Source organism: Streptomyces zaehneri, from assembly GCF_032248645.1.
In the GTDB taxonomy this organism is placed as follows: domain Bacteria; phylum Actinomycetota; class Actinomycetes; order Streptomycetales; family Streptomycetaceae; genus Streptomyces; species Streptomyces coriariae.
In genome coordinates this window covers 282506-634544 of record NZ_JASTTJ010000002.1, presented here as the reverse complement: position 1 = coordinate 634544, position 352039 = coordinate 282506, and the positions used below count along the sequence as shown (strand labels likewise).

Sequence of the window (352039 nt, the reverse complement as noted above, 5' to 3'; positions counted from 1 at the left end):
TTGAGGGGTTAAGGCTCCCAGTAGACGACTGGGTTGATAGGCCGGATGTGGAAGCCCAGTAATGGGTGAAGCTGACTGGTACTAATAGGCCGAGGGCTTGTCCTCAGTTGCTCGCGTCCACTGTGTTGGTTCTGAAACCACGAACAGCCCCATGTGCCACACATGGTGCGGCTGGACAGTTTCATAGTGTTTCGGTGGTCATAGCGTGAGGGAAACGCCCGGTTACATTCCGAACCCGGAAGCTAAGCCTTACAGCGCCGATGGTACTGCAGGGGGGACCCTGTGGGAGAGTAGGACACCGCCGAACTCCTTTTAGAGCTCTGGCTCTTGGGCATACAGCCCAAGAGCCAGAGCTTTTTTGCGTTGGGGTAAGGTCAGGGGGCATCGTTGGCTCATTTCCCACTGGAGGCCCCCGGGTGGAGGTCCAGGAGACCCGTGTCCAGACAGACCGGGTCCTCACCATCCCGAACATCCTCAGCATGGCGCGTCTGGTCGGCGTACCCGTGTTCCTGTGGCTGATCCTCCGGCCCGAGTTCGGAGGCCCGCAGAGCGACGGCTGGGCTCTCCTCGTGCTGGCTTTCAGCGGGATCACCGACTATCTGGACGGCAAGCTCGCTCGGCGCTGGAACCAGATCAGCAGCCTCGGCCGGCTCCTCGACCCTGCTGCGGACCGGCTCTACATTCTCTCGACTCTGGTCGGTCTCACCTGGCGGGAGATTCTGCCCGTCTGGTTGACCGCTGTACTTCTGGCACGCGAGCTGCTTCTGCTGGTGATGGTCGGCATCCTCAGGCGGCACGGCTATCCGCCGCCGCAGGTGAACTTCCTGGGGAAGGCGGCCACCTTCAACCTCATGTACGCCTTCCCGCTGCTTCTGCTCAGTGACGGAAGTGGCTGGCTGGCGTCACTCGCTGCCATTTTCGGATGGGCGTTCGCAGGATGGGGTACAACGCTCTATTGGTGGGCAGGAGTCCTCTACGTGGTACAGGTCCGCCGCCTGGTTCGTGCGGACGCCGTGGCCGACTGACCTCGCCGATTGGCAGCTGCGCAGTGGCTCGATGGCCCGCGGACGAAAAGTGCGGGACAATCTGGACGGGTGAAGTCGGCTAGACAGTCGTCTCTATAGGAGGACGCTTCCGACATGAAGGCCGTCGTGATGGCCGGAGGCGAAGGCACACGCCTTCGCCCTATGACCTCGAGCATGCCCAAGCCGCTCCTGCCGGTGGCCAACCGGCCGATCATGGAGCACGTCCTGAGGCTGCTCAAAAGGCATGGGCTCAACGAGACCGTCGTAACTGTTCAGTTCCTGGCGTCGCTGGTCAAGAACTACTTCGGTGACGGCGAAGAGCTCGGAATGGAGCTCAGCTATGCCAACGAGGAGAAGCCACTCGGTACCGCCGGAAGCGTCAAGAACGCAGAGGAGGCGCTGAAGGACGACGCCTTCGTCGTCATCTCCGGCGATGCCCTCACTGACTTCGACCTCACCGAGTTGATCGCCTTCCACAAGGAAAAGGGCGCGCTGGTCACGGTCTGTCTGACGCGTGTGCCCAATCCGCTGGAATTCGGTATCACCATCGTCGACGAAGAGGGCAAGGTCGAGCGTTTCCTCGAGAAGCCGACCTGGGGCCAGGTTTTCTCGGACACGGTGAACACCGGCATCTACGTCATGGAACCCGAGGTCTTCGACTACGTCGAGGCCGATGTGCCCGTCGACTGGTCCGGAGATGTCTTCCCGCAGCTGATGAAGGAGGGCAAGCCGGTCTACGGCTTCATCGCCGAGGGCTACTGGGAAGATGTGGGCACGCACGAGAGCTACGTGAAGGCCCAGGCCGACGTGCTCGAAGGCAAGGTCGACGTCGAGATCGACGGGTTCGAGATCTCGCCCGGCGTGTGGGTGGCCGAAGGTGCCGAGGTGCATCCCGATGCCGTCCTTCGCGGCCCCCTCTACATCGGGGACTACGCGAAGGTCGAGGCCGGCGCCGAGATCCGCGAACACTCCGTCATCGGATCCAACGTCGTCGTGAAGAGCGGGGCCTTCCTGCACAAGGCCGTGGTACACGACAACGTGTACGTCGGTCAGCACAGCAATCTTCGTGGCTGCGTCGTGGGTAAGAACACCGACATCATGCGAGCGGCCCGGATCGAGGACGGCGCTGTCATCGGTGATGAGTGCCTGATCGGTGAAGAATCGATCGTGCAGGGCAATGTGCGGGTCTATCCCTTCAAGACCATCGAAGCCGGCGCGTTCGTCAACACGTCGGTGATCTGGGAGTCCCGTGGGCAGGCGCACCTGTTCGGCGCCCGTGGAGTGTCCGGAATCCTGAATGTCGAGATCACGCCCGAACTGGCCGTGCGTCTCGCCGGGGCCTACGCCACGACGCTCAAGAAGGGGTCCACGGTCACCACGGCCCGGGACCACTCGCGTGGTGCCCGTGCGCTGAAGCGGGCGGTCATCTCCGCGCTTCAGGCCAGCGCAATCGACGTACGGGACCTGGAGAACGTCCCGCTGCCCGTGGCGCGCCAGCAGACGGCGCGGGGGAGCGCCGGCGGGATCATGATCCGGACCTCGCCCGGAGTGCCTGACTCCGTCGACATCATGTTCTTCGACGGACAGGGCGCGGATCTGTCGCAGGGCAGTCAGCGCAAGCTGGACCGGGTGTTCGCGCGCCAGGAGTACCGGCGGGCGTTCCCGGGAGAGATCGGCGACCTGCATTTCCCGGCCAGCGTCTTCGACTCGTACACCGGGTCGCTGCTGCGGAATGTGGACACCACAGGTATCTCCGAGTCCGGGCTCAAGGTCGTGGTGGACGCCTCGAACGGCAGCGCCGGACTGGTGTTGCCGAGTCTCCTGGGGAAACTCGGCGTGGACTCGCTGACCGTCAATCCCGGTCTGAACGAGGCCAGGCCCACCGAAACGGGCGACCAGCGGCGCTCCGGGCTCGTCCGGCTCGGAGAGATCGTGGCTTCGTCGCGGGCCGCGTTCGGTGTGCGGTTCGACCCTGTGGGTGAGCGGCTCTCCCTCGTCGACGAGAAGGGCCGGATCATCGAGGACGACCGGGCACTGCTCGTGCTTCTCGACCTGGTGGCCGCCGAGCGGCGCAGCGGGCGGGTCGCCCTGCCGGTGACCACGACGAGGATCGCCGAGCAGGTGGCGGCGTATCACGGCACGCAGGTCGAGTGGACGACGACCTCGCCGGACGACCTCACCCGGGTCGGGCGCGACGAGACGGCCATCTTCGGCGGGGACGGCAAGGGCGGCTTCATCGTCCCGGAGTTCAGCAGCGTCTTCGACGGTACGGCGGCCTTCGTGCGTTTGATCGGGCTGGTGGCGCGGACGCAGCTCACCCTCAGCCAGATCGACGCACGGATTCCGCGGGCGCACGTCCTGAAGCGGGATCTGGCGACCCCGTGGGCGGTCAAGGGCCTCGTGATGCGGAGGGTCGTGGAGGTGGCCGGAGACCGCTTCGTGGACACCACCGACGGTGTCCGGGTGGTGGAGACGGACGGGCGCTGGGTGATGGTGCTGCCCGACCCTGCCGAGGCGGTCACCCACCTGTGGGCGGAGGGTCCGGACGACGCGTCGGCGCAGGCTCTGCTCGACGAGTGGTCGGCGGTCGTGGACAGCGCCGGACGCTGATCCACGCGCACGCGCGCGTGCCGGACAAGTGTCCCCAAGGGGGCCTGTCCGGCACGCCGGTGGGGCCATTCGGAGGTACTGGGCGCGACGTGCGACGATGTGCGGCATGCCGCAGCAGCCCCCCGTTCGGAGCACACCCGCGCGCGTGTCGCGCCCGGACGCGTCCATGTCGCTGCTCACCAACGTCATGGACCACAGCCTCGACGACGGTTATGCCGAGGCCGCCGCCCGTAAGCAGGCCGAGGGCGCCGGTGGGCTGCCCAGGACGGTTCGGGCGAAGCTGGGTCTCGCCGTGGGCCTGGTGCTCGCGGCCCTCGTGGTCACCGTCGGTGCGGCGCAGGCGCGGGTCGCGGCGCCGGTCGTCGCGAAGGAGCGGGAGGAGCTCATCGACCGTATCGATCGTGAGACCGATGCGGCCGACGAGCTCGAGAGCACCGTCGACAAGCTGCGCGACGATGTGAGCGGCCGGCAGCAGGAGGCGCTCAAGCAGAGCGGCGGCAGTGACCAGGCGGATCTGGTGGGCATCCTGTCGGGCGCCGTCGAGGTGCACGGGCCAGGCGTCAAGCTGGTCGTGGACGATGCCAAGGAAGCCGCCACGGGCGGTGACGGCAACCCGCGTGAGACCTCCGGCTTCTCCGACACCGGGCGGGTCCGGGACCGTGACATGCAGCGCGTGGTCAACGGACTGTGGGCGTCGGGTGCCGAGGCCGTCTCCATCAACGGGCAACGGCTGACGGCGCTCTCGGCGATCAGGGCCGCGGGTGAAGCGATACTGGTCGACAACAAACCCCTGGTCCCGCCGTACACGGTGCTGGCTGTGGGGGACGGGAAGAACCTCAGCACCAGGTTCCAGAACAGCGCCGACGGGCTGTATCTGAACGCCTTGCAGGAGAACTACGGCATCCGGACGGCCATCTCCGTGGCGGACGACGTCCGGCTGCCCGCCGCACCGAGTGTGATCGTACGTACAGCGCAGCCGAGAACTGAGAAGGGCACATCGTGATCGCCGTACTGGGCCTCGTCGTGGGAGTCGTGGCCGGCCTGTTGGTCCAGCCCGAGGTTCCGGCGGCCGTCGTGCCTTATCTGCCGATCGCCGTGGTTGCGGCGCTGGACGCCGTGTTCGGCGGGCTTCGGGCCATGCTCGACGGCATCTTCGACGACAAGGTGTTCGTGGTGTCGTTCCTGTCGAACGTGGTGGTGGCCGCGCTGATCGTCTTCCTGGGCGACGAGTTGGGCGTCGGATCGCAGCTGTCCACCGGGGTCGTGGTCGTCCTCGGTATCCGGATCTTCTCCAACGCCGCGGCGATCCGTCGGCACGTCTTCCGGGCGTGAGGTCGATGAGCAACCAGGACGAGACGCCCGAGTACAGGCTCCGCAAGGAGTTGCCCGACGAGGTCCCGGTGACTCCGGCCGAGGACGGCGTGGCCGAGAAGCCGGCCGAGCCCGCGCTGACCGGTCGGCAGCGGCTGGTGCAGGGCCTCTGGCCGCCGCGGGTGTCCAGGGCCCAACTCATCGTCGCCCTGCTGCTGTTCGGTCTGGGCTTCGGCCTGGCCGTGCAGGTCGCCTCCAACAGTGACAGCGGAAACGCGTTGCGCGGTGCGCGTCAGGAAGATCTCGTACGCATCCTCGATGAACTCGACGACCGCAGTCAGCGTCTTGAGGACGAGAAGCAAGGTCTCGAGAAGCAGCAGCAGGAGCTGGAGAACAGCTCCGACCAGGCCGAGGAGGCCCGGAAGCAGACGGTCGAGAAGGAGAAGCAACTCGGCATTCTGGCGGGCACGGTCGCTGCGCAGGGGCCGGGCATCACGATGACCATCGAGGACACGAAGGGGACGGTCGAGGCGGACATGTTGCTCGACGCGATCCAGGAGCTGCGGGCGGCCGGGGCCGAGGCGATCCAGGTGAACGGAGTGCGGGTCGTCGCCGGCACCTTTCTGACGGATTCGGGCAGGAGCGTGAGCGTCGACGGGAACAAGATCAACACGCCCTTTCGTTTCAAGGTCATCGGCAACCCGCAGGACCTCGAGCCGGCGCTGAACATCCCTGGAGGCGTGGTGCAGACTCTCGAGAAGGAACAGGCCACCGTGACGGTCGAGCGGTCGGACAAGATCGTTGTGGACGCCTTGCGAGCAGCGAAGCAGCCTGACTACGCTCGGTCGTCGGGCCAGTGAACCGGGGGTGCATGGGGGCCTTCCGGCAGGGGCATGAGGTTGCGGGGGGTCGACGCACCGATCGGGTGGTGCGTGGTGGAAACTGTCTGGTGGGCACGGACGTTGTGAAGGTGTCCGGGTCGACCGGTGTATTCAGTCAGGGTTCGTCCTGCCCCACGGGCGGGTCTGTTTCGGTCAAGGGGAATCGCCCGTGAAGTTGTTTGCGAAGTTGTTCGGCAAGAGCGCGCGAGAGGGTAGCGACAACGCGACCGCTCGCCATCGCGCACAGCCTGACGCAGAGGGTCAGCGGCCGCTGTTCCGGGACCAGGTGGCTGGTCAGGGCGGCGACGTTTCCGGCGGCCAGGGCGCGGCGTCTGTTGACCCTGCGCAGTCCGGCGGCATAGGTTTCGGCCAACCGTCAACCTCAAGTACGGGTGGAGGGTTTTCCCCTATGTCGGCCCTGGTGTGTACGAGGTGCGGTAACCGCAACGCGGAGAACAGCCGCTTCTGCTCCAACTGCGGCGCGCCGCTGCGCCCCGGGCTGACGCCCGAGCGGGCGTCGGAGACGACCTCCACCATCTCCATCTCCGGTCTCGAGGCCTACGACGCCGAGGTCACCGGTCAGACGCAACTGCCCGCGCTCTCGCCCGAGGCGCAGGCCGCGGTCGACGCGCTGCCGCTTGGTTCCGCCCTGCTGGTCGTGCGGCGCGGCCCGAACTCGGGCAGCCGTTTCCTTCTGGACGGCGACCTGACGACGGCCGGTCGTCACCCGCAGAGCGACATCTTCCTGGACGACGTGACGGTCTCGCGTCGCCACGTGGAGTTCCGGCGAAACCCGGACGGCACGTTCAAGGTGGCGGACGTCGGCAGTCTGAACGGCACGTACGTCAACCGGGAGCGGATCGACGAGGTCCCTCTGTCGAACGGTGACGAGGTGCAGATCGGCAAGTACCGGCTGGTCTTCTACGCGAGCCAGCGGGGCTACTGACCGGCCCCCGGGCACCGTCCGGGGGGACTCCCCAGGGAAGGTCCATGCTTCAAACACCGAGGGGCGGTGCCGGACACGGCACCGCCGCCGCGGACGGTGGTCCGATGAGCATCGGCACCGTGCTGAACGCGCTGCGCGACGAGTTTCCCGAAGTCACCATCTCCAAGATCCGTTTCCTGGAGGCGGAAGGGCTGATCGAGCCGCAACGGACCCCTTCGGGGTACCGCAAGTTCAGTGTGCAGGACGTCGAGCGCCTCGGCCACGTCCTGAGGATGCAGCGGGACCACTATCTGCCGCTCAAGGTCATTCGCGAGCACCTGGACGCCGTGGAGCGCGGTGAGGCCGCGCCGCTGCCGACCGTGGGCCGGCAGCGGGACGGCGAGGTCCTTCTGGAGGCGTCGGATGGGCCCACCGTCGCCAGGATCGGCCGGTCCGAGCTGCTGGCGACAGCGGGTATCGGTGAGCCGGAGCTCGCGGAGTGGGAGTCGTACGGCCTCGTCGCGCCGTTGGAGGACGGGGTGTACGACGCCGAGGCGGCCACCGTGGCAGCGCTCGTCGCCGAGCTGGGCAGATTCGGGATCGAGCCCCGGCACCTGCGGGTGATGAAGGCCGCGGCCGACCGTGAGGCCGGGCTCGTGGACCAGGTGGTGGCCCCGCTCAAGCGCCACCGCAATCCGCAGACCAGGGCCCACGCGCAGGCCCGTACGAAGGAAATCGCGGGGCTTACGGTGCGGCTGCACGCGGCGTTGGTGCAGACGGCACTCGGGGTCCGACTGCCCTGAGCGGGCGGTTTCGCCCTGGGCGGATCGGTCACCCGTTCCCGGCCCGACTACCCAAACGTCCCGGGCACGGCCTAGGGTTGCTGTGTGAACGAGCTCGATGTCGTAGGTGTCCGGGTCGAGATGCCCTCCAACCAACCGATCGTGCTGCTGCGTGAAGTGGGAGGCGACCGTTACCTTCCCATCTGGATCGGACCGGGCGAGGCGACGGCGATCGCCTTCGCCCAGCAGGGCATGGCTCCCGCGCGACCGCTGACCCACGACCTGTTCAAGGACGTGCTGGAGGCCGTCGGCCAGGAGCTCACCGAGGTGCGCATCACGGACCTGCGGGAGGGCGTCTTCTACGCGGAGCTGGTCTTCGCCAGCGGGGTCGAGGTGAGCGCGCGTCCGTCGGACGCCATAGCGCTGGCGCTGCGCACGGGGACACCGATCTACGGCAGTGACACGGTCCTCGATGACGCGGGGATCGCCATCCCGGACGAGCAGGAGGACGAGGTGGAGAAGTTCCGCGAGTTCCTCGACCAGATCTCGCCCGAGGACTTCGGCACCAGCAACCAGTAGTCGGCACATGCGCGGAACGCGGGCGTCCTGCACGGGGACGCCCGCGCTGTTTTCGGCAAATGCCAACGGCGAGTGAGAGCGTCCTACGGCTACTTCTCAGCGCATTCGGCTAGCCTTTCCCCGCGACGGGGTGCGGGAAACCACTCTCAGGGTGATTATCACTCGGCGTGCCGAGTGTGGCGATCGTTGACGCACCCCTGGTGACTGCCTACCGTCGACAAGGCAGGTCAAGGACGGAGGTCGGCGTGAGAAGCAGCGGCGACGGTACGGCTGGGGGTGCCCCCGGACTCGGTGTCGGGGGGAGCGGTCCGTACCCTTCCCCGGGCTCTCCAGCACGCTCGAACAGGGGGTACCCCCAGCAGAGCAGCGCGGCCGACCACGCTCCGCAGCGACCGGCGGCCGTGCCGAGCAGCGGAGGGGCGACGTCCATGGCGTCCGAGCAGATCGGCTATCGCGGTCCGACGGCCTGCGCGGCCGCCGGGATCACCTATCGGCAACTGGACTACTGGGCCCGCACCGGGCTGGTGGAGCCGAGCGTGCGGCCCGCCCACGGGTCCGGCACGCAGCGGCTGTACAGCTTCCGGGACGTGGTCGTCCTGAAGATCGTCAAGCGGTTCCTCGACACCGGGGTGTCGCTCCAGAACATCCGCACCGCCGTGCAGCATCTGCGGGAGCGCGGATTCAGTGACCTGGAGCGGATGACGCTGATGAGTGACGGCGCCACCGTCTACGAGTGCACCTCGCCGGACGAGGTCCACGCGCTGCTCCAGGGCGGTCAGGGCATCTTCGGGATCGCTGTGGGCGTGGTGTGGCGGGACGTCGAGAGCGCGCTGTCGCAGTTGCACGGGGAGCGTGTCGACACCGGGGAGACGCTCGTCGGGCACAATCCGGCGGACGAACTGGCCCGTCGGCGCAACCGGGCGGTCTGACACCCTTCCCAGGACGCGAGGGGCGGCCGTACGACGTCATTGTCAGTGGCGTGGTGCAGCATCGGACATGTGAGAAACACGCCCACGATCCTGCATCTCGACATGGATGCCTTCTTCGCCCAGGCGGAGCAGGCGTCCAAGCCGAGCCTGCGCGGGAAAGCCGTCGTCGTGGGTGGTCTGGGGCCCCGTGGAGTGGTCGCTACCGCCTCCTACGAGGCGCGGGTCTTCGGAGTGCACTCGGCGATGCCCATGGCCCAGGCGCGCCGGCGGGCTCCGAACGCGGCGTATCTGGTTCCGCGCTTCGCGTTCTACCGGTCGATCAGCGAGCAGGTCATGGGGCTGCTGCGGGCGCTGTCGCCGCTGGTGGAGCCGCTGAGTCTGGACGAGGCCTTCGTGGACCTGGATGCCGGGGGAGCGGCCTGGGACGGTGAGTCGGCGCGGCTGGCGGGGATCAGGCTGCGCACGGACATACGGGCCGTCACCGGGCTCACGGGGTCGGTGGGCCTGGCCTCCTGCAAGATGCTGGCGAAGATCGCCTCGGAGCAGGCGAAGCCCGACGGGCTGGTGCTCATCGAGCCGGGAACCGAGCGGGCCCTGCTCGGCCCGCTGTCGGTGCGGACCCTGCCGGGGGTCGGTCCGGCGACGGGGGACCATCTGCGCCGGGCCGGGATCACCACGATCGACGAGATCGCCGAGGCGGGTGAGGACGAGCTGGTGCGGCTGCTGGGCAAGGCACACGGGCACGCGCTGTACGCCATGGCGCTGGCCCGCGACGACCGGCCCGTGGTGGCCGAGCGGGAGGCCAAGTCGGTGTCGGTCGAGGACACGTACGACGTGGACATCCACGACCGGGTCCGGGTGGAGCTGGAGGTGCAGCGGCTCGCGGACCGGTGTGTGCGCAGACTGCGGGGCGCCGGTCTGTCGGGGCGGACCATCGTGCTGAAGGTGCGGCGGTACGACTTCTCCACTCTCACCCGGTCCGAGACCCTGCGCGGGCCCACCGATGATCCGGCGGTGGTCCGGGAGGCGGCTGCCCGGTTGCTCGACTCGGTGGACACGACGGGCGGGGTGCGGCTGCTCGGGGTGGGCGTCAGCGGACTGGCGGACTTCACACAGGAGGATCTGTTCGCGCAGGCCGCCGAGGACCGGGCGGACGGTCCCGAGGAGGAACTCGCGGACGAGCCCGTCAGCGAGGTGCCGGTGCCGGTCGAGCGCCAGTGGCGCCCAGGACACGATGTGCGGCATGCCGAGCTGGGCCACGGATGGGTGCAGGGCAGCGGGCTGGGCCGGGTCACCGTTCGGTTCGAGACGCCCGAGTCGGAGCCGGGACGGGTGCGCACCTTCAGGACCGACGATCCGGGGCTGGAGCCGGCGGATCCGTTGCCGCTGGTGCGACGAAGACCCGAGGACGACGGCGGGACGGCGGGAGGCTTGCCGTATCCGGAGGCGAGGCCGTCGGGGGTGGCGCCCGGGAACTCCGCGTGAGGCCGATCAGTTACACAGAGTGAAGCGGTACGAAGTGTGGGGTGCGTCGGAGCGGTGGCGGTGTCCCGAGAAGGGTGACACCGGTGACGGATGGGGAGCTGCATGAAGCTGCACGGAGGCCGGTTCGCGGACCCGGCCGGGGTGTCGCCGGAGCGCGAAGCGGAGGTGTGCCGGGTGGTGGGCCGGGTCACCCGGTGGGCCGGGAACCGGAGCGACGTGGTGGGGCTGCTGCTCGTCGGGTCCTTTGCGCGCGGGGCCGCGCGTCCCGACTCGGATGTGGACCTCGTGGTGTTGTCGACGGCGCCCGCCCGGTACGCGCAGGACGACGGGTGGGCGCGTGAGCTGGCTCTGGGGGAGGTGGTCCGGGTTCAGGAGTGGGGCCCCGTCACCGAATGGCGGTATGTGACCGCCTCCGGTCTGGAGGTCGAGGTGGGCGTCGGTTCCGCCCACTGGGCGCGGACCGATCCGGTCGACGGCGGCACCCGAAGAGTCGTCACGGACGGCGCCTGGCCGCTGTACGACCCCGCCGGGATTCTCCGGGCGCTCATTCAGGCCTGCGGCTGAGGGGCCGAGGGGCTTCAGCTGTCGTCCGTACCCGCCAGCCGGCCGAAGTCGCGATCGGGGAGCGGGGGAGCGGCGCCCACGTCGAGGCCGTAGTGGTGGTAGAGCTGGAGCTCCTGTTCGGGGGAGAGGTGGCGGCCCACGCCGAAGTCGGGAGCGTCCTTGATCAGGGCCCGTTCGAAGGGGATGCGCAGAGTGCCCTCGACCAGCCGGCTGGGCTCCAGAGGGACGAAGGCGTCACGGGAGAACAGACCGGTGCGTATGGCCGCCCACTCCGGAACTCCGGTGGCGTCGTCGAGGTAGACCTCGTCGACCGTGCCGATCTTGGTGCCGTTGCGGTCGAATGCCTTGCGGCCGATCAGGTTGCGCGGATCGATGTCGCTCTGCACGGGCCCTCCACTTGGTCGCAACTCATCCGTAAGCACTACAAAAGAGCAGATTGGGACGAGCGGCCACTCGAGCGAGTCTCATGGACCCCGCTGGTAGTCTGACAACGGCTGCTGACACCGCGCGGGAGAGTCCTCCGGACATCACCGGAGGCGCCGAAGGAGCAAATCCTCCCCGGAATCTCTCAGGCTCACGTACCGCACGGACGAGGTCACTCTGGAAAGCAGGGCGGGTGTCGACGGCGTCGACGGCTTCCGCTCTCACCGACGGTGAAAGCCGGGGTGCCCTCGGGCGACCCGGTGAAGCTCTCAGGTTGAGATGACAGAGGGGGAGGCCGTCCGGGTACCCACCGTGGTGACCCTCGAAGGTCGTGTCAGACCAGGAGGCCTCCGTAATGACCGCCCACCGCATTCCGCTCACAGAGCTCGAGCAGGGAATTCCCTTCGAACAGCGCCACATCGGGCCCGACCTCGAAGCGCGGGCCAAGATGCTCGCACAGGTCGGCTACGGCTCGCTCGACGAGCTCACCGCCGCCGCGGTCCCGGATGTGATCAAGAACGCCGACGCGCTTGACCTGCCGGGCGCGCGCACCGAGGCCGAGGTGCTGGCCGAGCTGCGCTCGCTGGCCGACCGCAACCAGGTCCTCGACTCGATGATCGGCCTCGGCTACTACGGGACGTTCACCCCGCCCGTCATCCTGCGCAACGTCATGGAGAACCCGGCCTGGTACACGGCCTACACGCCGTATCAGCCGGAGATCTCCCAGGGCCGGCTCGAGGCGCTGCTGAACTTCCAGACCGTGGTCGCCGACCTCACCGGGCTGCCGACCTCCGGCGCGTCGCTGCTCGACGAGGGCACGGCGGCCGCCGAGGCGATGGCGCTGTCCCGGCGCATGGGGAAGAACAAGAAGGGCCTCTTCCTCATCGACGCGGACGCGCTTCCGCAGACGATCGCCGTGATCGAGACCCGCGCCGAGCCGACGGGCGTGGAGATCGTCGTCGCCGACCTGAGCGACGGGATCCCGGCGGAGATCGCCGCGCGGGAGATCAACGGCGTGCTCGTCCAGTACCCCGGCGCCTCCGGTGCGGTACGTGACCTCAAGGCGCTCGTCGACCAGGCGCACGGGCTCGGCGCGCTCGTCACCGTCGCCGCGGATCTGCTCGCGCTGACGCTGCTGAAGTCGCCGGGCGAGCTGGGTGCGGACATCGCCGTCGGTACGACGCAGCGGTTCGGCGTGCCGATGGGCTTCGGCGGGCCGCACGCCGGTTACATGGCCGTCCGCGAGCAGTTCGCGCGCAGCCTGCCCGGGCGGCTGGTGGGCGTGTCGGTGGACGCCGACGGGCACAAGGCCTACCGGCTCGCGCTCCAGACGCGTGAGCAGCACATCCGGCGCGAGAAGGCCACCAGCAACATCTGCACGGCGCAGGTGCTGCTGGCGGTGATGGCGGGGATGTACGCCGTCTACCACGGTCCGGACGGGCTGCGGGCGATCGCCCTGCGCACACACCGGTACGCCTCCATCCTCGCCGCCGGGCTCGAGGCCGGCGGCGTCGAGGTCGTGCACGGGTCGTACTTCGACACGCTGACCGTGCGGGTGCCGGCGAAGGCCGCCGAGGTCGTCGCCGCCGCGCGGGAGCTCGGGGTCAACCTGCACCTCGTCGACGCCGACCAGGTGTCGATCGCCTGCGACGAGACGACCGCGCGGGCGCAGGTGTCCGCCGTCTGGGCCGCCTTCGGGGTGGACGGCGACATCGAGGCGCTCGACGCGGCCACCGCAGACTGCCTGCCCGCCGGACTGCTGCGGTCCGACGCGATCCTGACGCATCCCGTCTTCCACCAGCACCGTTCCGAGACCGCGATGCTGCGCTACCTGCGCAGGCTCGCGGACCGGGACTACGCGCTGGACCGGGGCATGATCCCGCTGGGGTCCTGCACCATGAAGCTCAACGCGACCACCGAGATGGAGCCGGTCACCTGGCCCGAGTTCGGGCAGCTGCACCCCTTCGCGCCGGCCGAGCAGGCGGAGGGCTACCTGACGCTCATCCGCGAGCTGGAGGAGCGGCTCGCCGAGGTCACCGGGTACGACAAGGTGTCGCTCCAGCCGAACGCCGGGTCGCAGGGCGAGCTGGCCGGGCTGCTCGCCGTCCGCGGCTACCACCGGGCCAACGGGGACGAGCAGCGGACCGTGTGCCTCATCCCGTCCTCCGCGCACGGCACGAACGCGGCCAGTGCCGTGATGGCGGGCATGAAGGTCGTCGTCGTGAAGACCGCCGAGGACGGCGAGATCGACGTCGAGGACCTGCGGGCGAAGATCGAGCGGTACCGGGACGAACTGTCGGTGCTGATGATCACCTACCCGTCGACGCACGGGGTGTTCGAGGAGCATGTCGCCGACATCTGCGCCCAGGTGCACGAGGCGGGCGGGCAGGTGTACGTCGACGGCGCCAACCTCAACGCGCTCGTCGGTCTCGCCAAGCCGGGGCACTTCGGTGGTGACGTCTCGCACCTGAACCTGCACAAGACGTTCTGCATCCCCCACGGCGGCGGTGGCCCGGGCGTCGGACCCGTGGCCGTACGGTCGCACCTGGCGCCGTATCTGCCGAACCACCCGCTGCAGCCCGCCGCCGGGCCGGACACCGGGGTGGGGCCGGTCTCCGCGGCTCCCTGGGGCTCCGCCGGGATACTGCCGATCTCGTGGGCGTACGTGCGGCTCATGGGCGGCGAGGGGCTCAAGCGGGCCACGCAGGTGGCCGTGCTGAGCGCCAACTACATCGCCAAGCGGCTGGAGCCGCACTACCCGGTGCTCTACAACGGGCCGGGCGGGCTGGTCGCGCACGAGTGCATCATCGACCTGCGGCCGCTGACCAAGGCGACCGGCGTGAGCGTCGACGACGTCGCCAAGCGGCTCATCGACTACGGGTTCCACGCGCCGACGATGTCGTTCCCGGTGGCCGGGACGCTGATGATCGAGCCGACCGAGTCCGAGGACCTGATCGAGATCGATCGTTTCTGCGAGGCGATGATCGCCATCCGTGCGGAGATCGAGAAGGTCGGGGCGGGCGAGTGGCCGGCCGAGGACAACCCGCTGCACGGCGCTCCGCACACCGCGGCCGCGCTGGGCGGGGAGTGGGAGCACGCGTACACGCGTGAGGAAGCCGTCTTCCCGGCCGGTGTGTCGGCCGCCGACAAGTACTGGCCGCCGGTGCGCCGGATCGACCAGGCCTTCGGCGACCGGAACCTGGTCTGCTCCTGCCCGCCGCTGGACGCGTACGAGGACTGAGCCGGTGCGTGAGGGCCCCCGTCCGTTCCGGGCGGGGGCCCTCACGCGTGCCAGGGTGTGTCCGCAAAGCAGCGCCGTCTGCCCGCGGGGCAGGGCTCGCGGCGTCCGGTGCGTGCGATCGCGAGGCGGAGGGTCGCCCTCGTACCGGGTGTACGTGGGCGATCCCGACGACGCGGCTGGGGGTCGCCCCTCCGGGGGAGCGTGTGCCGGGCGTCGCGAGCCAGGCGGGACTTTGCGGACACGGCCTAAGCCGTCGCCAGGGACACCTCGGTCGCCTTGATCAGTGCGATGACGTCGGAGCCGACGAAGAGGCCGAGGTCGGTGGCCGCTTCCTCGGTGATCACCGCGGTGAGATCGGCCCCGTCCATGGAGACCCTCACCGAGGCCATGACCCCGCCCGTCAGGAGGCCGGTGATCGTGCCGGTGAGCTGGTTGCGGATCGAGAGGCCGTCGACCCGGCCGGTGGACAGGGAGACCTCCGTCGACTTCACCAGGGCGCGGACGGCGGTGCCGGCGGCGAGGGCGAGTTCGTTCGCGGCCTCCAGCGTGATGGCCGCCGTGAGGTCCTGGCCGCCGTCCAGACGGATCTTGACGGTGGCCATCACCTCGCCGGGCCGGACGGCGGTGACGGTGCCGGGGAGTTGGTTGCGGATGCTCAGGCTCATGAGCGTCAACGGTAGGCCGCAGGTCGCCTTATGGGCGTTATGTGCGGGTATGCGTCGTCCTGGCGGCGTCGGGCGGGTCGGATCCCGTCGTCTCGTGTCGCCTTGGGGACGACGGTCCGGGACGGGTCAGCCGGTGTGGACGCGGGGGCGGCGGTCGCGGTCCGGTTCGGCCTCGCGCAGGACCTCACGGGTGACCGGAGCGACCTCGCCCTGGCCGAACAGGAAGAAGCGCAGGAAGTTGGCGAAGGGGTTGCCCTCGGTCCACTCGAAGTAGATGTGCGGGATGCAGCCGGTGGAGTCACGGGTGTGCAGCAGCAGTGCGGCCAGGGCGTTGGAGATGGAGGAGGACTCCAGGGTCAGGACGCGGTAGCGGCCGTGCAGCACCTCGCCGCGTACGGTCAGGCCCGACTCGAACTCGGAGGGGTCGACGACGGTGACCTCGACGAAGACGAAATCCTCCCCGGGGATGTCGTTGTCCTGCCGGATCTGTTCGATCTTGTCGCGGTACTCGGCCTTGTCGCGCTGGTCGGGCTCGTTGGCGATGAACCGTATCTTGCGGCTCGCCATGTCCCGGATGAAACGTTCCGCCATCGGGTCCATCGTCACGCTGGTCACCCGGAGCTCGAAGGCTCGGGCCAGCCGGGACAGCAGCGAGACCAGGATGATGCCCGCGATGAAGCAGGCGCCGATCTTCACGCCGTCGGGGCGCTCGATGACGTTCACGACGGTCACATAGAGCAGGACCGCCGAGATCACGGCGAAGCCGGCCGTCCAGCCCCGCTGCCGGGCGCGGCGGGCGGCGATGGTCACCGCGATCGCCGCCGAGGACATCAGGACCAGGACGCCGGTGGCGTAGGCGCCGCCCTGGGCGTCGACGTCGGCGTCGAAGATCCAGGTGACCAGGAAGGCGACGAGGGTGAAGACGATGACCATCGGGCGGACGGCGCGGGCCCAGTGCGGGGCCATGCCGTAGCGGGGGAGGTAGCGGGGCATCAGGTTCAGCAGCCCGGCCATCGCGGAGGCGCCGGCGAACCACAGGATGGCGATCGTCGACACGTCGTACACCGTGCCGAAGGCGTTGCCCAGGTACTCGTGGGCGAGGTACGCGAGGGCGCGTCCATTGGCCTGGCCGCCGGACTCGAACTCCTTCTCGGGGATCAGCACCGTGGTGATGAAGCTGGTCGCGATGAGGAAGACGCTCATGATCAGGGCGGCGGTCGTCAGCAGCTTCTTCGTGTCGCGGATACGGCCCCTGGGGTTCTCCGCGGTGTCGTCCGGGTCGCCCTGGACGTGCGGCATGACCGCGACGCCGGTCTCGAAGCCGGACAGGCCCAGCGCGAGCTTGGGGAAGACCAGAAGTGAGACGCCGATCATCGCGAACGCGTTGCCGTGCTCGGCGGTCAGAGCGGCGGTCCAGTCGGTGACCACATGTTCCTCGGTGAGCACGTGCCACAGGCCGACGACCACCACGACGACGTTCAGGCCGAGGTAGGCGATGACCAGGGCGACCGCGACGCCGATGGCCTCCAGGAACCCCTTGAGGAACACCGCGCCGAGGAGGGCGACCAGGACGAGCGTGATCACCATCTGCCTGCCGTGCAGGGCGCTGGTGAGGTGGGGGTTCTCGACCAGGTGGGTCGAGGCGTCCGCCGCGGACAGGGTGATCGTGATCAGGAAGTCGGTGGCGGCGAACCCGAGCAGGGTCAGGACGAACAGCTTGCCCTTCCAGAAGGACAGCAGCCGTTCCAGCATCGCGATCGAGCCCTCGCCGTGCGGACTCTCCTCGGCCACGCGCCGGTAGACCGGCAGGGCGCCCGCCAGGGTGACGATGACCAGCACGATCGTCGCCACCGGTGAGAGCAGGCCGGCCGCGAGGGCGGCGATGCCCGGCTGGTAGCCGAGGGTCGAGAAGTAGTCGACGCCGGTCAGACACATCACCCGGTACCAGCGTTGGCCCTTGTGCTCGGGCGCGGGCTCGGTGTCCGGGGTCGCCTGGTGAGCGTGACCCTTGCCCATGTCGGACAGGCCCTCCAGCATCCAGGCGCGCAGGCGGCCGGGAGGAGGGTGCTCGGCGGTGGCCATCGGGCGCTCCTGAGGTACGGATCGGCGTGTGGTTTCGGCCATCACGCGGACGGCGGAATCAGCGTAAGCGGAGAGTGACGCCTGGGCCCCTGGATCACGGGCGGCACGGCGTCAAGCTTCCGTTAAGACTGGTCGCGGGGTGGACACGCAGCGTGACACACCGCCTGGTTTGTTTCCAGCCGCCGGATCATTGCCCCGCCCGCTTCGTAATGTTCGCCGATTGATCCGAATGTTTCGAGGGCGCATGACGCCTCCCTGAGCCTTCTCCCGTGAAAAGACCCCCGGATTCCCTGTGTTCAAGGGGTTGCCACCCGTCGGAGGGTGTCTCTAGGGTGCGGCAGCAGCGAAGCTTTCTGGATCTGGTTCGAAACTTTCGATCTATCAAGGAGCGCATGATGGGCGACCCGGCACTCTCCCGCCGCGGCTTTCTGGCGGCCTCCGCCGCGGCCGGTCTGAGCATGACGGCACTGAGCGCCTGCGGCGGCGACTCGGACGGAGGGTCGTCGGGGACGACCACCATCGAGTGGTGGAACATCTCCACCACCCAGCCGACCAAGGACGTCTGGGCCGGTCTCGCCAAGCAGTTCGAGGCCCAGAACCCCAAGGTGAAGATCAAGATCGTGCAGTTGGAGAACGACGCCTACAAGTCGAAGATGACGGCGCTCACCGCCTCCGGGAAGCTGCCCGACATCTTCCACACCTGGGGCGGCGGTGTCCTGCGGCAACAGGTCGACGCCGGGCTCGTCGAGGACCTCACGGAGCGGACGAAGGAGTGGGGCGACGGCCTGCTGCCGGTCGCCCGCGAGCCCTACCTGCTCGACAAGAAGGCGTACGGTGTCCCGTTCGACATCGGCATGATCGGGTTCTGGTACAACAAGGCGCTCTTCAAGCAGGCCGGAATCAGTGCTCCCCCGACCACCTGGAGCGGCTTCCTCGACGCGGTGCGCAAGCTGAAGGCCGCCGGGATCACCCCGCTCGCGCTGGCGGGCAAGGAGAAGTGGCCCGGAATGTACTACTGGGCGTATCTCGCGATGCGCACCGCCGGTGTCGACGCCCTGCGCACGGCCGGGGACGACAAGGACTTCACCGGGGACGGGTTCGTGCAGGCCGGGCAGCACCTCCAGGACCTGGTCGATCTCCAGCCGTTCCAGAAGGGCTTCCTCGGCGCCGCCTACTCCAGCCCCACCGGCCAGGCCGCCGCCGTCGGCAACGGCAAGGCGGCGATGGAACTCATGGGCCAGTGGGCGCCGGTGGTGGAGGCCGACGCGGGCAAGGGGCTCGGGGCGAACCTCGGCTTCTTCCCGTTCCCGGCGGTCGACGGCGGCAAGGGCGTGATCACCGAGGTGTTCGGCGGAGGCGGCGGGCACGCCCTGCGCAAGGACGCCCCGCAGGCGGCCGTCGACTTCCTGAAGTTCTTCGCCACCGCCGCCACGGACACCGAACTGGTCAAGAAGACCGGGGTGCTGCCCGTCGTGCCGGCCGCCGAGAGCGCCATCGCCGACCCCAACATCAAGGCCGTACAGGCCCAGTTGAAGGCCGCCACCGGCTTCCAGCTCTACCTCGACCAGGCCTACGCGCCGGCCCTCGGCCAGGAGGTCAACGACAGCGTCGCCGCCCTCATAGCCGGGTCCAAATCGCCTCAGCAGGTCACCGAGTCGATCACCAAGGTCGCGAAGGAAGAGCAGTAGCAGGCGATGACCTCCACCTTCCTTCCGGACAAGCGCAGCGGCCCGGACGTCGGCCCGCCGCCCCCGTCCGCCGGTTCGGGCCGGAGCCGGGCGCGGCGGCGGGCGCGGCACTGGCTCACCGCCGTCGGCTTCCAGGTGCCCGCGCTGGTGCTGTTCGGCACGCTCGTGCTGCTGCCGATGCTGTTCGCGCTGTACGCCTCGTTCTTCCGCTGGGGCGGCTTCGGCATGCCCGACGACTACATCGGCGGCGACAACTTCACCCGGCTCTTCCAGGACCCGGTGTTCCTGGGCGACCTGTGGCGCTGCCTGCTCCTGGTCGGGCTCTCGCTCGTCCTGCAGCTGCCGTTCGCGCTGGCCCTCGCGGTCGCGCTCAACCAGAAGATCCGCGGCCGGGCCGTGTACCGGATGCTGTTCTTCGCGCCGTACATCCTCTCCGAGGCGATCACCGGCGTGCTGTTCAGCATGATCTTCGCCCCGGACGACGGTCTCGCCGACCACGTCCTGGGGGCGATCGGTCTGGACGGGGTGGGCGGTCAGTGGTTCGCCGACCCCTCCACCGTCATGGCCACCCTCTTCCTGGTCATGACGTGGAAGTACTTCGGCTTCCACATGATGCTCTACCTGGCCGGACTCCAGTCCATCCCGGCCGAGTTGACGGAGGCCGCCCTGATCGACGGAGCGGGTCCCTGGCAGCGCTTCCGCAACGTCACCCTCCCGCTGCTCGCGCCGACCCTGCGGATCAGCGTCTTCCTGTCGGTCATCGGCTCGATCCAGCTCTTCGACCTGGTGTGGGTGGTCACCGCGGGCGGCCCCGACCACCACTCCGAAACGATGGCCGTGACCATGTTCCAGTACGGCTTCAAGCGCTACCAGGTCGGCTACGCCAGCGCGATCAGCGTGGCCATGTTCGGCATCAGTCTCGTCTTCGCCCTCGCCTACCAGCGGTTCGTGCTCCGCCGGGACCTTCAGGGCGCCACCACGACCATGCGAGGAGGCGGCGCGTGAAAACCCGTGAGACCGGCCGGAGCACCCGCCGGACCGGCCGGACGCTTCCCCTGCACCTCGTCCTCGGGCTCGTCGGCGCGGTGATGGCCGTACCGCTGGGCTACGCCGTGCTGTCCGGCTTCAAGTCCACCGACCAGCTCTCCCGCAACCCCATCGGCCTGCCCGATCCCTGGGTCACCTCCAACTACACGGACATCCTCGGCTCCGGCTCCTTCTGGCAGCTCGTCGGCAGCAGCACGCTCATCGCGGCCGGTACGACCGTGGTGGTCGTCGCGGTCTCGGCGCTGGCCGCGTTCTCCTTCGCCCGGTTCGCCTTCCGTGGCCGGGAGATGCTGTTCACCCTGTTCACGATGGGGCTGATGTTCCCCTTCGCGGTGGCGGCGCTGCCCCTGTTCCTGCTGCTGCGCTCGATGGGCCTGCTGGACAACCCGCTCGGCGTGATCCTGCCGCAGGCCGCCTTCGGGCTGCCCATGACCATCGTCGTCCTGCGCGGGTTCTTCCGGGAGATCCCCGCCGAGCTGGAGGAGGCGGCCACCCTCGACGGCTGCGGGCCCCTGAAGTTCTTCTGGCGGATCCTGCTGCCCATGGCCAGGCCCGCCCTCGGCACGGTCTCCGTGCTCGCCGTGGTCGGCAGCTGGAACAACTTCCTGCTGCCGCTGCTGGTCTTCAACGAGCCCACCTGGTGGACCGTTCCCATCGGCGTCCAGCAGTTCCAGGGCCAGTACTCCGCGGAGTACGCGCGCGTCTTCGCCTATCTCGTGCTCGCCATGGTGCCCGCCCTGGCGTTCTACTCCGTCGCCGAGCGCCAGCTCGTCGGCGGCCTCACCGCCGGCGCCACCAAGGGATGACGCGCGCCCGCGGACCCGTACGGCTCACCCCTGACGTGAGGAGTCGCACCATGCCCAGCATCGCCGCCCGCACCCGGCTCAGACTCGCCGGAGCCCTCGCAGCCGTCCTGGTCGCCTCCGGTGTCGCCACCGGACCGGCCGCCCAGGCGCACGAGGGCCCGGCGCACGGAAAGCCGCATACGACCCTCGCCGACCTCGCGCAGCGCCACGGCCGCTACTTCGGCAGCGCCACCGACAACCCCGAACTCACCGACACCGCCTATACCAAGATCCTGGGCGATGAGTTCGACATGATCACCCCGGGCAACGGCATGAAGTGGTACGCCACCGAGCCGCAGCAGGGCGTCTTCGACTGGACCGCCGGCGACGAGATCGTCGACCTCGCGCGCGACCACCACCAGAAGGTCCGCGCCCACACCCTCGTGTGGCACAGTCAGCTGCCCGGCTGGCTGACCGGCAAGGAGTGGACGGCGGACGAGCTGCGGGCCGTCCTGAAGAAGCACATCCAGACCGAGGTACGCCACTACCGGGGCAAGGTCTACGCCTGGGACGTCGTCAACGAGGCGTTCAACGAGGACGGCACCTACCGCGAGACGGTCTTCTACAAGACCCTCGGCCCCGGTTACATCGCCGACGCCCTGCGGTGGGCCCACCAGGCCGACCCGAAGGCGAAGCTCTACCTCAACGACTACAACATCGAGGCCGTCGGCCCGAAGAGCGACGCCTACCACGCCCTCGCCAAGGAGCTGAAGGCCCAGCGCGTCCCGCTCGACGGCATCGGCCTCCAGGCGCATCTCGCCCTCCAGTACGGCTATCCGACGACCCTGGAGGACAACCTCCGCCGCTTCTCCCGGCTCGGCCTGGACACCGCGCTCACCGAGGTCGACGTCCGGATGCTGCTGCCCGCGACCGACGAGAAACTGGCCCAACAGGCCGACTGGTACCGGGACATGACCGAGGCCTGCCTCGCGGTGCGGCGGTGCGTCGGCATCACCGTCTGGGACTACACCGACAAGTACTCGTGGATCCCGGCGTTCTTCCCCGGCGAGGGCGCTGCGCTGCCCTGGGACGAGCAGCTCGCGCCGAAGCCGGCCTACCAGGCGATCCGGGAAGCGCTCAGCTAGGGCCTGTCCGGCCGGACAGGCCCTGGGCGCCGCGGGGCGGCGCGGTGCTCGAGCGGACCACCAGCTCCGTGCCCAGTTCCACCCGCGGCGAGTCGGGGCGCTCGCCGCGGGCCAGGCTCAGGACGGTGCGGGCGGCCAGTTTGCCCATGTCGGCGAGTGGCTGGCGGACGGTGGTCAACGGCGGGGCGGACCAGCGGACTTCCGGAAGGTCGTCGAAGCCGACCACGCTCATGTCCTCCGGGGCCCGCAGTCCGCGCCGGCGCAGCGCCTCGATCGCGCCGAGCGCCATCTGGTCGCTGGCCGCGAACACGGCGGTCGGCGGTTCGGGCAGACCGAGCAGGGCGGTGCAGCCGGTGAAGCCCGACTCGGGGCGGAAGTCGCCGGGGACGACGAGGGTCTCGTCGACGGCGAGACCGGCCGCCTCCAGAGCGGCCCGGTAGCCGTCGTAGCGGGCGCGGGAGCACAGCAGCCGGGGCGGGCCGGCGATCAGGCCGATCCTGCGGTGGCCCAGCGCCAGCAGATGCTCGGTGGCCGCCAGGCCGCCCGCCCAGTTGGCGGCGCCGATGGTCGGGGTGTCGACGGCGGGGGAGCCCATCGGATCGACGACGACCAGCGGGACGCCCAGGATGCGCAACTGCTCGTGCAGGGTGGGTTCGAGGGCCGAGGTGACGAGGATGACGCCGTCGGAGGCGCGGGCGCGCAGGTTGCGCATCCACTCCCGGGCGTCGCCCGAGCGGCCGTGGATCGCCGACACCACGGTGCCCACCCCGGCCGCGTGGGCGACCTCCTCGACCCCCCGGATGATCTCCACCGCCCAGGGGCTGTCGAGGTCGTTGAAGACCAGGTCGAGCAACGCGGCCCGGGTGCGGGCGGCGGCGGGACGCTTGCGATAGCCGTGCAGCCGCAACAGGTCCTCGACCCGGGCCCTGGTTCCGGGCGAGACGTCGGAGCGGCCGTTGACGACCCGGGACACGGTCGGCACCGAGACGCCTGCCTGGCGGGCGATCTCCGTGATCGTGATTCTGCCCCGGGACACGGGCACGGTGTCGTCCACTGTCACTTCCCCACCTCCGTCGCGTCGTTCCGGGCGTCGCGCCGAAACTTCCAGGAGTCTTCCGGAACATGCGCTGTCCTGGGAAGGCATACAGGGGTACGCGCCACGCCGAGACGGGACGGCTACACGGAGTGAGCGGCCGTGAACGCGCGTCGGGGCCGGTTCGCGGTGGTCTGCGCGGGCCGGCCCCTCATGTCTGCGGACGGCGGTCCCGCGCCGTCCGGCTGATGCTCAGGCGGCGGTCACGACCCGGTGAGGGGCGATGACCCGGCCGTCCGGCAGGAGCTCACCGGTGTCCTCGAAGAGCAGGACGCCGTTGCACAGCAGGCTCCAGCCCTGCTCCGGGTGGTGCGCCGTGAGGCGCGCGGATTCCCGGTCGGCTGAGGTCGCTGTCGGGCACGGTGGCTGGTGCTGGCACATGGATGGGAACTTCCGCTCTGGCGTGAGGTCTGAGATGGCTGTGGTGTCTGTTCCGCGGCGTGAAACGTCGTTCATGGCCGCCCCCCGTTGTGATAAGTCCGTCGGAACCCAGTGTTGCCCCACGGAGGTCGTTCCGCAGGGATTTCGCGGCACCGCTTCTCACAGGTTCATGACGCATCACCCGCGCGGGCGGTTCATCTCAACCGCACTGTCACTTCGGGTGGTTCCCGGTGGCCGGATGGGGCTAGTCCGGTCGGCACCCGGGAGGTTCCGGGGTCACCGGACCGTGCCGTACCCCGCCACCGGGGCCGCGGTGACGGGGTACGGGGTGCGGGGTCGACCGGTCGGGCGGCCGAACGGTCAGGCAGGTGAACCGAGCAGGGGCGGGGTCGCGGGGGTGACACGGAGGGTGAGCAGCGGAAGCAGCTCGGCGACCCGGTGTGCGCGGTGTGCGGCGATCCCCGGCGGCGCCGGGGCCAACGGCACCAGGAGGTCGGTCGGGGCGGGATGCCCCGTGGTGCCGTCCGACGAACTGTCCCCGTGCAGCCAGAGGGTGAGCATGTAGAGCCCGGGCACCGACAGCAGCCGCGGCTGGAACGGCTGGGCGGTCGACTCGGCCTGGCGCAGGGCGCGTTCGGTGGAGGCGATGTAGGGGCCTTCGAAGAAGTGCGAGAACGCCCAGCCGTCCGGGGTGAGCCGGGTCTCGGCCGCGGCCACGGCGCGGTCGCCGCAGCGGATCAGGAAGCGCCAGCCGGCCAGCCGGGTCGCGGCCACGCCTTCGGGGGCGATCCGGTCCAGGACGTGCAGGGGCAGCGGGAGTTCGGGAGTGACATCACCCTGAGCGGTGCGCAGGGAGGGCGTACGAGCCTCGCGGACCGCGGTCGGGGAACCGAGTGCCATGAGGACGGAGCGAAGGGCGGGCGCGGGAGCCGGGGGGACATGCAAAGGCATGGTGGGTCGCCTCTCATTCGACAGGCACGGTGGCGCGAGGGCGTGGGCGGACGGCGCTGTCAGCTAGCTCTCGAACAGGTCGGAGAGGCAGGGGCCGGAGTCTGGGGGTGCGGGGGTGCGCGAGCGGCCTGCCGTCACCTCGACGACAGGCTCCTTCGACTGTGGGCGCCAACCTTCTCTGCCTTGTCCGCGGAGTTTATACGACATGTGTTCAGACTGTGTTTCGTCTAGTCGATCCCGGGACACCCGGCAAGGGTTCATTCGGTCGGCGATAGGGGTGAATCATCCCGATTCAGAGCGGGGTGCGCGGCGATGACCTCGGCTTATGTGTGCGACGCGGTCGGCGTATTCCAGTCGGCGTTTTTCACGAGTTCCAAATTCCGTGAAAGGGTCTTCGGTCGCATGCCCCGTGAATGTGCCAGCGGTCACCGCCGGTGGCTTTCGGTCAGCGTAGCGGGTGCCGGGCCGCTCGGGGGACGTTATCGATCGGCCCGGCTGGGCATCATCCCACCTGACCCGGATCATCCGGCGGCCGGGATCGCCGGTCCGCCCACGCGAGGAGGGACGCTTCGATGGGGGAAAAGGTCGTGGCAGGCGCGTTCGACCTGTCCGATCGTCAGCACTACCGGGACAAGCTCCGGCGGTGTCTGACGGGGCTCGAGCGGCTCCTGGCCCAGAAGCGCTTCGACCGCCCCAAGAACCTCATGGGGCTCGAGATCGAACTGAATCTCGCGGGCGCCGACGGTCAGCCGAGAATGCTGAATGGGCAAGTGCTGGAGAGGATCGCGAGCCGAGATTTCCAAACAGAACTCGCCATGTTCAATCTGGAAGTGAACATAGCCCCACATCGATTGGGGGGCAGGGTTTTCGACCGGCTCGCGGAAGAACTCCGTACGTCACTGGCATATGCCCACCGAAAGGCGGGCGAGGTCGACGCCGGTATCGTGATGATCGGTATTCTGCCCACGCTCGACCGGGACGATCTGGTCTCGTCGAACCTTTCCGACGTCGATCGCTACACCCTCCTCAACGACCAGATCGTGGCCGCCAGGGGAGAGGACTTCGCCCTGGAGATCGACGGGGTGGAGCGGCTGTCGTGCACCTCGAAGTCGATCGTGCCCGAGGCGGCCTGCACCTCCGTGCAACTGCACCTCCAGGTCACGCCGGGCCGCTTCGCCGCGGTGTGGAACGCCGCGCAGGCGGTCACCGCCGCGCAGATCGCCGTCGGCGCCAACTCGCCCTTCCTGTTCGGTCACGAGCTGTGGCGGGAGTCGCGGCCTCCGTTGTTCCAGCAGGCCACCGACACCCGGCCGCCGGAACTGCAGGCGCAGGGCGTACGGCCGCGGACGTGGTTCGGGGAGCGGTGGATCGGTTCGGCGTACGAGCTGTTCGAGGAGAACCTGCGGTTCTTCCCGCCGCTGCTGCCGATCTGCGACGACGAGGATCCGTTGGAGGTCCTGGACGCGGGCGGGGTGCCCTCGCTCGCCGAGCTCGTCCTGCACAACGGTACGGTCTACCGCTGGAACCGGCCCGTCTACGGCATCGCCGACGGCGTTCCGCATCTGCGGGTGGAGAACCGTGTCCTGCCCGCCGGACCGACCGTGACCGACGTGGTCGCCAACGCGGCCTTCTACTACGGCGTGGTCCGGGCCCTGGTCGAGGAGTCCCGGCCGGTGTGGTCCCGGCTGCCGTTCGAGGCGGCCGAGGCCAACTTCGACGCGGCCTGCCGGTACGGGATCGAGGCGCGGCTCCAGTGGCCGCGGCGCGGGCGGCTGGGCGGCGTGGCCGAGGTGGACGCGGTGAGTCTCGTCCGGGACGAGCTGCTGCCGCTGGCCGAGGCGGGGCTGGACGGGTGGGGCGTGGAGCCGGCCGACCGCGATTTCTATCTGGGGGTCATCGAGGAACGGTGCCGGCGGCGGACCAACGGGGCGACCTGGCAGGTGGCGACGTTCCACCGGGCGGTGGAGGCGGGGCTGTCGCGGGACGCGGCGCTGGCGGCGACGACGCGGCGGTACGCGGAGTTGATGCATCTGGGGGAGCCGGTGCATACGTGGCCCGTGGGGTTGCCGGAGCCTGCGTCGTTGGGGTGAGACTCAGGGACCTCAGGGACCTCAGTGAGCTGAGTGAGCTGAGCGAGTTCGGGCAGGCTCGGGGGGCTTTCCCGGTGGGGATTCCGGCTCGGAACGGTTTCCGTGTCGGCCCGTGGGGCTCTTGAGGGGAGCAGTCCTCGTCGTCCGGGGTTCCTGCTGCCACGGTCGCCTTCAGGAGATCCGCTGGACCCACAGGTCCGAGTCGGCCACCCACACCTGCGCGTCCGGGTCCTTGCCCGCCGCCAGCGTCTCGGCGACCTTGGCCGACTCGCGCGCCGTGACGCCGACCTCGAGGCACTGTCCGTCGGAGGTGAGGCCGCTGTCCTCGGCCTGCATCGCCGCGACCGTGAGCGCCGGGGCGATGTCCGGGGCGGCGGCCACGGTCAGCCGTACGGGGTGGTCGCGGCAGGACGAGCCGAAGGAGAGTAATAATCCGCTGCGGACGGCGGCCGCGGCACCGCCGGCGACGGTGAGCACGAGGGCGGTCGCGAGGGCCACGGTGCGGCGGCGGAGCCGCGGACGGGGGTCGCTGCCGCCCGCCCCGTACTGATCGGGCAAGCTGTGACGTCCCATGTCGGTGGTGCCCCTCCCTGTCGGCCCCGTGGCGGATTTCCGCCGCCAGGCCTGCGAAGGGGAGGTGCGCCCCGTACGGCGCCCGTCCCCCCGACGGCCTGTCACGCACGATCTTCGTAACTTCTTTCGAGACCCTAGCGAGGCAGGGGTGGGGATGCGGCGGGCTTACGCAACTGGAGGCACGTGTGCAGGTGGAGGCAGGGTAGGTGGCTGATTCTTTTCCGCGGGAACAGCTCTCGCGACGGATTCTCCGCAACGAGACACTGCTCGTTCTGGGGGTTTCGCTCGGTGCGAGCGGTGTGTCGGCCCTGATCAGTTTTGTCGGATCGGTCACCGAGCCGGGCGGCCTGAAGGACCAGGCGGCCACCCTCAACGCCTCGGCCGCGCCCGGTCGTCCATGGCTCGATCTCGCCTGGCAGCTGTTCTGGATCGCCAAGGCGCTCGTCCCGGTGGCCCTGGTCGCGCACTTCCTGATGCGCGAGGGCCAGGGGCTGCGGACCCTGGGCTTCGACCGCACCCGGCCCTGGCCGGACCTCGGCCGCGGGGCGGCGATCGCGGCGGTGATCGGCAGCACGGGCATCGCCTTCTATCTGGCGGCGCGCGGCCTCGGCTTCAACCTCACGGTGGTGCCGGAGGCGCTGCCGGACGTGTGGTGGAAGTACCCCGTGCTGATCTTGTCCGCGATGCAGAACGCGATCCTCGAAGAGGTCATCGTCGTCGGCTATCTGCTGCGCCGGCTGGGGCAGTTGGGCTGGACCCCGGGCACCGCGCTCGTGGCCAGCGCCGTGCTGCGCGGTTCCTACCACCTCTACCAGGGCATCGGCGGCTTCCTCGGCAACATGGCGATGGGCGTGGTGTTCGTCTACCTCTACCGGCGCTGGGGCCGGGTGGGCCCCCTGGTGGTGGCGCACTCCCTGCTCGACATCGGAGCCTTCGTGGGATACGCGTTGCTGGCGGGGAAGGTGGGGTGGCTGCCGACGGCGTGAGCCGGCCCCGGGTGTCCCCGCCGGACGGCACTCAGGCGAGCAGTTCGCCCTCGATGACCGTGACCGCCCGGCCGCTCAGCAGGGTGCGCGCGCCGCACAGTTCGGTGCGGACCCGGCCTGCCCGGGGCGAGGCCTGGAGGCCGGTCAGGGCGGTGCGGCCGAGCCGCTCGGCCCAGTAGGGCGCCAGGGCGGTGTGGGCGCTGCCCGTCACCGGGTCCTCGTCGATGCCGATGTTCGGGAAGAAGCAGCGGGAGACGAAGTCGTATCCCAGGTCCGGGTTCTCGGCGCGGGCGGTCGCGATGATGCCGCGGCGCGAGTGGGCGCCCAGGGCCTTGTGGTCGGGCCGCAGGGCGTGGACGGTCTTCTCGTCGGCCAGTTCGACCAGCAGGTCGCCGACGTGCGGGCCGGTGTCGACACAGGCGAGCGGCTCGGCGCCCAGGGCGTCGGCGACCCCGGCCGGGATCGCGACCCTGGTCAGCGGGGCGGTCGGGAAGTCCAGGGTGATCGAACCGTCCTCGGCCGGCGTCGCGACGAGGACACCGCTGCGGGTGGCGAAACGCACCGGGCCCTCGTGGGCGCCCGTGGTGTGCAGGACATGGGCCGTGGCGAGCGTGGCGTGGCCGCACATGTCGACCTCGGCGACGGGCGTGAACCAGCGAAGGGCCCAGTCCGCCTCGCCGCCCTCGGGGAGCGGGTGGGCGAACGCCGTCTCGGCGTGGTTGACCTCCAGAGCCACGTTCTGGAGCCGGCTGTCGTCCGGGAAGGCGTCGAGGAGCAGGACGCCCGCCGGGTTGCCGGTGAAGGGGCGGTCGGTGAAGGCGTCGACGATTCGCATGCGCATGCCGTTGACGGTAGGCGGTGGGCGCAGCCGCCGGCCAAGGCCAATCCGCGAGTCCTGGCCCGGTTCCCCCGGGCTTCGCCGCTGACACGCCGTGGCCGGGTGTGTGCCGGGCTTTGCCGCGAACACGCCGTGGCCGGGTCTGCGTCCGGTCGCGTCGCGAATGCACCGTGGGCCGGGTCGCGCCGCCTCCGCCGCGCGCACGCTGGTGCGTCCGCCGCCGATGCCGGCCACGCCCGTGCCGGGTTCCGCTGCCCTGTCGCCGGCACGTCGAGGCGTGTCGGGCGGGGGCCTCGCAGGGCACCCGGGGCGAAACCCTGGGATCCTGAGGGTGAGGAGCGCGACCCATGACCTGACGACCACGGGCGGTGAGCGCCATGGCTGGGCTCGAGGAGAGCGACACCGATCCGGCGTCGTCGTACGCCGATCCGCAGGGCGATCCGTTTCTGCGCACCCGGTTCGTCATACCGGCCCGGCCGGTGACGTTCCTGCGGCGCGAGCGCCTGGTCAGGCATCTCGACCAGGCGCTGCGCACCCCGTTGACGATGGTCAACGGCGCTGCCGGCGCGGGCAAGACGCTGCTGGTCGCCGACTGGGCCGCGGCCCGCGACCGGCCCGTCGCCTGGCTCACCACGGACGCGGCGGAGCAGGGCCCGGGCATGTTCTGGGCGTACCTGCTCCATGCCCTGCGCGCCTCCGGGACGTCGCTGCCCGCCGAGATCGGCGGCCCCGCGGACGCGAGCCGCGTGCCTCCCAACCTGCTGGCGCGAGTCGCCGCCGAGCTGAGCAGCCGGGACCGGCCCGTGATCGTGGTGCTCGACGAGTTCGACCGGGTGACCGACCCGGAGATCGCGGACCAGCTGGAGTTCGTGCTGCACCACGCCGGGGACGGCCTGCGTCTGATCCTCGTCACCCGTACCGAGCCGCTGCTGCCGCTGCACCGCTACCGGGCGGCAGGCGACCTGACCGAGATCCGTGGCGCGGAGCTGGCGTTCACCGCCGAGGAGGCGGCCGAACTCCTCGGCCTGCACGGACTGCGGCTTCCGGCGCACGCGACCCACGGTCTGGTGGAGCGCACCCGGGGCTGGGCCGCCGGACTGCGGCTGTGCGCCCTCGCCGCGCGGGAGAACCCGGATCCGGAGCTCTATCTGAAGGAGTTCGAGGCCGACCGCACCACGGTCGCCGACTTCCTGCTCGCGGAGGTGCTCAGACGGCAGCCGCCCGAGACGCAGGACCTCCTGCTGCGGGTCAGCGTCCTCGACCGGTTCCGCCCCGAGCTGGTGAACGCGCTGACGGAGCGCACCGACGCCGGGCCCATCCTCGCCGGGCTCCACCGCGAGAACGCCTTCGTCGAGCACCTCGGCCAGGACTGGTACCGCCTCCACCCGCTCTTCGGTGAGATCCTCCGGGCCCATCTGCGGGTGCGCTCGCCCGGCCTGGTGCCCGAACTGCACCGGCGGGCCGCGCACTGGCTGCGGGGCTCCGGAGCCCTCACGGAGACGCTGTGCCAGGGCGCCGCCGCGGGTGACTGGGAGTTCACCGCCGCAGCCCTGATCGACGACCTCGCCATCGGCTGGCTCTTCACCGGCCTGCGCTCCGACGAACTCGCCGAGCTGTTCTCCCGGATGGGACCGGAGGCCGTGGGCCCCGCGACGGATCTGATCCGTGCGGCCGGGGACCTGTCCCGGCGCGATCTCGACCGGGGCCTGAGGCACCTGCGTCGCGCGGAGCAGGGCCTGACGGCCGAACTGGGCCTGACCACCGGGCCCGGCGACGCGGCGGAACAGGTGCTGTCCGCCGAGTGGAGTCCGGCGGGCGAGCAGCCGGGCCTGGTGGCGGCCCGCCTGAGCTGCGCCCTGCTCGAGGCGCTGGCCGCCCGGCTGACCGGCGCGCCGGGCCGGGCGGAGAGGGCCGCGACGGCTGCCGAGGCGCTGTGCGACCAGGCCCCCGCCCACCTGCTGGAGAGGCATCCCGAGCTCACCGCGCTGCTGCTGGCCCATCTGGGCTCGGCTCGTCTGTGGGCGGGGCGGTTCGACGACGCGTCCGCCGCCCTGTCGCGGGTGGCCGGGGCCTCGGCAGGGGCTTCGACGGCACTCGCCCGCGAGGACTCGCTCGGCCGGCTGGCGCTGATCGACTATCTGAACGGCTGGCTGGGCAGGGCGGAGCGCAAGGCCCGGGCGGCGGTGACCGAGACGGAGCGGTACGGACTGCCCCAGCCGTCCGGTTCCGGCATGGGGCGGCTGGTGCTGGCCGCCGTCGCCGTGGACCGTGACGACCTGGGCCGGGCGCGGGCGCTTCTCGCCGAGGCGGCCGAGTCGGACCCGGCGCTGCGGGACCCGGTGACGGAGGCGGGCCGGGCCATCGCGACCGCCCGCCTGCATCTGGCCCGCGGCGACACCCGGGCCGCTCTCGAAGCGGCGGAACGAGCGGTGCCGGCCGCCGTGATCTCGCCCTGGGCCGCGGGTCAGACAGCGCTCGTCGTCTCCGCCGCGCATCTGGCCGGGGGCCGGCCGGAGACCGCTTTCGAGGTGTTGCGCCCGTTGTCCGACGAGCAGCCGGCGTGCGCGGTGGGGGCCGCGCGGGCCCAGCTCGCGGCGGGCCGGCCCGGGGCGGCGATCGAGCTGCTCGACGGCGTACGGTCCGAAGGCGGCGCGGGCCCCGCGGTGACCGTCCGCGCCCTGCTGGTGAGAGCCCAGGCGGCGGACGGGTCGGGGGACGCGGTCACCTCGCGCCGACTGGTCGCCCAGGCCCTTCGCGAGGCGCGGCGGGACGGGCTGCGACGGCCCTTCGTCGAGGCCGGTCCGTGGATCCGTCCGTTCCTGGACGCCATGGCACCGCGGGTACCGGCGACGGACCGGGCCGCCCCCGGCGCGGCGGTGTCCGGCGGCCCGCCGCTCCCGCTCGTGGAGGAGCTGAGCGGACGCGAACGCGATGTGCTGGGCAGGCTCGCCCTGACGATGTCGACGGAGGAGATCGCCGCCGACCTTTACGTCTCCGTGAACACCGTCAAAACGCACCTGAAGAGCGTCTACCGCAAGCTGGCGGTCAACCGCCGCAACGACGCGGTGCGCCGCGCCCGCGAGCTGAACCTGTTGTGACCGAGGCCCCGGGCGCCTCCGGCTCGCCCGTGGCGGGTGAGGCGCCGACCGGGCTTCTCCGCTGCGATGAGGGTGTGGACACCCGCCCGCGATCCCCTCGTCCGACACGTCCGACACGTCCGACTCGTTTGGCCTGCGTGGCCTGTGCGACCCATGAGGCCTGTGCGATCTACGCGACTCAGCTGATTCACCTGACTCGTCCCGCTCGTCGAGGGAGGTCGTGATGCCGAGGCCGGAAGACGTCACGCAGGCTCGGACGCGCGGCGAGCACGAGGACGCCGTCGACTTCACCGGCGGTGTCTACGGATCCATGCTCGCCGCCTCGGTGATCGTCGGTGCGGGCACCCTGGGCTCGTTCCCCCGGCTGGAGCTCGTGCTGCTGCTGTTGTTCACCGGAGTGGCGTTCTGGGTCGCGCATGTGCACGCCCAGTTGTTCGGGGCGCGGCTCGTGCAGCGGAACCTGGGCCGCCGGGCCGTGCTGCACGTGTGCCGCGAGGAGTGGCCCATCGTCAAGGCAGCGGTCCCGCCGGCCGTCGCCGTGGCCGTCAGTCCACTGCTCGGACTCGACCTGCAGGGGGCGCTCTGGTTCGCGCTCGCGGTCGCCGTGGCGGGCCAGGTGGGCTGGTCGGCGGCGGCGGCACGGCGGGCCGGTGCCTCGTGGCGGATGGTGGCGGTCACGGCCGCGGTGAACCTCGTGCTCGGGCTGCTGATCATCTCCTTCAAGCTCTACCTGACGCACTAGCGGGGCCAGGACGGCGGGAACGGACCGGGAACGGACCGGGAACGGACCGGGAACGGATCAGGGCGGCCACGGTCGGGCGGTGACCGGCGCGGACGCCGGCGGCGGAACACGGTCGCACCAGGTATCACCTGCACGGGGTGAGGACGTCGGCGCCACCGCGGGCGGACGATCGCAGGGTGAGTGCGCAGTCAGCCAGTCCCAGGCCATCCCGGGAGAGCAGCTCATGCGCTACGAGATCCGCGTCGACGGACACCTGTCGGAGGTACTGACCAGGGTCTTCCCGGAACTGGACCATGTGGTCATGTCCGGTCAGACCGTCCTGTTCGGGTACGTCGTCGACGAAGCGCACCTGTACGGGCTGCTGGCCCGCTGCCAGTCCCTGGGGCTGCGGGTCCTGGAGATGCGTCAACTGCCGGAGTGACGTGCCGGGGGCGCCGGAGGCACCCGGCCGGGCAGGAGGAGGAGTCATGAGCGTTTCGCCTGGACCCGCACCGCACACCGGACCGGACGACCCGTTCGGTGGTCATGAGGGGCCGCCCGGCGGGGCGGCTTCCGGGCCGGTGGTCGTCGATCCCGCCGAGGCACTGGCCGTGCTCGGGCGCTCCTGGACATGGATCCTCGGCTCGGCGGTCGCCACGCTCGTGCCGGGCATCCTGATCCTCGTCTGGCCGGACGGGACCCTGCACGTCCTGGCCGTCCTCATCGGCCTGTACCTGCTGGTCACCGGCGGCTTCCGGTTCGTCGCGGCCTTCGCGCGGGAGGACCACGGCGAACGCCTCACCGGGCTCCTGCTGGCGGTGCTGTACGTCGTCGCCGGGGTGTTGTGCCTGCGGAACCCGTTGCAGACCATCGCGACGCTCTCACTGATCGTCGGGGTCCTCTGGCTGGTGTCCGGCATCCTCACCCTCTACACGGCGCTCGCCACCAAGGATCTGCCCCACCGGGGAGTCGTGCTCGGCGCCGCCGTGCTCGCCATCGTCGCGGGGATCGTGGTGCTCGCCCTGCCCACCGAGTCGGCCCGGGCGCTGACCAGGCTGCTCGGCCTGTGGCTCGTCCTGCTCGGCCTGGTCGAGGCGGCGGTCGCCTTCGCCTGGCGGGCCGCGCTGCGCCGGGCGCGCCCTGCGCGGCCGGGAACTTCCGCGGGGACGCTCTGAGACGGCCGGCGCACTCACCCGCCCCGGGTGAGGACGCCGGGACCTCTCGCACGCACGCTGAGATCGCCACACAACGGCATACGGGCCCCGGCCCGGAACGGAGGAAGAGATGAGTGGGGACACGTACCTCGCCTACGACTATCCGCTGCTGAGCGCCTTCTGGACCATGATGGTGTTCTTCCTGTGGATCATGTGGTTCGTCCTGCTGTTCCGGATCGTCGTGGACATCTTCCGGGACGACGAACTCAGCGGCTGGGCCAAGGCCGGCTGGCTGGTGTTCTGCGTCGTGCTGCCCTTCCTGGGCGTCTTCGTCTACGTGATCGCACGGGGCAAGAACATGGGACGCCGGGAGATCAAGCAGGCGCGGGACCAGCAGCAGGCCTTCGACAGCTATGTCCGCGAGACCGCCAAGGGCTCGGCGCCCACCAGCAGCGTCGACGAACTCGCCAAGCTCTCGGAGATCCGTGCCCGTGGTGACATCACGGACGAGGAGTTCAACAGGGCCAAGCAGATGGTGCTGAGCGGCTCCCGCCACTGAGCACACCGAACGACGCCGGGCCCGCCCAGACCCGCGGCCCGACGAATCCGAGCCCACGCAACCGAATCGAGGCTTCGGGATGGCAGCGACACACCCCACCCACGCACCGTCGGCCAAGCGGCACATGGCCAAACAGCACTGGGCCGAGGGCCTGATGGCCTTCGCCGCGGTCACGCTCATGCTCGCCGGAGTGCTCGACATCTTCCGGGGCATCATGGGGATCGCGGAGGACGACGTCTTCCTCTCCACCCGCAACTACGTCTTCGCGTTCGACCTCACCGGCTGGGGCTGGATCCATCTCGCCCTGGGCGCGGTCGCGGTGATCGTCAGCATGGGGCTGTTCCAGTCGGCGACGTGGGCGCGGGTCGCCGGCGTGGCCATCGCCGGGCTGATCGTCATCGCCAACTTCCTCTCCCTGCCGTACTACCCCGTCTGGTCCGTCGTGATGATCGCGTTCTCCGGGTTCATCATCTGGGCGCTGTGCGTGGTGAAGCCGGACAGGTCCGCGGACTGACCGGGCGGGAACTCCCCGTCCGCATCATCAGGAAGGCGGTAGACGATGTGCCGTTGGCTCGCCTACTCGGGAACCCCTGTCCTGCTCGAAACGATTCTCTACCGGCCGGAGCACTCGCTGATCGACCAGAGCCTGCACTCCAAGATGGGTGTGGAGACGACCAACGGTGACGGCTTCGGCGTCGGCTGGTACGGGCCCGACTCGGGCGACGGGACCCCCGCGGTGGTCCGGGAGATCGGCCCGGCGTGGAGCAACCGCAATCTGCGGGAGATCGCCGGTCACGTCCGCTCACCGCTGTTCTTCGCGCACATCCGGGCCTCGACCGGTTCGGCGGTGCAGCAGACCAACTCCCACCCGTTCCGGCACGGGCGCTGGATGTGGATGCACAACGGCGCGATCGCGGACTTCCACCGGATGCGCCGGGACCTCGCCCTCTCCGTCGACCCGCAGCTCTTCCTCGACATCGAGGGGTCGACGGACTCCGAGATGATGTTCTTCCTGGCTCTCACCCTCGGCCTGGAGGAGGATCCGCCAGGTGCCGTCGCCCGGATGGTCGGCCTGGTGGAACGCACCGGCCACGCACACGGGGTGGAGTACCCGGTCCAGATGACGGTCGCCGTGACCGACGGAGAACGGCTGTGGGCCTTCCGCTACTCCAGCCAGGGAGACTCACGCTCGCTGTTCTACAGCACCCGGGTGGAGACGCTCCGGTCGCTCCACCCGGACCTGGCCTTCCTGCGCGAGGTGTCCGACGAGACCCGTCTCATCGTCTCCGAGCCGCTGGGCGACATGCCGGGCGCCTGGAACAAGGTCCCCGAGAGCACGTACGGCGTGGTGCAGCCCGGTGGGGACGACATCGTCCAGTTCACCCCGCAGGCGGCTTAGTCCGTACGGCCGCACGGCTCCCCGTGCGGTTGCGGTGCCGGACTCGGCTCAGCGCAGGAGCCGCACGCAGAGGTCCATGGGCAGACGCGGACATCCATGGACCTCTGTGGGCATCCTCGGAGATCCATGCACGTAAACGGAGAACCACGGACTCAGTGCACGGAGAAGCCGCCGTCGACGAAGAGCGCCTGCCCGGTCACGTAGCCGGAGGAGCGGCCGGCCAGGAACACGGCGGCCCCGGCGAAGTCCTCGGCCAGGCCGTTGCGCCCGACCATCGTGCGCGCGGCCAGCGCCGCCACCTTCTCCGGGTCGGACTGCAGCCGCATGTTGAGGGGGGTCAGGACGAAGCCGGGCACGAGCGTGTTGCAGGTGACTCCGTAGGGCGACCACGCCTCGGCCTGCGAGCGGGCCAGTGACTCCAGGGCTCCCTTGGATACGCCGTAGGCACCGCTCTGGACGAACGCACGGTGTGCCTGCTGGGACGTGATGTGGATGATCCGTCCGAAGCCGCGCTCGGCCATCCCGGGCCCGAACCGCAGGCCCAGCAGATAGGGCGCCTCCAGGTTCACCGCCATCGTGGCGTCCCAGACCTCCTCGCCCAGCTCGCCCATCGGCGGCCGCAGGTTGATCCCGGCGCAGTTGACGAGGATGTCGGGCTCGCCGTACACCGCCGCCGCCTGCTCCGCGGCGGCGCGCACCCCGTCGCGGGTGCTCAGGTCGGCGCTCACCCAGGCCGCCTTGCAGCCGTCCGCCGTCAGCTCGTCGACCGTGGCGGCCAGCTCCGCCTCCTTGCGCGCCACGATCACCAAGCCCGCCCCCGCCCGGGCGAGGGCGCCGGCGATGGCCCGGCCGATGCCGGAACTGCCGCCGGTCACCAAGGCGACCCGGCCGTCCAGCGAGAACAGTTCGGAGAGATAGGCGTCCGGGGCGCCGTGCGAGGGGCTGCGGGAAGTCATGTCGGCACCCTAGACGGCCTCCGCACCCCGGACGGCGGCCGGTCTCGCACCCGGACGGCAGACATCTGCGCACCTCGGACGGCCTACGCGCCCAGGGGCGCCCAGGACCCTTGCCAAGCGAACTATTCCGATATATCGTTGACGCATCGCGACAGATCAACGATGGAATGAAGGAGTGGTTTGCGATGCGTACCCACGGATTCGAGCGTGGACATGGACAGGACGGCCCCCGGCGTGGCCGCGGCGGCTTCGACGGACGACGGGCGGCTTTCGGGCCCTTCGGTCCGGGTGGCCCCGGCGGTCCGGGATTCGGCCCCGGAGGTCCCGGCTTCGGCGGCCCCTGGGGCGGGCGAGGGCGTGGCGGACCCAGGGGGAGGGCGCGGCGCGGTGACGTACGGGCCTCGATCCTGGCCCTGCTCAAGGACCGGCCCATGCACGGCTACGAGATGATCCAGGAGATCGCCGAACGCAGCGGCGGGGCGTGGAAGCCCAGCCCCGGCTCGGTGTACCCCACCCTCCAGCTGCTGGAGGACGAGGGTCTGATCAGCAGTGCGAGCGAAGGCGGCAAGAAGCTGTTCTCGCTCACCGACGAAGGCCGCACGGCCGCCGAGGAGGGCCCCGAGGCTCCCTGGGAGGAGGCCTCACGCGGGGTCGACTGGGAGGCTCTCGGCGAGATCCGCCAGGCCGGCTTCGGTCTGATGGAGGCCTTCGGGCAGGTCTGGAAGACCGGCAGCAAGGAGCAGCGCGACAAGGCGCTCACGGTCATCAACGACGCCCGCAAGAAGCTGTACCTGATCCTCGCCGACGAGGACTGATCGCCGTACGGCGATGCCGAGGCGCCCCGCGGAGTCATCCGCGGGGCGCCTTCGTGTGCCGTGCGGCTCGCCGGCCGTGCGCCTCGCCCGGTCAGACGACAAGTCCGCCCAGCTTGCGCAGCGACTCGTTCAGTGCGGCCGTGCCCGAGTCCTTGAGTCTGCCCGCCATCAGCGACACGGCCGCGCCCGTGAACTCGCCGTCGATGCGGACCGTCGTGGCGTCCCCGTCCGGGGTCAGGGTGTAGCGGGTGGCGACGGACACCGCCATCGGTCCCTTCCCGCGGATGGCCAGCACCCGGGCCGGCTCCAGTTCTGCCACGGTCCACTCGACCTCGGCCGGGAACCCCATGAGCTTCATGTTCTCCTGGAAGGTCGCGCCCACTTCGAGAGTGTCGGGGCCGCCCTTGGGGAAGTTGGTGTGGGTCGCGTTCCACTCCCCGTACGCCGGCCAGTCGGTGAGCTGGGCCCACACCTTCTCGGCCGGTGCCTGGATGCGTGCCTCCGCGCTGACTTCGGCCATGCGACCACCTCTTCGTGTCGGGCGACTGGGGCTGTGGTGTCGCGGAACGTAGCTCCAGGGCCTCGAACATTCAATACTGACGAACCGTCAGGAAATGCGGAGGGGGCGTACGGCAAGTCGGCGCGCGCCCCGGCGGGGGAAGCGCCTGATCTCATCCGTAGGGAGGAGATTCCGGCGACCGGGGTCCGCTCTGCGTGGGACGCGAAGATGCTCCCCGCCGGGGATGACCGCGCCCGGTCGGACTGATGGGGTGGGGTTGTGCAATCCCGTACTTTCCGGCAGTCGCCCCACCACCCGGTGGCGCACGGCATGGATGACGACCCCAGGCTCGCCGCCGAGCCCGCGGCGGCGCTCACCGCCGCCCGTCGCCGGGCGGTGCGGGACGGGGACCGGCAGATCGACACCGCCCACCTGCTGCACTCGCTCCTGGAGCACGATCCACAGGTGCGCGCCGCCTTCGACGGCGGACCTCAGCTGGCCCGGCTGCTCGGCTACCTCGTCCAGCGCAGCATCGGCTACGGCCTGCGCTGGCAGAGCGGAGTCGAGGACTCCGGGACCCTGCCCGTCGTGACGGTCGCCGAGGGTCTCTCCCCCTTGGCCGCGGCAGCGCTCGAGCACGCGTGCGTGCGGGCCGCCCGACGCGACGGGGTGCGGGCCCCGGGTGACGGAGCGCGGGCCCGGGGTGTCGACCTGCTCGCGGCGATCGTCGCGGACCCGAAGGCGCGGGCCGTCGAGGTGCTGACCCGCGCCGCCGTCGACGTCCACGCACTGCGCGCACGGATCGAGGACGGTCCGCTGGAGCGCGAGGCCCGCGCGGGTGGCGCCGCGGGCGCCTGCTGAGCCTGCCCCGGACGCCCTCGCCCGCCGTCCGGCCGGACGCCCTCGCGTGCCGGTCGGGCCGTCCAGCCGATGAGACAGGTGTCAACGGGGGTGACGCTCATGTCATCGCCTGTCATCATGTGCCGGTGCATACGTCTGTGAGCAGTGAGGGCAACCGCGGAAAGGGCATCGGGCTCGGTCTGGCGATCGGGTCGGCCATCGCCTTCGGCGGATCCGGGGTCGCGGCCAAGCCGCTGATCGAGGCCGGCCTCGATCCGCTGCACGTGGTGTGGCTGCGGGTGACCGGCGCGGCCCTGGTGATGCTGCCGCTCGCCGTACGGCACCGCGCCCTGCTGCGCACCCGCCCGGCGCTGCTCGCCGGGTTCGGTCTGCTCGGCGTGGCGGGAGTGCAGGCGTTCTACTTCGCCGCGATCTCCCGCATCCCGGTCGGTGTCGCGCTGCTCGTGGAGTACCTGGCGCCCGCGCTGGTACTCGGCTGGGTGCGGTTCGTGCAGCGGCGGCCGGTGACGCGTGCCGCCGCGCTCGGCGTGGTCCTCGCGGTGGGCGGGCTGGCCTGTGTCGTCGAGGTCTGGGCGGGCTTGAGTTTCGACGTCGTCGGGCTGCTGCTCGCGCTCGCGGCCGCCTGCTGCCAGGTCGGCTACTTCGTCCTGTCCGACCAGGGCAGCGAATCCGGGGACGACGCCCCCGATCCGCTCGGCGTCATCGCGTACGGCCTCCTCGTGGGCGCCGTGGTCCTGACCGCCGTCTCCCGTCCCTGGGGCTTGGACTGGTCCGCGCTCGCGCACACCGCCGGCATGAACGGCACCGAGGTCCCCGCCTGGCTGCTGCTCGCCTGGATCGTGCTCCTCGCGACGGTGGTCGCGTACGTCACCGGCGTGGTCTCCGTGCGCCGGCTCTCGCCCCAGGTGGCGGGCGTGGTGGCCTGCCTGGAGGCGGTCATCGCGACGGTCCTGGCGTGGGTGCTGCTCGGCGAGCACCTCTCGGCGCCGCAGATCGTGGGCGGGGCGGTGGTCCTCCTGGGCGCCTTCATCGCGCAGTCGTCCGCGCCCGCCAAGGGTGCCCCGCGGCCGGTGGCAGGCGGCAGCCCCGAAAGGGAGCTGTCGGCCCGCGGAACGGCTGCCTAGGCGCCCGGTTCGCACCGGGCGCCCGCCCTTCTCGCGCCCTCCCGTACGTCACCTGGGGCGGTCATGCCCGGCGTCGTCGCGACAGGTGCTCGCCGGCCGCCGCGTCGCGCGGGCCGCCGCGGACGGCCAGGCCGGCGGCGATGCGGTCCTGGGTCTCGCCAGGCCGGTGGGCCGCGTACTTGAACTTCGCCCGTACGCCCGTCACCTCGAGCCGGACACCCCGGATGCCGGAGAGCAGGCGGCCGAACGGCGCCTCGCCGACCGTGGGCCGGGCGGAGCCGCCCTCCGGCTGGAGGTGACCCAACTGGCGTGCGAGCAGCTCGGCCTTGGCGGTCGGGTCGTCCACGATGTGAGCCGTGCAGCGGAGTTGCACCGCCGCGTAGAAGCTCGTCGGGGTGCCGTGCTCGGCGGGGGCGCCCGGCGGTGCCTGCCACGGGCCGGGTACGAACACGTAGTCGTCGACCACGCTGAGGATCACGGTCGGGTCCGCCTCCAGGGCGGGCCACAGCGGGTTGGGGCGGGCCAGGTGGGTGACGGCCTCGCCCGCGTCGGGGTCGTAGGCGAAGTGCATTGGCTGGACGAACGGCGGCTCGCCCGCCGGGCCGTTGACGGCGAGCTGGCCGAAGTCGTGGGCGGACAGCCAGGCGCGCCACTCGCCGTCGTCGTGGGGCGCGTCCCAGGGGTGGATGAGCATCACGGCACCGCGAGGTAGTCGGGGAGCGCGATGCCGGGGGCGAGGTCGGCCTCCGGGAGCGGCGCGTCATAGCCCTTGCGCAGCGGGAGCACGCCGGCCCAGTGGGGGAGGGCGAGGTCCTCCGGTTCCTCGTTCACCCCGCCGGTGCGGGTCTTGGCGGAGACCTCGTTCAGGTCGAGGCGGATCACCGCGGTCGCCGCCAGTTCCTTCTTGTTGGCGGGGCGCGAGTCCGCGGCCCGGCCCGGGACGACATGGTCGACGAGGGCGTCGAGCGCGGTGAGCTTCTCCCGCGGGTCCGTCACGTCGTACGCGATGCCGTGCACCACGACCGAGCGGTAGTTGATCGAGTGGTGGAAGGCCGAGCGGGCCAGCACCAGACCGTCGACATGCGTCACCGTCAGGCACACCGGCAGTCCCGGGTCCGCCTGTCCCGTCATCCGCAGCGGGCGCGAACCCGTGGAGCCGTGCACATAGAGCGTCTCGCCGACCCTGCCGTACAGGGTCGGCAGCACGACCGGCGCGCCGTCGCGGACGAAACCGAGGTGGCAGACGTAGCCCTCGTCGAGTATCGCGTGCACGAGGTCCCTGTCGTACGAGGCCTTCTGCGCGGACCGGGTGGGGATCGTGCGGTCCGTCGGGGTGTAGGCGGCGGTCCGTGCCGTCGTCTCCGGGGTCCCCTGCATGGCGTTCTCCATTGCGCTAGTGCATAATAGGCTTTGTGCTAGGAGAATATCCGATCAGGGGCCGGCGTGCGGCGGACATTTCCGCGAGCATCGAGACGGCGGTGGGTGCGGGTGAGCTGAGTCCTGGGCAACTGCTGCCCCCCATGAGGGAGTTGGCGACCGCGCTGGGGGTGAACCCGAACACCGTCGCGGCCGCGTATCGCACCCTGCGGGAGCGCGGAGTGATCGAGACCGACGGCCGGCGGGGCAGCCGGGTGCGGTCGAAGCCCGCCACGACCGGGCGCGAGTTCCTCCGGGTCGAGGTGCCGGAGGGCGTACGGGACGTGGCCGCGGGCAACCCGGACACCGCGCTGCTGCCACCGCTGGCGCCGGCGTTCGCGTGGGCCGCCGCGCAGGGCGACCGGGAGCCGGTCCTGTACGGACACGCTCCGCTGGAGCCCGAGCTGGCGCGGCTGGCGCGGGCCGAACTGGACGCGGACGGCGTGCCGGCCGGACCCGTGGCCGTCGCCTCCGGTTCGCTGGACGCGATCGAACGCGTCCTCGCCGCGCATGTGAGGCCGGGCGACACCGTGGCCGTCGAGGATCCCGGCTGGGGCTCCCTGCTCGACCTCGTCCCGGCGCTCGGGCTGCGCCCGGTCCCGGTCGGCGTCGACGACGACGGCCCGCTGCCCGAGCAGGTGCGTCACGCCCTGGAGGCCGGGGCGCGCGCCCTGATCGTCACCGACCGGGCGCAGAACCCGACCGGCGCGGCGGTGAGCGCCGCACGCGCGCGTGCACTGCGTGCCGTGCTGCGGGAACACCCGCAGACCGTGCTGGTCGAGGACGACCACGGTCATGGGATCGTCGAACTCGCCCTGCATCCCCTCGCGGGCGTCACCCGGCACTGGGCGTTCGTGCGCTCGGTGGCCAAGGCGTACGGCCCCGACCTGCGGTTCGCCGTGCTCACCGGGGACGAGGTCACCCTCGACCGGGTGCGCGGGCGGCAGCGGCTCGGACCCGGTTGGGTCAGCCGGATCACCCAGCGGGCGGTGCTGCGGCTGTGGGCCGACGGCGCGGTGGACGCGCGGTCGGTCGCCGAGGCGTACGGGAGCCGGCGGGACGCGCTGATCACGGCGCTGGCCGGGCGGGGGGTCGAGGCGCGCGGCCGCAGTGGGATGAACGTGTGGATTCCCGTGCCGGACGAGACGGGGGCCGTCGCCCGGTTGCTCCAGGCGGGGTGGGCCGTGGCGCCCGGGGCGCGGTTCCGGATCGAGGCTCCGCCGGGGATCCGGATCACCGTGTCGACGCTGGCCGGGGACGAGGTCGGCCCACTGGCGGACGCCGTCGCCTCCGCGGTACGGGTGGGCGGCACCCGCGGATACGTCTAGGGCGCGCAGGCGCCGCGAGGCGCGGTCTCGGCGGGCGCGTAGCCGTCCTGGGCTGCCGGGCCTCCGCTTCGGAGCTGCCGGGCGCCGTCGGCCGGGCCGGTGCCGGTCGTCGTGGGTTCGCCTGCCTCGGCGTCTGACCGCGTGGCGCCGGCGTCCCGTGCCGGGCGGTGCCGATCGGTGCGGGACGTCGGCGGTTCTCGTGCCTCCGCGGCAGGGGTGCGCGGGGCGGCTGCCGTCCGTGCCGAGCGGCCTCGGCGGAATGCCGGGTCGTCGTGGGTCCTCGTGCCTCCGTGTCGAGGCTGCGGGGGTGGATGCCGGGGCGTCGTGAATTCCCGCGCGTCCCGCGGTCGGGCCGCAGGGCGGCCTGCGTTCCGGGCCTCCTGGTCGGATGCCGGGCCCCTGGTCGGGGGCCGTGCCCTCGGGTCGGGCGCCGTGTCCCAGGGGCGGGCCTCGCGCCCCGGGGTCAGGCTCTGCTCCGCGCCTGGGTCAGTGCCGCTCCCGCCAGGACGATCGCCGCGCCCACCGGGGTCGACCAGCTCAGCGGTTCGCCGAGGATCGCGACGCCCGCCGCCGTCGCGATGACCGGGATGAAGTAGGTGACCATCTGTGCCGTCGTGGGGCCGACCTCCGTGACCAGGCCGTACTGGATCAGCAGGGCGAGACCCGTGCCGAGCGCTCCCAGGGCGGCCGTCGCGAGCAGCGGGACCAGCGGGAAGCTGCTCGGGAAGGAGGTGAACAGCGGGGTGACGACGGCCAGTTGGAGCGTGGCCAGGAGGAGCTGTCCGCCGGTCATCGACAGGGCCGAGGAGCCGGTGCTCGCCAGGGTGCGGCGGAGGTAGATCCAGCCGATCGGGTAGCTGAGCGAGGCCAGCAGGGCCAGGGCCGTGCCCCGGGCGTCCAGGCCGTGGAAGCCCTGCCAGGCGCCGAGGACCGTGAGGACACCCAGGAAACCGAGGCCCAGGCCCGCGACGCGCAGCCGGGTCGGCCGGTCCTCCGACAGCGCCACCAGGGAGAGGGCCATGCCCCACAGGGGTGAGGTCGCGTTGCAGATCCCGGCCAGGGTGGAGGGAACGGTCAGCTCGGCGTAGGCGAACAGGGAGAAGGGCAGGGCGTTGAGGAGGAAGGCCGCCACCGTCAGATGCGCCCAGGTGCGGGCCCCGCGCGGCAGCCGCTCACGCTTCACCACCATCGCGACCGCCAGGACCGCCGTACCGAACAGCAGCCTGCCCAGGGTGACCTGGAAGGGGGCGTAGCCGTCGGTGCCCACCTTGATGAGCAGGAAGCTGAAGCCCCAGATCAGCGACAGCACGCCGAAGCGCAGTCGCCAGTCGAGGGTGCGGCGCGGCCGGGCGGGGGCTTGCGGGGAGGTCCGGGCGGGGGCGGTGACAGCAGTCATGAGCGTAACGATGCTGGACATCGTCTCGTCACACAATCGAGAATATTCGCGCGATACCTCGTAGCATCGCTTACATGTTGAACCTGGAGCGCCTGCGCACCCTCGACGCCCTGGCCCGGCACGGATCGGTCAGCGGCGCCGCCACGGGCCTGCACATCACCACCTCGGCCGTCTCGCAGCAGATGGCCAAGCTGGAACGGGAGGTCGGGCAGCGGCTCCTCGCCAAGCAGGGGCGGGGCGTACGGCTCACGGACGCCGGGCGGCTGCTCGCCGACCACGCGTCCCGGATCCTGTCGCAGGTCGAGCTCGCCCAGTCCGATCTGGAGGCCCAGCGCGGACAGGTGGTCGGGGAGCTGCGGCTCTCCGCGTTCCCGACCGCGGCGCGCGGACTGTTTCCCGTCGCGCTCGCCGAGCTGCGCAAGGCGCATCCGGGGCTGCGCCTGCGCTCGTGCGAGCTGGAACCGGAGCGGGGGGTCGCCGGAGTGGTCCGCGGCGACCTCGACCTCGCCGTCGTCCTGGACTGGTACAACAAGCCGATGCCGGTGCCGGACGGCCTGGTCAAGGCGCCCATCCTGGACGATCCCGCCGATGTCGCGATGCCGGCCGGGCACCCCCTCGCGGAGCGGGACGAGGTGGATCTGGGCGAGTTCGCCGAGGACGAGTGGATCACCTGGGGCGAGGGCGAGTTCTGCCACGAGTGGCTGATGTTCACGCTGCGCTCCCGGGGTGTGGAGCCGATCGTCGGACACCGGGCGGCCGAGACGCACACCCAACTCGGTCTGGTGGCCGCCGGACTGGGCGTCTGCATCGCGCCGCTGCTCGGTCGCCACCCGGTGCCCGAGGGCGTCGTGACGGTCCCCCTGCGGCAGCGGGTGCGCCGGCATGTGTACGTGCTCTGGCGGGCGGACGCCGACCGCCGCCCGTCGATCCGGGCGGCGGTCGCGGCACTCAAGGCCGCGGGGCAGGCCGTGGGCTGAACAGCCCTACACGCCGCCCAGCTTGCGGAAGTCCCAGGACACGATCTTCGCCGGCTTCAGCCGCACCCACGCGTGCCGGCCGTCGTGCGGCATCGCGTCCAGGCCGAAGTTCTTGCGTGCGAACAGCGTCTCCACGGCGTCGAGTTCGGCACACAGCTCCCCGGTGCGCGGGCTCTCGCCCACGAACTCCACCACGCCGGACAGCTCCACGCCCCGCAGCGCGTCGTACTCCTCGCCCGTGTCGATCACGATCGCGACCCGCGGATCGCGCTTCAGGTCCGCCCAACGCTTGCTGCGCACCACCGAGTACAGCCACAACGCGGTGCCGTCCCAGAGAAACCACAGGGCGCTGACGTGCGGGGCGCCGTCGGTGGACACGGTCGCGACCCGGCAGGTGCGCTGGAGGGTGAGGAACGCGTCCAGTTCACCCGGCGACATCATGATCTTCCGGCCCCGGCGCTGAGTGACGGTCATCCGGCCCCCTCATTCTTTTCTTGTGGGTACGTGCCGCTCTCCTGAAATCCCGTCAGGAAAGCATGGGTCTTCTTCCCTGTGCGCGCAATGGCGGTTACTGTCGCCCGCTCCAGACCGACGCCAGGGGGAGTCATGCCGTCGTACGAACAGCTCAGCGCCCTCCTCGACCCGGCGAGCACCGTCCTGATCACGGTGGAGTGCCAGCAGGGCGTCGTCGGGCCCGGTGCCGCACTGCCCCAGCTCGCCCGTGCGGCACGGGAGTCGGGGGCCCTCGACAACGTCGCCCGGCTGGTCGCGGCCGCTCACGCGAGCGGTGTCCAGGTCGTGCACGCCGTCGCCGAACGCCGCCCCGACGGCCGGGGCGCCAACCGCAACGCCCGGCTGTTCCGCGCGGCCGAGCGCCTTCCCGTCCAGCAGCTCACCGGCACCGACGCGACCAGCCTGGCACCCCCGATCGAGGTGGCCGAGCAGGACCTCGTGGTACGGCGGCTGCACGGACTGTCGCCGGTCCAGGGCACCGACGTCGACGCCCTGCTGCGCAACCTGGGCTGCCGCACCCTGGTCGTGACCGGCGTCTCGGCCAACGTGGCGATCCCGAACGCCGTCTTCGACGCGGTCAACCGCGGCTACACGGCCGTCGTGCCGTCGGACGCCATCGCCGGGGTGCCTGCCGACTACACCCCCGCGATGATCCGCCACACCCTCGCATTGGTCGCTACGGTCGCGACCACGGACGAGGTGCTGGCGTGCCTGCGGCGGCCGGCCGTCAGGCCAGCGTGATCGAGTCGCCGCTGACGGTGATCGCCACCTCGGGCAGCGGCTTCTGCGCGGGGCCGCTCTTCACGCTGCCGTCCGTGATCGAGAAGTTGCTGTTGTGACAGGGGCAGTTGATCACGCCGTCGCTGATGCTCTTCACCGCGCATCCCTGGTGGGTGCAGACGGCGGAGAACGCCTTGTACGTGCCCGCCGTCGGCTGGGTGACGACCACCTTCTCGGAGTCGAAGACCTTGCCGCCGCCCTCGGGGATGTCGGCGGTCGTGGCGAGCGCGGCGCCGGCCGCGGCGTTGTCCCCGCCGCCCGTGCCACCGCTGCTCGCGGCCTCGGTGGACCCGGTGGAACCCGACGTGCCGGCCGAGGCGGACGAGCTCGACGAGTCGTCGTCGGAGCCTCCGCACGCGGTCAGCGCGACGGCGAGCCCCGCGGCTCCGGCGGCTGCCACGACGGTACGGCGGGCAGGCCCCGACGCGGACTGGATCGATGCGCTGGTCATGCTGGAGGTTCCCTTCCAGGGGGTGCGTGGATCTGCCGAGAGGTACGAGCCGCGGACGCCGGTCGTTCAGCGCCCCCGTCAAGTCCGGACAGTGTCGAGATATTGACCCGTTCGAGATGAGTGCGGCGTAAGCCAGAGCTGTCGCCGAGCTGTCGGCCCCGCATCGTTCCAGGCCCAGTAGCCTGGGCCGATGCTCAAGGAAGTCACCGCGACCCGCTTCGTCACCCCCCTGCGTGAGGGCGGCTCCCTGCCGGGACTCGTCGAGGCCGACGACTTCGGTCTCTACGTCATGAAGTTCACCGGCGCCGGACAGGGCCGCAAGACGCTCGTCGCCGAGGTCGTCTGCGGCGAACTCGCCCGCAGGCTCGGTCTGCGGGTGCCCCGGCTGGTGACCGTTCGGCTCGACATCGTGCTCGGACTCGGCGAACCCGACCAGCAGGTACAGCAGTTGCTGAAGTCCAGCGGCGGCACCAACCTCGGCATGGACTTCCTCTCCGGCGCCCTCGGCTTCGACCCGCTCGCCTTCCCGGTGACCTCCGAGGAGGCCGGCCGGATCGTCTGGTTCGACGCGCTCGTGAACAACGTCGACCGCTCCTGGCGCAACCCCAACCTGCTGATGCACCGCGGCGACCTGTGGGTCATCGACCACGGCGCCACCATGATCTGGCAGCACAACTGGCCCACCGCCGAGACCTCCGCGGCCCGCCCCTACGACGCCGGCGACCACGCGCTCACCCCGTTCGGGCCGGACGTCGCGGCCGCGGCGGCGGAGCTGGCGCCGCTGGTCACCGCCGACCTCCTCGCCGAGGTCACCGCCGAGATCCCCGACGCCTGGCTGGCGGACGAGCCCGGCTTCGACACCCCGGACGCGCTCCGGCGGGCCTACGCGGCCCCGCTGCTCGCGCGCGCCGCCGTCATCCACGACCGCATCAAGGGAATCAAGTGAACGAGCGTCACATCATCCGGCCGGGCCAGGGCGGCGACCGGGACGTCTTCGAGTACGCCCTGCTGCGCGTCGTACCGCGTGTCGAGCGCGGCGAATGCATCAACGCGGGCGTGCTGGTGTACTGCCGCGGCAAGGGCTACGTCGGTGCCCGCACCCACCTCGACGAGGCGAAGCTGCTGGCGCTGGACCCGGACGCGGACGTGACCGGGGTGCGTGCCGCCCTGCGGGCGGTCGAGGGGGTGTGCGCGGGCGGCGCGTCGGCCGGACAGGCGGCGCACGACGACGCCGGACGGCGCTTCCGCTGGCTGATCGCCCCCCGTTCGACGATCGTCCAGCCGGGCCCCGTACACACGGGGCTCACCACCGATCCCGCGGCCGAGACGAAGCGGCTGCTGGAACTGCTGGTGAGGTAATGGATCACACCCGCGCCGTGTGGCGTTGACACCGGGTGCCAGGGCTTCTAGCGTCACGTCTGTCGAAGGTACTAAGCGGTCGCTCACCACTCGGGCGCATCCAGATTTTCTCAAGGGCGAGGAGAACCAGCAATGTCCACCACTGAGCAGCGGGTCGCCGTGGTCACGGGCGCGGCGCGCGGCATCGGCGCCGCCACCGCCGTACGGCTGGCCGCGGAAGGCCGTGCGGTCGCGGTAGTCGACCTCGACGAGGCCGCCTGCAAGGACACCGTCGAGAAGATCACCGCGGCCGGCGGCAAGGCCGTCGCGGTCGGCGCCGACGTCTCCGACGAGGCCCAGGTCGAGGCGGCGATCGCGCGCGTCGTGGCGGAGCTCGGCGCGCCGACGATCCTCGTCAACAACGCGGGCGTGCTCCGCGACAACCTGCTGTTCAAGATGAGCGTCGCCGACTGGGACACCGTCCTCGGCGTGCACCTGCGCGGCTCGTTCCTGATGACCAAGGCCGTCCAGAAGCACATGGTCGACGCCGGCTTCGGCCGGGTGGTCAACCTGTCGTCCTCCTCGGCGCTCGGCAACCGCGGCCAGGCCAACTACTCCGCCGCCAAGGCAGGCCTGCAGGGCTTCACCAAGACCCTCGCCATCGAGCTCGGCAAGTTCGGCATCACCGCCAACGCCGTCGCCCCCGGCTTCATCGCCACCGACATGACCGCCGCGACCGCCGCCCGGGTCGGCATGGGCTTCGAGGAGTTCAAGGCCGCGGCCGCCACCCAGATCCCGGTCGCGCGCGTCGGTGAGCCCGACGACATCGCCAACGCGATCGCCTTCTTCACGAACGAGGCCGCCGGCTTCGTCTCCGGTCAGGTGCTGTACGTCGCCGGCGGACCGCTCGACTAAAGGCCACTAGGGAGCACTGGGGATCACGAACATGACTGAACTGCCCGCACTCTCCGGCAAGGTCGCCCTCGTCACGGGCGCCAGCCGCGGCATCGGCTACGGCGTCGCCGAGGCGCTCGTCGCCCGCGGCGACCGGGTCTGCATCACCGGCCGGGGCGAGGACGCGCTCAAGGAGGCCGTCGAGCGGCTCGGCGCCGACCGGGTCATCGCCGTCGCCGGCAAGGCGCACGACCTGGCGCACCAGGCCGCCGCCGTCGAGCGCACCATGGAGGCCTTCGGCCGGGTCGACTTCCTGGTCAACAACGCCGGCACGAACCCGGTGTTCGGGCCGATCGCCGACCTCGACCTGGACGTGGCCCGCAAGGTCTTCGAGACCAACGTGGTCTCCGCGCTCGGCTTCGCGCAGCGCACCTGGCACGCCTGGCAGAAGGACAACGGCGGCGCGATCGTCAACATCGCCTCCGTCGCGGGACTCTCCGCCTCGCCCTTCATCGGCGCGTACGGCGTCAGCAAGGCCGCGATGATCAACCTGACCCAGCAGCTGGCGCACGAGTTCGCGCCGCGGGTGCGGGTCAACGCGATCGCCCCGGCCGTGGTGAAGACGAAGTTCGCCGAGGCACTGTACGAGGGCCGCGAGGAGGAGGCGGCCGCCGCCTATCCGCTCGCCCGGCTCGGTGTGCCGTCCGACATCGGCGGCACCGCCGCGTTCCTGACCTCGGAGCAGTCGGACTGGATCACCGGCCAGACCCTCGTCGTCGACGGCGGAATCTTCCTCAACGCCGGCGTGGGCTGATCACGGCTTGGCCTGAATTCGACCACCGCGGGTGCTGTTTCCTGACGGAAACAGCACCCGTGTCGTCGTTCGGACGTCTTCACGGACGATGACAACGTAGTCACCCAGAAGTGATCAAGAATGCTTCAAGGGCGCGGGTTCACGGCGCGTAAGGCTGCGGTATGGTCTGCCAACCCTTGGCATGGCAGATCGAGGAGCGTGCGCGTGTTCAACCGGAACCGATCCTTGCAGCAGATGGCGGCGATCGTGTCCATATCCCTGGTGGCCGGATGCAGCCTCCTGGGGGAGGAGAGCTCCGACGATGCCGGACCGATCGTCGTGGGCACCACCAGTGCTCCCAGCACGCTCGATCCCGCCGCCGCCTGGGACGGCTCCTGGGAGTTGTTCCGCAACATCTACCAGACGTTGCTGAGCTACCCCAACGGAGCGACGAGTCCCCAGCCGGACGCCGCCAAGTCCTGCGACTTCACGGACGATTCGAACCGCACCTACAAGTGCGAACTGCGCGACGGCCTCAAGTTCTCCAACGGCGACAAGCTGGACGCGAACGCCGTGAAGCACTCGATCGACCGCATCAGGACGATCAACGCCGAGACCGGCCCCAACGGACTCCTGGGCAGCCTGGACAGCGTCGAGACGAAGGGCGACCAGGTGGTGCTCTTCCGGCTCAACAAGCCCGACGCCACCTTCCCGTTCGTGCTCGCCACCCCCGGCATGTCCCTCGTCGACCCCGAGGACTACTCCGCGAAGGCCCTGCGCAAGGACGACGGCATCGTCGGTTCCGGGCCGTACCGGCTCCAGTCCTACGAGGAGGGCAAGCAGGCCGTACTGGTACGCAACGACAACTACAAGGGCTTCGCCGACCGCAAGAACGACGCGGTGACCATCCGCTACTTCCAGGACTCCGGCGAGATGGTCAAGGCCCTGCGCAGCGACGACATCGACATCACCTACCAGGGGCTCGCCGCCGACGACATCGTCGACCTGGACAGCAAGACCGCGGCCAACGAGGGCCTCCAGCTCATCGAGGGCGCCGGCAGCAACATCAACTACCTGGTGTTCAACCCCAAGGACCCCTGGTCCGACAAGGTCGCCGTGCGCCGGGCGGTGGCCCAGATCGTGGACCGGGCCGCGATCGCCCACGAGGTCTACAAGGACACGGTCGAGCCGCTGTACTCGATGGTCCCGTCCGGCCTGACCGGCCACACCACCGGCTTCTTCGACTCCTTCGGCGATCCCGACACCGCCAAGGCGCGCAAGATCCTCACCGAGGCGGGGATCACCGAGACCGTCCCGCTCACCCTCTGGTACACCACCGACCGCTACGGCTCCGACACCGCCTTGGAGTTCAAGGAGATCAAGAGGCAGCTCGACGCCTCGGGCCTGTTCTCGGTCAAGCTGAAGAGCCGCCCCTGGAACACCTACGTGGTCGGCTACCAGAAGGGCGAGTACCCGGTGTTCGGGCGCGGCTGGGCCCCGGACTTCCCCGACGCGGACAACTTCATCGCCCCCTTCGTCGGCGATCAGAACGCGCTCGGCACGCCCTACCCGGCGAAGGAGATCACCCAGGTGCTGCTGCCCCGCTCCCGCGGCGAGAGCGACCGCGCCAACGTGGTGCAGGACTTCGAGGAGGCCCAGCAGATCCTGGTCGACGACGCCCGGCTGCTGCCGCTGTGGCAGGGCAAGCAGTACCTGGCCTCGTCCGAGGACGTCTCGGGCGGTGAGCGGTCCCTGGACCCGTCGACGATCATGATGATGTGGGAGCTGACGCGGAAGACCAGCTGGTAGGCGGTCGGCAGACCGCTCCGCGGAGCCGGTTGTCAGTGGTCGCCTGTAGGTTCTGTGCTCTGCAAGTGACCGCACGACACAAGGACGTTGACGTGACCGACATCGCCATGCTGCCCGAGTCCTGGCGCGGGGTTCTGGGCGACGAGCTCCAGCAGCCCTACTTCAAGGAGCTGACGGAGTTCGTCGAGGAGGAGCGGGCGGTCGGTCCCGTCTACCCCCCGCGCGAGGAGGTCTTCGCCGCGCTCGACGCGACTCCGTACGAGCGGGTGAAGGTGCTCGTCCTCGGCCAGGACCCGTACCACGGCGAGGGCCAGGGGCATGGCCTGTGCTTCTCGGTGCGGCCGGGAGTGAAGATCCCGCCGTCCCTGCGGAACATCTACAAGGAACTGCACGCGGAGCTGGACACGCCGATCCCGGACAACGGCTACCTGATGCCGTGGGCACAGCAGGGCGTCCTGCTGCTCAACGCGGTCCTCACGGTCCGTTCCGGCGAGGCGAACTCGCACAAGGGCAAGGGCTGGGAGAAGTTCACGGACGCGGTGATCCGCGCGGTGGCCGACCGGCCCGACCCGGCCGTCTTCGTCCTGTGGGGCAACTACGCGCAGAAGAAGCTCCCGCTCATCGACGAGACCCGGCACATCGTGGTCAAGGGCGCGCACCCCTCGCCGCTGTCGGCGAAGAAGTTCTTCGGTTCCCGCCCGTTCACGCAGATCAACGAGGCGGTGGCACAGCAGGGCCACGAGCCGATCGACTGGACCATCCCGAACCTGGCGGACCAGGCCTGACCTGAGGCCACCCGACCCGGCCCGGCCTCGGGTGACTGCGCCTGCCGCCTGCCGCCGGGCCGGTTCCTCCGCGGACCGGCCCGGTGCCGCCTGACGGGGATTGCGGATGCCTGCGGCTAGCGTCGTCGCAACGACGCAAGGAGGCCGTGGTGGCGGAGCGACAGGGGCAGACGGTGCCGGACGCCTTGCTGACGCGGATCGGGCAGGTCGTGATGCTGCACCACGGGGGAGACCGTGAGGAGGCCAGGCGCCGCCTCCTCGACCTGTGGACGGAGCTCGGCGAGGGCGGCGCACCGCTGCACCGCTGCACCCTCGCCCACTACCTGGCCGACACCCACGACGACCCCTCGGACGAGCTGGCATGGGACCTGCGGGCGCTGACGGCGGCGGAAGAGCACGTCGGCTCGGTCGAGGTGCGGGCGCTCTATCCGTCGCTGCACCTCAACCTGGCGGCGGACTACGTCAAACTCGGCCGCGCCGATGCCGCCCGCACCCACGTACGCAGGGCCCGTACGGCGGCCGCGGCGCTGAGGGACGACAGCTACGGGGACGGCGTACGGGCGGCGATCAGCCGGATGGAACTGAGACTGGGGCCGGGCGAAGGCGGAGGCGAGTGGGAGGGGCGGGGCGAGTGGGAGCGGGAGTGGTGAGGCCTGGTCCCCTCCACGAACGACTCGGACGCGGCGAGACCGTCGTCGTGGGAGTGATGAGAGCGGCGAGGCGGTCGTCTCCCTACGCCCTCGGCACCTGAACCCTCACCGCCCGTAGGCCTGCTTGCAGATCGTCGCCTCCGGGCTGTCGCCCTGCCATCCGCCGTACGTCCTGCCGAGCGCGCACACGTCGGTGTTCCTGCGTACTTCCTTGTCGATGTCCGGGATCGCAGCGCGCGGCAGCGTGTGCCGCCGGACCTCCGGGTGAGGCGGTCGGGGGTGCGGGCGGGAACGGGACGAGGGCGGCTGTCCGGCGCCGCCGGACCCCGGCGGCGCCGCCGCCCGCCGCCGCTGTGCCGGAGCCGCCGGTGCATCCGGTTCCGGCTCACGGGACGGCCCGACCATCTCCAGTGCCTCCCGGGCGGGCGCCTGGACGACCTGTACCTCGGCTCGCCCCTCCGGCCGCGGCACGGACGGCTGGGACGGTGCCGGGGCGGGGCCGGGGAGGACCGGGCGCTGGACGGTCACGCATCCCGTGAGGGCCGAGAAGGCCACGGTGACCAGGAGCGTTGCGGTAGTCGTCGTCGTTCGATGCACCCGCGCAACTCTGCTGGTTCCGCCCGCCCGAGCAACAGCGGAGCAGCCGAGGTTGCCCCGCACGGGTGACCTCGTACCCCGTACGGGGGAGCGGGGCCGCTTGTGCTGACGTCACTCGCCGGTGAAACCGTCGATGCGCTCCCGGATCAGGTCGGCGTGGCCGTTGTGACGGGCGTACTCCTCGATCATGTGGGTGTAGATCCAGCGCAGGCTGAACGGCTCGTCGGTGAACCTGCTCCGACCGCGGGAGAGCTCGGCCAGGGCGAAGCCCGCCGCATGTCGTCGGGCGGCCTCGATCTCGGCCTGCCAGGTGGTGTAGGCCTCCGCCCAGGTGTCCCGCTCGGTGAGATGGAACTCGCCGTCCGGGTCCTGGCCGCTGTAGTGGATCGGCCCCGCGTCGTCGCCCACGAGCACTCTGCCGAACCAACTGCGCTCCACGTCGGCCATGTGCCGCACCAGGCCCATCAGGGACAGCTGGGACGGCGGCACCGAGGCGGTGCGCAGCTGGGCGTCGGTGAGTCCCTCGCACTTCCACGCCAGGGTCTGCCGGTGGTAGTCCAGCCGACCTTCCAGCATGGCGCGTTCGTCGGCGTTCTGGGCGGGTCCGGTGCGTTGCGTCGTCATCCCGGCATGGTGGCTCCGAGTCGCTCTCCGCACCACGGGTTTTCACTCGACACGGTCGCCGGGCATGCACCTGAACACCCTGAGTGCCTCCGGGGATCCCTGTGCGCCGCCTCCGGGCCGGGCGTCCGCGCACCTCGCGGACCGGCGGACGGCGGCCGGGGGCCCCGTATGCTGCCGTGGACGGCAGGCCGGGCATTGGGCCGGGCAGCGTGGGACAGGTAGCGAGGGAGCGCCCGTGAAGGTCGGCTGCATCGGACTCGGCGACATCGCGCAGAAGGCGTATCTGCCGGTGCTCGGCGCCCTGCCCGGGATCGAGCTGCACCTCCAGACCCGCACACCGACCACGCTCGACCGGGTCGCCGACGGTCTCCGCCTGCCCCGAGAGCAGCGCCACCACGACCTCGACGCGCTCCTCGCCGCCGGTCTCGACGCGGCGTTCGTGCACGCGCCCACCGCCGCCCACCCCGAGATCGTCTCCCGGCTGCTGGAGGCGGGCGTCCCCACGTACGTGGACAAGCCCCTCGCATACGAACTCGCCGACTCCGAGCGGCTCGTCACGCTCGCGGAAGCGCGGCACGTGTCCCTCGCCGTCGGCTTCAACCGACGCCTCGCGCCCGGCTACGCGCAATGCGCCGACCACCCGCGCGAGCTGATCCTCATGCAGAAGAACCGGGTCGGGCTGCCCGAGCAGCCGCGCACGATGATCCTCGACGACTTCATCCACGTCGTGGACACGCTGCGCTTCCTGGCGCCGGGCCCGGTCGACGACGTGACCGTGCGCGCCCGCGTCGCGGACGGCCTGCTGCACCACGTCGTCCTCCAGCTCGCCGGCCCCGGCTTCACCGCGCTCGGCGTGATGAACCGGCTCAGCGGTTCCAACGAGGAGATCCTCGAGGTGTCCGGGCAGGACACCAAGCGCCAGGTCGTCAACCTCGCCGAGGTGATCGACCACAAGGGGCAGCCCACCGTGCGGCGGCGCGGCGACTGGGTGCCGGTGGCCCGGCAGCGCGGCGTCGAACAGGCGGTCCTCGCCTTCCTGGACGCCGTGCGCGCGGGCACGGTGCTCAGCGCCAGGGACGCGCTGGCGACTCATGAGCTGTGCGAGCGGGTGGTACGAGCGGTGCTGGAGCAGTCCGCCGCAGCCTGACCGTCCGCGCGCCCTCCGTGAGCGCGAGGGCCAGCAGTACCAGCAGGGCCCCGTGCACCGGCCAGTCGCCGTAGCGCACGTACGGAGTGACGCCGTCGGCGAGCGGGACGTCGTAGACGGACGTCGTGCTCGCCTCCGTGCCCAGCCACGAGCCCACCCGCCGGCCACTCGCGTCGTACACGGCCGAGACGCCGGTCAGGGTGGAGTGGACGAACGGCCGCCCGGTCTCCGCGGCGCGCAGCGCGCCCAGCGAGGCGTGCTGCGCGGGCGCCCAGCTGTGCTGGAAGGAGGAGGTCGACGACTGCGCGACCAGCACGTCCGCGCCGTCCCCGGCCAGATGCCGGCTCATGTCGGGGAACGCCGTCTCGAAGCACACCATCGGGCCGACGTGCAGGCCGTGCCCGGCGTCCATCACGACCTGCTCGGTGCCGCGCCGCCGGTCCTCGCCGGCCGCCTTGCCGACGGAGGTGGCCCAGCCGAGCAGGGAGCGGGCCGGTATGTACTCTCCGAACGGCACCAGCCGCATCTTGTCGTACCGGTCGCCGGTCGGGCCCTCGGACCCGACGAGGATCGAGCTCTTGTAGATGCCGGGCCGGTCGGAGCGGCGGGCGTCGACGTTGACGAGGATGTCGGCGCCGGTGACGCGGGACAACTCCGCCAGGCGCCGGGCCAGGTCGGGCCGGTCGTCGAGGTCGTATCCGACACTGCTCTCGCCCCACACGATCAGGTCCACGTCCTGCCCGACCAGCCGCCGGGTCAACTGCTCCTCACGGGCGAAGCGCCGGTCGGGGCCGTCGATCACCCCCGGCTGCACGACGGCGATCCGGGCCTGCCCGTCGGCGGCGGGGCGCGGCGCCCACATCCACGCGGCAGACGCCGTGGCGGCGGTGGCCACGAGACCGGCGACGGCCGGGGCCCGGGACGCCGGAACGCAGACCAGGACCGCGGCCGACACGTTGACCGCCACCACCAGGAAGCTGAGCAGCCACACCCCGCCGACGGAGGCGAGCCGCAGCGCGGGCTCCACCTGCCACTGACTGGCCCCGAGCATGCCCCACGGCCCGCCGAGCCCCTGCCAGGAGCGGACGAGCTCGATCGCCAGCCAGCCCGAGGGCAGGACCAGCAGCGCGGCGAACACCCGCCCCCGACCGGGGATCACGTCCGCGGTGAGGAACCGGCGGACCAGCCACGCCCACGGGCCCCACAGGGCGCCCAGCAGCGCGGCGATGACCAGGGTGAACACATGCAGGCTCGGCAGCAGCCAGTGGTGCATGGCCAGCATGAAACCGAACCCGCCGCTCCATCCGTCGTACGCGGCCCGCCTCCCCGTCGGCGCGGAGCGGGCGAGCAGGATCCACGGGACGAGCGCGAGATAGGCCCACCACCACAGGGCCGGCGCGGGGAACGCGAGCACAGGCAGCGTGCCCGCGAGAGCCGCGACGGCCGTACGCCGCCAGGGGGAGGTGAGCCACAGTCCGAACGTCTTCATACGGCACCTCCCTACCCGCTCAGGGGTGCCTCCAGTGTGCGCGCGTCGGACGATCTCCGACAGGGGAAGCTTTTCGGCCCTCCACCGCGAGGCGCTGCCGCTGCCGCTTCCTTCCGCTTCGCGTGCGCCCCTTGTGATTTCTGCCCCCCTTTGCCCCCCTTTGCCCCCCTGTGCCCCCTGTGCTCTATGTGCTTTCTCCCCTCCGCCTCCCGGCTCTCGTCTCCCGCTTCTTGTCTCTCGTCTCCCGCCTCGTGCCTGGTGGCTCCGTTCTGGGCCGCGTGCCTTTGATGTCGCTTCCGGTTCAGCCGGGCAGTCGCCGCCATTTCTCCCGGACGACGACCTCACGCACCCGCCATCCGTCGTCGGTCCGCAGCAGACCGAAGGAGTACCTGCCGCCACAGACGAAGTCCGGCGCACGGGCCGCCGAGTCGTCGTGGCCGGCGGCGGCCAGCCGCATCGGGTTGACGTAGTCGGCCTGAACCCGGGCCGTGTCGCCCGTGTCCTGCTCCAGAACCCCGAAGCGCACCTGGCGATTGACGATGAGGTGCTGCCGCATCGCGAACACCCGCATGGTCTCCGCGAGCCATGAGGCGACGTTCCCGGCGTCCCCCTCGATGCCACCGGCCGAGCGGTAGTCCGCCCGCCCGTCCGAAGTGAACAGGTTCCGGTACGCCGTCCAGTCACCGTCGTCGACCGCCACCGCATAGTCGGTGACCAGTCCGTCCACGGCCAGCCGGTCCATCACTGCGGCGAGTTCCACACGCTGCGTCATGGCCCGAGTGTTGGGCATGAGGGTTGCTCAGCCAAGCTCTGTGCGGGAACGATCCGGTAATCGGGTGCCGTGACGTCAGCGAGGGACAACGGTGTTGTCCGGTTCACCGGGTGCCTCGCCGGTCATGCGCGGACGCCGTGCAGGTCTCGCGATGACCGCGATGCCACGACCTCGTGAGGCTCGGTCACCCATGGAACTCGGTGAGGTCGATGGCGTGAACGTGCAACGCGAAGCGGTGCACCGGGTGGACCGTTTCGCGTTCCGGTGTCATGCCGAGCTTGCGGCTGATGTTCTCGGAGGCGTCGTCACCGATCCGGTTGATGCTGATGACCCGGTCCAGGCCGCGATCCTGGAGGGCGAACTCCAGCGTCGCGTGGGCGGCCTCGGACGCGTACCCCTGACCCCAGAACTGGGATCCGAACCGCCAGCTGATCGCCACGTCGGGCCGTACCTCCGGCAGGAACTCGGGCACGGACAGGCCCGTGAAGCCGGCCAGTTCGCCCGAGCCGAGCAGTTCCACGGCGAAGAGTCCGAAGCCCTCCTCGTCCCACTCCTCCTCCCACCGCTCGATGGCCTCCGCCGTCCGGTCCAGGTCGAGAACCGACCCGTCGTCGACCCAGCGCATGACGTGCGGATCCGCGTTGATCTCGGCCATCGGCACGAGGTCGTCGTCGTTCCAGCGGCGGAGGAGGAGGCGGGGGGTGTGGATCTCGGTCATGGTGACCATCCTGCCCGTGGCGGGAGCCTCACCGGTAATCGGCGGCAACCGGCGCCCGGGAGAGCCGGTGGCGCCGGCCGGCCGGCCCGGGCCCCGGGCGGACCCCGTCCAAGCCCTGCCCGGCTTCCTCCCGGCTTCCTCCCGGCCTCGTCCGGGCTTGGTTTGGGCCTCGTCCGGGCTTCATCCGGGCCTCGTTCCGGCCCCGTCCGACCCCGTTCGGATCGCTGCCGGGCTCTCAGCGGTCGGGGTTCTTGGTCTCTCGGGTCTCTCGGGTCTTCCGGGTCTGTTGGGTCTGGCGGCGGGAGATCTGCCCCCGCGCTGTGAGCCACCGTGACCGGGTCTGCTCGACCATGGTGTCCCACTGCCGGCGGACCTCGTGGTCGGAGGGGCGGTGACCCTGACGGATCCGGTCGAGTTCGTCCCGCACCTCGCGCCCCAGTGCCGAGGATCCGACCATGACCAGCATGGCGGCGAAGAGCGCGGAGATCATCGCGAAGACCGCTCCCACCACGCCGTAGCGTGCGGCGTAGGAGTTGAACAGACGCGGCAGATAGACGGCGGCGCCCACCGAATAGGCCGCCGTCAGGACGGCGGCGGTGACGCCGAAGGGGACCAGGTCCCGCCAGCCGATCCGCTTCGCCGACAGGAGCCGTCCGCTCCAGACGAGGAACGCGGCGGTCACCGGTACCTCGCACACCGAGGCGACCAGTCCCAGTTCTCCTCCGCCGAGGAGCGCGGTGAGCGCGGCGGTGCACAGTGCGTAGCCGCCCAGGCCGAGGACCCACCACAGGCCGTTGCGGGTGTTGCGCACGCTGAGCGGGCTGAGTTCCCATGTCTGTTCGACGAGGCGCTGTGCCGCCCGCGCGAAACTGAGGATCGAGATCGTCAGGAACACGGCTCCGAAGACGCCCACGCTCGCACTGCTGTCCTGCGCCGAGGAGAAGAGGGAGCTGACGGCCGTCGCGCCCGCGCCGGTGAGGTGGTAGCGCTTGATGATCTGCTCCGCGGCGTCGTAGTGCACGAAGCTGCTCACCACGGCGCCGATGAGGATGGAGAGCGGGACCAGCGCGGTCAACGCGCTGGACGCCAGGGCCATCGACCGGTCGAAGCCCACGATCTTCTGAAACCGGTTGATGACGCGCAACGCGAAGGCGGGGCGCAGCCAGAACGTCAGCGTTCTGACGAGCCGCTCGCGCTTGATCCTCGCCGTCCTGCCCTCCATGAAGATCGTGACCGTTGTGGCGACGCGAGCGTAACGGACGGTCGCGGGGCCGACACGGCCCGACACGTGACGACACGGGGAGAGCGGAGCAAGCGGGGAGGAAGGCCGGAGGGAAGGGCGAAGGGGAGGGCTGCTAGGGCGGCGAGGGGGAGGCTCGGGCTCAGGCCGCCTTGACGACCTCGCCGCGGATCGCGATGGCCCACTCCACGACCAGCAGCTCGTACTCCGCCCGCTCCTGGGCGGAGAGCGAACCGCCCGCGCGCAGCCAAAGGGCCCGGATCCGCTCGTTTAACTCGGCAGCAGACCGCACGGAACCAGAGGGCACAGAGTTGGGGGACATGGGCCAAGCCTAGGCGCAAGCACTGACAGTGCGCTACCGGACGGCTACGCGCGCGGTATGGGCTTGGTCACGGCTGATCGATCAACTCCGCTGACCCCCCGGCTGGTTCGGGTGGGAAGGCCGATCCGTGCGGCGACGCGCAGCCCCGGGGGAGCGGAGCGGTACCGCTCAGCCCGCCGACTCCGCCGCGTGCGGGCTCAGTGAGCCGGTCGCGACCAGGGCGATGATCACGATGCCGAGTACGACGCGGTAGTAGACGAACGGCATGAAGGACTTGGTGCTGATGAACTTCATGAACCAGGCGATGACCGCGTATCCGGACGCGAAGGCGATCACCGTCGCGAACATCGTCGGCCCCCACGCCACGTGACCGCCCTCGACCGCGTCCTTCAACTCGAAGACACCGGAGGCCAGTACGGCCGGGATGGCCAGCAGGAAGGAGTAGCGGGCCGCGGCCTCGCGCTTGTAGCCCATGAACAGGCCGCCGCTGATGGTGGCGCCGGACCGCGAGACGCCGGGGATGAGCGCGCAGGCCTGGCAGAGGCCGAAGATCAGGCCGTCCTTGACGCCCAGGTTCTCCAGGTTCTTGCGCTGCTTGGGCGCGCGGTGCTTCCCGCCCGTCTCGTCGCGGGCCGCCAGCCGGTCGGCGATGCCGATCACGATGCCGACGACGACGAGCATCGTGGCGGTGATCCGCAGGTCGCGGAACGGGCCCTCGATCTGGTCCTTGAGCGTCACACCCAGCACACCGATCGGGATCGAGCCGACGATCACCAGCCAGCCCATCTGGGCGTCGTGGTCCTTGCGCAGCGTCTTGTTGAACAGTGATCGACTCCACGCCGAGATGATCCGGCCGATGTCCTTGCGGAAGTAGATCAGCACCGCGGCTTCCGTGCCGATCTGCGTGATCGCCGTGAAGGCGGCGCCGGGGTCCTTCCAGCCGGAGAACGCCGCGGTCAGCCGCAGGTGCGCGCTGGAGGAGACGGGGAGGAACTCGGTCAGCCCCTGGACGAGTCCGAGGATGAGGGATTCAAACCAAGACATGAGGTTACGGAGTCCAAGTGCCGATCGGAGAGGGCGACGGCGACGGTCGGCCCGTCGCGCGCGATGATCAGGTGATCAGGTGTGTGCCGGGGGAAGCGTAGCGTTCCCGGATGACAGCCCCGGCACAGGGGTTTCGCAGGCGCCACGCGGGCTCGCGCACCGACGGCACCCGCCGCCTCACCACGAGCGACGGAAATCCCTCACGCGACGCGCACGCGTCCGGCCCCGCCGCACCCGCCGACAGGCGGCTCACGTGCGGGTCGGTACACCGGACAGGTGTCCCCATGGTTGACCGGCCGCCCGGCCGCCGCATACGTTGCTGCCGATGGGAAAGCGCTTGCTGTGTGCAGGTACTGCACGCTTCCCCCTCGGTTGCTGGCCCGCCCGGCCGTTCGGCCGTACGTCGGAGGAGTGCTGATCACGCCCATGCCCCCATCCACTCCGCTGCCTGCCGCGCTCGCCGGCCGCCGTGTCCGGGCCGCCATCGTCGGTATCGGCGCGATCGGGCGCGGCTCCCATCTGCCCGCCCTCCAGCAGCTCGCCGCCGAGGGCGAGGCCGAGGTCGTGGCGGCCGTTGACATCGATGCCACCGCCGTCGAGGCCTTCTGCGCGGAGAGCGGGATTCCGCACGCGTACACCGACCTGGAGCGGATGCTGGCGGAGCAGCGCCCCGACCTGGTGACCATCTGCACCCCGCCGACCCTGCACCGGGAGCAGAGTGTGGCGGCGCTGCGGGCGGGCGCCTGGGTGTGGTGCGAGAAGCCGCCGGTGCCGACCCTCGCCGACTACGACGCCGTGCAGGCGCAGGAGGGCGCGGCGTCGGGTCCGTACTCCTCGATCGTCTTCCAGCACCGTTTCGGATCCGGGTCCCGGCATGTACGGCGGCTGCTCGCCGAGCAGGCCCTCGGGCGGCCGCTGGTCGCGCACTGCCAGACCACCTGGTACCGCGACACCGCCTACTACGCCGTGCCCTGGCGCGGGCGCTGGCAGACCGAGGGCGGCGGCCCGGCGATGGGCCACGGCATCCACCAGATGGACCTGCTGCTCGACCTCCTCGGCCCGTGGAGCGAGGTGCGCGCGATGGCCGGCCGGCTCGTGCACGACGTGGAGACGGAGGACGTTTCCACCGCCCTGGTCCGCTTCGAGAGCGGGGCCATGGCGACGGTCGTCAACAGTGTCCTGAGTCCCGACGAGGTCAGCCGCATCCGTATCGACTGCGAGCGCGCCACCGTCGAACTCACCCACCTCTACGGTCACTCCAACGCCAACTGGCACATCACGCCCGCCCCGGACGTCTCCGGTGACCTGGCGGCGGCCTGGCAGGACTTCGGCGCCGACGTCCCGAGCTCGCACCTGGCGCAGCTGCGCGAGCTGGTCGCGAGCATGCGCGCGGGCCGCCGGCCGCGCAGCAGCGGCGCGGACGGGCGCACCAGCCTGGAGCTGATCAGCGCGCTGTACAAGTCGGCGTTCACCGACACGACGGTGCGACGGGGCGAGATCGGGCCGGGTGACCCGTACTACACGGCCCTGCACGGCGGCGCCCCCGGCTGGGCACCGGCCACGGTCGCGATGAAGACGGCGACGGCGACGCATACGGGTGCGGAGACGACGACGGGTACGGGGACGAACGCGAGCGCGGAGACGGACGCGGAGGTGCCGGCGTGAGCGGCGACCTGCGGCTCGTCCACGCACACGGCGACCGGGTCACGGTGACCGACCCGGCCACCGGCGTCGAGCTGCTCGCCTACGTCTACCGGCCCGAGGCTGCGTGGGAGGCGCCGAGGCCGTACATCCACCCGCTGCGGACCCTCGCCGGTGACGTCGTGACCGACTACCGGCCCAACGACCACCGCTGGCACAAGGGGCTGTCGCTGACCGCCTCGCACCTCTCGGGCGCCAACCTGTGGGGCGGCAACTCGTATGTGCACGGCGAGGGGTATCTCGAGCTCCCCGAGCGGGTCGGCTCGATGGCGCACGTCGGCTTCGACGAGGTGTCGGCGGCCGGCGGCCGGGCCGTCATCGCCGAGCGGCTGACCTGGCATCCGCACAGCGGCGAGCTGTGGGCGCAGGAGGCGCGCCGGATCGAGGTGCACGACGTCGACCCGGACGCCGGTTCCTGGGCGCTGACCTGGACCAGCGCCGTGACCAACCGCAGGGACGAGCCGCTCCGCTTCGGCAGCCCGACCACCGCCGGGCGCGAACTGGCCGGATACACGGGCCTGTTCTGGCGGGGACCGCGGGCCTTCCGCGACGGCCGGATCATCGGCCCGGACGGAGCGGGCCCCGGGCTGATGGCCTCGCAGAGCCCCTGGCTGGCCCTCTCCGGCGAGCACGACGGCGCCGACGGTCACGCCACAGTCGTCTTCGCGCACGCCCCCGAGAACGACCACTCCGGAGCCCGAGGGACCCACCCCGCACACTGGTTCGTCCGCAACGAGCCCTTCGCGGGCATCGCCCCGTCCTGGTCCTTCTTCGACGAGCTCGAGCTCGCCCCCGGCGACACGCTCACCCGCCGCTACCGCGTGGTGGTGGCCGACGGCGCCTGGGAGCGGGAGGAGATCGCCAAGTACCTGGAGGCACATCCGTGGTGAGCGGGTACGGGGGGCTGCCCGGCGGGGTCGCCGTCTCGCGCCTGCGCGTGTACGACTGGCCCGCCGCCGACGGTCTGCACGGCGGAACTCCCCATATGCACCTGACGTGTTCGGAGGGGTACGTCGTCACGGCCGGGCACGGTGCGGTGCAGACCCTGACGGCGTCCGGGTACGAGATCACGCCGCTCGCACCCGGCACGGTCGCCTGGTTCACGCCGGGCACCATCCACCGGCTGGTCGACGAGGACGCACTGCGCATCACCGTGCTGATGCAGAACGGCGGGCTGCCGGAGGCCGGCGACGCCGTGCTCACCCTGCCGCCGCAGTACCTGACCGACCCCGAGACGTACGCCGCCGCGACCGTGATCCCGGCCGACGCTCCCCGGGCGGAGCAGGCCCGGATCGCCCGTGCCCGGCGCGACCTCGCGCTGGAGGGCTACCGCGCGCTGCGCGAGGCGGCGGACGGCCCGGCCGCCCTGGCCGCCTTCCACCGGTCGGCTGCCGCGCTGGTGGAGCCCCGGCTCGCCGAGTGGCGTGAGCGCTGGCTCCGTGGTGCGCGGGCGGCCGCGCGGGCCACGGGCGAGCAGCTCGACCGGCTCGCGGACGGCGATGTGTCCTACCTCGCCGAGGCCGCCGTCCGGGCCGAACGGCCCTCGTCCCAAGGCAAGTTCGGGATGTGCGGGTGGCTGGACGTGTACCCGCTTCCCTAGCGCCTGGTCATCAGCGCACGGGGGATCGGCTGACGTAGTTTCCCTGATACTCCTGCGGCCTCGCTGCCGGAATGATCCAATCGACCGATGTCGAGAGCGGGGAGTCAGCGGGTGCGGATCAGAGTGACGGCGGCGGCCCTGTGCGCAGCGGTTCTGGTGGCCGGATGCGGGGGTGGTGGCAGCGGCGATTCCGACGCGAAGGCGACGGATTCCGCGGCGGCGCAGGGGTCTACGTCCGGATCCGGGTCCGGATCGGCGTCGGTCTCGGCTGCCGCGTCGGAGGCTCCCGCACCACCGCTCGGCGAGGCTCGGCTGAAGTCCGCCGCGCTGGTCGGCGGGGATGTGGACGGCTACCAGATCACCGACTTCCCCGTGAAGCCCGACGGCGATTCCCTCGCCCGGCCCGCCGACTGCCAGCCGCTCGAGAACATGCGCACCGCCTCGCCCGACCCGGGTCCCAAGGCGTTCGTCGGGCTCCTCGCCTTCGGGGGAGCCGGCCCCACCGCGGGTTCCGCCACCACCATCGGTCTCATGGCCTACGACCAGTCCGACGCCGAGGGCATTCTCGACGGCCTCCGCACCGCCCTGAAGAAGTGCACCGCCTACGAGGGAGGCGTGCCCGCGCGTACCACCGCCAAGGCGGCCACCGCGCCCGACGTGGGCGACGAAGCCGTCGCCTTCGGCCTGGAGACCCAGGGTGACAGCGCGGACGCGTTCGTGGTCGTGCGCAGCGGCTCCACGGTCGTCCTGTTCTTCACCGCCGCCGGTACCGGCTCCGCGGCGGAGGTGCCCGCGGAACTGGTCACCGCGCAGATCCGGAAGCTGGGAGCCTGAGGGCCGTCTCGTGACAGGTGCCCGGAGGTGCGGTCACGCTCCGGCCGGTGATCCGTGCGCGCAGCGGGTGGGTCGGGTCGCCGCGTACCACGGTGACCTCGACCCACCGGGGGCCCGGCTCCGGCGCCACCCGCGCTCCCCGGACGGCACAGCCCGCCTGCGCGGTGGCCGCGCCCGCCGCCGTCGCCGCCCGCACAGCCCGCGCCGCGACGTCGGCACGGCAGCGACGGCTGCTCCGGTCCGCCCTGCCCCTCGGCTCCTCTTCGCCGCCCGCACCGCGTGCGGGTCCGCGCGGCGCGGCTTCAGGCGGCCGACGGGCCCGCCACCGTCCAGCCCGGAGCCTGCGGGTGGGCGCTCACGTCCTCGTGGCGGACCGGGTCGCCGCAGGCCGCACAGGTGACCACGGGGGCCAGCTCGTTGCCGCAGACGTGCGCGAGCACCATGGGGCGGTCGTCGTCCTCGCGGAGATGGCGGTCGCCCCACGCCATGAGGGTCATCAGGACCGGCTCCAGTTCGAGGCCCGCCTGCGTGGGCCGGTACTCGAAGCGCTGCGGTCGCTCGCTGTAGGCGCGCCTGGTCAGGATCCCGGCGTCGACGAGGCGGCGCAGCCGGGTGGCCAGGATGTCGCGCGGAGCGCCGATGTTGCGCACCAGCTGGTCGAAGCGGGTGTTGCCCAGGCACACCTCCCGCAGGACGAGCAGGGAGTACTTCTCGCCGACGAGGGCGAGGGCGTCGGCGATCGAGCAGGGGCGCGGATCTTTGGAGGCGGCCATGACGGCCAGTCTAGGTGAGGGTTGGAAAAACAAATCGACGTCGGTTGGATTTTCCAACCCTCGGGGTTATGGTGAGTTCGGATTTCCTACTCACCGGTAGTTTCCCTGCTCGTGCTCGTCATGGAGGCATCGCACATGCGTGACGCAGTCATCGTCGAAGCCGTACGCACCCCGATCGGCAAGGGCAAGCCGAACGGCTCCCTCGCTCAAGTCCACCCCGTCGAACTCCTCGCCCACACCCTGCGCACCCTCGTCGACCGCTCCGGCATCGATCCCGAGCTGATCGACGACGTGATCGGCGGGACCGTCGACCAGGTCGGCGAGCAGGCCATGAACACCACCCGCTACGCGCTGCTCTCGGCGGGCTTCCCGGAGACCGTCCCCGCGACCACCGTCGACCGCCAGTGCGGGTCCTCCCAGCAGGCCGTGCACTTCGCGGCCCAGGGAGTCATGTCCGGTGCCTACGACCTCGTCGTCGCCTGCGGTGTCGAGTCGATGAGCCGGGTGCCGATGTGGTCCAACGTGCCGCCCGGCAAGGACCCGTTCGGCCCCGGCGTCGCCGCGCGCTACCCGGAGGGACTCGTCCCGCAGGGCATCAGCTCCGAGCTCATCGCCGCCAAGTGGTCGATCACGCGGGAGCAGATGGACGGCTTCGCCGTCTCCTCGCACCGCAAGGCCGCCGAGGCCTGGTCACGGGGGCTCTTCGACGCGGAGGTCGCGCCCCTGGAGGGCGTCTCGCGCGACGAGTGCGTACGGCCCGGGAGCACCCCCGAGATCCTCGCCGGCCTCAAACCCGCCTACTACGACCCCGCCTTCGCCGAGCGCTTTCCGCAGATCGAGTGGAACGTCACCGCGGGCAACGCCAGCCCGGTCAACGACGGCGCCTCGGCCGTGCTGATCACCTCCGGCGAGACCGCCGCCCGCCTCGGTCTGCGCCCGCTCGCCCGACTGCACAGCTTCGCCGTCACCGGCTCGGATCCCCTGCTGATGCTGACCGGCGTGATCCCGGCGACCGAGAAGGTGCTGCGCCGGGCCGGGCTGCGGCTCGACGACATCGACCTCTTCGAGGTCAACGAGGCCTTCTCCAGCGTGGTCCTGGCCTGGCGGCAGGAGACCGGCGCGGACCTCGACAAGGTCAATGTGCACGGCGGTGCGATCGCGCTCGGGCACCCGCTCGGCGCGAGCGGCACCCGGCTGACCACGACGCTCGTCCACGCGATGCGGGAACGCGGCGCCCGCTACGCCCTGCAGACGATGTGCGAGGCGGGCGGGCTCGCCAACGCGATGGTCCTGGAATCCGTGTGATCGGGTGACCGGGAACAGGCCGCGGGGCAGGCCGCGGAACAGGAGCTGAAGCCGGTGACGGCGGGCGGCTACGGGCGGCGCAGGTGGTGGCGCTTGCGCCAGGCCACCACCGCGCCGACCAGCGCCGGCAGGGCGATGCAGGCCATGGCGATCAGGAAGGCCGGCGAGGTCGGGGAGGAGGCACGGGCCCCGGCGACGACGTAGGCGGCGGTGTTCGGGACCGAGCCCAGCGCGGTCGCCACCAGGAAGGACGGCCAGCCCATGCGGGAGACGGCGGCGCAGTAGTTCGCGGCCCAGAACGGCACGCCCGGGAACAGCCGGGCCGCCAGCATCGAGCGCATGCCGTGCCGGCTCAGCTGGCCGTCCGCCGCCTTGAGCAGCCGCCCGCGCAGCAGCGGCCGTAGCGCGCCCTGCCCGAGGACCCGGCCGAGCCCGAAGGCGATCCCGGCCCCCAGCACCGTGCCCGCCAGTGCCGCGGCGACACCCCACTGCGAGCCGAAGACGGCGCCCGCGGCCAGGTTCAGCAGCGGTCGGGGCACGAACGCCACCGTGCACAGTCCGTACGCCACCGCGAAGACCGCGGCCGCCGTCACACCGCCCAACTGGGGTGGCCAGCCGTCCGCGAGGAGCCTTTGCGGCTCGAAGAGCAGCACGCTCGACGCGGCCGCCGCCAGCAGCGTGACCAGCAGCGCGAATCGGGACCAGGGCGAGCGCAGCGCTCTCGCGCAGCGCGCGGCGAGGCCGCCGGGTGCGTCGACCGTCGCAGCGACGGACGCGATGACGGGCAAGGGAGCGAGCGTGGGGACGACGAACTCCGTGGCGGTGGCCCGGGGAGTGGCCGTGGCGGTGCCCCCAGGGCGGGTGGTGGCATCGAGCATCCCGCGACACTAACCGACGGACATGTGTGATCGCCGTATGGTTCGTCTCATGACGGTCACAGGTGCGGACGCGATCGGCGTGCCGGACAGCGTTCTCGCCGACATCGTGCTGGAGCGGCTGACGACCGCGTACGGCCCCACGGCCGACCCGGGCCGGGCGGCGGTCATGCGCGCGTACATGAAGGACGTGGCCCCCTTCCTCGGCCTCCCCACCCCCGCCCGCAGGGCCCTGTCCCGCACCGTCCTGGCGGGCACGCCCCGCCCCGACGAGGCCGACTGCACGGCGATCGCGCTGCGCTGCTGGGCGCTGCCGCAGCGCGAGTACCACTACTTCGCCGTCGACTACCTGCGCCGGTACGCGCCACGCCTGTCGTCGGCGTTCCTGCCCGTGGCTCGCCGGCTGGTGACCACGACGTCCTGGTGGGACACGGTCGACCTGCTCGCCGCACACGTGGTCGGCACGCTCGTCGCGGCCGACCCCCGGCTCGGCGCCGACATGGACGTCTGGATCGCCGACGAGGACCTGTGGGTCGCCCGTACGGCCCTGCTCCACCAGCTCCGCCACAAGGAACGCACCGACACCGGCCGTCTCTTCGCCCACTGCCTGCGCCGGTCCGCACACCCGGACTTCTTCGTCCGCAAGGCGATCGGCTGGGCCCTGCGCGAGTACGCCAAGACCGACCCGGCGGCCGTCCGCGCCTTCGTCACCCGCGAACGGGAACGCCTCTCGCCGCTGACGGTGCGTGAGGCGCTGAAAGCGGAGGCGCGCGATGCCTTGCCGTCGGTCCGCTCGCGCATGCAACTCGGGCCCGGCCTGGGGCTCCTGCATCCACGCCGCGTTGGATGAAAGAGCAACAGTTGACAGTTGAGGCGTGCACTCAAGCTGTGTCGTCGCCCTTGTCCCGAGTTGGCGTCCTACCGGTACGAGGGTGACGATGGAGGTGGGCCCTCGGCTCCGACCTCGGATGCGGAGGGCACGCCGGGGGTGGTGCGGGCGTGCGGCAGGATCAGCTTCCATCAGCACATCGCGGTTGTTCCGCCCGGCGGGGCCCTTGCCGGATGTTGCGGAGCGGGAACCGCCCACCTGGAACAGCGGCGCACTCTCTGGGGACGTCATGGCCATCTCCGACGAAGAACTGGCGCGGGCGAAGAAGATCCGGGTCGAACAGGTGCCGCTGCTGCGCAGGAGCCGTGGCGTGACGAACGAGACCCTTCACAGGCTGCCTGACGCTGCGGTACGACGTGCGCTGCGGCGCCTGAACTACCCCGACTTGCCCAACGCACGATGGCTGTTCAGGCTCGACCAAGAGCGCGGCGACGACGGCACGGTCCCGGCGCACGCCCAGGGAACGGCACTCGACAGGATGCACGCGCGGCTGGCGGCGGGTGAGGCCCCGCCCGCGCAGACCGCGGGCGTGCCGACCGGCGCCACTCGTGAGGGCCTCGAGGCAGGCCCGACACCGACGGCCGGGATGCAACTCGCCGCATGGGAGTGGCTCGGCCCGGGCAACATCGGTGGCCGCACCCGCGGCATCGCGATCCATCCCGAGGAGCCTCGGAAGATGTGGGCCGCGGGCGCCGGCGGCGGCGTGTGGCACACCGAGGACGGCGGAGGGCAGTGGGCGCCCGTCGACGACTTCCTCGGCAACCTGGCCTGCTCCTGCCTGGCCATGGACCCCGGCGACCCGTCGACGATCTACGTCGGTACCGGTGAGGGCTTCTCCAACAACGACGCGTTGCGCGGCAACGGCGTCTTCCGCACCACCGACGGCGTCAACTGGGCGCCGATCACCGCCACCCAGACAACGGATTTCCGCGCCGTGGCCCGGATAGCGGTCTCCTCGACCGGCGAGGTCGTGCTCGCGGCCACCGCGACCGGGCTCTTCCGCTGCTCCGACGAGGAACGCAAGACCTGGACACAGGTCCTGGACGTCCCGCTCGGCACCGTCCTGTTCGACCCCACCGACGACGACCTGGCCGTAGCCGGTGCGCTGGAGGCCGGCGCGGCCTTCGTCAGCTCCGACGGCGGGCGCACCTGGCAGACGGCGACGCAGGCCGGCAGCCCGTGGTCGGGCCGGGTGGAACTCGCCCACGCAGCCGCGGATCCCAGGATCGTCTACGCCTCGGTCCAGATGACCAGCGGCCGCATCTATCGCTCCACGGACGGCGGCCGAACCTACCGTCCCCGGAAGACCCTCGACTCCAGCGGCCGGATGGCCGACTATCTGGGCGACCAGGGCTGGTACGGCAACGCCGTGTGGGCCGGCGACCCGACGGACGAGAACCTCGTCGTGCTCGGCGGCGTCGACCTGTGGCGCAGCACCGACGGCGGCGACCACATCACCGAGATCAGCACATGGTGGGCCCAGGGTTCCGTGCACGCCGACCACCACGCGATCGTCTCGCACCCCGCATACGACGGGGCGAACAACCGGACGGTCTTCTTCGGCAACGACGGCGGTGTGTTCACCGCACAGGATCTGGCGCAGACCGGCACCGAGCAGGAACCGCCGTTCGTCGACGGCTGGACCGAGCTGGACAACAACTACGGGGTCACCCAGTTCTACTCCGGGGCCGGCAACCGGCTCAGCGGAAAGATCATCGGTGGCGCTCAGGACAACGGCACCCTGTGCTTCGACCCGGCCCAGGGCACCGAGGGCTGGCAGCAGATCTTCGGCGGCGACGGAGGCTGGTGTGCCTCCGACCCCGACGATCCGGAGGTCTTCTACGGTGAGTACGTCTTCCTGAACATCCACCGCAACACCGACGGCGGGGCCAGTGACGACACCGGGGGCGACCGCTACATCAGCGGCCAGTTCTGGAACGACGTCATCAGGGAGTGGGACTGGAAGCCGCTGCCTTTCCGTATCCCCGACGCCATGACCAACCAGGCCCTGTTCATCGCGCCGTTCGCCCTCGACCCGAACGAACCCGACCGGATGCTCGCCGGCGGCCTGTCACTGTGGCGGACGGACAACGCCAAGGAAGCCAACACTCCCACGTCCGGGCCGAGCTGGCGGGCGGTCAAGCCCAGCGCGGGAGCCAAGATCAGCGCGCTCGCCGTGGCGGCCGGAGACTCCGACCTGATCTGGGTGGGGCACGTCAACGGCATGCTGTTCCGTACCGTCAACGGCACGGCGACGACGCCGGCCTGGAGTCGTGTCGGGGTGACCGGACCCAGCCCACTGCGGCCGCGGCGCTACCTCACCTGCGTCACGCTCGACCCCGCCGAGCCGGACACGGCCTACGTCGCCTTCGGTGGTTTCGAACCGGACAACCTCTGGGTCACCCACGACGGCGGCGCCGCGTGGACCCAGCTCGCCCAGACGCTGCCGGACGTACCTGTCCGGGCGGTCGCCGTACATCCGAGACGTACCGCATTCCTCTACTGCGGTACGGAGGTGGGGCTCTTCGCCAGCGACGACGGCGGGGCCAACTGGTCGGCGGCCAACGAGGGGCCCACCAACTGCTCGGTCGACCAGCTGTTCTGGATGGACGAGACGTTGGTCAGCGCCACTCATGGCCGTGGCATGTTCCGGATCGACCTGTCGGCGGTCTGAAGATCCTCGACCTGGCACATTTCGAAGGTGACGGCGATGACACGAGACGTGCGTTTGCGGGGCCGGATCGAGGCGGCGGCCGCCGGTCTGTGCGCGGTGCTCTTCCTGGCCACGCTGATCTGGCGCGACTGGATCGAGGCAGTGTTCGCAGTGGACCCCGATCAGCACAGCGGCGCCCTCGAGTGGGCGATCGTCGCCCTGACGCTGGGCGCCACGGTGGCGTTCTCGCTGCTGGCGCGCGGCGAGTACCGCAGGGCCCGGTTGTCGTCGTCCAGATCGTGACGTCCGCGTCCCCGTCATGGACACGGCGGCGAGGCCGCAACCGGGCGAAACGGGTTCCCGCCGAGCCAGGCCGCCACGATTCACCCCGGGCCGACCGCTGCTGTGACGCCACACAGGCGGGTGCGCCGTCCACCGCCGCAGGGAGACCCCGCTGTCTCCAGGCGGCGGCACCCGGTGCAAGGCGGTCGGGTCATCGTGCGCCCTGCGCCATGCCCCGCGGCCGGCGCCGCCCTTCGGGGTCGTGGGTCTCAGCGTCCCGTGGCCGACATACTCGTGCCCACGGAGGCCGATGCTTTCTGCACTCGCACGCACCGGACGTCGCGAGCCCTGCCCTGCGGGCAGACGGCGCTACGTTGCGGACACGGCCCGGCGGCTACGAGGGCCGCAGGCGGGGCGCCTCGTCGTCCGGGGTGTCCGGGCTCGCGAAGTGGAAGGGCACCGACAGACGCGCGGCCAGGGCCCTGCCCACCTTGTCGGCGACGGCCGCGCAGGGATGGCCCAGGGCGGGATCCGTACCGTCGAGGTGGCGCTGCGCCGTGCGCCGGTAGATCGTGGCCAGCGCCTGTTCGCCCTCGGGGTCTGCGGTGACGGCGTACAGGATCACGAACCAGTCGTGGACCGTGTCCCCGTCCCACACGACCTCGATCGCCACGACCCGCCCCGGCGCACCGCCCGCGCGGGCGTCGAGCGAATCCAGGTCCAGCGGATCGTCGGGGGTGCGGGCGATCCGGTCACCGTGGTGCACATAGCGCTCGTGGACGACGAGCTGCGCCTCGTGGAGGCCGACGCCGTGAACCCGGCCGGCCTCCCAGACGGTGCGGATCGCCCGCATCAGGGCGTCCTGGAGGACGTACCCGTCGACCTGCTCGCGGACGCCCTCCGGCAGCAGCTCCCACCACCGCTCCCACGACTCCTCCGTGCTGATGTCGGTCATCAGGACCGTAACCCTCCCCATCCGGCGAAAACCATTCGACGCCGAACGAACCGTCGGCGATGATCGGCACCATGTTCCGGTACGCCTTCCTCCTCGCAGCATCCGCGGTCGCGGATACGCCGAAGGCTGCCGTCCCGCTCCTCCTGGCCGCTGCCGACGGCGCCCGAAGCTGACCCTCTCCGGATCGTCCGGCGGACCCCGCAGGGGGAGGGTCGGCCGGTTCGCCGGGGTCCCCGCTTCCTACGGACACGCTTCGAGGTACAGCCATGCCCAAGACCGCTTACGTGCGGACCAAACCACACCTCAACATCGGCACCATGGGGCACGTCGACCACGGCAAGACCACCCTGACCGCCGCCATCACCAAGGTCCTCGCCGATCGCGGCACCGGCGCCTTCGTGCCGTTCGACCGTATCGACCGGGCCCCGGAGGAGGCCGCGCGCGGTATCACCATCAACATCGCGCACGTCGAGTACGAGACCGACACCCGGCACTACGCGCATGTCGACATGCCGGGCCACGCCGACTACGTCAAGAACATGGTCACCGGGGCCGCGCAGCTCGACGGGGCGATCCTCGTCGTCTCCGCGCTCGACGGGATCATGCCGCAGACCGCCGAACACGTCCTGCTCGCCCGCCAGGTGGGCGTCGACCACATCGTGGTCGCGCTCAACAAGGCCGACGCCGTCCTCGACGGGGACGACGCCGAGTTGATCGACCTGGTCGAACTGGAGGTCCGCGACCTGCTCACCGAGCACGGCTACGGCGGCGACTCCGCCCCCGTCGTCAGGGTGTCGGGGCTGCGCGCCCTGGCCGGCGACCCGCGCTGGACGGCGTCGATCGACGCGCTTCTCGACGCGGTGGACACCTATGTGCCCATGCCCGAGCGGTATCTGGACGCGCCGTTCCTGCTGCCCGTGGAGAACGTGCTCACCATCACGGGCCGGGGGACGGTCGTCACCGGCGCCGTGGAGCGCGGGACGCTCCGCCTGGGGGACCAGGTGCAGGTGCTCGGGGCCGGTGCCGAGACCGTGGTCACGGGCATCGAGACCTTCGGCAAGCCGATGGAGGAGGCGCAGGCCGGGGACAACGTGGCACTGCTGCTGCGCGGCGTGCCCCGGGACGCCGTCCGGCGGGGTCATGTGGTGGTGGCGCCGGGGAGCGTGGTGCCCAGCAGGCGGTTCACGGCACGGGTGTACGTCCTGTCCGGGCGGGAGGGCGGTCGCACCACGCCCGTCTCGACCGGCTACCGGCCGCAGTTCTACATCCGTACGGCGGACGTCGTCGGGGACGTGGACCTGGGCGAGATCCCGGTCGCGCGGCCCGGGGACACGGTCGGCATGACCGTCGAACTGGGGCGTGAGGTTCCGTTGGAGCCCGGCCTCGGCTTCGCCATCCGCGAGGGCGGGCGGACCGTGGGGGCGGGAACCGTGACAGCCGTGCTGTGAGGGCGGCCGGTGTCCGTGGCCGACGTGCGCGGGGCCGGCGGGCCGTGCTCCTTCGGGGGCGTGGCCCGCAGGCACAATGGGACGGTGAACGACGAGCCCATACCCGTCTCCCGCGCCGTCGACCACGGCACCGCCAAGCTGATGCCCGACGTGGACCGGGAGCGGGCCTGGCTGCTGACCGTCGACGGAGCGCCGCAGTCGTACGTCGACCTGGACGAGCCGACGTACCTGGAGTTCGAGTACGCGCGGCGCCTCGGGCACGTCCTGGACACCGTCGCCGAGGCGGGGCGGCCCCTGGACGTCCTGCATCTCGGCGGCGGCGCGCTCACCCTGCCCCGGTACCTGGCCGCTACCCGGCCGGGTTCCCGGCAGGACGTCGTCGAGTTCGACCGCGGGCTGCTGGAGATGATCGACACGCACCTGCCGGTCCCGGCCGGAGCCGGCATCGCGCTGCACGCCGCCGACGCGCGGGACTGGCTGGAAGCGGCCCCGGACGGCTCCGCCGACGCGCTGGTCGCCGATGTCTTCGGCGGCTCCCGCGTCCCCGCCCATCTGACGACCCTGACCTACGCCCAGGAGGCCGGACGGGTCCTGAGCCGCGACGGCGTCTATCTGGCGAACCTCGCCGACGCGGCGCCTTTCGGCTTCCTGCGCTCCCAACTCGCCAACTTCGCCGCGGTGTTCGAGGAACTCGCCCTCATCGCCGAGCCCGCCGTACTGCGCGGCCGCCGGTTCGGCAACGCGGTGCTCGTCGCCGCGCACCGTCCGCTCGACGTGACCACCCTGGCCCGCCGCACCGCCTCCGACGCCTTCCCGGCCCGGGTCGAGCACGGCCCGGGGCTGCGCCGCTTCGTCGGCGACGCCCGCCCGGTACGGGACGAGGACGCCGTACCGTCCCCCGAACCTCCCGAAGGCGCGTTCGGCATCGGCTGAGCGGCGTCGGCCGAGCGGCGGGTACCGGCACAGCGCCGCGGGCGCCCCGCGGGGAACCGCCGGACCGGTCACCGGCCGGCCGTCCTCGCGGGACTTCGCGGACACGGCCTAGTTCTGCGTCGGTGTCCCGTTCAGCCGGACGGTGCTGAGGATCTGCATGATCGTGGCCTTCGGGAGTTCGTCCTTGACGCCCTTGGCCCCGTACAGGTTCCACGACACGTAGTCGCCGTTGGAGTTCTTGAAACCGAACGTGATCGCCTTGCCGTCGCTGTCGCACTTGCCCTTCTGGGGTGTGTTCGTCGACTGGGCCCAGGCGTAACTGCCCACGATGCCGGAGGCGGTCGTGAAGGCGGTGGCCTTCTTGTCGAAGGTCAGGCTCTTCTTGTCCGGCTCGGTGTAGCCGCCGAAGACCCACCAGGCGGGCGTGTTGATGGCGATCTCATCGGTCGACTTGGCCCCCTCGGCCCCCTTGCTGCCGACCACGGCCAGCGCGGTGTCCTCGGTCTTGCCGTCCTTGTCGGAGTCCACGGAGCACCACTTCGACTTGAACTCGGCCGTGCCCCCCTGGAGGATCTGGTCGTAGCCGTCCGCCTGCTCCTTGTCCTCCCACTCGAAGCCCTGGCTGAGCGTCGGAGACTGGACCTCCCAGTCAGCCGGCACGTCGAAGGCGATGCCCCACTTGGGGTTCACCACGACCTTCCAGCCGGCGACGGTCGCCTTCGCGGTCTCGTTGCCGCGCGGGTTGTCGTCGGTGCCGGTCGAGGAGGAGCCGGAAGCCGAGGCGGAACCGGACGTGGAGACCGTCGGGCTCGCGCTGCCCTTGCTCGCGTCGACCGCATCGTCATCGTCGCCGCCCAGCACCAGGAACCCGGTGACACCGGCTGCCACGACGACGGCCATGGCCGCGACGACCGCGATCAGCTTCGTCCGGTTGCCGTCGCCCGAGCCGCTGCCGCCGGGCGGCGGCGTGGGCGCGCCCACGGGCGCGGGGGCGCCCCACTGCGGTTGCTGCGCGTAGGGGTTGGGCTGCTGGTCGGGCTGCTGCTGGTAGCCGGGCTGCTGATACGGATTCGGCTGCTGGTATCCCGGCTGCTGGTACGGGTTGTTCTGCGCCTGCGGGTTCTGCTCTCCCCCGGGCGGCTGCTGTCCTGGCCACATGGCCAGAAACCCTAGTGCCGTCCGGGACACGATTCGGTCACCGCCCCTTGTCAGGGACGTACCGAATCGGGACGCGGAGGGCCGGCACACGCGAACTCTGTCCCCGAAGTTCCGTATCGCGGCATTCGGGACCCCCTCGGCGACCGCCCCGGACGTCGGAGGGCCGCGAGGTCGTGCGGTGATCGGCACGCCGGTCTGGCCAGCTGAAGCTACTCACAGGTAACATCGCGGCCATGAGCGCAGACCAGATGTCCATCGGCGAGATGCTCGCCGCCACGGTGCCCATGGCCCGGACCCTGAACCTCGAGTTCCTCGAGGCCGGTCCGGAGAGGGCCGTGGTCGCCCTGCCCGACCAGAGCGAGTTCCACAACCACGTGGGCGGGCCGCACGCCGGGGCGATGTTCACGCTCGGTGAGTCCGCCAGCGGCGCGATCGTCCTCGCCGCGTTCGGCGACCAGCTCTCCCGTGCCGTACCGCTCGCCGTCGGCGCCGAGATCGCCTACCGCAAGCTGGCCATGGGGGCGGTCACCGCCACCGCCACGCTGGGCCGCCCGGCCGCCGAGGTCGTCGCGCAGCTCGACGCGGGGGAGCGGCCCGAGTTCCCGGTCGCGATCGAGATCCGCCGCGCCGACGGGGCCGTCACCGGCGAGATGACGGTGACCTGGACCCTGCGTCCCAACGGCTGACCGGCCGAGCGGCTTCCTGCGGGGGTGACGGCCCAGGTCGCGGCGACCTCGGGGCCCTCTGTGGGGCACTGCCCGCCACCCCCGGCCCGCCGCGCGCCGGTCAGGCCGCCAGCTGTTCCCGAGCCGCGTCGCCGTCCGCCAGGCCCGCCACGAACTCCTTGAGCCAGGCGACGAACTCCGGCCCCAGGTCGGGCCGGTCGCAGGCCAGACGGACGACCGTGCGCAGATAGTCCGCCTTGTCGCCCGTGTCGTAGCGGCGGCCCGAGAAGATCACGCCGTGCACCGTGCCGCCCGCGGCGAGTTCCTGGAGGGCGTCGGTGAGCTGGATCTCACCGCCGCGGCCGGGGGCGGTGCGCTCCAGGACCTCGAAGACGGCCGGGTCCAGGACGTACCGTCCGATGACCGCGTACCGGCTGGGCGCGTCCTCGCGCGCGGGCTTCTCCACCAGACCGGTGACCCGCACCACCCCGTCCTCGCCGGACGGCTCCATGGCCGCGCAGCCGTAGAGGTGGACCTGCTCCGGCGGGACCTCCATCAGGGCGACCACGCTGCCGGCGTACCGGTCGCGGACCTCGAGCATCTGGCTGAGCAGGGTCTCCCGCGGGTCGATGAGGTCGTCGCCCAGCAGCACCGCGAACGGCTGGTCGCCGACGTGGTTGCGGGCGCAGAGCACCGCGTGACCGAGCCCGAGCGGGTCGCCCTGCCGGATGTGGTGGATGTCGGCGAGCCGGGCCGGATCGCGCACCGCGTCCAGCCGGACCGTGTCGCCCTTGGCGGCGAGCGCCTGCTCCAGTTCGAAGGCGTGGTCGAAGTGGTCCTCGATGGCCCGCTTGTGCCGGCCCGTGACCATCAGGACGTCGTCCAGACCCGCGGCGGCCGCCTCCTCGACGACGTACTGGATGGCCGGCTTGTCGACCACCGGCAGCATCTCCTTCGGCGTCGCCTTGGTGGCGGGCAGGAAGCGGGTGCCGAGGCCGGCGGCCGGGACGACGGCTTTGCGGACACTGGGTGCGGAGTGGGGGGCGCTCATGCGGATCATGCTGTCCCACGGGGATGGGAGTACCCCGAGAGTCACATCTGAGATTCCTGTGGGCCCGTCGCTGTGCCGGAGGGACCGGCCGCTCCGGGCCGGAAGTTGGAGATTCGGTGTGCCATCCGGCTTTGGGCGTACACAAGTTGAGCCGGGGATCCTGGCGCCATTTCGAATACGGGTGCGGATACCGCCGGTAACTTATCTGAGATCGGCGCGCTTTGAACTTGGGTCACTCGAGCTTCTTGTTTCCTGTGAGGCGCGTGTGCGAAGGTGAGCCTCCCCTTACGGACGGGCCGGATCAGGCAAACGTGCCTGGTCAGGCCAAAGGTACGCACCAATCAGGCACCCGCATTCCGACACCGTGCTTTTCCGTGCCGTTCGTCGGCTTGGAAGGAAATGGTTCCGTGCAATCCCCCAACCCCCCACGCCCGCCCCACCCGCCCCGCCCCGGCTGGAGCCCCGGGGAGTCCGATCCCCGGCTCGCCGCCCTGTTGGCCGCCCGGCCCGCCGGTGACGACGGGCGTGACCGTGCGGTCGCCCTGCTGTTCGCCCGTCACTGGCGGGCGGCCCACGACTACGCGACCGTCTGCCTGGCCGGCACCGAGGACACGGCGCGGCTGGTGGCCGCCGCCGCGTTCCACGAGGTGCTGGGCCTGCTCGCGGACGGACGCACCGGCGGCGCCCTGCGTCCCCAACTCCTCGTCGCCGTACGGGAGACGGTCCGCAAATGGGCCGGCGCCGACGGTGTGGCCGACGTTCTGCCGGAGCTGCGTAAAACCGTCGGCGGCCGCGGACTGCGCGCCGCACGGGCGGTGACCGCCGAAAGGCGACAACTCGCCGAGCGGTCTTTCCAGTTGCTTCCGGCCGCCTCCCAATGCCTGTTGTGGCACACGGAGGTGGAGGCGGATCCGATATCCGTACCGGCCGGTCTGTCCGGCGTGGACGACCTCTCCGCGGCCGCCGCCCTGGAACAGGCTCGGGAACAATTCCGGGCGGGCTGCGTACGCGCCCACCGGGAACTCGCGCCGACGAGCGAATGCCGCTTCTACAACCGTCTCCTCGACATTCCGCTGCGCCGCGGCGGAACGCTGCTGCCCGATGTCCGGCAGCATCTCGCGCACTGCCGCTTCTGCCGGCACGCCGCCGAACAGCTCAGCCATTTCGACGACGGCCTCGACCTGCTGCTCGTCGAGACCGTGCTGGGCTGGGGCGCCCGCCGCTACCTCGACTCGCGCCCAGGGCGCACGGCCTCCGACGGCGCGTCGGCCGGGCCCGCGGTGCCGGCCGGGCCCGCCGCGCGGCGTCCGCCCGTCGCGGGCGGCCGGCACCGCACGACCTCGGCGGGACTGCTCGAACTGCCGGGCAGGCGGCCCAGGGCCGTGCTGGTGGGTGTCGGCCTGACCTCGCTCGCGCTGATCGCGACCGTCCTCGTGGCCAAGGGCTGGTCCGATGACAACGGTGTCCCCGCCTCCGGGGCCACCTGGGGCGCACCCGCCGGCGGGAACAGCACCCCGGCCACCGGCGGCCGCGGTCTGCCCGGCGGCTCCGACGCCTCCTCGCCCTCCGGATCCCCGTCGGCCGCCTCCGCGTCCCGGTCCGCCGAGGTCGCGCACGGCAGGCTGCGCGGCCCGGACACGGAGCTCTGCCTCGACGCCGCCCGCGGCCTGGCCCGGCCCGGTGCGGGGATCGTCCTCGCGGGGTGCTCATCGGCCGCGTCCCAGCAGTGGTCGTACCGGGACGACGGGCTGCTGCGCAGCGCGGCCGACCCGACGCTCTGCCTGGGCGCGGACCCGGGCCACCGGACGACCGCCCTGGTCAGCTGCCTGGTGCACGCCGGCGAGACGTTCTTCGACCTGACCGTCCGCGGGGAACTCCTGCTGCGGCGGGACAACGCACTGGTCGTCGCGCGCGCTGCCGGCGAGCCGGGCGCGGCCGTCGTCGTCACCGAGCGGGACGGTTCCGGCGGGCAGCGGTGGGTGTTCGACACGGCGGCGGCGCCGAGGGCGCCCGGTCCGGAGCCGCGCGGTACGGCGGAGCAGACCGTTCCGGGCAAACCCGGCTCCCCGGACCTCCCGGCGCCGCGCGGTGACCGGCCCCTTGCCCCGGACGCCGCACCGGCGCCCACCGAGACGGCTCCGGCGCCGGAGTTCGGGACGAGGGTCGCCCAGGTGCAGTGCTGCGACCCGCCGGCCGGACCGGCCGCGCCCGCGGCCGCCCCGGCCACGCTCCTCGACGCGCTCCCGGCGCCCGTCGCGGTGTCCGACGCACTGGGGAAGGTGACCGCGGACGTGACCGGATCCCTCGGTCGCTGAGCCGAGAGCCGGGAGGAGGGGCCGCACGAGGGGAGTGGCCCCTCCTCCCTCCTCCCCTCTTCGCGGGCTTCCGTCTCGCGCCTCCTCGGCGCGCTTCCTTCTCGCGCGGACGACCGCCTGGCTAGGAGGTGCAGACGTCCCTCAACTCCGAGGCCGCCTGGTCGATCTCGGCGGAGTCGGGCCGCTCGCCGTCGAGAATGTCCTGGTTGTAGTCCTCGACGGCCCGCTGGAGCTTGTCGACCGCCTTGTCGACCTTGCTGTCGTCGGACGAGCTGTCGCCCGACTTGTCGTTGATCTTGTCCAGGTTCTTCTCGATGGTGTCGATGGAGTCCTCGGTCCGCGTCGGATCCTCGATGGCGTCGGCTCCGGCCTTGTTGATCGCCGTGATGCTGTCCGTGATGTCGTCGGCGTTCGAGAGGCAGTCGACGGAGTCGTCGAACTCGCAGCCGGTGAGCAGGCCGGCGGTCAGCGCGAAGGCTGCCGCGGCGGTGGCGATGACGGCAGTACGGCGTCCGCGTCGGCGGTTCACGGCCATGGCGGGGTCCTTTCGGGAACGGTGGGGGCACGGTGGGTTCTTCCTCCACCACGATCACGTGACGGCGCCGTCGTCACGAGGGGCCCCGCCCCCGGATCCGTGGTGTAGCGGGCTACACCACGCGACGGGCCGGGTCCGGCCGACCCGGTAGGCTTCCGGGAAGGCAAGGCTGCCCAGGGACGTCAAACGGGAGGAACCCGCGGTGCACGTGCAGGAATGGCTCGACACGGTGCCCGCGGCCGCCGTCTACGCCCTCGTCGGGCTGGTGATCGGACTCGAGAGCCTCGGCATCCCGCTGCCGGGCGAGATCGTCCTGGTCTCGGCCGCGCTGCTGTCCTCCCAGCACGGCGGCATCAACCCCGTCGTCCTCGGCGCGTGCGCCACCGCGGGGGCCGTGATCGGCGACTCCATCGGCTACGCCATCGGCCGCAAGGGCGGACGTCCGCTGCTCGCCTGGCTCGGCGGGAAGTTCCCCCGGCACTTCGGCGAGGGCCATATCGCCACCGCCGAGCGGTCGTTCGAGAAGTGGGGCATGTGGGCCGTCTTCTTCGGCCGGTTCGTCGCCCTGCTGCGTATCTTCGCCGGCCCGCTCGCGGGCGTGCTGCACATGCCGTACTGGAAGTTCCTCGTCGCCAACGTCCTCGGCGGCATCGCCTGGGCCGGCGGTACGACGGCCGTCATCTACTACGTGGGTGTCGTGGCGGAGTCCTGGCTGAAGCGGTTCTCGTACCTGGGCCTGGTGGCGGCGGTGCTGATCGGCCTGACGTCGATGCTGATCATCAAGCGCAAGGCGAACAAGATGCAGAGCGCCTCGCAGGAGGCCGAAGCGGAGACCGTGCCCGCCGCCGCCGAGTAGGCGGGCCGCCCTACTCGTGCACCTTCCCGTGGGCCTTGGCCAGGTCCGCGTAGAGCGTGCCGTTCAGGGTCACGCCCTGCCGCTCCTCCTCGCTCAACTCCCGCCTGACCTTGGCCGGTACGCCCGCGACCAGCGATCCCGGCGGTACCTCCATCCCCTGGGGCACGAGCGCCTGGGCGGCGACCAGCGAACCCGCCCCGATCACCGCCCCGTTGAGCACGGTCGCGCCCATCCCGATGAGGCAGTCGTCGCCGACCGTCGCCCCGTGCACGACGGCGTTGTGACCGACGGACACCCGTTCACCGATCGTCACCGGAAACCCGGGGTCGGCGTGCAGCGTCACGTTGTCCTGGATGTTGGCGCTCGCCCGGACGGTGATCCGCTCCACGTCGCCACGCACGACGGCCCCGTACCAGACGCTCGCGCCCGCCTCGAGCGTCACGTCCCCGATCACCGAGGCCGTCGGCGCCACGAACGCCTCGGCGTCGATCTTCGGTTCCCTGCCGCCGATGCCCACGATCAGCGCCTTGTGCGTCATCACCGTCTCCTCGTGTCGGTCGTCCCACCGCACCGTACGCCACCGGGTGGGGCGAAGATCACAGGGCGGTGGGCGCTTGGCCGCACCGCGCGCTGAGTACGGTGAGCGGGTGCCGAAGCCCTGGAACACGTTCTCATCATGGCGGCGCCGACTGGTGCAGCGCGCCGTCCACGCGGGCTGGGCGTGGGTGCAGCGCACGGGCTCCGTCACCGCGGAGCACCCCGGACGTTTCCGCTTCGGCTCGATCGGGCCGGCCACCCGGCTCGCCTTCCCGCTCGGCACGGTCTTCGGGGAGCCGTGGATCCACCTCGGCGCGCACTGCATCGTCGGCGAACAGGTCACCCTGACCGCCGGGCTGATGCCCGACCTGGACCTCGGCCCGGACCCGATCCTGCGTCTCGGCGACGGCGTGGTGCTCGGCCGGGGCAGTCATGTCATCGCCGACACCACGGTCACCATCGGCAGTGACTGCTACTTCGGGCCGTATGTCTACGTCACGTCCACGAACCACTCCTACGACGATCCGCACGAGCCCATCGGCAAGCAGTGGCCCCGCATGGAGCCCGTGGAGATCGGCCCGGGATGCTGGATCGGCACCGGGGCCGTGATCCTGCCGGGTGCGCGGATCGGACGGAACGTCGTCGTCGCGGCCGGGGCGGTGGTACGCGGCTCGGTGCCCGACCACAGCGTGGTCGCGGGGGCGCCCGCCAAGGTCGTACGGCACTGGACGCCCGCCGAGGGCTGGCAGCCGCCGCTGCGCACCCCGGCGCCGGTCCCGATCCCGGACGGGGTCACCTCGGACCAGCTGGTCGCACTGTCGGAACTGGACGAGGAGACGGCGGCGGCGCTCGCCCGGCTGGAACCCTAGGTCACCCGGTGGCCAGCAGCAGCGTGCCCACCAGGGCGAGGCCCGCGCCCGCCGTCTGGACGAGTCCCGGCCGCTCGCCGAGGACCAGCCCGACGGAGACCGGCACGGCCACGCTGAGGGTGGCGAGGGGGGAGACGACTCCCATGGGGCCGAGCGCCAGCGCCTGGTAGAAGGAGAACAGGGCGACCGGGCCCACCAGCCCGGCCGCGACCGCGAACCACAGGCGCGGCCCTGTCTCGCTCCAGCCGCCGGTGGCGACCAGGATCGCGCCGAGGACGACGGCCGCGATCGACTGCGAGACCACGACCACGGTGAGCGCCGGGGTCCGGCGTGTCAGCAGCCCGCCGCCGAAGTCGGCCAGGCCCCACAGGAGGCTGCTGGCCAGGGCGAAGAGTGCTGTCACGGGGTCCCTCGCAGTACAGTTCGGTGCACGATCAGGTGCACCCCACGGTAGTGCAGGGAAGTGAATCCTGGCATCCAGAATATTGGACTCCCGAAGTGGACGGAATGTGTCGGACCTCGAACTCCTGACCCAGTCCCTGGCGCGCAACGTCAAGCACTGGCGCGCGGTGCGCGGCTTCACCCTGGACGTGCTCGCCGCCCGGGCCGGCGTCAGCCGCGGGATGCTCATCCAGATCGAGCAGGCCCGCACCAACCCGAGCATCGGCACGGTCGTCAAGATCGGTGACGCGCTCGGCATCAGCGTGACCACCCTCCTCGACTACGAACGAGGCGCGAAGGTCCGTATCGTCCCGGCCGATCAGGCGGTACGGCTGTGGCACACCGACGCCGGCAGTTACAACCGGCTGCTCGCCGGCGCGGAGGCGCCCGGACCGCTGGAGATGTGGGACTGGCTGCTGATGCCGGGGGAGAGCAGCCTCTCGGAACCCCATCCCGTCGGCACGGTCGAGCTCGTGCACGTCACCGCGGGTGAACTCACGCTCACCGTGGACGGCGAGGAGCACCGCGTCCCGACCGGCGCGAGCGCCTCGTTCGAGGCGAGCGTCCCGCATGTCTACGGCAACCGGGGCGAGGTGCCGATGGAGATGGTGATGGCCGTCTCGGTGCCGCCCGTGCACTGAGACGCCGCGGCCGCCGGCGGGCGGCTCTTGTCAGCGTGCGGCCATGCGCGCACCCATCGGACACTTCGACACCGCCAGCCCTGCCCCCGACTGCCTCGACGAGCTGGTCGGCCCGGTCGCCGACGCCGTACGCCGCTGGAGCGGCAGCGTGCCCGCCCGCGAAATCGTCCACGTCGACACGGACCCGCAGTGGGCGGACACGGCCGTCTTCGTGGAGCACTACGGCCGGGAGCTGCTGGAGCGGTCCGCCAACTGCGTGGTGGTCGCCGGCAAGCGGGGCGGTGAGACGACCCTCGCCGCGTGTGTCGTGCCGTCCACCACCCGGGTCGACGTCAACGGGGTCGTGCGCCGTCAACTCGGCGCCCGCAAGGCCTCGTTCGCGGCGATGGACACGGCGGTGGGGGAGACCGGCATGGAGTACGGCGGCATCACGCCGATCGGACTCCCGGCCGACTGGCCGGTGTTGGTGGACTCCGCCGTCGTCGACCTGCCGTACGTCCTGGTGGGCAGCGGGCGCCGGCGCGGGAAGCTGCTGGTGCCCGGCAAGGCGTTCGCCGAACTGCCGGGCGCGGTGGTGCTGGAGGGGCTCGGCGTGGCCTGAGCTCAGGCCGCCGCGTGATGGGCGAGGGCCAGATGCGGGTCGGCCTCGCCCGGCACCGGCGCCGGATCCGCGTGGACCAGCGCGGCCGTCAGACGCGGCACGGCGTGCAGCAGGGCGTGCTCGGCCGCCACGGCGATCCCGTGCGCCTCACGTACCGTCGCCTCGCCGTCCACGACGACCGCCACCTCGGCCCGCAGCCGGTGCCCGATCCAGCGCAGCCGCAACTCGCCGACCGCGCGCACACCTTCGACCTCCCGCAGCGCGTGCTCGGCCCGGTCGACCAGCGCCGGGTCGACGGCGTCCATCACCCGGCGGAACACCTCGCGTGCCGCGTCCCGCAGCACCAGCGCGATCGCCGCCGTGATCGCCAGCCCCACGACCGGGTCCGCGAGTTGCCACCCCAGCGCCGAGCCGCCCGCGCCCAGCAGCACCGCCAGTGAGGTGAACCCGTCCGTGCGGGCGTGCAGCCCGTCCGCGACCAGCGCGGCCGAGCCGATCGAACGGCCGACCCGGATGCGGTAGCGCGCGACCCACTCGTTGCCCGCGAAACCGGCCAGCGCGGCCACGGCGACCGCGCCGACCTGCTCGACGGGGCGCGGGTTCATCAGCCGCTCGACCGCGGTCCATCCCGCGAAGGCCGCCGACGCGGCGATCGTCAGCACGATCGCGATGCCCGCCAGGTCCTCCGCCCGTCCGTAGCCGTAGGTGAAGCGGCGGGTCGCCGCCCGTCGGCCCAGCACGAAGGCGATGCCCAGGGGTACGGCCGTCAGCGCGTCCGCCGCGTTGTGCACGGTGTCGCCGAGCAGCGCCACCGACCCGGACAGCGCGACCACGACCGCCTGCGCGACGGCCGTCACGCCCAGTACGGCCAGTGAGACCCACAGCGCGCGCATGCCCCGGGCGGAGGACTCCAGCGCCGGGTCGAGTTTGTCGGCGCTCTCGTGCGAGTGCGGGGTGAGGAGGTGGGCGACGCGGTGGCGCAGTCCCGGAGACGGGGAGGGGGACGGTGAAGGGGCGGAGGGGGAGGACTGATGGTGCGGGTGCTCGTGGGCGTGGTCGTGATGGTGCCCGCGGTCGTGCCGGTGTCCGTGCTCGTGGTCGTGCCGCTCGCTCACGTCGGTCCCTTCCGGTGCGCCGAGGTGGACGCGCGTCCGTCCACACCGCCATTATGTGCGTATGAGCGCACGCATGCACCTTTCACCTGCGCACCATGCGCATCCGCGCACACCCGGCGAGGAGCAGTTCGCCCTCGCGGCCGAGCTTCTCGCCCTGCTCGGCGACCGCACCCGGCTGGCCCTGCTGCACGCGCTGACGGTCGGCGAGGCCGATGTGACGACCCTGACGGAAGGCGTCGGAGCGGCCCGGCCGGCCGTCAGTCAGCATCTGGCGCGGCTGCGGCTGGCCGGGCTGGTGAACACCCGCAAGGAGGGCCGCCGGGTGGTCTACTCGCTCTCGGACGGCCATCTGCGCCGCCTGGTGGACGAGGCGCTGAACGTGGCGGACCACCGACTCGGGGACGAGCCGCCGCACGACTGACTCAGTGGTGCTCGGCCGTTCCCAGGTACTGCTCCGCGAAGGCGGCAGCGGCGGCGGGAGACGTGAACAGGCGACGCAGCCGGGCGAACGTCGTGCCCGCGCGGAACGGGTCGCCGGACGCGGTCCCGTGGTAGACCTCCGACAGCCACTGCGAGAACTCCTGGTAGTCCCACACCCGGCGCAGACACACCTGCGAGTAGTCGTCCAGGCCGTCGCCGTCACCGCCGTCGAGAAAGGCGACCAGCGCGTCGCCCAGCAGGAACGCGTCGTGCAGGGCGAGGTTCATGCCCTTCGCGGCGATGGGCGCGACGAGGTGGGCCGAGTCCCCGGCCAGGAAGAGCCGCCCGTACGTCATCGGTTCGACCACGTAGTCGTGCATGTCCAGCACGCGCTTCTCGATCAGCCGCCCCTCGCTGAGCGGCGGGGCCCCCGCACCCTCGAGTCGCTGGTGCAGCTCGGACCAGACGCGGTCGTGGGACCAGTTCTCCGGGTCGTCACCGGGCGGGCACTGGAGGTAGTACCGGGTCACGTCGGGACTGCGGGCCATGTGTCCGGCGAACCCGTTCGGATGGACACCGAACAGGACGCAGTCGGAGGACGGCGGCGCCTCGGCGAGCAGCGCCAGCCAGCCTATGCCGTAGTCGTGCCGAGCGATCCGGGCCCGCTCCGGCATCAGCGCGGCCCGGCTGACCCCGCGTGCCCCGTCGGCGCCGACCACGAAGTCGCAGTTCAGCACCCGCCGTTCAGCGGTCTCGGGGCAGGTGTACGAGACCGAGGGGCGGCCCGTGTCGAGGTCGTGCAGCTCGACGTCGCACACCGAGAAGCGGGCGTCGCCGCCGCGTACGTGGACGTACTCGTGGACGAGATCCGTCACCAGCAACGGCTGTGGGTACACCCAGTGGTGATGGCCTGTCAGCTCGGTGTAGGGGAAGCGGTAGCGCTCGCCGCCGAAGCGGAACTCGCACGCGGAGTGCTGCTGGGCCCGCGCCAACAGGTTCTGGGCCAGGCCCCGTTGCCGCAGTCCGTGAACGGCCCGCTCCTCCAGGACTCCGGCGCGGGGCCGCCGTTCGATGAACTCACGGCTCTGCGTCTCCAGTACGACGCAGTCGACGGACGCGGCCCGCAGGATGTTGCCGACGGTGAGACCTGCGGGGCCCGCACCCAGGACGACGACGGGAGTGTGGTGGGGGGAAGGCGCGTCGGTGGTCACCCGCACATTATGGGTGGGCCCCCCGACACCGCCCGGAGCACACCGGCCGGTCAGCCCAGCCGGGGGATCTCGATCGCCGGGCAGCGGTCCATCACCATCTCCAGGCCCGCGGCCCGGGTCCGGCCGTAGGCCGCCTCGTCGACGACGCCGAGCTGGAACCACACCGCCTTCGCGCCCTTGGCGACCGCCTCGTCCGCCACGGCACCCGCGAGTTCGCCGTTGACGAAGACGTCGACGACGTCCACCTCGAAGGGGATGTCCGCGAGGGAGGCGTACCCCTGCTCCCCGTGCACCGTCTCGGCCTTCGGGTGCACGGGCACGACCCGCTTGCCGAAGTGCTGGAGGACCTCGGCGACCCCGTAGGCCGCCCGCCCACGGTTCGTCGACAGGCCCACGACGGCCCAGGTGTCGCCGAGTCCGGTGAGGATCCTGCGGATCGTTGCCTCGTCGCCGTGCACCGGCGGCCTCCTTCAGATCGGAAAGGAACGGTCCTCGACTGCAACAGCTCGCGCCGCACCCTGATTCCGGCCCCTGCCTGCGAAGTCGCGCCCGCCCGCCTAGGCTCGCCTCGTGCTGAGCCTCATCGACGCCCGAACCGGCGAGCCCGTCGTCGCCGCCCCCGTCCGCCGTGGCCTGACCCGGGTGGAGGCGCATGCCTCGGGGTACGGGGCCGGGTCGCTCCGGGTCCTCCTCGTCGCCGATCTGCTCGTCCGCGCGCTGGAACTCGGCGGCACGCCCGTGTGGGCGCTGCTGTCCGGCGACCGCGATCAGGCCGAACTCCGGGCGGGCGCCACCGCCCTCGGCATGCACCCCTTCGAGGACGGCCGCGACCTCGGCGCGGGCGCCGGGGTGGGCGAGGCGCAGATCCTGCACGTGGTGGAGGCGGGCGGCCGCATCCCCGACGGGGTGTGTGTCGCCGTCGGGCCGGCCGAGGGCGCGGTCCCCGGGGGACCGGGCCGGGTCTCCGGGGGAACGGACCCCGACTTCGCCGTCCTGCGGCTGGCCCTTCTCTCCCGGCCCCGCACCGAGCCCCTGCGGCTCGACGCGGACGCGCTGGCCGAGGCCCGGGACACCCTCGCAGGCTGGCGGCGAGCCGTCGCCGCGTGGGCGCGGCAGCCCTCGCGGCCGGTACCCGACGCGGTGCGCGCACGGCTGCGTGCCGCCTGGGAGGACGACCTGGACCTGCCCGAGGTGCTGCGGGTACTGCGGTCGGTGGCGGCCGCCGGGCCCGAGCTGCCGGACGGCGCCCGGTTCGAGAGCTACGCCTACGCCGACCGTCTCCTCGGCCTCGAACTCACCCGCGACCTCGGAGCCCCGGCGTGAACGGGCCCGGCGGAGGGACGCCCCCGCGCCGGCTGGTGGTGCTGCGGCACGCCAAGTCGGCCTGGCCGGAGGGCGTCCCCGACCACGAGCGGCCGCTCGCCCCGCGCGGCCTTCGGGACGCGCCGGCCGCGGGCCGGGCGCTCGCCGAAGCCGGCTGCGTCCCGGACCTCGCCCTGTGCTCCACCGCCGCCCGCGCCCGCGGGACCTGGGAACTGGCCGCCGCCGAGTGGGACACCCCGCCCCCGGTGCGCCTCGACCCCAGGCTCTACGGGGCCGACGTCCGCGAGCTCCTGGAGGTCGTCCACGAGACGCTCGCCGACGTAGGCACTCTGCTGCTGGTCGGGCACAACCCCGGCCTGGAGGAACTGGTCCTCGACCTGGCCGGGGACGGTCCGGGAGACGCCCTGGACGAGGTGCGGCCGAAGTTCCCGACGTCGGCGATCGCCGTCCTGGCCTGGTACGGGACCGACTGGCGGTCCCTGGCGCCGGGCACGGCCCTGCTGACGTCGATGACCGTGCCGAGAGGCCGAAGGGCGCAGGAGGGTTAGGGCCCGTCGTCGGCATCCTGCGGCCTGGTCCGAACGGCAGGCCCCTGACCGACGTGCACGCGCGCGGCCGCCGCCCCGGATCGGGCTCCGCGCGGCGCAGCACCTCGCGGGTGACCGGGAGGACGCCGGACCCGCGCCGCTCCCCTTCAACCGGGTGCCGGTCATGCTGCGCGCTCCCTGCGATCGGTCGGGCCACGTTCCACGGTCACCACCCCCGGCCGTCCCGCACATCGTCACCCGACCCTCCGGCGACGGCGACTGCGCGATCACCGCTTAGGCTGGCCGGATGCAGGACGAGTACCGCACGGTCGCCCACGCGGGCGTGCACGAGACCGAGGTCAACCGCTCCCGCTTCCTGTGCGCCCTCGCCCCCGCGGCCAGCGAGCGGGAGGCCCAGGAGTTCATCGCGTCCGTCCGCAAGGAGCACGCCGACGCCACTCACAACTGCTGGGCGTACGTCATCGGCGCTGACGCCTCCGTCCAGAAGGCGAGCGACGACGGTGAACCCGGCGGCACGGCGGGCGTCCCGATGCTCCAGATGCTGCTGCGCCGCGACATGCGGTACGTCGTCGCCGTCGTCACCCGTTACTACGGCGGGGTCAAGCTCGGCGCGGGCGGCCTCATCCGGGCCTACGGCGGCGCGGTCGGCGAGGCCCTCGACACCCTCGGCACCCTCACCCGTCGCCGCTTCCGGCTGGCCACGGTGACCGTGGACCACCAGCGCGCGGGCAAGGTCCAGAACGACCTGCACTCGACGGGCCGCGCGGTACGCGACGTCCGCTACGGCGAGGAGGTCACCATCGAGATCGGCCTGCCGGACGCCGACGTGGACGCCTTCCGCGCCTGGCTCGCGGACGCGACGGCGGGGACTGCGGGATTCGAGCTGGGCGGGGAGGCCTACGGGGACGCGTGAGGCGTCCGCCCCCGACGCGCGGCGCCGACGCCGGACGCCGGACGTCGGACCCGGCGACTCGTGACGCGTTGAGTGAACCGGTGGGTGAAATGTCCGTAACAGCCACTTGTGTCGGTCGTCGTGACGGTGCGATACGGGAGTAACCGCCCGTGATGTCAGACCCGGCCGTTAGTCTCGGGGATCATGAGGCTCCTGCACACTTCCGACTGGCATCTCGGCCGGGCGTTCCACCGGGTGAACATGCTCGGCGCCCAGGCCGAGTTCATCGGTCACCTCGTCGCGACCGTGCGTGAGCGCGAGGTCGACGCGGTGGTCGTGTCGGGAGACGTGTACGACCGCGCGGTGCCCCCGCTCGCCGCCGTCGAACTGTTCGACGACGCGCTGCACCGGCTCGCCGGCCTCGGAGTGCCCACGGTGATGATCTCCGGGAACCACGACTCGGCCCGCCGGCTCGGCGTCGGAGCCGGACTGATCGGGCGGGCCGGTATCCATCTGCGCACCGACCCGGCCGCCGCCGGGACGCCCGTGGTGCTCGCCGACGCCCATGGGGACGTGGCGTTCTACGGCCTGCCCTATCTCGAACCCGCCCTGGTGAAGGACGAGTTCGGCGTGCAGAAGGCCGGCCACGAGACCGTGCTGGCCGCCGCGATGGACCGGGTCCGCGCCGACCTCGCCGCACGCGCGCGCGGGACGCGTTCCGTCGTCCTCGCCCATGCCTTCGTCACCGGCGGCGAGCCCAGCGACAGCGAGCGGGACATCACCGTCGGCGGGGTCGCCTCGGTGCCCGCCGGGGTCTTCGACGGCGTCGACTACACCGCGCTGGGGCACCTGCACGGCTGCCAGACCATCACCGAGCGCGTGCGCTACTCCGGCTCCCCGCTGCCGTACTCCTTCTCGGAGAGCGAGCACCGCAAGACCATGTGGCTCGTCGACCTCGGCCCCGAAGGGGAGGTCGACGCCGAGCGGATCGACTGTCCGGTGCCGCGCGCGCTGGCCCGGGTCCGCGGCCCGCTGGAGAAACTGCTCGCCGACCCCGCCCTCACGCGTCACGAGGAGGCGTGGGTCGAGGCGACGCTCACCGACGCCGCCCGCCCGGCCGACCCCATGGCCCGGCTCACCCAGCGCTTCCCGCACACGCTCAGCCTCGTCTTCGCCCCCGAGCGCGCGCCCGACGACCCCGACGTGTCGTACGCCCGGCGCCTCGCCGACCGCAGCGACCAGGAGATCGCCGAGGACTTCGTGGCCCATGTGCGCGGGGCCGGCCCCGACACGCGTGAGCAGGGCGTGCTGCGGGACGCCTTCGACGCGGTGCGCGCGGACGACGTGGTACGGGAGGTGGCGCGGTGAGGCTGCACCGGCTCGACCTGACGGCCTTCGGCCCCTTCGGCGATCCTCAGAGCGTCGACTTCGACGAGCTCTCCGCCGCCGGAATCTTCCTGCTGCACGGGCCGACGGGCGCCGGCAAGACCTCCGTCCTGGACGCCGTCTGCTACGCGCTGTACGGCTCCGTACCCGGCGCCCGGCAGAGCGGCCAGGGCCTGACCCTGCGCAGCGACCACGCGGCGCCCGGCACCCGCACCGAGGTCACCCTCGAACTCACCGTCGCGGGACGCCGCCTCGAGGTCACCCGGCAGCCGCCCTGGGAGCGGCCCAAGAAGCGCGGCACGGGCACGACGGTCGAGAAGGCGCAGAGCTGGCTGCGCGAGTACGACGCGGTCGCCGGCGCCTGGAAGGACCTCAGCCGTTCCCACCAGGAGATCGGCGAGGAGATCACCCGGCTGCTCGGTATGAGCCGCGAGCAGTTCTGCCAGGTCGTGCTGCTGCCCCAGGGCGACTTCGCCCGTTTCCTGCGGGCCGACGCCGAGGCGCGCGGCCGGCTCCTCGGCCGCCTCTTCGACACCCGGCGGTTCGCCGAGGTCGAGAAGCGGCTCGTCGAGCGCCGCCGCACCACCGAGGCACGCGTGCGTGAGGGCGACTCCGCCCTGCTCGCCGACGCCCACCGGATGCAGCAGGTCGCCGGGGACGCCATGGAGCTGCCCGAGCTCGCCCCGGGAGACCCGGGGCTCGCCGAGGCGGTGCTGGCCGCCGCCGCCGTCGCTCGCAGCACCTCGCGTGAGCTGCTGACGACCGCCCACTGCGGCCGCCTCGCCGCCGAGTCCGCGCAGGCCGCCGCCGAGCGCGCCCTGGAGGACGTACGCGAACGGGCCCGGCTCCAGCGGCGGTTCGCCGACGCGCGCGAGCGGTCCGCCGTGCTTCAGGAGCGGGCGGGCGACCACCGGGACGCGCAGGCGCGGATGGAGCGGGCGCGCAAGGCCGAGTCGGTGGCGCCCGCGCTGGAGCTGCGCGAGGCCGCCGACGCCGAGCACACCGGCGCCTCCGCGCGCGCGGCACGCGCGCGGGACCTGCTGCCGCGGCGGTTCGCGGACGCCGGAGCCGCCGGGCTGGCCGCCGCGGCCCGCCGGGCCGCCGAGGAACTGGGCGGGCTGGAGTCGGCCCGCCGAGGCGAGCGACGGCTGGCCGGCCTCGTCGCCGAGCGGGCCGACCTGGACCGGCGGGAGCGCGACGACGAGGACGTCCTGACCGAGACCGAGGCCTGGCTCGCGGACTGGGAGGCGGTCCGCGCGGGTCTGCGGGCCCGCGTCGAGGCCGCCCAGGAGGCCGCCGCCCGCGCCGAACAGCTCGACGGCCGGCGCGAGCCCCTGCAGCGGCGCCTGAAGGCGGCCCGGCTGCGCGACGAACTGGCCCGCGACCTGGAGGCCGCCCAGCGCAAGGCCCTCGCCTCCGGCGAGCAGGCGCAGACGGCCCGCGCACACTGGCTCGACCTCAAGGAACAGCGCCTGAACGGCATCGCCGCCGAACTGGCCGCGACCCTCGCCGACGGGACGCCGTGCGCCGTATGCGGCGCCACCGAGCACCCCGCGCCCGCCCGCAAGGTCGCGGGGCACGTCGACCGTGAGACCGAGGAACGGGCGCTCACCGCCTCCCGGCGCGCGGAGGAACGGCACGCCCAGGACGAACGCGAGCTCGGCCTCGTACGAGAGGCGCTCGCCGCCGCGACCGCCGAGGCGGGCGACACCCCGACGGACCGGCTCGCCGCCGAGGCCCGGGAGGGGGAGGAGAGTTACGCGCAGGCGCGCCGGGAAGCCTCCGCGCTGCACCCCGCGCGGGAGGAGCTGCGCCAGGCCGAGCAGGAGCACGAGCGCCGTACGGCTGCGCAGCGCGAGGCCGCGGTGCGGACCGCGTCCCGGGTGGGCCACCGGGAGCGCCTGGAGCGCGAGCGCGCCGCCCTGGAGGAGGAGCTGACGCAGGCCCGGGGGGCCGCGGAGAGCGTCGCCGCGCGGGCCGCCGAACTGGAGGGGCTGGCGGCACGGCTCACCGAAGCGGCCGACTCCGCCCGTGTCGCCGAGGGGAGCGCCGAGCGTCTCAAGGCAGCCGACGGGCGCCTCGACGAAGCCGCGTTCCGGGCCGGCTTCGACACCCCGCGGGCCGCCGCCGAGGCCCTCCTCGACGACGCCGCCCACCGTGAGCTGCAGCGGCGGCTGGACGCCCGGCAGACCGAGGAGGCCGCCGTACGGGCCGTCCTCGCCGAACCCGAGACCGTGGCGGCGGCCCAGCTGCCGCCCGCCGACCTCGCGGCCGCGCAGCAGTCGGCGGCCGCCGCGGCCGAGCGGCTGCGCACGGCCGCCTCCGCCCAGGACGCCGCCGCCCGCCGCTGTGCCGAACTCGACCAGCTCTCCGCGCGCGCGGACGAGGGTGTGCGTCGGCTCGGGCCGCTGCGCGAGGAGTACGACCGGGTGGCCAGGCTGGCCGGTCTCACCGCCGGCACCTCCGCCGACAACGAGCGCAAGATGCGCCTGGAGGCGTACGTCCTGGCCGCCCGTCTGGAGCAGGTGGCCGCCGCCGCGACCGTCCGTCTCCAGCGCATGTCCTCGGGGCGCTACACCCTGGTGCACTCCGACGACCGCGCAGGGCGCGGCCGCAGCGGGCTCGGGCTGCACGTCGTCGACGCCTGGACCGGGCGCGAGCGGGACACGGCCACGCTGTCGGGCGGCGAGACCTTCTTCGCCTCGCTCGCCCTCGCCCTCGGTCTCGCCGACGTCGTGACCGACGAGGCGGGCGGGGTCCGCCTCGACACCCTCTTCATCGACGAAGGGTTCGGCAGCCTCGACGACCAGACCCTCGACGAGGTCCTCGACGTCCTCGACTCGCTGCGCGAACGCGACCGCAGCGTCGGCATCGTCAGCCATGTCGCCGATCTGCGGCGGCGGATCCACGCCCAGCTGGAGGTCGTCAAGGGGAGATCGGGGTCACTGGTTCGGCAGCGGGGCTACCGGCCCAGTGGGCGCCTGGGGAGCGGCGACGAATAGACGACGCTGGTCGTCACCGACCCCAGCGCGCCGATCTTGCCCGACACCTCTTCGAGGTGCCGCATCGAACGCGCGGTGACCTTGATCACGAAGCAGTCGTCGCCCGTCACATGGTGTGCCTCGAGGATCTCGGGCGTGACCGCCACCAGGTCGTGGAACGGCTTGTAGTTGCCGTTGGGGTAGCGCAGTCGCACGAAGGCCAGGATCGGCAGCCCCAGCCGCTCGGGGTCCACCACGGCCGCGTACCCCTGGATCACGCCAGCCTCCTCCAGCCGCCGAACCCGCTCGGTGACGGCGCTCGCCGACATCGCCACGGCACGTGCCAGGTCGGCGAAACTGGCCCGGCCCTCGCGCTGGAGGACCTCGAGAATGCGCCAGTCGGTGGCGTCCGGGGAATACGCGGTCATGAGGGAGGAATAGCAGGGAAATCCCCGGCCGGGCAAGGTTCGGGCCGGGGAATGCCCCTTCAGGGAGAGGGATCACCGGTCGTAGATTTCTGGTCATCGAAAGCAGTGACCAGCCGGAACCCCACGGAAGGGCCCCGCGATGACCCCCATGACCCCGCTCACCGCCACGACCGGCACGGCCGCCACGACCACGGTCAACCCCGTCCTGCGTGTCGCCCCCGCGGCCCCGGCCGAGGCCGCCGCGCACTTCCGGGCGAGCCTCGCCTTCCACGCCGACGTCTCCGACGTGGCGGCGGCCCTCGCCGCAGGTGGTGACCCCGGCTTCGTCGTCCTGGACTCCCGCTCCACCGAGTCCTGGGACCAGGGCCACATACCGGGCGCCGTCCACCTGCCCACCGCGCTCATCGCCGAGCAGGCCGCGCGGCTCCTCGACCCGGACGTGCCGGTCGTCACGTACTGCTGGGGGCCCGGCTGCAACGGCGCCACCCGCGCCGCCCTCGCGCTCGCCGAACTCGGCTACCGGGTCAAGGAGATGCTCGGCGGCTTCGAGTACTGGGCGCGTGAGGGCCTCGCGTACGACACCCGGGAGGGCGGCGGGCGGCGCGCCGCCGATCCTCCCCCTCGCTCGAACAGGACTCGCGCGGTGGGACCCCCATCGGCGCCCGTCGACGCCGAGAACTGCGGCTGCTGACCGCCCGTTCGGGGCCGGGCGCGGCGGCATTCCGCCACGCACGGCCCCGAACCGTGTCTCAGAGCTGTGCCAGCTCGTCCACCAGGTCGTCCAGGCCCAGCGAGCCCTGCGAAAGGGCCGCCATGTGCCAGGACTTGAGGTCGAAGGCGTCGCCGTGGCGCTCGCGGGCCTTCTCCCGGCCCAGCAGCCAGGCCCGTTCGCCGAGCTTGTAGCCGATCGCCTGGCCGGGGATGGTCAGATAGCGGGTCAGCTCGCTCTCCACGAAGTCCGCCGGGCGGCTGCTGTGCCCGCCGAAGAACTCCTCGGCCAGCTCAGGGGTCCAGCGCTCGCCGGGGTGGAAGGGGGAGTCCGCCGGGATCTCCAGCTCCAGGTGCATGCCGATGTCGACGATGACCCGCACCGCCCGCATCATCTGCGCGTCCAGGTAACCGAGCCGCTGCTCCGCGTCGGTGAGGAAACCGAGTTCGTCCATCAGCCGTTCCGCGTACAGCGCCCAGCCCTCGACGTTGGCGCTGACGAGCCCCACGGAGGCCTGGTAGCGGGAGAGGTCCGCGGCGATGTGCGCCCACTGCGCCAGCTGGAGGTGGTGACCGGGGACGCCCTCGTGGTACCAGGTCGAGACGAGGTCGTAGACCGGGAAGCGGGTCTGCCCCATCGTCGGCAGCCAGGTGCGGCCCGGCCGTGAGAAGTCCTCCGTCGGGGGCGTGTAGTACGGGGCGGCCGCGCCGCCGGGCGGGGCGATCCGCGACTCCACCTTCCGTACCCGGTCGGCGAGTTCGAAGTGCGTGCCGTCGAGCTTCTCGATCGCCTGGTCCATCAGGGCCTGGAGCCAGTCGCGGACCTCGTCGACGCCCTCGATGTGCTTGCCGTGCTCGTCGAGATGGGCCAGAGCCGCCCAGGGGGTCTCCGCGCCCGGCAGGATCTTCTCGGCCTCCTTCTTCATCTCGGCGAGCAGCCGGTGGTACTCCGCCCAGCCGTACGCGTACGCCTCGTCGAGGTCGAGATCGGTTCCGTTGAAGTACCGCGACGCGCGCGCGTACCGCTCCCGGCCGACGGTGTTCGGCGCGTTCTCGATCGTCGGCGCGTACACGTCGCGCATCCAGTCCCGCAGCTCCACGACGGCCGCGGTCGCCGTCCGGGCGGCCTCGTCCAGCTCCGCGCGCAGCGCGTCGGGACCGGTGGACACGAAGTCCTCGAACCAGCCCCGGCCTTCGCCGTCCGTGTCCGACCACTCGGTGAGCTGTCCGACGAAGGTGGCGGTCGGCCGCGGCGCCGCGTACAGCTTGCGTTCCAGACCCAGCGCGAGGGACTCCCGGTAGCCCGCGAGGGCCGCCGGCACCCCGCGCAGCCGCTCGGCGACCGCCGCCCAGTCCGCGTCGGTCTGCGTGGGCGTGACGGTGAACACCTCGCGCACTTGATGCGCGGGGGTCGCCATGTTGCCGACGATGCGCAGTCCCTCGTGGGTCTCGAGCACACCGAGTTCGGCGGTCAGACGCTCGCGCAGCAGGCGCGCGCACCGGCGCTCGATGTCACTTTCCGCTCCGGGCCTCCGCTCCGCCTCGTCGAGCCTGGCCAGGGTGTCCCGCGCGAGCTGCGCGAGCGCCTCCAGGCCGACGGGCGAGTAGTCGGGCAGACGGCTCGAACTCTCCTGCACGCCGAGGTAGGTACCGGTCACCGGGTCGAGGGCGATGAGGTCGCCGACATACGCGTCGGCGACCTCGCGGGGAAGCGGGCTGCTGGTCTGTGACATGGGCTCCATCCTCGTACGAGGCGGTGGCGCACGTCACGCCGTTTGTCCCGAAGTCGTCGGCGGCAGCAGCGGCCCGCACTCCCACTGCTGGAAGATCAGCCGCGTCTCGACCCGGGCCACCTCCCGCTGCGAGGTGAACTCGTCCAGCACCAGGCGCTGCAGATCCGCCATGTCCGCGACGGCGACATGGACGAGATAGTCGTCCGGCCCGGTGAGGTGGAAGACGGTGAGTGCCTCCGGCAGCCCCCGGATCCGCTCCACGAAGGGCCCCACCAGCTCCCGCCGGTGCGGCCTGACCTGTACGGACAGCAGTGCCTGGAGGCCACGCCCCAGTTTGGCCGGATCGAGCCGCAGCTGATGACCGAGGATCACGCCCGAGCGGCGCAGCCGCGTCACCCGGTCCAGACAGGTCGACGGCGCGACCCCGACCTGCGCCGCGAGGTCGCGGTAGGTGGTCCGGGCGTCGTTCTGGAGCAGCCGCAGCAGCTGGAGATCGACCGGATCCAGTACGACGGATTCAGCCATGGGCCGAACGTAGCACGGTGTTCGACCACAGGACCCCGTTCGATGTTCACCCTGCGGTCCATGGACTCAGCCTCAGCGAGCACGCACGCGTACGACGACGTACGCCGACCCGCGTCGAGAGCGCCCCGCGCACTGGCCACCGAGGCCGTGCACGCCGGGCGGGACGACCTGGCCCGCCAGGGCCTGCACGCCCCGCCGATCGACCTGTCCACCACCTACCCCTCGTTCGACAGCCGCGGCGAGGCCGCCCGCATCGACGCGTTCGCCACGACGGGCGCGGAGCCGGAGGGACCGCCCGTCTACGGCCGGCTGGGCAACCCGACCGTCGCCCGTTTCGAGACGGCCCTCGCCCGCCTGGAAGGCACCGAGAGCGCGGTCGCGTTCGCCAGCGGGATGGCGGCGCTCAGCGCGGTGCTGCTCGCGCGCTCCGCGACGGGGCTGCGGCACGTCGTCGCCGTGCGCCCTCTCTACGGGTGCAGCGACCACCTGCTGACCGCCGGGCTGCTCGGCTCGGAGGTCACCTGGACCGACCCGGCCGGGATCGCCGACGCGCTGCGCCCGGACACCGGTCTCGTCATGGTGGAGTCGCCGGCCAACCCGACGCTCGCCGAGGTCGACCTGCGGGCCGTCGCCCACGCCTGCGGCTCGGTCCCGCTGCTCGCGGACAACACCTTCGCGACGCCCGTGCTCCAGCGCCCCGCCGAGCGGGGCGCGCGGCTCGTCCTGCACAGCGCCACCAAGTACCTGGGCGGACACGGGGACGTGCTGGGGGGCGTGGTCGCCTGCGACGAGGAGTTCGCCGGGCGGCTTCGGCAGATACGGTTCGCCACCGGCGGCGTCCTGCATCCGCTGGCCGGCTATCTGCTGTTGCGGGGACTGTCGACGCTCCCGGTGCGGGTGCGGGCCGCTTCCGCGACCGCCGCCGACCTGGCCCGGCGGCTGGCCGCCGACCCGCGGGTGGCCCGTGTGCACTATCCGCGGATCGGCGGCGCGATGATCGCCTTCGAGGTCCACGGCGACCCGCACGAGGTGATCGCGGGGGTCCGTCTGATCACCCCGGCCGTCAGCCTCGGCAGCGTCGACACCCTCATCCAGCACCCGGCGTCCATCAGCCATCGCATCGTGGACGCGCATGAACGCCGGGGCGCGGGCGTGAGCGACCGGCTGCTGCGGCTCTCGGTCGGCCTGGAGGACGTCGAGGACCTGTGGGACGACCTGCGAGGGGCACTCGGCGCGGCGGACGCCGCGGCCGCGGACCCGGCGGGGCGCGGAGCCGCCGTCGTGTGACCGTAGGCGCGAACTCGTAGGGGCGATCCGGGGTACCGAGATTCGCGTACGGCGATGCGTGTGCGGCGAACCGTACGCGGACGGCCCGGCGGTGTGGTCGCACCGCCGGGCCGCGTGGTGAACCGTGACTCGGTCGCGTGACTCAGTCGCGTGCGACGCGCCCGTCGAACCGCCCTGAGCCGGCCCGCGCCCGGGTCGCCGCGCCGTCCAGACGTGCGGTGATGACCAGGGTGCCTTCCTCGATCTGGTAGTCGAGGGGAAGGTCGAGGCCGCGCATGGCGGCGACCATGCCGGTGTTGGAGGCCTGCGTCACGGCGTAGACGCTCTCGCAGCCCGCCTCGACGGCCATGGCCACCAGCCGGCCGAGCAGTTCGGCGCCGATGCCGCGTCGCTGCCACTGGTCCTCGATCAGCAGGGCGACCTCGGTCTCGTCGCCGTCCCACAGCAGGTGGCCGAGGCCGACGACGCGCCCCGACGGGGTCTGCACGGCGAGGGTGCGGCCGAAGCGGGGGCTGAGCAGGTGCCTGAGGTAGCGGTCGGCGTCGCCGACGGGCCCGTGGTAGCGCATCCCGAGCGTGCGCGAGGAGCAGCGGTCGTGCATCGCCTTCGCCGCCGCCAGGTCACCGGGATCGGCCCGGCGCACGGTGATGGCGTTGCCCTCGGGCAGCGTCAGCACGTCCTGGCCGCGCGGCACCCGCGGGCCGAGCCGGGCGTCCAGCTCCACCAGTGCACGCGCGCGGGCGAACTCGGTCGGGGTGAACGGCAGATACGGCCGCTCCACGGTGATCACTCCGCCTTCCGGCGCCCGCAGGCGCATCACGGTGTCCTCCAGTACGCCCTCCACGGGCACGCCCTCCTGCCCGCGGCCGCTGCCGCCCGGCGCGGCGGGGAGTGAGCGGATCGTGCAGCGGCCCAGCAACTGGCGTAGCGCCAAGGGTAGTTCAGCCGCGTCGAGGGCGGTGCGGGTGGCCAGGCCGAGGACCCGGGTCGGCGCGTCCACCAGGTCGTGGGCGTCGGCCCGTTCGATCCAGGTGCCGCTGCCGCCCGCCACTGCCACGGCCCGGGTGATCTCGGCAGCCGCCAGGGCGCCCGGGGCGCGCAGCAGGAACTCGTCCACGGTCTCCTCGCCCAGCGGGTGCGTCTGGAGGCTGAGGATGTCCACCCGGTGGCCGGCGAGCGCCGCGCAGAGCGCGGCAAGCGACCCCGGGGCGTCCTTCACCGTCGTCCGCATCCGCCACAGGGCACTCTCCTCGGTGACCTGGGAGGGGAGTTCGGACGGCCCGGCCTGCGGCTCCTCGGAGCGCGGCCGGGCGTCGGTATCGCCCGTGGGGGGCGCGTGACCGTGGCGTCGTGCCCACCAGGTGTGGAAACCGGCCGTGGCGACGAGCAAGGCCGCGGAGACGGCCAGCAGCGCCGGACCGTCGGGGCCGTGGCCCACCAGGTTCGCCACCCCGTCGGCCACCGCGACCGCTGTGAACAGCGCGGCGAGTTCCACCACGTCCCGTCGCCAGTGGTGCACAGGGCGTCCGCGTTTCGCACGCGTCACATCAGACATGTCTCGAGTCATGCGGCCACTGTGGAGGAACGGTGTTGCGTGATCACGAACGGTTTGTGACTGATGGGTAAAGGTTACCAATGCCCGTTTTGTTAATTCTTCTACGATCACGCCGGGTACGGGGTGTCACGACTGTGCCGCGCACCGGGGGATGACGCCGGTGCGCGGCACGTGTCCGAGGGTACGGGACGCCGACTACTGGCCGACCCGTCCCGGCTGGAGCACCTGTGTGAACAGCACGGTCCCGTCCTGCTCGCGCAGACGCACCGTCAGCTCCCCGCTGTCGCCGTCGATGTCGACCCCGCCGAAGAACTGGTAGCCGCCGGCGGGCGACACGTTCGACGCCGTCGGCGCCTTCACGAACACCCGCTCCGGACCGAAGGTGCTGTCCAGCGCGCTGGCCGGGAAGGCACCCGCGTTGAGCGGTCCGGAGACGAACTCCCAGAACGGCTCGAAGTCGCCGAACGCGGCCCGCGAGGGCTGGTAGTGCTGAGCGGAGGTGTGGTGGACGTCGGCCGTCAGCCACACCGTGCCGGTGATCCGGCGGTGCTTGATGTACCGCAGCAGCTCGGCGATCTGGAGCTCACGGCCCAGCGGCACGCCCGGGTCGCCCTGCGCGACGGCCTCGATGTTCGCCCTGCCCTCGGTGGCGTCGGGCACCACCAGGCCGAGCGGCATGTCGGCGGCGATCACCTTCCACACCGCACGCGACCGGGACAGCTCCCGCTTCAGCCACTCCAGCTGCTCGGCGCCGAGGATGCCCTGCGGGTCCGCCGTCTGGTCGTCCGGCGAGTTGGCGTTGCGGTACGTCCGCATGTCCAGCACGAACACGTCCAGCAGCGGCCCGTGGCGCACGACCCGGTGGACCCGGCCCTCCTTCGCGCCCGGACGCAGGGCCGAGATCGGGAAGTACTCGCCGAACGCCCGCCGGGCGTGCCCCGCGAGCACGTCGACGCTCTTCTCCGTGTACCGGGCGTCGGAGTCGGCGATCACCTCGCCGGGGTACCAGTTGTTGCGGACCTCGTGGTCGTCCCACTGGATGACGGACGGCACCTGGGCGTTGAAGCGGCGCAGGTTCTCGTCGAGCAGGTTGTAGCGGAAGTTGCCGCGGAACTCGGCGAGCGTCTCGGCGACCTTGGACTTCTCCTCGGTGACGACGTTCCGCCAGAGGGTGCCGTCGGGCAGTGCCTGGGTCGCCGTGATCGGGCCGTCGGCGTAGATGTTGTCCCCGCTGCACAGGAAGAAGTCGGGGTCGAGCTTCGCCATCGCGTCGTAGATGCGGTAACCGCCCAGCTCGGGGTTGATGCCCCAGCCCTGGCCCGCGAGGTCTCCGGACCACAGGAAGCGCACCCCGCGCCGACGCCCCGGGGACACGGTGCGGAAGGTGCCGGTCACCGGCTCCCCGGTGCGCCGCGGGTCGTCCGGGTCGGCGAGGAGCACGCGGTAGTGGATCTGCTCGCCGGCGGGCAGCCCGTGCAGCCGGGTGGTGCCGGTGAAGTCCGTGCCGGCGCCGAGCAGCGGACCGTGCCATCGGCGGGCGCCCCGGAACGACTCCGTGGCCGCGGTCTCGACGACCATCCGGGCCGGACGGTCGGAGCGCACCCACACCAGGCCGGAGTCGGAGGTCACGTCCCCGGCCTGCACACCCCAACCCGCCTCGGGCCGCCCGGACAGCGCGAAAGCGGGCGCCGCGCCGACGGCGGCGGGCAGGGTCAGGGCGGCGGAAGCGGCGAGCGAGCCGCGCAGGACGCTGCGGCGCCCGGGAAACGGACTGGGTGACATGGAAGGGCCTCCAGGGGCGGGAACCGGCCGGTGTGCACAGCCACAACTACTGGTGCGCCGCAGCGCACACGGAAACCACAAGTGAACAACTGGCCGCGCGCACCCGGGATGCGACGCGCACGGCCCGCGTCACCCGCCCGCGTCACCGGCCCGCGTCTCCCGCCGTGCCACGTGCCCGCGACGGCCTGAGCCGTCAGCCGTACGCCGTCCCGCGTGCGCGCGGGCGACATCTGCGCGTGGCCGAGGACGAGACGGAGGTACGTGTCCCGCAGGGCACGCGCGTGTGCGTGCTCCGCCGACGCGCGCACCTCGACGCCCGCCGCGGCCGTCAGCGCGAGGAACCGTTCCCGCGGCCCGTACCGCCCTGGGGACTCGGCGATGACATGCAGCCCCGCCGCGAACCCGGACACCCGTGCCCCGGGGAAGTGCTCCCTTGGCGCGCCCACCGGTCCCTACGGCCCCGCCCAGGGTGTGGGGAGCGCCCTTGCCGGGGACGGAGTCGCCCTGGGGGCCGGGGTGTCGCGACGCGCCCCAGGACGTCAGCGGCTGCCGTCGAGGATCACGCGCGCGACCAGCGCCGGGTCGTCGTTCATCGGGCAGTGACCGCAGCCGGGCAGTCGCACCAGACGCGCGGCGGGGATGACGCGCTTGGCCCGGACGCCCTGGCGGCGCACGAGCAGCCAGTCGCGGGTGCCCCAGCCGAGCGTGACCGGGATGCCGGGGAGGTCGTCGGTGAACCGGACGGTGGCGCCGGCCCGCAGGGTCTGGTCGAACCCGGTGGCCCGGGCCAGGGCCAGCGTCTCGGCGACCACGGCCTCGGGGGAACGCCGGCTCGGGCGGGCGTAGATGGTGCTGGTGAGGGCCGTACGTCCGGCGGCCGTGCTCGCCATCCGCTCGACGAGGGGCAGCGGCATCCGGCGCGAGATCTGCCGCATGGTGAGCAGGACGCCGAAGGCGTAGCGCCGCTCGGCCTGCGACCAGAACCCGGCGGGCGACAGCGCGGTGACGGACCGTACGAGCTTCTCCCGGCCGAGTTCCAGGGCGAGCAGTCCGCCGAGGGAGTTGCCCGCGACATGGGGTCGGTCGAGCTCCAGCGCCGCGCAGAAGGCGCCGAACACGGCGGCCGTGGTGGAAAGGTCGTAGGCCAGTCCGTCCGGCAGGGGCGGGGACACGCCGAAGCCGGGCAGGTCCACGGCGATGACCTCGCGCTCGGCGGCCAGGATGTCCACCACCGGGTCCCAGGCCTGCCGGTGGTGGCCGATGCCGTGCAGCAGGAGCAGCGGCTCGCCCCGGCCCACGCGCGCGTAGGAGACGGTGACGGGCAGCGGGCCACTGGGGGAGGGGACCGTGAAGGAGACGGTGGCGGACATGGGGAGCTCCTCGACTGGACGGGCCGTGGACCGGCCGGCGGACGCCGTAGACAGCTTGTCAGCAATGGCTACCGACGGGTAGCCCCTGGGGTGAACCGCACGACCCTCCTCCTCGGGTGCGGCATTCACCGAGCGGACCTTGCCGGAGTGTCACGAAAACGCGCCCGTGCGAACGCGCCGTGAACGCTTGTCTGTCGGACACCTGTCGTCCTCGAGAGGGACCGAGGATTGGTCTTGACCAAGGGTGGGGGCCGCCCTATGGTCGCAGAGAAGTACAACAACCTTTAATAAACAAGGGCGCGAAAAGTGCCGCCGGACCACGGCGATTGCGGAGGACAGGGTGGGGACCACGCAGCTGGAATCGGTACCGGAACCGAAGTACTGGCATCTCAAGACCGTACTCAGCGAGGCACTCGACTCGGAATTCACCGTGGGCGAGATCCTGCCCAACGAGCGTGACCTGGCCGCCCGCTTCGGCGTCGCCCGCGCCACGCTCCGTCAGGCACTGGAGCAGCTCGAACTGGAGGGCCGCCTCCAGCGCCGCCGTGGTGTCGGCACCACCGTCGCCCCGCCGCGGATGGGCGTCGCCGTCGGCAACGACCAGCAGGTCTGGCCGGGCACGGGCGACGACGCCTGGCAGGCCGTCGACTGCACGCTCGCGGCTCCGCCCGCGGTCGTCGCCACCGCCCTGGAGACCGCGCGCGACCAGGCCGTGCACATCGTGCGCCGCTCACGCGTCTCGCACGGCCAGCCCGTCGCCGCCGAACTGCTCTACGTCCCCGTGGCGTCGGTGCCCGACCTCACCGCGATCGACACCCCCTCCGAGGCGGCACGCGCGCGTGCGGTGCTGCGCGAGCTCCAGCGCCTGGAACTGGAGGGCCAGGACCGCGCCGTGGAGCTGGGCTCGGCCCGCGCGGACGACGCCCGGGAACTCGACCGCCTCCCCGGCGCCCCCGTCCTCGTCGTCACCACCCGCTTCTTCGCCGGGGGACGCACCGCGGCGCTCTCCGTCGCCACCTACCGCGCGGACACCTGCCGACTGACGTTCGGCGCCTCCGGCGGCGTGGAGATACACCACGGCCCGGAGCGCCAGGCCTCCTGAACACCCCGTCCCCGCGGGCCGGACACGGCAGGTTCCCTGAACAGCCTGCACCCGGCCCACCGGGCGGACACCCCGCCCCGCCGCGCCCCGGAACTCCACCGGGGCGCGGCGCGTTTCACCGGTGACGGCCCGTCACCGCCGCGCCGTCACCGTCCCCTCGACCGCGAACAGCTGCTCCTCGACATGGTCGAGGGCGAGCCGCAGCGCCCCTGTCGCCACCGCCGCCTCACCGAGCAGCGACAGAGCCACCTTCGGCGGGCGCAGACAGTAGCGCGCCAACTCGTTGCGCAGCGGCTCCAGCACACCGTCCAGACCGGCCGCCCAGCCGCCCACCACGACCAGCTCCGGATCGAGCGCCAGGACCAGCGCGGCCACGTCGTGGACGAGCCGCTGGATGAAGCGGTTCACCGCGGCCCGGGCCTGCTTGTCGCCCTCGCGGGCCTGCGCGAACACCTCCGCGACCGCCTGCTCGTCCAGCGGATGCAGCGGCTCGTCCGTCATGGACAGCAGCGTCTCCGGCGTCACCTCCCGGCCCAGCAGGTGCAGCGCGCCGATCTCCCCGGCCGCCCCGCCGTACCCCCGGTGCAGCCGGCCCCCGATCAGCGAGCCGGCACCCGGGCTCAGCCCGGCCAGCACGAAGACGACGTCGTCGGACTCGGTGGCCGACCCTTTCCAGTGCTCGGCCACGGCGGCCGCGTTGGCGTCGTTCTCCACCAGCACCGGGCACTTGAAGGAACGGCTCAGCCGCTCGCCCAGCCGCAGCCCCGTCCACTCGGGCAGCGCGGTGCCGAGCCGTACCGTCCCGTCCGCCTCCACGATCCCGGGCGTGCCGACCCCGACCGCCCGCAGCGAGCTGCGCGGGACGCCCGCCCGGCGCAGCAGCTCGGCGACGGCCGTACGCAGCCGCTCCAGCCGTTCGTCCGCCGGTGCCGCCTCGTCGACCTCCTTGGCCTGCGCGCCCAGTATCCGGCCGTCCAGGTCGGCCAGCAGCGCGGCCACCCGGTGCGAGCCGATCTCCAGCCCCAGCAGATGCCCGGCCTCCGCCCGGAACCGGAACCGCCGCGCGGGCCGCCCCTGCCGCCGGGCGACACTCTCGTCGGCCGCCTTCTCGACGACGAGCCCCGCGCCGATGAGATCCTCGACGACCCCCTCGACGGTCGGCCGGGACAGGCCCGTCACGCGGGTGATCTCCGTGAGCGTCGCGCAGTCCGCGGCACGCAGCGCGTGCAGCACCACCGCGGAATTGATCCTTCGCAGCAGCGAGGGATCCCCGCCGGTCAGCTGCCCCAACGTCCGTCCTTCCAGCTCGTGCGCGTGTTGGGCGGATCGTACTCGGCGGGACGTACCCCGGCGAGTAAGGAATCCGTACCGATATCCACCGGCGCGCGCTCACCTCGGCGCGACGAACCCCGACTCGTACGCCGTGATCACCGTCTGCGTCCGGTTGCGTGCCCCGAGCTTCGCCGGCACCGCCCCGGCACGGGACGTGCCCGAGACCGACCGCAGCACCGCGCGCGGGGCTTCGATACCGTCCACCAGCGGCATCCGGACGTCCGTCGCGACCACGTCCGGCCGCAGTTGCCGCACCGGCGGGATCACCGCGGCCCCGCCGGTCGCCTCCCCGACGACCTCGATGCCGGACCGCGCCTCCAGCACGGCGCGCGGCCCCGCCCGCACCAGGGGTTCATCGTCGACGAGGAGCTCGGTGACCGGCATCCGGCCAGCGTAGATCAGCGCAGGGGCAGCTCCGCCCGCACCCTCCCGTCCCCTCGTCCGGCCGGCTGACGGGCCGCCAGTTGTCAGTGGTGGCGGGTTTACTGGAACTCATGGACATCGACAGGTACCTCGGGCCCGGTCACGGTACGACGGCCTTGGTGACCAGTCACGGCCTCGCGGTCGCGGACACCGCGGTGCGTCGCGCGGAGGTGGAGCGGTTCCACGAGGAGAGGGAGCACCTGGCCGGGAAACTGACGGTGAGATGGGGAGATCCGTACCACGTCGGGCTGCACACGCTCCGGCTGCGGACCGGGACCGAGGAGATACCCGAGCCCTGGGCCGAGCTGAGCCTGCGGGTGCGGGACGTCTACCTCTGGCGGGCGGAGGAGCACGGCCGCTGGGTGGCCCTGGGCGTCGCCGACCTCGACCCGTGCGACGAGATACAGCTCCTCCTGGTCGTCACCGTGACCGACCCGCCCTGAGGCCCCGGCACGACGTCCCGGCACCAGGCCCTCAGTCCTCCGCCGCCACCCGCAGCCGCGCGAACTCCTCGGCCATCGTCGCCGTCGTCCAGTGCGCGTTCAGCCCGCTGGGATTCGGCAGCACCCACACGCGGGTGTCCCCGATGACCCGCTCCTGCGGGCCCACCGCCGCCTTGCGGTCGTCGAAGGCCGCCCGGTACGCGGTCACGCCCACCACCGCCAGCCAGCTGGGCTCCAGCCGGGTCACCTTCTCCGCCAGCAGCCGCCCGCCGTCCCGGTACTCCCGCGCCGTCAGCTCGTCGGCCCGCGCGGTCGCCCTCGCCACCACGTTCGTGATGCCGAGACCGTAGGACGGCAACTCCTTCTGCTCGGAGGGCTTCAGCAGCCTCGGGGTGAAGCCGGACAGGTGGAGCACCGGCCAGAAGCGGTTGCCCGGGCGGGCGAAGTGGTGACCGGTCGCCGCCGTCATCAGGCCCGGGTTGATGCCGCAGAACAGCACGCGCAGGCCGCCCGCGACGACGTCCGGTACGAGACGGTCGCGGGCGGCCTCCAGCTCCGCCTGGGTGAAGCGCGTCAGAGGATCGCTCCAGGGGTGTAACCGGCCGCCTCCGGACGCTGCTTCACGATCTCCTCGACCCGGCCGACGACCGTGGCCACCTGGGCCGCCGCGGCACCCGTGAAGGACAGCTTGTCGGCCATCAGCGCGTCCAGCTGGGCCCGGTCGAGCGGAAGCCGCTCGTCGGCGGCCAGCTTGTCCAGCAGTTCGTTGCGCTCCGCACCCCGCTCGCGCATCGCCAGCGCCGAGGCGACGGCGTTCTCCTTGATCGCCTCGTGCGCGACCTCACGGCCGACGCCCGCGCGGACCGCGCCCATCAGCACCTTGGTGGTGGCGAGGAACGGCAGGTAGCGGTCCAGCTCCCGGGCGACGACCGCCGGGAAGGCGCCGAACTCGTCGAGCACCGTCAGGAACGTCTCCAGCAGTCCGTCGAGCGCGAAGAACGCGTCCGGCAGTGCGACCCGGCGCACCACCGAGCAGGACACGTCGCCCTCGTTCCACTGGTCGCCCGCCAGCTCGCCGGTCATCGACGCGTAGCCGCGCAGGATGACCATCAGGCCGTTCACGCGCTCGCACGAGCGGGTGTTCATCTTGTGCGGCATCGCCGAGGAGCCGACCTGGCCGGGCTTGAAGCCCTCGGTCACCAGCTCGTGCCCGGCCATCAGCCGGATCGTCTTGGCCAGCGAGGAGGGGGCCGCCGCGAGCTGCACCAGCGCGGTGACGACCTCGTAGTCCAGCGACCGCGGGTAGACCTGGCCGACGGACGTGAACGCCTGCGAGAAGCCCAGGTGACCGGCGATCCGGTCCTCCAGCTCGCTGAGCTTGGCGGCGTCGCCCCCGAGCAGGTCGAGCATGTCCTGGGCGGTGCCGACCGGGCCCTTGATGCCGCGCAGCGGGTAACGCCCGAGGAGCTCCTCGACGCGGCCGTACGCGACGAGCAGCTCGTCGGCGGCGGTCGCGAACCGCTTGCCGAGGGTCGTGGCCTGCGCGGCGACGTTGTGGGAGCGCCCGGCCATGACGAGCTCGCCGTACTCGCCGGCCAGCTTGGCCAGGCGTGCCAGCACGGCCACCGTGCGGTCGCGGACGAGCTCCAGCGAGAGCCGGATCTGGAGCTGCTCGACGTTCTCCGTCAGGTCGCGGGACGTCATGCCCTTGTGGACCTGCTCGTGGCCGGCGAGGTCGTTGAACTCCTCGATCCGGGCCTTCACGTCGTGCCGGGTGACCTTCTCGCGCTCGGCGATGGAGGCCAGGTCGACGGTGTCGAGGACACGCTCGTAGTCGGAGATCGCCGCGTCCGGCACCTCGATCCCGAGGTCCTTCTGAGCCTTCAGCACGGCGAGCCAGAGCTGACGCTCCAGCTTCACCTTGTGCTCGGGCGACCAGAGCGTGGCGAGCTCGGCGGAGGCGTAGCGTCCGGCGAGCACGTTGGGGATACGGGGCTTGGCGGGAGCGGAAGTCACGTGTACGGATTCTACTGGCGATTCGTGCAGGCCAGCGCCACGGGCCCGTTCGGCGGAACCTACGAGACCGGCGTCACCCCGCCGTGCCGGGCGGGGCCGCCCCGGCTCCGGCCGCAGGCCAGTCACCGCCCCGAAGGGCCTCCCGCACTGGTCGCGCCGGCGACGAGGCCGTCAACACCGAGCCGCTGTGTGCCACCACCGCTGGAACGAGGTCACCGCGGCCGCATGACCACGCACTGCAGTCGCGGTGACAGTAACGCCTTCCTTCCAAGGTCGCCGCGGCCCGAGCGGGCCGCGGGCCGGCTGCGCGAAAACCGGTGCTCTCTCATCTCGGCCCCTCGCCGACGGCTCGAACCTGTCCGCCATCGCGACCGTGCGAGGCATCGACGCGTGGATCACCGTGACATGCGCGGGCGCCACCCCTCAAGGGGAAACCTGCCGGTCGGTCACGACCCTGACCGACGCCCGCCGCCACGTGGTGAGGGGGCCGGCCCCGTTACTGCCCGTGCACCCTCGGCGGGACCTGGCCGATCGGCTCGCAGGTGCGGGGCGCCGGACTGTGCGAGCAGTCCGTCGACGAGCGCACGCAGTCCCTGGGAGTAGGTGTCCCGCGCGGCCAGGGCGGCCCATTGGCCGCCGATGGCGGCCAGGTACGGCACTTGGTAGGCGTCCAGGTGGTCGAAGGAGGTCTCGCGGGTGAGGGCGCGCTGGTCGTCGGCCTGACGGCCGACGGAGTGGGCGCGGACGAGGATCTCGCCGACGGTGTAGTACCAGATGCTGCGGAAGACCTCGACGGCCCGCGCGGGCGTGCAGCCGTGGTCACCGGCCCCGGACACCATGGCCTCGACCATCCACAGCGCCGACTCGTCCAGGAGGCCGACGAACCCGTCGACGGTGAGGATCTCCGCCGCCCACGGCCAGGCCGCGAGGGCGTCGTGCATCGCGGTGGCGGCGGCCACGATGCGCTCCCGCGGGTCACCGGGCAGCGAGGGGCGTTCGATCTGGTCGATGTAGTGGTTCAGCAGGAGGACCAGCAGGTCCTCCTTGTTCTGGAAGTGGTGGTACAGGGTCGTCGCCCCGATGCCCAGCTCCGCGGCCAGCCGGCGGATGGTCAGTTTCTCCCAGCCGTCGCGGTCGATGAGCAGACGGGCCGCCGTCAGGATCTGCGTGCGGGAGGTCACCGGCGGCCGGCCGGTGCGGCCGTGCGGAGCGGGCGGTCGGGGCATCGCCCCATCATGCCGTGCCGCCGTCTCGCCGCGCGAAACCGGTGTGGGGCCGGGTGTGGAGTTCACGGCGGGGGCTCCTCGGTGCTACTTTCGGAACGTGTTCCGAAAGTAGCACCGACGATCTCGCCGAGGACGGAATCCACGATGACGAATGAGACGGAACAGAGGGAAAGTACGGGTGCCGGGCCGGGTCTCACGCTCGCCGCGGTGGCCGTAGTGCAGTTCATGGTGTCGCTGGACCTGTCGGTCGTGAACGTCGGACTCCCGGAGATCGCCGCCGGTCTCGGCTTCAGCGCGGTGGGTCTGACCTGGGTGATCCACGCCTACGCCCTCACCTTCGGCGGACTGCTGCTGCTGGGCGGCAAAGCCGCCGACCGGTACGGCCGCAAACGGGTCCTGCTGTTCGGGCTCGGCCTGTTCGGGCTGGCCTCGCTCGTCGGCGGCTTCGCCCAGGACCCGGGCCAGCTCGTCGCCGCACGGGCCGCGCAGGGCATCGGGGCCGCCGCGCTGGCCCCGGCCGCGCTGGCACTGCTGACCGCGACGTTCCCCACCGGCAGGCCCCGCGTCCGGGCCTTCGGCGTCTGGAGCGCGATGAACGCCGCAGGAGGCGCCCTCGGCGTCCTGGCCGGCGGCCTGCTCACCGAGTACGCCGGCTGGCGCTGGGTGATGTTCGTGAACGTACCCATGGCCCTGGTGGCGCTGGCCCTGGCCTGGCGCGGCATCGTCGACGGCGGGCCCGTCTCTCGGGGTGGCCGTCCCGACGTGCTCGGCGCCGTCCTGGCCACCGGTGGCCTGGGCCTGCTGGTCTTCGGCGTCGTCCGCACCGACCATGACGCGTGGACCTCGCCGGTCACCCTGACGACGCTCGCGGTCGCCGTTGCCCTGCTGGTCGCGTTCGTCCAGGTCGAGCGCACCACCACCCGTGAACCGCTGGTGCGGCTCGGCCTGTTCGCCAACCGCTCGGTCGCCGGCGCGAACGGCTACAACCTGCTGGTCGGCGCGGCCATGGCCTCGGCTTTCTACTTCATGTCCCTCTACCTCCAGCGGGTCCTCGGCACGGGCGCCGCGATGACCGGGCTGATGTTCCTGCCGTTCGCCCTCGGCGTGGTCGTCGGCTCCGTACTGGCCATCAAGCTCGGCTACCGGATCGCTCCCCGCACCCTTCTGGTCGGCGGTGGCCTCCTCACCGCGGCCGGGTTCGCCTGGTTCGGCCTGATCAGTGCCGACGGCGCGTTCGCCAGTGACGTCCTCGGGCCCTCCATCGTCGCCAGCGTCGGCTTCGGCCTCTGTCTCGGACCGGTCGTCTCCACCGCCACCGCCGGCGTCGCGCCCCACGAGGCCGGCACCGCCTCGGGCCTGCTCAACAGCTCGCGCCAGATCGGGGCCTCCCTCGGTCTCGCCGCCCTGGGCACCGCGGCCGGACACCGCACCGGGGGCACCGTCAGCCCCGCGGCCCTCAATGACGGATACGCCCTCGGCCTGAACCTCAGCGCCGCGCTCCTGGTCGTCGCCGCGCTCATCGCCTTCACCGTCCTGCGCCGGGGCGGCGCACCGGTGGACGCGCCCGCGACCACCACGGCCACGCCGAGTCGTGCCGAGACGGCCTCGGGCTGATTCGGGCCGTATACCGGAGGGGCCGTACACCATAATCGCGGCCGAGGGAGCCTGAATAGCCCGTGAATTACCCATGGAGATCCATGAGCAATTCATCTGGGTCGCGGTGTCGAAAGCCAGTAACGTTTTCCGGGTCACTGGCAGCGAAGTGGGAGGTATTTCCATGATTTCGACCGTCAAGACCGACGTGATCTGCGCCGTGGTTCACAACCGAGCCGTCGTGCACAACCGTGCGGTGGTCCACAACCGGGCCGTCGTTCACAACCGCTCGGTCGCCAAGTGAAGCTGACCTGCTGAGGGTCGGACCGCCACGGTCCCGGGTCTCGTCCCGGGACCGTGGCATTTCACACGGCCGCGGAATTTCGTGCAAGGAAATTCATTCGAACGGGGGCTGATATGCCGGCGGACGACGCCCTGCTGGAACTAGAGGACGTGGAGATCTACGACCTTGAACAGGACCTGTGTTTCCTCATCACCCCGAACGGCGGGCAGTTCTACATTTCCGCCCCCACTCCCGAGTTCCGCGCCTGGGCGGCCCGCTGCGACGGAACCAGGCCCCGCGCCGAACTGCTGGCCCACATGGCCCCCGAATACGCCGAAGTCATCGACGTCCTGCGGCGCGACGGCTGCCTGCGCCCGGCGCGGCCCACGCACGACGCCGAGCGAGCGGCGCGGGTGGCCCGAACGACGGTCCTCCTCACCGGCTCGCCGGAACTCACCGCCCCGATCACCCACGCACTGAGCACCACCGGGTACGCGCGCGTCGGGCCGGCCCCCGAGGACCTGTCCGGTGTCGGTGTCCGCGACACCGTGCTCGTGGCCGCCTTCGCCCACCCCGCCCACCCCGAGCTGGCCCACATCGACGATCTGTGTGCCGGACTCGGCCTGCGCTGGCTGCCGTTGCGCCGTGAACGCGGCCGGGCGGTCCTCGGCCCGGCGATCACCCCCGGTGCCACGGCGGACTTCGCCGACGTGCTGGACCGCCGGCTCGCTGCGGCACACGACCCCCGGGTCGTCGAGGCCATGCGGGCCGCACCGGAAGCCGGCAGCCCCCGGCTCCGCGCGTGCGACGCCCGCTGGATATCCGCGCAGCTCGGCACGGAACTGGAACGCTGGATCACGGGCGAGGCCGCCGCGGGCGAGATCGAACTCGATCCGCGCGAGCTGAGCCGGCTCTCGCGCACCGTGCTGCCGATGCCCACCAGGCCGCGGCCCGTGGCGCGCGGCGACGCCGCGGCGGACCTCCTCGTCGACGACCAGGTGGGCGTGGTCACCGCCGTCCAGGAACTGGCCCCGCGGCCGGGCATGCCGGAGCGGCTTCGGGTGTGCGCGGTGGACGTCGCCGACATGCGCCGCGTCGCGGACTGGCCCAACGACCGGCAGGCGTTCGGCACCTCCTGGTCCGAGTTCGACACCGCCCGCCGCAGCGCCGTGGGTGAGGCGGTGGAACGCTACTGCGGCAGCCGCCTGCCGCAGGCCCGGCTCCGGTACGGCAGCCACACCCGGCTGCGCAGGGACGGCGTACCGGCCCTCGATCCGCGCCGGCTGCATCTGTACTCCGAGCGGCAGTACCGCACCGAGGGCTTCCCCTTCGCGCCGCTGACCGCGGACGCCGAGTGCGCCTGGGTGGAGGGCCGTTCGTGGACGACCGGCGAGCCGGTGTGGGTGCCCGCCTTTCTGGTCGCCCACGGGCAGCACGACCCGGTCGCCTACTCCGACCCGCTGGTGGCCGGAGTGGCCTGCGGGGTGAGCGAGGAGCACGCCATCACCTCGGGACTGGAGGAGGTGATCGAGCGCGACACCACCATGCTGTGGTGGGCCAACGCCGCCCGCCTTCCCCGGCTGCCGGTGCCCGACCGGATACGCGAGCTGGTTGCCGACAGCCTGGATGCCTACGACATCACCCTGATACCGCTGGACAACGAGTTCGAGGTCCCGGTGATCGCCGCGGCCGTGCTCGACCGGGCCACCCGATGGCTGACCATCGGCTTCGCCACCCGGCCCAGCGCGCAGGAGGCGGCGGAGAAGGCGCTCGCCGAGGGATTCACCCTGCATCACACCTGCCACTACCTCGACGACGAGAAAGCGCCGGCGGATGGCCGGGCGGACCTGCCGCACCTGGGCAACCTCAAGCCGCACCGCGCCGACCGGCTCTATCTCGACTCCTACCGCGCGGACTTCACCGATGTCCGGGACCTGCTGTGCCAGCAGCAGATCCACCTCGACCCGCGGGCGGGCGAGCGGGTCGCGCCCTGGGTCCTGGGCCTGTCCACCCGCTCCTGGGACGGGCTGCCCGCACTCGAGGGACGGCACCTGGCGGCGTACCGCGAACGGGTCGAGGCCCGCGGCTTCGAGGTGATCAGCGTCGATCTGACGACCTGTGACGTCGAAGCGGCCGGGCTCCGGGCCGCCCACACGATCGTGCCCGGCCTCGTGTCGAACTTCCCGGCCGGGATGCCGATGTGGGGCGACGGCCGGATCAGCCGGGCGGGTGTACAACTCGGCTGGCGGACAGAGCCGTTGACCGAGGAAGGGTTCAACGTCTTCCCGTTGCCCCACGCGTGAGGGACACCCCATGACTGTCATCGACACACTCGGCCTGCCGAACACCCGAGGGCGCGGCCCGCTCATCGTCGCTCAGGTCGTAGACGCCCTGGGCACCGGCCTGTTCCTCCCGTTCGCCGTCGTGTACTTCCACGCCGCCAAGGGGATCTCCCTGACCACGGTCGGCGTGATGCTGTCGGTCGCCGCGCTGCTCTCGCTGCCCGCCGGACCGCTGGCGGGCCCGATGGTCGACCGGGTCGGTCCGCGGCGGGTGGTGATCGCGAGCAACCTGATCCGCGTACTGACCTTCACCGGCTATGTGTTCACCGACGTGCCCTGGCAGCTCGTCGTGCTGGTCACGGTCACCCTGTGGGGCGAGAGCCAGTTCCGGCCCGCGGCCGCCGCGCTGGTGGCGCAGGTGGCCGACGGCGGGCAGCGGGCGCGCTGGTACGCGATGGAGCGGGCACTGCGCAACGTCGGGATCGGCGTCGGCGGGCTGCTGGGCAGCGCGCTGGTCGGCTGGGGCGGGACCTCGGGCTACACCGCCGTGGTGGTGCTCAACGCGGTGTCGTTCCTCGCGGCGGCCGGCTTGGTCGCGGCCTGGCGCCGTCCCGCCGTCCCGGACCCCTCCGGCGCCCACCTCTGCGGCGCCGACCCGGCGCCTCGGCGCGGCGGGTACCGGGAAGTGCTCGCCGACCGTGCCTTCCGCGGCGTGCTGGTCACCGTCTGCGTGTTCGCGCTGTGCGACCTCGCGCTGACCGTGCTGCTGAGTGCCTATGTCATCGAGGCGCGTGGACTGCCCGCGTGGCAGCCCGGGACGCTGTTCGCGATCAACACCGTCCTGGTGGTGCTGGGGCAGACCGCGGTGGCCAGGGCGGTCGAGCGGTACCGCAGGCCCAGGGTGCTCCAGGCGGCGGCCGTCCTGTGGACGGTGTCCTTCGCCCTGTTCGCGGTGGTGCCCGGGGAGCACACCGGAATCGCGTTCGGCGCTCTCGCCCTGGGGATGGTCGTCTTCACCGCCGCGGAACTGCTCCAGGCGCCGACCAGCAGCGCGCTGACCGTGGCGATGGCCGCCGAGCGGGTGCGGGGTCGCTACCTGGGGCTGGAGGAGCTGATGTGGGGCCTGGCCCGGGTGCTGGCGCCGACCCTGTTCACCTGGCTGCTGGCGAGGGGACCGGGCCTGCCTTGGCTCGCGCTCGGCCTCTGCTGTCTCGCCGCGGTCGCGGTGCTGCACCGGCTCGGCCGCGTGCTGTCGGCCCACGTCCAGCGGGAGACCGTCGATGACTGAACGCGCGTCCGGGGTCCGCCGCCCCGAGGAGTTCCGCGACGTCTACCACCGGGTCTACCGGGAGCCGCCGTACCATGAGGACGCGTCGGCCGCCGACAGCTTCGCCGGGCAACTGGCCGAGCACGCGGCGCTGCCCGGCTTCACCGTGACCACCGTGCGCGACGGCGACGCCCTCGGCGGCTTCGCCTACGGAGTGCGCCGCGAGGAGGGCTGGTGGCACCCTCGGGCCGCCGCGCCCGGGCCGCGCCGGCTGCGCGGGCCGCTGTTCTACGTCTATGAGCTGGCGGTCGTACGGGAGTTGAGGGGCCGTGGGCACGGGCGCGAGCTGCTGGAGCTGCTGCTGGCCGACCGCACCGAGCCCTACGCCGTGCTCGCCGCGTCGAACAGGGCGCCGGCACGGGAGCTGTACGGGCGGTGGGGCTGGGTGAAGGCCGGCGAACTCACCGGGCCGCCGGACGGCGTGGACCTCCTCGCCCGCCCCCTCGCGCCCGCACCGACTTCGAGAGGAGCGCCGCTGCTCGACCGGGCGGGAGCGCCGGTCGCAGACCTGGACCACTACTCCTGAAGAGCGCGTCCAGAAACTAGCCAGGTTCAGCGTGCGAGGCTGCTCAGCCGTAGGTCCTTGCGATCATCGAGGACAGATGGAGGCGCGGCGATATGCGTGGCGAGGAGCACCTGGGCGAGGCCGGGGTCCTTGGCATCTCGCGGTACGGGAGACCAGGACGGCACGGCCACCGGGCCCTGAAGGGCATCGCGGTGCCGGGAGCCGGGGCGAACGATGCTTGAGGGCTGTGTACCGTGGCCCGAACCGTTCGCCGAGGACTACCGGGCCCGGGGGTACTGGAACGACGAGATCCTCGGCAGCCTTCCCATGTCCCTGCCGGGCGCCCAGGACAGGCCGGCGGTCGTCACCGGCACCCGCACCCTGACCTATGGCGACCTGGACCGGGCCGCCGACCGGCTCGCCTCCGGACTGAGTGGCCTCGGCCTCGGCGCCGCCGACCGTGTCGTCGTCCAACTGCCCAACGACGTCGAGCTGGTGGTGCTGTGCCTCGCTCTCCTCCGGCTGAGGGCGTTGCCGGTGTTCGCGTACCCCGCGCACCGGACCGCGGAGATCGTCCATCTCGTGAACAGCTCGGAAGCGGTTGCGTACGTCTGCTCGGACGAGGTGCCCGACTGCGACTACCGGACCATCGCCAAGGACGTGCTGGCCGGCACCGACAGCCTTCGGCACGTGCTGGTGGCCGGCGACCCGGGACCCTTCGCGGCGCTCTCGGAGGTGGACGGCGAGCCGCTGGACCTTCCGGCGCCGGACGCCCGGGACGTGGCGCTGTTCCTGCTCTCCGGGGGCACCTCCGGGCCGCCGAAGCTCATCCCCCGCACCCACGCCGACTACGCGTACCAACTGCGCCAGAGTTCACGACTGTGCGGCTTCGGGGCCGGCACCCGCTATCTGTGCGCACTGCCCATGGGACACAACTTCGCCCTGGCCTGTCCCGGAGTGCTGGGCGCGCTGCGCCTGGGCGGCACCGCGGTGCTGGCCTCCTCGCCGGCCCCCGAACTGTGCTTCCCCCTCATCGAGAGCGCCGGGGTGACGGTCACCTCGCTCTCGCCGCCCCTGGTGTCGCTGTGGCTCGACGCCGCCGAGCGGACCGCACACGACATCGGGTCCCTCGAACTCCTTCAGGTCGGCGAGGCCCGGCTCGGTCCGGTGACGGCGAGCAAGGTGCCCGGACGGCTCGGCCGCGTCCTGCAGCAGGTGTACGGGATGGCGGAGGGCCTGCTCAACTACACGCGTCTGGACGACCCGGAAAGCGTGGCCCTGCACACGCAGGGCCGCCCGCTGGCGGCGGCGGACGAGGTACGGGTCGTCCGGGACGACGGCCAGGAGGCGGCACCGGGTGAGGAGGGCGAGCTGTTCACCCGTGGCCCGTACACGGTGCGCGGCTACTACCGGGCCGGGGAGGGCGACCGGACTCAGTTCACCCCCGAAGGATTCTTCCGCACCGGTGACGTGGTCCGGCGGACGACCGCGGGCTACTTCGAGGTCGTGGGACGGACCAACGACGTGGTCAACCGGGGTGGTGAGAAGGTGCCGGCCCGGGAGGTCGAGGAGCATCTGCTCGCCGATCCCCGCATTGCTTCCGCAGCGGTCATCGGGCTGCCGCATCCGGACCTGGGCGAGCAGACCTGTGTGTGCGTGGTGCCACAGGACGTGGCGGAGCCCCCGACCCTGCGTGAGGTGCGGGCCGGGCTCACGGACCGCGGCATCGCGCCGTACAAACTGCCGGATCGGCTGGTGATGCTCGGACGGATGCCTCTGACGGCTGTCGGGAAAATCGACAAGAGAGCGCTCAGGGATCATCTCCGAGACTGATCCGGAGTTGTCCGTGAAGGAGAAATGGAGGTTCGCGTGGGCATCGATGTGATGGTTTTCGATGATCTGCAGCTGTCTCGAGTTGCGCTCACGGCATTACTGGACCAGCGCCCGGAGATCCGAGTCGCAGGTTCGGTGGACAGTAAACTCGCCGCGCTGGAGTTCGCCGAGCTGCATCGGCCGGACGTCGTGATCATCAGCTTCGAGGGCAGGGACAGGGAAACGGTCGACATTGCCGAGAAGATTGCCATTCTTCCGGAGTGCCGGACCCTGCTGGTCGCCACCGCGTGTATCCGCTCGGTCGTCCGCAGAGCCTTCGCCGGCGGAATCGACGGAATGTTGCGGCGCGGTGCCCCGCCCCGCCGCTTTTTCGAGGCCATCCATCTGGTGCACCAAGGTGAGCGGGCCTTCGACGCCGAGCTGACGGTCGCTGCTGTGGCCAACGGGGACTGTCCGCTGACCGTGCGGCAACTGTCCGTGCTGGAGCATCTCGACCACGGCGACACGATGGAGGAGATCGCCGGGCGACTGTGTCTGTCGGAGGGGACCGTGCGCAACTACATTTCGTCGATGGTGGCGAAGATAGGCGCACGCAACCGTATTGACGCGCTGCGCATTGCCCGCGATCTCCAGTGGATCTGAAAGGTGCGCATCTCTCCTCCGGGGACGGGCGAACCCCGCTGCCCGGCCTGTCAGGCATTGCTTTTCCATTCGGCACCGTGCAAAACGCACGGTGACGAATGTGAAGTGAATCTGTCGCGGTGCGATTGCTGGCTGCTAGCGTCGATACCGCTGGTTGGAATCCAGCCAGCGTATTGGACGTTCGGGGAGGTTGGTCGTGCCGCACCAAGCCACCGTCACAGGTGTGTCCTGGAAGAAAGTCGCGGATTCCGTCGAATTTATTCCGGCCGAGTATTCCAGCAGGACCCAGCCGGAATCCGTTGCGCGGGAAATGCTCGGCTGTGACTCCGCGGACATCGATATTCTGGTCGACGCGGGTCTGCCGTTCGAGGACCGCTCCGAGGGGCGTCACTTCGACGCCAACGACCTCTACAACCTCGGCATGTACTCGAACAAGGCGACAACGCAGCCGGAGCTGGCCTTCCGCATGCTGTTCCGGTTCGCGGGCCGGCCGGTCGACGATCTCCTGCGGGAGAGGTCCTGGGAGTTCCGGGTCCGGATGGACTGCGTCGACTGCGCCGGGGTCGCGCCCTGGCGCCTGGAGGAACCGGATGTCGTCCGGTTCGGCGGACGTACCGCCGATGTGACGCCACCGGCGCCCGGCTCGGGCTCCGCGGAGTACGCGGCGACGGTCACCACGACCGGGGCGCGCACCCCGCTGGTCTCGCCGGTGCTGCGGCAGCTCGTCCATGACTATCTGGACGCCGGCTACCGGTGGCAGATGATCCCCGTGCCCATGCAGACCGATCACCGGTCGGTGCACGCGCTCGGCGCCACCAGCTGTATCGCGGCGAGCCTGTTCCTGGCCGAGCGTTTCCGTGCCGCCGGGTTCCTGGCGGAGGCGAAGCGCGGCTGGTTCTGCGGCGTGCTCGGCGGGGCCCTCGATCTGCCGCACGCCTGTGTCGAGGTCGAGGACGAGGACGGTGCGCTCAGGACCGTCGACATCGCCAAGGCACAGCTGGCCGCGCGGCTGCCGGGGAACACCGAGGCATTCCGGGAACTGTGCCTCGGCTCGATCTACAACAAGGTGATCCCTTCCACCGCGTTCGGCAATGCGGCCCTCGCCCGTCACGAATGCGGCTCGGGACTGCCGGTCCAGGTACGCGCGGACATTCGTGCGGTGCGTTAGATCCGACACTTCGGCCACTGCGTAGGGAAAGACGAGTGAAAATGGCGTTACGTGAAATCGAGCCGGTCGTCCTCGAACTGGACCGGCTGGAGCACCTGGCCGAATCCGGCTACTACAACCCGTACACGATGTTCGACTGGCCCGACGCCATCGAGCCCGACCTGCCGTGGATGAGCGAGAGCCTCACCACGCTGGCCGGCACCCCGATGTGGGACGAGCTGACCCGCGAACAGCAGATCGCGCTGACCAGGTTCGAAGCGATCAACTTCTTCAGCCTCAACATCCACGGCATCCGCGAGCTGATGAGCGAAGTCGTGATGCGCATCCACGAGCGGGCCTATGCCGATGTCTCGGAGTTCCTTCACCACTTCATCGGTGAGGAGAACGAGCACATGTGGTTCTTCGCGCAGTTCTGCCTGCGCTACGGCGGCAAGCTCTACCCGGGTCAGCCGACGCTGAAGGCGGACTCGGTCGAGCACCTCTCCCCGGTGGCCCGCGAACTGATCGTGTTCGCGCGCATCCTGATCTTCGAGGAGATCGTCGACTACTACAACGCGCACATGGCGACCGATCAGACGCTGCCGCCCATCGCCCGTGAGATCAACAGGGTGCACCACCAGGACGAGAGTCGGCACGTCGCGTTCGGACGGATGATCTTCACCAGTCTGCTCGGCCAGGTGGCCAGGCGCGACCGGGACGAGGTGCCGGTGGTCGCCGGGTACCTGGAGAACTACCTCCAGTACAGCATCGGCACCCTCTACAACCCGGCGGCCTACCGCGACGCGGGCATCCCCGACGCGCTGGCCCTGCGGCGGCGCGCGCTGCACCACCCGGCCCGCGTGAAGGCGCACGACGAGGTGCTCAAGCGGACGAGAAGGTTCCTTTCCAAGGCGGGCGTCGGCAGGGAAGTCGTCAAATGACCGATCCGACACAGACGGTCCGGGAGTTCATCCTGGGACGCAACCCCGACCTCGGCCAGGTCCCCGACGACCTGGATCTCATCGACAGCCGAGCCATCAACTCGCTGGCCTTCGTCGAATTCATCTTCCTCCTGGAGGAGTTGACCGGCGAGGCCGTCGATCCGGAAGACGTGGACCTGGACGACTTCCGCACCGTCAAGGCGATCGAAGCGCGATTTTTCCAGCAGAAGGCAGCGCGATGACCACAGTGACCGACAACGGCTTGAGCATCCTCGACGGTGGCCAACTGCGTCTGCTGCGAGCCGTCGACACCGTTTTCCGGCGCTTCGCCGACGGCTGGGACGCCCCGGAGTTCCGGTTCCCGTTCCTGATGCGGTGCGCGGACCTCGACCGGTTCGACTACTACGACAACTTCCCGCACCTGGGCCTCACCGCCACCCGGCTCGACCCGGAACGCGTCGCCCCCCTCCTGGCCGGGGCGTCCCGCCCGCTGGACCGCGTCCCCACCGACGTGATGGAGCCGAGCGGCTTCGCCCTGCCGTCGGCGGCCTGCTACGCGATCTACGTCGACCTGGCCGGCACGACGCTTCCCGCCGGTGGGACCACACGGACCACCGTAGGCACCTGTTTCCGCAACGAGAACCACTACGACGGCCTCCAGCGGCTGCTCGGCTTCTCCATGCGGGAGATCGTCCGCATCGGACCCGAGGACGAGGCGAAGAACCACGTCCTGCGCGCCAAGGACGCCGTGCTCGCCCTGTGCGCCGAACTCGGCCTGGATGTCGGGCTGGAGGTCGCCACCGACCCGTTCTTCGACAAGAACAGCGGCAAGGCGAAGATGCAGCGGCTGTTCCCGGTGAAGGAGGAGTTCGTCGTGGACGGCCTGGCCATCGGCTCGGTCAACTACCACCGGAACTTCTTCGGCGAGCGGTGCGCCATCCAGGCAGGCGGTGACACAGTGCACACCAGTTGCCTGGCCTTCGGCCTGGAGCGATGGGTGCACACCCTGACCCAGCGGTTCGGCAGCACCGCCGCTGCGGTGTCCGCAGTCGAGAGCCTGGGCTGATGCGTCCGACACTGGCGGACGTGCTCGGCGTCGACGTGAGCCTGCTCCAGTCGGGGATGGGCGGTGTCGCGGGGACGGAACTCGCGTGCGCGGTGTCCAACGCCGGTGCGGCGGGCTGCGTCGGCGGCTACAAGCTGGCTGGTGGTGCGCTGTCGGCCATGCTCGCCCGGCTGACCGAGGGAACGGACCGGCCGGTCGGGGTGAACCTCATCCCCGAGGTGGTCGGGCCGGACGAACTCCGCCGTCAGGTGGCCCAGGTGCTCGACGAGACACCGGTCCACGTCCACGTGTCCTTCTTCGGCATGCCCGAGGACGCGGTGCTCACGCGCGTCGCCGCGGCGGGCCGGGCCCTGGTGGTCCAGGTCGGGTCCGTCACCGACGGCGTACACGCGGCCGAGCGGGGTGCCGTGGTGGTGGCGCAGGGCGTCGAGGCGGGCGGTCACCTCCTCGGCACGGCGCGGCGCGGCGAGCTGGTCGCCGCACTGCGCGCACAACTGCCCGACGCCTGCCTTGTCGCTTCGGGCGGGATCGGTTCGCCCGCCGAGGCCGGCCGGGCCCTCGCCGCCGGCGCCGACGGCGTACTGCTGGGAACCGCTTTCGTCGTCGCGCGCGAGTCGAGGGCCCACTCTCACTTCAAGGCGGCGGTCACCGCCGCCGACGAGAGCGACACCGTGATCACGGATGTCTACGAGATCGGCTGGCCGGGCCGGCGGCACCGCGTGCTGGCGACAGCCGCGACCGCCGACCCGGAGCAGCCCAGGAAGTTCATCGGCCGCACGGTGGTCGAAGGAAAGCCGTACCTGGTGCCGCGGTTCGGTGCCGCGGTGCCGACCGATGCGACCACCGGCCGGATCGAGGAGATGGCGATGTACTGCGGGCTGTCCTGCGGCGCTGTTTCCGAGGAGGTTTCCGCCGCCGATGTCGTCGCCGAATTCGCACACATCCTGCCCGGCACCGAGGCCGCCAGGAACGAGAAAAGGGTGGAAAGCCATGTCAGTCGGTGAAGAGCAGGAGCAGCAGGATCTGTCGTACCGCGAGGACGCGCCGCGCGCCCGCACCAGGGACGGCGTGGAGCTGTACTACGAGTCCAGCGGTGACGGCACCGCCATCACCTTCCTCAACAACTTCTTCCTGACCAGTCCCTTCTGGCGGGAGTACACCGCGGACCTCGCCCAGAGCCACCGCGTCGTGACCTACGACATGGCCAACCACGGCGCGTCCTCGCGACTTCCCGAGGAGCCGACGTGGGAGGAGCACGCGGCCGATGTGATCGGTCTGCTCGACGCCCTGGAGATCGAGTCGACCTATCTGGTCGGCACGTCGGCCTCCACCCAGCTCGCCAGAGACGTGGCGCTGGCGCACCCGGACCGGGTCAGGGGACTGGTGCTGGCGGGCCCGGTCTTCGGCCTCCGGGGCATGCGGCGCCATCGGCAGCTGAACCGGTCCTGGCTGCTGACGCTGAGCACCGAGGGCCTCGCCGCCCTGTACAACCAGATCTACCCCGAGGTGATCAGCGGGGAGATGAACGAGGAGGGCGGCACACCGGGCTTCCTCGGGCTGCGGGAGAGCTTCATGGCGATGAACACCGTCGAGGACCTGACCAACGGCCTGACCCTCGTCCAGCAGGGCGACACCAGCTCCGAGCTGCTGTCCCGGATCGACGCGCCGACGTTGGTCGTCCTCGGTGACGACGACATCCTGCTGAGCCCGGGACGTGGCCACGACCTGGCCGCGCTGTTCCCGAACGGCCGCTGCGAGATCATGCCGAACGCCGGTCATGTGCCCTACCTCGACGACCCCGAGGGCTTCCAGGCGATCATCCGCAAGTTCACGGAAGAAGCGGAATCGCATGTCTGACACGGCGGTCGACGTCCGGCAGCGCATCCGCGGCCTCCTGGTCGAGCTGTCCGGCAGCGACCGTTTCGTCGACGGGGTGCCGGACGACGTGTCGCTCCGCGAGGCGGGGGTGTCCTCCACCGCGCTGGTCAGTCTGCTGGTGGCGATGGAGGACACGTTCGGCTTCGAGTGGGACGACGGGGTCCGGCCGGAGGTGCTGCGCTCGATCGGCTCACTGGCCGGCCACGTCGTGGCGCTGCGCAACTGAGGGGCGCACGGTGGCCGTCGAGCTGGAAGTCCCCGCGGGGATCAACGCGCACATGTCGATGGAGATCCACCCGGTGCCGTGGCCCCACGGACGGGCCCAGCAGTTCGAGGCGGGTCGCCTCGCGGCCGCCGCGGCGCTGGCCGCGGCCGGGTCGGCCGATCGGGTCGTCCCCCGTGATCCCGACGGCCGGCCGCGCTTCCCGCCGGGATTTCCCGGCTCGATCTCGCACACCGAACACCTCGCGGTGACGGTGGTGGTGCCCGGTGCCGAGGCGGTCGGGGTCGACATCGAGAACGCGGTCGTGACGGAGCGCATGGCCAGGTTCGTCTTCAGCGAGCGGGAGCGGCGCACCCTGCTCGCACCGGTCGGGGCGTACCTCCCGGGTGAGCTGTTCGCCGCCAAGGAAGCGGCTTTCAAGGCTCTGAACGGGCTCGGCGCACTGGGTGACTTCGCGTTCTGGCGGATCGGACTGAGCCGGTCCGGCGGCGTGTTGACCGCCTCGTACCGCAAGGAATCGCTACCGGTGTGGGTCCGCTCGCAGGCCGATCTCTCGCTCGCCGTGGCGATACGGCGTTGAACTCAACATTTCGCCTCGAATGGGGAAATAACGCAATGACTCACGATGTCTTCGAGATCATCGATGGACTGTTCCGCAACCGACTCCAGGTGCCTGAACTGAACCCCGACGTCCCGCTGGTGGACTACGGCCTCGATTCCGTCCGCTCCATCGATCTGGTCGTCGAGATGGAGAACAGGTTCGGGGTGCCGATCTCGGACGAGCAGGCCGCGTCGATGCTGACCCTGCGTGACGTGGTGGACCAGGTCACCGCGTCACTGACGGTGCGGGCGGGGCAAGGAGAGAGTGCCGCGTGAACGCCGACTCCGCTTTCGCGCGGCACGCCCGGCCGGAATTCGCCAGGCTCTTCCGTGCACTGCACCTCGATGTGACCTACCGGGGCGGCCGGGGCGACCACCTGACCCGTGAACTGCCGGACGGAGGCGACGGAACCGAGGCCGGGGAGCAGATACTCGACCTGGTCGGCGGTGCGGGCTCCTCGCTGTTCGGGCACAACCACCCGGCGCTGGTCGAGGTGGCCCGGCGGTGCTTCGACGAGCAGCTCCCGTTCAACGCCCAGGGCAGCATCCGGCCCGGAGCCGCCGAGCTGGCGAGGCGGCTGTCGGAGACGGTCGGCGCCACGACCGGCGGGAGCTATGTGGTGACCCTCGGCTGCACCGGCGCGGACGCGGTGGAAGCCGCGGTGAAGCACGCGACGGTCGAGCACCGCAGGCGGCTCGGCGCCCTCCAGGAGGAGTTCGAGAGGTCGTTGCGGCGCGTGCGGCGGGACGACGTCGCGGACGTCCCCTGCGCGAGCGGCCCCGCGGCCGGGCGCCCCTGCGCCGAGGTGCTGGTCGAGGCGCTCGACCGGATCGCCGGCCTGCGGCTCAGGGACCCGGTCTTCGTCTCGCTGCGGGACGCCTTCCACGGCAAGACGACCGCCGCCGGCACGCTCACGCACGGCGGCAACGTGCCCGAGGATCTGCACGTACCGGGGCCGCAGCACCGGCGGTTGCACGACTGGACGCCGGACGAGGTGGTGACCGCGTGCGACGCCGAGCGGGTCCCGGTCCACTCGGTCACGTTCGACGCCGCCGGAGTGCCGCACTCCGCCGTACGCCATCTGTCGCCGGTGGCCGCCTGCTTCGCCGAACCCGTCCAGGGTGAGTCGGGCGTGCACGAGGTGCCGGCCGAGACGCTCGCCGCCCTGCGCGACCTGGCGGACCGGCACGGAGCGGCGCTGGTCTTCGACGAGATCCAGTGCGGCATGGGACGTACGGGCACCTTCCTCGCCTCCGAGCCCTCCGGTGTGGTCGCCGACTACTACCTGTTCTCCAAGTCCCTCGGCGGCGGGCTCGCCAAGGTCTCGGCGCTGCTGGTCGCCGACGACCGCTACGTACCGGAGTTCGGCCGCCACCACACGTCCACCTTCGCCGACGACGACTTCTCCTCGCGGATCGCCACGGCCGCGCTGGACCTCTCCCTCGCCTGCCGGGACCGCATCGTCGAGGTGGGCACGCTGCTGCGCGACCGGCTCGCCCAGGTCGCGGCGCGGTGGCCGGACGCCATCGCCGAAGTTCGAGGGCGCGGACTGCTCCTGGGCGTCGAGTTCTCCCTGCCGCGTCCCGAATCGGGGCTGCTGCGCGAGGTGTTCGACTCCGAGTCGCTCGGCTATCTCATCGCGGGGCGCATGCTGCACACCCACCGGATCAGGGTCATTCCGACGCTGTCGGCCCCCACGACCGTCCGCGTCCAGCCGTCGGCGTTGCTCGAACCGGCCGATGTGGACCGCGTCGCCGCCGCGTTCGACGATGTCGCCGGGCTGCTGTCCCGCGGTGACTACGCGACGCTGATCGGGCATCTGACCGTACCCGCGGGCGGTGGGTGGCAGCCGCGGCAGCATGTTCCGCTGCCCCGCCGCGACCGCCCGGCACGGCCCGGCGCGGTCGATGTCCCCCGCGTCGCGTTTCTCGCCAACCTGGATGTCCCGAGCACGCTCTGGTCGATGGCGCCGGAACTGGCGGACTGGTCGGACGAACAGTGCGCGGCGGCGCTCGACCGGATGCAGGGGGAGCTGGACCCGTTCGAGGTCGTCCGGCATCGCGTCACATCCGAGACGCGGGGGACCGTCGAGGTCGTCATGGTGGCGGTGCCGTTCACCGCCGCCCAGGCCAATGCCGCGCTGCGGGCGGGGCAGGGGCCCTGGCTGCGCCGAACGGTGCTCGACGCGGTGGAGTTGGCCGTATCGCTCGGCGCCGAAGTCGTCGGCCTCGGGGGGCACACCTCGATCGTCACCGGTGCGGCACGGGACGTGGTCGAGAACGACATCAGGGTGACGTCCGGCAATTCACTGACCGCCGCCTGCGCCTACGACCTGCTGCGCCTCAGACTGGCCGAGTCCGGCGTCGGGGAGCGCCGCGTCGGACTCGTCGGCGGTATCGGCAACATCGGTGCGGTGATGGCCGAACTCATCGCCCCGCACTGCGCATCGCTGGTGTTGGTCGGCCGGCCCGGCTCGGCGCGGCGGCTCGCCACGGTTGCCGACGGGCTCACCGAGGTGACGGACGTCTCGATCGCCGACGACCTCGATGCGCTGCGGGACTGCCCGGTCGTGGTCAGCGCCACCAACTCGTCGGACCCGGTGATTTCGCCGCACCACCTCGCCGATGACCGGAAGGTCCTCGTCTGTGATCTCGCGGTCCCCGGTGACGTGCATCCGGCGGCGGCGGGCCTGCCGAACGTCACGCTGGTGTCCGGCGGCCGCATTCAGCTCCCCGGCGTGCAGACGCCCCACTTCCCCGGCATCACGCTGCCGCCGGGAATCCTTTACTCCTGCCTGGCCGAGACGATCCTGCTCGGCTTCGAACCCACGACGCCCAGCCCGTCCTACGGGGGCCTGACCTCGGCAGGCGTGCTGGCCGCCCGGGACCTGGCCGTGCGGCACGGATTCCATCCCGCCCGCATCGTCTCCGACGACATCTCGGTACGGCCGTGGACCGTCGATCAGCTCAGCAGCGCTCTCGAGGAGAACATCGGATGACCGAGACTGGCCCGCGTTTCCCGAGCATGTGGCACGCATTGTTGGCAGAGGCGGAACGTGGCTCCGACGGGTCGGCGGTGACGCTGCTCCCGGAACCGGACAGAGAGGAGAAGGTGCGCTACGACGCCCTCGTCGAGAACGCCACGCGGTGTGCGGCAGCCCTCGCCGAGCACGCTGTCGGCCACGGCGACCGGGTGCTGCTCTGTCTGCCTACGGGTGCGCAGTTCCTCACCGCCTTCTTCGGAACCCAACTGCTCGGAGCCACGCCGACGGCGATCGCCGTACCGATACGTTTCGGTGGAGCCGCGGGGTTCGAAGGCCAGCTGAAGGAACTCGTGGAATACCTGCGGCCGGCCGCGATCGTCACGACGGCAGCGGTCATCGAGGCCCTCCCCGAACTCGCCGGCACCAACTTGATCGACGGCGCCGCGCTCCACGCGCGCGCCACCGCGAGCGACGCGCCGACACATCCCATCCGTCGTCCGAGCGGTGACGATCTGGCGCTGATCCAGTGCACCTCCGGTTCGACGGGCACGCCCAAGGGCGTCATGATCTCGCACGCCAACCTGGCGGCCAACTGTGAGCAACTCACCGGCGCCGTCGGGTGGAGCCGCGCGGACACGACCGTCAGCTGGGCGCCGCTTTACCACGACATGGGACTGATCACCGGGATCCTTTGTCCCGTCTACGTCGGCGGGAACACGGTGCTCATGCCGCCCACTCGATTCCTGCGCGCACCTGCCGAGTGGCTGCGGCACATCAGTACCTACCGCGGCGCCGTGGCGGCCGCGCCGAACTTCGCCTACGGCTACGTCACCTCCCGGGTGCGCGACGAGGAACTCGACGGCGTGGATCTGTCGTGCTGGCGCATGGCGTTCTGCGGGGCGGAACCCATCCAGCCCGCCACCGTGCAGCGCTTCGTCGGCCGCTTCGCCCGATGGGGCCTGCCCGCCGACGCGTTCACACCGGGCTACGGCATGGCTGAGGCCACGCTGGTCATCACCACCAAACGGCTGGGCGCGCCGTTCACGTTCGACTCCATCGACCGGCAGAGCGCCGTCACCGGGGCGCGGGCGGTCGACGTCGACCCGCAGAGCGCGAGCGCGGTGCAGGTCGTCGACTGCGGTGAGCCGGTGGCCGGCGCGGAGCTGCGCATCGTGGACGACCACGGACACCCGCTGGGGGAGAACCGGATCGGTCACGTCCAGTTCCGCAGCCCCTCACGCACGGCCGGATACTTCGACCTCCCGGAGGAGTCCACCGCCTCCGTCCACGCGCCGGACTGGTGGAAGACCGGTGACATCGGTTACCTGCGCGACGGCGGCCTGCGCATCACCAGCCGCGCCAAGGACCTGGTCATCATCCGCGGTGCCAATTATTTCCCCTCCGACTTCGAACAGGCCGCCGAGACCGTTCCCGGAGTGCGCCTCGGCGCCGTGATCGCGGTCGGACACCGGCCCGAGAACGCCGACTCCGAGGAACTCCATCTGATCGTCGAGACCGAACTCGACGCCGAACAGCACGCGTCGCTGCGCCGAGCCGTCCGGGCCGCGGTCAGCTCCCGGACCGGGGTGACCCCGGCCGGGATCCACCTGGTCCCCAAGCGGAGCATCCCCAAGACGACCAGCGGAAAGCTCCAGCGGGCCAAGGCAAGGGAGCTGTTCGTGGTGCGGCCCGAACTCGCCGGGCTCGCCGACGCCTGACGGCTGTGACCGGCCGTGCCTCCGGGCCCGGGCACCACGTTCCGGACCCGGAGGGCGCCGTCGTGCCTGCACCACCGACCACCGCACCAACCAACCCCGACGAGACCGGCGGTCCGTCGGGAGACTCGGGCCGTGCACGCGGCTGGAAAGAGGAACCAGGGCCATGGTCGATTTGCCGCACGCCACCAGCGCCACCGCGGTGATGCGCGGGCACGCGCTCAGGACACCGGAACACACAGCGATGATCTACGTGGACGACGTGGAGCGGGCCGACGGCGCCACCCACTGGTCGTACGCCCGACTGGACGCCGAGGCCACCAGGATCGGCGCATGGCTGGGCGCCCGCTACCCGGTGGGCACCCGGGTGCTCCTGCTGTACCCGGCCGGACTCGACTTCGCCGCCGCCTACCTCGGCTGTCTCTACGCCGGCACGGCCGCCGTACCCGCACCGCTGCCCGGCCGGTACCGGCACGAGCAGTCGAGGGTGAGCGGCATCGCCAGGGACGCGGCGGCCTCCGTGATCCTGACCGACACGGAGAACCTGCCCGCCGTCCGGGCCTGGGCCGAGGCCGAGAAGCTCACCGGAACCCGGTTGCTGGCCACGGACGGCGGCGACCTGCCGGACCCCGGCGCCTGGACACCGGAGGAAGTGGACCACCGGACCCTCGCGATGCTCCAGTACACCTCCGGCTCGACCGGCGAGCCCAAGGGCGTCATGGTCAGCCACGGCAACCTGCTGCACAACGTGGACAGCCAGCGCCGCGCGTTCGGGCTGACGGCCGCGTCGCGGCTGGGCGGCTGGATCCCGCACTACCACGACATGGGGCTGCTCGGTCAGCTGCTGCCCGCGCTGCTGGTCGGCGGCACCTGCGTGCTGATGCGCCCCAGCGCCTTCCTTCAACGGCCCCACAACTGGCTGCGGTTGATCGACAGGTACGACATCCAGTGCTCCGCGGCCCCGAACTTCGCCTACGAGATGTGCTGCGCACGGATCACCGACGAGCAACTGGCCGGACTGGACCTGTCCCGATGGCGCACAGCCTCCAACGGCTCGGAGCGGGTCGACATCGCCACACTGGACGCGTTCGCCAAGCGCTTCGCCCCCGCGGGACTCCGGGACGACGCGCTGTGCCCCTGCTACGGCATGGCGGAGGCGACCGTCTTCGTCTCCGGCGAGGCACACCGCAAGGCGGTGGTGACGACGGTCGACGCCGACCGGCTGAAGCAGCACCGGTTCGTGCCCGCCGAGTCCGGCGTCGACCTGGTGAGCTGTGGGACCCCGCGCGACCACGACGTACTGATCGTCGATCCGTGGACCGGCGAGGAGACGGCGACCGGAGACGTCGGCGAGATATGGCTGCGCGGCCCCAGCCTCGCCGGAGAGTACTGGAACAACCCCTGCGCGACGGAGCAGGCCTTCACGCCGGACGGATATCTGCGTACCGGCGACCTCGGGACCGTGCACGACGGCGAGCTGTATGTGACCGGCCGGCTCCAGGAGCTGCTGACCGTGCACGGGCACCACCTCTACCCGCAGGACGTCGAACGGGAGTTGCGGGCGCACCACCCCGAACTCGCCGCCGCCGGAGCCGTGTTCACGGTGCCGACGGCCGAAGTCGGCGCCGAGGAGACGCTCGTCGTGACGCACGAGGTCCACGGGCGCCCGGCCGAGGACCGACTGCGGCTGCTGGCCGACGGGATCAGGCAGACGGTGGACCGTGAGTTCGGGGTCGCCCTCGGCGGCGTCGCCCTGTTACGGCGCGGCGGGGTCCGGCGCACCACCAGCGGCAAGATCCGGCGCGTGGAGATGCGACGGCTGTTCCTGAACGGTGAACTGAACGCGCTGTACGCCGACCACGAGCCGCGGGTGACACACGCGCTGCGGTCCAGGAACCCGGGGCGGTCCGGGCGGTGACCCGTCGGGACGGCGGGCCGGTGGCGCCGACCGGGAATCTCCCGCTCGGCGCCACCGCCCGCTCAGTCCCCCGAGGCCGCCTCGGCGTACCGCGCGGAGGCGGCCCGGCCGGTGCCGGGCGCCGACCGCAGAACCGTGTCCAGCTCCCTCAGGACCCGCTCGGAGCAGGCGGCCGCCGCCGGAACGACGTCCTGCATCAGGAAGTAGCCGTGCACCAGACCCGGCCCCGGAACATGGCGGACGGGTACGCCGGTGACGGCCAGCTTGTCGGCCAGCTCGACCCCCTCGTCGTGCAGCGGGTCGAACTCGGCCGTGGCGACCACCGCGGGCGGCAGGTTCCGCAGGTCGGCGTTGAGCAGGTCGACGGCGGGGTCGCGGCGCCGCCGCGCGTCGGGGACGTACAGGTCGTAGTGGTACGCCATGTCGTCGACGGTCAGCAGATACCCCTCCGCGTACGCGCTGGCCGCGGCGAACAGCAGTCGTGGGTCGACGGGCGGGTACAGCAGCAACTGGGCGGCGAACCCGAGGTCGCCGGTGTCACGCGCGTCCAGCGCCACGCCGATCGCCAGGCTGGCGCCCGCGCTGTCACCGGCGAGCACATGGTCGCGGCCGGGGAAACGGCGGCTCGTCCAGCGGGCCGCGGCCACCGCGTCGAGCAGCGGGGTGGGGTAGGGGAACTCCGGGGCCCGCCGGTAGTCGGCCGAGACGACGACCGCGCCCAGCGATGCCGCCACGATCCGGCAGGCCTGGTCGTGACTGTCGACGTCACCCAGCGCCCACCCGCCCCCGTGCAGATAGGTGACCACTCGGCCCTCGTCCGTCTCCGGCGTGTAGACCCGGCACCGGAACGCCGCCCCGTCCGCGGTGTCGACCGTCCGGTCGACGGCGGTGACGGCGGCGCGGGGGCCGGCGCCGGCCCGACGGGGCAGCACCGCGTTCGCGAGATAGCGCTCCCGGGCCTGCTCGACGCCCACGGCACGGACCGGAACCGGAGGGCCGTCGGCGCGTTGCCAGGTGATCAGGTTGCGGAGTATGCGGTCCAAGGGCATGGCAGCCCCTCCTCGGAGATCGTGAAAGGCGCTCCAATTCACCGGGTTACCGTACTCGATCGGTCATGGCGGTCGTCTGAAATCCCCGGGGATGTGAAAAACGCATTCGGGGTGGTGCGAATTGCATATTGCTGGGGGCTGATCTGCGCCAGTAGCCTGGCGGCGAATTCGCTGGTTTTCACAGGTGCGGGCGGTGCGCGCGACGCAGCGCAACAGAGAAGGATTCTTTCATGATTGTTCTGGGTTGCAACGGGTTCACGCGGGGCGCAGAAATATTCGCCGAGCAATTCGGTGCGGTCGGCACCGAGAAGCACTACGTACTCGGGCATGACTCGGGCGCGGCGCTCCTGGTGGACGGAGAGCTGGTCGCGGCCGTCGAGGAGGAGCGGCTCAACCGGGAGAAGAAGACCTCCGACTTCCCGTTCCACGCGGTCAAGTGGTGTCTGGACCAGGCGGGCATCGAGTTCTCCGACATCGACCTCATCGCGATTCCGTGGAACTTCACCACCGAGATCTTCGACGCGATGATGGTCGACCTCGCGTCCGCCCCGCTGCCGCCCGCTGAGAAGGCCGGCCGGCTGTCCCGTATCGGTGAACTCTTCGACAAGGTCCTCGGGCGCGAGGCGATCCTCGCTGACTTCGCCGCACGCGCCGGATTCACCCCCGACCCGGAAAAGGTGGTGTTCGTACAGCACCACCTCGCCCACGCGATGACCGGTTACTACATGGCGGGAATGAAGGACGCAGCATTCCTCATCAGCGACGGACGGGCCGAACTGTTCTCCTCGCTGACCGGCGAGATTCGCGACGGCCGGATCAAGGTCTTCGAAGAGTCGATCATCAGCGCGAACGACTCGCTCGGCAATCTCTTCGCCTCGATCACGCGATTCCTGGGATTCGTGCCCAACAATGACGAATACAAGGTCATGGGCCTTTCCGGTTTTGCCGAGCCGCCCTCGCCGAATCCGTTCCTCGACCACATCGTCCAGCTGCACGATGGCGGTCGCTACACCCTCTGCCGGCCGCACGACCCCGAGAACGGCCGCTGCTTCGACGATCTCTTCGAGAAGTACTTCGGGCCGCTCGAGGACACCGTCGAGTACAAGGCCACTCTGGCCGCCGCCGCGCAGGAAATGCTCACGGCCGTCACGAGCCACCAGCTCCGCGCGCTGGAGGACAGGACCGACCTCGACCACTTGCTGTTCGAGGGCGGCCTGGCGCTGAACTGCGTGAACAACACCAAGCTGCTGGAGGGTTCACGCTTCGAGGACATGGCGGTGAGCTTCGGCGCGAGCGACACCGGTGTCGTCATCGGTGCAGCCGTCCACGCCTGGGCCAACCACCCGGACACCGTCACGGAGGTGAAGTACGCGAACTTGGTCACCCCGTACCTCGGCCCGGAGTACGACGACGCCACCATCGAGTCGACCCTGCACGAGTTCGGCGACCGGGTGCACTGGACCCGGCTGGCCGAGGACGAGATCATCGACCAGGTGGCGAAGCTGCTCACCGAGAAGGTCGTCATCGGCTGGTTCCAGGGCCGGCTCGAACACGGGCCCCGCGCCCTGGGCCACCGCAGCATCCTGGCCAACCCGAAGTTCCCCGACATCAAGGACGTCATCAACACCCGGGTCAAGCATCGCGAGCCGTTCCGGCCCTTCGCGCCGCTCGTGCTCGAGTCGGACGCGCCGAAGATCTTCGAGATGGGCCGCAAGAGCCGCTCGCCGTACATGACGTTCGTGTTCCCGGTGCGGCCGGAGTACCACAACGTCATCCCGGGCGCGACGCACGTGGACGGCACCTCCCGGGTGCAGACGATCACCGACGAGGACACACCGCTGCTGGCGTCGCTGTTGCGCAGGTTCACCGCGCTGACCGATGTGCCGTGCCTGATCAACACATCGTTCAACGTTGCGGGCGAGCCCATCGTGTGCGCCCCGGCCGACGCGCTGAACTGCTTCCTGGGCACCGAGATCGACCACGTGGTGCTCGGCAACTACCTCGTCACGAAGACAAACCCGCCCGCCTGACCTATGTGGTTCCCCGGCCGGGGAAGGTGAAGGGAGCTCATCTGTGAGTGCCGTCCATGAGGCGACCGCGGACCTCACGACTGTCGTGCACCATCTGGAAGAGCTGGCCCGGGAGCTGCGCGCCCCGCGTCTGCCGCGCATCCCGCCGGAGATCAGCGCCGCCAGCGATGCCCTGACCTGCGCGGCCGCCCTGCTGCGCGCCCGGCAGGACGCCACCGACGGCGACGCCACCCGTACCGATCTCCTGTACGACGCCGTCGCCCTGGCCCGCAGCACCGTGGAGTCGGCGAAAGCCGCGTGCCGCGAGGGCACGGGAACGCGCAGAGGGGGTGCCGACACATGAGCGGGACAGTGACGGCGGTCAGCAGTAACGGCGAACACACGTTCGGCAAACCGAACCGGGAGAGGATCACCCTGCTCGCCGGGCTCGGCGTGGAGGGGGACGCCCATGCCGGTGTGACGGTCAGGCACCGGGCGCGGGTGGAGCAGGATCCCACGCAGCCGAACCTGCGCCAGGTCCACCTCATGCCCGAGGAGGTCTTCGCCGAACTCGGTGCGGCGGGCTTCCGGGTGGCGCCCGGTGAACTCGGCGAGAACATCACCACGCGCGGAATCGACCTGCTCGCCCTCCCGGTCGGCACGGTCCTGCGGGTCGGCGGCGACACGCTGCTGGAGGTGACCGGCCTGCGCAACCCCTGCCGGCAGATCGACGACTTCCAGGACGGCCTGCTGAAGCAGGTCGTCGGCCGCGACGAGGCCGGGAACATCGTGCGCAGGGTCGGCATCATGAGCGTCGTCACGAAGGGCGGTGTGGTGCGCCCCGGCGACGTCATCGAGGTGGAACTCCCGGAAGGGCCGCACCGGCCACTGGACCGGGTCTGAAGCTCCCGCACCGGTTGAGCCGAGCATTCCTCTTCCTGCACGTTCTTCACCGTGGGCGGCGCCGCTTCCTGAGCGGCGCCGCTTCTCTGCGTGCTCCCAGAAAGCATCCAGATTCTGGCCAGTCGCACCTGTGAGGCTGAGCCGGGCTTCCGGCCGCTCCTGAGCCGGCCCGTCACCGGGGGAGGCGCGCAGAGCGGCTCGCACGAGACCAACGAACCGGAGTTAACGGATGTCACAGGAGTTTGTGTCGCCCCAGGCCGGGGCCGTGAGCACGGCAGCTCCCGCATGGGAACCGGAGACTTTGCGACAGGAGGTCTCCCGACTGCTGGACATGGCACTGCGCCCCGAGGACGACGACGCCAACCTCTTCGAACTCGGCCTGCAGTCGATGCAGTTGATGTTCCTCACCAACCGGCTCAACCGCGCGGGCGCCCGGATCGACTTCAGATCGCTGTCCGCAGATCCCCGTCTGGTGGCGTGGTACGAGCTGCTGAAGAGCGCGGCCGGGCCGATACCCGCGACGGACGGGGCCCGGAGCCCCGCCCCGGGTGTCCCCGTCGACGAAAGAGGAACCTTTCCGCTCACCGCGGTGCAACAGGCGTACTGGATCGGGCGTGGCGACGACCAGGCCTTGGGTGGGGTCGGATGCCACGCCTACCTGGAGATCGACGCCCAGGAGGTCGACCCCTCTCGCCTGGAGAGCGCCGTACGCGCCCTGCTGGATCTGCACCCCATGCTGCGGGCCAGGTTCGAGGCCGACGCGACGCAGCGTGTGCTGCCCCGGTCCCCCTGGCCCGGACTGACCGTGCACGACTTCAGCGACCAGTCCGAGGAGACGGCCTCCCGTACGCTGGAGGAGCTGCGCGGCCGACTCTCGCACCGCCGCCTGGACGTGGGCGCCGGCGAGGTCCTGGACCTGCAGCTGAGCCGGCTGCCGGGCGCCGGCCACCGGCTCCACCTCAACGTCGACCTGCTCGTCGCCGATGTGCACAGCATCCGGCTGCTCCTGGCGGACCTGGCCGCGCTGTACGACGACCCCTCGTCGGTGCCCGAGTTGACCTACACGTTTCAGCAGCACCTGGCCGAACGGGTCGAGAGCAGGCAGACCGCGCGCGAGACGGCGCGCGCCTACTGGCAGCGGCGGCTGCCGGAGCTGCCCGGCGGCCCGCGACTGCCGCTGGCGACCGAGCCCGCGGACGTCCCGGTCCCCCGCTTCGTACGGCGGACCCACGAGTTGGCCGCCGAGGAGTGGAGCGCCCTGCGGCAGCGGGCCGCCCGAGCCGGTGTCACCCCCGCCGTCCTGCTGGCCACGGCCTTCGCCGAGGTCCTCGCCCGCTGGAGCGGTGAGGACCGGTTCCTGCTCAACCTGCCCCTCTTCGACCGCGATCTGGAGGCGCATGCGCAGATCGGGCGCATAGTCGCCGACTTCACGAGCCTCGTGCTGCTGGAGATCGACCTGCTCCGCGGGGACGACTTCGCCGAGCGCGCCCGCGCTGTGCAGCGGCAACTGCACGAGGACGTGGCGCACGCCGCGTACACCGGTGTGGACGTGCTGCGCGACTTCGTCCGCGCCGACGCGGACGCGCCGCGCAGCGCACCGGTCGTCTTCGCCTGCAACCTCGACGCACCCCTGGTCCCCGACGCCTTCGCCGAGCGTTTCGGGGAGTTGTCCTGGATGCTCTCCCAGACCCCGCAGGTCTGGCTCGACCACCAGGTCTACGCCACCCGGCACGGGGGGCTGCTGCTCGCCTGGGACACGGTGGACGACCTGTTCCCCGCGGGGATGCCGGCCGCCATGATGGCCGCGTACACGGCGCTGCTGCGCGATCTCGCCGCGAGCGACGAGCACACCGACGCGAACCTCCCCCTGCCCGTCGCGCAGCGCCGCCGCCGAGACGAGGTGAACTCCGCGACCCGCGCGCACAGCGGACACCTGCTCCACACGGCCTTCTTCGCGCACGCCCCGCAGCGGGCGGCCGAGCCCGCGCTGCTGTGGCACGACAGCGGACGGCTCACCCACGGCGAACTGGCCGGGCGGGCCCTGCGTATCGCGGGCAGCCTCGTCCGGCGGGGCGTCGGACCCGGCACGTCCGTGGTGGTCTCGGCACCCAAGGGCCCGGATCAGATCGCCGCGGTCCTCGGCGTCCTCGCCGCGGGCGCCGCCTACGTACCCGTCGGCGTCGACCAGCCCGCCGCGCGCCGCGCCCGCATCCTGGAACTCAGCGGCGCCCGGCTCGTCCTGGACGGCGCCGGACTCCCGCAGCCGCCGGACTCGGCCACCGAGGTGCTCGCCATCGCCGAGGCGCTGACCGGGGAGCCGCTGGACGCCCCCGTGCCGACCGCGCCGGACGACACCGCGTACGTCATCTTCACCTCCGGTTCCACCGGCACGCCCAAGGGCGTCGAGGTGAGCCACCGGGCCGCGGTCAACACCGTCGAGGACATCGACGAGCGGTTCGGCATCGGGGCGGGGGACCGGGTGCTGGCCGTCTCCGCGCTGGACTTCGACCTCTCGGTGTGGGACATCTTCGGACCGTTGGCCGAGGGCGGCGCCCTGGTCCTCGTGGACGAGTCCGACCGGCGGGACGCGAACCAGTGGCTGACCCTGTGCGCCCGGCACGGGGTGACCGTGTGGAACAGCGTTCCCGCGCTGCTCGACATGCTCCTCACCGCGGCGGACGGGACCCCGCTGCCCGCCTCGCTGCGCCTGGCCCTGCTGTCCGGCGACTGGATCGGCCTGGACCTGCCCGGACGGCTGGCCGCCTCGACGTACGGGCGATGTCGGCCCGTCGGGCTCGGCGGCGCCACCGAAGCCGCGATCTGGTCCAACGCGTACGAGATCACCGAGGTACCCGCGCAGTGGGTGTCCGTCCCTTACGGAAAGCCGCTGCGCAACCAGAGGTTCCGGGTCGTCGACGGCCGGGGCCGCGACTGCCCCGACTGGGTGCCGGGCGAGCTGTGGATCGGCGGCGACGGCGTGGCCCTCGGATACCGGGGGGAGCCGGACCTGACGGCGGAGCGTTTCCCGGTCGTGGCGGGGGAGCGCTGGTACCGCACCGGCGACCTCGGCCGCTACTGGCCGGACGGGAACCTGGAGTTCCTGGGCCGGCTCGACCACCAGGTGAAGATCAACGGCTTCCGCGTCGAACTCGGCGAGATCGAAGCCGCCCTCCAGTCCCACCCCGAGGTCTCCTCGGCCGTCGTCGTCACCGCCGGCGACCGCCGCCGCGAACTCATCGCCGCCGTCGTGGAGCGCACCCCGGGGCACGGCCAGGAGACCGCCGCCGCGGACGCCGGCCCGGCGCAGCGGCCGATGGCCGACGGCGATCTGCTCGAACTACAGCTCGTCGAGGCGGTGTTGGCCGAACTGGTCGCCCCGCTGGTGGCGCCCGCCGGCACCTTGCCGGTGCGTGAGGAGCAGCGCCCGGTCCTGGACGCCTGGCTCGACCAGCTCGCCCGGCGCGAGGTCGTACGACGCGACGGCGACGCGGTTCGGCCGGGCACCCGATGGGCGCAGGTGCGCGCCCCGGAGCGGTTCGACGAGCTGCGGAAGCAGGCGGCCGGCACCCACCTGGAGCCGGTGGCGAACGCGCTTGCCTGGGCGGCGCCGATGCTGGCCGCCGTCCTGACCGGCGAGGCCCACGCCTCCGTGCTCCTGGACGACCCCGTGCTGTCGCCGGAGGGCCTGGCCGACGCCATGCCAGGCACCAGGAACTGCCTCGCCACCATCGCCGCTGACCTGCGGACGGCTGCCGACGCGGACGCCGCCGCCACGGCCACCGAAGCCGCCGCAGCCGCCACGGATGCCGCTGATGCCGGCGCCACAAACGCCGAAGCCACAGACACCGCGGCCCTGCCGCCGACCGTCGCGGACTGGGACGCGGCGAGCGGGCTCGGTGCCGCACGGCTGCTCGCCGATCTCGAACCCGGATCCGTCGACTACACGCTGTTCGGCTCGTCCCCCACCCTCCTGGCGGCGGCCGACGCCCGGCTCGCGGACTCCGGGCACCGAGTGCGCACCGTCCACCAAGGCGGCCTCGCCCTGTCGGCCGCGCACCTGCACACCTACGACGTCGTGGTGGCCGCCAACGTCCTGCACCGGATGCCGGACCCCGAGACCGCCGCCGCCACCATGGCGCTGCTGCTCAGGCCCGGAGGCCGGCTCCACATCCTGGAACGCACCCGCCTCACCCCGCTGGCGCTGCTCATCGCCCTGCCGCTGGAGGCGGAGGCCGGCCGGCTCCGGCCGGGCGAACCGGGCGCGAACTGGCTGCACTCCGGGCCGCGGTGGGCGCGAGCGTGCGCCGCCGCCGGGCTGGTCCACGCGCGCGTGGAGCGCACGGAGGCCACCGGCGAAGTCCTCGTGACGGCACGCCGGCCCGCCGGAGCCGACGCCCCCGGCCAGGACGAACTCCGCCGCTGGCTGGCCGACCGGGTGCCCGCGCACATGGTCCCGGGACACTTCGCGGCACTGCCCGCCCTGCCGCTCAGCGCCAACGGCAAGGTCGACCGGCGCGCCGTACAGAACATGCTCGCCTCCCTGGCCGTCTCGCCGAGGGAGTCCACCGAGCCGCCCCGGGGAGCCACGGAGCAGTCCGTCGCCGGGCTGTGGGCGAAGCTGCTCGGCGTCGCCTCGGTGGGCCGCGACGAGAACTTCTTCGTGCTCGGCGGCGACAGCCTCCTCGCCACCCGGCTGGTGACCGAGGTCCACCGGGCCCTCGGCGTCGAACTGCCCATGCGCGACGTGATGCGGGCGCCGACCGTGGCCGCTCTGAGCGCGCTGATCGAGGGGCTGCTCCCCGAAGCCCAGGACATGACGCCGGGGGACCAGAGCCCGGCCGGTGACTACGAGGAAGGTGTGCTGTGACCGTCGGCGAGCTGATCAGCGAGTTCGAGCGGGCCGGGATCCGGGTCTGGCGGGAGGGGCGGCAGCTGCGCTTCCGTGCCCCGCGCGGCGCCATGACGGACGAGCGCCTCGCGGCCCTGCGCGGCCGCAAGGAGCAACTCCTGTCCGCACTGCCCGATCAGACCCCGCCCACCGGGGCCGAGACCGACGGCCCGGCTGCCCCCGGAACCGGCTGGACCGCCGAGCCGGGCAGCCGCCACGAGCCCTTCCCGCTGACGGACATCCAGTCCGCGTATCTGCTGGGCCGGGACGAGGCCTTCGACTACGGCGGCGTCTCCTGCCACATCTACCTGGAGTTCCGGCGCCCCGCCGACCTCGACCCGGAGCGGCTGCAACAGGCCTGGGACAGCCTGGTCGAGCGCCACGACATGCTGCGCTCGGTCATCGCGCAGGACGGCACCCAGCGCATCGCCCCCGTACTCGCCGACACCCGCATCCAGGTCGCCGACCTGCGGCAAACCGGTGCCGAAGCCGCGACCGAGGCGGCGGCCGCCGTTCGCGAGGAGCTGTCCCACCGGGTGCATCCGGCGGGCGAACGCCCCATGCACGAACTGCGGTTGACGCGGCTCGAGGACCACTGCCTGCTGCACCTGTCGATGGACTTCATGGTGCTGGACTGGATCAGCATCCAGCTCCTGCTCACCGAACTCGACCGCCGCTACGAGCGTCCCGGCTGCCCGTTGCCGCCCGTCGACGCCACCTTCCGCGACTACGTCGCCGCGGAACGCCGGCTGCGCGACACCGAGCGCTACGCACGCGACCGCTCCTACTGGTGGAACCGGGTCGACGACCTGCCCGCCGCACCGGCTCTTCCGCTGGCCGACGGTCACACACCGGCCGACGCGCCGCCCCGGTTCCGCCGTCTGGCCGCCTCGCTGACCGAGGACACCTGGCGGGCGCTGAAGACCCGGGCCGCCGCCCACGGCATCACCGCGGCCAACGCCGTGCTCGCCGCGTACGCCGAGACGCTCGGCCGCTGGAGCGCCACCGACCGGTTCACCGTCGGCCTCACCGTCCTCAACAGGATGCCGCTCCACCCCCATGTGGACCGGCTGCTCGGCGACTTCACCTCGGTGAGTCTGCTCGCGGTCGACCAGTCGGAGCGGGCCGCGTTCGCCGACCGGGCCCGCGGCCTCGGCGAGCGACTGTTCGAGGACCTCGACCACCGGCTGTGCGGCGGGGTCGAGGTGCTGCGCGAACTCGCCCGGCGCCGGGGACGCGAAGCCGCCCTGATGCCCGTGGTGTTCACCGGCGCCATCGGCGTCGTGGGCCGGGCCCTCGGCGACGGGGCCGAGCGGCTCCGACCGGTGTACGGGATCAGCCAGACCCCGCAGGTGTGGATCGACTGCCAGGCGACCGACCAGTTCGGTGGCCTGGAGGTCAACTGGGACATCCGGCAAGGCGTGTTCCCCGAGGGCCTGGTGGACGACATGTTCGCCGCGTTCGCGGACCTGCTGCGCCGGCTTGCGGAACAGGACGCCCCCTGGAGCGCGGCCGGTCCGTCGGGCCTGCCCGCACGGCAGCGGGCCCGCCGGGACGCCGTCAACGCCACGGCGGCCCCGGAGCCCGGCGGCCTGCTGCACGAGCCGCTGGTGGCGTACGCCCGACGGTTCCCCGGCAGGACCGCGGTCATCGACGCCACCGGTGCGACGACGTACGGGGAGTGGCTCGGGCGGGCCGCCCGGGTGGCCGGGGAGCTGCGGGCCGCGGGCTGCGGTCCCGGAGACTTCGTCGCCGTCCTCATGGACAAGGGAAGGGACCAAATCGTCGGCGTCCTGGGCGCCCTGCTCGCGGGCGGCGTGTACGTGCCGGTGGACATCGCGCAGCCCCAGGTGCGCCGCGACCGCATCCTCACCGGCTGCCAGGCGCGGTACGCGGTCGTCTCGGACGCCGCCCTGGCCCGGACACTGCCGGACGGCTGCCGCCCGGTCGACGTGTCCGCCGCCGAGCCGCTCCCGCTGGCAGAGGTCCCCGACCAGCGACTCGCGGCGCCCGGCGACCTCGCCTACGTGATCCACACCTCGGGCTCGACCGGTGAGCCCAAGGGCGTGATGATCAGCCACCGGGCCGCCGCCAACACCGTGCACGACATCAACCAGCGCTTCGCCGTGGGGGACACGGACCGCGTCCTCGGGCTCGCCGCGCTCGGCTTCGACCTGTCCGTGTACGACCTGTTCGGGCCGACGGCGCTCGGTGCGGCCCTGGTGCTGCCCGACCCCGCCCGGCGCGGCGACCCCTCCCACTGGGCGGACCTGATGGAGCGCCACGGGATCACGCTGTGGAACTCGGTGCCCGCCCAGCTCCAGATGCTCGCCCACTACCTCGACGCCGAACCCCGCGAACCGAACCGGCTGCGGCTCGCCCTGCTGTCGGGCGACTGGATCCCGCTGGCCCTGCCCGCCCACGCGGGACGCCACCTGCCCGGCGCCGAACTGGTCAGCCTCGGCGGAGCGACCGAGGCGGCGATCTGGTCGATCCACCACCGCATCCGCCGCGTGGAGCCGCACTGGCGCAGCGTCCCCTACGGCACCCCGCTCGCCAACCAGGGCTTCCGGGTTCTCGACAGCGCCCTGCGCGACCGCCCCGACCTGGCCGTCGGCGAGCTGTACATCACCGGCGTCGGGCTGGCGGAGGGCTACCTGGGCGACCCCGAGCGCACCGCCGAACGCTTCCCGCGGCACCCGGAGACCGGGGAACGCCTCTACCGCACGGGTGACCTCGGCCGCTATCTCCCGAACGGCGAGATCGAGTTCCTCGGCCGCGCCGACCAGCAGGTCAAGATCCGGGGGCACCGCGTCGAGCTGGGAGAGATCGACGCGGTCCTCGGCGAGCACCCGGCGGTCGGCTCCAGCGCCGTCCTGGTGGAGGGCACCGAGGCGCTGGAGCGCTCACTCGTCGCCTTCGTGGAACCGGCGGTCCGCACGGACCCGCCCGACTCCTCGGTGGCCCGCGCCGTCGCGGCCGGGGCCGCCGCCGCGAGCGCCGTACGGCCTGAGGACGGCGTTCCTGACGCGGGGCGGGTCGCCGCCGATGCGCCCGACTTGTCGGTGGTTCGTGCCGTCGCGTCGGGGGCCGCCGCCGTGAGCACCGTACCGCCCGAGGACGGCATACCCGACGCCGGGCAGGTCGCCGCGTACGTGGACCGCCTGGACCGTGCCTTCCTGCTCTCCATGGCCGACGCGCTGGCCCCCTCCGGGCTCTTCGCCGGTCAGGAGGTCCGCACGGAGGAGGAACTGATCCGCCGGCTGCGGATCGACGAACGGCACCACGGGCTGCTGCGCCGCTGGCTGCACGCCCTGGAGCGGGCCGGGCTCGTCCGTGCCGAGCCCGGCGAGGGCACCTGGCTCGGACGTGGCGCCCCCCACCGCACCGAGGTCGACCACGCCTGGGCCGACCTCGCAGCGCACGCCCCCGCCGAGATCTGCCCGTCCCCGCTGCTCGCCTACTTCCGCGCCCACGCCGACATCCTGCCCGCCCTGCTGCGCGGCGAGGAGGAAGCCGTACGGCTGTTCTTCCCCGGTGGCAGCCAGGAGGCCGCGCGCGCCTGGTACGCCGACAACCTGGCGGCGCGGCGCCTGCTCGCGACGCTCGGGGCGGCCGTCGCCGGCGCGGCGAGCGGCGTGCAGGACCGTCCGCTGCGGGTGCTGGAGGTCGGCGGCGGCATCGGCGCGGCCACCGGGCCCGTCCTGGACGCCCTGGGCGACCGGCCGGTGGACTACCTGTTCACCGACGTCTCGGAGTACTTCCTCGCCGACGCGCGGCAGCGGTTCGGCGCGCGGCCCGGGACGCGCTTCGGCCTGTTCGACATGAACCGGGACCCGCGGTCACAGGGCCTGCTGCCCAACTCCTTCGACGTCGTCCTGAGCGCGGGAGCGCTCAACAACGCCCGCGACACCGCACAGGTCGTCGACCGGCTGCGGACGCTGCTCGCCCCCCGCGGCTGGCTCTGCCTGCTGGAGATGACCAGGGAACACCCGGAGATCACGGCCACCCAGGCGTTCATGATGGAGGAGCCGCAGGACCTGCGCCGCGAGCGGGCGAACCTGTTCGTCCACGAGGAGCAGTGGCGCCGGCTCCTCACCGAGGCGGGCGCCGTGGACGTGCTGAGCCTGCCGGGTCCGGACGACCCCTTCGCCGCGCTCGGGCAGGGCGTCTTCGCCGCGTCCTTCAAACAGGACCGCGCCGAACTGGACGCCGAAGACGTCGGCCGGTGGGTGGCCGCGCGGCTGCCCGCCCACATGGTTCCCGCGCACATCCAGGTGGTGGACGCGCTGCCGCTGACCTCCAACGGAAAGGTCGACCGCAAACGGTTGCTCGGCTGGGTGCCGCGGCGTGGCGAACGCGCCGCCGACTCCACGGCCGAGCCGCCGCGCCCCGGTGTGGAACGGCGCGTGGCCGAACTGTGGGCGGAACTGCTCGGCGGCGAACTCCCCGACCGCGAGAAGGGGTTCTTCGACGCGGGCGGTGACTCGCTGGTCGCGGCGCGCCTGGTGGGGCGGGTGCGCGAGTGCGTGCCCGAGGCGGCGGACGTCTCCTTCGACGTCCTGTTGCGCACGCTGCTGCACACCCCGACGGTCGCCGGCCTGGCCGGCCGGCTCACGGCCCCGGCGGACCCCGGAACCGGGACGGACGGCCGGACCGCCGCGCCCGCCGACCGGGGGTCCGCGCTGGTCGGCCTGGGCGGCGGCGGGACCGGTCCGCTGCGGTTGCTGGTGCACGAGGGGCTGGGCACCCTCGCGCCGTACCGCCCGCTGATCAAGGAACTCACCGCCGACGGCCCTCTGGTGGGGCTCGCCGTGCCCGACAGCGACGGCTACCTCGAACTCGCCCCACACCGGCTCGTCGAGGACCTCGCCGCCCGGTACGCCCGCGAGGTGCTCGCCGCCGGGCACCGCGAGGTCGAGGTGGTGGGCTACTGCTCCGGCGGGCTGATCGCCGCCGAACTGGCCCGCGCGCTCGGCGAGGGCGGGGCCGTGGTGCGGGGACTGACCGTGGTCTCCAGCTACCGCATCCCGTACCGGCTGGACGACGAGCTGATGGTCGACTACGCCTTCGCCCGTGTCATGGGCGGGGACCTGGAGGCGCTCGGCTGGCCCGCCGCCGAGGGCGACATGGGGCGGGCGCTCGCCGCGGCGCTGGCCCGCTCCCCGAAAGCTCTCGAACCCGGGGTCTTCGCGCGGCTCGGCGGGGACGAGCGGCTGAAAGCCGTTGCGAACCGTTTCCGGCTGTTGGGCGAACGCCCCCGTGAGGAGCGCCGAGAGGCCCTGCACCGGGAACTGGCCGCCACCGAGGCGGGCCTGGGCGACGTCGGCCAGGTGGCCGCGCTGCACCGGGTCTTCGAGCACACCGTGGAGGCGGTCACGCACTACGACCCGCTTCCCTACGCGGGCGACATCACCTTCCTGCGCCCGCTGGAACCCACGCACTTCATCCCCGGCTTCCAGGACGACATGACGCGCTTCTGGCGGGAGCTGTGCCTGGGCGAACTCACGGTCGTCGACGTGCCGGGCGACCACTTCAGCTGCGTACAGCCGCCGCACGTGGCGCGGACCGCCGCGGCGCTGACCGTGCGGTCGGGAGCGGGACGATGAGCGGGCCGGAGCACGCCCCGCCGACCGCCCCGCCGACCGCCCCGCTGAGCGTCGCGGTGTGCGGCACCCGCTTCGGGCAGGTGTACCTGTCGGCGCTGCGTCGCTGCCCGGAGCGCTACCGCCTGGCCGGCATCGTGGCCCGCGGCGGCGCCCGGTCGGTGGCGCTCGCCGAGGAGTACGGCGTCCCGCTGTACCCCTCGGTCGACCAGCTCCCCGGGGACGTGGACGCCGCCTGCGTGGTGGTCTCCAGCGGCGTCGGCGGCGGCCAGGGCGCCGTGCTGGCCCGGCAGTTGTTGGAGCGCGGGGTGCACGTGCTCCAGGAACACCCGGTACATCCGGCCGAGTTGGCGGACTGTCTGCGCACCGCACGCGGCACCGGGACGCAGTACCTGTTGAACACCTTCTACCCGCACGTCGAGCCCGTACGGCGCTTCGTCGCCGCGGCCCGGCGGCTCGTGGAGCTGCGGACGCCGGTCTTCGTGGACGCGATGTGCGCCGTCCAGGTCTCCTTCGACCTGCTCGACATCCTCGGCGAGATCTTCGGCGGGGTGCGCCCCTGGTCGCTGACCCCGCCCGCCGCGGCCGACGGCCGTCCCCTCAGGTCCGTGGACGCCACCGTCGCCGGAGTTCCGCTGACCCTGCGGGTGGAGAACCGGATGGAGCCCGGTGACGACAGCACCAGCCTCTTCCTGCACCGCGTCACCGTCGGCACGGACGCCGGGAACCTGACGCTGGTCAACACCCATGGCCCCGTGGTCTGGAGCCCCGTGCCGCGCACCGCGCCGGACGCGGTGGGCAGGTTCCGGCCCGGTCCGGGCGCCAGTGCCGAGGTGCTCGGGCCCGTCGAGGCGCCCCCCTGGAAGGCGGTGCTGGAGGAGGTGTGGCCGGACGGTGTGCTGCACGCCCTGGACGAGCTGGCGGGGCGGATCGCCGAGGGCGCCGATCCGCTGCGCGGCGCCCAACGGCATCTGACGGTGGCTCAGGCCTGGCAGGAGCTGACCGGGGCCCTCGGTTTTCCGCAGGAGGCCGGTCCCAGACCGGGCTCCCAGGTGACGGCGGCCGACCTGCTCCGCACCTCGGGGTGACAAGGGCTGCCGCCCTCGATACAGTTATCGTACGCGTACAAATAGTGCGTACGAGAATCATGGAGGAGCAGTGGACGAGAAAGGTCTGAACCGGGGGCGAGTGCTCCTCGCGGTGGCCTTGGCGCAGTTCACGGTCACGATGGTGATGTCGATCGTGAATGTGGCGCTCCCCGCCATCCGCAGCGGCCTGGGGTTCGACCCGGATCAGCTCTCGTGGGTCATCAACGCGTACTCGTTGGTGTTCGGCGGTCTCCTGCTGCTGGGCGGCCGGGCGGCCGACCTGTACGGGCAGCGGCGCCTGCTGGTTCTCGGCGCCCTGGTGTTCGCCGCGGCGTCGCTCGGCGGGACGCTGGCCCAGAACCCCGCGGAGATGATCGTCGCCCGGGTGGTGCAGGGGCTGGGCGCGGCCGCCATGGCGCCCGCCGCGCTCGCGGTGCTCACCACCACCCAGCGCGTGGGGAAGGAACGCACCAGGGCGCTCGGCGTGTACGCCGCGGTCTCGGCCGTCGGCGGGGCGGTCGGCGTGCTCGCCGGCGGGCTTCTCACCGAATACGGCGGTTGGCGCTGGGTCATGTTCGTCAACGTGCCGCTGGCCCTGGCCGTCGCCTGGCTGGCGATGCGGCACGTGCCCGCCGGCGCCGCCGCGGGGACGCGCCGGCTCGACGTCCTCGGCGGTGTGCTCGGCACCGCAGGCATCGGACTCCTCGTCCTCGGCATCGTCCGCACCAACCAGAACGCCTGGACCTCGGCCACCACCCTCGCCACCCTCGCCGGAGCGGCCGTGCTGCTCTGCGCGTTCGCCGTGGTCGAGACCCGGCCGTCGACGACGGACCCGCTGGTCCGCTTCTCGCTCCTGGCCCGGCGCGGCATCGGCGGTGCCAATCTCTTCCTGCTGCTGGTGTGCGCGGGACAGTTCGCGGGCTTCTACTTCGTCTCGCTCTACCTCCAGCAGGTGCTCGCGCTGTCGCCGGTCGCCACCGGTGCGGCCTTCCTTCCCTTCTGTGCCGGCATGATCGCCGGCAGCGCGATCTCCACCCGGCTGCTCGGCACGCTCGGAGCCAAGGCCCTGCTCGTGCCGGGCGGTCTGGTGGCGGCGGCCGGCTTCGGCTGGTTCGGCCTGATCAGCCCCTCGGGCAGCTTCCTGGCCGACATCCTCGGCCCGTCCCTGGTCGCCGGCTTCGGCATCGGCGTGTGCTTCGTGCCGCCGACCAGCACGGCCACCGAGGGACTGCCGCCGCACGAGGCCGGAATGGCCTCCGCCCTGCTCAACAGCGCCCGGCAGATCGGCGGCGCGCTCGGCCTCGCCGTCCTCGTGACCGTCCAGGTCCAGCACACCGACAGCGCCCTCCGGGCCGGCGACTCGCCCGGGGAAGCCATGACCAGCGGGTTCGGGCTGGGGCTCGGCCTGGCCGGAGCGATCCTGGCCGTGGCCGCGCTCGTGGCCGCCGTCGTCCTGCCCTCGCGCACCCGCACGGCCGCACCGGCTCCGGCGGCCGACGCCCTCGGCACCCCCGCGACGGAGGTGCCGCAGTGACCACCGAAGCCGACACCGCCCGGCAGGCGCTCACCGGACTGCTGAGGCCGCACCGGTCAGGTCTGGCCGCCGTCCTCGTCTTCCAGATCGTCAGCGCCCTCGGGGGTCTCCTCCCGCTGATCGCCGTCGTGGAGCTGGGACGCGCCCTGCTGCGGCAGGGCCCGGTGGACGAGGACCACGTGTGGGCCGCCGTCACCGTCGGCGCGATCGGACTGCTCGTCCGCGTCCTGTTCGGCGCCCTCTCCTCGGGCATCGGACACCTCATCGACGGCGAACTCCAGCTCTCCGTAAGGCGGCTGCTCGCCGAGCACCTCGGCCGGGTACCCCTCGGCTGGTACGCGCGGCGCAGCTCCGGCGAGCTGAACCAGGTCGTACAGGGCGACGTGGGCGATCTGCACCCGCTGACCGCCCACACCCCCGGCGAGGTCGCCTCGGCGGTCGTCGTGCCGCTGGCCTCCCTGGTCTACCTGTTCCTCATCGACTGGCGGCTCACCCTGGTCGCGCTGGTCCCGGTGCTGCTCGGCCTGGTGCTGAACCTCATGCTGATGTCGGACGGCCGGCGCCGGGACCAACTCGCCCTGGACGGCGCCATGGGCCGGATCGCCGGCTCCGCCGTCGAGTTCGTCGAGGGCATCTCGGTGGTGAAGGCGTTCGGCGGGTCCGGCCGGGCCCACCGCGCCTTCATCAAGGCGGCGGACGATTTCGCCGACTACTTCCTGGCGTGGGTGCGCGGTGTGGCGGCCCTCGGCGCGCTGGCCTCGCTGGTGCTGTCCCCGCCGTTCGTCCTGGTCGTCATCCTCACCGGCGGCGCGGCGCTGATCACCACCGACTCCATGCCGCCCGCCGACCTGCTGCCCTTCCTGCTGCTGGGGCTTGCCCTGACCGCACCGGTCAGGGCCCTCGGGCACGGCCTGGACGACGTGCAGGCGGCCCAGCGGGCGGCCGGCCGCATCCAGGACCTCCTCCGGGTGCCACCGCTGCCCGAGCCAGCCCGGCCGGTGACGCCGAGCGGTCACCGCGTGGAGCTGCGCGACGTCGGCTTCTCCTACGAACCCGGGCACGAGGTCCTGCGCGGCATCGACCTGGTCCTCGAACCGGGCACCCTCACCGCCCTGGTGGGGCCCTCCGGGGGCGGCAAGTCGACCCTGGCCCAGCTGCTGCCACGGTTCTTCGACCCGACCCGCGGAACGGTGTCGCTCGGCGGCGCCGACCTGCGCGACATCGCGTCACGGGACCTGTACCGCCTGGTCTCCTTCGTCCTGCAGGACGTACGGCTGCTGCGCGCCAGCGTGGCCGACAACATCGCCCTCGCGGTGCCGCGGGCCGGCCACGAGGACGTCGTCCGCGCCGCTCGGCTCGCCCGCATCCACGACCGGATCCTCGAACTGCCCCGCGGCTACGACTCCGTGATCGGCGAGGACGCAGGGCTCTCGGGGGGCGAGGCCCAGCGGATCTCCATCGCCCGCGCCCTGCTCGCCGACGCCCCGGTGCTGGTGCTCGACGAGGCCACCGCGTTCGCCGACCCCCGCACCGAGCACGACGTACGGCGCGCCCTGGACACGCTCAGGGAGAACCGCACCCAACTGGTCATCGCCCACCGCCTGGAGACCATCGCCGAGGCCGACACCGTGGTCGTGCTGGAGGACGGCGTCGTGTCGGAGCGCGGCACACCCGCCGAACTCCTCGCCACGGACGGCAGGTTCGCGGCGATGTGGGAGGCCCAGCAGGCCTGGCCCGACAACGCGCCGCGGGAATCGGGAACGGTCACGAAAGAAGGCGAGTACCGGTGATCCGTCTGATGCTGCGCGTCCTCGGTGACGAGCACGCCCGCCCACTGCGACGCACGCTCACCCTGATGACCGTGACCGCGGTCGCCGAGGGCCTCTCCTACGCTCTGCTCATCCCGATGCTCAGCGCCCTCTTCGGCAGCGACCCCGGCGACGCCTGGTTCTGGCTCGGTGCCTTCGCGGTCGCCGCCGCCGGCTGCGCCGTACTGCGCTACCGCTCGGACGTGTCCGGCTTCCAAGCCGGGGCCACGCTCTCCCGCGGCCTGCACCACCGGCTCGGCGACCACCTGGCCCGGCTCCCCCTGGGCTGGTTCACCCCGCGCCGCGTCGGGGACGTGACCGTCCTCGCCGGCCGTAGTGTCCTGGAGGCGATGGCCGTCCCGGCCCACCGCCTCCAGCCGCTCATCGGCGCCTTGGCGACACCGCTCACCGTGGTCGCCGTGCTGATCTGCTACGACTGGCGGCTCGGCCTCGCCGCCCTGGTGGCCGTACCCGTCGTCGCGGCGACGCTGATCGGGACCGGCCGGGCCACGGCCGCCCAGGACGCGGAGCGCGCGCGCCGCGGCGACGAGGCCGCCGGACGTGTCATCGAGTACGTTCGCGCCCAGCCGGTGCTGCGCCTCGGCGGCCGGACCACCGACGGGTTCCGGCTGCTGGACGACGCGCTCGACGGACAGCGCCGCGCGGTACGACGCTCCGCGCTGTCGGCACTGCCCGGCGTGCTGGGACTGTCCTTCACCGTGCAGGCCGTGTTCACCGGGCTTCTGGTGCTGGGCACCTGGCTCGCCCTGGGCGGCCGGACCGAACCGGCCGAGGTGCTCGCGCTGCTCGTGCTGGCCGCCCGCTGCGTGGATCCGCTGCTGTCGCTCTCCGACCTGAGCGGCCGGCTGAGGGCCTCGCGCGGCGAGCTGGAGCGACTCGACGCCGTACTCCGGGAACAACCGCTGCCGGAACCCGCGAAACCCGTTCAGCCGGGGCACGCCGACCTCGCCCTCGACTCGGTGGTCCTCCACCGCGGCGGCCGTGCGGTCCTCGACGGCGTCTCCCTGACCGTGCCCGAGGGCAAGCGCCTCGCGGTGGTCGGCCCCTCGGGCGCCGGCAAGACCACGTTGCTGCAACTCCTCGCCCGCTTCCACGACGTGGACGCGGGCGCCGTACGGTTCGGCGGCGTGGACGTACGCGACATCGGCACCGAGTACCTGATGGACCGCGTCTCCATCGTCTTCCAGAACGTCTACCTCTTCGACGGCACCATCGAGGAGAACGTACGGCTCGGCCGCCCCGGTGCCGCCGCCGCCGACGTCCGGGCCGCCGCGGCGGCCGCCCGCCTGGACGAGGTCGTGGCCCGGCTCCCGGACGGCTGGTCGACCAGGGTCGGCGAGGGCGGCGCCGTGCTCTCCGGCGGCGAACGCCAACGCGTGTCCATCGCACGGGCGTTGCTGAAGGACGCCCCGGTCGTGCTCCTCGACGAGGCGACCTCCGGGCTCGACCCGCAGAACGAGCGAGCCGTCCAGGACGGCATCGACCGCCTGCTGACGAACCGGACCGTGGTCGTCGTCGCCCACCGGCTGCACACGGTCCGGCAGGCTGACAGCATCGCCTTCCTGGACGGCGGAAGGATCGTCGAACAGGGCACCCACGACGAGCTGGTGCGCCAAAACGGCCGCTACGCCCAGTTCTGGCAGGTCTCCATGGTCCCGTCACCGAGTGAGTGAGGCAGACATGTTCACCCAGCCCCCGATACCCGTCCAGGCCGGGACAGCGGTCCGGCGGCCGGTGCCCCGCAGGTGCGCCAGAGCCCGGGTGCTGTGCTTCCCGCACGCCGGCGGCGCGGCGAGCCACTACCGAGGATGGGCCGCTGACGCCCCCTGGGACGTCGAGTTCGCGGTGATCCAGTACCCGGGCCGCGAGGACCGGTACGAGGAACCGGCCCCCACCGGCATGGCGGCCCTGGCCGGCGCGATCACCGGCGAACTCCTGGCCGACCTCCGTGAGGCGGCATGCCTGCCCACGGTGCTGTTCGGACACAGCATGGGCGCCGGCGTGGCCTACGAGGTCGCCCGGGGGCTGACCGCCGCCGACCGGGCGCCCGCCGCCCTTGTGGTGTCCGGCCGCCCCGCCCCGGGACTGTCGCGGCCGGGCACCGTACACCTCGGCAGCGACGACGACCTGGTGGCCGACCTGCGCCGGCTCGGCGGCACCGGCAGCGGCATCCTGGACAACCGGTCCCTGATGACGGCTGTCCTGCCCACCATCCGCCGCGACTACCAGCTCATCGAGACCTACCGGCCACTGCCCGGCGTCCCGCTGCGCGCCCCCGTCACCGTCCTGTACGGCGACCGGGACCCCGAGGTCGACGAGCGGGAGGCCGCGGCCTGGCACGAGGCCACGGAGGGCCCCTGCGAACTGCACGCCCTCCCGGGAGACCACTTCTACCTGGAGGCCCACCGCCGGCAGGTGCTCGACCACATCGTGGCCCGGGCCCGCGAGGCGGCGGCCGGCACACCCGCGGGCTGGCCCAGCATGCCTTGATCCAGACGAAAGGCCCTGACCCGTCACCGGACCGGGGCAAGGCCCCACCGATCCCAGTGAACCCATGGGGGACCCTGATGAGCGAAGACCTTGTGAGCCCGCCCGCCGCGGTGACCCGGCGGTATCAGGAACTCGGCTACTGGACGGGCGAGACGCTCGGCGAGTGGCCGTCCGGGATGCCCGGCCGCGCCGCCCGGACCGCCCTGATCGGTGCGGACCGGCGTATGACCTTCGCCGAACTCGACCTGGCCACCGACCGGCTGGCGGCCGGGCTGCACGCACGCGGACTGCGGGCCGGCGAGCGCGTGGTCGTACAACTGCCCAACACACCCGAGTTGGTGGTGCTCTCGCTGGCGCTGTTCCGACTGTGCGCCCTGCCGGTGTTCGCGCTCCCGGCGCACCGGGAGGCGGAGATCACCCACCTGGTGGACACCGCGGAGGCGACGCTCTACATCTGCCCGCCCGAGTCCCTGGACGCCGGGTACGGACGGCTCGCCAAGGAGGTCGCGACCCGCTGCGCCTCCCTCCGGGAGGTACTGGTCGCGGGCGGGTCCGCCTCCTTCGCGGCCCTCGACGAGGTGGACGCGGCCCCAGTCGAACTGCCCACCCCCGATCCGCTCGACGTGGCGCTGTTCCTGCTGTCCGGCGGCACCACTGGTCGGCCCAAGCTCATACCGCGCACCCACGCCGATTACACGTACCAGCTGAGGGAGAGCGCGCGGTTGTGCGGCTTCGGCCCGGACAGCCGCTATCTGGCGGCGCTGCCCGCGGCTCACAACTTCGCGCTGGCCTGTCCCGGAGTGCTGGGAGCGCTGCGGCTCGGCGGAACGGCCGTGCTGGCTCCGGCGCCGACACCGGATGTGTGCTTCCCGCTCATCGAGCAGACCCGCGCGACGGCCACCTCGCTCGTCCCGCCACTGCTCCGGCTGTGGCTGGACGCCGTGGACTGGAACGACTGCGACCTCTCCTCGCTGCGGCTGCTCCAGGTGGGCGGCGCCAAGCTCGACGCCGACACGGCACGGCAGGTGCCCGCCGCGCTCGGCTGCACGCTCCAGCAGGTCTACGGAATGGCCGAGGGCCTGCTCAACTACACCCGCCTGGACGACCCCTGGGACGTCGTGTGCCGCACGCAGGGGCGCCCGCTGTCGCCGGCCGACGAGATCCTGGTACTGCGCGAGGACGGAGGTCCCGCCGTCCCGGGAGAGCCCGGCGAGCTGCTCACTCGCGGCCCCTACACGCTGCGGGGCTACTACCGGGCGCCCGAGCACAACCGGGTCCGTTTCACCGAGGACGGCTACTACCTGACCGGCGATCTGGTGACCCGCTCGGCCGACGGGAACCTCGAAGTGGTGGGCCGCGTCAACGACGTGGTCAACCGGGGCGGCGAGAAAGTGCCCGCGCTGGAGCTGGAGGAGCATCTGGGCGCCGACGCCCGCATCGCGGCCGCGGCGGTCGTCGCGCTGCCCGACGAGATGATGGGCGAGTGCACCTGCGCGTGCGTCGTGCCCGTGGACGCCGGTGACCCGCCCACGCTCCGCGAGGTGCAGACCGCCCTGAGGGCGAGGGGCATCGCCGCCTACAAGCTGCCCGACCGTCTGGTGGTGCGGTCCGAACTGCCGCTGACGGCGGTCGGCAAGGTCGACAAGAAGACCCTGCGCGAGCAGGTGCTCGCCGGCTGAGTCACGTACGCCCGCGGCCCGTCGCGAGTCCTTCTCGCGACGGGCCGCGCGCAGGTACGGCGATCGGGTCAGACGCGGGCGATCAGCCCGTCGACCACCGCTTCGAGGCCCTGCCGGTGGGTGTCGCGGGTGGTCAGCTCGGCCCACCGGTCGGCCAGGGACGCGAGCCGGGGGTACGCGTCCGCGGACAGGGTGGCGAACGCCTGGTCCCGGTGCGAGGGCTGGTCGCGCTCGATCCGTCGGCGCTCACGGGTCACCCGGATCATCAACTCGCCCACGGTGTAGTACCAGACGGTGCGGTACGCGTCGACGGCCTGCTCGGGGGTGAGGCCACAGGCGACGGCGGCGTCCACCATCACCTCGACGATCCACAGCGCGGAGACGGCCATGAGGTCGTCCGAGGCGAGCACCTCGACGATCCAGGGGCAGTCGGCGAGCACGGAGTGCAGCAGTTGGCCCGCGGCGATCATGCGCTCGCGCGGGTCCTCGGGCAGCTCGGGGCGGCGGATGCTCTGAGCGTGCGCCTCCAGCAGAAGCAGCAGCAGTTCGTCCTTGTCGCGCACATGGTGGTAGAGCGCCATGGGGGTGCTGTCGAGTTCCTTCGCCAGGCGCCTCATCGACAGACTGTCGGCGCCTTCCGCCGCCAACAGGCGCTGTGCACCCGAGATGATCGCCTCCTGCGACAGCCGGGGCGGACGACCGGTTCTGCCAGTGCGCTTGGGTCGGGGCTGCATCCGTCCATCTTCCTTCACGGCTTGGTGAGCGATCCTGCGGCTGTCACGGAGGGACGCGGCAGGTGTCGGGGATCGGGTCGGGAGGGGACCGGCCCCGGAGGCGGAGGGGTGGTCCGACTCGGCGCGGCACGCGGCACCGGACCGCTGGGGGACGGATGGGGCACCGGCCGGCCAGGACCCGACACTGGCCGCCGCGACGTCCGCAAGCCGGCGAGGTGGTCGAACAGGCCTGGGAATACGGACATTTGCCCCCTCGGGGGCCTGGATGACACCCTAGCACCAGGCCTGTTCGCCACACCCGCGGATCTGTCCCGCGCGCGATGACGGCCGGCGGACACGGGGGACGGTGGCACCGGGGGCCGGCGGCTCGTGCGCGGGCTCCGAGGGCCGCTCAAAGGGCCGAGATCTCGCGTAGCAGGTCGTCCAGGCCGAGCGAGCCCTGCGACAGTGCCGCCATGTGCCAGGCCTTGAGGTCGAAGTCCGCGCCGTGCCGCGCACGGGCCGCCTCCCGGCCCATGAGCCAGACCCGCTCGCCGAGCTTGTAGCCGATGGCCTGGCCCGCCATGCCCTGATAGCGGACGACCTCGCTCTCGACGTAGTCGGCGGGGCGACTGCTGTGCAGGGCGAGGAACTCCTGGGCCAGCCCGGGCGTCCAGCGCTCGCCCGGGTGGCAGGGGGAGTCCGCCGGGATCTCCAGCTCCAGGTGCATCCCGATGTCGATGACGACGCGGATGGCGCGGAGCATCTGCGCGTCCAGATAGCCGAGCCGCCGTTCGGCGCTGGTCAGGAAGCCCAGTTCGTCCATGAGGCGCTCGGCGTACAGCGCCCAGCCCTCGGCGTTGGCGTGGACGATGCCGACGGTGCTCTGGTACCGGGAGAGGCTGTGGGCGACATGCGCCCACTGGGCCAGCTGGAGGTGATGGCCGGGTACGCCCTCGTGGTACCAGGTGGTGACCAGGTCGTACGCCGGGAAGCGGGTCTCTCCCATCGTCGGCAGCCAGGTGCGTCCCGGCCGGGAGAAGTCCAGCGATGGCTCGGTGTAGTACGGGGCCGCGGCGCTGCCGGGCGGGGCGATGCGCGACTCCACCCGGCGCACCCGCTCGGCCAGTTCGAAGTGGGTGCCGTCCAGCGCGAGGATGGCCTCGTCCATCAGCGACTGGAGCCACTGCCGGGTTTCCTCGACCCCCTCGACGGCCTCGCCGTGCCGGTCGCACCAGGCCAGCGCCTCCCAGGGGGTCCGGGCGCCCGGCAGCACCTTGCCGGCCTCGGCCTGCATCTCGGCGAGCAGCCGGTGGAACTCGGCCCAGCCGTACGCGTAGGCCTCGTCCAGGTCGAGGTCGGTTCCGTTGTAGTAGCGGGCGAGGCGGCCGTAGCGCTCTCGGCCGACGACGTCCGGTGCGCCCTCGACGGCCTGGGCGTAGCTGTCCCGGAACCAGTCGCGCAGCTCGACGAGGGCACCGGTGGCCACTTCGGCGGCCGCGGTGAGCTCCTCGCGCAGCCGCTCGGGCCCGGGGTCGGTGAACTCCGCGAACCAGCTTCGGTCCGTACCGATCCACACGCCCAACTGGTCTATGACGGTGGCGACTTGGCGTGGACCCGCAGGCAGCTTTTGTCGGCGGCCGGCGTCCAGGGAGGCCCGGTAGCCCGCGAGAGCGTCCGGCACGGCGCGTAGCCGCCGGGCGATCGCGGCCCAGTCCTCGTCGGTGTCGGTGGGAGTGATCGTGAAGACGTCGCGGACCTCGTGCAGCGGTGAACTGAGGTTGCTGACCGTACGCAGCCCCTCGCCCGTCTCGTGCACCGCGAGTGCGGCGGTGAGCCGCTCGCGCAGCAGCCGGGCGCAACGCCGCTCGGCGACGCTGTCCGCGCCTGGGGCGGCCTCGGCCGCGGCGAGCCGGCCCAGGGTCGTGCGGGCGAGTTGGGCCACCGCCTCCCGGCCTGCCGGCGAGAAGTCGGGGAGCCGGCCGGAACTCTCGGCGACGCCCAGACAGGTGCCGGTGATCGGGTCCAGGCCGACGAGGGCGTCGACGTGGTCGTCGGCGACCTGACGAGGCAGTCTGCTGCCCCCTGGTGTAGCGGAGTCGGGCATGTTAGTCCATCCCTGCACAAATGTGTCCGCCGTGTCGCCGTCCGTGGGCCGGGACGTAGCTGCTCCTATTTTGGATGACAACCGGCGAGGCTTTGGGTACAGTTATCTTACGCGTACAACATACAGGTACGGAAACTCGGGGGAGTGGATGTCTCGCGCATTGCTGACCAGGTGCGGCACGGGTGAACCCGTCGATGGTGCCGGTCGGCGCTCACGTGGGGTCCACCATGAGCCGCGGCGGCCGGGGTTGTCATCCCCCGTCGGCCCCTGCCGTCGCTTTCATCTTCCGTTTCCGTTTTCGCTGATTTCATATTCCGGAGTCACCGGCCGGCGGTCATCTGCCCGAGTGAGGGAATCTGTGAATCCTTTGTGGGGAGGCCGTGGCTGATCGGGGAGTTTCCTTGTTCAATTTCATTGATCGGGTGCGGTCGGCTGGGTACACTCGATAACTGGTGCGAGTCGACGCGGTAACCGTATTGACATGACGCTGATATCGGGGGGAAAGATGTCTGGTGGAAGCGTGGCGCTGATGGCCTGCTCGCCTCTCGAGGTTCGAGTGATGAATTAATTTCGTGGCGTGTGCCGCTGTCCTGGCGTAAAGGCTCTCTGGCCTTCAGTGCGAGTCGAGTGGAATCGCGTTTTCCCGCAGTGTGCGGGTGGGGTGTGATCCGCTTTATTCCTCAATTCCGCGTTTTCCGTACGACTTGCTCGATCTGCCATGGATTTCCCGCCAGGGCGGGGACTGCGGTCGCCGGCGAGCTCAGCCCTGCCCGGTCGGACGCGGCGTCGCCCTCCAGTCGGAGGAAGTGAAATGAAGGCTCATTACCGCACTGCTGTGTTGGAAACCGCACGTGAAGAGTTGGACATTGCCGTCGGCCTCGCCGCCTCGGGCCTCTTCGGTACATTCGTGGTCCACGAGGCGCCGGACGGATGGTCCATAGCGGGCGGGGTGGCCGCGGAGGTGATCGTCGACGCCAAGAGTATTCGATGTACGAGCCTCGGTGTCACCCGCGAGGAACCGTGGTTCGGGGAGCCCCTGACCGCGGTACAGAAATTCCTGGCCGACCTGCCGATCAGCGACTGGACCGCGTACGGCTGGTGCGCCTTCGAACTTTCCTACGCCATCGCCGGAATGACGGTGGAGGAAGGAACGCTGCTGCACCTCGTGGTCCCGGAGACGGAGCTCCGGCTGACCGGGTCACGAGTCTTTCTCCGCAGTCTCGACAGCGTCGCGTTGGCCGCGGTGGAGGACACGCTGGCTCGTATCGCGGCGGACCCCGTGCCGACCGAGTCGCTACCCGTTGAGGTGGACCTGGAAAGCGACGCCGAAGCCTATCGCCGGAGCGTGAGGTCACTCGTCCAGGAGATCCGCGCGGGCAAGCTGCAAAAGGCCATCCTCTCCCGTGAGATACCCGTCGGGAACGAGATCGACTTTCCGGCCAGCTATCGCAGGGGCCGCTTGGAGAACACCCCCGCGCGGTCCTTCCTCCTGGACATGGGCGGGCTGCGCTGCTTCGGGTTCAGCCCCGAGAGCGTCGTCGAGGTCTCCGCGGACCGCCGGGTGTCCAGTCAGCCGCTGGCCGGCACGCGTGCCCTGACAGGTGATCCGCACCTTGACCACAAGCTTCGCGAGGACCTTCTCTCGGATCCCAAGGAGCTGCACGAGCACGCCATTTCGGTGAAGGTCGCGGTCGACGAACTGGATGGCCCGTGCAAGCCGGACTCGGTCGTCGTCGAGGAGTACATGTCGGTCAAGGAACGCGGTTCGGTCCAGCACCTGGCCTCGAGGGTGGTGGGGCAGATGCCTGAGGGGGCGAGTCCCTGGGACGCCTTCGCCGCCGTGTTCCCGGCCGTCACGGCGTCCGGGGTACCGAAACGCGCCGCCTATCAGGCCATTCAGCGGCATGAGCGGAATCGTCGTGGCCCGTACGCGGGCGCCGTGCTGAAGGTCGCCGAGGACGGCGCCATGGACGCTGCTCTGGTGCTGCGCAGCGTCTACGCGCAGGGCGGCCGTACCTGGCTGCGGGCCGGCGCCGGCATCGTCGAACAGTCCCACCCGGACCGTGAACTCGAGGAGACCCGGGAGAAGTTGCGGTGCGTGGCCACGTCGTTGTTGGCGTGCCCCAAGGGTGCCGGGACCACGCCGTCCGGTGCGGAGGCAGTCCGTACCGGGTCGCACGACTGACCAGGGCAGAGCCTTGCTGGCTATCAACCGTCCATTCTTGGAGGTAACGGCACCATGTCGACAACGGGGGAATGTCTGTCCATTCAGTTACTGGGGCCCATACGGGCCTGGAGGGACGGAAAGGAGGTCGTGCTCGGTCCACCGAAGCAGCGTGCTGTCCTCGCGCTGCTGGCCAGCCGGGCCGGTGATGTCGTAGGGATCGAGCACATCATCGACGCCGTCTGGGGAAGCGATGTCCCGCAGACAGCCGTCAACGGCGTCCACACCTATGTGGCCGGGCTGCGCCGTGTGCTGGAGCCCGACCGCAGTCGACGGGGCACCAGCTCCGTACTCGCCTCCGCGGCAGGCGGCTACTGTCTGTGCGTCAGCCCCGAGGCGATGGACATCACACGGTTCGCGCAGCGCCACGCACAGGCGCGCAGGGCAGGAACGGACTGCGACACCGAAGGGGCCCTTGCGCTGTACCGGGAGGCCCTGTCGCTGTGGCACGGGGAGGCCTTCGCGGGCATTCCCGGACCGTTCGCGGCCATGGAACGGACCCGGCTGCAGGACCTGAGGATGACGGCCACCGAGGAATGGGCCGCGGGCATGCTGAAGGCGGGACGGCACGGCGAGGTGGTCGCCGACCTGTCCGCCGCGGTGGCCGAGGAGCCCTTGCGAGAGAAGCTGCGCTGGTTGCTGATGCTCGCCCTGTACCGCTGCGACAGGCAGGCCCACGCCCTCGCCGTGTACACCGAGACCCGGCAACTGCTCAACCAGGAACTGGGCATAGAACCCGGCGCAGAGCTCTGCAACCTGCACCAGGACATCCTGGCCGGACGCGCGGTCACCGCCTGCCGGGACCAGTCCCCGGTGCCGGCCCCGACCGGCGACCTCGTGGACAGCGCCCCGCCGTACATTCCGCGTCCCGCCCAACTTCCGCCACTGGCACGTGGGTTCGTCGGTCGTATAGCTGAACTGGACGCACTGGAAAGGGTGTTGGTCGACGACGAGGTGCGGTCCGGCGCCAGCACGGCGGTGGCCGTGGTGGACGGCCGGTCGGGCATGGGCAAGACGGCGGTCGCCCTGCGGCTGGCGCACCGGATCACCGACCGCTTCCCGGACGGCCAGCTGTTCGTCGACCTCGGCGGTACGGGACTGCAGGGCGAACCGCTCACGGCCTCCGAAGCCCTTGCTCAACTGCTGCGCAGTCTGGGCGTCGACGACGTGCGGATGCCCGGCGACCTGGCCGGGCGGGTCAGCCTCTACCGCAGTCTTCTGCACGGGCAACGGATGCTGGTGGTGCTCGACGACGCGCTCAGCACCGAGCAGGTCCGTCCGCTGATCCCCCGAGGCGCGTCGTCAGTGATCGTCACCAGCCAGCAGCGGCTCACCGGACTCGCGATCCGTGACGGCGCCCACCGGATCCGGGTCGGGCCGCTGTCCGAGAGCGAGTCGGCGGAGCTGCTCACCTACCTGGGCGGGGACCGGTTGCGGGAGGAGAAGGCGGTCATGATGCGTCTGGTGCGCATCTGCGAAGGGCTGCCGCTGGCACTGCGCACCGCTGTCGAGGAGCTGATCGAGGCGCGTGACGTCCCACCTGCCGCGGTGGTAGAGCGCTACGCCGACAAGCGCGGGCTACTGGACCGCCTCACAGTGGAAGGCGACGAGGCCGCGAACCTGCGTACGGTGTTCGAGGCGTCGTATCAGGCGTTGCCGGCGGAGGCGGCCCGGATGTTCCGCTACCTGGGCCTGCACTCCACCAGCCCGATCAGCGTGCAGCAGGCCGCGACCCTGGCGGGCACGAGCCGGGCGACGGTCCGATGCCTGCTCGATCGCTCGTCGACGGTGCCGCGCCGCACGGCGCCACTGGAGGAGGACGGAATCCGCACGGCACCGTGAGCTGATCGGTCGGCGTGGAAGGAGCGGGGCCGACGAGGCCTCGCCCCTTCGCTCCGTACCGGGGGCCGGCGGTGTCTGCGGCGTCCCGCTGTGCCGAAGCGGATCGACAGGCGATGGGGACCGCGGACGAGGCCGCCCTGGTCCCGTCGCATCCTGTGCACGGGCACATTCGGAGGCAGCCGAGGCGAGGGGAGTGTTCGAGCAGTTGAATGGACGGTGATGCGGTCCTTCACACGGGCTCGTGGGGCGCGAGAGCCAGTGACGAACCATCAGCTCGCGGCGATGCATGGAACCACGCGTCGGTCTCGGGCAGATCACACCGGATGCCACGCCTGCGAATGCCGTGGTGGTGGCTGCGCACAGCGCATCGGATGCGCGCCCCGTGGATTTCCACGTTGATCCCCTACCCGACAAGGGACACGATCACGGCACCGGTCGGGTGCAGGAGAGCCGGGGCAGATTGCTGCTCCCGTGGACACTTGCCCGGCCGGCCGTCGGGATGTCGGCGACACCGTCGTCGATCGTAGGGCCGTGCCGACCGGATGCGAGGCGGACGGCTGTCGAGGCTCAGGCGGGTGCCGTTGGTGGTTCGGCCAGTTCGAGGCGGCCCTTGGCCAGGCGTCGCCCGGACACCCCGGAACGCAGCAGCGGAGCCTCCTCCCAGGCCGGCACGGAGCGTCCGGGGCGGTGGACGATGCCGAAGGGCAGCGCGGGACCGGCGGCGCACAACTCACCGGCCTGTTCGGCTGCCAGAAGCCGGCCTCGCCCGTCCACCACACGCACCTGTACCTGGGGCACCGTAGTGCCGAGTGCGCCTGACGACGATTGCGCCGCCGTTGTCGGCGTGAACTCCTGGGAGGCCCAGGGCAGGACGCCGTCCGTAGGGGCGAAGTCGGCACGCAGCCTGGCACCCGGCAGTGCCGCGAAGTGCCGAGCGACCAGCGTGCTCGGTGTGGGACCGCCGATGAGTTGCACGAGCCGCGGCCGGATCGGGAGGGCGTCCACGACAGCGTCGTACTCCTCGGGACTGAATACGGCGGCGCACACCGTCCCGTCGCGTTTCATCGGCACGCCGTCGCCCGGGAGCGTGCACAGCGACCCTCCGCCGGCGAACGCCCACCACATCGCGGACAGCGCGCGCGGGCACGCCGGAGGGCCGCCCACGAAGACCCGGCGCGGAGCGGGCCCCGCCGTCCGGATCCGCTCGGCGGTGGCGAGTTGCCAGGCGCGGTGGTCGACCAGGTGCCCGGTGGGCCTGTTGCGTCCGTCATCGGAGATCAGCAGGTAGGCGGCTTCCCCAGGTTGCGAGAGGGGGAGCGCCGGCTCCAGCCGGTGAGCGGTGATCCGTCGCCAGGTCTCCTGGTCGTTGAGTGGCAGCGTGGCGTGCCGCCGCGGCCATGCCTGCCGAGTGGAACGGCTGCACAAGACGGTCGAGGCATCGCTGACTGCGGCGATTTTACGGAGTTCCGGCCGGCCCAGCCCCTGCGCGGCCGGCACACACACTCCTCCTGCCTTCAGTACGGCCAGCTGTGCCACCAGAGCCTGCCGATGGTCGTCGCAGTGGACGATCACCGGATCACCGAGCTGGACTCCACCGTGTACCAGCACCGATGCCAGCTGTGCGGCCCATAGTTCGGCCTTGGCGAACCGCAGTTCACCGCGTGCGTCCTGTATGGCGACCGCGCCTGGGCGGTGTTGGGCCGCCCGGGTGAACAAGGCGTCGAGGGTGTTCTCCGACGGCGAAGGCGGCCCTCCGGCCGGTGTGGCGCGCGTCCCGGAACCTGCGCGACGCGCCGAGGTGGGGTCAGTGATCACTGAATTTCCTCCAGCTTGGGAACGAACCCCAGCTTGGTCCCCTCCTCTGGGGAAGTTCTTGATGAATGCCCGCCTCTCCTCGGGGGGCGTTTCCCCTTCAGCGTGGACACCCTGACCATTGGATCGTGGTGATCCACTGCGGGCGCGGGTGAAGGAACTCGAGCTCGAGCGGGAGACCCTGCGGAGGGCCGCGAAGTATGTTGCGGCGCGGACCAGTTGGTGAGCAGCCGCTTCCGGTTCGTCGAGGATCACCGTGGTGCCTTCGGCGTCAGGCGGCTGTGCCGGACACTCGGGGTCTCGCGTTCCGGCTTCTACCGGTGGCCGGCCGGCGCATCCGCGCGGGCCGGCCGGGCGAGGGCGGATGCCGAGCTCGCCGAGCACATCAACCGGATCCATCAGGAATCGGACGGCGCCTATGGGGTTCCGCGCGTCACCGCCGAGCTGAAGGAGGCCGGGCGGCCGGTCAATCACCGGCGGGTCGAGCGCGTCATGCGCGAGTACTGAGCTGGTGGGGTTCAGCACACGCTCCGGGCTCGCCGTGAGCTACAGGCGGCCGGTCGTTGAGGTCGACAGGACGCAGGTCCTCGCTCAGGACGCTGTACGACTCGTGGCGTGACGTCGGTCTGCCTTGCCGCAGGTGTCGTGCGGATGAGGCTCCGCGTCTATTCGGCGCATGGCATCCGGGCGAGGTTCCGGCTCAGGGCCCTACCTGTCGCCAGTCCGTCACGGGGCCGGGGTTTGTGTGGTCCACAGGGGTGACCCAAAAGGCTTTGCCCAGCTCAGCGCTGAACTGGGCGCCTGTCCGGCCGTCCCCGGAGGACCGGCCGGTCAGCCGGCGGCCTATCCAGGGCAGGAGGTACTGCCGGGCGAACCGCGCGTCGGCGACGCGGCGGGCGGCCCAGCCCGGAGGCAGCGTGGCCGGCATCGGCGTGTGCCACTCGGTGTCCTGCGGGTCGTGCCCGAGGCCCTGCCAGACCGCCTCCGCGACCCGGCGGTGGCCCTCCGCCGTCAGGTGCAGCCGGTCGATGTCCCACATGCGCGGGTCGCCGAGGGACGGGGCGCCGTACAGGTCGACGACGAGTGCGCCGTGCCGCTGCGCCAGCTCCTCGACATGCACGAAGAGCTCCTCCATGCGCGGCCTGAACCGCTCCAGCACCGGCCCCTGCCGGCCGGGGCTGCGCATCAGCACCAGCTCCTTGCACGCGGGAGTCAGGCGCTCCACGGCCTCCGTCAGCAGGCCCTTGACGCGGCCCATGTCGCACTTGGGGCGCAGGGTGTCGTTGAGGCCGCCGACCAGGGTGATCACGTCGGCGCCCATCGCGACGGCCACCGGCACCTGCTCCTCGACGATCTGTCCGATCAGCTTGCCGCGCACCGCCAGGTTGGCGTACCGGAAGCCGGGGGTGCGGGCGGCCATCCGCGCGGCGAGGAGGTCCGCCCAGCCCCGGTAGGAGCCGTCGGGCAGCAGGTCCGACATGCCCTCGGTGAAGGAGTCGCCGAGGGCGACCAGGCTGGTGTGTGCGGGATTCGTCTGCATGGCGACATCAATGGTAGCCCGAGTCTCATACCCAGCGGTCGGTCACCTCCGGCACCGTCTCCGGGCCCTCACGCCCGCTGCCCGAACAGCTCCCGCAGCACGTCCTCCATGGTCACCAGACCGGACAGCCGTCCGTCGGAGCCGAGCACGGCCGCCAGATGCGTACGGGTGCCCCGCATGGCGGTGAGGACGTCGTCCAGCGGAGTCGCCTCCCGCACGCGCGCGATGGGCCGCATGTCGCCCAGCCGGAACGCGGTGTCCCGCGGCGAGGCGTCCAGCGCGTCCTTCACGTGCAGGTAGCCGACGATCCGGCGCCCCTCGTCCACCACGGGGAACCGGGAGAACCCGGACTCCGCCGCCAGCCGCTCCAGTTCCTCCGGAGTGACACCCACGCGCGCGTAGACGACCCGCTCCAGCGGCAGGACGACATCACGCACCGGGCGGCGGCCCAGCTCCAGGGCGTCGTGCAGCCGCTCCAGGGCACGGTCGTCGATGAGACCCGCCTCCCCGGCGTCCTTGACGATCTGGGCGAGCTGGGCGTCCGAGAAGGCCGCGGCGACCTCGTCCTTGGTCTCGATCCGCAGGAGCCTCAGCAGGCCGTTCGCGAAGGCGTTGATCGCGAAGATCACCGGGCGCAGCGCCCGGGCCAGCGTGACCAGCGGCGGTCCCAGCAGCAGCGCGCTGCGCACCGGCTCCGCGAGCGCGATGTTCTTCGGCACCATCTCGCCGAGCAGCATGTGCAGATAGGTCGCCGCCGCCAGCGCGATCACGAAGGACACCGCGTGTCCCGCGCCCTCGGGCACGCCCACCGCGTGGAACGCCGGCTCCAGCAGGTGCGCGATGGCGGGTTCGGCGACCACACCGAGGATCAGCGTGCACAGGGTGATGCCGAGCTGCGCGGCCGCCATCAGGGCGGACACGTGCTGGAGGCCCCACAGCACGCTCTTGGCGCGCCGGTCGCCCTGCGCGCCCTTGGCGCCGCCTTCGAGGTACTGCTCGATCTGGGAGCGGCGTACGGAGATCAGCGCGAACTCGGCGCCGACGAAGAACGCGTTGACGACGAGCGTCGCCAGTGCGATCAGCAACTGGACGGCGATCACTTCCCGGCCTCCTGTTCAAAACCCTCGGACGGCGCGAGCGGCGCGTGCAGCAGCACGCGCGCGGCCCGTCGGCCCGAGGCGTCCACCACGTCCATGCGCCAGCCCGCGACCTCCACGGTGTCGCCGACGGCCGGTATCCGGCCCAGCTCGGTGGCGAGCAGACCGGCGAGCGTCTCGTACGGCCCCTCGGGGGTGTGCAGGCCCACGCGCGCGAGCTGGTCGGTGCGGGCGGCGCCGTCGGCCGAGTAGAGCGTGCGGCCCTCGTCGTCCTTGCCCGCGGCGGCCAGGTCGGACGTCTCGTGCGGGTCGTGTTCGTCGCGGACCTCGCCGACGACCTCCTCGACGATGTCCTCCAGCGTCGCCACGCCCGCCGTGCCGCCGTACTCGTCGATGACCACGGCCATCGTCCGCTTGCCGGACAGCCGGTCCAGCAGCCGGTCCACGGTCAGCGACTCGGGCACGAGGAGCGGCTCACGCATGATCTCCGAGACGGGTACGCGCGGTCGGCGCTCCGCCGGGATCGCCAGCACGTCCTTGATGTGCGCGGTGCCCACCACCGAGTCGAGGTTGCCGCGGTACACCGGGAACCTCGACAGGCCCGTCGCCCGCGTCGCGTTCGCCACGTCCTCGCAGGTAGCCGCCGCGTCGAGGGCGATGACCTGGACGCGCGGGGTCATCACGTTCTCCGCGGTCAGATCGGCCAGGTTCAGCGTGCGCACGAACAGCTCCGCGGTGTCCGCCTCCAGGGCGCCCTCCTTCGCGGAGTGCCGGGCCAGGGCCGCGAGTTCCTGGGGGCCGCGCGCGGCGGCGAGTTCCTCGGTGGGCTCCACGCCGAAGCGGCGCACGATGCGGTTCGCCGTGTTGTTGAGATGGGTGATGAAGGGCCGGAAGGCGGCGCTGAACCAGCGCTGCGCGTTGCCCACGCGCTTGGCGACGGCCAGCGGGGAGGAGATCGCCCAGTTCTTGGGCACGAGTTCGCCGACGACCATCAGGAACACGGTCGACAGGGCCGTGCCCAGCACCAGCGCGACGGAGCTCGACGTGGTGCTCGACAGGCCGAGCGACTCCAGCGGCCCGGCGATCAGCTTGGCGATCGACGGCTCGGAGAGCATGCCGACCACCAGGTTGGTGACGGTGATGCCGAGCTGGGCGCCGGAGAGCTGGAAGGTGAGGTTCCGTACGGCCTTGAGCGCTCCGGGCGCGCCGCGCTCGCCGCGCTCCACCGCCCGTTCCAGTTCGCTGCGCTCGACGGTGGTCAGCGAGAACTCGGCGGCGACGAAGGCGCCGCACGCGAGCGACAGCAGGATCGCCACCAGGAGGAGCAGGACTTCGGTCATCGGGTCACCTCCGTCCCATGATCGGACAGGGCGGGGAGGGACGCGCGGTGTCGCGTGGGGGTACTGGGAGGCTCGCCCATGGGCGGACGCTCACACCTTTCATGAAGTCATCAGGGGACCGCGCGGGTCGTCCGCGCAGCCCCCCAATGGTAAAGGATCGGCAAAAGAGCCCTTGAGGGGCTCCGGTCAGTCGCTGAGCGGCTTCACCCAGCGCCGCCACTTCTCCTCGGGCGCGTACCCCGCGGCGCGCCAGGCATGATGCGCCGTTTCGTTTCGGGTGAGCACCATCGCGTCCCCGCGGCGCCCGCCCAGCCGCACGAACCGCTCCTCCGCGGCGGCCAGCAGCGCCGAGCCGATGCCCCGGCGGCGCCGGTCCGGGTGCACGGCCAGCCGGTAGAGATGGCACCGCCATCCGTCGAATCCGGCGATCACCGTCCCGGCCAGCTCACCGTCCCGCTCGGCGAGGATCAGTGCCCCCGGATCGCGCGCGACCAGCCGCTCCACCCCGCTCCGGTCGTCGCTGATGCTCGTGCCCTCGGCGGAGGTCTTCCAGAAGGCCAGCACGGTGTCCAGGTCCTCGGGGCCGGCGGCTCGTATCCGCAGATCAGTCATGGACCGATCCCACCACGCGGGAAACGGGCCGGAACGCGGATTTCCACCATGCGGACGCCTGCCGACGCTCCGCGGACGACAAGCGGGCCGGGAGCCGGCGCCGGCACCTGGCGGGCCGGCGGCCGGTCCCCGGATGGCAGTCGGCCGGCGCCTGGAAGGCCGGGGGCCGGTACTCGGAGGTCCAGGCGGCCGGTACCCGGGCGACATGCGGCCGGTACCCGGAGGGCCGGCGCCCGGTCCCCGGACCGCCACTGCGCACACACCACGGCGATCACGCGCGCGAACGCCCCCGGTGTTCGCGCGCGTGATCGCCTTCGCGTCACTCGTGCGCGATCGCGGCCAGTACGTTCATCCGCGAGGCGCGCAGCGCGGGCAGCAGGGCCGCCACCACACCGACGACCGCGGAGCCCACCACGACCGCGACGATCGTGCCCCACGGGACGGCGAGCGCCTTCATGCCCTGCAACTCCAGCACCTGCTGTATGCACACGCCCCACACCAGCCCGAGTCCCAGGCCCAGCACCGCGCCGAACACCGCGATCACGACCGACTCCAGCCGGATCATCCGGCGCAACTGCCGCCGGCCCAGCCCGATGGCACGCAGCAGCCCGATCTCCCGGGTCCGCTCCACCACCGACAGTGCCAGGGTGTTGACCACACCGAGCACCGCGATGACGATCGCGAGCCCGAGCAGGGCGTACACCAGGTAGAGCAGCACGGCGATCTGGTCGTGCACCAGCTTCTTGTAGTCGGCCTGGTCACGCGCCTGTACCTGGGGATACGCGTCGAGCGTCTTCTCCAGGCGGGGCCGCAGCTGGTCGCCGCTGGTGCCGGAGGCGGCGTTCACGTACAGCGCCGAGTCCTGCCCGCCGGGCACGTACTTCTCGACGGCGGCGATCCCGAGGAACAGCCCGCCCTGCATGCCGAACCCGTCGCCGCCGTCCTGGTCGGTGAGCGCGCCGACCTTCAGCGACGTGGTCCGCTGCCCGGGGAACTCCACCGGCAGCACGCTGCCCAGCCGTACCCCGTGCTCCTTGGCGAAGTCGACGTCCATGCCGATGGCGCCGTCGGCCAGCGCGGCCGCCGTGTCGCCCTCGGCGTACGTGATGTGCGCTACGTCGTCGACCCGGTCGTCGTAACCGGAGGCGGTCGTCTCGACGCGCTTGCCGTCGGGCAGTCGTACGGCGAGCGGCGCGAACCGCTGCCGAACGACGAGGCCGACGCCCTCGGTGTCGCGCACCGCGTCCGTGACCTCGCGGGAGAACGGCGTGAAGTTGGCGTTCTGGACGACGAAGTCGGCGCCCAGCGTCTTGTCGATCTGCTCGTCGAAGGACTTGGACATCGACGCGCTCGCCACCGACATCCCGCCCACCAGGGCGAGGCCCACCATCAAGGCGGCCGCCGTGGCACCGGTACGGCGCGGGTTGCGCAGGGCGTTGCGCTGGCTCATCCGGCCGACCGTGCCGAACAGCGCGGGGAAGGCGCCGCCGAGCACGCGGATCACCGGGCGGACCAGCAGCGGCCCCGCGATGACGGTGGCGATGAGCGTGAGCACGACACCCAGGCCCAGCAGGGACGCCGCGGACGCCGTCTTCGAGGAGCTCACACAGCCGGCGAGCGCCGCCACGCCCAGGGCGCCGACGACCGCGCCCGTCACCGCGCGCACCTTCAGCGGCCGCCCCACCCCGGCGATGTCCGCGTCCGCGAGGGCCGCCATCGGCGACACGGTCGCGGCGCGCCGGGCCGGGAGGTAGGCCGCCACGAAGGTGACACCGACGCCGACGACGTACGCCGCCACCGGGGTCGCCCAGCCGACGACCATCTCCGTGGTCTTCAGGTTCATGCCGAACGCGCTCATGAGCTTGATCAGCCCGGCCGCCAGACCGATGCCGGCGGCGAGGCCGACCGTGGAGCCCACGACACCGAGCAGTACCGCCTCGGTGAGCACCGAGCGGCGCACCTGACGGCGGTCGGCACCCAGGGCGCGCAGCAGGCCCAGCTCACGCGTGCGCTGGGCGATCAGCATCGAGAAGGTGTTCACGATCAGGAACACACCGACCAGGACGGCGATTCCGGCGAAGCCGAGCATCACGTACTTGATCACGTCGAGGAACCCGCCCAGCGCCTCCGCCGACGACTTCGCCTGCTCGTCGGCGGTCTTCACGTCGTAGGGCCCGGCACCGAGCGCGGAGCTGACGCGCCGCTCGAGGACCGGGTCGCTCACCCCCTGCGCCGCGTCGACCGAGATGCTCGTCGCCTTGTCCGGCGACCCCAGGAGTTGGTCGGCGGCGGTCTTCGGGTCGAGGAAGACCAGGGCCGCGCCCGGGTTCGTGGTGGTGAAGGTGGCGATGCCGACGATCCTCACCTTGAACGAGCCCGGCTGGGCCATCACGGTGAGCGTGTCGCCGATCCTCACGTGCTTCTTGTCGGCGGTGTCGGCGTCGAGCATGGCCTCGCTCGCGCCCTGCGGGGCGTGGCCGGAGGTCAGCTTCACCGGGCTGCGGTCGGTGACGTACCAGTCGGTGGCGATGGTCGGCGCGCCCGTGGTCGGCCCGACGGACTCGTTCTCGCCGTCCACGACCGTGATGTTCTCCACGCTCACGTCCGCGTGGGTCGACGCGACCCCGTCGACGCGGGCCACCTCCTCGGCGAGGGAGGCGGGCACGGTCTGCACCGCGCCGGTCGGCACGGACGCCTTCAGGTCGTCGCTGGGCTCGACCGTCACATCCGCCGACGTGGACGCGAAGAGCCGGTCGAAGGTGCGCGTGACCGTGTCGGAGAAGATCAGGCTGCCCGCGACGAACGCCACCGACAGGACGACGGCGAGCGCGGACAGCAGCAGCCGCCCCTTGTGCGCGAGGAAACTTCTGAGGGTGGCTTTCAGCACCGGATCACTTCTCCTTGGTGTCGGTGCCGTGGGCGTCGTCGGCCGGGATGTCGGCGCCGCCGTCGCTCGCGCCGTCGGACTGGGCGCGGATCACGTCGAAGCGCTTCATGCGTTCCAGCACCGCGTCCGCCGTCGGCCGCTCCGTCTCGTCCACGATCCGCCCGTCCGCGAGGAAGAGCACCAGGTCGGAATGGGCGGCGGCACCCGGGTCATGGGTGACCATGACGACGGTCTGCCCCAGCTGGTCGACGGCCTCCCGCAGGAACGTGAGGACCTCGAGTCCGGCGCGCGAGTCCAGGTTTCCGGTCGGCTCGTCGGCGAAGATCAGCTCGGGGCGGGAGGCGAGTGCCCGCGCGCAGGCCACGCGCTGCTGCTGGCCGCCCGACAGCTGCGACGGCCGGTGCTTCAGCCGGTCCCGCAGGCCGAGCGCGTCGATCACCTGGTCCAGCCACTTCTGATCGGGCTTCTGCCCCGCGATGTCCATGGGCAGGGTGATGTTCTCGGCCGCGTTCAGTGTCGGGATCAGGTTGAACGACTGGAACATGAACCCGATCCGGTCCCGTCGCAGCCGCGTCAGCTCCCGGTCCTTCAGTCCCGTGATCTCGGTGTCGCCGATCCACACCTGCCCGGCCGACACCGTGTCGAGGCCCGCCAGGCAGTGCATCAGGGTCGACTTGCCGGAACCGGACGGCCCCATGACGGCGGTGAAGCGGCCGCGCGCGATGTCCACGTCCACCGAGTCCAGGGCGAGCACCGTGGTCTCGCCGGAGCCGTACGCCTTGGTCAGACCGCGGGCGCGGGCCGCGATCCCGCCGGCCGGGGCCAGACCGGGGGCGTGCTCCGCAGCAGGTGTGGACAAGGCTGTCTCCTCGCTCGTGTGGACGTGCCGATCGCGTGGTGCTGTGTCTGCCCGGCCGAGCGTAGTGTGACCCGGCGCACACCCGGTATCCCTTTTCGCCTCCCGGCCGCCCTTGCCGTTGCTAGCATCGCGGCGCTAGCGTCGAGGTATGGCGAAGACCCAGCTGAACGTACGCGTCGACGAGGGCACGGCCCGCGCCGCCCGCGAGCGCGCCACGGCCCGCGGCATGAGCGTCAACCGCTACATAGAAGAGCTGGTCAGACAGGACGCCGGTGAAGTCGGCCACACGTTCGTCGAGGCCGCCAGCGACTTCATGAAGCAGTACGAGGCCGTGTTCGCGGAAGAGTTCGGAGCCGACCGCGAGGGCGGCACGCGCGAGGGACGCCGCTGATCCCTTGAGCGACCTCCGCATCGATCTCGCCTGGCTTCTCATGCTCGCCGAACAGAAGACCCCGGGGGACCCCCAGGTCACCGACTGGGGGGCACTGGTGGCGGCCGTGGCGCGTCACCAGGCCGAGATATTCGACGTCCCCGTCTACGACGACGCCCCGGCCCGCGCCGCGGCGCTGCTCCAGCTCCTCATCCACGTCCCCGCGCTGGAGCGCTCCAACGCCCTGTTCGCCTGCGCCGTCGCGTACGCCTATCTCGTCGCCAGCGGTCTGAAGGTGGCCACCTCGCCCGAACAGGTCCGCGACCTGGCCCGGCTGGTCAAGACCGGGGAGGCGTCGGTGTCCGACATCGCTCGGGAACTGCGCCAGTGGAGCCTATGAGGGGCGACGGGCCCGGCCGAGAACGCAGTACGAGGAGGGGAGTCTCGGGCCCTTCTCCGGCACGCACAGCCGGCGGTACGGGCCCGGCTCGAACCCTGCCTCGCGCAGGGCGTCGAGGATGTCCCGGGTGAGGTGACAGCCGCCGGCCAGGGTCGGCCACACCGTGCGGTCCAGCGCGCGCTGGGTGAACCGCATCGCCGGACCGCCGCCTGGACCGTGCTCGAAGAACCTCAGTTCGCCGCCGGGCCGCAGCACCCGCCGCAGCTCCCCGAGCGCACGGGGCACGTCCCGCACGCTGCACAGCACCAGCGAGACCACCGCCCCGTCGAAGGCCTCGCTCTTCACCGGCAGCGCCTCCGCCACGCCCGGCACGACATCCACCGGCACCTCCGCGCGCCGGGCCGCCTCCAGCGCCAGCGTGCGCAGGTGGCGCTCCGGCTCGATCGCGACGACCTCCGAGACGGCGGCCGGGTAGTGCGCGAAGTTCAGTCCGTTGCCCGCGCCGATCTCGATGATCCGGCCGGACAGCCCCGTCAGCAGCTGGTCGCGGACGGGGGCCAGGCCGCCGCGGGTCTCGGCGGCCGTGCCGAGCCGGGCGTAGAACCGGGCGAACAGCGGGTGGTGGACGGCATCACCGGGCACCTTGCCGGAGCGGGTGGGGCGTAGGGGCATGGCGACCTCCCGGGCAGGACGGGCCTACCGGGATTCTCCCCCGTGCAGGCCCGCCGCACCCATGCCGTCGCCGTCGCGCCTACTGGATGAAGTCGCGCACCTGCTCGTACACGCCGTGGTCGTTGTTCATGTCGTTGTGCGAGATGCACCCGACGCCGACGTTGGTGGCCCCGCTCAGCAGCGCCGAGGAGTCCGGGTCGATGGCCGCGTCGCAGTTCGACCAGTAGGTCGCGTAGCTCACGCTGCCTGGGGTCTCGTCACCGGAGTTGAGCGCGGTGAGGAACGAACTGCCGGTGACCATCTCGGCGCAGGAGGTGTAGAGCCAGCTGCACCACGAGGCGACCGACGTCCCGTGGTTGGTGCCCGCGACGGAGACGAAGTCGTCCACGTACGCGGTGCCGCCGAGGTTCTTGAGGTAGTAGCGGGAGCTGAGCGCGCCCATGGAGTGGATGACGACGTCGACCTTGGACGCGCCGGTTCTCGCCAGCACGTTCTTGATCTCGGTGGCCAGTTGGGAGGCGGTCGTGGCGTTCGACTGGGACCAGCTGTAGGTCCAGGCGTCCAGCTCGGCGGCCGTGTAGCCGTCGGCCTTGAAGTCCGCGACCCAGTCGTCCCAGCTGCTGGAGGAGCTGCTGATGCCGTGCACGAAGACGATCGGGTTGTGGGTCGCGGCGTGGGCTGTGGGGGCGGAGAACGAGAGTGACAGAAGGAGCGAAGAGACCACGGCCGAGAAAGCCGCGGCGATGCGACGCTTGTGGCGCTGCATGATGCCTCCTGAAACGTGTGGGGTTGCCAGGAGTGTCCGGCGGGTCTACGCGCGCCGCATCGGTGAAATCGCCAGTCTTTACGGTTCAAGTAACCCGCCAGTAACGTCACTTGTGTGGTGACACGAGTGAACCCCCCGTCTGCGGACCGCATTTCGCCACCGGCGCCGCCGGGCGCGGGCCCGCGCCCGGCCCCGGCGCTGTCCGAAGGCGTCCGCGTGCGCGTGCTGCGCCTCGTATACGGCGACCCGCGCGCCGCCGCCGAACTCGTCGCGCGGCTGACCGAACGGCAGGCGGCCGGCCTCGATCCGCTGCCGGCCGAACCCGCCGACCTCGCCCCCGAGACGCTGCGCGCCCACCGCCGCGAGATCCGCGCGTTGCCCGACGGCACCCGGCTGGTGCTCCTGCTGGCGGCCGCCGACCAGTACCCGGTGGCCACCCACGCGTTCCTGCGGGCCGTCGCCGCCGCCCGCCTCGACACCCGTCCCCTCGAAGCGGCGGAGGCGGCCGGGATCGCCTACGCCACGGCCGGCGGGGTCGGCTTCCGCGACGCCTGGACCCGGATCGCCGCCTACGAGACGGCCGCCCCGGCCGACCGGCGCGACGCCCACCGGCTGCTCGCCCGCGTCCTGCACGGCGCGGCGGAGACGCCGCGGCGGTCCTGGCACCGGGGCGCGGGCGCACTCGGGCCCAGCGCGCGGCTCGCCGCGGAACTCGCGGCGGCCGCCGCCCGGGCGCGCGCCGCCGGCGACCCGGCGCTCTCGGGCGCCCTCGCCGAACGCGCCGCCGCGCTCTGCACGGACCAGGGCGAGAGGTCCCGGCTCCTCACCCACGCGGCGACCGACGCCTGGCACCGCGGTGACGGCGACCGGTCCCGCGCCCTCGCCGCCCGCACCGACGCCGACGCCCTCACCGGCATCCTCGCCCTGCGGACCGGGCACGCGGGGGAGGCGTTCGACGCGCTGCTGGCCGGGGCGGCACGGGCGGCCGGGGCGCGGCCCGCGCCCGGTGACCCGCCACCGGGAGGAGACGGCGCCACAGCCCCCTCCGTCGCCTCCTCTGTCACCTCCCCGGTCGCCTCGGACGAGCCGGTCGCCGCGGACGAGCCCGGCGAGGCGGCGGACCCGGGCCCCGCCGCTTCCCTCACCCACTTCCTGGCCCGAGCGGCCGAAGCCGCCGTCTACACCGGTGATCTGCGTCGATGCCGTGAAGCGGCCCTCGTCGCAGGGCAGTCGGGCATCGACCCGCCGGGTGTGCTCGGCGGGATCGCCGCGGCCGTCGACGGACGGTACGAGGACGCGCGCAACCTGCTGGAGGCCACCGCCGGACGGTGCGGTCCGGGCGGTGACCCCACCCTCCTCCTGCACGCGGGGATCGCCGCCCTGATGCTCGGCGACCACACCCGCGCCGCCACCGCCACGGTCCGGGCGGCCGCCGCCGCCCGGACCCGGGGCGTCACCGCCGCCGTGTCCCAGGCCATGGAGTTCCGCGCCTACGCCGACTTCTGGACCGGCCGCCCGCGCGCGGCCGAGGCCGCCGCGCTGGACGCCCTGCGGCAGGCGTACGCCACCGGACAGGACAACGGCGCCTGCCATCTCCAGGCGGCCCTCGCGATGTTCGCCGCGCTCACCGGCGACGAGGACCTGTGCCGGGAGCGCGCCGCGGCCGCCCGCTCCTACGCCCTCGCCCACGCCCTGGGCCTGCCCGCCGCCCTGGCGCAGTGGGCGCTCGCCTTCCTCGATCTCGGCTCCGGCCGCTTCGACGCCGCCGCGGCCCGGCTGCGCGCCCTCGCCGCCTCGGGTCCGGGTCACGGCCACCGGGCCATCCGCCACCTGGCCACCCCGCACTATGTCGAGGCCGCCGTCCGCACCGGCGAGACCCGCGTGGCGCGCGCCGCGCACGCCGACTACGACCGCTGGGCCCGTGCCGTCGGCAGCGCCGACGACCTGGCCCTCAGCGCCCGCTGCCGGGCCCTGCTCACGCCGGGCGCCGACGCCGTCGAGCACTACCGCACGGCCCTCCGGCTGCACGCCGAAGGAACCCGAGCCTTCGAACGGGCCCGCACCGAACTGCTGTTCGGCAGCGCACTGCGCAGACTGCGCCGCCGCACCGAGGCCCGCGACCGGCTGCACAGCGCGATGGAGGCGTTCGAGTCCTTCGACGCCCCGCACTGCGCCGAGAGCGCCCGCGCCGAACTGCGCGCGCTGGGCGCCCCCGCGGCCCCCACCCGCGGCGACCGCCGCCCGACGGTCCACCTGACCGCCCAGCAGCTCCTGGTCGCCCGGATGGCGGCCGACGGCGCCACGAACCGCGAGATCGCCGCCCGCCTCGCCCTCAGCCCCCGCACCATCGACCACCATCTGCGAGGCGTCTTCACCCGCCTCGGCATCCGCTCCCGCATCGAACTCGTCCGGCTGCTCGCGGACGCGGACGGCGGTTAGACCCCGGAACCGGTCCGCTTCCGGAAGGCCTCCGCCTCCCACGTCCCGTCCAGCCGCGGCGCGAGCCAACCGGGGGCCACGGTACGGAAATCGGCCGGTACGAGAGCGCCGGCGCCCGACGGGAGTGCCCCCAGCAGCGGGGCCCCGGCCACCTCCGGCAGATCCGCCACATTGCAACGCGACGCCAGATCGGGGGAGTCGGGCCAGCTGCCGATCACTACACCGAGCAACTCCACTCCCCGGCCTCGTAGTTCACGAGCCGTCAGCTCCGTTGTGTTCAGCGTGCCGAGGCCCGCCGAGGCCACCACCAGCACCGGCGCCCGCAGCAGCTGCGCCACGTCGGCCAGCGTCCCGCCCGCCTCGTCGAACCGTACGAGCAGGCCGCCCGCCCCCTCGACGAGCACCAGGTCGTGCCCGGCGGCCAGCTTCTGCGCCGCCTCGGCCACCTCCTGGGGCCGCACCGCCGCCAGGCCCGCCCTGCGCGCCGCCGTCGCCGGAGCCAACGGCTCGGGATAGCGGGCCACTTCGGCCGTCGTCACCGCGCCCGCGAGCCGCGCCACCTCGTCGGCGTCCCCGCACTCGTCCGCGCGTACACCGGTCTGCGCGGCCTTGAGGACGGCCACCGTCCGCCCCGCCGCGAGCGCCGACGCGGCGACCGCGGCCGTCGTGACGGTCTTGCCGACCTCCGTGCCCGTCCCCGTGATCACCAGGATCGGCATGCTCATCCCTCCCGCGCCGCGGCACACACCGCGCGCGCGATCCGTGCCACGTCCGCGTCACCGGTGACGTACGGCGGCATCGTGTAGACCAGGTCGCGGAACGGCCGCAGCCAGACGCCCTCGCGCACGGCGGCCCCCGTGGCGGCCGCCATGCCCGCGTCGTCGAGGGGGTGGTCGAGCTGGACGACGCCGATCGCGCCGAGGACCCGGACGTCCCGCACACCCGGGATCTCCGCCGCCGCGGCGAGGCCGTCCCGCAGCCCCGCCTCGATCCGCTTGACCTCGGCGAGCCAGTCCTGCCCGAGCAGCAGCTCGATCGAGGCACAGGCGACGGCCGCGGCGAGCGGGTTGCCCATGAAGGTCGGCCCGTGGGCCAGTACCGGCACCTCGCCCCGCGAGATCCCGTCGGCCACCCGGGACGTGCACAGCGTCGCCGCCATCGTCAGATAGCCGCCGGTCAACGCCTTTCCGACGCACATCACATCCGGTGTCACCGCGGCGTGCTCCGCCGCGAACAGCGCGCCCGTGCGCCCGAACCCGGTCGCGATCTCGTCGAACACCAGCAGCACGTCGTGCGCGTCGCACGCCTCGCGGAGCACCCGCAGATAGCCGGGGGAGTGGAACCGCATCCCGCCCGCGCCCTGTACGACCGGCTCCACGATGACCGCGGCCAGTTCGTCGGCGTGCCGCTCGATCGTCTCGCGCAACAGGTCGGCGTACGCCTCGTCGAACTCCACCGGAGGCGCGTCCACGAAGACCTGCCGGGGCAGCACGCCGGTCCACAGGTCGTGCATCCCGCCCTCGGGATCGCACACGGACATCGGCTGCCAGGTGTCGCCGTGGTAACCGCCGCGCCAGGTCAGCAGGCGTCGCCTGGCCGGGCGGCCCAGTGAGCGCCAGTACTGGAGGCACATCTTCACCGCGACCTCGACCGACACCGAGCCGGAGTCGGCGAGGAACACATGCTCCAGACCGTCGGGCGACATGTCGACAAGGAGCTTCGCCAGACGCACGGCGGGCTCGTGGGTGAGCCCGCCGAACATCACGTGACTCATCCGGCCCAGCTGCTCGCGCACGGCCTCGTTCAGCACCGGGTGGTTGTAGCCGTGGATCGCCGACCACCAGGACGCCATGCCGTCGACCAGGTCACCCGAGCCGTCCGCCGGCCGCAGCCGCACCCCGCTCGCCGACTCCACGACGAGCGGTTCGACCCGGCCGGGCATCGGACCGTACGGATGCCACACATGGCGCCGGTCGAGCTCCAGCAGCTCGGGCACCCCGAGCCGGTCCGGCTCAGGCATTGGGCGCGAGATCGGTACCGGCGCCACGCCGGCGTACGGCGACCAGGTCCGTACGGGCCTCGCCGGCCGCCGCGACCGGGGCCGCGGCGGGGGCCGACGCCGGGGCGGAGCCGCACACACCGCCACCCGCGTGCGAGCCGCAGCCCGCGTCACCGTGCGAACCGCACCCGGCGTCCTCGTGCGAGCCGCAGCCGGCGCCCTCGTGGGAACCGCAGCCCCCGGCCGCCGTCGCCCGGTGTTCGGGCAGGGTGACCTGTTCCGCGCCCTCCACCTCGAATCCGGCGTCCGCGATCATCTCCAGGTCGGCCGTGCCGGCCTGGCCCTCGGTCGTGAGGTAGTCGCCCAGGAAGATCGAGTTGGCCAGGTGCAGGGCGAGCGGCTGCATCGTGCGCAGATGGACCTCGCGGCCGCCCGCGATGCGCACCTCGACGTCCGGGCAGACGAACCGCACCATCGCCAGGATGCGCAGACAGCGCTGCGGGGTGAGGTTCCACTCCTTGGCGAGCGGGGTGCCCTCCACCGGGATGAGGAAGTTGACCGGAACGGAGTCGGGGTCCAGCTCGCGCAGCGAGAAGACGACGTCCACCAGGTCCTCGTCGGTCTCGCCCATGCCGGCGATCAGACCCGAGCACGCCGACAGACCCGCCCCGTGCGCCTTCTGCACCGTGTCCACCCGGTCGGCGTACGTGTGGGTGGTCGTGATCTCCCCGTACGTGCCCTCGGACGTGTTGAGGTTGTGGTTGTAGGCGTCGGCGCCCGCCTCGCGCAGCCGTTCGGCCTGGCCGTCGGAGAGCAGGCCCAGACAGGCGCAGACCTCGACGCCCTCGTTCTGGTCCTTGATCGCCTTGATGGTGCCGGCGACCCGGTCGACGTCACGGTCCGTCGGACCGCGCCCGGACGCCACCAGACAGACCCGCTTGGCCCCGCCCGCCAGCCCGGCCGCCGCCGCCTGCGAGGCCTCCTCCGGCTTGAGCCAGGTGTACTTCAGGATCCCGGCCGTCGAGCCGAGCCGCTGGGAGCAGTAGGAGCAGTCCTCGGGGCACAGCCCCGACTTGAGGTTGACGAGGTAGTTGAGCTTCACCCGTCGCCCGAACCACTGCCGGCGCACCCGGCCGGCCGCGGCCACCACGTCCAGCACGTCGTCGTCGGAAGTGGCCAGCACGGCCAACGCTTCCTCGCGGGTCGGCAGCTCGCGCCGAAGCCCCTTGTCCACCAGCGTGTTCAGCAGGTCCATGAGAGCCGATCCTGTCCTACGCACCCGCTCCGGGCCAAGGTAGGGATCGCACAACACACCGGGTTCGACGTGTGGGTATTGCCACACCGTGGGTGGGCGGCCGGGCCGCTAGTGTCTGTCCGCTACCTACAAAAGCCCGGAGGACCCATGGCGTTCGGCTGGATCGACGAGCAGGCGGAGCTGCGGCGCCGGGCCGGACTCGTACGGACACTGCGGCCCCGCCCGGCCGACTCGCCGCTCCTCGACCTGGCGAGCAACGACTACCTGGGCCTCGCCCGCCACCCCGAGGTCACGGAGGGGGCCGCGTCGGCTGCCAGGACCTGGGGCGGCGGCGCCACCGGCTCACGGCTCGTCACGGGCACCACCGAGCTGCACGGCGAGCTGGAGCGGGAGCTGGCCGAGCACTGCGGTTTCGAGGCGGCCCTCGTCTTCTCCTCCGGATACGCGGCCAACCTCGCCGCGGTCACCGCGCTGGCCCCGCACGGCTCGCTGATCGTCTCCGACGCGGGCAACCACGCCTCGCTCATCGACGGCTGCCGGCTGGCCCGCGGTACCACCCAGGTCGTCGGGCACGCCGACCCGGACGCGGTGCGCAAGGCGCTCGGCACACACGACGGCCCGGCCGTGGCCGTCTCCGACACGGTCTTCTCGGTCGACGGCGACGCCGCCCCGCTGGCCGCCCTGGCGGCCGCCTGCCGGGAGTACGGCGCCGGACTGGTCGTCGACGACGCCCACGGGCTCGGTGTGCTGGGGGACGGCGGCCAGGGCGCTCCGTACGCGTCCGGCCTGGCGGGCGCCGACGACGTCGTCGTCACGGTCACGCTGTCCAAGTCACTGGGCAGCCAGGGCGGCGCCGTGCTGGGCCCCGCGCGGGTGATCGAGCATCTGGTGAACGCGGCCCGGACCTTCATCTTCGACACGGGCCTGGCCCCGGCGGCGGCGGGGGCCGCGCTGGCCGCCCTCAGGCTGCTGCGCCGGGAGCCGCAGCGCGCGGCACGCGCGCGTGCGGTGGCGGGCGAGCTGCACGCGCGCCTGACGGCCGCGGGTCTGGCAGCGGTGCGCCCGGACGCCGCGGTCGTCTCCGTGCGTGCGCCGTCCCCGGAGGGGGCCGTGCGCTGGGCGGCGGACTGCCGGTCGGCAGGCCTGGCCGTGGGCTGCTTCCGTCCTCCCTCCGTGCCCGACGGCATCTCACGCCTCAGGCTGACCGCGCGTGCGGACCTCTCCGGGGCCGAGCTGGAACGTGCTGTACGGGTGATCGGCGAAACACGACCATGAGTCGGCGTGACACGGCCGTGGACCGCCGCTGACCGCTCCGGTGCGGTCAGCGGGCCCGCGTGACCCTCGAGAACACGGCCGTGAAGCCCGACCAGCTCTCGGGGGAGAAGAGCAGGGCGGGTCCGGCCGGGTCCTTGGAGTCGCGTACGGCGAGCAGACCGGCCAGGGGGCCGGAGGCCGGCCGGGCGGTCTCCACACAGTTGTTCGCTCCCGTGCTGTAGCTGCTGCGCAGCCAGCGCACATCAGGGAGACGGTCGGGATCGGTACTGGAAGGTACGTTCCGCGGTGGTGCGGACATGGTGCCTCCTTACGCGCCGTCGGCTATCGCGGCGATGTAATCCGATGAGTCCCCGGGCGAAAGGGCGTGCGCCCGAAGGGCGTTGAAGGCCTCGGTGTAGGCCTGGAGGTCTTCTTTCCGTTCGAGATAGAGGCTACTCGTCAAGTGGTCGAGAACGACAACATCCAGATCAGAAGTGCGCGAAAATGAGAAGATAACGAAAGGGCCGGTTACCCCGATATGCGCTCCGGCGGCGAACGGCAGCACCTGGAGCCGCACTTGGGGCAAGCGGGCGGCTTCCACGAGCCGGCCGAGCTGTCGTGCCATCACCTCGGGCCCGCCCACCTCCCGTCGCAGCACCGCCTCGTCCAGCACCGCGCTCAGTTCCAGCGGCGGCTGCGCGCGCAGCACGTCCTGACGGGCCAGCCGCACCTCCACCAGGGTGTCGAGCTGGTCCTCGGCGCCGCCCTCCACGGATGCCCTGGTCACGGCGCGCGCGTACTCGGGCGTCTGCAACAGCCCCGGTACCACCGTCGTCTCCAGGGTGCGCATCGCGCTCGCCTGTGACTCCAGGCTGATGAAGTCCCGGTAGGTGGGCGGCAGCACCCCGCGGTAGGCGTGCCACCAGTGATCCCGGCCGCCGCTGCCGCCGTCCCCCGCCAACGCCAGCATCAGCTCCCGCAGTTGCGGATCTTCGACGCCATAGGCGTCCAGGAGTAACCGCACATCGGCCGGTTTCGATCCACTGATACCGGTCTCGATGCGGCTCACCTTGGACTGGTGCCAGCCCACGAGCCGGGCCGCCTCACCACTGGTGAGGCCCGCCTGGGCGCGCAGATTGCGCAGTTCGGCGCCCAGCTTCCGGCGGCGCACCGCGGGACCGTGCTGCATGGGCTCCTCCTTACTCCTATCGGGCCGACCAAATACGCTCTGCCGTCGCAGAGTTCACCGCATCGGGCGACAGATATATGCATATCCTGGTGGATCCCGCCCGTGACCGGCGCGGTAATGGCAGTCTGGCGAAGAAGCACCAGTCCGGGACCGTACTCGAACCATCGCACCGCGTCGGGGTCCCGGTCCCGTGGGAAAGGGTCGACGTCGCCATGGCAGATCACCTGGAAGCATCCGTCACTCTGCCGAGCGATCCCGCCTCGGTCTACGCGGCTCGCGTATTCGTGGCCGGCGCCCTCGGGGAATGGGGTCTGCCGGCGGACGCGGAGATGGCCGACGCCATCCGGCTGATCGTCTCCGAACTCGCCACCAACGCCGTACAGCACACCTTCGGGCAGTCACCCACCTTCACGGTGGACCTGGCCCTCGACCGTGACGAACACCTGCGCGTCGGGGTGACCGACAGCCACCCGCGCTTCCCCAGACGACTGCCGGCCGCCGTCCAGCAGGACAACGGCCGAGGCATGGTGATCATTCGATGGCTGACCGCGGAGTGCGGCGGCAGGCTGAGAGTGCGGCCCACCCGGGAGGGCGGCAAGACGGTCACCGTAGAGCTCCCGTGGGCCGTCCCGGCGGCGGAGCCGGTGGCCGGCGCCCTGACGGTCCCTGCGGAGGGCGAGCTCCCGGGGCGGTGAAGGCGTGTCAGGACGCCCCCGGCACCCCGGGAGAACCAGCCCGTGTCCCGGGCAGGCCCAGGCCCTAGCGGACCCGCCCGTACCAGACGCTCTTGGTCCAGATCTTCTGGAGCTTCACCACGTCGCCGGTCTTCGGCGAGTGCCAGATCTTGCCCTTACCCGCGTAGATCCCGACGTGGTACACGTTCGAGCCCGAGTGGAAGAACACGAGGTCGCCTGCCTTGCGGCTCGACGCCTTGATGTGCTTCGTCTTGTTGTACTGCTGGGACGCCGTCCGGGGCAGGCTCTTGCCCGCCTTCTTGAACGAGTACAGCGTGAGCCCGGAGCAGTCGAACCTCTTCGGCCCGGTGGCCCCGTACTTGTACGGGGCACCCTTCTTGGAGGCCGCGATCTGGAGCGCCTTCGTCGCCGGTGTGGCGGCCGCGGCGTCGGGGGCGAGCCCCGGGACCACGACCGTGCCGCCGACGGCGGCGATGGCGAAAGCCGAGGCCGTACCGGCCCGGGCCATGAGCGACGGGACACGATTGAGCGCAGTCATGCGCAACCCTTCGTCAGCCGCCTGTGAAGGATGACCTGTCGGATTCGGGCTGGCGAAGTTGCCCGGCCGCTGCTGCGGCTTCACCCCAAGGGCTGCTCGGCCCGGTCATGGCGTGACCGTTCCGGCGACCCGTCGTGCCTGGGTCCTCCACTCCTGCCGATGCACTCCTGTCGACCGGTCATCCGGGCGGCGGCAGGACTCGGCGTCCGCCCGGACCGCCCCGCCGCTTGTGGCGGGGGCTTGTCGTCAGTCAGGGATCTTGGCTCACCGATGTCCGAAAATCCCAACGGAACCGGGGATTTGTGGGGTTACTCACCACTCACCTGTTCGGGTGAACACTCTGATGGACGATCAGGTTTCGATTCGCTCGAAGGGCTCCGACCAGCGGTGACATCCTCCGTTCGGCCCGCGGGGTGCCCCATTTGCGCAACTTCGGGGCGTTCGGGGAGCCCGTAGACACTCTGCCGAACGGGGGTACGCCTTCTGGGCCGTTTCAACTCCGGTCCGGTCGTCACGTCCTGGGCGCGAGCGGTCCGGACCGGAGGCGGGTCGCCCGGGTCAACCGTCGGAGAGCGGAGGCAGCGTGACCCGCGCGGTGCGGCGCTCCCCGTCCAGCACGCGCAGCGCCCGCGCGAGCGTCGGCGCGTGCAGCTCGCTCTCGCCCCGCTGGTGCATGAGCGTCAGGGCGTCGCGCAGCGCGGTCGCCTTCGTCACCAGCGCCTGGGCGGCGCGCAGTCCGCGGTAGGTGTCGCCGTGGTGGGCGGGATTGATCCGGCCGAGCATGTCGACCACGTCGAGATATCCGTCGATCAGCTCGGCCTCCGCGCGGGTCAGCGCGGGCAGTGGCGGCAGCTCGGGCACCATCGGCGGCTCACCTCCCGCCGGGCGCGCCGGCCGAGGCCTTGCGGCTGGGGATGATCCCGTCCACCAGGCCGTACTCCACGGCCTCCTGGGCGGTGAGGAACCTGTCCCGCTCGATGTCCGCTGTCACCTGCTCCGGCGTCCGCCCGGTGTGCCGTACGAGCATCTCCTCCAGGCTCGCGCGGGTGCGGGCCAGCTCCTCGGCCTGGATCTCCAGGTCGCTCGCCTGCCCCTGGACGGGCTCGGGCAGGGACGGCTGGCGGATCGTCATCCGCGCGCCCGGCAGCGCGTACCGCTTGCCCGGTGTGCCGGCCGCCAGCAGCACCGCCGCGGACGAGCCCGCCTGACCCAGGCAGGTGGTCTCCACGTCGCAGGTGACGTACCGGAGCGTGTCGTAGAGGGCCGTCATCGCGCTGAAGGAGCCGCCGGGGGAGTTGATGTACAGCGCGATGTCCCGGTCCGGGTCCTTGTGCTCGAGGTACATGAACTGGGCCATCACGTCGTTCGCCGAGATGTCGTCGATCCGCGTCCCCAGGAAGACGATCCGCTCCTCCAGCAGCTTCGAGTACGGATCCATGGTCCGGTGCCCGAAGCTCGTGCGCTCGGTGAACTCGGGCAGGACGTGACGGGCGGACGGTCGGTTCATCGGAGCCCCTCCTTCTCCGTCCGACGTCTTCTACGTCCGACGGGATCTGTAAAAAATGTACAGGATGTACGTGACGTTAGAATGGGGGTATGGCCTACGAGATTCCGGTGACGCAAGCCAGGGCTGAACTCGCCGACCTGATCAACCGCGTGGTGTACGGCGGTGAACGTGTCGTCGTGACACGCCACGGCAAGCCTCTCGTCGCCCTCGTCTCCGCCGCTGACCTGGAGCGACTCGACGAACTCGACAAGGCCGAGGAGGAGCCGGTGATCAGCTCGGTCACCACTGTGCGCGAGGTCGCGTCCGCTCCCCGCGAACAGCACCGGTTCGGGGTCACGGCGGAGTACCGGGGCCCGAATCCGTCGTAGGGAGCACCGGCAGGGAGCACCGGTCGCAGGCACCGGTCGCAGGCGCACGAAGGGCCGTGCACCCCCGGATCCGGGGGTGCACGGCCCTTCGTGCGGGTCGGGCGACGGGACGGTCAGGCGACGACCGCGGACCGCCGCGCCTCGGTGGCCGGCTCGGCCCGGCGGGCCGGTCCCGGCTTCAGCCGGGCGCCCAGCAGCACCGCACCGAGGCCCAGCGCGGCCCACCAGACCAGCGTCAGCGCGGGGACGGCCGCCGCCGCTCCGTCGAAGAACGACACCGAGCGCAGCAGGGTCGTACCGGCGCCCGGTGGCAGCCACTGGCCGATCGCCCCGACCGGCTCCGGCAGCATCTGCGGCGCCGACGCCGCCCCGGAGAACGGGTTCCCGAGGAACATCACCACGAACGACACGGCTCCGATGCCCGGCGTGCCGAACAGCGCGGCGCAGCCCGCCACCGCCGCGCTCACCGCGAGCGTGGAGAGCCCCAGCACCGCGGCCTCCGCCCACCAGTCACCGGTGAGCACCCCGAGCCAGCTGTGCGCCAGCGCCGCCGCGGCCGACCCGACCAGGGCGGCGGCGCCGACCAGCCCGATCACGGCACGAACCCCGCGCAGGCCCAGCAGCGACACCAGTGCGCCCGCCGCGATCCCGGCGAGAGCCAGCGGCAGCACGCTCGCGCCGAGGGCCGAGCCGCGCGGGTCGGCGGCCGGAGCCGGCACCACGTCCACCGTCTCCACCCGGGTGCCCGAGGCCGCCGCCTGCTGCGCGACCGCCTGCTGGAGCAGTTGGGCGACGAGCGGGCTCGCGGCCGAGGCGGTCAGCAGTTCGGATCCCTCGGCGCTGACGACCACCGCGCCGTATACGGTCCGGTCCTCGACGGCCTCCCGGGCGGCCGCTCCGTCGGCGTAGTGGTGGATCTCGAAGGCGCCCTCGTGCCGGGTCAGCTGCTTCTCCAGCTGCGCGGTCGCGGCGGGCGGACCGGCCACGCCGAGCGGCAGGTCGCGGGGTGCGGTGCGGGCGGCCGGCCAGGCGAAGGCCCAGAGGGCGAGGGTGGCGAGGGCCGGGACGAGCAGGACGACGGCGATCAGGCGCCGGGTGGCGGACATGGGGACTCCCCCTGGAGGCGTGCGGGACGGCGTGTCGGACGGATGGTGCCGCGGACGCGCGGTGGGTGGTGGGCGTGCGGGCAGGTGGGTGTGCGGGCGGAAGGGGCTGCGTACGGGGCGGCCTGCGAGCGGGGCGGGCCGAGAACGGGGCGGCCTGCGAGCGAAGTAGGGCTACGTTCGGGACGGGCTGCGTTCGGGACGGGCTGTGGACGGGTCGACAGGGGGCCTGGGCCTTAAAAGAAGGATCGTTCGTTTTACCGCACGTCCACACCGTGCGCCGGAACCGGCTTCTTGTCAAGAAGGAATGTTCGTTCTACGTTTGGGGCCATGGCCCGTGTATCCCAGGCGCACCTCGACGCCCGCCGTCGGCAGATCCTCGACGGCGCGTCGATCTGCTTCGCCCGCAACGGCTTCCACGCCACGTCGATGCAGGACGTGCTGAAGGAGGCCGACCTGTCCGCCGGGGCGGTCTACCGCTACTTCAGCGGCAAGGAGGAGCTGATCGCCGCGATCGTCGGCGAGGTGCTGAGCCTGGTCCGCGAGGGCTTCGAGGAGGAGAGCCGGCACATCCCGCCGCCGACCCCCGACGACCTCGTCTCCTCGGTCCTGCGCAGGGTGCTCGCCACCCAGGAGTCCCTGACCGTCGACGGCCGGCCCGCCTTCCCCCGTCTGGTGATCCAGGTGTGGACGGAGACGCTGCGCAACGAAGAGCTGGCGGCGATCCTGAGCGAGGGCTACCGGGGGGTGCGCGAGGCGTGGGGGCGGATCGTCGTCGCCTACCAGGAGGCCGGGATGATGCGGTCCGACGTGGCGCCGGACGACGTGGCACGCACGATGATCGCCGTCGTGCTGGGCTTCCTCGTCCAGCAGTCGCTGTACGGTCCCGCACCGGTCGAGGTGCTGCGCGACGGCCTGCGCGCGTTGATGAGCGTGTCGCCGCCCCTGTCGGGGGCCTGAATCGATCACAGCTCGGTTAACTTGCTCGAAATGCGGTCCAACTAGCCTGCCGATCCATGCCACCAGGGTCTTTTCCCCGTGGCCGCGGCAACCGGGCCCCGCACGGTCCGGAGCGAGGATGTGAGGTGGGACGTGCAACTGACCCCGCACGAGCAGGAGAGGCTGCTGATCCACGTGGCGGCCGACGTCGCCGAGAAGCGCCGGGCCCGCGGGCTCAGGCTCAACCACCCGGAGGCCGTGGCCCTCATCACGGCGCACATCCTCGAAGGCGCGCGTGACGGCCGCACGGTGGCCGAGCTGATGTCCTCCGGCCGCAAGCTGCTCACCCGCGACGACGTCATGGAGGGCATCCCCGAGATGATCCACGACGTCCAGGTCGAGGCCACCTTCCCGGACGGCACCAAGCTGGTCACCGTCCACGACCCGATCGTCTGAGGGGCCCCGATGATTCCCGGAGAGATCCTGTTCGCCGCGGACCCCGTCGTCTACAACGAGGGCCGCGAGGTCACCCGGCTCACCGTCCTCAACGCCGCCGACCGGCCCGTCCAGGTCGGCTCCCACTACCACTTCGCCGAGGCCAACCCCGGCCTGGAGTTCGACCGCGCCGCCGCGCGCGGCCGACGGCTGAACGTCGCCGCCGGCACCGCCGTGCGCTTCGAGCCGGGGATTCCCGTCGACGTCGAACTCGTCCCCCTCGCCGGCGCCCGCGTCGTGCCCGGTCTGCGCGGGGAGACCGGAGGTGCCCTCGATGCCTGAGATCTCGCGTGCCGCGTACGCCGACCTGTTCGGCCCGACGACCGGCGACCGCATCCGGCTCGCCGACACCGATCTGCTGATCGAGATCGAGGAGGACCGCTGCGGCGGCCCCGGACTCGCCGGTGAGGAGGCGGTCTTCGGCGGTGGCAAGGTCATCCGCGAGTCCATGGGACAGTCTCGCGCCACGCGCGCGGACGGTACGCCCGACACCGTCATCACGGGCGCGGTCGTCGTCGACCACTGGGGTGTGGTGAAGGCCGACGTCGGCATCCGCGACGGGCGCATCACGGGCATCGGCAAGGCCGGCAACCCCGACACGATGGACGGGGTCCACCCGGACCTGGTCATCGGCCCGGAGACCGAGATCATCGCGGGCAACGGACGGATCCTGACCGCCGGCGCGGTCGACGCGCACGTCCACTTCATCTGTCCGCAGATCGCCGACGAGGCGCTGTCCGCCGGTGTCACCACGCTGGTCGGCGGCGGCACCGGGCCGGCCGAGGGTTCGAAGGCGACCACCGTGACGCCCGGCCCGTGGCATCTCGCGCGGATGCTGGAGGCGATGGAGCAGTACCCGCTGAACATCGGCTTCCTCGGCAAGGGCAACACCGTCTCGCAGGACGCGATGCTGTCGCAGATCCGGGGCGGGGCGCTCGGTCTGAAGCTGCACGAGGACTGGGGCTCGACGCCGGCCGTCATCGACGCCTCGCTGACCGTCGCCGACCGGACGGGCATCCAGGTCGCGATCCACACGGACACCCTCAACGAGGCCGGGTTCGTCGGCGACACGCTCGCCGCGATCGCCGGCCGCGGCATCCACGCGTACCACACCGAGGGTGCGGGCGGCGGGCACGCGCCGGACATCATGACCGTGGTCTCCGAGCCGCACGTGCTGCCGAGCTCCACGAACCCGACGCGGCCGTACACGGTCAACACCGCCGAGGAACACCTCGACATGCTGATGGTGTGCCATCACCTCAACCCGGCGGTCCCGGAGGACCTGGCGTTCGCCGAGTCGCGGATCCGGCCGTCGACGATCGGCGCCGAGGACGTCCTGCACGACCTCGGGGCGATCTCGATCATCTCCTCCGACGCGCAGGCCATGGGCCGGGTCGGCGAGGTCATCCTGCGGACCTGGCAGACGGCGCACGTCATGAAGCGGCGCAGGGGCTCCCTGCCGGGCGACGGCCGGGCGGACAACCACCGGGTACGCCGCTACATCGCCAAGTACACGATCAACCCCGCGCTCGCGCAGGGCCTGGCCCGCGAGATCGGCTCGGTCGAGGGGGGCAAGCTCGCCGACCTGGTGCTGTGGGAGCCGGCGTTCTTCGGCGTCAAGCCGCACCTAGTGATCAAGGGCGGGCAGATCGCGTACGCGCAGATGGGCGACGCCAACGCCTCGATCCCGACGCCGCAGCCGATCCTGCCGCGTCCGATGTACGGCGCGATCGGCCGGGCGCCCGCCTCGAACTCGTTCAACTTCGTGGCGCCGCTCGCGATCGAGGACGGACTGCCGGAGCGTCTGCAACTGGGCAAGAAGTTCGTGGCCATCGAGTCCACGCGCGGTGTCACCAAGGCGGACATGCGGGAGAACGACGCCCGGCCGCGCGTCCAGGTCGACCCCGACAGTTTCGCCGTGCACATCGACGGAGAGCTGGTCGAGGCGACACCGGCCGCCGAACTGCCCATGGCGCAGCGCTACTTCCTGTTCTGATCCGGTTCTGAGGACATCGATGTGACAAGGGCAGCACTGCTCGTCCTGGCCGACGGCCGCTTCCCCGCCGGAGGACACGCCCACTCAGGCGGGGCCGAGGAGGCCGTCGGGGCGGGACGGATCACCGACGCGACGAGCCTCGAGACCTTTCTCCGGGGGAGGTTGCACACCACGGGGCTGGTGACCGCGGCGCTGGCGGCGGCCGCCGCGGCCGGGGGTGACCCGGCGGAGCTCGACGCGGCGGCGGACGCCCGCACCCCGTCCCCGGCGCTCCGGCTGACCGCCAGGAAACTGGGCCGGCAGCTGATGCGGGCCGCCCGGGCGGCCTGGCCGAGCACCGAACTCGACTCCCTGGCGCGGGAGTTCCCCAAGGGAGCGCATCAGCCCGTGGTGTTGGGGCTGACCGCGCGGGCTGCCGGGCTCGGGGCGGCGGACGCCGCGTACTGCGCGGTCTACGAGAGCGTGAGCGGACCGGCGACGGCCGTGGTGCGGCTGCTGAGCCTGGACCCGTTCGAGGCGACGGCGGTGCTGGCCCGGCTGGCGCCGGAGCTGGACCGGGTGGTCGACCGGGCGGTCGCGGCGGGGTCGGCCGTCCCGACGGCCGGGGCCGACGCACTGCCGGCGGCTTCGGCGCCGCTGCTGGAGATCGGGGCGGAGGTGCATGCGGCCTGGCCGGTACGGCTGTTCGCCTCCTAGGGCGGAGCCGCTGCCGGATGCAGCCCTCCCGCCGTCCCTTCCCGTTCCCGACCCCGGGGGCTCGGCCCCCAGGCCCCCGTTCGGCTCTGAAAGGGCCTCGCCCCAGACGCCGGACGGGCTGACATGAGGAGCCGTGTCATGCATCTCGACCACACCCACGACGGTCCCGCCGCCGTCGGCGCCGACGCCCGTCGGACCGACGGCTCGCGGCGCGCCCTGCGTATCGGGCTCGGTGGTCCCGTCGGGTCCGGCAAGACCGCCACCGTCGCCGCGCTCTGCCGCACCCTGCGGGACGAACTGTCCCTGGCCGTCGTCACCAACGACATCTACACCCGAGAGGACGCCGAGTTCCTGCTCCGCGAGGCCGTGCTGCCGCCCGAGCGGATCACTGCCGTCGAGACGGGCGCCTGTCCGCACACCGCGATCCGGGACGACATCTCCGCCAACCTCGAGGCCGTGGAGGACCTGGAGGACGAGGTCGGCCCACTGGACCTGATCCTCGTCGAGTCCGGTGGCGACAACCTCACCGCGACCTTCTCCAAGGGCCTCGTGGACGCGCAGATCTTCGTCATCGACGTCGCGGGCGGGGACGACATCCCCCGCAAGGGCGGGCCCGGTGTCACCACTGCCGACCTGCTCGTCGTCAACAAGACCGACCTCGCGCCGTACGTCGGCTCCGACCTCGCCCGGATGGCTGCCGACGCCAAGGCCCAGCGGGCCGAACTACCCGTCGTCTTCCAGTCGTTGCGGAGCGAGGACGGTGTGCGCGACGTCGCCGCGTGGGTGCGGGCGCAGTTCGCCGCCTGGACGGCGTGACATGAGCGGAGTGCGCGCCACCGCGCGGATCGGGGCGAGGGACGACGGACGCGGGGGGACCTCCCTGCCCGTCCTCGAGAGCGACGGGCCGCTCGCCCTGCGCCGCACCCGGAGCACCACGGGCGAGGCGCGCGTCATGCTCGTCGGCGCGATGAGCGGACCACTCGGCGGCGACCGTTTCGCCGTCGAGGCCGACGTCGGGAGCGGCGCCCGGCTGCACGTCCGTTCGGCGGCCGCCACCATCGCCCTGCCCGGGCAGGCGAAGGACGAGGCCCACTACGACGTACGCCTCACGGTTGCCGACGGTGGTGAACTGCGCTGGCTGCCCGAGCAGTTGATCTCGGCGAAGGGGAGTGATCTGTTCGTCACCACGCGGGCCGAGCTCGGGGCCGACGCCCGGCTCGTCCTGCGCGAGGAACAGGTGCTCGGCCGGGTGGGGGAGGAGCCGGGGAGGCTGACCAGCCGGCTCGCCGTGCGGGTCGCCGGGCGGGTCGTCCTCGATCAGGAACTGGCCTGCGGGCCCGGCGCGCCCGGCGGCTGGGACGGGCCCGCCGTCCTGGCGGAGTATCGTGCGGTGGGCCAACTCGTCGTCGTAAGGCCGGAGTTCCGCGAGGCCCCGACGCAGGCCCGGAGCATCGGCGAGCACGCCCGTGTCATGCCGCTGGCCGGGCCGGCGGCTCTCGTCACCGCCGTCGCGCCCGACGCGCTGCGGCTGCGGCGGGCGTTGGACGAGGCGCTCGCCGATGTCGACATCCGGTGAGCGGTACATCACTTTCCGGTTATCGGATTGGCAAAGAAGGTCAACGACACCTTTTCCCAGGTGCCTCACAGCCGCGAGGATCCCTCTGCCGCCATCACCAGGTAGGGGAGTTCCCACTTGAAGGACATACGACCGAACAAGCGCACCACGGCGCTCGGATCGGCCGGCGTACTCGTCGCCGCGACGATGCTCGCCGGCGCTTTCGCGGCGCCCACGGCCAGCGCGACCAGCGGCCGTCCGGGGCAGGACCGGGAGGCGCGCGGTGCCGCGATCGCGGCGGAGCGCGCCGGCAAGGCCGGCATCGACTGGCAGGACTGCCCCGCCGACTGGGGCCTGGAGAAGCCGATCCAGTGCGGCTGGGTCACCGTGCCGCTGGACTACGCCAAGCCGAACGGCAAGCAGATCAAGCTGGCCGTCGACCGCATCGGCAACACGGGCACCGCCGCGGAGCGCCAGGGCGCGCTCGTCTACAACCCCGGCGGTCCCGGCGGTTCGGGTCTGCGCTTCCCGCGCCGCGTCGTCACCAAGGCCCCCGTCTGGGCCAACGTGGCGAAGGCCTACGACTTCGTGGGCTTCGACCCGCGCGGGGTCGGCCACTCCGCGCCCATCTCCTGCATCGACCCGCAGGAGTTCGTCAAGGCGCCGAAGGCCGATCCGGTCCCGGACAGCGAGGCCGACAAGCTCGGCCAGATCAAGCTCGCCCGTGAGTACGCGGACGGGTGCGCCGAGCGCAGCGGCAAGGCCGTGCTGGCGCAGATGACCACCCCGAACACCGTCCGTGACCTGGACGTCATCCGGGCCGCCCTGGGCGAGAAGAAGCTCAACTTCCTGGGTGTCTCCTACGGCACCTACATCGGCGCCGTCTACGGCACCATGTTCCCGGGCCACCTGCGTCGCATGATCGTCGACAGCGTGGTCAACCCCTCCCGTGAGAAGATCTGGTACGAGGCCAACCTCGACCAGGACGTCGCCTTCGAGGGCCGCTGGAAGGACTGGCAGGACTGGGTCGCCGCCAACGACGCGACCTTCCACCTCGGCACCACCCGCGCCGCCGTCCAGGCCAAGTGGCTCGAACTGCGCGCCACCGCGAAGAAGAACCCCATCGGCGGGCTCGTCGGCCCGGCCGAGCTGATCTCCTTCTTCCAGAGCGCCCCGTACTACGACTCCTCGTGGGTCCCGGTCGCCACCGTCTTCAGCAAGTACTTCGCGGGAGACACCCAGGCGATCGTCGACGCGGCCGCCCCGGACCTGACCGACACGGCCGGCAACATCTCCTCGGAGAACGGCAACGCCGTCTACACCGCCGTCGAGTGCACCGACGCCAAGTGGCCCACCAGCTGGCGGAAGTGGAACAGCGACAACACGCGGCTCAACAAGGACTACCCGTTCATGACCTGGGCCAACGCGTGGATGAACCTGCCGTGCGCCTACTGGCCGGTCAAGCAGCAGACCCCGGTGGACGTCAAGACCCACAAGGGCCTGCCGCAGGTGCTCATCGTGCAGTCCACGGATGACGCGGCCACCCCGTACGAGGGTGCCGTCGAACTGCACAAGCGCTTCAAGGGCTCCCGCCTGATCACCGAGAAGGACGCCGGCTCCCACGGCGTGACCAGCCTGGTGAACACCTGCATCAACTCCCGGGTGGACGCCTACCTGCTCACCGGCAAGCTGGACACCGCGGACGTGACCTGCGCGCCGCACGCCACGCCCAAGCCGTAGCACCCGCACGACAGCGAAGGGCGGCCGGAGTGATCCGGCCGCCCTTTCCGTCGTCCTGACGGAACCTCAGTCGCCTCCTGACGGAATCTCAGTCATCCCGCCGGAATTCCGGTTCCTGACGGAGCACCGGCTTGTGGGCGTGAGTACCGGCTCATGACGGGACGTCAGCGCGACGGCAGGCGCGGAAACTTGCGCTCCTTCTCGGCCTTGGCCGCCTTCGCCGCGGCCTCCTCCGCCTTGGCGACGGCCGCGTACTGGTCCACGTACTCCTGCTCGGACAGCGTGAGGATCGCGTACATGATCTCGTCGGTGATCGCCCGCAGCACCGCCTTCTCGTTCTCCATGCCGAGGTAGCGGGAGAAGTCGAGGGGCTTGCCGAAGCGGATCACCACGGGGTGCAGGGTCGGGATCACCTTGCCGGGCGGCTGCGCCTCGAAGGTGCCGATCATCGCGCAGGGGACGACGGGGACCTGAGCCCTGAGCGCCATCACCGCCACCCCGACCTTGCCCTTGTACAGGCGGCCGTCGTGCGATCGGGTGCCCTCCGGGTAGATACCGAGCAGCTCGTCCTTGCCGAGCACGCCGAGGCCCTCGCGGATCGCGGCCTGGCCCGCCTCCTTGCCCGAGCGGTCGACCGGGATCTGGCCGGCGCTGCGGAAGAAGGCCGCGGTCAGCCGGCCCTTGATGCCGGGACCCGTGAAGTACTCGGCCTTCGCGAGGAAGGTGATGCGGCGCTTGAGGATCGCGGGCATCAGGAAGTGGTCCGAGAACGACAGATGGTTCCCGGCGATGATCGCCGCACCCGACTCCGGGACGTGCTCGAGGCCCTCGATCCGCGGTCGGAAGACCAGTCTCAGCAGGGGGCCCAGCAAGACGTACTTGAGCACGTAGTAGAACAAGGGGTCGCTCCTCACTCCGGCGGATCGGCGGGATGGCCGCCTGACCAGGGTGCTGCTCCCGGACGGTGCGCAGCAAGCCGCAGGGAGCCGCGGGAAGCGATCGCGCGGCCGTCGGGAGTCGCGCACGGCGCTTTTTCGTCGAATCTCCACGGATCTTGCCGCAACCGTGTCGGTTCTCACACGCACCGAGGGGGAGACGCCGGACATGTCGCATTGATTTCGATGGATCTTCATCAACTTCTTACTTACCCTCCCTCATTGACCATCTTTTCTCAGTGCTTTCTCACTGAGTCGTGTTGTGAACTGTGAATGCGGGGGCGCGTGTTGACGCGAAGACATGCCCGGACGTCTGCCTTGGCGCTGGCGCTGGTGACGGCCTTGGGGATCGGGGTGACGCCGGTGACCGCGGCGGTCGCCGCGGCCCCGACGGCCCCGGCGCGGACGAAGACCACCGTCGAGGCGGCGGCGACGACCACGCAGGACGCCCTGGCCGAGGCGAAACGATCCGGCCGGAGCGTCGAGGTCGTGTCTCTCCGGTCGGAGAGCGGCGATGTGTACGCCACGCCCGACGGGAACCTGGAGGCGCGCGAGTATCTGCGCCCCGTGCGGACCCGGGTCGGGGGCGAGTGGAAACCGGTCGACACCGACCTGGTGAGGACCTCGGAGGGGACGGTCTCCCCGGGCGCGACCACCGTGGGTCTCGAGTTCTCCGGGGGCGGTGACGCGCCGCTGGTGCGGATGGAGAAGGCGGGGCGCGAACTGGCCCTGTCCTGGCCGGGCGAGCTGCCGGCCCCCGTGCTCGACGGGGCCACGGCGACCTACCGCGACGTCCTGCCGGACGTCGACCTGCGGATGGGCGCTCAGGAGGACGGCTTCACCCAGCTGCTCGTCGTCAAGTCCGCCGAGGCGGCCGCCGGCCCGGAGCTGACCCGGCTGAGGCTGAAGCTCTCCGCCGGGGGCATGGACGTCCGTGAGACGTCCGAGGGCGGCCTGGAGGCCGTCGACCAGGGTGCCGGGAGCGCCGTGTTCGAGGCGCCCAAGCCCGTGATGTGGGACTCCAGCGCCCAGGAGCCGGCGCAGCGGAAGAGCACGGAGCCGAAGCAGAGCACGGCACCGCAGCCGAGCGCCTCGGCGGAGAAGACCGCCCCGGCGGAGAAGACCGCCCCGGCCAAGTCGGCGCTGTCACTCGCGGCCGCCGCGGCCGCCGGCACGAGCGGACCGGCAGCCGCTCCGGATGACGAGCCCGCCGCCGGGGAGTCGGCGAAGCTCGCCCCGGTCGGGGTGGACATCCCGGCCGGTGGCGGGGAGCTCGTCCTGACCCCGGACGCGGATGTGCTGAAGGGCAAGGACACCACCTACCCGGTGTTCATCGACCCCCAGTGGTACTCCCCGCGCGCGGCCGCGTGGACGATGGCGTCCAAGTACTGGGCGTCGTCGCCGCAGTGGAAGTTCAACGGCGAGAACAACGCCGGCCTCGGCTACTGCGGCTGGGCCTACTGCCAGCCGAACGACACCAAGCGGCTCTTCTACCGCATCCCGGTGTCGAAGTTCGCGGGCAAGACCATCCTCCAGGCCGAGTTCGTGGTCCGGAACGTGTGGTCCGCGTCGTGCAGCGCGCGCAGCGTGGAGCTGTGGCGCACGAAGGACATCTCCTCGTCGACCACCTGGAACTCGCAGAACGCGGACGGCTTCTGGATCGACAAGCTGAAGACGGACTCCTTCGCCTACGGCTTCGAGGGCTGTTCGGCCAAGGACGCCGAGTTCGACGTGAAGTCGGCCCTGCAGTCGGCGGCCAACGCCAAGTCGTCGACGATGACGTTCGGCATGCAGGCCGCGAGCGAGTCCGACATCTACGGCTGGAAGCGGTTCTCCGACAAGGCGTATCTGCGGGTCAAGTACAACCGCCCGCCGTCGCAGATCAAGATGTCGCAGCTCACCATGGAGTACGGCGGCACCTGCAAGAAGCCGGCCGACGCTCCGCGCGTGCGCACTCTCGGCAAGATCTACGCCAACGGGGTCACGGACCCGGACGGCGACACCGTGGGCGTGCAGATCGAGGCGGCCTGGGACTCCGGCGACGGCAAGGGGATGACCGCCCGCTGGAAGCCCGCCCGGACCACCCTGAAGAAGTCCGGATCGAGCTTCTCGCTGACCCTCCCCGCCACTCTGCCCGAGAACAAGCAGATCAACTGGTACGCGCGCAGCTACGACGGGGCACAGTACTCGCCGTGGTCCAGCGCGGGTGATCCGACGGGCTGCTACTTCACCTACGACACGAAGGTCCCCAAGGCTCCGGCGGTCACGTCCGCGGAGTATCCGGCCTCGGACCCCGAGGACCCGGACGATCCGTGGTTCGACGGGGTGGGTCACTACGGCTCGTTCCAGCTCAAGGCCGCCGACACCGACGTGACGAAGTACTGGTTCGGCATCAACGGCGACCCCACCTCGAAGAACACGATCACCACGGCTGCGGGCGCGGCGAAGGTCGCGAAGATGCTGCCGGCCAAGCCCGGCCTCAACTTTGTCACCGCCAGGGCGTTCGACGCGGCCGGCAACGGCTCCGAGATCCGCACCTACCAGTTCCGGGTCAAGTCGGGGCAGCCCGAACGCGCCGACTGGACGATGGACGAGGCGGCCGGCGCCACCCAGGTGGCGGGCAGCGCACCCGAGCAGACCGCCACCCTCTACAACGGCCCGACGCCGAACGTGGAGGGCAGGTTCGGCAAGGCGGTGCAGTTCGACGGGGTCGACGACTACGCGGCCTCGGACATCGCCACCATCAACACCGACACGAGCTTCTCGGTGTCGGCCTGGGTGAAGCTGTCCGCGATGCCGTCCGGAGCGGCTGTCGTGGCTTCCCAACGGGGCAACAACACGCCGGGCTTCGAGCTGTACTACTCCAAGGGGTACGACCGCTGGGTGTTCAACCAGTACAGCGCCGACACCGCCGACGGCACCCCCGTCCGGGCCATGCAGGCGGCGGCGGGCGGGGTCAAGGCCGGGGAGTGGACCCATCTGGTCGGCGTCTACGCCTCCGGTGAGAAGCTGCTGAAGCTGTATGTCGACGGCGCGTTGGCCGGTACCACGGCCTACAGCACGGCGTGGAACGCTCGGCGCGGCATGGTGATCGGCGGCAGCTTCCTCAACGGGACGCCGTCGTCGCCCTTCCCGGGCGCCATCGACGAGGTGAAGACCTTCGAGAAGCCCCTGTCGTCGGCCGAGGTGTCGAGCCTCTACAGCTCGAATACGAGCGGCGGCCGTCCGGCCCGGATGGTCTTCCACCTCGACGACGCCGCCGACGCGACCGAACTGAGCGGCCGGGCCGACGTGAGCCCCGCGGTCCTCAGGGGCGGCGCCACGACCGGCGCGGCCGGAGTGGACGGCAACGCGCTGGCCCTGGACGGCACCGACGACTACGCCACCACGGGCAACCCGCACGTCAACACCTCGTACAGCTTCGCCGTATCGGCCTGGGTGAAGCTGTCGAAGACCAAGCCGAGCCACGCCGCGAGCGTCGCCTCGCAGACCGGCACCGTGGTGACGGGGCCGGAGCTGTACTACTCCAACTCCTTCGACCGCTGGGTGTTCAACCAGCACAGCTCCGACACCGCCGACTCCACGGTGGTGCGGGCCATGCAGCCCGACGGCACCACCGCGTACGGCGGTGAGTGGACCCACCTGGTCGGCGTGCAGGACACCGAGGCCGACAAGCTCTCGCTGTACGTCAACGGCACTCTCGCCGGCACCACCGCCCTGCCGTCGACCTGGTACGCCGCAGGCGCCGTGCAGATCGGCGCCAGCGCGTTCGAGGGCAAGGCCACCTCGTTCTTCCCCGGCCAGATCGACGACGTACGCCTCTTCGACCGCCCGGTGTCGGCCGACGAGGTGCAGCAGCTGTTCAAGCAGCGCGCGCTGCTCAACGCCCGGTGGAAGCTGGATGCCGTCACCGGCTCCGCCTCGCCGGACGACGCGGGCCGGACGGCCGACCTGTCCCTGGCGGGCGGCGCGAAGATCGGCAGCGGGTTCATGGAGGGCGGTCTGGAGCTGGACGGCAAGGCCGGCCACGCGAGCGCTCCGGCGGTGCCCGTCGACACGAGCGCCAGCTTCACCGTCACCGCCTGGGCCCAGGCCGCGTCGATCCCCACGCAGAACGCGGCGGTGGTCAGCGCGGAGGGGACCAGCCGGAGCCCGTTCTCGGTGCACTTCGTCCCGGCCGCGAACGACCCCGAGGGGTTGGGCAGTTGGGAGGTCGAGCTGCCGAACGCGGATGCCTCGGACGCCACGACGGCACGCCTGGCCAGCACGGAGTTCACCGGCGTGACCGACTGGAACCACCTGGCCCTGGTCTACGACGGCTTCGCCAAGCAGGCCCGCCTGTACGTCAACGGCGTGCTCCAGGAAGCGGCGTGCGAGGACACCGACGGTGACGGCACGGCGGACGACACCTCCTGCCAGGACATGATCGCCTGGGGCGAGAACATGCTGACCGCCAAGGCCGGCAAGTCGCTTCAGGTCGGTCGGACGAAGATCGGCACCACGGGCGCCGAGTACTTCCCCGGCGTGATCGACGACGTCTGGTTCTTCCAGGGGGCGCTCGACGACAGCCAGGTCGGGGAGCTCTCCGGCTCCTGGTTCGACGTGCCCACCCAGGTCCCCGCCGGCCGCTGACGCCGCCACGGGCGGTGCGCCGGGACGAGCCGTGCGCACCGCCCGTACTTCCGGGCTCCCTACGCCTTTTGGCGCACTCCGCATCTTCCACCAGCGACGCCGGCGTCCCGCCACGGGTGGGACCGGCGCCGCGCAGCGACGGACGGCATACGCATGAGACACAAACCCCCACGTTTCTCTCCCACAGCCCTGCACCGGCCGGTGTCCCTGGTCGTTTCGGCCCTGATGCTCGGCGGACTGATCCAGGCCGCCGCCTCTCCCGCCCAGGCCGCCGGCGGCCACCCCCTGCCCGGTGTCCCCAAGGCCGACAAGGCGATCGCCGGCACCGACGGCATCAAGGTCAAGCCCCGCACCCTCCCGCGCGGTCCGAAGACGCCGGGCACGAAGCCCAAGGGCTCCTGGCCCGAGGCCGGCACCGCCACGGTGGAGCTGCCCGAACGCACGGCGAAGAAGGCCCCCACCGCGAAGCGGGCGGGTGCCCTGCCGCTGACGATCGCGCCGGTCAAGAAGGCGCAGGAAGCCGTACAGGGGACGGTCGAGGCCGGCGTGCGAGGCCGTGAGCAGGCCCGACGCGCCGGGATCGACGGGCTGTTGTTCACCCTGGAGGCCAAGGACCGCCCCCAGGGCGTCACCCGGTCCGGCACCGCGCCGACCGAAGCCGGCAAGGTCGCGGTCACCGTCGACTACGCGGACTTCGCGCAGGCCTACGGCGGCGGTTACGCCTCCCGGCTGCACCTCGTGCAGCTGCCCGGCTGCGCCCTCACCACCCCCGCCGAGGAGGCGTGCCGCAAGGCCACCCCGGTCACCGCCCGCAACGACACCGACCGGCGGACCCTCACCGCGAACACGGTGAGCCTGCGCGCCGGCGGGACGACCGTCCTGGCCGCCGCCGCCGAGACCGGCGGCGCGAAGGGCGACTTCAAGGCCACCTCCCTTTCGCCGTCGGCGACCTGGACCACCAATCTCAACACCGGTGACTTCACCTGGTCGTACGACATGCCCGTGCCCGACGTGCCCGGCGACCTCACGCCGGACGTCAGTCTGGACTACTCCTCGGGTTCGATCGACGGCCGCACCGGCGGCACCAACAACCAGGGTTCCTGGGTGGGTGACGGCTTCGACCTGTCGCCCGGCTTCATCGAGCGCCGCTACAAGCCCTGCGCCGACGACGGCGAGAAGCACGCCGACGGCGGCAAGCCGGGCGACCTGTGCTGGTCCTACGACAACGCGTTCATCTCCTTCAACGGCAAGGGCGGCGAGCTCGTCCCCGCCGGCAAGGACGAGTTCCGGCTCAAGCAGGACGACGGCACCCGCGTCGCCCGGCTGACCGACACCGCCCGTGGCAACGGGGACGACGACGGCGAGTACTGGCGGGTGACCACCCCCGACGGCACCGCCTACTTCTTCGGCTACCACCGGCTGCCCGGCTGGACCAGCGGCAAGGAGACCACCGACTCCACCTGGACCGTGCCGGTCTACGGCAACAACACGGGCGAGCCGTGCCACGCCGCCGACTTCGCCGGGTCCTGGTGCCAGCAGGCGTGGCGGTGGAACCTCGACTACGTCGTGGACACCCACGGCAACGCGATGGGCTACCACTACGTCAAGGAGTCCAACTCCTACGGCCGCGACCTGAAGGCCGACGACGACACCCCGTACACCCGCGGCGGCTACCTGGAGCGCGTCGACTACGGGCTGCGTTCCTCCCGGATGTTCGCGGACAAGCCGTCCGCCCAGGTCGTCTTCGACAACGCCGAGCGGTGCCTGCCGCAGGACGGCGTCACCTGTGCCGCGGACACCATCGACACCAAGGCGTCCTATTGGTACGACACGCCGTGGGACCTCAACTGCAAGGCCGACACCAAGTGCGACGACGGCCGCCTCTCGCCTTCCTTCTGGACCCGCAAGCGGCTGACGGGGGTCACCACCCAGCTGCTGAAGGCGGACGGCACATACGGCAAGGTCGACTCCTGGAAGCTGGGCCAGCGCTGGGGCATGGCCGACACCGACTACCAGCTGCTCCTGGACAGCGTGCAGCACACCGGCCACACCGGCACGACGCCGATCACCCTGCCGAAGACGACCCTCGCCTACACCCAGCTCGCCAACCGGCTGGACAGGACCGGCGACGGCTACGCCCCCTTCATCAAGGCACGCCTGTCCACCATGGCCGACGAGTCCGGCGGCCAGATCGACGTCAACTACTCCGCGCCCGCCTGTGACGCGGACGCCCTGCCCACCCCGCAGACCAACACCACGCGCTGCTTCCCGCAGTTCATCGGAGGCGACAGCACCGACGCCCCCGACCGCGAGTGGTTCAACAAGTACGTCGTCACCTCCGTCGTCGCGACCGACCGCACCGGCGGCGCCCCGGACCAGGTGACCGCGTACGAGTACCTCGACGGCGCCGCCTGGCACTTCGACGACGACGACGGCCTGACCAAGGAGAAGTACAAGACCTGGTCGCAGTGGCGCGGTTACGGCCACGTCCGGGTGAAGAACGGCGGCCAGGGCGGCGCGGCCGCCATGAAGGCGCAGGAGGACCACTGGTTCCTGCGCGGTATGGACGGCGACCGCAAGGACACCACGGGCGGCGCCAAGTCCGTGACCGTCTCCCTCGACTCCGGTGAGGGCGACCCGATCGCGGACCACGCGTCGGCCGCGGGCCTGGAGTACCGGACCGCCGCCTTCGACCGGCCCGGCGGCAAGGTCGTCGCCAAGACCGTCAGCCGGCCCTGGCACCACGAGACGGCCAGGAAGGCCCGCGACTGGGGGACCGTCACCGCGGACCTCACCGGCGTCTCCGAAAGCCAGACCTGGACCTCCCTGGACGACGGCGCGGGCGTCAAGTGGCGCACCACCTCCAGCTCCGTCACGCACGACACCGTCGCCGGCCGGGTCACCCAGGTCGACGACCGCGGCGACACCGCCACGGCGACCGACGACCAGTGCGTGCGCACCACGTACGCCACCAACGCCGACAAGAACATCCTGCTCCTGCCCTCGCGGGTGGAGACCGTCGCCAAGGCCTGTGACGCGGCGCTCGACCGGAGCAAGGACGTCATCGACGACATCCGCACCGCCTACGACGGCGGCGCCTTCGGCGCCGCGCCGACCAAGGGCGACCCCACGGCCACCGCGCCCCTGAAGAGCCACAACGGCACCAGGGCCACGTACCTGGAGGCCGGCGCCACCTACGACGACTACGGCCGCGAGCTGACGGTCACCGACCTGACGGCCGACATCACCGTCACCGGCGACGCCGCCCCCGTACGGACCGCGCGCGCCGACGGCCGTACCACCACGACGGCCTTCGTCCCGACCACCGGACTGCCCGCCCAGACCAGGACCACCACCCCGCCCGCCGACCCGGCGGTCCCGGCCACCGCCCAGACCACCGTCAAGGACCTGGACCCGCTGCGCGGACTGCTCCTGAAGCAGACCGACACCAACGGCAACGTCACCAACTACGCCTACGACGCGCTCGGCCGCTCCACCAAGGTCTGGCTCGCCGACCGTGCCACGAGCGGCGTGCCGACGTACGAGTACGGCTACACGGTCACCGAGGGCAAGCCGGTCGCCGTCGCGACCAAGCTGCTCGACAACGAGGGCGGCCAGATCACGTCGTACAAGTTCTACGACGGATTCCTGCGGGAGCGGCAGTCCCAGGCTCCCGGCCCCGGCGGCGGCCGGATCATCTCCGACGTCTTCTACGACGAACGAGGTCTGACCGCCAGGACATGGGCCCCGTACTACGCCGAGGGCAGCCCCGTCACCGAGCTGTTCAAGCCCGCCGACGCACTGTCCCTGGAGACCCAGACCCGCACCGTCTTCGACGGTCTGGGCCGCGCGGTCGAGGAGAAGCAGATCGCCGGGAACGGCGACGGCGGCACCGTCCTCAGCACCACGAAGACGATCTACGCCGGCGACCGCACCACGGTGATCCCGCCGGTCGGCGCCACCACCGTCACCACCCTCACCGACGCCCGCGGCAACGTCACCGAACTGCGCGAGCACCAGGCGCGGGCGCCCGAGTCGGCGTACGACGCGACGGTCTACGACCACACCCCGTCGGGCGAGCTGCTGAAGGTCACCGACCCGGCAGGCAACAGCTGGAGCCACACCTACGACCAGCGCGGCAACCAGCTCTCCATCACCGATCCCGACAAGGGGCGGACCGACACCAAGTACGACGACCGCAACCAGGTCATCTCCAGCACCGACGCCAACGGCACCCTGTTCAACGCCTACGACGGACTGGGCCGCAAGACCGAGCTGCGCGAGGGCTCGGCCACGGGCAAGCTGCGGGTCAAGTGGACCTACGACACGGTGACCGGCGCCAAGGGCCAGCTCGCCGACTCCACCCGTTACGTCGGCGACGCCGCGTACACGACCTCGGTCACCGCGTACGACAAGCTGTACCGCGCCACCAAGACGGCGACCGTCATCCCGGCCGCCGAGGGCGCGCTGGCCGGCACCTACCAGTCCGGCACGGCCTACAAGCCCTCCGGCCTGGTCGCCTCACTCAGCTACTCGGCGGCCGGCTCCCTGCCGGGCGGCTCGGTCAACTACGCCTACGAGGACCGGACCCTGCGGCCGGTCTCCGTGTTCGGCCAGGGCATGACCTCCACGGCCACCTACAGCCAGACCGGCAAACCGCTGGTGTACACCTTCGGACTGACCAGCGGCGGCAAGAAGACGCAGGTCACCAACTCCTACGAGTACGGCACCCAGCGGCTCGCGAACGTCCGCGTCGACCGTGAGGAGCAGGCGGGCGTCGACCAGAACGTCACCTTCCGCTACGACGAGGCCGGCAACGTCCTCTCCCTGAACGACGTCTCCCGCACCGGCACCGACAACCAGTGCTTCACCTACGACCACCTGCGGCGCATGACCGAGGCGTGGACGCAGGGCGACCAGACCTGCGCCGCCGCCCCGTCCGCCGCCAGGCTCGGCGGCCCGGCCCCGTACTGGCAGTCGTACACCTATGACAAGGCCGGCAACCGGCTGACCGACACCCAGCACCACACCGGAGGCGACACCACCAAGGACGTCAGGCGCTCGTACGAGTACCCCGCTCCGGGGACGGTCAAGGCCCACACGCTGACCTCGGTGACCACCCAGGGACCGTCCGGGACGACCAGGACGGACTACAAGTACGACCCTCTGGGCAACACCACCGACCGCGGCAAGCAGCACCTGGACTGGGACGCCGAGGGGCTCCTCGCCAAGGTCACCGAGCCCGTCGACGGCAAGCCGGACAACGTCACCGAGTACCTGTACGACGCCAACGGCAACCGGCTGCTCTCCCGCACCGGCGCCCGCACCACCCTGCACCTCGGGCACACCGACGTCACCCTGGACAAGGGCGCGGCCAAGGCCAGGGCGACCCGTTACATGGACCTCGGCAGCGGCCACCAGGCGATCCGCGCCGACGACGGCACCTTCTCCTTCACCCTCGCCGACCACCACGGCACCGGCCTGCTGGCCGTCGCCGCGACGGACCTGGCCCTCACCCAGCGCAGGGTCCTCCCGTTCGGCGGCGCCCGAGGCACCGCTCCGGCCGCCTGGCCGAGCACCCGAGGCTTCGTCGGCGGCATCGACGACACCAAGGACACCGGTCTCACCCACCTGGGCGCCCGCGAGTACGACCCGGGGACCGGCCGGTTCCTCTCCGTCGACCCGGTGATGAACCTGTCCGACCCGCAGCAGATGCACGGCTACACCTACGGCAACAACAACCCGCTGGTGTACGCCGACCCGGACGGCAAGTTCTTCGGGTTCGCCGCGCTCTTCAAGGCGGTGAAGAAGGCGATCGCGAAGCTCTTCAACAGGGTTCCCAACAAGAACCCGGGCTTCATGCAGCGGCGGGCGCAGGCGCCCGCGGTCAAGAACGGAAAGCTGTCCGGAGTGCTCCAGCAGATCTATCCCAAGGCCAAGGCCAAGCAGGTCTTCGGCAACGGGAAGATGGCGACGGCGATCGTCTACGAGTTCAACACCGGCTCGAGCCTGCCCGGCAAGAACGAACTGCACGTCCAGAAGGGCTGGGAGACGATGAACGCCCTCTCCGACATCCTGGACAACGACCGGAAGGCCAGGGAGACGGGGAAGAACCCGAAGAAGCTCCTGTCCGACAAGGACCTCGCGGTCGCCAAGGCGGAGGCGTCGGAACTGTGGGAGGCGCTGAACTCCCGCGACGTCACGGGCAACATCAAGAAGGCGATGAACGCCGACCCGCTCATGAAGTCCGCCATCAAGACGAACTTCGACGCCGTGATGAAGACGCCCGCCGTCAAGGACCTCACGGGTCAGGACTTCACGCCGGCCACGAAGTTCAAGGGCCCCGCGCCCGTCGGCCAGCCCACCCGGCTGCGCGGCTTCTCCCGCACCCTGGGCGTCGCCGGCGGCCTGCTCCAGGTGGCCCAGGCTCCCTCGTACGTCAGGGAGTACGGCTGGGGCCGTGGCGGATGGGAGATGTTCAAGGACATCGTCGACCCGGTCGGAACGAGTGACTCCATGATCGACCCGTTCGTCGACCAGGGTGGGGGATCATCGATCTGCGACCCGTCGAGCGGCAACTGCGCCTGACACTCGCCGAGCACGGGGGCCTGCCGCGCGCCACGCGCGGCAGGCCCCTCCGCCTTCCCCCACCACCCGTACGACGACGCGACACCGACCTGGAAGAGACATGAGCGAGATCCCCGCCCGCGACATTGCGGCCCTACTGCTGCGCACCCTCCCCGAATCCGCGGAGTCCATCGCCGAGAAGTACGAAATGCCCGCGGAAGCGGCCGTGCTGACCGAAGCGGCGGCCTCGGGCCTGTACCCGCTGCTGGCCGAGTGCTTCACGGCGCCGGTCCTGATGCCGCAGCTGGAGAGCGACGCCCCGGACCCCGAACTGCTAGGACGCTGCTGGGGCTTCGTGGAGCGGCTCGCGGCGCACTCCCTGGAGAGCGTCCGGGGCGCCGCCTACTTCGAGGTCCTCGAACAGCTCCTGAACGCCGACGGCCTCGTCGAGGCCGCCTGGCCGTACATGGGGGAGCGGACGCGGGCACGCACCCTGACGATGCTGGACTTCTACGGCGTTCGGCTGCGCGGCATCAACCGGGGATAGCACTCACAGCCGCACGATCACCAGCGCCGTGTCGTCGGTCGCGCCGCCGGGCGGCAGCAACTCCAGCAGGACGGCGTCGGCGAGGGTCTCCGGGTCCGCCTCCCGGTGGCGCGCGAGGGCGTCGGCGAGGCGGGCGAGACCCGTGTCGATGTCCTCGCGCCGCCGTTCCACGAGTCCGTCGGTGTACAGGGCGAGCGTGGCGCCGCTGTCGTAGGCGGTGCGTGCCTGGGGCCGGGGGACCGGCGTGGGCCGGGCGTCGAGCGGCGGGTCGGTGGCCCGGTCGAGGAACTCCACCCGGCCGTCGGTGTGGACGAGCACGGGCGGGGGATGGCCGGCGCTGCTGTAGGTGATGATGTGGTGGTCGAAGTCGATGAACGTGGTGACCGCGGTGGCCGATTCGGCGCCGTCCACGACATGCGCGTACCGACCGAGGACGTTCAGCGCCTCGGCCGGGCCCGCCGCGACCCGGGAGGCCGCGCTGAGCGCGCTGCGCAACTGGCCCATCACCCCGGCCGCCTCCAGACCGTGCCCGACGACGTCGCCTACCGACACGCCGATGCGGTTGCCGCCGACGAGGTCCACCAGGTCGTACCAGTCCCCGCACACGTTGAGCGCGCCGACCGCCGGCCGGTAGCGCACGGCGGCCCGGTGGTGTCCGACCTGCCGGCCGGCCGGCAGCATCGCCTCCTGAAGGGCGAGGGCCACCTCGCGCTCACGGGCGTGGGCCAGCCGCAGCCGCTCGTTGAGTTCCTGGAGCTCGCGGGCGCGCGTGTACAGCTCGGCCTCCAGGACACGGCCCCGGCTGCCCGCCCGCGCTCCGTCCCCGCCCGGCCCGCGGCCGCGGCCGCGGGCCCGGATCAGCTCGGTGACCTCCTCGACCCGGTGCACGATCAGCACCACCGTGCCGTCCGGCCCGTACACGGGCGCGTTGACGGGGCTCCAGTAGCGCTCGTCCCACTCGCCGGGCCGCTCGCTCGACTCGACGTCGTAACGCTGGAGCGCCATGGCCTCCCGCTCGCCGGTGGCCAGCACCCGGCGCAGCGAGGCCTCCAGGTTGCGCATGCCGCTCGCGGCCCCGTCGGCGGGGTTGTCGGGGAAGACCTCGAAGACGTGCCGGCCGATCAACTGCTCGCGCCTGCGGCCGGACACGCGCAGGAACTCCCTGTTGGCGTCCGCGTACGCCAGCTCGGGTGTCAGCAGTGCCACCGCGCCCGGCAGCGCCTGGAACACCGCCGTGTAGTCGATCGCCCTGTCGTTCATGGCCGCGTCCCATCCGCCGGTCTTGCGTAATTTTCTCATGTGATGTGATGAATGGGGTGGGTGAGTCGCTCCTCGGAGCCGGTCAGGACGGTCGGAGTCGCTCAGGCGTCGGGATCCGTGAGTGGCTGCTCGGCCCAGATGATCTTGCCCTCGGGGAGGAAGCGGGTGCCCCACCGCTGCGTGACCTGCGAGACCAGCAGCAGCCCGCGGCCGCCCTCGTCGGTGGCACGCGGATGGCGCAGATGCGGGGCGGTGGTACCGCCGTCGAAGACCTCGCAGACCAGGGTGCGCTCGCGGATCAGGCGCAGCCGGATCGGTCCGGTGGCGTAGCGGATGGCATTGGTGACCAGCTCGCTCACGACCAGCTCGGTGGTGAACGACAGCTCGGCCAGACCCCACTCCGCCAGCCGGCGGCTCGCGGTCTTGCGGGCCTCGGCCACCGCCGCCGGGTCGGCGGGCAGCTCCCAGTCGGCGACCCGCTCGGCCGGCAGCCGACGGGTCCGGGCCATCAGCAGGGCGACGTCGTCGTACGGACGGGCCGGGACCAGGGCGTCGATCACCGTCCCGCAGCGCAGCTCCAGGGTGTCCGCCGACTGCTCCAGGGCCTGCCGCAGCCGTTCCCGGTCGGTGTCCAGCGCCCACCGCTCGCCCCGGGCCAGCAGACCGTCCGTGTGCAGCGCCAGCGTGCTGCCCTCCGGCAGGGTCACCTCGGCCGACTCGAACGGCCGCCCGCCCGCGCCGAGCGGCGGGCCCTGCGGCAGCTCGAGGAACGTGACGGTGCCGTCGGGCAGGACGACCGCCGGGGCGGGGTGCCCCGCCGCGGCCATCACGCACCGCCCGTCGACGGGGTCGTACACGACGTACACGCACGCGGCGCCCACGCTCTGGGCGCCGCCCGACCGCGGTTCCTGCGGCTCCGTCTCGGCCGTCACGCCCTCCTCGTCGTCCATGCGGGTGACCAGATCGTCGAGGTGCGCCAGGATCTCCGCGGGCGGCAGGTCCAGGGCGGCCAGGGTGCGCACGGCGGTCCGTACGCGCCCCATGGCCGCGGCGGCGTCGATGCCGTGCCCCGGCACCTCGCCGACGACCAGCGCCACCCGCGCCCCCGACAGCGGGATCAGGTCGTACCAGTCGCCGCCGAGACCGGTCAGCTCGTCGGCCGGCCGGTAGCAGGCGGCCACCTCGACCGCGTCCTGCTCGGGCAGCCGGCGGGGGAGCAGATTGCGCTGGAGCACCAGGGCCGCGTCGCGCTCGCGCGTGTAGCGGCGCGCGTTGTCCACGCAGACGGCCGCCCGCGAGACGAGGTCCTCGGCGAGCGCCAGATCGTCCTCGCCGAAGGGCTCGTGCCGGTGGCGGCGCAGGAACGTGGTCACCCCGAGGGTGACGCCCCGCGCCCGGACCGGCACGATCAGGGCACTGGGCGGCTCGGAACCGGCGGGCAGAGCCGCGACCCACTCCTCGGTGAGCGGATCGAGCGGGTCGAGCGGATCGAGCCGTTCGACCCGCCAGGGCCGCCCGCCGACCAGAGTGCGCACCGCGGGCGAGCCGCCCCGGTGCACGACCTCTCGGCTGCCGGTCGCGACCCCGTGATCACCGGTCGCCCGCCGTCCCGCCCTGCGCAGGGTGACGGAGTCGTCGGCGTCGCCCCCCGCCTGGCCGGGCGAGGGCTCCGCGCCCCGCAACACCGGTTCCAGCAGATCCACGGTGACGAGGTCGGCGAAACCCGGCACCGCCACGTCAGCCAGCTCCTGAGCGGTCCGGGCGATGTCCAGGCTGCGCCCGATGCGCCGGCCGGCCCGGTCGAGCAGGGCGAGCCGCTGCCGGGCGCGGTGCCGCTCGGTCATGTCCACGACTGTGTAGTAGACGCCCATCGGGGCGCCGTGCTCGTCGTCCAGGCGGGTGAACGACAGCATGTGCGCCGTCTCGCGGTGCGGCGCCGCCCGTACCCGCCCCACCAGCTCGTATCCGAGCACCGGCTCGCCGGTCGCCAGCACCCGTCGCATCTGCGTCTCGATCGCCTCGGAGTTCAGCCCCGGCTGGACCTCGGCCAGCCGCAGCCCCAGCCGGCTCTCGGGCGGACCGCCGCCGAACTGGGTCAGGGCCGCGTTCGACCACACGAAACGCAGGTCGGCGTCGACCATCGCGATACCGATCGGGGAGCCGCCGATCATCTGCTCCAGCACCGCGCGGCTCATGTCCCAGCCGGGGGCGTCGGCCATCTCGTTCAGCAGGACCAGCCGGCGCGCGTTGCCGACGGGCTCATCGGCCGAGGTGATCCGCGCCATCACGGACAGCGTCCGGCCGTCCCGGCGGCGGGCGGACAGCAGCCCGGCCCAGCCGCCGTCCCGACGGCACCGGTCCATGACGTACGGGAGCCGCTCGGCGTCCCCGGGGGCGAGCAGCCCGGCCAGGTCCTCGCCCACCGCCTCGGCGGCCGGATACCCCAGCAAGCGCTCGGCTTCCCTGGTCCAGCTCGTCACCACCCCCCGAGCGTCGAGCAGCAGGGGGGCGGTGTCCGCCACGTCGAACCACCGGCGGGCGACGTCGTCCTCGTCGTGTGTGCCCACGGCCGACCTCTCTGTCGCTGAGAGTGGTCTACCACCTCCTGACTCAGTCTTCACCCTGCCCGCACGACAGCGGCCGAGCCACCCGGGAGGCGGTGGCCGCGCGCCGGCGCGGCCGGGAATCCGCGCCCCTCGCGGGGCGCGTCCCTCAGGCGTCGCGCGTCAGCACGCTCTCCAAGGTGGCCAGCGCCGAGGCCAGTTCCTCGCCGGTGACGGTCAGCGGCGGCGCCAGCCGGATGGTCGAGCCATGGGTGTCCTTGACCAGCACGCCCTCGCGCATGAGACGCTCGCTCACCTCGCGGCCGGTGCCCAGGGCCGGGTCGACGTCGACGCCCGCCCACAGCCCGCGCGCCCGGAAGCCGACGACGCCCTTGCCGACCAGCCCGGTCAGCCCGTCCCGCAGGACCACCCCCAGCTCGGTCGCCCGGCGCTGGAACTCACCCGTCTCCAGCAGCTCCACCACCGCCGTGCCCACCGCGGCGGCCAGCGGATTGCCGCCGAACGTCGACCCGTGCTCGCCCGGCCGCAGCACCGACAGCACCTCCCGCCGGGCCACCACCGCCGACACCGGCACGATCCCGCCGCCCAGCGCCTTGCCGAGCAGCAGCATGTCGGGCACGACGCCCTCGTGCTCCACGGCGAGCGTCCGCCCGGTACGGCCGAGCCCGGACTGGATCTCGTCCGCGATGAACAGGCAGTTCCTGCGGCTGGTCAGCTCCCGGACCCCGGCCAGATAGCCGTCGTCGGGGATGACGACGCCCGCCTCGCCCTGGATCGGCTCGATCAGCACCGCCGCCGTCGTCTCGTCGACGGCCGCCTCCAGCGCGGCCAGGTCGTTGTACGGCACGATCCGGAAGCCCGGGGTGAACGGCCCGAAGCCCGCCCGCGCCGTCTCGTCCGTCGAGAAGCTCACGATCGTCGTCGTGCGGCCGTGGAAGTTCTCGGCTGCCACCACGATGGTCGCCCGGTCGGCGGGTACGCCCTTCACCTCGTACGCCCACTTGCGGGCCACCTTGATGCCGCTCTCGACCGCCTCCGCGCCCGTGTTCATCGGCAGGACCATGTCCAGGCCGGTCAGCTCCGCGAGCCGCTCGGCGAACTCGGCGAGGCGGTCGTTGTGGAAGGCGCGGGAGGTGAGGGTGAGACGGTCCAGCTGGCGGTGGGCCGCCTCGATCAGCAGCGGGTGCCGGTGGCCGAAGTTGAGGGCCGAGTAGCCCGCCAGCATGTCGAGGTAGCGGCGTCCCTCGACGTCCGTCACCCAGGCGCCCTCGGCGCTCGCGACGACCACGGGCAGCGGATGGTAGTTGTGCGCGAGGACGGGCTCCTCGGCGCGGATCAGATCGGCGGAGGTGCGTGCCGGGACGACGGGTGCGGTCATGAACGGATCTCCTGCGTGCAGCACTTGATGCCACCGCCGGCCTTCTGGAACTCCGAGAGGTCGACGGGGACGGGGACATAGCCGCGCTCGGTGAGACGGGAGGCGAGGGCCTCGGCCCGGGGCGCGATGAACACATGGCGCCCGTCGGAGACCGAGTTCAGGCCGAACACCATGGCGTCGTCGCGGGTGGCGAGCACCGCGTCCGGGTACAGCCGGGCGAGCACCTCACGGCTGCCGGAGGAGAACGCCTCCGGGTAGTACGAGATGTTGTCGTCGTCGAGGACGAACAGCGCCGTGTCCAGGTGGTAGAAGTGCGGGTCCACCAGGGTCAGGCTGATCACCGGGTGGCCGAAGAACTCCTGCACCTCCCGGTGCGCCTCGCGGGTCGTCCGGAAGCCGGTGCCGGCCAGCACGTACCGGCCCGTCCACACCAGGTCGCCCTCGCCCTCGCAGACGGACTCCGGCCGGTGGACGTCGTAGCCCGCCGCCTTGAACCAGGTGTCGTAGTGGACGGACTCGGGCCGCCGCTCGGGCGCGTGGAACAGGGAGCCGAAGACCCGGCCCGCCACCACGACCGCCGAGTTCGCGGCGAAGACCATGTCCGGGAGGCCGGGGGCCGGCTCCACGGTGTCCACGGTGTGGCCGTGGGCCCGGTAGGCGCGGACCAGCCCCTGCCACTGCTCCTGGGCGAGGTCGACGTCGACGGGGCTGTCGGGACGCATCCAGGGGTTGATCGCGTACTGCACGGCGAAGTGTCTGGGTTCACAGACGAGGAAGCGCCGAGGGCGCCGCACACGGGTCTCGGTCACAGTGAGGTACCTCCACCTTTCCCTTTTCCTGCGGAGTCGACGGGTGGTTGACACCACGGTAGGAACTGACGGGGACGCCCGACAAGGAACATGCATTGCGTGTCGACGCAGGAATGCTGCGTGATGTGCCTGGTCAACGCAGGTTCGCTGCGCCCAGGCAGGTTTATTCGGGAGCGGGCTGGCTCGCACCGGCCTCGGGGCTGTCCGGCAGCAGATGGGACAGCACCATCACGCTGATCGTCTTCCGGATGAAGGGCTCGGACCGGATGCGCTCCAGCACGTTCTCGAAGTGCTCCACATCCCGCGCCCGCACATGCAGCAGCGCGTCCGCCCCACCCGTCACCGTCATCGCGGCGGTGATCTCCGGATGGTTGCGCGCCACCTCCGCGAGACGTCTGGGGGGCGCGGCGCCCTCGCAGTACACCTCCACGTACGCCTCCGTGCGCCAGCCCAGCGCCGACGGCTGCACGGTGGCCGTGAATCCCGTGATCACCCCGGTGTCGCGCAGCCGGTCCACCCGGCGCTTGACCGCCGTCGAGGACAGGCCCACGGCCGTGCCGATCTCGGCGAAGCTCGTCCTGGCGTTCGCCATCAGAGCGGTGATGATCTTCCGGTCGAGTTCGTCGAAAGGGGCGGGCGTGCTGTTCATGCGGGCACTGTATCCAGCGCATACGTCCACACCCCGGTGCATGTCCAGTCGTGCGGATCGCCCCTACACTCCACCTTCATGCTGCGCGCCCTCGCCGTCGACGACGAACGCCCCTCGCTGGAGGAGCTGCTCTACCTGCTCACCGCGGACCCCCGGATCGGCACCGTGGAAGGCGCCGGCGACGCGACCGAGGCGCTGCGCCGCATCAACCGCGCCCTGGAGTCAGGACCCGACGGCCCCGAAGCCATCGACGTGGTCTTCCTGGACATCCAGATGCCCGGCCTCGACGGCCTCGACCTCGCCCGTCTGCTCACCGGCTTCGCGCGGCCGCCCCTGGTCGTGTTCGTCACCGCCCACGAGGACTTCGCCGTCCAGGCCTTCGACCTCAAGGCCGTCGACTACGTCCTCAAACCCGTGCGCAAGGAACGGCTCGCCGAGGCGGTCCGCCGCGCCGTCGAACTCAGAGCCGCCGAACGGCGCGGCCCCGCTCCGCGCATCCCCGTGCACGAGCCCGACCCGGACCACATACCCGTCGAACTCGGCGGTGTGACCCGCTTCGTCGCCGTCGACGACATCACCCACGTCGAGGCCCGCGGCGACTACGCCCGCCTGCACACCGACCGCGGCAGCCACCTGGTCCGGATCCCGCTGTCCACCCTGGAGGAGCGCTGGCGGGCCCGCGGCTTCGTCCGCATCCACCGCCGCCATCTCGTCGCGCTGCGCCACATAGGCGAACTCCGCCTGGACGCGGGCACGGTGAGCGTCCTGGTGGGCGGCGAGGAACTCCAGGTCAGCCGCCGCCACGCCCGGGAACTGCGGGACCTGCTGATGAGGAGGCCCTGACCGTGCCGCACCAGGACCCCGCCGAGCGGCGTGTCGTCGTCACCGGGCCCGCCCGGCGCACCCTTCGCGCCTCCGGCTACTACCGGCCGCGCACCGAGATCGACGAGCAGACCACCCTCGGTCACACCTACGTCCGCTCCCTGATGCGCTCCCAACTGCGGGCAGCGCTCGCGGTGTTCGCCGTCCTCACCCTGCTGGTGGGCCCGCTGCCGCTGCTCTTCGCGGCGATGCCCGACGCCCACCGCCTCGAATGGGCGGTCCTCGGCTTCTGCCTCTACGCCCCGCTCGTGCTGCTCGCCCGCTGGTACGTGCGCCGCGCCGAACGCAACGAGCGGGACCTCATACGCCTGGTCGAGGACCGATGAACTCGGCCTTCGCCGTCCCCGCCGTCGCGCTCGTCGTCGTCGCGACCGTCCTCGTCGGCGCCTTCGGCCTGCGCATCTCCCGCACCACCTCCGACTTCTACGTCGCCTCCCGCACCGTCGGCCCGCGCCTGAACGCGGCCGCCATCAGCGGCGAGTACCTCTCCGCCGCCTCCTTCCTCGGCATCGCGGGGCTGGTCCTGGTCCAGGGGCCGGACATGCTCTGGTACCCGGTCGGCTACACCGCCGGCTATCTGGTGCTGCTCCTCTTCGTCGCGGCCCCGCTGCGCCGCTCCGGCGCCTACACCCTCCCCGACTTCGCCGAGGCCCGCCTGGGCTCGCAGTCGTCCCGGCGGCTCGCGGGCGCCTTCGTGGTCGGCGTCGGCTGGCTCTACCTGCTGCCCCAACTCCAGGGCGCGGGACTGACGTTGACCGTCCTGACCGGCGCACCCGACTCGCTCGGCGGGCTGATCGTCGCGGTCGTCGTCACCGCGATCGTCGCCGCGGGCGGCATGCGCAGCATCACCTTCGTGCAGGCCTTCCAGTACTGGCTCAAGCTCACCGCCCTCCTCGTCCCGGCCCTCTTCCTCGTCCTCGCCTGGCAGGGCGACGGCGCACCACGCGACGCCTTCGGGGAACCGGCCACCTTCCGCGACCAGCGCGTCGTCCGGGTCGACGACACCCTCGACCTCCGACTGGACCGCCCCCTGACCGTGACGGTGGACGGCCGTGTCGACGGCCGCCCGCACCAGGACGCCGTGCTCCGGCTCCCCGTCGGCACCCACCACATCGAGCGGGGCACCCGCCTCACCTTCGCCGAGGGCACCGCCGTCCCCGTCGCCGAGCGCGGCAGCAACGGCGGCATGTCCACCTCCCTCGCCGCCGGCCGCGAGGAACGCCCGCTGTACGCCACCTACGGCCTGATCCTCGCGACCTTCCTCGGCACCATGGGCCTGCCCCACGTCGTCGTCCGCTTCTACACCAGCCCGCACGGAGTCGCCGCCCGCCGCACCACGGTCGCCGTCCTCGCCCTGATCGGCGCCTTCTACCTGCTGCCGCCCGTCTACGGCGCCCTGGGCCGCCTCTACGCCCCCGAGCTGGCCCTCAGCGGCGACGCCGACGCGGCCGTGCTGCTGCTGCCCGACCGGGTGATCGGCGGCCTCGGCGGCGACCTGCTGGGCGCGCTGGTCGCCGGGGGAGCCTTCGCCGCGTTCCTGTCCACCGCGTCCGGGCTGACGATGGCCGTCGCGGGCGTGCTCACCCAGGACGTCCTGCCGACCCGGGGCGTCCGGCACTTCCGGCTGGGCACCGGGCTCGCCATGGCCGTACCCCTCGCCGCGAGCCCGCTGGTGGGCGGGCTGCCGGTGGCCGACGCGGTCGGGCTGGCCTTCGCGGTGTCGGCGTCCTCCTTCTGCCCGCTCCTCGTCCTCGGCATCTGGTGGCGACGGCTGACCCCGCCCGGCGCGGCCGCCGGGATGCTGGTGGGCGGCGGTTCGGCGTTCGCCGCCGTCGCCGCGACCATGGCGGGCTTCCCCGGCACGGGCGGCCTGCACGCGCTGCTCGCCTGGCCCGCGCTGTGGTCCGTACCGCTCGCCTTCCTCACCATGATCCTGGTGTCCCTGGCCACCCCGGGGCGGGTACCGGCCGGCACGGCGGCGATCCTGGCCCGGTTCCACCTGCCCGAGGAACTGCGCACGGAAGAGCTGCGAGCGGCGGAGGCGAAGGCATGAGCGGGTTCCTGGCGGGCGTCTGCATCGCGATCCTCCCCTTCCTCGCCGCGGGCTTCTGGCTGGGCCGCCGCACCGCCCGCCCCGAGAACCTCGGCGGCCTGGGCACCCCCGTCGAGCACGCCACCTTCGAGACCCTGCACACCGCCTCGCTCGCCGCGCCCCCGCTCCGGGCGGGTCTCACGGAGGAGACGGCCCGCAGGTCGGCCCGCAGACTGCGCACCCTGCTCGGCACGGACGCGCTGTGCCTGACCGACGAGACGGAGGTGCTGGTCTGGGACGGCGTGGGGTCACACCACCGCACCGAGATCATGGAACGGCTGGCCGGCCCCCTGGAGAGCGGGCGCGGCGAGGCCTTCCGGCTCACCTGCGAGCACGCCGACTGCCCCGTCCGCTGGGCCGTTCTCGCCCCGCTCACCGTGGACGACCGGGTGCACGGCGTCCTCGTGGCCTGCGCGCCCCGCGAGTCGGCCGTCCTGGTCCGGGCGGCCGCCGAGGTGGCCCGCTGGGTGAGCGTCCAGCTGGAGCTGGCGGACCTCGACCAGTCCCGTACGAAACTGATCGAGGCGGAGATCAAGGCCCTGCGCGCCCAGATCTCGCCGCATTTCGTCTTCAACTCGCTCGCGGTGATCGCGTCGTTCGTCCGCACCGACCCCGAACGCGCCCGTGAGCTGCTCCTGGAGTTCGCCGACTTCACCCGCTACTCGTTCCGCAGGCACGGCGACTTCACCACCCTCGCCGACGAACTGCACGCCATCGACCACTACCTGGCGCTGGTCCGGGCCCGGTTCGGCGACCGCCTCGCCGTCACCCTCCAGATAGCCCCCGAGGTCCTCCCGGTGGCCCTGCCCTTCCTCTGCCTCCAGCCGCTCGTCGAGAACGCCGTCAAGCACGGCCTGGAGGGCAAGGCGGACCAGTGCCATATCCAGATCACCGCGCAGGACGCCGGCGCCGAGGCCCTGGTCGTCATCGAGGACGACGGCGCCGGCATGGACCCGGTCGCGCTGCGCCGCATCCTGGCCGGCGAGGTGAGCCCCTCGGGGGGCATCGGCCTGTCCAACGTGGACGACCGGCTCCGCCAGGTGTACGGCGACGACTACGGCCTGGTCATCGAGACGGCCCTCGGAGCGGGCATGAAGATCACCGCCCGGCTGCCGAAGTACCAGCCGGGCGTCCACTCGGCGGCCCGCCTCACCGGTGGCCAGGGCCGGGCCGCGTCATGATCATGGCGAGCGTGATCAGCCCCAGCACGACCCAGCCGAACCACAGCCAGCCGTTGCTGCCGAGCGCCACCGTGTAGGCGGTCACCGCGACGAGTCCGCCGACGGTGAGCACCCCCATGGTCTTCGTCGAACTGTCCGTGGTACCTGCCATCGCGACACCTTCCTCGGGGCCGCCCTCCGCAGGGCGCGTCCCTCCATGGTGCCCCGGGTTCAGCGCCCCTGTGCGTTGAGCGACGCAAGATAGGCGTTGTACGCCTCCAGCTCCTGGTCGCCGTCGCGGTCCGCGGCCCGGTCCTTGCGCTTGGCCTGCCGCTGCTCGGAGCCGTACCACTGGAAGAGCAGGGCGATCAGCACCAGCACGGACGGGATCTCGCTGAACGCCCAGGCGATGCCGCCGGCCGCGTTCTGGTCGGAGAGCGCGTCGATGCCGAGCGAGGCGGGCGGGTTCTCGAACGTCCCGACCATCGGCTGCGAGGCCATCATCAGCGCGATGCCGAAGAACGCGTGGAACGGCATGCCCGCGAACAGCTCCAGCATCCGCATCAGGTAGCCCGGCCGGTTCGGCCCCGGGTCCACGCCGATGATCGGCCAGAAGAACACCACACCGACGGCGAGGAAGTGCACCATCATCGCGAGGTGCCCCGCCCTGGAGCCCATCAGGAAGTCGAAGATCGGCGTGAAGTACAGCGCGTACAGGCTCGCGATGAACAGCGGGATGGTGAACGCGGGATGGGTGACGATCCGCATGTAGCGGCTGTGCAGCAGCATCAGCAGCAGCTCACGCGGCCCCTTGCGACCCCGCCCGGCGGCCGGCAGCGCACGCAGCGCCAGCGTCATCGGCGCGCCCAGCAGGATCAGGATCGGCGACAGCATGCTGATCACCATGTGCTGCACCATGTGCACGCTGAACATGACCATGCCGTAGTCGTTCAGCCTGGTGCACATGACGAGCCCGATGGTCAGCACCCCGACGACGAACGACACGGTCCGCCCCACCGGCCACGCGTCCCCGCGCCTGCGCAGCCGCAGGACGCCCCAGGCGTAGAGCCCCAGCCCCACCAGACAGCCGACGAGGAAGAACGGGTCCGCCGACCACTGAAGGCCCCGCCCCAGCGTGAACGGCGGCAGATCCATGGTCATGCCGTGCCCGCTGTGTTCCATGCCGCCGGCTCCTGATTCGTGGGGGGTTGTACGTTTCCTGCCGCCCACAAGAGTAGAGAAGCCCCCGGCGACCTCCGTCACCGGGGGCGAACGGCCCTGCGCGGTCCTGTCCCGGGGGCGAACGGCCCTGCGCGGTCCTGTCCCGGGGGCGCGGGGCCGTCACGGCGGACCCGCACCCGACCGGACGGGCTAGAGCACGGTCTCCGCCTCCGCGTACCGGTCCTCGGGAACGGTCTTGAGCGTCGCGACCGCGTCCGCCAGCGGCGCCATCACGATGTCCGTCCCGCGCAGGGCCGTCATCTTCCCGAACTCGCCGCGGTGCACCGCCTCCACCGCGTGCCAGCCGAACCGCGTGGCGAGCACCCGGTCGTACGCGGTCGGCGTGCCGCCCCGCTGCACATGTCCCAGGATGACCGGCCGGGCCTCCTTGCCGAGCCGGGACTCCAGCTCGATGGAGAGCTGCCGGGCGATCCCGGCGAACCGCTCGTGCCCGTAGACGTCCTTCGCGCCCTCGTCGAAGGCCATGCTGCCGGCCTTCGGCTTCGCGCCCTCGGCCGCGACGACGATCGCGAACCGCTTGCCCGCCTCGAACCGATCGCCGACCCGGCGGGCCAGTTCGGCGATGTCGAAGGGCCGTTCCGGTACGACGATGGCGTGGGCGCCGGCCGCCATGCCGGACTGGAGAGCTATCCAGCCGGTGTGGCGTCCCATGACCTCGACGACGAGCACCCGCTGGTGGGACTCGGCGGTGGTCTTCAGCCGGTCCAGCGCCTCGGTCGCGACCCCGACCGCCGTGTCGAACCCGAAGGTGACGTCGGTGACGGCGATGTCGTTGTCGATGGTCTTGGGCACGCCCACGATGGGCAGCCCGCTGTCGTACATCAGCTTCGCCGCCTTGAGCGTGCCCTCACCCCCGATCGGGATGATCGCGTCGAGGCCGAGCTCCGCGACATGGCCCCGGGCCCGCTCCACGCCGTCCCGCAGATGCGAGGGCTGGACCCGGGAGGAGCCGAGGATCGTGCCGCCGCGGGCGAGGATGCCGCCCACCGCGTCGAGGTCGAGCTTGAGGTAGTCGCACTCCAGGAGGCCCTTCCAGCCGTCCCGGAAGCCGATGACCTCGTCGCCGTGGTCGGCGACGGCACGGTGCACGACGGACCGGATGACGGCGTTCAGGCCGGGGCAGTCGCCGCCGGACGTGAGGACACCAATGCGCATAGCCCGAAACAACCTTCTCCACGTGGGCCGGTCCGGACCGCACTGTCCGGCTCGAATCCCCGCCACCCTAGCGGCAGGAGGGGGCGGGGCCGAAGCACGCGTCCGCCTGCTGGACGCGCCTGCTCACCTGTGCGGATGCACCGTCAGACGGGCTGCTGACGGCACCCCGAAAATCAGGTGAACACACGGTCACGCGGACTGCCGCGCGACAGCGTCCGCCCAGGCCGCCGCACGGCCGTGCCTGCGCGGACCGCTGCGCGGCCGTGCCTACGCGGGCTGCTGCGCGGCCGCGATGCGCTCGCCGCGGAGCGCCTCGTACCAGCGGTCGTCGATCGGCGGCAACGCGTTCACGTCGAGCGCCAGCTTCAGCAGCAGGTCAGCGATCAGCGGGTTGCGGGCGAGCACCGGGCCGTGCATGTACGTGCCGAACACGGTGTCGTTGTACGCGCCCTCGGTGCCGTCGCCGGTGCCGTTGCCCTTGCCGAGGGAGACGCGGGCGAGCGGGCGGGCGGTCGGGCCGAGGTGGGTGATGCCCTGGTGGTTCTCGAAGCCCGTCAGCGGGGGCAGACCGAGCCGCGGGTCGATGTCCCCGAGGACGTCGCCGACACACCGCTCGCCCTCGCCACGCGTCGTCGTCACGTCCAGCAGACCGAGACCGGGCTCACGCTGGCCGAGGTCGTTGACGAACTCGTGGCCCAGGATCTGGTAGCCGGCGCAGACGGCGAAGACGATCGCGCCGTTGTTCACCGCCTGGTACAGGTGAGCGTCCCGGCGCAGCCGCTCCGCCGCGAGACGCTGCGGCCGGTCCTCGCCGCCCCCGATGAGGTAGATGTCGCCGGAGGTCGGGATCGGCTGGTCGCTGCGCACGTCGAGCCGGGCCACGTCGAGGCCGCGCTGCCGGGCCCGGCGCTCGACGACGAGGGCGTTGCCCTGGTCGCCGTAGGTGCTCAGCAGGTCCGGGTAGATCCACACCAGCCGCAGTTGGTTGTCGCTCATGGAAACGTCCTTAGTGGTCAGTTGCCGACGCGGCGGCGCAGGTCCTGGAACGCCGTGTAGTTCGCGATGACCTCGATCCGGCCCGGCGGCGCCTGCTGCACGGCCTGGTCGAGGTTCTCGCACACCTGGAAGTGCTGGTTGGCGACCTCCAGACGCACCGCGAGGTCCAGCTTGCGGTCACCCACGACGAAGATCGGGTGGCCGGTCAGCCGCGTGTAGTCGACGTCCCACAGCCAGGAGGTGTCGGTGCCGTCGGCGCCGCGCGCGTTCACCGAGAGGATCACCGGGGTGGGCGGCGGATCGATCAGGCTGAACGTCTCGAGCCAGCCCGCCGGGTTCTTCGCGAGCAGCAGCCGCAGGTCACGCCCCTGGAACTGGACGACGTCGTAGCGTCCGGCGACGGCCTGCACCGCGTACATCCGCTCCAGCGCCACCTGCGGCGGCACCCCGAAGACGGCGGCGACGGCGGCCGAGGAGGCGGCGTTGGCCTTGTTGGCGCGGCCCGGCAGCTGGAGGTGGATCGGCCAGGCGGAGCCGTGCGGGTCGAGGACGTGGTCCCCGGACAGCACCCAGCTCGGCGTCGGACGCCGGAACCCGCACTCGCCGCAGAACCAGTCGTCACCGGGGCGCTGCATGACACCGCCGCAGGACGGGCACGACCAGGCGTCGTCCTTCCACATCTGCCCGGCGGCGACCCAGATCACGTTCGGGGAGGAGGAGGCGGCCCACACCACCAGCGGGTCGTCGGCGTTGGCGACCACGACGGCCTTCGAACCGGCAAGCCCCTCACGCCAGTTCTCCGCGAGCATGCGGGTCTCGGCGGCGCGGTCCAGCTGGTCGCGGGAGAGGTTGAGCAGCGCGATGCACTTGGGGGCGGTGTCCCGGGCCACGCCCGCGAGGTACTTCTCGTCGACCTCGATCACGCCGTACCGGGCGTCGGAGCCGCCCGCGAGCGCCGAGGTGATGCCGGCCGGCATGTTGGCGCCGAGCGCGTTGGACACGACCGGCCCGGCGGCGCGCAGTGCCTCGGCGATCAGCCGCGTGGTGGTGGTCTTGCCGTTGGTCGCCGAGACGAGGATGACGTCCAGGTTCTGGGCGAGCCGGGCGAGAAGGTCGGGGTCGAGTTTGAGCGCCACCCGGCCGCCGATCACCGAACCGCTGCCGCGCCCCGCCGCGCGCGACGCCGCCGCGACCGCTTTGCCGGCGGTCACGGCGATCTTGGCCCGCGGCGTGAGCGGGTCCGAGTTGCCTGCCATCAGTTCTCGATCCTCCTTGCGTACGCGCCGCGCCTCTGCCGTACGGCAACGTGGTGGGAGGTCAGCCTATCGAGATCCATTCACACTCCCGAATCCCGGCACCACCTCACGGCCGTGAGCGGCATGCGCGTGTCAGAAAGGACCGTACCCTTGCCGCCATGCGACACGGCTCCATCCCGGGCGCCCACGGGCGCGTCCGGCCCCTCTCCCTGCTCGGTGACCCCGTCCTGCACACCCGCTGCGAGGACGTCACCGACTTCGGTCCCGAACTCGCCCGCCTGGTCGAGGACATGTTCGCCACGATGTACGCGGCCCAGGGCGTGGGCCTCGCCGCGAACCAGGTGGGCGAGCCGCTGAGGGTCTTCGTCTACGACTGCCCCGACGACGAGGACGTCCGTCACCTGGGCCATGTGGTGAACCCCCGGCTGGTGGAGGCCGACGGCATCGTCCTGCGCGGCCCGGAGGGCTGTCTGTCCCTGCCGGGGCTGGAGGCGGGCACGGAGCGCCACGACCACGCGGTGGTCGAGGGGTTCACGATGAAGGGCGAGCCGGTCACCGTGCACGGCACCGGATTCTTTGCCAGATGCTTGCAGCACGAGGCGGACCACCTGGAGGGCACGGTGTACGCGGACCGCGTGACGGGGTGGCGCAGCAGGAGACTGACGCGCCGGATCGCACGGGCGTCCTGGAGCCGGGGGGCCGGTCCCGCATAGGGCGGGGGGCGGTGCGGCCGGGCCGTGCGGGCGCGAGCGCCCACACGTGTCCCGCGCCCGGCGGGGGAGCGTCAGAACCCGGGACCGCCGAGCTTGTCGCCGGCCGCCGCGAGGCGACCCCACAGCAGATCGGCCAGACTCCGCACCAGCTCCGCTCGGGTGCAGGGGCGCTCACCCAGCCACCAGTCCCCGGCCGCGTGCATCATCCCGACGATCCCGTGCCCCCACACCCGGGCCAGCTGCTGGCTGCCGGGTCCGAGGTCCACCCGGTCCTCGATGACCTGGGCCAGCTCCTCGCCCATCCGCCGGAGCAGCGGCGCCGAGTGCTTGCCCACGTCGAAACCCTGCTCACCCGGCGACCCGTCCGACGGATGCATCAGGAACCGGTAGACCTGGGGCCGGGCCTCGATCGCCGCGAGGTAGGTGTCCAGCGTGGCCTCCACCCGTTCGCGCCGCTCGGCGGGCGCGTCCAGCGCGGCCCGCAGGGAGTCCAGCAGCGCGTCCGTGTGCCTTTTGGCGAGCGCGGCGTAAAGTCCGCCCTTGTCGCCGAAGTGCCGGTAGAGGATCGGTTTGGTGATGCCCGCCTCCGCCGCGATCGCGTTCATCGAGGCCTGTGGGCCGTCGCGCAGCACCACCCGGTCGGCGGCCTCCAGCAGCTCGCGCCTTCGGCGGTCGGCGGACCGCTGCTGCTCGGTCCGCTGCGTGGTGTCCATGAGCTCTCCCCACCCGTGCTGATTCGGTGACGCCTGCGCAAACTAACACCTGACAGCAGCCTGACATCGAACGGGCCGGGGGGCTCCCGGACCGTCAGCAGGAGTTGACTTTTCCTACCGACCGGTAACAGACTCGCGTTACCGCTAGTAACACGCACGTTCCGCCCTGGAGGGGACATGGCCGAGTTCACCATGGAGCTCAACGACGAACAGAAGGAGGTCCGGGACTGGCTGCACGGCTTCGCGGCCGACGTCATCCGCCCCGCGGCCGCCGAATGGGACGAGCGTGAGGAGACTCCCTGGCCGGTCATCCAGGAGGCCGCCAAGGTCGGGATCTACTCCCTCGACTTCTACGCGCAGCAGTACTTCGACCCCACCGGCCTCGGTATCCCGATGGCCATGGAGGAGCTGTTCTGGGGCGACGCGGGCATCGCCCTGTCGATCGTGGGCACCGGCCTCGCCGCCGTCGGCGTTCTCGCCAACGGCACCGAGGAGCAGATCGGCACCTGGATCCCGCAGATGTACGGCGACGCCGGCGACGTCAAGGTGGCCGCCTTCTGCTCCTCGGAGCCCGACGCCGGCTCCGACGTGGCCTCCCTGCGTACGCGTGCCGTGTACGACGAGGCCAAGGACGAGTGGGTGCTCAACGGCACCAAGACCTGGGCGACCAACGGCGGCATCGCCAACGTCCATGTCGTCGTCGCGGCCGTGGACGCCGAACTCGGCTCCAAGGGGCACGCCTCCTTCATCGTCCCGCCGGGCACCCCGGGTCTCGCCCAGGGCCAGAAGTTCAAGAAGCACGGCATCCGCGCCTCGCACACCGCCGAGGTCATCCTCGACAACGTGCGGGTCCCCGGCTCCTGCCTCCTCGGCGGCAAGGAGAAGCTGGACGAGCGGCTGGCGCGGGCCCGCGAGCGGGCGCGGACGGGCGGCGAGCGCGTCAAGAACGCGGCGATGGCGACCTTCGAGGCCTCGCGGCCGGCGGTCGGCGCCATGGCCGTCGGCACGGCCCGCGCCGCGTACGAGGTGGCACTCGACTACGCCAAGACCCGTGAGCAGTTCGGCCGTCCGATCATCGACAACCAGGGCGTCGCCTTCCAGCTCGCGGACATGCGCACCCAGATCGACGCCGCGCGGCTGCTGGTCTGGCGCGCGTCCTGGATGGCGATCAACGGAAAGCCGTTCACCGCCGCCGAGGGCTCGATGTCGAAGCTGTACGCCAGCGAGACCGCCAAGCAGGTCACCGCGCAGGCGATCCAGATTCTCGGCGGCAACGGCTACACCAGGGAGTACCCGGTGGAGCGCATGCACCGCGACGCGGCCATCTACACCATCTTCGAAGGCACGAGCGAGATCCAGCGCCTGGTGATCGCCCGCACGCTGTCGGGGATGCCGATCCGCTAGGACGGGTCGCAGGCCGCACGACGCCGCGGGACGACGTGGCACGGCCCCGGGGGCGCCTCCCCGGGGCCTGCGCGATCACCGGCAGCGGACTACGGCGCACCCCCGCTGCTGTGCGCGATGCACGCCACATCGATCCGGTCGGCCAGCTTCGCCAGCTCGATGGTCAACGCGGCGACGGTGTCCTCGTCGAGCCCGTCCGCCCCGGCCTCGACCAGATGCAGCCACCGACCGCCCAACGTGCGGAGCAGCTTGCTCACGTCGGCCGCGGCCACCTGCAAGGTCCCGCGGTCATCGACGATCAGAGGCAGAGTCACTTCGCGGTTCACATCCGGGATCGTAGCCGCGCGGCGCTCACGCACCGTGCCAAACCGTGGTGATGTTGCAGAACTCCCGGATTCCGTGCCCGGACAGCTCACGGCCGTACCCGGACCGCTTCACCCCGCCGAAGGGGAATCCGGGATGGGACGCGGTCATCCCGTTGACGTACACGCCGCCGGCCTCCAGATCCCGTACGAAACGGTCCACCTCGGCCTCGTCCCGCGTCCACACGTTGGAACTCAGGCCGAACGGCGAGTCGTTGGCGATGAGCACCGCCTCGTCCAGGTCGGCCGCCCGGTACAGCGTGGCGACCGGCCCGAAGGCCTCCTCCCGGTGGATGCGCATCTCGCGGGTGATCCCGGAGAGCACGGTCGGCGGGTAGTACCAGCCCGGTCCGTCGGGCCGTTCGCCCCCGCACAGCGCGGCGGCGCCGGAGCGCCGCGCGTCGTCCACCAGCTCCTCCAGGTCCGACCGCCCCTGCTCGCTCGCCAGCGGCCCGACGTCCGTCTCCTCCTCCAGCGGGTCGCCGACCTTCAGCGCCGCCATGCCCGCCACGAACCGCTCGGTGAAGGCGTCGTACACGTCCGTGTGCACGATGAACCGCTTGGCGGCGATGCACGACTGCCCGTTGTTCTGCACGCGCGCGGTCACCGCCACCCGCGCGGCCCGGTCGACGTCCGCCGACGGCATGACGACGTACGGGTCGCTGCCGCCCAGCTCCAGCACCGTCTTCTTGACCATCTCCCCGGCGGTGGCGGCGACCGCCCGGCCGGCCGGCTCGCTGCCGGTCAGGGTCGCCGCCTTCACCCGGTCGTCGCGCAGGATCTCGTCGACCGCGCCCGAGCCGACGAGCAGCGTCTGGAAGCAGCCCTCGGCGAAGCCTGCCCGGTGGAACAGGTCCTCCAGGTACAGGGCGGTCTGCGGGACGTTGGACGCGTGCTTGAGCAGGCCGACATTGCCCGCCATCAGCGCCGGCGCGGCGAACCGGACCACCTGCCACAGCGGGAAGTTCCACGGCATCACCGCGAGCACCGGGCCCAGCGGCCGGTAGCGGACCAGGGCGCGCGCGGCGCCGGAGTCCTTCACGTCGGCGGCCGACGGCTCCTCGTCGGCGAGCAGCTCGGCCGCGTGCTGGGCGTACCAGCGCATCGCCCTGGCGCACTTCGCGGCCTCCGCGCGCGCCTGCTTCACCGGCTTGCCCATCTCGGTGGTCATCACCCGGCCGATGTCCCCCTGGTCCTCGTCGAGGAGGTCGGCGGCCCGCTCGAGCAGGCGGGCGCGTTCGGGATACGTCGTCGTCCGGTACGTACGGAAGGTGGCCTCCGCGAGCTGGAGCCGGCGCTCCAGCTCCTCCTCGCCCATGGCCTCGTACGTCCGAAGCGTCTCGCCGTTCGCCGGGTTCACCGTCGCGATGGGCATGACCGACCTCCTGAAGAGCTGACTGTGCTTCGACCTTCCCGCGCCGGGCCCGGGGCCGCAACGCGTGCGCGTCCGCAGGGCGTGTCTTTCGGATCAGCCCGACCTGGAGCTCCGGCGCCGGTCCGACGCGGCAGATGTGCGTGCCAGACCCTGCGCCCCCGGGGCGGGCCGGAAAGACGCGTCCCTAGGCCAAGTGCTCCGCGAGCCGGTCGAGAAACGCGGCCTGTGCCGTGACGATCACCTGGCGGGCCCGGTCGAGCCCGAGCCAGGCCACCCGGTCCAGTTCCGGGAACTCCCGGGCCAGGCCGGACCTCGGCGGCCATTCCATGGTGAAGGTGCCGGGTGTGATCGCCGCCGGGTCGAGGTCCGCCTCGATCGCCCACACGGTGACGATCTTGCCGTTCCTCTGCCGGACCTCGCCGAGGCCGATCGCCTCGCCGTCGGGCGGCGCCAGGCCCAGCTCCTCCCGGAACTCGCGGCGGGCCGCCTCCCAGGCCGGTTCGTCGGGCTCGTACTCGCCCTTCGGGACGGACCACGCCCCGGCGTCCTTCTTCGCGAAGTACGGACCGCCCATATGGCCCAGCAACACCTGGGGACCGTCGTCGGTGTGCCGGAACAACAGCAGGCCCGCGCTGCGCTTCGGCGTGGCGGGGGTCAAGGGCGCACCTCCGGGTGGGCGGCGAGCAGGGTCTCCACCGTGTCCGCCTCCTCCGGGCGCTTGTCCTCGCGGTAGCGCAGGACGCGGGCGAAGCGGAGCGTGACGCCGGCCGGGTAGCGGGTGGAGCGCTGAAGGCCGTCGTAGGCGATCTCCACGACGAGTTCGGGGCGTACGGTCACCACGTATCCGCTCTCGTCGACGGCCAGTTCCCGCAGGCGCTCCGTCTGCCAGGTGAGCAACGCGTCGGTCAGGCCCTTGAAGGTCTTGCCGAGCATGGCGAAGCCGCCGTCCGCGGTACGGGCCCCGAGGTGCAGGTTGGAGAGCTTGCCGGTGCGCCGCCCGTGGCCCCACTCGGCGGCCAGCACCACCAGGTCGAGCGTGTGCACGGGCTTGACCTTCAGCCAGGAGGCGCCGCGCCGGCCCGCGCTGTAGGGCGCGTCGAGAGCCTTCACCACGACTCCCTCATGACCGCGCAGCAAGGTCTTTCTCGAGAACTCCTCCGCGGCTTCGACGTCCCCGGGGCCGGACACGACCGTGCGGCGCACCCGCATCGGCTCGGGCACCAGCCGGGCCAGCTCCGCGTGCCGTTCGGCGAAGGGCAGGTCGAGCAGGTCCCTGCCGTCCACCGACAACACGTCGAAGAAGACGGGCGCGACGGGGACCGCCTCGGCGGCCGCCGTCACGTCCACCCGGGAGCCGACCCGGCCGGCCGTCTCCTGGAAGGAGCGGGGGCGGCCCGTCCCGTCGAAGGCGATGACCTCGCCGTCCAGGATGAACCGTGAACCCGTCAACCGCCTTGCCGCGTTGCTCACTTCGGGCAGCCGGTCGGTGATGTCGTCGAGGGTGCGGGTGTAGAGGCGGACGTCGTCGCCGTCACGGTGCACCTGGACCCGGATCCCGTCCAGCTTCTCCTCCACCGCGCAGACGCCGAGCTTGCCGACCGCCTCGGCCACGCCGGACGCGGTGTGCGCGAGCATCGGCAGGACCGGCCGGCCGACGGTGAGCCGGAACGCCTCCAGCGCCGCCGGGCCGTCCGCGAGCAGCGCCTGCGCCACCGGCCGCAGCGACCCGGCCAGCATCACCGCCCGGCGTACGTCCGTGGCGGGCGCCCCGGTCGCCTGCGCCAGGCCCTCCACGGCGACGGCGTCCAGCGCGCCCTGCCGTACCTCGCCGGTGATGAGGCCGAGCAGGAAGCGTTGTTCGTCCGCGGTGGCCGCTCCCATCAACTCGCCGACCAGGCGAGCCCGTTCGGCCTGCGAGCCGGGGCCCGACACCTTGCCGAGCTCGGTGAGCCGGGCGTCCACCTCCCGCACGGTGAGGGCCGGGCCCTCGGCCGGGGCGACCGGCAGGCTCAGCACCTTCCAGCCGACACCCAGCCGGCCCTGGGGGAGCCGGCCGGCCAGATAGGGGATGACGACCGGCACGTCGTCCGCCTCCGCGTCCCGGAAGAGTTCGGCGAGCAGGGCGATCTTGCGGGAGCGCGCCGAGGTGGCGGCGACCTCCCGTGACACGTCGGCGAGCCGGGTCAGCAGCATGCAGCCATGGTGCTACGCAGACGGCCGCGTTACATCCGCACGGCCGGCGCCTCTGCCCCGGCGACCCCGGCCCCGGCCCCGGCGGCGACGGCCCGGTCGAGGTCCGCCATCAGCAGCTCCCCGTTGATCGCCGCCCCCGCCCGGTAGCCACGGCTGGCCGCGTTCACGACCTGCTCGGCGAAGCCCGACGCGTTGCCGGCCGCCCACAGGCCGGGCACGGTCGTCAGGCCCCGTCCGTCGATCACGGGGTACGTGCCGAAGGGGGTCTCGCCCATCTCGGCGCCCAGCCGGGCGAGCAGGTCGGTCCGCGGCACCGCCCGGGGGGCCACGAACACCACCTCGCGCTCGTGCACCCGCCCGTCCCGGAGCCGGACCCCGGTGAGCCGGTCGTCCTCGACGACCAGCCCGGCCACCTCGCCGGGGACGACCCGCACGCCGGCCGCGGCCAGCCTGCGCAGGTCCTCGTCGGCCGGTTCCGACTCGGCGACCGTGTGCAGGAAGAGGGTCACGTCCTTCGACCACTGGGACACCATCAGTGCCTGGTGGACGCTCGTCGCGGTACCGGCGAGCACGCCGAAGGCCTGGTCACGGACCTCCCAGCCGTGGCAGTAGGGGCAGTGGAGCACGTCCCGGCCGAAGCGCTCGGCGACGCCCGGGACCGGCGGCAGCTCGTCCTTCAGACCGGTCGCGACGACGAGCTGCCGGGCCCGTACGGCCCGCCCGCTCGCGAGCCGTACGGCGAAGCCCTCGCCCCGGGTCGCGTCCACCGCCCGGTCGTGGACCAGGTCCACGCCGTACCGCGCGATCTCCTCGCGGCCGACGGCGAGGAACTCGGCGGGTGACATGCCGTCCCGCGACAGATAGCCCTGCATGTGGGCGGCGGGCGCGTTGCGCGGCTCGCCCGCGTCGACGACCAGGGTGCGGCGCCTGGCCCGGCCCAGGACGAGCGCGGCCGACAGGCCGGCGGCGCCCCCGCCGACGACGATCACTTCGTACTCCTCGGTCTTCTCGGTCACGGTGACCACCTCCACGACCACGGTCGCCGGGCGCACGCGGGATTGACAAATAGCTTTGCCACTTCGGCAAGATGGAGGCATGACGACCGATGAGGTACTCGCGGAGGTGGGGCCGAGGCTGCGGCGGCTCCGGAAGGATCGGGAGGTGACGCTCGCGGCGCTGTCCGAGTCGACCGGCATCTCCGTCAGCACCCTCTCGCGGCTGGAGTCCGGGCTGCGCAAGCCCAGCCTGGAGCTGCTGCTGCCGATCGCCCAGGCCCACCAGGTGCCGCTGGACGAGCTGGTCGGGGCGCCGCCGGTGGGGGATCCGCGGGTGCGGGCCGAGCCGATCGTGCGGCACGGGCGCACCTTCTGGCCGCTGTCCCGGCAGCCCGGCGGGCTTCAGGCCTTCAAGGTGCTGGTGCCCCGGCGCGAGGAGGAGCCCGAGCCGCGCGTCCACGAGGGCTACGAATGGCTGTACGTGATGTCGGGGCGGCTGCGGGTGGTGCTGGGAGAGCACGACGTGGTGATGACGGCGGGAGAGGCCGCTGAGTTCGACACGCGCGTGCCGCACTGGTTCGGGTCGACGGGGGAGGGGCCGGCCGAGTTCCTGAGCCTGTTCGGGCCGCAGGGCGAGCGTATGCATGTGCGAGCGAGGCCTCGGCAGGGGTGACGGAGGCGACTCTTCGTACGCCGTCTGTTCCCTCATGGCAAGCGACCGCTTAGTATGCGAGCGGACCGGTCGGAACGCCGGTCGGACGACGCAGTCCCGTGGAGGCTCCGCATGCAGGCATGGCAGGTGCACGAGAACGGCGAGCCGAGCGAGGTGATGCGGCTCCAGGACGTGGAGCGGCCCACGCCCGGCGACGGCCAGGTCCTGCTCAGGGTGCGTGCCGCGAACATCAACTTCCCGGACGTGCTGATGGTCCGGGGGCACTACCAGGTGCGGCCCCCGCTGCCGTTCACCCCCGGCGTGGAGATCTGCGGCGAGACCGAGGACGGCCGCCGCGTGATCGCCAACCCGGCGCTGCCGTACGGCGGTTTCGCCGAGTACGCCGTCGCCGACGCGGCCGCCCTGCTGCCCGCGCCCGAGTCGCTGGACGACGCCGAGGCCGCCGCGCTGCACGTCGGCTACCAGACGGGCTGGTTCGGTCTGCACCGCAGGGCGCACCTGGAGGCCGGCGAGACGCTGCTCGTCCACGCTGCCGCAGGAGGGGTCGGCAGCGCGGCGGTGCAGCTCGGGAAGGCGGCGGGCGCGAGAGTCATCGGCGTAGTGGGCGGCGCCGAGAAGGCCGCCGTCGCCCGGGAGCTGGGCTGCGACGTGGTGATCGACCGCCGGGCGCAGGACGTCGTCGGTGCCGTGAAGGAGGCCACCGGCGGCCGGGGCGCCGACGTGATCTACGACCCCGTCGGCGGCGACGCCTACACCCAGTCCACGAAGGTCGTCGCCTTCGAGGGCCGGATCGTGGTCGTCGGCTTCGCGAGCGGGACCATCCCGAGTCCCGCGCTGAACCACGCCCTCGTCAAGAACTACGCGATCCTCGGCCTGCACTGGGGCCTGTACAACACCAAGAACCCGAAGCTGGTCCGGCACTGCCACGAGCAGCTCACCGACCTGGCCGGCCGGGGCGCGATCCGGCCGCTGGTGAGTGAGCGCGTACCGCTCGACGGCGCCGCGGCCGCCGTGCAGCGGGTCGGCGACGGCGTCACCACCGGCCGGGTCGCCGTCGTACCGAAGAACGGAGCCACCGCATGACCGACGCAGCCGAACTGAAGCGCCGCACAGCGGAGTTGCTGGCCGCGCACCCGCCCGCCGACACCGCTGCGACGGACTTCCTCAAGGCCCGATTCGACGCGGGGCTCGCCTGGGTGCACTTCCCCGAGGGCCTCGGCGGACTGGGCGCGCCCCGCTCCCTCCAGGCCGTCGTGGACGCCGAACTGGCGGCCGCGGGCGCCCCCGACAACGACCCGCGGCGCATCGGCATCGGCCTCGGCATGGCCGCGCCCACGATCCTGCGCTACGGCACCGAGGAGCAGAAGCAGCGGTTCCTGCGTCCCCTGTGGGTGGGCGAGGAGGTCTGGTGCCAGCTGTTCAGCGAGCCCGGCGCCGGCTCCGACCTGGCCGCGCTCGGCACCCGCGCCGTCCGTGAGGACGGGGGCGGGTGGGTCGTGAACGGGCAGAAGGTGTGGACGTCCAGCGCCCATGTCGCCCGCTGGGCCATCCTCATCGCCCGCACCGACCCGGACGTGCCCAAGCACGCGGGCATCACCTACTTCCTCTGTGACATGACGGACCCGGGTGTCGAGGTCCGGCCGCTCCGCCAGATCACCGGCGAGGCCGAGTTCAACGAGGTGTTCCTGACCGACGTCCGCATTCCCGACTCCCGCCGCCTCGGCGAGGTCGGCGACGGCTGGCGGGTCGCGCAGACCACGCTGAACAACGAACGCGTCGCCATCGGCGGTATGCGGCTGCCCCGCGAGGGCGGCATGATCGGCCCGGTCTCGAAGACCTGGCGCGAGCGGCCCGAGCTGCGCACCCACGACCTGCACCAGCGGCTGCTGAAGCTCTGGGTCGAGGCCGAGGCCGCCCGTCTCACCGGTGAACGCCTGCGCCAGCAGCTCGTCGCCGGCCAGCCCGGCTACGAGGGCTCCGGCATGAAGCTCGCCTTCGCCCGGCTCAACCAGGAGATCAGCGGTCTGGAGGTCGAACTCCTCGGCGCGGAAGGCCTGTTGTACGACGACTGGACCATGCGCCGCCCGGAGCTGGTGGACTTCACCGGCCGGGAGGCCGGGTACCGCTACCTGCGCTCCAAGGGCAACAGCATCGAGGGCGGGACCAGCGAGGTCCTGCTGAACATCGTCGCCGAACGCGTCCTGGGCCTGCCGTCCGAGCCGCGCACCGACAAGGACGTCGCCTGGAAGGACCTGGCCCGATGAGCGCACAGCCCGATCTCCTCTACTCCGAGGAGGAAGAGGCGCTGCGCGCCGCCGTCCGCGACCTGCTAGCCGACCACTGCGACGCGCCCGGGGTCATCGCGCGTACGGAGTCGGACGCGCCGCACGACCTCGCGGCCTGGAAGGCGCTCTCCGACGGCATGGGCCTCGCGGGCCTGCTGGTGCCCGAGGCGCTCGGCGGGCAGGGTGCCGGCCATCGTGAAGTCGCGGTGGTGCTGGAGGAGTTGGGGCGCTCCGTCGCCCCCGTGCCGTACCTGACCAGCGCCGTCGTCGCCACCGAGGCACTGCTGGCCCTCGGGGACGAGGAGCTGCTCGGCCGGCTGGCGTCCGGGCGGACGGTCGGCGTGCCGGCGGTCGGCCTGCACACCGCACCGGGGGCCGCCGTCCCGGCCGTGCACGTCGAAGGAGGCCTCCTCCGGGGCGAGTTGTCCGGGATCGCGGACGCGGCCGTCGCCGACGTGCTGCTCGTGCCCGCGGACGACGGCGGTCTGTACGCCGTGGACGCGGCCGCCGCGACCGTCACCCCGCAGGTGTCCCTCGACCTCACCCGCCCGCTCGCGACGGTCACCCTCAGCGGCGCTCCCGGCCGCCGCCTGGGCGACGCCGAACCTGCCCTCCGGCGTGGCCTGCGGGCCGGCGCGGGGCTGCTGGCCTCGGAGCAACTCGGTCTGGCGGAATGGGCGTTGACGGAGACTGTGCGCTATCTGAAGGAGCGCAAGCAGTTCAACCGGCCTGTCGGCGGCTTCCAGGCGGTCAAGCACCGGCTGGCCCAGCTCTGGCTGGAGGTCGTCAACCTCCGGGCCGTCGCCCGGGGCGCGGCCGACGCCCTGGCGAGCGGTGAGGACGTCGACCTCGCGGTGGCCGTCGCCCAGGCCTACGCGGCGGGGGTCGCCGTGCACGCCGCCGAGGAGGCGCTCCAGCTGCACGCGGGCATCGGCATGACGTGGGAGCACCCGATCCACCTGTACCTCAAGCGGGCCAAGGCCGACGCGATCGCCTACGGCAGCGCGGGCGCCCACCGGGCCGCCGTGGCCGCACTCGTCGATCTGCAAGCCCCCTGACCGTCACCCGATGAAGCCCGCCCCGGCTGGGGCGGGCTTTTTCGTGCCGTCGGCCGGAAGGAGTGAACAGGCGACGGCGCTCCGGCCAACTCCTCGCACGTACAGGTTCGTTGCCGCTCCTTCAGCCTCATACTCCCTGTGGTCCCGACCGCCCCGCAGGGAGGAACGACATGGCTCTCGTCACCCGCCGCAGAGTGCTCACCGGCCTCGGCGCCACCGTCGCCGCGGTGCTCGCCCCGCCCGTCGGCGGCGCGTTCGCCGATGACCGAAAGCGCGGCCCCCGCCCGCTGTGGCGCGCCCACGCCCACAACGACTACGAGCATCCCCGTCCGCTCCTCGACGCCCTCGACCACCGCTTCGGCAGCGTCGAGGCCGACATCTTCCTCGTCGACGGCGAACTCCTCGTCGCCCATTCGGCGGACCAGCTCGACCCCGCCCGCACCCTGGAGTCGCTCTACCTCGCCCCGCTCGCCGCCCTCGCGCGCGCCAACCGCGGATCGGTGTACCGGGGGTGCCGGCAGCCCCTCCAGCTGCTCATCGACATCAAGACCGAGGGATCCTCGACGTATCTCGCACTCGACCGGCAACTGGCGCGTCACAAGGGCCTGTTCACCACCTACGCGCACGGCCGCGTCCACCCTGGACCGGTGACCGCCGTCATCTCCGGTGACCGCGCGGCCCGTACGCCCATGGAGGCCCAGACCGTCCGCCGGGCCTTCTACGACGGCCGGCTCGCCGACCTCGGCACCTCCGCGTCCTCGTTCGCCTCGCTGATCAGCGACAACTGGACGCTCAACTTCACCTGGCTCGGCGTCGGGGCCTTCCCCGAGGCGGAACGGCGGAAGCTGCGGAGCATCGTCGGCGCGGCCCACGCGCGCGGGCAGCAGGTGCGGTTCTGGGCCACGCCCGATCTCGCCGGCCCCGCCCGGGACGCGCTGTGGGCCGAACTCCTCGCCGCCGGCGTCGACTACCTCAACACGGACGACCTGGCGGGCCTGGAGGCATTCCTCGACGCTCACCGGACGGTGTAGCGGCCCTCGCCTGACACCACTCGTTCGGCGGACAGGTCAGCCGCACGGACGAACCCTCCGTTAGGTCACACTTGCGGCCGAATGCCGTGAAAACGGACGTGTCGGAGGAGGTTGACGGTGGCCATTTCGATTTCCGCGGTGCTGTTGCTGTTCGTCCTGGCGGTGATCTTCACGCGCAACGGCGGACTGAAGGTCTCCCACGCGCTGGTCTGTCTGCTGCTCGGGTTCCTCCTGGCCGGCACCGACATCGCCCCCACCATCCACAGCGGCCTCACGGCGACGGCCGACATCGTCGGCAGTCTGCGACCGTGAGGCCGCTGCGGCTTCACCCATGACCCGGGCGGCTACTTGGTGAAGACCCCGATGCCGTTCGCCACCGGGCGCTCGTACCCGTCGGAGGGGTGGTTGCGGACCGTCACCTTGGTCGAGCCCGCGGGACGGGCCACCAGGGTCGACGAGCCGCCGCCGTCCAGGCTGAAGCCCTCGGTCGCGCCGAGGCTCTTCAGGGCGCCCGCGACCTCGGCGATCGTCAGCCCCTTGCGGTACGCGGTGGCACCGTCCAGCGCGAACAGATACACCCGCTTCCCGCCGTTGCCGATGCCCACGGCCGTACGCACCGCCGAGACCGACGTGTCCAGGCCGGGCAGCGGCTCGGCGCCCGACAGGACCGGGTAGCCGCCCACGGCGAAGCTGTACGCGGACTTCGACGCGGCCGTCAGTCCGTAGCGCACCGCCACCGGCTGGCCCTTGACGAGCTTCTTCAGACGCGCCGCGCCCGCCTCCCGCCCGACCAGGACCGTGGTGCCGGCCGTGATGGCGCCACTGCCGGGTGCGGTCGACGTCGACACCACCCGCCCCTTCTTCAGGGTCACCTCGTAGGTGCTGGTGCTGCACTCCGCGGCCCGTTCGGTGTCCGTGCCGCAGGTGGTCCGCTTGCGCGAGACGCTGCCCCAGTCCGAGGTGTAGGCGCCGATGGAGTTCTCGGCCAGCGCGTACTGGTTGACGCCGCCCAACGGCAGCCGCCGCCCGAGGACGCTGAGCGTTCCGTCGAGGGACAGACTGTCCACCCGGGCCTTGCCGTCGGTGCCCACACCGACCACGGCCCTGGTGTTCGTGCCCGGCGGCAGCGCCGGCCCGAACCGCTGCCCGTTCGGGACCGCGCCCTTGAGCGCCTTCCCGTTCACGACCGCCGGCCCCACGCTCGCCCCGGTCGCCGCGACGCCCGGGTGCTGCGTCTCACTGATGTTGAAGAAGTCGCCGTTGATCCCGGCGACGGCCTTCTGGCTGTTCGCCAGCGAGGAGATCGCCGAGCGGGACGCGACCGCCCCCGGGTACAACAGCCCGAGGCGCACGTGGGTGTTGCTCAGATCGACGCTGAGCACATGCACGTGCGTCGTCCCGGCGGCCGCCGGCAGGTCGTACTGCCGGTACGCCACACCCGCCGCCACGGTGGTCCAGGTCGCGGCGCCGGCCGGAGCCGCGCCCGCGAGCGCCGCCCCGGCCATCGTGCCGAGCGCGACGAGCACCGTCACCGGCTTTCTGCGCACCCCGAACCGCTTCTGATGTCGTGTCACAGACCCCCCTGGGTAGTTTGGGCCGCAACTTTCTCATGACCTGCGGGAACTCCCGCCAGGGGGGTGGGCGGGAGGATCACGAGAACGGGTGAGGAAACGAACGGTTCCGGTTGCTTGCACCGCCGTTCGGCAGCGCCTCCTGACGCCTTGTGCTACTCGGTCGCCCGAGCGGCCGTGTCCGGGGCGGCGTAACAGCGCACGGACACCGTGCGGGTCGGACCCCACCGCTGGTCGGCGGTGCCGAGCAGCCGCCAGCCGAGCCGCTCGTAGAAGGACACCGCGGGGTCGGCGGCCACCACATCCAGGACCGGGTGCAGCTCCCGGCCGCGTGCCGACCCGACCGCCCGTGCCAGGAGGGCCGCGCCGACGCCGTGGCCGCGGACCTCGGGGGAGACGTACAGCCGGCTGATCACCGCGGGCGCCTCCCGGCCGTCCCACAGGCTCGCCGCCACGTCCTGCTTCCCGGCACCGCACAGACCGACATGCCCGACGATCCGCCCGTCCAGCTCGGCCACCCACGCAGCGAGCAGGGTGGCCGGCGTCAGCCAGGTGGCGGGCCGCTCGGGCAGGTCGACCGGGTAACCGCTGTGCGTGTGCACCAGCGCGAGCACGGCGACACAGCCGTCCAGGTCGGCCGGGAGCCGGGGGCGGACGCGGGGGCGGACCCGGACGAGACGGGATCCGCCGGGGTCAGCCGTCATCGCCGCGCACCTGGCCGTCGTCGTGCCGGGCGAACGGGGTGAAGTGGGCCGGGGCGTGATCGATCGGCAGGTCGGGGCGCCAGACGGCGAGGGACTGGGCGCTGCACACGAACAGGGACGGCGGCAGCCGGTCCAGCGAGTACCAGCGCCAGTCGCCGACGCTCTCGCCGGGCCGGTCGGCCGGCTCGCCCTCCCAGTCGGTGACGACCGCGCCGACGGTCATCCGCACGACACCCTCCACCCGGTCGAGCAGGGTGCCCAGGAGGCGTACCTTCGACGGGTCCGCCCGCAGCCCGGTCTCCTCGCGCAACTCCCTTACCACCGTCTCCTGGAGCGACTCCCCGGGTTCCACCGTGCCTCCGGGCAGCTCCCAGGTGCCCCGGCGGTGACGGCCCAGGAGCAGCCCCCGGGGCCCGTACAGGATGGCGCCGACGCCGATCGCCGCGTGTGCGGCGGGCGGGCGGCCGCTGCGGGGGCGGGACGAGACGCGCAAGGGGCGCCGGGCCCGCAGGACTCGGTAGGCGGCGGGGTCGGCGGGGTCCGGCGATGTCACCGGTACCACGTCCTCCAGACGCAGCCCGTGCTCGGCGAGCAGGTCCTGCCACCGCTCGGTGGTGGGCACCCACATCCGGACCGTCGTCTCGCCGCCGCCCGCGAACCGCAGGGTCTCCGGCCGCGCCAGCAGTTCCGAAGTGGGGCCGTCGCCGGCGGAGTTGGTGTGCAGCACGGAGAAACAGAGCGTCCCGCCGGGAGCGAGCGCGGTCGCGAGGGCGGGGAACAGCCGCCGGGGGTCGATGAACGGCACGGCGTTGACGGAGTAGATCACGTCGTACGGCCGTGCGGTGCGCAGGTGCTCGACGGCGTCGGCACGGAGCAGACGCAGGCCGGGCAGCGAGCCGTACCGGTCCCGGGCCCGCTCGATCTGGCCCGGCGCGAGATCGACCGCGTCGACGGTGGCCCCGTGCGCGCGGACGAGCCGGGCGGCGTGCCGGGCCGGGCCGCAGCCGAGGTCCAGGACGCGCCGGCCCGCCAGCTCCCCGAGGAAGGCATCGTCCGGCCCGGCGCCCGGAAACCCCCAGTCGATCCGCTCCGCCTCGGCCAAGGCCGTGCCGCGTCGCAGGTGGTGCGTGGCGTAGGCCTGCCAGGCGTCGGCGTTGACGGACTCCGGGCCGTCGGGGGCGACGGGACGGGGCATGGGCGGTCCTCCACGGTGGGGCGGTCGGGGCGCATCGGGCCAGACGATTCCTGCCGGACTCGGCACCGGCCAACCTGCGCGCGCCCAGGGTGCGTTGTGGGACCGGCGCCCGTGCACGCGGGGACGCGGCCGGCCCCCCGATCAGCCGTTCCCCAACCTCACGGGTCAATACACCTAGCGCACCGGGTGCTTGCTCAGGATGGACACCCGGTTGAAGGCGTTGATGGTGACCGCCACCCAGATCACCGCCGCTGTCTGGTCCTCGGTGAGAACCTCCACGGCGTCGGCGTACGCGGCCTCCTGAGCGGCGGTGTCGGACAGCACGGTGGTCGCCTCGGCCAGCGCCAGGGCGGCACGCTCCAGGGGGCTGAAGAGGTCGGTGTCCCGCCAGGCCGCGAGGACGCCCAGCCGCCGGGTGTCCTCACCGGCGCGCAGGGCGGCCCTGGTGTGCAGGTCGAGGCAGAACGCGCAGCCGTTGAGCTGTGAGACGCGCAGGTTGATCAGTTCCACGACGGTGCGCTCCAGGCCGGCGTCGGCGGCGGTCGCCCGCACGGCCTCGGACGTCTGGACCAGCGCGTGGTAGGCCTTGGGGCTCTGCTTGTCTATGAAGATCCGTCGAGTCATAGTTGAATATCAAACCATTTCATGGGTCGGAACCGCAGGAACGACAAACGCCCACGGTGAGCAGGGCCGAGGCGCCCACCCCGCGAGACGTCCCGCCGGGCGGCCCCCGGCGATGACCGTACGACGGACGCCGCCGCGACGTGCGCGCAGCCCCGTCGGCGCGCGGTGACGTACCTGGTGCGGGCTGCATGCCACGGGGCTTGGCCGGCCACGGGGGACCCGGCCGCGGCGGCGGTCCGTTCGTCGAGGATCGGCACCCGGGGCCGCATCGCGACGGCGCCGGCGATCGCGGCGCGCGGACGCCCTCCGCGGCTCGACGAAATGCCGGGTCCGCACGGTCGGCGTAGGGTCCGCCGTAGGGATGACGGCCCTCGGCGCCCGGGGGCCCGCGCGTCGTTCAGCGAGCGCCCCCTGCGCTGCGGGGAAGGTGAGAGCGTGCCGGATGCTGCCGCTGCCGGGTCGGGTGGGGGCCGCGGTCCGGAGTCGCTGGACAAGGTCCTCGCCGAGGCCGCGCGGGAGATGGGCGCCTCCGTGACCGCCGTGTACCTGCCGGCGGTCGACGAACCGGTGCTGCGGCTCGCCGTACTGGGCGGGCTTCCCTGGGAGATCTCCCTGCCCTGGGCGCGGGTCGCGCTGACGGCCGCGTCCCCGGTGTCCGACGCCGTGCGGGAACGACGCCTGGTGTGGATCGGCGGCGCGCAGGACATGGCGCGCCGCTACCCGCGCCTGTCGCTCGTCGTGCCGTACCGCTTCTCGCTGGCCGCCGCCCCGATCACCACCGGCGAGGAGGTCTGGGGCGGGCTGGTGCTCCAGTGGCCCGCCTCGCACCCGGCGCAGCTGAGCGTCCGCGAGCGGGAGGCCATGACCGGCCTCTGCCTCCGTCTGGGCCTGCTCCTGCGGCGGGCCGCCGCCGACGGACGCCCGGTGCGGGCCGGCGGGGTGCCACGGGTGCTGCCACCGCTGCGGGCCCGGCCGGCCGCGGCGGCCGAGGCCCAGTCGGCCGTCGACTTCGCCGAACGCTTCCCCGGCGGCTGCTGCTCGCTCGACGTGGACGGCCGCATCACCTTCGCCACCACGACGGCCGCCCGGCTGCTCGGCTACGACGTCCACGACCTGCTCGGCACCAAGCCGTGGGAGGCGCTGCCCTGGCTCGACGACCCGACCGCCGAGGACAGCTACCGGGCGGCCCTGGTCAGCCGCGAACCGACCTCCTTCACCGCCCTGCGGCCGCCGGACCAGTGGCTGTCCTTCCGGCTGCACCCGGACGCCTCCGGCATCAGCGTGTACATCGCCCCCACCCACTCGGCGCACGCCCACGCCCCGCTCACCGGCCCGCCCACCGGTCCGCGGCGGCCGCGTCCGGCGGCCGCCGCCACGCCCGGCCGGGCCGCCACCCTCTACCACCTGATGCACCTGGCGGCCACGCTCACCGAGGCCGTCGGGGTGCGGGACGTGGTCGACCTGGTCGCCGAACAGCTTCCGACCGCCTTCGGAGCCAGGGCGCTCGCGCTCATGACGACGGAGGACGGACGGCTGCGGATCATCGGCCACCGCGGCTACTCCGCCGACCTCATGCAGCGACTCGACGCCGCCCCGCTCACCTCCGACACCCCTGCCGTGCGCACCCTGACCACGGGCATTCCGGGCTTCTTCGCCACCTTCGCCGATCTCAGGCGCGCGTATCCTTCGGCCGTCCTCCAGGACGGCATGGCCGCCTGGGCCTTCCTGCCGCTGATCACCTCCGGACGCCCCGTCGGCTCCCTGGTGCTCGCCTACGACCGGCCCCGCCCCTTCGCCCCGGAGGAACGGGCCGTCCTCACCTCCACCGCCGGGCTGATCGCGCAGGCGCTGGACCGGGCCCGTCTCTACGACACCAAGCACCGGCTCGTCCACAACCTCCAGGCCGGTCTGCTGCCCCACACCCTGCCGCGGGTCCCCGGTCTGGACGTGGCCGCCCGCTACCTCCCCGCCACCCGCGGCATGGACATCGGCGGCGACTTCTACGACCTCATCCGCCTCGACGCCACCACGGTCGCCGCCACCATCGGTGACGTCCAGGGGCACAACGTCAACGCGGCGGCGCTCATGGGACAGGTCCGCACCGCCGTCCACGCCAACGCCGGCGGGGCTCCGGACGAGGTCCTCGCCCGCACCAACCGCCTGCTCACCGACCTCGACCCCGGCCTGTTCACCAGCTGCCTCTACGTCCACCTCGACCTGACCGCGCACCTCGCGTGCCTGGCCAGCGCCGGCCACCCGCCCCCGCTGCTGCGTCACCCCGACGGCCGCGTCGAAGTCCTCCGGGTGCCGCCCGGGCTCCTGCTGGGCATCGAGCCGGACGCCGCGTACGAGTCCGTCGAGATCCCGCTGCCTCCCGGTTCGGTGCTGGTCCTCTACACCGACGGCATGGTCGAAGCCCCGGGCATCGACATCGACGACGCCGTGAACGCCCTCGCCCGCGAACTCGGCCGCACCGGGCCCGGCACCATGAACGCCCTCGCCGACGCCCTCGTCCGGCACGCCCGCCGCTCGACCCCGCGCAGCGACGACATCGCTCTCCTTCTCATCCACCCCATCTGACACATGTTTCCATGATCTCCACCCTTCGGTGTGCGCCAGGATCCTTTGCCGAGCACTCACACTCCGCTGGGCGCCGATCTGTTCGGCCGCGATACCCCATCGGTGCGGTCGACTTCGCGCTCAATGCCGTCCCTGGCGCCGGAGCGCGTCGCCCGGCCCGGCCTCGCCGACGGAGCCCGCCGAAGCCGTCGCCGCGAGCCGCTGAGCCCGGTGGGCGAACACCACGGCGAACAGCACGCCGGACGCACCCCGGAGCGTGTCACCGCCGTACCGCCCGGTGGGAACATGTGTCCGACAGCACTCGATCCGAACGGGGAGACCATGACCGGCCCGCACTCGTCCGAGCCGTTTCTCGACGGATTCGACCGGATCCTCGCGGACGCCGCGCTCACGGGCCGTCGGCTGACCCGCGACGAGATCGAGTCCCGCCGGGCGCTCGGCGCGCGGGCGGCCGAGGCCGGCCGCGGCTGGCGCGGTCTCGTCCGCGCGCACCTCGCGGCCGGCCGGGAGGGCCGTCCGCGAGGCGTGGATCCGGACAGCGTCCTCGCCGTCGTCGAACAGGCCGTGGACGCCTTCGCCGACGGCTATGAGCGCGCGCAGCGGCTGGTGGTCCGCAAGGAGGAGGCGGCCCGCCGCGAGTTCATCGACGACCTGCTCCACGGGCGTGGGCCCGAGGGCCAACTCGCCGCGCGCTCCGAACGGTTCGGGTTACGGCTGTCCCGCGCCCACGCGGTCGCGGTGGCCGAGGGCCCCGACAAGTACGACGAGACCGACCCCGTTCCCCGGCAGGTGGCGGACGAGTTGTTCGGCCGCTTCGAGAACCGCCGCATCCTGTTCACCACCAAGGACGGCCGGATGGTGTGCATCGCCCCCGCCGACCAGGACGAGGTCCTCACCCACTTCGCCCGGCACGCCCGCGCCGTCACGGGCCGGGCCCAGGTCGCCATCGGGCGGTCCAGGCCGGGCCCGGTCGGTATCGGGCACAGCTACGAAGAGGCCCTCAACGCCCTGGACGTGGCCCAGCGAATGGGCCTCGACGAGCCGCTGCTGCGCGCCTGCGACCTGCTGGTCTTCCCCGTCCTGGCCCGGGACCGGCAGGCACTGGTGGACCTGGTGCAGGGCGCTCTGGGGCCGCTGGAACAGGCGCGCGGCGGGGCGCGGCCCCTGCTCGACACCTTGATCGCGTACTTCGACACCGGCTGTGTGGCCGCCGCCACGGCCCGGCGGCTCTCGCTCAGCGTGCGCGCCCTCACCTACCGCCTGGCCCGCATCCACGCCCTGACCGGCAACGATCCCACCGACCCCGCCCACCGCCACACCTTGCAGACCGCGGTCATCGGCGCCCGACTGCTCGACTGGCCGACCAGGCCCCTGACGCCGGCCGAGGCCTCCTGCTAGCGGCGGCGCTCGATGGGGGAGCGGCACTCGTCCCACACCCGCGGCCTCACTCACCTGTCGATGCCACCCTCGCCGGCACAGGGAACGGGGCGACGGGAGGGGGCTCGGCGACCGGGTGGGAGAATGCGCGTCGAGGTCCACGCTGCCGTGGCGGCCGGCGTTCCGGGGGCATGGGGGCCGGAAGGAAGCGTGCAGCATGATCGAGTGGGTGTCCCTCAGGGCCGGCGCCCGGCCCGTGCCCCAGCCCGTCGCCACCCCGGTGGTGTGGGCCACGGCCTTCGGTGGCGCGCTGGTCCTGGTGGCCGTGCACAACGTGCTGGTCGGCTCGGACCGCCCCGGATTCGCCCTGGCCGCGCTGTCCCTGCTGGCGGCCCTGCTGGGTCTCTGCGCCCGCTTCACCGCGGCCCCGGGTACGGCCGTCCTGTGCTGGCTGACGCTCAACGGTTTCGCGATCCCGCCCGCCGGCACGCTCACCTGGGCCGGTCACCGTGACACCTTCTGGCTCACCTGCCTGTGTGCCGCGACTCTCGTCGGCACCGTGCTCGCCCGGATCATCCAGGCCCGCGCCGCCTACCGCCGGATCGCGGCCGAGGTGGCCACCCCGTCGACCGACCCGGACGGTGGCCCCCTCGGCGCCTGACGTCCCCGGGGCCGGGGGCGAAGGGCCTGACGGCCTGGGCCTGGCTTCCTGACGGCCTGATCCGGCAGGCGACGCGATACGGAACGGACGATGTGACCCGGCACGGACGATGTGACCTGGGGCGGACGATGTGACCTGGGGCGGACGCCGATCCGGGACGGAAGACGTGACCCGGAACATAGGTGTTCTGGGACATATGATCTCATCGCGCATTTTGGGTAGCTTGGGGTGCTTACTCGTGCTTGCCCCCATGTTCGACGCTGTCCTGTGTGCGGCGTCGCGCGGCGGGGCGGATCACCCGCCGTCGTCCGTCCAGGAGACCCATGCGCCCCCGAATAGCCTCCGTGCCGCCCCTCGCCCTGGCGGGCGGTGTGCTGACCGTCGGCGTCGGTGCGCTGTATCTGACCGGGCTGCTGGTCGCGGGCGGTGAGATCGAGCCGGGCACGACGGTGCGGGGCGTGGACATCGGCGGCCTCAGCCGTGCGGAGGCCGTCCGCGAGCTGGACGAGCACCTGACGGCGGCCGGCTCGCGGGAGCTGGCCGTGCGGGTCGGGGACCGCAGCGCGACGGTCGACCCGCGGCAGGCCGGACTCACCTTCGACGCCCGGCGCACGGTCGACCGGGTGGCCCGCGTCGGCTCCGATCCGGCCGGTCTGGTCGGCGGCCTCTTCGGCGGCTCGGGGGGCGACGAGGAGCCGGTCGTACGCCTCGACGAGAACAAGGCCCGCACCGCTCTGGGGAAGCTGGCCGAGACCCTCGACCAGAAGGTCCGCGAGGGCGCCGTCGGTTTCACCGACGGCCGGGTGACGCAGGCCGTCCCGCACCCCGGCTACGCACTGGACGTGGACGCCGCCGTCGGCACCCTGCGGGCCTCCTTCCTGCGCGCCGAGCCGGGCGCGGTCACGGACCTGCCCGCCCGAAAGACACGGCCGAAGGTCACGGCGGACGAGGTGCGGCGCGCGGTACGCGAGTTCGCCCAGCCGGCCGTGTCGGCGCCCGTCACCCTCACCACGGGCGGCAAGCGGTTCACCATCGGGCAGAAGGTGCTGGGCGAGCATCTGACGATGCGGCCCGACAGCGCCGGCCGGCTGGTGCCGAAGCTGGACGACAAGGGGCTGCGCGCGGCCCCTTCGGTGGCCCGCCCGCTGGCCGGCATCACCACCACCGCAGCCAACGCCGCCCTGCGACCGGACGGCGACCGGGTCGTGGTGGCCGACGACGCCCGGACCGGCGTCCAGATCACCGACAAGGCACTGGGCAAGGCCGTGCTGCCGCTGCTCACCCGGTCCGGCGGAGCTGCCCGCACCGGGGAAGTGGCCGCACGACGGACGCAGCCACAGTTGACCCGGGACAGCGTCGCGAAGCTGGGGCTGACGGAGAAGTTGTCCTCCTTCACCGTCCACTTCGAACCGGCCGCCTACCGCACGAAGAACATCGGGCGGGCCGCACAGCTCATCAACGGCTCCCTCGTCATGCCGGGCAGGACCTGGAGTTTCAACCGGACCGTGGGGCAGCGCACCGAGGCCAACGGCTTCGGCGAGGGCATCATGATCCTCGACGGCGAGTTCACCAAGGCGCCCGGCGGCGGTGTCTCGACCATGGCCACGACCATGTTCAACGCGATGTTCTTCGCCGGGGTCAGGCCGGTGGAGTACGGCGCCCACTCCTTCTACATCGAGCGCTATCCGGAGGGCCGCGAGGCGACGGTCGCCTGGGGCAGCCTCGATCTGAAGTTCGCCAACGACTCCGGCCACGCCCTCTACATCCAGGCCGAGGCCACCGACACCTCGGTGACCGTCACCTTCCTCGGCACCAGGAAGTACGACGAGATCAAGTCGGTCACCGGGCCCCGCACCCACGTGCGGCAGCCGGAGCGGAAGGTGAGCACGGACGGGAAGTGCGTGCCGCAGACCCCGCTCGAGGGCTTCGACGTCACCGTCGACCGGGTCTTCTACAACGACGGCAGGGAGGTGCGGCGGGAGCCGTTCCGCACCCACTACACCCCGCGGGACGAGATCACCTGCGAAGCCCCCGCCGAGGACCCGCAGTAGGCGGCTGCCACCACACGATCGACACGTCGTCGAGAGGCGGCCCGCCGGGCGGGGCGGCCTCGACGCATGAGGGCCGGCGGCCGGGGCCCGCTCACCGGGTGGCGCCGGAGTCCCGCGTCCGGTTCGGCGGCAGCCGGGCGGAGTCCGGTCGGCGGCGTACCCAGTCGAACAGCAGCACCGACCACAGCGCCGCGAACGCGCACCAGGTCGAGACGAACTCCAGCCGCCACAGCGCGAAGCAGGCCGCAGCGCCCACGCCGACCAGTACCCCCAGGACCAGCAGCCGCCGGTCACCGGACAGCAGCAGCGAGCCGACGGTGGCCAGGAGATAACCCGTGACGAGCACGGCCGGGTGCGAGAGGTGGACCGAGTACCCGACCGTGTGGCCGCGGATCTCGGCCGTCACCGGCCCGGTGGCGACAGCGGCCGCGAGCCCCGCGGCGGTCGCGACGCCGAGCGCGAGGAGAAGCGTCAGCCTGCTCCGGGCGGCGGGCGGGGCGGCGCACCGCACGGCCGCCGGCACCCACACCGCCAGCAGCGGCAGCGCGATCACGGCCCAGGCGACGGTGGCCGGCCCGCCGCCCCCGCCCGAGTCCCAGACCACCGCCTCCACGATCTGGTGAGCCCCGAGCAGCAGCGGCAGCGCGGCAAGGGGAAGGTGCCGGCGGTCGCGCACCCGTGTCACGCAGGCCACCCCGACGGCCGCCACACCGGCGCCCGCCACCAGGTCGGCCGTCGCACTCCAACACATCACGTCACCATGGGTTCGACCGTCAATCCGCAGCCGCCTCCTCGTGCGGTGCGGGCCAGGTTATGTCCCGCTCCGGGAATTCCCCGGCCGCCTTGCCGACGCCTCTGTTCGAGTGGCGCACCAACGGCCGAAGGGGCCGCGTTAGGCTGGTGCCGTTGAGCGGCGGACAGCGAAGGAGACCGCGGGTGGTGGACGTCTCACACGGAGACCGCGGACTCGGGCCGGGGCACGGCGCGGCCGTGCTGGAGGTGGGCCCCCTGTCGGGTCGGCCCGGTATCCGGGCCCGGGGCGAGATCAGCGAGATCACTCGCTCGCCGTGGGAAGAGGCGTTGGCGGGCCTGGCCCGGCAGCACGCCGACGTGTCCTATGTGGAGCTGTCGGAAGTGGCGTTCGTCGACGTGGCGGGGGTCGCGGCGCTCGCCGTCACGGCACTGGGCCTGTCCGTCGGCAGGGTGGTGGTCGAGCATCCGCCACCGCAGGTGCCGCGCGTGCTGAGCCTGTTCTGGCCCGGCCTCGGCAGGATCGAGGTGGCGCCGCGATGAACACGGTGGCGACCCACGAGGCGTTCGAGCACCCCGCGCTGTTCTACCGCACCGACCAGGAGTACGTGGACCGGACCGTGTCCTTCGTACAGGAGGGCCTGGACCTCGGCGAACCGGTGGCGGTGGCGGTGCCGGGACCCAACCTGGAGCTGATCAGGGCCGGACTGGGCGCGGACGCCCGGGCCGTTCGTCTGCTGGACATGACGGTGGCGGGCCGCAACCCGGGCCGGATCATTCCCGCGGTGCTGCGCGCGTTCGCCGACTCCCATCAGCGGGGGCGGGTACGGATCATCGGCGAGCCGGTCTGGGCGGGCCGCAGCGCGGTGGAGTACCCGGCCTGCGCGCAGCACGAGGCACTGATCAACGCGGCCTTCGAGGGCCGTCCGGTGACCATCCTGTGCCCGTACGACGAGGCACGCCTGGACGAGGAGGTCCTGGCCGACGCGCGGATCACCCACCCGACGATCGTGACCCGCGACAAGGAGGGCGTCAGCGACGCCTACGACTGGCGTTCCGTCCTGGCTCGCTACAACGAGGTGCTGGTGCCCGCGCCGGACGCCGCCGTGTTCTCGTTCGGCGCCGCCGAGCTGTACGCGGCGCGCGCCTTCGCGGTCGAACAGGCGGAACGGCTGGGCCTCGCCGGGCAGCGGCTGGAGGACACCGAGCTGGCGGTGGCGGAACTGACCACCAACAGCGTGGTGCACGGCGGCGGACGGGGAACGCTCGCCGTCTGGGCCCTGGCGGGTCAGGTCGTGTGCGAGGTCCGGGACGCGGGCCGGCTGTCCGATCCGCTCGCCGGCCGCAGACCGCCCGCGCGCGGTCAGATCGGCGGCCGCGGTCTGATGCTGGTCCACTACGTGGCCGACCTGGTCCGCGTGCACACCTCCGACGAGGGCACGACCGTCCGCTTCTACCTCGGCGGCTGAGAGCCCGTCCGAGACCCGGGCCGGCAGTCGGTCGAGACGCCGGCCGAGACCCCGGTCGATCGGAACCGTTCCCCGTACACCCGGCGGTGTGCGGGGTCCGACGGTTCACGAGGCACCTCCACCGGCCCGTCCGGCGCGGCGACGCAGGCGGGTGAAGCCTGAGCCGCCGTCACCTCCACGGGGCATGCATGAGGATCTCCGCCGTATCCGGCCGGGTCGGCGGAATCGACGCGCTGGAGGCGAGAGTGACGAAAGAACGAGCCGAAGAGACCGGCCCCCACACCATCAAGGTCCCGGTCCTCATCGTCGGCGGCTCCCTGGTCGGCCTGGCGACCTCGTTGTTCCTGGGACGGCTGGGAGTACCGCACGTACTGGTGGAGCGCCACGCCGGCACCTCCATCCATCCCCGCGGCCGCGGCAACAACGTCCGCACGATGGAGCTGTTCCGGGTGGCGGGTGTCGAGCAGGCGATCCAGGAGGCCGCCGCCACCCTGGCCGAGAACCACGGCATCCTGCAGGCGCCCACCCTGGTCGGCGACGCGGGCGAGTGGTTGTTCCGGGACATCGACCCGGGCGGCGGCCTGGCCCGCTTCAGCCCCAGCTCCTGGTGCCTGTGCAGTCAGAACGACCTCGAGCCGGTCCTGCTCGACCACGCCGAACGGCACGGCGGCGACCTGCGCTTCCACACCGAGATGATGTCGTTCGACAGCGACGCCACCGGCGTCACCGCGGTGGTCAAGAGCCGTGAGACGGGTGAGCACACCACCATCCGGGCGGACTACCTCGTCGCCGCCGACGGCCCCCGCAGCCCTGTCCGGGAGCAGCTCGGCATCGGTCAGAGCGGGCCCGGCGACCTGTTCCACAACGTCAGCCTCACCTTCCGCTCCCGCCGCCTCGCCGACGTCGTGGGCGACCGCCAGTTCATCGTCTGCTACCTGACCAGCCCGGAGGCCGACGGCGCCCTGCTGCCGGTGGACAACCGCGAGAACTGGGTCTTCCACGCCCCCTGGCACCCCGAACACGGCGAGACCTTGGAGGAGTTCACCGACGAGCGCTGTGCCGACCACATCCGCCGGGCGGTCGGGGTCGCCGACCTCGACGTGGAGATCACCGGCAAGGCGCCCTGGCACGCCGCCCAGCGGGTCGCCCGCAGCTACCGGTCGGGACGGGTGTTCCTGGCCGGCGACTCGGCCCACGAGATGTCCCCCACCGGGGCCTTCGGCTCCAACACCGGCATCCAGGACGCGCACAACCTCGCCTGGAAGCTGGCCGCGGTCGTCGACGGCTGGGCGGGGGAGGCGCTGCTGGACACCTACGACGCCGAGCGCCGGCCCGTGGCCGAGGCCACCAGCGCCCGGGCCGCCGCCCGGTCGGCCGAGCACAGCCACCCCGGGTTCGCCGCGCCGCCCGCGGCAGGCGGCGGCGGTCCCCAGCGAGGCATCCTCAACGTGGCCCTTGGCTACCGCTACCCGCAGGGCGCCGTCGTCGGCGCCGACCCCACGGTCCCGGTCGTGCCGGAGAGCCTCGACCTGACCGGCGGACCCGGCAGCAGGGCACCTCACCTGTGGGTCCGCCGCGGGAACGAACGGATCTCGACCCTCGACCTCTACGAGCGGACCCTGGTCCTGCTCAGCGACGCCGCTGAGCCGAGCGGATGGCACGAGGCCGCCACCCGCCTCGCCGAGGAGCTGGTCCTCCCGCTCAGGTCGTACCGGGTGGGCACGGGAGCCGACGCGGACCTGGTGCCGGAGGGCGACGCCGACTGGGCGGAGCGCCACGGCACGGCACGTGGGGGCGCCGTACTCGTGCGGCCCGACGGGTTCGTCGTATGGCGGTCGCCCGGTCCGGACGCGGACGCGGAGGCGACGCTGCGACAGGTTCTGAAGGCGGGGCTGGGGCTCGCCTGACCCCGCGGGCTTCACCCGTGTGAACGCCCCGAGTGGTGCCGTGGCGAAGGGCGGCTGACGGTAGATCACGTCCCGTCCGGGTCACCCGAGCTGACGAGGTGTCGGCTGCCCGGTCGTGACGGAAGGACCATCAGATGCGTTCAGCTCGCATGATCCTGGCCACCGCGGCGGCTTCGGCCGCCCTCGCCATCGGCGCCCCCGGCGCCTACGCCGCCGGTGACACGGACCACGACGACTCGTCCTACAGCAAGGAGGACAGCTCCTCGTACGGCAAGGAGCACGACAAGGAGGACGACTCCTCGTACAGCAAGGAACACGGCAAGGAGCACGGCAAGGAGCACGGCAAGGAGGAGCACGACTCCCCGCACGGCGGCATGCACACCGGCGGCGGCGCCCTCGCCTCGGTGAACGACAGCGGCGCGGCCAAGGACCCCAAGTACGACCCCGAGACCTACAAGGACAAGGACACCGAGAACGGCGGTGAGCACGGCAAGGACTCCTGGAACGGCGGCAAGGAAGAGGAGTCCGGCGGCTGGAGCAAGGAGCACGACAAGCCCAGCGGCGGCGTGCACACCGGAGGCGGCGCCCTCGCCACCCCCTCGGCCACCGCGGCCGGACTCGGCGTCCTCGCCGTCGCCGGCACCGGCCTCTACGCCCTGCGCCGCAAGAAGACGGCCGGAAGCGTGGCCTGACCCATGCCGGACGCGATAGCGAAGCCGCGGCCGCCACCGGTTCCCCCCGCGTGGCGGCCCGGCTCGCGCCCCGTGCTCTGTCCGCCCCGCTGCCGTGCCCGAATGAGGTGGTCCCCGATGGCAGTTCCCCCCTCTTCCTCCCCCTCTCCCTCCGCCCCCGCCAAACCCTCCGGCACCGAGCCGGCGCCCACCGAAGAGGGAACTTCCCGCGCCGGCGTGATGATGGTCTGCGCCGCGGTCGCGGTGCTCCTGGCGCTGAACCTGTTCGGCGGCGGCAACCGCACCGCGAGCGCGCCGCACGCCCCGCCCGCCGCCGGCTCGGTCCCCGCCGCCCGCGCACCTCAGGCGCCGACCCCGGCCGCCGGTGAAGCGCCCATCGGGGACCCGGTGGGCAAGCATCTGCCGCGCTCCCGGCCCGTGCGGCTGTTCATCCCGAAGATCGGGGTCGACGCCCCCTTCGTCGACCTCGCCATCGGCCCCACCGGCCAGCTGGAGCCGCCTCCGGCGAACGACGTCAACCTCGTCGGCTGGCACGCGAAGGGAGCCTCACCCGGCGAGGCGGGCACCGCGATCATCGCCGGACACGTCGACACCAAGACCTCCCCGGCCGTCTTCGTGGGCCTCAGCGCACTGGCGAAGGGCGACGGCTTCCAGGTCCTGCGGGCCGACGGCAGCAAGCCGTCCTTCCGGGTCGACAGCGTGGAGACCTTCGACAAGGCCGACTTCCCCGACGAACGGGTGTACGGCGACACCTCCGCGGCGCAGGTGCGGCTCATCACCTGCGCGGGGGCCTACGACCGGCGGGTCAAGGACTACACCGACAACCTGGTCGTCTTCGCTCATCTCGTCTGACGGCCGGCCGTCCAGTCACCCACGTAGTTCATCCGAGTCGCGCGCTCGCGGGGACGGGCACAGGATCGAGGCACGCTGACGTCGCATCACCGCGGCCGACGTTCACTTATCCCCTCCGTGAAGGAGATGTGCGCAGGATGACCACCACCTCCGAACGTGTGGCAGGTTCGCGGGCGCGACAGGCGTCACAACGTGTCTCGCAGTCCGTGTTCGACGGCTCCCGGCTCCGCGTCGTGCTTCTGGTCGACGTCTACGACGGGGCCCAGCAGCAGTTCCTCGAGGCGTACGAGCAGCTCTGCAACCAGGTCGCGTCCGTCCCCGGGCACGTCAGCGACCAGCTGTGCCAGTCCATCGAGAACCCCTCGCAGTGGCTCATCACCAGCGAGTGGGAGAGCGCCCCGCCGTTCCTCGCCTGGGTCAACAGCGAGGAGCACGTGGCGATGGTGGAGCCGCTGCACAGCTGCGTGCGCGACACCCGCTCGCTGCGCTTCCACGTCGTCCGCGAGACCGGCGGCCCGGCGGCGGCCGCCGACCAGGCGAAGCGCAGGCTCCAGACGTCGCCCAGGATCGGCGACGGCGTGATCCGGCACGCGCTCACCTTCACCGTCAAGCCGGGCAGCGAGGAGATCGTCGCCAAGATCCTCGCCGACTACGCCTCACCCGAGCCGCAGGTCGACGACACCACCCGGCTGTGCCGCACCTCGCTGTTCATGCACGGCAACCGGGTGGTGCGGGCCATCGAGGTGCGGGGCGACCTGCTCTCCGCGCTGCGCCACGTCTCCCGGCAGCCCGAGGTGCGGGCCGTCGAGGAGGCCATCAACCCCCATCTGGAGCAGGACCGGGACCTCAACGACCCCGAGTCCGCCCGGGTCTTCTTCACCCGCGCCGCGCTGCCGGCCGTCCACCACGTGACGGCGGAGGAGCGGCAGAACCCGCAGGCCGAGCGGTACGCCCTGTACTACCCGGCCCGGCCGGACCGCGGCATGAAGCTGGCCGAGCTGCTCGCCCGGCAGGACGAGGCGGCGGCGGACGACCCGAGCAGCCCGGTCCTGCGCAGCACGATCTTCCAGCGCGACGACGTCGTCGTACGGCTGATCGACGTGCGCGGCGGACTCGAGGCCGCCGACCCGGTACAGGCCCTGGGTCTGTCCGACCCCGGACAGGTGGCCGAGCTGACGACGCTCCAGGACGACGCCGCCGGCGCGTCCAAGTCGAAGGACGGCCGTCTCGCGCGCTTCCTCGAACTGGCGCGCATGGATCTCGTCACCGACCGCCGGTCGCCCGACGCCTGATTCGTCATCACGTGGCGGGGGCGGTGCCCCGCCCCCGCCACGTCGGTGCACCACATCATCGGAGGAAGTCGTGATCACTTCTCGTCACAGAATCATGGACCTCAGCGAGGTCGAGCCCAACACCCGGCGAGGCGGCGACCTGCGCGCCATGCTCACCCCGGCCACGGTGGGCGCCACCAGCGGCTTCATGGGTCTGGCCCTCATCCAGCCCGGCGACCGCATCGGTGAGCACTACCACCCGTACTCCGAGGAGTTCGTGTACGTCGTGTGCGGACAGCTGGAAGTGGACCTGGACGGTGAGCCGCACCCGCTCCAGCCCGAGCAGGGGCTCCTGATCCCCCTCAACGTGCGCCACCGCTTCCGCAACGTCGGCAAGGTGGAGGCCCGTATGGTCTTCCACCTCGGCCCGCTGGCCCCGAGCCCGCCGCTCGGCCACGTCGACACCGAGGAGACCGAAGCCGAGCCCGCCGTGGTCGGGGCGGAGTCGGGCGAGCGACGTCAGGTGCGCTCATGACGAGACGAGTGGCGGTCACCGGCATAGGCATCGTCGCCCCGGGCGGCATAGGCGTCCCGGCCTTCTGGAACCTCCTGGCGGACGGGCGCACGGCGACGCGGGCCATCACGTTCTTCGACCCGACCGGTCTGCGGTCGCGGATCGCCGCAGAGTGCGACTTCGACCCGGCGGCCCACGGCCTGGACGCGACGGACGTCGAGCGGTGCGACCGCTACATCCAGTTCGCCCTGGTCGCCGGGGACGAGGCGGTACGCGACGCGGGTATCGACCTCGCCGCCGAGAACCCCTGGCGGGTCGGTGTCTCCCTGGGCACCGCGGTCGGCGGCACCACCCGGCTGGAGAACGACTACGTCGCGGTCAGCCACGGCGGGCAGCGCTGGGACGTGGACCACCGGGAGGCGGCCCCGCACCTGCACCGCGCGTTCACGCCCAGCACGCTCGCCTCGACGGTGGCGGAGCGGTTCGGGGCCCGCGGTCCGGTGCAGACCGTCTCCACGGGCTGCACCTCCGGGCTCGACGCGGTCGGGTACGCCTTCCACACCGTGGAGGAGGGCCGGGCCGACATATGCATAGCCGGTGCCTCTGACTCGCCGATCTCGCCGATCACCATGGCGTGCTTCGACGCGATCAAGGCCACCTCCTCGAACAACGACGACCCGGCCCACGCCTCGCGTCCCTTCGACGCCGACCGTGACGGGTTCGTCATGGGCGAGGGCGGCGCCGTACTCGTCCTGGAGGAGCTCGAGCACGCCCGGGCCCGCGGCGCGCACGTCTACTGCGAGCTCGGCGGGTACGCCACGTTCGGCAACGCCTACCACATGACCGGCCTGACCAGCGACGGCCTGGAGATGGCCCGGGCCATCGAGGAAGCCCTCGACCACGCCCGGCTCGACGCCACCGCGATCGACTACGTCAACGCGCACGGCTCGGGCACCAAGCAGAACGACCGCCACGAGACCGCCGCGGTGAAGCGGGTCCTGGGCACCCACGCCTACGACACGCCCATGAGCTCCATCAAGTCGATGGTGGGCCACTCCCTCGGCGCGATCGGGGCGATCGAACTCGTCGCCTGTGTGCTGGCCCTGGCCCACCAGGTCGTACCGCCGACCGCGAACTACGAGACGCCCGACCCCGAGTGCGACCTGGACTACGTCCCGCGCGTGGCCCGGGAGCGCAAGCTCGCCAGCGTGCTCTCGGTGGGCAGCGGGTTCGGCGGCTTCCAGTCCGCGGTGGTCATGAACCGGCCGAGGGAGAAGACACGATGAGCGAACCCCTGCCGCGGCGCGCGGCCGTCACGGGAATCGGTGTGATCGCGCCCAACGGAGCCAGTACCGAGACCTTCTGGAAGGCCACCAGGGAGGGCATCAGCGTCCTGGACCGGGTCGACCGCGAGGGCTGCGAGGATCTGCCGCTGCGGGTGGCGGGCCAGGTCCGCGACTTCGACCCGTCGGCCGCGATCGAGGAGCGCTTCCTGGTCCAGACCGACCGGTTCACGCACTTCGCGATGGCCGCGGCCGACTTCGCGCTGGACGACGCCCAGCTCGGCCGGCCGGAGACCGACGCCGCGCCCTTCTCCGTGGGCGTGGTCACCGCGGCCGGTTCCGGCGGCGGCGAGTTCGGACAGCGCGAGCTCCAGCAGTTGTGGGGCAAGGGCAGTCGCTTCGTCGGCCCGTACCAGTCCATCGCCTGGTTCTACGCCGCCAGCACCGGCCAGATCTCCATCCGCCGCGGCTTCAAGGGCCCCTGCTCGGTCGTCGCCGCCGACGAGGCCGGCGGCCTCGACGCCCTCGCCCACGCGGCGCGGGCGGTGCGCCGCGGCACCGATGTGATCGTGGCCGGGGCCACCGAGGCGCCGATCGCGCCCTACTCGGTGGTCTGCCAACTCGGCTACGACGAACTCAGCACGGTCGACGACCCGACCCGCGCCTACCGCCCCTTCACCTCCGCGGCCTGCGGGTTCGTGCCGGCCGAGGGCGGGGCCATGCTCGTGGTGGAGGCGGACGCCGCGGCCCGGGCACGGGGCGTGCGGGTTCGGGCCCATCTGGCCGGACACGCGGCGACCTTCACCGGGGCCTCCCGCTGGGAGGAGTCCCGGGAGGGGCTCGCCCAGGCCGTCCGGCAAGCCCTTGAGGAGGCCGACTGCGCGCCCGAGGAGATCGACGTGGTCTTCGCCGACGCCCTCGGTGTACCGGAGGCGGACCGCGCCGAGGCCCTGGCGATCGCCGACGCACTCGGGGCGCACGGCACCCGCGTGCCCGTCACCGCGCCGAAGACCGGCATCGGCCGGGGCTACTGCGCGGCGCCGCTGATGGACGTCGCGGCGGCGGTGCTCGCGATGGAGCACGGCCTGATCCCACCCACCCCCAACGTCTTCGACATCTGCCACGACCTCGACCTCGTGACCGGCCGGGCCCGTACCGCCGAGGTACGCACGGCGCTGGTCCTGAGCCGGGGACTCATGGGGTCGAACTCGGCGCTGGTGCTGCGGCACGGCGCCACCGACGCCTCGTAGCGAGGCGCCGCGGAGCAGCAGAGGAAGGGAATGCCATGACCGACCGCATCACTGTGGAAGAGCTGGCCGAACTCATGAAGAAGTCCGCCGGCGTCACCGTCGCCCCGGAGGAACTCCGCCGCGACGACGCCGGCTTCGACCGCCTGGGCGTCGACTCGCTCGGCCTGCTGGGGATCGTGGGCGAACTGGAGAACCGGTACGGCACGCCGATGCCTCCCGACGCCGAACGCTCCAAGTCACCCCGGCAGTTCCTCGACCTCGTCAACAGTGCCCTCATGACAGGAGCGTGAGATGACCGGACACACGCAGAACGAGATCACCATCGCGGCGCCTCTCGACCTGGTCTGGGAGGTGACCAACGACCTGGAGAACTGGCCGCGCCTGTTCAGCGAGTACGCCTCCGTCGAGATCCTCTCCCGGGAGGGACGCAGGACGACGTTCCGGCTGACCATGCACCCGGACGAGAACGGCACCGTGTGGAGCTGGGTCTCGGAGCGCGAGCCGGACCGCGACACGCTCACCGTCAAGGCCCGCCGGGTCGAGACGGGGCCCTTCGCCCACATGGACATCCACTGGCGGTACGAGGAGGTGCCGGCCGGTACGCGGATGGTCTGGACGCAGGACTTCGCGATGAAGCCCGAAGCGCCGGTCGACGACGAGTGGATGACCGACAACATCAACCGGAACTCCAAGGTCCAGCTGGGCCTGATCCGGGACCGCATCGAGAAGACCGCCGCCGAGCGCGGTGCCACTCCCGGTCTGACCGACTGAGCCGGACGGAGAACAGCACCATGCACCAAGCTCTGATCGTCGCCCGGATGGCCCCGGGATCGGCACCCGACATCGCCAAGGTGTTCGAGGAGTCCGACCGGGGAGAGCTGCCGCGGCTCGTCGGCGTGAACCGGCGCAGCCTGTTCCAGTTCGGCGACGTGTACATGCACCTGATCGAGTCCGAGCGCGACCCCGGGCCCGCCATCGCCAAGATCACCGGACATCCCGAGTTCCGGGGCGTCAGCGAGCGGCTGGCCGCGTACGTCAGCGCGTACGACCCCGAGACCTGGCGTTCCCCGCAGGACGCCATGGCGCAGCGCTTCTACCTCTGGGAGCGCGAGCCGGCCGGCTGACCCCCGCCGAACATCACCGGTCGCCGGGCCCGCGACGCTGCGGGCCCGGCGACCGGTGGTCTGTGTGTGTCTCTTCGCGGTCGGATCAGCCGGGGACGTGGCAGTCGAACGCGTGCAGGTAGGGGTTGACCGGGCTGATGTCGTCGATGACGAGCCCCGCTTCGGTCAGCCGGTCCACCATGCTCCGGGTGGTGTGCTTCGCCCCGCCGACGTTCAGGAGCAGCAGCAGGTCCATCGCGGTGCTGAACCGCATCGAGGGCGAGTCGTCGACGAGGTTCTCGATGACCACGACCCGGGTCCCGGGGCCGCCCGCCTCACGGACGTTGCGCAGCGCGCGGGCCGTGCTCTCGTCGTCCCACTCCAGGATGTTCTTGATGACGTAGACGTCGGCCTTCACCGGAACGGCCTCGCGGACGTCGCCGGGCACCACGCGCGCACGGCCGGCGAGGTCGCCGCCCGCGAGCAGACGCGGCACCGCGTTCTCCACCACCCGGGGGAGGTCGAGCAGCGCCCCGTGCATCGACGGGTACTTGTCCAGCAGGCTCGCCACCACGTGCCCCTGGCCACCGCCGATGTCGGCGACCGACGAGCTCCCCGTCAGGTCGAGGAACTCCGCGACGTCCCGCGCCGACTGCACGCTGGAGGTCGTCATGGCGCGGTTGAAGACGTCGGCCGACTCCGGTGCGTCCTCGTTGAGGTAGGGGAAGAACTCCTTGCCGTACAGGTCCTCCACCACGTTGCGGCCGGTGCGCACCGCCTCGTCCAGCATCGGCCAGGCGTCCCAGGTCCACGGCTCGGTGCACCACAGCGTGATGGCGCGCAGACTGTGGGGGTCGTCCTCGCGCAGCAGCCGGGAGACGTCGGTGTGGGCGAAGGTCCCGTCCGGCCCCTCGGCGAAGACGCCGTAGCAGGACAGGGCCCGCAGCAGCCGTCGCAGCGGGCGCGGTTCGGTCTTCACCGCGGCCGCGAGGTCCTCCACGGCCATGGGGCTGTCGCCGAGGGCGTCGGCGACGCCCAGCCGGGCGGCCGCGCGCACGGCGGCGGCGCATGCCGCCCCGAACGCGAGTTCCCGCAGCCGCATCGACGGCGGAGGGGCAGACTGAGCGGTCGTCATGTGCCGCCTTCCTTCTCGGAGTTCATGGGGTCACCGGGATTCAGCACAGGCCGGCGGGCTTCGACGAGCGGCAGGAGTTGCCTTCGAAGACGTTGCCCTTGCCGGTGTCCGTGTTCACGAGGTCCGGGGAGTTGCCCCGCAGCAGGTTGCCGCTGATCCGGTTCCGGTCGCTGGTCGTGCCCACGAAACTCTTGAACAGGACGATGCCGCCGGACAGCGGGGACTTGCCGACGTTGTCCTTGATCACGTTGTGGGTGACCAGGCTGTCCTCGGCGCCGGTCAGGACGATGCCGGTGCCCTGGAGGGCGTCCAGCCGCGCGGTCTTCGGGCAGGACTTGTTGTTGCGCTCGATGCGGTTGTCGCGCACCGTCACGAAGCCGGCCTTCGGCTTGTTCTCGTCGCCGACGACGAACACGCCCGCGCAGTTGCCCGTGAGGTGGTTGCCCGCGAGGGTCAGGTTGCGCAGCCGGCGGACGGTGACACCGATCCGGTTGCCCTCCAGCCGGTTGTGCTCGACCACGGTTCCCTCGGTGTCCGTGGCGCCCTGCTCCTCCTTGACCGTGTTGGCCAGGAACAGGCCCGCGTCGCCGTTGTCGCGGGCGGTGTTGTCGCGGAACAGGCCATGGACCGAGTGCTCCGTGGCGATGCCCCACACGCCGTTCTTCACCGCGGTGACGCGCCGCACGGTCAGCCCGTCGGCCTCCGTGGCGTAGAGACCGGTCTTGGCGAAGCCGGTCACCGTCAGGGAGGCGACGGTGACGCCGTCGACGCCCCGGTCCTTCGTGCCCACGACGCAGATGCCGTTCCCGCCCGCGGCACAGCTGTTCACGGCCTTTCCGGTCTTGGCGGCGCCCGATCCGGTGCTCGGGGCGGTGCCGGTGCTCGCGCCCGCCTGCGGTTCGAGCACCGTGCCGCGGCCCATGCCGCGCAGGGTGAGCCCGGGCGTGCTCACGTCGACGCTCTCGTGAAAGGTGCCGTGGGTCAGCAGTACGGTGTCGCCCGGCCGGGCGGCGTCCACCGCCTTCTGGATCGATTCGCCGGGGTGGACCACGTGGACCGTGTGGGCGGCGACCGGGGGAGCGGCGCCGAGCCCCGTTCCGAGCAGCGCCGCTGTGCACGCCAGGTACGCGATATGGCATTTCTTCATATCGTGTACGTTATGACCCGATAGCCCGGAACAGGCGAGATGGGCCATCCGGCGGCGTGTCCCGCCCGCAGCCCGCAGCCCGCCGCCGGGTGACGTCAGCCGGTGCGCGGGCGGCGGTTGCTCCGGGACGCGCGCCGGGAGAGTCGCCGCGGGCGGGCGCCGGCCGGCGGCGTCGGCCTTTCGGCGGGCGACTCCTCGGCGAGCGGCTCGTCGGCGGGCCGCGGCCCGGCCGGCTCGTCCTGCCACGCCTCGTAGTCCGTGAAGGCGTCACCGGAGTCCTGGCCGCCGGGCGAGTGCGCGGCGCCCGCGTACTCGGGCTGCGGGACGTTCTTGAGCAGGGCCAGCGTCAGGGTGTCGGAGTCGGGCAGGGCGCCCGGCAGGGGCTGGGTGACCGTGCCGGGCAGCATGACGAGGGACGTGGTGCCGGTCTTCTCGCCGGAGGGCCGCAACTGGACGCGGATGCCGTGCCGTTCGGCGAGCCTGCCGACCACGAACAGCCCCATGTGCTGGGAGATGTCCACGTCGACGGTCGGCGGGTCGGCCAGCTTGCGGTTGATCACCGCGAAGTCGTCCGCCGCCAGCCCGATGCCCTCGTCGTGGATCTCGACCGTGATCCGGCCGTCGGGGAGCCGCACGGCGGTCACCCGCACCTCGGAGTGCGGGGAGGAGAACACCGTGGCGTTCTCCAGCAGTTCGGCGAGCAGATGCACGAGGTCGGGCACGGTCCGGCCGTCGATCTGGGCCTCCGGCAGCCCGGAGAGCCGGATGCGCTCGTACTGCTCCACCTCCGAGCAGGCCGCGCGGACGACGTCGACCAGTGGCAGCGGCCGGTCCCACTGCTCGGCGGGCCGCTCGCCGCCCAGTACCAGGAGGTTCTCGCCGTTGCGGCGGACCCGGGTGGCGAGATGGTCCAGCCGGAAGAGGTTCTCCAGCTGCTCCGGGTCGGTCTCGTTGTCCTCCAGGCTGGTGATGAGGGCCAGTTGACGTTCGATCAGGGACTGGCCCCGGTGCGAGAGGTTGGTGAAGATCGCGTTGATGTTGCCCCGCAGCAGGGCCTGTTCGGCGGCGAGGCGGACGGCCTCGCGATGGACGAGGTCGAAGGCCCGGGCCACCTCGCCGATCTCGTCGGTGGTGTGGATCGGGATCGGGACGACCCGGGTGTCCACCTCGCCGGAGTCGGGCCGGGACATCTGGTCGACGAGAGCGGGCAGCCGTTGACCGGCGATCTCGATCGCGAAAGCGCTGAGGCGGCGCATCCCGGTGCTCATCGTGCGGGCCACCCAGGAGGCGAGCACAAAGGCCACGAGCAGCGAGGCGAGCACGAGCGCCGCGTTGGTGACGGCGTCCCGGCGCGCGTCGTCGGCGAGGTCGTGGGCGCTCGTGAGCGCGGCGTCGGTGAGGTTCACCTGGATGCCCCGGTAGGCGTCGAAGCCCAGCGTGGACGCGGCGAAGAACGACTCGGGTGTGATGCCCCGCGTGGCCAGTTCCGCGGCCGGCTTCCCGTCGGCGATCTCGGCGATCATCACGTCGATGGCGGGCGGGGTGACGAACGTCCGCCCCGCCGCCGCGGCCTGTGCGGCCGCGGCGGCGGTCTGCTGTCTGCCGCGTTCCTCGGCGGCGGCCAGCGCCTGCTGGAGCCTCGTCACGTCCTCGGTGGTGCCCGCGCCCACGTACTCCTGGAGCCCGACCTGTTCGAGGTAGGCGTACGAGCGGAACGAGGCCAGCTGGGACGCCAGTTCGCCGGGGGCCAGCCGGTCGCGGTCCTCCACCAGCAGATGTGTCCCGATGGACCGGATCAGGGACTCGGCCGCCTGCGTCAGGGACACGGCGTAGAGCGTCCGGCCGATGCTCGCCTGGCTGCTGCTGCCGAAGCCCAGCTCGTTCGAGATCTCCATCAAGGGGTGCTGGACGGTGTGGTAGCTCTCCTCGGTCTGTACTCCGGACATCCGGGAGGTGAACGCGTTGGCCCGCACGGCGGCCAGTTGCGCCTCACCGGCGCGGACCAGCTGGACGCGCCGGACCAGGCCGCCGGTCTTCGGCATCCGGTCGACCGCCGCGTCGAACACCCGCGCGTCCGCGTCGGTGATCTTCCGGGCCTGTACGACCGTGTCGGAGGTCCTGGCGCCCGTCAGCAGGGGGATGACCGACAGATCGCGCTCGTTGATCGCGTCGCTCGCGTATTTGTTCGCCGCCTGGATCAGTTCCGCCACGCGGACCGCGTCGTCCGCGGCCTGCCAGATGTCGACCGAGCGTTTCACCCGTACGCCTCCGAGTACGAGGGCGACGAGCACGGGGATCAGCAGCACGGCCCGAAGCCGTCTGGCCACGGGCCAGTTGCGGGTGAGGAGCTTTCTTCGTCCCTCAGCCGCGGGTGAGTTCTTCGGCACGATCGACCTATCGCCTCTGGAGCGCCTCGCGCGTGACGCGCCGGGTACCCCTCACTACGACGCGTCGGCGGCACTGTGTTCAAAAGTGGTGCAAGATTCGCCTAAGACGTCGCCCACGTTCGGCCGGTGCGCGGCCGGAACCAGCACGGGCGGTACGGGGGCGCCGGGCGCCGAAGAGGGCGTCGGCGAGGCCGGCCGCGCCCGGACCGCGGGCCCGGACTTGCAGGCACGAGGGTGGCCGGGGCGGTACCGCCGAGGCGGACCGAACCCAGGTAGCTCACCGCCAGGGGCAGGTCGGGCTCCCGGTCCGTCGGCACGCACGCGGCCTTGCCGTCCCGGACGCGGTCAGGGGGTGGCGGGCGTGCTCGCCGAGGAGCGGGTCGTCGACGTCGAGGACGAGCTCGCCGTCCGTGCGCCGGCCGCGCCAGGCCGGCGCACGCGGGACGCGGTAAGCGGGTTCGTCGAAGTCACGTCACGCCCGTCTGCGGGTGGCCGGGGAACGCCGTGACAGCGAGTCGATGATCACCGCGGCGAAGAGCACCCCGCCCGTGATGACGAACTGCACGGCCGGGGGAGTGTCCGTGATCGCCATGCCGGAGGCGATCGACTGGATGACCAGCATGCCGAGCACCGCCGACCAGGTGGTACCGCGCCCGCCGAACAGGCTGGTGCCGCCGATGACGGCAGCCGCGATGGCGTTCACCAGCAGCACGCCCGACCCCGAACTCTGACTCACCGAGGTGATGCGCGAGGCCAGGAACAGGCCGCCGACGGCGGCCATCGTGCCCGAGGCCGCGAGCACCGCGGTCTGCACCCACGTCACGCTGAGGCTGGCTCGGCGGGCCGCCTCGATGCTGCCGCCGAGCGCGTAGACCTGCCGTCCGTGGCGGGTGCGGCGCAGCACCACGTCGAGACCGGCCACCACCACGAGGAAGATCAGCAGGGCGAGCGGCAGCCCCTGGAACCGGTTGAGCAGGTACGCGACGCCGAAGGCGACCACGGCGACCGCCGCGGTGCGCAGCGCGATGGCGTGCACCGACCGGTGCGGCATACCGATGGCCCTGCGACGCCGCCGGTCGCGGTCGCAGACGAGGAAGACCGCGCCCGCGGCGACCGCCGCCAGGCCGTAGGCCACGGCGTCGTCGGTGAAGTAGTAGCTGGTCAGCTTGGCGACCAGCCCGTTCTCGTCGAGGTTGACGGTGCCGTTGTCCCCGAGGACGGAGAGCATCAGGCCGTTCCAGGTGAGCAGCCCGGCGAGAGTGATCACGAAGGCCGGCACCCGGGTTCTGGCGATGGAGTAGCCCTGGACGGTTCCCGCCACGGTGCCCGCCAGCACCGCGACGATGAGCGCGAGCCACTCCGGCACCCCGTTGTTCACGTTCAGCACGGCGAAGACGGCCGCCGCGAGCCCGCTGATCGAGCCGACGGACAGATCGAGTTCACCGAGCAGCAGCACGAAGACGATGCCGACCGCGATCATCCCCGTGCCCACGATGTCCACGCTGAGATTGGACAGGTTGCGGGGCGAGAGGAAGTTCTCGTTGAGGGACTGGAAGGTGATCCAGACGACGGCGAGGACGAGGACGACGGGCAGCGAGCCCAGCTCCCCGGCGCTCAGCTTGCGCCGGACGACCGCCGGCCCGCTGCGCACGGCACGGGCGACGGCCCGCACGCGGGTCACCACCTCGCCTCCCGCACGGCCGCCCGCGGGGGCACGTCCCGTACGCGTACGGCGCCGGTGACGGCCCCGGGCGCGTCGCCCCCGAGAACGGCGGCGGAACGCCCGGAGCGAATCTCCGGCACGGAAACCATCTCCTTCCCGAGGGCGTCGGCTCCGGCGGCGTCGGGTCGACGCGTGCCCTGCCGGCACGGTGTCCGTTCGATGCGGGTCAGGTCAGTCCCGCCCGGTCGCAGGCGTCCCGGAGCTGGGGCGTGCAGATCTGCCGGACGGTGTGCAGGCCGTCCTTCACCACCGTGTCCTCGATGTTGTCGACGGTCACCGACACCGGGGTGAGCAGCACGGCGGCGACCGCTTCCCCGCCGCTCGTCGGCACCTCGGCCGTGGCCACCTGCCCGAGACTCTCCCCGCGGGCCGCGGCGACCGCCATGGCGCCGCCGGCCGCGGCCTCGGGCGCGAACGGCTTGAAGACGGTCATGTACTGCTCGCCGCCGACGATGCGCCGCAGGGCCGAGAGCTCGGCGTCCTGCCCGGTGACCGGGGGCAGCGGGTCGACCTTGTTCGCCTTGAGGGCGGAGATGCTCCCGGCCGCGAGGCCGTCGTTGGCCGCGTACACCCCGTCGATGGACTCGACGCCGAGGGCCGCGATCGCCCCGGACATGTTCATGTGCGCGGTCTCCCTGCGCCACTGGAGGGTGTCGTAGGCCTTGCCGATCTTCACCTTTCCGTCGAGCACGGACAGGGCGCCGTCCTGGAACGACTTCGTGTTCGGGTCGCTGGGGTCGCCGTTCATCATGACGATCTCGGCGCCCGGCACCTTGTCGCCCATCGCCTTCAGCAGCGCCCGGCCCTGGAGCCTGCCGACCTCCTTGCCGTCGAAGGAGACGTAACCCGAGACGGGGCCCTCGGACAGCCGGTCGTAGGAGATGACGGGGATGTCCGCCTCGTGGGCCTTGGCGACCGCCGGGCCGAGCGAGCGGGCGTCGACCGCCACGAGCACGACGGCGTCGACCCCCTTGGTGATCATCGAGTCTATCTGTTCCTGCTGGAGGGCCACATCGCCCTTGGCGTTGGCGTGATCGACCGCGCAGTCGGGGCACAGTTCGTCGATCTTCTTCTCCAGCAGGGGCCCGTCCTGGGTCTCCCAGCGCGGGGTGGTGACGTCCGGCAGCAGCAGACCGATGTGCGGCCGGCTGTCCCGGCCGGGTTCGTCGCGGGTGTCCGCCCCGCAGGCCGTCAGGACGACCGCGGTGGAGACCGCGGTCACCGCTGCTGCTGTGTCCCTGATGCAGGCCTTCATGGGTGGTACCTGCCGTAGACGACAATAGGGTGGATAGCGGTGGATATGTTCGGTTGATCCTCATATGCGATTCTGGTGGGTGGGTGCCCCGATCTCAACCTGTCGGCACCTGCGGCAGGATGGGAGGTACGTTGCGGACATGCCTCGACCGGGCCCTGACCTTCGCCGGAGCGACACTGGCGGCGGTCTACGCGCCCGAGGTCGGCACGCGCGAGCTTCAGCTGGTGGACACGTCCGGAAGCGCCTCTTCCGGACCGGCGCCGCCGGAGCGCCTGCCGCTGTCCGGTGACTCGCCCGCGGCGCGTGCCTTCCGCACCCACCACCCCCTCTGGCTGACCGCCGAGACCCCGCTCGGTGCCCTGCCCCTCGGCATCCAGGGCAGCCGGCTGGGCTGCCTCCTCGTCCTGGGGGCCTCCCCGGACGGCTTCGAGGTCGAGCAGCGCCGCTTCCTGGAGCGCTACGCCGACGCGGTCGCCGCCCTCCTGCCGCCGGGCGCGGACCCGCCGGTCCCCACACCGCTGCTGGGCCCCGCCCTGCGCAGCCTGCGCGTCGGCTCCTTCGTCCTCTCCCCGGACACCGGCCTGATCGAGGCCGACGACACCCTGCTCGAACTGGTCGGCATCTCACCGGACGACTTCGACGGCAAGGTCGACACCCTCCTCGCGCACGCCCTCCCGGAGGACATGCACGCCCTGATGTCGGTCCTGGAGCCGACCACCGACGCCCTGGGCCGACGGGACCTGGAGTTCCGGGTCCGGGGCCCCACCGGCGAGATGCGCTGGCTGAGCCTGAGCTGCCGGGCGGAGTCGGTCGCGGGCGACGGGCCGCAACAGGTCCTGGGCGTGGTGACGGCGACCCCGGTGCTGCGCCGCGGCGGCGACGACGTCTCCCGGATCCAGTGGCTGACGGCCGCCCTCGACGACGCCGCGACGGTCCGCGACGTCGGCCGCGTGGTGGTCGCCGCCCTGCGCGAGCCGCTGGCCGCCGACCACGTGGCCCTCGCCGCGGTCCAGGACGACCGGGTCTTGGTCACCGCCCTCGACCCGCCCCAGCCCGGCGCCTGGCCGGACGTGTGGCGCACCGAGTGGCGCACGGAATGGCCCGACGCACCGCTGCGCGCCCTGCCCACCCTCCAGGCGGCCCTGCGGGACGGCCGGATGGACCTCTGGCCGGCCGGCAGCGCCCTCGAAGCCGGCCTCGCGGGCATCGGAGCCGGCGGACTGGCCGTGCTGCCGCTGCCCGCCAAGGGCCAGGTCGCCGGGGTGTGCCTGGTCGGCTGGGACCGCCCGCACGAGTTCGTCCCCGAGGAACGGTCCCTGCTCACCGCCACCGCCGCCCTGGTCGGCCAGGCCCTCAAGCGCGCCCACGCGCACGACGCCGAGCAGGAACTGGCGACGATGCTCCAGCGCAGCCTGCTGCCCCGGCGCCTGCCCGAACTGCCCGGCGGGACGGCCGTCGCCCGCTATCTGCCCGCCAGACGCGGGCTCCAGGTGGGCGGTGACTGGTACGACGTCATCGCCCTCTCCGAGGACCGGGTGGCCCTGGTCATCGGAGACGTCCAGGGCCACAGCGCCGGAGCGGCGACGATCATGGGCCAGATGCGTACGGCCGTCCGCGCCTACGCCATCGAGGGCCACCCGCCCGACGTGGTCGTCTCGCACGCCAACCGGCTCCTCGTCGGCATGGAGACCGACCTCTTCGCCACCTGCTGCTACGCCGAACTGGACCTGGAGGAGGGCAACGCGCTCTTCGTCCGGGCCGGGCACCTCGCGCCCATGCTGCGTCTTCCCGACGGCTCCACCGAGGAGGTGGAGGTGGCGGGCGGCCCCCCGCTCGGCGTCCTGGCGGAGGCGGACTTCCCCATGACGGCCGTCGAACTGGCTCCCGGCACGGTCCTCGCCCTGGTCACCGACGGTCTGGTCGAGGCCGCCGACCTGCCCCTGGACGAGGGCATGCGCCGCACGCGCGTCGCGCTCGCCGCGGCCGACCCCGCCGACCCGGGGAAGATGGCCGACGAACTCCTCGGCGACGACGGCCGCCGGGAGGACGACGTGGCGCTGCTGCTGCTGCGCTACGACGGCATGAAGACCCGGCCGATCCGGGCCGGCTGGATGGTGTGGCGGCTGCCGGACGCCGTCATGCACGCCCGCCGCTTCACCGCGCGCACCCTGCGCCGCTGGAAGGTCCAGGAGACGGCCGACGCGGTGCTGCTGGTCGTCTCCGAACTCGTCACCAACGCCCTGGTGCACACCCAGGGGCCGGTCCGACTCGACCTGGTGCTGCGCGGGGACCGGGTGCGCGTCTCGGTGAGCGACTCCTCGCCGCGCGCGCCCGCCAAACCGGTGATCGTCGACTGGGAGGCGACCGGCGGCCGGGGCCTGCTGCTGGTCGAGGCGATGTCCGACGCCTTCGGGTCGGTCCCGGTGGCCGGCGGCAAACAGGTGTGGAGCGAGATCGCCGTGCCGGAGGGAGTGCCGTGAGGACGCGCCGCGGGGCCGTCGTCGCGGTGCTCGCCGCGGCGCTCCTGACGATGCCCCTGGCCGCCTGCGCAGGAGACGAGAAGGCGGCCGGCGAGGGCTTCACCGTCGGCCTGCTGCTGCCGAGCCGCGCGGTCCCGCGCTGGGAACACGCCGACCGACCGCTGATCGAGGCGCAGGTGAAGAAGTTCTGCCCCGGCTGCCGGACGGAATACGCCAACGCCGAGAACGACGTCACCCGACAGCGGCAGCAGATGATCTCCATGGTCACCAAGGGGGCCCGGGTCCTCATCCTCGACGCCGCCGACACCCGTGCGCTGCGCTCCTCCATCCAGGAAGCGGACCGGGCGGGTGTCCCGGTGATCGCCTACGACCGCCTCGCCGAGGGCCCGATCACCGGCTACGTCGGCTTCGACGGCCTCATGGTCGGCAGACTCCAGGGCGAGGCGCTCCTGAAGGCCCTGGGGCTGAAACCGGGGCAGAAGGCCGGGAGCGACAACGTCGTCATGATGAACGGCGATCCGACCAGCCCGAACGCGGAGTCGTACCGCAAGGGCGCGCTGTCCGTCCTCACCGGCGCGGTGCGGATCGCCCGGTCCTACGACACCGCGGACTGGAGCACCCAGAACGCCCACGTCAACATGTCCGCCGCCATCGCGGCCCTCGGCCCGGACCGGATCGACGGCGTCCTCGCGGCCAACGACAACATCGCCGCGGGCGTCGTCACCGCGCTCAAGAGGGCCGGCGTCACCGACCTCCCGCCCGTCACCGGCCAGGACGCCGACCTCGACGCGGTGCGGCGCGTCGTCAAGGGCGAGCAGTACATGACGGTCTACAAGCCGTTCGCGAAGGAGGCCGCCGCGGTCGCCGCCATGGCCGTCGCCGTCGGCCGGGGCGAGGACCCCCGGGACAGCGCCACCACGACCGTCGACAGCCCCACCACGAAACGCATCCCGGCCGTCCTGCTCCAGCCGCGCCCGGTGACGGCCCGTGACATCGCGCGGACCCTGGTCAAGGGCGGCCTGTACACGACGGACCAGATCTGCACCCGTGAGCTCCTGACGGCCTGCGCGAGGGCGGGACTCACCCGCTGAGCCGCCGGGAGGCCGTCAGTGCTGGTGCGGCTGCTGGTACGGCGTGCCGTACGCCTGGCCGCCCACGCCGCCCGCGGCCTGCGCCGTCAACTGCTCCGCCTGCTCCCTGGTCAGCTTCTGCTCGGCACCGCAGAACGTGCACTGCGTCGCGTGACTCGTCGAGATCGGGAACAGCGGCACGAAGAACAGCGTGAACTTCGTGACCCGCTTGCGCAGCGTGTGCGCGGCGGGATTGCCGCAACGGCCGCACACGAGCGTCAGTATCGCCAGCTGGTAGAGGTATCCCTTGGTGCCGAAGATGATCACGCTGTGCTTCCTTCTGGGTGAGTGTCCGTCCGGGCGGGTCGCCGTCGGGACGGCTGTCGGGACCGCTGTCCGCACGGCACAGTCTGCTGCATGGCCGGGTCACCCGGGTGAGCGGCAGGCGGGTCGATGCCCTGGGCCACGCGGGCGATCCCCCGGCCACGACTGCGGCGGCCGCCGCCCGCCCACAGCCATGGTCGTCTGGCCGCCGCACGGCGGCGATTCCGGCTTCCCCGCAAGGTAGGTCCCATGCCCCGAGTCCCCCGTTCGGCGGGCGTCACCGCCGTCGCCCTCTCCCTCGGCCTGCTCGCCACGGCCCCCGCGGTCTCGGACGAGCCGGCGGTCTCCGCTCCGCGCGTCGTCGTCCACTTCGACCTCGCCAAGGGCCAGTCACCGGAGAACATCGCCCTCGAACCCGACGGCTCCGCCGACCTGACGTTCTCCACCGCCCGGCAGGTCGTCAACGTCACCCGGCAGGGCAGGACGCGGCTCCTGGCGACCCTGCCCGCCGTGACGGACCCGCAGACACCCGTCGTCGGCAGGGCCGTCGTCCTCGGCATCGCCCGCGCACAGAACGGCACCCTGTACGTCAACTACGCCACCGGCACCCGCGAGACCGGCATCTGGCGCATCCCCGCCGGCGGCGGACAGCCCCGGCAGATCGCACAGCTGCCGCCGACCGGGTTCCCCAACGGCCTCGCCCTCGACGAGCGCCGGGGCGTGCTCTACGCCGCGGACTCGGTGCTGGGCACCGTCTGGCGCGTCCCGCGCTCGGGCGGCAAGCCCACGGCGTGGGCCGCGGGAGCCGTGCTCGAGCCGCGCAACGCACCGCCGGCGGCCCGCGTCGGAGTCAACGGCCTCAAGGTCCACCGCGACGCCGTGTGGGTGTCCAACACCAACGCGGGCACGCTGCTGCGCATCCCCGTGCGGGAGAGCGGCTGCGCCGGCGCGATCGAGACCCGGGCGACAGGCCTCTCCGCGATCGACGACTTCGCGTTCCTCGACCGGCACCGCGACACGCTTCTCGCCGCCCTGATCGGCAGCAGCGAGGTCGCCCAGGTCCGCCCGGACGGTACCCACCGCATCGTCCTCACCCGGCAGGACGGACTGTCCAACCCCGCCTCGGTGGCGGTACGCGGCCGGACCGCCTACGTCCCCAGCGCGGCGTACTTCAAGCAGCCCGACCCGAATCTGCTCCTGGCCCGCGTCCACCAACGCGACCGAGGCTAGCCGCCCGGCGGCCCCGTAACCGGGAGGCGGGGTACGGGGCCGCGGGGGAGGGACAGAAGCGCAGAGAGGGCGAGAACGAGAAGGAGGAAGAGCGAAAAGGGGAACGGGGTAAGGGGGAAAGGGTGAGAGCGCGCGAGGGGGCGAGGGCGCGAGGGCGGGCGGGGGTGAGAAGGGCTGTTCGTCAGGCCGCCGGGCGTACCAGGCCGTACTCGTAGGCGAAGGCGACGGCTTGGACCCGGGCGCGCGCGCCGATCTTGGCGAGGATGTGGCTGACGTGGGACTTCACGGTGGTCGGGGCGATGGACAGCCGTGCGGCGATCTCCGCGTTGGACCAGCCGGACGCGACGGCGACGAGGACATCGCGTTCGCGCCCGGTGAAGGTGTCGAGTCCGACAGCCCGCTCGCCGGGGCGCGGGGCGCGCTCGTGGCGGACGGTGTCGATGAGTGCGCGGGTCAGCTCGGGGGTGATGACGGCGTCCCCGGCTGCGACGACGCGGATGGCCGCGGTGAGTTCGTGGGCCGTGGCGTCCTTCGGGAGGAATCCGCCGGCGCCCGCGCGCAGGGCGGCGTAGGCGTAGCCCTCGTCACCGGTGGAGGTCAGCACCAGGATCCGCGGCTGCTGCCCGACCGGTCCGGTAGGGCCGGGGACCGCGGTGAGACGTGGCGGGTGGGCGATGCGGCGGATGGTCTCGATGTCGTCCTTCTCGGGGCGGTGGCCGCCGAGCAGGACGACGTCGGGACGGAGCGCGGCGCTCATCCGGACCGCTTCGGTCGCGCTCGCCGTGTCGCCCACGACGGTCAGGTCGGGCTCGGCGGTCAGCAGCATGCGCAGGCCGACGCGTTGAAGGGACTGGTCGTCGGCGATGAGTACGGAGGCCATGGCTGTGTTCTCCATGCGAGTGGGGGCGTACGCCTCTCATGAACGAAACCGTTTCGTTCACTTGATGGTCAGAGTAGCCCTCGAATTCATCGAAACGGCAGCGTTTCCTTGTGGTGTGGGTCACAGTCGGGGGAGGGGTCGGGCTGTGACGCGAGAGGGCCGGCCCCGGAGGCGCCGGCCCTCTCGTCGTGCACGGGTGTTCGCTACGCCCAGCAGCCGTTCACGGTGGCCGCGAGGCCGTCCATGGCGTCCTTGATGTCGTTCGGGTCGGCCGTGGAGTTGTTCTCGATGAAGGAGAAGACCTTCCACTTGCCGTCCTTGCCCTGGGTCAGACCGCTCAGGGCGATGGCTCCGGTGAGGGTGCCGGTCTTCGCGCGCACCTTGCCGACCGCGCACTTGGAGTTCACGTCGTCGAAGCGGCCCCATTCCGGACCGAGCGTGCTGCCGGCCTCACCGGAGACGGGCAGTCCGTCGAGGATGGAGCCCAGAGTCGACGAGTAACGCGATTCCGTCAGCAGTTCGAGGATTTCCGCGAGCGTGGCGGCCGGAATGCGATTGGCCCGCGAAAGGCCGCTTCCGTCGTGGATCTCGAAGTTGTCGAGGGAAACGCCGTACCGAAGGCTCAGCACTTTGCGCACGACGTCCGTGCCGTCCTCGAAGGTGGCCGGGCGGCCCGCGCCGAGCGCGGTCATCCGCAGCAGGGTCTCGGCGATGTTGTTGTCGCTGACCTTGATCATCTTGTGGACGGTCTCCGACAGTGCTGCCGACTGGTGCCGGGCCACCGGTACGTCGCCAGGGGCCGCCTCGGCGCGGGTGACGGCGCCGTCGACGGTGACCCCGGCCGCCCTGAGCTGCTGGGCGAAGACCTCCCCGGCGTCGATCGAGGTGTCCTGGACTCCGTGCCCGTCGACGACCAGGGCGCGCACCGGGGCGACGGAGTCGGGGTAGTAGCCGGTGTTCCACCCGTCGGCCAGGGTCGGTGCGCCGAAGAGGCTGTCGTCCACGGCGACCTTCACCGACGTCAGCCCCGCGGCCTTGAGCCCGGCGACCGCGGTCTTCGCCAGTTCGGCGAGGTCGGCGCTGGTCAGCGTACGGTCTCCGCCCCCGACCACGGTCAGGGTGCCGTTGCCGTAGACGACCTTCGTGGTGAACCTGTGGTCCGGGCCGAGCACGGTCAGGGCGGCGGTCGCCGTGGCGAGCTTGGTGTTGGACGCCGGCATCAGCGCGGTCGCCCCGTCGTGGTCCCACAGGGTGGTGTCCGACTCGGAGTCCAGGACCACACCGCCGACCTCGGACCCCAGACGCGGGTCGACGACGCGGGCCTCGAGATTGGCGACCAGCTGCTGGTCGTCCGCGTCGAGCGTCCGGCCCGCCGCCGTGTCCTCCGCCGTCGTCCCGATGCCCTTCTCGGCGGCGAACGCCGAGGGGCCGGCCAGGGCCGCCGAGGTGACGGGCAGGGCCAGTGCGAGCACGATCGCACGCCGGACGCCGGCGCCGCTCTGTCCGGCCCTGCGGTGCCGGCGTCGACCGCCCGGGACAAAGGGATGCTCGGGTGCTTGCGCCGTTATGTCGTTCATGGAGTATCTCAAGGCTTTCGTGTGGGGGCCCTGCGCGAGAGAATTCGGCGCACCTTATCACCCGTCACATGCGACCCACAGATAACGAAGTGCGCTGCTGGCAGCCTTTCAGCGGGCTGAAATCCTCCGGGTTTTCACACGGAATTCAGAGACCTGACCCCAAGCTCTGCGTCGTGTAGGCGCACTCCGTGTAGACGTAGCCCGACTCGAGCTTGGCGGTGTCCGAGGCGGGCGTGGCGGAGCTGTCGCCGTTCGGCTTGTGCAGGAAGAACGTGGTGCCGACCGGCAGGCTGATGGTGCGCTGCGGATAGTTCTTGCCGCTGTCGTTGCACGGCTCGAACGACGGGTTGATGGTGCTGCCGAAGGAGTACGCCTTGCAGCTGCCGCAGGCCTTGAGGGTGAAGCTGCCGGTGACCGGGCCGGTGAAGAGGACCGTGACCGCGTCGGGGCTGTCGTTCTGCACGGTGACGGAGATGCTGCCGCCGGTACGGGTCGTCGGCAGCTTCTTGCCCGCGGCGGGCACGGTCTGGGCGATCTCCGCCGCTATGGCGATCTTCTTCGCCAGGCCGGCGTTCTTGGCGGTCTTGTGGGCGGAGGCGTACTCCGTCATGGTCGTCTGCGCCGACTCGAAGTCGCCGTCCCGGTACTGGTCCACGCCGCAGGTGTACGTGCCGGTGTCGGCGCTGGTCGTGGCCCGTCGGCTGTCCTTGTCGAGAGCGGCGCCGATGTCCGCCTGCCCGGCGTCCAGGCCGTCGATCTGGGAGCCGAGCGTACGCAGCCGCTGGACCGCGGAGCAGGGTTCGGCCCCGTGCAGGTCCTTCTCCGTACGGACGACGGCGGCGGCCACGGCGGGTTCGACCTTCGCGGCCTGCTCCGACTCGGGGAAGGTGGTCAGCAGTTCCCCGTACTGCGAACCCCAGTTGGCCTCGCCCGCCGTGAGCGCCGTCGACGCGCACTCGTACAGCGAGGTGGCCAGCCGGTCGTCGGGCCAGGTCTTCAGTGCCCCGAGATCCGTCCCGGGCAGGCTCTTGGGAACCGTCCGCAGATACTTCAGCGGCTCCACCGCCTCGCAGTAGTCGCCCTGCGCGTAGGGGGCTCCGACCGTCGTGTAGTAGGTCTTCATCCGGGCGGGCACCCGCTCGGCCGCCCGGGAACCGGAGTGGTCGGACCTGAGGTCCGCGTAGACGCCCAGCGCCTCGCGGTAGTCGGCCTGGGCCGAGCTGAACGGCTTGTCACCGGCGGCCTGCACCAGTTCGTCGGCCTCGTCGAGCCGGTCGAGCAGCATCTGCTGGGTCGCTTCGTCCCGTGCGCTGTCGTACAGCACGACACCACCGGCCGGCACGACGAGCAGGAGCAGTCCGAGGCCGAGCGCGAGCGGCGCCCGCCGGAGTCCCGTCAGCCGGGTGCGCAGGCCCACGCGCGCACCGTCCGCCGCCACCGCGAGGAGGAACAGGACGTACAGGACGAGGGCGAAGCCCGGGACGCCGTCCGGGTCGGCCGGCAGTGCCACGAACAGCAGGACGGCGGTGGCGACCCAGCACAGCGCCATCAGGGCCCAGCGGCGCACCAGGGCGTAACCCAGGCCCAGACCGCTGAGGTTGAGCACGGCCACCGCGACGGCCCGAGCGCCGTCCGCCGGCGCCGGCGGCGGGGCCGGCGGCATGGGCGGAACGTAGTAGAAGGTGTTGTGGTCGGTGTCGTCGTATCTGCCGTACTGGTCCCCCGACATGGCGGCTCCCCCCGGTCAACTGCGCCCGCACGTCCACAATTTGTCAGTGTACGGGCGAAGCGGACGAGCCGACAGGGGAGTCGGGGTTCCCGCATACGATCCCGGCCGGGAGCGGCTCGCGGCCGAAGGGGGACGGTCGGCGGAACGCGGGCCGGGCCGCCACAGGGGGCATGTGTGGCGGCCGCGGCTTCGCTATCGCGTCAGGCATGGGTCAGGCCACACCCCCCACCGTCTTCTTGCGGCGCAGGGCGTAGAGGCCGGTGCCGGCGACGGCGAGGACGCCGAGTCCGGCCGCGGTGGCCGAGGGGGTGGCGAGGGCGCCGCCTCCGGTGTGCACGCCGCCGCTGGGCTTGTCGTGCTCCTTGCTCCAGCCGCCGGACTCCTCTTCCTTGCCGCCGTTCCAGGAGTCCTTGCCGTGCTCACCGCCGTTCTCGGTGTCCTTGTCCTTGTCCTTGTAGGTCTCGGGGTCGTACTTGGGGTCCTTGGCCGCGCCGCTGTCGTTCACCGAGGCGAGGGCGCCGCCGCCGGTGTGCATGCCGCCGTGCGGGGAGTCGTGCTCCTCCTTGCCGTGCTCCTTGCCGTGCTCCTCCTTGTCGTGTTCCTTGCTGTACGAGGAGTCGTCCTCCTTGTCGTGCTCCTTGCTGGACGAGGAGCTGTCCTCCTTGCTGTAGGACGAGTCGTCGTGGTCCGTGTCACCGGCGGCGTAGGCGCCGGGGGCGCCGATGGCGAGGGCGGCCGAAGCCGCCGCGGTGGCCAGGATCATGCGAGCTGAACGCATCTGATGGTCCTTCCGTCACGACCGGGCAGCCGACACCTCGTCAGCTGACACGACCCGGCCTGACGTGATCCACCGTCAGTCAGCGAGCCCCGCTCCACCACTCAAGGCGCTCACCCGGGTGAAACGGCCCGCCATCCCGGGGACCCCGCCCCGCCTAGTCGTCCTTCGGGGCGCGACCACTCCGACGGAGCAGCGGCGAAACGACTCGAGGGGTGAACGGGTCCCGTCGTCCGATCATCTCCGAGGGCACGCGGAGATCCTGGTCCAGGCCTTCGTTCCCTCGGCGGACCTGGGCTTTTCTCTCCATCGGCCCTCTTTTCCCGGCAAGGAGCTTCGCCGTGCGTGTTCGTCGTACGGTGCTCGGCACCCTCGGTTCCGTCGCTCTCGTCCTCACCTCTCTGGGTGCGCTGACGGCCGCCACCGCGGGCCCCGCGGCCGCGGACCCGTGCGGCTTCTACGAGACCGGTTCCGACGCCTTCTGCAACCACTGCACGTCGGACGGCTCACGCGTGGTCATCAAGGTCGACGTGGCCTGGGCGGCCGACCACGAGCGGTGCGTCGGTCCCGGCACGTCGTGGCTGGGCTCCGCCGCCAGGATCCAGGGCGCCCACTACACCGGCCGCACCTGCTGACGAGCGGTCACTCACTCCACGGTTGACCGGGGTCCGGGGCGAAGTCGTCCCGGACCCCGCGTGTCCGGCCGCCGGCCGGTGAGGGTCGGTGAGCGCCGACGGGCCGTCACCGCTCCGGTCGGTCCAGGACGGTCAGCAGACGGTCGGCGAACTCCTTCGGGGACTCGACGGCTCCGAGGTGGCCGCCCGGGAACTCGACCAGTCCGGATCCCAGCAGCTCCGCGAGGCGCGCGGCCGGTCCGTACAACGGGAGCAGGCGGCGGGAGTCGCGCCCGGCGGCCGGCACCAGCTTGTGCGCCACGGACCTGAGCGCGCCGAGGTCGGGTACGGCCGAGGAGAACGGGCGCAGGACGCGGCCCAGGAAGACCGGCAGATTGTTGTGCATCCGGACGGCCATCTCCCGGATCCCGGGCGGCAGTTCCGTGGGCTGCGCGGGCGCCCGCGGGCCCGGTCCGTCCGCCAGTCCCTCGCCGAGCCGGGCCATGGCGGCGTCGGCGCCCTCGGTGCGGAAGGTCTCGTGTACCTCGGCGAACAGGGCGCGATGCGGGGCCGGGTCCTCCAGCAGTTCCAGCAGGGGCGGTTCGTGCGCGACCACCCGGCGCAGCCGCTCGGGGTGCCGGGCGAGCAGGTCCACCGCGACGACGGCGCCGGAGCTGCAGCCGAGGACGACCGCCTCCTCGTCGGGGGAGAGCAGTTCGAGCAACCGGTGGGCGTCGTCGCTCCAGACCGCCACCTCTTCGTCGGCGCCTGGAGTGCCCGCCGGACCGTCGAGAGGGCTGCGGGACAGACCGCGCGGGTCGTACGAGACGACCGCGTAACGGGTGGCCAGCTCCGGAGCCATGCCCGCGTACAGTCCGGCGTCCCCGGCGCCGCCGGGGATGAGCAGCAGGACCGGTCCGCTGCCGAGGGTCTCGTAGTGGAGGGTGGCGCCGGGCACTGCCAGGGTGCCGGTCCGGGGCGGGGTCATGGCTTGCTCCAGTCGGTTGTCCGTGCGGGCGAGGGCCCTCGTGCCCTCGAGCTTTTCCTAGTATCCCTAGGTTCTTGCCTAGCTCAATCAGTTTTTCGCCGGGCCGTCGTCTCTGGACAGCCGGAACGCCTCATGTGTAACTCTGGGTAACATCTCTCCTGTCGTACAGTCGAAGCCGGGGAGGAAGACCGGAGGGGGGATGGCGTGCCGCTGGAGCCGCCGCGGTTCGCGGTCCTGGGAACCGTTCGGGTGTTCCGGGGGGACGCGGAACTGGAGCCGGGAGGACCGCAGGAACGTGCCTTCCTGGCCCTGCTGCTGGTCGGAGCGGGGCGGCCGGTCGCCGTGAGCGAGATCGTCGACGTCCTGTGGGGAGCGGTTCCACCGCGCAGCGCGGTCAATGTCGTCCGGCGCCATGTGGGTTCGCTGCGCCGGTTGCTGGAGCCCGGCCTCGCCGCCCGCGCGGAGGGGCGCTGGCTGGTACGGGACGCCGGTGGATACCGGCTGGTGACCGACGGTGACTCCTGCGACCTGCTGAGGTTTCGCGCGCTGCGCGAGGAGGGGCGCCGGATCGCGGACCGGTCACCCGCGCAGGCGCTCGAACTCCTCACCGAGGCGCTGTCGTTGTGGCGCGGGCCCCTCGCCGCCGGCATTCCCGCGCAGGCGCGGACGCACCCGGCGTTCGACGCGGTGGACCGTGAGCTGGCGGCCGCCGTGCGGCAGGCGGCGGACGTCGCGCTGCGCGCCGGAAGGCCGGACGCGGTCCTGGCCGAGCTGCGACAGGCCGCCGCGCGGCACCCGTTGGACGAACCTCTCCAGGCGGGACTGATCCTCGCGCTGGCGGCGGCCGGCCATCGCTCGGAGGCGCTGGCCGCCTACGAGGCCGTACGGGCGCGGCTGGCCGAGGAACTGGGGATCGACCCCGGAGCGGAACTGCGCGACGCGCGCGACACCGTGCTGCACGGGGTGCGGGAGACGACGGTCGGGTCGTCCGGTGAGCCGAGTGGCGAGGCGTCCGGTGGGGCGGGCGCGGACGGTTCCCTCGCGCATGCGTCGTCCGGTGGTGAGGTGCCCGATCGCGCGGGTGCGGACAGCTCGGCCGCGCCTGCGCCCGCGCCGGGTCCGCCGTCGCCGTCCGCTCTGCCAACGCCCGCCCAACTACCGCACGGCATAGAGACGTTCACCGGTCGGGACGTCGAGCTCGACGAGGTGTTCGCGCTGTCCGGTGCGGACGGGTCGGGGCCCGGGACCGTGGTGATCAGCGCCATCGGCGGTATGGCGGGCGTCGGCAAGACCACGCTCGCGGTGCACTGGGCCCACCGGGTCGCCGACCGGTTCCCCGACGGGCAGCTCTACGTCAACCTGCGCGGCTTCGACCCGTCCGGCGTCGTCCTGGACCCGGGGGAGGCGGTCCGGGGGTTCCTCGGCGCGCTCGGTGTGCCGCCGGAACGCGTCCCGCACGGGGTGGACGCGCAGGCGGCCCTCTACCGCAGCGTGCTCGCCGGCCGGCGGGTCCTCGTGGTGCTGGACAACGCGCGGGACACCGAGCAGGTGCGGCCGCTGCTGCCCGGCTCGCCCGGCTGCCTCACCATCGTCACCAGCCGCGACGAACTGCCCGGACTCGTCGCCGCCCACGGTGCCCACTCCCTGGTCCTGCGCCCCTTCGGCGCCGTCCAGGCGCGGGCCTTCCTGGTCCGCCGCCTGGGCGCGGAGCGGGTCGCGGCCGAGCCCCGGGCGGCCGACGAGATCAGCGAACTGTGCGCCGGACTGCCCCTGGCCCTCGCCTGCGTCGCCGCCCGCGCCGCCGGTCACCCCCACTTCCCGCTCGCCGCCGTCGCCGAAGAACTGCGCGACGCCCACGGCAGCCTCGACGCGTTCGTCCGCTCCGACGCCTCCGTCGACGTCGGCACGGTCTTCTCCTGGTCCTCGCGTGCGGTTTCGGTGGCGGCCGCCCGGCTGTTCCGGCTGCTCGCGCTGCACCCGGGCCCCGACCTCTCCCTGCCGGCCGCGGCCGCCCTGGCCGGCCTGCCCGTAGGCCGGGCCCGACCGCTGCTGGCCGAGCTGACCGGACTGCACCTCGTCACCGAACACAGTCCCGGCCGCTACGCCTTCCACGACCTGCTCCGCGCCCACGCCGGCGAACTCGTCCACGAGCGGCACACCGAGGCCGACCGTGCGGCGGCCCTGAACCGCCTGCACCACCACTACCTGCACACCGTCCACGCGGCGGACCGGCTGCTGGCCCCCAACGCCGACCCGCTGCCCCCGCCGCCCGCGCCCGAGGGCGTCCGTCCCGAACCCCTCGCCGACGACGACCGCGCCCTGGCCTGGCTCACCGCCGAACACGCGGTCCTGCTCGCCGTGGTCGAGACGGCCGCCGCGTCGGGACAGCCCGTGCGGGAACGTCTCGCCTGCCAACTGGCCTGGTCCCTGGAGCCGTTCTTCGACCGGCGCGGCCACTGGCACGACGGGCTCGCCGTGCAGCGCACCGCCCTCGACGCCGCCCGACGGCTCGCCGACCCCGCGCTGGAGGCCCGCGGCCTGCGTGGACTGGCCCGGGTGGAGGGCCGGCTCGGTCTGCACTCCCGTTCCGTTCCCCGACTGGAGCGGGCCCTGGAGCTCTTCACCGAGCTGGGCGACGACACGGGCCGCGCCCACACCCACCGCAGTCTCGGCTGGGAGTGCGACCAGCGGGGCGACCTGCCCGGCGCCCTGCGCCACAACCGGTTCGCCCTCGGCCTGTTCCGTACGCTCGGCGACCGCGCCGCGCAGGCCAGCGTGCTGAACTCGGTCGGCTGGTACCACGCTCAGCTCGGCGAGTACCGGCGTGCCCTGACGCACTGCTTCGAGGCCCTCACCATGCTCCAGGAACTCGGGGACCGCTACGGGCAGGCCGCCACCTGGGACAGCATCGCCTACGCCCACCACCACCTCGGCCGCCACCCGCACGCGCTCCTCGGATACCGCAACGCCCTCGCCCTGCTGCGCGACCTGGGCGTGCCCTACGTCGAGGCCGACATCCTCGTCCGGGTCGGCGACACCCACCTCGCCACCGGCGACCACGACGGCGCGCGCACCGCGTGGCGGCAGGCGCTGGTCCTCCTCAGGGGCCTGAACCATCCCGACGCCGAGCGGGTCGAGGCACTGCTGAACGCACGGGACGGTCACGCCGGTGCCGTCTGACACCGGCTCCGGCTCGATCACGCCGCCGGACGACGCCTTGGCTGAAGTGACGCGCTTCGAGGTGCTGGGGCCGGTACGGGTGTGGCGGGAGGAACGGGAGCTCGATCCCGGCTTCCCTCAGCAACGCGCCCTGCTCGCGCTCCTCCTCGCGCACGCCGGCCGGTCCGTGCCGACCAGCGAGATCCTCGACGTGCTGTGGGCCGAGCGGCCGCCCGCCAGCGCGCTGAACGTGGTGCGGCGCTACGTCGGCGCGGTGCGGCGGCTGCTCGAACCGGGGTTGCCGTCCCGCGCCCCGGGACGGCGTCTGCTGCGCCGCACCGGCGGCTACCTCCTGGAGGCGGCGACCGACGAGGTCGACCTGCTGCGCTTCCGTGAGCTGACCCGGCAGGGCAAGCGAGCGGCGGCCACCGGACGGGCCGAGACGGCGGCCCGGCAGTTCGCCCTGGCGCTGGGGGAGTGGCGTGGGCAGGTGGCGATGGGGATCCCGCCGTCCGCGCGCGAACACGTCCAGTTCACGGCCGTGCAGAAGGAGCTGCTCGAGACGGTCCGGCTGGCCGCCGACGCGGCGCTGCTGTGCGGCCACGCCGAGCAGGTGCTGCCCGCCCTGCGCCGGGCCACCGCGCACGACCCCCTCGACGAGTCGCTGCACGCGAGGCTGGTGCTGGTGCTGGCCGCCTGCGGACTCCAGGCCGAGGCGCTGGGGGCGTACGAGGACGTCCGTCGACGCCTCGCCCGCGACCTCGGCCTCATCCCGGGCACCGAACTGGCGGCGGCCCACACACGGGTACTGCGCCAGGACGTCGGACACCGGCTCAGGAGCGGGCCGGTCGTACACCTCGGCCGACCGGTCCGAACCACGAAGACCACCACGCCCCCGGCCCCTGCCGGCCCGGTTCCCCCCGGGCCCCCCACCCCGGGACCCGCCGCCCCTGCCGCCAACGCAGACCGCGCCCCCGGAGCAACTGGCAGCGGGCCGCCCGGGACGGGAGCGCCCGGTGCCGGGGTGCCTGGCAGCGGGGCTCCCGGTGCCGGGGTGCATGGCGTCGGGGAGTTCGTGCGGCCCGCCCGGTTGCCGGCGGCGCTCCCCTCCTTCGCGGGGCGGGTCGTCGAGTCGCAGTGGCTGGAGGGGGCGGCCGGCTCGGCGGCTGGGGTCGTGCTGGTCGGTGGGACGGCCGGGATCGGCAAGAGCACCCTCGCGCTGCACTGGGCGCACCGGGCCACCGACCGTTTCCCCGACGGGCAGTTGTACGTGGCGCTGCGTGGCTCCGATCCGGCCCGGCCCGCCGTGGAGCCGGCCGACGCGCTGCGCGCGATGCTCGCGGCGCTCGGCGTGCCCGAGCCCCGCATGCCGGACGGGCTGGACGCCCTGACCGGCATGTACCGCACCCTCCTCGCGCGTCGGCGCGTCCTCGTGGTCCTCGACGACGCCGCCGGCACCGGACAACTGAGCCCGCTGCTGCCCACCGGGCCGGGCTGTCTGGCGCTGGTCACCAGCCGCCACGCCCTGCCCGGACTGGTCGCCTCGGGAGCACGGCCGCTCCGCCTCGCGACCCCGCCCGCCGAGGAGGCGTACGCGATGCTGGCCGGGCGGATCGGTGCCGAGCGGGTGGCGGCCGAACCACGGGCCGCCGACGAGATCGTCGCCCGCTGCGGCCGGTTGCCTCTCGCGCTGGCCACCGTCGCCGCGCGCGCTGCCGGCCGACCGGACCTCCCGCTCGCCGCGGTGGCCGCCGAACTGCGCGAGGCGCACGGCAGTCTCGACGCCCTCGCCGCCACCCGCGAGGCCTTCCTGGGTTCCTACCGGCTCCTGGCGCCGGACAGCGCCCGCCTCTTCCGCCTCCTGCCCCGGCACGAAGGACCCGACATCACCCCGGCCGGGGCCGCCGCGCTCGCCGGGCTGCCGGTCCGCCGGGCCAGGCTGCTGCTGGGCGTCCTCGCCGACGCCCATCTCCTCACCGAGCCCGCGCCGGGCCGCTACACCCTCCATGACCTGCTGCGGGTCTTCGCCACGGAACGCGCCGCCGCGGAAGGCCGGCCCCGCGGCTCGTGAAGGCGCTGTCACTTCGTTGTCACTCTTTTTGCACATCCGCCGAACTACCGTCCGAACGACGTGATGGACGGTCCCCGGAGGCTATGGCGGAAGATGCCCACTACCAGCACCATCAGTACCTGTGACAGCGCCCGCGCCCTCGCCCCGCCCGTGGTCCGGACACCCCTGGGTGTCGAGATCACGACCGGGCAGGACACGCCAGCCCGGCTGCCGGGCGAGGCGTCGCCGCACCCCGCGCACCGGCTGCTCGCCCGTGACGCGGGCGAGTACCTCTTCGTCGGCCTGCGCGGCGGCGCCCGGCCCGACACGGCTGCCCCGGACACCGCCGACCCCTGCACCGCCGCCCTCGCTCCCGCCCCCGCCCATGAGCCGCCCGATGCCCGCGGCCTGCGTCTGGCGCCCGGGGACGTCTGCTTCTACGACGTCCGGCGCGCGCCCGCGCTCGACTTCCGTGAGCCGTTCCGAGCGACGACGTTCCTCGTCCCGGCCGACCTGCTCGGGCTGGTGGACTCCGACGTGCGGCGGATCGCGCGGACACCGGTGGCCCGCGCCTCCCGGCTCGGCACCCTGCTGTCGCCGCTGCTGTCCGACCTGGCCCGCGCCACGGCCGAGGCCCGCCCTCAGGTCGGCGAGATGCTCGCCTGGAACGCGGTGAACCTGCTGGCCACCCTCGCCGCCGAGCAGTTGGGCACGGCAGTACCCGGAACACCCCGGGGAGCCGCAGGACCCGGAACACGCGGTACGCCCGGGGCCCCGGGCACGCCCGGCGCGCACTCCCCGGTGCTGGGGCGCGTCCTGGAGTACGTCGAACTGCACCTGACCGACCCGGACCTGTCCCCGGAGGTCATCGCGCGTGCCCACCACATCTCCGTGCGCTATCTGCACAAGCTGTTCAAGGACGAGGGCACCACCGTGGGCCGGTGGATTCTGCGCCGCCGTCTGGAGGAGTGCCGACGCGACCTGATGCGGTACGGCCGCGGCGGCCGGACCATCGCGGCGGTGGCAGCCCGGTGGGGTTTCCTGAGCGCCACGCACTTCAGCCGGGTCTTCCGGTCGGCCTACGGCATGTCCCCGCGCGAATGGCGGGACACCGCGGGGCGCGGCGCGCGGAGCGGTCACCGCTGAACGCGGCCGTGATCTCCGGCCGTTCACGCCGCGGAGCGCGACCGTATTCTCGAATTCCCTTTCGTGGTCAAGGGAATTCCGTGCCCACCACGGAAAGGCCTCTGTGCACTGTGAGCACAGCGTCGGTGCACGGGCGGACAATTTCCGCCCGCTCGGCGGATTTAGCGTGGCGGAGCAAGACAACGCACATCGAATACAGCAGGAGATGCCATGTCCGACGTCGTCGAGCCGGTCACGCCGGTGCTCGAACCCGAGGCCGCGGCGTTCGCCGAGGCGACCGCCAACCCGCCGTACCTCTTCGACCTGCCGCCGGCGGAGGGGCGCAAGGCCGTCGACGAGGTCCAGTCCGGTGAGATCCACAAGCCCGCGGTCGACGAGGAGTGGATCACCGTCTCCGGCGGTCCCACGGGCAGCGTCCGCGCCCGGATCGTCAAGCCGGCCGGTGCCGAGGGCACCCTGCCGGTGATCCTCTACATCCACGGCGCGGGCTGGGTGTTCGGCAACGCCCACACCCACGACCGGCTGGTGCGCGAACTCGCCGTCGGCGCCGAGGCCGCGGTCGTCTTCCCCGAGTACGACCTCTCTCCCGAGGCCCGCTACCCGGTCGCCATCGAGCAGAACTTCGCGGTCGCCCGGTGGATCGTCGAGGAGGGCGCGTCCAAGGGCCTCGACGCCACGCGCATCGCCGTCGCCGGTGACTCCGTCGGCGGCAACATGACCGCCGCGCTCACCCTGATGGCCAAGGAGCGCGGTGGCGTCCCGCTGGTCCAGCAGGTGCTCTTCTACCCGGTCACCGACGCGAGCTTCGACACCGGCTCCTACCACCAGTTCGCGGAGGGCTACTTCCTGCGCCGCGACGGCATGCAGTGGTTCTGGGACCAGTACACGAGCGACGAGGCCGAGCGCGCCCAGATCACCGCTTCCCCGCTGCGCGCCACCACCGAGCAGCTCGAGGACCTGCCCCCGGCCCTGGTCATCACCGGCGAGGCCGACGTGCTGCGCGACGAGGGCGAGGCGTACGCGAACAAGCTGCGCGCGGCCGGTGTCCCGGTCACCGCGGTGCGTTTCCAGGGCATCATCCACGACTTCGTGATGCTGAACGCCCTGCGCCCGACGCATGCCGCCGAAGCCGCCATCACGCTCGCCGTCGGCACCCTGCGCGACGCTCTGCACGTCTGACCTTCAGGAGAGACACCGCTATGACTACCCCCACCGTCGTCCTGGTCCACGGAGCGTTCGCGGACGCCGCCAGCTGGTCCGGCGTCGTCGCCGAACTCCAGGGCCACGGCGTCCCCGTGGTCGCCCCGCCGAACCCGCTGCGCGGCCTCGCCTCCGACGCCGCGTACGTCGCCTCCTTCGCCGCTCAGATCGACGGCCCGGTGATCCTCGTCGGTCACTCCTACGGCGGCGCCCTCATCACGGTGGCCGGCACCACGGAGAACGTCGTCGGCCTCGTCTACGTCGCCGCCTACGCGCTGGCGGAGGGCGAGAGCCTCGGCGAGCTCCAGGGCCGCTTCCCGCTCTCCACGCTGGTCAGCAACCTCAAGCAGTGGACGTACCCGGTGCCGGGCGGCGAGCCCGCCGTCGAGGTCACCATCGCCGAGGACGCCTTCCCGTCGGTGTTCGCCGCCGACCTGCCGGGGGGTGTCACCAAGATCCTGGCCGCGTCCCAGCGCCCGCTGGCCGCCGCCGCGTTCGAGGAGAGTGCCGCCGCGGCCGCCTGGCAGACCAAGCCGTCCTGGGCGCTGATCGCCGGTGCGGACGAGGCCATCAACCCCGAGGTCGAGCGCTTCGGCGCCCAGCGGGCCGGGGCGACGATCGTCGAGATCGACGGCGCCTCGCACGCCGTCGCGGTGTCGCAGCCGAAGGCGGTCGCGGAGCTGATCCTCGAAGCGGTCCGCGCGACGAGCTGACGCCCACCGGAAACAGCCGCGCGGACGTGACCCCTGTGCACGTCTGCGCGGCCCGTCAGCGGCCTCGCCTCCGTCGTACGAGGTCGGCGGCGGCCCCCGGCCACTCGGGCCGCTCGAAGGCGAAGCCCGCGTCGAGCAGCCGGCCGGGGACGACACGCCGGCTCTTGAGCAGCAGTTCGGTGTCCGAGCGCAGGGCGAAGGCGCCGAGTTCCGCCATCCACCTCGTCGCGGGCAGGCCCACCGGGACCCCCCACGCGCCGCGCAGCGCGCGCATGAACGCGCCGTGGGGGAGGGGGGCCGGGGCGGCCAGGTTCACCGCTCCGGCGAGGTCGTCGCGTCCGACGAGGAACTCGACCGCGCGGACGAAGTCGTGGTCGTGGATCCAGGACACGTACTGACGGCCGCCGGCGACCGGGCCGCCGAGGCCGAGCCGGGCGAGCCGCGACAGGACGTCGAACACCCCGCCCCGGTCCGGGCTCATCACCATCGCGGACCGCAGGGCGACCTTGCGGGTGTGCGGGGTGTGCGCCGTCTCCTGCTCCCGCTCCCAGGCGGTCGCGATGTCCACGCTGTAGCCCCAGTAGTGCGGGACGCCGGGTTCGGCTCCGCCGATCACGCCGGTGGCCTCGTCGTGGGGGGCGTCGAACCGGTGCGCGTAGACGGTGGCGGTGCTCATCTGGAGCCAGACCCGCGGGGGCCGCGCGGCGGCGGCGATGGCCCGGCCCACGACCCGGGCCGAGTCCACCCGGGAGTCCATCATCGCCCGCAGGTTGTCCGGCGTGTAGCGGCAGCTGACGCTGCGTCCTGCCAGGTTGACCACGACGTCACTGCCGTCGATCGCCTCGGCCCAGGGACCGAGGGTGCGGCCGTCCCACAGGATCTCGCCGTGACCGGGCCGTCTGCTCAGCACCGCGACCTCGTGTCCGGCCGCGCACAGCGCGCGGCGCAGCACGGTCCCCACCTGCCCGGTCCCGCCCGGCAGCACGATCTTCATGAGTAAGGCCCCCTCTTGTCGGAAGGGAACCCTACTCTTTATTTGAACGCGTTCAAAACCATTCCGGGGCGGCCCTGCGCTCCGTGCGCCTCCAGCGCGGCCCGGACCCCCGACTCCAGCGCGCCCTCGATCCACGACGGTTTGACCGAGGTGTGGTCGCCCGCGAAGAGCAGCGGGCCCTCGGCGGAGCGGATGGCGCTCGGCGGCTCCGTGTGCTGACCGGGGAGCAGGACGGAAGCCTCCCCGGGGCGGAGCGGAGGCGGTGAGGCGCGCTCCTGTGGATCAGCACCTGAACGTGCGAGCGCGCCGGTGAGGGAGTGCTCCCGCGGTGCTTCCGGCGCAACTGAAAGGCGGGCGTGGGAAGTTCGCGCCGCGCGCCGGGCCTTCGGCTATCAGGTCAAGCGTCCCGGACCCTTGACTCGGTAGGGATCTGTCGCGATCCTCGTCGCACTATCTTGCGTCGGTCATGACAATCTCATGGGCAGTCAGAAAGCCCTCGTCGACCGCGCCTTCCCGCCGACCGAGGGACGTGGGCTGTGACCATGACCGGACGCCCGTACCGCAGACGCCGAGATGCCACCGTCGTCTCGCTGCTCCTTCTCGTGCTCGCCACGGTCCTCGGCCCCACACCGAGCTCGGCGGCGGGCGCGGACTGGTGGACACCCACGGCCAGGCCGGCCCCCGACTCCCAGGTGGGTGTGACCGGCGAGCCGTTCACCGGCACCGACTCGGCGGGCGATGTGCGCGGGTTCGTCGACGCGCACAACCACCTCTTCTCCAACGAGGCCTTCGGCGGCCGGCTCATCTGCGGCAAGGTGTTCTCCGAAGCCGGGGTCGCCGACGCGCTCAAGGACTGTCCGGAGCACTACCCCGACGGCACGCTCGCGCTCTTCGACTACATCACCCACGGCGGCGACGGAAAGCACGACCCGGCCGGGTGGCCGACCTTCGAGGACTGGCCGGCCTACGACTCGATGACCCATCAGGCGAACTACTACGCCTGGGTCGAGCGGGCCTGGCGCGGCGGACAGCGGGTGCTGGTCAACGACCTGGTCACCAACGGCATGATCTGCTCCGTCTACCCGTTCAAGGACCGCAGTTGTGACGAGATGACGTCGATCCGCCTCCAGGCGAAGCTGACGTACGACCTCCAGGCCTACATCGACAAGATGTACGGCGGCACCGGCAAGGGCTGGTTCCGGATCGTCCTGGACAGCGCACAGGCGCGTGAGGTGATCAAGCAGGGCAAGCTGGCGGTCGTCCTGGGCGTCGAGACCTCCGAACCGTTCGGCTGCAAGCAGATCCTCGACATCGCGCAGTGCAGCCAGGCCGACGTCGACAAGGGGCTGGACGAGCTGTACGCGCTGGGCGTGCGCAGCATGTTCCTGTGCCACAAGTTCGACAACGCGCTGTGCGGCGTCCGCTTCGACGAGGGCGGCCTCGGCACGGCCATCAACGTCGGCCAGTTCCTGTCCACCGGCACCTTCTGGCAGACCGAGAAGTGCACGGGGCCGCAGCACGACAACCCGATCGGCACCGCCGCCTCCGCGGCGGAGGCGGACCTGCCGGCGGGCACGGAGGTCCCCACGTACGCCGCGGACGCCCAGTGCAACACCCGAGGGCTCACCGCTCTGGGCGAGTACGCCGTGCGCGGCATGATGAAGCGCAAGATGATGCTCGAGATCGACCACATGAGCGTCAAGGCCACCGGCCGGGCGCTCGACATCTTCGAGGCCGCGAACTACCCCGGCGTGCTGTCCTCGCACAGCTGGATGGACCTGAACTGGACCGAGCGGGTCTACTCCCTCGGCGGCTTCGTCGCCCAGTACATGCACGGCTCCGAGGCCTTCGGCGCGGAGGCCGAGCGCACCGACGCGCTGCGGGACAAGTACGGCGTCGGCTACGGCTACGGCACCGACTTCAACGGCATCGGCGACCACCCCGCCCCGCGCGGAGCCGACGCCGCGAACAAGGTCACGTACCCCTTCAGGAGCGTCGACGGCGGCTCCGTCATCGACCGGCAGACCGTCGGCACCCGCACCTTCGACTACAACACCGACGGCGGCGCCGACGTGGGCCTGATCCCCGACTGGATCGAGGACATCCGGCTCGTCGCGGGACAGGACGTGGTGGACGACCTCCTGCGGGGCGCCGAGTCCTACCTCGGCACCTGGGGCTCCACCGAGCAGCACCAGGCCTCGGTGAACCTCGCCAAGGGCCGTACCGCAACCGCGAGTTCGTCCGAGTCCAACCCGTTCACCAGCTACCAGCCCGGCCGTGCCGTGGACGGCGACGGCGCCAGCCGCTGGGCCGGTGACTGGAGTGACGACCAGTGGTGGCAGGTCGACCTGGGCTCCACCAACCTGGTCTCCCGCGTCACCCTCGACTGGGAGCGCGCGTACGGCAAGTCGTACCGCGTCGAACTCTCCACCGACGGCGCCACCTGGACGACCGCCTGGTCCACCACCTCCGGCGACGGCGGCCTGGACACGGCCAGGTTCACCGGCACCCCCGCCCGCTACGTCCGGGTGCACGGCCTGGACCGGGGCACGGATTGGGGATACTCGCTGTACGAGGTGGGCGTCCACAGCGCCTAGCAGGCAGCCACGGGGGGACACACATGGCACGGATGCCGTCGGCGCAACGGCGCCGGCAGCTGACGGAAGCGGCGATCAGAGCGATGGCCCGGGACGGCGTCCCCAGGACGACCACCCGGTCCATCGCCGCCGAGGCCGGGGTGTCCCTGAGCGTCTTCCACTACTGCTTCGACTCCAAGCAGGCCCTCGTCGAGTCCGTCATCACGACGCTCACCGACCACTCGGTGAGTGTCGTGAAGGACGCGCTACGGCCCAGGGCCACCCTCGAGGAGACCGTCCGGGCGGGCTTCCAGGCGTACTGGGACCATGTCCGCGCCCACCCCGACGAGCACATGCTGACCTACGAACTCACGCAGTACGCGCTGCGCGAGCCGGGATTCGGGCAACTGGCCCGGCGGCAGTACGAGATGTACGGCGACGCCTACACCGAACTCATCGAGCAGCTCCGCAGCGGCATGGACCTCCGGCTGCGCGTCCCCGTCCCCGTCCTGGCCCGCTACCTGGCCGCCATGACCGACGGTCTGACCCTCAACTACCTCGTGCTGGGCGACGCGACCGCCTGGACCGACATCCTCGACACGGTCACCGCCCACATCGCGGGTCTGGTCGTGGCCGACGTGCCCGCTACGGGGTCCGGGCGATGAGCAGGGCGACGTCGTCGTGGTCGTCGGGGTGGCGCAGGCCGTACAGCAGCAGGTCGCAGAGTTCCTCCAGGGGCCGGCCGGGCTCGTCCAGGAAGCTGAGCAGGACGTCCAGGCGGTCGTCGATGGGGTGCAGGCGGGTCTCCACGAGGCCGTCCGTGTACAGGACCAGCAGGTCGCCGGGGGCGAGTTCGACCGTGGTGGTCTCGAAGGGGACACCACCCACGCCGAGCGGGGCTCCCGGCGGCAGCTCCAGCAGCGTCGGATCACGGCCGGGACCGGCCAGCGCGGGCGGCATGTGGCCCGCGTTGGCGATGCGGCACTGCCGGGTCCTGGGGTCGTACACCGCGTACAGGCAGGTCACGATGTAGTGCTCCAGATCGCAGGTGATCTTGTCGAGGTGCCGCAGCACGTCGCCGGGCTCGAGGTCGAGGTCCGCGTAGGCACAGGTCGCGGTGCGCAGCCGGCCCATGGTGGCGGCGGCGTCTATGCCGTTGCCCATGACGTCCCCGACGACCAGCGCGGTCTTGTCGTCGGTCAGCGGGATGACGTCGTACCAGTCGCCGCCGACCTCGCTGGTCGCCTGGGCGGGCTGGTAGCGGGAGGCCAGTTCCAGGCCGGTGTGATGCGGCGCGTGGTCGGGCAGCAGACTGCGCTGGAGGGTGAGGGCGGTGTTGCGCACGCTCTGGAACCAGCGCGCGTTGTCGATGGCCACGGCGGCGCGGCCGGCCAGCTCACCGGCCAGGATGACGTCGTCCTCGTCGAACGGCAGCGGGTTGCGGGTGCGCTTGAGGTCGAGGGCGCCGAGCACCTCGCCGTGGGCGATCAACGGCACCGCGAGGTAGGAGTGGACGCCGGCCCGGGCCAGCAGCGCACCCGCCTCCGCGTCCCGCGCGATCCGGGGGATGTCCTGCTCGCCGACGTGCCGCACCAGGACCGGCCGGCCGGTGTGCACGCACAGGGTGACCAGGCGGTCCCCCTCGTAGGCCGCGACGTCGCCCGGCGGGTCGGCGGCGCGCAGCGCCACGGTGGGGTGGGCCGCCTTCAGCGCGAGGGCGCGGAACAGCTCCGGGCCGTTGTCCGGCCGGCGCGAGCGGCGGCAGGCCAGGGCGGAGTCCAGGATGTCCACGGCGACCACGTCGGCGAGCTGCGGGACGGCGATGTCGGCCAGTTCGAGGGCGGTCCGGTCCACCTCCAGTGAGGTGCCTACCCGGGTGGAGGCCTCGGCGATGAGGGCGAGGCGCCGCCGGGCCCGGTCGGCCTCCGCGGCGACGCGGTGCCGTTCGGTGACGTCGACGACCGAGGCGGCCGCGCCCAGCACCCGCCCGCCCGGGTCCTCCAGGCGGTAGAAGGAGAGGGACCAGGCGTGCTCGTGGTCGGGGTCGGTCGGCGGGCGGCCCACGTGGTACTGGTCGAGCAGCGGCGTGCCGGTGGTGAGCACCTGCCGCAGCGCGGACTCGATGGTCTCGATGTCGGGCAGGGGCATCGCCTCCCTGAGCCGACGGCCGACATGGTCCTCGGCGGGGATGCCGTCGATGCGTTCGAGCGCCGGGTTGACCAGGAGGTAGCACAGGTCCGGATCCAGCAGGGCCAGACCGATCGGCGACTGGTTGATCAGCCGTTCGCACAGCGCCAGATCGGTCTCGACGCGCTGGAGCAGATTGTGGTCGGCGGCGATGCCCAGGGCGTAGACGTCCCCGAGATCGTCCTGCAGCCGCATGTTGCGGAACTCCATCAGCCGGCTGGTGCCGTCCTTGTGCCGGATGGGGAAGGCGCCGGCCCAGCTCCGGCCGGTCTCCAGCACCTCCGCGAACAGCCTCACCACGGACTGGAGGTGCTCGGGGTGGATCAACAGCCGTGCCGCGTACTTGCCGAGGGCCTCCTGCGCGGTGTAGCCGAACAGATCCTCCGCCTGGGGGGTCCAGAACACGATGCGTCCGTCGATGTCGATGACCATCGCGGACACGCTCAGCACGTCCAGCAGACCGGTGCGCGCGGGCGTCTCGGCGTCGTACGCGTTCGCGCCCGGCCGGCTGGGTTCGGCTGTCATCGCGGAGCCTCCTCCTGTACCTCCATGCTGCCTCTGGTTCGGCGTGACCGAAAACCGGGAGCCCCGGAGGCTGAACCGACGGCGCCGTGCGCATCGGGCGGACAAGCAGGACCATGGTCGTGTAAAGGACGGAACCCATGGATTCTGCGCGAGATGCTTTCGACGCCCCGACGCCCGCGGGACCGCGCGATCTCCTCGACGCGTCCACCGACGCGGCGGCGATCGTGTCCGCGGACGGCGTCGTGGTCGGCTGGACGCGTGCTGCGGAAGCACTGCTCGGCCGCCCGGCGTCGCAGGTCGTCGGCCGCTCGGCCGCGGAGCTGGTGGCGATGGACCGGGACCCGGCACGGGCGGCGGGTGTCGCGGAGCGGTGCCGGGCCGGGATGGGGTGGAGCGGTGTCATCTCCGTACGGCACCGCGACGGCCGCCCCGTCGACGTCGACCTGCGGGTCTCCGCCTCCTTCCGGATCGGCGACGACGAGTGCTTCCTGCTCTCGGCGAGCAGCCGGAGCGAGCGGTGGACGCTGGGCCAGTCCGTCCTCGACGGGTTCCTGACCCGTTCCCCGGTCGGGATGGCGGTGATGGACCTGGAGCTGCGCTATGTGTGGCTGAACGACACGCTGGAACGGTTCGGCGGTGTGCCCCGCGAACAGCGCCTGGGGCGACGGCTGAGCGAGCTGCTGCCCGGACTCGAGGCGGTCGCCATCGAGGGGCTGATGGTCAAGGTCCTGGAGACCGGGGCCCCGGTCACCGACTACGAGTACCTCGGGTGGAGCTGGGCCGACCCGCACCGCCGGCACGCCTACTCCACGTCGTTCTTCCCGCTCGTGGGGGACGACGACTCCGTCACCGGGGTCTGCTACATGGTCCAGGACGTCACCGAGCGGTGGCACGCCCGCCGGCTGCTGTCGCTGGTCAACGAGGCCGGGGCCCGCGTCGGCACGACCCTGGACGTGATGCGCACGGCCCAGGAGCTGGCCGACTTCGCCGTCCCCGGATTCGCGGACTTCGTCATCGTCGACCTCCTGGAGCCGGTGCTCAGCACCGAAGGGCACGGTGCGTGGCTGACCGACGCGGGACCGGCGCCCGCGCGGCCGGTGATGCGGCGCGCCGGGATGTGCTCGGTGCGCGAGGGCTGCCCGGAGGCCGTGGCGCGGATCGGGGACCGGGTGGACTTCCTGCCGCCGCCGCACGACGCCAACCTGCTCATCGACGGCGAGCCGATCCTCATTCCCGTGCTCGATCCCTCCGACGACCTGTGGACCACCGAACAACCCGAACGGGCGGTGAGTATCCGCGAGTTCGGCCTGCACTCCCTCATCTCCGTGCCGATGCGGGCGCGGAACACCGCCCTGGGCCTCGCCACCTTCGTCCGGTCCCTCAACCCCGTCTCGTTCCGGCCCGACGACGTCCTGCTGGCCCGGGAGGTGGTGGCACGGGCGGCGCTCTGCGTCGACAACGCCCGCCGGTACACCCGGGAGCACACGGCGGCGGTCACCCTTCAGCGCAGTCTGCTGCCGCACGCCCTGGCGGGCGGAACGGCGCTGGAGCTGGCCTCCTCCTACCGGCCGGCGGACCCCACCGACGGGGCGTGCGGCGACTGGTTCGACGTGATCCCCCTGTCCGGGGCCCGGGTGGGACTCGTCGTCGGCGACGTGGTGGGGCACGGCATAGCCGCCGCCGCGACCATGGGACGGCTGCGCACCGCGGTCCAGACCCTCGCCGACATGGAGATGCCCCCCGACGAACTGCTGGCCCACCTCGACGACCTCGTGCTCCGGCTGAGCGGTGAGCAGACCGACGACACCAGCGCTCAGCAGGGCGCCACCGCCTTCCTGGGGGCGACCTGCCTGTACGCCGTCTACGACCCGGTCACCCGACGGTGCAAGATGGCGCGGGCCGGACACCCGCCGCCCGTCGTCGTCACCCCCGACGGGCAGGTGTCCTTCCCCGAGCCCCCGGCCGGGCCCCCGCTGGGGCTCGGCGGGATGGCGTTCGAGTCGACGGAGATCGAGCTCGCCGAGAACAGCCTGATCGGTCTCTACACCGACGGCCTGGTGGAGGGGGCCGACCGGGACATCGAACAGGGCATGTCCCGGCTGGGCGAGGTGCTGGCCCGGTCCGACGCCGACCTGGAGACCCTGTGCTCCTCGGCGGTGCGACAGCTCGTGCCGGTGCCCCAGCCGGACGACATCGCCCTGCTCCTGGCGCGCACGCACGCCCTCGGCGCGGAGCACGTCGTCTCCTGGGACGTGCCGGTGGACCCGGCCGCCGTCGCCGACATCCGGGCCCGGGCCACCCGGCAGGTGGAGGCCTGGGGTCTGGGCGATCTGGCCATGACCTCCGAGCTGATCGTGAGCGAGCTGGTCACCAACGCGGTGCGCTACGCCGCGCCGCCCATTCGGCTGCGGATGATCCTCGACGCGCGTCTGACCTGCGAGGTCTCCGACGCCAGCAGCACGGCCCCGCGGCTGAGGCATGCCCGGATCACGGACGAGGGGGGCCGCGGCCTGTTCCTGGTGGCGCAGCTCGCCCACCGGTGGGGCGCCAGGCACACGGCCGACGGAAAGATCATCTGGGCCGAGCAGGAGATCCCGTGACCCGGTCCGCGCCTGCCGCGGACCCCGCCGCCGACCGCCGGCCGTAAGGGCCGCGTCAAAGGCGTGGGCGCCCCCGTCAGGGATGCGTCAACGACGGTCCTTTCCGGCCACGGACGGTGTTCTCTCGACCTGTCCGTACCTCTTTCCGAACCTCTCCAAGGAGTTCGCGATGGCCGATCCGGCCTTCGTCCTCACCACGGTCGCGGTCTTCGCGCTGGTGGCCCTCGTCGCCAAGGGGGTGACCAAGCTGTGACCGCCGAGAACATCGTCGGCCTCGTCGTGGCCGTCGCCCTGCTGGGCTATCTGGTCCTCGCCCTGATCTTCCCGGAGAGGTTCTGAGCGGCCATGGGTCCCGTCCTCGCCGGCGTGCTCCAGCTGCTGGCTCTCATAGCGGCGCTGGCGCTCGCCTACGTCCCCCTCGGCACCCACATGGCCCGGGTCTACTCCTCCGACCGGCACTGGCGCGTCGAGAAGTGGATCTACAAGGGCATCGGTGCCGACCCCGACACCCAGATGCGCTGGCCCGCCTACCTGCGCGGTGTCCTCGCCTTCTCGGCGGTCGGCGTCCTCTTCCTCTACCTGCTCCAGCGGCTCCAGGGACATCTGCCCGGCTCACTCGGCTTCGAGGCGATCGACCCGGACCAGGCGTTCAACACCGCCGCGTCCTTCGTCACCAACACCAACTGGCAGTCTTACTACGGCGAGCAGGCCATGGGCCACGTGGTGCAGACCGCCGGTCTGGCCGTGCAGAACTTCGTCTCCGCGGCCGTCGGGATCGCCGTCGCGGTCGCGCTGGTGCGCGGCTTCGCGCGCTCCCGAACCGGTGAACTCGGCAACTTCTGGTCGGACCTGGTACGCGGGACCGTCCGTGTCCTGCTGCCGCTCGCCGTCGTCGCCGCGATCGTCCTGGTCGCCTGCGGCGCCGTGCAGAACTTCTCCGGCATCCACGAGGTCGGCCGGTTCATGGGCGGCTCGCAGCAGTGGAACGGCGGTGCGGTCGCCTCGCAGGAGGCCATCAAGGAGCTGGGCACCAACGGCGGCGGCTACTTCAACGCCAACTCCGCCCACCCGTTCGAGAACCCGACCCCGTTCACGAACCTCTTCGAGATCTTCCTGCTGCTGGTGATCCCGCTCGCGCTGACCCGCACCTTCGGCGTCATGGTCGGCTCCGTCAGGCAGGGTTACGCGATCCTCGCGACCATGGCCACCGTCTGGGTCGGCTTCACGGCTCTGATGATGTGGACCGAGTTCGCCCACCACGGCCCCGCGCTGGAGCTCGCCGGCGGGGCGTACGAGGGCAAGGAGGTCCGCTTCGGCGTCGGCTCGTCCTCGATCTTCGCGGTGGCGACCACGCTCACCTCGACCGGCGCGGTGGACTCCTTCCACTCCTCCTTCACCGGCCTGGGCGGCGGCATCACCCTGCTCGGCATGATGCTGGGCGAGATCGCGCCCGGCGGTACCGGATCCGGCCTGTACGGCATGCTGATCATGGCGGTCGTCGCGGTGTTCATCGCCGGTCTGATGGTCGGCCGGACCCCCGAGTACCTGGGCAAGAAGATCGGCACCCGCGAGATCAAGTTCGCGGCCCTGTACATCCTCGTCACCCCCGCCCTGGTGCTCGTCCTCACCGCCGCCGCGATGGCCCTGCCCACACCGGGCGACTCCATGACCAACTCCGGCGCGCACGGCTTCTCCGAGATCCTCTACGCCTACACCTCGGCGTCCAACAACAACGGCTCGGCCTTCGCCGGTCTGAACGCGGGCACGCAGTGGTTCAACAGCAGCCTGGGCGTCGCGATGCTCCTCGGCCGCTTCCTGCCGATGGTGTTCGTGCTGGCCATGGCCGGCTCGCTCGCCGAACAGAGGCCGGTCCCGGCGACGGCGGGCACCCTGCGTACCGAAAAGCCCTTGTTCACCGGCCTGTTGGTGGGCGCGATCCTGATCATCACCGGCCTGACCTACTTCCCCGCGCTCGCGCTGGGACCGCTCGCCGAAGGGCTGGCGTCATGACCACCGACGTGACGAAGCAAGAGGACCCGATGTCCACAGCCGTCCCCACGCGGGCGCCGCACCAGGATGTGCCGACCGGTCACCAGGACCAGGGCCGCGTAGGGGCGGGCCTGTTCGACCCCGGGCAACTCGTCAGGTCCCTGCCGGAGGCCTTCCGCAAGCTCGATCCGCGGGTGATGGTCAAGTCGCCCGTGATGTTCGTGGTGTGGATCGGCTCCCTGCTGACCACCGTCTTCTCCGTCAAGGACCCGGGCGACTGGTTCGGCTGGACCATCAGCGCCTGGCTGTGGCTGACCGTGCTCTTCGCCAACCTGGCGGAAGCCGTCGCCGAGGGCCGGGGCAAGGCGCAGGCCGACACCCTGCGCAGGTCCAAGACCGACACGGTGGCCCGACGGCTCGCCGGGGACTGCGAGGAGCCGGTCCCGGGAACCGAGTTGAGGGTCGGCGACCTCGTCGTCTGCGAGGCCGGTGACGTCGTCCCGGGTGACGGTGACGTCGTCGAGGGTGTCGCGAGCGTCGACGAGTCGGCGATCACCGGTGAGTCGGCGCCCGTCATCCGCGAGTCCGGCGGTGACCGCAGCGCCGTCACCGGTGGCACGAAGGTCCTCTCCGACCGGATCGTCGTCAGGATCACGACGAAGCCGGGCGAGACGTTCATCGACCGGATGATCAGCCTGGTCGAGGGCGCGGCCCGGCAGAAGACGCCGAACGAGATCGCGCTGAACATCCTGCTCGCCTCGCTCACGATCGCCTTCCTGCTGGCGGTGGCGACGCTGCCGCCCTTCGCGGACTACGCGGGCACGCACCTGACGATGGTCGTGCTGGTGGCGCTGCTGGTCTGCCTCATCCCCACCACGATCGGCGCGCTGCTCTCCGCGATCGGCATCGCGGGTATGGACCGGCTGGTGCAGCGGAACGTCCTGGCCATGTCCGGCCGGGCCGTCGAGGCCGCGGGGGACGTCTCGACCCTGCTGCTCGACAAGACCGGCACCATCACCCTGGGCAACCGCCGGGCCGCCGGGTTCGTGCCGGTACGCGGCACCACCGGGGCCGAACTCGCCGACGCCGCCCAGCTGTCGTCCCTGGCCGACGAGACGCCGGAGGGCCGTTCCGTCGTCGTCCTGGCGAAGGAGGGGTACGGGTTGAGGGAGCGCCACCAGGGCGAGCTGTCCGGCGCGGGGTGGATCGCCTTCACCGCCCGGACCCGGATGTCGGGCGTGGACGTCGACGGGCGCAGGATCCGCAAGGGCGCGGCCGGTTCGGTCGTCGCCTGGGTGCGGGAGCGGGGCGGTGAGGTGTCCGAGGACGTCGGCGCGCTCACCGACCGGATCTCAGAGGCGGGTGGCACGCCGCTGCTCGTGGCCGTCGAGGACGCCGACGGCGCACGGGTGCTGGGCGTCGTCCACCTCAAGGACGTCGTCAAGGACGGCATGCGTGAGCGGTTCGACGCACTGCGCCGGATGGGCATCAGGACCGTCATGATCACGGGCGACAACCCGCTGACGGCGAAGGCGATCGCCGAGGAGGCCGGTGTCGACGACTTCCTCGCGGAGGCGACCCCCGAGGACAAGATGGCGCTCATCAAGCGGGAGCAGGCGGGCGGCAAGCTCGTCGCGATGACCGGCGACGGCACCAACGACGCCCCGGCTCTCGCCCAGGCCGATGTCGGGGTGGCGATGAACACGGGTACGTCGGCCGCGAAGGAGGCCGGCAACATGGTCGACCTCGACTCCGACCCGACCAAGCTCATCGAGATCGTCGAGATCGGCAAGCAACTCCTCATCACCCGGGGCGCGTTGACGACGTTCTCCATCGCCAACGACGTCGCGAAGTACTTCGCGATCATCCCGGCGCTGTTCGCGGCGGTCTACCCGGGCCTGGACCGGCTCAACATCATGGGCCTGACCTCCCCGGACTCCGCGATCCTGGCCGCAGTCGTCTTCAACGCGCTGATCATCATCGCCCTGGTCCCGCTGTCCCTGAGGGGCGTGCGGTACCGGCCGGTGAGCGCGGACAGGATGCTCCGCCGCAACCTGACGATCTACGGCCTCGGCGGCCTGGTCGCGCCCTTCGTCGGGATCAAGCTCATCGACCTGCTCATCTCCCTCATCCCCGGGATCGGCTGAACGCCATGAACAACTCCCTGACCAACACCGCCCGGTTGCTCGGGGCGGGCCTGCGCGCCCTGCTCGTGCTGACCCTGGTGACCGGTGTCCTCTATCCGCTGGTCGTCACCGGCATCGCCCAGGGGCTGTTCGGCGGCAGGGCGAACGGCTCCGAGATCGAGGCGGACGGCAGGGTCGTCGGCTCCTCGCTCATCGGGCAGTCGTACAACCTGCCGCTCAAGAAGGGCCAGGAGACCCCGGAGCCCGACCTGAAGTGGTTCCAGGGCCGCCCGCAGAACGGCCTCGGCACCAACAGCGTCAACACCCGGTACAAGCTGATCCTGTCCGGCGCCACCAACCGGTCCGCGGACGACCAGGACCTGATCGACTGGGTGACCGCCGCCAAGGCGGCCGTCGTCAGGGACAACTCGACCGCCGGCTACCGGGTCCGCCCCTCCGACGTGCCCGCCGACGCCGTCACGTCCTCGGGATCCGGCCTGGACCCGGACATCTCCCCGCAGTACGCGGACATCCAGGTCCATCGGATCGCCGAGCGCAACGGCCTGTCCGTCGCCCGGGTCCAGCGGCTGGTCGACGAGCACACCGACGGCCGCACCCTCGGCTTCATCGGCGAGCCCCGGGTGAACGTCCTGGAGCTCAACATCGCGCTCGAAGACCTCGCGGCCAAGGGCTGATGGCGTCACGCGACGCGTGGGGAGCCGGCGGGATCCGGGAATGGTCCGGGTCCCGCCGGCGACTCCGCCCGAGGCCTGTACCGCGCCGTGCGCGATCTCCCGTGCCATGGCCTGCGCCGAGTCGGCGTGGCGCGCGTCCCCGGGGTCCGTCACCATCGCCGACCTGGCAGGCGACGTAGACTCCGACTACGGGAGTGGCGCCCTCGCCGGCATCGGCGCCTGGCTGGGCCCGGCCGACTCCTGAGCTGCGGCGCCCCGCGTCCCGCCGCTCGCGCGCGGGAAGATCGTCAGCCGTCAGCCGTCAGCCGTCAGCCGTCAGCCGTCAGCCGTCAGCCGTCAGCCGTCAGCTCGCGGCGAGGGGTACCCGCCGGCGGCCGGCGAGGCCGAGAGCGACCGCCCCCACGGATCCGGCGAGGGCGAGCACGCCCAGCGCTCCTGTCAGGCTCCCGACGGCCGAGGTCAGCGCGAGGACCACGAGTGGGCAGATGAACTGGCCGATGAAGAACGAACCCGTCCACAGTCCGGTGCCGCGGCCGCGGTCGGCGTAGTCGAGCCTCGACAGGGCGAGGGTGAGCAGGCTCGGCAGCATGATGCCGCCGCCGAAGCAGTTGATCATGGCGCCGACGGTCAGGACGACGGGAGAAGGGGCGAGCCAGATCACGGCGAAGCCGAGTGCGCACAGGGCGAAGACGGCGGGCAGCCAGGCGTCCGCGGTGCGGCCGAGCCGGGTGAAGACGACCGCGCCGATCACGGTCGCGAGGCTGGAGGCGGCGATGGCGAGGCCGATCATGCCGGGGTCGGTCACGCCCATGTCGTCGAGGAGGAAGGCCATCTCCACCTGGACGGTGTAGAAGAGGACGGCGCCGAAGACGGTGAGCGCGCACGTCCCGGCCAGCGGCCGCCAGGGGAAGGCGCGCCCGGCCGGCTCCGGGGGTGCGGCAGGGGCGGAGCCGGTGGTCGCGTCGGCGGGCGCGACGGTGGAGGGTGCGGTGGTGTCGCCGGTCGGCCGGGGGCGGGGCAGGAAGGCGGCCATGGCGGGGGCGAGGAGCAGGCTGACGGCGTAGGCCCAGAACGGTGTGCGCCAGCCGGCCGATCCCGCCGCGCCGCCCAGCACGAAGAAGGCCGTCGCGGAGATCGAGGCGCACATCGTCTGCATGGCGAGGTAGCGGTCGCGTTGCCGGCCGGAGTAGTAGTCGCCGATCAGTGTGGTGCAGCAGGTCATGATGGCGGCTTCGACGACACCGACGAGGGCGCGGCTTGCGACGACGGCGCCGAGGGAGTCCAGCCACAGCGGAGCGGTGCCGACGACGGCGTAGAACGCGGTGGCGATCACGAGGAGGCGTTTACGGCCGAGCCGGTCGACGACGACGCCGGCGAAGGGCGCCAGCAGTGCCAGGGAAAGGGCCGGGATCGTCAGGGCCATGGGGACCAGCGCCTCGACGCCGGGTGTGCCGGCGAAGTGGTCCCGCATCCGCGGCAGGACGGGAGCGATGAGCACGGCGCCCAGGATGGGCAGGCAGCTGCCGGCCATCAGCATTGTGATGCGAAGCCGGTGGCCGGCTCCGGACACGGGCTGCTCGGACGGCGCGTCCTCGACGGCGGCGAGGGGCGGGGACGGCAAGGGAGGCACGGGTGCGGGCATGCGGGAACTCCACCTGGCGTATCGGGAGGGGGACGGGGGCGCGGCCGTCTCGATGAGACCGCCCGGAACACATGGCGGATCCGGAACTCGGGGCAGGTCCGGAACACCACATGGCCGATCCGGAACTCGGGGCGGCTCCGGAGCGCGCGGCGGGGCCGGAGCGTGGGGGCACCGATGATCGCCGTGGCGTCGCGAAGGTCCGGCTCACCGGGGTCTGCGCCGCCCCGGCGGCGGTGAGCGGTGCGGCTCCGGTGCCGGGTTGAGACGACTATGAGGTACCGCGCAGGACCTGCCTAGCCCCCGGCCGATCGAGATCGAAGATGTGGATCATTCATGCCCTGGATGCGGCTGATGCGGCTGATGCGGCCGATGCGGCTGATCTGGCCCGGGGGCCGGATGCGGGCGCGCTCAGCTCCGCTCCCACGCGGGCCGCGGTGTCGCGCAGCCACATGTGCGCCGCGTCGTGGGTGTGGACCGGGTGCCACCACAGGGCTTCCTGGAGGGGGACCACCTCGTACGGCGCCGCCATGACCCGTACCGCGGCCACCCCGCGCAACTGCTCGGCCAGTCGCTGCTGCACCAGGGCGATCCGGCGGGTGCCGGCCACCAGGAACGGCAGCACCTGGAAGCTGTCGACGGAGACCTCGACGCGCGGTTCGATGCCGAGCATGCTCAGCTGGCGGGCGGCGGGGGCGTCGTAGGTGCGCTGGTAGGTGACCCAGGGCAGCCGTGCCAGGTGGTCCATGGTCAGCCGGTCGCCCACCTCGTCGTTGGTGTCGGCGACGAGAAAGGCCCAGCCGTCGGTGAACAGCTCGACGGTGGGGAAGCCGCTGATGACGCCGTGCGGCATCAGCAGTCCGTCGGCCGTGCTGAGCAGGTTCGCCGTCTCCTCCGTCACATCGGTCGGAGGCCGCTGGAAGCGCAGCCGCACGCCGGGAGCCTCGGCGTGCACGGTCCGGGCGAGTTCGGCGCCGAACACGGCGACGGCGTAGTCGGAGGAGAGCAGGGTGAACTCGTGCTCCTCGCCGCCCGGAACGAACTCGGCCCTGCTGCTGAACACCCTTTCCAGCAGGTCACAGGCGGTGGCGGTGCGGTCGAGCAACGCCCGTCCCAGGGCCGTGAGCTCGTACTGGCCGCCGACGCGGGAGAGCAGCTCGTCGTCGAAGTGGCGGCGCAGACGGGCCAGGGCCGCGCTCATGGCGGGCTGGCTGAGCCCGATGCGCTGCCCGGCCCGGGTGACGTTGCGTTCCTCCAGCAGCGCCCGCAGGGACAGGACGAGGTTGAGATCGAGGCCGGACAGGTACACAACGCCTCCACACCGAGGCCGCCACAGGCGACTTTATTCATGCGATGGATGATCGATATCCAAAGAATCGATTTCCCAGATTACGAGAGGTGGGGCCAGATTAGTCGCATCGCAATCAGGAGGACATGTCAGTGAAACCCGCAGCCCCTTCCGCGTCCTTCTCCGGACCCTTCGCCCTCGGCACCCTCTCCGCCCCTGACCAGGCGTCTTTCCCCGGCCTCGTGGTCCCCGAAGGGCGGGTGCTGGACCTTCGTACCGCCTTCGGCGACCCCGCCCTGACGACCCGGCGGCTCTTCGAGCGCTGGGACGAGGTGCTGCCGCGCCTGGGCGCCCTCGCGGCGAACGGCACCGACAGCCACACCGACACCGCCGACGCCTGGCAGCCGCTCGACGGACTGCGGGTGCACGCTCCGCTCGAGCCCCGCCAGGTCTTCCAGTCCGGGGCCAACTACCGGCAGCACGTGATCGACCTGGAGGTCGCCCACCGCGCGCCCGACGACCCGCGCACACCGGAAGCGGCCCGTGCGGAGATCGCCGAGGTCATGGACCGGCGGGCGGCGGAGGACCTGCCGTACGTGTTCATCGGTCTGCCGAGCGCGATCACCGGCCCCTACGACGACGTCGTTCTGCCCTCCTGGGCCGAACAGCCCGACTGGGAGCTGGAGTTGGCGGTCGTCATCGGCAGGCCGGCCTACCGGGTGTCCGTGTCGGAGGCCCTGGCGCACGTCGCCGGGTACACGATCGCCAACGACCTCACCGACCGTGCCACCGTCTTCCGTCGGGACATGAAGGCCATCGGCACGGACTGGCTGCGCAGCAAGAACGCGCCCGGCTTCACCCCACTCGGCCCCTGGATCGTGCCGGCCGCGTCGATCGCCGACCCGGGCGACCTGCGGGTCACCCTGAAGCTGAACGGCGAGACCATGCAGGACGAGTCCACCAGGGACATGCTCTTCGGTATCGCCCGGCTGGTGTCGTACGCCTCGCAGACCGCCCGGCTCCTGCCCGGTGACCTGGTGTTGACGGGCTCACCGGCCGGCAACGGCATGCACTGGGGACGGCTGCTGCGCGACGGTGACGTCATGGACGGCTCGATCACCGGGCTCGGTGCCCAGCGCACCCGCTGTATCGCGCGGGAGGCGTCGTGAGCCCGGACCGCCACGACCCCGAGGGCGCGATCGCCGAGGCGGCCAAGTCCTATTCCAACTGGGGGCGTTGGGGCGAGCACGACGTGCTGGGCACCCTGAACTTCCTCGACGAGGCGAAGCGCCGCGAAGGCGCCGCACTGGTCCGCCGGGGAGTCAGTTTCTCACTCGCGCAGTCCTTCGACATGAACGGCCCGCAGAAGGGCTGGCGGCGGCGCACCAACCCGGTGCACACCATGCTCGACACCGGCACCGACGCCGCCCTCGGCACCCAGGGCTTCCCGCACGGCATCGGCGGCGCCGACGACGTGATCGCGATGCCGCTCCAGTGCTCCACCCAGTGGGACGGGCTCGGCCACATCTTCGACCACGGCAAGGCGTGGAACGGCCGGCCGGCCGAGCAGGTCGTCACCTCGGACGGCGACCTCGTCACCGGCATCGAGCACATGGCGCCGTACGTCGCGGGACGCGGGGTCCTCCTCGACGTCGGCCGAGTCATCGGAACGGGTGGGGGCACCTCCCGTTCGAGCGGAGCCGAGAGCGGGGGAGAGCTGCCCGACGGGTTCGCCATCACCGAGGAGCACCTCGCCGCGACCGCCGACGCGCACGGCGTGGCGGTCGGCCGCGGGGACATCGTCGTCGTGCGGACCGGACGGCTGGCCCGGGCCCGGCGCGAGGGCTGGGGCGACTACGCGGGCGGCGACTCGCCCGGCCTGTCCTTCACCACGGCCGGCTGGCTGCACCGCACCGAGATCGCCGCGATCGCCACCGACACCTGGGGCTTCGAGGTACGGCCGAACGAGTTCGACGCGGCCTTCCAGCCCCTGCACCAGGTCGCCATCCCCAACATGGGCCTGCTCATCGGGGAGATGTGGGACCTCGACGCGCTCGCCGCCGACTGCGCGGCGGACGGCCGGTACGCGTTCTGGCTCACCGCCGCGCCCCTGCCCATCACCGGAGCCGTCGGCTCACCCGTCAACCCGGTCGCGGTCAAGTAGCCCGCGTGACAAGGGAGCTTCCCATGACCACACCCCGCACGGTCCTCGTCATCGGCGGCGGCGCCGCGGGCAGCGCCGTGACCGTCCTGCTGCGGCGCGCCGGCGTCGCCGTGGACCTGATCGAGGCCAGGCCCGACTGGAACGCCACGACCGGCTCCGGCATCACCCTCCAGGGCAACGCCCTGCGCGTGCTGCGCGACCTCGGGGTCCTGGACCAGGTCGCATCCTCCGGCTGGGCCTTCGGCTCGCTGGGCGTCGTCACTCCCGACGGCACCGTTCTCCACGAGGCCGAGGACATCCGGACCGGCGGTGACGACCTGCCCGCCACCTTGGGCATGCAGCGGCCCCGGTTGCAGCAGATCCTCATCGACGCCGTCCGCGCCAGTGGCGCCGGCGTCCGCCTGGGCACCACCGCCGAGACCCTGGAGCAGGACGCCGAAGGCGTCTCGGCGCGCTTCAGCGACGGCTCCACCGCCCGGTACGACCTGGTGATCGCCGCCGACGGACTCAACTCCGCGACCCGCGCCGCCATCGGCATCACGGCGAGACCCGAGCCGACCGGCATGGCCATCTGGCGCACCACCGCGCCGCGCCCCGCGGGCCTGGTGCGCACCGACCTGGCCTACGGCGGCCCGGCGTACATCGCCGGCTACTGCCCGACCAGCGAGCACACCCTCTACGCCTACGTCGTCGAGGCGTGCCGCGACCGCGCCTCGATCGATCCGGCCCGCTACGCCGACGAGATGCGCCGGCTCACGCGGGGATACGGCGGCCACTGGGCCGAGATCACCCCGCACATCACGGACCCGGCGAAGGTCAACTACACCTGGTTCGACCGGCTGCTGGTCGAGGGCTCCTGGCACCGCGGCCGGGTGGTGCTGGTCGGCGACGCCGCGCACTGCTGCCCGCCCACCCTCGCGCAGGGCGCGGCCATGTCCCTGGAGGACGCCTCCGTCCTCGTCGAACTCCTCACCGCCGGCCGGGACTGGGACGACGACCTGCTCCAGCGGTACCACGAGCGCCGCATCCCCCGGGTGCGGGCCGTGGTCGAGGCGTCCGTGCAGCTCGGGCAGTGGCAGCTGGACGGCGTCCGCGACGCCGACGTGCCGGGCCTGATCGGCCGGACGATGACGATGCTCAAGGAGCTGCCGTGACCGACCGGACGTCGCCGACCGTCGACGTGCACGCCCACGTCCTGCTCCCCGAGGTCGACGCCCTCGTCGCCGGGCTTCCCGGACTGACCGCGGCCAGGGAGCTGGACGCCCGGCGCAACGGCCCCGCCTCCCTGGCCGTCAGCGGCCCCATGGTCCGTGAGCGCCTCCCGCGGCTGACCGATGTCACCGTACGGCTGGCCGCCATGGACGCGCAGGGCGTGGACGTGCAGCTGGTCAGTCCGTCACCCTCGCACTACCACCACTGGGCGGACGAGGAGACCGCCGAGAAGCTGTACCGGCTCGCGGGTGAGGCGACCGCCGCGCACTGCGCCCTGGCGCCCGACCGGCTGAAGGGGCTCGGACTCGCTCCGCTCCAGCACCCGGACCTGGCCGTACGCGCCCTCGAACACGCCCTGGAACAAGGCCTGTCGGGAGTCGAGATCTCCTCCCACGCCCAGGGCCGGGAACTGTCCGACCCGGCGTACGAACCCTTCTGGGCGCGGGCCGAGGAGACCGGCGCGATCCTCTTCCTGCATCCCTTCGGCTGCACGCTCGACGAGCGGCTGGACCGCTGGTACCTGTCCAACACCGTGGGCCAGCCGACCGAGAACGCGGTCGCCCTCTCCCACCTGATCTTCTCCGGGGTGCTGGACCGGCACCCCGGCCTGACGCTGATCGCCGCACACGGCGGCGGCTATCTGCCCACCCACATCGGCCGCTCCGACCACGCCTGGTCGGCGCGCGCCGACGCGGGAGCCGGCTGCGCCCACCGGCCCAGCAGCTACCTCAGGCGGCTGTACTTCGACTCGCTGGTCCACGACCCGCACGTCCTGCGGGAGTTGATCCGCGCGGTCGGCGCAGACCGCGTACTCCTCGGCTCGGACTTCCCCTTCGACATGGGCACCGAGGACCCCGTCGGCGCGCTGCGCGCGGCCCGGCTGCCCGACGCCGACTTCCACGCCGTACGAGGCGGCAACGCCGCCGCCCTCCTCCGGAAGGACTGACCCCCATGCGTCTGCTCACCCACCTGCGGCACGTCGACCTCGCCGTGCCCGACTACGACAGGCAACTCGACTTCTACGCCGGCGTCTGGGGCCTGACCAAGGTCGCCGAGGACTCCGGGATCTCCTTCCTGGCCGCCGAGGGCAGCCCCGAGAACTACGTCGTACGACTGCGCAAGGCCGACGAGAAGCGCCTCGACCTGATCTCCTACGGCGCGGCGAGCCCGGCGGACGTGGACACCCTGGCCGAGCGACTCCTCGCCGGGGGCGTCCGGCTGGTCACGCGGCCGGGCAGGATCGAGACCCCGGGCGGCGGCTACGGATTCCGCTTCTTCGACGTCGACGGCCGCACCGTCGAGGTCTCGGCGGACGTCGGGACCCGGCAGCACCGCAAGATCGAGGAGAAGGAGGCCATCCCGGTCAAGCTCTCGCACGTCGTCCTCAACTCCCCCGACCTGAACGTCACTCGGGAGTGGTACGAACGCCACCTGGGCTTCCGGCTCTCCGACACCCTCATGCATCCCCGGATGGGTGAGGCCATGCACTTCATGCGGATCAGCAACCAGCACCACTCCATGGCGATCGCCCAGGGCCCGCACACCTCGCTGCACCACGTCTCCTTCGAGATGCGCGGTATCGACGAGTACCTGCGCGGCTCCGGCCGGGTGATCCGCTCGGGGGCCCGCAAGCTCTGGGGCCCGGGGCGGCACACGGCAGGCGACAACACCTTCACCTACTTCCTCGACCCGCAGGGCAACACCGTCGAGTACACGACGGAGCTGGAGCTGCTCGACGAGGACACCTGGCACCCGCACGTCTACGACTTCTCCCGGCCCGAGATCGCCGACCAGTGGGGCACCGCCAACCCCATGAACGAACTCGTCGCCAAGGAGTCGTTCAACGACGTCGACCGCGGCGTGTTCGTCGCCCCGCCCGTCTGACCCCCCGCCCCCCTCAGAGGCACCCCGCCACCCCCGAGCCACCCCGGAGCCTGGAGCCGTCCATGCGTTTCGCCACCTACGAACACCAGCACCGGCGCCGGGTCGCCGTCGTCGACGAGGACGGCACCCTCCGTCCGGTGCCCGGCGCGCGCTCGCTCACGGAGCTGATCCGGTCCGGCGACGGCCTCGACGCGCTGCTCGGCGTCGGCGCCGCCGCCCTCGGCGCTCCGGCCGGACCCCAGGTGTCCGAGGTGCGGCTGCTGCCGCCGCTGGAGCCGCCCACCGTGCGGGACTTCGTCACCTTCGAGGAACACGTGGAAGGGGTACGGCGGTCCGTGGACGGGGCCGGCGGGGTGCCGGAAGCCTGGTACGACGCCCCGACGTTCTACTTCACCAATCCGTACGCGGTGGTCGGCGCCCACGACGACGTGCCGGTGCCGCCGGGCAGCCACCTCCTCGACTTCGAGCTGGAGGTCGCGGCGGTCGTCGGCCGCGAGGGACGGGACCTCAACTCCGAACAGGCACGGGACCACATCATCGGTTACACGGTCTTCAACGACTGGTCGGCCCGGGACCTCCAGTCCCGGGAGATGCAGGTCCGCCTCGGCCCGTGCAAGGGAAAGGACACGGCCGCCACCCTCGGGCCGTACCTGGTCACCGCGGACGAGCTGGAGCCGTACCGGGACACCGAGGGCTTCCTGCGCCTGGCACTGACCGCCGCCGTGAACGGCGAGGTCGTCGGCGAGGACCTGCTGTCGAACATGAGCTGGACCTTCGAGGAGATGGTCGCCTACGCCTCGCGGGGCACCGTCGTCCGCCCCGGCGACGTGCTCGGCTCGGGCACCTGCGGCAACGGCGGCTGCCTGGCGGAGCTGTGGGGGGTACGCGGACAGCAGTCACCGCCGCCGCTGAAGCCCGGTGACACGGTCACCCTCACCGTGGAGGGCATCGGCACGGTCTCCAACACGGTGGTGGCGGGCGCCGATCCGGTGCCGCTCCCCGCCGCCCGACGCCGTACCCGGGAGCGGCCGTGAGCGGTCCGCACCGGGGGAGGCTCCTCGGCAAGGTCGTGGTCGTCACCGGCGCGGCCCGCGGCCAGGGCGCGGCACAGGCCGCGGCCCTGGCCCACGAGGGTGCCCGGGTCGTCGCCACCGACGCCCGGCCGACGGGCGACTGCCGGCGCCTCGACGTCACCGGCGAGGACGACTGGGCCGAACTGGCCGCGGCCCTGCGGGAGTCGTACGGCGAGGTGCACGGCCTGGTCAACAACGCGGGCATCACCTGGCGCGCCCGCCTCGGTGACGTACGGCCCGAGGACTTCGCCCGCGTCCACGCCGTCAACGTCACCGGACCGCTGCTCGGCATCCAGCACCTGGCACCGCTGATGCCGCCGGGTTCCTCCATCGTCAACGTCGGCTCCGCCGCCGCCCTCACCGGCCACTACCCGGTCGCCTACACGGCGAGCAAGTGGGCCCTGCGCGGCCTGTCGAAGAGCGCGGCGACGGAGCTCGGCCCGCGCGGCATCCGCGTGAACACGATCCACCCCGGCTTCATCGAGACCGAGATGACCGCCTCCGCCGCGCCCGCCTTCCGCGACGCGAACGTCCGCGAGACACCGCTCGGCCGCACGGGCACCGCGCACGAGGTCGCCCCGCTCGTGGTGTTCCTGCTGTCCGACGAGGCCTCCTTCATCACCGGCGCGGAGATCCCCGTCGACGGCGGCCTCACCGCGCACGGCGGCGTGAAGTCCGTCTCCGACGCCCTGCGTGGTCCATGACGCAGTGGGACGCCCCGGCCTCATGGACCACACCGCCACGGAAGGCCCGGCTCGGCTTCGCCAGGGACGGCGCGGGCCGCTGTGGCCGAGGACGGCCGGCCTCGCGGTACTTCCACCGTCAAGGTGCTGCCGCCGTGCCTCCTCGCCGTTCGCGGACGCCGCGTCCGGAGCCGCGTCCGGAGCCGGCCCCTGCGGCGGCGGCCCGCGCTGTCAGCGGGTGCGGCGGTCGGCGAGGGTGCGGCGGTCGGCGATCCACTCTGCCAGGGCGAGCAGGGTGGACTCCGCGCTGTCGGCCATGTGCTCCCGCAACGAACGGACGTCCTGGAGGGTGTCGCCCAGGACCGGGTCGGCGCGCAGCAACTGCCAGGACTGCCGGACGACGCTGCCCCGGCCCTGCTTCTGGAAGTGCCAGTCCCAGCGCACGATGCCGTGGTCGGCTCCACCGACGACGAAGGCGAACGCGGTGCCCGGCTCGGCCCGCACCACCTCGGAGTGGGTGACCCATTCGCGTCCGTCCCGGCGGTTGCGTCCGCTGAACCGGGCACCGACCCACGGACCGTCGCCCGGCGCGTAGCTCACCCCGCCGGCGCTCGGACTCCACGTCTCGATCAGTGACACATCGCTGATCAGGCCGTAGACGGAGTCCGGCGGCGCGTCGACCCAGCAACGCCGGGTGAAGGCGAAGGGAGTCAGGTCGAGCCCGGCCAACGGGTTGCGGGGTTCGGAGGTGGTGGCGCTCATGGATTCTCCCGGAAGCGGTGAAGAGGAACGCGGCCCATCCTGGAGACCGGGGCCGGGCCGAGCCAGACCCCGCCGATCCCTACCCCGGCGGGGTGAGGCGCGGGTCGTCGGCGGTGCGCATACTCGGTGCCATGACCAAGCACGGGCACCTCGCCGAGTTCCTCCAGGCACGCCGTGGCCAACTGCGGCCCCAGGACGTCGGGTTGCAGACCTACGGTGAGCGGCGCCGGGTTCCTGGGCTGCGGCGGGAGGAGCTCGCGATGCTCGCGGGCATCAGCGCGCCCTACTACACCCGCCTGGAACAGGGCCAGTCACGCAACGCCTCGCGCGAGGTGCTCGACGCCGTGGCGAGCGCCCTGCGCCTGGACGAGTCCGAGCGTGCGCATCTGCACACCCTGGCCCGTACGCCAAGGCGGTCGAGGGCCGCCGGCCGGCCGCCCGTCGAACGCGTCCCGCCGGCAACGAGCGCGCTGCTGGCGGCCATCGAGGGCACACCGGCCGTCGTCATCGGCCGCCGCAGCGATGTCCTGGCCTGGAACCGGCCGGGACACGGGCTGTTCGCGGGTCATCTCGATCCGGACAGCCCCGACGACCCGGGCCGACGGCCGAACATGGCCAGGCTGGTGTTCCTCGACGCGCACACCCGCGAGCTGTACAGCGACTGGCCCGCCAAGGCCCGTGCCGTGGTGGGCAATCTGCGCCTGACGGCCGGCCGCTTCCCGGACGATCCGCTGCTTGCCGCACTGATCGGCGAACTGGCCATGCACAGCCCGGAGTTCGCCACGATGTGGGCCGATCACCGGATCCAGGCCTGCGATGTCGCCGACTACGAGATGCGCCACCCGCTGGCCGGGACGCTGGCGGTCACCCAGCAGACCCTCCAGAGCCCGCAAGGATGCGGACCGTCCCTGGTGGTGGCCACGGCCGCCCCCGGCTCCCCGTCCGCGACAGCCCTGACCCTGCTCGTCCACACCACCGCACCGCGGGAATCGACCCGGCCGCGCCACGGCACCGAAACCCGCACCACCTGACCCGAGCCCCTCCGCCGCCCGAGGGCGCCCGGCGCGTACGCATCCGCCGGAGCGTCCCGCTGCCGGGCTGTCCACCACCTCGTCGGGCTGTCCACATGGCCGGACGGCCCCACACCCGCCGGTCGGAGGGTCCCACGGCCGCCCGCCGGCCGGCAGCACGAGCACGGCCGCCCCCGAAGCATCTCTCGTCCTCGCCCTCGCCCTCGTCCTCGCCCTCGCCCTCGCCCTCGTCCTCGCCCTCGTCCTCGGCACCGCGCCCGCGGCTGCCGCATGCACCAGCACCACCGTCCTGGACGCCGCCGACGGACTTCACAACCCCACCTCCGTAGCGCTGCGCGGCAACGACGTGTACGTGCTCAGCGCCGCCTACACCACGGCCACCGACCCCAACCTGCTGCGCGCACGCCTGAGCGGGCGCCCGTAGATCCCGGCCCCGAGGGGATCGACCTGAGTGTCGTGCCGTCTCCCGGTCGATGATCCGGCTGTTCGGTCCGAGTTGCTCGGCGACGGCGGGCTCGGCAGCCGCGCACCGGACAACTCCGCGGGCTCGCCGTCCACCGAGGCCCGAATTCGGGGCAGGAAAAGGGAAAAAGGGTTACGACGGGCATCGGTGCCGGTACCGTTCTCGGCTTGCCGTGTGAGTGGCTCGACGGATGGAGGGGCAATGCAGGTGTCGGCACTGAGCCTTTGGGGGGCCGGAGCTTTCGGCCTGGTCATCGGATGGATCGCCTACCGGACGCTGAGACGTTCCCAAGGGTCGCGGGTCGGCGATCTGGTGACGGTGATCGCAGCCCTCGGCGGTGGTGCCGTGGTCGACACCCGGTTCGCCGACCCCGAACTGTTCGCCACCTATGGCTTCGGCCTTGCTTCGGGCTTCTTCGGTTACTTCGCCGTCGCGTTCTGGGTGGACCGGTCGGAGCGCAAGGCGGACGAGCGGTCCGCACTGGCCGAGGCCGGGCGGGCGCCGGCCGAAGCGCCTGTGCCGTCCCAGGTCGGGTCCCGCCCCGGTGACTGGATGGGAGACGGCGTGCGCGAGACCTGACGCACACGCGTCGCTCAGGCGGGGGCCGGGCGGAGTCTGAGCGCGTTCGAGCAGTACGCGGTGTAGGCGAGACCCAGCAGGTTGCCCTTGCGCAGCAGCACGGTGCGCGCCGTGTGCAGGGCCGAGCCGACGGAATGCCCGGCCAGCACTGCCTGCCAGAAGAGCTCGGCCACCTCGCCCGCCAGCGCCTGATGCACGGAGATCTCGGTACCGACGACACCGGACGCGCTGAGACCGGTGAAGGCGTCGACGAAACTGAGCCAGGTGGCCGGCTCGGTGTCCACGGTGTGACACCCGTTGAGGAACACGAGGGGAGCCTTCTCGCTCCAGTCCGTCCATGTGGTCGCGCGCGCGGCCAACGCCTGCGGGGTGATCCGCTCGTTCTCTCCGATCTCCAGCACCGTGGTGCTCGGTGCCTCCAGGTCGGCCCGGGAGTTGCGGCCGTGGCAGTAGAAGTAGACGCAGTCCGAGGTGTCGGACAGTGCGGCGAACAGGGTCTCGCGGCCCTGACAGTCGACGAGCCGGCCGTCGAACTGCGTGCGGAGTCTTTCCATGTGGCGGCTGGACTCGGTGGGGTTGAGCGCCAGACTGCGGGCGATCGTCACGTCCGGCGCCCCGGCGCCCCCTCCCGCGAGCAGCGTCAGGCGCTGACCGGGCGGGCGCGACGGGGGCTGCTCGATCAGATGCCGGTAGCCCCAGAAGCCGTACGGGCAGAGCGTGTTGAGCTGATGGGAGGCTTCCCCGGGGCAAACACGGGTGCTGTCGGGAAGGTCGCCGTCCAGACCGCTCTCGCACACCGTCCACGCGACGTCGGGGTCGACCGGGATGTCATAGATCAAGGCCCAGGGGAAGACCAGGTCCTGCTGCTCCTGGCGGCAGACCTGGATGCTCGCCGACGCGCCCAGCACGCTGCGCAGCGCTTCCCGCTGCGGACGACGGGGGGCCAGCAACAGCAGCAGGTCCCAGCCCAGGGCGGCGAGGCGTTCCAGATCGGCGCGGAAGCCGTCCCACGGCTTGCCGTTGTCCGGGTCCAGCAGGTTGCTGCGTACGCCCGGTGTCCTCTCCTCGGCGTGGACCGCCATGAGCGCCCTGCGCACGCGGCCCAGAGCTCCCGCCACCTGGGACTCGGTCAGCCAGAAGGCGCTCACCGGCTTGGCCGCGCCGTCGACGTCGACCGCGATCGAGCCGTCGAGCGCCCGCGCGACACGGATGTGTGCTGTCCGAGCCGGGAGGTCGCAGAACCCCACGAAGCCTGGGGCGAGGGTGTAGTCGACCAGCGCCGAGGTGGCGCCGCCCGGGCCCTCCTGTGGTGACACCCGGAACGTGACCGACGCCGACTGCAGTTGGTTCCCACGATGCGCGACCAGCAGGCGCATCCTGGCCGGCCCCGGTTCCCGGGGGGCGACGAGAGGCACGTGCAGATGGTCTCCGCGTTGCTGCGGCGTGCAGGAGTGCGGTTCGTCCGGGGAGCAGTGGCAGACCCAGCTGTTGCCCTTGGCAGGCAGGAACAGGTTGTGGTGATCGGGGGGTACGTCGAAGTCGTCGCTGCGTACGGAGACGGTCAGCCAGTGGCCGTCGGGGGAGGGGCGCAGCAGATCGGCCGGAAAGGCGGGGGACCGCTCGGCGAGCAGACTGGCCGTGGACAACGCGCCGATGTCCACCAGGAGTTCGTAGGGCCGGCCCGCGCCGAGGGCGAAGTCCGCGGGAACCACGCGACGGGAAAGGGGCCAGGTGAGGGCCAGGTTCAGAAACCGGTCGGCCGTGCTCTCGGTGTCGGTCCGGGGGCTCGGGGATCCGGTGACGGTGCCGAGGTCCGGGGGGCTCGTCGGCGAAGCGTCCCACTCGAAGTCGTCCTGCTCGGCGAGGTCCCTCTCCATCCCTTCCGGCTCCTGATCCTGCGGTTCGCGGTCCTCCGGCTCGTGGACGTCCGGTCGGTGGGCCGGCCGGCTGTCGTCCGGTCCCGCAGGGACAGCCGGCTGGGCGACGCCTCGCTGCTCCTGCTCGTAGCGCCGCAGGAAGGCGTCCCAGAGCCCGGCGGCCCCTTCGTGATCGACCAGAATCTCGTCCAGCGCCCGCTCGAATTCCTCGGCTGTCAACTCCCGCTCTTGCAGCAGGTTTTCGAGGGCCTGGCGGGCGTCCTGCTCCAACTCCGCGCTGCCCCAGTGGGGCGATTCCCTGAACGCGCGAAGCCTCGCCTCGGCGGGGTGCCTGGGTTCCTGCGCATACGTGACGACGCTCATGAGGTACGACGCTCCCCAGGGGGCGGCCGTTCGCCGGACGGCGGGGACGGGTGGGTATGCAGGGATACTGGCATGGTTGTGCACGACGCACGGGCCAATGAGCTCATTCGAGCACTCGACTGTGCGGACGCCTGGTGGCCGGGGAGGCGAGGACGTGACGGATTCGACGCGTGATCTGGCCATCCGCCTGGACTGGGGGGATACCCCACGCAGGGTCACCGCCCGGGTCGAGGGGAGCGACCGCCGGGCGCTGCCGCCGGACGCTGCCGCGTCTGTGGGCCGCGCCCTGCCCGGCTTGTGGGAGTCCGACGACAACGACTATCTGCGCGCGCTCCTGACGAAGGTGCTGTTCCCACCGGGCGTCCGGCGTCGTTTCCGCACCGAGGTGGAAGCACTCGACCGCCGAGGCGGGACGCTGCGCATCCGGCTCCGGCTGCCCCTACCGGTCGACGAACAGCCGTTGTCTCTGCCCGAGTTGCGCTGGGAGAGCGTCCGGGTGCCGGGAGCCGACGCGGGTCCGGGTGTCTGGGACGCCTGGGTGCGGGACCCGAGCTCGGCTCCCGCACCGTACGGAGAACTGGGCACCGACGCCCGGTTCACCCTCGTACGGGAGGTCGAGACCCCCTCGGTGACGGACAGGCGGGCGGACCGCCCGCTCGGGCCGGTCGTGATCGCGGACGCCACCGGCGTGTACGGGCACGTCCGGACGCCCACGGGAACGCATGAGTTTCCCCGCCCGGGAGACCAGGACCTGGCGGCCGCCGACAGCCGACTGGTGGAGACGGCGTTGGACGGCTCGCACCTGACGGTCGCCAGGGCGCAGTCACCCGCCACGGCGGACACGATCCGTCAACGGCTCATCGGGGCCGGGGCGTTCTACTTCGGCGGGCATCACAGGGAGGGCGGTCTCGTGGTCGCGGAACGACCGGGATCGGCCCGGGGCGTCTTGCTCGACGGCGAGAGCCTCTCCCGGTGGCTGGTGGACCACGAGGTGCCCCTGGCCGTGCTGCTGGCCTGCGAGAGCGCGAGCGGGGCGGCAGCGACCGGCTCGGCATCAGCGCCGCTGTCCCTGGCCGAACGCCTGGCGCGGGACGGCGTGGACCACGTGGTGGCCGTTCACGGCATGGTGAACCACGCGCAGGCGGCACGGTTCGCCGGCGCCTTCTTCGCGGGCCTCGCGCAAGGACACGACATCGACGTCGCGCTCCGCCGGTCGGCTGGAGCATTCGTCGCGACCAGAGCCGTTCCGGTCCTGTACACCTGCCGCCGGGACGGCGACTTCTCCGTCGGTCTGCGCCGTCGGCCGCGTCCGTCCGGACTCTCCACCGCCGCTCACCGGATCGCCACAGGCGCGGATTCGCAGGCAACGGCGGCGCCCGACGAACGCTTCAGGGTGTCGCTGGAGACGCGGTGGTGCCTGACCGCACCCCCGCCGCCGGACCCCGCGGAACCGTTCCCCCGGGCGTCGTCCCTGTTGTGGGACGTGCTGGCCGATCCTTCCGGCGGCGACCTCGCACAACCCCTGAACGACTTCGAGAGGACGCTGCACCAGACGAGACTCGACGCGGGTCTGGACCCGTTCGAGCCGCGGCACTGGTACGTGTACGACCACGACGAGCATCCGGACCGTGCGACCGCCGGACTGACCGCCGTCCTCACCCCGCCGTACATCCGCCGTCACCGGAGCCGGAACACGCCTCCACCGCCCGACCGAGGGGTCGGCCTGGTCGTGCGCAAGCGGGCGCGGGCGGCGCCGGACCACGGATTCATCGACGATCTGAGGCAACTCGCCAACGCCGAATGGGATCTGCGGATGGTCGTGGTGCAGATCCACGGAGCCGGCGAGCGGACCGACACCGTCCGGGAAGCCGCTCAAGAGGTCGCGCGCGACCTGGGGATCGGCGAGTACCTGCTGCGGGCGCGCACTCCAGGTGGCATCGAGGAACCGACCGCCCCGATCCTTCCCGTGCGGAGCGGGACCGCGTCCTCAGAGCCCGCGGCCGAACTGTGGCGGACCGTCACCGACGCCGCCTCCTCGCTGGTGGCTGCTGCCGCCGCGCCGCTGGACGCCGAGGCGGTCGTGGACGACCTCAACCTGACCGATCGCTGGGGCGACGTGTCGCAGGAGACGGACCGGCTGCGCAAGCTGGCGCTGTCGTGGCCGGCCGGGTACCGGAAGCTGTCGGCCGCGCACGCCGCGCGGCGGGTTGGCCCCGCCCGGTACGCGTCACTGTGTCTGGCCGCCGCCGACGACGCCGACCTCGGGCGCTGGCTCAGTGCCGGGTCCGCGGGGCAGGGGCTGCCGGTTCCCGGCTCCTTCCGGGGGCTCAGGCTGGAGTCCGGCGTCGTCGACGCCTTTGTGTTAGGTCTCCTTCGCACCGGAGCGGACCATGACGCAGTCTTCGCCGCCTGGGAGCGCGAGGGGCCGTCGCCCGCCGTGCGGCGGGCCCTGGAGGTGGCCCGGGTGCGGTCCGCGGACGGCGCGGCGCACATCACCGAGGCCGAACTGTGGGACGCCGACGTGGCGATCGCCCTGGACCGGGCGGGACTGGTGCGCCGGGACATCCGCGAACTGGACCCCGGGGGCGGCTGCCCGGGCAGCTGGGCGCTGTTGGCGCGACGCCGGCCGACCGAGGCGGACGCCAGGTGGCTGTGCGGCATGAAGCCGGCCATGCGCCGTCTGGCCGGACTGGAACCGGATGACGGCCCGTACGACCACAGACATCAGCGGAATCTCCTGGAACACCGGGGCGCGCTGCGGCCGCTGCTGCCGCAGCCCGGCGGATCCACCGTATTGCACGGCTGATTCGGGCGAACACACCGATGGGCGGCAGTTCACTCAATATTCTGATCGAGGATCACTTCCGGACACGACGGGAACGCGCCCGGACATGATCCGAGGATCGCCCTCGGCCCCGGACCCCGTCCGGCACGAGGGCGAGGGTCCGTCAGAACGCGAAGGGACACGCATGCTCGAGAACTGGTACTTCTGCGCCTCCCTCGGATTCTCGGCGCAGGACGCAGCCGCCCATCTCGACGTGATCGAGGCCCTGGGTGAACCCGTCCACGCCGCGGACGCCGAGGAACTCGTGTGCGCGGCCCTCGACCATCTGCGGCAGACGGAGACGGCGACCGCCCTGCACGCGCTGCCCCATGTCCTCGCCGCCCACCGGCGTTTCACCGGTGTCAGCACAGAGGTCACGGACCGCGCCAGCGATCTCTACCGCGATATCGCCTCCGTCCTGCCGAGCCGCCTGATGTCTCCCGTCGCGGAACTGCTACGGACCGTTGGCGGCGGCGAACCGGCCCATGCGGTCGAACTGCTGGGCGAGGTGCTGCGCCAGGCCGCCCGCGGCGCCGGAAGGCCCACCCCCGGGGCACAGCCGTATCACGATCTGCTGCAGCAGCCGCTGCCGACGGTGGCGCTCACCGCCGCCCGATTCCTGGTGCGGCTCGACCCGCACGCGGTAAGGGAACCCGTCGACGACCACGCGTCCCTGGTGGACGGCGCGCTGGCCGGCGACCACGGGCGGCAGGCCCTGCTCCAGGCAGCCGAACTGAAAGCGGCCCTCTCGCCGGGCGAGGCCGACGCCGTGTGGGAAGACCTCGACAGGGCGTCGAACGGCGCCATGGACCTGGAACCCGACCTCCTCAGAACCGCTGCCCGCGTCATGTTCGCCCCCGACACAGCGGACACCTTCCTCGCCGCTGCCGCTGCCGCTGCCGCTGCCGCTCCCGACACCGACGACGAGCCCGAAGTGCCCGACGCGCTCCTCCTCGCCCTGGAGACCGAGGCTTTGGCCGGCACCCGGTTACTGGCCCGGCTGGCGCGGTCCGGGACACCTCGGGACACTCCCGCCGCCGACGCCCAACGGCAAGCCGCCTACACCCGCCTCGGCGGGGTCGCAGGGCACCGGCACTCGGCCATGCCCTCGGTGCTCTGGCAGGCGGCCCTGTGGTCGCTCTCCGCCGAACTGGCCCCCCGCAGAACAGCCCTGCGGCTCGCGCGGTGGTGGCGGGCCCCGGACGCTCCCCCCAAGCAGCAGAAGCAGAAACCGAAGCCCTGCCGGATCTCGGTGCCCCATCACGACTACGTCCTGGCCCTGACCCACGTGGGCAGGCTGCACGGCCTGCGCGCACCGCACCAGAAGCCTCCCGCCCTGCTGCTCTCCGACGGCCCCGTCGACGACACCGCTCCGGGCGACGCCGCGGCGGTCTGGTCGCCCTGGATGCTTCCCGCCCTCCGGCCGCGTCTGCCACGCCAGGGCTCACTGTCCGGCCCCGGCTCCTCGTCCGAGAACGCGCCCCCTCCCGACGAGGAGGAGGTCAGACGGCAGACCGGGGAGGAGAACGCCCGGCTCCGGCTGAGCGGAAGCGAACCCGAACAACTCGTGCGGCTGCTCGCTGCCGGCCTGCTCGCCTCCAGGCTGCTGACGGCCGTCGCCACCGACGACAGCCCGCCCGATCACCTGCTGCTGCTCGTCCTTCACGTGCGCGACGCGATGAGCCACCGCAAACTCCTGCTCGACCTCGCCCAGGGCGACGCCCGGCGTTTCGGCGAACTCACCGGGTATCTCGCCCCGCTTCTGCTGCACGGCAGGAGCCAGGTCGACCGGATCGGCAAGGGAGTGCGCCCCATGGTGCCGCCCGGCGAGATCGTCCGCGTCGTCTCGAGCCTGTACCCCGCCTCGCAAACCGATCAGGACGCCGCGGCCGCGGCCGCGCTTCGCCACCATCTCGTCAACCGCGGACAGGCCCTCAACGCGTGTCTGCTGTGGGTCCTGGAGACCTCCTCGGGCGGAACGGGCCCGCAGCGGACGGAAGCCGGCGGACGCTGGTTCCGGGGTGAGCACCCGCCCGCCCGGACCCTGCTCTCGCTGGCCCTGCAGCAGCAGGACGACCCCTATACGCGCACTGCCATCGACGCCTCGCTCCTCAGCCGTGAGATCTACCGCGAGGAGCGAACCGGGCTGCTGCGCTGGGACTGGGCGGAGAACGGCCCGCAGTTCGCGATCCCCCCGCGCTACGGCGTCCAGTCCGCCCTCATTCCCCGGGCGCTCGTGCTCAGCGGCCCCACCGACGAGGAACGCCAGACCTTCTCGGTGCGGGAATGGGAACGCATGGACCGGGGACTGCGCGCACTCGCCGTCGTGACCGACAAGTACGGGGTCACCCCCATCACCCTGCACACCCTGCGGCTCGCCGCCCTGCTCCAGCGGCCCGACCTCGGCGACACCGGCCACCACGAGGAGTGGGCCACCGCCTGGAGCGACCTGGTCGAATCCCTCAACAGCGCCACCCATCTCCCGCGCCCCGTTCGCGGCCGGATGCTGGAGATGTTCGGCTCCCCGGTCGCCGGAGCCCGCTCCCAGGAACGTCTGCTCCAGGTTCTCGAACGGGTCGTGAAGGTCATCATCGACGTCAGCGGCGGAGCGCAGTTCTTCTACGAGCGGCTCTTCGACGAACTCGGCTCGGCCGCGCAGCTCCCCCCGGAGAGCGCCAACCACCTCCGCCTGCTGACCATCCGCGCCCTGTACGACAAGTGGGGCCACGGACCGCTCGCCGCGGACCAGACGAACCCCTTCGGAGCCTACGGGAGCCGGGTGACCGCCCGCGGCACCGAGAAGGCCCTGGCCCAATTCCTGCGCGACACGGCCGACCAGCAGGTGCAGGCGGTGGGCAAGCCCCTGGCCGACATGATGACCGGGCTGTGGCGCCGCAGCCATCTGCCGGCCCGCCTGCCCAGGACGCGGGAGGACCTGGACGGCCTCAGCGCGGACCCCCGGCTGGTGACGGCCGCCATGGTCGACCGGCGCACCGGTCAAGCCGTGCTGTACAAGCAGGGCACCCGCCTCGATGTGGCCGTCTTCGAAGGCCGCAGGGTCCAGGTGCACGACCTCTACGCCACGGGCAGCGACACCGGTCTGCCGTCCCAGGGGGCGTTCGTCCTCGGCACTGTCTGCGCCACGCGCGAGACCTCCACGCATCGGCTGCTGTGGATCAACTGCGGCCTGCCCAAGCCGGTGACCGTACGCCTCGACCTCTCCGCCCGCGACCGTGCCTGGCGCACGGGACAGGCCCTCGCCGTCCACATCCTTCCGGGCGACCTCAAAGCCACCGGCGTGGCACCGCTCGCCGCTCCCGAGCCGACCGACGGGGAGGTGCGTTCCGCCAGGCTCCGGCCGATCGAGACGTACCCCTGGCTGAGTCTGGACGTCCGGGACATGGACCACTACGTCTACCCGCGCGGCGAGGCGAACCGGGACATCGCCGCCCGGCTCCGCTGGGATCCCGACCTGCTGCGCCCGCACGCGCCCGAGGGCGGAGGATGCGTCGCGCACACGACCCTGGCGGTGTGGGACTCCGAGTCCCGGCACTGGCTGCCGCAGGACGCCGGCCTGCCCGAACTCGCCGTCGAAGTGACTGCCGCGGCGGGCCCCGTCGGCGCGGACGCGCCCGAGCACGGCCGAGTGCGGCTGGTGCTCTGCGGCGCAGCCACCGACCGCTCGGGATTCGGACCGGCATACCGCTTCGTCACCACACCCGGCCGGTGCTACGTGCTCGGCGCCTCCGCATGGGAGCCGGCGGACTGGGAACGCCTCGAAGAGGCGTGCCTGCGGGAGCCGGCCGGGCTGATCGTGCACGCCGAGTTCAGGCCCGGTGAGAGCCAGTTGCGCCTTGCCGCGTCACCGCGCGGTACGGAGCCGTTCGACCACCGCAACCTCAGGTGGCTCGCCCTGTTCCAGAGCGGCGCCGACACCGTGGAGGGGTACCCGGACGACGAACCGGAGGCAGGCCCCGACCCCTACCGGGTGGCTCATCTGCGGGAGACCGCGAACGGCGGCTCCGAGTGGCGGATCGAGGTCCCCGGGATCGACGGCTTCCCCCGGTGGGTGACCGCGATACCACCGGCCGGCCGCCAGCACCACGACTCACCGCTGCTGTGCGCCATCGAGGGCTGGAAGGAACCCCAGGCCCGCAAGGGCCAGGTACGGGTGGAACCCTTCCAGGAGCAGGGCGTCACCGGAGCACCGGATGTCGGCCGGTACGCGGAACTGGCTCGTCTCTCCCGCGGCGCCGAAGTGGACATCGTGTGGACGAGCACGGACGACTCGGCCCCGGAGAATTTCGCCCGGCTCTCCTGCGGGCTGGTCGGCTTCGCGGCGACCGATTCGCTGACCCTGAGCGGACTGTTTCCGCGGTGCACCACGATGGCGCCGCGGCGGGCCGTCGTTCTCGACGACCCCTGGCCCAAGCCGCTGCGCCGGCCCCGGCAGCAGCCTGTACCGCTCACCACGGGCCAACTCACCGAGGGCTGCGCGGATCCGGGCGACGCGGCGGATCTCGACCGGGACGACCTGGCCGGCATGGTCGTCGCCCGCATCCGGGCCTCCGGCCAGATCGTCGGCGTACGGGTCTGGCTTCATCTGGAGACGCGGGTCGTCCTGGCCGCCGTCCCCGTCCACTGTCTCGACAACGAACGGCCCTCGGTCGGTGACCATGTGACCGGACGGCGCACCGCGGGGGGATGGGTCTTCACGGTGCTTTCGAGACGGCTGAAACTCCGTGCGCTGTGGGACCTGACGGACAGTCGCCCCCGCACCGACGAGTGGCAGCCGGTCGGGGCGTACGAGGACGAGCGGGGCGGCCGGGAGCTCTACCAGCACCCCCACCTCGCCCGGCTGGCCGCGGGACCGCCCAGGGGATCCGGAGTCACCGGAAAGGCCCAGGCCAGAGTGGACAAGTACGCCCGTCCGAGTGATGACGGCGTCCGGGCCGTCGTCCAACACGCCGGTACCCACTACGTGGGGACGGCCGCAGGAGCGGACCTCACCGACGACTTCCGGGCCGTGCACGTGGAACGCACCTGGCTGGAGCCCTACGACGGCGTCGTCTCATCGCCGGTCGACGGCGGCTTCGTGGACATCCACCGACGGTTCCTGCTCTCGCCGACCTCGCGTTCGCGGCCTCCTGTCCGGCGGCCGGCCCCTCGACGCGTCCTCGACCCGGCGGCCGAGTGGCGGCGGTTCATGGAGGGCCCCGCTCCCGTCGTGACCGGTCAGCTCACCTCGCAGCACCGCGTGGTGTCGCACATCTCCCCCATGGCCCCCGACGACGACGGGCAGTACCGGCCCTGGCTCGCGCTGCTCGACGAGCCGCGCACGCTGGTCGCCGGCCGTCCGCCCTCCGACCACCATCCCGACCGTGTCCGAGCCGTGCCCGTACCCCACGGTCGGGGAGCCAGGGCCTCGTTCCTGCGCGTACCGCCGGTCTCCCTGGCGGAGTTCATCAAGGAGGTGATGCCGCACGCCCGCGTGGACGGGCGTCGCCACGAGGTGAAGGACCAGCAGGGCCGCAAACGCCGCCCCTTCTATGTCGGCGCCCAGGAGGTCGGCGACCAAGGGCTCGTGCATCGCTTCGAGTTCGGATACGGCTGGTTCCTCGACCTTCCGGCCGACGCGCTGACCGTCGGCGGCAAACCCGTCGACCCGTCCGGCATCACCCTCTTCCACGGCGACCGCGTCAGGGCGATGTCCTTCCACGCCGACGACGGCCCGGTCGCGTCCGCCCGGGTCGTCGTCGACATCGCCCCCGGCGACGTGGTCAAGGGCGACGAACGCCACGTCTACGCCGAGGGAACGCACCGCGATCATCAGGTCGTCCACGTGCTCGACATCGACATCGACCACGCCGCACGCCGTGTCTCGGTCCTTCGCGCCCATACCTCGCTCCGGGGACCGTCCCGCCGAGGGGAGGGAGTCCGGGTGGAGACCGTCTCGATCAGTGCGACCCTCGACGAGAAGAGCGAGCGGGCACTACTGGACATGTTCGGCCCCGACACCCGCAGCCGGAGAATCCTCGGCAGAGTCCGGCGCCGGGCGGACGGCGGTGACGCACACCAGCGCCTCTGCTTCGCCTTCGTCCCCCCGCAGCCTGCGCCGGATGACGGCACGACCCCCGGACTGCGCACCGGTGACCACCTCTACCTCGTCGCGGGCATGGTCGTCCAGACCGACAACGACCGCCTGCTGCCGTTCACCCTCCCGGAGGTTCCCGCCCCCGACGGCGACGCCCTGGTGGTCACCGTGAGCCGGCGCAACTTCTCCTATCGCGAGAGCGCGCTGCGGCTCGCCGCCGAGGACCAGTACGACCGGGCCAAACTGCTGGTGCGGCTCCTGGCCCGCAAACCCGACACCGACAACCACTGGTTCGGCATCACCCGGCAGGCTCCGGAGCGCGCCCTGGCGACCCTGCGCAGTCATCTTGAGGACCGGGGAGGGGACTGCTTCGCCGTGGTGACCGATTCCGGCACCCACGTCGAGGTGCGCCCCGGGGTGCTGTTCCCCGTGGCCGGTCTGCGGACTCGTACGCGGCTCGCTCCCGGGTCCGTGGTGCGCCTGCGCCCCGAGGGACCACACGAGGTGGCGGCCCGACAGGCCATCGCCGCCGAAACGACCTACCTCGACGACCGGCCGCGCCCCGCCGTCGTCTTCCCCAAGGACGACTTCAAGACCGAGCAGGACCTGAAGGGGGTGGAGAGGCGCCGGGGTGGCGGCTTCACCGTCGCCGGCCTGCCTGCGGTGAGCGCCGGCGCCGACCAGGACATGGGAGAGCTGGTGCTGAGCACCGACCACCCGAAGATCGTCGGCGTGGTCCGGGCATCCCAGAACGGCGGCCGCGCCGATGCGAGGCTGGTGCCCATGGGCCAGGGGCAGGGCGGCACCGTCTCGTGCCGCGCCGGACAGGCCGTCCAGGGCGCGCGGGTGCTGTGGCAGGGCGCCGCCGGAACACAGCCGGCCGTTCCCGACTCGGTCGTGCCGTGGGCTCAGCTTTCCTTCATGGACGCCACCGCCGAAGAGATCGCGCTCGCGTGCCACGAGCGGGGCTGGCGCTACCACGACACCTGGACCAGGACCTGGGTGCGGGCCAGGAGGAAGTTCCGCCGTCAACGGCTCGCACAGCCCGCACACTCCGTCGACGAACCGGTCTTCTTCTCACGCACCGCGGCCGGCTGGACCCTGCGCCACCGAAGGAGCGAACTGCGCCGCTTCGGCTTCCCCGCCACCGAACTCCTCGAGGACGTCCAGACGGACAGCGCCGCCCGGACGAACGGACACTGGGTCGTCGCCGGCGCCGGACGGCGCAGCGTCTGGCTCGAACTCGCGCCAGGCAGAATCGCCGAAGTCTCCGCCGAACTGATCCAGTTCACCGACGGAAGCTCGCTCGCCGACCTCGACTGCACCCTCTTCAGTCCAGGGGACCTCGTCCAGGGACGAGTGGAGGGAGGGGTCAACGAGTGCGGTCATCTCGTACTGACCCGATGGCACCCCGGTCCTCGTGGAGCTCTTGCCTCGCCCACCGCCCGACGGATGCTGCTGCCCGTCGAACACGCCGACGAGGTCGCAGGCGCCCTCCATCTCGGCGAGGGAAGAGCGGGCTTCCGCTATCCCGCCGCCCGTGACGTCCTGGACGCACACCCGGTCCGCAGCGCGGTCTGGCTGGACGACACCAACTCGCTGACTCCGCTGGACGACGACCCGCTGCGCCCCGGGGACGTCGTGTTCGCCGCCGCCGGCACATCCGGGGCACTGCGTATCCTCGGACTGCCTCACGCCCGGGTGCGGCTGAGCGAGGAGGCGGCGGAGGGCGCCTGGCCCCGCTGCACGTGGCTGCGCCAGGACCTGGCAGCCGCGGGGGGCAGCAGGCTGCTCGCGAATCTCGGCAGCGTCCCCATGACGGTGGAACACGTCGAAGCCGCGCCCGATCCGGTCGTCACCGTCTCCCGCCGGTCACAGCCACGCGCCGCATGGCCGGACGGCTCCGTGCTGATCGAGCCCGTAGCCGACCTCGGCAAGGGATATCTGGTGGTCCGCACCGGTTCGGCCCTGATCAGGGTCCACGTCCGCACGATCCTGCCGGGCCTGCCCGAACACCCTGCCGCGGCGCCTTCCGCCGCCGCGGCCCTCGTCACCCATGGCTCTGTGCTGCGATTCCACTGGAACCCCCGCACCGCGACGCTCTCCAGCGGACCCGAGGCGGAGCCGGAAGCCCAGGACCGGCGCGAGACCGCCATCCGCCCGCTGGTCGCGGTGAGCGACTCGCAGGACCGCTGTCTGGGACTGATCTGCCGCGAGGAGCAGACCCGGCAGCTGTGCTGGCTGCCGGCCGAGGAGGCGGCCTGGACCCAGCGCATCCCCGGTGAGGTCCTGCTGCGGCACCTCGGCGGCGTACGACGACTGGACGCGCTGCGCACCGGCCGGGGAACGGTCACGCTGACCGGGCATCCGATGATCGCCCGCGAGTACGACAGACTCACCCTGGGGCATCTGCGGCACGTCCGCACAGTGCACCTCCCCGTCGCTCCACGAGACGCGGAGCACTCCGGGCTGCCACGCGCCGACGACCGCTGCCTGGTCTCGGTCGAACCCCTGGGCATGCTCGCCGACTACTCACCGGCCGAACCGGACAGCATGCCGGTCCTGGACGAGACCTTCATGGCCGAGGTGTCCCGGATCGAGCGCGGCCGCGACCGCACGAAGCTCAAGCTCGTCGAGCAGGGCAGCCGACTGACGGTCACGGACCTGCCCGAGTGGATGTGTGACGCGCTCGGGAGTCTGCACATCAGGGACTTCCTCACCCCGGCGGCTGAGGTGCCCGGCCTGATCCCGGAACGATTCGCCGCGTACCGGTCCGCCTGGGAGGACGGCTTGAGCGGCGCCGGACCCGGACAGCCCGACCCCACGGCCGCCTACCGGGTGCTGCACGCTCTGGGAACGATGGAGACGATGCCCGACGTTCCGCGCGACACTCGCGGGGAAGCCGACAGGGTCACGCAACAGGACGGGCGAACGGCTGGGGAAACCGGCCGGTCGCCGGACGCGGACACGGTCGCGCGGGCCGAGGCCGCTGCCCGCCGGGCCGTCCACGGCTGGCTCTGCTCGCAGGAGGGCAGGAACTTCGTCCTTCAGCGTGACGCGGTCGTGGACCTCGCTCCCGTGCTCGCGGTGTGCCGCTTGGGCAGCCTCATCGATTGGCGCACCGTGCGACTGCGCGACGGATGGCTGGCGTACCTCCTGTGCCGACTCGGGGAGCGCGCGGTGAGTTCGCTGCACGTCGAAGCACTCGTCACCGGATGGTTGGCGCGCCCGGAGCGCCACCGCATGCCCGGCGACTGGCGCAGGCTCCGCACCTTGGAGTTGCAGCGGAACCTGACGCGGAAGCAGTTGACCAACGTGGTCCAGTACGGCCAGGCGGTCGCGGGAGGAGTGGTGATCGGGCAGCGCCGGGAGAGCCAGGCCGCACCGGTCGCCCGCGCGCTCCTCGCCGCGGTCGGGCAGTTGCCGTCGGCGGCCAGGATCACCTTCGACACTCGTCAGGAGCCGGTCGACGCCCCGCTGCTGCGCGCCCTGGGGGACCTTGGCGCCGGACTGCGGCCCGCGGCCGGCCGGCCGGTGCCGCCCTGGCGGCCACGCAGCGAACAACTGGACGCGCTGCACACCGTCACTCGCACGGTCCTCCGCGACAGCGTCCCGCTCGCGCTCCTCCCTTCGTATGCTCCCCTCACACCGGAGGCCCGACGCTACGGATCCGCCCTGCTCAAGGAGGCCCGGTCACAGCTCGACACCGAGTGAACGGACGGAGCACCGGCCAGGCCGCGCCGTGTCCCCGGTGCTCCGTCGTCATCTCAGATCGTCATCGCCTCCTGTATCCAGCGGTTGACGCGGTACGGCAGCCACCACTGCACGCCGCCGACCGCGAACACGAGTCGCTCCTCGCGGAGGTCGGAGAGCGCGTCCGCCGGCACCGCCGACGCGGGAGCCCCGTACGCCAGGCGTTCGATCGCTTCCTGGTAGTGCGGCTCGTCCACCGTGAAGCGGCGCAGATCTCCCCAGCGGCGGTCGCGGATCTGGACGAAGCCCGGCCCCTGCCGCCAGAGGCACTTGCCCAGGTAATGGCCGTTGCGCCAGGTCCGCAGCGCGTCTTGCGCCCTTGCCGGGTCCACCCCCTCGATCCGCTGCGGTGGCTGGAGGTGGCTCAGGAGGCGGCTGACGTCCTCGGCCGCCGCCGCGCCGCCGTCCGGATCCGGCCGCAGGTCCCACTCGACGAGCACCGCGCGGGCTGTCAGGTCCCTGACCAGGCTGAGGTTCCGTACGGCACGGGCCGCCGCGTCCGGCGTTCCCGTGTCCGCGAGATCCACGACGTCGGACAGCCGGACGCGGCGCGCGCCCAGTTCCCACAGCCGGTCGCACTCCTCGGCGACGGGACCGGTCAGCGCGATGTCGCCGAGGAACATCCCCGGCAGCGCGCAGGCGACGGGGTCGTAGTCACGCCAGACGGCGGCGTACGGGGTGAGGGTGGAGCTGGGACTCATCGGACTGGCCTCCAGGTGCGCCTGAACGGTCGGACGAACCTCGCACGAGGGTCGGACAGCGCTCGGGCGAGGGCTGAGGAAAGCGGTAGGGAAGGGAAGAGAAGAGAGCGGTCAGACTCCGCTCATGTGCGGTTCGGCCGGCGTCGCGGCCGGTACGGGCACCGCGTGCCGGTGCCGCATGAAGTCGAGCCGCAGCAGGTCCTCGTTCACCGCCGAGGGCGCGACATGCACGTACTGTCCGTTGTCGGTGAAGACCAGGCCGAGCCCCACCCAGAGATCGAGCAGTTCCTGCACCTCGTCCTCCTGGAGCGCTCCGCCCGGCACCTGGCCCGCTGCCTTGCGGGTGAGGGCCGACGGCGTGTGCGGCTGGTCCAGCAGCCGGAACGCGGCGATCTCGTACGGGTCGGTCAGTTCCATCGCCCGCCACTCGAACGCCCGGCGCCTGCTGACCAGGACGATGCGGTCCCCCAGGTCGGCCTGCGTGAGACGCGCGTCGGCGTGGTGCTTGCGCCAGGCGCCGAGCGCGGCGTTGAGCGCGGTGACGGTGGGTTTGCCGATGCCCCGCTCCGGAGCCTCGAAGACATAGGCGAGGCCGTAGAGCTCCTCCTCGGGGAGGTCGTAGGTGAAGCGGTAGTGCGCCTCCGGGCGCAAGCCGGAGAAGCCCAGCTCGGGCCGGTTGAAGTAGGGGCTGAACCGTTCGATCGCGATACGGGCCGAGAGGTCGACCGGCGGGTTGAGATGTTCCAGCGCCGGTATCTGCGCGATGACCGGGTCGTAGTCCTCCGCTGTCTCTCCCGGGAAGCCGTGCAGATAGTTCCAGGACACCGACAGGCCGGTCTCGGCGCCGTCGCGGAGCATGCGTACGTTCTGGCAGCCGCTGACGCCCTTGTCCATCAGGTCCAGTACGCGGCTGTTCAGGCTCTCGATGCCCGGCTGCACGTAGATCAGGCCCGCCTCGGAGAGCGTACGGAGGTGGGCGCGGCGCATATTGGCCTTGATCTCGATGTGCAGCCGCAGGTCGTAGCCGCTCTCGATGATCCGGGGCAGGACGGTGGAGAGGTAGCCCATGTCGAGGATGTTGTCGACCACGTACATGTCCAGCACACGGTGGCGGCGGGCGAGATCCATGATCTCGTCGTAGAAGGTGTCCGGGCTCTTGCTGCGGAACTGCATGAAGGAACCGTTGAGTCCGCAGAACGTGCAGTGGTGCTTCTCGCCCCACCAGCAGCCTCTGGCGCCCTCGACGACGAGCTTGGGCTCGACCCAGTTGCGGGCCACGGAGGCGCCGAGGCGTTCGAAGTAGCCGCTGTAGTCGGGCGGCAGGATGGTGGCGGGTGGCAGCGGGCTGGTGGCCATCGCGTTGGCGCTGCTCACACCGTCCGGACCGCGGTGGCACAGCCCGGCCACGGTGGAGAGGTCCGGGTGTTCTGCACCGAGCGCGGACAGGAGCTGTGGAAACGCGGCTTCGCCCTCGCCGCGGATCACGTAGTCCACGAACGGGAAGTTGCGGTGGAGCGTCGCGCCCTGCTCGCCGTCGCAGTTGGCGCCGCCGATGACGGTCACGATGTGCGGCGCGAGCTGCTTGACCTGACGGGCGGCCGCGAGCGCGGCGGTGTTCTGCTGGAAGGTGGAGGTGAAGCCCACGACGTCGGGTGCCTCGTCGACGATCCGCCGGGCGATGTCCGCCACGAACTCCGGTACCAGCCGATGCAGTTCGCGGGTCATCCGCATCCGGGACGCGCCGAGCTTGCCCTTCATCGCGGCGGAGAACTCGGCGTCCCGCCAGCCGGGGTCGTCGTAGAGCGCGGAGGAGAAGACCCAGTCGCCGCAGCCCATGAAGTAGGAGGACAGCGCGTAGTACTCGTAGTCCTCGGCGGTGAACTCCATGCGCTCGGTGATCCAGTCGGTGAATTCGAGGTTGGCGTGCAGGACTTCGGCACTGCCGTCCGGCACGTGCTCGTCCACACTCCGCTTGAGGATTCCCAGGGCCAGCGACGGCAGGTCGATGGGTGACCAGGGCATGTTGACCAGCAGTACGCGCATGTCAGCTCCTCGTGGGACGGCCGGAAGACGGGGAACGCGGAAGACGGGGAACGCGGAAGACGGCGGAAAGGAAGGCGGGAGGCGGGGCTTTCCCGGCGACCGACCGCGGTCGTGGCGGGACGCCCCCGGCCCCGTCGAGATGGACAACCCCGTTGCGGCGGACGCCCCGTGGTGACGGGCCGACCGGCCGGCCCGGCATCGGTGGCCGCCGGGCCGGCCGGCGAGGATCAGTCCTCTTCCGCGTCTTCCGCGTTGCGGAACGGGATGGTGATGGTGACGCCGACGCTCGGCTTCCGGTTCTCCTCGTCACCCTCGAGCGGGTCGTTGTGGATGATGTCCTTCTGCATGGGTGGTTCTCCTCTCGGTGTGTTCGGCGTTGTCCGTCCCGGCCGCCGCCGCGGTACGGACGCGGCCGGAATCCCCCCTCCGGTCGGCGGGGGGCGTCTTGGGGGTGCGGTGCGTGCCGCGCAGCTCGCGGTCGAGGAAGACCACGGCGCGGCGCAGTACGGCGACGTGGTCGCCGCCCTCGTAGCCGTCGTGCCCGCTGTCCAGCCACATCGACTCGTGGCGGGCTCCGGCGGCGCGCAGCGCGGCGAGGTAGCCGCGGACCTGGCCGGGCGGGCATTTGGCGTCCCGGGTGGCGGCCACGACCAGCAGCGGTGCCCGTACGCGCGAGGCGTACTGGATCGGCGAGCTGCGGGCGTACGCCTCGGGCACCTCGTCGGGTGTGCCTCCGTACAGGCGCTCGTCCAGGGCGCGCAACGCGGACGTGGTGGTGCGGTAGGCGGCGACGCCGTCGGCGACGGGCTTGACGGCGACGCCCGCCTGCCACAGCCCGGGACGGGTGCCGAGGGCCAGCAGCGCGAGGTAGCCGCCCCACGATGTGCCCCACAGTCCGACGGCGTCCGGCCGTACCAGCCCGCGCCCGATCAGATCGGCGCGCACCGCCACCAGGTCCTCGACCTGTGTGAGCCCCACGCCCGCGCCGAAGGCCCGGCGCCAGCGGGGTCCGTAGCCGGTGGAGCCGCGGTAGTTGACGCGTGCGACGGCGAAGCCCGAGGCCACCAGCGAGTGCACGACACCGTCGTAGGCGTCGCGGTCGTGGTCGGCGGGACCGCCGTGTACGAGGAAGACGACGGGCGGCGGCGCGCCCGGCCCCCTGGTCGCCCGGCCCTCGCAGGCTTGGTCCTGCGGGAGTTCGGGACCCTGCGGCAGGCCGTGGCCCTCGGGAAGGCTGAGCCATGAGTGCACGGGGCCGTCCGGGGTCGGCGTCCACAGGTCGCGGTGGTCGCCCGGTACGCGCCCCGGCACGGTGCCGAGGGCAGGCAGCGCGGTACCGGCCGTGGAGTACATACGCGGCGGATGGGCCGTGTCCGTCCACAGGTAGTGCACATCGCCACCGGCCCGCGGCGCGGCGTCCAGCACACTGCCGGGCGGTGTCGGCACGCGCGTGAGGGTGCCGGAGTCCAGGCGGGCCCGGTGCAGGGTGCTGCGGCCGTGGCGGTCCTCGCGGATCAGGACGGTCCGCCCCTCGTCCTGGTCCGGGTACCAGCGGGCGGTGATCTCACTGTCGAACGCGCACCACGCGTACGTCCGGATCCCCGTTTCCGGCAGCCAACTGGCCAGCAGATAGCGGTCGTCGTCCTCGCGCACCAGCAGCAGTTCGTCGCGGTCGGCGGTGGGCGCGAAGCCGAGCGACCAGAGTCTGCCGTGTTCCCCGGAGCCGGAGAGCACGGCGCGCGGTGTGCCGTCCGCGCCCAGGACGGTCACGGCGTGAGCGGAACCGGCGGGTCCGCTGATCGCGAGCAGACCGGCCGCGGCGGTGATCCCGGACAGCGTGGCGTGCTGGTCGACGCGCATCACCTCGCGTGCACAAGCGCCGCGCCGGCCCAGGTGGACGGTGGTCGTCCGGCCGTCCCCCAGACCCATGGCGACGATCCCGCCGTCGCTCACGGCCAGGCCGCGCGCGGTGCCCGGGGGCACGCCGGTCAGCCCGGGGAGGTCGGGGCCGCCGCGGAAGGGCTGGAACCGCCAGTGCCCCTCGCCGTGCGCGTCCTCGTCGAACCACCACACGTTCGCGTCCCGGTCGATCGTTCCGTGCAGAGTGCCCCGCGGCCGGTCGGTGACCTGGCGGGCGCGCCCGGTTGCGGCGTCCCAGGCGAACACCTCGCACCGGCCTTTCGCGTCCGCGGTGAACGCCATCAGCGCCGGATCGGCGGCGCAGACCTCGGGCAGGGCGGCGAGGTAGACCTGGTAGCGGGATCCGGTCATACGCCTCGCCCCCTCGCCGGTACGTCTCCCGCCGGGGCGCCCTTCGGCGGTACGCCCGGCGCCAGTCCGCGTCCCGCGCCGAGGGTCGTGTGCAGAGCCAGCAGGACCAGCACGCCGGCGGAGGCGAGCGCGGGTACGGCGGCCCCCGCGTGAGCCGTCACGAATCCGGCGAGCGCGGGCGCCACAGCGGCGGCTCCACCGGCCGCGGTGGCGAGCACGGAGCCGGCACGGGCCTGGAGTTCGGGCGGCGTCCCCTGGATGGCCCTGGCCTGCAGGATCACGGTGGCCAGCGGCATGATCAGGCAGAACCCGCCGAACAGCGCCCCGTACGCCCACGGTCCCCGGGCCGTCGCGAGCGCGGCGGCGAGCGGGATCATGAGCCAGGACACCGTCACGACCGCCCGCACGGGGTTCAGTCCGCGCACCAGCCGGGGCGCGGCGAGCGAACCGGCGAGTCCGGCGGCGCCGGACAGCGCCAGGACCAGGCCCATGGGCGTGCCGCCGTGGCCGCTCTCCTGCAAGGTGAAGACGGCGTCGTAGTACAGCGCGGCCAGTACGCCGTTGACGGTGGTGGTCCACACGAGTACCAGCCGCAGCAGGGGCGTCGTCCGGACGAGCCGGACTCCGGCGCTCGCCTCGGCGGCCAGAGCGGACCAGGTGCGGCCGACGGAGCGAGGCGCGGGTCGTGCCACGGGCCGCGGCACGGAACCGTCCTGGGCCGCGCTGCCGGCCGACTCCGGCGCGCCCTCGGCCCGGTGCGTCCTGTCCACCGGGTCCGTGCTCCGGTGCGTCCTGTCCACCGCGTCCGCGCTGTCGGTCCGGTCGGCCCGCAGGTTCGAGCGCATGGCTCGGACACACACGGCCGTGACGGCGTACGAGACGGCGTCCAGCACGAAGGGCAGCGCGCGCGAGACCTGGTACAGCATGCCGCCCAGAGCGGGTCCCGCGACCAGGGCGCCCCGGTCACCCGCCTCCAGCCCGGCCACCACGCGCGGAAGGTTCCCGGGCCTGGAGATCAGGGCCACCGTGCCGCGGGCCGCCGCCTCGTAGCAGGCGGTGGCGGTACGTTCCACGAGTACGGCGGCGAGCAGATGGACCAGCGAAGGCCGTCCTTCGGCGACGGCCAGGGCCAGGGCCACGGAGCCCATCGCGAGCGCCGAGACCACCGCCGACCAGAACATCACCCGCTTACGCGCGCCACGGTCGGCGGGTACGGCGACGAGCGGGCCGAGTATCAGGCCGGCCGCCGTGGACACCCCCGCGACCAGCCCCACCACCGCCGGCGAGTAACCGAGTCCGAGGAGCAGCAGCGGCAGGACGACCCCGGACGCCTGGCTGCCCAGGGAGTCGGCGGCGTTCGCGCACCAGAAGAGCCGGACGTCGCGGGTGACGGGCTCGGTGTCCCTGGTGGGCTCGGTGTCCTTGATCAGGACCGGCGGAGTCGAAACGGCCTGGACGCGCGAGGCCCCTGTTTCGGGAACAGAAGATTCCATGCGCAGCCCTCCCCGTTCTGCCGTCACACTCGAAGCCGCATGCGAGATCGCATACGAAATAGCGCCATAGTTGACAAAAGTGTGTAGAAAAGGTGCAGGAATTGAAACGCTCGGGAGCTTAACCAGGAGCCGATGGGGAGGACAAGGACGCCCGAACGAGAGCTGGTTCGATTTCACGCGAGCGGCGCGGGGCGCGCCAGGGCCCCGCTCGGCAGCATCGGGACGAGCGGCCCTTGGCGCGCCCGCTGTCCGCGATCACCGCGCCGGGGTGGCGAACTCGGGCGGCGGCGGCACGGCGCCCGGTGTTCCCGCTTCGCTCTGGCGTTCGCGGCGCCGAATGAACCCTCCCGGCGGGCGGAGCCCCTTGTAGATCGTCGCCGGCCACGCCGGACATAAGCCGGAATTCGCCACTCCGTGCGGGGAACGGCATCTGAACTGCTGGGGGAACGGGACGGGACGCCGTCGACCGGCCCCGGTCACACCACGTGCCACGACGCCCCGCCATGAACGCCGGACCCGCCCGCCACGCCCGCCGCCGACGGCATGCGCCACCTTCCCGGTGGCGAACGCGACCCCCGCCGCCGACGCTTCGTATGCCGCGCGTCCCACCGGAGGAGAAGACCCCGACGCAAGCGCGCGGGCCCCTGCGCTATCCGGAATCCAACTCCCCGGATATCGCCGGACCGACGACAACGGGCTCGAGTTATTGGCCGGAATCGTACGAGAGAAGAGCGAGAAAGAGCCGACGGGCCGAGCTTCGGGGAACGGGCGTGCTTCCGGACCCGCGGCGGCACGGATCGAACGCCTCGCAGGACAGGTCTCCGGGCTGAGTAGGTGCCTCGCCGAGCGACTACACCCAGGGCGCGAAGGATCCTGGGCCGGCCGAGGGCGAGAGACATCGAGAGCGGTCGCCCTTGGGGTGAAGCCGTCTAAGACGGCCTGCGCCGCCGGGGTGCGGCGTCGGGTTCGGCGGCCTCGAGGTTGGCCAGCAGTTCGGCCTGGCCCGCCAGCACGCCGGACAAGATGGTGCGCGCGACCCGCAGCAGCTCCGCCACCTGCGCATCGGCCAGCGAGTAGTAGACGGCCGAGCCCTCCCGGCGAGGGACGACGAGGTTGGCCCGGCGCAGCACGGCCAGCTGCTGGGAGAGGTGGGCCGCCTCCACGCCCACCTCGCGGAGCATTTCGGAGACCGCGTGTTCGCGCTGGCTGAGGAGTTCCAGCACGCGGATCCGTACCGGATGGCCGAGGGTCTTGAAGAACTCCGCCTTCAATTGGTACAGCGGCGCGCTCACCGAGCCCGCCCCGCGCCCGTGGAGGCCGCCGGAGTGCCGGAGGGCCGCTGTCGTGCGTGCACCGTGCATCGCATCCACCCAAAACTCTTCGCCATGAGGACATCCTTGCGCCCACACACGCACATGATGAACTGGTGAATTGCCAAGATGAACAATTCTACAAGCCTCGCGAGGGAGGTTCGCCCGCCCGACGCCCTGGACCCGGCCCGCGGGTGCGCGCCCGGCGCCGACAAACAGGTGGTGCCGTCCTCCACCGAGGAGTCCCGTCCTCCACCGAGGAGTCCCGTCCTCCACCGAGGAGTCCCGTCCTCCGCCGAGGAGTCCCGTCCTCCGCCGAGGAGTCCCGTCCTCCGCCGAGGACGGGGCACCCGGGTCTGCGCTCAGCCCGCGAGACGCCGACGGGCCGCTTGGTCAGGCCTTCTTGACCACGCTGGACTTGAGCTGCATGGGACCGAATCCGTCGATCTTGCAGTCGATGTCGTGGCCGTCAACCCCGTCCACGAGGCGGATGTTGCGCACCTTGGTGCCGGCCTTGATCCCGGACGGGCTGCCCTTGACCTTCAGGGTCTTGACCACCGTCACCGTGTCGCCGTCGGCGAGCACATTGCCCACCGCGTCCCTGATCACCCCGCCCTCGGCGCCGCCCACCGGTTCTGCGGCCGCGGGCGACCACTCGTGGCCGCACTCGGGGCAGACCAGGAGCAAGCCCATCTCGTAGGTGTACGCGCTGGAGCACTCGGGGCACGGCGGCAGCGTCTCGGTCACATCGCTCATGGTCTTTCCTTGCCTTGGTTCTTCCTGTGCATCACTTACATCAGGCTTCATGTCGCCGCGGTGTGCGCGCCGGGCCACGCGTCGCCGCACCACCGGCACTGCTGCCCACTGACCACCGCCCGGTGAACGGCGAGGGCGGCGGACAGTCCGAGCGCACGGGGATCGGCGGACGGGTGCCGTCGGCGGCCGGGGCGCCGTCCGCGCCGTCCGCGCCGTCCGCGGGGATCGCGGCGAGCCCCGGGCGTCGTCCCCTCGTCCGCGAGCCGGCGGGCCGCCCGGGTCACGGCCGGCCCGCCGCGCGGTGCGATCAGGTCCAGGATGACTGGCCGGGTGGCCGGACAGGGCGGAACACCCAGGTCGGGGTGGGTGGTGCGGCGTCGCTCGACGGTCATCCGCTGCCGCCTCGGTCTTTCACAGGGGGAGGGTGATCCAGATGCTTTTGCCCTTGCCGTCCGCGTCGCCGCGAATGACGGCGGTGCCGCCCAGCTCCAGGGTCAGCTCCATGACGGTGCCCAGCCCACCGCCGCCCGTTCCCGTCATCGCGGCGAACAGCGCGGGCTGGTACGGGTGGCGATCGTGGACGGCGAACGCGAACGTGTCCTTGCCCGCCGCGTAGATCACGGTGACGTTCGGGGACAGACTGGCGGCGTGCTGGACGCTGTTGGCGACCAGCTCGGACAGGATCAGCAGAGCCGGATCCACCGTCGGATGGTGCCGGCTGATGCCCCACTCGACAAGGATCTGCTCGGTGGTCTCGCGGGTGATGCGCACCGCCGAGCCCATCGCCGGCAGGGTCAGCACATGGCGCAGGGGCAGGGCTTCCAGCTGCGCGCTCACCGGGCGGCCTCGGCGTGGGTCAGGCGGAAACCGCTCACCGTCTGCGGGCGGATCCGCACCAGGGTGTCGTGCGGGCCGTGCGCCCAGCCGGGAAGTGTACGACGGTAGTGCGCGGCCTCGTCCAGGTCGGTGATCACCTCGGCCGGGCCCGTGGCGGTCACGGTCCAGCCGGTGCCGCCGGCCACCCTGATCTCGTCCGACTGGTAGGTGAGCGAGGCCCGTACGGACAGGGCGGCGGCCTGGGCCGGAGTGCGGACGATCAGTCTGCCGTACTCCAGGACATGGACGGCCGGACGAAGGACCGGCAGCTCACGCCGGACATACACCAGACGTCCCTGGACGGCGCTTTCGAGCAGCCACAAGGCTTCGGTGCCGGAGACCTCGACCAGGTGGCGTGCGACGGGGGTGGTCATCGGGAGGCCTCTTCGGTGACGGGGGCGGCGGGCAGAACTCCGGAGTGGTGCAGGTATGCGCGGGCCCCGGCGATGGCCTCCGGGGTGGTGACGTACTCGCGGCCCTCCCGCTGGAGCAGGTCCAGGGCGCCTACCGACTGCAGGGCCTGGCGCTGTCCGGGGCGTATCCCGGAGGTCAGCACGGCGATGCCGCGCCGGTTCAGCTTCTGCACCGCGTCCTTGAGGACCAGGGCGCCGGTCGCGTCCATCGTGGTGATCCGCGACATCCGCAGGATGACCACGCGCACGTCGGCGACCTCGGAGAGTTCCAGGAGGAAGCGGTGGGCGCCGGCGAAGAACAGCGGCCCGTCGATCCGGTAGGCGACGATGTGCTCCGAGAGCAGCGAGTGTTCCTCCTCGCTGTGCTCGCCGGGCAGGTCGGCCTTGAAGTCGACCTGGTCCATTCGGACCTGGTCGGCGACGGCCCGCAGGGCCAGGGCGCCCGCGACGGCCAGGCCGATGATCACCGCGTAGACGAGGTCGAGAGCGAGCGTGGCGAGGGCCGTCAGGACCAGGACGATGGCGTCGGAGCGGGTGGCGCGGACCATCGCACGCAGCGCCCCGACCTCGACCATGCGGATCGCGGTGGCAAGGAGCACCCCGGCCAGCGCGGCCAGGGGGATCTTGGAGACGAGGGGTGCGGCGGCGAACACGATCGCCGCGAGGACGGCGGCGTGGGTGAGGGCGGCGAGCCGGGAGCCCGCTCCGGTGCGGACGTTGACGGCGGTACGGGCGATGGCCGCGGTGGCGGGCACGCCGCCGAACAGCGGGGCGGCCAGGTTCGCTATGCCCTGCCCGAACAGCTCCTTGTCCGCGTCGTGCTGCTGTCCCACCGTCATGCCGTCCGCGACCGTCGCCGACAACAGCGACTCCAACGCGGCCAGCGCCGCAACCGCGACGGCCGGAGCGAGCAGCGAGCCCAGCGTGGACAGGTCGAGGAAACCGAGCGAGGGGGTGGGCAGCCCGGAAGGCAGCTCGCCGATCGGGGCGGCCGCGTCCAGGTGGAGCAGCTGGGCCGCCAGGGTCGCCGCGATGACCGCGACGATCGAGAAGGGGACGGTGGGGTGCCGGCGAGCACCCAGCAGCATCACGGCCGCCACGGCGACGGCCAGGATCACGGCGGTCCAGTTGGGGGTGCGTACGAACTCCTCGACCGCGCGCCAGGTGACCACCAGGACCTTGTCGCCCTCCGGCTTGGCCACCCCGAGGGCGTTGGGTACCTGCTGGAGGCCGATCACGCAGGCGATGCCGAGGGTGAAGCCCTCCACCACAGGGGCCGGGATGTAGCGCATGTAGCGGCCGGCCTTCAGCAGCGCGAGCGCGATCAGCAGGACACCGGCCATCAGCCCGACGGTCAGCACCCCGCCGGGTCCGTACCGGGCGACGATCGGCACGAGCACGACCGTCATCGCGCCGGTGGGGCCGGAGACCTGGAGGTTGGAGCCGCCGAACAGTGCGGCGAGGGCGCCCGCCACCACCGCGGTCGCGAGTCCTGCTTCGGCGCCGAGCCCGGAGGAGACGCCGAAGCCGAGCGCGAGCGGCAGCGCCACGATCGCGACGGTGAGGCCGGCGAGCAGGTCCCGGCGCGGGTTGCGGGCCATGACCGCGAAGTCGGCGCGGGCGGGCAACAGGGAGCGCACCCGGCCCACGGCCTGGGTGAGGAACGTACTCACGGAGCCGCGACCTCGGCTTCCCGCAGCTCTTCCAGGAGCTCGTTCTGCCCGGCGAGCATCTCGGTCAGGATCCGTCGCGCGGCCCGCATCAGCTCCGCCACGTCCCCGCCCGCCAGCTCGTACACCACGGTCGAGCCCTCACGGGTGCAGGTCGCGATGCCCGAGCGGCGCAGCACGGCCAGCTGCTGCGAGAGCGCCGAGGGCTCCACATCGATCGCGGTCAGCAGGTCGCGCACCGGCATCGGGCCGCCCTGCAGCAGCTCCAGTACACGTATGCGGACCGGGTGCCCGAGCATCCGGAAGAACTCGGCTTTGGCCTGATACAGGGGAACCGGCACGGCCTGGGACTCCCTTCGCCACCCCGATGTCGCGGGTGTGTCGTCTGGTGCCGTGCCTGCGGACACAGCCAATACAGCATGTAGTGAATTGCAGAATTTTGCAATTCATAGATTGGTGGAGAGCCGGTGACGCTCGACGGCATCGTGCCGCCAGGCGCGGCCACTCTCAGCGGGTTCCGGAGAACGTGCGTCCGAGAAGGATCCGACGGCCTGGATCCGACGGCCTCTTCCGCGCTGGTGAGGCCGAGACGGACTGCCGAGAGGAGGGACGAGAAGCCGTCCACGAAGCGCCGACGCCGTCGATGCCGCAGTCGTGCGCAGGCGCGCTAGGCGTTGCTCCACCCGGCCGTGCTGGAATACGAGGCCAGCAGGTCCACCACGAAGAGGAGGGTCGAGCCCGCCGGGATCAACGGTGATGGCGACTGATTGCCGTAGCCGAGACGTGGGGGAATGACGATCTCGCGCCGACCGCCGACCTTCATCCCCTTCACTCCCCGGTCCCAGCCCTTGATGACCCTGCCACCGCCCAGGGCGAACTTGAACGGCCGGCCCCGGTCCCAGGAGGCATCGAACTCCTTCCCGGACCCGAAGGCCACCCCGACGTAGTGGACCTTGACCACCATGCCCGGCTTCACCTCGGCCCCGTCCCCGACGACGAGGTCCCGGATGGTCAACTCGGTAGGCGCGTCACCCTCCGGAACGTGGACCTCGGGCTTCGTCAGTTCACTCATCGCACCCTCATCGCTCTCCGCCGAATGCCCTCCGCACGGGACGGCCGGACACATGACACCCCATACGGCAGATGGACACGCTACCGGGAGTGCCGAATCCGCCCGGACGTCTCTTCCCATGTTGCCGCCGACGAGACGGAACTGACCGGCCGGCCCGCCGAGTCCGACACCAGCAGGTTCTTCGTCTGCTGGTGGTACATGCCTTGCATGTGGCTGACCTGTGGAAATAGCCTCTGCTGAAGCCGGTGGAGGGTTGCCGGCCCGGGAATGGTCCGGATCATGGTCGGGGGCGATCCGGCTGATGTCCGTAGTCCGCTTGGGTACGAGGCCCCAGTCCGGATCCTCCCACCGATTCCGGAGCGGTTCAGTGCATGATGTCGGCCTCCTGGTGCTGGCGCTGTCAGCGGGTTGCGCCATCCGCGCAGCGTGGTTCAACGCTGCCCCGGCGGGCGGGAGACGAGCTGATACGGGCTTGCCGCGTGACGCCGTCAGCGCCTCGAACGAACGGCCCGGACGTCCGGTGGCGGCACGCGCGAGAGCCGTCCGAGGGGCCGAGGCGCTCATGTGGTGCGCGATACGCGAGTGGGTGCGACGGACGGGAGAGACCCGGCCGTGACGCCTGCGCGGGTCCGCGAGTTCCAGGAGCCCTCAGGGCCACGAATTCCTCAGCGGGCTTGTACAGCGTCCGTACCGCACCGGGAAAGCCGATATGCCCCTACAGTCCTTCACCCTGCCGACCCCTGCCTCACTGGAACCCCCGGCATCGGCACTGCGCCGGGAACGCCCGTCGTCCGGAGCGGCGAGGTACCGCGTCCCGCTCCTCGCCATCGCCGCCGTACTCCCCCTGTACTGGGGGTGGGATGCCCTTCTTGCGACGGACGGCGGTGACCTCGCCGCGCAGTACGCGTGGGCGGGGTTCGTGGGCAGGCACCCGGTCACGCCGTACGGGCTCTTCTGGTTCGGCGGGGTCCACACCGTCAACTACAGCGTCATATCACCGCACTTGATGGCACTGATCGGTGTCCGTGCTGTCTCCGTGCTGTCCGGAGTCAGCGCCACCTGTCTGCTGGCCATGCTGCTGGAGCGCACCGTTCCCCGTGTGTCGCTGTGGCCCGGCCTGGTCGGAGCGCTGGGCCTCTGGTACAACGTCGTGCTCGGCCGCACCACGTTCGCCCTCGGTCTGGCCTTCGCTCTCGCCGGCCTGCTCGCCGTGGCCGACCGTGCGCCCCGCCCGTCCCGGCTTGCCGCCGCCGCGTCCGGGGCGCTGTTCGCGACCATGGGCAGCCCGGTGGCCGGACTCTTCCTGCTGGTGGCGGGCGCCGGATATCTGGTCACCCGGCAGTACGGCAAGTGTCTCGCCCTGACTCTCCCGCCTGTCGCCGTCGTCGGCTTGACGACCCTGCTGTTCCCCTTCCAGGGCGAACAGCCCATGGCCGCGGGCCGGATGATCCTGCCCGTGCTGTTGTCCGCCGCCGTGGTGTGGGCGTCCCCGCGCAAGTGGCGGGTGGTGCGGGCAGGCAGCGCCCTGTACGCCGCCGGGGTCGTCCTGACCTGGCTGGTCCCCTCACCGGTCGGCAACAACGTGGAGCGCCTCGCCCTGCTCTTCGCCCCCGCGGTGTTGCTCGCGGCCGCGCTGCACCGCCGCTCCGGAGCCACCCGGAACGGCGTACCCCGAACCCATACGCGCGCGATGGCTCTGGTGACAGCTCTCTCCGTCTCCTATCTCTGTGTGACGTCGCTGATGCATCTGCGGAGCCCGGACCCCGTTCCGGGCTGGGTCACGCACACCGACGGAGTGCTCGCCGCGCTCGCCCGCCTGGGTGCGGACCGCGGCCGGGTCGAGTTGCCGACGGATCGCGACCATCGCGGGGCCACCCTCCTCGGCCCGCACGTCGAACTGATGCGGGGCTGGAATCAGCAGTTGGACATGGAACGGGGACGCCTGTTCTACGAGGGCGACCTCGACGGGCCGCGTTACCACGCCTGGCTGCGCCACTGGGCGGTGGGCTACGTCGTGCTGCACGACGGCCCGCCCGATCGGTCCGCGGAGCGCGAGACCGCGCTGATCAAGGAGGGACAGCACTGGCTGGAGCTCGTCTGGCAAGACCGGTACTGGAAGATCTACCGCGTCCGCGACACCCTGCCGCTGGTCTCCGCCCCGGCCGAGTTGCAGCACGCGGGAGAGGCAGGGCTGACCTTGAGGATGCCTCGCGCCGGGACGAGCACCGTGCGGATCGCGTATTCGCCGTGGTTGCGGGCCGAGGGGGCGTGCGTCAGCGCGGACGGCCCGTGGACCCGGCTGACCGCGCCCCGGGCGGGCGTGTACCGACTGACCTCGGACTACGCCGCAGGATCCGTCGACGATCGTGGCTGCCGGCCTTCGGGGTGAGGGAATTCCGTCTCCGCCGGGTACGCGTTCTTCGGACTCGGCGGCGCCTCGGCGGCGGCCGCCTCCTCGGCGCCCGACGGGGGCGACCCCGCGGCCAGGCCGCCGCCGACGGCCGCGCCCCCGACCGCGGTGGTCGTCGCGATGAACGTGCGCCGGGACGCTGCCGAACGCGACTCGGCAGAGGGACCTGTGGGGGGAGCAACAGCCGACTGGTGAGTCCATGGCCGCGACAGCTGGGCCGTTGGCCCGTGCGTGGTCCGGATCTCGGGCCGACTGGGCCGCGAGGACGGCACGGCTTCAGCCCGATGTCCCCGCTCGGCCGCCGTTTCCGGGGTGCCCGCCCGGCCGGAGCATCTGGCTCTCGGCCAGCTCACGGTAGAGGGCGCTGTCGGCCAGCAACTCCTCGTGGCGTCCGCCGGCGGCGGTGTGGCCGTCGTGCAGCAAGACGATGTGGTCGGCGTGCTGCACGGTGGACAGGCGGTGCGCGATGACCAGCAGAGCGCACTCCTGGGCGACGTCCTTCATGACGGCGGTGAGGGCCGATTCATTGATCGCGTCGAGGTGGGAGGTGGGCTCGTCCAGCAGGAGCAGCGAGGGGCGGGCCAGCAACGCCCGTGCGATGGCGACGCGTTGGCGTTCGCCACCGGAGAGGGTGCTGCCGCGTTCGCCGATGACGGCGGCCAGGCCGCCGGGCAGCCGGTCGACGACTTCGTCGAGTCGGGCCAGTTCCATGACGCGCCGGATCTCCGCCTCCGTGGCGTCGGGCACGGCGTAGGCGATGTTGTCGCGCAGGGTCCCGCGGACGACGTGCGCGTTCTGGTCGACGACGGCTATGCGCCGGCGGCACGCGTCACGGGTGAGTTGGGCCGCGGGCAGCCCGTCGAAGAGAACGTGGCCCGCGTCCGGCTCATAGAACCTCGCGACCAGGGCGAACACCGTGCTCTTTCCGGCTCCGGACCGACCCACGAGGGCGACGTGCTGCCGGTGCGGTACGGCGAACGAAACGCCGCGGAGGACCGGCCGGTCCGGGGCGTAACCGAAGCGGACGTCGCGCAGGGCGAGGGCGGGCTGCTCGGGGGTGTCGGACGGCCCGGTCGGCGCTGGTGTGGGGACGGGGCCGCTGGGGATCCGCGGTGCGGTGGGCTCGACGGGCAGCCGGAGCGCCTGGTCGATGCGCTGGTAGGCGCCCATCCCGCGTTGGACGAGGCCCACCGCGTGGAAGACGGAGGACAGCGGCAGGACGAGGTACGAGGCGTACAGCAGGAAGGCGACGAGGTCGCCGAGGGAGCCGGCGTGGCCGTTGACGCGCAGGCCGCCGACGACCAGGACGATGAGGAAGGAGCCCTGGACGGCGAGTTCGACAGCGGGGCTCATGACGGAGGCGAGCTTCGCGGTGCGTACCCCCGCGCCGTAGGCCGCCTCGACGCGTGCGCCGATGCCCGCAGCCTCGCGCTCCTCGGCGCAATGCACGCGGACCATCGGCAGGGCGCCGAGGGCGCGTTCGAGGTCGGCGGCGATGGCGCCGACCGAGTCCTGCATGTGTTCGGACGCGCCTCGGATGCCCGTGAGCAGCGAGGCGACGACCAGGGCCGCCGCGGCCACGGTGACGGCGACCATGAGCAGCAGCAGCGGGTCGAGCCACGCCATGAGGACGATCGCCCCTGCGGCGACAAGGCTTCCCGTCACCAGGTCGACGAGGGCCTGCGACACGACCTCCCTGAGCAAGGTGGTGTCGGCCGTCACCCGGGAGATGAGGTCGCCGCCCCGCTGGCGGTCGTACTCCCTCATCTCCAGCCGGAGCAGCCGCCCCACCAGCCCGTGCCGGACCTGCCGTACGACACGTTCGCCCATCCGTTCCAGAAGAAAGCGCCCCGCGGCTCCCGTCGCCGCTTCGGTGACGAACAGCGCGCCGAGGAGTGCCAGCAGTGGCCAGACGACCTGCCCGCGGCCACTCGCGTCCACGACGTGCTTGGCGATGAGCGGCTGGGCCAGTCCCAGGGCGGAGCCCACGAGGGTCAGTGCGGTGGCGACGGCGATGGCGTTCCGGTGCCCGGTGGTGAGCCGGTACATCGTGGCCACCGCCGTCCGGGTGGACTTGTCCCCCTCGGCGACCCGGGCCGGGCCGCCGTTCGCGACCGTTGTGCCGGTCATCGGTCTGTCGGTCGTGGCAGCGGGGCGACGGCCACCAGCCGGGCGAAGTAGCCCTCCGGCACACCCTCGCCGACGGGACTGCCTTCCGCCTCGATCCACGCGTGCGCGGTGAAGGGCGGGACGACGCGCACGCCGGTGCACCAGATCGGCCACGTTCCGCCGAGCCGGCACAGCAGTGCCGCCCCCAGAGAGCGCGGCAGGCACCCCTTCGGTCCGGCGCAGTGCAGGCTGGCGGCGCACATGGCGTCGCGCGCGTTCTGGGCCTGCCTGGTGGTGGCGGGTGCGGCACCGCGCCGCAGGATGCCGAGTACGGTGCGGATGCGCCGGGGCGGCAGGAGGGCGAGGGCGACGGCGGGGAGCAGGACGAGGCGGGCGGCCAGGCGTCGGGCCATGGGCACACCGGTGGGTCGTTCCAGCGCGCTGGGCGTCGTCATGAGGCCAGTCCCGAGCTCCGCAGCTGCCCCACGAGCGTCTCCACGTCCCGCAGCGCCTGCTCTTCGTCGATGCGGAACTCCCGGACCAGGGCCGCGGCCGCGTCCGCCTCCTCGCCGCTGTTCAGCAGCGTCCGCACCACCAGGGTGGCGGTCGGGTTCAACTCCCAATAGGCGCCGGCCCGTTCGTCCAGCAGCACCGTGCCGTAGTCGGTCTCGGCCGTGGACACGTGGTCGCCGAACCGCAGGGGCATGTGAGGGCCTTTCTGACGTGGGGATGTGGTCAGGGGTGTGGGACATGGGTGTGGCTGCCGGCGAGGCCCCGCAGCCACACCTCGGCGGCGATCGTGGAGTAGAGGATGGCGTCCGACAGTCCCGGAGAAGCGGGCCGCCGGGCGAGGCGGCGGAGTTCGGCGCCGTCCACCAGACCCAGCTCCGCCAGCCGTGAGTCCTCCCACAGGGCCAGCAGGTCGGCGCGGTGTTCGCGAAGTCCGTTGGAGGCGTCCATGGAGGCCGTGGCCTTGGTGGTCCGCCGCAGGCAGGCCTCGGGCACGATCCCGCGCATCGCGGCGCTCAGGACGGGCTTGTACCGCCAGGGCGTGACGCGCTCGCTCGGGCGTACGGCGAGGCAAGCCTCGATGACGCGGTCGTCGAGGAAGGGCGAGGCCATCGGCAGGCCGACGCGGGCCGCCATCCGGTCCCACTGCCGGATGACGCGGGTGGACGAGCGGATCTGCTCCAGGTCGCTGTGCAGACCACGGTCCGGATGCAGCGGTGAGGTCGTCGCCGCGGCCTGAAGCAGTGCCCGGCGGGCCATTCGTTCGGCATCGGGAGTCACCCAGTCGAACAGGCGCGGTGCCATGCCCCAGCCGAGACCCGTCGCGACGGACGGGGGCAGCGGGCTGCGCAGGTGGCCGGCGGCGTCGGCGAGCCACTTCCCGTACGGCCGGGAGTCGGCGAGCGCGCGGGCCGTGCCGCCGAGCGGCCACTGCCACAGCGCCCGGAACCCCCGCAACTGCCGCACGGCGAAAAGCGGTCGGGTGCGCAGCAGTCGGTGGTAGTAGGCCTCGGAGCACCATGCGACGTGGTCGCCGCCGATGCCGGTCAGGTGCAAACGGCTGCCGCGCGAGGCGAGGCCGGGCAGATGGTGCAGGACCCGGGACCGGTCCATGACGCCGATGGTCGGCTCGTCGAGGAGGTCGTCGATGCCGAGCAGGTCCTCGTAGACCAGCGGCGACGCGTCGGCGTCCCAGACGACGTGCTCGACGTCCGGGAGATGCCCCATCGCCTGCTCGGCCCAGTGCAGGTCGGTGTCCGCCGGATCGCGTCCCGGCCAGGTACTGGCCACCACGCGGGCGGGGGAGCGGTCGGCGAGGAAGCAGACGGAGGTCGAGTCCAGGCCGCCGGACAGATCGCAGCTGACCACGCCGCCCTGCCGGGTACGGGCGTCAACGGCCTCCTCCAGTGCCCTGCGGATCAGAGGCGCCGCATCGGTAAGCGGTCGGACCGGCTCCGGCGGCGTCCACCACCGGGTGTGCCGTGCGGTGCGCCCGTCCGCGGTGACGACCACGGCGTCCTGCGGAGGAACGGCGGTGACCGCACGCCACAGGGACGTCTCGAACAGCGGATACGGGGCGGGCCACAGCAGCCTCACGGCCAGCTCCTCGACGTCGGGGTCGAGGCCCAGGACGGCGGCGAGCGTGTCGGCACGGGTGGCGGCCACCCGCAGGCCATCGATCTCCGCGTGGAAGACGAGTCGCAGTCCGGAGGCGGTGCCCTGGACCCTGATCTGTCCGTCGAGGGCGCCGACGAGGTGGAAACTGCCCGGAAGGGACCGGGCCAGTGCGTCGAGCTCCGCGAGATCACGCAACCGCGCGGCTCGGCACCGCAGTTCGTCGGCGTCGATCGGGCAGCAGCCGACCACGGCGAGGGCGGCGCCGCCCGCGTTCGCCGCGACGACCTCGTCGTCGTGCCAGTGGCCGACCAGCCAGGGCCGGCCCGACGCATGCGGGAGGGTTCGGCTTCCGGGACGGGCGAAGGAGCGGGCCACGGCGGCCGCGTCCGCACGGTCGGTGAAGACCGCGAAGTGCGCGTCGCCGGGGCCCGTCCCCGCACTTTCGTGCAGTTCAGTCATGACGTCGGGTCAAGGACCGTCGGTCGTCAGTTCTTGCTCAGGATCAGCCGGTCGTTGCCGGAGCGTCCGAGGAGCCCCGTCTCCTTCCGGAAGGTACCGAGCCGGACGAGCGTCGGTGCCTCGTAAGCCTTCTTCATGACTACTCCTCACGTACGGGTTTCCCGACCACCTCTCTGAGCGAAGGCCCCGGGACTGCCCGGTGTGCTGTCGCTCTGCCCAGGGCTCATCGGGAACCCGGGCCGGGAAGTGGACGCAGCACCTAGCTAGCTGCAGACCGTGAGTCCGGGGCAAGAGCGTTCACAAAGCTCAGCTAATACGGAGAATTCGCATTGCTCGGAGTGCGCGCCCGCTCCCTGTCATTGTTTTTGCCACCACATTGTTTCGATCGTCGGGTATGCGCTTGTTCAAAGAAGCGTTTTGACCTGAGGATCGGCAGCTGCCTGCCGTTCCTCTGGGAGCGCGCCCGACGGCGGCCACGGGCGGCGCCGCCCGGCGCACTCTTCGCTCTTGGACGTGCGCCCCTTCCCGTCGCTCTTTCGCCGGCGGCGAGGCCGGAGCGGGCCGGCGACATGCCGGGGGAGACGGGGAGGGAGGGAGACCTCCAGGCGCTTGCCGCCGACCTCGACGAGCTGTTCCCCTTGTGCTGCGCAGGGCGTCCTGTTCGTGGGCATTCAACAAGCTGATCGAGCATTCGATGAACCACTGGAAGCGACTCGGACGCCGGGTCAGGCGCAGGCTGGTCCGGAATATTCCGGACCAGCCGGTCAGGGCCGGGATGGCAGTGGAGCGAACTGGGATCGGGGGAGCATTTCGCCTTGCTGCTTGATTTCGGGGTCACGAAGGGCGCCTGGCTGGGAGTTTCCCCAGTCCAGGCGCCCTTTTCCATGCCTCTAGAAGAAGCCCAGCTTCTTCGGCGAGTAGCTCACCAGCAGGTTCTTCGTCTGCTGGTGGTACACGCTCACCGTCGCCTCTGACCTGCGGCAAAGGGTGGAATCGTCTGCTTCCGAGCTGATTCGGTCCGCACCCGGTCCGGATCTTGATGCGTGATCTGTGGTGTTGGCGTGCGAGTCCTGCGGTACGACACGGCGCAGGCTGTAGAGACCGTCCAGGGGCGTCTATGCCAGTATCGAGTAGTCCGAGATGCGGTCGTGCTCGGCACGGGGACCGAAGGGTGCAGGGGGCTTGCCAACTGTGCCCCGCCCCAGGGCCCTTGTCAGTGCTTCGGTCTAGCCTTCGGCCATGCGACCGCCTCTCGAAAACGTTCTCCGCAATGCGCTCGTACAGAACCTAGAGCTGATCGAGCCGGGGCTCCGGCCGGTTCAGTTCGAGGAGTACCCGCTGCCCAACGCACACGGCACCAGGGGCAGCATCGACATCCTGGCCCGTGATCGCCATCAGATGTGGGTGGTCATCGAGCTGAAGCGGTCCCGGTCCAGCGCGCGGCAAGCCCTGCACGAGGTCAACAAGTACACCGAGCTTCTCTGCCGGGAGAAGAACCTTGCGCCGGACCGTATTCGTGCGGTGATCGTCGCCATGCCGGATGACTGGGAGGAACTCCTGATCGCCGTCAGTCATGCCGCGCGTGACTGGAGTCATGATCTTCGCGGATACCGACTGCTCTTGAACAACAACGGCACCCCCATCGGGACTGAGCGGGTGGAGCTCCTGCCCCGGGCGTTTGAACCCCGCATCACCCCCATCCACAACCTGTTCTTCTTCGCCATGGAGGAACAGCGGGAGCAGGGCTGGAGGATCATCAGCAAGGTCGCGGACGAGCTGGGGGCGCTCGACCTGTTGGCGGCGGATCTGGACCGCGTAGCGGAGAAGCACTACATCCCTGCGCCTTTCGGCCTGTACCTGGCGATCGGCCGAGTGAACGAGGAACTCGCCGCAGTGGATCTCCTGGGTGGTTACGACGGGCCTGAGCCGTTCGCTGACGAGCACCAGGCGGAGTACCTGGCCCTCTGCGAGATCTGCAACCGTCTTGCGCGCAGCAAGCTGCACGGAATGAACATGGAGTCCGCACGGCCAGGGCTGTTGAAGAATCTCCGTGACGACCCCAACTGGGCCATTCAAGGCTTCCGAGGTACCGGCGCCTACGACGTCACAGCCGCCTTCGAAGAGCAGGACCTGTTCCGCTTCTTGACCGGGGACGAACGAGGAGACAGTCAGATCCTGTACACGGGCACCGCCAGCCCGCAGGTAGCCAGCCGTTGGAAGGCGTTCCGGCAGGAGGCTCGGCAGAGCCTGGCCGGCAACCACGAGTGGGACTCGCTGGTGGCCGGCTGGCTCGACGAAGTGGGCCCGAAGGTCGGTGAGGGAGACGTCGGACTGCACGTCTACAACCCCTGCGACCTCCTGCAAACAATCACCCATGGGTGGCCAGACAGCCTGGAGAATCTCCTGCCTATGGTCATGGGCGAAGCCGTACCCCGCCACGGCCTACGCCACTCGGTACGTGGCGCCCTGTGTTGGAACGGCCGAGGCATGTCGTTGCCCGATGCGGTACGGCTCGTGTACCGCGATCCGCTGTTCCTGATGAGCAACATGTACGCGGGAGCCGTGTGGGAACGTGACCGAGAGCTCTTGGATCTCCTGGGGCTGCACTACGTGCTCCTGGAGAAGATCGGACCCGTTGGGTCCGAGGCGACAGTGGCCGAAGAGCACCGCATCTGGATACACCAAGATCAGGGTGCTCGCGTCTACTCCTCGGACACGGATCCTCGCGGGTACGCACAGGCGTACGCAACCATTGCGGCTGATGGCGAGATCGTCTCGATCGGGCAGTACCTCGACAGGCATTCCCACGAGGTGGAGCTGGTGGCTCGGGAGTACCGCGCCTTCACTCATGTCGTTTAGGACGCCGTTTCTGATGGCGTGATCGTTCGTTGAGCAGTGCATGGCGGATCTGGTTGAGCGGTTGGTTCCGGGCGAGTTGTGGGTGTTGTTCCGGCGGGTGGTCCCACCGACGGAGGTCATACGTCCGTAGGGTGGCGGGCGGCGTCGGGCTGGTGACATGCCTGGCGGCGATCATCTTCGTGGCCGCCCCGGGCTGCACCTGGCGCCAGCTGCCGCCTGTGTTCGGGCCAGCCTGCCCCACCGTCTACCGGCGCTTCGCCCGGTGGAGCCAGGCCCGGGTGTGGGCCAGGCTCCACCGGGTCGTCCTCGACGCACTCGGTGCGCAGGGCGAGCTGAACTGGTCGCGGTGCGCGATCGATTCGGTCAGCGTCCGGGCGGCAAAAGGGGGCCCTTGACCCGACCGAATCCGACCGACCGCGGCAAGAGCGGATCGAAAATCCACCTCACCACCGACCGGAACGGCGTACCGCTGTCGCTGGACACCTCCGGCGCGAACATGCATGACAGTCTCGGCCTGCAGCCACTCGTGCGCGGGATCCCACCCGTCCGCTCCCGCCGCGGGCCGCCTGCCAAGCTCCATGCCGACAAGGGTTACGACTACGACCACCTGCGGAAATGGCTTCGCGAACGTCGCATCCGTCACCGCATCGCACGCAAGGGCATCGAGTTCTCAACTCGGCTCGGCCGACACCGCTGGGTCGTCGAACGGACGGTGTCCTGGCTGGCCCGCTGCCGCCGCCAAACTGCGGTCGGCCATCGGCACCTCAACTTTGCTGTATCAAGAGCAACTCACGTGGTAAGTCTCTGATGTTGTTCGCTTTCTCTGTTTGTCACAGTCGCTGAAGCAACCGAAGCATCCGCCCTGACTGACCCGCTGACGTGAGGAGCCCGCACCGTGCCACCCACCCTCTACCGCGATACGGGTTATACCCTTCGGCACCTGATAGAGGACATCGAGGGTGGAAGGATCGGGCTTCCCGACATTCAGCGGCCGTTCGTCTGGTCCGCGACGAAGACCCGCGATCTCTTCGACTCGATGTACCGCGGCTACCCGATCGGCACCCTGATGTTCTGGGAGACCGGAGCCGAGGTGGGGACCCGGAAGATCGGGACGGGCACGGGCGACCGGGCGCCCCAACGGCTGGTCGTGGACGGGCAGCAGCGGCTCACCGCATTGTTCGCCGTACTCACCGGGCGCAAGGTCGTCAACAAGTCCTTCGACGAGGTCACACTGCGGATCGCCTTCCACCCGCAGGACCAGACGTTCGAGGTCACGGACGCGGCAATCGAGCGAGACACCGCCTACATCCCGGACATCACCAAGCTCTGGGCCCCGGGCGGCCACCGTGGCGCCGTCCGGGAGTTCTTCCACCGGCTCGAACAGGCCGCAGGCGAGCCCCTGCCGACCACGACGAGGGACGAGCTGGAAGAGCGGATTGACCGTGTCCGGGGCCTGCACGACTTCCGTTTCCAGGTGGTGGAGTTGGACGCCGCAGCCGACGAGGAGCAGGTCGCGGAGATCTTCGTCCGTATCAACTTCCAGGGAGTGAAGCTCAACCAGTCCGACTTCATCCTCACCTTGATGTCGGTGCACTGGGAGAAGGGCCGACGTCAACTGGAGGATTTCTGCCGGGCCGCGGTGGTCGCGGGACTTCCCGGACCGAACCCGCGCAACCCGTTCCTGGACCCCAGCCCGGACCAGCTCCTGCGCGTCGCTGTCGCCGTGGCCTTCCGGCGCGCCCGGCTCCAGCACGTCTACAACGTGCTGCGAGGCAAGGACTTTGAGACCGGAAAGGTCTCCGCCGAGCGGCGTCAGGAACAGTTCGAACGGCTGGCGCAGGCGCACACGCAGGTCCTCGATCTGACCAGCTGGCACGAGTTCTTCCAGTGCATCACCGCGGCCGGCTTCCGTAGCCGCAAGATGATCACCTCTGACACCGCCCTGCTGTACAGCTACGCGCTGTGGCTGATCGGACTGCACGACTTCGGGCTGTCGGCGGAAGAACTCCGTCCGGTCATCGCGCGCTGGTTCTTCATGGTGCACACGACCGGCCGTTATTCCAACTCCCCCGAGTCGCAGATGGAGTTTGATCTGGGTCGGATCGGTGGCCTGCCGCAGGGTGACGGCCAGGCGTTCGCCGCAGAACTCGCCCGGATCATCTCCGCGCACTTCACCGGTGACTACTGGGACATCTCCCTGCCGAACAGGCTCGACAGCTCATCGTCGTACTCCCCGGTGGTGTTCGCCTACCAGGCTGCGTTGAACATCCTGGACGCCGAGTTGCTCTGCGGCGACCAGCACATCCGCGACCTGATGGATCCGGCGGCCAGGCCCGCCCGGAAGGTCCCCCGGGACCGTCTGTTCTACTCGGAGACCCTTGCGGGTCTTGGTATCACCGACAAACGCCAGGTCAACGCCATCGCCAACATGGCATATGTGACGTGGCCGGCAAGCGAGAAGGGCAACACTGACGCACCTCATGTCTACTGGCCCAGGATCACCGAGGCGATGGACCCGGAGGTGGTCAGGCGGCAGGCCCTGTGGCACGCGCTGCCGGTCGGCTGGGAGCAGCTCGACTACGCGGCCTTCCTGGAACGACGCCGCCAGCTGATCGCCCAAGTGGTACGGGAGGCGTTCGAGACGCTCAGCGCGGACCGACCCGCGTACGTGCCCACCGCGGCGGCCGATCTGATCGCCGCCGGTGAGTCCCAGAGCACCGAGTTCAAGGCGAGTGCCCGCTGGAACGTGCACACTGGGGAGTACGACAAGTCCCTTCAGAACAATCTCGTCAAGACGGTCTGTGGTTTCCTCAACGGGGAGGGCGGCAACCTGTTCGTCGGCGTCGGTGACGACGGGACCGTACTAGGGATCGAGAACGATCTGTCCACCCTGCCGAAGCAGGCTGACCTCGATGGTTACGAACTGTTCGTACGCCAAGTCCTCGATGACAACCTGTCGGCCCCGACCGCGACCACCGTGCGGATCAGTTTTCCCGAGGTGGCCGACCGTGTCGTCTGCCGGGTCAGCGTGGCCGCGGCCGGCAAGGCCGTGTTCGCCAGGCCCGCCAAAGGCGGCAGCGCGGCCACCGACTTCTGGGTCCGGGTCGGTAACGCCACCAAGCAGCTGCATGGTGAGGGTCTCATGCGGTACCGGGAGGAGCACTGGGGGTGATCGAAGAGGACCAACCTTGAAACAACCCGCGAGCATGCCGCCGTGTGATCACGTCCGGCGCCCGACGTCGTCCGCATTTCTTCGTCACTTCGCACCGCTGCGGACGACGCAAGGGAGCACCTCAGCCGGTCCGCACCTGGTCCGGATCTTGGCACACCCGCCTTCCTCCGTCGGGCGCTTTGCAGCGTGGGCGACCCAACAAGCCCGCCAGCATGCTGCGGCGCGAGCCAACAGGGGCCTCGGCGCTGGCCGAGCGCTCTTCATGTGAAGGCCACGGTGCCGAGGCGCGCGCGTGAGTGCCAAGCCGGAACGACCGAGCCACAGGTCTCGCACTCCCCGTCCCTCTAATTGGAGCGCATCGCGGACGTGTCCGACGTGGTGCCGTCCGGGTCGGGCGTCGGGGCGTGAGACGGGTGGTAGGTCACCCAGCCACCCCACACACTGCGGAGCAGCACGTCGGCCT

The 352039-nt window shown here is 71.8% G+C and carries 294 protein-coding genes, 2 rRNA genes, 7 pseudogenes and 1 riboswitch; of the genes and pseudogenes, 178 read left to right on the top strand and 125 right to left on the bottom strand.

The window, feature by feature from the left end; all coding sequences use genetic code 11:
* The 13 genes from QQM72_RS05635 to QQM72_RS05575 form a co-directional block, all read left to right on the top strand.
* Positions 1-105: ribosomal RNA gene (locus QQM72_RS05635) — 23S ribosomal RNA — on the top strand; the annotation flags it as partial.
* 85 nt (positions 106-190) lie between these two features.
* Positions 191-307 (top strand): 5S ribosomal RNA (gene rrf, locus QQM72_RS05630).
* A gap of 109 nt (positions 308-416) precedes the next feature.
* Positions 417-1025: a CDP-alcohol phosphatidyltransferase family protein gene (locus QQM72_RS05625; protein WP_020133154.1), complete on the top strand. Its 609-nt coding sequence runs from the start codon at positions 417-419 to the stop codon at positions 1023-1025.
* Between the two features lie 114 nt (positions 1026-1139).
* The gene (locus tag QQM72_RS05620) at positions 1140-3635 is read left to right on the top strand and encodes a mannose-1-phosphate guanyltransferase (RefSeq protein WP_314219634.1); all 2496 of its coding nucleotides are present in this window, start codon (positions 1140-1142) and stop codon (positions 3633-3635) included.
* A 166-nt stretch (positions 3636-3801) separates the two neighbouring features.
* Complete coding sequence (locus QQM72_RS05615; protein ID WP_314219660.1) at positions 3802-4638, top strand: DUF881 domain-containing protein; 837 nt, start codon at positions 3802-3804, stop codon at positions 4636-4638.
* The gene (locus tag QQM72_RS05610; protein ID WP_020133151.1) at positions 4635-4967 is read left to right on the top strand and encodes a small basic family protein; all 333 of its coding nucleotides are present in this window, start codon (positions 4635-4637) and stop codon (positions 4965-4967) included. Before QQM72_RS05615 ends, QQM72_RS05610 begins: the two co-directional genes overlap by 4 nt.
* A 5-nt stretch (positions 4968-4972) precedes the next feature.
* Positions 4973-5806 (top strand): DUF881 domain-containing protein, encoded by an 834-nt coding sequence (locus QQM72_RS05605; protein WP_314219633.1) that lies wholly within the window; start codon positions 4973-4975, stop codon positions 5804-5806.
* Positions 5807-5888: 82 nt separating this feature from the next.
* Positions 5889-6773 (top strand): FHA domain-containing protein, encoded by an 885-nt coding sequence (locus QQM72_RS05600; protein ID WP_314219659.1) that lies wholly within the window; start codon positions 5889-5891, stop codon positions 6771-6773.
* Between the two features lie 44 nt (positions 6774-6817).
* A complete protein-coding gene (ftsR, locus tag QQM72_RS05595) occupies positions 6818-7555 on the top strand; it encodes a transcriptional regulator FtsR (RefSeq protein ID WP_314219632.1) in 738 nt (245 codons plus the stop codon).
* Positions 7556-7639: 84 nt separating this feature from the next.
* Positions 7640-8113, top strand: a complete 474-nt coding sequence (locus QQM72_RS05590) for a bifunctional nuclease family protein (RefSeq protein WP_004934251.1) — start codon at positions 7640-7642, stop codon at positions 8111-8113.
* Positions 8114-8358: 245 nt separating this feature from the next.
* Positions 8359-9042, top strand: a complete 684-nt coding sequence (locus QQM72_RS05585) for a MerR family transcriptional regulator (protein WP_314219631.1) — start codon at positions 8359-8361, stop codon at positions 9040-9042.
* A gap of 69 nt (positions 9043-9111) precedes the next feature.
* Positions 9112-10527, top strand: a complete 1416-nt coding sequence (locus tag QQM72_RS05580; protein ID WP_314219630.1) for a DNA polymerase IV — start codon at positions 9112-9114, stop codon at positions 10525-10527.
* 102 nt (positions 10528-10629) lie between these two features.
* Positions 10630-11091, top strand: a complete 462-nt coding sequence (locus QQM72_RS05575; protein WP_314219629.1) for a nucleotidyltransferase domain-containing protein — start codon at positions 10630-10632, stop codon at positions 11089-11091.
* A 14-nt stretch (positions 11092-11105) separates the two neighbouring features.
* Here the strand turns inward: QQM72_RS05575 and QQM72_RS05570 are convergent, their stop codons facing one another.
* The gene (locus tag QQM72_RS05570; protein WP_314219628.1) at positions 11106-11477 is read right to left on the bottom strand and encodes a PRC-barrel domain-containing protein; all 372 of its coding nucleotides are present in this window, start codon (positions 11475-11477) and stop codon (positions 11106-11108) included.
* Positions 11478-11589: 112 nt separating this feature from the next.
* Positions 11590-11685, top strand: a riboswitch (glycine riboswitch).
* Between the two features lie 184 nt (positions 11686-11869).
* Between QQM72_RS05570 and gcvP the strand changes: the two genes are divergently transcribed.
* On the top strand, positions 11870-14755 hold the full coding sequence (gene gcvP / locus QQM72_RS05565; RefSeq protein WP_314219627.1) for an aminomethyl-transferring glycine dehydrogenase: 2886 nt from the start codon (positions 11870-11872) through the stop codon (positions 14753-14755).
* Between the two features lie 245 nt (positions 14756-15000).
* On the opposite strand, the gene QQM72_RS05560 is transcribed toward gcvP, so the two are convergent.
* Positions 15001-15420: a TOBE domain-containing protein gene (locus QQM72_RS05560; protein WP_314219626.1), complete on the bottom strand. Its 420-nt coding sequence runs from the start codon at positions 15418-15420 to the stop codon at positions 15001-15003.
* 126 nt (positions 15421-15546) lie between these two features.
* Entirely contained in the window at positions 15547-17502 is a 1956-nt protein-coding gene (locus QQM72_RS05555) for an APC family permease (protein ID WP_314219625.1), read from the bottom strand.
* A gap of 395 nt (positions 17503-17897) precedes the next feature.
* Between QQM72_RS05555 and QQM72_RS05550 the strand changes: the two genes are divergently transcribed.
* From QQM72_RS05550 to QQM72_RS05535, 4 genes are all read left to right on the top strand, one after another.
* Complete coding sequence (locus tag QQM72_RS05550) at positions 17898-19190, top strand: extracellular solute-binding protein (protein WP_314219658.1); 1293 nt, start codon at positions 17898-17900, stop codon at positions 19188-19190.
* Between the two features lie 6 nt (positions 19191-19196).
* Positions 19197-20195, top strand: coding sequence for a carbohydrate ABC transporter permease (locus QQM72_RS05545; RefSeq protein ID WP_314219624.1), 999 nt, complete (start codon positions 19197-19199; stop codon positions 20193-20195).
* Positions 20196-20278: 83 nt separating this feature from the next.
* Positions 20279-21043, top strand: coding sequence for a carbohydrate ABC transporter permease (locus QQM72_RS05540; RefSeq protein ID WP_314219657.1), 765 nt, complete (start codon positions 20279-20281; stop codon positions 21041-21043).
* Between the two features lie 50 nt (positions 21044-21093).
* The gene (locus QQM72_RS05535) at positions 21094-22167 is read left to right on the top strand and encodes an endo-1,4-beta-xylanase (RefSeq protein ID WP_314219623.1); all 1074 of its coding nucleotides are present in this window, start codon (positions 21094-21096) and stop codon (positions 22165-22167) included.
* On the opposite strand, the gene QQM72_RS05530 is transcribed toward QQM72_RS05535, so the two are convergent.
* The 3 genes from QQM72_RS05530 to QQM72_RS05520 form a co-directional block, all read right to left on the bottom strand.
* Positions 22160-23227 carry a LacI family DNA-binding transcriptional regulator gene (locus QQM72_RS05530; protein WP_314219622.1) on the bottom strand — a complete coding sequence of 356 codons (1068 nt, stop codon included), beginning with the start codon at positions 23225-23227 and terminating at the stop codon, positions 22160-22162. The two genes, QQM72_RS05535 and QQM72_RS05530, sit on opposite strands and share 8 nt — an antisense overlap.
* A gap of 225 nt (positions 23228-23452) precedes the next feature.
* Positions 23453-23641: a DUF5999 family protein gene (locus QQM72_RS05525; protein ID WP_020132802.1), complete on the bottom strand. Its 189-nt coding sequence runs from the start codon at positions 23639-23641 to the stop codon at positions 23453-23455.
* A 360-nt stretch (positions 23642-24001) separates the two neighbouring features.
* Positions 24002-24592 (bottom strand): hypothetical protein, encoded by a 591-nt coding sequence (locus QQM72_RS05520; RefSeq protein ID WP_028807326.1) that lies wholly within the window; start codon positions 24590-24592, stop codon positions 24002-24004.
* A 572-nt stretch (positions 24593-25164) separates the two neighbouring features.
* On the opposite strand from QQM72_RS05520, the gene QQM72_RS05515 reads away from it, so the two are divergent.
* Positions 25165-26682 (top strand): glutamate--cysteine ligase, encoded by a 1518-nt coding sequence (locus tag QQM72_RS05515; RefSeq protein ID WP_314219621.1) that lies wholly within the window; start codon positions 25165-25167, stop codon positions 26680-26682.
* A 174-nt stretch (positions 26683-26856) separates the two neighbouring features.
* Here the strand turns inward: QQM72_RS05515 and QQM72_RS05510 are convergent.
* Positions 26857-27255, bottom strand: a pseudogene (locus tag QQM72_RS05510) (hypothetical protein); the annotation flags it as partial.
* Between the two features lie 206 nt (positions 27256-27461).
* On the opposite strand from QQM72_RS05510, the gene QQM72_RS05505 reads away from it, so the two are divergent.
* Positions 27462-28241 carry a CPBP family intramembrane glutamic endopeptidase gene (locus QQM72_RS05505; protein ID WP_314219620.1) on the top strand — a complete coding sequence of 260 codons (780 nt, stop codon included), beginning with the start codon at positions 27462-27464 and terminating at the stop codon, positions 28239-28241.
* A 31-nt stretch (positions 28242-28272) separates the two neighbouring features.
* Here the strand turns inward: QQM72_RS05505 and QQM72_RS05500 are convergent, their stop codons facing one another.
* Positions 28273-29082 (bottom strand): PhzF family phenazine biosynthesis protein, encoded by an 810-nt coding sequence (locus QQM72_RS05500; protein ID WP_314219619.1) that lies wholly within the window; start codon positions 29080-29082, stop codon positions 28273-28275.
* A 374-nt stretch (positions 29083-29456) separates the two neighbouring features.
* Here QQM72_RS05500 and QQM72_RS05495 point away from each other — a divergent pair, with 374 nt between their 5' ends.
* From QQM72_RS05495 to QQM72_RS05465, 7 genes are all read left to right on the top strand, one after another.
* Positions 29457-32177, top strand: coding sequence for a LuxR C-terminal-related transcriptional regulator (locus QQM72_RS05495; RefSeq protein ID WP_314219618.1), 2721 nt, complete (start codon positions 29457-29459; stop codon positions 32175-32177).
* Between the two features lie 223 nt (positions 32178-32400).
* Complete coding sequence (locus QQM72_RS05490; RefSeq protein ID WP_314219617.1) at positions 32401-32919, top strand: hypothetical protein; 519 nt, start codon at positions 32401-32403, stop codon at positions 32917-32919.
* Positions 32920-33142: 223 nt separating this feature from the next.
* The gene (locus QQM72_RS05485) at positions 33143-33340 is read left to right on the top strand and encodes a hypothetical protein (RefSeq protein ID WP_020132810.1); all 198 of its coding nucleotides are present in this window, start codon (positions 33143-33145) and stop codon (positions 33338-33340) included.
* Between the two features lie 46 nt (positions 33341-33386).
* Complete coding sequence (locus QQM72_RS05480) at positions 33387-34073, top strand: HdeD family acid-resistance protein (protein WP_314219616.1); 687 nt, start codon at positions 33387-33389, stop codon at positions 34071-34073.
* A gap of 109 nt (positions 34074-34182) precedes the next feature.
* Entirely contained in the window at positions 34183-34611 is a 429-nt protein-coding gene (locus QQM72_RS05475; RefSeq protein WP_314219615.1) for an SHOCT domain-containing protein, read from the top strand.
* Between the two features lie 79 nt (positions 34612-34690).
* Positions 34691-35125 (top strand): DUF7144 family membrane protein, encoded by a 435-nt coding sequence (locus tag QQM72_RS05470; protein ID WP_314219614.1) that lies wholly within the window; start codon positions 34691-34693, stop codon positions 35123-35125.
* Between the two features lie 45 nt (positions 35126-35170).
* Positions 35171-36010 (top strand): class II glutamine amidotransferase, encoded by an 840-nt coding sequence (locus QQM72_RS05465; RefSeq protein WP_314219613.1) that lies wholly within the window; start codon positions 35171-35173, stop codon positions 36008-36010.
* Between the two features lie 152 nt (positions 36011-36162).
* Here the strand turns inward: QQM72_RS05465 and QQM72_RS05460 are convergent, their stop codons facing one another.
* The gene (locus tag QQM72_RS05460) at positions 36163-36966 is read right to left on the bottom strand and encodes an SDR family NAD(P)-dependent oxidoreductase (RefSeq protein ID WP_314219612.1); all 804 of its coding nucleotides are present in this window, start codon (positions 36964-36966) and stop codon (positions 36163-36165) included.
* Positions 36967-37151: 185 nt separating this feature from the next.
* On the opposite strand from QQM72_RS05460, the gene QQM72_RS05455 reads away from it, so the two are divergent.
* Positions 37152-37781 (top strand): PadR family transcriptional regulator, encoded by a 630-nt coding sequence (locus QQM72_RS05455; RefSeq protein ID WP_314219611.1) that lies wholly within the window; start codon positions 37152-37154, stop codon positions 37779-37781.
* A gap of 91 nt (positions 37782-37872) precedes the next feature.
* Here QQM72_RS05455 and QQM72_RS05450 read toward each other — a convergent pair whose 3' ends face one another.
* Positions 37873-38301, bottom strand: a complete 429-nt coding sequence (locus tag QQM72_RS05450; RefSeq protein ID WP_314219610.1) for a type II toxin-antitoxin system Rv0910 family toxin — start codon at positions 38299-38301, stop codon at positions 37873-37875.
* Between the two features lie 309 nt (positions 38302-38610).
* Here QQM72_RS05450 and QQM72_RS05445 point away from each other — a divergent pair, with 309 nt between their 5' ends.
* Complete coding sequence (locus QQM72_RS05445) at positions 38611-39141, top strand: Clp protease N-terminal domain-containing protein (protein ID WP_314219609.1); 531 nt, start codon at positions 38611-38613, stop codon at positions 39139-39141.
* A gap of 119 nt (positions 39142-39260) precedes the next feature.
* Entirely contained in the window at positions 39261-40265 is a 1005-nt protein-coding gene (locus QQM72_RS05440) for an EamA family transporter (RefSeq protein WP_314219608.1), read from the top strand.
* Between the two features lie 61 nt (positions 40266-40326).
* Here QQM72_RS05440 and QQM72_RS05435 read toward each other — a convergent pair whose 3' ends face one another.
* Together QQM72_RS05435 and QQM72_RS05430 are read right to left on the bottom strand one after the other, a co-directional pair.
* Positions 40327-40959: an FMN-binding negative transcriptional regulator gene (locus QQM72_RS05435; RefSeq protein ID WP_314219607.1), complete on the bottom strand. Its 633-nt coding sequence runs from the start codon at positions 40957-40959 to the stop codon at positions 40327-40329.
* Complete coding sequence (locus tag QQM72_RS05430; RefSeq protein ID WP_314219606.1) at positions 40959-41642, bottom strand: pyridoxamine 5'-phosphate oxidase family protein; 684 nt, start codon at positions 41640-41642, stop codon at positions 40959-40961. The genes QQM72_RS05435 and QQM72_RS05430 overlap by 1 nt, the downstream gene beginning before the upstream one ends.
* A gap of 35 nt (positions 41643-41677) precedes the next feature.
* On the opposite strand from QQM72_RS05430, the gene QQM72_RS05425 reads away from it, so the two are divergent.
* On the top strand, positions 41678-43009 hold the full coding sequence (locus QQM72_RS05425; RefSeq protein WP_314219605.1) for an aminotransferase class I/II-fold pyridoxal phosphate-dependent enzyme: 1332 nt from the start codon (positions 41678-41680) through the stop codon (positions 43007-43009).
* A 463-nt stretch (positions 43010-43472) separates the two neighbouring features.
* Here QQM72_RS05425 and QQM72_RS05420 read toward each other — a convergent pair whose 3' ends face one another.
* The gene (locus QQM72_RS05420) at positions 43473-44405 is read right to left on the bottom strand and encodes a DMT family transporter (RefSeq protein WP_314219604.1); all 933 of its coding nucleotides are present in this window, start codon (positions 44403-44405) and stop codon (positions 43473-43475) included.
* A gap of 74 nt (positions 44406-44479) precedes the next feature.
* Between QQM72_RS05420 and QQM72_RS05415 the strand changes: the two genes are divergently transcribed.
* Positions 44480-45382 (top strand): LysR family transcriptional regulator, encoded by a 903-nt coding sequence (locus QQM72_RS05415; protein ID WP_314219603.1) that lies wholly within the window; start codon positions 44480-44482, stop codon positions 45380-45382.
* A gap of 6 nt (positions 45383-45388) precedes the next feature.
* Here QQM72_RS05415 and QQM72_RS05410 read toward each other — a convergent pair whose 3' ends face one another.
* Entirely contained in the window at positions 45389-45856 is a 468-nt protein-coding gene (locus tag QQM72_RS05410) for a pyridoxamine 5'-phosphate oxidase family protein (RefSeq protein ID WP_314219602.1), read from the bottom strand.
* Positions 45857-45988: 132 nt separating this feature from the next.
* On the opposite strand from QQM72_RS05410, the gene QQM72_RS05405 reads away from it, so the two are divergent.
* Positions 45989-46636 carry a cysteine hydrolase gene (locus tag QQM72_RS05405; RefSeq protein ID WP_314219601.1) on the top strand — a complete coding sequence of 216 codons (648 nt, stop codon included), beginning with the start codon at positions 45989-45991 and terminating at the stop codon, positions 46634-46636.
* On the opposite strand, the gene QQM72_RS05400 is transcribed toward QQM72_RS05405, so the two are convergent.
* Entirely contained in the window at positions 46623-47126 is a 504-nt protein-coding gene (locus QQM72_RS05400; protein WP_314219600.1) for a Rieske (2Fe-2S) protein, read from the bottom strand. The two genes, QQM72_RS05405 and QQM72_RS05400, sit on opposite strands and share 14 nt — an antisense overlap.
* Before the next feature lie 190 nt (positions 47127-47316).
* On the opposite strand from QQM72_RS05400, the gene QQM72_RS05395 reads away from it, so the two are divergent.
* From QQM72_RS05395 to QQM72_RS05365, 7 genes are all read left to right on the top strand, one after another.
* Positions 47317-48072: a HipA family kinase gene (locus QQM72_RS05395; protein WP_314219599.1), complete on the top strand. Its 756-nt coding sequence runs from the start codon at positions 47317-47319 to the stop codon at positions 48070-48072.
* Positions 48069-48485 (top strand): DUF3037 domain-containing protein, encoded by a 417-nt coding sequence (locus QQM72_RS05390; protein WP_314219598.1) that lies wholly within the window; start codon positions 48069-48071, stop codon positions 48483-48485. The genes QQM72_RS05395 and QQM72_RS05390 overlap by 4 nt, the downstream gene beginning before the upstream one ends.
* A gap of 132 nt (positions 48486-48617) precedes the next feature.
* Positions 48618-49379 carry a 3-oxoacyl-ACP reductase FabG gene (fabG, locus tag QQM72_RS05385; protein ID WP_314219597.1) on the top strand — a complete coding sequence of 254 codons (762 nt, stop codon included), beginning with the start codon at positions 48618-48620 and terminating at the stop codon, positions 49377-49379.
* A 31-nt stretch (positions 49380-49410) separates the two neighbouring features.
* Entirely contained in the window at positions 49411-50172 is a 762-nt protein-coding gene (locus QQM72_RS05380; protein WP_020132834.1) for an SDR family oxidoreductase, read from the top strand.
* Between the two features lie 204 nt (positions 50173-50376).
* Positions 50377-51960, top strand: coding sequence for an ABC transporter substrate-binding protein (locus QQM72_RS05375; RefSeq protein ID WP_314219596.1), 1584 nt, complete (start codon positions 50377-50379; stop codon positions 51958-51960).
* A gap of 92 nt (positions 51961-52052) precedes the next feature.
* Positions 52053-52745: a uracil-DNA glycosylase gene (gene ung, locus QQM72_RS05370; RefSeq protein ID WP_314219595.1), complete on the top strand. Its 693-nt coding sequence runs from the start codon at positions 52053-52055 to the stop codon at positions 52743-52745.
* 149 nt (positions 52746-52894) lie between these two features.
* Positions 52895-53395, top strand: a complete 501-nt coding sequence (locus tag QQM72_RS05365) for a hypothetical protein (protein WP_314219594.1) — start codon at positions 52895-52897, stop codon at positions 53393-53395.
* A 105-nt stretch (positions 53396-53500) separates the two neighbouring features.
* Here QQM72_RS05365 and QQM72_RS05360 read toward each other — a convergent pair whose 3' ends face one another.
* Positions 53501-53992, bottom strand: coding sequence for a hypothetical protein (locus tag QQM72_RS05360; protein ID WP_314219593.1), 492 nt, complete (start codon positions 53990-53992; stop codon positions 53501-53503).
* A gap of 111 nt (positions 53993-54103) precedes the next feature.
* On the bottom strand, positions 54104-54616 hold the full coding sequence (locus tag QQM72_RS05355) for a DinB family protein (protein ID WP_314219592.1): 513 nt from the start codon (positions 54614-54616) through the stop codon (positions 54104-54106).
* A gap of 235 nt (positions 54617-54851) precedes the next feature.
* Between QQM72_RS05355 and QQM72_RS05350 the strand changes: the two genes are divergently transcribed.
* Positions 54852-55763, top strand: a complete 912-nt coding sequence (locus QQM72_RS05350) for a Gfo/Idh/MocA family protein (protein WP_314219591.1) — start codon at positions 54852-54854, stop codon at positions 55761-55763.
* Here the strand turns inward: QQM72_RS05350 and lnt are convergent.
* The 6 genes from lnt to QQM72_RS05320 form a co-directional block, all read right to left on the bottom strand.
* Complete coding sequence (gene lnt, locus QQM72_RS05345) at positions 55681-57252, bottom strand: apolipoprotein N-acyltransferase (RefSeq protein WP_314219590.1); 1572 nt, start codon at positions 57250-57252, stop codon at positions 55681-55683. The genes QQM72_RS05350 and lnt overlap by 83 nt on opposite strands.
* 301 nt (positions 57253-57553) lie before the next feature.
* Positions 57554-58024: a nuclear transport factor 2 family protein gene (locus QQM72_RS05340; protein WP_314219589.1), complete on the bottom strand. Its 471-nt coding sequence runs from the start codon at positions 58022-58024 to the stop codon at positions 57554-57556.
* Positions 58025-58208: 184 nt separating this feature from the next.
* Complete coding sequence (locus tag QQM72_RS05335) at positions 58209-58742, bottom strand: GNAT family N-acetyltransferase (RefSeq protein ID WP_314219588.1); 534 nt, start codon at positions 58740-58742, stop codon at positions 58209-58211.
* Positions 58743-58977: 235 nt separating this feature from the next.
* Entirely contained in the window at positions 58978-59964 is a 987-nt protein-coding gene (locus QQM72_RS05330; RefSeq protein ID WP_314219587.1) for a YhjD/YihY/BrkB family envelope integrity protein, read from the bottom strand.
* Positions 59965-60124: 160 nt separating this feature from the next.
* A complete protein-coding gene (locus QQM72_RS05325; protein WP_142269239.1) occupies positions 60125-60304 on the bottom strand; it encodes a hypothetical protein in 180 nt (59 codons plus the stop codon).
* A 168-nt stretch (positions 60305-60472) separates the two neighbouring features.
* Positions 60473-61348, bottom strand: coding sequence for an undecaprenyl-diphosphate phosphatase (locus QQM72_RS05320; RefSeq protein WP_171395963.1), 876 nt, complete (start codon positions 61346-61348; stop codon positions 60473-60475).
* Between the two features lie 426 nt (positions 61349-61774).
* On the opposite strand from QQM72_RS05320, the gene QQM72_RS05315 reads away from it, so the two are divergent.
* From QQM72_RS05315 to QQM72_RS05300, 4 genes are all read left to right on the top strand, one after another.
* Positions 61775-63013: a Gfo/Idh/MocA family protein gene (locus QQM72_RS05315; protein ID WP_314219586.1), complete on the top strand. Its 1239-nt coding sequence runs from the start codon at positions 61775-61777 to the stop codon at positions 63011-63013.
* Positions 63010-63939, top strand: a complete 930-nt coding sequence (locus QQM72_RS05310) for a DUF6807 domain-containing protein (protein WP_314219585.1) — start codon at positions 63010-63012, stop codon at positions 63937-63939. Before QQM72_RS05315 ends, QQM72_RS05310 begins: the two co-directional genes overlap by 4 nt.
* Positions 63933-64649 (top strand): cupin domain-containing protein, encoded by a 717-nt coding sequence (locus QQM72_RS05305; protein ID WP_314219584.1) that lies wholly within the window; start codon positions 63933-63935, stop codon positions 64647-64649. Before QQM72_RS05310 ends, QQM72_RS05305 begins: the two co-directional genes overlap by 7 nt.
* A 111-nt stretch (positions 64650-64760) precedes the next feature.
* The gene (locus QQM72_RS05300) at positions 64761-65483 is read left to right on the top strand and encodes a hypothetical protein (RefSeq protein ID WP_314219583.1); all 723 of its coding nucleotides are present in this window, start codon (positions 64761-64763) and stop codon (positions 65481-65483) included.
* Between the two features lie 302 nt (positions 65484-65785).
* Here QQM72_RS05300 and QQM72_RS05295 read toward each other — a convergent pair whose 3' ends face one another.
* Positions 65786-66256: a winged helix-turn-helix transcriptional regulator gene (locus QQM72_RS05295; protein WP_314219582.1), complete on the bottom strand. Its 471-nt coding sequence runs from the start codon at positions 66254-66256 to the stop codon at positions 65786-65788.
* A gap of 135 nt (positions 66257-66391) precedes the next feature.
* Here QQM72_RS05295 and QQM72_RS05290 point away from each other — a divergent pair, with 135 nt between their 5' ends.
* Positions 66392-67561: a thiolase family protein gene (locus QQM72_RS05290; RefSeq protein ID WP_314219581.1), complete on the top strand. Its 1170-nt coding sequence runs from the start codon at positions 66392-66394 to the stop codon at positions 67559-67561.
* Between the two features lie 68 nt (positions 67562-67629).
* Here the strand turns inward: QQM72_RS05290 and QQM72_RS05285 are convergent, their stop codons facing one another.
* The gene (locus QQM72_RS05285; protein WP_314219580.1) at positions 67630-68439 is read right to left on the bottom strand and encodes a TVP38/TMEM64 family protein; all 810 of its coding nucleotides are present in this window, start codon (positions 68437-68439) and stop codon (positions 67630-67632) included.
* Positions 68440-68488: 49 nt separating this feature from the next.
* Here QQM72_RS05285 and QQM72_RS05280 point away from each other — a divergent pair, with 49 nt between their 5' ends.
* The 3 genes from QQM72_RS05280 to QQM72_RS05270 all read left to right on the top strand — a co-directional run bounded on the left by QQM72_RS05280 (position 68489) and on the right by QQM72_RS05270 (position 72281).
* Positions 68489-69286, top strand: coding sequence for a DNA alkylation repair protein (locus tag QQM72_RS05280; RefSeq protein WP_314219579.1), 798 nt, complete (start codon positions 68489-68491; stop codon positions 69284-69286).
* A gap of 268 nt (positions 69287-69554) precedes the next feature.
* Positions 69555-71999 (top strand): WD40/YVTN/BNR-like repeat-containing protein, encoded by a 2445-nt coding sequence (locus QQM72_RS05275; protein WP_314219578.1) that lies wholly within the window; start codon positions 69555-69557, stop codon positions 71997-71999.
* Between the two features lie 36 nt (positions 72000-72035).
* Positions 72036-72281, top strand: a complete 246-nt coding sequence (locus QQM72_RS05270) for an ABC transporter permease (protein ID WP_314219577.1) — start codon at positions 72036-72038, stop codon at positions 72279-72281.
* Positions 72282-72654: 373 nt separating this feature from the next.
* Here QQM72_RS05270 and QQM72_RS05265 read toward each other — a convergent pair whose 3' ends face one another.
* Complete coding sequence (locus QQM72_RS05265; protein ID WP_314219576.1) at positions 72655-73215, bottom strand: hypothetical protein; 561 nt, start codon at positions 73213-73215, stop codon at positions 72655-72657.
* A gap of 266 nt (positions 73216-73481) precedes the next feature.
* Here QQM72_RS05265 and tuf point away from each other — a divergent pair, with 266 nt between their 5' ends.
* Positions 73482-74663 (top strand): elongation factor Tu, encoded by a 1182-nt coding sequence (gene tuf / locus QQM72_RS05260; RefSeq protein WP_314219575.1) that lies wholly within the window; start codon positions 73482-73484, stop codon positions 74661-74663.
* A 141-nt stretch (positions 74664-74804) separates the two neighbouring features.
* A complete protein-coding gene (locus QQM72_RS05255) occupies positions 74805-75596 on the top strand; it encodes a spermidine synthase (RefSeq protein WP_314219656.1) in 792 nt (263 codons plus the stop codon).
* Between the two features lie 108 nt (positions 75597-75704).
* Here QQM72_RS05255 and QQM72_RS05250 read toward each other — a convergent pair whose 3' ends face one another.
* Positions 75705-76754 (bottom strand): hypothetical protein, encoded by a 1050-nt coding sequence (locus tag QQM72_RS05250; protein WP_314219574.1) that lies wholly within the window; start codon positions 76752-76754, stop codon positions 75705-75707.
* A 248-nt stretch (positions 76755-77002) separates the two neighbouring features.
* On the opposite strand from QQM72_RS05250, the gene QQM72_RS05245 reads away from it, so the two are divergent.
* Positions 77003-77440 carry a DUF4442 domain-containing protein gene (locus QQM72_RS05245; protein ID WP_314219655.1) on the top strand — a complete coding sequence of 146 codons (438 nt, stop codon included), beginning with the start codon at positions 77003-77005 and terminating at the stop codon, positions 77438-77440.
* Positions 77441-77540: 100 nt separating this feature from the next.
* Here QQM72_RS05245 and galU read toward each other — a convergent pair whose 3' ends face one another.
* The gene (galU, locus tag QQM72_RS05240; protein ID WP_314219573.1) at positions 77541-78479 is read right to left on the bottom strand and encodes a UTP--glucose-1-phosphate uridylyltransferase GalU; all 939 of its coding nucleotides are present in this window, start codon (positions 78477-78479) and stop codon (positions 77541-77543) included.
* Between the two features lie 398 nt (positions 78480-78877).
* On the opposite strand from galU, the gene QQM72_RS05235 reads away from it, so the two are divergent.
* Positions 78878-80785, top strand: a complete 1908-nt coding sequence (locus QQM72_RS05235) for an RICIN domain-containing protein (protein ID WP_314219572.1) — start codon at positions 78878-78880, stop codon at positions 80783-80785.
* 121 nt (positions 80786-80906) lie between these two features.
* Here QQM72_RS05235 and QQM72_RS05230 read toward each other — a convergent pair whose 3' ends face one another.
* Entirely contained in the window at positions 80907-81320 is a 414-nt protein-coding gene (locus QQM72_RS05230; RefSeq protein ID WP_314219571.1) for a hypothetical protein, read from the bottom strand.
* 202 nt (positions 81321-81522) lie between these two features.
* Here QQM72_RS05230 and QQM72_RS05225 point away from each other — a divergent pair, with 202 nt between their 5' ends.
* Entirely contained in the window at positions 81523-82176 is a 654-nt protein-coding gene (locus QQM72_RS05225; protein WP_314219570.1) for a DedA family protein, read from the top strand.
* Between the two features lie 10 nt (positions 82177-82186).
* On the opposite strand, the gene QQM72_RS05220 is transcribed toward QQM72_RS05225, so the two are convergent.
* Positions 82187-82714: a gamma carbonic anhydrase family protein gene (locus tag QQM72_RS05220; protein WP_307162071.1), complete on the bottom strand. Its 528-nt coding sequence runs from the start codon at positions 82712-82714 to the stop codon at positions 82187-82189.
* A gap of 76 nt (positions 82715-82790) precedes the next feature.
* On the opposite strand from QQM72_RS05220, the gene QQM72_RS05215 reads away from it, so the two are divergent.
* Positions 82791-83582: an acyltransferase gene (locus QQM72_RS05215; protein WP_314219569.1), complete on the top strand. Its 792-nt coding sequence runs from the start codon at positions 82791-82793 to the stop codon at positions 83580-83582.
* 16 nt (positions 83583-83598) lie between these two features.
* On the opposite strand, the pseudogene QQM72_RS05210 reads toward QQM72_RS05215, so the two are convergent.
* Positions 83599-83985: pseudogene (locus QQM72_RS05210) on the bottom strand (EamA family transporter); the annotation flags it as partial.
* A 106-nt stretch (positions 83986-84091) separates the two neighbouring features.
* Here QQM72_RS05210 and QQM72_RS05205 point away from each other — a divergent pair.
* Positions 84092-84664: a helix-turn-helix domain-containing protein gene (locus QQM72_RS05205; protein ID WP_314219568.1), complete on the top strand. Its 573-nt coding sequence runs from the start codon at positions 84092-84094 to the stop codon at positions 84662-84664.
* Positions 84665-84707: 43 nt separating this feature from the next.
* Entirely contained in the window at positions 84708-85265 is a 558-nt protein-coding gene (locus QQM72_RS05200; RefSeq protein ID WP_314219567.1) for a YbaK/EbsC family protein, read from the top strand.
* 2 nt (positions 85266-85267) lie between these two features.
* On the opposite strand, the gene QQM72_RS05195 is transcribed toward QQM72_RS05200, so the two are convergent.
* Entirely contained in the window at positions 85268-86380 is a 1113-nt protein-coding gene (locus tag QQM72_RS05195) for a cation diffusion facilitator family transporter (RefSeq protein ID WP_314219566.1), read from the bottom strand.
* Between the two features lie 61 nt (positions 86381-86441).
* Between QQM72_RS05195 and QQM72_RS05190 the strand changes: the two genes are divergently transcribed.
* Positions 86442-86801, top strand: a complete 360-nt coding sequence (locus tag QQM72_RS05190; RefSeq protein WP_314219565.1) for an ArsR/SmtB family transcription factor — start codon at positions 86442-86444, stop codon at positions 86799-86801.
* A 1-nt stretch (position 86802) separates the two neighbouring features.
* Here QQM72_RS05190 and QQM72_RS05185 read toward each other — a convergent pair whose 3' ends face one another.
* Complete coding sequence (locus tag QQM72_RS05185) at positions 86803-88011, bottom strand: 4-hydroxybenzoate 3-monooxygenase (RefSeq protein WP_399076011.1); 1209 nt, start codon at positions 88009-88011, stop codon at positions 86803-86805.
* 50 nt (positions 88012-88061) lie between these two features.
* A complete protein-coding gene (locus QQM72_RS05180; protein WP_314219563.1) occupies positions 88062-88469 on the bottom strand; it encodes a CoA-binding protein in 408 nt (135 codons plus the stop codon).
* A 112-nt stretch (positions 88470-88581) separates the two neighbouring features.
* Between QQM72_RS05180 and QQM72_RS05175 the strand changes: the two genes are divergently transcribed.
* The 5 genes from QQM72_RS05175 (at position 88582) to QQM72_RS05155 (ending at position 95162) form a co-directional block, all read left to right on the top strand.
* On the top strand, positions 88582-89334 hold the full coding sequence (locus QQM72_RS05175; protein ID WP_314219562.1) for a hypothetical protein: 753 nt from the start codon (positions 88582-88584) through the stop codon (positions 89332-89334).
* Positions 89331-89882, top strand: coding sequence for a SixA phosphatase family protein (locus QQM72_RS05170; RefSeq protein WP_314219561.1), 552 nt, complete (start codon positions 89331-89333; stop codon positions 89880-89882). The genes QQM72_RS05175 and QQM72_RS05170 overlap by 4 nt, the downstream gene beginning before the upstream one ends.
* A 286-nt stretch (positions 89883-90168) precedes the next feature.
* Positions 90169-90795: a YigZ family protein gene (locus QQM72_RS05165; RefSeq protein WP_314219560.1), complete on the top strand. Its 627-nt coding sequence runs from the start codon at positions 90169-90171 to the stop codon at positions 90793-90795.
* Positions 90796-90978: 183 nt separating this feature from the next.
* The gene (locus tag QQM72_RS05160; RefSeq protein ID WP_314219559.1) at positions 90979-92142 is read left to right on the top strand and encodes an exonuclease SbcCD subunit D; all 1164 of its coding nucleotides are present in this window, start codon (positions 90979-90981) and stop codon (positions 92140-92142) included.
* Positions 92139-95162 carry an SMC family ATPase gene (locus QQM72_RS05155; protein ID WP_314219558.1) on the top strand — a complete coding sequence of 1008 codons (3024 nt, stop codon included), beginning with the start codon at positions 92139-92141 and terminating at the stop codon, positions 95160-95162. The genes QQM72_RS05160 and QQM72_RS05155 overlap by 4 nt, the downstream gene beginning before the upstream one ends.
* On the opposite strand, the gene QQM72_RS05150 is transcribed toward QQM72_RS05155, so the two are convergent.
* The gene (locus QQM72_RS05150; RefSeq protein ID WP_054240409.1) at positions 95123-95569 is read right to left on the bottom strand and encodes an Lrp/AsnC family transcriptional regulator; all 447 of its coding nucleotides are present in this window, start codon (positions 95567-95569) and stop codon (positions 95123-95125) included. The genes QQM72_RS05155 and QQM72_RS05150 overlap by 40 nt on opposite strands.
* A gap of 139 nt (positions 95570-95708) precedes the next feature.
* Here QQM72_RS05150 and QQM72_RS05145 point away from each other — a divergent pair, with 139 nt between their 5' ends.
* The gene (locus tag QQM72_RS05145; RefSeq protein ID WP_314219557.1) at positions 95709-96260 is read left to right on the top strand and encodes a rhodanese-like domain-containing protein; all 552 of its coding nucleotides are present in this window, start codon (positions 95709-95711) and stop codon (positions 96258-96260) included.
* Between the two features lie 58 nt (positions 96261-96318).
* Here the strand turns inward: QQM72_RS05145 and QQM72_RS05140 are convergent, their stop codons facing one another.
* Positions 96319-98010 (bottom strand): DUF885 domain-containing protein, encoded by a 1692-nt coding sequence (locus tag QQM72_RS05140; RefSeq protein WP_314219556.1) that lies wholly within the window; start codon positions 98008-98010, stop codon positions 96319-96321.
* Positions 98011-98043: 33 nt separating this feature from the next.
* Entirely contained in the window at positions 98044-98535 is a 492-nt protein-coding gene (locus QQM72_RS05135) for an Lrp/AsnC family transcriptional regulator (protein WP_054240412.1), read from the bottom strand.
* 60 nt (positions 98536-98595) lie between these two features.
* Here QQM72_RS05135 and QQM72_RS05130 point away from each other — a divergent pair, with 60 nt between their 5' ends.
* On the top strand, positions 98596-99822 hold the full coding sequence (locus tag QQM72_RS05130; protein ID WP_314219555.1) for a trans-sulfuration enzyme family protein: 1227 nt from the start codon (positions 98596-98598) through the stop codon (positions 99820-99822).
* A gap of 142 nt (positions 99823-99964) precedes the next feature.
* Here the strand turns inward: QQM72_RS05130 and QQM72_RS05125 are convergent, their stop codons facing one another.
* The 3 genes from QQM72_RS05125 to QQM72_RS05110 form a co-directional block, all read right to left on the bottom strand.
* Positions 99965-101341, bottom strand: coding sequence for a GNAT family N-acetyltransferase (locus QQM72_RS05125; protein WP_314219654.1), 1377 nt, complete (start codon positions 101339-101341; stop codon positions 99965-99967).
* Positions 101342-101572: 231 nt separating this feature from the next.
* Entirely contained in the window at positions 101573-103159 is a 1587-nt protein-coding gene (locus QQM72_RS05120; RefSeq protein WP_314219554.1) for an alkaline phosphatase D family protein, read from the bottom strand.
* Between the two features lie 539 nt (positions 103160-103698).
* A complete protein-coding gene (locus QQM72_RS05110) occupies positions 103699-104529 on the bottom strand; it encodes an alpha/beta fold hydrolase (RefSeq protein WP_314219553.1) in 831 nt (276 codons plus the stop codon).
* A gap of 340 nt (positions 104530-104869) precedes the next feature.
* Here QQM72_RS05110 and QQM72_RS05105 point away from each other — a divergent pair, with 340 nt between their 5' ends.
* Positions 104870-105631, top strand: a complete 762-nt coding sequence (locus QQM72_RS05105) for a GntR family transcriptional regulator (protein ID WP_314219552.1) — start codon at positions 104870-104872, stop codon at positions 105629-105631.
* A 132-nt stretch (positions 105632-105763) separates the two neighbouring features.
* Here the strand turns inward: QQM72_RS05105 and QQM72_RS05100 are convergent, their stop codons facing one another.
* Together QQM72_RS05100 and QQM72_RS05095 are read right to left on the bottom strand one after the other, a co-directional pair.
* Positions 105764-106921: an ROK family transcriptional regulator gene (locus QQM72_RS05100; protein ID WP_314219551.1), complete on the bottom strand. Its 1158-nt coding sequence runs from the start codon at positions 106919-106921 to the stop codon at positions 105764-105766.
* A 204-nt stretch (positions 106922-107125) separates the two neighbouring features.
* Positions 107126-107347 (bottom strand): annotated as a pseudogene (locus QQM72_RS05095) (response regulator transcription factor); the annotation flags it as partial.
* Between the two features lie 110 nt (positions 107348-107457).
* Between QQM72_RS05095 and QQM72_RS05090 the strand changes: the two are divergent.
* Positions 107458-107829 carry a hypothetical protein gene (locus tag QQM72_RS05090; RefSeq protein WP_314219550.1) on the top strand — a complete coding sequence of 124 codons (372 nt, stop codon included), beginning with the start codon at positions 107458-107460 and terminating at the stop codon, positions 107827-107829.
* 31 nt (positions 107830-107860) lie between these two features.
* Here QQM72_RS05090 and mug read toward each other — a convergent pair whose 3' ends face one another.
* From mug to QQM72_RS05075, 3 genes are all read right to left on the bottom strand, one after another.
* Complete coding sequence (gene mug, locus QQM72_RS05085) at positions 107861-108406, bottom strand: G/U mismatch-specific DNA glycosylase (protein ID WP_314219653.1); 546 nt, start codon at positions 108404-108406, stop codon at positions 107861-107863.
* Positions 108403-109845 carry an adenylosuccinate lyase gene (purB, locus tag QQM72_RS05080; protein ID WP_314219549.1) on the bottom strand — a complete coding sequence of 481 codons (1443 nt, stop codon included), beginning with the start codon at positions 109843-109845 and terminating at the stop codon, positions 108403-108405. The genes mug and purB overlap by 4 nt, the downstream gene beginning before the upstream one ends.
* Before the next feature lie 446 nt (positions 109846-110291).
* The gene (locus QQM72_RS05075) at positions 110292-111071 is read right to left on the bottom strand and encodes a TetR/AcrR family transcriptional regulator (protein ID WP_314219548.1); all 780 of its coding nucleotides are present in this window, start codon (positions 111069-111071) and stop codon (positions 110292-110294) included.
* Positions 111072-111215: 144 nt separating this feature from the next.
* Here QQM72_RS05075 and QQM72_RS05070 point away from each other — a divergent pair, with 144 nt between their 5' ends.
* From QQM72_RS05070 to QQM72_RS04980, 19 genes are all read left to right on the top strand, one after another.
* The gene (locus tag QQM72_RS05070; protein ID WP_314219547.1) at positions 111216-112685 is read left to right on the top strand and encodes an MFS transporter; all 1470 of its coding nucleotides are present in this window, start codon (positions 111216-111218) and stop codon (positions 112683-112685) included.
* A gap of 73 nt (positions 112686-112758) precedes the next feature.
* A complete protein-coding gene (locus QQM72_RS05065; protein WP_314219546.1) occupies positions 112759-112968 on the top strand; it encodes a hypothetical protein in 210 nt (69 codons plus the stop codon).
* 113 nt (positions 112969-113081) lie between these two features.
* Positions 113082-115250, top strand: a complete 2169-nt coding sequence (locus tag QQM72_RS05060; RefSeq protein WP_314219545.1) for a YcaO-like family protein — start codon at positions 113082-113084, stop codon at positions 115248-115250.
* Between the two features lie 10 nt (positions 115251-115260).
* Positions 115261-116517 (top strand): MDR family MFS transporter, encoded by a 1257-nt coding sequence (locus QQM72_RS05055; RefSeq protein WP_314219544.1) that lies wholly within the window; start codon positions 115261-115263, stop codon positions 116515-116517.
* On the top strand, positions 116510-117082 hold the full coding sequence (locus QQM72_RS05050) for a GNAT family N-acetyltransferase (RefSeq protein WP_314219543.1): 573 nt from the start codon (positions 116510-116512) through the stop codon (positions 117080-117082). Before QQM72_RS05055 ends, QQM72_RS05050 begins: the two co-directional genes overlap by 8 nt.
* 213 nt (positions 117083-117295) lie before the next feature.
* The gene (locus QQM72_RS05045) at positions 117296-118894 is read left to right on the top strand and encodes a (2,3-dihydroxybenzoyl)adenylate synthase (RefSeq protein ID WP_314219542.1); all 1599 of its coding nucleotides are present in this window, start codon (positions 117296-117298) and stop codon (positions 118892-118894) included.
* Between the two features lie 36 nt (positions 118895-118930).
* Complete coding sequence (locus QQM72_RS05040) at positions 118931-119536, top strand: response regulator transcription factor (RefSeq protein ID WP_314219541.1); 606 nt, start codon at positions 118931-118933, stop codon at positions 119534-119536.
* A gap of 223 nt (positions 119537-119759) precedes the next feature.
* Positions 119760-120704 (top strand): hypothetical protein, encoded by a 945-nt coding sequence (locus QQM72_RS05035; RefSeq protein ID WP_314219540.1) that lies wholly within the window; start codon positions 119760-119762, stop codon positions 120702-120704.
* Positions 120705-120745: 41 nt separating this feature from the next.
* Positions 120746-121624, top strand: coding sequence for a diiron oxygenase (locus tag QQM72_RS05030; protein WP_314219539.1), 879 nt, complete (start codon positions 120746-120748; stop codon positions 121622-121624).
* Complete coding sequence (locus tag QQM72_RS05025) at positions 121621-121866, top strand: acyl carrier protein (RefSeq protein WP_314219538.1); 246 nt, start codon at positions 121621-121623, stop codon at positions 121864-121866. The genes QQM72_RS05030 and QQM72_RS05025 overlap by 4 nt, the downstream gene beginning before the upstream one ends.
* Positions 121863-122690: a class-II aminoacyl-tRNA synthetase family protein gene (locus tag QQM72_RS05020; RefSeq protein WP_314219537.1), complete on the top strand. Its 828-nt coding sequence runs from the start codon at positions 121863-121865 to the stop codon at positions 122688-122690. The genes QQM72_RS05025 and QQM72_RS05020 overlap by 4 nt, the downstream gene beginning before the upstream one ends.
* Positions 122690-123694, top strand: a complete 1005-nt coding sequence (locus tag QQM72_RS05015) for an NAD(P)H-dependent flavin oxidoreductase (protein ID WP_314219536.1) — start codon at positions 122690-122692, stop codon at positions 123692-123694. Before QQM72_RS05020 ends, QQM72_RS05015 begins: the two co-directional genes overlap by 1 nt.
* A complete protein-coding gene (locus QQM72_RS05010; protein ID WP_314219535.1) occupies positions 123681-124547 on the top strand; it encodes an alpha/beta fold hydrolase in 867 nt (288 codons plus the stop codon). The genes QQM72_RS05015 and QQM72_RS05010 overlap by 14 nt, the downstream gene beginning before the upstream one ends.
* Complete coding sequence (locus tag QQM72_RS05005) at positions 124540-124794, top strand: phosphopantetheine-binding protein (RefSeq protein WP_314219534.1); 255 nt, start codon at positions 124540-124542, stop codon at positions 124792-124794. The genes QQM72_RS05010 and QQM72_RS05005 overlap by 8 nt, the downstream gene beginning before the upstream one ends.
* A gap of 10 nt (positions 124795-124804) precedes the next feature.
* On the top strand, positions 124805-125371 hold the full coding sequence (locus QQM72_RS05000; RefSeq protein WP_314219533.1) for a 4'-phosphopantetheinyl transferase superfamily protein: 567 nt from the start codon (positions 124805-124807) through the stop codon (positions 125369-125371).
* 35 nt (positions 125372-125406) lie between these two features.
* Positions 125407-125667, top strand: a complete 261-nt coding sequence (locus QQM72_RS04995) for an acyl carrier protein (RefSeq protein ID WP_314219532.1) — start codon at positions 125407-125409, stop codon at positions 125665-125667.
* Complete coding sequence (locus QQM72_RS04990; RefSeq protein ID WP_314219531.1) at positions 125664-128390, top strand: aminotransferase class III-fold pyridoxal phosphate-dependent enzyme; 2727 nt, start codon at positions 125664-125666, stop codon at positions 128388-128390. Before QQM72_RS04995 ends, QQM72_RS04990 begins: the two co-directional genes overlap by 4 nt.
* Complete coding sequence (locus QQM72_RS04985) at positions 128387-130093, top strand: fatty acyl-AMP ligase (RefSeq protein WP_314219530.1); 1707 nt, start codon at positions 128387-128389, stop codon at positions 130091-130093. Before QQM72_RS04990 ends, QQM72_RS04985 begins: the two co-directional genes overlap by 4 nt.
* Before the next feature lie 163 nt (positions 130094-130256).
* On the top strand, positions 130257-132008 hold the full coding sequence (locus QQM72_RS04980) for a fatty acyl-AMP ligase (RefSeq protein ID WP_314219529.1): 1752 nt from the start codon (positions 130257-130259) through the stop codon (positions 132006-132008).
* Between the two features lie 62 nt (positions 132009-132070).
* Here QQM72_RS04980 and QQM72_RS04975 read toward each other — a convergent pair whose 3' ends face one another.
* Positions 132071-133057, bottom strand: a complete 987-nt coding sequence (locus tag QQM72_RS04975; protein ID WP_314219528.1) for an alpha/beta hydrolase — start codon at positions 133055-133057, stop codon at positions 132071-132073.
* 230 nt (positions 133058-133287) lie between these two features.
* On the opposite strand from QQM72_RS04975, the gene QQM72_RS04970 reads away from it, so the two are divergent.
* The 11 genes from QQM72_RS04970 to QQM72_RS04920 all read left to right on the top strand — a co-directional run bounded on the left by QQM72_RS04970 (position 133288) and on the right by QQM72_RS04920 (position 155083).
* Complete coding sequence (locus QQM72_RS04970; RefSeq protein ID WP_314219527.1) at positions 133288-135087, top strand: carbamoyltransferase family protein; 1800 nt, start codon at positions 133288-133290, stop codon at positions 135085-135087.
* A gap of 43 nt (positions 135088-135130) precedes the next feature.
* On the top strand, positions 135131-135430 hold the full coding sequence (locus tag QQM72_RS04965; protein WP_314219526.1) for a hypothetical protein: 300 nt from the start codon (positions 135131-135133) through the stop codon (positions 135428-135430).
* Positions 135427-135969, top strand: a complete 543-nt coding sequence (locus QQM72_RS04960; protein WP_314219525.1) for an MOSC domain-containing protein — start codon at positions 135427-135429, stop codon at positions 135967-135969. The genes QQM72_RS04965 and QQM72_RS04960 overlap by 4 nt, the downstream gene beginning before the upstream one ends.
* Before the next feature lie 301 nt (positions 135970-136270).
* The gene (locus QQM72_RS04955; protein WP_314219524.1) at positions 136271-140836 is read left to right on the top strand and encodes a non-ribosomal peptide synthetase; all 4566 of its coding nucleotides are present in this window, start codon (positions 136271-136273) and stop codon (positions 140834-140836) included.
* A complete protein-coding gene (locus tag QQM72_RS04950) occupies positions 140833-146466 on the top strand; it encodes a non-ribosomal peptide synthetase (protein ID WP_314219523.1) in 5634 nt (1877 codons plus the stop codon). The genes QQM72_RS04955 and QQM72_RS04950 overlap by 4 nt, the downstream gene beginning before the upstream one ends.
* A complete protein-coding gene (locus QQM72_RS04945) occupies positions 146463-147551 on the top strand; it encodes a Gfo/Idh/MocA family oxidoreductase (protein WP_314219522.1) in 1089 nt (362 codons plus the stop codon). The genes QQM72_RS04950 and QQM72_RS04945 overlap by 4 nt, the downstream gene beginning before the upstream one ends.
* Before the next feature lie 70 nt (positions 147552-147621).
* Positions 147622-149085 carry an MFS transporter gene (locus QQM72_RS04940; protein ID WP_314219521.1) on the top strand — a complete coding sequence of 488 codons (1464 nt, stop codon included), beginning with the start codon at positions 147622-147624 and terminating at the stop codon, positions 149083-149085.
* Positions 149082-150875, top strand: coding sequence for an ABC transporter ATP-binding protein (locus tag QQM72_RS04935; protein ID WP_314219520.1), 1794 nt, complete (start codon positions 149082-149084; stop codon positions 150873-150875). The genes QQM72_RS04940 and QQM72_RS04935 overlap by 4 nt, the downstream gene beginning before the upstream one ends.
* Positions 150872-152587, top strand: a complete 1716-nt coding sequence (locus QQM72_RS04930) for an ABC transporter ATP-binding protein (RefSeq protein WP_314219519.1) — start codon at positions 150872-150874, stop codon at positions 152585-152587. The genes QQM72_RS04935 and QQM72_RS04930 overlap by 4 nt, the downstream gene beginning before the upstream one ends.
* Positions 152580-153404, top strand: a complete 825-nt coding sequence (locus QQM72_RS04925; protein ID WP_314219518.1) for a thioesterase II family protein — start codon at positions 152580-152582, stop codon at positions 153402-153404. The genes QQM72_RS04930 and QQM72_RS04925 overlap by 8 nt, the downstream gene beginning before the upstream one ends.
* 77 nt (positions 153405-153481) lie before the next feature.
* On the top strand, positions 153482-155083 hold the full coding sequence (locus QQM72_RS04920; protein WP_314219517.1) for a (2,3-dihydroxybenzoyl)adenylate synthase: 1602 nt from the start codon (positions 153482-153484) through the stop codon (positions 155081-155083).
* A gap of 68 nt (positions 155084-155151) precedes the next feature.
* Here the strand turns inward: QQM72_RS04920 and QQM72_RS04915 are convergent, their stop codons facing one another.
* Positions 155152-155817 (bottom strand): TetR/AcrR family transcriptional regulator, encoded by a 666-nt coding sequence (locus tag QQM72_RS04915; RefSeq protein ID WP_314219516.1) that lies wholly within the window; start codon positions 155815-155817, stop codon positions 155152-155154.
* Between the two features lie 391 nt (positions 155818-156208).
* Entirely contained in the window at positions 156209-157903 is a 1695-nt protein-coding gene (locus QQM72_RS04910) for a DUF885 domain-containing protein (RefSeq protein ID WP_314219515.1), read from the bottom strand.
* Positions 157904-158738: 835 nt separating this feature from the next.
* Between QQM72_RS04910 and QQM72_RS04905 the strand changes: the two genes are divergently transcribed.
* The gene (locus QQM72_RS04905) at positions 158739-160088 is read left to right on the top strand and encodes a salicylate synthase (RefSeq protein WP_314219514.1); all 1350 of its coding nucleotides are present in this window, start codon (positions 158739-158741) and stop codon (positions 160086-160088) included.
* Between the two features lie 129 nt (positions 160089-160217).
* Positions 160218-161969 carry an AfsR/SARP family transcriptional regulator gene (locus QQM72_RS04900; RefSeq protein WP_314219513.1) on the top strand — a complete coding sequence of 584 codons (1752 nt, stop codon included), beginning with the start codon at positions 160218-160220 and terminating at the stop codon, positions 161967-161969.
* Positions 161970-162536: 567 nt separating this feature from the next.
* On the opposite strand, the gene QQM72_RS04895 is transcribed toward QQM72_RS04900, so the two are convergent.
* Complete coding sequence (locus tag QQM72_RS04895; RefSeq protein ID WP_314219512.1) at positions 162537-163685, bottom strand: AMP-binding protein; 1149 nt, start codon at positions 163683-163685, stop codon at positions 162537-162539.
* Positions 163686-163920: 235 nt separating this feature from the next.
* Between QQM72_RS04895 and QQM72_RS04890 the strand changes: the two are divergent.
* Positions 163921-164285: pseudogene (locus QQM72_RS04890) on the top strand (IS3 family transposase); the annotation flags it as partial.
* A 196-nt stretch (positions 164286-164481) separates the two neighbouring features.
* Here the strand turns inward: QQM72_RS04890 and QQM72_RS04885 are convergent.
* The 6 genes from QQM72_RS04885 to QQM72_RS04860 all read right to left on the bottom strand — a co-directional run bounded on the left by QQM72_RS04885 (position 164482) and on the right by QQM72_RS04860 (position 172116).
* A complete protein-coding gene (locus tag QQM72_RS04885) occupies positions 164482-165321 on the bottom strand; it encodes an SGNH/GDSL hydrolase family protein (RefSeq protein WP_314219511.1) in 840 nt (279 codons plus the stop codon).
* Positions 165322-165389: 68 nt separating this feature from the next.
* A complete protein-coding gene (locus QQM72_RS04880; RefSeq protein ID WP_314219510.1) occupies positions 165390-166421 on the bottom strand; it encodes a hemolysin family protein in 1032 nt (343 codons plus the stop codon).
* Positions 166418-167758, bottom strand: a complete 1341-nt coding sequence (locus QQM72_RS04875) for a hemolysin family protein (RefSeq protein WP_020131656.1) — start codon at positions 167756-167758, stop codon at positions 166418-166420. Before QQM72_RS04875 ends, QQM72_RS04880 begins: the two co-directional genes overlap by 4 nt.
* Positions 167759-167944: 186 nt before the next feature.
* Entirely contained in the window at positions 167945-168370 is a 426-nt protein-coding gene (locus QQM72_RS04870; RefSeq protein ID WP_314219509.1) for a GNAT family N-acetyltransferase, read from the bottom strand.
* A 319-nt stretch (positions 168371-168689) separates the two neighbouring features.
* The gene (locus QQM72_RS04865) at positions 168690-171257 is read right to left on the bottom strand and encodes an ABC transporter permease (protein ID WP_314219508.1); all 2568 of its coding nucleotides are present in this window, start codon (positions 171255-171257) and stop codon (positions 168690-168692) included.
* Positions 171258-171261: 4 nt separating this feature from the next.
* Positions 171262-172116 (bottom strand): ABC transporter ATP-binding protein, encoded by an 855-nt coding sequence (locus QQM72_RS04860; RefSeq protein ID WP_314219507.1) that lies wholly within the window; start codon positions 172114-172116, stop codon positions 171262-171264.
* Positions 172117-172264: 148 nt separating this feature from the next.
* On the opposite strand from QQM72_RS04860, the gene QQM72_RS04855 reads away from it, so the two are divergent.
* Together QQM72_RS04855 and QQM72_RS04850 are read left to right on the top strand one after the other, a co-directional pair.
* Entirely contained in the window at positions 172265-172507 is a 243-nt protein-coding gene (locus tag QQM72_RS04855; RefSeq protein WP_020131652.1) for a hypothetical protein, read from the top strand.
* Between the two features lie 4 nt (positions 172508-172511).
* A complete protein-coding gene (locus QQM72_RS04850; protein WP_267023653.1) occupies positions 172512-172886 on the top strand; it encodes a fic family toxin-antitoxin system, toxin component in 375 nt (124 codons plus the stop codon).
* Here the strand turns inward: QQM72_RS04850 and QQM72_RS04845 are convergent.
* Both QQM72_RS04845 and QQM72_RS04840 read right to left on the bottom strand, forming a co-directional pair.
* The gene (locus tag QQM72_RS04845; protein WP_314219506.1) at positions 172881-173558 is read right to left on the bottom strand and encodes a class I SAM-dependent methyltransferase; all 678 of its coding nucleotides are present in this window, start codon (positions 173556-173558) and stop codon (positions 172881-172883) included. The two genes, QQM72_RS04850 and QQM72_RS04845, sit on opposite strands and share 6 nt — an antisense overlap.
* A gap of 79 nt (positions 173559-173637) precedes the next feature.
* Positions 173638-174324, bottom strand: coding sequence for an esterase/lipase family protein (locus QQM72_RS04840; RefSeq protein ID WP_314219505.1), 687 nt, complete (start codon positions 174322-174324; stop codon positions 173638-173640).
* A 216-nt stretch (positions 174325-174540) separates the two neighbouring features.
* Between QQM72_RS04840 and QQM72_RS04835 the strand changes: the two genes are divergently transcribed.
* Positions 174541-176763, top strand: a complete 2223-nt coding sequence (locus tag QQM72_RS04835; protein ID WP_314219504.1) for a helix-turn-helix transcriptional regulator — start codon at positions 174541-174543, stop codon at positions 176761-176763.
* Here QQM72_RS04835 and bioD read toward each other — a convergent pair.
* Genes bioD through bioB form a run of 3 tightly spaced genes read right to left on the bottom strand, consistent with a single transcriptional unit; the run spans position 176760 to position 180017 of the window.
* Positions 176760-177482 carry a dethiobiotin synthase gene (gene bioD / locus QQM72_RS04830; protein ID WP_314219652.1) on the bottom strand — a complete coding sequence of 241 codons (723 nt, stop codon included), beginning with the start codon at positions 177480-177482 and terminating at the stop codon, positions 176760-176762. The genes QQM72_RS04835 and bioD overlap by 4 nt on opposite strands.
* Positions 177483-177484: 2 nt before the next feature.
* The gene (locus QQM72_RS04825; protein ID WP_314219503.1) at positions 177485-178783 is read right to left on the bottom strand and encodes an adenosylmethionine--8-amino-7-oxononanoate transaminase; all 1299 of its coding nucleotides are present in this window, start codon (positions 178781-178783) and stop codon (positions 177485-177487) included.
* Positions 178776-180017: a biotin synthase BioB gene (gene bioB / locus QQM72_RS04820; RefSeq protein WP_314219502.1), complete on the bottom strand. Its 1242-nt coding sequence runs from the start codon at positions 180015-180017 to the stop codon at positions 178776-178778. Before bioB ends, QQM72_RS04825 begins: the two co-directional genes overlap by 8 nt.
* Positions 180018-180164: 147 nt before the next feature.
* On the opposite strand from bioB, the gene QQM72_RS04815 reads away from it, so the two are divergent.
* Positions 180165-181292: an 8-amino-7-oxononanoate synthase gene (locus tag QQM72_RS04815; RefSeq protein WP_314219501.1), complete on the top strand. Its 1128-nt coding sequence runs from the start codon at positions 180165-180167 to the stop codon at positions 181290-181292.
* 46 nt (positions 181293-181338) lie between these two features.
* Here the strand turns inward: QQM72_RS04815 and QQM72_RS04810 are convergent, their stop codons facing one another.
* Positions 181339-181590 (bottom strand): DUF397 domain-containing protein, encoded by a 252-nt coding sequence (locus tag QQM72_RS04810; protein WP_314219500.1) that lies wholly within the window; start codon positions 181588-181590, stop codon positions 181339-181341.
* A gap of 9 nt (positions 181591-181599) precedes the next feature.
* Positions 181600-182460: a helix-turn-helix domain-containing protein gene (locus QQM72_RS04805; RefSeq protein ID WP_314219499.1), complete on the bottom strand. Its 861-nt coding sequence runs from the start codon at positions 182458-182460 to the stop codon at positions 181600-181602.
* 212 nt (positions 182461-182672) lie between these two features.
* Between QQM72_RS04805 and QQM72_RS04800 the strand changes: the two genes are divergently transcribed.
* Positions 182673-183155 (top strand): ATP-binding protein, encoded by a 483-nt coding sequence (locus tag QQM72_RS04800; RefSeq protein ID WP_314219498.1) that lies wholly within the window; start codon positions 182673-182675, stop codon positions 183153-183155.
* Between the two features lie 64 nt (positions 183156-183219).
* On the opposite strand, the gene QQM72_RS04795 is transcribed toward QQM72_RS04800, so the two are convergent.
* The 3 genes from QQM72_RS04795 to QQM72_RS04785 all read right to left on the bottom strand — a co-directional run bounded on the left by QQM72_RS04795 (position 183220) and on the right by QQM72_RS04785 (position 185200).
* Positions 183220-183693 carry a C40 family peptidase gene (locus QQM72_RS04795; RefSeq protein WP_028807145.1) on the bottom strand — a complete coding sequence of 158 codons (474 nt, stop codon included), beginning with the start codon at positions 183691-183693 and terminating at the stop codon, positions 183220-183222.
* Between the two features lie 558 nt (positions 183694-184251).
* Positions 184252-184557 (bottom strand): hypothetical protein, encoded by a 306-nt coding sequence (locus QQM72_RS04790; RefSeq protein WP_314219497.1) that lies wholly within the window; start codon positions 184555-184557, stop codon positions 184252-184254.
* A 7-nt stretch (positions 184558-184564) separates the two neighbouring features.
* The gene (locus QQM72_RS04785; protein ID WP_314219496.1) at positions 184565-185200 is read right to left on the bottom strand and encodes an ATP-dependent Clp protease proteolytic subunit; all 636 of its coding nucleotides are present in this window, start codon (positions 185198-185200) and stop codon (positions 184565-184567) included.
* Between the two features lie 89 nt (positions 185201-185289).
* Here QQM72_RS04785 and QQM72_RS04780 point away from each other — a divergent pair, with 89 nt between their 5' ends.
* The gene (locus tag QQM72_RS04780; protein WP_057601955.1) at positions 185290-185568 is read left to right on the top strand and encodes a type II toxin-antitoxin system Phd/YefM family antitoxin; all 279 of its coding nucleotides are present in this window, start codon (positions 185290-185292) and stop codon (positions 185566-185568) included.
* 113 nt (positions 185569-185681) lie between these two features.
* Here QQM72_RS04780 and QQM72_RS04775 read toward each other — a convergent pair whose 3' ends face one another.
* Entirely contained in the window at positions 185682-186674 is a 993-nt protein-coding gene (locus tag QQM72_RS04775; protein WP_314219495.1) for an ABC transporter permease, read from the bottom strand.
* Positions 186675-187001: 327 nt separating this feature from the next.
* Here QQM72_RS04775 and QQM72_RS04770 point away from each other — a divergent pair, with 327 nt between their 5' ends.
* The 8 genes from QQM72_RS04770 (at position 187002) to QQM72_RS04735 (ending at position 194092) form a co-directional block, all read left to right on the top strand.
* A complete protein-coding gene (locus tag QQM72_RS04770; RefSeq protein WP_267023639.1) occupies positions 187002-187631 on the top strand; it encodes a TetR/AcrR family transcriptional regulator in 630 nt (209 codons plus the stop codon).
* A 132-nt stretch (positions 187632-187763) separates the two neighbouring features.
* Positions 187764-188066 carry an urease subunit gamma gene (locus QQM72_RS04765; RefSeq protein WP_028807144.1) on the top strand — a complete coding sequence of 101 codons (303 nt, stop codon included), beginning with the start codon at positions 187764-187766 and terminating at the stop codon, positions 188064-188066.
* Between the two features lie 9 nt (positions 188067-188075).
* Positions 188076-188387: an urease subunit beta gene (locus tag QQM72_RS04760; RefSeq protein ID WP_020131633.1), complete on the top strand. Its 312-nt coding sequence runs from the start codon at positions 188076-188078 to the stop codon at positions 188385-188387.
* Positions 188380-190101, top strand: coding sequence for an urease subunit alpha (locus QQM72_RS04755; protein ID WP_314219494.1), 1722 nt, complete (start codon positions 188380-188382; stop codon positions 190099-190101). Before QQM72_RS04760 ends, QQM72_RS04755 begins: the two co-directional genes overlap by 8 nt.
* Positions 190102-190122: 21 nt before the next feature.
* A complete protein-coding gene (locus tag QQM72_RS04750; protein ID WP_314219493.1) occupies positions 190123-190797 on the top strand; it encodes an urease accessory protein UreF in 675 nt (224 codons plus the stop codon).
* 138 nt (positions 190798-190935) lie between these two features.
* A complete protein-coding gene (gene ureG / locus QQM72_RS04745) occupies positions 190936-191613 on the top strand; it encodes an urease accessory protein UreG (protein WP_314219492.1) in 678 nt (225 codons plus the stop codon).
* A gap of 1 nt (position 191614) precedes the next feature.
* Positions 191615-192373 carry an urease accessory protein UreD gene (locus tag QQM72_RS04740; protein WP_314219491.1) on the top strand — a complete coding sequence of 253 codons (759 nt, stop codon included), beginning with the start codon at positions 191615-191617 and terminating at the stop codon, positions 192371-192373.
* A 186-nt stretch (positions 192374-192559) separates the two neighbouring features.
* Positions 192560-194092: an alpha/beta fold hydrolase gene (locus QQM72_RS04735; protein ID WP_399076074.1), complete on the top strand. Its 1533-nt coding sequence runs from the start codon at positions 192560-192562 to the stop codon at positions 194090-194092.
* 164 nt (positions 194093-194256) lie between these two features.
* Here QQM72_RS04735 and QQM72_RS04730 read toward each other — a convergent pair whose 3' ends face one another.
* Positions 194257-194991 (bottom strand): lysophospholipid acyltransferase family protein, encoded by a 735-nt coding sequence (locus tag QQM72_RS04730; protein WP_314219489.1) that lies wholly within the window; start codon positions 194989-194991, stop codon positions 194257-194259.
* A gap of 309 nt (positions 194992-195300) precedes the next feature.
* On the opposite strand from QQM72_RS04730, the gene QQM72_RS04725 reads away from it, so the two are divergent.
* The 3 genes from QQM72_RS04725 to QQM72_RS04715 all read left to right on the top strand — a co-directional run bounded on the left by QQM72_RS04725 (position 195301) and on the right by QQM72_RS04715 (position 206773).
* Positions 195301-199659, top strand: a complete 4359-nt coding sequence (locus QQM72_RS04725) for a LamG-like jellyroll fold domain-containing protein (protein ID WP_399075960.1) — start codon at positions 195301-195303, stop codon at positions 199657-199659.
* 153 nt (positions 199660-199812) lie between these two features.
* The gene (locus QQM72_RS04720; RefSeq protein ID WP_314219487.1) at positions 199813-206247 is read left to right on the top strand and encodes an RHS repeat-associated core domain-containing protein; all 6435 of its coding nucleotides are present in this window, start codon (positions 199813-199815) and stop codon (positions 206245-206247) included.
* A 100-nt stretch (positions 206248-206347) separates the two neighbouring features.
* Entirely contained in the window at positions 206348-206773 is a 426-nt protein-coding gene (locus tag QQM72_RS04715) for a hypothetical protein (RefSeq protein WP_314219486.1), read from the top strand.
* A gap of 3 nt (positions 206774-206776) precedes the next feature.
* On the opposite strand, the gene QQM72_RS04710 is transcribed toward QQM72_RS04715, so the two are convergent.
* The 5 genes from QQM72_RS04710 to QQM72_RS04690 form a co-directional block, all read right to left on the bottom strand.
* Positions 206777-208033: a PP2C family protein-serine/threonine phosphatase gene (locus QQM72_RS04710; protein ID WP_314219485.1), complete on the bottom strand. Its 1257-nt coding sequence runs from the start codon at positions 208031-208033 to the stop codon at positions 206777-206779.
* A 101-nt stretch (positions 208034-208134) separates the two neighbouring features.
* Positions 208135-210600 carry a SpoIIE family protein phosphatase gene (locus QQM72_RS04705; RefSeq protein WP_314219484.1) on the bottom strand — a complete coding sequence of 822 codons (2466 nt, stop codon included), beginning with the start codon at positions 210598-210600 and terminating at the stop codon, positions 208135-208137.
* Positions 210601-210745: 145 nt separating this feature from the next.
* Entirely contained in the window at positions 210746-211975 is a 1230-nt protein-coding gene (rocD, locus tag QQM72_RS04700; RefSeq protein ID WP_314219483.1) for an ornithine--oxo-acid transaminase, read from the bottom strand.
* A complete protein-coding gene (ddaH, locus tag QQM72_RS04695; protein WP_054240453.1) occupies positions 211972-212784 on the bottom strand; it encodes a dimethylargininase in 813 nt (270 codons plus the stop codon). The genes rocD and ddaH overlap by 4 nt, the downstream gene beginning before the upstream one ends.
* Before the next feature lie 163 nt (positions 212785-212947).
* A complete protein-coding gene (locus QQM72_RS04690; protein ID WP_020131619.1) occupies positions 212948-213433 on the bottom strand; it encodes an Lrp/AsnC family transcriptional regulator in 486 nt (161 codons plus the stop codon).
* 78 nt (positions 213434-213511) lie between these two features.
* On the opposite strand from QQM72_RS04690, the gene QQM72_RS04685 reads away from it, so the two are divergent.
* The 4 genes from QQM72_RS04685 to QQM72_RS04670 are packed head-to-tail and all read left to right on the top strand — an operon-like array spanning position 213512 to position 217588.
* Positions 213512-214276, top strand: a complete 765-nt coding sequence (locus QQM72_RS04685; protein ID WP_020131618.1) for a LytR/AlgR family response regulator transcription factor — start codon at positions 213512-213514, stop codon at positions 214274-214276.
* Positions 214273-214641 carry a hypothetical protein gene (locus tag QQM72_RS04680; RefSeq protein ID WP_372481795.1) on the top strand — a complete coding sequence of 123 codons (369 nt, stop codon included), beginning with the start codon at positions 214273-214275 and terminating at the stop codon, positions 214639-214641. Before QQM72_RS04685 ends, QQM72_RS04680 begins: the two co-directional genes overlap by 4 nt.
* Positions 214638-216368, top strand: a complete 1731-nt coding sequence (locus QQM72_RS04675; protein WP_314219482.1) for a sodium/solute symporter — start codon at positions 214638-214640, stop codon at positions 216366-216368. The genes QQM72_RS04680 and QQM72_RS04675 overlap by 4 nt, the downstream gene beginning before the upstream one ends.
* Complete coding sequence (locus QQM72_RS04670) at positions 216365-217588, top strand: sensor histidine kinase (RefSeq protein WP_314219481.1); 1224 nt, start codon at positions 216365-216367, stop codon at positions 217586-217588. The genes QQM72_RS04675 and QQM72_RS04670 overlap by 4 nt, the downstream gene beginning before the upstream one ends.
* Here the strand turns inward: QQM72_RS04670 and QQM72_RS04665 are convergent.
* From QQM72_RS04665 to QQM72_RS04645, 5 genes are all read right to left on the bottom strand, one after another.
* On the bottom strand, positions 217557-217739 hold the full coding sequence (locus QQM72_RS04665; protein WP_020131614.1) for a hypothetical protein: 183 nt from the start codon (positions 217737-217739) through the stop codon (positions 217557-217559). The two genes, QQM72_RS04670 and QQM72_RS04665, sit on opposite strands and share 32 nt — an antisense overlap.
* Positions 217740-217798: 59 nt before the next feature.
* Positions 217799-218749 (bottom strand): cytochrome c oxidase assembly protein, encoded by a 951-nt coding sequence (locus QQM72_RS04660; RefSeq protein WP_314219480.1) that lies wholly within the window; start codon positions 218747-218749, stop codon positions 217799-217801.
* A 189-nt stretch (positions 218750-218938) separates the two neighbouring features.
* Positions 218939-219964 (bottom strand): 6-phosphofructokinase, encoded by a 1026-nt coding sequence (locus QQM72_RS04655; protein ID WP_314219479.1) that lies wholly within the window; start codon positions 219962-219964, stop codon positions 218939-218941.
* 267 nt (positions 219965-220231) lie between these two features.
* Entirely contained in the window at positions 220232-220960 is a 729-nt protein-coding gene (locus QQM72_RS04650) for a type 1 glutamine amidotransferase (protein WP_314219478.1), read from the bottom strand.
* Positions 220961-220977: 17 nt separating this feature from the next.
* A complete protein-coding gene (locus tag QQM72_RS04645; RefSeq protein WP_314219477.1) occupies positions 220978-222216 on the bottom strand; it encodes a MurT ligase domain-containing protein in 1239 nt (412 codons plus the stop codon).
* Between the two features lie 158 nt (positions 222217-222374).
* On the opposite strand from QQM72_RS04645, the gene def reads away from it, so the two are divergent.
* Positions 222375-222929, top strand: a complete 555-nt coding sequence (gene def / locus QQM72_RS04640; RefSeq protein ID WP_314219476.1) for a peptide deformylase — start codon at positions 222375-222377, stop codon at positions 222927-222929.
* A gap of 71 nt (positions 222930-223000) precedes the next feature.
* Here the strand turns inward: def and QQM72_RS04635 are convergent, their stop codons facing one another.
* Positions 223001-223642, bottom strand: coding sequence for a TetR family transcriptional regulator (locus tag QQM72_RS04635; RefSeq protein WP_020131608.1), 642 nt, complete (start codon positions 223640-223642; stop codon positions 223001-223003).
* Positions 223643-223819: 177 nt separating this feature from the next.
* On the opposite strand from QQM72_RS04635, the gene QQM72_RS04630 reads away from it, so the two are divergent.
* Complete coding sequence (locus tag QQM72_RS04630; protein ID WP_314219475.1) at positions 223820-225046, top strand: acyl-CoA dehydrogenase family protein; 1227 nt, start codon at positions 223820-223822, stop codon at positions 225044-225046.
* Between the two features lie 89 nt (positions 225047-225135).
* Here the strand turns inward: QQM72_RS04630 and QQM72_RS04625 are convergent, their stop codons facing one another.
* The 5 genes from QQM72_RS04625 to QQM72_RS04605 all read right to left on the bottom strand — a co-directional run bounded on the left by QQM72_RS04625 (position 225136) and on the right by QQM72_RS04605 (position 230001).
* Complete coding sequence (locus QQM72_RS04625) at positions 225136-225372, bottom strand: DUF6213 family protein (RefSeq protein ID WP_028807142.1); 237 nt, start codon at positions 225370-225372, stop codon at positions 225136-225138.
* Between the two features lie 25 nt (positions 225373-225397).
* Positions 225398-226783, bottom strand: coding sequence for an NADP-dependent succinic semialdehyde dehydrogenase (locus QQM72_RS04620; protein ID WP_314219474.1), 1386 nt, complete (start codon positions 226781-226783; stop codon positions 225398-225400).
* 184 nt (positions 226784-226967) lie between these two features.
* Positions 226968-227441, bottom strand: coding sequence for an NUDIX domain-containing protein (locus QQM72_RS04615; protein ID WP_314219473.1), 474 nt, complete (start codon positions 227439-227441; stop codon positions 226968-226970).
* The gene (locus tag QQM72_RS04610) at positions 227438-228976 is read right to left on the bottom strand and encodes an ATP-dependent DNA ligase (protein ID WP_314219472.1); all 1539 of its coding nucleotides are present in this window, start codon (positions 228974-228976) and stop codon (positions 227438-227440) included. Before QQM72_RS04610 ends, QQM72_RS04615 begins: the two co-directional genes overlap by 4 nt.
* Positions 228977-229005: 29 nt before the next feature.
* Entirely contained in the window at positions 229006-230001 is a 996-nt protein-coding gene (locus QQM72_RS04605) for an NAD(P)/FAD-dependent oxidoreductase (protein WP_314219651.1), read from the bottom strand.
* 70 nt (positions 230002-230071) lie between these two features.
* Here QQM72_RS04605 and QQM72_RS04600 point away from each other — a divergent pair, with 70 nt between their 5' ends.
* The 6 genes from QQM72_RS04600 (at position 230072) to QQM72_RS04575 (ending at position 235330) form a co-directional block, all read left to right on the top strand.
* Positions 230072-230644 carry a helix-turn-helix domain-containing protein gene (locus tag QQM72_RS04600; protein WP_314219471.1) on the top strand — a complete coding sequence of 191 codons (573 nt, stop codon included), beginning with the start codon at positions 230072-230074 and terminating at the stop codon, positions 230642-230644.
* 111 nt (positions 230645-230755) lie between these two features.
* Entirely contained in the window at positions 230756-231727 is a 972-nt protein-coding gene (locus tag QQM72_RS04595; RefSeq protein ID WP_314219470.1) for an NADPH:quinone oxidoreductase family protein, read from the top strand.
* On the top strand, positions 231724-232908 hold the full coding sequence (locus tag QQM72_RS04590; RefSeq protein ID WP_020131599.1) for an acyl-CoA dehydrogenase family protein: 1185 nt from the start codon (positions 231724-231726) through the stop codon (positions 232906-232908). Before QQM72_RS04595 ends, QQM72_RS04590 begins: the two co-directional genes overlap by 4 nt.
* On the top strand, positions 232905-233987 hold the full coding sequence (locus QQM72_RS04585) for an acyl-CoA dehydrogenase family protein (RefSeq protein WP_314219469.1): 1083 nt from the start codon (positions 232905-232907) through the stop codon (positions 233985-233987). Before QQM72_RS04590 ends, QQM72_RS04585 begins: the two co-directional genes overlap by 4 nt.
* 170 nt (positions 233988-234157) lie before the next feature.
* Positions 234158-235018, top strand: a complete 861-nt coding sequence (locus tag QQM72_RS04580) for a phosphatidylinositol-specific phospholipase C/glycerophosphodiester phosphodiesterase family protein (RefSeq protein WP_314219468.1) — start codon at positions 234158-234160, stop codon at positions 235016-235018.
* A gap of 117 nt (positions 235019-235135) precedes the next feature.
* A complete protein-coding gene (locus QQM72_RS04575; RefSeq protein WP_314219467.1) occupies positions 235136-235330 on the top strand; it encodes a hypothetical protein in 195 nt (64 codons plus the stop codon).
* 32 nt (positions 235331-235362) lie between these two features.
* On the opposite strand, the gene QQM72_RS04570 is transcribed toward QQM72_RS04575, so the two are convergent.
* From QQM72_RS04570 to QQM72_RS04555, 4 genes are all read right to left on the bottom strand, one after another.
* Positions 235363-236592 carry a phosphodiester glycosidase family protein gene (locus QQM72_RS04570; protein WP_314219466.1) on the bottom strand — a complete coding sequence of 410 codons (1230 nt, stop codon included), beginning with the start codon at positions 236590-236592 and terminating at the stop codon, positions 235363-235365.
* Positions 236593-236744: 152 nt separating this feature from the next.
* Positions 236745-237293, bottom strand: a complete 549-nt coding sequence (locus QQM72_RS04565; protein WP_314219465.1) for a GNAT family N-acetyltransferase — start codon at positions 237291-237293, stop codon at positions 236745-236747.
* Complete coding sequence (locus QQM72_RS04560; RefSeq protein WP_314219464.1) at positions 237283-238488, bottom strand: bifunctional class I SAM-dependent methyltransferase/NUDIX hydrolase; 1206 nt, start codon at positions 238486-238488, stop codon at positions 237283-237285. The genes QQM72_RS04565 and QQM72_RS04560 overlap by 11 nt, the downstream gene beginning before the upstream one ends.
* A 174-nt stretch (positions 238489-238662) precedes the next feature.
* Complete coding sequence (locus QQM72_RS04555) at positions 238663-239112, bottom strand: carboxymuconolactone decarboxylase family protein (protein ID WP_314219463.1); 450 nt, start codon at positions 239110-239112, stop codon at positions 238663-238665.
* A 435-nt stretch (positions 239113-239547) separates the two neighbouring features.
* Between QQM72_RS04555 and QQM72_RS04550 the strand changes: the two genes are divergently transcribed.
* The 4 genes from QQM72_RS04550 to QQM72_RS04535 all read left to right on the top strand — a co-directional run bounded on the left by QQM72_RS04550 (position 239548) and on the right by QQM72_RS04535 (position 245781).
* Complete coding sequence (locus QQM72_RS04550; protein WP_314219462.1) at positions 239548-241692, top strand: SpoIIE family protein phosphatase; 2145 nt, start codon at positions 239548-239550, stop codon at positions 241690-241692.
* 321 nt (positions 241693-242013) lie between these two features.
* Positions 242014-243090 (top strand): PucR family transcriptional regulator, encoded by a 1077-nt coding sequence (locus QQM72_RS04545; protein ID WP_314219650.1) that lies wholly within the window; start codon positions 242014-242016, stop codon positions 243088-243090.
* Positions 243091-243286: 196 nt separating this feature from the next.
* Complete coding sequence (locus QQM72_RS04540) at positions 243287-243730, top strand: hypothetical protein (RefSeq protein ID WP_314219461.1); 444 nt, start codon at positions 243287-243289, stop codon at positions 243728-243730.
* Positions 243731-244053: 323 nt separating this feature from the next.
* Positions 244054-245781: a VanW family protein gene (locus QQM72_RS04535; protein ID WP_314219460.1), complete on the top strand. Its 1728-nt coding sequence runs from the start codon at positions 244054-244056 to the stop codon at positions 245779-245781.
* Between the two features lie 91 nt (positions 245782-245872).
* Here QQM72_RS04535 and QQM72_RS04530 read toward each other — a convergent pair whose 3' ends face one another.
* Positions 245873-246532, bottom strand: coding sequence for a DUF6629 family protein (locus QQM72_RS04530; RefSeq protein ID WP_314219459.1), 660 nt, complete (start codon positions 246530-246532; stop codon positions 245873-245875).
* A gap of 185 nt (positions 246533-246717) precedes the next feature.
* Here QQM72_RS04530 and QQM72_RS04525 point away from each other — a divergent pair, with 185 nt between their 5' ends.
* The 12 genes from QQM72_RS04525 to QQM72_RS04470 all read left to right on the top strand — a co-directional run bounded on the left by QQM72_RS04525 (position 246718) and on the right by QQM72_RS04470 (position 256893).
* Positions 246718-247074, top strand: coding sequence for an STAS domain-containing protein (locus QQM72_RS04525; RefSeq protein WP_314219458.1), 357 nt, complete (start codon positions 246718-246720; stop codon positions 247072-247074).
* Positions 247071-248000: an anti-sigma factor RsbA family regulatory protein gene (locus tag QQM72_RS04520; RefSeq protein ID WP_314219457.1), complete on the top strand. Its 930-nt coding sequence runs from the start codon at positions 247071-247073 to the stop codon at positions 247998-248000. Before QQM72_RS04525 ends, QQM72_RS04520 begins: the two co-directional genes overlap by 4 nt.
* A gap of 188 nt (positions 248001-248188) precedes the next feature.
* Complete coding sequence (locus QQM72_RS04515) at positions 248189-249907, top strand: FAD-dependent oxidoreductase (RefSeq protein WP_314219456.1); 1719 nt, start codon at positions 248189-248191, stop codon at positions 249905-249907.
* Between the two features lie 134 nt (positions 249908-250041).
* Positions 250042-250599: a hypothetical protein gene (locus QQM72_RS04510; protein WP_314219455.1), complete on the top strand. Its 558-nt coding sequence runs from the start codon at positions 250042-250044 to the stop codon at positions 250597-250599.
* A gap of 117 nt (positions 250600-250716) precedes the next feature.
* Positions 250717-251451, top strand: coding sequence for a class F sortase (locus tag QQM72_RS04505; RefSeq protein WP_399075932.1), 735 nt, complete (start codon positions 250717-250719; stop codon positions 251449-251451).
* Between the two features lie 137 nt (positions 251452-251588).
* Positions 251589-252743 (top strand): SchA/CurD-like domain-containing protein, encoded by a 1155-nt coding sequence (locus QQM72_RS04500; RefSeq protein ID WP_314219454.1) that lies wholly within the window; start codon positions 251589-251591, stop codon positions 252741-252743.
* A gap of 94 nt (positions 252744-252837) precedes the next feature.
* Positions 252838-253257 (top strand): cupin domain-containing protein, encoded by a 420-nt coding sequence (locus tag QQM72_RS04495; protein ID WP_314219453.1) that lies wholly within the window; start codon positions 252838-252840, stop codon positions 253255-253257.
* Positions 253254-254522 carry a beta-ketoacyl-[acyl-carrier-protein] synthase family protein gene (locus QQM72_RS04490; protein ID WP_314219452.1) on the top strand — a complete coding sequence of 423 codons (1269 nt, stop codon included), beginning with the start codon at positions 253254-253256 and terminating at the stop codon, positions 254520-254522. The genes QQM72_RS04495 and QQM72_RS04490 overlap by 4 nt, the downstream gene beginning before the upstream one ends.
* A complete protein-coding gene (locus QQM72_RS04485) occupies positions 254519-255769 on the top strand; it encodes a ketosynthase chain-length factor (RefSeq protein WP_314219451.1) in 1251 nt (416 codons plus the stop codon). The genes QQM72_RS04490 and QQM72_RS04485 overlap by 4 nt, the downstream gene beginning before the upstream one ends.
* A 35-nt stretch (positions 255770-255804) precedes the next feature.
* Positions 255805-256059 (top strand): acyl carrier protein, encoded by a 255-nt coding sequence (locus QQM72_RS04480; protein WP_307161976.1) that lies wholly within the window; start codon positions 255805-255807, stop codon positions 256057-256059.
* A gap of 1 nt (position 256060) precedes the next feature.
* The gene (locus QQM72_RS04475; RefSeq protein WP_054240494.1) at positions 256061-256540 is read left to right on the top strand and encodes an SRPBCC family protein; all 480 of its coding nucleotides are present in this window, start codon (positions 256061-256063) and stop codon (positions 256538-256540) included.
* Between the two features lie 20 nt (positions 256541-256560).
* Positions 256561-256893, top strand: a complete 333-nt coding sequence (locus QQM72_RS04470; protein WP_314219450.1) for a TcmI family type II polyketide cyclase — start codon at positions 256561-256563, stop codon at positions 256891-256893.
* 85 nt (positions 256894-256978) lie between these two features.
* Here QQM72_RS04470 and QQM72_RS04465 read toward each other — a convergent pair whose 3' ends face one another.
* The 7 genes and pseudogenes from QQM72_RS04465 to QQM72_RS04435 form a co-directional block, all read right to left on the bottom strand.
* Positions 256979-258007: a methyltransferase gene (locus tag QQM72_RS04465; protein WP_314219449.1), complete on the bottom strand. Its 1029-nt coding sequence runs from the start codon at positions 258005-258007 to the stop codon at positions 256979-256981.
* Positions 258008-258047: 40 nt separating this feature from the next.
* On the bottom strand, positions 258048-259154 hold the full coding sequence (locus QQM72_RS04460) for a right-handed parallel beta-helix repeat-containing protein (protein WP_314219448.1): 1107 nt from the start codon (positions 259152-259154) through the stop codon (positions 258048-258050).
* Between the two features lie 95 nt (positions 259155-259249).
* Positions 259250-261481, bottom strand: coding sequence for a sensor histidine kinase (locus QQM72_RS04455; protein WP_314219447.1), 2232 nt, complete (start codon positions 261479-261481; stop codon positions 259250-259252).
* 139 nt (positions 261482-261620) lie between these two features.
* A pseudogene (locus QQM72_RS04450) lies at positions 261621-261986 on the bottom strand (sterol carrier protein domain-containing protein); the annotation flags it as partial.
* A gap of 27 nt (positions 261987-262013) precedes the next feature.
* The gene (locus QQM72_RS04445; protein ID WP_314219446.1) at positions 262014-263225 is read right to left on the bottom strand and encodes a sugar ABC transporter permease; all 1212 of its coding nucleotides are present in this window, start codon (positions 263223-263225) and stop codon (positions 262014-262016) included.
* Entirely contained in the window at positions 263219-263344 is a 126-nt protein-coding gene (locus QQM72_RS04440; RefSeq protein ID WP_314219445.1) for a hypothetical protein, read from the bottom strand. Before QQM72_RS04440 ends, QQM72_RS04445 begins: the two co-directional genes overlap by 7 nt.
* Positions 263345-263430: 86 nt before the next feature.
* Entirely contained in the window at positions 263431-264519 is a 1089-nt protein-coding gene (locus QQM72_RS04435) for a sugar ABC transporter substrate-binding protein (protein WP_314219444.1), read from the bottom strand.
* A 131-nt stretch (positions 264520-264650) separates the two neighbouring features.
* Here QQM72_RS04435 and QQM72_RS04430 point away from each other — a divergent pair, with 131 nt between their 5' ends.
* Together QQM72_RS04430 and QQM72_RS04425 are read left to right on the top strand one after the other, a co-directional pair.
* On the top strand, positions 264651-266999 hold the full coding sequence (locus tag QQM72_RS04430; RefSeq protein ID WP_314219443.1) for a SpoIIE family protein phosphatase: 2349 nt from the start codon (positions 264651-264653) through the stop codon (positions 266997-266999).
* Positions 266996-268090, top strand: coding sequence for a substrate-binding domain-containing protein (locus QQM72_RS04425; RefSeq protein WP_314219442.1), 1095 nt, complete (start codon positions 266996-266998; stop codon positions 268088-268090). Before QQM72_RS04430 ends, QQM72_RS04425 begins: the two co-directional genes overlap by 4 nt.
* Positions 268091-268105: 15 nt before the next feature.
* On the opposite strand, the gene QQM72_RS04420 is transcribed toward QQM72_RS04425, so the two are convergent.
* Positions 268106-268396, bottom strand: coding sequence for a zinc-ribbon domain-containing protein (locus tag QQM72_RS04420; protein ID WP_314219441.1), 291 nt, complete (start codon positions 268394-268396; stop codon positions 268106-268108).
* Between the two features lie 246 nt (positions 268397-268642).
* Between QQM72_RS04420 and QQM72_RS04415 the strand changes: the two genes are divergently transcribed.
* A complete protein-coding gene (locus QQM72_RS04415; protein WP_314219440.1) occupies positions 268643-269623 on the top strand; it encodes an SMP-30/gluconolactonase/LRE family protein in 981 nt (326 codons plus the stop codon).
* Between the two features lie 181 nt (positions 269624-269804).
* Here the strand turns inward: QQM72_RS04415 and QQM72_RS04410 are convergent, their stop codons facing one another.
* The 4 genes from QQM72_RS04410 to QQM72_RS04395 all read right to left on the bottom strand — a co-directional run bounded on the left by QQM72_RS04410 (position 269805) and on the right by QQM72_RS04395 (position 274587).
* A complete protein-coding gene (locus tag QQM72_RS04410; RefSeq protein ID WP_314219439.1) occupies positions 269805-270503 on the bottom strand; it encodes a response regulator transcription factor in 699 nt (232 codons plus the stop codon).
* Positions 270504-270706: 203 nt separating this feature from the next.
* A complete protein-coding gene (gene dacB, locus QQM72_RS04405) occupies positions 270707-272080 on the bottom strand; it encodes a D-alanyl-D-alanine carboxypeptidase/D-alanyl-D-alanine endopeptidase (RefSeq protein ID WP_314219438.1) in 1374 nt (457 codons plus the stop codon).
* Positions 272081-272225: 145 nt separating this feature from the next.
* Complete coding sequence (locus tag QQM72_RS04400) at positions 272226-273809, bottom strand: hypothetical protein (RefSeq protein ID WP_314219437.1); 1584 nt, start codon at positions 273807-273809, stop codon at positions 272226-272228.
* Positions 273810-274020: 211 nt separating this feature from the next.
* A complete protein-coding gene (locus QQM72_RS04395; protein WP_314219436.1) occupies positions 274021-274587 on the bottom strand; it encodes a hypothetical protein in 567 nt (188 codons plus the stop codon).
* Positions 274588-274925: 338 nt separating this feature from the next.
* Between QQM72_RS04395 and QQM72_RS04390 the strand changes: the two genes are divergently transcribed.
* On the top strand, positions 274926-275219 hold the full coding sequence (locus tag QQM72_RS04390) for a DUF6355 family natural product biosynthesis protein (RefSeq protein WP_314219435.1): 294 nt from the start codon (positions 274926-274928) through the stop codon (positions 275217-275219).
* Positions 275220-275325: 106 nt separating this feature from the next.
* On the opposite strand, the gene QQM72_RS04385 is transcribed toward QQM72_RS04390, so the two are convergent.
* Complete coding sequence (locus tag QQM72_RS04385; RefSeq protein ID WP_314219434.1) at positions 275326-276186, bottom strand: alpha/beta fold hydrolase; 861 nt, start codon at positions 276184-276186, stop codon at positions 275326-275328.
* Positions 276187-276390: 204 nt separating this feature from the next.
* Between QQM72_RS04385 and QQM72_RS04380 the strand changes: the two genes are divergently transcribed.
* The 5 genes from QQM72_RS04380 to QQM72_RS04360 all read left to right on the top strand — a co-directional run bounded on the left by QQM72_RS04380 (position 276391) and on the right by QQM72_RS04360 (position 284454).
* A complete protein-coding gene (locus tag QQM72_RS04380) occupies positions 276391-279366 on the top strand; it encodes an AfsR/SARP family transcriptional regulator (RefSeq protein WP_314219433.1) in 2976 nt (991 codons plus the stop codon).
* The gene (locus tag QQM72_RS04375; protein WP_314219432.1) at positions 279356-281416 is read left to right on the top strand and encodes an AfsR/SARP family transcriptional regulator; all 2061 of its coding nucleotides are present in this window, start codon (positions 279356-279358) and stop codon (positions 281414-281416) included. Before QQM72_RS04380 ends, QQM72_RS04375 begins: the two co-directional genes overlap by 11 nt.
* Before the next feature lie 93 nt (positions 281417-281509).
* Positions 281510-282541: a helix-turn-helix domain-containing protein gene (locus tag QQM72_RS04370; protein ID WP_314219431.1), complete on the top strand. Its 1032-nt coding sequence runs from the start codon at positions 281510-281512 to the stop codon at positions 282539-282541.
* Positions 282542-282751: 210 nt separating this feature from the next.
* Positions 282752-283720 carry an alpha/beta hydrolase gene (locus tag QQM72_RS04365; protein WP_314219430.1) on the top strand — a complete coding sequence of 323 codons (969 nt, stop codon included), beginning with the start codon at positions 282752-282754 and terminating at the stop codon, positions 283718-283720.
* Between the two features lie 20 nt (positions 283721-283740).
* Positions 283741-284454 carry an alpha/beta fold hydrolase gene (locus QQM72_RS04360; protein ID WP_314219429.1) on the top strand — a complete coding sequence of 238 codons (714 nt, stop codon included), beginning with the start codon at positions 283741-283743 and terminating at the stop codon, positions 284452-284454.
* A gap of 55 nt (positions 284455-284509) precedes the next feature.
* On the opposite strand, the gene QQM72_RS04355 is transcribed toward QQM72_RS04360, so the two are convergent.
* Both QQM72_RS04355 and QQM72_RS04350 read right to left on the bottom strand, forming a co-directional pair.
* On the bottom strand, positions 284510-285448 hold the full coding sequence (locus QQM72_RS04355; protein ID WP_314219428.1) for a DUF1731 domain-containing protein: 939 nt from the start codon (positions 285446-285448) through the stop codon (positions 284510-284512).
* A 38-nt stretch (positions 285449-285486) separates the two neighbouring features.
* Positions 285487-285705, bottom strand: a pseudogene (locus QQM72_RS04350) (FAD-dependent oxidoreductase); the annotation flags it as partial.
* Positions 285706-285990: 285 nt separating this feature from the next.
* On the opposite strand from QQM72_RS04350, the gene QQM72_RS04345 reads away from it, so the two are divergent.
* Positions 285991-288045 (top strand): galactose-binding domain-containing protein, encoded by a 2055-nt coding sequence (locus QQM72_RS04345; protein WP_314219427.1) that lies wholly within the window; start codon positions 285991-285993, stop codon positions 288043-288045.
* A gap of 23 nt (positions 288046-288068) precedes the next feature.
* Positions 288069-288689, top strand: coding sequence for a TetR/AcrR family transcriptional regulator (locus QQM72_RS04340; RefSeq protein ID WP_314219426.1), 621 nt, complete (start codon positions 288069-288071; stop codon positions 288687-288689).
* Here the strand turns inward: QQM72_RS04340 and QQM72_RS04335 are convergent.
* Entirely contained in the window at positions 288670-290736 is a 2067-nt protein-coding gene (locus QQM72_RS04335; RefSeq protein WP_314219425.1) for a SpoIIE family protein phosphatase, read from the bottom strand. The genes QQM72_RS04340 and QQM72_RS04335 overlap by 20 nt on opposite strands.
* A gap of 137 nt (positions 290737-290873) precedes the next feature.
* Here QQM72_RS04335 and QQM72_RS04330 point away from each other — a divergent pair, with 137 nt between their 5' ends.
* The 7 genes from QQM72_RS04330 (at position 290874) to QQM72_RS04300 (ending at position 298390) form a co-directional block, all read left to right on the top strand.
* Entirely contained in the window at positions 290874-293336 is a 2463-nt protein-coding gene (locus QQM72_RS04330) for a SpoIIE family protein phosphatase (protein ID WP_314219424.1), read from the top strand.
* A gap of 82 nt (positions 293337-293418) precedes the next feature.
* Positions 293419-293589: a hypothetical protein gene (locus tag QQM72_RS04325; protein WP_314219423.1), complete on the top strand. Its 171-nt coding sequence runs from the start codon at positions 293419-293421 to the stop codon at positions 293587-293589.
* The gene (gene kdpF, locus QQM72_RS04320; RefSeq protein WP_016434100.1) at positions 293586-293675 is read left to right on the top strand and encodes a K(+)-transporting ATPase subunit F; all 90 of its coding nucleotides are present in this window, start codon (positions 293586-293588) and stop codon (positions 293673-293675) included. Before QQM72_RS04325 ends, kdpF begins: the two co-directional genes overlap by 4 nt.
* Positions 293676-293681: 6 nt before the next feature.
* Positions 293682-295346 (top strand): potassium-transporting ATPase subunit KdpA, encoded by a 1665-nt coding sequence (gene kdpA / locus QQM72_RS04315; protein ID WP_314219422.1) that lies wholly within the window; start codon positions 293682-293684, stop codon positions 295344-295346.
* 29 nt (positions 295347-295375) lie between these two features.
* Entirely contained in the window at positions 295376-297472 is a 2097-nt protein-coding gene (gene kdpB, locus QQM72_RS04310) for a potassium-transporting ATPase subunit KdpB (RefSeq protein ID WP_399076071.1), read from the top strand.
* Positions 297473-297477: 5 nt separating this feature from the next.
* The gene (locus tag QQM72_RS04305; RefSeq protein WP_314219420.1) at positions 297478-298146 is read left to right on the top strand and encodes a potassium-transporting ATPase subunit C; all 669 of its coding nucleotides are present in this window, start codon (positions 297478-297480) and stop codon (positions 298144-298146) included.
* A gap of 40 nt (positions 298147-298186) precedes the next feature.
* Entirely contained in the window at positions 298187-298390 is a 204-nt protein-coding gene (locus QQM72_RS04300; protein WP_314219419.1) for a hypothetical protein, read from the top strand.
* A gap of 99 nt (positions 298391-298489) precedes the next feature.
* Here QQM72_RS04300 and QQM72_RS04295 read toward each other — a convergent pair whose 3' ends face one another.
* Complete coding sequence (locus QQM72_RS04295) at positions 298490-299788, bottom strand: MFS transporter (protein ID WP_314219418.1); 1299 nt, start codon at positions 299786-299788, stop codon at positions 298490-298492.
* A gap of 331 nt (positions 299789-300119) precedes the next feature.
* Positions 300120-301094, bottom strand: a complete 975-nt coding sequence (locus tag QQM72_RS04290) for a LysR family transcriptional regulator (protein WP_314219417.1) — start codon at positions 301092-301094, stop codon at positions 300120-300122.
* A gap of 125 nt (positions 301095-301219) precedes the next feature.
* Here QQM72_RS04290 and QQM72_RS04285 point away from each other — a divergent pair, with 125 nt between their 5' ends.
* From QQM72_RS04285 to QQM72_RS04255, 7 genes are all read left to right on the top strand, one after another.
* Positions 301220-302242: a fumarylacetoacetate hydrolase family protein gene (locus QQM72_RS04285; protein ID WP_314219416.1), complete on the top strand. Its 1023-nt coding sequence runs from the start codon at positions 301220-301222 to the stop codon at positions 302240-302242.
* Complete coding sequence (locus QQM72_RS04280; protein ID WP_314219415.1) at positions 302239-303237, top strand: cyclase family protein; 999 nt, start codon at positions 302239-302241, stop codon at positions 303235-303237. The genes QQM72_RS04285 and QQM72_RS04280 overlap by 4 nt, the downstream gene beginning before the upstream one ends.
* Positions 303238-303260: 23 nt before the next feature.
* The gene (locus QQM72_RS04275) at positions 303261-304391 is read left to right on the top strand and encodes an FAD-dependent oxidoreductase (RefSeq protein WP_314219414.1); all 1131 of its coding nucleotides are present in this window, start codon (positions 303261-303263) and stop codon (positions 304389-304391) included.
* On the top strand, positions 304388-305395 hold the full coding sequence (locus QQM72_RS04270; RefSeq protein ID WP_314219413.1) for an amidohydrolase family protein: 1008 nt from the start codon (positions 304388-304390) through the stop codon (positions 305393-305395). The genes QQM72_RS04275 and QQM72_RS04270 overlap by 4 nt, the downstream gene beginning before the upstream one ends.
* Before the next feature lie 5 nt (positions 305396-305400).
* The gene (locus QQM72_RS04265; protein WP_314219412.1) at positions 305401-306333 is read left to right on the top strand and encodes a VOC family protein; all 933 of its coding nucleotides are present in this window, start codon (positions 305401-305403) and stop codon (positions 306331-306333) included.
* A gap of 62 nt (positions 306334-306395) precedes the next feature.
* Positions 306396-307367: a fumarylacetoacetate hydrolase family protein gene (locus tag QQM72_RS04260; RefSeq protein ID WP_314219411.1), complete on the top strand. Its 972-nt coding sequence runs from the start codon at positions 306396-306398 to the stop codon at positions 307365-307367.
* The gene (locus QQM72_RS04255; RefSeq protein WP_314219410.1) at positions 307364-308110 is read left to right on the top strand and encodes an SDR family oxidoreductase; all 747 of its coding nucleotides are present in this window, start codon (positions 307364-307366) and stop codon (positions 308108-308110) included. Before QQM72_RS04260 ends, QQM72_RS04255 begins: the two co-directional genes overlap by 4 nt.
* Before the next feature lie 210 nt (positions 308111-308320).
* Here QQM72_RS04255 and QQM72_RS04250 read toward each other — a convergent pair whose 3' ends face one another.
* On the bottom strand, positions 308321-308851 hold the full coding sequence (locus QQM72_RS04250; RefSeq protein WP_314219409.1) for an SRPBCC family protein: 531 nt from the start codon (positions 308849-308851) through the stop codon (positions 308321-308323).
* Positions 308852-308982: 131 nt separating this feature from the next.
* On the opposite strand from QQM72_RS04250, the gene QQM72_RS04245 reads away from it, so the two are divergent.
* A complete protein-coding gene (locus QQM72_RS04245; RefSeq protein WP_314219408.1) occupies positions 308983-309882 on the top strand; it encodes a helix-turn-helix domain-containing protein in 900 nt (299 codons plus the stop codon).
* A gap of 664 nt (positions 309883-310546) precedes the next feature.
* On the top strand, positions 310547-310924 hold the full coding sequence (locus tag QQM72_RS04240; RefSeq protein WP_314219407.1) for a hypothetical protein: 378 nt from the start codon (positions 310547-310549) through the stop codon (positions 310922-310924).
* Between the two features lie 14 nt (positions 310925-310938).
* Here QQM72_RS04240 and QQM72_RS04235 read toward each other — a convergent pair whose 3' ends face one another.
* The gene (locus QQM72_RS04235) at positions 310939-313164 is read right to left on the bottom strand and encodes a CHAT domain-containing protein (RefSeq protein WP_314219406.1); all 2226 of its coding nucleotides are present in this window, start codon (positions 313162-313164) and stop codon (positions 310939-310941) included.
* 154 nt (positions 313165-313318) lie between these two features.
* Between QQM72_RS04235 and QQM72_RS04230 the strand changes: the two genes are divergently transcribed.
* Positions 313319-315970: a CHAT domain-containing protein gene (locus tag QQM72_RS04230; RefSeq protein WP_314219405.1), complete on the top strand. Its 2652-nt coding sequence runs from the start codon at positions 313319-313321 to the stop codon at positions 315968-315970.
* Positions 315971-316133: 163 nt separating this feature from the next.
* Positions 316134-325796 carry a hypothetical protein gene (locus tag QQM72_RS04225; RefSeq protein ID WP_314219404.1) on the top strand — a complete coding sequence of 3221 codons (9663 nt, stop codon included), beginning with the start codon at positions 316134-316136 and terminating at the stop codon, positions 325794-325796.
* A gap of 53 nt (positions 325797-325849) precedes the next feature.
* Here the strand turns inward: QQM72_RS04225 and QQM72_RS04220 are convergent, their stop codons facing one another.
* From QQM72_RS04220 to QQM72_RS04165, 12 genes are all read right to left on the bottom strand, one after another.
* Complete coding sequence (locus QQM72_RS04220) at positions 325850-326536, bottom strand: DUF5825 family protein (protein WP_314219403.1); 687 nt, start codon at positions 326534-326536, stop codon at positions 325850-325852.
* Positions 326537-326647: 111 nt separating this feature from the next.
* On the bottom strand, positions 326648-328579 hold the full coding sequence (locus QQM72_RS04215; RefSeq protein WP_314219402.1) for a RiPP maturation radical SAM C-methyltransferase: 1932 nt from the start codon (positions 328577-328579) through the stop codon (positions 326648-326650).
* Between the two features lie 306 nt (positions 328580-328885).
* On the bottom strand, positions 328886-330850 hold the full coding sequence (locus tag QQM72_RS04210) for an alpha/beta hydrolase family protein (RefSeq protein ID WP_314219401.1): 1965 nt from the start codon (positions 330848-330850) through the stop codon (positions 328886-328888).
* Positions 330847-332343 (bottom strand): MFS transporter, encoded by a 1497-nt coding sequence (locus QQM72_RS04205; protein WP_314219400.1) that lies wholly within the window; start codon positions 332341-332343, stop codon positions 330847-330849. The genes QQM72_RS04210 and QQM72_RS04205 overlap by 4 nt, the downstream gene beginning before the upstream one ends.
* Positions 332344-333272: 929 nt before the next feature.
* The gene (locus tag QQM72_RS04200; protein WP_314219399.1) at positions 333273-333635 is read right to left on the bottom strand and encodes an ArsR/SmtB family transcription factor; all 363 of its coding nucleotides are present in this window, start codon (positions 333633-333635) and stop codon (positions 333273-333275) included.
* 411 nt (positions 333636-334046) lie between these two features.
* Positions 334047-334400 (bottom strand): zinc ribbon domain-containing protein YjdM, encoded by a 354-nt coding sequence (locus QQM72_RS04195; protein WP_314219648.1) that lies wholly within the window; start codon positions 334398-334400, stop codon positions 334047-334049.
* 56 nt (positions 334401-334456) lie between these two features.
* On the bottom strand, positions 334457-334801 hold the full coding sequence (locus QQM72_RS04190) for a hypothetical protein (protein ID WP_314219398.1): 345 nt from the start codon (positions 334799-334801) through the stop codon (positions 334457-334459).
* Between the two features lie 19 nt (positions 334802-334820).
* Positions 334821-335246, bottom strand: a complete 426-nt coding sequence (locus QQM72_RS04185) for an ATP-binding protein (protein ID WP_314219397.1) — start codon at positions 335244-335246, stop codon at positions 334821-334823.
* Positions 335243-335659, bottom strand: coding sequence for a pyridoxamine 5'-phosphate oxidase family protein (locus QQM72_RS04180; protein WP_314219396.1), 417 nt, complete (start codon positions 335657-335659; stop codon positions 335243-335245). Before QQM72_RS04180 ends, QQM72_RS04185 begins: the two co-directional genes overlap by 4 nt.
* Positions 335656-337299: a SulP family inorganic anion transporter gene (locus tag QQM72_RS04175; RefSeq protein WP_399076069.1), complete on the bottom strand. Its 1644-nt coding sequence runs from the start codon at positions 337297-337299 to the stop codon at positions 335656-335658. The genes QQM72_RS04180 and QQM72_RS04175 overlap by 4 nt, the downstream gene beginning before the upstream one ends.
* A 68-nt stretch (positions 337300-337367) precedes the next feature.
* Positions 337368-337709, bottom strand: coding sequence for an ArsR/SmtB family transcription factor (locus tag QQM72_RS04170; RefSeq protein ID WP_314219394.1), 342 nt, complete (start codon positions 337707-337709; stop codon positions 337368-337370).
* Positions 337710-338035: 326 nt separating this feature from the next.
* Positions 338036-338440, bottom strand: coding sequence for an FKBP-type peptidyl-prolyl cis-trans isomerase (locus tag QQM72_RS04165; RefSeq protein WP_314219393.1), 405 nt, complete (start codon positions 338438-338440; stop codon positions 338036-338038).
* 709 nt (positions 338441-339149) lie between these two features.
* On the opposite strand from QQM72_RS04165, the gene QQM72_RS04160 reads away from it, so the two are divergent.
* Positions 339150-340829: a hypothetical protein gene (locus tag QQM72_RS04160; RefSeq protein WP_314219392.1), complete on the top strand. Its 1680-nt coding sequence runs from the start codon at positions 339150-339152 to the stop codon at positions 340827-340829.
* A 297-nt stretch (positions 340830-341126) separates the two neighbouring features.
* Here the strand turns inward: QQM72_RS04160 and QQM72_RS04155 are convergent, their stop codons facing one another.
* Genes QQM72_RS04155 through QQM72_RS04135 form a run of 5 tightly spaced genes read right to left on the bottom strand, consistent with a single transcriptional unit; the run spans position 341127 to position 345682 of the window.
* Positions 341127-342980, bottom strand: coding sequence for an ABC transporter ATP-binding protein (locus QQM72_RS04155; protein ID WP_314219391.1), 1854 nt, complete (start codon positions 342978-342980; stop codon positions 341127-341129).
* The gene (locus QQM72_RS04150) at positions 342977-343414 is read right to left on the bottom strand and encodes a lasso peptide biosynthesis B2 protein (RefSeq protein ID WP_314219390.1); all 438 of its coding nucleotides are present in this window, start codon (positions 343412-343414) and stop codon (positions 342977-342979) included. Before QQM72_RS04150 ends, QQM72_RS04155 begins: the two co-directional genes overlap by 4 nt.
* Positions 343411-343665: a lasso peptide biosynthesis PqqD family chaperone gene (locus QQM72_RS04145; protein ID WP_314219389.1), complete on the bottom strand. Its 255-nt coding sequence runs from the start codon at positions 343663-343665 to the stop codon at positions 343411-343413. Before QQM72_RS04145 ends, QQM72_RS04150 begins: the two co-directional genes overlap by 4 nt.
* A gap of 29 nt (positions 343666-343694) precedes the next feature.
* A complete protein-coding gene (locus QQM72_RS04140) occupies positions 343695-345545 on the bottom strand; it encodes a lasso peptide isopeptide bond-forming cyclase (protein ID WP_314219388.1) in 1851 nt (616 codons plus the stop codon).
* 26 nt (positions 345546-345571) lie between these two features.
* The gene (locus QQM72_RS04135; protein WP_107102704.1) at positions 345572-345682 is read right to left on the bottom strand and encodes a keywimysin-related RiPP; all 111 of its coding nucleotides are present in this window, start codon (positions 345680-345682) and stop codon (positions 345572-345574) included.
* 1102 nt (positions 345683-346784) lie between these two features.
* Between QQM72_RS04135 and QQM72_RS04130 the strand changes: the two genes are divergently transcribed.
* From QQM72_RS04130 to QQM72_RS04120, 3 genes and pseudogenes are all read left to right on the top strand, one after another.
* Positions 346785-348404 (top strand): endonuclease NucS domain-containing protein, encoded by a 1620-nt coding sequence (locus QQM72_RS04130; RefSeq protein WP_314219387.1) that lies wholly within the window; start codon positions 346785-346787, stop codon positions 348402-348404.
* A 40-nt stretch (positions 348405-348444) separates the two neighbouring features.
* A pseudogene (locus tag QQM72_RS04125) lies at positions 348445-349143 on the top strand (IS5 family transposase); the annotation flags it as partial.
* 156 nt (positions 349144-349299) lie between these two features.
* Positions 349300-351576, top strand: coding sequence for a GmrSD restriction endonuclease domain-containing protein (locus QQM72_RS04120; protein ID WP_314219386.1), 2277 nt, complete (start codon positions 349300-349302; stop codon positions 351574-351576).
* The last annotated feature ends 463 nt before the right edge of the window (positions 351577-352039 follow it).

What these genes read in the sequence shown, in the direction of transcription:
- QQM72_RS04140 (WP_314219388.1), bottom strand. Translation starts at nt 345,545, where the DNA reads ATGACTGAACTGCACGAAAGTGCGGGGACGGGCCCCGGCGACGCGCAC.
- QQM72_RS05615 (WP_314219660.1), top strand. Translation starts at nt 3,802, where the DNA reads ATGTCGCTGCTCACCAACGTCATGGACCACAGCCTCGACGACGGTTAT.
- QQM72_RS04910 (WP_314219515.1), bottom strand. Translation starts at nt 157,903, where the DNA reads ATGCCCGACTCCGCTACACCAGGGGGCAGCAGACTGCCTCGTCAGGTC.
- QQM72_RS04845 (WP_314219506.1), bottom strand. Translation starts at nt 173,558, where the DNA reads ATGCCCCTACGCCCCACCCGCTCCGGCAAGGTGCCCGGTGATGCCGTC.
- QQM72_RS05525 (WP_020132802.1), bottom strand. Translation starts at nt 23,641, where the DNA reads ATGTGCCAGCACCAGCCACCGTGCCCGACAGCGACCTCAGCCGACCGG.
- QQM72_RS04545 (WP_314219650.1), top strand. Translation starts at nt 242,014, where the DNA reads ATGACCGGCCCGCACTCGTCCGAGCCGTTTCTCGACGGATTCGACCGG.
- QQM72_RS04225 (WP_314219404.1), top strand. Translation starts at nt 316,134, where the DNA reads ATGCTCGAGAACTGGTACTTCTGCGCCTCCCTCGGATTCTCGGCGCAG.
- QQM72_RS04740 (WP_314219491.1), top strand. Translation starts at nt 191,615, where the DNA reads ATGAGCGGAGTGCGCGCCACCGCGCGGATCGGGGCGAGGGACGACGGA.
- QQM72_RS05220 (WP_307162071.1), bottom strand. Translation starts at nt 82,714, where the DNA reads ATGACGCACAAGGCGCTGATCGTGGGCATCGGCGGCAGGGAACCGAAG.
- QQM72_RS05500 (WP_314219619.1), bottom strand. Translation starts at nt 29,082, where the DNA reads ATGCGCATGCGAATCGTCGACGCCTTCACCGACCGCCCCTTCACCGGC.
- QQM72_RS04340 (WP_314219426.1), top strand. Translation starts at nt 288,069, where the DNA reads ATGGCACGGATGCCGTCGGCGCAACGGCGCCGGCAGCTGACGGAAGCG.
- QQM72_RS04490 (WP_314219452.1), top strand. Translation starts at nt 253,254, where the DNA reads ATGACGAGACGAGTGGCGGTCACCGGCATAGGCATCGTCGCCCCGGGC.
- QQM72_RS04530 (WP_314219459.1), bottom strand. Translation starts at nt 246,532, where the DNA reads ATGTGTTGGAGTGCGACGGCCGACCTGGTGGCGGGCGCCGGTGTGGCG.
- QQM72_RS05450 (WP_314219610.1), bottom strand. Translation starts at nt 38,301, where the DNA reads ATGGCCGAAGTCAGCGCGGAGGCACGCATCCAGGCACCGGCCGAGAAG.
- QQM72_RS05485 (WP_020132810.1), top strand. Translation starts at nt 33,143, where the DNA reads ATGCGCTACGAGATCCGCGTCGACGGACACCTGTCGGAGGTACTGACC.
- QQM72_RS04345 (WP_314219427.1), top strand. Translation starts at nt 285,991, where the DNA reads ATGACCGGACGCCCGTACCGCAGACGCCGAGATGCCACCGTCGTCTCG.
- QQM72_RS04285 (WP_314219416.1), top strand. Translation starts at nt 301,220, where the DNA reads ATGTCAGTGAAACCCGCAGCCCCTTCCGCGTCCTTCTCCGGACCCTTC.
- QQM72_RS04150 (WP_314219390.1), bottom strand. Translation starts at nt 343,414, where the DNA reads ATGACGACGCCCAGCGCGCTGGAACGACCCACCGGTGTGCCCATGGCC.
- QQM72_RS05070 (WP_314219547.1), top strand. Translation starts at nt 111,216, where the DNA reads ATGACGAATGAGACGGAACAGAGGGAAAGTACGGGTGCCGGGCCGGGT.
- QQM72_RS04135 (WP_107102704.1), bottom strand. Translation starts at nt 345,682, where the DNA reads ATGAAGAAGGCTTACGAGGCACCGACGCTCGTCCGGCTCGGTACCTTC.
- QQM72_RS05090 (WP_314219550.1), top strand. Translation starts at nt 107,458, where the DNA reads ATGGACATCGACAGGTACCTCGGGCCCGGTCACGGTACGACGGCCTTG.
- lnt (WP_314219590.1), bottom strand. Translation starts at nt 57,252, where the DNA reads ATGAAGACGTTCGGACTGTGGCTCACCTCCCCCTGGCGGCGTACGGCC.
- QQM72_RS04800 (WP_314219498.1), top strand. Translation starts at nt 182,673, where the DNA reads ATGGCAGATCACCTGGAAGCATCCGTCACTCTGCCGAGCGATCCCGCC.
- QQM72_RS04250 (WP_314219409.1), bottom strand. Translation starts at nt 308,851, where the DNA reads ATGAGCGCCACCACCTCCGAACCCCGCAACCCGTTGGCCGGGCTCGAC.
- QQM72_RS05415 (WP_314219603.1), top strand. Translation starts at nt 44,480, where the DNA reads ATGTTGAACCTGGAGCGCCTGCGCACCCTCGACGCCCTGGCCCGGCAC.
- QQM72_RS04870 (WP_314219509.1), bottom strand. Translation starts at nt 168,370, where the DNA reads ATGACTGATCTGCGGATACGAGCCGCCGGCCCCGAGGACCTGGACACC.
- QQM72_RS05145 (WP_314219557.1), top strand. Translation starts at nt 95,709, where the DNA reads ATGACCCCCATGACCCCGCTCACCGCCACGACCGGCACGGCCGCCACG.
- QQM72_RS04510 (WP_314219455.1), top strand. Translation starts at nt 250,042, where the DNA reads ATGCGTTCAGCTCGCATGATCCTGGCCACCGCGGCGGCTTCGGCCGCC.
- QQM72_RS05280 (WP_314219579.1), top strand. Translation starts at nt 68,489, where the DNA reads ATGACGGTCACAGGTGCGGACGCGATCGGCGTGCCGGACAGCGTTCTC.
- QQM72_RS05540 (WP_314219657.1), top strand. Translation starts at nt 20,279, where the DNA reads ATGGCCGTACCGCTGGGCTACGCCGTGCTGTCCGGCTTCAAGTCCACC.
- QQM72_RS04460 (WP_314219448.1), bottom strand. Translation starts at nt 259,154, where the DNA reads ATGAAGAAATGCCATATCGCGTACCTGGCGTGCACAGCGGCGCTGCTC.
- QQM72_RS04165 (WP_314219393.1), bottom strand. Translation starts at nt 338,440, where the DNA reads ATGAGTGAACTGACGAAGCCCGAGGTCCACGTTCCGGAGGGTGACGCG.
- QQM72_RS04770 (WP_267023639.1), top strand. Translation starts at nt 187,002, where the DNA reads ATGGCCCGTGTATCCCAGGCGCACCTCGACGCCCGCCGTCGGCAGATC.
- QQM72_RS04400 (WP_314219437.1), bottom strand. Translation starts at nt 273,809, where the DNA reads ATGTCGGGGGACCAGTACGGCAGATACGACGACACCGACCACAACACC.
- QQM72_RS05420 (WP_314219604.1), bottom strand. Translation starts at nt 44,405, where the DNA reads ATGACTGCTGTCACCGCCCCCGCCCGGACCTCCCCGCAAGCCCCCGCC.
- QQM72_RS05330 (WP_314219587.1), bottom strand. Translation starts at nt 59,964, where the DNA reads ATGGAGGGCAGGACGGCGAGGATCAAGCGCGAGCGGCTCGTCAGAACG.
- QQM72_RS04590 (WP_020131599.1), top strand. Translation starts at nt 231,724, where the DNA reads ATGACCGACGCAGCCGAACTGAAGCGCCGCACAGCGGAGTTGCTGGCC.
- kdpB (WP_399076071.1), top strand. Translation starts at nt 295,376, where the DNA reads ATGTCCACAGCCGTCCCCACGCGGGCGCCGCACCAGGATGTGCCGACC.
- QQM72_RS04465 (WP_314219449.1), bottom strand. Translation starts at nt 258,007, where the DNA reads ATGACGACCGCTCAGTCTGCCCCTCCGCCGTCGATGCGGCTGCGGGAA.
- QQM72_RS05140 (WP_314219556.1), bottom strand. Translation starts at nt 98,010, where the DNA reads ATGTCACAGACCAGCAGCCCGCTTCCCCGCGAGGTCGCCGACGCGTAT.
- QQM72_RS04385 (WP_314219434.1), bottom strand. Translation starts at nt 276,186, where the DNA reads ATGACCCCGCCCCGGACCGGCACCCTGGCAGTGCCCGGCGCCACCCTC.
- QQM72_RS04330 (WP_314219424.1), top strand. Translation starts at nt 290,874, where the DNA reads ATGGATTCTGCGCGAGATGCTTTCGACGCCCCGACGCCCGCGGGACCG.
- QQM72_RS05520 (WP_028807326.1), bottom strand. Translation starts at nt 24,592, where the DNA reads ATGCCTTTGCATGTCCCCCCGGCTCCCGCGCCCGCCCTTCGCTCCGTC.
- QQM72_RS04395 (WP_314219436.1), bottom strand. Translation starts at nt 274,587, where the DNA reads ATGCGTTCAGCTCGCATGATCCTGGCCACCGCGGCGGCTTCGGCCGCC.
- QQM72_RS05160 (WP_314219559.1), top strand. Translation starts at nt 90,979, where the DNA reads ATGAGGCTCCTGCACACTTCCGACTGGCATCTCGGCCGGGCGTTCCAC.
- QQM72_RS04260 (WP_314219411.1), top strand. Translation starts at nt 306,396, where the DNA reads ATGCGTTTCGCCACCTACGAACACCAGCACCGGCGCCGGGTCGCCGTC.
- QQM72_RS04565 (WP_314219465.1), bottom strand. Translation starts at nt 237,293, where the DNA reads ATGACGGCTGACCCCGGCGGATCCCGTCTCGTCCGGGTCCGCCCCCGC.
- def (WP_314219476.1), top strand. Translation starts at nt 222,375, where the DNA reads ATGCGACACGGCTCCATCCCGGGCGCCCACGGGCGCGTCCGGCCCCTC.
- QQM72_RS05120 (WP_314219554.1), bottom strand. Translation starts at nt 103,159, where the DNA reads ATGTCACCCAGTCCGTTTCCCGGGCGCCGCAGCGTCCTGCGCGGCTCG.
- QQM72_RS04985 (WP_314219530.1), top strand. Translation starts at nt 128,387, where the DNA reads ATGACCGAGACTGGCCCGCGTTTCCCGAGCATGTGGCACGCATTGTTG.
- QQM72_RS04595 (WP_314219470.1), top strand. Translation starts at nt 230,756, where the DNA reads ATGCAGGCATGGCAGGTGCACGAGAACGGCGAGCCGAGCGAGGTGATG.
- QQM72_RS04825 (WP_314219503.1), bottom strand. Translation starts at nt 178,783, where the DNA reads ATGCCTGAGCCGGACCGGCTCGGGGTGCCCGAGCTGCTGGAGCTCGAC.
- QQM72_RS05045 (WP_314219542.1), top strand. Translation starts at nt 117,296, where the DNA reads ATGCTTGAGGGCTGTGTACCGTGGCCCGAACCGTTCGCCGAGGACTAC.
- bioD (WP_314219652.1), bottom strand. Translation starts at nt 177,482, where the DNA reads ATGCCGATCCTGGTGATCACGGGGACGGGCACGGAGGTCGGCAAGACC.
- QQM72_RS05270 (WP_314219577.1), top strand. Translation starts at nt 72,036, where the DNA reads ATGACACGAGACGTGCGTTTGCGGGGCCGGATCGAGGCGGCGGCCGCC.
- QQM72_RS04735 (WP_399076074.1), top strand. Translation starts at nt 192,560, where the DNA reads ATGCTCGCCGGCGCTTTCGCGGCGCCCACGGCCAGCGCGACCAGCGGC.
- QQM72_RS04180 (WP_314219396.1), bottom strand. Translation starts at nt 335,659, where the DNA reads ATGACCACCCCCGTCGCACGCCACCTGGTCGAGGTCTCCGGCACCGAA.
- QQM72_RS04370 (WP_314219431.1), top strand. Translation starts at nt 281,510, where the DNA reads ATGCCCACTACCAGCACCATCAGTACCTGTGACAGCGCCCGCGCCCTC.
- galU (WP_314219573.1), bottom strand. Translation starts at nt 78,479, where the DNA reads ATGATCCGCATGAGCGCCCCCCACTCCGCACCCAGTGTCCGCAAAGCC.
- QQM72_RS05320 (WP_171395963.1), bottom strand. Translation starts at nt 61,348, where the DNA reads ATGTCTTGGTTTGAATCCCTCATCCTCGGACTCGTCCAGGGGCTGACC.
- QQM72_RS05480 (WP_314219616.1), top strand. Translation starts at nt 33,387, where the DNA reads ATGAGCGTTTCGCCTGGACCCGCACCGCACACCGGACCGGACGACCCG.
- QQM72_RS04240 (WP_314219407.1), top strand. Translation starts at nt 310,547, where the DNA reads ATGCAGGTGTCGGCACTGAGCCTTTGGGGGGCCGGAGCTTTCGGCCTG.
- QQM72_RS05410 (WP_314219602.1), bottom strand. Translation starts at nt 45,856, where the DNA reads ATGACCGTCACTCAGCGCCGGGGCCGGAAGATCATGATGTCGCCGGGT.
- ureG (WP_314219492.1), top strand. Translation starts at nt 190,936, where the DNA reads ATGCATCTCGACCACACCCACGACGGTCCCGCCGCCGTCGGCGCCGAC.
- QQM72_RS04775 (WP_314219495.1), bottom strand. Translation starts at nt 186,674, where the DNA reads ATGTCCGCCACCCGGCGCCTGATCGCCGTCGTCCTGCTCGTCCCGGCC.
- QQM72_RS05380 (WP_020132834.1), top strand. Translation starts at nt 49,411, where the DNA reads ATGACTGAACTGCCCGCACTCTCCGGCAAGGTCGCCCTCGTCACGGGC.
- QQM72_RS05010 (WP_314219535.1), top strand. Translation starts at nt 123,681, where the DNA reads ATGTCAGTCGGTGAAGAGCAGGAGCAGCAGGATCTGTCGTACCGCGAG.
- QQM72_RS04915 (WP_314219516.1), bottom strand. Translation starts at nt 155,817, where the DNA reads ATGCAGCCCCGACCCAAGCGCACTGGCAGAACCGGTCGTCCGCCCCGG.
- QQM72_RS04960 (WP_314219525.1), top strand. Translation starts at nt 135,427, where the DNA reads ATGAGCGGGACAGTGACGGCGGTCAGCAGTAACGGCGAACACACGTTC.
- QQM72_RS04560 (WP_314219464.1), bottom strand. Translation starts at nt 238,488, where the DNA reads ATGCCCCGTCCCGTCGCCCCCGACGGCCCGGAGTCCGTCAACGCCGAC.
- QQM72_RS04715 (WP_314219486.1), top strand. Translation starts at nt 206,348, where the DNA reads ATGAGCGAGATCCCCGCCCGCGACATTGCGGCCCTACTGCTGCGCACC.
- QQM72_RS04275 (WP_314219414.1), top strand. Translation starts at nt 303,261, where the DNA reads ATGACCACACCCCGCACGGTCCTCGTCATCGGCGGCGGCGCCGCGGGC.
- QQM72_RS04130 (WP_314219387.1), top strand. Translation starts at nt 346,785, where the DNA reads ATGCGACCGCCTCTCGAAAACGTTCTCCGCAATGCGCTCGTACAGAAC.
- ftsR (WP_314219632.1), top strand. Translation starts at nt 6,818, where the DNA reads ATGCTTCAAACACCGAGGGGCGGTGCCGGACACGGCACCGCCGCCGCG.
- QQM72_RS04945 (WP_314219522.1), top strand. Translation starts at nt 146,463, where the DNA reads ATGAGCGGGCCGGAGCACGCCCCGCCGACCGCCCCGCCGACCGCCCCG.
- QQM72_RS05245 (WP_314219655.1), top strand. Translation starts at nt 77,003, where the DNA reads ATGTCCATCGGCGAGATGCTCGCCGCCACGGTGCCCATGGCCCGGACC.
- QQM72_RS04795 (WP_028807145.1), bottom strand. Translation starts at nt 183,693, where the DNA reads ATGACTGCGCTCAATCGTGTCCCGTCGCTCATGGCCCGGGCCGGTACG.
- QQM72_RS04175 (WP_399076069.1), bottom strand. Translation starts at nt 337,299, where the DNA reads ATGGCCCGCAACCCGCGCCGGGACCTGCTCGCCGGCCTCACCGTCGCG.
- QQM72_RS04585 (WP_314219469.1), top strand. Translation starts at nt 232,905, where the DNA reads ATGAGCGCACAGCCCGATCTCCTCTACTCCGAGGAGGAAGAGGCGCTG.
- QQM72_RS05490 (WP_314219617.1), top strand. Translation starts at nt 32,401, where the DNA reads ATGCCGAGGCCGGAAGACGTCACGCAGGCTCGGACGCGCGGCGAGCAC.
- rocD (WP_314219483.1), bottom strand. Translation starts at nt 211,975, where the DNA reads ATGACCGCACCCGTCGTCCCGGCACGCACCTCCGCCGATCTGATCCGC.
- bioB (WP_314219502.1), bottom strand. Translation starts at nt 180,017, where the DNA reads ATGGACCTGCTGAACACGCTGGTGGACAAGGGGCTTCGGCGCGAGCTG.
- QQM72_RS05315 (WP_314219586.1), top strand. Translation starts at nt 61,775, where the DNA reads ATGCCCCCATCCACTCCGCTGCCTGCCGCGCTCGCCGGCCGCCGTGTC.
- QQM72_RS04485 (WP_314219451.1), top strand. Translation starts at nt 254,519, where the DNA reads ATGAGCGAACCCCTGCCGCGGCGCGCGGCCGTCACGGGAATCGGTGTG.
- QQM72_RS04720 (WP_314219487.1), top strand. Translation starts at nt 199,813, where the DNA reads ATGAGACACAAACCCCCACGTTTCTCTCCCACAGCCCTGCACCGGCCG.
- QQM72_RS04500 (WP_314219454.1), top strand. Translation starts at nt 251,589, where the DNA reads ATGACCACCACCTCCGAACGTGTGGCAGGTTCGCGGGCGCGACAGGCG.
- QQM72_RS04435 (WP_314219444.1), bottom strand. Translation starts at nt 264,519, where the DNA reads ATGAAGGCCTGCATCAGGGACACAGCAGCAGCGGTGACCGCGGTCTCC.
- QQM72_RS04325 (WP_314219423.1), top strand. Translation starts at nt 293,419, where the DNA reads ATGCGTCAACGACGGTCCTTTCCGGCCACGGACGGTGTTCTCTCGACC.
- QQM72_RS04305 (WP_314219420.1), top strand. Translation starts at nt 297,478, where the DNA reads ATGAACAACTCCCTGACCAACACCGCCCGGTTGCTCGGGGCGGGCCTG.
- QQM72_RS04295 (WP_314219418.1), bottom strand. Translation starts at nt 299,788, where the DNA reads ATGCCCGCACCCGTGCCTCCCTTGCCGTCCCCGCCCCTCGCCGCCGTC.
- QQM72_RS04630 (WP_314219475.1), top strand. Translation starts at nt 223,820, where the DNA reads ATGGCCGAGTTCACCATGGAGCTCAACGACGAACAGAAGGAGGTCCGG.
- QQM72_RS04755 (WP_314219494.1), top strand. Translation starts at nt 188,380, where the DNA reads ATGCCTGAGATCTCGCGTGCCGCGTACGCCGACCTGTTCGGCCCGACG.
- QQM72_RS05555 (WP_314219625.1), bottom strand. Translation starts at nt 17,502, where the DNA reads ATGGCCACCGCCGAGCACCCTCCTCCCGGCCGCCTGCGCGCCTGGATG.
- QQM72_RS05355 (WP_314219592.1), bottom strand. Translation starts at nt 54,616, where the DNA reads ATGACGACGCAACGCACCGGACCCGCCCAGAACGCCGACGAACGCGCC.
- QQM72_RS04760 (WP_020131633.1), top strand. Translation starts at nt 188,076, where the DNA reads ATGATTCCCGGAGAGATCCTGTTCGCCGCGGACCCCGTCGTCTACAAC.
- QQM72_RS05325 (WP_142269239.1), bottom strand. Translation starts at nt 60,304, where the DNA reads ATGTCCCCCAACTCTGTGCCCTCTGGTTCCGTGCGGTCTGCTGCCGAG.
- QQM72_RS05275 (WP_314219578.1), top strand. Translation starts at nt 69,555, where the DNA reads ATGGCCATCTCCGACGAAGAACTGGCGCGGGCGAAGAAGATCCGGGTC.
- QQM72_RS05575 (WP_314219629.1), top strand. Translation starts at nt 10,630, where the DNA reads ATGAAGCTGCACGGAGGCCGGTTCGCGGACCCGGCCGGGGTGTCGCCG.
- QQM72_RS04410 (WP_314219439.1), bottom strand. Translation starts at nt 270,503, where the DNA reads ATGGCCTCCGTACTCATCGCCGACGACCAGTCCCTTCAACGCGTCGGC.
- QQM72_RS04300 (WP_314219419.1), top strand. Translation starts at nt 298,187, where the DNA reads ATGGTCCGGGTCCCGCCGGCGACTCCGCCCGAGGCCTGTACCGCGCCG.
- QQM72_RS04535 (WP_314219460.1), top strand. Translation starts at nt 244,054, where the DNA reads ATGCGCCCCCGAATAGCCTCCGTGCCGCCCCTCGCCCTGGCGGGCGGT.
- QQM72_RS04245 (WP_314219408.1), top strand. Translation starts at nt 308,983, where the DNA reads ATGACCAAGCACGGGCACCTCGCCGAGTTCCTCCAGGCACGCCGTGGC.
- QQM72_RS05165 (WP_314219560.1), top strand. Translation starts at nt 90,169, where the DNA reads ATGCAGGACGAGTACCGCACGGTCGCCCACGCGGGCGTGCACGAGACC.
- QQM72_RS05200 (WP_314219567.1), top strand. Translation starts at nt 84,708, where the DNA reads ATGCGCGCACCCATCGGACACTTCGACACCGCCAGCCCTGCCCCCGAC.
- QQM72_RS04540 (WP_314219461.1), top strand. Translation starts at nt 243,287, where the DNA reads ATGATCGAGTGGGTGTCCCTCAGGGCCGGCGCCCGGCCCGTGCCCCAG.
- QQM72_RS05465 (WP_314219613.1), top strand. Translation starts at nt 35,171, where the DNA reads ATGTGCCGTTGGCTCGCCTACTCGGGAACCCCTGTCCTGCTCGAAACG.
- QQM72_RS04610 (WP_314219472.1), bottom strand. Translation starts at nt 228,976, where the DNA reads ATGCTGCTGACCCGGCTCGCCGACGTGTCACGGGAGGTCGCCGCCACC.
- QQM72_RS05130 (WP_314219555.1), top strand. Translation starts at nt 98,596, where the DNA reads ATGGACTCAGCCTCAGCGAGCACGCACGCGTACGACGACGTACGCCGA.
- QQM72_RS04995 (WP_314219532.1), top strand. Translation starts at nt 125,407, where the DNA reads ATGACTCACGATGTCTTCGAGATCATCGATGGACTGTTCCGCAACCGA.
- QQM72_RS05550 (WP_314219658.1), top strand. Translation starts at nt 17,898, where the DNA reads ATGGGCGACCCGGCACTCTCCCGCCGCGGCTTTCTGGCGGCCTCCGCC.
- QQM72_RS05285 (WP_314219580.1), bottom strand. Translation starts at nt 68,439, where the DNA reads ATGCTCGATGCCACCACCCGCCCTGGGGGCACCGCCACGGCCACTCCC.
- QQM72_RS04355 (WP_314219428.1), bottom strand. Translation starts at nt 285,448, where the DNA reads ATGAAGATCGTGCTGCCGGGCGGGACCGGGCAGGTGGGGACCGTGCTG.
- QQM72_RS04335 (WP_314219425.1), bottom strand. Translation starts at nt 290,736, where the DNA reads ATGACAGCCGAACCCAGCCGGCCGGGCGCGAACGCGTACGACGCCGAG.
- QQM72_RS05335 (WP_314219588.1), bottom strand. Translation starts at nt 58,742, where the DNA reads ATGACCGAGATCCACACCCCCCGCCTCCTCCTCCGCCGCTGGAACGAC.
- QQM72_RS05110 (WP_314219553.1), bottom strand. Translation starts at nt 104,529, where the DNA reads ATGTCCGCCACCGTCTCCTTCACGGTCCCCTCCCCCAGTGGCCCGCTG.
- QQM72_RS05400 (WP_314219600.1), bottom strand. Translation starts at nt 47,126, where the DNA reads ATGACCAGCGCATCGATCCAGTCCGCGTCGGGGCCTGCCCGCCGTACC.
- QQM72_RS05025 (WP_314219538.1), top strand. Translation starts at nt 121,621, where the DNA reads ATGACCGATCCGACACAGACGGTCCGGGAGTTCATCCTGGGACGCAAC.
- QQM72_RS04265 (WP_314219412.1), top strand. Translation starts at nt 305,401, where the DNA reads ATGCGTCTGCTCACCCACCTGCGGCACGTCGACCTCGCCGTGCCCGAC.
- QQM72_RS05295 (WP_314219582.1), bottom strand. Translation starts at nt 66,256, where the DNA reads ATGGCCGCCTCCAAAGATCCGCGCCCCTGCTCGATCGCCGACGCCCTC.
- QQM72_RS04780 (WP_057601955.1), top strand. Translation starts at nt 185,290, where the DNA reads ATGGCCTACGAGATTCCGGTGACGCAAGCCAGGGCTGAACTCGCCGAC.
- dacB (WP_314219438.1), bottom strand. Translation starts at nt 272,080, where the DNA reads ATGAACGACATAACGGCGCAAGCACCCGAGCATCCCTTTGTCCCGGGC.
- QQM72_RS04810 (WP_314219500.1), bottom strand. Translation starts at nt 181,590, where the DNA reads ATGTCCGCACCACCGCGGAACGTACCTTCCAGTACCGATCCCGACCGT.
- QQM72_RS04670 (WP_314219481.1), top strand. Translation starts at nt 216,365, where the DNA reads ATGAGCGGGTTCCTGGCGGGCGTCTGCATCGCGATCCTCCCCTTCCTC.
- QQM72_RS04235 (WP_314219406.1), bottom strand. Translation starts at nt 313,164, where the DNA reads ATGAGCGTCGTCACGTATGCGCAGGAACCCAGGCACCCCGCCGAGGCG.
- QQM72_RS04505 (WP_399075932.1), top strand. Translation starts at nt 250,717, where the DNA reads ATGGCAGTTCCCCCCTCTTCCTCCCCCTCTCCCTCCGCCCCCGCCAAA.
- QQM72_RS04365 (WP_314219430.1), top strand. Translation starts at nt 282,752, where the DNA reads ATGTCCGACGTCGTCGAGCCGGTCACGCCGGTGCTCGAACCCGAGGCC.
- QQM72_RS04145 (WP_314219389.1), bottom strand. Translation starts at nt 343,665, where the DNA reads ATGCCCCTGCGGTTCGGCGACCACGTGTCCACGGCCGAGACCGACTAC.
- kdpA (WP_314219422.1), top strand. Translation starts at nt 293,682, where the DNA reads ATGGGTCCCGTCCTCGCCGGCGTGCTCCAGCTGCTGGCTCTCATAGCG.
- QQM72_RS04655 (WP_314219479.1), bottom strand. Translation starts at nt 219,964, where the DNA reads ATGCGCATTGGTGTCCTCACGTCCGGCGGCGACTGCCCCGGCCTGAAC.
- QQM72_RS04980 (WP_314219529.1), top strand. Translation starts at nt 130,257, where the DNA reads ATGGTCGATTTGCCGCACGCCACCAGCGCCACCGCGGTGATGCGCGGG.
- QQM72_RS04555 (WP_314219463.1), bottom strand. Translation starts at nt 239,112, where the DNA reads ATGACTCGACGGATCTTCATAGACAAGCAGAGCCCCAAGGCCTACCAC.
- gcvP (WP_314219627.1), top strand. Translation starts at nt 11,870, where the DNA reads ATGACCGCCCACCGCATTCCGCTCACAGAGCTCGAGCAGGGAATTCCC.
- QQM72_RS05150 (WP_054240409.1), bottom strand. Translation starts at nt 95,569, where the DNA reads ATGACCGCGTATTCCCCGGACGCCACCGACTGGCGCATTCTCGAGGTC.
- QQM72_RS05605 (WP_314219633.1), top strand. Translation starts at nt 4,973, where the DNA reads ATGAGCAACCAGGACGAGACGCCCGAGTACAGGCTCCGCAAGGAGTTG.
- QQM72_RS04645 (WP_314219477.1), bottom strand. Translation starts at nt 222,216, where the DNA reads ATGGCAGGCAACTCGGACCCGCTCACGCCGCGGGCCAAGATCGCCGTG.
- QQM72_RS04520 (WP_314219457.1), top strand. Translation starts at nt 247,071, where the DNA reads ATGAACACGGTGGCGACCCACGAGGCGTTCGAGCACCCCGCGCTGTTC.
- QQM72_RS05560 (WP_314219626.1), bottom strand. Translation starts at nt 15,420, where the DNA reads ATGAGCCTGAGCATCCGCAACCAACTCCCCGGCACCGTCACCGCCGTC.
- QQM72_RS05050 (WP_314219543.1), top strand. Translation starts at nt 116,510, where the DNA reads ATGACTGAACGCGCGTCCGGGGTCCGCCGCCCCGAGGAGTTCCGCGAC.
- QQM72_RS04790 (WP_314219497.1), bottom strand. Translation starts at nt 184,557, where the DNA reads ATGGTGCCCGAGCTGCCGCCACTGCCCGCGCTGACCCGCGCGGAGGCC.
- QQM72_RS05065 (WP_314219546.1), top strand. Translation starts at nt 112,759, where the DNA reads ATGGAGATCCATGAGCAATTCATCTGGGTCGCGGTGTCGAAAGCCAGT.
- QQM72_RS04975 (WP_314219528.1), bottom strand. Translation starts at nt 133,057, where the DNA reads ATGCCCTTGGACCGCATACTCCGCAACCTGATCACCTGGCAACGCGCC.
- QQM72_RS05455 (WP_314219611.1), top strand. Translation starts at nt 37,152, where the DNA reads ATGCGTACCCACGGATTCGAGCGTGGACATGGACAGGACGGCCCCCGG.
- QQM72_RS04515 (WP_314219456.1), top strand. Translation starts at nt 248,189, where the DNA reads ATGAGGATCTCCGCCGTATCCGGCCGGGTCGGCGGAATCGACGCGCTG.
- QQM72_RS04155 (WP_314219391.1), bottom strand. Translation starts at nt 342,980, where the DNA reads ATGACCGGCACAACGGTCGCGAACGGCGGCCCGGCCCGGGTCGCCGAG.
- QQM72_RS04690 (WP_020131619.1), bottom strand. Translation starts at nt 213,433, where the DNA reads ATGAACAGCACGCCCGCCCCTTTCGACGAACTCGACCGGAAGATCATC.
- QQM72_RS05445 (WP_314219609.1), top strand. Translation starts at nt 38,611, where the DNA reads ATGGATGACGACCCCAGGCTCGCCGCCGAGCCCGCGGCGGCGCTCACC.
- QQM72_RS05055 (WP_314219544.1), top strand. Translation starts at nt 115,261, where the DNA reads ATGACTGTCATCGACACACTCGGCCTGCCGAACACCCGAGGGCGCGGC.
- QQM72_RS05005 (WP_314219534.1), top strand. Translation starts at nt 124,540, where the DNA reads ATGTCTGACACGGCGGTCGACGTCCGGCAGCGCATCCGCGGCCTCCTG.
- QQM72_RS04470 (WP_314219450.1), top strand. Translation starts at nt 256,561, where the DNA reads ATGCACCAAGCTCTGATCGTCGCCCGGATGGCCCCGGGATCGGCACCC.
- QQM72_RS04210 (WP_314219401.1), bottom strand. Translation starts at nt 330,850, where the DNA reads ATGACCGGATCCCGCTACCAGGTCTACCTCGCCGCCCTGCCCGAGGTC.
- QQM72_RS04665 (WP_020131614.1), bottom strand. Translation starts at nt 217,739, where the DNA reads ATGGCAGGTACCACGGACAGTTCGACGAAGACCATGGGGGTGCTCACC.
- QQM72_RS04620 (WP_314219474.1), bottom strand. Translation starts at nt 226,783, where the DNA reads ATGCCCATCGCGACGGTGAACCCGGCGAACGGCGAGACGCTTCGGACG.
- QQM72_RS05475 (WP_314219615.1), top strand. Translation starts at nt 34,183, where the DNA reads ATGAGTGGGGACACGTACCTCGCCTACGACTATCCGCTGCTGAGCGCC.
- QQM72_RS04600 (WP_314219471.1), top strand. Translation starts at nt 230,072, where the DNA reads ATGACGACCGATGAGGTACTCGCGGAGGTGGGGCCGAGGCTGCGGCGG.
- QQM72_RS04220 (WP_314219403.1), bottom strand. Translation starts at nt 326,536, where the DNA reads ATGAGTCCCAGCTCCACCCTCACCCCGTACGCCGCCGTCTGGCGTGAC.
- QQM72_RS04495 (WP_314219453.1), top strand. Translation starts at nt 252,838, where the DNA reads ATGGACCTCAGCGAGGTCGAGCCCAACACCCGGCGAGGCGGCGACCTG.
- QQM72_RS05535 (WP_314219623.1), top strand. Translation starts at nt 21,094, where the DNA reads ATGCCCAGCATCGCCGCCCGCACCCGGCTCAGACTCGCCGGAGCCCTC.
- tuf (WP_314219575.1), top strand. Translation starts at nt 73,482, where the DNA reads ATGCCCAAGACCGCTTACGTGCGGACCAAACCACACCTCAACATCGGC.
- QQM72_RS04650 (WP_314219478.1), bottom strand. Translation starts at nt 220,960, where the DNA reads ATGAGCGACAACCAACTGCGGCTGGTGTGGATCTACCCGGACCTGCTG.
- QQM72_RS05230 (WP_314219571.1), bottom strand. Translation starts at nt 81,320, where the DNA reads ATGGCCGTGAACCGCCGACGCGGACGCCGTACTGCCGTCATCGCCACC.
- QQM72_RS05255 (WP_314219656.1), top strand. Translation starts at nt 74,805, where the DNA reads ATGCCCGACGTGGACCGGGAGCGGGCCTGGCTGCTGACCGTCGACGGA.
- QQM72_RS04580 (WP_314219468.1), top strand. Translation starts at nt 234,158, where the DNA reads ATGGCTCTCGTCACCCGCCGCAGAGTGCTCACCGGCCTCGGCGCCACC.
- QQM72_RS04415 (WP_314219440.1), top strand. Translation starts at nt 268,643, where the DNA reads ATGCCCCGAGTCCCCCGTTCGGCGGGCGTCACCGCCGTCGCCCTCTCC.
- QQM72_RS05435 (WP_314219607.1), bottom strand. Translation starts at nt 40,959, where the DNA reads ATGCTCATCCACCCCTGGGACGCGCCCCACGACGACGGCGAGTGGCGC.
- QQM72_RS04205 (WP_314219400.1), bottom strand. Translation starts at nt 332,343, where the DNA reads ATGGAATCTTCTGTTCCCGAAACAGGGGCCTCGCGCGTCCAGGCCGTT.
- QQM72_RS05190 (WP_314219565.1), top strand. Translation starts at nt 86,442, where the DNA reads ATGAGCGCACGCATGCACCTTTCACCTGCGCACCATGCGCATCCGCGC.
- QQM72_RS04920 (WP_314219517.1), top strand. Translation starts at nt 153,482, where the DNA reads ATGAGCGAAGACCTTGTGAGCCCGCCCGCCGCGGTGACCCGGCGGTAT.
- QQM72_RS05620 (WP_314219634.1), top strand. Translation starts at nt 1,140, where the DNA reads ATGAAGGCCGTCGTGATGGCCGGAGGCGAAGGCACACGCCTTCGCCCT.
- QQM72_RS04840 (WP_314219505.1), bottom strand. Translation starts at nt 174,324, where the DNA reads ATGCAGCGCCACAAGCGTCGCATCGCCGCGGCTTTCTCGGCCGTGGTC.
- QQM72_RS04480 (WP_307161976.1), top strand. Translation starts at nt 255,805, where the DNA reads ATGACCGACCGCATCACTGTGGAAGAGCTGGCCGAACTCATGAAGAAG.
- QQM72_RS04685 (WP_020131618.1), top strand. Translation starts at nt 213,512, where the DNA reads ATGCTGCGCGCCCTCGCCGTCGACGACGAACGCCCCTCGCTGGAGGAG.
- QQM72_RS04160 (WP_314219392.1), top strand. Translation starts at nt 339,150, where the DNA reads ATGCCCCTACAGTCCTTCACCCTGCCGACCCCTGCCTCACTGGAACCC.
- QQM72_RS05060 (WP_314219545.1), top strand. Translation starts at nt 113,082, where the DNA reads ATGCCGGCGGACGACGCCCTGCTGGAACTAGAGGACGTGGAGATCTAC.
- QQM72_RS05495 (WP_314219618.1), top strand. Translation starts at nt 29,457, where the DNA reads ATGGCTGGGCTCGAGGAGAGCGACACCGATCCGGCGTCGTCGTACGCC.
- QQM72_RS04785 (WP_314219496.1), bottom strand. Translation starts at nt 185,200, where the DNA reads ATGAACCGACCGTCCGCCCGTCACGTCCTGCCCGAGTTCACCGAGCGC.
- QQM72_RS05265 (WP_314219576.1), bottom strand. Translation starts at nt 73,215, where the DNA reads ATGACCGACATCAGCACGGAGGAGTCGTGGGAGCGGTGGTGGGAGCTG.
- QQM72_RS04360 (WP_314219429.1), top strand. Translation starts at nt 283,741, where the DNA reads ATGACTACCCCCACCGTCGTCCTGGTCCACGGAGCGTTCGCGGACGCC.
- QQM72_RS05395 (WP_314219599.1), top strand. Translation starts at nt 47,317, where the DNA reads ATGCTCAAGGAAGTCACCGCGACCCGCTTCGTCACCCCCCTGCGTGAG.
- QQM72_RS05075 (WP_314219548.1), bottom strand. Translation starts at nt 111,071, where the DNA reads ATGCCCCGACCGCCCGCTCCGCACGGCCGCACCGGCCGGCCGCCGGTG.
- QQM72_RS04635 (WP_020131608.1), bottom strand. Translation starts at nt 223,642, where the DNA reads ATGGACACCACGCAGCGGACCGAGCAGCAGCGGTCCGCCGACCGCCGA.
- QQM72_RS04725 (WP_399075960.1), top strand. Translation starts at nt 195,301, where the DNA reads ATGCGGGGGCGCGTGTTGACGCGAAGACATGCCCGGACGTCTGCCTTG.
- QQM72_RS04970 (WP_314219527.1), top strand. Translation starts at nt 133,288, where the DNA reads ATGATTGTTCTGGGTTGCAACGGGTTCACGCGGGGCGCAGAAATATTC.
- QQM72_RS04815 (WP_314219501.1), top strand. Translation starts at nt 180,165, where the DNA reads ATGGCGTTCGGCTGGATCGACGAGCAGGCGGAGCTGCGGCGCCGGGCC.
- QQM72_RS04475 (WP_054240494.1), top strand. Translation starts at nt 256,061, where the DNA reads ATGACCGGACACACGCAGAACGAGATCACCATCGCGGCGCCTCTCGAC.
- QQM72_RS05290 (WP_314219581.1), top strand. Translation starts at nt 66,392, where the DNA reads ATGCGTGACGCAGTCATCGTCGAAGCCGTACGCACCCCGATCGGCAAG.
- QQM72_RS04660 (WP_314219480.1), bottom strand. Translation starts at nt 218,749, where the DNA reads ATGGAACACAGCGGGCACGGCATGACCATGGATCTGCCGCCGTTCACG.
- QQM72_RS05545 (WP_314219624.1), top strand. Translation starts at nt 19,197, where the DNA reads ATGACCTCCACCTTCCTTCCGGACAAGCGCAGCGGCCCGGACGTCGGC.
- QQM72_RS05460 (WP_314219612.1), bottom strand. Translation starts at nt 36,966, where the DNA reads ATGACTTCCCGCAGCCCCTCGCACGGCGCCCCGGACGCCTATCTCTCC.
- QQM72_RS05015 (WP_314219536.1), top strand. Translation starts at nt 122,690, where the DNA reads ATGCGTCCGACACTGGCGGACGTGCTCGGCGTCGACGTGAGCCTGCTC.
- QQM72_RS05135 (WP_054240412.1), bottom strand. Translation starts at nt 98,535, where the DNA reads ATGGCTGAATCCGTCGTACTGGATCCGGTCGATCTCCAGCTGCTGCGG.
- QQM72_RS04190 (WP_314219398.1), bottom strand. Translation starts at nt 334,801, where the DNA reads ATGACCGTCGAGCGACGCCGCACCACCCACCCCGACCTGGGTGTTCCG.
- QQM72_RS04855 (WP_020131652.1), top strand. Translation starts at nt 172,265, where the DNA reads ATGGCGAAGACCCAGCTGAACGTACGCGTCGACGAGGGCACGGCCCGC.
- QQM72_RS04875 (WP_020131656.1), bottom strand. Translation starts at nt 167,758, where the DNA reads ATGACCGAAGTCCTGCTCCTCCTGGTGGCGATCCTGCTGTCGCTCGCG.
- QQM72_RS05020 (WP_314219537.1), top strand. Translation starts at nt 121,863, where the DNA reads ATGACCACAGTGACCGACAACGGCTTGAGCATCCTCGACGGTGGCCAA.
- QQM72_RS05430 (WP_314219606.1), bottom strand. Translation starts at nt 41,642, where the DNA reads ATGCAGGGGACCCCGGAGACGACGGCACGGACCGCCGCCTACACCCCG.
- QQM72_RS04710 (WP_314219485.1), bottom strand. Translation starts at nt 208,033, where the DNA reads ATGAACGACAGGGCGATCGACTACACGGCGGTGTTCCAGGCGCTGCCG.
- QQM72_RS04675 (WP_314219482.1), top strand. Translation starts at nt 214,638, where the DNA reads ATGAACTCGGCCTTCGCCGTCCCCGCCGTCGCGCTCGTCGTCGTCGCG.
- QQM72_RS04805 (WP_314219499.1), bottom strand. Translation starts at nt 182,460, where the DNA reads ATGCAGCACGGTCCCGCGGTGCGCCGCCGGAAGCTGGGCGCCGAACTG.
- QQM72_RS05515 (WP_314219621.1), top strand. Translation starts at nt 25,165, where the DNA reads ATGGGGGAAAAGGTCGTGGCAGGCGCGTTCGACCTGTCCGATCGTCAG.
- QQM72_RS04215 (WP_314219402.1), bottom strand. Translation starts at nt 328,579, where the DNA reads ATGCGCGTACTGCTGGTCAACATGCCCTGGTCACCCATCGACCTGCCG.
- QQM72_RS05340 (WP_314219589.1), bottom strand. Translation starts at nt 58,024, where the DNA reads ATGACGCAGCGTGTGGAACTCGCCGCAGTGATGGACCGGCTGGCCGTG.
- QQM72_RS05030 (WP_314219539.1), top strand. Translation starts at nt 120,746, where the DNA reads ATGGCGTTACGTGAAATCGAGCCGGTCGTCCTCGAACTGGACCGGCTG.
- QQM72_RS05405 (WP_314219601.1), top strand. Translation starts at nt 45,989, where the DNA reads ATGCCGTCGTACGAACAGCTCAGCGCCCTCCTCGACCCGGCGAGCACC.
- QQM72_RS05250 (WP_314219574.1), bottom strand. Translation starts at nt 76,754, where the DNA reads ATGTGGCCAGGACAGCAGCCGCCCGGGGGAGAGCAGAACCCGCAGGCG.
- fabG (WP_314219597.1), top strand. Translation starts at nt 48,618, where the DNA reads ATGTCCACCACTGAGCAGCGGGTCGCCGTGGTCACGGGCGCGGCGCGC.
- QQM72_RS05470 (WP_314219614.1), top strand. Translation starts at nt 34,691, where the DNA reads ATGGCAGCGACACACCCCACCCACGCACCGTCGGCCAAGCGGCACATG.
- QQM72_RS04885 (WP_314219511.1), bottom strand. Translation starts at nt 165,321, where the DNA reads ATGCAGACGAATCCCGCACACACCAGCCTGGTCGCCCTCGGCGACTCC.